The sequence below is a fragment of the Streptomyces sp. NBC_01410 genome, assembly GCF_045040195.1.
In the GTDB taxonomy this organism is placed as follows: Bacteria; Actinomycetota; Actinomycetes; order Streptomycetales; family Streptomycetaceae; genus Streptomyces.
Genome location: NZ_CP109530.1, coordinates 7,735,372 through 8,191,983, shown reverse-complemented (window position 1 = coordinate 8,191,983; position 456,612 = coordinate 7,735,372). Strand labels below are relative to the sequence as shown.

Below are 456,612 nucleotides of genomic sequence, written 5' to 3'. Positions count from 1 at the left end.
CGGATCACGCGGCACGGTGTCGGTCTCTACCGATTCCACACCCCCAACATGCCTCTGGGGTACGGCAACGTACAGGTGACGGCCTACGGAGCCGACTCCAAGCACTGCAAGGTCGACTACTGGACGCCGAGCACCGGCATCCAGGTTCGGTGCTTCACCGCCGCGGGAGCGCCGACAGACACGTACTACGACGTGTCGTTCGTACGGTGAGCGCAGCACACACCGTGCCCCACTGGCGCCGCTGAACAGCAGCACCCGCCCGGTACGGGCTTGCCGTAACGGGTCCACGAGGTTGCCCATCCCTCCGGACCCCGACCGTGCAGGCGCGTACCGGGTGTAACAGTGGCCGGTCCCGGGCTCTTGGACCGGCCACACTCCTGCTGGATCGTCACCTTTCGCCGCGGGGGTGCACGATCATCGGCACGCGCGCCGGATGGGCCATGGAGGCAGTCGATTCCGTCGGCGGCTTGCTGCCCGGCACGGGCCGCAGCTTCCAGCGCGGCAGGATCGTGGCCAGGGTGATGGTCGCCTCCATCCACGCGAACTTGTCGCCGATGCACTTGCGGTTGCCGGCCCCGAAGGGGACGACGTGCTCGCGCGGACGCCGGGCGGCCTGCTCGGGGAGCCAGCGATCCGGGTCGAAGCGATCCGGGTCCGGGTAGAGCTCGGGGTTGCGGTGCAGGGCGTACAGGCTGAGCAGGACCTCTGTGTCAGCAGGGAGAACGTAGCCGCCGATCGTGACCGACTCGGTCGTCCGGCGCATCAGGGACACCACGCCGTGCAGCCGGATCACCTCGTCCAGGACTCGGGTGATGCTCGGCAGCTGGGGGACATCCGCAAAGCCCACCGGCCTGTCCCCCACCACCTTGTCGAGCTCCATCAGCAACTCCCGCTCCACCTCGGGATGCTCGGCCAGGTGGTGCATCGCCCAGGAGAGGGTCGAAGCCACCGTTTCGCTGCCCGCAAACAGCATGGTGGTCAGTTCGTCCCTGACCTCCTCATCCGTAAGGCCCGCTCCCGTGTCGTCACGGGCAGACAGAAGCAGGGACAGCAGATCGGTCCCGTTCCCCGGTTCGGAGGCGCGTGTCTTGGCGATGACGTCGTCGATCACCGATCGCATCCGCACCGCGGACCTGTCGAACTCCTTCCAGATCGGCCAGTTGTCCGTGAACCTGGGTGCGAGCGCGCGACGCAGCATGTTCTTGAGGATGATCGGCAAGTCTTCGCGGACGGACTCGACGGCGGGGCGTCCGATGTCGGTGCTGAACAGCGTGGCGGCAAGGGTCTCGATGGCGTAGCTGCCCATCACCTCATCCACGTCGATCTGCTGTCCTGCGCTCCAGGAATCCGCGAGCGTCTCGGCCAGCTCCCGCATGACCTCTGCGTACCCCGCTATCCGTTCCTTGTAGAACATGGGCTGTATCAGTCGTCGGTTGCGGATGTGTTCCGGGCCGTCCGAGTTGGCCAGGCCGTTGCCGACCACAGGGCGCATCTGTTCGAAGAGTCGGCCCTTCTTGAACGCCTTGCTGTGCTTCACCATGACCTCGTTGACCGTGGCGGCGCTGGTCGCGACCACGATCGGCATGGTGCCGATGTTGAGCCGAAGGAGCGGCCCCTCGGCGTGTAGCGATCTGAGGACTGCCAGCGGATCCCTGAGGAGTCTCGGAACGTGACCGAGCCCGGGGATGCTCCCCTTTGCGAGGGGTATGGCTGTCAACGACAAAGGACTTCCCTTTCGCGAGACGAGCACGCCAGCCATCGACTCGCGATCGGGCGTGTGCCTGAGGACCGTGCGGTGGTGCTTGAGAAGGGGCGCACCGAAACGCTCTACTAAGCACCATCGTAGAAGCCTTGCCGCAGCGCCAACAGGGTGCACAGCAGCGGAAATTGCTCGTCGGGCAGGAGCCCCCTCGCGTCGACGTTGCGGTACCGGCTGCTCGTGCAGACGGATCGCGCCTCTCGCCGGGCGGGATTGGCACCTCCGGGCCGATGCGCCGGGGCCAGCGAGGGAATCCCTCCGTTGGCGACATCATCGCGCTGTCTGCAATGGCACGCCAGGAAGAGATTCCTGTTTCCTCTTCAACTGTCGTGACCCCGGAGGCATTTCATTGATGAGCTGTGCGAACAGAGCATTAGGGTGAGGAGGTGACTCGTGAACTGGGGGAGCTCGAAAACGCCGTGATGACCGTCGTGTGGGGCAATAAGTCACCGATGAACGTCCGCGAAACGATGGAAGCACTGGGGAAGGGGGATCGGGTGCTGGCCTACACGACCGTCGCCTCCGTGATGGTCAACCTCCACGCCAAGGGGTGGCTGCGCCGTACGGTCGAAGGCCGCGCCTTCAGTTATGCGGCCGTGTGCACGCGCGCCGAGTACGCCGCTGACCTGGTAAGGCGAGCCCTGGAACACAGCGACGATGCGACAGCGTCCTTCGTAGCACTGCTCTCGGGCATGTCGCAGGACCAGCGGAAGGCGCTGGAGGCTGCTCTCCGTATCACGGGGGAGTCAGAGCCCCGGGGTCTGGAGGTGTCGAGCAGTGACATACGCAGAACAACGTGAGGCAGCGGCTGCCGTAGCCACCGGCTCACGAGCACGTGACGCCATGATCGTCCAGCTCATCGAGGATGTCCGGAAAGCCCAAGGGTTCACTAGGCTGGCTGTGTCGAAGCGGCTCGGGATCACGCCGCGTTCCTTCCGGAATTGGATGGCCCGCGCCTCAACTCTGCAGGCCTCCGAAGTAGCCCGGCTGGTCGAGGCGCTGGGGATGAGTCCGGAGAATCGCGCCAACCTCTATATCCTGACTGGCCAGTTGCCGCCCGCCCCGCCGGTGGGCGAACTGCTCCGCACTCCGGAGTTGGCTCTGTACCAGTCCATGATTGACGGGTTGGAGCACCCGTCCGTCGTCTACACCGACTACTGGGACGTAGTGATCACGAACCGGGCGTTCCGCGAAGTATTTGGAGGAGTGCGGCGCCATGTGACAGCCCATCCCACCCGTAACACTCAACGGTTCATCTTCTTCCACCCCGACGCAGCCATGCTGTTGGGCGCCGGCGACGTCATGGCCTTCCGTGACCACTGGCTGATGCCTGCACTCGCTCACTTCTCGGCTACCTTGCAGCAACGGCCGGAGGAGCCTCGCCTCCAGGCGATCGAGCAGGAGATCAATGAACGTCCCGCCCTACGCCGGGCCTATCGACGGGCACCTAGCTGGATCGCGGAAAACGGCGACATCGCGATCAACCCCTCGGCGCGGCTCTTCTGGGACCCTCGTGTCGGGAGGGTGGTCCATGCCCACGTCATCACTGAAGCTCATCAGGGCTACCAGGCGACCGCACTCAACCGGGCAACCTTCATCTCCCGCGAGCCCAAGCCGGAGGTCGTGAGCGCAGCGTTCGAGCAGGGCGTCCTGTTCGGACTCAGGTTCGCGGATCAGCCAGTGGCGTAGCCGTCCCCTCGTCGCGAAGCAGCTGCCGGTTTCTGGCCGTCAACGCGGTTGCGGCTGAAGCTCGTTGACGTTCCGTCGGGTCGTGAGGGTTGTGGATATGCTGCCCCCGGCTCCCGATCTTGGTTGATACGAGCAACGGGGCCCGCGGCCTGATCCGCGACCAACACAAACAATCATGAGCGCCCCCGGTCGGCCCTTCGTGACCGGAGTCGCTCCCCACCTCCGGAGGCTTCGTGTCCACCCAACCGCCCATATCCGCCGCAGACCTCGTACCGCCGCCCGGCTGCCCGGCGCACGGCATGAGAACAGACGGACTTGTGCGACTGCCCGAAGCCGACGACCCGGCCCGGCTGTACGAGGAGCTGCGCGAGCAGTACGGGCCCGTGGCGCCTGTCCTGCTGCACGGCGACCTTCCGGCCTGGCTGGTGCTCGGATACCGGGAGAACCTGGATGCCATGCGCACTCCGAGCCTCTACTCCCGCGACCCGCGCAAGTGGAGCGCCTTCCAGGAGGGCAGGGTGCCGGCGGACTCGCCGCTCATGCCCATGGTGGCCTGGCAGCCGCTGTGTGTCTTCGCCGACGGAGATGAGCATGCCCGCCTGCGCGGCGCGGTCGTCGACGGCCTGGCGCAGTTCAATCGCCATGGCATGCGGCGATACGTCACCCGCTACACCCACCAGCTCGTCCAGCAATTCGCGGCCTCAGGAAAAGCCGATCTGGTCCGCGACTACGCCGAGCAGCTTCCCATGCTGGTCGTGAGCCGACTGATCGGCATGGCTCCGGACGAGGGCCCTGCTCTGGTCGAGCCCACGCTCGATCTGATGAGAGGCAGCGAGACTGCGGCAGCCAGCAACCAGACCGTGACCGAGGTCCTCCATGACCTGGTCCAGCGTAAGAAGACGGCGCCGGGCAACGACCTTGTCTCACGGCTCATCTCTCACGAGTCCAACCTCGGCGATACGGAGATAGTGGAGCACCTCCGTCTGGTACTCGTCGCCGCACATTCGAACACCGTCAATCTCATCGCCCACACGCTACGGCTGCTGTTGACCGACCGCCGCTTCCGCGGAAGCCTCTCTGGGGGCCAGATGACCCTGCCGGACGCGCTGGAGCAAGTGATGTGGGACAGCCCTGGTACCGCCGTCATTCCGGGCCGGTGGGCCACGGGCGACACGGTGCTTGGCGGACAACACATCAAGGCAGGCGACATGCTTCTCCTCGGCATAGCCGCAGCCAACGTCGACCCCGAGATCCGGCCGGATCTTAGCCTCCCGATGCACGGCAACCGCTCGCACCTCGCGCTGAGCGCTGGACCGCACGAATGCCCTGGCGGCGACATCGGCCGTGCCATCGCGGACACGGGCGTCGACGAGCTGATGGCCCTCTTGCCGGACATGCGCCTGGCCGTTCCTGAGCATGAGGTGGGGACCACATCGGACTGGCTGGCCCGCCGCCCGTCCGCCTTGCCCGTGGTCTTCACTCCAACGCGGTCCAAGACCACGGGTGCGGCGCCGGCCACGGGTGCAGCCCAACCGCTGCCCGAGGCTGCGGTGTCTCCGCCCGAGAAGCCGTCTTCCACTCACCCGGCGGCGAGGCCTTGGTGGAGGTCGTTGCTCTCGCGACGCTGACGCCCCTGCCTGTTCGTCCACGCGAGACCTTGGAGAGACTGCGGCTCGCTACTTTCGCCAATCCCCGTTGCCATCATCGCCGGCGTCGCTGCTGCTGCCCGCTGGGTCATTCAGAAGGTCATCGTGCCGCTGGTCGTACTACGCCTCCCGAGTCGCATCGCGCCGCCGCACGGCGGCTCGGGCTGGATCATGCTTCGTGGGCGCGGTACACCTCGGCAACGCTGACCGCGGCTCGCGCTTACCCGTGCCGTCCCCGTAAGTGGAGGAGGGCGCAAGCACATTGCTGCGGGGGCCGGATCGCTCGCACTTCTCGACAGGCTCACATCAGTCAACGTTCGGGCGCTGCTGCAATGCGGCCCTCGGAACGGCTTGAGGGGCAGTGGCAAAGACGAACGTGACATGCGTCAGTGCGAGCGGCTGACAACCATGGTGCTCCTCAGTCACCTTATGCACACTGGTCAACTCGCCTGAGCGTGGATCCCGAATTGGGCGAGCGCTGCTGTTCACTTGAATCTCGCCAATGCGCAGGTTCCAAGGGGGCCTGCTTCGTAGGCACGCCGCAGCTTGGGACGCCGCGTCTGCACATCGCCCGCCCGGATCGAGTCGGGCTGCCGTCCCGTTCCTGACGGCGTCCAGCCGTGGATCGGGACCACGGGGGCAGGGGCAGTTGGCCCAGTCGGAGCCGATGAGCCTATGGAGCCGGACCCTGGATCGGACGCACCACCGCGTGCAAGTTGTTTAGCCAGATGGCTAGTTGGCAGACTCTGACTCGAAGCTCGCCCCACGAGTCACGCGCTGATCGAGTTCTGCCCCTCACTGATGGAGTGTCCGTGCTGACCCACCGCCCGCGTTTCCCGCTCGACCCGCAAGCCGACCCGACTGAGGAAGCCCGCCAGCTCCACGCAATGGGCTCTCTGGTCCCGGTTGAGCTACCGGGGGGTGTCGCAGCATGGACAGCCACGGACCACGCCACCGCCCAGGAAGTCCTCGGGCACCCCGCCCTGACCAAGGACCCCGAGCATTGGCCCGCCCTGAGGGACGGGCAGATACCCGACGACTGGGAGCTGATCGCCCTTGTACGGGGAGCCGCGATGCTTCACGCAGGCGGCGACAATCACCGGCGGCTGAGAAAGCTGGTGAGCTCCGCCTTCAACCGCGCACCCGTCGAAGCCCTCCGCCCTCGCGTAGCCGAGATCGCCGACGAACTGCTGGACGCTCTGCCCTCCGCAGGCCCGGGCGAGCCTGTCGACCTGCGCGAGCTGTTCGCCTACCCGCTTCCCGTCCGCGTCATCTGCGAGCTCCTCGGCGTCCCCGACTCCGCGGTTTCCGAGCTGCGTCATCACTTCGACCGCTTGGTGATACCTCAGGATGCGGCCTCCGATGGAGCCGACATCCGGGTAGCCATGGCGAACATCTACGGCTCCTTGACGGCGCTGATCGAGATCAAACGCGCGAATCCTCAGGACGACCTCACGACCGAGCTGATTCAGGCACGCGACCACGGCGACAGGCTCAACGATCAGGAGCTGGTCGAAACCCTCTTCCTGATCCTCATCTCGGGACACGAGACGGCGATCAACGCGATCACCAACACGGCGCGTGCGCTGCTGCAACACCCGAAGATGCTCGCTGCGGTCCGCGACGGCGGCGAGGGCGCCCCTACCTGGGCCGACGCGGTTGAAGAGGGGCTCCGACGCTGGGCTCCCGTCCGGCACGCCGTCCTGAGGTACGCCACCGAGGACATCGACATCGCGGGAGTCCGGATCGCCAAGGGTGATCCCGTCGCCGCCAGCCTGTTTGCCGCCGGCCTGGATCCGAGTCGGCACGAGAACCCCGAAGCGTTCGACGTCACCCGCCCCACGCGCCGCGACCACATCGCCTTCGCCCACGGCGCGCACTTCTGCCTCGGCTCACGCTTGGCAAAGCTGGAGACCGAGGTTGCCCTGAGCTCCCTGTTTGCCCGATACCCCAACCTCACACTCGCCAGCGAACCCGACCGCTTGGCTTCCATCTCCCTCCAGGGCTTCAGCGCGTTGCCAGTCCACCTCGGCCCCGACAACCACTCCCCGTCGAACCAGTCCCAGTGATCCCCTCATCCCCGTACCGCAGTGGGCAGGACGCGTTCTGACGCCATGCAAGGAGAGCGGGCGACTTCCTGGCTTTCGTGGCCAGAGCCGCTCAGCGGGGTGGTAGCTACAACCGTTGCCCGGACCACGGCAGTCCGGGCAACAACGGTTGTCGGGGCTCGCCCGCGAGCATGCCCCAACTCCCGGCCGCACACATGGCCTCAGCCGTGGCGCACGCCGCTCCCGTGTGTCAGGTCGAGCGACACAAAGGCTGCTGCGCCTTCCGCAGTGCGTAGCGCCCTCGTTTGCCGAGATCAGTCGACTGGGTCGACCGGGTGGAGCTCGTACATGCCCACCCGGGTCCCATCCTCACTGCTCCACGTCTCTCCGGGTGCAAGCCTGGCTATGTGTTCGCTGCCCCCGATGTCGGCGCCGGATCCGTATTTGTGCAGGATGTAGTACTCGTCGCGGGTGTTGTTCCTCGCCGACTTGGCGGGGAACGGCAGGTCGACGGGATCTTCCGCAGCAATCCCGGCGCTATGCAACGTCCCGCTGAAGTTCGGCTTGCTCCAGAACGAAAGGACGTGACTCGCGCCTCGGTTCCCTGCCTCACTGCCGGTCTTGGCCTGGACGTCGGCATCCCACACTGTCTGGTGGGCCTCGGAGGGGGTGCTCTTCAGGGCCCGGGATGATGACAGCGCGAGTGCCGAAGCAAGGAGGACGCTCGGGTGGCTCAGCGCTTTCGGGGGCTTGCGCATGTGTACGACGTCCATGAAGGCTTGGTTCACGACGGGGTCGATGACTGACGCCTCGGTGATCTTGTCGCCGACCCAGCGCGTCAGCCGGTAGCCACGGGGACAAGCGACGGGCGATCAGATGGCGTGCTCGACCTGCCCACATGGCGTGTGCGCAGATACAACGCGTTGCCGTCGGTGTATTGCAGCAGCCGCTGGACCACGGGCCGGCGGGGCTGCTCTCCGGTGGCGCGGTGCACGAACTCGGCCACTGCGTTCTCGTCCAGCCCGCGGAGAGCCAGTTCACAGCCCCATTCCCGGTCCAGGGCCAGCTTCCGGATCTCATCCGGCAAGGGGGTTCGGCCAGTGATCACCGTCAGGACATGGTCGGCCTCCAGCCGCCGCAATACGAACTTCACCACTTGCAGGGAGGCGTTGTCCGCCCATTGCGCGTCCTCGATGACCACTGCCACCGGGCCGCCCGCCTGCAAGTCGTCGAAAAGTCGCAGTAGCTGCCCAGCGACCTGAGTGGATGAGGCGGAAGCAGGTGGAATGCCGTCCCGCAACAGCGGAAACCCATGCAATTGCTCCCCGCTCACCCGAGCGATCAGCTGTCCCACCAGCCCAAAGGACGAGTCGGCCTCTGCCGCGTCTCCATATGCCCGGAGCAGTGTGACGTCCTCGCGATCCTCACGCGAGAGCCAATGCCGGAGCAATGCCGTTTTCCCGGCCCCCGGCGGACCCTCGACCAGAACCACCCACGGCCGCGCCGCGCGCACCTGCCTGGCGCAGTCTTCAAGCCTGGACAGTTCGGCACCCCGGCCAACGAAAAGATCGTCTTCACCCAGCGATACCGACATAGAGAACGCTCCTGCGACACAGCGTAGGACTGCGGCACGATGATCGCAGGCACCCATGCCGATGCGGCCACGGCGTTCGGCCTAGGGATCTTCACCCGCCGCACGTCGACGGACGATAGTCATCCGCATCCCCTCTGAGCTGCGGTGACGTCCGGACCGCCGGACGTACGCTTGGCATTCGACCGATGCTGGGCGGTCTGCGTGTCATGGGGCCGTGGCGGCTACCCGCCGGATCTCAACACCGTTGATGGTGACGCCGGGAGCTGTCCAGTCGTCTGCCGGTGGGGTCGATTCGCGGGCTTGCTCCTCGTTCTCGAACAGGACGATCGAAAGTCCGCGGCCGTCGGCAGGCTCCAGCCAGTATCCGGTGATGAAGCCGGGAGCCGAGCGGACCCTTGGCAGGATGTCGTTCATCAGCGCAGCGGCTGCAGCCGGGGCATGGTCCGGGTCAATCGTCAATGTCACAAGAGCCGCGTGCATGGGGTGTCTCCGTTCTGCGGATTCCGTCATCAGTAGGACGCTGGGGCGGATAAAAAGTCATCGGCCTGGCGCCGGCCTGACGGACTTGGTGGCTTCCGCCCCCGGCGAGTGCCTCGTCGCGGCTTGGTGCTGAGACTGGGGGTGAAGTGGGCGATGCTGTGGTGCCGGCCCGCCCGATCGCCGTGCTGGCAAGATAGCGGCATGGAACGTGTGCTTGGAATCGGTGGATACTTCATGCGGGCCGCCGACCCGGCGGCTCTGAGCTCGTGGTATCGCGATTGCCTGGGCCTGGACGCCGATGAGAACGGCCTGTGGCGTCAGGGAGCCGGGCCGACGGTGTTCGCGACGTTCGAGTCCGAGACCGACTACTTCGGGTCCCGCGCCCAGCAGACCATGCTCAACTTCCGGGTCCGCGACCTGGATGCGATGCTCGCGCAATTGCGCGCCAAGGGAGCGGACGTGGCCAAAGAAACGCAGGACATGGAGGGCGTCGGTCGATTCGGCTGGGTCACCGATCCTGAGGGCAATCGGATCGAGTTGTGGCAGCCCGCCTGACCGCGTCTTCTCGCAGGCGAGTCCGGACGCCGCCGGTGGCGCCGCGGCCACCGGCTGCGCTGGGCCGGCGCTGGGCCTCTTCGCGCGGCCGACCGCTACTCGACCCGCCTCCCGGCCCGCAAACAGTGGCTCGGAGTCGATGAGGTAGGAGCCGGCCTCGGCAAGGGCAAGGGCAGGGGCGGGGCGGAGTGGGAAAATGTCGGACAGCATGGCGTGCCCCGTACGGCAGTTGACACCTCGAACACAGCACGTCAGAGTCCCGGCGTGAGCGAGACCAACGATCTGACGCCGGCCGAGATGCGTGTATGGCGGGCCTTTCCGCGAGGTGAGTCCGTGGACTTCCGCGCCGCCGAGAACGAGGATCCGGCGCTCGGCAACACGTGGGGAGCCGAACGGACCGTACGGGCAAATGTGCTGCGGGCGCTGCTGCTCAAGGCTCCTCAGGAGGAGGGGGAGATCGCCGCGCTCAAGATCACGGGGGCGCGGATCACCGGCGTACTGGACCTGAAGTACGCCACGATCGACGCCGCCATCCGGCTGAGCCACTGTCAATTCGATGGCGTTCCCGACCTGTACGGTGCCCATCTGCGCCAGCTCAATCTGAGCAAGTCCGTTCTGCCGGGCCTGACCTCGGCGACCTTGCGGGTCGAGGGGGTGCTGCGGATGACGGACTGCCGTATGCGGGGGCCGGTGCGGCTGGGCGGGGCGCAGATCTCCGGGGCGCTGTTCATGGAGCGCGCGGAGTTCACGGCGCTGGACGACTCCGAGCCGGTGCTGCAGCTCAACCAGGCCACGATCGGGGACGACTTGTGGGCTCCAGAGATGCGCGCCCACGGACAGGTACGGCTCACTGGCGCCTCCGTCGCCGGGCGGATCAACGTTCAGGACGCCGAGTTCAACAAGCCCGATGGCACCGCGCTGGACGCGCAGAACCTCAACGTGGGAGCCCATGTTCGGGCGCGGTGCGTGCGAGCGCAGGGCCGGGTCGAGCTCCGAGGTTCGCGCATATCGGGCCGCCTCGACCTGCTCCACGCCCACCTGTCGCATCCGGGCGACACGGCACTGCGTGCGAGCAGCTGTGTCATCGGTGAACTCTGGCTGCGCAGCGGCGATCGCATCGAGGGCGCCCTGAATCTGCGGCGCTCTCAAATAGAGATCCTGATTCTTGAACCGGAGATGCTGCCGGACCAGATGCATCTCAGCAATCTCACGTACACCGTACTCACCCCGCACGAGCCCGCCGAACGCCGCCTTCCGATGCTGGAGCGGGACGGCGACCGGTTCGAGCCGTACGGCTATGAGCAGCTGACGGCGGCCTACCGCCACGTCGGTGACGACGACGCGGCCCGGCTCGTCCAACTCGCCAAGCAGCGCCGCCGACGCACCACGCTCACCTGGTACGGGCGGCTGTGGGGGTACATCCAGGACGCCACCGTCGGCTACGGCTTCCGCCCGTTGCGCGCGGCCGTCTGGCTGCTGTCCCTCGTGGCCATCGGATCGATCGCGTACGGGCTGGACCACCCACGGCCCATCAAGGCGGACGAGGCCCCTGACTTCAACCCCGTCTTCTACACCCTCGACCTGCTCCTGCCGATCATCAACTTCGGCCAGGAGCCGGCGTTCGCCCCTGACGGGTGGCACCAGTGGCTGTCGTACGCCCTGATCATCACTGGCTGGATCCTGGCGACGACGATCGTCACGGGCGTGACCCGTACGGTCAGCCGCCAATGACCCCACTGGCACCCGCGAAAAGCTTCAGAGAACGTGCGCCGGGCGAGGAAATCGTCCATGAGGTCAGGGTGTCGGCCCCGTTTGTCCGGCGCCGCCCACGGATCGGGGCACGGCCGCGGCGGTGTCGGCCAAGGTGCGCAGGACGGTCGTGCCGGCGAGCACCAGCGCTGAGACCGGCAGACTGGCCCATCGCGTCAGGTCGCGCGGCAGGTCCGGGTCCACTTCGATGGTCATCCGGATGTATCTGCTGTTCAGCGTGATGATTTTGGAGGACCGGGCAGCGATGTCCCCTCCGCGCTGCAGTGCCGCGCGGTACCTGTCCTTGCGCTCCTTCATGCCTCTCCCTGACGCTTGATGAGTTCATCGGCAAGGTCCATGTACGCCGACCCCTTGGCCCGCACCGGACTTCCGAACGACTGGGCGTACAACTCGAGCCGCGCAATCTGGGTGTCCAGGACCACGAACCCCAACTCGGTGAGCGCCTCACGAGCATCGGCGTCGGGGCCGGTGCGTGTGGCGTCGGGACGGTTGGTGCGGTTCAGGAGGACCGCAGTGCGACCCGGCTCGGCGCGCAGGGACTGGACGTCGTCCATCTCGGAGCGGATGGGTGCCATGCGGTCCAGTTCGATGGGAGCGGGAGTCACCGGGACGATCCACTCACTCGCGTACCTCATGATGCTGCGGGCGATACGCGGATGGTCCTCCAACTGCGGCGCATCGAGCACCACAGCCTGCCGATTGCCCAGGAAGTCGTTCACCCGGCGGTGAACGTCACCCACCGGCAAGGCGATGACGGGAAACGGAAAGCCGTCGGCCAACTCGCTCCAGCGCAGTGCGGAGGCGGCTGGGTCGCCGTCGACCAGAAGCGGCGAGTAGCCCGACTCGTGAAGCGCGTGGGCCAGCCATACGGCACTGGTCGTCTTGCCGACTCCAGGCTTGAGATTCACAAAGGCACAGCTCAGCAGCATGGGAGCCAACCGTAACGGGCCTGATCGATTGGATGGTTTCGACGCGAGTGCGGGACTCCATGGTTCACTCGCAAGCAGTCAGGAACTGCTCTTCAGCCGGTGGCCGGGGCGCGCGCGGAGGGCGCCCAGCCGGATGAGGCGCTACTCCGCGACTAGCGTGAAGCCCTGTCGTCAAGGGAGCGCCTGACGCGCGACGCCCCCGAAGAGTGCGCGCTCCTGCGGTGGCTGACGGCAGAGAAGGAGGCCGCCGAGATCCGGCCCGCCACCAGCACAGCGGCTGCCAACCCAAGAAATAGCAGGGCCGGCAAGAGGCCAAGAGAGGCGTTCGTCAGACACTCCATGACGGCCGCGGCGGCACCGACGGCCAGGCAGACGGTGGCGAATCGGGCCCTTCGCCGGAATTCGGCGTCGTGCTGGGCGGCGGCCGCTCCGGCGAGGGCGGTGACGTAGCTGACAAGCCCCATCGAGGCCACGAGCGTGAGCCGCGAATCGGGAATGTCCACGAGGCGGCTGTCCGCGACAACGATCGCCCCGGCCGCCGCCACGACCGTGACGACATGGGCCAGCAGGCGCTGCGGCCTCGTCGCGTCCGGAGCCTCGGTCCGTGTCACCGGCCCCTCAAGGGAGAGCGGCGCGGGAGCGGGCCGTCCTGGCCGACGGCGCAGGAACGGCAGCGCCGTGGCGCTCAGCAGTGCGGCACCGGCCACCACGGCGTGGAGGTACGGGGCGGTCCCGCCGGGAAGGGCCGACGGGAACCATGCAACGGCGGTGAGCACGCCGTACGCGCCGACGCACAAGGACGCCGCCCGTGGTCGGCACACGGTGTCGCAGACCAGAGCGAACAATGAGAGGGCCAGGATCGACAGTGCCGCCGTCAGTGCGAGGCCGAGCCCGGGTCCGCCGGTGACCTCGTGCCACCACATCGTGTCGAGCTGCGCGGACCAGCCGGCACTGAACTCCTGCGTCGGAAGGAGCACGTATCCGGCGCACAGCCCCCACCACAGGCCACCGGCAAGGAACGCCAGCCGCCCCGCCAGCCTCCAGCCGCCGCGTACGCCACCCCACGCGACAACTGTGTGCCGGATGCCGAGGCCCAGTACGGCTCCGGCCGGGATGAGCAAGGGGATCGCGAGCCAGGCGTAGACAGGGCGGAGCGTGTCGAGCTCCAGGAAGCCCAGCCGCACCCCGATCAACATGACCTCGAAACTGCCCCCCAGCAGCAGGTTGATGGCGAACATGGCGACGCAGCCGGTCAACCCGGCTTCCCATGCGCTGAGTTCGCCTGCCAAGGCAGGGTTCCGCAGAGCCGTCCTGCGGCGCTGGAGGGCGGGATGGGTGGCGAACGGCCAGCTGGTGCCGGCGTCCTCCGCCGGATCCGGTGCCGCAGGAGCCGTGTTGCCGACGGCGGCGCGGATCGCCCCGGCGGTGTGCGACCGCTGCGCGGCCAGGCCCACGAAGAACTCGTCCAGCTTCTGTCGGCGCTCCTCCCCCGTGCCCGATCCGGGGGGACCACTCACGGCGAACGCGTCGGCGTGCAGTTCCCGCGACTGGAGGAAGGTGTTGCGGGCCGCGTAGAGCGTGTAGGCCAGCAGGCAGAGATGGAAGGTGAGCTGAAACAGGTACTCACCATCGCCGGCGTCCCCTGACACGGCAAAGCAGAAGGAAATGGCGAGCAGGACGGTGAAGGCCCCCCACAGCGCTGTGACGCCATGGGTGACGTCAAGGTCCCGGTTGCTGATGTGGCCGAGTTCATGGCGGATGACGACCTCGAAGGTGCCGGGATCCTCGTCCAACAGCTTTTCCATGCCGCTCGCGAGCTCGATGTGCCGGCGCCGCCAGTGCCCGAAAGCAACTGCGTTCTTGGTGTAGTCGGAGGCGTTCAGCCACACTCCATGGACGGTCACTCCGGCGTCGTCCGCCTGCCGGTACACAGCGTCTGCCAGGTCCGGCCGGTAACCGCGGGGTGTTCCGGAGCGCGGAGTGGGGTGCAGGCGGCGCAGACCACGGAAGAGGATCTGCTGATAGGGGCTGAGCCAGTACAGGACGAAGCCGCCTCCTGCCAGTACCCCCAGCGCGAGCGCGGCGCGCGACTCGCTCCGGTTCACCGGCGGCGGTGGGCAGTGCTCCTGGAGGTACCGCTTCAGGGCGGGCGCGTACTCATCCGGCACCGGTTGCGGCGGCCAGATCGGCGCCTGAGCGAGGATCTGGGCTTCCACAGAGGTCATCGGCAGGGACAGCTGGAACTGCCTGACCGCCCCCGGCCAGCACAGGCTGTAAGCGTTCGCGGCCTTTTCGTGCCGGCTGGTGGTGGCCGGGAAGGCGATCGTCATGGCCGCCGTCATCAGCGCGACACAGAAGAGGAGAGCCCGTACGACCACGCTAAGGCCTGGTCGCCGCTGGACGGTCTCCGTCTCCGTGCCCGGCCGTGCGCTCGGTGTCTCCGCTCGGGTTCCCCCGGGCTCCGTCCGCGTGCCGGTCCTCGTGCCGGTCCGCGTCGTCGGCATTCGGGCCGCCTGCCCCCGTGGCCCCGGAAGACTGGAGCACGGTGGGTGGCGACGAGGAATGCTCCGGTGCCGCGTCCGCCGCCAGCATCCGTACGAGTTCCGCCAGCACGGAGTCGGCGACCTGCTGGGCCCGTTGGTCGGACACGTGGCGCAGGGCACCCGACAGCGCGGCCGTACGCCAGCGGGCCAGCTCCGCGGCGGTCGGCGCGGGCGCGGCATCCGCCGGTCCGGTGGGCTCGGCTTCGGACCACCGCCAACGGCGCGACACACGGCCGACGATGCGCGAGGCCAACCGGCTCACCAACTCGGCCGACATCACCCCGATCACCCCGGCCGCCGCCGACAGCGCCGCGGGGGTCACCACCTCGGCCGCCAGCCCGAAGACGTCCACGGACAAGGGCCGACGGCTCCACAGCCGGGGGCGGAAGTGGCTCCGGGCGCGCTGCTCGAAAAGCGGCAGCTCCCCGGCGGCCACCTCGGTCACCGCCTCCCTGGCCAGTGCCCTTGCAAGTCGACGATGCTCGCCACTGCGCTTCCACGGGCTTCCGGACATGGCTCTGATGGACGGTGTCGGAGTCGTCATGAGTGTGCGTCAGCCCCCCCGCTGAGTCGTTGCCCCGCCGTGACTCCACGAATTCCGCAAATCAACGTCTGTGTCGTCGCGCGTCTTCGAGTATGGACCCGCTGGCGCGAGCTGTCCGGCGATCACCGAAGAGGCACCCGCCCGGAAGCCCGGAACGGGATGCGTTGGTGATGAGTTCTGGGCCGCGGGCCCACGTCGATAATCCCCGTAGGGTGCGCAGGTTGTTGTCGTGACGGAGGGGCGGTTCGGAACGTGGCACTCAGGGCAGAGACGCGTGAGCAGTTGGCGGGTGCGGCGCGGGCCGCGCTCGGCGGCGGGCGGCGGCTGCAGACGGTTGAGCGGGTCGCGGGCGGTAGTAAGAAGGGCGTATACCGCCTGGTGATGGACGACGCGACGACTGCGATCGCCTACCTGTGGGACCACACCGAGAACTACTGGCCGGCGGCCGAAGGGGACGACGACCTCAGCGACCCGTTCGCGCCCGGCCTCGGGCTCGACCTGTTCGAGGCCGCGCACGCACGGCTGGACGCACTCGGCGTCCGCGTCCCCGCGATCCGTCTCGTCGACCGCAACGGCACCCACTGTCCGGCCGACCTCGCGATCGTCGAGGACCTCGCGGGCGAGAACCTGGAGAACCTGCTCGCGCGCGACCCGAAAGCGGCTGCCCCAGTCATGGCCCGGCTCGGTGAGGCGCTTGAGGCGATGCGGCGTCATCGGGCGTCCACGTACGGCAAGGTGGCCGTGGTCGACGGGGGAGGTACGTCGCTCGGGACGTCGTGCGAGGGGATCGTCCTGGACCGTGCGCTGCGGGACCTCGCCGAGGCGGCGTCGCGTGATCCGCGGATCGCGGGAGCCCGCGACCGGCTGGAGGAACGGCTGCTGGGTCTGGCGGCGGCGGTGCGGCCACGCGCGGAGTACGCGGTCGTGCACGGCGAACTGGGGCCCGACCACGTGCTGGTGGACGCGGGCGGGAACCCCGTGGCGATCGACATCGAGGGCTTGATGTACTTCGACGTCGAGTGGGAGCACGTCTTTCTGCGGATCCGCCTGCACGACGCCTACCGGCCGCTGGAGCTGGACGGACTGGACGAGGACCGGCTCGCGCTCTACATGCTGGCGCAGCGTCTGTCGCTGACGGCGGGTCCACTGCGGCTGCTCGACGGGGAGTTCCCCGACCGGGCGTTCATGGCGGGCATCGCCGAGCACAACCTGAAGAAGGCGCTGGAGCTGGTCCACGCCTGAACGCCCGCAGCGTCTCACCCTGCTGCACCACAACGCCCAGCGGGAGCCGGGCGCTGTGGTGTGACACTTCCGGAGCGACTTCTAGGCGTGTCTGACCGCCCGGCGTGACGAACTGTTCGAGCTGACCCAAGCGTTGCTGTGTGCGGACGGGCCGACTCGGCGTGGCTCGTATCGCCCGCGGGCTCCGCGGTTGGGCCATCAACAACTGAGCCACCTCTCGCACCGCCGCATCAGGGGCGTGATGCGTTCTGCCCCCGCTCGACCTGTGGTGCTCCGCAGGTCATTGGGCGCTGGCGGCGGGACGGACGACGATTTCGTTGACGTCGACGTGCGAAGGCTGGGAAAGGGCGTAGGCAATGGCGTCTGCAATGGCGGAGGCGGGCAGTGCCACAGCGCGGTAGGCCTTCATGGCCTCCCTGGCAGCAGGGTCGGAGATGCTGTCGGCGAGTTCGGACTCGGTCACGCCCGGGGATACGAGGGTGACCCGGATGTTCCCGGTGGACTCCTGGCGCAGTCCTTCGGAGATCGCGCGGACGGCGAATTTGGTGGCGCAGTAGACGGCGGCGGTGGGAACGACCTCATACGCGCCGACGGAGGCGACGTTCACGAAGTGCCCGCCGCCCTGAGCGCGCATCGTGGGCAGGGCAGCGGCGATACCGTGCAGGACTCCCCGCACGTTCACGTCGATCATCCGGTCCCACTCGTCGGTTTTCACCGCTTCCAGCGGCGAGAGCGGCATCACTCCCGCGTTGTTGACCACAGCGTCCACTCGGCCGTAGCGCTCGCAGGCGGCGGACACGAAGGCCCGAACATCGGCGGCATCCGTGACATCCAGCCGCTGGAACGCCGCAGTGCCGCCCGCGTTGGTGATCTCCCTGGCAAGCGCCTCGAGACGATCGGTGCGCCGCGCTCCAAGGAGCAGACGGTGGCCGTCGGTGGCAAGCCGGCGGGCGGTCGCCTCTCCGATCCCGCTGCTCGCTCCGGTGACCGCCACGACCTTGGCTGTGTCTGTCATGCCTGCTTTTCCTCTCGGTAGAGCACGAGGTGCTCGTGGTAGAGCACGCCGTCGCGGATGTCGCCCGTCGCGGTGAACCCGGAGTCGTCGACGTAATCGAGGTGGCAGCCGGTCACCGTGTAGCGGCCCGTGTACGCGCTGCGCCGGTTACCGCGGGCCTCGTCGTACCGGCCGTCCGCCCGCAACTCCTGGCGGATGTGACCGTCCGCGGTCACCCACATGCCGACCACGCCGGCCTTGCCCTCCACCGTGTTCCCTGTCATGACGGACTCTCCTCGTCCATGGGTGCGGATCTGTCCTGCCCGCCCGAGTCTGGACAGGACGAAGACCGCCGACCAGGACGTGTGCTGCCGGGGTGCACCGCACCCAGGCAGCACACCGCCCCCGCGGCCTAGCCTGAGGACATGACCGACAACCACTTGGGAGAGTTCCTACGCGCATGCAGGGCAGCCGTGCGGCCGCAGGACGTCGGCATGGCGAGCTACGGCGTGCGCAGAGTCGCCGGGCTGCGCCGTGAGGAGGTCGCCGTCCTGGCCGGGGTGAACGCGGATTACTACACCCGACTGGAACAGGGGCGTGAACGCCACCCCTCGGCCCAGGTACTCGACGCGCTCGGCCGCGCCCTGCAACTGGGCCCCGACGCACACGCGCACCTGCACCAGTTGGCCGGGACAGCGCCGAGTAACCAGTTCACGCACACCACGGACCGGGTGAGTCCCGCCCTTCGCCAGTTGATGGACGGCTACCCGGGCGCCCCGGCGTTCGTCATCAACCGGACCTTGGACGTCCTGGCGACCAATGCCCTGGCCGAGGCCCTGCACTCACCCTTCGAGCAGGCGGACAATCTGGCCCGCATGGCCTTCCTCGACCCGGCAGGCCGACAGTTCTACACCCGGTGGAGCTACACGGCGCAGGCCACCGTGGGCCACCTGCGCCAGGCGGCCGGCCTCGACCCGGACAACCCGCGGCTGCGCGAACTTGTCCGCGCCCTCACCGAGCACAGCGCGGACTTCGCCGCCCTGTGGAACACCCACGCCGTGCGTGGCAAGACCCAGGACGCCAAGCACCTCCTCCACCCGGACGTCGGCCCCCTGACCCTCACCTACCAGGCCTTCGACGTACGCGACGCCCCGGGCCAGCAACTGGTCATCTACCAGGCCGAATCCGGCAGCCCCAGCGCCCAGGCCCTCAACCTGCTCGGCTCCCTCCACGCCACCCCGAACCAGGCCACTATGTAGCCGAAAGTGACGGAGCCGACCGCCCCGAACGGAGTCCCCGACATGGCACTCTTCCCCCATGCCGACCAGACGGCGCTGGTCACGGGCGCGAGCAGCGGGCTGGGCGCCGAGTTCGCCCGGCAGTTGGCCGGCCGCGGCGCCAACCTCATCCTCGTCGCCCGCTCGGCGGACCGGATGCGCGCCCTGGCCGCCGAGATCGAGCGCACGCACTCCGTACGGGTCGACGTCATACCGACCGACCTGGGCGACCGCGACGCCGTCCAGCACCTGGTCGGCGAGATCGGCGACCGCGTGCACCTCCTGGTCAACAACGCCGGCTACGGCAGCTACGGGCGGTTCGCCACGCTCGATCCCGGCCGCGAGTACGACCAGGTACTCGTCAACAATGCCGCCCTGGTCGCGCTGACCCGCGCGGTGCTGCCCGCGATGCTCGACCGCGGTACCGGCGGAGTGGTCAATGTCGCCTCCACCATCGCCTTCCAGCCCGGCGCCTACCAGGCGGTCTACGGGGCGACGAAGGCCTTTGTGCTGTCGTTCAGCGAGGCGGTGCGCGTCGAGACCCGGGGTACCGGGGTTCGGGTACTCACCCTGTGTCCCGGGCCGGTCGACACCGCGTTCCTCGCCGGGCTGGGCGACGACCGGGCCGCCCGCACCGCCACCTACTCCCGGCTCGACCGCGCCGACCACGTCGTCGCCGTCGGGCTGCACGCGCTCGACCGCGATCGGGGTACCGTCGTCCCGGCTTCCGCAACGCTCTTCTCGCAAACGCTCCCCGGTTCGCCCCGCGCTCGGTGACCGGCTGGATCAGCGGGCGGCTCCTGCGGCCCCCCTCCTGAGTTGCCCTTCCCCGGCTCATCGGACGTGCCGTCCAGACCTGGACCAGACCGGCGCGAAGCTGCTGTTCCCGGTCTTCACCAGAGCTTGTCCGTCTCTCCCGGATAGAGCTCGATGCGGCTGTGGTGGAACGACGTCTGGGCCTGCCTGCCTGCGGCCGAGAAGAAGGCGGCCATGGTGACCTTGTCGAAGCCGGGCTGGTCGCTGGGGAAGGGAGCCCGCGGTGTTCCCCCGATGAGTACGGCCCCGGGAAGAAGGTGCCAGCCGGCGCTCTCGTAGAACGCCTGAAGGGGGCGGTCGCAGGTGAACACCCCCAGGTCCAGTCCCTGAGTGGCCATCGTCTCCCGGGCCGCTGCCACCAGGCGCCGCCCGTACCCGCGACCACGAGCTTCCCGGCTCGTCACCACGGTGCTGAGCCCACCAGCGGCATAGCGCCGACCGGCGTGGACGATCTCCTTGGACAGGATGTCCAGCGCGGCCAGCACCGAGCCCTGCTCCACCAGCAGCATCGAGAACGGCCGCAGCAAAGGATCGTGGGTGGGCGCATCGACGGGGGTCACCGAGACACGCGCGGACGGCCACGCCTGCGCCTGGATCTCCCGCACCTGGATGCGCAACTCGGACGGAGTGGCTTCTTCGGGGAACGACAGGATCTGCACGCGCTGATTCTGTCCGCACCCCACGCGAGCGCAACCGGTTTTCCCCGCGGCCGCGGATCGCCTTGTCCGCCGACATGAACCGGTCGCCCGGGACTGAGGCCGCCCCCATCCGGCAGCAGCCTCAACCATGCTGAGCCCGCCCGCTCTTGGGGCCAGTACAAGGTTCCGGCCCAGGTAGAGGGCGGTATCCCTGGCAGGGTGTGGCTGCATCGCGCCGGGGAGCCAATACTCGAGCACATGGACGGAAGACAACCGCTTGGTGAGTTTCTGCGGACCCGCCGCGCGCAGGTGCTGCCCGAGGACGTGGGACTGGTGGCATACGGAGACCAGCGCCGTGTGCCGGGTCTGCGGCGCGAGGAACTGGCCCTCCTGGCCGGAGTCAGCGCCTCGTACTACGCGCGGCTGGAGCAGGGGCAATCGTCCAACGCCTCCCCGGAAGTCCTCGACGCGATCGCCCAGGCCCTGCGGCTCGACGAGGCCGAGCGCCGGCACCTGCACGACCTGGCCGCCGGCACACGCCGCCGTGCCCGAGTGCGCCGACCGGTGCCGGAACGGCTGACGCCGGGCGTGGTGCAACTCATGGCCGCGCTGGCAGACGTACCGACGGTGGTGCTCGGCCGGCGCAGTGACGTTCTGGCCTGGAACCGCGCCGGTCACGCCCTGTTTGCAGGGCATCTCGACCCGGGCAGCCCGGACCGGCCGGCTGAGCGCCCGAACATGGCTCGCCTGCTCTTCCTGGACGGCCACACCCGCGCCCTGTACGCGGACTGGCCGGCCAAGGCCAAAGCCGTGGTGGGCACTTTGCGCCTCGCATGCGGCCGGCACCCGGACGACCCCGCTCTCGCCGCGCTAATCGGCGAGCTGACGGTCAAGAGCGCCGAATTTGCCTCCTGGTGGGCAGATCACCGGGTCAAGGCAGGCGGCGCCGCAGTTTACGAAATGCTGCATCCGCTGGTGGGCAGCATGGAAGTCACTCAGCAGACCCTGCACACCGAAATCGGGCAGCACATCGTCGTCGCGACCACCGAGCCGGGTTCGCCCTCCCAGGCCGCCATGACGCTGCTGATGCACAGCGTGCGGACCGACCAGGACGGCGTTCTGGCGCACTTCAGCAATCCCAAGTAATCCAAAGTAATCCGACGTAATCCGACGCGGCGCACATAGACCGTTGTGCTGCCTGCGCGGGATCAATTCGCTCAATTCACTGTGATCACCCGTATTTCGCGTGTGGATACCGCACGCCCAAAAACCGTGAAGGAACATGAAAAAGAAACTGGCAACAATCACCGGCGCGGCCACGGCGGTCGCTGTGGTCACCCTGGCCGCCGTCACCGTGGCCCCGGCGTCCGCGGGCACCGCTCCGGTGGTCAAGACCCGGATTGCGGCGCATTTCGATCTGACGCAGGGGCAGATGCCGGAGAACATCGCGCTGGAGCCCAACGGCACGGCCTACGTCACCTTCGCGGCCGCCCGGCAGGTCGCGGCTGTCACCCCCGCGGGCAGGACGCGGGTGCTGGCCACGTTGCCGGCTCCCGCCGACGGCGGGGTGAACACCCCCGTCCTCGGCTTCGCGCTGACCACCGGCATCGCCCGGGCCCATGACGGGACGCTGTACTTCCTCTATGCGAGCGGCACCAAAGACCTGACGGGCCTGTGGCGACTTCGCCCGGGCGGCACCCCGCACCGCATCGCCGCGCTGCCCGCGGGCGGCCTGCCCAACGGACTGGCGCTGGACGAGCGAAGGGGCGTGCTCTACATCGCCGACTCGGTGCTCGGGACGATCTTCACGGTCCCCGCCGCCGGTGGTGAGCCGGCCACGTGGTCCTCAGCGGCGGAACTCGCTCCCGCCGGCTTCCTCGGAGCCAACGGCCTGAAGATCCACGACTGTGCGCTGTGGGTGACCAATCTCGACAGGGGCACCGTGCTGCGGATCCCCATACGGCCGGGCAACAGGTCCGGCCCGGTCCAGACGAGGGCCACGAACCTCGTAGGCATCGACGACTTCGCCTTCACCGGCAACGGCGACGAGATCCTTGCGGCCCTCAACTCCCCCAACGCGGTCGTCCGCATCGGGGGCGACGGCTCCGTGTCCACCGTTCTGACCGCCGCCGACGGTCTGCAGAACCCGACCTCGGTCGCACTGCGCCGCGACACCGCGTACGTGCCCAGCGCCGCCTACACCACGGCCACCGATCCCCATCTGCTGCTGGCCCGTCTCCCGCACAACCGCTGACCGACCAACCCCGTGGAGCGCACGATGAATGAGACCCTGAACGAGATCAAGCTGGGTGACGTCACCGTCACCCGGATCGAGGAGATGCACGGCCCCGCCGGCATGACCCCGCAGCAGTTCTTCCCGGGCTCGCCCGAGGAGGTGTGGCGGCGGCACGCGAACGTTCTCGTACCCGACCACCTCGACACCGACGACGACATCGTCCAGGTCGCGATGCAGACGTGGCTGCTGCGCAGCGAGGGCCGGACCATCCTCGTGGACACCGGGATCGGCAACGACAAGGCCCGCCCGGCTGTCCCGGCGTGGGACCACCTACGGCTCGACTACCTCGGCAACCTGCAGCGGGCCGGCGTGCGGCCCGAGGACGTCGATCTGGTGGTGAACACCCACCTGCACGTGGACCATGTCGGCTGGAACACCCGCCTGGACGACGGCACCTGGGTCCCGACGTTTCCCAACGCGACCTACCTGATGCCCAAGGCCGACTTCGAGTTCTGGAACCCCGCGAACAACCCGAACATCACCGGTGGCGTCAACGAGAACGTCTTCGAAGACAGCGTCGCCCCCGTGCATGCAGCCGGCCAGGTGCGGTTGTGGGAAGGCAGCCACATCATCGACGCGAACCTGTACCTGGAAGCAGCCCCCGGCCACACCCCGGGATCCAGCGTGCTCAAGCTCAACTCCGGCTCCGACCGGGCCTTGTTCGCCGGTGACCTGCTGCACACACCGCTGCAGGTCATGGAGCCCGACCACAACAGCTGCTTCTGCGAGGACCCGGCCGCTGCCCGCGCGACCCGTCGCAAGCTGCTCGGCTGGGCCGCCGACACCAACGCGCTCGTACTGCCCGCACACTTCAGCGGGCACAGCGCGCTCGAAGTGACCCATGACGCGGGCGCCTTCGCCATCAAGCGGTGGGCCCCGCTCCCCCGGTACTGAGCCCCCGGCACAACCCGCAGAACCCGACCGGTCGCCCGCTGCCGCGCCCACCCAAGGGCCGCGGCGGGCGACCGGCCGAGCGCCGCGCAACACGAAAGGACACCCGATGGCACCCACCGATTCCGTCATCGTCACCACGACCACCGGCCCGGTACGCGGTCGCCGCAACACCCACGGAACGGCCTTCTTCGGTGTGCCGTACGCGGCCGCGCCCGTCGGTGCCCTGCGATTCGCCGCACCCCGCCCGCACCAGCGGTGGACACAGGTCCGTGACGCTGCCCGGCGCGGCCCGACAGCGCCGCAGCCTGCCCGGGACGCATTCGGCTCCTTGGACATGTCTCCTTACTTCGCGCCGGGCTGGCGGCCCGGCGCCGAATACCTCACCGCCGACATCTGGGCACCGGACCGGCAGGGGCCCCCGGCGCCCGTCATGGTGTTCGTCCACGGCGGCGGCTTCGTCGCCGGCTCAACGAGCGCCCCTTTGTACGACGGGACCGCCTTCGCCCGAGACGGCGTCGTCCTCGTCACCCTGAACTACCGCCTGGGCATCCCCGGCTTCCTGCACCTGCCGGGCGCCCCGGACAACCGAGGCATGCTCGACGTCATCGCCGCACTGCGCTGGCTGCAGGACAACATCGCCCGCTTCGGCGGCGATCCGGCCAACGTGACTCTGTTCGGCCAGTCCGCAGGAGCCATCATCGTCGGCGGCGTCCTCGCCGACGCAGCCTCGCACGGCCTGATCCGCCGGGCGATCATGCAAAGCGGCAGCGGCACCGCCGCATTCACCCCCGAGCAGGCGCGGATCGTCACGGCGGAAGTCGGGCGGTACCTCGGACTCGAACCCACCGCCCGCGCCCTGGCCGACATCCCCGACGAGCGACTCGTCGGCCTCGTCCCCCACCTGAGCGGCCTGGACCTGCATACGCCGACCCACCACGACCCGCTCGGCGGCATCACCGCGTTCAGCCTCGTCCTCGAACAGCAGCCGGCCGCCGCCGTAGCCGCCGGCTGCGGGACGGATGTCGATCTGCTCATCGGCGCCAACCTCGACGAGGGCAGGCTCTACCTCGCCCCGAACGGCGTGCTGCCCGGCAGCACCGACGCCGATGTCCGGGCAACCGCGTCGCGATTCCATCCCCGCCCCGACGAGTTGATCCATGCCTACCGGACCCAGCGGCCGACCGCATCCGCCGCAGAACTGCGCGCCTCCGTGCTCGGTGACGGACTCTTCGGCACCGGCACCCGGCGGATGGCCGACGCGCACGCGACAGCGGCGAACGCACCGACATTCGTCTACGAGTTCACCTGGCGGTCCAACGCGCTCGACGGACAGCTCGGCGCGAGCCACACCATGGAGCTGCCGTTCGTATTCGACCGCCTCGACCTGCCTTCGCTGCACGGCCCGCAAGCACTGCTCGGCACCAGCGAGCCGCACGCCGGCCTCGCCGCCCGGACGCACCAGGCATGGGTCCGCTTCGCCTCAAGCGGCGATCCCGGCTGGCCCCGCCACGAGTCCGGCCGTTGCCGCGTGCAGCGGATCGGCGCCGCCTGGGAGCTGAGCGAGGACCCGCGCCCCCGTGAGACCGAAGCCTGGGCGCGCGCCGATCACCACCGGCCTGGACGGAAGCCCTGTCCCCGGCCTACAGCATCACGTGCTTGACCTGCGTGTAGTCCAACAGGCCCGCCAGGGACAGATCGCTGCCGTAGCCCGAATGCCTGACACCGCCGTGCGGCATCTCGGACACGGTGGTGCCGTGCGTGTTGACCCAGACGATGCCCGTACGCAGAGCCCTCATCGCCCGCATCGCCCGCTCGTGGTTCGTGGTCCAGACCCCGGCCGCCAGGCCGTAGCGCACGTCATTGGCGAGACGGAGGGCCTCGGACTCGTCGGTGAAGGGCTGGACGGTGACCACAGGGCCGAAGATTTCCTCCTGGACGATCTCGTCGCTCTGGTGGACGCCGGTGACGACGGTGGCCTGATGGAAGAAGCCGGGCCCCGGTACCTCACAGCCGCCCGTCGCGATCTTTGCGTGGCCGGGCAGACGGTCCAGCAGACCCTTCACCGCGGCGCGTTGGGAGGCGCTGTTGAGGGGGCCGAAGTCGACTCCCGGGGTCAGGGCTGCGGCGTGGGCGGTGAAAGCGTCCACGAATGCGTCGTGGATACGGGCGTCAACGAGCATGCGGGTGGGGGCCGTGCAGTCCTGGCCCGCGTTGTAGTACGCAACAGCGGCAAGCTGCGCGGCGGTTGTCTCGACGTCGACGTCGTCGTGGACGATGACCGGGGCGTTGCCTCCCAGTTCCAGATGGACCCGTTTGAGGTCCGCGGCAGCCGCGGCCGCGATCTCCTGGCCGGCCCGGACGCTTCCGGTGACGGCGATCAGCCGGATTGCCGGGTGGGCGACGAGGGCCCGTCCGGTGTCACGGTTGCCGCACACCACGTTCAGTACACCGGCGGGCAGATGCCCGGCGGCGATCCGGGCGAGCAGTGCGGTCGAGGACGGGGTGGTGTCGGCGGGTTTGAGTACGGTCGTGTTGCCGGCCGCGATCGCCGGTGCGATCTTCCAGACGGCCATCATCAGGGGGTAGTTCCACGGCGTGATCTGGGCGCAGACACCGACCGGTTCGCGCCTCAAGAGCGAGGTGCGCCCTTCGGTGTACTCGCCCGCGGCGGCACCGGGCAGATTCCGTGCCGCTCCTGCGAAGTAGCGCAAGGTGTCGGTGATCGCGGGCAGTTCGTCGGCGCGGAACAGGTCGGCGGGCTTGCCGGTGTCCGCGGTCTCCGCCGCGACCAGGTCGTCCGCGTGGCTCTCCATGGCGTCGGCGATGCGCAGCAGTGCGAGCCCCCGTTCGGCCGGTGTGGTCGTGGACCACAGCTCGTACGCGGCTGCCGCGGCTCCGCAGGCCGCGTCGGTGTCCTGCGGGCCGGAGAGCGGGGCGGTGCCGTGTGTCCTGCCGGTCGCCGGGTCGACGAGCTCGGTTGTCGCGCCCGAGGCCGCCGGCAGGTCCGCTCCCCCGATGTGGTTGAGGACGGTGTGCGTGCGGGTCTCAGCCACGGTTGAGTGCCTCTTTCGCCGCGGCGCGTCCGGTGCGTACCGCGCCTTCCATGTAGCCCGCCACCCACTGGTCGGATCCGCAGACATAGAAGGGCGGTTCGTGGGTTGCGTGCAGGGGGCCGACGGCCATGACATCGCCGGGGGTCCACTGGGTCACGTATCCCTGGGTGAACGGATCGGTGCCCCACATCCGCACGTAGGTGTTCAGCGGGCTGTGCGCTGCATCGCCGTAGAGGCGGGCGATGTCGCCGAGCAGTTCGTGCTCCCGCAGCGCTTCGGGCATACCGAGGAGCACGCCGTACCGTTCCGGTGGGACGAGGGCGGAGAGGATTCCTTCGTTCTGCGGCCAGGTGCTGCCGAGGACGCCTTCGCACTCGGACAGGCCGCTCAGGTCCGATGCGCGCCAGAACGGCTTGTCGTATGCGGCAACGAACTTGGCGGCGACGGCCTGTCGTTGCCGGTGCAGGGAAGCGAGTCGTGCGTCGGAGACTCCGGTCACCGTGAGGCGGCGCAGGGGCCCGACGGGCAGGGCACTGACGACTGCGCCGGCGGTGAAGCTCTGCCCTCCGGCGATGCGTACGGTGCAGCCGCCCGGCCCTGCGGCGACTTCCTCGACGGGCGCGCCGAGCCGGATGCGGTGCCCCAGCCCGTCGGCCATGCGCAGGGCCACCGTCGCCGATCCTTCGGCCACCCGCAGCCCTTCCCAGTCCTGGTAGTCGTAGTGCTCTGTCTCGTCGCCGCCGGGGACGGCTGCGTGCTTGCGCAGGGCGGACAGCAGCGAGGTCCGTTCGTACGAGCCGCTCGCCAGGGCCAGTTGACCGATCTCCCACAGGCGTACGACGGCGGGACTCGCGCCCTCGGAGCGCAGCCATGCGGCGACGGAGAGGGCGTCGAGAGCGGCGGCCTCGGGGTGTGACCAGGGGTTGTCGGGGTCGACGCTGTGGGCGAGGGTCGTGAACGCGGCGGTGAGCCGTCGGTGGCAGGCGTCGTCTCCGGGGCCGAACCAGTGGGGCGGATCCCCGGCAGAGATCCCCTCGGGTGTGGCGCGGGCCATGGACCCGGGTTCGGCGACATAGCTGGGGACGAGGGTGAGTCCGAGTTCTGCGACGAGGGTGAGATAGGCGGTGTGGGCCCGGCCGACGACTTCACCGCCGAGCTGGACGAGCCGGCCGTCGGGGAGTTCGGTCTGTTCGACCCGTCCGCCCACTCGGTCGCGGGCCTCCAGGACGAGCACGTCGGCTCCGCCCGCGGCGAGGTCCCGTGCGGCGGCGAGACCTGCGAGTCCTGCGCCGAGCACGATGACATCGTGGTTCATGGGTGCGTTCCTTCGCTGGGTCGGCTAGGCCCTGTGCGGTCGATCAGGCCGGATCAGGGAGCGGGGTCTGGCGATGGGGGTACCTCCCGTGCCCGAAGGGCTACGGGGGAGAGGCGCCGTGCCAGGGCACGCGAGCCCGGCAAGATCGGCCGGACAGGGCCTAAACGGTCGGGGCGGTCAGTCGAGAACCAGGCAGTGCTCGGGCCTCCAGCCGATCTCGACGCTTTCGCCGCCGCTCCAGCGGTCTTCCATGCGGGAGCGGTCGGTGTTCTGCTCCAGTACGGACAGGGTGATACCGGGGGCGAGTTCGATGAGGTAGGTGGTGGTCGGCCCGGAGTAGACGGTTTCCCGGACGACGCCGTTCACGCGGGTCATGCCGGGTTCGAGGTCGGAGAGCCAGATCTTCTCCGGCCGGATGGACAGGCTGACCCGGCTGCCGTCGCTGACGCCGGCGCGGGGCCCGACGGGGAGCACGGGGCCTTGGTCGACGTGGACCTCACCGGCGCGGTAGGTACCGGGCACGAGGTTGGAGGTGCCCATGAAGGAGGCGACGAAGCTCCCGGCCGGGCGTTCGTACACGTCCTCGGGGGTGCCGCACTGCTCGACGCGGCCCTCGTTCATCACCGCGACCCGGTCCGACATGGTGAGGGCTTCGTCCTGGTCGTGGGTGACGAAGACGAAGGTGATGCCGATCTCCCGCTGGATCTGCTTCAGTTCGACCTGCATCTGGCGGCGCAGTTTGAGGTCCAGCGCGGCCAGCGGCTCGTCGAGGAGCAGGACTTGGGGGCGGTTGACCAGGGCGCGGGCCAGGGCGACGCGTTGGCGCTGGCCGCCGGAGAGGGTGTGGGGCTTGCGGTCGGCCAGGCTGCCGAGCTGTACCCGCTCCAGCATGGTGGCAACGCGTTCGCGTATCTCGGTGCGGCCGACACCTGCGCGCTTGAGGCCGAAGGCGACGTTGTCGGCGACCGAGAGGTGGTCGAAGAGTGCGTAGCTCTGGAAGACGGTGTTGACGTTGCGCTTGTTGGGAGGCAGGAACGTGACGTCTTCACCGCCGAGCAGGATGGTGCCCTCGGTGGGGTCGGTGAATCCGCCGATCATCCGCAGCGACGTGGTCTTTCCGCAGCCCGAAGGGCCGAGGAGGGAGAAGAACTCGCCGGACGCGATGTCCAGGGTGAGGTCGCGGACGGCGTAGGAGTCGCCGTAGCTCTTGCTGAGGGAGTCGAGCCGGACCGCGGGTGCGGTGTCCGTCGCCGCCAGGGCGGCCGAGGTGGTCGTCGTGGTCACGGGTGTCACTTCCCGGAGAGGAGGTCGAGGCCGCCGCGACGGCCGAACAGGCGCGGGATGAACAGGGCGAGGGCGATGAGGCCGATGGATCCGGCGAGCATCAGGGTGCCGACGGCGTTGATGGTGGGCTGGACACCGAACCGGATCGCCGAGTAGATGCGGACGGACAGCGGCTGCGGGTCGACGCCGGTGGTGAAGTAGGCGAGGACGAAGTCGTCGAAGACGAGGGCGAAGATCAGTACGGCGGAGGCGAGGATGCTGGGGAGCAGCGCGGGCAGGGTGACCAGGCGCAGCGCCTGCCAGCGGGTGGCTCCGAGGTCCATCGCGGCCTCTTCGACCTCGGGGTTGAGGGCGGCGATCCGGGACCGCAGGATGACCGTCACGTAGGAGATGGAGAAGGTGATCTCCGCGAGCATGACGGTGCCGGTGGACAGCGTGATGCCCATGCCCTTGAAGAGCATCATGGCCGCGACCCCTGTGACGATCTCGGGGGTGATCAGGGGGACGAGCATGATGAGGCCTGCGAGGGAGCCGAGGCGGCTGCGGCAGCGGACCAGGCCGAGTGCCAGTGCCACGCCGAGGATCAGCGAACCGGCCGTCGCGACCAGGGACACCCGCAGGCTCATGCCGAGCGAGTCGAGCAGGACGTCGTCCCGGAAGAACGCCGAGTACCAGCGGAGGCTGAAGTCCTTGAAGACGGTGAGGGATTTTTGGGAGTTGAAGGAGAAGAGGACGACGACGCCGATGGGCAGGTAGAGGAGCGCGAAGAACGCGGCCGTGACGGCGAGGGCGAAGCGGGGCTTGCGGTCGGTGCCGCGGCGGCGCCTGCGGAGGCGGGGCGCGCCGGTGGCAGGGCTGCTCTCCGTGCGCGTGGTCACGGCGCGGAGCGCACGAGGGGCGGGGCGGCGCTGCGGTTTGAGGGCCGGGCGCAGAGTCATCGGGCCGCCTCCGCTTCGTCCTTGCGGGCCCGGCGGAGGTAGCCGACCATCCCGAGGAACAGCACCGCCATCATGAGCATGGTGAGTGCCGAGCCGAGCGGCCAGTTCTGGCCCTGGAAGAACTTGTCCTGGATCAGGTTGCCGATCATGATCTGGTCGGGGCCTCCCATCAGCTGGGCACTGACGAAGTCGCCCATGGCGGGCAGGAAGACAAGGACGCAGCCGGCTGCGGCGCCCTGCCGGGTGGCGGGAAGCGTGACGAAGAAGAAGGTCCGCAGGGGCCCTCCGTAGAGGTCGCGGCCTGCCTCGATCAGCGAGACGTCCATGCGCTCCAGCGCCGCGTACAGCGGGATGATCATGAACACGATGAAGCCGTAGACCAGTCCGGCGATGACGCCCACGCCGGACTGGAGAATCTTGGTGCTGCTGTCGGCGAGCCCGACGGCGCGCAGTGCCTTCAGCAGGGGACCGTCGTCGGACAGGACGACGGACCAGCCGTACATCCGGACCAGGTAGTTGGCGAAGAACGGAACGACGATGGCGGCGATCAGGAGGTTCTTGAAGCGTCCGCCGTGCAGGGCGATGGCGTAGGCGACGGGGTAGGCCACGGCCAGACAGATGACGCAGGTGAGCAGGGCGTAGCCGAGGGAGCGCAGCAGCACGGCCCGGTAGGCGGGTTCGGCCAGCGCCCTGATGTTCTCGAAGTTGAGCCCGAAGTGCGGATTGCCGAGGGGATCGGTGGTGCCGAGCGCCAGTGCGGCGACCAGGACCAGGGAGGCGACCAGAAACGCGGACATCCACAGGGTGCCCGGGACCATGAGCCAGGCCCACAGCCGGTTGCTGCCCGCGGACGGTCCTCTGCGGGGTGGGGGCAGGACGTGATCTGTGCGTCGTCTCATGGCGTCAGCCGGCCTTCACACGGGTCCAGGCGGTGTCGCGGGCCTGTTCGCCCTCGGAGGTGACATTGCGGAAGTAGAGCTCGTCCGTGAGGTCGTCGGCGGAGACCTGGCACTCGGGGAACGGCTCCACGAGCGCGGCGTACGTTTTCTCACTGCCGTGGACCGGCATGGGATAGCCGATGTACTCGATGTTCTTCTTCACGTTCTCCGGGCGGAGCATGTAGTCGATGAAGAGCATCGCCGTGCCGGGGTGGCGGGCGTCGGAAGGGATGGCGTAGCAGTCCGAATTGATCGGAGCCCCTTCCTTCGCGACCTCGAAGCCGAAGATCGAGGGGTCCTTCGCCTGGTTGAGCATGGCGGCCATGTCGCCGCTCCACGCCTGGGTCATGGCCGCGTTGCCGGTCAGCAGGTTGTTGTAGCTGTCGCTGGAGAAGCCGCGCAGATGGGGGCGCAGGGAGCGCAGGGAGCTGGTGATACGGCCCAGCTCACCGTCCCGGCTGGTGGAGACGTCGAGGCCGAGCTTGAGCGCCCCCATGCCCAGGACTTCGTCCCGGTCGTCGAGCAGGAACACCTTGCCCTTGGCCCGGGCGTTCCACAGATCGCCCCAGGAGCCGGCCAGGTCGCTGCCGATCTTGTCCTTCCGCCAGCCGATCCCGGTCTTGTACATGGTGAAGGGGACGGTGTGCCGCGCGCTGGGGTCGTACCAGGGGTCGGCGAAGTAGTCGTAGTGGCTGAAGATGGCATCGGCGTTCTTCAGCCGGCTGTGGTCGATGGGGCGCAGCCGGTTTCCTTCCGCCAGCCGCTGGGCCCATTTCGCGGTGGGGAAGATGATGTCGTAGCGGTTGCCGGCGTTGAGCTTGGCGGCCATGCCTTCCATCGAGTCGAAGTTCGACTGGATGACCTTGACTCCGTACTCCTTCTGGAATCCGGCGAAGACGGCCGGGTCGACGAAGTCGGCCCAGTTGAAGTAGACGAGGTCACCGTCGACCTTGACGTCGATGGGCTTGTCCTCGGCCTTCTGCGCGGCGGGGCCGGAGGAGGAGAAACCGCAGCCGGCCGCAGTCAGGCCGAGACCGACGGCCGCGGCGGAGCCGGAGCGCAGGAAGGAGCGGCGGGACGGGGAAAATGCTTCGGGGGACATACGAGGTCCTCTCCGTGGGGTCCGCGCGGGCAACGGACACCTGGTGCGGGCAGGGCGGTCCCTGGCACGCCTCCGCGTGCGGGACCGGTGAGCCGCGGATCGGTTCGGGGGGACCGACGGCGTACTCGACAGGGGGGGTGGCCTTGGCGGTTCGGGCTCCACGCCGGCCGCGAGGAGGGTCAGCTCAGTGCTGCCCGGCGGCCGCGGGGACGGGTTCGGCTCAGGGTTCCACGCCGTCCAGATCGGCGCGGACGCGGCCGGCGAACCAGCCGACCGCGGACTCGCGCCGGGACAGGGGACCTGGTTCGAAGCCCGGTGTGGTGAGTCCTTTCTGCACTCGGGCCACCAGTTCGGCGTCCTCGTCGTTGGTGATCCAGCCGATGTGGATGTTCAGCCGCCGGGCGAGCCTGGTGCGCAGTCCGGTGCCACGGCGGGTGTAGAACGCTCCGGGTACGGCCACGCGGTCCACCGCCGTCGGGATCGCGGTCCAGGCAAGCACATGGTCGGGGTAAAAGTCGATAAGTGTATTGGGGTAGATCACGGCGTACCGCCAGACCCGGCGGTCGGCCTCGGTCAGACCGGGCATGGGGGCGGTGATGCGCTGGTAGAGGCGCTCGGCCCAGTTCGAGGACGGCTTGTCGCGCAACGGCGAGGCGAACAGCGTGTACGCCTCACCGATCTCGCTGGTGTAGCCCTGGTAGTCGAGCAGCCGCATCAGCCCGGGGTGGGCGACCGGCACGTGGTAACCCTCGAGATAGTTGTCGACGGCGACCTTCCAGTTGGCGTGCTGGACCTCGGCACCTTCCAGATCGTGGATACGGCTGCGCCCGATGGGCACGAGATCGGTTCCGGCGTAATGGCCGACGGCTTCCGCGAGTCCGGCGCACTGCTCTGCCAGGGGTACGGCGTTCTGGTCGAGGTTGACGAAGACGAAGCCGAGGAACGACTCCACGCGGACGGAGAAGAGACCGAGCTTCGGCTTGTCCAGGCACGGGATCTGGCGCGACTCGGGGGCACCGACGAGGCGCCCGTCGAGTTTGTACGTCCAGCCGTGGTAGGGGCAGCGAATCGCCTTGCCGGACGGTTCGGGCCTGGTGACCAGCCGGGTGCCGCGGTGGCGGCAGATGTTGAGGTGGGCGGCGAGGCTGTTGTCCTCGGTCCGTACCACCAGCACCTCGCGGCCGGCGACCGTGGCGGCGAGTCTGGCGCCTGGGCCGGGGAGGTCGGATTCATGGCACACGAGCTGCCAGGACCTGGCGAAGATGTGCCGGGTTTCGGCGGCCGCCGTGTCGGGGTCGGTGTAGTAGCGGGCGGACAGGGCTTGGCCGGGGTCGTCCTGGTGCGGGCTGTCCGGGTCCGCTGTGGCGTCTGCGTGGCTTGTGCGGCCGGGGTTCGTCTCGCGCGGCTCGTGCTGAGGCGGTGCTGCGGGAGCTGCTGGGGCTTCGGCTTCGGGCTGCATCGGCTGACTCCTCAATGCCGCACAGGCGGCGATCGGTGTTGAGGCGGCCCTGGGGCAGTACGGAGGCCGGGTGATGCATCCGGTGCCGCGTACTGCACTGACTAATTGGTCAGTCAGATTGCTGGCGGGTTGCCGGGGTGTCAAGTCTTGTGGACTGACTAATTGATTAGTTAGCGTAGTCGTCATCGCTGCTCCCGGCGATCCGAGGCTTTGTGCCCCGGAGCCGGACGCCGGCAGCTCCCGGGCGACCCCGCCCGGTCCCCTACCGCCGAATCCCCGTCGCACGGCACCCCGGTCCACGGCCGCAGGCCACGGACACACGATCACCGCACTCGGCTCCCCACCGGCCCGGATGCGCCGTGACGGCTCCCCACTCCTCTCCCGGAGGCACGCATGAGCGGTCGTCGGAGTCTCGTCTGGCTCGGGCTGACACCCGAACCGGAACGGGAGCTGCCCCCTGCCGTCGCTGCCCTGCGCACCCGTGCGCCGGACACGGCCGCACTACCGCCGATGACGGCGGCCGCGGAGCGGCGCCGGGTCGAGAGCCTGATCCTGCGCGGCAGCCGGCGCAGCTGGCTGCGCTATCTCGCCGAGGTCACCTCGCTGGTGACCTCCGTCGCCGACGGCTCCGTGCCCGGCGACCGCAGGGCTGCCCTCCTCGCGGGCGAAGTCGTGCTCGACCACCACCGGATGCTCATTGGTCTGCCGGGCTCCGGATACGACCGGACGGAGGCTGACCGCAGAGCCCTGGAGCAGGCGGTACGGGCGCTGCGCACCGCCACAGCTCCACCTGCGAGCGGAGCGGAGCCGACGCTGACGCAAGGAGGCCGGAGATGACGGCGAACGCAGCGCCCCGAACCGGGACCGGCGCGGCGACGGGGCCGAGCGCGCCCGGACAGCGGGAATCACCTGCGACGCAGACCCGCGGCCCGACAGCCGGCAGCCCTCCAGAAACCAGCGAAATCGGGGGCGGCGTATCGACGTCCGCGACTGCCACCACCCGTATCCGGTCCCTGATGCCCGGTGGACCCGGAGCCCTGCTCGGCCCGGCCCCCGAGGTCACGGAAGATGCCGAGACGTATGCCGCCACCGGCGGATACCGCGGCACCGCCGATCCGGCGAAGCTGCTCGACCTGATCACCGACGCCGGTCTGCTCGGCCGCGGCGGCGCGGGATTCCCGGCCGCCATCAAGCTCGCGGCCGTACGGGACGGCAGCGGTATGCCCGTCGTGGTGGCGAACGGTGAGGAGGGCGAGCCCGGGTCGGTGAAGGACCGCTGGCTGCTGCGCGCCCGGCCCCACCTCGTACTGGACGGACTCACCCTCGCCGCCGCGATCACCGGAGCCGCACACGGCTACGTCTACCTCTCCGATCCCTGCGCGGCGGCACGCGTCCGCCGTGCCCTGGCCGAGCGCCCTACGGCGCTGCCGGTCGAGGTGATCGAGACGGACCACACCTATGTGGCCGGGGAGGAGACCGCCGTCGTCCGGCGCATCAACGGCGGACCCGCCCTGCCGACCGCCAAGCCCCCGCGCCCGTTCGAACGCGGAGTCGCCGACCGGCCCACCCTGGTCTGCAACGTCGAGACACTCGCCCGGATCGCGCTCATCGCCGCACACCCCGACCTGCGTCACGGCATCGCCCACAGCACGCTGCTCACCCTCTCCACCGACTATGGCGCCGCCGACCCCGGCGAGGGCTCCCTCCTCGCCGAGGTCCCCTACGGAACCACCCTGGGCACAATCGCCGCCGAACTGGGCGCCGCCGACGCGTCCGGAGCGCTCATGGGCGGACTCTTCGGCGGGCTCGTCGGACCCGGCTGGCCGTCCCTTCCGCTCGACCACGCCGCGCTCGCCGGTGTGGGCACGGCACTGGGCTGCGGCGCGATCCGGTTCCTGGCCCCGACTGCGTGCCCGGTGGCTGTCGCCGCCGACGCGGTCGATCACCTCGCGGGCGAGAGCGCCCGGCAGTGCGGCGTCTGCGTATCGGGCACCACCGCCATCCGCGACACGCTGCGGGCACTGACCGCCGGGACGGCGGGTCCCGAGGCCGCCGAACGGCTGGAGCGCTGGTCGAAAACCCTGCCGGGACGGGGCGCATGCGGCCTGCTCGACGCCGCCGCCGGTACGGCCGGCAGCCTCCTCCGTGCCTTTCCCGCCCTCGTCCGCAGCCATCTCGATGCGCGGTGCCGGCTCTGCGCTTCCTGTCCGCCCCGTGGCGGTCACCGGCTCATGGTCGCCGTACCGCATGTCACGGACACCGCTCCCGGCACCGAGCCCGTGCCCTCGCTGAAAGGAACAGCATGAAACTCTTCCTGGACTCCACACGCTGCCAGGGCTACGGGCTCTGCCATGAGCACTCCCCCGGTCTGATCGAACTCGACGAATGGGGCTACGCGTCGGTGCTCGCCGTCGACGTATCCCCCGGCGAAGAGGACGCAGCCCGTGCCTGCGCCGAGAGCTGCCCCAACTCCGCGCTGCGGCTGGAGAAGTGACATGGGACGTGACCTGATCGCGCTCTTCGATCCCAAGTCCGTGGCCGTGGTCGGCGCCAGCGACGACCCGGCGAAGTACGGTCACGCGGTGGCGGCCCAGGCGCTGCGCGCCCCCGGACGCCGGCCCGTGCATCTGGTGAACCGCCGCGGCGGGACCGTTCTCGGGCGTCCGGCAGCGACCAGCCTCACGGAGATCGGTGAGCCCGTTGAACTCGTGGTGATCTCCATACCCGGGGCGGGCTTCGAGGCCACGGTCGAGGAGGCTCTGGAGTGCGGCGCACGCGCCATCGTCGGTATCACCGCCGGTTTCGCCGAGACCGGTGCGGACGGGCTGGCCCGCCAGCAGGCACTCGCCGCACGGGTGCGGGAGGCGGGTGCGGTGCTGGTCGGCCCCAACTGCCTGGGTATCGCCGACAACACGACCGAGCTGTATCTCGCCTCGGACACCTTCGCGCCCGGCGGTGTCGCGCTGCTGAGTCAGAGCGGCAATCTGGCCCTTGAACTCCAGCTCCGCATGGAGCGGCACGGCCTCGGCTTCTCCCGGTTCGTCTCGCTCGGCAACCAGGCCGATGTCACCCTCGTCGACCTGGTCGAGGACTGCGCGAGGCACGAGCCCACCTCGGCGATCGCCGTGTACGCCGAGGACTTCGGCGACGGGCGTGCCTTCGCCCAGGCGGCTGCTGCGGCGGGCAAGCCGGTCGTTCTGCTCACCGCGGGCCGCGGCAGCGCCTCCGCCCGCAGCGCCCAGTCCCACACCGGGGCGCTCACCACATCCTCCGACGTCGTGGCCGCGGCGTGCCGGGACGCCGGCGTGGAACTGGTGGCCACACCACGGGAGATGACCGTGGTCCTGGCCGCCCGCGGCTCCGGTGCACGTGCCTTCGGGCGGCGTACCGCGGTCTTCACCGACGGTGGCGGACACGGCGTGATCGCCGCCGACGCGGCGGAAGCCGCGGGCCTCGACGTCCCCGAACTCGGTGCCGCAGCGCAGAACCGGCTGCGGGAGCTGCTGTGGGAGCAGTCCGCGGTCGGCAATCCGGTCGACCTGGCCGGAATGGGCGAGCAGAACCCCCGCTCGTACGCCGAGACCGTGGGCGCACTGCTCGCCGCCGACGAGGTCGACGCCGTCCTGATGACGGGCTACTTCGGCGGCTACGCGGCCTCCGGCAGCGGTCTCGGCGGAGGCGGGGCCACCCTCGCCGAGGGCGAGGCCGAGGCCGCACGGGAGCTCGTCGCGCACTGGCGGGCCCGGCCGAAGCCACTGGTCGTGCAGTCGATGTATCCGCAGTCGCCGAGCTGTCGCACGCTGGCAGGGGCGGGCATCCCGGTGTTCTCGGCGACCGAGGATGCCGCCCGTGCGCTCGCCGCGATGGCAGCGTCCGGCGCGGCCGGGCGCCCGGGCATCGCCCCGCTGCCGCCGGCCGCCGTACCGGTTCGCGATGTCGGCTACCACGCAGTGAGGGGCCTCCTCGCCGACGCCGGCGTGCCGTTCCCGCAGGCACGCGAAATCACCGGCGAGGCCGAACTGCTCTCCGCGGCGGACGAGTTCGCCGGTCCGTACGTCCTGAAAGCCCTGCATGTCCTGCACAAGTCCGACGCGGGCGGAGTGGCCCTGCGCCTCCCGGACCGTCCGGCGCTCCTCGCCGCGTACCGGAAGATGCACGCCAGGCTCGGCGCGCCTGCCTACTCCGTCGAGGCGATGGTAGATCTCGGCGACGGGATCGAGCTGATCGTGGGGGTCAACCAGGACCCGAGGTTCGGTCCGGTCGCCATGGTCGGTCTCGGCGGCGTTCTCACCGAAGCCCTGAACGATGTCGCCTTCGCCCTGGCCCCCCTTCCGGCGGCCCGTGCCGAACAGCTGCTGCGCGGTCTTCGGTCCGCCGCTCTGCTGACCGGCGTGCGCGGACGCCCGGCCGTCGACGTGGCCGCCGCCGCAGAGGTCATCGAGCGCATCACCACCGTCGCCGCCGCCCATCCGGAGATCGCCGAACTGGAGGTCAATCCACTGCTGGTCCGTCCTGAGGGTGTGCTCGCCCTGGACTCCCGCGCCGTAGTCGCCTGACCCCCTACGTCCCCACGAAAGGCCGGAGAACACGATGGACTTCCGCTACACACTCGAGCAGGCCGCCCTCAAGACCCGGGCCGCCGCGTACACCAGGCTCCTGATGGAGTACGAGAACCAGTCCGAGGAAGCGGGCGGTCCGCTGCCCGCCGACACCGTCCGCGAGCTGACCCGTGCCGCGATCGACGCCGGCGTGTACGCCATCAACATGCCGGCCGAGTGGGGCGGCGCAGGGCTGTCCCTGCTGGACCAGGTCATCGTCGAGGAGGAGTTCGGGAAGGTCACCAACTGCCTCTGGGACATCCCGTGGCGGCCCGCCAACGTGCTGGCGTACGGCACCGAGTCGCAGCGCGAGAAGTATCTGCTGCCCGTCATCCGCGGTGAGCGCTTCGACGCCTTTGCCGTGACCGAACCGGGCGCGGGCTCGGACCCCTCCTCGGGCACCAGCACCGCGACCCGTACGGACGGCGGCTGGCTGCTGAACGGCGAGAAGTGGTTTGTGACCTGCGGTGACATCGCCGACTTCCTGCTGGTGCAGGCGGATGCGGGGCCCGAGCGGGCGGCCACCCTCTTCTTCGTCGACAAGCAGGCGCCGGGCGTGGAGATGACGGGTGTGCCGCGCTTCATGCACTCCGCGGTCAATGGGCATCCCGAGTTCACGTTCACCGATGTGTTTGTTCCCGACGAGGACGTGCTGGGCGGTGTCGGCAACGGCTACGAGCTGACGAAGGAGTGGTTCACCGACGAGCGGCTGATGATCGCGGCGCGCACCACCGGAGCCGCTGAGCGGGCTCTGGAGCTGGCGCGCGACTGGGCCGTGGAACGCCGCCAGTTCGGGTCCCCCATCGCCGACTTCCAGCTCATCCAGGGCATGCTCGCCGACTGCGCCGTCGACATCGCCGTCAACCGTGCCTACACCCACCAGGTCGCCTGGGAGGCCGATCAGCCGCACACCGACCGCAAGGCGCTGCACGCGAAGGCGTCGACGGCGAAGCTCGCGGCGAGCGAGGCAGCGGGCCGGGTCATCGACCGGTGCGTACAGATCTTCGGCGGCCGCGGCTACGACCGCTCGTACCCCGTCGAGCGCATGTACCGCGAACTGCGCGTCGACCGCATCTGGGAAGGCACCTCCGAAATCCAGCGCCTGATCGTCGCCAACGAGCTGATCAAGCGCGGCACCCGGGCGCTCGCGCTCCCCACCTCCTGACACCCGTCCGCACCCCGGCCACCCCTATACAGAGGACTGACATGGACTTCCGTCTCACCGCCCGTCAGGAGGAGCTCAGGAGCTCCGCACGCGGGCTCACCGAGTTCATCATGAAGTACGAGCTCGACTGCGAGGAGAACAACGGCCTGCCGCCCGCCGCCCACGCCGAGATCCGCGACGCCGTCCTGGACAGCGGGCTCCAGGCCGTCAACATGCCCGAGGAGTGGGGCGGAGCAGGACTGACGATCCTGGAGCAGGCCGTTGTCCAGGAGGAACTCGGGCGGTTGACCGGTGCGTTGTGGGACATGGTGTGGCGCCCGGCGAACGCGCTGCGCTTCTGCACCCCCGAGCAGCGCGAGCGCTACCTCGTTCCCGTCATCCGGGGGCGGCGGCGCGACTGCTACGCGGTGACCGAGCCGGAGGCCGGATCCGACCCGCAGAACATCTCCACGACGGCGACGCGCACGACCGGCGGCTGGGTGCTCAACGGCGAGAAGTGGTTCGTCACGGTCGGCGACCACGCCGACTTCATGATCGTGCTGGCCGCCGCCGGTGAGGAGCGTGCACCGACCCTCTTCCTGGTCGACAAGGACACTGCGGGCATCGAGATGACACGGGTGCCGCGCTTCATGCACACCTTCGTATACGAGCACCCCGAGTTTACGTTCACAGACGTCCATGTCGGCGACGACGCCGTGCTCGGCGGCATCGGGAACGGCTACGACATCACCCGCTCCTGGTTCACCGAAGAGCGGCTGATGATCGCGGCGCGCACCACCGGGGCCGCCGAACGAGCCCTGGAACTGGCCCGCGACTGGGCAGTCGAACGACGCCAGTTCGGCTCCCCCATCGCCGACTTCCAGCTCATCCAGGGCATGCTCGCGGACTGCGCCACCGACATCGCAGTCAACCGCGCCTACACCCATCAGGTCGCCTGGGAGGTGACCGAGGGCGCCTGCGACCGTAAGACGCTCCATGCGAAGGCGGCCATCGCCAAACTGTCCGCGAGCGAGGCGGCCGGCCGGGTCATCGACCGCTGCGTACAGATCTTCGGCGGCCGCGGCTACGACCGCTCCTACCCCGTCGAACGCCTCTACCGCGAACTGCGCGTCGACCGCATCTGGGAAGGCACCTCGGAAATCCAGCGGCTGATCATCGCGGGTGAACTGGTCAAGCGGGGCACGGGCGTTCTGCAGATGCCCTCTTCCGCCTGAGTCCGCCGGGCTCCGCCGTCGCCTTGTCGCCGCGGCGGGGCCCGCTCCCCTCACCAGCCGTCACAGGAGGATCAATGGACGACATCGAGCGAATCGGGGTCGTGGGCTGCGGCCTGATGGGATCGGGCATCGCCGAAGTGTGCGCGCGGGCGGGACGACACGTCGTGGTGCTCGAGTCGAGCCAGGCCGCGGCGGAAGCCGGGCTCCGGCGCATCAGCCGATCCCTCGCCCGCGCGACCGCCGCCGGGAAGCTGTCCCCCAAGGACCGGGACGCCGCGCTGGCCCGCATCGAGACAACCACGGACATGAACCGGATGGCGGACCGGGACCTGGTCGTGGAGGCCGTCGCCGAGAACGAAGCCGCCAAGGTGGACGTCTTCGCACGCCTTGACGCGACGGTGAAGCGGCGGGACGCGATCCTGGCGACCAACACGTCCTCGATCCCCGTCATCCGCCTCGCCGCGGCCACCGGCCGACCCGAGCAGGTGATCGGTCTGCACTTCTTCAACCCCGTCCCGGTACTGCCCCTGGTCGAACTGGTGCCGTCGCTGCTGACCGGCGAGAACACGGCACGGCGGGCAGAAGACTTCGCCTCCGGAGTTCTGGGCAAGCAGGTCGTGCGCGCCCGCGACCGGGCCGGCTTCATCGTGAACGCCCTGCTCGTCCCCTACCTGCTGGCCGCCGTCCGGATGGTCGAATCGGGCACGGCCTCCGTGGAGGACATCGACCGCGGCATGATCCTCGGCTGCGCCCACCCGCTCGGTCCGCTCGCACTCATCGACCTGATCGGGCTGGACACCACCCAAGCGATCGCGGAGTCGATGTACGAGGAGTTTCGCGAGCCGCTGTACGCGCCTCCGCCGCTGCTGGCCCGCATGGTCGACGCGGGCATGCTCGGGCGTAAGTCGGACCGCGGCTTTCATACCTACCGATGAGCGCCGCACCGTCGCCCGGAGCTGCCGGAGAGGCAGGAAGGAGATACGGGAAGATGGAAGACGGGAGACCCGGCATCCCACCGACCACGCCGACGCCGATCCGACCCAGGGAGCACCAACGTGACGAAGGCCGAACGCACGCGTGAGACTCGTGAGCGGATTCTCGCCGCTGCGTGCGAGGTGATCGCCGAGGTCGGCTTCGAGAAGATCCGGATGTGGATGGTGGCGAAGCGCGCGGGGGTGTCAACGGCTCTGCTGCACTACCACTTCGAGACTCGCGAGAAACTGTTCACCGAGGCGATGACGTACTCATTCGCACAGACCGGGACCGAGCTCGAAAGAGACGCGGGCTCGGTGCCCGCCTCGGTCATTCTGGCGCGGATCCTCAACAGCCTGCTCCCCACCGACCCGGAACTCAGGCAGGACTGGCGGCTCTGGCAGGAGCTGTGGGTTCGGGCCCTGCGCGACGAGGCCGCACAGCATCTGGCCATCGACCTGTACGGACAGCTCCACACCTGGGTCGGCGAGGCAATTCAGCGGGGCATCGACTCGGGAGAGTTCGCCCCCTGCGACATCGACGCGACGACCACGCTCCTGCTCGCCCTGTGCGACGGATTCGGCATCCGCCTGATGCTGGCCGACTCCCGGGTCAGCGTGCGGACGGCTCAGACTGCCATCTGGGGTGCGGTGGCCGGCACCTTGCGGGTACCGGCGGAGTTCCCGGCTCTGTAGCGCCCGAGACCGGGGACTGGAGTCGACGTGCATGTCTCCCTTTTGCAGGATCCATTCGGGTGTCTCCTCGTAGGCGAGGCGGATGCGCGGCCGCGGCCACGAAACCGCAGCCGGGATCGTCAACGCTGAACAGGCGCAGCCATGCATCCCGGGGCCAAGTCCCGTTGGAACACAACTCAACTCGGGTTGCACGCGGGCTGTCGCGGTGCGAGTCGGCGTTCCCGCAGCTGAGGGGGCAATTATTGAACGCTGAACAACAGCGGGCCCCCAGGAATCTTCTGACCCAAAACCGGCTCTTCGCAGTTGAGGGTGTAGCGCCGAGAATGTAGAGCTGTTGGACGGTTGGATGTGAGTCGTCAGGAGGTGCGAGAGTCGTAGTTCTCGCGGTTTGCGAGGACCTCGGCCATGTGCGTCTGCGCCCAGTTTCTGAGCCCGCGCGTCATGTGGTGGAGCGAGAGGCCGAGGTCGGTCAGCTCGTAGGCGACGGTGACAGGGACGGTTGGCGTCGCGGTACGGGTGAGCAGACCATCGTGCTCCAGCGACCGTAGCGTCTGGGTCAGCATCTTCTGGCTGACCCCGGCCAGAAGACGAGAGATCTCGGAGTACCGCATCGCCTTCGGAGCGTCTGCGTGTGCTGCACCTGGCTGGCCAGCGCTGTTGTCGCCGCCCAGCGCACACAGGATCAGGACGACCCACTTGTCCGAGATTCGGTCGAGCAACTGCCGGCTGGGGCACCCTGCCAGGAACGCGTTGTACTCCACCTTGGCCTGAGCCCTCTTCTGGGCCGCCTTCATCGTCGTCACTGATCGCACCTCTCACCAATGGGTGGGTTACGCACTCCAAAGTGCCTACTTCCCGACAGGAAGTTTCTCTCCAATGCTGATGCAGGGAGGCAGCAGGCGCCACCCCCCAAGTGCACGACGAAAGGCAACAAAATGAGCACACCCTCCCTCTCCCTTCCCGGCGGCACCTGGACTCTGGGCGACCTGACCGTCACCCGGTTCGGCTACGGCGCCATGCAACTGGCCGGCCCATGGGTCATGGGGCCGCCCGCCGATCGCGAGGGTGCCCTGGCCGTTCTGCGTGAAGCGGTCGACCTCGGTATCACCCACATCGACACCAGCGACGCCTACGGGCCGCGCGTCACCAACGAGTTGATCCGCGAGGCACTGCACCCCTATCCCGAGTCGCTGCACATCGTGACCAAGGTGGGCGCGACCCGCGACGAACAGGGTGGCTGGCCTACGGCCCGGCGACCCGAAGATCTGCGACGCCAGGTCCACGACAACCTCAAGTCCCTCCAGCTCGACGTACTCGACCTGGTCAACCTCCGACTCGGCAACGCCGAAGGTCCCCAGCCCGGCTCGCTCGCCGAGGCGTTCGAGACGCTCGTCGAACTCCAGCAGCAGGGCCTGATCCGCCACCTCGGGGTCAGCAACGCCACCGAGGAGCAGGTCACCGAGGCACAGAGCATCGCGCCGATCGTGTGCGTGCAGAACATGTACAACCTCGCCCACCGCCACGACGACAAGCTCATCGACCGGCTCGCCACCGACGGCGTCGCGTACGTGCCCTTCTTCCCCCTCGGGGGCTTTACCCCGCTTCAGTCCTCGGCGCTCTCGGCGGTCGCCGCTCGATTGGAGGCGACACCGATGTCCGTCGCACTGGCCTGGCTGCTGCAGCGATCACCGAACATCCTGCTCATCCCCGGCACGTCATCGACGGCACACCTGCGCGAGAACATCGCCGGCGCGGGACTCTCCCTCTCTCATGAGGACTTGACCGAGCTGGACGACATCGGCCGCTGAATGCCCCAGAGCTGAACGGCTCACAAGCCACGGCCGAAGCCACCGTTCAGTTCCGGCCCCGGTCACCCTCGCGCGATCGGGGCCAAAGGGGAACGATTCGCCCTCACCTGGATGACTTCAGATCATAAACCGTCAGGAACCTGTGTCACACCGGCGGTGGAGCTCACCCCGCGTCGGTGGCCGGGTAGGCGTCGAGGTCTCCCGAGGAAGGGGATTCCTGCACCAAGCCCATCCGGAAGACCTCGACGTTGCACGACGCTACCCCTGAGGCGGGCTTCGCCCGCGCTGACATGACTACGTTCTGCCGCCTTGACGAGCTCGGGCTCGAAGTCACCGGTCAGCGACTCGCCCCGGATCGTGCGGTTCTCGCGTGCCGGGTCGTCGAGTCCGATCAGTGGTGCCGCCGCTGCGGTTGCGAAGGCACACCGCGTGACACCGTGCCCCGGCGGCTGGCGCACGAGCCACTCGGCTGGCGGCCCACGATCCTTCACGTCACGATCCGCCGCTACCGCTGCATCGGCTGTGGGCACGTGTGGCGGCAAGACACCACCAAGGCGGCTGAGCCGCGGGCGAAGCTCTCGCGCCGCGGGCGGCGGTGGGCGCTTGAAGCCATCGTCTGCCAGCACCTCACCGTCGCCCGTGTCGCCGAAGGGCTCGGGGTCGCCTGGAACACCGCCAACGACGCCGTCCTGGCCGAGGGGAAGCGCGTCCTCATCGACGACACCGTCCGGTTCGACGACGTCACCGCGATCGGCGTCGACGAGCATGTGTGGCGCCACACCAGCCGTGGCGACAAGTACGTCACCGTGATCATTGACCTGACCGGCAACCGCGACGGCACCGGCCCTGCCCGGCTGCTCGGCATGGTCGAAGGCCGCTCCAAGCAGGCTTTCAGGGCCTGGCTCGCCGAACGCGAAGAGTCCTGGCGCAACCGCGTCGAGGTCGTCGCGATGGACGGTTTCACCGGGTTCAAGACCGCCGCCGGCGAGGAACTGCCCGACGCGGTCGCGGTCATGGACCCATTCCACGTCGTGCGTCTGGCCGGCGACGCACTCGACCGATGCCGCCGACGTGTCCAACTGGCCATCCACGGGCACCGCGGACGCAGGAGCGACCCGCTCTATACCGCACGGCGAACCCTCCACACCGGCGCTGACCTGCTCACCGACAGGCAGAAGGACCGACTGGCCGCGCTGTTTGCGAGCGACGCTCACATTGAGGTCGAAGCCACTTGGGGGGTCTACCAGCGGATGATCGCCGCCTACCGCGAACCCGATCGGAGGAAGGGCCGAGAGCTGATGGTGAAGTTGATCGAGTCGGTCAGCCAGGGCGTCCCGAGCGCGTTGAGCGAGATCATCACACTCGGCCGGACACTGAAGAAGCGAGCCACCGACGTGCTGGCTTACTTTGAACGCCCGGCACGTCCAACGGACCGACCGAGGCCATCAACGGACGGCTCGAACACCTCCGCGGCTCCGCCCTCGGATTCCGCAACCTCACCAACTACATCGCCAGATCCCTGCTGGAAACCGGCGGCTTCAGGCCACGACTACACCCTGGATTGTGAAGAGCCCCAAAACCCCCAAATCCGAACGCGAGCGAAGCAGGAGGGGAAGGATCGTTTCCCCTTTTCCCCACGCCGCTGGGAAATGGTGATGATGGTTCTGCACGAGAAAACGGTGTCATCGCCGTCGCCTCATGCTGCTGCCTGGGCGGTTCGGGATCTGCGGGCCGGTATGCCCCGACCGCCTCCCCCTACTACACACCTGATCTGGAGTCGTCATGTCACAGTGGGAGCCGTGGTGAGCATGCTCGTCGGGGCAGTTGGCACGGCCAGCGCGCTGGGCTGCACCGGCCAGACACACGACTGGGCCTACAAGACCAAGCAGGACCTGGTGGACCTGCGCAGCGGTCCACGCACCTCGTGCGACGCGACGGGGCTCCTCCGCCGGGGCACCACCGTCAACCTCGAATACGGCGTCCTGAAGAGTGACGGCGTTTGGTACTACGTCACCCCCAAGACGGGCGTCCACAAGGGCACCAAGGGCTGGATTCGTACCGACGCAATCGCCTGGTGAGAGACCGCGCCGAGCGCGGTGAACGCGGAGTCAGTATCCGGCCGATCGGACAACTTCCCCTGCTGGTCGGCTCGGCCGGAAGCCCGGCCGAGACCCCGGGCACCGTCCTCCCCCTTTGGGCGCATGCGGCTGAGCCCGTCGTCCTCCACTGGTAATCCTCGGCCTCCTGCGGGGCGCCGCCCTCCACCAACGGCGCCCGTCCCCGAGGCCCCCACACACGCACAGCCCCGGCGCCAGGGCTCATCGAGGAAGGGAATCACCGACCATGCTGCTCAGCCCGTCGCAGGCGCTGCACCGCGATCCAGCCCACGTTCAGGGAGGCGACCTGAGTGCCTTCCTGCCTGGACAGATCGCCCTCGACCTGAGCGTCTGCTCCAACCGGATGGGTCCTCCACCCCGGGCTGTAGAGGCATTGAGGACGTTCCTCGCCGACCACCCGTCGGAACTCGTCCCCCCGCCCTACCGAGCGGAGGAAGGCTACCTCGCTGCTTATGCGGACCATCTCGGTGTGGACAGACGTGAGTTGCTCCCGTTGCGCGGCGTCACGGAAGGCATCGCTGTTCTCTCCCGCCTTCTGCGCGACCAGAGCGTTGCGCTGGTCACCCCGGACTGCAACGACACCATGCAGCAGTTTCACTACGCGACCTTCCTCAGACCGGAACGCGGCTCCCTCGACACCGCCGAGCTACGTCTGGAACGCGTCCGGCAGGCAATGGAGCACCACCGGCACGTCGTGATCAGCAACCCGAACAATCCGTATGGGCACTTCATCCCCGGCGAACTGTTACTGGGGGCCTGCCGGCAGAATCCCCATTGCACGCTGATCGTCGACATGGACTATGTCGAGTTTCAGGGCAAGGGAATGAGCCTCGCGGGGGCGGCCCTCGACGCCGACAATCTCGTGGTCCTGCAGTCGCCCGGCAAGACGTACGGACTGACGGCGGCTCGCACCGGAATGATGTGGACCCGCAATCGCGAACTGCGCAAGGCCGTGGCCTCCCAGCTCCTGAACTGGCCCCTGTCCCTGCTCGACATCGTCCTGCACACCGCGGCACTCAGGGACCCTGCGTGGCTCGACGGCGCGAGGCCGGCCATCAAGAGCGATGCCCGCGCGCTGACCCGGATTCTCACCGCCCGCTTTGGCGCGGCAGCGGTCGCAGGCGCGCACATCCATTTCCGGTTCGTTCGTCTCGATACCCCGCACCTGGTCCACGAGCACCTGAAGGCGCACGGAATCGCGGTGCGACTGTTCGATGGCGCAAGCCTCGGGACAGTCTCCGGTATTCGCGTGACGGCACCTCACGGCGCGGCCGAGTTCGCCCGACTCGGCACCGCCCTGAGCACCCTGCCGCGCGAGGTGGCCCAGCCCCGGCGGTGACGCCGGGGCGGACCTGGTGGGCCAGCTTGCCTGCCGAGCGATGGGGCGTGCTGCCGGTGTTCACTCGCGGGTGCCGGGTGCGGTGCGGTGGAGGACGGCCGAGTCCCAGGAGTCGAATTCCCCGTCGTCGAGAGGAGATTGGCACTCGCCTGAGTGCTCGGCAGCCGGCGCCGTCTCGGCGTGCATGTTGCGGTGGACGGAGACATAGAGGCTGCACAGGCTGAGCAACAAGGCGCAAGAGAGAACGACGATGACGGCGTTGTTGCCGTGTCGGTCGGCACGATCGGGCACCGCGTGCGGCCAAAGTGCCTGCGGTGGCGCCGAACCGGTCGTGGTGGCCGGCGCCTCGGCGGGCACCGACGAGGCCCTGTGCGTCACCGGCGGGTTCTCGTCGGTTGCGGGTTGTGGGTTGTGCGGCATGGTGCTCTTCTCGTCGTGCGGGGCGGCGGGCATGTAGGGCTGCCCGTCGCCGCAGGCTCTGCCCGTGCGTTGGGGCGCCTGCCTGGCTCGATCCCAGTCGCTCAGGTGTTCTCCGGGCTGACACTGAGCGAGCTCAAGAAGCACGTCGACGACCTCTATGCCTACGACAAGCCGATCCCGGTGCGCTACTACGATGGCGACAAGGTCGTCGACGGCACCGTCAATCCACCTCGCATCTACCCCGCCCAGCGAGAGCTGATCAACGAGCTCACGAAGCGGAACATCACCGTCTACGTCATGACGGCCGCGCACGAGGAGCTCGTCCGCATGGTGGTCTCGGATCCACAGTACGGCCTGGGTATCGACCCCAAGAACGTCATTGGTGTCACCACCCTGCTCAAGGATCCGAAGACCGGCCAACTGACCACCGCCCGCAAGCAGATCGAGCAGGGGCACTTCCTCGACGGCGAGTACACCAAGGGCAAGCACATGAGTATGGAGGTCACGCCCTACCTGTGGACTCCGGGTACCTGGTACGTCGGCAAGTTGGCAGGCATCAAGGAGTACATCGACCACTATGAGCGCCCGGTGCTCGTAGCGGGAGACGCGCCCAGCGACTGGTTCATGCTCTTCGATACCGACATCCGTGCCGGTGGCGCGCGTGTATGGGTCAACCGCAAGCAGAAGTACACCGACGCGCTGGAGGCGGAGAAGGCCAAGCGCGCGACCGAGCAGAAAGAAGCCAGCGTACCAGTCGACGCCGAGCGCGAGTGGGTCGTGGTGAAGCCCGGGGAAATCGGCGGATGACCACAGGATGGTTTCCTCGGCGGCGCTGCCGCCCTGGTGCCCCAGTCGGCGAAGATCGCCCGGGGTACCGCCGCCGCCCCCTTCGGGCTCTCCCTGAGATAGGTCGCCAAGGGCCGGCGGGTCGGCACCCCGCGGGCGCCGACCCGCCGGCTCCAGCCACTCGTGGCGGTTACGTCGCGCCTTACCCGGCGTAGCTCCTTGCGCTTTCCAGGACACCTGGCTCCAGCAACTGCCCGAGGCTCAGGGCCTGCTGGGCGCAGGCCACGAGGGTCGTCTCTACGGTCATCACACCTTCGGGGTGATTGACAATGACGGTGTCGGGGTCGAGCCGGGGCAATATCTCGAGCGCCAACGAGTAGATGTCCGCGAGTACCTCTGAGGACGGGTCGTCCATCTTCATGTCCATGTGGTCCGCAAACCCCGCCTTGGGCTGGATGTTCATGACCCACAGGAAAGTGAACAGCGCGACCTGCGCGACCAGTTCACCGTTGCCCTGACGGTGCGCTTCGCGTCCGACCGCCGTCAGCCACTTCCAGGGCCGGTCGACGCCGCTGTCGCCCGTCCGCATCTGCGCCAGAGTTGCTTCCTGCAGGCTCAGGGCCCCGGCGGCCTCGGCGATGGCGAGCGCCCCCATCCGCACACCCCGGTCGTCCATGGCCACGAGGAAACGCGGCAGCAGATGTGCCGCGTTGGCAAGATCCTCGTCGTCGACCGTCAGCGGCCTCGGAACGGCCTGCGGTGGTGTCTTTTTCCTGAACAGTCCCATGCTGGCTCCCCCATCCGGGAACGAGCCAGGCGCACTTCAGCACCGGCGCGTGCCCCTGTTTGCCCGGCTCCGGAGTGCACGCGAAAGCTGCGAGATCCGGCCAGGGGCAAACAATGTCCCGTGGCCCCGAAGGGGCGTCAAGGGAAGTAACGAATGATTGCGAACCATTACGCTCTTGCTCGAATCTGACCGAAGCGCAGATATCGCATGATCACTGCACATTCACTCCGGCGCGGGCATGGCTCGTCTCCCGGGCCGTCGGACTGCGTAGGGTCGAGTCGCAGCGCTGTACCCTCGCCGCCCGGGCACACTTCTGCTCGTAGCCCACCACTCATATGGTGAGCCGTCACTTGTGTCCGGCCAGAGGGGAACTGATGGTGCGTAGGACCAGGATCGTCCAACACGCGGCAGCATTCGCGGCAGCCCTGCTGCTCTCCGCCGGGCTCGCCCCGGTAGCCTCCGCCGACGAGCCCCCGGCTGGACCGAACCCGGCCGCCGTCCAGCTCAACGCCTACTGGACACAGGCCCGGATGACGGCCGCGCTGCCCGGCGACACCGGCAAGGGCGCCGAGACGGGGCTGACGCCCCGAGCCGTCTCACCCACGGCGGACGGGCCTCGGCCGGGCGAGTACATCCCGCCCAGCCGGAGCTTCGACGGCATGCCTCAGGCCGGCACCTTCTTCTGGACCGACGCCACGGGCACCGGGCGCACCTGCAGCGGCTCCGTGGTGCGCAGCCCCGGCCACGACCTGGTGCTCGGCGCCGGGCACTGCCTGAAGGGCTACTCCGGCACCTCTCCCAAGCGCAACCTCGGCTTCGTGCCGCAGTACCACGACGGCCTCAAGCCCTTCGGCATCTTCCCGATCAAGACCAACGGCGTCTACGTCCCACAGCAGTACTACGACCTCGGCGTGCACGCGGGGGCCGCGTACGACTTCGGCTTCGCGGTCACCGAGCCCAATCAGGACGGGACACGACTCCAGGACGCGGTCGGCGGAGTGCACCTGCTCACCGGCACGGGGTACTACCACGCCCCGGTGCGGATGATCGGCTACCCGGCGAGGGCGGAGAAGCCGCTGGAGTGCTGGAGTTGGACCACCAGGTGGGCCAGCGACGACCCGGCCGACCCCGGCACCTTCGCCCGCATCGCCTGCGACGCCTTCACGGGCGGGACCAGCGGCGGGCCGATGCTGGTGCCGTGGCCGGGCGGCTGGGCCGTGATCGGGGTTATCGGCGGCTACCACACCGGCGGCAACACCCCCCAGGTCTCCTACAGCGCCTACTTCGGCGCCGCCACCCGTGCCCTCTACCGCGCCGCGATCACCGGTGCGCCGCCCGCAGGCCCGGCTTCCTGAACCCCGGCAGCAAAGCCCCGTGCCCGCAGCACAGAAGGCGGCGAGAGCGTAGCGCGCGAATGCCCATGAAAATACGAAATACGCCGCTGTTCTGTTGCTGACGGTTGCGCGGGAGATACGGTGAGTCAACGATCAATGACGTGATCGCCGACATGCTTGGCTGCACCGTGCCGGGAGGGAAACGGGTGGTCACCCATCAGACCGACACTCAGCGGGTGGTGACCCGGCCGGCAGCCGGGGCGCAGCACAGGCAGGGTGTGCGGCCCGTGCCGAAAACGCTGGAGCGAGAGGCTGAACTGTGCGTCGCTCAGCTCGCGTTGGATGCCGTGATCGGGCGTTCGGCGGCGGACCCGACGAGTCCCGCCGAGCACCGCGGCGGACTGCTCGCCTTCACGGGACCGGCAGGAGGGGGCAAGACGACCCTTCTCAACGAGGTGCGCCGCCGCGCGGCCGAGCGGGAGTGCACGGGGCTCTTCGCGAAGGGTGTCGAGCAGGAACAGAGCCTTGCCTTCCATGTGGTGCGCCAGTTGTTCCAGCCGCTGCTGGCCTCGTACTCCGAGAGCGAGCGCCGGGATGTGCTGGGCGACTGGTACGGCATCGTCGGTCCGTGTGTCGGGCTGTGCCCTCCCGCGACGGAGGGCGCGCCGCCGGATCCGCAGGGTGTGCGCGACGGCCTGGACTGGGTGGTCACCCATGTCGCCGTCCAGCGCGGCCCGTTGATCCTAGTCGTTGACGACCTCCACTGGGCGGACGCGGAGTCGGTGGCGTGGCTCGCGTCCTTCGCGAGGCGGGTGGAGGAGCTGCCGGTGCTGATGGTCGTCGCCTACCGCCCGGACGAACTCGGCGAAGTGGCGGGTGTGTTCACCGACATGGTCGAGCGGATCCGGGTACGTCCACTGGACTTGGCGCCGCTCAGCCCGAGCGCCGTCGGGGATCTGCTGCGCGAGGGGCTGGCTGCCGAGGCCGACGACGGCTTCTGCCAGGAGGCCTGGCTGGTGACCGGCGGCAACCCGTTCGAGACGGTCGAGCTGGTGGCGAAGGTGCGCGACCGCCGTCTGGATCCCGTCCGGGAGAACGCCGGCGCCTTGCGGAACATTGCCGCCGAGACCTGGCGCGGCGGTCTGGTGGACCGGTTGAAGGAGCTGGGCACGGTCGCCATGCGGCTGTCCTGGGCGGTGGCAGTCCTCGGTTCCGAGACGACCCCTTGCTTGGCCGCGTCCCTGGCGGCGCTCGGCCAGGCCGAGTTCACCGACGCGGCGGACGTGCTGCGGGCCGAGCGGATTCTGACGTACGGGCCGACGCTGGAATTCGTGCATCCGCTCATCGCGACGGCGATCTACCGTGCCATTCCGCCCGCGACCCGCGTGGCCTTGCACGGCAAGGCCGCCTGGGAGCTTGTCGAGCAGGGTCACGGCCCGGCCGTGGCGGCGCGGCATCTGCTGGAGACGCAGCCTGAGGGTGACACCTGGGCGGCGGAGCAACTGCGCGACGCCGCGCAGGAGTACGTGCGCCGGGGCGCTCCGGAGGCGGCCCGGCGCTGCCTGAGCCGCGCTCTGTGCGAGCCTCCACCCGCCCCGCTGCGGGCCACGGTCCTGTACGAACTCGGTTCTCCCGCACTGATGCAGGACCCGGCGGCGACGGTGAACCATCTGCAGGCCGCGCTCGATGAGCCGGATCTGCCGCCGGCGCTGCGGCAGAGCATCGTTATCCGTCTCATGCGAGCGCTCGCGTACTGCGACCGGCTGTCCGAGGCCTCGCACGTGGCGATCGGGGAGGGCGCCACGGCCACGGACTCACGCGTGCGCCTGCGCATGTTCATGGAACACTTCATGGTGGCGGGGGTCACCTCCACCAGCCAGGATGCCCCGGTCCTGTCGCGTCGGCTCACCCAGCTCACCGGGCGGCTGACCGGCCGGAGCCAGACCGAGCGCTACCTGTTCGGACTGCGCGCGTGGAATGCGATGGTCCGCGGCGAACCGGTGGCCACCGCCTTGTCGTACGCGGAGCGGGCGCTGGGGCCTGAGGGCATGAACTGGACGGACGACGAGTGGGGGTTCGAGGTCCCGTCGCTGGTGGCCCTCACCTTCCTGTACTGCGACCGGCCGGACCGGGCCGAAGAGCTGTATGCGGCCGCCATCGCGGAGTACGAGTGCCAGGGCTGGCGCGGAGTACACCTCGCGCTCGGCTACAGCCTGCTGGGCTACATCCGCTTCTGGAAGGGTCAACTCACCGACGCCGAGGACTTCGTGCGAGCGGGACTGCGGCTGGCCGACCGACTGGGACCGGGGGGCACCCATGCGCAGTGGTACGCGCTCGGCGGCCTCATCGAAATCCTGATGGCGCGTGGGGAGACGGCCGCCGCCCAGGAACTGGCCGCAAGCCGCCGGTTCGGCAAGCCGTTCCCGTCGGTCGTGACGCTTCCCGACGCCCAGACCGTCCACGGCGAACTGCTGCTGGCGCGTGGCATGGAAAAGGAAGCCGCCGAGGAGCTGACCGAGGTGGGGCACCGCCTCGACCTGCGTGGTATGCGCAATCCCGCCTGGTGTCCGTGGCTGCCCCACCTGGCGCTCGCCTCCCGGACGATGGACGCCGCCCGGGCGCTGGAGCTCGCCCAGGATGCGCTGCTGCGAGCCCAGCGGTTCGGTACGGCAACTGCGGTGGGGCGAGCCCTGCGTATGCTCGCCCGGGTGACCGAGGGACCGGAAGGCATCGCCCTGCTGCGGCGGGCCGTCCCCGTGCTGGAAACAGCGCCCTCGTCGTACGAACTCGCGAGTGCCCTGGTCGAGCTCGGAACGGCGCTGCGCCGTGCCGGACGCCTCGCGGAGGCCGCAGGGCCCCTGCACCGGGGAGTGGACCTGGCCGGCCGGTGCGGGGCCGGGGGCGTGGCGGCGCAGGCTCGCGACGAACTGGTCGCCGCAGGTCTGAGGCCGCGCCGCTTGGACGTGGCGCCTCCCGAGTCGCCTTAGGGGAGAGCCGTACGGGGAGTGAACGGCGCACGTGAGGTCGCGTACGCGGTGCGTGCGCCACCTCGAAGGGCGTGAGTGCGCCATGGAGCCGCATCTTCGGTTTCCTCCGGCGGCGAGCAGCGCAGGATCCATCACGGCGCGACAGCACGGGAGCGCACGCTCCCCACCCTGTTCCTCGTCTCGCTCCCCTGGAGGGGGAAATGCTCACTGCTGCGACGGGTGCCGAGGACCATTCCTTGACCCTCCCCACCCATGCCGTGCCGGACCTGATGGACGTCCGGCAGGCGGTTGATACCGCACTGGCCGAGTTTCTCGCGGCCAAGCGCCGCTCCGCGAGGCCGGCCACGCGAGAGCTCATCGACACCTCGCGCGACTTCCTCTTCGCAGGCGGCAAACGGATCCGGCCAATGATGTGCATATGCGGTTGGTACGCCGCGGATGGCCGGGGAGACCCGGAGCCGGTGGTGCGGGCCGCGGCGTCGCTCGAGCTGTGCACCGCCCTGATGGCCATCGCCCCCGCACGGGCCACTTCCGCCCAACTCCGCGTCTCAGCCACCGCGGCCTTGGGCCAACTCGCTTACGCCACATCGGCGAGGAGGTCATGACGGAGTTCTTTCTGCCCGAGCTTCCCCGGCTGCTTCCGGTGGCCTACCACCCCAAGGCCGCACAGATCGAGTTCCGGTCCAACGGCTGGGTGCGCCGCCAACTCGGCGGCTGCTTCGCACGCGAGGAGGACCTGCTGTTCTTCCTTCGCCAGCGGAACGGGCTGTACGGGCCGCTCACCGTTCCGGAAGCCGACGAGCAGCGGGCGCTCGACGTCACTGACTGGTACCAGTACGTCACCCTCATCGACAGCTCCGCTTCGGACCGCTCGGCGCTGGGCGCCGACGAGGCGGACGCCCGCGCGATGTTCGCCGGCATCATGGCCGACTTCCACGGAGGCCAGGGCGGGAGCGAGGCCTTCCCGTACGCCCGTGCCGGCAAGGACCTGTGGCGACGTATCAGCCCCGGGCTCTCCCCCGCGCAGATCCGGCGGTTCACCGACTCGCTCGAGGCCTTTCTGCGCGGGTGCGCAACCGAGATCGGTTTCAAGCTGAAAGCCCGCGTGCCGGACTACGAGACCTGTATGGCCGTGCGCATGGACAGTTTCGGCTGCGACTTCATACGGCTGATGACCGAGTACGCGGTTGAGGTCGACATGACCGCGGACGAGTCGCTGCTCAGGGACGTGCACACGTACGGAATGCAACAGATGATCATCGTCAACGATCTCCTGTCATGGCGCAAGGAGCATGCCCAGGAGGACAAGATGACGCTGGTCCGTGTGCTCGTCGAGCGCGAGGGCCTCGGTCTGCAGCAGTCGGTCGACCGGCTCTGCCGGCTGGTCGAGTACCAAGAGAGGGCCTATCTCGCGGCACGGGACCGGCTGCGGCACGGGCCTCACGGCTCGCGCGCGGACATCCGCGCCTACCTGCGCGGGCTGGACCACGTCATCGGTGGCAGCCAGGAATTCGAATACCTCACGCCTCGCTACTTCGGCGACGGCTATGTCTGGGACGGCTCCACGTCGGGATGGATCAGCCTCACCGCTCCCGTCACCCGACTCCGGCCACGGCCCGGCAATGATCCCGACGCCTCACCCGCAGGCAGCCCAGACCAGCCCGAGCCTTGCATGACAAGGAACTGAACCTTGATACCCATCCGACCCACATGGCTGAGGCCTCGTCTGCCCGTACCTGTCACTGACCCGCCGAGTGCGACAGGCACCGCCCCCGGCCGGCTCCCCGTCCTCGGCCACGCGATCCCCCTGTTACGCCAACCTCTGGAATTCCTCACCTCCCTGCCCGCCCACGGCGACCTGGTCGAGGTGCGCCTCGGCCCCCGCCGGGCCTTCATGGTGTGTCGGCCCGAGCTCGTACAGCAGGTCCTGCTGGACCCCCGTACCTTCGACAAGGGCGGCCCGTTGTTCGAGGCGGCCCGGCTGCTCGTGGGCAACGGCCTGGTCACTTCCGGCTGGGCGGAGCACCGGATCCAGCGCCGACTCGTACAGCCCGCCTTCCATCCCAGCCGGATGGCCTCGTACGTCGGCGTGATGCGCGAAGAGATCGACGCCGCGCTCGGTGCCTGGGAGGCGGACCGGGCCTTCGACCTCAACGCCGCGCTGCACGCACTCACGATCCGGGTCACCATGCGCACCCTCTTCTCCACCACGATCGGCAGCCGAGCCGTTGCCGAGGTGCAGCACTGGCTGCCTGTCATCCTCAGCGGCATCTACAAGCGCATGATCGCGCCGATCGGTCTGCTGCATTCACTCCCCACCCCGGGGAACAGGCAGTTCGACCAGGCGCGCGCGAGGCTGCGCACCGTCATCGACGAGACCGTCCAGGCCCGCCGTAGTGCCGGGGCGGACACCGAGGACCTGTTGTCGATCCTGATGGGTGCCCAGGACGAGGAGAGCGGCAGGCGCTTCACGGACGACGAGATCCGCGACCAGGTCATGACGCTGCTGATCGGCGGAACCGAGACGACGGCGAGCACCCTGGCATGGGCCTGCCACCTCCTGGGCCGGCACCCGGAGGCCGAGGAGGAGGTGCAGGCGGAAGTCGACCACATCCTCGGCGGACGGCTGCTGCCTGCCTTCCACGACCTGCCTGCACTCGGCCTCACCCGGCGAGTCGTCACCGAAGCACTGCGCCTGTACCCGCCCGCCTGGATCCTCACCCGGACGGTCACCGTCGAGACCGAACTGGCGGGCAGGCCGCTGGCTCCCGGCACGATCGTGCTGTTCAGCCCGTACGTCCTGGGCCGCGATCCCCGTGTCTTTCCCGACCCCGAGCGCTTCGACCCCGACCGCTGGCTTCCTGGGCGCGTGTCGTCGGCGCAGCGCGGCGCGATGGTGCCGTTCAGCGCAGGCAGCCGCAAATGCATAGGTGACAGCTTCGGGATGGCCGAAGCGACGCTTGCGCTGGCCGCCGTCAGCGCGCGCTGGCAGCTCCGTGCCGTGCCCGGCACGGCGATCCGGCCGAAGCCGAAAGCGGCCCTGAACACCGGGCCCCTCCTCATGGTCCCCCAGCAGCGGACCCGGCCGGCGCACCCTGCCGCATGTGCTGGCCGACGTGACCGTCACGATGACCCGCGCGTGGGCCCGGCCAGTTTGCGGGGCCCGTGCGTCTGACGGGCAGAAGGACTCGCCTACGCCGGCGCTTGCCCGGGTCCGGGTACCGGTTTCAGTTCGGTCACTGCGAACTCGATCCGGACCTCGTCGGCCAGCCGCAACGCACCCAAGAACGCGCTGTAGGGCTTGATTCCCCAAGCGGATTGCGTGACGGTCGCCCAGCCGTTCAGCAGCGCACCACCGTCCGTCACCCCGTGAACCGTCACCGGGTGCGTCCGGCCCTTGATGGTGAGGTCCCCGGTGATCTCGAACGACTGAGGCGTTCCCGCGATGCTGGTGGAACGGAAGGTGATCACGGGATGCTGGGCGGTGTGCAGCAGCGCCTCGCCCCCCAGCGTCCGTTTGATCTCGGCCCGGTCGGCATCGGTGAGTGGCTTCAGCCCGCCCGTCCCCTCCCGGACGTCCAACGAGCCCGTCTCGACCGACACGGTCACCGACGACTTCTCTGGATCGCCGAGGACAACCATCGCGTCCCCGGACCATCGGGTGGCCTCGATAGTGAGGTCGTGTCCCGCCTTGCGGCCGAGCCCGGTCCTGCTGGTCTTGATCAGCAGTCGGCCGGTCGACGGTCCGAGACGGTAGTTTCCGTCCGTCAGTTTCACAGCGCTCACTGTACGTGGGGGGTGCGGCCGGGCTTTCGAGGCAGCCGTTCCGGCGCGTCCCGGGTTGCGCGCCATCGCCGTCCGGGCCCTCTCCGCTGCCGCTCAGGTCTGGCGTATCGGTTCGTACGCCTCCTGGCCGAGCCCGAACGTCCAGGCCACGCCTTCCCTCGCGGTCCTTGTCGTGGGCGGCACGCGCAGCCAGTACGTGCGGTGTGTGCCGTCCGGCTCGGGCGTGGAGTTGACCACCTCGACCATCACCACGTCCTCGTCGCCCTGAAGCGCGATCCGCCAGAGGATGCCGGTCTCGTCGCGGTGCACCGGCTGGGCGTCAGACTCGCTGAGATAACGGTCGTAGCCGTAGAACTCCAGCATCACGCGGCGCAGCTCCGCGTTCTCCTCGGCCCGTATGCGCGCGGGGGTCAGTGATGCCAGCTCGTCCAGGAATGCCGCGGGTACCGGCATGCCCCGCCAGGCGTACAGCGCGAAGCCGTCCGGGAAGGCCAGGGCCGGGCCGTCGCCACGGTCGAGGCGTCCGGCCTCGTCGCGGTGCAACTCCACCGGCCGCTCGCTGATGACCACCGCGTTCTTGTACGGCCACCACCATCCGGCGTTCCTGGCCACCTGTGCCAGACCCGCGAGCCGCTCGCCCCGGCCGTCGAACGCCGCGAGCCAGGCCGCGTCGTGCTGGCCGAGCACCGCGTCGAGGAGGAGCAACCGCACGTCGGACTCGTCTTCCGGTTGCTCCATGAGCTCCGCGACGACTCCGGTACGTATCCGCTCGGCCAGTTCCCTGGTGGTGTCCCACAGTTGCGCGCCGGTCGCGGACCACAGCGCGGACCAGCCCTGGGGACCCAACTCGTCGTGCAGACGGCGTCGTTCATCGGCCCACGGCCGGGTGCGGACCTCGTCGCGCACCGAGGGTCCCGCACCGGTGAGCTTTTCGACGGCTGCGACCGCCGCCTTGGGCGACGCGGCCCACACGATCGTCTCCGGCTCTTCGAGACCGGCGGTGCGGTAGGCGAGCCGCACTCCTTCTTCCGCGGCCGCCCGGTCCGCCGCTCCCGTCGCCGCCGCGACGGCCCGCCATGTCATTACGTTCTGCATCAGAAGTCCTGTCCCCTGTTCCCTGTCCCGCCCTGCACTTCCCCGTACTGCCTTGTCCGGACGTGCTCTGCCACGCCCCGCCCCGAGCGACCCTCAATCGGCGACGATGCGGACCGAGCCCGGCACGTACTCCCGCTGGCGCACCACTCGGTACCAGCCCTTCGGCAGCGGTATCGCCGCGTGCTCCTCGTGCACCACCCGCCCGCCGTCCGGCAGATGAAGCAGCATCGGATCGAGAGGGCCCGCCTCACGCACCAGCCTGCCGGGCCCCTGCACCGCGTGCGCATGCCCGGTGACTTCGCCGAGTGCGAGGACCAACCGTCCCCGCCCGTCGCGCAGTTCACCGGGTGCGTCCACCAGGTGCGCGGGCACCGCCGACTCCCCCAACGGCATGATCAGGACGTCCCCTTGCCGGTACATGGCTGTCTCCCCTCGTTGGCGCACACGCTGTGCCGACCACGTGGAAAACGCTACGGCCCGGGTCTGACAATCGGCCCCGGCCCGGGTCGGCGGGGCCCGCTCGCATCATTGTCAGTGCGGCTTGGTAAACCTTTCGCACGTCAGTCGACCGCTCAGCGTCAGGAGATCAGGGCCATGTCCCATGTGGACCATCTGCAGGAATTGCTCGGCCTCCCGGCCGTCGATTTCCACCCCGCCCCCTCGCCATTGCCCGCCGCTGACGCCGCCGCGTGGCGCATCGCCGTGAACCCCTACGACGACGACCCGCCCTGGGACGAGGTGTTCGACGAGTTCCTGAAGACCGTCGACCCCGGGAAGGTGCGCGCGCTGATCATCGGCCAGTGGGGCGAGGCGTACGACGACGATTCGAGCTTCCCCATCAACCTGGTCATCGCCGCCGCCAGCCGGCTGACCTCCCTGGAGGCCGTCTTCGTCGGCGACATGACCTCCGAAGAGAACGAGATCTCCTGGATCGAGCAGTCCAACGTCACGGGCCTGCTCAGCGCGTTCCCCCACCTGCTGGCGCTCGGCGTGCGCGGCGGCAGCAAGCTCCGCTTCCCGCCGGTGCACCGCACGAGCCTGCGCTCGCTCGTCTTCGAGTCCGGCGGCCTCCCGGCGGAGGTGGTGCGCGGCGTCATCGAGAGCGAACTCCCGGCCCTGGACCACCTCGACCTGTGGCTCGGCGTCTCGGAGTACGGCGGCGACACCGAGATCACCGACCTCGCACCGCTGCTGTCCGGTTCCCGCTTCCCCGCGCTGCGCCATCTCGGCCTGCGCAACAGCGAGATACAGAACGAGATCGCGGCCGCGGTCGCCTCGGCCCCCGTCGTCGCCCGGCTGCACACCCTCGACCTGTCGAACGGAACCCTCGGCGACGAGGGTGCGGCCGCGCTGCTCGAAGGGCAGCCGCTCACCCATCTCGAATGTCTCGACCTGCACCACCACTTCCTCTCCGAGGAGATGGAACGCCGGGTCGCCGACGCGCTGGAGCCGCACGGGGTGCGTGTTGACGTGTCGGAGCGCGAGGAGCCGTGGGACGGCCAGGGCGCCGAGGGCCGTTACACGGCAGTGGCGGAGTGAGGTTTCCATGACCGGGATCGACCACCCCGAGACGTTCCACGGACTTCCCGTCCACACGCTCCCCGATCCCGACGACGAGCACGCTGCTCCGCTCCCGTGGGCGGACTCCGTGGCCTGGCGCCTGGACTGTCTGTGGAACGAGAGCAATCCGTTCCCGGAACTGTGGGGCCGTTTCCTCACCTCCGTCGACTCCAAGCAGGTCCGCGCGCTGGTGCTCGGCCCGTGGTGGCACGACGAATACTCGCCCCTGCGTCCCGTTCTCGACCTGATCCTCGCGGACGCGGACCGCTTCCCCGCGCTGCGTGCGCTGTTCCTCGCCGACGTCACGGGCGAGGAGTGCGAGGTGTCCTGGCTGGAGATGACCGACGTCACCCCCTGCCTCGAAGCCTTCCCCCGGCTCGAAGAGCTGACGGTGCGCGGCTGCGGCGACGCCGTCTCGGAACAGGACACCCTGTCCCTGCGACCGGTCCGCCACGATGCGCTGAAAGTGCTCCGCTTCGAATCCGGCGGCCTGCCGGGTTCCGTCGTCAGGGCTGTCGGCGCCTCCACGCTGCCCGCCCTGGAGCGCCTCGAACTCTGGCTCGGCGTCACGCACTACGGAGGCGACGCGACGGTCGCCGACCTGGCACCACTGCTGTCCGGCGGCACCTTCCCGCGCCTGACCCACCTGGGGGTGCAGAACAGCGAGATCCAGGACGAGATCGCGGCCGCGGTCGCCTCGGCTCCCGTCGTCGCCCGGCTGGACTCGCTCGCGCTGTCGATGGGCACCCTCAGCGACACCGGCGCCGAAGCCCTGCTCGGCGGCCAGCCGCTGACCCACCTGCGGGACCTGGATCTCCACCACCACTACCTGCAGGAGGCGATGCAACAGCGCCTGCGCGACGAGCTCGAACCGCAGGGCGTACGGCTGAACCTGGACCAGGCCGACTACTGGGACCCCGAGGACGACGAGCCCCGATATGTCGCCGTCGACGAGTAGCGCGGCGGGTCCGCGCTTCGCGGTCGTCGGCAATCCCGCCAACCGCCGCGTCGCGCTCTTCCAGCAGGCCGTGGCTGCCGCCGGCCTGCCCGCCGCGCGCGTCGTGCCTTGGCTGGAGGTGCTCCGCCAGGGGGTCTCCTTCCGGCCGGGCGAGACCGTACGGATCGACTCGCCCGGGGAAGACGCCGAGGTCGAGAGGCTGTTGCGCGGTGTCGGTGACGCCACCCGGGTGGAGGGCTCGGCACGCTGGTACGGGCGGTTCACCGCGGCCGTTCGGGAGGTGGGGCAGGCGGCCGAGGGCTGCACACTGCTCGACGACCCCGACGAGCTGGCGGTGCTGTTCGACAAGCGGCTGTGCCATGCCGTATTGCACCGCGCAGGTGTTCCCGTGCCGGCTTCGCCAACCTCGGGGGCCCCGGTGGTGCCCGTGCGAGGCTGGTCGGACGTACGCGAACTGCTGCACGCGCACCGGATGCCGCGCGCATTCGTCAAGCTCGCGCACGGCTCCTCCGCCTCGGGGGTGCTGGCCGTCGAGATGGCGGGATCCGGGCGGGTACGGGCCACCACGTCGGTGGAGCGCGACAGCGAGGGACGAGTCTTCAACTCCCTTCGGGTACGCCGCTGTAGGACCGAAGGCGAGGTCGCCGCGATCGTCGACGCACTGGCGCCCGACGGCCTGCATGTCGAGCGCTGGCTCCCCAAGGCCTCCCAGCGGGGCCGGGCCGCCGACCTGCGGGTGGTGGTTGTCGCCGGCCGGGCGACGCATGCCGTCGTACGGACCAGCCGCTCCCCCATGACCAACCTCCACCTCGGCGGCGCCCGTGGGGACCTCGACGAGGTACGGGCTGCCGTCGAGGCGGCGGGCGGCAGCTGGGCCGGCGCCCTTGACGTGTGCGAGCGGGCCGCGGCCTGTTTCCCGCGCACGCTCTGCGTGGGCGTCGATCTGCTGCCGGCGATCGGCTGGCGCCGCTTCGCGGTCGGCGAGGTCAACGCCTTCGGCGATCTGCTGCCGAACCTCACCGGCCTGCCCGGTAGCGGCGCCGAGGGCCTGGACACCTACGCGGCGCAGGTCGCCGCTGTACAGCGCACGACAAGGAACCACGATGCAATCGCCTGACATCAACGAGCCAGACATCAACGAGCCAGACATCAACGAGCCGGACGCGAACGAACTGGACGCGAACGAGCGGGACTCCGGCGAGCCGGACATGAACCAGATCGTGGGCAGCCACGATCTGCTGCTCGTCACCCTCGACACCCTGCGCCACGACGTCGCCGCAGAGCTGGCCGCCGCCGGACGCATCCCGAACCTGGTCCGCCATCTTCCGGGCGGTGTCTGGGAGAAGCGGCACGCGCCCGGCAGCTTCACCTACGCCTCGCACCAGGCGATCTTCGCGGGCTTCCTGCCCACACCCGCCGCGCCCGGCCCCCACCCCCGCCTCTTCGCCGCACGCTTCGCGGGCAGCGAGACCACCGCGGAGCGCACCTTCGTCTTCGATACCCCTGACCTCGTCTCCGGCCTCGCGGACGCCGGCTACCACACCGTGTGCATCGGCGGCGTCGGCTTCTTCAACAACCAGGGCCCTCTCGGCTCGGTGCTGCCAGGGATGTTCCAGGAGAGCCACTGGGAGCCGGAGTTCGGTGTGGCTTCCCCCGTCTCCTTCGAGAAGCAGGTGGCCCGGGCCGAGAAAGTCGTCGCCGAACTCCCCGCCGAGCAGCGGCTGTTCCTGTTCGTCAATGTCTCGGCGCTGCACCAGCCCAACTGGTTCCATCTGCCCGGCGCCACCCGCGAGGCCGGCGACTCCCGCGCGACCCATGCCGCCGCCCTGGAGTACGTCGACCGGCACATCGGCCGCCTCTTCGCCGCCGCGAGCAGCCGCCGCCCCTGCCTCGCGATCATCTGCTCCGACCACGGAACGGCGTACGGCGACGACGGGTACACCGGTCACCGTCTCGGCCACGAGGCCGTCTGGACCGTGCCGTACGCCCAGTTCACCCTCGACCAAGGGGCTGTCCGATGAACACCGCGCCCCGCCCCTACCAGAGTTACGTGTACGCCTACCCGCACAAAACGGCGTACCGCGAGCTCAAAGACCGGCCCGCGCTGTGCGATCTCTGGGCGGGTGAGCCCAAGAACGCCCTCTCCCTCTACGTCCACATACCGTTCTGCGAAGTCCGATGCGGCTTCTGCAACCTGTTCACCCGGATCGGCGCCCCCGACGAGCTGACCGGCCGGTATCTCGACGCGCTCGACCGCCAGGCCACCGCCGTACGCGATGCCCTCGGCCAGGCCGCGGACGGAGACGGGACCCGCTTCGCCGCCGCGGCTTTCGGCGGCGGCACCCCCACCTTTCTCACGGCCAACGAGCTGGAGCGGCTCTGCGACATCGCCGAGAAGCGGATGGGAGCCGAGCTGCACGCCGTACCGCTGTCCGTCGAGGCATCGCCCGCGACCGCGACGGCCGACCGGCTCGCCGTGCTCGCCGACCGCGGTACGACCCGCCTCAGCCTCGGAATCCAGAGCTTCGTCGACGCCGAGGCCCGCGCGGCCGTGCGCCCGCAGCGCCGTGCCGACGTCGAGGCGGCACTCGCCCGCATCCGCGACGCCCGCATCCCTGTCCTCAACATCGACCTGATCTACGGCATAGAGGGCCAGACCGCGGACACCTGGCGCGCATCCCTCGACGCCGCGCTCGCCTGGCGGCCCGAGGAGCTCTACCTCTACCCCTTGTACGTACGCCCGCTGACCGGCCTCGGCAGGATCGGTGCCGAAGCCGACGCCGCCTGGGACAGCCGGCGACTGCGGCTGTACCGCCAGGGCCGGGACCACCTCGTCGGGCACGGCTACGAGCAGATATCGATGCGGATGTTCCGCCGCAAGGACGCGCCGAAGCAGCCGGCCGACGACTACGCCTGTCAAACCGACGGCATGATCGGCCTCGGCTGCGGAGCCCGCTCGTACACCTCCGCGCTCCACTACTCCTTCGACTACGCCGTCGACATGCGCGAAATCCGCTCGATCATCGACAACTACACCGCCACCGACGACTTCTCCCGTGCCGAGGTCGGCCGGTACATCGACGCCGGCGAGGCACGCCGCCGACATCTGCTCCAGTCGCTCCTCCAGGCAGAAGGCATGCAACTGGCCGACTACGCCGACCGGTTCGGCGCCGCGCCGGCCGACGACTTCCCGGCGGAGCTCGACCGTTTCGCAGCCCGCGGCTGGCTCGACGACACCGCAGGCCCCGGTCTGCTGCGCCTGTCCCCCGAAGGCCTCGCGCACTCCGACGCAGTCGGCCCCGAGCTCTTCTCCGACTCCGTACGGGCCGCCATGGCCGCGTACGAACTGAAATGAGCCGCCGTGGACCTGACGATTCTCTACCGCGGGCCGCTCGCCTCCTGCGACTACGACTGTCCCTACTGTCCCTTCGCCAAGCGCCGCGACAGCCCTGACCAGTTGCGCACCGACCGCGAGGCGCTCGAGCGCTTCGCCGCATGGGCGGCCGCACAGAGCGGCGACCGTCTTTCGGTGCTCTTCACCCCCTGGGGCGAGGGCCTGGTCCGCTCCTGGTACCGCCGGGCCCTCGCCGAGCTCTCCCACCTGCCGCACATCAGTCGCGTCGCCATCCAGACGAACCTCAGCTGCCGCACCGACTGGCTGACGGAATCCGACCTCGGCACGCTCGCGCTGTGGTGCACCTACCATCCGGGCCAGACGCCATACGACCGCTTCCTCGGCAAGTGCCGCGAGCTGACCGCGATGGGGGCGCGCTTCAGCGTCGGCGTGGTCGGCTTCCCCGAGCACCTCGACGAGGCGCGACGGCTGCGCGCCGACCTGCCCGACGAGGTGTATCTCTGGGTCAACGCGGCCGAGGGCCGCACCTATACGGACGAGGAGGCCGGCCGCTGGACGGCTCTGGACCCCCTCTTCCCGTACAGCCGTCACCGGCACCGCTCGGCCGGACTGCCCTGCCGTACGGGCGAGTCGGTGATCTCGGTGGACGGCGAGGGCACGGTACGCCGCTGCCATTTCGTGCCCGCCGAACTCGGCAACCTTTACGACGGCTCCTACCGGCGGGCTCTGGGCCCGCGCGCCTGCCCCCTCGCCGTCTGCGACTGCCACATCGGCTATGTCCATCTGGAGACGCTGCCGTTGTACGACGTCTTCGCGGGCGGCGTCCTCGAACGCATACCCGCCGCCCTCTCGGACCGTGCGCCGTCAGCCGGACCCTCACCCCGGTGACGATGTGGTGATCCGCTTCTCGAACCAGTGGTGGGCGTAGGGCTCGTCGTTGAAGGCGGGGACCTCCTGGAAGCCACAGGAGCGGTACAGGCTGATCGCGGCGCTGAGCGCCTTGTTCGTGTCCAGGCGCAGGACGGCGCAGCCGTGCTGCGCGGCGCGCGCCTCCAGCTCGGCCAGGAATCGGCGGCCGAGGCCGAGCCCCCGGGCGTGGGGCGCGACCCACATCCGTTTGATCTCGGCCGGGGCGCCGGGCGGCAGCTTCAGACCGGCGCAGCCGACAGGCTCGCCGTGGAGCCGGGCGATCAGGAACAGGCCGTGCGGCGGCCGCAGTTCGCCCGGGTCGGGCAGGAGGCTCCGCGCGGGGTCGAAGCCGGTCTCGAAGCGCTCCTGCAGCTCGGAGAAGTAGGCCCGCAAGCAGTGCTGTGCGTCGGGGTGTTCCGGGTCGACGACGTCCAGCGTGACCGTCCCGGCGGTCAGCAGCCGCTCGACGTCGGCCATGGCGGCGACCAGCCGGGCGCGCTGGGCGGTGTTGAGCGGCTCCAGCAGAGAGCCGGCCAACTCGTCGCTGTGGTCATCGAGGATGGCGCGCTCGGCGCGGCCCGCCTCGGTGAGCCGGACGGTGCGCACGCGTCTGTCCCGGGGCTGGGGCTCCACCGTCACCAGGCCGTCGGTCTCCAGGGAGCGCAGCAGCCGGCTGACGTACCCGGAGTCGAGCCCGAGGCGCTCGCGCAGCCGCCGTACGTCCTGGCCCTCCCCGCCGATCTCCCACAGCAGCCGGGCCGCGCCGATGGGCCGGTCGCGGCCCATGTAGTGGTCGTACAGCACGCCCACGCGTTCGGTCACGGTGCGGTTGAACCGCCGCACCTGGTCGATGTGCACCCTGTCCATTCTCTGACTCTAGTCAGAGAATCGGGTCAGGGCCAGAGGGAGGCGTCAGGGTTCCCCGGACGAGGGGCTGGTGCTGGGCTCGCCGGGCGGTTCCGTAGGCCCCGGCGAAGGAGTGGACGGAACAACCGTCGGATCCGGGGGCGTCGACGGCACCACCGTCGGCGTGCTCGGACCCGGCGAAGGCGTAGGCGGAACCACCGTCGGCGTGCTCGGACCCGGCAGAGGCGTGGGTGTCGGCGTCCCGGCCGGCGCGGTCGACGTGGGCTTTCGGGCGGGCGCGGTGGTGGGGCTGTCGGTCTCGGTCGCCGCCAACAGCTGGAAGTCCTTCACCGGCTGGCCCTTCAGGGCCGCGGCCATGTAGGTGGTCCAGATCCGTGCCGGGTAGGAGCCTCCGTTGACGCGGCTGATGCCGGCGGCGGTGCCGAGAGAGATCCGTGTATGAGTCTTGGGATCCTCGGCGAACATGGCCACCGAGGTGGTCAGCTGCGGGGTGTAGCCGACGAACCATGCGGAGAGGTTGTTGTCCGTGGTGCCGGTCTTGCCTGCGGCGGGCCGGCCCAGGCCGGTGGCCCGGTAGCCGGTGCCCTCCGTGCTGACGACGCCCCTCAGGACCGAAGTGACCTGGTCGGCGGTGGTCCGGGAGAATGCCTGGATGTCCTTGTGGCCGGGGAGTTCGTACGACTTGTTGTTCCGGGTGACCTTCTGGACCGACCACGTGGCGATGTGCCGGCCGTGGTTGTCGAAGGTCGCGTACGCCTCGGCCATGTCGAGCGGGCTGGGGGCGGCCACGCCGAGGGTCAGGGAGGGGTTGGGGCTCATGTCTGGCGTGTCGGGGGGAAGGCCCGCGGCGATGGCGGCCCTTCGCACGCCGGCCAGACCGGCGTCCGCGCCCACCTGCGCGTACACCGCGTTCACGGACTTCATCATCGCGCTGCGCAGGGTGATCCGGCCGTAGTCACGATCGTCCTGGTTGGGCGGGCAGTAGCGCAGGCCTCGGGGCAAGCCCTGGACGCAGCGGCGGCTGGTGCCGTCGTAACGGGTCCCGGGCGTGATGGTGCGCCCGTCCTGGGTGGTGGCGTGGTGCTGCAACGCGGCCGCGAGGTCGAACGGCTTGAACGTGGAGCCGGCCTGGAGGTCGTGGCGGATGGCGTCGTTGTAGGACTGGGAGGCGTAGTCCGGCCCGCCGTAGGCAGCGAGGATCTTTCCCGTGGAGGGGTCCACGGAAGCGGCGCCGACGCGGATGGCCTTGGCCTTGCGGGTGTCCGGCAGCCGCCGCAGTTCCTTCTTCACGGCCGCGACCATGGCGTCCTGGTTCTTCTTCTGGAAGGTGGTGGTTATGTGCCAGCCACCCGAGGCGAGCGTGGCGTCATCCATGATCTTGTTGTCGACGAGATAGCGGCGGGCGATGTCGATGAGGTACCCGGCCTGGCCGCTGACCCCGGGGGTCGGGCGGGGGGCCTTCGGCGTGGGGAACGCCATCCTGGCGCGCTCTGCGCTGCTGAGGCGGCCGAGTTCGACCATGCCGTCCAGTACGTAGTTCCAGCGTGCAATGGCCGCGGCCCTGTTCGCACCGGTCGCCGTGGAGACGTCGTACACGCTGGGAGCCTTGAGCAGGGCAGCGAGGTAGGCGCTCTGCGGGACGTTCAACTGTGAAGCGCGGACGCCGTAGTACGCCCGTGCGGCGGCCTGGACGCCGTAGGCGTTGCGGCCGAAGTAGCTGGTGTTCAGATACCCGGCCATGACGGCGTCCTTGCTCTGTGTCTCATTGACCTTGATCGCGATGACGGCTTCCTTGACCTTCCGGCCGAGGGTCTGTTCTTGGGTGAGGTAGTAGCTCCTCACGTACTGCTGGGTGATCGTCGAGCCGCCCTGCAGTCCTTTGCCGGTCACGGTGCGCCAGGCTCCGCGCAGGATGCCGCGGACGTCCACCCCTTTGTTGGAGTAGAACGTCCGGTCCTCGGCAGCGACCACGGCATGCTGCACGTTGACCGAGATCTCGGAGAGGGGCACCGATGCGCGGTTGACCGCGCCGGTACGGCCCAATTCGGTGCCGTCGGCGTAGTAGTAGATGTTGCTCTGATTCACGGCGGCGGCGTTCGGGGCGGGGACCTGGACGCTCAGGTAGAGGGCGGTGAAGGCGGTGACGGAGAACAGCAGCACGGTGAGCAGGCCGCCGAGCACCATCCGCCAGGTGGGGAGCGTCCGGCGCCACCACGGCATCGCATGGCGCGCCGCCCTGCGCATCTGCCGCGCCTGCATGCGGGCCTGCTTCGTGGTCCGCAGCAGGTCGCGCCAGTTGGCATCCGCTGGGACGGCCGATTCGCTCGGCCCGCTGCTCATGCGTACGCAGCTCCTCTGACCGGCACCGTCGCGTTGCGCCGGGTGGCGCACAAGGGGCCGGGTGCGGTGCGCCGCTCCGTATGTGCCTTATTGTGCAGCACCTTCCCTTTTGGCGCCCGACCTTTGCTTGACGAAGACCTCCAGAGGATCCACCCGGCCGCCTACCGCCTCATGCTCGGCCGGTCACGAACGAGTCGAGCGCCGCGGTCAGTTCCGCCGGCTTCTCCACCGGCAGTTCGTGGCCGGCATCCACGATCCGGACCAGGGCGTCCGGGTAGGCCTTCGCCATCCGCAGCATCTGCGCGACGGGCAGCTGAATGTCGTGGTAACCGTGCACCAGCAGGGTGGGCGTGCGGATCTCGCCGACCCGGTCGAGGACGTCGAAGGTCCGCATGGCGGCGTAGCACGTCATGACCACCTCCCGCGGCGTGGCCGAGGACGCCCGGATGTACTCGCGGATCTCCTCGCGCGGATGGCCGGGAGCAAAGGCCCGCTGAATGTTGGCCGCGACGAACAACTTGAACGGCGCCAGCGTGGATGCCGCCATCAGCAGGCCCCTCCCACGGCTGTAGGTCATCCTGCTGATCGAGTTCACCAGCACCAGGCGCTCGATCCGCTCGGGATGGCCAAGGGCAAGGGTCTGCGCGATCATCCCGCCCATGGAGTGGCCGACGGGTATGAACCGGTCGACCTTCAGCTGGTCGAGGAGGACGATGACGTCACCGGCCAACTCCTCGATCGTCCGCGCCGACCCGTCGCTCTCGCCGTGCCCGCGCAGGTCGAGCCGTATGACCCGTCGCTTCGTGGCGAAGTGTGCCATCTGGTGGTCCCAGCGGTGCCGGTTGGCCGTCCAGCCGTGAATGAACACCAGGGGGACGCCGTCACCGTCGCGAGGGCCCTCGTCGTCGTATGTGAGGGCTGCGCCGTCGAGAGCGAGCTGCGGCATGGGTCGTTGCCTCCTGGAGCGCGTTCGGGTACGGCCGGGTGCTGCCTCCGCCCGCCCCGGATGCCGTCGCCGCCGCTTGCCGAGGAAGTCGAGGATGTGCCCGAACACGTCGAGGCAGCGCCCCGGCCGAGAGGTGTCCAGGTGACCGTAGTCGGGAATTTCGGTGTACGCCACGTCCAATTGCGGCTGCCGACGGCCGAGTACCTCGTTGCAGGCGGGGCCCCGGCAGAGGGACGTGGTAGCTCACCACCGCGTTGCGGGAGGTGGTCAATACCTTCTGTCACTTGGTTCGTTGTCGAGCCGGTCAACCACGATCATCGCCACGTCGTCCGCCATGCGGCCCTCGGTATGGCGAATCAACCCCTGGTGCAGTAGTTCCAGGAACTCGGGCCCGGTGGAGTGGTGCACTGCTTCCATGGCGTCGGACAGGGCGAAGAATTCGTTGTCGGCATTGCGGGCTTCCACAACACCGTCGGTGTACAGCAGCAGACGGTCGCCCGGTGCGAACGGATAGCTCTCCGCCTTCTCCGGAGGGCCGGTGATGAAGTCTTCCAAGCCAAGGGGCGGCAGGGGTGAAGTCGGCATCAGAGCCTGAACCTTGCCCCCGTTGAGCACCAGCGGAGGCACATGGCCGCGGTTGACCAGCTCCACCACCGGTCCGTCCAGCACTTGTGCCACGATCGCGGTGACGAAGGATTCCGCCTGTTCGTCCTCGTCGTCCTGGTCGATTCCACGCGGCATGGCGCGCTCCCGTCGCAGCGCTGCCGCGCAGTGGTTGATGACCTCCACCAGGTCTTCTTCATAGTGCACGGACTCGCGGAAGGCACCCAGCACGGCGGCGGCTGAGCGCACGGCAGGAAGCCCCTTGCCGCGCACGTCTCCGACGATCATCCGAACGCCGTACCGGGTCTGCACGGCCTCGTACAGATCGCCACCGATCTGCGCCCCCTCTTCTGCCGCGACATACCTGCTGGCGGCTCGTACGGGACCGAGCCGGGCAGGTACGGGCCGCAGCAGCACTCGTTGTGCCGCCACGGCGATCCGGCGTACCTGGTTGAGCTCGTTCTGCCTCTGGGTATACACGGCGCTACTGGTCGTGACACTGGCCGCCGAGACCAGTAGCAGAGCAACGAAGTTGGTGTAGACCTGTTGGCTGCCCCACGCTTGGTTGTAGGTCGCCGTGGCAATGCCGATGAGCAGAGCGAAGCCCGCCGCCGCGAGGGTGCCTTTGGGGCCCATCGCAACCGCAGCGAGCGCCGGTGTCGCGGTGAGGAGAGGACCGGTGTACAGAACGTGCGCAGGCGAGAACTCGATAGCCACCACGAGCAATGCGATGGCGAACGGCACACACTCCGCGAGTGTGAACACCACCCGGCTGTGACCGCCTGCCCCTGGTCGAGGGGCATAGCGGAAGAGCGACCGCATGGATACAGCCTGCCTTGTCGAGGCGCCATGCTCCACTCGGCGGTACCCACAGCACCCGCGGCCGCTGACGTCCGGGGGAAACCCCTACCTCGGAGGTTCATGCAGGCACCATCGATCCGGCGTGCTTCGACTGTGATCGTGGATCCATGCAGATCACACAGCAGTCACATAGCCGTTCCGCCCGTTCGTTCGTTTCGAAGACCTTGGGCAGGCCGGGACAGACATGGGTCTGGCGGGGCATCACGTTGTTGCCGGTGTCGGCTGCCCGGTTCATGCGCAGCGCATCGAGGGGGCGCTTCGCCGAGGCGTCCGCGGCACTCGTGGGGGCGGGGCTGGGGCTCGTCGCCTGGCTCGTCATCGTGATCAGCGCCCAGGCGGCCGTAAATGGCGCCCTCTACCCGCTCTTGGATGCGCACGATTACCGCAACTCCTGGGGAGGCCCCACCCTGGCGGGTGCCTGGGCGACACACGCGGCGCTGGCCGTGCCGATCGTCGTGGCTGCCATATGGGTCCTGCGTGGCCTGGTCGCACTCGGTTCCCACGATCAGGAGTCATCCGCCGGATCGAGGTCCCAGTGGTGGAGCAGGCCGCTCGCCCTCCTGCTGGCCGCAGCAGGAGCCGTGCTGTTCGTGGGATGGATCAATCAGCTGTGACCCGGGCGGTGTTCGCCCACCGGGTCCCGGTCACCCGGCGGTTGGCTACTGCACGCGACCTTCCGTTTCCTCGTCGGCTTCCTCGTCGGGCAGGTGAACGTCGTTGAAGGCGATGTTGACTTCTACGACTTCCAGGTCAGTCATACGCTCCACGCTTGCGATGACGTTCTCGCGTACCTCGGCGGCAACGTCGGCGATGGCGAACCCGTAGTCCACGACGACCGCGAGGTCGACGGCGGTCTGCCGCTCGCCGACCTCGACCCTGACGCCGCGGGTGACGCTCGGGCGACCGCCCGGGACCATTTCGCGTGCCGCGCCCATTGAGCGGGAAATCCTGCCTCCCAGGGTGTGGACACCCGGCACTTCGCGTGCCGCTGTCCCGGCGATCTTCTCCACCACCCCGTCCGCGATGGCTGTCCTGCCCCGTATGCCCGGCGCCGTCCCCGGACCGGTCTCGTGGGCCTGCAGCACCGTTTCCCTCTGCGGGCGGGATGCGCGGGGCTCGTTGGTGGGAATTGCTGTGCTGGTCGGCTGTGTCACCTGAAGCCGCCTCCTCGGTCGTAGGGCCACGGCAGATGTTTTCGGTGTGAAGGACTTGGGGCTCGGACTGTCCGCGGCTGCGGGCGGAAATGGCCGCGCTCCAGTGATCGTTGTCATCGCGCCGGGCGTCGCCTCCGGCTGGACAAGCGCACGGCGGCGACGGTCAGATCGGCCACGAACAACACGATGCCGATGACGAGCAGATATCCCACTCCTTGCGCCACGGCACCGATGAGTCCCAGCACGATGGCCACGATGATCAGGAGCAGGAAGAGAACCATGTCGCGATCGCATCCTCTGGACTTACGCGGGCGGTCAACGACGCGCGAGCTGTCGTTCGCCGTGAGTTCCCGGCTGGTACGCCATGCCGTAGTGCTGGAAGATCGCTTCCTCCCCGTCCGCGGGCAATACGTCGTCCGTGCCGATCCAAGGGGCCCTTTTCACCAGCGCCCGGGCATAGGGGACCCTGACGTACCCGGGTCCGACGATCGCGTCGTCGACGGGGACGAAGACCAGGCGGCGGCGCGTGGGCATGCCCGTGCGGACTGTGGCCATGGCCGGTTCGTCGGTGGTGGTGTCTACGTAGACCGCCTCGAGGACACCGATCTTGTGGCCGCCGGAGTCCACCACGTCATGGTCGCGCCACTCACGGATGTCGGCTGCCTCGATCATCGAGCTGTCCCTCGATCGCGTGCCCCGTCCCGTCGTCATGCAGGCCAGGCCAGTCAACATCTCCGGGCCGGGCCGTTGCGTTCCTACTCTCAGCCTGCCCCTGTCTGCCGTCGGGCGCCACGCGGGGCACAACGCCAACGCCCGAGCGCCCATCGGAAGCATCTGGCTCTTGCGTCACTGGACTCCCCGGCCGGCGGGTGCCGGCCGGGGAGCGCCAGGTACCGGGCTGTGCCCGGCTGCCGTGCGTGGTGCGGTGGTTCAGTCGTCCTGGCTCTGCTGGAGCCTCGCGAGGGTGAGGACGTCGCCGCCGATGCCCCAGCCGCCGTCGGTGACCTCCTCGACCAGGACCAGGGTGGTGGCGCGGGCGCGTTCGCCGTAGATCTCGGCGTACAGGTCGGTGGTGCGGGTGATGATCTGCTCCTTCTGCTTCTCGTCGAGGGTGCCGGCGGGGACCTTGAAATTCGCGAACGGCATGGTTGTTCTCTTTCTGTTGGGGGTTACAGGGAGCTGCCTGCGGTGAGCAGGTCGGCCAGCCCGGCGCGGCGGAAGAAGTCGGCGCGGATGCGGTCGGCGACCGCGGAGACGACTTCGCTGCCGTCACGGCTGGGGTCTGTGTGGGTACGCAACGGCCGCGTGCCCGCGGGCATGTCCACCAGGCATACGACGGCGTCGGCGACCTGGGCCGCGTCCGCGTCCGGCGGGATGAGCGCGGCCAGTCGCTCGTCGAGGCCGGCCAGCAGAGCGCCGTAGCGCTCCTCGTACGCGACGGCCCGGGCCGTGTCGGCGGGCGCGCCCGCGTGGACGAAGTGGTTGGTGCCGGAGGTGAAGGCGCCGGGGACGACGATGGCGGTGTCGATGCCGAAGCGCAGTACTTCGGCGGCGTAGCTGACGGCCAGGGCATCCATGGCCGCTTTCGCCGCGAAGTACGGCCCGACGAACGGCGGGCAGCCGCCTCGGGTGCTGGAACTGCCGATCCACACCAGCAGACCCTCGCCGCGGGCGCGCAGGTGCGGCAGCGCGGCACGGTTGACGCGTTGGGTGCCCAGGACGTTGATGTCGTAGAGCTCCGCGAGCTGGGCCGGGGTGAAGACCTCGGCCGGTCCGGTGGCCATGTGTCCGGCGTTGTGGACGACCACGTCCAGGCGGTCTCGTGCCGCCAGGATGTAGGAGACGGCGGCTTCGGCGGACTGCTCGGAGGTGACGTCGAGTTCGACGGCATGCAGGTCGCAGTCGTAGTCGGCGGCGTAACGCTGTAGGTCGTCCACCGCGGATGCGTTGCGCGTCGCGGTCTGCCGGATCCCGGCGTACACCGTGTGGCCGGCGCCGGCGAGGGCACGTACGGTCAGCGCTCCGAAGCCGCTGGAGGCCCCGGTCACCAGGATCGTTCTCGTCGTGTCGGAGGGCATGCGCGTCCTTGTCCGTGTTCGGCTGCGGCTTCGCCGCCAGGAGTGGGTGGTTGAGCACCGTGCGCGAGGGTCGGCGCTGCTGTCAGACGATGCCGCCGTTGGCGCGGACGACCTGTCCGTTGACCCAGTGGCCGGCCGGGGCCGCGAGGAATGCGACGACCTCGGCGATGTCGGTGGGGGTGCCGAGCCGTTCCAGCGGGGGCTGGGCGGCCAGCCGGGCGATCGTCTCCTCGTCCTTGCCCTCGAAGAACAGGTCGGTGGCGGTGGGGCCGGGGGCGACGGCGTTCGCGGTGACATCCCGGCCGCGCAGCTCCCGGGCCAGGATCAGCGTGAGTGCCTCCACGGCGCCCTTGCTGGCGCAGTAGGCGCCGTAGCCGGGGGAGGCCAGCCCCACCACGGACGTGGAGAACATGACGATCGCCCCGCCGCGGCGGACCTTCCGGGCGGCCTGCTGGGCGACGACGAAGGTCCCGCGGATGTTGGTGCGGTGCAGCGCGTCCAGCTCGGCCAGGTCCAGGTCGGCGATGGTGGACGTGTACGCCCGCCCGGCGGCGTGGACCACGACGTCGACGCCGCCGTACTCGGACTCGGCGGTGGCGAACAGCGCGGCCACGGCCTGCTCGTCGGCGACGTCGGCCTGGACTGCGACGGCCCGGCCGCCGGTCGCCGTGACGTCCTTGACGGCGGACTCGGCCAGCTCCCGGTTGCCGGCGAACCCGACCACGACCTGATCGATGTGGTTCCGCCCGGCGGGCTGGCCGTCGACCGGCGGCTGGTCCTGCGGCTGTGGCTGGAGAACCTCAGGTTCCGGTCCGCCCTGGCCCGCCACGGCTGGCAGCCCATGGCCACGGCCCTCGACCGTCCGCCCACCCAGGGGAACACCCCGGTGTGCCGGCCGCTGCTGTTCGACGCGATCGAGTCCGCGGCGGCGTCAGCTTCTCGCTCCCCGGAACCTCCCGCCAGTGCACCACGGTCTCCCTGGCGGTGGATTCCGTCCTGCGGGCTTGCGGGTACGCCGCCCGGCCGGCCGTCCTCGGCGAGCACGACCAAATCTTCCTCCACGCGTGCGTGCGCGTCGGAGCGCACGTCGTCGATCCGGGCGACACCCTCCCCGAGCTCAGGGAGTTCACGCGTCTCGGCTGAGCCGACCACCAGGAACAACGGAATCCGGATCCATGGATCCAGAGGAGGAATCGTGCCCTTCTTCACGTCCCAGGAACGCAGCGAGCTCGAAGCGAAGCTCTACCAGCTCTCCAACCTGCTGGCCGGGCTGGCGATCGGCACGAACCCGCCGGGCATGGTGGACGAGATGCTGCCGGTGCTCTCCGACGAGATCACCGCGCTCGCCGGCCAGATCCGGGACGCCGAGGGAACCGGCTCCCTCAAGCGGGCTCGCGCCAAGGGCATCTCCTACGCCCACGGCTACCTCCTCCCGCACAGCCAGCCGCTCTAACACCACTTCCAGGAGCTGACCGCGGAACTGCTCGCCCTATAGCGCTCAGGTCCGCCCCTCCCCCGCCCCATCCGCCTGGGACCCGCCCGCTCCGGACGCACCCGCCCGCAGTCCGTCCATCACGATGTCCATCAGTCGCGTCGCACGCGGCTGCCAGTCGCTGTGCGGGTCGATCTGCCAGAGCCCGGAAATGGCGAGCACGAAGTCGTCGACGGTCAGCCCGGGGCGGATGGTGCCGGCCTCCTCGTTCGCGTTCAGCAGGAGCGTGACCGCCTCGGTCACCGGGCCGTGACCCAGGTGGGCCAGACTGCCGGACGAGCTGGTGGCCTTGCGCAGCGCGTCGGCCAAGCCGGCCTTGGCCATGGCGTACTGGGCCAGGCGGTCCATCCACTCCCTCAAGGCTTGATCCGGTGGCCGGGTCTGGAGCAGCTGGGCAGCGGCGTCCGCGACCTGCTGCATCTCGTAGCGGTAGACCTCCAGGACGAGGGCCTCGCGGTTGGGGAAGTTGCGGTAGAACGTCCCCTGCCCGACGCCCGCCTTCTTCGCGATCGCGCTCAGTGGGGCGTCCGCGGCCCGCGTCAGCTCGGCCAGCGCGACTTCCAGGATGCGCTCGCGATTCCGTTGCGCGTCCGAGCGCAGAGTGGCGCTCTTGTCTTCCTGCACTCGTCCTCCTTCCGGAATCACAGCCATGCCCGGTCTTGCTAACCGGACAGCTGTCCGCTAAGTTCAATGACTAGCGGACAGGTGTCCGCTTAGGTCCACCATAGCGGGGGATCCGGACAGTGTGGCCGACCGGTGCCATCGTCACTGGTTCATTCACCCGCATCGCCCTCTCCCTCCCGGACTGTCTGCCGGGATCGTCTCGTTCGACGCGCATCAGCAATGCGAAAGAAGGCTGATCATGGCCCCATCGACGTCCAGCGCCATCACCCTGAACATCAATGGCGAGAAGTACACGCTGCCCGTCGACCATCGCACCACCCTGCTCGACGCCCTGCGCGAGCATCTCGATCTGACCGGCACGAAGAAGGGCTGCGACCAGGGCCAATGCGGCGCCTGCACGGTGCTGCTCGACGGGCGCCGGGCAGTTTCCTGTCTTCAGCTCGCGGTCGCGGCCGAGGGGCGCGCGATCACCACCATCGAAGGCGTGGCCGATGGCGAGCGGCTGCATCCCGTGCAGCAGGCCTTTCTCGACCTCGACGGCTATCAGTGCGGTTACTGCACACCGGGGCAGATCTGTTCGGCCCTCGCGGTGATCGAGGAACACGCGGCGGGCTGGCCGAGCGCCGTGACCGACGATGTCCGGCCCGAAGCGGGAGTGCCTGCGCTCACCGCCGAAGAGATCCGCGAGCGGATGAGCGGCAACCTGTGCCGCTGTGGCGCCTATGTGTCGATCGTGCAGGCGGTCGCCCGGGCGGCAGAGGCGTCCGAGGCCAAGGAGGCGGCGGCATGAGGGAATTCGGCTACGAACGCGTCTTCGACGTCTCCGGAGCGGTCGCCCTGCTCGGCGCCGACCCCGACGCCCGCTTCCTCGGCGGCGGCACCAACCTCGTCGACCTGATGAAGGCCGGCGTGGAAAGGCCCGCCCTGCTCATCGATGTACGTGAACTTCCCCTCGACGGAGTCGAGTTCAGCCACGACAGCGGGCTGCGCATCGGCGCGACCGTCACCAACAGCGATCTCGCGGCCCACCCCGACGTACGGCGTCACTACCCGGCGTTGGCGCAGGCTGTCCTGGCCGGTGCCTCGGGACAGCTGCGCAACATGGCCACGGTCGGCGGGAATCTGCTCCAGCGCACCCGCTGCGGCTACTTCACCGACCTCAGCAAACCGTGCAACAAGCGTGCCCCCGGCAGCGGTTGCCCCGCCCTCACCGGCGAGCACCACAACCACGCGATCCTCGGCGCCTCCGAGCACTGCGTCGCCACCCATCCCTCGGACATGGCCGTCGCGCTCGCCGCCTTCGACGCGGTCATCTCGTACGAAACGGCGGACGGGCCGGGCGAGTTGCCGATCGCCGATTTCTATCTGCCGGTGGGCGACACCCCGCACATCGAGACCGCCCTTCCGCCCGGCGCGCTGATCACCGGCGTCACGCTGCCGCCGGCTCCCGTCGCCGCCCACTCGCGGTACCGCAAGGTGCGCGAGCGCGCCTCGTACGCCTTCGCGATCGGCTCGATCGCCGCCGCGCTCGACGTCCAGGACGATGTCGTACGCGAAGTGCGCCTCGCGTTCGGGGCGGTCGCGTCCCGGCCGTGGCGGGCTCGTGCGGCCGAGCGGGTGCTGATCGGCGGCCCGGCGAGCGCGGAGGCGTTCGCCGCCGCGGCGGATGCCGAACTGGCGGCCGCCGAGGCGCTTCCCGAGAACGGATACAAGGTGACGTTGATGCGCAACCTCGTCGTGGCCCAGCTCACCGAACTCACCGAGGAGGCCTCCCGATGACCACGACGACCGACATCGCAGCCGTGACGGGAGCCGTCGGCGCCGCGCGCATCCGCCTGGAGGGCCGCGACAAGGTCACCGGGGCTGCCCGCTACGCCGGAGAGATCCCCTTCGCCGAACTCGCGCACGGCTGGCTGGTGTTGTCGACCGTGGCCCGTGGCCGTGTCCGCTCCGTGGAGGACTCCCCCGTCCTTGCCATGCCCGGCGTCCTCGCCGTGCTGCACCACAGGAACGCGCCGCGCGTCGACACCGACTATGTCGGCATGCTGGGGCGGCCGAACCCGGTCCTCGGGATCTTCCAGCACGACCGGGTGCCCTTCGTGGGCTGGCCGGTGGCGTTGGTGGTGGCCGAGACGTCCGAGCAGGCCAGAGAGGCCGCCGAGGCCCTGGTGGTGCGATACGACGAGGAACCGCACGACGTCGCGTTCTCCTCGGGACGTTCCGATGCGTACACGCCGGAGGACTCCCCGATGGTCCAGGCCAGGACGGAGAAGGGGGACGTAGAGGCTCAACTCGGCGCTTCCGCAGTCGTCGTGGACGAGGAGTACACCACGCCGGAGGAACACCACAACGCGATGGAGCCGCACGCCGCAACAGCTCGCTGGGACGGTGGCCGGCTCGACGTCGTCGACTCCAACCAGGGCAGTACCTGGGTGGCGGGCGAACTCGCATCGCTCTTCTCACTCGATCCGGCTTCCGTACGCGTGCGGGCCGAGCATGTCGGCGGCGGCTTCGGATCGAAGGGCCTGAGCCCCCACCAAGTCGCCGCCGTGATGGCCACGACCGTCCTCCACCGCCCGGTCCGCGTCGTCCTGACCCGCCGCCAGATGTTCTCCCTCGTCGGTTACCGCAGCCCCACGGCGCAGCGGATCAGGCTCGGCGCCGACGCCGACGGGCGGCTGCGCGCCTTCGACCACCGGTCGCAGAGTCTGACCTCGACCGTGCACGAATTCATCGAGTCGAGCGCCGTGATGGGGCGCGTGATGTACGACGCAGACGCGCACCACACCCTTCACCGGCTCGTACGGCTCGACGTGCCGACCCCGACCTGGATGCGCGCACCGGGCGAGGCACCGGGGTCCTTCGCCCTCGAATCCGCCCTCGACGAACTGGCCGAGAAGTGCGGCATGGACCCGATCGCGCTGCGCGCGCGCAACGAACCCGAGACGGGTCCCGTGTCCGGGCTGCCGTTCAGCAGCCGCAATGTGCTGGCATGCTTCGAGGAGGGCGCCCGCAGGTTCGGCTGGGCGGACCGCGACCCGCGGCCCGGCCTGCGCCGTGAGGGGCGCTGGCTGCTCGGGACCGGAACGGCCGCGGCCACCTACCCCTCGGGAGTCGGCCCGTCCACGGCGGCAGTGACCGCGGAGCCGGACGGAACCTTCACCGTGCGGGTCAACGCCACGGACATCGGCACGGGGGCGCGGACCGCCATCGCCTCGATCGCCGCGGACGCGCTGGAGGTGGATCGGAACCTCATCCGCCTGCACATCGCGGACAGCGACCTCGGTCCGGCGATGATCGCCGGCGGCTCGACGGGCACCCGCTCCTGGGCGTGGGCGGTGACACTCGCCGTGGCCGAGCTGCGGGAGCGACTGGCCCTGGGGAGCAGCATTCCCCCGGAGGGGATCACCGCCCGGTCGAACACCGCCGAGGCCATCGGGGCTCTCGCGCAGAAGGAACGGCACTCCTTCGGGGCGCACTTCGCCGAGGTCGCGGTGGATGTCACCACCGGTGAGGTGCGCGCGCGACGGCTGCTCGGGATCTACGCCGCGGGCACGATCGTCAACCCGCTCACGGCCCGCAGCCAGTTCATCGGCGGGATGACCTGGGGACTGTCCATGGCCCTCCACGAGGAGGCGATCAGGGACCAGGCATCCGGCGGCCTCGTCGGCGCCGACCTCGCCGGCTATCACTTCGCCGCGCACGCCGACGTCCCGCTCATCGAGGCGGGCTGGGTGGATGACCCCGTCCCGGACGACCCGGTCGGGATCAAGGGCATCGGCGAGATCGGCATCGTGGGCGTTGCCGCCGCGATCGCCAACGCGGTGTGGCACGCGACCGGCGTACGCCACCGGGACCTGCCGATCCGTCCCGACCGCGTCCTGCGGGCGGCAGACGAAGCCAGGCATCGGGCGGAGGAGGCCCGGAGTCGGCCGGAGGAGGAAGTCCGGAGTGCTTGACATCGCCGAGGAGTTGAACCGCTGGTTCGATCAGGGCCGGGACTTCGCCGTAGCCACCGTCGTGACCGTCGGCGGCAGCGCGCCACGCGGTCCCGGCGCCGCGCTGGCAGTCGACAGTCACGGCACCGCCATCGGTTCCGTCTCCGGCGGTTGCGTGGAAGGGGCGGTGTACGACCTGTGCGTCCAGGCGCTCCAGGACGGCCGGACGGTGCGCGAACGCTTCGGATACAGCGACGAGGACGCCTTCGCGGTGGGACTCACCTGCGGCGGCGTCATCGAAGTCCTGGTCACGCCGGTGCGCGCGGACGCGCCGGTGTTCCGGGCGGGGGTGTCGGCGGCGGCCCGAGGAGAGGGGGCGGCACTGGCCAGGGTGGCCCGTGGCCCGGACGAACTGCTCGGCAGGGCGCTGCTCGTCCACCCAGACGGATCGTACGAGGGCGGCCTCGACGCCGATCCGGAACTGGACCGGTCGGCGGCGGCGGAAGCCCGCGCGATGATGGACACCGGCCGCACCGGCACGGTCGAGATCGCGGAGGACGGGTCGCGCTGCCCGGGCGGCGTGACGCTGTTCGTGGAGTCGAGCGTGCCGCCGCCCCGGATGATCGTCTTCGGTGCCGTGGACTTCGCGACGGCGCTCGTACGGGTGGGCAAGTTCCTCGGCTACCACGTGACTCTGTGCGACGCCCGGCAGGTCTTCGCCACCCGCGTCCGCTTCCCCGAGGCCGACGAGCTCGTGGTCGACTGGCCTCACCGCTACCTCCGGCGCACGGCGACAGACGAACGAACCGTCCTTTGCGTGCTCACCCACGACGCCAAGTTCGACGTGCCGCTGCTGGAGACCGCCCTGCGGCTGCCGGTCGCGTTCGTCGGCGCGATGGGCTCGCGCCGCACCCACGAGGACCGCAACCGGCGCCTGCGCGAAGTCGGCGTCACGGAGGGTGAGTTGGCCCGGCTGCGCTCCCCCATCGGCCTCGACCTCGGGGCCCGCACTCCCGAGGAGACCGCCCTGTCCATAGCGGCGGAGATCGTCGCGACGCGCCGGGGCGGGACGGGGGTTCCGCTGACCGGTTCGGGGACGCCCATTCACCATGACACGGACGGGAGGGAGGCAGGCAAGGCCCGCTCCCGAACGTCGGCATGACCATGGCTCAAAGGTCCGCGCGAGCGCGCGCTCTCGCTCAGTTCGCGGAGGTCGTGCGGTACCGTCCGCGGAACTCCGCCAGCAGTTCGTCAGTCACCTCGGCGCCTGCCGCAACCGCCGCGTGCACCTCGCGGAAGTACCCCTCGTATCCGGCGGGAGTGTAGAGGCACAGGGCTCGCGCGGTCCGGGTTCCGGCGTTGCGGAATCCGTGTGGTGTGCCGCGCACCGCGGCCAGCAGGCCACCCGGACCGGCCGTTATCTCACCGTCGCCGTTGTGGAGGGTCAAGTCCCCTTCCAGTACGTAGAAGTACTCGTCGTGTCCGTGGTGGACATGGGGACGCGCGCCCACGATCCCCGGGCTCAGTGTGAACTCCTCGAAGGCGAACCGGCCTTCGGTGTGCTCGGCGGTCAGCCTGAAGAAATGCCCGACCCCCGCCACGTCGATCAACTCCCCGTCTTCGGGGCGGCGAAAGAGCGGGCGGCGGTCCGGCGATTCATACTCGATCATCGTCGCATCATGGCAGAGACCAGCAGCGAAGCGGCCGCTGAGGGCCGGACCCTGACATGAGGTCAGGGGCGGCTCAGGGTACGGCGAGGGGGCTTCCCGATGGCGGCCCTGCTGTGTGCGACAGCAGGCTGGGACTCATGCAGACCACCATTGAGAAGCGCCCCGCGACTGTCCGCCGCGGGGCCGCCGGACTCGCTGTCGCCGCCACCCTCGCCACCACCGTCGTCGGTGCGGCCGTCGCTCCCGCCGTCGCCGCTGACGCGCCTCCCACCCCCTCGTACGACTTCAGCGACTGCCCTGAGATCCCGGCCGGTGTCGACGCGCCCCGCTGGAAGTGCGAAGTCCTCACCGCTACGGGCTCGTTGACCCTCGGAAGCCGAAGCATTCCCGAATTGGCGCCGATGACCATCACCCATGCGGAGGGACCGCTGCCCGACGGAAGCAAGGGGCAGGTCTGGGGCGCGCTGCGCGGCGCGCCGACGCGGGTCCCCGGCGGCCTCCTCGGCAACGCCGCCGGCGACCACAGCCGCCTGCTGTCACTGTCCCTGCAGCCCGAGTACGGCGGCCGATCCGACTTCTACTCTGCCGGGACCAGCCTGGGCCTGTTCACCATGCGCTTTCGCGCCCTCAGTCCGTTGCTGCCGCATGGTTGCGTCATCGGTGGCGACGCCCCGATCGAGCTCCGGCTGGAGCGCGCGGGCGCCTCCCAGTGGGTGTCGAAGAACCCGTCGATCATCAAGTTCGACGCTTACGACGATGTCTTCACCGCCCCGGCCGCCGACGGCTGTGGCCCTCTGGGCGGCCTCGTCAACGACCGGTTCGGCCTCCCGGCGAAGGCCGGGAACACGATCACCTTGTCCGCGTACTACACCTTCAAGACGTACGACCAGCTTTCGCCGCGCTGACGTCTTTCCCGGTCAGGCCGTGCCAGGGGGGTTGCCCACGGCACAGCAACTCGCCTTCCCGAAGCGGCCGGACACCGCCCCGCGTACCCGGTCCCTGTCGGCACTCTTGTGGCCGGTCCCCGACTGCCCGATACTCCACCGCAGCGCTTGTCGGGGACACGTCACCGCGTTGCCCCTGGCTGCGCCTCACGGGCCTCTCACCCCCCGGGCCCCTCCCATCCCCAGGAGGAGATCAGTGAGGATCGAGCGCACCACCCCCCGTCGTGGCACCGCGAGACGCATCCAGATGCTCGCTGCCGCAGCCGGTCTGGTAGCCGCCACCGTGGTCGCCCTGCCCAACGCGACCGCGGCCACCCCGCACACGTACAGCGCCACACAGCTCTCCCGGGTCAGCGAAGCGGTGCAGAAGGCCGATGTCGGCGGCACCGCCTGGCATGTCGACGGCACGTCGGGCAAGGTCGTCGTCACCGCCGACAGCACCGTCTCCCGCGCCGGCATCGCAAAGATTAAGAAATCGGCGGGCGCCGAAGCGGGCGCGATCACGATCGAGCGGGCATCCGGCGTCTTCGCCCCGATGCTCTCCGCGGGAGATGCCGTCTACGGCGGCGGCTACCGCTGTTCGCTCGGTTTCAATGTCGTCAGCGGCAGTACGTACTACTTCCTCACCGCGGGCCACTGCGGCGACGTGGCCAAGACCTGGTACACCAGCTCCAGCCTGACCACGCTCATCGGCCCGACCATCAACTCCAGCTTCCCGGGCAACGACTACGCCCTCGTGCGCTACGACAACGCCTCGCTCAGCCACCCGGGCGGCTTCACCGCGGCGAACGCCTACGTCGGTGAACCCGTCAAGCGCACCGGCTCCACGACCGGCACGCGCAGCGGTGCCGTCACCGCGCTGAACGTCACGGTCCACTACACCGGCGGCGGCACGGTCCGCGGCATGATCCAGACCAACGTCTGCGCCGAACCCGGCGACTCCGGCGGACCGCTCTACGACGGGACCAAGGCGCTCGGCATCACTTCCGGCGGCAGTGGGAACTGCTCCTCCGGCGGCACGACGTTCTACCAGCCCGTTCCCGAGGCCCTGGCCAAGTACAAGGTCAGCGTCTACTGATCCCGCACCGCGGCGCCCCCACGGGAAAAGCGAACCCGTGGGGGCTTCGCCTCACGGCTCAGTCACCCGGTGTCGGCCGTGCGCCGTCGTGCTTCCCGATCAGCCGTGTCAGGCCCTCGTGGTCGGAGCCGACCTTGCGGTAAATGTCCGACAGCATGCGCGTCACGACCGGGTCCTGAGCGCCCAGCGCTTCCGCGATACGGGCGTTCGACCAGCCCCGGGCAGCCCATTCGGCCACGGTCCGCTCCTGCGTGGTGAGCGATTCCGTGGCCGTGGTGCGCAGTTGGACCGGCCACAGACCAGCCGCGTCCAGCTCCTCACGAGCTCGCGCCGCGAGGGCGTCGGCTCCGCACTGAACGGCGCCTTCCAGTCCGCGGTGAAGCTGCTCGGCTGCGTCCTGGGGCAGTCCGACCTGGCGCAGTGCGATGCCGTGGTCCACCAGCGCACACGCCAGGTCGTAGCCGGACGGGGAGCGCTCGAGGTGTTCGACGGCTTCGGCCAGCAGGGTGACCCGTTCCGCGCCGCGGGCCACCGAGGCCATGGCACGCAAGGCCTGTCCGATGGCGGACTGGGTACCGAACCGGCGGGCTCTGCGGACGCCTTCGGAGGCGTACTCGAGGGCCCGTTCAGGGTCGTCGACTTTCAGCGCCTGGGCCAGGTGGAGCTGCCAGGGGCACCAGGCGGGGTTGCGCATGCCGCGCGGTTCGAGCCGCAGACCGACCTGGGCAAGCTGATGCTCGGCCTCGCGATGCATGCCGAGGGCGAGCAGCAGCTCGCTGTAGACGGTCTGGGAGTCCGGGTACACGACGGCGCTGGGCACGACATCGCCGTAGCTGTACATGGTGGCGAGTTCCTGGGCGTCCTGGGTGCGGCCCCGGGCGAGCAGGATCTCGATGAGGATGCCGATGGCGAAGTACTGTGCGGGCACCTGGTGCCCGACCCTGTCCGCGATGCGCAGTCCTCCGCGGACCAGGCTCTCGGCCTCGTCAAGGCATCCGCGGCGATAGCGGATATACCCCAGAAGTGTGTAACCGAAGGACAGATGAGCTCCGCGCCAGCCCTTGGTCTCACATTCCGCGATGCCTCTGTTGAAGAGTTCCTCCGCGCGCCCGGGCTGGTCGCAGTACATGAAGGTGAGAGCGACCAGGACCGGAACCTCGAAACCCCACTGCTCGTCGGTCCACTTGAGGCCCTCGCCGAGGGCTTCTTCCGCGTAGTGGAGCGCGGTGGCGGCGGGCTCGCCGCGCACCATGGCGTCCCAGGCACGCAGCCCGAGGATGTACCGCTCCGCCGTGCCGCGGCCGGTGAGGTGCTCGGCGAGCCTGGCCAGCTTTCGTGAGCGGGCTGGCGAGTCCTGTTCGTCGGCCCGGAAGGCGTTCCACATGAACTGCTCCGCCTGCATGCGCAGCCGGGTCCTTGCGTTGGTGGCTCCCCGGGCGGCTTCGGCAACCGTCTCGGCGGCCTCCGCCATGCGGTCCGAGTGGCCGAGGGCCTGCGCCAGCCGGTAGACGATGGCTTCGCGCAGGGCGGGGTCGAGAACGGGCTCGTCCAGTGCGGCCCGCAGATGGTTGACCGTGGTCGCCGGTTCGGTCAGCAGCGCTGAGCAGCCGAGTTCGAACAGCACATCGGCCCGCTCCTCCAGCGCGGGTGGCTCGCGCAGTGCCCTGGCGAGGCAGCGCCGGGCAGCCTCGGGAGCACCCGCTCTGAGGTATTCGCGGGCGGCTTCGCGGAACTGCCGCACGGCCCAGGGGTCGCTCTCGGGGTGCACCTCCAACAGGTGCCGGGCAGCGGTGGTGGCGCCCAGGCCGGCGCTTGAGACAACAGCGGCGGCCTGCCCGTGCATGGCTACGCGGAACGCCGCGGGAATCGCCCGGTAAACGGCGGTGGCGACGAGCGGGTGGAAGAACTCCAACCGGTCGTCGTCCGGGGCGTCGGGAGCCGGGTCGGCGAGTATACGGGCCTGGCGCAGCCGGGCGACGGCGTCCGCAGACTCGGCATCGCCCAGTCCGCCGACGCTCGCTGCCAGACTCCGGGACGCCTCGGCGCCCAGCACGGCTGCACTCCAGGCGAACCGGACGGCGGAGGTGCCGAGCCGCTCCAGCCGCTCGATGAGCCCGCCGCCCTTCACGGCGGAGGCGAGCTCCCGCAGTTCGGGCACGTGCACGACCTGCGGTTTCAGCCCGCGATCGGCGACCCTGGCGGTGAGTTCGACGGTCTCGAAGGGGTTCCCTCCGGTGACCGCCCAGGCCTCGCGGCAGAATCCCTCGTCGGCTTCCTCACCCAGGGTGTCCCGGACGATGCGGCTCACCGCGCCAGGGGTGAACGGTACGAGGTCGAAGGGGCGCGACCCATGGCGTTCAGTAAGTCTGCCGAACGCCACCGCGTCGGCGGGGAGTTCATCGGAGCGATAGGCCACGACGAGCAGCAACGGGAGCTCACTGACCCGCGGTGCGAAGCCGGTGAGCCAGGCCAGCGACTCGGCGTCGGCCCAGTGAGCGTCGTCCACCATCACCACCAGCGGCGCCTGTTGGACGGCGAAGCGGGTGGCGATCCAGTCCAGGCCGTCCCGCACTCCCTGCGGATCGGGTGAGCCGTTGCTGTTCCCGGCTACCAGGCCGACGGCAGGGGCGACGATTTCGTACCAACTGCCAAGTATCTTGCGGTGTTCCTTCTCGGTGGCTGCCGCGAGTACGGGCTGGACGAGCTGGCGTACGACGTGGAAGGCGACGCCTTGCTCCTGCTCTCCTCCGCGGGCGAAAAGCACTGTGCAGCCGCGAGCCACGGCCTTCCTGCGCACCTCTGTGAGGAGAGTCGTCTTGCCGAGTCCCGCCGGCCCGGCAAAGGTCAGTAAGCCGCCGGTACCCGGCGCGGCCGAGCCCGTGGACGACCCGCTCAGGTCGGTCAACAGAACATCCACTGCCGCGAGTTCCGCGTCACGTTCCAGCAGCAGCCGACGCGGTCGCCCCGGCCGGTCTCCTGTGTAGGTCACATCCGTTTCCTTCGACCGTGTGTCGTCCGAGTACGCGAAGAGTACGCCCTCGGAGACGGTCCGTAGCCCTCGCGGCGGCTTTTGCCCCATGAGGACGAAATTCTGGTAACACCGGTGACCGCACGGCGGTTACCTCTCACCCCGCCTCGCTCACACTGCGCCGCAGAGGGCGCGCACGCGGTCGCGTGCGCCGGTCTTACGCCCCATCGCACCCGTCGACCACGGCCGTACGCGTGATGCGGCGCCTAGGGTCGAAAGAACGCCAAGAATGCGCCAGGCGTGCATCGTCGCGGCGGGACGCGCCGCGGACACCCAGGGGGTGTGTATGGCGAACGCGATGACTTCCGGCCGCAACCGGGCGCTCACGGACCCTACCCGGCGCACCGCCGCGATCAGGATTCCGTTCCCCGCCCGCTTCAACCCTCATGCGGAGCGGGCCCGGCGGCACTCACTGCAGTGGCTGCAGGAGACGGGATTGCTGACCGGGGAAGCCGTGACGGCTGAGTACGACGCGCTCCGGCTGGAGCGATTAATGGCGTATTTCTACCCCGACGCCACAGGCAACGACCTTGAGCTGGCGGCCGACTTCAACGCCTGGTTCTTCATCTTCGACGACCAGTTCGACGGACACCTGGGGATGCGCCCCGAGGCGATCGAACCCGTGGTGGACTCCCTCGTACGGACCATGACGACGGACGGCGCGCCCCAGGTGTCCGGCGGGCACGGCCCGCCGCTCGTCCAGGGATTCCGGGACATCTGGCGCCGGGCAACCGCCCGCACACCGTACAACTGGCGGCGTCGTTTCCGTACGCACTGGCAGGCCTACCTGGCCGCCCACCTGGGGGAAGCACGCAATCGCAGCGCGCAACGCCTGCCTTCCCTGGAACAGTTCCTCAAGGTCAGGCGCGACTCCATAGGGGTACAGCCCTGCCTCGACTTCACCGAGCGGTGCGGTGGTTACGCGCTGCCGGACGAGCTGCACGGCTCCTCCCCGCTGCGGGAGATGCGTGAGATCACCGGCGATGTGGTCATCTTCGTCAATGACATCGTCTCGCTCGTCAAGGAACTGGCCGCCGGGGATGTGAACAACAGCGTCATCGTCCTCCGCGAACAGAAGGGTTGCACCCTGGACCAGTCCGTCGCGTACATCGCCGCCCGCGCGAACGCGCACATGGCCCGCTTCGCGCAGCTCACGGCGGCTCTCCCGAAAGCGCTGAGCGAGCGAGGCGTGCTCCCGGAGGTGCGCGGGCACATCGACCACTACGTGGAGGGCATGGGTCACCTGATGGCGGGCAACCTCGCCTGGTCCCTTGCGACTTCCCGCTACGACGAGACCGGCATTGCCGCCGTGAGCGGCGGGCGGCAACGCCCTTGGGCGTACCTCGCCGTGACACGCGAGTCCTCTGACGAAGGTGCCGGGCGGAACGTGCCGACAGAGAGTTGAGCACCACGCTCGCAGGGTCAGCGTGTGAGGCCCGCGGAGAGAGTGGTGAGGGTGCGCTCGACGACCGCATCGCGCTGGTCGGGCGGCAGCTGGGCGAGCGGGCCGTCGAGGATGAGCAGCGCGAGTCCGTGGACGGCCGACCAGGCGGCAACCTCCGCCGCGGGCCGGTTCTCCGGCCGCATCCGGCCCGCGGCCACGAGCATGTCGAGCGTGTCCGAGAGCAGTACGAACGCCGCGAACTCCGGCCTGGACTCGGGGGCTTCGAGGCCGGTGAAGTCGCCGCTCTGCGCCAGGGGCGTACGGCAGAAGGCGGTGCGGTAGAGGCCCGGGTGCTCGATCGCGAACCGGACATAGCCGCGCCCGATCGCCTCGGCCCTGCGAACGGCCTGTTCACCCGGGTCGTCGAGCCCGGGGAGCACGCGTACGGCCTCGGCCATCGAGTCGGCCAGCGCCTGCTGACCGACGATCTTCACAGCCTCGAGGAGATCTCCCTGGCCGGTGAAGTGGCGGTACGCGGCGGTGGGTGACACGCCGACGCTGCGGGCCGCCTCGCGCAGGACGACACGCTCGGGGCCGCCTTCGGCCGCGAGCTCGACGGCGGCCTCGATCAGCGCGTTGCGGAGGTCGCCGTGGTGGTAGCGGGACCTGGTGCCCGTGGTCGATTCCATGAGCCCATTCTGCCCCAAGTTGACGCTATTAACATCATGTGCCATCGTCGATGTTAACGGAGTAAACATCGGTAGGTGATGACCATGTTCGACAGAATCACCGAGCTGGCCCTGCACCGGGGCAGGCTCGTACTGCTACTCACCGTGGTGGCCGTGATCGCTATGGGAGCCATCGGCTTCGGGGCGTTCGGCAAGCTCCAGGGCGGCGGCTTCGAAGATCCGAGCGCGCCCTCTGCCCGTGCCCAGAAGCTCATCGACGACAAGTTCGGCGGCGAGAGCAACCTCGTCCTGCTGGTCCGGGCCGACGAGGGCAGCATCGGCTCCCCCGCCGCCGAGCGCGCCGGCCGCGCCCTCACCTCGGAGCTTCGGGGCGAGCCCACCGTGGCGAATGTGATCTCGTACTGGGACACCGGCACCTCCGCGCTGACCTCCCGGGACGGGAACGAGGCGCTGGTACTGGCCCACGTCAAGGGCAACGACACCGAGCAGGGCGACAACGCCTCGGCGATCATCGACGAGTACACCGGCGACTGGAACGGGCTGACCGTCCAGGCCGGCGGATCGGCCGCGGTCGGCGACGAAGTGCCCACCCAGGTCGCCAAGGACCTCGCGCTGGCCGAGACGATCGCCGTGCCACTGATCCTCGTCCTGCTGGTCATCGCCTTCGGCAGCGTGGTGGCGGCACTGCTGCCCCTGGTCATCGGGCTGATCGCGATCGTCGGCACCTTCGCCGAGCTCTATGTGCTCGGGAGCATCACCAGCGTGTCGGTCTTCTCGATCAACCTCACCACCGCACTCGGCCTGGGCCTGGGCATCGACTACGCCCTGCTCATGATCAGCCGGTTCCGCGAGCACCTCGCGCAGGGCGCCGCCGTCCCCGAAGCGCTCCGGCACACGGTACGGACGGCCGGGCGGACCATCACCTTCTCCGCGGCGACCGTCGCCGCCGCACTCGCGGCGCTGCTGGTCTTCCCGCAGTACTTCCTGCGTTCCTTCGCCTACGCCGGCATCGGCGTGGTGGCCATCGCCGCCGTCAGCGCCCTGGTCGTCATCCCGGCGCTGCTCGCCGTGCTGGGCCACCGGGTCAACAACGGCCGGCTGCCCTGGGCGAAGACCGTGCGCAGCGCCGAGGCTCCCCTGTGGGGCCGACTGGCCCGCACGGTCATGCGCAGGCCCGCCCTGACCGCACTGCCGGTCCTCGGGGTGCTGCTGCTCGCCGCGAGTCCACTGCTCGGCGTCACCTTCGGCACGCCGGACGAGCGGGTGCTTCCGGAGAGCGCCCAGAGCAGGCAGGTCGCCACCGCGGTGCAGAACGACTTCACCGGCAGCGACGAGTCGGCGGTGCAGATCGTCACGACCGGGCCCGTGTCCCCGGCCGACCTGCGCACGTACGCGACGGACATTTCGCGGCTCGACGGCGCGGTGCGGGTGGAGACCTCCGCCGGCACCTTCCGGGACGGCCGCTTCGCCCCGCCCGGGCCCGCGAACGCCGCACTGGGCCGGCCCGACGCCCAGCGGATCGCCGTCGTCAGCGACCTCACCCCCAAGTCGGGCGAGGCTCAGGACCTGGTCAAGGACGTACGGGCGGTGGATCCGCCCGCCGGGACCGAGGCGCTGGTCGGCGGCACCGACGCGCGGCTCATCGACTCCAAGGACTCGATCGCCGACCGGCTCCCGGCCGCCATCGGTCTCGTCGCGGGCACCACGTTCGTGATCCTCTTCCTGTTCACGGGCAGCGTGGTCCAGCCACTGCGGGCCCTGATCCTGAACGCCATCAGCCTCACCGCGGCCATCGGCATCATGGTGTGGATCTTCCAGGACGGCCACCTGGCTTCCCTGCTCGGCTTCACGCCGCAACCGATGGACACCTCGATGACGGTGCTCATGTTCTGCATCGCCTTCGGCCTGTCCATGGACTACGAGGTCTTCGTGACCAGCCGGATCAAGGAGCTGCACGACGCGGGCGCCGACACCGAGACAGCCGTGTCCAGCGGGCTCTCGCACACCGGGCGGATCGTGACCATGGCGGCCGGACTGCTCGCGGTGAGCTTCTTCGCCTTCGGCACGTCCAGTGTCAGCTTCATCCAGATGTTCGGGCTCGGCAGCGGGCTGGCGATCCTGATCGACGCGGTGGCCGTACGCGGGGTGCTCGTACCTGCGGCCATGCGGCTGCTGGGGCGTGCAGCCTGGTACGCGCCGAAGCCGCTGCGCACGGTGCACAAGCGGCTGGGCCTCACCGAAGGCGCGCCCACCGAGGACGAGCGGACACCCGTGGGCGTCTGAAACCCCGCCGACCGGTCGCGGGCTCCGTGGCGGGCACGAGCGCCGGCCAACAGCGCCGTGGCCCGCCGCGGAGCGCATGGCGCACCCTGCCGAGGCGTGGCCGTCTGCGCCTCGGCCCTCCTGCCTCAGCACCTACTCCTGGGGGTAAATGTCCCCCGCGGCCATGGCGCTCTCCTGCTCGCTCTGCGCGAGCAGCCTGCGCGCCTTGTCCTGGAGCTGCTGCCGCTCCTGCGGATCGGTCGCCCGCTCCGCCTGCTCCTTGAGCCCCTCAGCCTCCTGTCGCAGCTGACGGACATGACTTCCGGAATCACTCATGGTCACTCCTCGGCCATCGGGATGAGCCTTCCCACTCCGAGAATATGCGCGCCCCGGAAGTTGGGCCGCTGCCCGTCGCCGTCCGGTCGTCAGACCTCCATCACGGCATCGCACTGGGCGCACACGAGTTGGGCGTACTTCGGTGTGTACCACGATGAACCGGGATGCTCCGACGGCTTCCAGGAGGCCGTCCCCATCGCGAACGTGTCCTGACCGCACAGGGTTCGTGGCCCAGGAGTGGTCGAAGACCCGGGAGCGGCGTTCGCAGCGTGCACGCGCAGGACGGGACGCTCCTCGGCCTGTGACGCTCCGGCCAACGATCGCGCTGCGGGAGGCTGGTCGAGCTCGTACATCACGAAGATCTCGCTCATCTTCTGACGGTAGGCCGATACGGGGGATCACGCATGGGTGAGACAGGCGTCGGTAGGGTTGCCTGCCTATGGACGTGAGCACAGGAAGCGCGATGATGGCCATCCCGCCGGGACAAGCGACGCTGTCGGACCGGCGGACGCAACGCAGTTGGTCGGTAGACCTTGCGCCCTACCAGCTTGCGGCGTTCCCGATCACCCAGGAGCGGTACGCACACGTCACCGGCCAACGGCCGAGCACCGCGCAGGGTGACCAGTTGCCTGTCGAGGGTGTGTCGTGGGTGGACGCGGTCAGGTTCTGCAACGCCCTGTCCCAGCGCGAGGGGTTGGCGCCCGCGTATCGCCTCGATGCTGACGCGGACGGTTTCGAGTGGGACACGTCCTCGGGCGGGTACCGGCTACCGACCGAGGCCGAGTGGGAGCACGCATGTCGTGCCGGTACGGCCGGCGCGCGGTACGGGCAGCTCGACGAGATCGCTTGGCATCGCGGCAACTCGCACGAGCGCATTCACGACGTGGGCGCCAAGCTGCCCAACGCGTGGGGCCTGTACGACATGTTGGGCAACGTGTGGGAGTGGTGCTGGGATCTCTACGACGCCGAGGTCTACGGCAGCTATCGGGTGCTGCGGGGCGGTGGGTGGTTCGACGAGCGCTGGAGCTGCCGGGCCTCCGTGCGGCGCCGCAGCCACCCGACCTTCCGGATCGACGACGTTGGATTCCGCATCGCGCGTTCCACCATGCGCTGACGTTGCCGGCCGTGGCTGTCCCGGCTATGCGTTACGAGGTTCGTCGTGCGAGCCTGCCGCGTCGGGGTTGCTGCCATCCGGAACCGTCTGGGCCGTGACGTTGCCCTGCCCGCCGTCGGGCGCCGGGGCTTCGAAGATTTCCAGGAGCGGCGCAATGTCGCGGTGCTCCTCCGCAGGATGACGGAATCTGCCCCCGATCAGGTGGTACCTGTTCCGGCGGCCTTCGCGCGTGTGCGTCAGATATCCGGCCGATTCCAGGTCGGAGAGCACGGCCTGGACGGTCCGCTCGGTCAGCCCGAGCCTCCTGGCAAGATCGCGAACCCGGATCCACGGATCGCGCGAGATGGCCGAGAGAACGCGCGCATGGCTGGTCAGGAACGTCCACGAGGTGCGGGGCGCAGAGGCTTCGTCCATGCCCCCATCGTACGTTCCCTCATACAGGCTTCGCACTACCTGAAATAAAATTCAGGTATCTATTGACGTGTCTTCGAGTGCGGCTCAGCATGAGGTCAGACGTGTTTCCCGTTCTAGGGAGATGATCATGGCTTCCGCCTCAGGTGCCTTCGATGAGCCTCGTCCCCGCCCTTCGCGCCCCGTCGTCGACTCGACCGACATCAGCCGCGTCGCCCTCACCGTGACCGCCGCCGCCGGCCACCGTGCCCGAGTGGTCGTGGTCGGCGAAATCGATCTGGACAGCGCGGCAGACCTGCGTCGGGTGCTCACCGGTGCCCTGCACGCGTCCGCCGCCCTCGAAATCGATCTTGCCAGGGTCACGTTCTGTGACTGCTCGGGCCTTCACGCCCTCATGAACACCTGGTACAGGGCACGGTCGCGGGGTCAGACCGTAGCCGTGATCGACGCCAGCCCCTGCGTACGGAGGCTGTTGGAGCTGACCGGCACCCTTGGCCTGCTCACTGCCACGGCCGAGTCGGACAGCGATCCGCCGGCCGTTGTTCGTCACGAGCGAGCGGTGACCGAGTCGGGCGGACGGAATCACCCAGGCCTGCGACGGATCAGAGCGGCGCTGCTGCGGCAAGGTTCCGATGACGCAGAGGCCGTTCAGGATTGAAGTTCGTGGTTACCCGCAAGGGATGGCACCAATGAGGCAGGGCAAGCACGTGAACGGGCCGGGACCGGACCCGCAGGTGGAGCATGATGCTCCGGACACACCGACGGCGATGGGGAAGAAGTCGTGGTGGGCGGTACTCAAGCGGACGGTGGCGGAGTTCAAGGACGACGAGTTGGCTGACCGTGCTGCGGCGCTGACGTACTACGGGGTGCTGGCACTCTTCCCTGCTCTGCTGGTCCTGGTCTCGATGCTCGGCATCGTGAGTGAGTCGGCAACCCAAAGCGTTCTGGACAACATCAAGAAGATGGCCCCTGGCTCGGCACGGGATGTCGTCACGGACGCGGTCGAGCAACTGCAGGGCAACAGTGGCACGGGTTCCGTGCTGGCGATCGTCGGTCTGCTGCTGGCGCTGTGGTCGGCGTCCGGATATGTGGCGGCGTTCATCCGCAGCTCCAACGCCGTCTACGACATCCCGGAGGGCCGCCCGGCATGGAAGGTGCTGCCGGTGCGACTGATCCTCACCGTCGTGCTGATGATCATTGCCTGCGCCAGCGCATTGATCGTGGTATTCACCGGAGGTCTGGCACGACAGGTCGGCACGGCGCTCGGGATCGGGGACACGGCCCTGACCGTGTGGTCGATTGCCAAGTGGCCGGTGCTGGTGGTGCTGGTCTCCAGCATGATCGCGATCCTCTACTGGGCGTCGCCGAACGCGAAGGGCCGCGGATTCAAGTGGATCACGCCGGGGAGTCTCCTGGCCCTGGCGATCTGGATGATCGCCTCAGCCGGCTTTGCTCTGTACGTCGCGAACTTCGGCTCCTACAACAAGACATACGGCACCCTGGCCGGAGTGATCGTCTTTCTGGTCTGGCTCTGGATGACCAATCTCGCCATCCTGCTGGGCCTGGAATTCGATGCGGAGCTGACCCGCGAACGGGCGATCATCGGTGGCCTCCCCGAAGACGAAGAGCCCTACGTCGAGCCACGGGACACCCGCAAGTGGACCGATGAGGAACGCAGCGAGATGGGCGACGTCTGACTCCGAACGTTCTTGCCCAGCGGGCGGGAAACCGAATGGGGCGAGCGGGCCCGGGTACGCGCTCAACAGCTGGGCCCTTCCCGCCCAACCGCCGAAGCAACGAAAGGCAGGGACGACGATGGACAGGTCGCTGGACCAGCCGCCGCGCCAGGACTCCGACGCGTCCGTGAGCGAGCTGGTCAGGCAGGCATCCGAGCAGGTCTCCCAATTGACGCGGCAGGAACTGGCCCTGGCGCAGGCGGAGATGCGGGACAAGGGCAAACGATTCGGGATCGGTGGCGGTCTGCTCGGTGGAGCCGGCGCGGTCGGTTTCATCGCTCTGCAGGCCCTCGCGGCCACCGCGATCGTGGCCCTGGACCTGATCTGGCCGCTGTGGGGCTCCGCTCTGACCGTGACCGTCGTCCTGCTCGCGGCGGCCGGTGCACTCACTGCCATGGGCAAGAAGCAGGTTGGCAAGGCCGCCCCGCCGACCCCCGAGCAAGCAATCGACAGCGTCAAGAGCGACATAGCCGAGATCAAGGAGAGGGCTCACCAATGACGGACAAGTCGCGGAACAACGACTCCGTACCCACCGCCGACGAACTGCGCGAGCAGGTGGAGGGAACCCGCTTGAAGCTCGGCCAGACGGTCGAGGCGCTGAGCTCCAAGGCCGACATCAAGGCCCAGGCGCAGCAAAAGGCGGCGAAGGTCAAGACTCAGGTGCAGGACAAGGCCGCACACGCCCTCCACGTGGCGCACGACAAGACTCCCGAGCCGGTACGCGAGAAGGCCGCGCACGCCAAGCAACAGCTCACGGAGAAGGCCCAGGTCCTCGGAGCGAAGATCCAGGACACCACCCCGGAGCCGGTGCGTGACAAGGCCGGCCAGACGGCACAGGTCGCGCGCGGCAACCGCAAGCTGCTCATCGCCGGTGGTACTGCGCTGATTGTCATCCTCCTCGCCCGCCGCAGGAGGAAGAGCGCATGAAAGCGTCCAAAGTCGCCTACAAGCCGGTCGGCCTGGCGCTCGGTGCGGTGAGCGGTGCCCTGGCCGGCGCGGTCTTCAAGCAGGTGTGGAAGGCGGTCGGCCACGACGAGGACGCTCCTGGCGCCACCGACCAAGACCGCAACTGGCGGGAAGTCATGCTCGCAGCCACCCTGCAGGGTGCGATCTTCTCCGCGGTCAAGGCGGCCGTCGACCGCGGCGGCGCCACCGCCGTACACCGCCTGACCGGAACCTGGCCCGGCTGAGCCGTTCCGCCGGCCGAGAGGAGGGCACGCTCATGACCACGCTGCCGGGCCTGCCCACGTCGTACTGGATGGAAGCGGAGACAAAGGGTTCTCATCCCCCGCCGGCACATGACGAGGAAGCCGACGTCGCCGTGATCGGCGGCGGCATGGCGGGGCTGTGCACGGCGTGGGAGGTTGCCCGCGCCGGGCGTTCAGTGATCCTGGTGGAGGCGGATCGGCTCGGGTCCGGCGTCACCGGGCACACCACCGCAAAGCTGTCCGCTCTCCAAGGACTCGCCTACACACATCTCCGGTCCGCCTTCGGGCCCCGCGCGGCCCAGCTGTACGCCACCTCGCAACAGGAGGCCGTCGAACAAGTCGGCCGGGTCAGCACCGAGTTGGGCATCGACTGCGAGTGGGAACGCCGCGACGCCTACAGCTATGCCACCCGCAACGGCGGGGTCGACGAGCTGCGTGCGGAGGCAGACGCGGCCGAGAAGGCGGGTCTGGCGGCGGAGTTCGTGCCGGGTACGGGGCTTCCGTTCCCCGTGTCCGGCGCGGTCCGCGCGAGCGGTCAGGCACAGTTTCATCCGCTCAAGTTCCTGGCGGGCCTTGTGGACGATCTGACCGAGCGCGGCGGCCGCATCGTCGAAGGCACCCGCGTCACCGGGTTGAAGGAAGGCTCTCCGTGCCGGCTGAGCACGTCGAAAGGGGTCCGCATCACCGCGCGGGATGTCGTGGTTGCCACGCACTACCCGATCTTCGACCGCTCTCTGCTGTTCGGCCGTATGGCCTCGCGCCGTGAACTGGTCGTCACGGGGCTGATTCCGAAGGATCTCGACCCGCAGGGGGTATACCACACCCAGGAGCAACGGACACGGTCTGTGCGTACTGCTCCCTACGACGCCGAGCGGCGACTGCTGATCGTCACCGGCGAGAAGTTCACACCGGGTGCCGGGCAGGTGCTGGAGCGGTATGCGCACCTAAGCTCGTGGATGCGGGAGCATTTCCCGGACGCCGAACCGGTTCATCGCTGGGCGGCGCAGGACAACTGGACCACCGACCGGGTCCCCTTCGTCGGGCCACTCCATCCGGCGGCCCGGCACGCCTATGTCGCGACCGGTTTCGGTGGGTGGGGGCTGAGCGGTGGCGTGATGGCGGGTCGGCTTCTCAGCTCGCTGATCATGGACGATCACCTGCCCTGGGCCGGTTTGTACGACCCGCGGCGGCTCCAGCTGCTGCGCGAGGGCCGCGCCTTGATCGAGCGCCAAGTCGACACGGCGCGGCACTTCGTCGGCGACCGGCTGTCCTCGCCGCGGTCGGACCGCCTCGCCGACCTCCCGAGGGGCAGCGGCACCGTCGTACGCAGAGGAGCGCGGCACCTGGCCGTCTACCGCGAGGAGGACGGCGCACTGCGCGTGCTGTCCGCGCGGTGCACCCACCTCGGCTGCCTGGTGCAGTTCAACGACGCAGAGCGGACCTGGGAATGTCCCTGCCACGGTTCCCGCTTCTCCACTGACGGCAGCGTGGTGCAGGGGCCCGCGGTACGTCCCCTGCAGGCGTACGCCGAGACTGATGCGCCCCCGGCAAAGCCACGCGAACCCGGCTGACGGCGTGGCCGAGGGCGAGAGCGTCCTGGCCGCGGGCCCTCCGCGCGGCCCGTACGGACAGAGCTGCTCGCTCACATCATCCAGGGGTCACGCGGCCACGCCACGAGCCGGATTCGCCGCCTCGCTGCTCGATGTACTCCTTGAAGCGCCGCATGTCTCCTTTCACGCGGCGGTCGATCATGCCGAGCAAGTCCGCGCCCTTCTCGGCTACTCCAGAGCGCGTTCGCTCAAGGCTCCGGAGGCAGCAGAGGCCCCAGGGGGCCGAGGTCGATGTTCAAATCGTCCGGCGACAGGCCGAAGTGCTCCCGCAGCTCCTCCACGCGCTTCTCCAGTGCCATCAATGTGAGCCCGAGCTGTTCGATCTGCTCGTCGCTGAGGCCTCCGTCTTCTATGCGGCGCAATGCCTGCCGTTCCATCAACTGGCGCAGCAGTTCAACGATGGTCAGCACCAGACCGGCAAGCCCTCGCTCCACCGACTCGGGGTCCATCTCGACGCGTTCGGGGAATCGACGTGCCGCGTCGCCTGGCGTGCCGGCTCCGCGGTCTTCGCCGCGTCGAGGGTTCATCGCGGGGGCTCCGAGGCGCGTGCATCCGCCTCCGTGGCACGGGAGTACTCCATGCCGGGACGGATGGAGGCGACCAGTGCGCGCAGCGAGATCCGGACGAGGTCGATGTCCGCGATACTCAGGGTGATCTCCCCGGCGATGACCACACCTCCGGCCAGCACCCGGTCAAGCAGGTCGACGAACGCGATCTGCTGTCCCTCGAAGGCGTACGGCACTTGGGACTCCTGCCGTACGGGCGATTGCCGGTGGTCGGTCACGGCGCTCACGCCCGCTCCGGCCCAATGTCGTCACCGGCGAAGGAATAGGCGGGCCATGGGCCGACGAGCTCGATCCGCACATCGGGAAAGCGGCCTCGGATGTCCTGCACCGCGGTGACGAATTCGTCAGTGAGGGCGTTCGGAACGAGATACGAGGTGTTGAGGATCATCGATCCTTCGTACTGAGCCAGGCGGGCGTCCTGAGGGCGATGGTGAGCCGACTCCACCGCGAGTTCCTGGAGCGCGACATGGATCTGCTCCGCCCGGTCCTGAGCTGCCCGTTGCACGGTCTCCTGCCCCTGTCGCTGCGCTCGACGACGCAGGAGGTAGGCCGTGCCGGGGCTACCGCCTTCCTCGGGGCTCGCATCGTGCGGTTCCTGCCCTTCCAGCGGCCGCGGGTCGACGTACGCCTTGATGCCCCACTCCGTCCGTCCGGCCACCCGGTTCAGCGCCGAGGCGAAGTCCGCCCGGCGCTCCGCCAGGAGAGAGCGCACACGATCGTCGTCGTGGTAGATCGTCGCGAAGCGCAAAGGAATGATGTTCCCCTCGCGAGCCACCGTGGAGATCACCTTGTGGTGGGCCCGGGCCGCTGCCTCGAGCCAGTCGAGGTCCTGGAGGCGTTCGCGCAGCTCCTCCTCGCCGAAGTCGCTGACCGGAACCGAACCGACGATGCCGAGCAGCCCGGACTCCTCGACGACATGCACAGACTCATCGGCCACCCCCGTCAACGCCGCTTGTCTGACGGCGGTGACGGGGTGGACGTCGAAGGCGATGGCGTAGAGCCAGGTGACGCAGGACTCGGTCATCGCTCCCGCTCCTCGTCCTCGGACGGGGCGGCTTCCTCATCAGCCTCAACGGCCCCACTGCCCCGGTCTGTTGCCTCCAGCTCACCAATGCGGCGGCGCAGGCGGCGGTTCTCCTCGACGACGTCACGTTGGCCGGAGGAAAGGGTGGGATCGTGTTCCCACCAGTCGATGCCCATTTCGCGGGCACGGTCGACGGATGCCACCAGAAGGCGGATCTTTATGGTGAGCAGCTCGATATCCAGAAGGTTGATCCGGATGTCACCGGCGATGACGATGCCCTTGTCGAGGACACGCTCAAGTATGTCGGCCAGGTTGGCCGGTTCGGGCCGGGAGGGCACGAGCGAGGGGTCTCTTCGCCTGCTTGCGCCACTCCAGCCCGAACCCTGGCTCATGCTTCGCTCTTCTCTGCCCTGCCCCGGTAATGGCGCTTGTCGCGGCGGTAGGAGATCAGCTCGCCCGCGCCGTCCATCTCGACGAGGTAGACGGCAAGGATGTCGGTGGAGTCGGGTATCCGATGCGATTCCACAACCTCGATGCCCACTTGCCAGCCCTGCTCCGTCTTCTCCAGGGAGGTCACGGCCTCGAGGTCTTTGCCGGCGAGTTCAGAGACATGCTGTGCGGCTCGTGCGGCGGCCCGGCGGCCACTGAGACGGTGTGGGGATGAGGACTTCGTCGTCTTGCGCCTCGTGCGGTCGCTCGAGCTGCCCTCGGACGAGTCTGTCGCCGACTCCCTCTTAGGCCGGGCAGGCCTCTTCGGCTCCGGCGCGGCGCGTTCTGATCCGGGCACGGTTCACACCTCCATGCCGCCGTCGGGGGGCCGCGAGGCCATGAGGCGGCGTACCAGCTCTGCTTCTTGCTCAGCCGCTTCCTCATCTGTGATCTCCCCGGCGTCACGTGCGATCTCCACTTCCTCCAGGCGCTGCCGGATGACGTCGGGGTCACTGAGCTCGCGCTCTGCCACCTCCTCGACTCGCTCTGCGATCCACACCACTCCGCGGACCGGCGCGAGCGGCCAGGTGAACAGTCCGCTGAGAAGTCCCACGGTTATCCGCCCTCCTCGATCTCGCTCGCCGCCTCGTCCACGAAGTCGTAGGGCGCGAGAGGCCCTAGCAGGCGCAGGTGGATCCGGCCGTGCCACTGGACGGCGAGTTCCTCGGCCGCCTTTTCGAACGCGGCCCACTCTTCTTGCGGAACGAGGAAGGAGGCATTCACCACCCCCTCCGCGACGGCCGGTTCGGCAGTGGCCGTGGCGACGGCAAAGGGAGCGAGACGGCGTTGGATCTCGGCCGTATCCGTGTGGCGTTTGTCGGCGATCGCGTCGGTGATGGCTCTGCCGAGCTCGACACGTTGGTAGTAGCTCGCCTCCTCGTCCTTCGCCGCCACCTCCTCCCGTAGTCGGGCTATCGCCGGACTCTCGCTGAGCACCTCGCGCAACACGGCATCCTCGACGTACCGGGCTCTGAGGGTGAACTGCGCCTGGCCGTGCAGCCGTTTCAGGATCTCGGCGAAGTCGTCACGGCCGTCTTCCAGCAACTCCTCGACCACTGTCCGTACATCCGGCAGTACGGTGCCGAAGCGCAAGGGGACGACGGCAGTGGTCGAGGCGGCCAGGGTGTCCAACACCCGTGCGTGGGCATGCAGATCCTCCGGCGTGCCCAGCGGGCGGTCGGTGGGGACTGCGCTGACAACAGCTGCAATTCCCCGGTGTCGTACGAACATGGCCTGTGCTTCCGGGTCGCCGACCCCGGGCAGGTCCAGTGCGGGGGCGCGGTCTGTGGGCTCGGGGACGACGCCGTAGACATAGCAGGCGCCTTCCACCGGCGGAGCCGTCCCCACCTCGTCGGCGGTCACCGCTCCCGCTCCTTCCGTCCTTCGGGCCTGGGCCTGCGACGGGGCCGCTCCTCGGGCTGCTTCTCCTCCTCTTCCTCCTCGTCCTCGCCTTTGCCGAAGGCGTCAGTCACCTTCTCTTTGACGCCCTCGAGAGCGCCGCGGGTCTTGTGCTTCGCGCCGCCTTCCCGGAGGTCGTCCACGAGCTCCGGCAGGCTGGTGTCGGTTCCGCTGCGGGCGAGGTCGAGACGGTTCACGGCTTCCGCGAAGCGGAGGTAGGTGTCGACACTCGCGACGACGATGCGTGCGTCGATCGTCAGAAGCTCGATTCCCACGAGTGACACACGGACCCAGATGTCTATGACCAGGCCCTTGTCCAGAATGAGGTCGACGACCTCGGCGAGACCGCTGGAGGAAGGCCGGTCCAAATAGCGGCTGCTCTGACTGGCTACGGTCATCACACGTCACCTCGACTTTGCCCTGCTGGACCGCCGGCGAGCAGACGGTGCGGGCTTTTCTTCGGGCTCTTCTTCGGGCTCTTCCTCTTCCTCCTCCTCTTCTTCTTCCTCCTCTTCGTCCTCCGGAGGAGAACCCTCGTCCTCGGCTTCGTAGTCTTCGTCTTCGCCTTCGTACTCGTCCTCGTACTCGGCTTCTTCCGGTTCCGCGCCCTCGGCTTCCGCGGCTTCCTCGCGCTCGCGCTCTTCCTCCTCGCGGACTTCCTCGTCGGTGCGGACGACCTCGCCGTCACGGACCTCGCCACGCCAGCCCCTGACCTCATCGGGGTTGAGAAGGGCCTCGGTCATGACCTGTCGCCGGAAGTGCTTGAGCTCCAGACGGGCCCGCCGTCCCTGGGCCCGGAAAAGGTTGCCGGTGCCCTCGAAAAAGCCCTGCGGGTGGTACTGCAGGACCATCAGGATCCTGGTGAGGTTCGGCGCGATCTCGTGGAAGGTCACAGCACCGTCCACGTGGCCCTTCTCGGCCTTGGACTGCCAGACGATCTTCTCGTCGGGCACCTGCTCGATGACGGTCGAATGCCATTCGCGGTGCGAGAAGAAGATCTGGGCCTTCCACTCGATTTCCGTTTCGGACTCCTGCTCGACGCGCTCGACCTTCTTCATGAAGCTCGGGTAGTCCTCGAACTGGGTCCACTGGTTGTATGCGACGGACACGGGGACACCCACGTCGATTTCCTCGACGATATTGACGACCTTTATCTTCTTGCCCCCGTCCTTGTCGCCACCGCCACCGCCAGGTAGCGCTTCCATCGCCTTGTCCTTGACCTTTGACAATCCGGCGCCGGCAACTGCCTTGAGAGGTATGTGTTCCACCAGCTGGCGGCCTCCCGAGGCCACGGCTTCCTTCAAACCGTCGCCATCCCCGCCGGGATGGGCCAGGCGCTTGACACCCCCGCTCGCCTTTTCGGTGACAGCGGACATGGCCCGCTGACCGAGCGCGGCAATGAGGTTCTCGAGCTCCTGTATCAAACGGTCCGTGGGGAGACCTTCCATCAAGGACCCGTGTCCACTCTCGCGCTTCTCGTCCGATCGCTCAGCCATTGGTCATCACCCACCGCTCCGCTGCGAGGAACGACTGGAGGTTTTCTTTCGCGGCGCACGGCCTGAGGTCTTCTTTGCCGGAGCCCGCTTCTTGGGCGCCTGCTCCTCTTCCGCTTCGTCGTCCATGTCCCTCTCGTCGGCGTCTTCCTCGTCTTCCTCGTCTTCGGTCTCCTCGATCTCCTCGGGCTCTTCGTCTTCCTCGGTCTCCTCCGCCTCGGGTTTCGTGCGAAGTGACTCGGCACGGGATTGCAGCCGGTCACTCAGCGAGTCGATCCGGTTGCTCGCCGTCGCCACAACGGCCTTCCGGCCCGCCGACATCAATTGGTCCCGCACGTCGTGCGTCAACCGTGACAATTCCGGGGACTTGGCCGCTCCTGCCGCGAGGCGGCCCGCGCCCATCCCTCTACCGGCCGCCGTTATGCCGGCAAGAGCGAGCGCCCAGCGCATCTTGTGTGTGCGTCCGAGGGCGTAGCCGGCGGTCAAGGCAAGGGCCACCTGGCCATTCTTCATGATCCAAACCGCCTCGATTGGTGGGGTTCGTCCCGCCACCTGCGGATGCGACTTTCGCGCCGTCGGAGTGGATTATCTGGGGACTCCACTCCCCATGAGCAGGCGCCGAGACAGTCGTTATGTACAAGTATGAGGCATATGTCCGTATGGCAAACATGAAATGTCAGTCGCCCAACGCAAGAGTCGCGCGGTGCCCAGTCTGCTGACCAATGCCGTCGACGCGCTCCGCGAGTGGAGCCCGGAAGATGGCCCTGCGTCCCCACGACCAACACACGCCCGCCTGCTGCTGGGCTTCTCGGTCGCGGTCTACGAGGAGATTGCCGCCCCGCCAGTGCGAGCCGGCGGACACGTCGACAGTCCCCCAACTCCCGTGGTGCCGAGAGGGGGAACGGGCGCGGGGCGTCGGCGAGTGACGACAACGCGGCGAGCGTGCGTGCCAGGCGCCGCCAGGCAGACGGGACTTCTTGGCGGCGCGCCGGCCATGTATTTCTGACAGGACGGGCACGGAGTCCACGGACTCCGTGCCCTGGTCCTTAACCTTCGCGGCCGCTCAGCCGCAAGCTGTGGGTGCCCTTTGCGGCTGGGACGAAACCCGAGAGGCGATGCGCACCGGGCGCCTCTTCCTCCCCGCTGGACTGCGCATCCCGGCGCACTCGGGATGGTTGATCCGCCAACAAGCGCGAAAGCCGGTTCCGGCGAACAATGGTGCTGCACGGCGCGGGCGCTTTTCCTGGTGCCCAGGTGCGCCCCATCTCCTCGTTGCACCCCTCTTGGGCACCGCGCTGTGGGCCCACGGGCACCTCGCGGCGCTACGAGACCGAAAAGGGCACGCCACAACGACCAGCGAATACATCATTCAGGAGCCCGCGCGCAGTTGAGCAGGGGCGGGGAGTCCTGATGGGTGGTCGGCGATGGCGATCATGCGGCGTTGCGGCGTTGGGGCGCTGCGCTGCTCCCGCCGTTGCGGACGTACGGCACGCCAGTGGCGCCGTCTCCGTCCGGGCAGCCCCGTTCCACCTCCGTCACAGGCCTCGTCTACCAGCGGTACCAACGCGAACGTCCGCCTCCGGCGACCGGGCCCCGGAACAGGAACCCCAGCAGCCAGAGCACCAGCACGACCAGCGCTATCCACCAGAGAACCTTCGCAGCAAACCCGACCCCGAAAAGAATCAGGACCAGAAGGAGCACCAAGAGCAGCGGGACCATCGCGATACCTCCTCATCTCCAGGTCTTCGGCATGGACGTGCCCCGAACATGCAGACTTACGCATCACGGAAAAGTCGGTTTGACTCCGAGCACTCCGGAAATCCGAGAATCACCCGCCGGTGGTTCCACATGATTCCGTTCTGGTTCGTCGACCCCATCGGCAGCGAAAGATGGCTCGTCTGATGAATACGAGGGCTGCGGTGCTTGTTGTCGCGCTGGACGAATGAGGGGGTACCAGGTGGCGAGAAACGGTGCCGCCACTCCGTGTGCCCCGTTGATCGCGCGACGCACCAGTGTTTCCCAGGCGTCAAACCACTGCGGTGAGCTCACAATGGGTCATGCCTGTAGTGCGGCGGGCTGGACGGAGGGTCGAATGCCGTGGTGCGATGCGTTCCCACCATCGCGCTGACCGCCCTCGCGCTGGCAACCCTGGGCGGCTGCGAAGCAGGACTGGCGGCAAGCGGTGTTCTCCCGGTCTCTCGGCGTGGTTATGGCGGCGCTGTTCCTGTTGTCGTGGCTCGCTCTATCGATCGCCGGCGTCGCCGCTTACGACGAGCAGCGGCTACGCCAGCTCCAGGCGCCGATCAGCTGGGGCGAATACCTGATCTCCGCCGACTTCTGGAGCCGTTCGCTGCAGAACTGGCAGTCGGAGCTCCTCGCGGTCGCCTCCATGGCGATCCTGTCCGTCTACCTCCGTCAGCGAGGTTCGCCCGAATCCAAACCCCTGGGCGCGGCCCACACGTCGACCGGCGTCGAGGGCTGACAGCGCTCCAAGGGAGCGACGTCGCGACGCCCGGCCTGCCGCGCCTGACGGGGACGCCACCCGGTTCGTCCTGCGCCTCGTCGCTCGCCCCCCGAATCCACGAAGTGGAGATGCGTTGAGCCGCCGGCCGCAGTGCCATGGAGGGACCAGTAGGCGGAGCAGACGGTCACGCCGCTCCCGGACGCCAACGGAAGGAACCCCATGCCACGCGCCGCCGTGTTCGATGTAGACGGCACTCTGGTCGACACCAATCACCTCCATGTGACCGCTTGGTGGGAAGCGTTGCGTCAAGCAGGCCACACAGTTCCCATGCACGCCATCCATCGCGCCATCGGACTGGGGTCCGACGACCTCATTGCCCATCTGCTGGGAGAGGAGCGCGACCGCGACGAGGACGACATCATCTCCGCGGGGCACAAGGCGCTGTACGGCACCTACTCCGACCGGCTTCCCGCGTTCCAGGAGGCGGGCAACCTCCTGCGCGTCCTGGCGGACAACGGCTGGAGCGTCGTCCTCGCCACGTCCGCCGGCGGGAGCGAATTGGAGGCGCTACGGCTGGCCATCGACGCGGACGACGCCATCAGCGCCAGCGCCGGCGCCGACGACGTGGAGGCCGGGAAACCGGCGCCGGACCCCGTCGAGCATGCCTTGGAACTCGCCGGCGTCCCGGCTGAGCGAGCTGTCTTCGTCGGCGACACCGTCTGGGACATGCGCGCGGGCTGCCGGGCGGGCGTCACCTGCGTGGGTGTGCTGTGCGGCGGCATTCCCCGCGGCGATCTGGAGGATGCCGGAGCGGCCGCGATCTTCAACGACCCGTCCCATCTGCTGCAGTCGCTGGACGACAGCCCCCTGGCCAACGCCTGACGCGCTCGCGACGCCCGTACGCCGGGGAAACAAGGACCGGACAAGGCAGGACTCAGAACCGCTCATGACGTACGTGACATGCCCGACGTTCCGCTACCACCCGGCGGTGGTGGCGCAGAAGGCGGCGACCATGCAGTTGCTGTCCGAGGGACGGTTCCGGCTGGGGCTCGGGTCCGGGGAAAACCTCAACGAACATGTCGTGGGCGGCGGTTGGCCACCGGTGAATGTACGGCACGAGATGTTCGAGGAGGCCGTCGCTGCCATCCGCGCGCTCTTCGAGGGGGGCCATGTCACCCACCACGGCACCCACTTCGTACGTCCTGAGGACGCCGCGGGCGCCATTCCGTGCGGGGACAACATCGACGACTTCGTCCAAGCCGTACGTCCGTACATCGATGCCGGCTTCACGGACGTGGCACTCGTACGGATCGGTGGCCAGACCCAGCACCAATACCTCGACTGGTCGGCAAAGATGCGCCTGCCGCGCCACAGTGGATGACAGGCCATGTGGTCAGTGTCCCAGCGACCGTTTCAGCTCGGCCTTGTTCATCGACGACCGGCCGTGCAGATTGCGGCGCTGTGCCTCCGCATAGAGCTGGTCGTACGTGGGACCCTTGGAACCGCTGTGGGAGCGCTGACCGCCACGCTTCGACGACGACATGTCCTGCGTCGACGACTTGCTCGCGGTGCGCGCCTCGCCCGAGCGCGCTCGCTCCTTGTTCACCGTGCGGGCCGCGATTTCCTTCGCCCGCTCTTTGCTCTCACCACGTTGCTCGGCACTCTCCTTGATGTGCTCGTACTGGCGCTCCCGCTTGGGACTCGAGCCGCGAGGCATGACCACTCCTTATGTTTCGGTGCCCTTCCGATCCCGACCGGGCATTCAGTCCTCGCGTTGTCGAGAACTGCAGCGCGGCACTCACACCCGATCGGTTCGGTATTCGGCCGGCTTGTCCACATGAATTCGCGTACCCAGGACGGGGCGGATCACTCACCGCATGTTGGGAAGCTGAGCCACATTCCATGCGAGCTGTCTCACCCTTGAAGGACCGTGCCGGCACCTCCGTGAAGGAGCTGGAGCACTGGGGCTCGGCGCTCGGACACCATCTGACCGCTCACGGGTACACCGAGTGACGGAACTCGACGCGGCCCTGCGAACCATCATGAAGCTTGAGGTCATCCTGGGGTGACTCGGCCACGCAGCGCACCCTGAGCGGGACACCGGGCCCACGCAGCGGCCCCGGACAGGGGAAGCAATTCCATCCGAGGCCTGTGGCATCGCGCAGTGACGATCCCTCACTTGTGCCTGCGTATCTTTCCCTTGACTTCCTCCGCCGTACCCTTGACCTTGTCTGCCATCTCCCCCATGGCCCGGCGCGCCTTCCCCTCGGCGCGGTCACCCGTCCCCTTCAGGCGCATGTCGTCCCGCCCCGTTGCTCGCCCGATCTTCTGCTTGGCCTTGCCCACTGTCTCCTGGGCCCTGCCGCGGATTCTCTTTCCCTCAGCCACGCGGATCAGCTCCTCGACCGGGTAACGGTCCTTTCCGTTACTTTATGCGACTACCTCGATTAAGAGAATGCAAACACCATTCACGAAAGCGCCGTGGGACCAGGCCGCACAGATGCAGCCTAAGTTGCAGAAGCAAAGAGACCGAGGATGACGCCCCCGCCTGTCCACGGAACGTCGGTTTGCGGCCCATCTCAGGCGGGCGCACGGCCTTCCTGCCCAGCCGACGCGCGGGCTTGTCCGGCCTTCGGACAGCCGCGGCCGACTGCCGTGGATGCCCCCTCTACGCGAATGCGACACAAACGGTCTTCGGCGAGGGCGAAGTCTCCGCGCGCCTGCTGATGCTCGGGGAGCAGCCGGGTGACCAGGAGGACCGGCAGGGCAGGCCGTTCGTCGGCCCGGCGGGCAAGGTGCTGACGAGGGCCCTCTCGGACGCGGGCATCGACCCCCGGCAGACGTACACCACCAATGCGGTCAAACACTTCAAGTTCACGATCCCCGAAGGCCGCAAACGCCGTATCCACAAAGCCCCGGACCTGCGGGAGATGACGGCATGCCGGCCGTGGCTCCTCGCCGAACTGCGGGTTGTGGCTCCTGAGTTGGTCGTGGCACTCGGCGCGACCGCGGGCAAGGCCCTGCTCGGATCGACATTCCGGGTGACCCAGCAGCGGGGCGCGCTGCTGCCGTGGCCCACGCTTGACGAGCACGGTGCGGCCGACGATGGGATTCGAGGTCTGGTGGCCACAATCCATCCCTCCGCCGTGCTGCGCGCCGACGACCGCGAGTCGGTCTACCAAGGCCTCGTCTCGGACCTGCGCGTAGTGGCGTGCTGCGGGCCGAGCGCGCGATCCAGCGCAAGCTGGACGCCATCGCGGCCGCCCTGCTCGAAGAGCAGGAGGGGGAGCGCGGAAAGGCACACGACGACCTCAGGGCCGCAATCCGGATGGACGAGGAGACCTGAGCGTCCCTTCGCGCCTTCGCGATCGGAACGCCGTCGGCCTCGATCCACACCCTGGGGGCGCCTCCACGCCGGTGAACTGACGAAATTCGAGGCTTTCCCGCCCGTCGCACACGCCATCCGTGATGCGAGGCTCCACCATCAATTCCGAAGCCGGAATGTGCCATATCAGGGCGGACGGGGAAGCGATGTCGCAGGACCAGCAGGAAGCCGCCTCGATCGAGGCGGCAGTCAGTAATCGGCGGATCAGCGTCGGCGTCCGGCTCCTGGGCTGGCTGACGACCACGGACCACAAGGTCATCGGCAACCTCTACATGGTCACCGCGTTCGGATTCTTTCTGCTGGCCGGGCTGCTGGCGATGCTGATGCGAGCGGAACTGGCCCGCCCCGGTCTGCAGATCGTCAGCGCTGATCAGTACAACCAGCTGTTCACCGTGCATGGCACCATCATGATGCTGTTGTTCGCGACTCCGATGTTCGCCGGGTTCGCGAACGCCGTCATGCCGCTGCAGATCGGCTCACCCGACGTCGCCTTCCCCCGTCTCAACGCGCTCACGTACTGGCTCTTCCTTTTCGGCGGGCTGATCATCGTGTCGGGATTCATCGTCCCGGGCGGCGCGGCAGCCTTCGGTTGGTTCGCCTATGCCCCGCTGAACAGTGCCGTCTTCTCCCCGGGCGCCGGCGGTGACCTGTGGACCATGGGCCTGGTTCTCTCCGGGATCAGTACGACCCTGGGAGCCGTGAATTTCGTCGCGACCATCGTCTGTCTGCGCGCTCCCGGCATGACCATGTTCCGCATGCCGATCTTCACCTGGAACGTACTCTTCACATCGATCCTGGCATTGCAGGCATTCCCGGTGCTGGCAGCCGCACTGCTGGCCCTCGAAGCCGACAGAAAATTCGGGACCCATATCTACGACTCGACCAACGGCGGCGCGCTGCTGTGGCAACACCTGTTCTGGTTCTTCGGTCACCCTGAGGTCTACATCGTCGCGCTGCCGTTCTTCGGCGTGGTGAGCGAGATCCTGCCGGTGTTCAGCCGAAAACCGATGTTCGGATACGTCGGCATGGTCGGTGCCACGATCGCCATCACCATGCTTTCGGCGGTCGTGTGGGCTCATCACATGTTCGCCACGGGAGCGGTTCTGCTGCCGTTCTTCTCGGCCATGTCGTTCATCATCGCCGTGCCCACAGGAGTCAAGTTCTTCAACTGGATCGGCACGATGTGGAACGGAAGCATCTCGTTCGAGACGCCCATGCTGTGGTCGCTGGGATTCCTGGTCACCTTCCTGCTCGGCGGCCTCAGTGGTGTGCTGATCGCCTCTCCCCCGCTGGATTTCCCCCTCACAGACTCGTACTTCATCGTGGCCCATCTCCATTACGTGCTGTTCGGAACGGTGGTCTTCGCGATGTTCGCCGGGTTCTACTTCTGGTGGCCCAAGTGGACCGGACGGATGCTCGACGAACGCCTCGGGCGAATTCACTTCTGGACCCTGTTCGTCGGCTTCCAGACCACCTTCCTCGTACAGCACTGGCTGGGAGAGAGCGGAATGCCGCGACGTTACGCCGACTACCTTGCGGCGGACGGCTTCACTCTCCTCAACACGATCTCCTCCATCGGCTCGTTTCTGCTGGGCCTGTCGACGCTGCCGTTCCTGTTCAACGTGTGGCGCACCAGTCGGCACGCGCCGAAGGTTGAGGTGGACGATCCCTGGGGGTTCGGTCGGTCAATGGAGTGGGCGACCTCGTGCCCGCCACCGCGCCACAACTTCACGGCTCTGCCGCGCGTACGCTCCGACTCCCCGGCATTCGACCTCAACCACCCCGCTGCGGCGGCAGGACCACCCATCGGCAGAGCTGGCACCCCATCGACGCCGGACACACGAGGGGACGCGAACTCATGAAGACCGAGGCCATCCTCTTCGCCGGGGTCGCGGCGTTCTTTCTCGTGACCGGTGTTCTCTACGCCGTATGGTCCAAGGATCCCGCCGGCACGGCCGCACTCACCTTCGCTTTCCTCATGGCGCTGCTCGTGTCGTTCGTCTTCGCCACGAACTACCGCAGGAAAGGACTGCGCCCCGAGGACCGGAAGGAGGGAGAGGTACATGAGCGGGCGGGGCCGGTGGACTTCTTTCCTCCGCACAGCGCCTGGCCGGTGCTGATCGCCGCAGGCGCGGCCGTACTGGCTCTCGGGACGGTCTTTGGGCTGTGGCTCTTCCTGATCGGGCTGGGCGTGGTCCTGGCGGGAGTGTGCGGAATGGTGTTCCAGTTCTCGCGGCCCCCGCTTTGAGACGAGCGCACCACGGCGAGCAGGCGAAGCCTCAATCCTGGCCTTCACCGACAGGCTCGGGGGGAGCAGTGCGCTCCGCGATGGCGGCCTTCTGCTCCTGCGTCGCCGGCAGATCGACACGGTCGCCGTAATACCAGCTGCTCAGAGTTGTTTTCAGGCGCAGCCGACGCGAGAGGGGGCCTTCCGCGGGGAGTTCCAGGGGCATCGGGACCTCTCGCACCAGGAGACGGTGGCGGGTCGCCTTGGAGATGCCGCGATGGCCCTCCTGCAGTCCGCCGTACGGAGACTGAGTCACCTGACCGGTCTCCTCTCCCTTTGTCAGCCGCACCCGGTCGCGCATCTGGAGGGCGAGACAGAGGCGTTTGGTCACGGCGAATGCCACGAGCGGTGCGACCACCAGCGCGATCCGGAGGATCCACGTCATGGTGTTGACGGACACACGGAAGGAAAAGGCGATGACGTCGTTGCCTCCGGCTGCCAGAAGTACGGCGTAGAAGACGATGGCCGCCACGCCGAGTCCCGTGCGGGCCGGGCGGTTGCGTGGCCGGTCGCACAGATGGTGTTCCTTGCGGTCGCCCGTCACCCACTTCTCGAAGAAGGGGTACAGGAACAGGACGGTGAAGACGACGCCGGGCAACGCCACCGCGGGAATGAAAACATTCCACATGATCGTGTGTCCCGCGACGACGGTCTCCCAGGGCGGCATGAGCCGCATGGCGCCCTCCAGAAATCCGACATACCAGTCCGGCTGCGCATCACCGGAAACCTGGTCGGCACGGTAGGGGCCGTAGTTCCACACGGGGTTGATCTGCGCGAAGGCGCCCATGAGGGTCAGGATGCCGAAGATCATGAGAAAGAAGCCGGTGGTCTTCGCGGTGAACTGAGGGAACATCGGCATGCCTACGGCATTTCTGTTGGTCTTGCCCTGAGCAGCCCAGTGCGTGTGTTTGAGATACACGATCAGGATGAGATGAGCGGCGATCAGGGCCACGAGGAGGCCCGGGACGAGCAGGACATGGACGATGTACAGGCGGGGGATGATGATATTGCCCGGGAACTCCCCGCCGAAGATGAACATCTCCAGGTCCGTACCGACGAACGGGATGGACCCCACGATCGTGGCCGCTGTCCTGAGACCGGTCCCCGACAGCAGGTCGTCGGGCAGCGAGTAGCCCGCGAACCCTTCGAGGAGCGCGAGAACGAACAGCGATACGCCAATGATCCAATTGGCCTCTCGCGGCTTGCGGAAGGCGCCGGTGAACAGGATCCGCAGCATATGGACGGCAATGGCGGCGAGGAACACCAGCGCCGCCCAGTGGTGGATCTGACGGATCAGCAGGCCTCCGCGCACGGCGAAGCTGATGTTGAGGGTGGTGGCGTACGCCTGCGTCATTCTCTCGCCGTGCAGGGGCACATAGGGACCGGTGTACGTGCTCTCCATCATGCTTGGATCGAAGAAGAGCGTGAGATAGGTGCCGGTCAGGAGCAGCACCACGAAGGAGTACAGGGCAATTTCACCGAGCAGGAAGGACCAGTGGTCGGGAAAGGCCTTGCGCAGCAATTGCCTGGCGAGCTCGGTGACGGGCAGCCGACCGTCCGCCGCGGTGTACCCGCGGATGGCCGCATCCTCGACTTTGGCTTTCAATTGCGCCTTGCGCTGTTGGAGCATGCACCACTCTCCCGGCGTTCCCGTGCCACGCATCCCGCTTGCGTTGGTACATGGGTAGCACTCACCGAACGGAATCATTCGTGTCGACGCACGGGACTCACAGCCGGTTGGAGCGGTTCTCTCGGGAGTGCCTCGCCCGGGCGCGCGTACCGGGACGGACGTGGGTACTCACGGATCCGAGGGGAGGGGACGGTCCGATGACGGATGGTGCGCGTCTCTACGCCGCTTTCCATCGGCTCAGCTGTCAACATCAATCGACAGGCATGAGCCTCGCACACGGGAGCTCGACCGCGGCCTGGGCTTCGGCCTCCCGCTTCAGCGGACTGCGACGAGGAGGTTGACGCTGCAGATTTCGCGGGCTTTGGTAGGCGCACGTAAGAGCAAGGAGGCCGGCGTGACCCATGTGGAACTCGCAGAGAAGTTGCCGTCGTGTTCACGATGCGGCGGGCCGCTGATCACCAGTGCCGTCATGCCTCAGGAAGATGCGAACGGCTTTCCGATCCACCTCGAACTGTGCTCTTCCTGCGATGCCGACAAACCCGCCGCCGCCGCGCTGCTGTGCTGGTTCGCCACCGGGGGCGGCCACGACATGTCACGCGTAAACGAAGGCGCGGACCTGCTCATGGAGTGGACCAAGGAGGGCATGGCCGAACACGGCTGGTGCTGGTCCGCCCACGAACCGGACGAGGCGCCGGTCGAGCCGGACCGCCCCACTCCGGCCGAGACGAACCTGCAGGTGCTCATGACCCAGGACATCCCCGGCAACATCGCTGACGTCGAACGCCTCCAGGAGATCCGCGACACCCTTCGCACCCAGCTCACCACCGCGACTCCGGAGGAACGCGCACGGCTCCAGGAGGTCATCCGGCGCTTTGGAGAAGCCACCGCGGAGGGCCTGGCCGCCCAGGACCCGACTGCCGCCGAACTGCGCGACGAGGTCCCGCAGCCACCGGATCCCTTGAGCCCGGAGGCTGAACAACGCTTGATGGACCTGCTCCGGCAACTCACGGAAGAGCCGCCACAACAACCCGACACTGACAGCTGACCGCTGTCACGTCACCTGACGCCCCATTACGCGATTCCGAGGGCGGGCCCAACCGCAGCCGTGCCTGCGGCGTGCGGCAGGATGACAGGTCGCGCCGGGTCGGCTCCCTACGTCCCGGTGCGATCGCGCAACCACGCTCCCAGAATGCACAGGTGCCCAAGTGACGACACATCACATACGGATTCCAGCGGCAGCCACCGCCGCCGTCCGTCTTCCCCGTGCAACTGGAGGGACGCGGTGACCCGGGACCTGACCATGCACGACGTGATCGTTGCCGGAATCGCGGTGGCCGCAGGCATCGCGGCCGCGCTGGTACTGCGGGTGATCCTGAGATGGCTCGGCGTACGGGCCGACAGAACCCGTTGGGGCGGCGACGACATCCTCGTCCACGCCCTGCGCGCACTGGCCCCCTGGGCCGCGATCACCGGCGGCGCGGCCGTCGCGGCGTCGGTGCTGCCGCTGAACGGCGGGGTCCAACGCAACGTCACCATGACGCTCACCGCGGTGCTCATCATGGCCGCGACCCTCACGGCCGCGAGGATCGTCGCCGGGCTCGTGCAGGCTCTGGCGCAGTCCAAGACCGGTGTCGCAGGGTCGGCCACGATATTCGTGAACATCACGCGTGTCCTGGTGCTGGCCATGGGTTTCCTTGTCGTTCTGGAGACCCTGGGCGTCTCGATCGCCCCGTTGCTCACCGCGCTGGGTGTGGGGGGTCTGGCAGTCGCCCTGGCCCTGCAGGACACTCTGGCCAACCTCTTCGCAGGTGTGCACATCCTTGCTTCCCGAACGGTGCAGCCCGGTGACTACATCCGGCTCAGCAGCGGCGAGGAGGGCTATGTCGTCGACATCAACTGGCGCAACACCGTCGTGCGCCAGCTCTCCAACAACCTGGTGATCATCCCCAACACGAAGCTGTCCGGCACCAACATGACCAACTTCCACCGGCCGGACCAGGAGATGACGCTGAACGTCCAGGTGGGCGTCGGCTACGAGAGCGACCTGGACCATGTCGAACAGGTCACCATGGAGGTCGTCGAAAGCGTGATGGCGGACATCGACGGCGGTCTGCCCGACCATGAAGCGCTCGTTCGTTTCCACACGTTCGGCGACTCCAGGATCAGCTTCACGGTGATCCTGGGGGTCGGCGAGTTCAGTGACCAGTACCGGATCAAGCACGAGTTCATCAAGCGTCTGCACCGGCGCTACCGTGCCGAGGGCATCAGCGTTCCCGCTCCGACACGGACCATTGCCCTGCAGCAGGGCGAGTTGCCGATTCCCCACCAGCGCTTCTCCACGGAGCCGAAGGCCGCGCCGACGCACGGAGCGCCGCCCGTGTGAGGCGAGCTCGACCTGCGGCGCAGCTGTCGGTTTCGAATCAGCCGAGGGGGGTGCTGTCGCTCGTCGCCGTCGCGGGCGCTGCGTCCGATCCGCCCGCCGGCGCCGATGAGGCCGGGGCCGGTTTCTCCGGGGTGCACGTGACCTTGTCGCGCGGCGTGTAGTGGGTGTCGAAGTTTTCACGCTTGACTTCCCGGCCGTCCTGCACGAAGACCCGGCCGACGGAGACGTCGAACCCTTCGAGTGGGGTCTGGACTTCGCATTCCGGGCCGCTGCCCGTGCGCGTGGCCGGCGGCTTGATGTTCGTGCGCGGCCCCTTGGTCGCACGTATCTCGTCGTACTTCTTCGTGCCCAGGAAGGTGATGGTCACCGATGTGTCAGTGGATTCGGCCTTGATGTAGAGGGCGTGAGGGGAATCGTTGATCCAGCGGAGGTCGAGGGTGCCCCACGCGACCGTGGCCTCGCGGCCCTCGGGGTAGCGCTCGATGTAGAAGGAGTGGGCGCCGTGCTCCACCGGCTTGACGCCCGCGAAGAACATGGCGTTGAACATGGTGGTGGCGACTGCGGAGACGCCGCCGCCGGGCGACTTCACGTACTGACCGTTGTTGATCATGAGGCCGTCGACGAAGCCGTTCTCCTTCGAGCGCTCGCCGACGGTTCGGTTGAAGCTCCACTCCTGTCCGGGGAGGACGACCGAGCCGTTGATGAGTTCCACCGCGCGGCCGATGTTGGTGCTGCGGTACGGCGCCCGCGGGAAAGCGACGGTGAACGAGGAGACCTTCTCCTTGATGCCGAGCCGCTGTGCGGACGCGCTCGTGAACCGCGGGTGGAGCGTTGCGGCGGCTATCTCGCCGGTGCGAGCCGGGCCGGAGCGTGTCAGCAGGGGCACCACGGCCTCGCCGAGTGCCTTCGCGGTGACCTGCCGTCCCACGCCGCTGTCCCGGGCCACCACGACGCGGTCGTCGCCGTCGAGCCGGAGCACGGCATCCTGCGGGCCCTGGGAGGCGTCCCGCACCGGGCGGGAGACAGCGGGGTCGGCGAGCAGGCCCTGGGAGTCGAGGGCCGGCACGAGGCGGTTCGCGCTGTCGGGCTTCATCGTCAGATGCCGGCCGAGCGCGGCGGGGCCGATGGGTATGCGCTTGTCGGCGAGGGTCAGCGTGACGGGGGCGGACATCGCGGGCCGCGCGAACTCCTTCATGGCCCGCTCGGTCTCGTGGGTGCCGATGCGAGGCTGCGTCTGCTTCACCGGCATCACGACGGGCGCGGCATGCGGCGTGCGCAGGTATCCGTCGCGGACGGTGTCCAGGGCCTTGTCCTCGATCACGGCGACGCCGGTGACCGGAGCGACGGCCTTGGCTCCGCCCTTCTCGAACGATATGGCCCCCTCCCGCATCTGCCGCTCGGCGGCCGCAGCGATACGGTCGATAGCCGCCCGGCTCTTGTGCTCGTCCACGCGTACCACCGGCTCGACGTCCCGGCTGTCGGAGGCGAAGAGCCTGCCGATCGCCGTCACCGGGCCGGATCCTGCGCTCGCGGCGCGGTCGGCGGTCGCTGAGGCGTCGAGGGACAGCCCGAGCGCGGCGGGATCGGCCTTCTCGATACGGTCACCGATCTTCAGCGCGACCGGTGCCGCGAAGGCCGGACCGAGCTTCCGGTCCAGGACCCGCTGGGCTTCCGCCCGGCCCATTCCGCCGATGTCGACACCGCGCACCCTTGTCCCCTCGGCGATGTCGTCGCCGGCCACGAGCCCAGCGACGTAGAGGCCACCCAGTCCGAGCACGACAGCCCCACCTGCGACGGGCAGAACCGTCCGCCAGTTGACGGTTCTGCTGCGTACGCGTCCCATGTATCTCCCTGTAGCGCCGACGGGCCGGAAAGGTGCGTCTGGCCGGCCGGAGCCAGACCTGCACAAGCGAATTCGGACAGAATAGTCCAGAAAATGGACTAAATAGGAAGAATGTAATTTCCATCACGATCGAGGACGTCTCCCCGGACGCCTGGCGCGTTACGGGCACCGCACCCGCCCCGAGCGCTCACTTCCATCCACTCAGCGTGAGGAGGTGACGGCAGTCAGTCACCTCGGACGTCACCTAGGGATGGTCCCCGATGTCCGGACCGAGGGCATTCCTCTACGGTCGCGAGGAGTGCGGAGCTTTCCGGCCAGTCGGCCACTCCGTACCGAACTCACGCGTTACGGAGACCCCGATGAAGGCAATCGTCCAGGACCGGTACGGCTCACCTGACGTCCTGGAACTCATGGAGCTCGACAAGCCGTTGCCCGCCGCCAAAGAGGTTCTCGTACGGGTACACGCGGCCGCGGTCAACGCGCGCGACTGGCACATCATGCGCGGGGACCCGTACATCGCGCGGCTGATGCTCCCCTCCGTATTCGGCTTCAGCGGACCCAAGAGGCGAATCCGAGGCAGGGACTTCGCGGGTCGCGTGGAGGCGGTCGGCGCGGAGGTGACACGGTTCCGTCCCGGCGACGAGGTGTACGGCGACCTCGGCAACGCCGATGGAGCGTTCGCCGAGTACGTGTGCGCCCCGGACGGGACGCTGGAGCCGAAACCGGCCAACCTGACCTTCGAGCAGGCGGCCGCGATGCCACTGGCGGGCAACACGGCCCTCATGGGCCTGCGCGACGTCGGGCGAGTACAACCGGGACAGCAGGTCCTGATCAACGGTGCGTCAGGCGGCGTGGGAACGTTCGCCGTGCAGATCGCCAAGTCGTTCGGCGCGGAAGTGACCGCCGTGTGCAGCACCAGAAACGTGGACCTTGTCCGGTCGCTGGGCGCGGACCTCGTCATCGACTACACGCGGGAGGACTTCGCGCGGGGTGGACGGCGGTACGACGTCGTGTTCGACCTGGTGGGCAACCGTTCACTGACCGAATTCCGACGCGCGCTGACACCCGCGGGGACTCTCGTCATGTCTGGCGGAGGCGTGTCCGGCGGCGGCAGTCCTGTCGGGCCGATGGGTCTCCTCATCCGGGGGCAGGCACTGTCACCCTTCGTCCGCCATCGGCTGCTCGCACTCACGGAGTCGCCGGGCAGGGAGAACCTCGCGGCACTGAGGGAGCTCGCCGAGTCCGGAAAGGTCACCCCGGTCATCGACCGGACGTACCAGTTGAGCGAGGTACCCGAGGCCATCCGGTACCTCGAAGTGGAGCACGCGCGCGCGAAGGTGGTCATCACCGTGTGAGGCGATGGACGGGCCCGTCCGGCGGATCATGCTGACGTCGCAGCCGGCATCCTCACGGGGCTCAGTGCTTCGCCGCGTAGCGGCCGTACCGGTGCAGGCGCCGATCCAGCATCTCGCGCAGCCGGTCGATTCCGGCTGCGGACAGTGCCCGCTTCGGCAGGTACTGCACCACCAGTCTGTGCGGGGCGGGGTTCAGCAGCACGAACCCTGCCGCCGTCTCCACGTACCCGCCTAGGCTCCCCCAGCCCCGGCGGACTTCCATGTCGGTGCCCGCGAACCGTATGCCGTCGCCGGAGTCGGCGACGGTCGCGGTCCACGGCCCGAGCGGGGCGCCCGCCCTGGCCTGCCGAGCGGCCATAACGCCTCGCCTGAGCGGCAGGCCCAGCAACATGCCGCAGAACGTGGCGCCTGCGATCAGGCCGTCGCCGGTGAGGATGAGCACCGCCGCCACGAGGATCAGCGGGCCCAGGAGCCCGAGCAGCCGGGCCTTCGCTCCCTGCGGCACCTGCGCGCGGCCGCGGAACGCGTCCTGCCAGTCCGGCTGCCGCAGCTCGAATCTCAGCTCGACGACGTCGTTGGCATCGATATCGTGCACCACGCCCGAACTCTCGGTCATGGCCCCTCCCAGTCCTCGGTGACGAGCCGTGATCGTAACGCTGAGGTCAGACACCAGGACGTGCGCGCCGGTGAGTTCCGCAAGGAGCGGCAGCGGGTGGTCGAGGGCGGGTGCCCGCTTCGAGGGTGCGGCCGTCTCCGGGCCGGCGCCCTGAGGCCTGCCAGGGCTGCAGGCCTCAGGGCGCTCGGTGGGTCAGTGCTGTGTGACGGCGTCGAGCGCGTTGACGATGCCGTAACCGTAGAAGCCGTTGACCCGCTTGGAGCCCTTGCAGGTCGAGTCTTCGATGCCGTTGCCGTCGGGGTCGTACAGGCCCGTCGGGCAACCCGGGTTGTCCGCCTGGGCCTTGAGCAGTGCCTGCAGGGCCAGCGGGCCGGCCCACGGGTGGGTGCTCTTGAGGAGCGCCGCGACGCCGGCCACGTGCGGGCTTGCCATCGAGGTGCCCTGGAGGAAGGCGTACCCGTTGTTGGGCATGGTGGCCAGGATTCGCCCGTTCTTCGACGGGGTGTCCGGAATCTGGTACTTGTCGCCGCCCGGCGCCGCGACGTCGACGACGCCGTGTCCGTAGCTGGAGTAGTACGACTTCAGGTTCTGCACGCCGGTCGCGGAGACCGTGACGACGCCCGGCAGCTGGGTCGGGATGTCGAAGCACTTGTGCGGGTCGATGGTCCGCGGGACCGGGGTGGTGTCGTCGGGGCTGGAGTCGTCGACGATCGCGTCGGAGTCCAGGTCGTCGTTGGAGTTGCCCGCGGACGCGACGTGCAGCGTGCCCTTGCTCTGCGCGTACAGGGAGGCCCGGTTGACCGCGTCGACGATGGCCTTCTGGTCCGGGTCGTCCATGCAGTTGTAGAGCCACGGGTCGATGTAGTAGCTGTTGTTGGTTATCTCGACACCGTGGTCGGCAGCGAAGACGAACGCACAGACCACGCTCTCCGGGAAGAAGAGGCTGGTCGTCGGGTCGCTGACCTTGATCGAGGCGACCTTGACGCCCGGGGCGACACCGGCCACGCCGATACCGTTGCGGGCCGCGGCTATCTCGCCCGCGACGTGCGTGCCGTGGTAGTCGTCGTTGGTGTACGGACGCCAGGCGCCCTCACTCGTGTCCGCGACCCCGCCCACGCAGTTGGCGGACTGGCTCTTGGAGAAGTTCGCGGCGAGGTCGGGGTGGGTGTCGTCGACGCCGGTGTCGATCACGGCGACGGTGACCTTCCCGCTGCCCGGGTTGATCTTGGCGGCCTTGTCCGCGCCAATGGCGCGCAGGTCCCACTGGTCGGCCTCGAGCGGCTCGGCACCATCTGTGGAGGCCGTACCGGCCTGCGCCTTGGCGCTGTCCACGTACTCCGGGGCGCCGATCTCGGTGGTGCTCGCAGGGGCGAGTGCGGCGGTACGCGTGGCACCCGCGCTCTGTACGCCGTTGACCGTGCGCATCTGCTTGGCGAAGTCGGGGTTCGTCGAGTGGACGACGATGACGCCGATCTTCTCGTGGGTGATGACAATGGTGCCGCCGGCAGCGGCTATGGCCTTCTCAACGGCCTTGATGGTGCCGAGGTTCGCCTTGGTGTTGACCACGTACGAGAGCTTGGGACCCTCCGTGGCCGCCGTGGCAGGGGTGTCCTGAACGGCGGCCTGGGCAGTGCCCGGCAGAAAGCCGAGCGACGCGGTCAGCGCCAGACCGGCCGGCACCGCGAGGGCGGCGCGCAGGCGTCTGGAGCGCAGCTGAGCCATGAAGTACTCCACATCATGAGTGGGGCCGCCCGAAGCGTGTACGCAGGGGCGGGGGTACGTGACGAAGAAAGCTAGCGTCGATCAACTGTGCGTATCAATGGCCAGCGACAACAGGTTTCTTCGTTTACTCCCGTCTCACCCGTAGACATTGCGCCCACGGTCTGATGCCGGAGCCCCCAACTCTCGTCGGCCGTCGCGCCGTCAGGGCATTTCCGGCTCTGCCGCGGCCGGCCCCGGTGGTGTCCCGAGTTCGGGCAACGGTGTGCGGACCCGGTTCACGTCCTCGTCGGACGAGTCGATTTCAGCGCATATGTCCAGACCTGGTACAGGCCCAACGCCCCGTGCCGGCCAAGGAGGTGGAGATCGCCCAGGCCAACTGCCAGGCATGGGAGCCCCGTCCGGTGCGTACGGCAGGCCCGACGGTCGGGGCGGCCGGCACCGTGTGCTCGCTGGCGACCACCGCGTACGGAGTCGGGCGACTCCTCCGCCTCGGCGCCGATCAGCTCGTCGGGCACGCTGACAGCACCCCTCCCGGCGGGGCGCCGCGCTGCTCGTCGGGGAGTGTGCAGGAGGTGGCCACGCTTCCCCGGATCCTCTATCCCGATCGGCGCCGGGACGAGCGCAGGCCCGGTGCCTGTCCAAAATGCGCGCTTCGTGCCCACATGAAAGCCTGGTAGCGGCCCATCGTCCGACATCCGCGCCAGGAGGCACGATCATGGGCAAGAAACAGAGTCGGCAGAACCGCGGCGCCCGCAGCGGCGGCCATGAGCGCAGCACCGTCGCGCAGGCGAAGGAGCAGCAGCCGAATACCTCGGCCGCCCATGATCCGGAGCACCGGATCTCGGAACCGGTCTCCCGTAAGCACGAGCGAAAGTTCGGCCACAACTGACTGGAAATGGCCCTGAGCTGGGGCTATTGACGCCCAGGAAGATCCGAAGGCACATCGAGGGCACTGGAGGGCAGTGCGGCGGCGAACGCGTCGTCCACTGCCCTTCTTGTGTGCTCGGCACTGTCCGGGAACCGGCTGTACACGTTCAAGGTCATGACCGCGTTCGTGTGGCCGAGCCGCTCCGCCACCACCTTGACCGACTCCCCGGCGTGGATAAGCAGCGACGCGTAGGGGCGATGCATCGCGTCCGCCGTATCCCGACGACGGCCTGCTGTACGTGTGGAGCGACGAGTTTGGCTGGACGAAGGTGAGCCGCCTCTGGGGCTAGCCCGGGAAGTCGATGTCAGCCTCGGCCGGAGGGAGCGGGTGATGCCCCTCGGTGTGGTCATTGACCCACCCGCAGACGCCGCAGGCGTAACGGCCGTCCAGCCCCGCGACCCTGGTCCCGCACTGCCTGCACTCGGTCTCGGTGATCTCCGGGGCGACGACGTTCTCAGGTCCGGGCAGCGGGTCCAGCTCCGGTTCCCATTTGCTCATGGCCGCAGGCTACCGTCACCGGGCCCGGGGCGACTCCGGACTGCCAGCCACAGTTCCCGCACAGCCACCCTCCAGACGGCCCCTGCTGCGTACTGGCTCCACACCTAGGACAACCCATGACCACTCCTCTTCCTGCATCGGGGACAGGTGCACGGCGGAAAACGGTCGGTGTCGTCCAGCTTCACCGGCTCGTCCGTGGGTCCTACGGACGTCGCCCTGACGGGCTGTGACTCGCCCGTAGGGCTGATCCGGTAGACCTTGATCGTCATTCCGCCATGTCGCCTGCTCATAGTGGCATCGTGACGCGCCATCAGGGACGTATCTGCCCCCGAACTGCGGACAGTTGGGCCATAGGCCGCTACGGTCAAATGAAAGCCCAAATGTCCCTGGGGGATGCCTTGAACTCTGCCCTACGCTCGGCTATGGCCGACGCTGGCCTGTCGCCCCGCCAGTTAGCGGTACGGGTAGGCGTCAGCGGCAAGACTGTGGAGCGGTGGCTGGCCGACGCCGAGCTGACGCCGCACGCACGGAACCGTACGGACGCCGCCCAGGCGTTGGGAGTCGATGAAGAGATGCTGTGGCCCCAGGCAGTGACGGACCGGATCAAGACCGGCCATGACCGCGAGCTTGTCCACTCGTACCCCTACAGGTCGGCATGTCCATCCACGGTGTGGGCCGAGCTGGTCGCGAACGCCACCGAAGAGATCTTCCTCGCGGGGTACACCAACTACTTCTTCTTCACGCAGCTCCCGGCCTTTGCCGACACACTGCGCCGGAAGACCGAGTCAGGGCGCCGTGTGCGGTTCCTGCTCGGTGACCCGGACGGGGAGGTGACCAGGCAGCGGGAGACCATCGAGGACGTGGCCCTGACGGTGTCCACGCGCATCTGCATGACGCTGGAAGCACTGGACCGCCTGGGGCCGTTGGAAGGGCTGGAGACGCGTTTCTCTGCCGCCGAGGACGCCGTCAATCACGTCAGCTTGTCGGTGTTCCGCTTCGATCATGACGCCATGGTCACGCCGCATCTCGCCCGGCTCGTGGGGCACGACTCGCCGTTGCTGCATCTGCGCCGTCAGGACGAGGGCGGGATGTTCTCGCGGTTCGCAGAGCACGCCGAGGAGCTGTGGGGCAGGGGCGTGCCGGTAGCCGGCTGAACTCCGTCGTCTGAAGGGCACTCGAAGCGGCGATGGGCTTTGGTCACTCGTTAATGCGGACGGCGAACGCGTCCGGTTCGGAGACCGTCTCCTCGTCGTACGTCACGTAGACGATCCGGCCCTTTTCGAACGACGGCGGCAGGTCGTACTCACGGTTGACGATCTTCTTCTGCCCCGGCCCGGGGTCGGTGAGCTGATCCTCGCTCGCCACCACGATGTCGTCGCGGCGAAAGCCGGTGTCATCGACCGCGTACTCCTTGTTCAGGTCGCCTGTCGCCTTGGCGTTGGACACGTTTTCCACAAGGAAGATGACCCCCGTGTTGCCATGGGCAAGGCCATCAGCTCCGATCGCAGGCTGGTGCCGCTTCACGTCCTTCAGCGTGACTTTGTACACGGCGGTGCCGCCGTCCAGAAGGTCAAACCGGTAGGTCGCGGTGTCGCCGATATCCAAGACGGGGATCGTCGGCGTCTGCTGCTGCGTCTGTGTCTCCTCGCGCGGTGGCCCTGGCGACGCGTCGCTGCCGCAAGCGATGCCGCCCGCCGACAGGGCCGCCGCCAAGGCCACCGACGCGGCTGCGGTGTACCGCATGGTCGATCATCTTCTTCGTGTCCGGTGTGTCCATAGTGCGCCGACCGGCTGTCTTCATGCACGGGCGTAGGGTCCCCAGTGCGCTCCATGATCAGGGCACAAGCAGAGCACAGGACACCCGGAAACGCCGGGAACCAACGGGAACTGCCGGGAACCCATTTCCGCAGGCCAGCCGTCCTTTCGGGGAAGCAGTGCAGGTCAACCGGAACCCCTGGATAGTTCGGCCACAACTGATCCTTCGCGACCGTGCAGTCGGCGATCGTCCCCGGTGAAGGCCCTGGATGTACGGTCCGGGCCGGCCGGGGATCAGCTCTGCCCCGGCACGGGTCGACTGGCGCCGACAGGGTGGGCGGCATCTCGGCGGATGCTCTGATTCGGCCTCGATGCTCCCCGGGTGTCAGGGCCAGTAGCCTGTCGGTGGCATCCCGACTCGATCACGCCAGGAGCAGTTCGTGCGAGACATCGCCGTATTCAGCGGTAGCGCCCATCCCGAGCTGGCAGCCGAGGTCTGTGCCCACCTTGGTGTACCGCTCAGTCCCACGCGGGTCAGCCGGTTCGCGAATGACTGCCTTGAGGTCCAGCTGCAGGCCAACTGCCGTGAGCGGGACGTCTTTCTGATCCAGCCGCTGGTCACTCCCGTACAGGAGAACCTCGTTGAGCTGCTGCTGATGTGCGACGCCGCCCGCGGGGCATCGGCGAGTCGCGTCACCGTGGTGATGTCGCACTACGCCTATGCGCGTTCGGACAAAAAGGACGCGCCGAGAATCTCGATCGGGGGGCGGCTGGTGGCTGATCTGCTGGTGGCTTCGGGCGCCGACCGTGTCCTGGCGCTGACCTTGCATTCGCCGCAGGTGCACGGCTTCTTCTCGGTGCCCGTGGATCACCTCCACGCATTGCGTGAGCTGGCCGAGCACTTTCGCGGCTACGACCTGTCGAACACGACGGTCGTGTCTCCGGATCTGGGTAACGCCAAGGAGGCGGCTGCCTTCGCGCGGCTGCTGGGCGCGAAGGTGGCGGCCGGGGCCAAGCAGCGCTTCGCGGATGACCGGGTGAGCATCAGCTCGGTCATCGGGGACGTCGCCGACCGTGATGTGATCGTGCTCGACGACGAGATCGCGAAGGGCAGCACTGTCGTCGAACTCCTCGACCGGCTGAGGGAGTTGGGAGCCCGGTCGATCCGGGTCGCCTGCACCCATGGTTTGTTCGCCGCCGGCGCACTGAAGCGTCTGTCGGATCAGCCCGACGTGCTGGAGATCGTCTGTACGAACACCGTGCCCATCCCGGCCGAGCAGCGCACGGACAAGCTGACGGTCCTGTCGATCGCCCCGGCGCTGGCCGAGGCCATGCGGCGTATCCACAACGGCGAGTCGGTCAGCGCGCTGTTCGACGCCCCGTGACCGGCTGGAGGCCAGTGCCGTCGAAGAGGGCGGTGCCTCTGCCCGCTGCGTTCGTCGGTCGGCGGAACCACCCGGCGCTCGTCAACGTCTGTCCCAGCGTTCGCAAGATCATGAACGCTGACGGAGGACTCGCCCATGGCTGGAACAACTGACCGCTACCTCTACCTCGCTCGGCACGGGGAGGCTTCACCGGATGAGAGCAGGCTGACGGACAACGGCCGCCGACAAGCCGTACTGCTGGGGGAGCGGCTTCGGCGCAGCCCTCTCAAGGCTGTCCACCACGGCCCGCTCCCCCGAGCGGAGCAGACTGCCCAGCTGGTCTGCGACCAGCTCGACGGCGTTCCCCTGAAGTTGTCGGAACCGGCAGGGGATTACATCCCCTACCTGCCGCAGCGAGGAGAGCTGCCTTCGGAATCGGCCGACGCCATGCTTGCCCGCCTGTCCGAGTTCCCGGCCGAAGAGCGCGAACGGGGCCCGGAGTTGGCTCAGGCAGCACTCTCGCAGTTCACTGGACCGGTCGACGGTGACGAGCCTCGCCACGAACTGATCGTCACCCACAATTTCCTCATCGGCTGGCTCGTCCGAGCTGCCCTCAACGCTCCGAAGTGGCGCTGGATGGGCCTGCTCCACGCCAACGCCGCGCTGACCGTCATCCGATACGCGCCCGGCCGGCCCGCTTCCGTGCTCTTCTACAACGACACGGGGCACCTTCCCACAGAGCTTCGCTGGACCGGCTTCCCGCCCGACCTCTGTATCTGAGGGCGGTGATCGACCAATCGCACTGAGCCCGGCGAACGTAGGGACGAGCCGTGTTGTGAAGAGATGATGCTTGAGGGCATTCGGGTGGTTGGCAACCACGGGTGCAACTGAACAGGCACGGCGGGCCTCCTGGCAGTAAGAGACGCAACCCAGGAGTCCCCTATGTACGCTTGGCAGGTTTCTGCACTTCCGTCAGCGCCGCAGCCGTCGGAGATCGACCCCTATCGCTTCCCGGGCGCCCGGGACATCGATGCGCAGTCCGCTCTCACGCCATCGGACAGCTCGGAGGATTTCCTCCTCCCTGCCCCTGACCCGAAGCAGCGGATTCCCTTCACCCTTGCCGCCGCCGACAAGCGCCGCCTGGCAGTGCACACCGTCCTGACCACCAAAGGCGTCGCGCCGATGCCCGGCGACCTCGACGCCATCAAGGCCCTGTGCATGCTGGACGACACAACCCTCACCACCGTCCTGCGATGGATCACCAGCCCCGGCTAGAACACGAATCGGGGATTCACGAGGCGATCGAAGTGGGCCCCTTCGGCCTTGTGCAGTCGTACAGCCAATGGCTCTCCCATCTCAGACACAGGGACGAGCACATACGCGGACCACGCCCCTAGAGTTCTCACCACCTGAGAGGCGAGGGAGTGCATACGCGATGCCCGAGAACGCAGCGCCACAGCAGTACTTCGTGGTGATCGGCAGCGACATGGCGCGCAGAGTCTGCGGTCTGCTGCAGTCGGCCGGGCACCTCGTGCGCCACCTCGAACGTCCCACGGACGAGGATCTGCGCCGGGCGCTGCGCCGGGAGGTGACGGGCGTCGCGGTGCTGCTCGACGACGACGTCGAGTCGTTGCGCTACGCGCTCGCCGTCGAGCACATCCGCCCCGGCCTCAAGCTGGTCGTGACGGTCTTCGACCGGACGGTCGGCGAGCAACTCCTGCGCGTACTCCCGAACTGCCAGGTCACCTCGCCGGCCGATGTCGCCGCACCCGTGCTCCTGGCCGCCTGCCTCCAGCCTGGTCTGCTGAGCCTCAACCGGACACCCGCGGGCCATGTAGGCGCCCGCTGGCAGGACGACACCGTGCACGAGGAGCCGTGGCAGCCACCTCGCTCGCTGCGGTACCGGGCCCGGCTGGGCAGGGTCCGCGGGCAGCTGCGGCCGCACGACGGCAGTTCACGGATCATGCTGACGGGTCTGGCCGGGCTGCTCACGGTGCTGCTGGCCGACTGGGCCTGGGCCGTGGCCTTCCACCACCGCCCGCCGGTCCAGGCGCTGTTCGAAGCGGCGCGCACCGTGTCCGCCGTCGGCCCGGCAGCCGCCCATGGTTCGGACACCTATCTGGCTTTCTCCGCCGTCGCGATGCTCGTCACCATTGTCTTCACGGCGGTCTTCACCGCGGGCATGGTCGATCGCCTGCTGGGACCGCGCGCGGTCGGCATCGTGGGGTCCCGGGCCCTGCCGCGGGCGGGGCATGTGGTGGTCGTCGGGCTCGGACAGGTCGGCCTGCGTCTGTGCACCCAGCTGCAGGCTCTGGGCATCGGCGTGATCGCTGTCGAGCGGAATCCGGCGGCGCCGAACCTGCGGCTGGCCAGGGCACTTGGGGTGCCCGTAGTCGTAGCCGATGCGACCGACCGGTTCGTGCTGAGCAGGCTCGGTCTGCGGCAGGCGCAGGCTCTGGCCGCCGTGGCCTCCGACGACCTGGACAACATCGCCGTATCGGTGACGGCCCTGGCGGTCGCGCCCGAGTTGCGTGTGGTCATGCGCGCGGGCGAGCACGAGGCCATCGCGGAGACCCGCTCCCTGTTCCGGATCGGCGACGTCCACGACCTCAACAGCCTGACCGCCGCATATACGACCGCGAGTCTGAGCGGGCTGCGGCCGCGGGGCGTCGTGGCACACGGCAAGCAGCTGCTGGTGCAGTGCGGGGACGGGGCTTTCGTACCGTGGCCCGTGGCGGACCGCTGCGATCACCCGCAGGAAGGCGACGTCCGCGCGGAGATCGCCGCCGCGCATCTCCCGGGCTGACTCCGCCGCACCCCTACGACCGCGTTTGAGCATTTGTACGAACAGGGCTCCGGCCCGCGTGACATCTGTCCATGGTGGCGCGGTCGCGTTCGCTCCTACCGTCTGCGTACCCCGATTCCGCGCGCCGGGTCACCCCCTGGCGTTCCATGCCGTCACGTGTCCTCGCCCCCGGCGGCTCGCAGTACGCGAGCCCGATGCGCCGGGCGGCCGTCCTCACCGACACGTAGGCACGGGCAACGGCGAGCAGCCGCGAACAAGCAGGGCCTGCTCCAGCGGATCGGCATTCCGGCCTCCCCATGTGGTCGTACACACCGTCGTCCCACCCGTGCTCGGCATGTGAACGACCCACAGGCCGGTCTGACCCCCATTCCCCCTGTAAGGACTGAGCATGAGCGCGCAACCCTCGAACACCGACGTGGCTTCGCCACCCCGTGAGAGCGGGCAGACGCCTTCCGCGGACGGCCTCCAGGCCGGGCTCAAGAACCGTCATCTGTCGATGATCGCGATCGGCGGTGTGATCGGTGCCGGCCTGTTCGTCGGCTCCGCCTCCGGCATCGCGGCCGCCGGCCCAGGCATCCTGGTCTCGTACGCCCTGGTCGGCGCGATGGTCGTCTTCGTCATGCGGATGCTCGGCGAGATGGCCGCGGCCCACCCCACCTCCGGTTCCTTCTCCGCCTACGCCGACCGGGCACTCGGCCGCTGGGCCGGCTTCTCCATCGGCTGGCTGTACTGGTTCTTCTGGGTCGTGGTCCTGGCCGTCGAGGCCACCGCCGGCGCCAAGATCCTCGAGGGATGGGTCCCGGCAGTCCCGCAGTGGGGCTGGGCCCTCATCGTCATGGTGGTGCTCACGGCGACCAACCTGGTATCGGTCGGCTCGTACGGCGAGTTCGAGTTCTGGTTCGCCGGGATCAAGGTCGTCGCCATCGCCGCGTTCATCGTGATCGGCGGTCTCGCGGTCTTCGGCGTACTGCCCGGCTCCGGCCACGAAGCCGTGGGCCTGGCCAATCTGACCGGCCACGGTGGGTTCCTGCCCAATGGGCCCGGAGCGATCCTCACCGGCATCCTGATGGTCGTCTTTTCCTTCATGGGAAGCGAGATCGTCACCCTCGCCGCCGGCGAGTCCGAGGACCCGCGACGTGCCGTCACCAAGGCCACCAACAGCGTGATCTGGCGGATCGGCGTCTTCTATCTCGGCTCCATCCTGGTCGTGGTGTCCCTGCTCGAGTGGGACGATCCGGCGATCCAGGAGAGTGGCTCGTACGTGGCGGCGCTGGAGGCGATCGGTATCCCGCACGCCGGTCAGATCATGAACGTCATCGTCCTCACCGCGGTGCTCTCCTGCCTCAACTCCGGCCTGTACACCGCCTCTCGTATGGCTTTCTCGCTCGGCGAGCGCGGCGACGCGCCCAAGGCATTCGCCCGCACGAACAGCCGCGGCGTGCCTCAGGCCGCCATTCTGGGGTCGGTCGTCTTCGGCTTCGTGGCGGTCTTCTTCAACTACCAGTGGCCCGACACGGTGTTCCTCTTCCTGCTGAACTCCTCCGGTGCGGTTGCCCTGTTCGTCTGGCTGGTCATCTGCTTCACCCAGCTGAAAATGCGCGCCATCCTGCTGCGCGAGTCGCCGGACAAGCTCGTCGTACGGATGTGGCTCTTCCCGTACCTGACGTGGGCGACGATCGCGATGATCTCGTTCGTCCTGGTCTACATGCTGACGGACGACGCCGGACGGGATCAGGTGATCCTCTCCGTACTGGTGGCGGCGCTCGTCGTGGCGATCTCGGTGCTCCGGGACCGGCTGCGCGCGGACACCAGGGACGCATTTACGAGGCGGTAGTTCGCCCACTGCACCGCTCGGGCCGGTGCGGAGCGGACCGGCCCGAGCGGTATGCGGACTGCGGTCGCCTGCCGGTAAGTTGATCAGATGCGTTTGACAAAGTACGGCCACGCCTGTGTGCGTCTCGAAGACGGCGACCGAGTGCTCGTTATCGACCCGGGCACCTATTCCGAGATGGAGTCACTGTCCGGCGCCACCGCCGTGCTCATCAGCCATGAGCACGAGGATCACATCGACCTCGACAAACTCAAAGCGGCCCGCGACAGCAACCCCGCGCTGACCGTCCACACCCATCCCGCGCTGGCCGCAGTCCTCGGCGAGGGCGTGACCGCCGTGGAACCGGGTGACACCTTCACCGCCGCCGGCTTCACCGTGCGCGCCGTCGGCGGCGAGCACGCCGAGATCATCGACGGCCTGCCCGGCTGCCCCAATATCGGCTTCATCGTCGACGGCATCTACCACCCGGGGGACTCGCTGTTCGTCCCCGCCGAGGCGGTCGACACACTGCTGGTCCCGGCAGCCGGCCCGTGGCTGAAACTCCGTGAGGTCATCGAGTTCGTCCGAACGGTCCGCCCCGCTCGCGCGTTCCCCATCCACGACGTCCAGCTCAGCGATGTCGGCCTGGACCACTTCGACCAGTGGCTCGACGGGGAGGGCGGGGCCGACTACTCCCGTATCCCGCTGGGCAAGTCGGTCGATCTCTAGGGCCTGTCGTTTGGATCAGGCCGGATCAGTGAGCGGGGTCTGGTGCGTGCGATCGCAGGCCGGAGGATGGGGGTCCCCCCGCCGAAGGCAGGGGGAGAGCCGACGCGGAGCGTCGGCGACTGACGACAACGCAGCGAGCGTGCGTGCCAGGGCACGCGAGCCCGGCAAGATCCGAACGACAGGCCCTAGGGTCGGCCATCGCCCGGCGGGTCCCTGCGAGGGCGGATCAGGGAGGCTCAGCCGTCCACCGGCACACCGCGAAGCTCCTTGATCCGCTTCATGATGATCTGCGAGTTGACCTCGGTGACGCCGGACAGCGAGGTCAGCTTCTCGATCCACAGCCGCTCGTACGCACGCAGGTCCTCGACCGCGATGCGCAGCAGGCATCCCGGGCTGCCGAAGAGCCGGTACGCCTCGATGACGTCGGGGATCTCCTGAAGACCGGCCTCAAAGGCCTCGACCACCTCGCGGTCCCGCTTCACCTCGATGGAGACGAGGACTTCGAAGCTCCGGCCGACCGCCTCCGGGTCGATCACCGCGCGATAGCCCTGGATCACCCCGTCCTGCTCCAGTTGCCGGACGCGGCGCATGCACGGTGAGGGGGTCAGCCCCACTCGCTGTGCCAGGTCCTGATTGCTCAGCCGCCCGTCATTCTGAAGCTCGCGCAAGATATCTCGGTCGATCTCATCCATGGCGCAATTATTCACCATTAGATTGGTCGATGTGGGCCAGAATTGGCGATCGCATTGCGCGCCCAGGACTCTATCATTGCGTCCGACTGGTCCGGCATCCCCGGGTCAGCCATGGGGCGCAGCCCGGCCGGGGCCACGAGCCAAGCCGGGCCGCGTGCCCCGTCGGATTCGCCGCAACCGGCGACACGATCGAGGAGTGGGCACTGTGGGACGCGTCGTCGTCATCAGCACCGGCGGGACGATAGCCAGCCGCTGGCAGGGTTCGGGATTCGCCGCCGACGCTCACGGCGAGGAGGTGATGGCGACCGCGGCCGTGCCCGACGGTGTCACCGTCGAGGTCGTCGATCTGTTCAGCGTGAACAGCCCCCGTCTCACCACCGCCCACCAGCTCACCCTGCTCCGCACGGTGCACGAGGTGCTCGCCGACCCCGGCGTGGACGGCATCGTCGTCACCCACGGCACCGACACCCTGGAGGAGTCGGCGTTCCTGGTCGACCTCCACCACGACGACCCCCGCCCGGTCGTCTTCACCGGCGCCCAGCTTCCGCTCGACGCGGCGGACGGCGACGGACCCGACAACCTCCACGACGCGCTGCTGACCGCCGCGACGACGCGTGGCCTTGGGGTCCTGGTCGCCTTCGACGGCAAGGTGCACGCCGCCCGCGGCACCGTCAAGACGCAGACGCTGGCCTCCGACGCCTTCGCCGATCCGTCCGGTGCCCGCATCGGGAACATCGGCTTCGGCCGCGTCTCCGTATTGCGCCACCCCCAGCGCCCTGCGGCTCTGGCCCTGCCCGGCATGCCGGACGCCCTGCCCCGCGTCGACATGGTGATGCACCACTGCGACGCCGACCCGCTCCTGCTGGACGCGGCCGTGAACGCGGGGGCCCAGGGAATCGTCCTCGTGGCCACCGGCGCCGGCAACGCCACCCCCGAGTTCGTCGAAGCCGTCGCCTCCGCGACCTCCCGCGGCGTCCTGGTCGCCCTGACCACCCGTGTCCAGGCCGGACCGGTCACCGAGATCTACACCCGCGGCGGCGCGGTCGACCTCGTGGCCGCGGGCGCCGTCAAGACCGGCACGCTGCGAGCCGGCCAGGCCCGGATCGCCCTGCTCACCGCACTGCTCGCCGCCACCGACCCGCGGGAGCGGGAGCAGGTGCTGCGCCACGCGCTCGCCGAGGCCATGTCCGCCGACTCCGACCCGCCGGCCGTGCTCGTCCCCGCATAGACCGGGGCCGCTCGGTCTTCTTCCCCCTCCCCCCGGACCGAGCGGCTCCCACCCGTTTGAGCCTCGCCCCACTCCTCCCCGTACGCACCCGACAGGAGAGTCCGCACCTCCATGGCCACGCACGACCACGTCCTCCCCGAGGTCCGCGCCGAGCACGATCTGCTCGGTGACCGGGACGTCCCCGCCGACGCCTACTACGGCATCCACACCCTGCGGGCGGTGGAGAACTTCCCCATCACCGGCATCCCCGTCTCGGCCTACCCGGACCTGGTGACCGCCCTGGCCTGCGTCAAGCAGGCAGCGGCCCTCGCCAACCGCGACCTCGGACTGCTGGACGGCCGCAAGGCTGACGCGATCGTGAGCGCCTGCGAAGAGATCCGTGCCGGGAAGCTTCACGGCGAATTCGTCGTCGACGTGATCCAGGGCGGCGCGGGCACCTCGACGAACATGAACGCCAACGAGGTCGTCGCCAACCGTGCCCTGGAGCTCCTCGGCCACCGCAAGGGCGAGTACGGCAATCTGCACCCGCTGGAGGACGTCAACGCGGGACAGAGCACCAACGACGTCTACCCGACCGCCGTCAAGATCGCCCTCGACTTCACCGCTCAGCGTCTGCTGGACGCCATGGAGGTGCTCCGCTGCGCCTTCGCCGCGAAGTCGGAGGAGTTCGCGGACGTCCTGAAGATGGGCCGTACGCAGTTGCAGGACGCGGTGCCCATGACCCTGGGCCAGGAGTTCGCGACGTACGCCGTGATGCTGGGAGAGGACCACAAGCGCCTCACCGAGGCATGCGAGCTGATCCGGGAGATCAACCTGGGCGGAACCGCCATCGGCACGGGACTCAACGCCCATCCCGAGTACGCGGCTCGGGCTTCCCGGCACCTGCGTACCATCACCGGACTTCCGCTGACGGTCGCACACGACCTCGTCGAAGCCACCCAGGACGCCGGCGCGTTCGTCCAGCTGTCGGGAGTGCTGAAGCGGATCGCCGTCAAGCTCTCCAAGACGTGCAACGACCTTCGGCTGCTCTCCTGCGGGCCGCGAGCAGGCTTCGCCGAGATCAACCTGCCGCCGGTGCAGGCCGGTTCCAGCATCATGCCGGGCAAGGTGAACCCTGTCGTCCCCGAGGTGGTCAACCAGATCGCGTTCGAGGTCATCGGCAACGACATGACGGTGACCATGGCCGCCGAGGCGGGCCAGCTCCAGCTGAACGCCTTCGAACCGGTCATCGCCCACAGCCTGCTGAAGAGCCTGACGCATCTGCGGGCCGGCTGTCTGACCCTCGCCGAGCGCTGTGTCACCGGCATCACCGCCAACCGAGAGCACCTCGCCGACCTCGTAGCCCAGTCCATCGGCCTGGCGACCGCGCTGAACCCGCACATCGGCTACGAGCAGGCCACCGCGGTCGCCCAGGAAGCGCTCCAGACCGGCCGCAGTGTTCATGAACTCGTGCTCGACAAGGGCCTGTTGACGAAGGAAGAGCTTCAGTTCATCCTGCGCCCGAACAATCTCGCCCGTCCGCACCTCCAGGCCGCGGCGGCGGGCGCGATCGGCGGCTAGGTCCTGTCCGGTCGATCGAGCCCGGCAAGATCGGCCGGACAGGACCTGAGCGTCAGACGTACTCCGACGCCGCGTCCAGCAGCCAGTCCGCCAGATACCCGGCGAAGGACGAACGGACCAGCAGCCAGAACCCCGCCCTCGGCTCGTCCCGTGCCACGAGCACGACCTGTGCGCGGGCCAGGGTGGTCTGGGCGCAGCGGCCCGGGCCGAGGGCACGCGGGTGCAGGTCCAGTGGGCAGCCGTGGGCCAGCAGGTCGCGGGCACGGGGGCCGGTGACGAGCAGGGTGGTGCGCTGGGCGGAGACGTCCGTGACCGCTGCAGGCTCGTCGCCCGCTGCCGCCCGGATCCGGTTCTCCAGACCCGGCCCGCTGCCGGGCGGGGCGACGACGAGCCATTCGTCGGGGCCGAGCCACAGTGCATGGAGGTCACCGGCGCGTACGACGGTGTTGGGTTCGAGGGGCAGTTGAAGGCCCAGGGCGAGCCCCACGGCGTCGGCTGCCGGGCCCTTGGCGTCGAGCCGGACGGTGAGCTGGGTGAGAAAGGGAAGTTCGGCCAGGCGCAGGTCGCCGCCCGAGGCGCGGGTGACGGCGGCGAAGCGGCCGGCGGTGTGTGCCAGGGGGCTGTGGCGGATTGCGGTGTCAGCCATCGCGGCGGGCTCCCTCGGGGTCGTAGAGGACGGGACTTGCGACGGTCACCGGGACCAGCCGGTCGCCGACCGGCGCGTACAGCCGCTCGCCGATGCGGTCCCGGCCACCCTTGATCAGGGCGAGCGCGAAGGTACGGCCGAGCGCCGCGCTGTGGTAGCTGGAGGTGACGTGGCCGAGCATGGGCACGGGAGGGGCGGGCAGCACGCTGTCGGCGACCAGATGGGTGCCTTCGGGGAGGAAGGAGTCCGGGTCTTCGGGGAGCAGGCCGACGAGGTGCTTGCGGTCGGGGCGTGTGGTGTCGGCGCGTGCGTGGGAGCGCTTGCCGATGAAGTCCGGCTTCTTCTTGGACACCACCCAGCTCATGCCGAGGTCCTGCGGCGTGACCGTGCCGTCGCTGTCCTGGCCGATGATCGGGTAGCCCTTCTCGGCGCGCAGGACGTGCATGGTCTCGGTGCCGTACGGGGTGATGCCGTACGGGCTCCCCGCCGTGTACAGCGCCTCCCACAGCGCCCGGGCGTCCCACGGCGACACGTTGATCTCGTAGGCCAGTTCGCCGGAGAAGCTGATCCGGCAGACCCGGGCCGGGATGTCCGCGACCGTTGACTCGCGCCAGGCCATGAAGGGGAAGTCGTCGTTCGCGACGGCCAGTTCAGGGGCCAGGGCGCCAAGTACCTCGCGGGAGCGGGGGCCGACGAGGGCGACGGTGGCCCACTGTTCGGTGACGGACGTGCAGTGGACACGCAGGTCGGGCCACTCGGTCTGCAGCCATTCCTCCATCCAGTCCAGGACGGCGGCCGCGTTGCCGGTCGTGGTGGTGACAAGGAAACGGTCCTGGGCGAGTCTGATGACGGTGCCGTCGTCGAAGATCATGCCGTCGAGGCGGCACATGACGCCGTAACGGATCATGCCGACTTTGAGGGTGCTCATCATGTTGGTGTAGAGCCGGTCGAGAAAGACAGCGGCGTCAGGACCCTGCACGTCGATCTTGCCGAGCGTGGAGGCGTCCATGAAGGCGACTCCCTCACGCGCGGCGCGGCACTCACGGAGCACGGCGGCCTTCATGTCCTCGCCGTCCCGGGGGTAGTACCAGGGCCGCTTCCACTGACCGACGTTCTCGAAGAGCGCGCCCTGGCCGACATGCCAGCCGTGCAGGGCGGTTACGCGCACGGGGTCGTGGAGCGCGCCGCGGTCGCGGCCCGCGAGGGTGGCGAAGGAGACGGGGGTGTAGGGAGGGCGGAACGTCGTCGTGCCCAGGGCTGAGATGTCCACGCCCAGGAGCTGGGCGACGGTGCCGCTGGCGAGGACGCCGGAGGTCTTGCCCTGGTCGTTGGCCGTGCCGGCGGTGGTGTAGCGCTTGGTGTGCTCGACCGAGCGCATACCGGCGCCGGTCGCGCGGGCGAGGTCGTCGACGGTGACATCACGCTGGAGGTCTACGAAGCGGGGCGCGCCTGCGGGACCGCGGACGGCGAAGACCTGCATGGGCGGGGACTGCGGTTCGTCGGCCACGACGGGGAGCTCTGGTGCAGCGGTCACATAGCCCTCGGCCTCGATCGCACGGGCGCCCGCCTCGGCACCCTGGGCGAGTACGGCGGCGAGGTCGAATTCGCCGGCCGCGGAGCCGGCGACCTCGACCGCCTGACGGCAGGTGTCGGGGACGAAGGTGCCGAGCGTGTCGTCGTACCGGAGCTTTCCGCCCGCCTGGCTGAACAGATGCGCGACGGGGTTCCAGCCCCCGGAGACCAGCAGCAGGTCGGCGCTGAACTCGCGGTGCCCCGTTGTCTGTGAGTACGGAGCGACGGTCACCGCCGACAGCCGCTGGTCGCCCTCGGTACCGACCACGGCATGCCCGGCCAGCACCTCGATCCCGGCGTCCTGGGCCCGGCGCGCCCACTCCCCCGGTTCGGGGCGGGTGTCGACGACGGCCGCGATCTCCACACCCGCCGCCGCCAGGTCGAGCGCGGCCGCGTAGGCGCTGTCGTTGGTGGTGAAGACGACGGCGCGGCGGCCGGGCTGGACGCCGTAGCGGTTGGCATACGTGCGGGCCGAGGCCGCCAGCATGACGCCGGGGCGGTCGTTGTCGGCGAAAGCCAGCGAGCGCTCGTGGGCTCCGGTGGCCAGGACGACGCGGCGGGCGCGGATGCGCCAGACCCGCTCGCGGGAGACGTTCTCGGGGGCTGCGCCGCCGAGATGGTTGGTCCGGCGTTCGACGGCGAGGAGGTGGTTGTCGTCGTAGTAGCCGAAGACGGTGGTGCGGCGCAGGATGCGGGTTTCCGGTGCGGCTTCGAGCAGCGCCTCGATCTCGGCTGCCCAGGTGAGGAGTTGGCCTGTGCCGAGGAGACTGCCGCCCGGCTCGGGCTGGTCGTCGGCGAGGATGACGCGCGCGCCGCTGCGGGCGGCGGCGGACGCGGCCGCGAGTCCGGCCGGGCCTGCGCCGACGACCAGCAGGTCGCAGTGGGCGTGGACGGCGTCGTAGCGTGCGGGGTCGGGCTCGGTGGCGAGCCGTCCCTGCCCGGGGAGGCTGCTCGCGACGAGGCCCTCGTACAACTCCACCGCCGTCGCGGGCAGCATGGGCTCGGGGAACGGCTCCTCGATCTGGACGACGGCGTTGGGCTCCTCGACTCCGGCGGAGAAGATGCCGCGGGGGCGGCCGAGTTTGATGCTGGTGCCGGTCTGGATGATGCCGTTGGCGAGGAGGGCGGAGGCGAGGGTGTCGCCGCGGAAGCCCTGGTATGTGGTGCCGTCGAAGGTGAACGTGAGGCGGTCGGCGCGGGATACGCGGCCGGCGGTGGGGAGCCGGAACGGTTGGGTCGAGCCGTGCGGCGCGGCGGCGGGGGTTTCCTTCCCCACCCCGCCCCTTCCCATAACCGGGGCTCCGCCCCGGACCCCGCTGGGGGCTCTGCCCCCAGACCCCCGCTCCTCAAACGCCGGAGGGGCTGGATGATCCGGGCGCGGCTCGCCCGCGCGGTACACCGTAAGGATCTCGTTCGTCGCCGTGTCACGTACCGCGTTGAACCAGCGGCGGCATCCCGACGCGTGGGTCCAGCGCTCCGCGAACGGGCCCTTGGGGTTGTCGCGGAAGAACAGGTAGCGGGCCCACTCCTGGTCGGTCAGGGCGGCGGGGTCCTCGGGATACGGCACGTGTGCCTGGCCGCCGTAGTGGAATTCGGCCTCGTCACGGGGCCCGCACCAGGGGCATGGGATGAGCAGCATCGATTCGGCTCCCTAGTGGGCCACCGCGGCCGCGCCGTGCTCGTCCACGAGCGCGCCGGTGGTGAATCGGTCGAGCGAGAAGGGGGCGTTGAGGTGGTGAGGGGTGTCGTGGGCGATGGTGTGGGCGTAGACCCAGCCGACGCCCGGGGTGGCCTTGAAGCCACCCGTGCCCCAGCCGCAATTGACGTAGAGGTTGTCCACCGGGCTGAGCCCCACGATGGGCGAGGCGTCGGGGCTGACGTCGACGATGCCGCCCCAGGTACGTAGCACATGGGCGCGGGCGAAGACCGGGAAGAGTTCCAGCGCTGCCGACATCTGATGCTCGATGATGTGGAAAGCGCCGCGCTGTGTGTAGGCGTTGTACGCGTCGATGCCCGCGCCCATCACGAGTTCGCCCTTGTGGGCCTGGCTGACGTACACATGCACCGCGTTGGACATCACGACCGTGGGGTGCACCGGCTCAAGGAGCTCGGAGACCAGCGCCTGCAGCGGATGGCTCTGCAGCGGCAGCTCGAAGCCCGCCATGGCGGCGAGCACCGAGGTGTGACCGGCCGAGCAGAGCGCCACCTTGCCGGCGGCGATCGGGCCGAGCGTCGTCTGTACGCCGGTGACCCGGCCGCCCTGGATGTCGATGCCGGTGACTTCGCAGTTCTGGATGATGTCGATACCGGCGGCGTCGGCGGAGCGCGCGAGTCCCCAGGCGACGTGGTCGTGCTTGGCGATGCCGGCTCTCGGCTGGTAGGTGCCGCCCATGACCGGATAGCGCACGTCGGGCGAGATGTTGACGATGGGGCAGACGTCCTTGACCTGCTGCGGGTCGAGCCATTCGGCATCGACGCCGTTGAGCCGGTTGGCTTCGACGCGGCGCACGCTGTCGCGGACGTCCTGCAGGCTGTGGGCGAGGTTCAGCACACCGCGCTGGGAGAAGAGGATCGGGTAGTCGAGTTCGTCCGCCAGCCCTTCCCACAGTTTGAGCGCGTGCTCGTAGATTCCGGCGCTCTCGTCCCACAGGTAGTTGGACCGGATGATGGTGGTGTTGCGGGCCATGTTGCCGCCCGCGAGCCAGCCCTTCTCCAGCACGGCCACCTTGGTGATGCCGTGGTTCTTCGCCAGGTAGTGGGCGGTCGCGAGACCGTGTCCGCCGCCGCCCACGATCACCACGTCGTACGACCGCTTCGGCTCGGGCGTGCGCCACAGCCAGTCGGGGTGCTCGGGGAGGTCGGCGCCCGGGGTGCGGGGGCTCATCGGGCGTCTCCAGAAAGGTGCGGGTACAGCGGGTGCTTGGCAGCCAGCGCTTCGGTGCGGGCGCGCAGCGCCGCGACATCGGGGGCCGGCTGGAGGGCGAGCGCGATCACGTCGGCGACCTCTGCGAAGTCCTCTTCGGTGAAGCCGCGGGTGGCCAGTGCCGGGGTGCCGATGCGCAGGCCCGACGTGACCATGGGCGGGCGGGGGTCGAAGGGGACGGCGTTGCGGTTGACCGTGATGCCGATCTCGTGGAGCCGGTCTTCGGCCTGCTTTCCGTCCAGCTCCGATTCCCTCAGGTCGACCAGGACCAGATGGACATCGGTACCGCCGGTCAGCACGCTGACTCCGGCCGCGGCCGCGTCCGGCTTGGTGAGCCGCTCGGCAAGGATGTGGGCGCCGGCCAGCGTGCGGGCCTGCCGCTCGGCGAACTCCGGCGATGCGGCGAGCTTGAACGACACCGCCTTCGCTGCGATGACATGCTCCAGCGGTCCGCCCTGCATACCGGGGAACACCGCCGAGTTGATCTTCTTGGCGAGGTCTGCCTCATTGGTGAGAATGACGCCGCCGCGCGGGCCGCCGAGTGTCTTGTGGGTGGTCGTGGTGGTGACATGGGCGTGCGGTACCGGATTGGGGTGCAGACCGGCGGCCACGAGGCCCGCGAAGTGGGCCATGTCGACCATCAGATACGCGCCCACCTCGTCGGCGATCCGCCTGAAGGCCGCGAAGTCCAGCTGCCGGGGATACGCAGACCAGCCCGCAATGATCATCTTGGGGTTGTGTTCCTTGGCGAGGCGCTCCACCTCGTCCATGTCGACCAGGTTGTCGGTCTGGTCCACGTGGTAGGGCACGACATTGAGCATCTTGCCGCTGTAGTTGATGCGCATGCCGTGGGTGAGGTGCCCGCCGTGCGCGAGATCGAGGCCGAGGACGGTGTCGCCGGGCTTCAGCAGGCCGAAGAAGACCGCGGTGTTGGCCTGGGCGCCCGAGTGCGGCTGCACATTGGCGAATCCGGCGCCGAAGAGTGACTTGACACGTTCGATGGCCAATCGCTCCGTGACGTCGACGTGTTCGCAGCCGCCGTAGTAACGCCGACCGGGGTAGCCCTCGGCGTACTTGTTCGTCAGGACCGACCCCTGGGCTTCCATGACCGCCGAGGGGGCGAAGTTCTCCGACGCGATCATTTCGAGGGTGGACTGCTGGCGGTGCAGCTCCGCGGCGACTGCGGCATGGACCTCGGGGTCCAGCTCGGCGAGCGGCGCGTTCAGCGGGTTCATGCGGCGTTCCTCTCGGCGGCTTCAACGACATTGGCGAGCAGCATCGCCCGCGTCATGGGACCTACGCCGCCCGGCATGGGCGCGACCCATCCGGCGACCCTGGCGGCATCGGGGTGCACGTCACCGACCAGCCCCTCCTCGGTGCGGGTGATGCCGACGTCGAGGACGACGGCGCCGGGCCGGAGCATGTCGGGCGTGATCAGTCCGGGCGACCCGGCGGCGGCGATGACGATGTCCGCCTCGCGTACATGCCAGGCGAGCCCCTTGGTCCCGGTGTGGCACAGGGTCACGGTGGCGTTCTCGGACCTGCGCGTGAGCAGCAGGCCGATCGGCCGCCCGACGGTGATGCCTCGCCCGATGACGCACACCCGCGCTCCGGCGAGGGGGACGTCGTGGCGGCGCAGGAGTTCCACGATGCCGCGCGGGGTGCAGGGCAGGGGGGCCTCGACGCCGAGCGCAAGGCGGCCGAGGCTGACGGGGTGCAGGCCGTCGGCGTCCTTGGCCGGGTCCATGCGCTCCAGTACGGCGTGGGCGTCGAGGCCGCGCGGCAGCGGCAGTTGGACGATGTAGCCGGTGCAGGTGGGGTCGGCGTTGAGCTCGTCGATGACGGCCTCGACCTGTTCCTGCGTGGCGTCGGCGGGCAGTTCGCGCCGGATGGAGGCGACGCCGATCTGCGCGCAGTCGCGGTGCTTGCCGGCGACGTAGGCGTTGCTGCCGGGGTCGTCGCCGACCAGTACGGTACCGAGGCCCGGCGTGATTCCCCGCGCGGCCAGCTTGGCCACGCGCTCGGCGAGTTCGGTGCGGATCGCGGCGGCGGTACGGCGTCCGTCGAGGACCTGTGCGCTCACGGTGCTCCTCTTCCTACAGCTGGGGGCTCAGCCGCGAAGGCGGGACATGGACGGGTCGAACAGCGGCTCGTCGGCGACGACCGCTTCCACGCGCCGGTCGAAGTAGCCGATCTGCACGGCGGTGCCGGTCGTGGCGAGTTCGGCCGGCAGCCACGCGTAGGCGATGCCCTTGCCGATCGTGTAGCCGTACGCGGCACTGGTGACGTAGCCGACGGGGCGCTCGCCGTCGTACACCGGCTCCTTGCCCATGACCACGGCCTGCGGGTCGTCGATGGTCAGACAGGTCAGACGGCGCCGTACATCCGCCTTGCGCCGCTCCAGCGCCGCCTTGCCGATGAAGTCGCCCTTGTCGAGCTTCACGGCGAAGCCGACCCCCGCCTCGTACGGGTCGTGCTCATAGGTCATGTCGGTGCCGAAGGAGCGGTAACCCTTCTCCAGCCTGAGGCTGTTGAAGGCGCCGCGGCCCGCGGCGATGCCGCCGAGGGGCTGGGCGGCCTGCCACAGGGTGTCCCACAGCTTCTGGCCCATGTCGGCGGTGGTGTACAGCTCCCAGCCGCGTTCGCCGACGTACGAAAGGCGCATCGCCGTGACGGGGACGGAGCCGATGTGGGCGCGCTTGGCGCGGAAGTACTTCAGGCCGTCGTTGGAGAAGTCCGAGTCGGCGAGCGGCTGGAGGACCTCGCGGGCCAGCGGGCCCCACAGGCCGATGCAGCAGGTGCCTGCGGTGATGTCGCGCACCTGGACCGAGCCGTCCGCCGGCAGGTGACGGCCGAACCAGTCGAGGTCCAGGTTGCCGTTGGCGCCGACCTGGAAGTGGTCGCGGCCGAGGCGGGCGACGGTGATGTCGCTGCGGATGCCGCCGTCTTCGTCCAGGAGCAGGGTGTACGTCACCGACCCGACCGACTTGTCGACGTTGCCGGTGGAAAGCCGCTGGAGGAAGGCGGCCGCGCCCCGGCCGGTGACGTCCAGGCGCTTGAGTGCCGTCATGTCGTACATCGCCACGGTCTCGCGGGTGGTCTGGGCCTCGGCGCCGACGATGGGCGACCAGTAGCGCGCCGCCCAGTCGTTGGGTGTGGGAATGGACCGGCCTGCGACGAGCGGTGCGTTGGCTTCGTACCACTGGGGCCGCTCCCAGCCGGTGGCCTCCAGGAAGAAGGCGCCGAGTTCCTGCTGGCGGGCGTGGAAGGGGCTGGTGCGCAGGGGCCGTGGGGCGCCTGCGGGCTGGAGGGGGTGGAGGATGTCGTAGACCTCGACGAAGTTCTGGCAGTCTCGGGCCAGGACGTACTCCGGGGAGAGCTGGTGCGGTTCGAAGCGGTTGACGTCGCACTCGTGCAGATCGAAGGACGAGCAGTGGCCGTCCACGAGCCATTCGGCCACCGCGCGGGCGACGCCCGCGGAGTGGGTGACCCACACGGCCTCGGCGACCCAGAAGCCCTTGACGTCGGGTGATTCGCCAAGCAGCGGCAGTCCGTCGGTGGTGAAGGAGAAGAGGCCGTTGATGCCCTCTTCGATCTTGGCTTCGCGTGTCGCGGGCAGCAGGGCCTGAGTCTCGGCCCAGGCGTCGGCGAAGTCGTCCTCGGTGAACTTCAGGACGGAGGGCATCTGCGCGGCCTCGTCGAACGAGGCGATGTCCTCGGGGTCGACGGGCATGGGCCGGTGGCCGTAGTAGCCGATGCCGATGCGGTCGAAGCGGTCGCGGTAGTACAGGTCCGCGTCCTGGTGGCGCAGGATCGGCCGGACGGCTTCCTCGGCCTGGCCCTCCAGGGCGGGAACGGGGCCGGTCCAGGCGAGCTGGTGGGCGAGCGGGGTCAGCGGAAGGTTCATCCCGACCATGCGGGCGATCTTCGGGCCCCAGATGCCGGCGCAGCAGACGACGATGTCGGCGGGGATCTCACCCTGGTCGGTGACGACCGCGCTGACCTGACCCTCGCTGTGCACGACGTCGAGGACTTCGTGGCGGGCGAGGAAGCGTACGCCGCGCTCGGTGGCCCGCCGGATCTGGGCCTCGACGGCGAGCACCGCCTTGGCCAGGCCGTCGGTGGGGACCAGAAGGCCGCCGAGGACGCGCTCGGGGTCCACCAGCGGGTGCAGTTCGATGCACGCCTCGGGGCTCAGCAGCCGGGACTCGATGCCCCAGGCGGTGACCCAGCCGTGGCGGCGGTGCAGCTCGGTCAGCCGCTCGGGGGTGGTGGCCACCTCGAGTCCCCCGACCTGGAGGAAGCAGGGCTGCCCGTCGACGTCCAGGCTGCAGAACTTCTCGACGGTGTAGCGGGCGAGCTCGGTCATGGTCTTCGAGGAGTTCGTCTGGAAGACCAGCCCCGGCGCGTGGGACGAGGACCCGCCGGTGGCGGGCAGGGGCCCCTGGTCGACGACCGTGATGTCGGTCCAGCCCGCGAAGGACAGTTCGTCGGCGAGCGCCGCTCCCACGACGCCCGCTCCGATGATGACCACTCGGGGTCCCGCCATCGCCGCACCTCCGCCTTCAAGCGTTTGAGTTGCTGTCAGCGCAACATGCTTCAGGTTGCGCAACTCACGATGCCGGTCACCGAGGAGGGTGTCAAGGGGCCTTCACGGCCGTAACCGGGGCAAAAAAACAGCCGTGCCCGGCGGGCTGTCACGGCAGCCCGCCGGGCACGGTCAGCGCTTCCCCGACCCTCTTGTGGATCAGCCCTTCTTGAGCCAGAAATCGACCTTGTCGCGGTTGGCGTCCACCCACTTCTTGGCCGCCGCCTCCGGCGTCATCTTGTCCTCGGCGATGTACTTGGCCACGAGGTTCTGGTCGGAGTTGGTCCAGGTGAAGTTCTTGACGAGGTCATAGGCAGGACTGCCCGAATCGGCGAACTTCTTGCTGACGATCTTGTCCAGCTCGTACTCGGGATAGTCGCAGGCGACCTTGGCCGCGTCCGCGTCACAGCCCTCCTTGTACGGAGGCAGATTCACCTTCGCGAGCTCGACCTCCGACAGGAACCACTGCGGCGCGTAGAAGTAGCCGATCACCCAGCTCTTCTTGGCCTCGGCCTGCCTGAACGCCTGGATCAGCGCGGCCTCGCTGCCGCCGTAGACGACCTTGTAGTCAAGTTTCAGATTCTTCACCAGTGCGGCGTCGTTCGTGACGAACGACGGATCGCCGTCCAGGAACTGGCCCTTGGCGCCCGACTCGGAGGTCTTGAAATTGGCGGCGTACTTATTGAGGTTCTTCCAGTCGGTGATGTCCGGGTGCTCCTTGGCCAGCCACGGCGGCACGAACCAGCCGATGACACCCTTGTTGCCGGTCGCCCCGGCCGCCACGGCCGTCTTCTGGTCGGTGATGTACTTCTTCTTCAGGTCGTCGTGGCCCCAGTTCTCGACAATGGCATCCACCTCACCGGTGCCGAAGCCCTGCCAGGCGACCTCTTCCTTGAGGTCCTTCTTGGTCACCTGACACTTGAGGTCGTTCTCGGCGACATACGCGATGACCGCCGCATTGGCCTCGTAGCCGACCCAGGGGTTGACCGCGAGGTTGAACGTGCCGCACTTGCCGGCGCCGCCCCCCGCCTTGTCCGACCCCGACTCGCCGACCTTGGCGCCGCCGCAGGCGGCGAGCGTGGTCAGGCTCAGCGCCGCCAGCCCGGCCACCGCTGCCCTGCGTCTCGCGGGGCGCGACTGGGTAATGAAGTTCCCGATCATGTACTGCCTCCTGTGCTGTTTCCGGTGGCCGCTGAGGTGTGGCCGGACTAGCGAGCGCCGGGCGCTCTTGTCGTGCGCCGTGCCGCGGCCTGGGATATCCGGTCGAACATGACCCCGAGCAGAACGATGGCCAGGCCCGCCGCGAGGCCCTTGCCGTACAACTGGCCCTGGGAGAAACCGGCTACGACGTCGTAGCCCAGGGCGCCCGCACCGACCAGACCGCCCACGACCACCATGGACAGGACATAGATCAGTCCCTGGTTGGTCGCGAGTGTCAGAGCGCTGCGTGACATGGGGAGCTGGACCTTGGTGATGATCTGCCACGTACTGGAACCCGCCGCCGTGGCGGCCTCCACCGTGGTTTCCGGCACGGCTCGCACACCGTCCGCGATGATCTTGATCGTCACGGGGGCGGCGAAGACCACCGCGGCGATGATCGCCGTGAACCGCGTGGCCCCGAACAGCGCCAGGAACGGCACCAGATACACGAACGAGGGCATGGTCTGGCCCGCGTCGAGACTGGGTCTGATCAGCCGGTCGACCAGCTGACTGCGGCCCATCCAGACACCGACCACGACGCCGAGCAGCATCACGATCAACGTCGCCACCGCGGTGGAGGCCAGCGTCGTCATGCTGTCCGACCACACCCCGGTCCCGACGAGCAGAGCCACGCACACCACCGCCGTCGCACCCGCGCGCCACCCGCCGAGTACGACGCCGACGGCGACGATCACCACACCCACCAGCCACCAGGGTGACTCGGTGAGCAGCGTCTCGAAGGGGTTGAGCAACGCGGTGGTGACCAGGTCCCTGAATCCGTTGGTCAGTCCACCGAAGGTGTCCTGCGTCCACAGCGTGACCGAGTCCGCCGAGCGGGCGATCGCGCTCCCGACCCCGGCGTCACCGGGGAACTGGGCTGCCCACACATAGGTGTGGGACAGCCACACGCACACCGCGGCAACTGCGCCACCGGCCAGCAGCAGGGGGCGGCGCCACTTCGTGAAGCGACCGGCGCCGCGCCTCCTGGCGGTCTCCACGCGGTCGCCTGCCGCGGTCGTGACCCGGTCCAGCACGATCGCCATGACGACGATGGCGAGCCCCGCGTTGAAGGCGACGCCGACGTCGAGGGTCTGCAGTGCCTTGACGACGGTCTTGCCCAGGCCGGGCGCGTCGATCAGGGCCGCGATCGTGACCATGGACAGCGCAGCCATGATGGTCTGGTTCACGCCCATGACGACGGTCCGCTTGGACATGGGCAGCAGCACCTTGGTGAGTGTCTGCTGCCGGGTGGATCCCAGCGACTCGGCCGCCTCGACCGTGGTGGCGGGCACCGAGCGGATGGCGTGCGCGGTGATGCGGATGGCGGGCGGCGCCGCGTAGATGAGCGTGGCGATCGTCGCGGATGCCGGGCCGATGAGGAAGAACAGCGTCAGCGGAGCCAGATAGACGAACGTGGGCATCGTCTGCATGAAGTCCAGGAACGGCGTCATGGCGCGGTTCACCCGGTCGGAGAGCCCGGCCCAGATGCCGAGCGGGATCCCGATGAGCAGGGAGACGAACACCGCCGACAGGGTCAGGGCGAGGGTGTCCATGCTCTCCTGCCACAGTCCCTGCAGCCCGAGGAAGACGAACCCGGCCACGGCCAGGGCCGCGACGCGGATGTTGCCGAAGGCCCACGAGACATAGCCGGCGAGGGCGACGACGCCCAGCCAGCCGACGACGGGCACCGGACGCCCGGCCCCCGGCTGGGAGATCAGCGACTGGACGAAGGTCACGAGATTGTCGATGACCAGCCGGATCTCGTTGAAGAAGTAGAGGAAGAGCGGGTTGCTGTTGCGGTTGGCACCGATGCTGTCGTTGACCGAGTTGAACCAGCGGTGCAGTTCGGTCAGATCGGCCGCCGCGAGGTTGAGCGTCTGCCGCCCGCGCAGGGCGGCGAACAGCACCAGCCAGGCGATCAGGATCGCGGCCACCACCGCGCGGCGGCTGACCCTGCGTACGGACGCGACCGGCGCGGCCGTTTTGGTGATGACGGCCATCACGCGCCGCCTTCCTGCCCCGCCACGACCGCGAGGATCTCCTCGTCGCCGACGATGCCCAGGAGCTTGCCGTCCTGGACGACCTTGACCGGCCTGTCGGCGGCGAGCACCGCCCGCGTCGCCTCGCGCACCACGACGTCCGGGCCCAACTCCGGCCCGTCGAGGGCGTCGTGGGGCCCGGGGGCGCGCATGATCCAGCGCAGGGTGAGGACTTCGGCGCGGGACACGTCCTTGACGAACTCGCGTACATAGTCGTCGGCGGGCGCACCGACCAGTTCGTCACCCGTGCCGCACTGGACCATCTTGCCGTCGCGCATGATCAGGATGCGGTCGCCGAGCTTGAGCGCCTCGGACAGGTCGTGGGTGATGAAGACCATCGTCTTGCCGACCTCGTGGTGCAGACGGATGACCTCGTTCTGCATGTCGCGGCGGATCAGCGGGTCGAGTGCGGAGAACGGCTCGTCGAAGAAGAGCACCTCCGGGTCGCCGGCGAGCGCCCGGGCGAGACCGACGCGCTGCTGCATGCCGCCGGACAGCTGGTCGGGGTAGGAGTTCTCGTATCCGGACAGGCCGACCAGTTCGACGACCTCCAGGGCCCGCTTGTTGCGCTCGGCCCTGCCCATGCCACGGATCTCCAGGCCGTACGACACGTTGTCGACGACGCGGCGGTGCGGCAGCAGGCCGAAGTGCTGGAAGACCATGGAGAACTTGCGGCGCCGAAGCTCGCGCAGCCGCTTGCTGTCCGCGCCGCGGATGTCCTCGCCCTCGAAGTTGACTTCGCCCGCGGTGGGTTCGATCAGCCGGGTGAGACATCGCACCAGCGTGGACTTGCCGGAGCCGGACAGACCCATCACGACGAAGACCTCGCCGGGCGACACGTCGAAGTTCACATCCCGTACGGCGGCGGTGCATCCGGTGCGGTCCATGAGCTCGCGGCGCGTGAGCCCGCACAGCTCCTCGGAATCCGGCACCTGGTCGGCCTTGGGCCCGAACACCTTCCACAGCCCGCGCACGGAGATGACCGGGGCTGCGTCCTGGTCCTGGGACGTGCCGCGCCGCTGCGGCAGTTCAGTCTGCGTTGGGGTCACGATCGACCTCTCTTCGGCGTTCAGCCGCGGAACCAGTGCTGCGGCCGGGGTTGGATGTTCTGCCAGATGTGCTTGGGCTCGCGGTATTCCTCCAGGCCTGTCGGGCCCAGTTCGCGGCCCACGCCCGAGTGCCCGAAGCCACCCCACTCCGCCTGCGGCACATAGGGGTGGTAGTCGTTGATCCACACGGTGCCGTGGCGCAGCCGCCGCGCGACGCGCTGGGCCTTGCCGGCGTCCTGAGTCCATACGGCTCCGGCGAGTCCGTACTCGGTGTCATTGGCGATCCGTACGGCATCGTCCTCGTCGCTGAAGCGCTCGACGGTGAGTACGGGTCCGAATGACTCCTCGTGCACCACGCGCATGTCCTGGCGGCACTCGTCGAGCACGGTCGGCGGGTAGTAATGGCCCTTGGCGAGCGCGGGGTCCGCCGGGCGGCTGCCGCCGCAGCGCAGTACGGCGCCCTCGGCGATGCCCGCGGTGACATAGGCCTCGACCTTCTCGCGGTGCTGCGCGGAGATCAGCGGTCCCGTGTCGGCCTGGGGGTCGAAGGGACCGCCCAGCCGGATGCCTCCGGCGCGGCGTACGACCTCGTCGACGAAGGCGTCGTGGATGCGGTCCTCGACGATGAGCCGGGCGCCGGCCGAACAGACCTGCCCGGAATGCAGGAAGACGGCCGTGAGAGCGAAGTCCACCGCGGTCTCGAAGTCGGCGTCGGCGAAGACGACATTGGGGTTCTTGCCGCCCAGTTCGAGAGCGACCTTCTTCACGGTCGCTGCGGCCGTGGCCATGATCCTCCGGCCGGTGTCCAGGCCCCCGGTGAAGGAGATCATGTCGACGGCCGGGTCTTCTGCCAGCGGTGCGCCCACCTCGGGGCCGGAGCCGAGCACGAGGTTGGCCGCGCCGGGCGGCAGACCGGCCTCCTCAAGTGCCCGCATCAGCAGGATGGTTGTCGAGGGGGTGAGCTCACTCGGCTTCACCACGATCGTGTTGCCTGCCAGCAGGGCGGGGGCGACCTTCCACGACGCCTGGAGCAGTGGGTAGTTCCAGGGGGTGATGAGCCCGCACACACCGACCGGCTCGTACGTGACGCGGCTGACGGCGTCGTCCCGTCCCGTGTCGATCACCCGGCCGGCGCTGGTGCCCGCGATCCCGCCGTAGTAGCGGAAGCAGGCGACCACATCGGCGATGTCGTACTCGCTCTCCACCAGTCGCTTGCCGGTGTCGAGCGATTCGGCCCGGGCGAAGTCCTTGACGTCGCGTTCGATCAGATCGGCGGTCCGCAGCAGCAGCGCGCCGCGCTCGCGTTCGGGGGTCCGCGGCCAGGGGCCCTGGTCGAAAGCCCGGCGGGCCGCTGCGATCGCTGCCTCGCTGTCGGCTCGCGTCCCTTCGGACACGACCGCCGCAAGCGTGCCGTCTGCGGGGCAGAGGATCTCGCGGCGGCCACCGGCCACCGCGTCGCGCCATTCTCCGTCCAGATACAGGTCTGCCACGAGCGGAGCCCTTCGACCGAAGTTCGTTGCGCATCATGCACTGCATTGCTTGTGGTGGAACACCCTGGCCGAACGTGTGACCCACGTCAAGGGGGCGAGACAGGCCGATTCCTCCCCGAGACCCAGTTGCCCCGACTCTCTTGACCGCGGCCGACGAGAGGCTGACCATGTTGCGTATCACTCACCGCGTTGTGCAATACGCACCAACGGAGGCCGCGTATGTCCCCTCGACCGCAACCAGGCCGCGAATACGTCCTCACCCTCTCGTGCCCGGACCAGGCCGGACTGGTGCATGCCGTGAGCGGCTACTTGGTCAGGAACTCCGGCAACATCCTGGAGAGTCAGCAGTTCGACGACCGGCTTCAGGACCGTTTCTTCATGAGGGTCCACTTCGCTGTGTCGGACCCCGACACCGACGTGAAACATCTGCGTGACCGCTTCGGCCCCGTCGCCGAGGCATACCGGATCTCGTGGACCCTGCGGGACGCCTCGACCCCGACCCGCACGCTGATCATGGTGTCGAAGTTCGGCCACTGCCTCAACGACCTGCTCTTCCGCCGGCGCACCGGCGCGCTCAACATCGAAATCCCGGCCATCGTCTCCAACCACGAGGAGTTCGAGGAGCTGGCCGGGACCTACGGCATCCCCTTCCACCACATCCCGGTGACCAAGGAAACCAAGGCCGATGCCGAGGCCCGCCTCCTGGAACTCGTGCGCGAGCTGGACATCGACCTGGTGGTGCTCGCCCGCTACATGCAGATCCTCTCGGACGACCTGTGCAAGCAGCTCGAGGGCCGCGCCATCAACATCCACCACTCCTTCCTGCCCAGCTTCAAGGGCGCACGCCCGTACGGGCAGGCGTACGACCGCGGCGTGAAGCTGATCGGCGCCACGGCGCACTATGTGACCCCCGATCTGGACGAGGGACAGATCATCGAACAGGACGTGGTCCGTGTGGATCACTCCCTCGATCCGGACGAACTGGTCACGGTGGGACGGGACGTGGAGGCGCAGGTGCTGGCGCACGCGGTGAAGTGGCACAGCGAGAGCAGGGTCATGGTGGACGGGAGCAGGACGGTGGTCTTCCGCTGAGCGGTACGCGGGGCGCCTGCGGCGGGCTTGTTCCCCTACCCGCCCTTTCCCGTAACTGGGGGCAGGCCCCCGGCCCCCCGACGGGGCTTCGCCCCGGACCCCGTATGCGACCTTCGGCCGCACGTCCTCAAACGCCGGACGGGCTGAAGAATTCAGCCCCTCCGGCGTTTGAGGAGCGGGGGTCCGGGGGCAGCGCCCCCGCACGGGGTCTGGGGCGGAGCCCCAGTTCAGGGAAGGGGCGGGGTGGGGCTAACCCCCCTCCAGGCGGGCCAGCATCGCCCGCCGCCAGCGCTCCGTCTCCGCGATCTGGTTGAACGTGAACACGTGCAGCCCCGCCACCGCCGCCGAGGGCGCGGTCAGCGCGGGCGCAGTGCGCCGCAGCAGCCGCTCCGGCGCATAGCCGCCCGGCGCCGCGAAGCGCACGAACCAGGAGGCGTGCCGGGCCAGGAAGCGCGTCGACTCCCCCACACCGATCTTCGCCGCCATCGCCAGCAGCTTCGTCCGTTCCACGGGCCCGGCCACGCCCACATGCACCGGCAGCGTGACAGCGCGCTGGCGCACCCGCGCCACCCACTCCCCCAGCACGCGCGAGTCGAAGCACAGGTTGCTGACGATGTACGTCGCATGGACGTGCTTGTCCCACATCGCCTGGATGGTGATGTCGTCGTCGATGAGCGGATGGCTCTCCGGGTAGCCGGTGATGCCGACCCTGGCGAAGGGGCTGCCCAGTTCGGCGAGGTGGCGCAGCAGGGGCAGCGCGCCCTCGTAGGGGCCGGCGGGCGGATCGGCGTCGCCGGCAGGTACGAAGACATCGTCCACGCCCGCCTCGCGCAGCCGGTGGACGACCTCCGCCACATGGGCGCCGTCCCGCAGCAGCCGCGCGGGCACATGCGGCACCGCGCGGTAGCCGTGCGCCGCCAGCCGGGTGGCAAGGTCGAGCGTCGGCTCAAGACCCTTGACCGGCGACGCGGTGACCGTGACCACCACGTCGCGCGGCACATGGGCGAGCACCTTGTCCTGCGTCGCCTTCGCGGGGAGCACCTCGTAGCGGACACCGTGCAGCAGCGGACGCAGCACGGTCATCTCGCGGCGTCGCGGTGCCTGTAGTAGGCGGCCTTGGAGGGCGGCAGGGGGTCCTTGCCGAGGATGAGGTCGGCGGCCTTCTCGGCGATCATCATCACCGGCGCATAGATGTTGCCGTTGGTGACGTAGGGCATCACCGAGGCATCCACGACGCGCAGTCCCTCAACGCCGTGCACACGCAGGCTGGCGGGGTCGACGACGGCCATCTCGTCGGTGCCCATCTTGCAGGTGCAGGACGGGTGCAGGGCGGTCTCTCCCTCCTTCGCGACCCAGGCGAGGATTTCCTCCTCGCTCTCGACCGACGGTCCCGGCGAGATCTCCCCGCCGTTGTACGGGGCGAGCGCGGGCTGGTTGAGGAGCTTGCGGGTCACCCGGATCGCCTCGACCCACTCGCGGCGGTCCTGCACGGTGGACAGGTAGTTGAAGCGCAGGGCCGGGTGCTCGCGCGGGTCCTTGCTCTTGATCTTCACGGAGCCGAGGGCATCGGAGTACATGGGGCCGACGTGCACCTGGTAGCCGTGGCCGCCCGATGGTGAGGAGCCGTCGTAGCGGACCGCGACGGGCAGGAAGTGGAACATCAAATTGGGGTAGTCGACGTCCTCGTTGCTGCGGGCGAAGCCGCCGGCCTCGAAGTGGTTGGTCGCGGCCGGGCCCTTGCGGAAGAGCCACTGCAGACCGATGAACGGGGCGCGCCACTTGGCCATGTACGGCTGCATGGAGACCGGCTGCCTGCAGGCGTACTGGATGTAGACCTCCAGGTGGTCCTGCAGGTTCTCGCCGACTCCGGGCAGGTCGTGTACGACGTCGATGCCGAGCGCGCTCAGTTCGCCGGCGTTCCCGACGCCGGAGAGCTGAAGCAGCTGCGGGGAGTTGATCGCGCCGCCGCAGAGGATGACCTCGCGGGCGCGGACCTGCTGGGGCTTGCCCCGGCCGCGCCGGTACTCGACGCCGACGGCGCGCTTGCCCTCGAAGAGCACGCGAGTGACCAGGGCACGGGTCTTGACGTCAAGGTTCGGCCGCCTCCGCACGGGCTTGAGGTACGCCTTCGAGGCCGACAGACGGCGTCCGCGGTGGACGTTGCGGTCGAAGGGTGCGAAGCCTTCCTGCCGGTATCCGTTGACGTCGTCGGTGCGGGGGTAGCCGGCTTCCTGGGTGGCTTCGAGGAAGGCGGGGAAGAGCGGACTGGAGGCCGGGCCGCGTTCGAGGACGAGGGGGCCGTCGTGGCCGCGGAACTCGTCGTCGGGGTCGGCCGCCAGGCAGTTCTCCATGCGCTGGAAGTACGGCAGACAGTGCGCGTAGTCCCAGGTCTCCATGCCCGGGTCGGCCGCCCACCGCTCGTAGTCCATGGGGTTGCCGCGCTGGAAGATCATGCCGTTGATGCTGCTGGAACCGCCGAGCACCTTGCCGCGGGCGTGGTAGACGCGCCGGCCGCCCATGTGGGGCTCGGGCTCGGACTCGTACTTCCAGTCGTAGAAGCGGCTGCCGATCGGGTAGGTCAGCGCCGCGGGCATGTGGATGAACACGTCCCAGGGGTAGTCGGGCCGGCCGGCCTCCAGCACCAGCACACGGTTGCCCGGGTCGGCGGAGAGCCGGTTCGCCAGTGCGCTGCCGGCCGATCCGCCGCCGACGATGACGAAGTCGTACTGCTGGGGAGCCATGGCTGCCTCGTCTCGGTCGCGCCGTTCGATACGCCGGGCATGCTAGTACGAGTAGCGCTATACGCACCAGGTTGCAAGCAACGCAACTTGATTGTCGTGCACCCCTTCACCCCATCGTTGTTTACTGCGCGTATAGTTTCGCTGTGAGCAACTACAGTCCAGATACCGAAACGTCCGGTTCGCAGCCCGGTGGGGTCCAGTCCGTCGACCGCGCCATCAGCGTGCTGGAAATCCTTGCCCAACAAGGTGAAGCGGGCGTCAGTGACGTGGCGGCCGAGATCGACGTCCACAAATCCACGGCATTCCGCCTGCTCGGGGCGTTGGAGTCGCGCGGTCTGGTGGAGCAGGCGGGCGAGCGCGGCAAATACCGCCTCGGCTTCGGCATCGTGCGCCTGGCCGGTGCGGTCACGGGCCGTATCGACATCACACAGCAGGGCCGCCCGGTCTGCGAGCGCCTCGCGGAGGAGATCGGCGAGACCGTCAACATCGCGGTCATGCAGGAGCACTATGCGATCAACCTCTTCCAGGTGCGCGGCCCCGCGGCCGTCGCGGCGCACAACTGGGTCGGCCAGCTGACCCCGCTGCACGCCACCTCCAGCGGCAAGATCCTGCTGGCCCACATGCCCGCCAAGGAGCGCACCGAGCTGCTGGCGCAGACGGGTCTGAAGAAGGTGACCCCGCGCACCATCACCGCGAAGACGAAGCTCGAGAAGAACCTCGCCGATGCCCGCGAACACGGCTACTCCTGGACCCTCGAAGAGCTCGAGCTCGGGCTGCACGCCATGGCTGCGCCGGTCCGCTCCCGCGACGGAGAGGTCATCGCGGCGCTGAGCGCGTCCGGGCCCTCGTACCGGTTCACCGAGGAGCGCATGCGCGAGCTCGCCCCGTTGCTGATCCAGGGCGCGGACGAAATCAGTCACCGCATGGGCTACCTGGGCTGAGCCTAGGCCTGCCCGTTGCCGAGGCGCTCGTGGATCCAGTCGTGGAAGGCACCGATGTGGTGCTCACTGGGCACGAGTACGCCTCCCTTGGCGTACAGGCGTGAGCTCATCGCAGGCTGGCAGCGCTCGCATGCGTCGAAGTCCTGCCGGTTGACCCGGTCGAAGAGCTCCACGGACCGGCTGACGTCCCTGCCGCTGTCCACCACGTCCTTGAGGTAGAGCCAGTCGCACTCGACGATCGTGCGGTCGACGGCGACCGGGTACATCCGGTGGAAGATCACATGGTCGGGGACGAGATTGACGAACACCTGCGGTCTGACGGTGATCGCGTAGTAGCGGCGGTCCTGGTCCTCGGAGACGCCGGGGATACGGTCCAGGCCTTCGGAGCCGTCCACGGTGAAGCCCTTGATCTCGGCGCCGAATTCGGCGCCGTGGCCGACGTAGTACTGCGCGGCATAGCCGTCGGCGAACTCCGGCAGCACCTCGGTGAGTTCGGGGTGGATCGTGGCGCAGTGGTAGCACTCCATGAAGTTCTCGATGATGAGCTTCCAGTTCGCCTTCACGTCGTAGACGATCCGCCTGCCGACTTCGAGGCTGTCCATGTCGTAGCGCTCGATCGACTCCACGTCGCCGAGCCGTGCCACGATCTCTCCGACGACCTGTTCCTCGAAGGAGGGCGGGGTCTCCGCCAGACAGACCCAGACATAGCCCAGCCACTCGCGAGTGGCCACACTCGCCAGGCCGTACTCGGTACGGCCGACGTCGGGCATCTTCGTGAGGTTGGGCGCGGCGACGAGCTTGCCCGTCAGGTCGTACGTCCACGCGTGATACGGGCACTGGAAGGCGCGCTTGACCTCGCCGGACTCCTCCGTGCAGAGCTTGGCGCCGCGGTGCCGGCAGACATTGAAGAAGGCGCGGACGGAGTTGTCGCGGGCCCGGGTGATCAGGATGCTCTCGCGGCCCACGTCGACGGTCCGGAAGGCGCCGGGCGCGGCCAGGTCGGAGGAGCGCGCGGCGCAGAACCACATCGCCTCGAAGATGTGCTCCTGCTCCTGGGCGAAGATCCCGGGATCGGTGTAGTAGGAGCCGGGGAGGGTCGCGATCAGGCTGTCCGGCAGGCTGGTCGAGGTCACTGGGCACTCCTCGCGGGTGACATCGTCGATGGGTCGTCGCGCCGGGACGGGGAGGTCCGGGCGCCGCTGTGCGGTAGGCAATGAACGGCGTGCTGAGCAGGAGCGCGTGACGCCGCACGTGTGGCGTCAGAGCGTGGCGGCGGCGAGTTGCTTGCGCCAGCGGGTGAACAGGCGCGGCTGGTTCATCCCGAGGACCGCCACCGGATGCCCCGACCGCCGGTAGACGGCCAGGAAGCTGCGGTCGTCGGGGAGTCCCTCCTCGACCGTCACACTGTCGGCGCCGGCGGAATGTCCGGCGAACTGGATGCGTACGCCGTACTGGTCCGACCAGAAGTAGGGCGGCCTGGGCGCCCCCGGCGTTGCCGCACCTCCGGAGAGCAGCGCGGCCACGGCCGCGTCGGGCCTCTCCCGCGCCCCGGTCCAGTGCTCGACGCGACGGTGGATTCCGGCGGCGGGGTCGTACCAGGAGGCGCAGTCCCCGACCGCGACCACTCCGGCCACGCTGGTGCGGCCGTCCGCCCCGCACTTGACGCCGTCGTCCAGGACGACGCCGCTGCCGGCCAGCCACTCGACGCACGGGCGGGCACCCACGCCGACGACGACGGTGTCGGCCGGGATGCTGCGGCCGTCCTGGAGCAGGACCGCCTCGACGCGAGCCTGCCCGCTCAATCCCTTGACCCCGACGCCGCACAGCAGGCGTACGCCGTGGTCCGCATGGAGCGTGGAGACGATGCCTCCCATGACCTCGCCGAGCGGTCCGGCAAGCGGAGTCGGCGCGGCCTCGACGACCGTCACGTCAAGTCCCAGGCCGTACGCGGTCGAGGCGACCTCGGCGCCGATGAACCCGCCGCCGATCACCACCAGCCGCCCGCCGAGGGCCAGATCGGCCCGCAGGGCCCGGGCGTCGTCCAGGGTCCGCAGCGTGTGCACTCCTTCGAGGCCCTCGCTGCCCGGCAGCATGCGCGCGGTCGCACCCGTGGCGATGACGATCCCGTCGGCCCGGACGGACCTGCCGTCGGCAAGCCGCACGGCGTGGTCGGCGGGGTCGAATCCCGCGGCCCGCACGCCGAGCAGCCACTCCGCCTGCAGGTCCTCGCCGTCCGTCTCCAGAGCGAGATCCGTTTCGCCGACCGTGCCGGCGAGGAACTCCTTGGACAACGGCGGCCTGTCGTACGGGCGGTGCGGCTCGTCACCGATCACGACGAGCCGTCCGTCGTAGCCCTGCTTGCGCAGGGAGCGTGCGGCCGACAGTCCGGCGAGCGAGGCGCCGACCACGGCCACGGTCCTCACGCGGGACCTCCGGCGAGCCGCGCCGCGATGCAGGGCGGCAGGTTCGGGGCAGCCGTGGACGGCTGGACGTAGACCATGCCGTCCACGATCAGGACCTCGTGCGTACGGACGGGGAGCTTGGCCGGCGGTGAGTCGACGGCCCCTGTCCGGAGGTCGAACTTCGAGGCATGCAGCGGGCATTCGACCTCACAGCCCTCCAGCCAGCCGTCGGCGAGCGACGCATCCTGGTGGGTGCATGTGTCGTCGATGGCGAAGACCTCGCCGTCATCGGTGTGGAACACCGACACGGGCGGGTCCATGTCGAGCCGTACGGCCTCGCCTCGCGGCAGATCCGCGAGACGGCACGCGGGAATCATCATGACACCTCGGGTGCTCGGGTGCATATAACGAAACAGATTGCGGTAAGCGCAACGCCAGTTTGAAGTCCCCCAAAGCCGGTGTCAAGGCATCCTCCGGACAGGCCGACCCCTTGTTCCATGTTTCTTTTCACGCAACGCTGTGCGTAGTACACAACTTCCGATCCAGAGTGAACGCTGCGGCCATCGGCGTCTTCGACCTGTTCAAAGGGGGTTTCGGGCCGCCTGGAGACAGCGCGCGGCGGCCCCGCGGTCAGCGTCATTCGACGTGTTGACCGGAGGCCGCCGCAAGGCACCCTCAAGACCCGCAGCCGCAAGCCGCGGTCAGATCCTGCTGCCAGAACCGCTGTCAGAACCCGCGGTCGATCCACTCCTGCAGATGCGGGGCTTCCGCCGCGATGGTGGTCGTGTCCCCGTGACCGGTGTGCACGACCGTGTCGTCGGGCAGCGCCAGCAGCCGGTTCCTGATCGACTCGATGATGGTGCCGAAGTGGCTGTACGACCTTCCCGTCGCCCCGGGCCCGCCCGCGAAGAGCGTGTCACCGCTGAAGAGGGCGTTCAGAGCCGGCGCGTACAGGCAGACCGCGCCGGGGGCGTGGCCGGGGGTGTGCAGCACCGTCAGATCGACGCCCGCCACCGTGACGATCTGGCCGTGGGCCAGTTCGGCGTCGGGCAGCCGCTCGGGATGGGTCTGCTTCCACAGCGGCAGGTCGTCCGGGTGCAGCAGAATCGGAGCGCCGGTCCGGTCGGCGAGCGCCGGGGCTGCGTCGATGTGGTCGTTGTGGGCGTGTGTAGACAGGATCGCGCGCAGCGTCCGGCCGCCGAGCGCGGCCATGATGGCGTCCGCGTCGTGCGCGGCGTCGATGACGACCGCTTCGGTGTCGTCGCCGACGATCCACACGTTGTTGTCGACCTCCCAGGTGCCGCCGTCCAGGGAGAACGTGCCGGAGGTGACCAGTCGGTCGATCTTCGCGGATGTCACAGGACCACCACCGAGCGCAGTACGTCACCGTGGTGCATCCGCTCGAAGGCCTTCTCGACATCGTCGAGCGCGATCGTCTCGGTCACGAACGCGTCCAGATCCAGCCGCCCCTGCAGATGGAGGTCGATCAGCATCGGGAAGTCGCGGCTGGGCAGGCAGTCCCCGTACCAGGACGACTTGAGCGCTCCGCCGCGGCCGAAGACGTCCAGCAGCGGCAGCTCCAGCTTCATCTGCGGGGTCGGCACGCCGACCAGGACGACAGTTCCGGCCAGGTCGCGGGCGTAGAAGGCCTGCTTGTACGTCTCGGGGCGGCCGACGGCCTCGATGACGACGTCCGCGCCGAAGCCGCCGGTCAGTTCGCGGATCGCCTCCACCGGGTCGGTCTCCTTGGAGTTGACCGTGTGGGTGGCACCGATCTTCTTCGCGGTGGCCAGCTTCCGCTCGTCGATGTCCACCGCGATGATCTTCGCCGCCCCTGCGAGCCGGGACCCGGCGATCGCGGCGTCGCCCACTCCGCCGCAGCCGATGACCGCGACGGAATCGCCGCGTCCGACGGCACCGGTGTTGATCGCCGCACCGATCCCCGCCATCACACCGCAGCCCAGGAGCCCGGCGACCGCGGCCGACGCCCGCTCGTCGACCTTCGTGCACTGCCCGGCCGCCACCAGCGTCTTCTCGGCGAAGGCGCCGATGCCCAGGGCCGGCGACAACTCGGTGCCGTCGGCGAGGGTCATCTTCTGCTTGGCGTTGTGGGTGTTGAAGCAGTACCAGGGCCGCCCCCGCAGACACGCGCGGCACTGGCCGCAGACCGCACGCCAGTTGAGGATGACGAAGTCGCCCGGTGCGACCTCGGTGACGCCCTCGCCGACCGCCTCGACCCGGCCCGCCGCCTCATGGCCGAGCAGGAAGGGGAAGTCGTCGTTGATGCCACCCTCGCGATAGTGCAGGTCGGTGTGGCAGACCCCGCAGGCCTCGATGTTCACCAGCGCCTCACCCGGGCCGGGGTCGGGGACGATGATCGTTTCCAGGCTGACCGGGGCGCCCTTCCCCCTCGCGACAACAGCACGGACCTGGTGAGTCATGGCCACTCCTCGACTGATGCGAACCCATGGGATGCGTTGCTTATTACGGCACACACCGCAAGTGCCGCAACACCAGCATCACGGAGGCCCGACCCGCGGTCAAGGATCCCGTCCGCAGCAGCCGCGGCCGGATTACGCCGCTCCCCAGGGCGTTCGGTCAGCTGGGAAACGCCCCTCGGTCGCGTTGACCAAGCAGTAGAACGCGGCCCGCCCCGACGCAGTCGGCACCTCCCTTGTCATACGTCTCAGGCTAGGGGGGCGATCACGACAGCGAGGGATTCAGCGACCCTCTCATCCAAGAACAACTGATTTCGTCGATCCATAGCGGTTCAAGTGTCGATATCGTTAGCCTACGGGTCATCCCCGTGACCGCCTCGGCAACAGCAAACAGTTGAGAGACCGACGTGAACAACAGCCCGCTTCCGGCCGCCCTGCCACAGACGGAACTCACTCGCCACCGGCGCCTGCGGGAGCAGGGAAGCCCCGACCGCGCGGTCCTCGACGCCATCCTGAAGGCGGGCTTCATCTGCCACCTCGGTGTCGTCGTCGACGGGCAGACCATGGTCGTTCCGACCGCCTACGGAGCCGACGGGCAGAACCTGTACTTCCACGGCTCGGTTGCGAGCCGCAGCCTGCTCGCCTCGCCCCGGGCCACGATGTGCGTCACCGTCACGCACGTGGACGGCCTGGTCCTCGCACGATCGGTGTTCGAACACGGCGTCAACTACCGCAGCGCGATGATCTACGGCGTACCCCGCCCTGTCACCGGCCCCGAGGAGAAACTCGCCGGACTGCGCTGCCTGACGGAACAAGCCGCACCCGGGCAGTGGGACTACGCACGGCAGCCGAACCGCAAGGAACTTGCCGCGACGTCTCTGCTCGCCCTCTCCCTGGAAGAGGCCTCCGTCAAGGTGCGCACAGGCGCCCCCGACGACGGCGACGGGCCGGACGCCGCACTCGGGATATGGGCCGGCGTCCTGCCCATGGCGACCACCTTCGGGCAACCGGAGGCCGACCCCGTACTTCCCGATGGCATCGCCCCGCCGCCCCACATCACCGCCCGCACCCTCGCGCCCGCAAGTGCCGGCAGTTAGTCCGGTCGACGCAGTCCTGCGATGAGGAGTTCGACCAGTCGGCGTGCGTCGTAGCGGGTATCGCTCTCCGCGCCGATGCAGAGGTTCCCGACCCCCCGCATGAGTTCATAGGCCTGCAGGTCTGACCGGATCTCGCCGGAGGCGGCTGCGGCGTCGAGCAGTTGGGTGCACACGGGCACGAGGCGGTCGATGAAGTAGGCGTGCAGGGTGTCGAAGCCCGCATTGTCCGACTGCAGCACCGCGGCGAGTCCGTGCTTGGTGACCAGGAAGTCCGCGAAGAGGTTGATCCATCGCCCTAGTGCGGCACGAGGAGTTGGGCCGGCCGCCAGCAGGGCCGGACCGGCCTCGGCGCAGGCCTCGACCTGGTGCCGGTAGACGGCGATGATGAGATCCGCTCGCGTCGGGAAGTGGCGGTAGATCGTGGCCGTCCCGACGCCGGCCTTGGCCGCGATGTCGCGGATCGGCACTTCCACGCCCGACTCGACGAAGATCGCGGCGGCCGCGTCGAGCAGGGCCTCCTTGTTGCGCCGGGCGTCCGCCCGCTTGGGCCGGGCCGCCTGCCCTGCGCAGTCGCTGTCTTTCACCGCGCCCTCCTCTCCGCTACCGAGCTTGCTAAACGGGACACTGTTCCGTATCGTAAAAACGGGACACGGTCCCGTTTGCTCATGATGCCAGAGCAGCGGCCGGGCCGACAACCAAGCCACGCATTGTCACCACGCTTCATCCGCAATGGAGGAACACGGTCATGCAGTACCGCACCTTGGGCCGCACCGGTGTGCAGGTCAGCTCCCTCGCGCTCGGCGCGATGAACTTCGGCAAGATCGGGCGTACCACCCAGGACGAGGCCACCGCTGTCGTCGATGCCGCTCTGGAAGGCGGGATCAACCTCATCGACACGGCCGACATGTACAGCGGCGGCGAGTCGGAAGAGATGGTCGGCAAAGCCATCGCCGGCCGCCGCGACGACATCGTGCTGGCCACGAAGGCGGGCATGCCCATGGGCGACGAGCGCAACCATCAGGGCAGTTCGCGCCGCTGGCTGGTCACCGAGCTGGACAACAGCCTGCGCCGTCTCGGCGTCGACCACGTCGATCTCTACCAGATCCACCGGTGGGACCCGAGCACCAGCGACGAGGAGACGTTGTCGGCTCTGACCGACCTGCAGCGCGCGGGAAAGATCCGCTACTTCGGCTCCTCGAACTTCCCCGCATACCGCCTCGTACAAGCGCAGTGGGCCGCGCGCGAGAATCACCTGAGCCGCTACGTCACCGAACAGCCGAGCTACTCGATCCTGCAGCGCGGGATCGAGAGCCACGTCCTGCCCGTGAGCGAGCAGTACGGGCTCGGTGTGCTGGTGTGGAGCCCGTTGGCCTCGGGCTGGCTGTCGGGCGCGGTGCGCGAGGGCCAGGAAATCACCACCAGCCGCTCGGCGTTCATGCCGCAACGGTTCGACACCGCGATCCCCTCCAACCGGGCCAAGCTGGACGCAGTCGAGCAGCTCGCCGAGGTCGCCGACGAGGCCGGTCTGACCATGATCCAGCTGGCGCTCGGATTCGTGACCGCGCACCCCGCCGTGACCAGCGCGCTCATCGGCCCCCGCACGCTGGACCACCTGCACTCGCAACTCGCCGCCGCAGACACCGTGCTCTCCGCCGACGTGCTCGACGCGATCGACGCGATTGTCGCTCCCGGCACCGACCTGGCCCCGCACGAGAAGAACGACACTCCGCCCGCGCTGCTGGACCCGTCACTGCGGCGCCGCTGATCGCGTCGAGTTGCCGCCGGAGCAGGCGGCGTCGGCCGGATGCCGCGTTCATCCGGTGACCGACCGGTACGTGGTCCAGAGCGCGGCCACGATGCGCCGGATCGCGCACGACATCGGCGCCGCTTGCCGCGCCGGGCCAGGGCGGAGCTACCGCGGTCGCCCCTCAGTCCCCCTGCTCTCGGGCACGCTCACGCACCAACCGCTCCACGGCGCTCGGGATCGTGGTCTCGAAGTCCAGCAGCTTCGCCCATTCGGGCGTGATCGTGATGCGGACCATCTGTTTGTAGAGCGACCGCACCTCGGCCTCGAACGTCGACCGCTGTTCGTCGGGGATGTACTTCGTCACCCCTTGGAGGTACTCGGCGGGGACGCCTTCGACCAGTTCGGTGACGGCCGTGCCGCGGACGAGCAGCACATGCGGTGGATGCCGACCGGTCGTGTCGATGGTCAGCGCCACCTTCGGGTCGGCCGCCAGGGCGCGGACCTTGTAGGAGCCCGGCACGGTGCTGATGATGATCTCCGTGCCGGACCAGTGGAAGCCGATGGGCACGACCCGCGGTGCTCCGTCGAGCCCGGTGTACGCCACGCGGGCCGGGATGTCCGAGGACATCAGCTCGAGCGCGAGCGGCTTGTTCAGGACGTCAGCGACTTCTTGTCGATGCATTGCGGCCTCCTGCGGGAGCTTGGCCCGCCGAGACAGCACCGTACGGCGAGAGGGGTCCGACGTGCATCGGCGACGCGCCCGGCTCATTCGTCGGCTATCGCAGGGGCAGCACCACTTCGGACGGGTCGTCAACCGGCGAGCCGAACGAGACCTTGCTGCCCAGCGGCGTGAGACCGCCGTACAGCGGGTCCTGAGTGTCGAGAACCAGGGCCAACCGGTGTCCCGGGGGCAGGTCGTAGGCGGTGGCGAAGAGTGCGATGTCGAGCGGGAAGGCTCGCCCCGGCGTTCTGCCGGTCCAGCTCTGCGGGGCATGGGAGATCAGTTTGCCCACGCCGAGGGCGTTCACGTCGTAGAGGTGGCCGATCACCGTGCCCTGCGGCGCGGAGGACGTGACGGTCGTGTGCAGCCTGACGACTCCGCGGACGCGCTGCGTGGCTGCGTACGGCTTCGACTGCCATACGGCTGCGGCCCATCGGGGCAGCAACGGGACCGCGACGACCGGAGGCAGCTTGATGAACTGGTCGAGCAGTCCGGACAGTTCGGTGATCCCGCCGTCCGCGCCCGAGTTGAGGCCGCCGACGACGGACGTCCGCCATCCTGTTCCCACCGTGGCGCCGCCGGCGAGCGGGCCGGTGCCGAAGGCGTCCGCCCTGCCCAGCCGCAGCCGCTCGGTCCGGGAACTGACAGCCTGCCAGGACGGATAGCTCTCCTGTGCACCGGTTGGCCGCACCTCCAGCTCCACCGGCGGCCGGGAGGTGCCGCTGCCTTTGAGGTGCTCGTCGAACCAGCGAAGCGCGCTCGCCCAGGTGGCGTTGTCCAGGCCCAGCAGGCCGGAGACCTCCTGTGTGGCGTGGTCGCCGGGGCGCATCTCGATTCGCTTGGGACCGGCCAGCTTCTGATAGAAGGCCGTGATCTGGCTGGGGTTGAAGATGCTGTCACCCCACGCGCCGGCAAGGAATACGGCCGTGCCGTTGGCGTTGATCCGGTCCACGTACGCGCCGGGCGACCTGGTCCGCGCCCATCTGATGACATCGGGGGTGTCGCGGTCGGCGAAGAGGTTGCCGAGCATGCGCCGGAACTCGGCGCTCTGGCGGCCCGTCGGCGTCTGTACGGCGGTGAGTGCGGCGACGGCCTGCAGGTGCCGGGTCTCGCCGCTGTAGAGCGAGTCGACCAGGTCCCCCCAACCGCTCATCGCTGCGACCGCTTTGATCCGCGGGTCGGCCGCCGCCCCCAGCAGGGTCAGGCCGCCGCCGAGAGAGAGACCGGTCATGCCGATACGCTGCGGATCCGCCGGTGTCCGGGCGATGGTCCAGTCGATGACCGTCGAGATGTCCGCGACGTCCTTGGGACCCGCGACGTCGACCTCGCCTCCGGAGAGCCAGAAGCCGCGGACGGTGTAGGTGACCACGACGTAGCCGGATGCGCCGAGTCGCTTGCCCTGAAGGACGTACTCGAGGTCGTTCTGGCCCCAGCTGGCCGGCTGCACGATCACCGGGTAGCGGCCGTGCGCGTCGGCGCCGGGGGTGCCGGGGGCGGGCGAGAACACGTTCGCCTTGAGGACGACACCGTCCTTCATCGGGATGTCGGCGAGGCGGAAGGAGGGCCCGGCCGCCGCGCGCTCCGGCCCCGCGTCCGCTGACGTGTGCCTGGCGGGTGCGGCGGGTCGGGCGGGTGCCGCGGCGACCGTTGCGAGGACGACAAGTGCCGCGGCAACGGCGGCACTTGTCGTCCGGACCGCGGCGCGGTGACCGCCGTGGCGTTGCGTGCGTCTCACTGGGGGCTCCATGTGGCTGGGACCGGCCTGTCCGGACGGCACGCGGCTCGGTGATCCGGAGCGTAGAGGTGCACAAACAGCCTCGGTGAGACGATGATCGGCCAAATTACTGACGGGTAGGATCCGCCGGATCGGGACTCAGGTCACCAGTCCCCGTCCTTCACCGGCGTCCCGGGCGGCGGCGGGACGTCACCGAGCGGCTGGACCTGGTGTGCGCCGGGCGGGGCCCACGGGGTGTGGTCGTCACCGAGCCAGTCGCCGACCGGCTTGACCTGGCTCAAGGTGCCGGTCGGCGCCAGGTCGGTGCCGTCCTCGTCGTAGTAGTCGAACCAAGGGAGCCCGGCCCGGGTGTAGGCGGCGCGATCGACGGGCGAGGGCGGCGCCTCCTCACCAGTGATGCGGCGCCAGTCGGGCGGGGTGACCAGATGGACGAACACCCGGCCGGCGGGGTCCTCGGCCCAGTCGGACAGGGGCCGGTCGTCCTGATAGACCTCCTGCCGCATGGAACCGCCCGCACCCAAGCCCATGGCGGCGGCCTGCGGGGGCGGCCCACCCGGAGCCGGGGGCGCGGCCATGGCAGCGGGAAACGCCGCACCGTAGCCGCCTCCCGGCACGCCGGCCGGTGCACCCGGCGCGGCCGCCGGTCCCCCGGGCCATGGCGGTGCGGCAGCCGGGCGGGCCCGGGCCGCCAACTCCGCCCGCACGCGCTGCTCTTCGCGCCAGGCACCGAGCGCAGCCCGGGACAGCCCGAACGCCTGGAGCTGAACCCCTCCCGTGGTCTCCTCGCCGGTGACCTGCCCCTCCACCGTGGCCCCCAGTCCGAGCGGCACGGCAACGAACTGACGCACCGTCCCCCGACCGGAGTTGATGCCGTCCAGCCACGGCTGCCGCGGCAGGACCACATAGTTCTGCGGCTTGCGCGCAAGCCGGCCGGTCCAGCGCTCGCCGGAAACGGCACAGACCTTGCCCACGCCGATCTGGAGCGCCGCGGGCTCCCTGCTGCCCGCGAAGCTCAGCCACAGGGCCTCCCGCAGGTACACCGGCAGCATCACCCCGCCCCGAGCCAGCCACGGGCGCGGCACGGTGCCGGGAAAGTCTTCGACGCGCCGCAGCGGGAACTCGCCGAGCCCCGGCGGCAACGGATGCGTCCCCGACTCGGGCAGACGCAGCGTACGGATGAAACGGATCTGCACCCCGCCGCCCAGCAGCAGACTGTTGCCCTCGATACGCACATCACCGGTGACCACGGCGACCTCCCCATGTCTCAGCGCCTCTTCCGCTGTTATCACGACCTGTGGTCCGTCACGGTTCCGGGGCGAGGGAAGACGTGTAACACAGCATTCGCGTGACCGAGACCGGGCGGATACGCCACGCGGATTGTTCACAACGACGACTCGAAACGCCGCCGACATCGTGTCGCAATATCGGCTGCCACTTTTGGCCAGCACCCTGGGGAATGCTAAATAACCGTCAAGTGGTGATCGTCACAGGCAGACGGTGGCCAGACGCCCTGCACAGTGCGCTAACGTCGTCGTGCGGCGCACTGAAGTCGGGGGAAATCATGACCCGTTGACATTCATTGAGGCTTTGACCATGCCGGTGCGCAGCATGAACAAGGAACCACCTGGAGGGGTTTGTGAATAAGAGTCGCTTAGAGTCCATGGGGGCATATCTCCCGTCGACGGTGATGAGCACTCCGGAACTCCTCGCCCGTATGGAGAAGGTTCCGGAATTCGACCTCTTCAAAATTACCGGCATGGCCGAACGCCGCGTCGCCGACGATACGGGCGACATTCCCGAGGACTGCCTCACCATGGCAGTCTCGGCGGCCCGCGCATGCCTGGATCGCTCGCGCTACGCCCCGGACGAGATCGACGTCGTGATCTCCTGCTCCATCAGCCGGACGACGGACGGCCGACGCCACCAGTTCGAGCCGTCGTTCGCCCACCGCATCGCCAAGGAGATCGGCGCGCTCTCCGCGCTGCACTTCGATGTCTCCAACGCCTGCGCGGGCATGATGACCGGCGTCTATCTGCTGGACCGGATGATCCGGTCAGGTGAGGTACGCAGCGGCCTGGTAGTCAGTGGTGAGCACATCACCCCGATCGCGTTCACTGCCGCACGCGAGATGGAGCACAGCCGGGACCCGCAGTTCGCGTCCCTCTCCGTGGGCGACTCGGCCGTCGCCGTGCTGGTCGATCGCGCCACCGACGAAGCGGACGTGATCCACGAGGTCGAGCTGATGACCTGCTCGGAGTACTCGCATCTGTGCCTGGGCATGCCCAGTGACGACACCGGCGATCTGGCGATGTACACGAACAACAAAGAGATGCACGCCGAGGACAGGCTCTCGCTGTGGCCGACCTTCCACCGCGACAAGCTGGCCGAAGACGGTCGCCAATTCGCCGACGAGGGATACGACTTCGTCGTCCAGCACCAGGTAGGCAGCCGGTTCGTCGACTTCATGAACCAGGTCGGCGAGAGCATCTTCGAGACACCGATGCCGCAGACGCTGTCGGTCGTCGAGAAGTTCTCCAACACCGCGACCACCTCCCACTACCTGGTACTGCATCAGGCACTGGCGGAAGGCCGCATACCCAAGGGGTCCAAAGTCCTCCTGGTACCCGCCGCATCGGGCGTGGTGACCGGCTTCCTGTCCGCGACCGTCTCCTCCCTGGAGGTGTGAAAGTGGCAACTGTCATAACCTCCACCGCGCTCAGCCCTGCCGACGAGACGGGCAGCGCGATCGGGTACGCCGCATCGGCCGGCAGCGCCTGCCTGGAACAGGCGGGGCTCACCGCCAAGGACGTCGACGTCCTCATCAACGTCGGCGTCTACCGCGACTCCAACATCTCCGAGCCCTCCGTCGCCGCGCTCATCCAGAAGCGCATCGGCATCAACCTGGAGTATCTGCACGCCCCGGACAGGCGGCCCGCGTTCTCGTTCGACCTCATGAACGGCGCCTGCGGCGTGCTCAACGCCGTCCAGGCGGCCGGTGCCCTGCTGGCAACCGGCAGTGCCCGCCGGGTACTTGTGGTCTCCGCCGACACGCACCCCTCGATGGATCCGTCGAAGGCGGGCACCGCCGATTTCCCGTACGCGAGCACCGGCGCGGCACTGCTGCTGGAACGCACCGGCGACGTCCGCGGCTTCGGCCGGATGCACCACAGGTCGGCGCCGGGCGGTCACGGTGTCAACGGGTATCTGCCGCTGTACGAGGCGGGCTCGGCGGGTCGAAAGACGATCGTCGTCGATCGCGACGGCGGCGTCCTGGAGCGCATGCTCGATCTGGCCGTCGACTCGGTACGCGGTTGCCTCGCGGCCGAGTACGGCACCGACGCCGATGGAGCGGCAGCGGTCCTCGACCGCACACTGCTGATCACCTCGCAGCCGTCGTCCGACTTCCCCGCCCAGCTCGCCAAACGCCTGGGCATGGCATCCGATGCCGCGGTCACCGTCGAAGGGGTGCAGGGCGACCCGCACACCTCGGCGCTCACCCACGGCTTCCGGCAGGCACAAGACGCGGGCAGGTTCGCCGGGTTCGACCGGATCCTCTTCCTCGCCGTCGGCGCCGGGCTGAGTTCGGCGTCCTGCCTCTACCACCTGGCCGACGACAGCGACGGAGCCGCGCACTGATGCCCGGCACCACAACCGCCCTGCGCCAGGACGCGTTCCTGGCCGAACTGCTCGCCTGGCACGCCGCTCGTACGCCCGGCAAACCGGCCGTCATCCACCCGGACGGCGACCGCATGGAATCGGCCGGCCGACCGGCCTACACGTCGGTCGGCTACGGCGAACTCGCCGAACGGGTCACCGCCTGCGCCGCCGCACTGGAAGCTCATGGCATCCGCCGCGGTACCCGTACTGCCCTGCTGGTGACTCCGGGCGTCGACCTGCTGACCCTGGTCTTCGCCCTGATGCACGTCGGAGCGGTTCCGGTGGTGGTCGATCCCGGCATGGGGCTGGGCCGCATGCTGGACTGCTTCCATCGCGTGGGGGTCCAGGCATTCATCGGCATACCGTCCGCACACATCCTGCGGCGGCTGCGCCCGCGCGCCTTCGCCGGAGTGCAGAGCCTGATCAAGGTCGGCCGCGGGAGCGGCACGGCACTTGAGGAGCTGACCGCCCTCGGTGCGGGCCTGCCGCAGCAGCCTCCGCTGGAGTCGGGGCCCGACGACCTCGCACTGATCGGCTACACCACCGGCAGTACCGGCCCGGCCAAGCCGGTCGAGATCACCGTCGGCATGCTGCGGGGAATGGCGTACGGCGTCGAAGAGGGCCATTTCACCAGCGACATGACCAGCACCCTGGTCACCCTGCCGCTGATGGGCGTGTTCGACCTCGCGGCGGGCCGCACGGCGGTGGTGCCGAAGATGAACATGGGCCGGGTCGGCGCCGCCGATCCGGCGCTGCTGACCGATGCGATCCAGCGCTTCTCCGTCAACGCCATGTTCGCCTCACCCGCGTTGCTGGATCCGCTCGCGGCTCATCTGGCGCAGTCCGGCGCCCAGGTGCCGTCGCTGCGGTTGATCGTCTCCGGTGGCGCACCGGTGAGCCCCGAGCTGATGGCGGCGCTGCGGGCCGTACTGCCCGGCGAGGCACGTGTGTTCAGCACTTACGGGTCGACCGAGGCGCTGCCGATGGCTCTGGTGGAGAGCAGAGAAGCGCTGGCCGGGCCTGCCGCCGGCCCGGCCGAAGGTCTGGGCGTCTGTGTCGGCCGGCCCGCGCCCGGCACAACGGTGCGGACCATCAAGGTCAGCGACCGACCGGTCCCCCGGTGGACACCCGGACTGCCGGTGGAAGCCGGTGAGATGGGCGAGATCGTGGTCAGCGGTCAGGCGGTCAGCCCGCGGTACTTCCAAGCGCCCCAGGCGGATGCCGAGCACAAGATCCAGGACGGTGGGCGTCGTTGGCACCGCACCGGTGATGTCGGATGGATCGACGGTGAGGGACGGATCTGGTTCTGCGGTCGCAAAAGCCACCGGGTCCGGGCGGCCGACGGCGATCTGCACACGGTGCGCTGCGAGAGTGTCTTCAACACGCACCCCCACGTGAAACGTACGGCGCTGGTGGGCTTCGGCCCGGGCGCCGAACAGCGGCCGGTGCTGTGTGTGGAGCTCGCACCGGGCGTCGACCGCAAGCAGTGGCCGCACATCGAGGGCGAGTTGCGCGAACTGGGCGCGAACAACCCGATGACCAAGGCGATCACGGACTTCCTTCCGCACCCCGCGTTCCCCGTCGACATCCGCCACAACGCCAAGATCCGCCGGGAGTTGCTGGCCGGCTGGGCCGAGGACCGGCTGACCGGAAGCCGCCGCCCGACGGCGGCCGACCAGGCGCTGCGCACCATACCGCTGCTCGGGTGGGCGTATCTGGCTGCCTGGCCGTTGCTGCCCCTGGACCATGTGGCCCTGACCGCTCTGTGGTGGCTCGACGCCTTCCTGAGCGTCGTCGTCCACGCCGCCCAGATACCGTCCGCGCTGCGTGCGGAGCAGGAACTCGCCACCGGGCGCAAACCATGGGCGACAGCCGCGCTCACGATGCTCTTCGGAGCCACGTGGTGGCGGACTGGGCTCCGCAAGGCGAAGGGCGCTTCGACATGAAGGTGCTGGTGACCGGCGCGTCCGGGTTCCTCGGCAGCCATATAGTCGACGCCTGCCTCCGCGCGGGCGACGACGTGCGGGTGCTGGTGCGCGAAGAGAGCGACCTGAGCCATCTGCGTACCGTCGCAGGCATCGAGTTCGCCTACGGCGACCTGCGCGACACCGCCTCGATACACCGGGCCATGGACGGCATCGATGCGGTGCACCACAGCGCCGCCCGCGTCACCGACAGGGGTACCCGCGCCCAGTTCTGGGACGAGAACGTCTCGGGCACGGAGCGCCTCGTGTCAGCGGCCCGGGAGGCGGGGGCGAGTCGCTTCGTCTTCATCAGCAGCCCCAGCGCGCTCATGAGCATCCGCGGCGGCGACCGGCTCGACATCGACGAGAGCGAGCCCTTCCCGGCGCGCCACCTCAATCTCTACTCGGAGACCAAGGCCGCCGCGGAGCGCTTGGTCCTGGCCGCGGACAGCGCGGACTTCACCACTGTCGCCCTGCGCCCGCGCGCCGTGTGGGGCCCGCGCGACCACTCCGGTTTCATGCCGCGGCTGCTCGCGAAGATGATGACGGGCAGCCTGCCCGACCTGTCCGGGGGAAGGCGGGTGTACGCGTCGCTGTGCTACTGCGAGAACGCTGCCGACGCCTGCGTGCGGGCAGCGCGTGCGGACGGTGTCGGGGGCAGGGCCTACTTCATAGCCGACGAAGAGCCGGTCGAGATCTGGAGCACGCTCGCAGGCCTCGCCGAACGGTTCGGCGGCCGGCCTCCGGCCAAGCGGGTCCCCCACAGGCTGCTGCGCGCGCTCGCCTTCACGGCGGACATGGTCTGGAAACTGCCGCCGCTGGCCAAGAACTCCTCGCCTCCGCTCTCCCGCTACTCGCTGGCCCTGCTGACCCGTTCGGCGACGTACGACATCTCGGCGGCCCGGCGGGATCTGACGGCGCCGCGGGTGGCCCACGAAGCCGGGATGGCCCAGCTGGAGGCCTGGATCGACAGCATCGGCGGCGTCGACCAATTCATCCGGAAGGTGAAGTAGCCATGGCTGCGCAGCATGCCGTCACGGGCATCGGTCCTGAGGCCCGCCCTTCGGGCCGTCCCGCCTTCCGCCGGCCCGTCTCCCCGACCGAGTGGTCCTATCTGGCCGCCGCCCGCCTCGGTGAGCTGCTGGTGCTCCAGCTGGTCGTCGAGGGCACAGGACCGATCGACGCCCTGGACTTGAGCCGCGCCGTGGCACGGGCCTCGGCGTCCTGCCCGGGCTCGCGGCTGGTGCGCCGCGGCAGGATGTGGATCGACAGTGGGCTTCCGGCCCGGGTCGTGGTCGCCGACGGGCAGTCCTTTGACCGCCGTACGCTCACCGGCCTGCCGGAGCTGGCCGGGCCGCTGGCCGAGGCCGAAGGCCGCTCGGGCTGCGAGGTCCTGCTTCTCACCGGCGAACCGAGCACCGTGGTGTTCCGCGTCTCCCATGCCGTGATGGACCTCAAGGGCGCGGCGATGTGGGCCGCCGAGGTCTTTCGCGCTCTGCGGGGTGAACCGCTGCACGGCGCCGCCGGTTCCCTGGCCGACTATCAACTGCTGGACGCGCTCGGCCGGACCGGGCAGCGGCCCCGCCTCGGGCTCGACCAGCGCTCGCCGTTGGCCGGCCGGCCGGGCAGCGGCACGGTGTGGCGGCGGCGTACGGTACCCGGCCGGCACGCGGCGCTGGCGGCGAAGGTGGCCGCCGAGGTTGCCCGGGCCGTCGGCGGTTCCTCGGCCCGGATCATGGTCCCGGTGGATCTGCGGCGTCACGCTCCCACCGTGTCGTCGACAGCCAACCTGGCGCTGCCGGTGTTCCTCGACGTGCCGCCCGGCCAGGATGCGGATGCGGTGCACCGGCGGTTGCTCAAGGCCCTGGCCGCGCGGCAGGAACTGGCGGCCGGCGCGGAAGCCGCGCTGGCCCGGCTGCCACTGCCCGTTGCCGCGGGGCTGATCGGCGCCTCGCGCACCGCCTCGTACGCACGCCACCGCTATCTGGCGTCGGCCATCGTGTCCAACGCGGGCCGACTGGCGCTCGAGGAGTTCAGCACCGGTCAGTTCACGGCGACGACCGTGTACGCCCTGCCGGTGCACGCGCCGCTGGTTCCCGTCAGCATCGCGCTGCTCGAACTGCCCGAGCACACCGAGCTGGTGGTCTCCGCCCGCGGGGCCGCGGACGTCGGCGAGCGCTGCGAGGCGCTGCTGGACCGGATCGAGACCGCGCTGGCCCCGGCAGTACCGGCCTCGGCCGCGCCGCCGGTGGCCGCGCCCCGAAAGCCCGGTGCAGCAGACCTGCTCCTTGAACCCGGACCTGACGGGCTTCCGCCACTGGACACCACCGTGGTGCAGCTGTTCCGGGCGCAGGCCGCCGGGCGGCCGGACGCACCCGCCGTGATCGGCGACGGACTCCCCTGGTCGTACGGGGATCTGGACCGCCGCTCGGACGCCGTCGCGGCCCTGCTCCTGGCCCGAGGGGTCGAGCGCGGCGAGGTGGTCGGTGTGCTGGCCGACCGCTCGGCGCTCGGCCTGGCCGGGGTCTTCGGTGTCCTCAAGGCGGGCGCCGCGTTCCTGCCGATGGACATGCGCACTCCGGCGCAGCGGGTCAAGGAACTGCTTCACGACGCGCAGGTCCGCTTCTGTCTGACGGACGCGGCCTCGGCCGACCGAACGGAGGGAGCCGGATGCACGACGATCCTCCTCGAGGACGTCGCGAGCGACGATGCCGCTGTGGACGCCCGGGCCGCCATCGCCGCCGCCGCTCCCGGACCGGACGATCTGGCGTACGTCATCTACACCTCCGGTTCCACCGGCAAGCCCAAGGGCGTCCAGATCGAGCACCGGAGCCTGGTCAACGTGGTCGGCTGGATAGCCCCGTTCCTGCGGTGCGACGAGCAGACCCGGGCCGCGTACTCCTTCTCGCCCGGCTTCGACCTGTCGATGATGCAGATCTTCCCGCCGCTGCTGCACGGTGGCGCCGTCGTACCGGTGCCCGGCGAACTCGACCACGTCAAACTGCGTGAGATGTTCTCCGGGCGGCAGGCCAACACCCTGGCCCTGACCCCGACCCACCTCGATCTCGCCGCACGGCTCGGCCTGCGCCCGGAGGGCATCCGCGCGCTCCATCTCGGCGGCGAGAACCTCACCACGGCCACCAGCCGGTGGGCACGCGCCTCATTCGGGCCCGACTGCCTGATCGTCAACATCTACGGCCCCACAGAGGCGACGGTGGCCTGTACCGTCGCCGTCGTCGGCGACGACGCCTCACGCGCGTCCGCGCCGATCGGAGTACCGGTGCACCGCACTTCTGTCGCCGTGCTCGACGAGCAGCGGCACGAAGTCGGTGACGGCGAGCTGGGCGAGCTGTATGTGACGGGTGTTCAGCTGGCCCGTGGCTACCTCGGCCGCCCCGACCTGACGGCCGACCGCTTTCTCTACCTCCCCGACGGGCGGCGCGCCTACCGGACCGGCGACCTGGTGGCGCGGCTGCCGGACGGGCAGCTCGAATACGCGGGCCGGATCGACGCACAGGTCAAGATCCGCGGTCACCGGGTCGAGCCGGCCGAGGTCGAGGCGGCGCTCACCGCGCTGCCGGACATCGCGCAGGCCGCCGTGGTCGCCCGCCGCAGGCACCACACCGGCCCGCAGGCGCTGTGTGCCTACGTGGTTCCCGTCGAGGGTTCGGCCGTCCTTGACGAGGCAGCCGTGCGCGCCGAGTTGGAGCATTCGCTGCCGTCCCACCTGGTGCCCTCGGTGGTGTGCTCGGTGTCCGCGCTTCCGGAAACGGCCAGTGGCAAGACAGACCGCAACGCCCTGCCGAACCCTTTCGACGAGGCAGCCGCAGAGCCGGGGACGGTACATGCTCCCGGACCCGGCACAGCGGCGGTGATTGCCGGGATCTGGTCCCGAGTCCTACACTGCGACGCCGGCCGCCTCGACGCCTCCTCCGACTTCCACGCACTGGGCGGCGACTCTCTCGCCGTACTGGAGATGCTGTCCGCGCTCGGCGACGAACTGCTGGGACGGGCCGCGGAGCAGCAGTTCCTGGCCCGGCTCGGGTCCCTGAGCGAGAATCTGACGCTCGGCCGCGTCATCGAGACCGTCGAGGCGCTGAGGAGCACGTCGTGATCTTCGTCGGTGAGGGTGCGCTGCTCCGGCGCGCCGTACAGCACACGCTGGACAGCGGCCTGGCCGTCGACCTGGTCTGCGGCCCTGCCGCCGCGCGCGCGTCACTGCCCGACGTGCCCTTCCTGCGCGTCGAGGACGTCAACTCGGTCGCTGCCGAGCTGGCCGACGCCGGCACGGACGGCCTCCTCTGGTCGGTCAACAACCGGATGATCTTCCGCGCTCCGGTCCTCTCCACCGGGCTGCGCATCCTGAACATCCACCACGGCCCGCTGCCTGCCTATCGGGGGCTGCCCGAGGTGGCTCTCGTGTACGCGATGCTGCGCGGCGAGCGAGAGTTCGCCGCGACGCTCCACGAGGTGGACGCAGGCATCGACACGGGCCGCACCCTGGCCGCCGAGCCCTATCCGATCGGCGAGAGCGACCCCTACCACGTGGTGCTGCGCCGCGGATTGCAAGCCTGCCACCAGCTCTTCGAACGCTGCCTGCCCCTCGTCGCGGCCGACCCCGGCTGGACGGGCACGCCCACCCAGCCCACAGGGGTTGACCCAGGCGGCTACTTCGGCCGCAAGGCACTGGCGCGTCTGCCCGAGCACCGCAGCCACCCGGAGTTCGGGCGCGCCACCGACCTGGGCTTCCTGGCCGGCTACCTCCCCGAGCTCGCTGCGGCACTGGCCTGAGGCGGGACTTCGGGCACCGTCACGGTTACCGCGCTTCGCCCCTGGCTGCGCTCATGTCCTGCCTGCCACTGCCTGGTTGACAAGGGCGTGGGTCAGCTTCATCAAGCGCTCCCGGGCGGCTGCGTCGTAGACCTGATCGTGTGCTCGGGTGTCGGTGAACTGGTCGAAGTAGCGGCCTGTGACGGCCGCGAGGTCCGGGTCGATGAGGAGCCGTACGGTGGGCCGCACACCCTCGTCGACGCTGGTGACCGGGGTCAGGCCGTACTCACGCACCCCGTCGGTGTCCATCAAGTGGGCCGGGTGGAGGGTGTTCACCGTGACGCCGGTGCCGTCGAGCTCGGCGGCCAGCTCGAACGTAGCAATGATCATGGCGAGTTTGCTGCGGCAGTAGGCGCGCAGGCCCTCGTAGCTCCGCTCCAGCATGACGTCCTCGAAATCGATGGCCTCCTGACCGATCGAGGCGACGTTGACCACGCGGGCGGGCGCCGATGCGGTGAGCAGCGGCAGCAGGTCGCGGGTCAGGGCATAGGGGGCAAGGTGGTTGACGGCGAAGCGCAGTTCGTGGCCCTGTCGGCTCAACTCACGCCGGAGCGGGTCGGCGCCGCCGCCCGCGACGGCGTTGTTGACCAGCCCGTCGAGCCGGGGCTCGGCCGTACGGATCCGAGTGGCCATCGCGTGTACCTGGTCGAGGTCGGCCAGATCGGCGAGGTAGGTGCGGATGGTGGCGTCCGGGGCTGCGGCCTGGATCTCGGCCGCGACAGCCTCAAGACGGGTGCGGTCACGGCCGTGGAGGAGAACACTGTGGCCTCGGGAGGCAAGGTCGAATGCGATGGCGCGGCCCAGGCCCTGGGTGGCGCCGGTGATCAAAGTGGTGCGCTGGTTCATGCGCTCACCCTGGCAGCACGGCGCCGCGGCAGGGGAGGGTGAGCTGAGCCTGGTGTGGTCACCACCAGGCACGAAGCCGCCCAGGTTGTGGCGACGCCCGCCGCTCGGACACAGCCCGGGCTGCTCACCCGGCGCGCGCGCTGGCCCTCTACGCCGCCCAAGGGCGCGTGGCCGGCTCACTCTTCCCCACCTCGACGACCACGACGGCGGCCTGGCGCCACAAGCCGACCTGGTACGCGATCTCCAGCCAGGGCCGGACAACAGACCCCGGCCTCCAACGCTTCCTGGCCACCCGCATGCGAGCCCGAACCATCGAACTCCCCGCCGACCACCTGTCGATCATCACCCACCCCGACGCCATCGCCCACCTGATTCTCACAGCAGCCCAGAGCAGCTGAGCCCGCCGTACGCGGCGGCGCCGACTACCGCCGCGCGGTCGAGGCCCGGCACGGCGAGAAGTCAGCCGAATCGGATTCGGGGAGCTCCCCTGGGAACCAGGAGGCCGGTGCTCAGTGAGGCATCGGCCGAGCAGAAGCCGGCCGACGACGGACACAAAATCGAGCAAGAGGAAACTTTCCTCACTTGATGTACCGCAGGGTCTGGAAGGAATCCCCAAGGTGCACGACAATCACGGACACGGATTGCGTCCACATATGTGGACGACGTCTCCCCCGCGATCAGGAGGTCCGTCTTGTCCGCGAGCACCAGAACCGCCGTCGCACTCGGCAGCGCAACAGCCTTACTATTAGGCACAGTTGCGACGATCGGCGCCCAAGGCGCTGTATCCGCGGTCGCCGATGCCCCGAAGCAGACCGCTGCCGCGTTCAGCCCGCTGGATCTGTCCAAGGCCAACCGCCGGGCACCGATCGCCGGTCTGCACGACTGGTCCAGGGCCGGCTACCGGGGCGGCGAGAACCTGCCGGGTCCCGCACAGACCAACCCCGCACCCGCCTGCCAGATCACCGAGGCCGAACTGGCCACCCAGTACGGCGTGAAGCCCAACGACAGCGCCGACGACTCGGCCGGCCTCCAGTCGGCGATCGACCACATCCGCACCGCCTGCTCCCCCGCCGCCGGATACACCAAGCTCTCTTTGATCAGGATGCCTGCGGGCACGCTGCGTGTGTCGCGCCAGATCGCGGTGGACGCCGACTATCTGACGCTGCGCGGTGCGGGCAGCGGCGCGGGCAGCGGCGCGCGCGGCACCCGGATCGTCTTCCGGCCCGACGCCAACACCCGCTACGACGCCCTCACTCCGGACGGCTCGGACTGGGACGAGGACGGTATGACCTCCGGCTCCGCCAAGGGCGGCTGGATCTGGCCGGGGCGCGGGCTGTTCCGGGTGCAGTCGCGTGGCGTGCATTCCAGTTACGCCTCCGAGTACGCGGCGGCGCCCGCCAACCGCAAGGATCTCTTCGAGGGCACGGTCAACGTGCACTGGAAGTCAGGCCTCAAGCTGCGCGGCAGAACCGGCGACACGGCCTTCGCCGCCCGCGCCGGTGACACCGTCGTCCACCTGGCCACCAGCGGCTCGCTGAGTAACGTCGCCGTCGGCGGGCTGGTCAACATCCGCGGTGCCAACTCCCTCAAGTTCTACGCCCAGCAGGGCATCAAGCCCGGCGACGGCACCCTGCAGAACATCCATATGCGGCAGCAGATCTTCACCGTCGCCGCGGTGGACACCGCGAACCGCACCCTGACGCTGGACAAGCCGTTGGAGTACGACGTTCCGGTCAGCTCCACCTCGGACGGATCCGCGGCGATCAACGGCGCCGTGTACGACTCCAAAGTCGCGCCTCTGGTCGACCCCGTGCTCGGCGTCGGCTTCGAGAACTTCGCGCTCACACAGGAGATACCGGGCCTGGACCCGGAGGAGGCGAAGCTCAACTACGGCAACATGGAGCCGTCCCTGGAAATGCACGGGATCGTCTTCAAGTGGGCCGCGAACTCCTGGGTCCGGGGCATCAGGACGGAGATGACGGGCTCCCACCCGATCGTCACCGAGGAGGCGTACCACCTGCAGATCGTCGACAACCAGCTCGACGGATCGTGGAACAAGGGCAAGGGCGGCAACGGCTACTTCCGCGGCTCCCGGGTCTGGGACTCCCTCTATGCGGGCAACACGTCCCGCAATCTCCGGCACTTCACCTTCCAGTGGTCGGCGTCCGGAAACGTCGTCATCGGCAACGACTTCGACTCCGACCTCAACCTGCACGGCGGGTGGGAACGCAACAACCTCTTCGAGCTCAACACCGTGACCGTGCCGTACGAGCACCGCTCGGCCAACTGCCGGTCGAACTGCGGGGAGGAGGGCGGAGACGGACCCGACGACTCCACCTGGTTCCCCATCTGGTGGGGCGCGGGCAAGAAGGCGGTCAAGTGGTCCGGCTCCTCCGGCCCCCGCAACGTCTTCTTCAACAACACCATGATCAAGCAGGTCAGCGCGGGAGCCGCGTACACCCCGTACTACGCGGACAGGAAGCGCGTCTACCAGTTCGGCTGGAGCGGTACGGCCTGGCGGCACCTGGACGTGGGCGGCACGCCGATCGCCGACTGGGCGGGCCGGGAGCAACTCGACTACTCGGGCGGCCACGGTGTCGACGCCACCCGCACGGACAGCGGATCCTCGCTCTTCCTGAAGTCCGTCACCGGCGGTACGCCGAGTCCTACGCCGACGCCGACGCCGAGTCCCACCCCGACCCCGCGCCCTGTGATCGACGTGTCGACGTCCGCCCAGCTGACGAGCGCCCTCGCCGCCGCCGCGCCGGGGCAGACCATCCGGCTGGCTCCGGGCGAGTACCGCGGGGCCTTCGCGACCCGGCGGCCCGGCACGGCCACCCTGCCGATCACCCTCACCGGTCCGCGCACCGCCGTACTCGTCAACGACGGCCCGTCCGGCGACCCCCCGTCCTGCCCGGTGCCGACGGCCGGCTGGGACCCCGGCTACGGGCTGTGGCTGTACGGAGCGCCGCACTGGAAGCTCACCGGATTCACCGTGAAGGACTCCAAGAAGGGTGTGGTCCTCGACAATTCGCACCATGTCACGGTGGACGGGCTGGCTGTGCACCACGTGGACGAGGAGGCAGTGCACTTCCGCCGCTCCTCCGCGGACGGGGTGATCCGTAACTCGGCCATCGAGTTCACCGGACTGGTGCAGCCCGGATACGGCGAGGGCGTCTACCTCGGGTCGGCCAATTCCAACTGGTCCTGCCACGGCAACTCCGGCGGCGTGGACCGCTCGGACCGTGTCCTCGTGGAGAACAACCGGATCGGCCCGTACGTCGCCGCCGAGGGGATCGACATCAAGGAGGGCACCCTCGGCGGGATCGTCCGGGGCAACACCTTCGACGGACGCGGCATCACCGGCCAGAACTCCGCGGACTCATGGGTCGACGTGAAGGGCGTCGACTATCTGATCGAGAACAACACCGGGACGTTCACCTCGCCCGGCACCTTCGCCAACGGTTACGAGACGCACAACCCCGGCACGTCGCCGTCGTTCCCCAACGGCTGTGGAACGGTGTGGCGGGGCAACTCCTCGGACCTCGGCGGCGTCGGCGAGTACGCCATCAAGATCACGTCCACGTCGAGGTGTTCCGGCAGGCCCAATGTCGTCTACGCCTCGAACACCGTGACCCGGGCGGTGAGCGGCCTGACCAACGTCCCCGTCACGCCGTGACGGTCGTCCCCATCAGGGGCCCTGCGCTGTGTACGGCAGGGCCCTTGAGCGTTCAGGCGCTCGTGACGACGGTGAACTTCCGGCTGCGCAGGAAGCCGCCGACCGACGAACGCGAACCGGCTCCCGCCCCCGACGGGGACTCCGAGCAGGCGCTCGTGGCAGAGTTCGTCCGCGCCTACGAGTCCGGGGATCTGGAGGCGCTTATCGCCTTGCTCACCGACGACGTCTTCGTCTCCATGCCACCGATTCCCCTCGAATACGAGGGCCGCGACGTCGTGGCCCGTCTCTTCGGCGGCATCTTCCGCTCGGGCAGGAGGGTCGACCTCGTGCCGACGCGCGCCAATGGCCAGCCGGCGTTCGGGGCGTACCTCCGCGCCTCCACCGGCATCCGCCATGGAACCGGCTTCTTCGTCCTCACCCTCACCGGCGACCGGATCTGCGCCTTCACGCGGTTCGACAACAGCGTGCTCCCATGGTTCGGGCTGCCGCGATCGCTTCCTGGGAGCGTGAGTCGGTAACGACGGCGTTTGGGCCGGCCGCGGCGCGCGGGCCAGGAACGTCCCCCGCGCTGATTCCTCTCTCATCCGCCCCAGAGCGTGACGTACACCGGCGGCCGGAACTGGGAGGGCGGGACGCCCGCGCCGGGCGCGCGCATGATGCGGGTCGCTGCGGGGGTGTGCAGGAAGTGCAGGAACGCGTCGGTGGCCGGGGAACGGTGCTCGGGCTGAAGGACAGTGGCATGCCACGTGGCGTCCCACGGCGTGGCTGGGGTCTCCAGAATGCGCAGCTCGTCACGCCGGATGCGGGGCGACACCAGATGGGCCACCGCCGGCGCCACCCCCGTGCCTTCGGCGGCGGCCGCCCAGGTCGCGGCCTGGTTGGGGAACACCCACACGTGCCCCTCGGCCACACCGAGCCGGCGCAGCAACCGCCCGGAGTCCGCGTCCGGATCGGTTCCGGAGGAATCGACCAGCCATGACCACTGCGGCGGCGGACCGGGCGGCCGCGGCGACCTGGCTCCGGTCACCACGACCAGCTGGGTACGGAACAGCGGCTCGCTGAGCAGTTCGCCCCTGCGGACGGCGCCAAGATGCGGCCCGAGCGCGACGTCGGCCAGCCGGTTCTCCACCAGCACGCGTACCTCGTTGCCGGCGGCCACCCCGAACGAGGTCTCGGTCCTGCGCCCCGAGCGGCCGTCGAAGGCCTCGACGAGCGACGGGAGCACGAACTCGGCCAGCGTGCTCGTGGCGACGACCCGCAGCTCGTCGGGCGCACCCCGCGCCGCCCGCACTGCCGCCTCGGCGTCCGCGCTCAGCGCGACCATCCGCGACGCGACCGGCAGCAGCCGCGCCCCCGCGGGCGTCAGACGCATCCCGCCACCGCCGGTACGCCGAATGAGCGGATCGCCGAAGTGGGTGCGCAGCGCGGTGAGCGCCTGCGACACCGCTGACTCGCTCACGTTCAGAGTCCGCGCGGCGGCGCCCACCGAACCGAGCCGGGCAACCAGCACGAAGGTGCTGAGCTGTGTGACGGTCACCATCCGATTTTCCCGCATTTAGAGGGATAAGTGAATACTTATCGACCCATTGCATAGGCGGTGAGGAAGAGCGCAGCATCACTGCACAGCGGGCACAATCCAGGAGGGCCCGATGCAAGTTCCAGCTGCATTCCAGTACGAGGCGGCAACCAGCATCGAGCAGGCAATCGAGCTGCTCACACGCTACGGCCCCGAGGCTCGGGTGGTGGCGGGCGGACACAGCCTGCTGCCGATGATGAAGCTGCGGCTGGCCCAGCCCGAAGCCCTGATCGATATCAACGGCCTCAGCGAGCTGGCGTTGATCCGGGTGGACGGGCACGAATTGTCCGTCGGAGCGATGGTCCGCCACGCAGAGCTGCTCGCCTCGCCGGTCGTCGGCGAGCACTTCCCCATCCTGCGGGACGCGGAACGGGTCATCGCCGATCCGCTCGTACGCAACCGCGGCACCGTGGGCGGCTCACTGTGCCAGGCCGATCCGTCGGAGGACCTGTCCGCGGCGTTCTCGGCATTGCGGGCGACCCTTGTCGCCCAGGGCCCCGGCGGCAGGCGCACCATCGGGATCAGGGAGTTCTTCCTCGGGCCGTACGAGACCGCGCTGGACGAAGCGGAGCTTCTGGTGGAAATCAGAGTGCCCATCCGTTCGCACGCCAGCGCCTACCGCAAGGTCGAGCGCCGGGTAGGCGACTGGGCGGTCGTCGCCGCAGGAGCGGTGCTGGAGATCTCCGACGGGGTCATCACCGAGGCCGGGATCGGGCTGACGGCAGTGGGTGCCCCACGGTTCGTGGCCGAACGGGCCGAGGACTTTCTGCGCGGCGGACGGCCGGACGACGAGGGCTTCGCCGAGGCGGGCAGGATCGCCTCGCAGGAGTGCAGGCCGACAGCCGACCAGCGCGGCCCGGTCGACTACAAGCGGCATCTGGCCGAGGAGCTCACTGCGCGAGCGCTGCGGACCGCCGCCGCACGCGCCAAGGGGCAGGAGGCGTGACATGCGGATCACCGTGACCGTGAACGGCGAGCAGCACACGAGGGACGTGGAGCCCAGGCTGCTGCTCGTGCACTTCCTGCGCGACGAACTCGGGCTCACCGGCACCCACTGGGGCTGCGACACCTCCAACTGCGGGGTCTGCGCCGTCTGGTTGGACGGGACGCCGGTGAAGTCCTGCACCGTGCTCGCGGTGATGGCCGACGGCCACGAGGTGCGAACCGTCGAGGATTTGGCGCACGGGGCCGAACTCGACCCGGTGCAGCAGGGATTCGTCGCCTGCCACGGGCTGCAGTGCGGCTTCTGCACGCCAGGGATGATGATGACCGCCCGCTGGCTGCTCGACCACAACGCGGATCCGTCCGAGGAGGACATCCGCAAGGCCATCTCCGGGCAAGTGTGCCGCTGCACCGGTTACGAGAACATCGTGCGCTCCATCCGCTGGGCCGCCGAGCACGGCAGCGGGGGGCAGACCGCCGACGCGGGCACCGAGCCGGCGCCCGGCCGCGAGGAGGTGCGGGCATGACGACCACCGAGGAACGGCCGGTCGGCTTCGGGCGGATGCCCCGCAAGGAGGATGCGCGATTCGTGCGCGGCCACGGGACCTACGTCGACGACGTCCGGCTGCCCGGGATGCTGCACGGCGCGGTCCTGCGCAGCCCGCTGGCGCACGCCCGGATCGTGTCCGTCGACACCAGCGCCGCCGAGGCGCACCCGAGGGTCAAGGCCGTGATCACCGGGGAGACCCTGGCCGGTCTCGGGCTGGCCTGGATGCCCACGCTCTCGTACGACACTCAGGCGGTGCTCGCCACCGACAAGGTGCGCTTCCAGGGGCAGGAGGTCGCCTTCGTCGTCGCCGAGGACCATTACGCCGCCCGGGACGCCCTCGAACTGATCGACGTGGAATACGAACCGCTGCCGCCGCTCGTCGACGCCCGCCGGGCGCTCGACCCGGACGCGCCGGTGATCCGCGACGACAAGGACCAGCAGACCGACAACCACATCTTCGACTGGGCGGCGGGCGACAAGGAGCGCACCGACGAGGTCTTTGCAGCCGCCGACGTCGTGATGGAGCAGGACATGCTGTACCCGCGGGTGCACCCGGCGCCGCTGGAGACCTGCGGCACCGTGGCGGACATGGACGCCATCACCGGAAAGCTGACGGTGTGGTCCACCACCCAGGCCCCGCACGCACACCGCACGCTCTACGCCATGGTGGCCGGCATCCCGGAGCACAAGATCCGGATCATCTCCCCGGACATCGGGGGCGGCTTCGGCAACAAGGTCGGCATCTACCCCGGTTACGTGTGCGCGGTCGTCGGTTCGATCGTCACCGGCAAGCCGGTCAAGTGGGTGGAGGACCGCTCGGAGAACCTGATGAGTACCTCCTTCGCCCGCGACTACCACATGCACGGGGAGATCGCGGCGACGAAGGACGGGAAGATCCAGGCCCTTCGGGTCCATGTGATCGCCGACCACGGCGCCTTCAACGCAACCGCGCAGCCGTCCAACTTCCCCGCCGGCTTCTTCGGCGTCTTCACCGGCTCGTACGACCTGGCCGCCGCGCACTGCACCGTGACGGGTGTCTACACCAACAAGGCGCCCGGCGGTGTCGCCTACGCCTGCTCGTTCCGCGTCACCGAGGCCGTGTACCTGGTCGAGCGGATGGTCGACCTGCTCGCGGACAAGCTCGGCTCGGACCCGGCCGAACTGCGGATGCGCAACCTGCTGCGACCCGGGCAGTTCCCGTACAAGACGCAGACGGGGTGGGAGTACGACTCCGGCGACTACCCGAAGACCCTGCGGCTGGCGATGGACATCGCGCACTACGACGACCTGCGCAGGGAGCAGGCCGAGAAGCGCGAGCGCGGCGAGCTGATGGGCATCGGGGTCAGCTTCTTCACCGAGGCCGTCGGCGCCGGCCCGCGCAAGCACATGGACATCCTCGGGCTGGGCATGGCCGACGGTGCCGAACTGCGCGTTCATCCGACCGGCAAGGCGGTGCTGCGGATCTCCGTGCAGTCCCAGGGCCAGGGCCACGAGACGACCTTCGCCCAGATCGTCGCCGAGGAGCTGGGCATCCCGCCCGAGGACATCGAGGTGGTGCACGGCGACACCGACCAGACCCCGTTCGGGCTCGGCACCTATGGCTCCCGCTCGACACCGGTGTCCGGAGCGGCGGCGGCGATGGTCTCCCGCAAGGTGCGCGAGCGCGCGAAGATCGTCGCCTCGGCGATGCTCGAAGTGAACCCGGACGACCTGGAATGGGAAAAGGGCCGCTGGTTCGTCACAGGAGACCCCGACAAGGGAAAGACCATGGCCGAGATCGCCCTCGCGGCGCACTCCAACCTGGAGCTGCCCGAGGGTGTCGAGGGCCAGTTGGACGCGACCTGCGTCTACAACCCGCCGAACCTCACCTTCCCCTTCGGCGCATACATCTGCGTCACCGACGTGGACGCGGACACCGGCCAGGTGAAGGTCCGCCGGTTCATCGCCGTGGACGACTGCGGCAACCGGATCAACCCCATGATCGTCGAGGGTCAGGTGCACGGCGGACTCGCCGACGGCGTCGGCATGGCGCTCATGCAGGTGATCGCCTTCGACGAGGACGGCAACTGCCTCGGCGGGTCGTTCATGGACTATCTCCTGCCCACCTCGGTCGAGTGCCCGTCCTGGGAGCTCGGCGAGACCGTCACCCCCTCGCCGCACCACCCCATCGGCGCCAAGGGCGTCGGCGAGTCCGCCACGGTGGGCTCGCCCCCCGCGGTGGTCAACGCCGTGGTCGACGCGCTGAAGCCGCTCGGCGTACGCCATGTCGACATGCCGCTGACGCCCGCCGCGGTGTGGCGGGCCGCCCAGGGCCGGCCGCTGCGCACCGACCTGGCGATCACCTGAGGCCACCGCGATGACGAACACCGAACTGCTGACCCGGGCGGACGTGCTCCGGCACGGCCGGACCCCGTTCGTCCTGGCCACCGTCGTCCACGCGGAGCGGCCCACGAGCGCCAAGCCCGGGGACAGCGCGCTGGTGCTGCCCGACGGCACCGTCGAGGGCTTCGTGGGCGGCACATGCGCCGAAACGACGGTGCAACTGCAGGGCCTGCGGGTGCTGGAGACCGGCGAGTCGCTGCTGCTGCGGATCACGCCCGCCGCGGACACCGGGATCGAAGGCGCGCTGGAGCCGGGCGAAGGCCTGGTCACGGTGGCCAATCCCTGCCTGTCGGGCGGGACGCTCGACATCTTCCTGGAGGCCAACCTCCCCCCGACGCTGGCGTACGTCTACGGACACGCCCCCATCGCCCGCGCTCTGCTCGACGTCGGTCGTGCGCTCGGCCTCGACACCCGGCCGGCCTCGCCCGGGGAGCCGCTGCCGCCCGATCTGGACGTCGTTGTCATCGCCACGCACGGCCGCGACGAGGAGACCGTGCTGACCGAGGCCGCACGCGCCGGGATCCCGTACATCGGGCTGGTGGCGAGTCCGAAGCGCGGCACGGCGGTGCTCACCGGGCTGGATCTCACCGAGGAACAACGCGCGTGCGTCCACACCCCGGCCGGCCTGGACATCGGCGCGCGGACCCCGCCGGAGGTCGCGCTGTCGGTGTACGCCGAGATCATCGCGTTGCGGCCGCAGGCGGCCCGAGCCGTGCGCCCGGGAGCCGACTCCACCCCGCCGCACGCCGTGGCCGAAGACGTGGATCCCGTGTGCGGCATGAGTGTGGCGATCACGCCCGCCACGCTCTCACTGGACCGGGCCGGCAGCAGGGTGTACTTCTGCGGACCGGAGTGCCGGCACGCCTTCGCCGACGACCCCTCCCGTTACGCGCATGCCTGACGTCGACCCCCTCGTCCCCGATGTCCCCGCCCTGCGTTCGCGTCTGGACTCCGTCGGCTACCTGGCCGACGACGCCCTGGCCACGGCGCTGCTGCTGGCCGTGCGCATGCGGCAGCCGATCCTGCTGGAGGGCGAGCCCGGCGTCGGGAAGACCGAAGCGGCCCGCGCGCTCGCCGCCGTACTCGACACCCCGCTGATCCGGCTGCAGTGCTACGAGGGACTGTCCTCGGCCGAGGCCCTCTATGAGTGGAACTATCCGCGGCAACTACTGGCCATCCGGCTGGCCGAGTCCCGCGGGGAGCCCCTGCGGGACGCCGACCTGTTCTCCGAGGACTACCTGCTGCCACGGCCGCTGCTCGCCGCGATCTGCCACCCGGGACCGCGGCCGGCGGTGCTGCTCATCGACGAAGTGGACCGCGCCGATGACGAATTCGAGGCGTTCCTGCTGGAGCTGCTCGCCGATGCCGCGGTCACGATCCCCGAACTCGGCACCCGCACGGCTGCGGTGCCGCCGGTGGCGGTACTGACCTCCAACCGCACCCGGGATCTGCACGACGCGCTCAAGCGCCGCTGCCTCTACCACTGGATCGACTACCCGGACACCGCACGAGTTGCCGCGATCATCCGCAGACGAGTGCCTGAGTCGGCCGAGTGGCTGGCCGCGCGCGTGGCGCGCGGAGTGGCGCGCCTGCGTGCTCGGCAGGAGCTCACCAAGCCACCCGGCATCGCCGAGGCGATCGACTGGGCAGGCGCGCTGCACGCGCTGGGGCTCTCCGTTCTCGACGCCGACGCCGCCGACCGCACCCTGGGGGCGGTACTCAAGTACGCCGAGGACCTGGAGGCCGTGCGCCGGGCCGGACTGGCGGAGCTGATCGACGCGGAGGCGGGCTCCGATGCCTGACCTGCCGGAACTGGCAGCCTCGTTCACCGCCGCCCTGCACAACGCGGGGATCGCGGTGGGCCCCGACCGTACCCGGAGCTTCGCTCGGGCGCTCACCCTGCTGGCACCTTCGACAACGCGCGAGCTGCGGCAGTGCGCGCTCGCCACCCTGGTGTCCGACCGCGAGCAGATCGAGCCGTTCGACGCGGTCTTCCGCGAGGTCTTCGGCGGCCCGGCCGACCGCAGCGGAGCACAGCGCGGGCAGCCCGGCGACCCGGCCCGATCGCTCCCGGACTCCGTGCCCGGCCGCGTCCCCGGCGCGCGGAAGGCCACGGGGGACGGACACGGCCCGGAAGCCGACGCACAGCCGCGGGAGGCTCCCGTACCCCTCGCCGCCAGTCCGCTCGACCGTCTCGCCAACCGCGACTTCGCGGGTCTGTCCGCCGAGGAACTGGCCCGGCTCTCCGAGGTGATGCGCACCCTTGTGCTTCGCACCCCGACCCGGCCGTCCCGCCGGCGCCGCACCGCGCACCACGGTGCTCGCATCGATGTGCGCCGCACCCTCTCCGTCAGTCGGCGCACCGGCGGATACCCGTTGCGGCTACTCCGCTTCGAGCCCCGCGCCCGCCCCCGCGACCTCATCGTGCTCTGCGACATCTCCGGATCGATGGAGCCCTATGCCCGTGCGATGCTGCAACTGCTCTACTGTGCCGCCCGCGCCGCCCGCGCCGAGGTCTTCACTTTCGCCACCCGGCTCACACGCCTCACGCCCGCCCTGAGGCGGGCCGGGCCGGACGACGCCCTGACACGGGCCGGACGGGCGGCCCCGGACTGGTCCGGGGGCACCCGGATTGCCGAGTGCCTGGCGGAGTTCAACGAGCGGTTCGGCCGGCGCGGCATGGCGCACGGTGCCGTGGTCGCCATCATCTCCGACGGCTGGGACACCGGCGCGCCCGCCGACCTCGCCACCCACATGGCGCGGCTGTCCCGGGTCGCCTACCGCGTCGTATGGGTCAACCCGCGCACGGCAAGTCCGCGCTACCGGCCGCTCGTGGCCGGCATGGCTGCAGCACTGCCCTACTGCGACGCCGTCGTCAGCGCCCATAACCTCGCGGCCCTGGACGACTTCATCGCCGCACTGTCCGCCCCGCGCCACCGCCGATGACCCTGCCCGGCGTCGCGAGCGGCCCTCGATCTGCATGATCGAGCACAAGTTACCTCAAGGTATGTAGTGACTTCATGCACAGGCAGCAGTAGAACGTGTTCCCATTCGTCAAAGAGTGAGGAACATCACATGAGTGAAACTACCGTGCATCGTACGGGTTCCAGCGACGTTTCGCGCCGCCGTTTCATCGCTGGAACCGGTTCTATTCTGGGCGCCGTAGTCCTCGCTGGTCACGCCACCGCAGCCCCGGCGCGGGCCGCCTCCACGGCCGCCACGATCGACACCGGAGCCCACGTCCCCGTCCTCGTGATCGGTACCGGATACGGCGGGTCCGTCGCCGCTCTGCGGCTCGCCCAAGGCGGCCTCGACGTGCACATGGTCGAGATGGGGATGTCCTGGGACAGCCCGGGTTCCGACGGCAAGATCTTCGCCAACACGACCAAACCTGATAAACGGTCATACTGGCTCCGCACCAAAACGAAACAACCCATCAGCAACTTCCTCGGCTTCCCGCTCGACAAGGACATCCCCCGCTACACCGGGATCCTGGACGCCGAGGAGATGGGCGGCATCACCGTCTACCAGGGCCGCGGCGTCGGTGGCGGCTCGCTGGTCAACGGCGGTATGGCGGTAACGCCCAGGCGCGAGAACTTCGGCGCCGTCCTGCCCTCGGTGAACCCCGACGAGATGTACGGCACCTACTACCCGCGCGCCAACGCCGGGCTCGGGGTCAGCGTCGTCGACCCTGCCTGGTTCGAGACCGCCGAGTGCTACCAGTACGCCCGGGTGGGCCGTAAGCACGCCCAGCGTTCGGGCTTCCCGTTCGTCTTCGTGCCCGACGTGTACGACTGGGACTACATGAAGCAGGAGGCCGCCGGGACCGTCCCCAAATCAGCGCTGATCGGCGAGATCCTGTACGGCAACAACTACGGCAAGAAGTCGCTGGAGAAGACCTATCTCGCCCAGGCCAGAGCGACCGGCAGAGTCACCGTCTCGCCGCTGCACAAGGTCACTTCGGTCGCTCCCGCCGCCGGCGGCGGCTACACGGTCGTCATCGAGGAGATCAACACCACCGGAGACACCACGGCCACCAAGACCGTGACCGCGGACACGGTGTTCTTCGCCGCCGGCAGTGTCGGCACGAGCAAGCTGCTCACCAAGCTGAAGGCCACCGGCTTACTGCCGAACCTGAACAGCGAGATCGGCAAGGGCTGGGGCGACAACGGCAACGTCATGTGCGGCCGCGCCAACCACCTGTGGGATCCGACCGGCAAGCTCCAGTCGTCCATCCCCTGTTCCGGCATCGACAACTGGGCCGCCGGCGGCGCCTTCGCCGAGATCGCGCCGCTGCCGACCGGGATCGAGACCTACGCCTCGTTCTATCTGTCGATCACCAAGAACCCGAACCGCGCCCAGTTCTCCTGGAATCCCGCGACGGGGAAGGTCGACCTGAACTGGCAGACCGCCTGGAAGCAGCCGTCCATCGACATGGCCAAGACGATCTTCGACAAGATCAACGCGAGGGAAGGGACGATCTACCGGACCGACCTGTTCGGCATCTACAAGATCTGGGGCGACCACCTCACGTACCACCCCCTCGGCGGCGCGGTGCTGAACAAGGCCACCGACAACTACGGGCGCCTCCACGGCTATCAGGGCCTTTACGTCATCGACGGCTCGCTGATCCCCGGCAACACCAGCGTCAACCCGTTCGTGACCATCACGGCACTCGCCGAACGGAACATCGAGACGATCATCGCCAACGACCTGTAACGACTTCCTGGTGACGGCGAGTTCGCGGCCTCAGTGCCCGGGCAGTACGCACACCGCGTCGAGACCCAGCACATGATTGAGCCGGCCGAACGCCAGCCAGGAGCCGATGCTCATGCTCAGCTCCACGATCTCCCGCTGGCTGTAATGCGCGGTCATCCGCGTCCAGAACTCCTCGTCGAGGCCGTGGTGATCCAGGGCGTACCGCTCGGCGTACTCAGCGGCCAGCCGGGTGCGGTCGTCGAAAGCCTCCGTCGTACGCCACTGGGTCACCGCGTCCGCGAACTCGTCCTCGACCTTCTGTCCGTCCCGGTCGGTCCGCCAGTCGAGGCAGAACAGGCACCCGTTGATCTGGGCGATCCGCAGCCGCGCGGCCTCGAACTCCCGCAGCCCCAGGGTCGTGTGCTCGTACACCGAGAGCGAGAAGTTCGCGGCGGCCTGCCCTATGCCGGGGACCATCTCGCCCCACACGTACCCGATCGGCTCCTGGCCCTCGGGGATGTCGATGTTCATCGTTGTCTCCTTCCGAGTTTGCCGACTGCGGGGCGCAGCGGGACGTCGAGCGCGTCGTACAGTCCGGGTTCGGCGTCCACGAGCCAGTCGATGGCGCTCACCAGCCGGCCGACCGCGGTGGCGTTGCCTCCCGCGGACCGGTTCTCGCCCTCGTCGGTCGCCTCGATCGTGACCTCGATGCGCGGGCGGCCCTCGATGATCACCCGGTGCGCCCCGGCGCCGTCGGGCGGCGTCGGCCAGTCCGGTGCGCAGGAAGGGTGGATACGGGTCACGTGCTCGATGACGATGCGCGGTTCGCCCTCGACGATGCCCTGCACCTCGAACCGCACCGCGCCCTGGGTGCCTGCCGCGAACTCCCCCATCGTCCTGGTGCTCACGGTGTTCTCGAGCGCGCGGCGGTCCAAGGTCTCGCGGATGTCGTCGAGTTCGACGCCGAGGGCCCTCGCCATCAGCCGTATCTGCCCGCCCCACACCATGGTCGGGATGCTCGGCGCGAGCATCATCGGCTCGTAGTCCATGGGCTGGCCCATCCCGACCAGGTACCGGACCGAGTCTTCCTGCTCGTACGTGGAGTAGTCGAAGATCTCCTGGCAGCGGATGACGTCCACGGTGGAGCCGAGCCCGCTGATGAGCAACGGCAGTACGTCATTGCCCCAGCCGGGATCGACACCGGAGACGAACAGCGAGCCGCCGCCGTCCGCCACGGCGGCCAGCAACGGTTCCCTCAGCTCCGGCGGAGCGTTGCGCTGGTCGTAGAGCCCGTACATCGCCGGGGTGACGACAACGGCTCCTGCCCGGACCGCTCGGAGGATGTCCGCGAGGGCGTCGTCGGGGCGGATGTCGCCGGACGCCGCGTACACCACCGCGCCAGGACCGGCGGCCAGGACCTCGTCGATGCCGTCGGTGGCCGCGACCCCCAACTCATGGGTGAGCCCGCCGAGTTCGCCCGCGTCGCGGCCGACCTTGTCGGAGTTGTGGACGAGTACGGCCGCGAGTTTCAGTGCCGGGTGGGCATCCACAGCACGGATGGCCGCACGTCCGACATTGCCGGTACCCCAGACAACCGTGGAAATCATGCGCGGAGGGTAGCGAGGGGGCCTATCAGTTCATAGTGCCGTGACCGGAAAAGCTGACAGCGCCGGTGTCGGCAGCGCTGCTGGGAGGACCGGCCTGCCCCCGCTCGTACGGTGGGGCCCGATCCGGGGACCGCGCGTGCGCGAGCTAACCTGACCAGCCGAAACACTTGCGGCCACGTTGCGTACGCTGACCGGGCGTTCCCATTGACGGCTGTCCTTTTGCTTACGACAGGAGTACCAGGTGGCCACCCCCACCCCTGCGGCTTCCGAATCCGCTTCCACCCCACGGCGGCGCCTGCGCGCATGGATGCTGGAGGGCCTGTCCGACATGGCCAGGCACCAGCAGGGAACTCAGGCCAAGACGCAGCCCGAGCACAAGGGGCAGCGGTGGTGGCGGGTGATGTGCCTGACCGGCGTCGACTACTTCTCCACGCTCGGCTATCAGCCGGGCATCGCCGCGCTCGCGGCCGGGCTGTTGTCGCCGGTGGCCACGATCGTGCTGGTGATCGTGACTCTGGCGGGCGCGCTGCCGGTGTACCGGCGCGTGGCCGAGGAGAGCCCGCACGGCGAGGGCTCGATCGCAATGCTGGAGCGCCTGCTGTCGTTCTGGAAGGGCAAACTGTTCGTTCTGACCCTGCTCGGCTTCGCGGCCACCGACTTCCTGATCACCATCACCCTGTCGGCGGCGGACGCTTCCACCCACCTGGTGGAGAATCCGCATGTGCCCAGCCTGCTGCACGGACAGCAGTTGGTCGTCACGCTGGTCCTGGTCGCCCTGCTGGGTGCAGTGTTCCTCAAGGGCTTCCTGGAGGCCATCGGCGTAGCCGTCGTCCTGGTCGGCGTGTACCTGGCACTCAACGTGGTCGTCGTGGTCGTGGGCCTGTGGCACGTCGCCACCGCCCCGCACGTGGTCACCGACTGGTCCAGCGCCCTGACCGCCGAGCACGGAAACGTGGTGGCCATGGTCGGAGTGTCGCTGCTGGTCTTTCCCAAGCTGGCGCTCGGTCTGTCCGGCTTCGAGACCGGCGTGGCAGTCATGCCGCACGTCGAGGGCGAGGCCGGCGACACCGAGGAGAAGCCCGCAGGGCGTATCCGCGGCACGAAGAAGCTGCTCACCACCGCCGCGCTGATCATGAGCGTGTTCCTGATCGCCACGAGCTTCATCACCACCCTGCTCATCCCGGAGAAGGACTTCGAGCCGGGCGGCGAGGCCAACGGGCGCGCGCTCGCATTTCTGGCGCACGAATACCTCGGAGGCGGGTTCGGCACCGTCTACGACGTCGCGACCATCGCCATCCTGTGGTTCGCCGGTGCCTCCGCCATGGCCGGGCTGCTGAACCTGATGCCGCGCTACCTGCCCCGCTACGGGATGGCCCCGCACTGGGCGCGCGCCGTACGCCCCATGGTGATCGTCTTCATCCTCGTGGCGTTCCTCGTCACCTGGATCTTCGACGCCGACGTCGACGCCCAGGGCGGCGCCTACGCCACCGGCGTGCTCGTGCTGATCTGCTCCGCGGCAATCGCGGTGACCATCGCCGCCCGCCGCGCCGGCCAGCGCAACTGGACCATCGGCTTCGCCGTGATCTCGGCGGTCTTCCTCTACACCACCGTGGTCAACGTCATCGAGCGGCCCGACGGTGTGAAGATCGGCGCCTGCTTCATCGCGGGCATCATCATCCTCTCGCTGATGTCCCGGCTCGCCCGCGCCTTCGAGCTGCGCGTCACGCACGTCGCTCTGGACAACATGGCCGAGCGCTTCGTGCGCGACATCGCCAACCGCCGGATCCGGTTCATCGCCAATGAGCCCGACCGCCGCGATGTCGCCGAGTACCGCGACAAGATCAACCAGATCCGGGCCGACAACGACGTCCCGGCCCAGGACGACTTCATCTTCGTCGAGGTAACCGTCCTCGACCCCTCGGAGTTCGAGGCCGGTCTGAACGTACGCGGTGAGGTGCTGCACGACCGCTACCGCATCCTGACCCTGGAGAGCTCCTCCATCCCCAACGCACTGGCCGCACTGCTCCTGTACGTACGCGATGCCACAGGGCAGCGCCCGCACATGTACTTCGAATGGACCGAGGGCAACCCCTTCGCCAACTTCCTCCGCTTCTTCCTCTTCGGCCAGGGCGAGGTCGCCCCGGTCACTCGCGAGGTCCTGCGCGAGGCCGAACCCGACCGGTCGAGGCGGCCCCGCGTCCACGTCGGCTGAGGCGATGACGAACGGCAGGTCGTTGCCGGTGAACTCACCGGCCGTGGACGGAACCACTCAGGACGTGGCTTTGGCCGAGAGGTCGGGACGGACCCTCGCACGGACGGCCGCGGCGGGCAGCGTGAGGACCATGGTCATGCCGCCGCCGGGGGTGTCCTCCGCCGTCAGCGTGCCGCCGATCGCCTCGGCGAAGCCGCGTGCGACTGCCAACCCGAGGCCGACTCCGGCGCCGCGCGGGGCGTCGCCGTAGCGCTGGAAAGGCGCGAAGATACGGTCCTTCGCCTCATCCGGGACGCCGGGGCCGCGGTCCGTCACCCGGACTTCCACGCGGTCGGCGATCGCGCTGGCCGACACCACCACGGCCTCGCCGCCGGGGGCGTACTTGACGGCGTTCTCGACGATGTTGGCGACCGTGCGCTCCAGCAGGCCCGGGTCGACCGCGACCATCGGCAGGTCCTCCGGGATGTCGAGGACGACGCTGTCCTCCGGTACGCCGCCGAGCGCCATCGGGACGACTTCGTCGATGTCGATCTCGCGGATGAGCGGGGTGACGGTGCCGGTCTGGAGGCGGGACATGTCGAGGAGGTTGCCGACGAGGTGGTCGAGCCGGTCCGAGCCTTCCTCGATGCCTTGCAGGAGCTCGGCGCGGTCCTCCTCGGACCACTCCACGTCGTCGGACCTGAGGGAGGACACGGCGGCCTTGATGCCGGCCAGCGGTGTACGCAGGTCATGGCTGACGGCGGCGAGCAGGGCGGTGCGGATGCGGTTGCCCTCGGCGAGTTCGCGGGCTTGCGCGGCCTGACCGAGCAGGCGCTGGCGGTCGAGTACGACGGCCGCCTGGGCGGCGAAGGCGGAGAGCACGCGGCGGTCCTCGGCGGGCAGGACCCGGCCAGATAGTGCGAGCGCCATGTGGTCGCCGACGGGCATGTCGACGTCCGCGTCCTCAGGGCGCGCGAGCGGACGGGTCGTCCCGACGCTGCCGGTGCAAGTCCACGGTTCGACATCGCTCTCGCGCTCCAGCAGGGCCACAGATTCCATGTTGAAGGTCTCGCGGACCTGCTCCAGGAGCGATTCCAGGCTCGACTCGCCGCGCAGCACGTTGCCCGCGAGGAAGGAGAGGATCTCGGACTCGGCGCGCAGCCGGGCGGCCTGATGGGTGCGGCGGGCGGCCAGGTCCACGACGGAGGCGACCGAGACGGCCACCGCGATGAAGATCACGATGGCAACGATGTTCTTGGGGTCCGCGATGGTGAGCTTGTGCAGCGGAGGCGTGAAGTAGTAGTTCAGCAGCAGCGAACCCCAGGCGACGGAGGCCAGTGCCGGTAGGAGCCCGCCGATCAGCGCCGTGGCCACCGTCAGCGTCAGGAACAGCAGCATGTCGTTGGCAAGGCCGACGTCGGGGGCGATGCCGTCGAGCAGGAGGGTCAGCAGAACGGGGCCGATGACGCCGACGAGCCAGCCCCAGATGATCCGGGCGCGGCCGAGGCGGGCGCCACGGGCCACGGGCAGGCCCCGGCCCTTGGCCGCCTCTTCGTGGGTGACGATGTGGACGTCGAGGTCGGGTCCCGATTCGCGGGCGACGGTGGCGCTGACGCCGGGGCCGAAGGCGTACTGCCATGTCCTGCGGCGGCTGACACCGAGCACGATCTGGGTGGCGTTCACCCCGCGCGCGAAGTCCAGCAGGGCGTTCGGTACGTCCTCCCCTATGACGTGGTGGAAGGTGCCGCCGAGGTCCTCGACCAGCGTTCGCTGGACGGCGAGTTCCTTGGGCGATGCGGAGGTCAGCCCGTCGCTGCGGGCGATGTAGACCGCCAGCACCTCGCCTCCGGCGCCCTTCTCGGCGAGGCGGGCGGCGCGGCGGATGAGAGTGCGGCCCTCGGGTCCGCCGGTGAGCCCGACAACGATGCGTTCCCGGGAGCCCCAGATCTTGGAGACCCGGTGCTCGGTGCGGTACTCCTGCAGGTATTCGTCCACCCGGTCGGCCGTCCAGAGCAGCGCCAGCTCGCGCAGCGCGGTGAGGTTGCCGGGCCGGAAGTAGTTGGACAGGGCAGCGTCGACCTTGTCCGGCTTGTAGATGTTGCCGTGGGCCATGCGGCGGCGCAGCGCCTGGGGCGACATGTCGACCAGCTCTATCTGGTCGGCGCGGCGTACGACTTCGTCGGGGACGGTCTCCCGCTGCCGTACGCCCGTGATCGACTCCACCACGTCACCGAGCGATTCGAGGTGCTGGATGTTGACCGTGGAGACAACGTCGATACCGGCCTGGAGCAGCTCTTCCACGTCCTTCCAGCGCTTGGCGTTGCGGGAGCCCGGCACATTGGTGTGGGCTAGTTCGTCCACGAGCGCGACGGCCGGGCGGCGCTCCAGCACCGCGTCGACGTCCATCTCGGTGAAGACCGTGTCGCGGTATTCGATCTCGCGGCGCTGAATCTGCTCGAGGCCGTGCAGCATCACTTCGGTGCGGGGCCGGTTGTGGTGTTCCACGAACGCGACCACACAGTCGGTGCCCCGTTCGATCCGGCGGTGCGCCTCGGAGAGCATCGCGTACGTCTTGCCGACGCCGGGTGCCGCGCCGAGGTAGATCCGGAGCTTGCCGCGTCCCATGGTTCCGATCTTTGCAGTCGAGGGTCTGACTTACAGGTCCGCGTTCACAGCGGCCTTGTCGGCCCGCGGAGAGCATCACATCTCGAAGCGGTAGCCCATGCCGGGGGCGGTGATGAGATACCGGGGATGCGAAGGGTCTGGTTCGAGTTTGCGCCTCAGCTGTGCCATGTAGACACGCAGATAGTTGGCCTGCGTGCCGTACGTGGGGCCCCACACCTCCTGCAGCAGCTGCTTCTGGCTGACGAGCCGCCCGCGATGGTGGATCAGTACTTCCAGCAGGTGCCACTCGGTCGGGGTGAGGCGGACGTCGCGCCCGCCCCGCGTGACCTTCTTCGCCGGCAGGTCGACGGTGAAGTCCTCGGTGGCGACCATCACCGAATCGCCGGAAGGTGCCACAGGCGACGTCCGGCGGGATGCGGCCCGAAGCCGGGCCAGCAGTTCGTCCATGCTGAACGGCTTGGTGATGTAGTCGTCGGCGCCGGCGTCGAGCGCCACGACCTTCTCGTCGGAGGTCCGCCGGGCGGAGACCACGAGGATCGGCACCCGGCTCCAGCCGCGAAGGCCCTTGATCACGTCGATGCCGTCCATGTCGGGCAGGCCGAGATCCAGCAGTACGACGTCCGGGTGGCGCGAGGCGGCCAGCCGAAGGGCCGTCCCTCCGTCGGGCGCGGAGTCCACCTCGTACTTGCGTGCCTTGAGATTGATCTCGAGAGCCCGTACGAGCTGGGGCTCGTCCTCCACCACCAGCACCCGGGTCATCGGTGTGCCGCCTTTCTGTTGTGCGCGAGGAGCATGTCGTCATGGACTGGGGAGGGAGCCGAAGGCCCGAGGAGACTCCCCGGGCCCCGGACTCCCGCCCGCCGGCGTAAGACGATCACTTCCCGGTGAGTGCCTTGAGCGCGATGTTGAGCTTGAGGACGTTCACCGTCGGCTCTCCCATGAAGCCGAGGATCCGGCCGTCGGTGTTGTCCGCGACGAGCTTCTCGACCTGGGCGACGGAGAGGTGGTTCTTCTCCGCGACGCGGTGGATCTGGAGCTTGGCGTACTCCGGGGAGATGTCCGGGTCGAGGCCGGAGCCGGAGGAGGTGACGGCGTCGGCCGGCACGTCCGACGGCCTGACCTGGTAGCCGGGCACCGAGTTGTCCTTGACGACGGCGGCCTTGGCCTCGACGACCCACTTGCAGAGGGTGCCGTCCTCCGCGTCCTTCGGGTCGGTCGGGCAGCGGCCGTCCACGCCGACGCCGTTGTCGCCGGACCGGTTGGTCGCGCCGGACAGGATCAGCGAGTACTGGGTGTTCACGCTGTTGGTGCCGAGGCCGTTGGACGGGCGCGGCTGGAACCACTTCAGGTCCGGGACCGCCGCCTCCTCCGCGTCGTTCGGATCCTTCTTCGGCAGGTCGTAGCGCTGGCCGATCAGCTCCGAACCGACCACCTTACCGCCGGACTTGATCTCGGAGCCATTGGCCTTGTCGTTGAACAGGGCCTGCGCCACCCCGGTGACGGCGAGCGGGTAGATGACGCCGCAGATGACGGTCAGGACAAGGAGGGCGCGCAGCCCCGCCCACATCAACCGGGCGGTGTTTCCTACGGAGTTGTTCATCGTGAATCAGCCGATTCCAGGGATGAGGGAGATGAGCAGGTCGATGAGCTTGATGCCGATGAACGGGGCGATCAGGCCGCCCAGGCCGTAGATCCCGATGTTGCGGCGGAGCATCTTGTCGGCGCTGGTCGGCCGGTACTGCACGCCCTTCAGGGCGAGCGGCACCAGCGCGATGATGATCAGCGCGTTGAAGATGACCGCGGACAGGATCGCCGACTCCGGGCTGGCCAGGTTCATGATGTTGAGCTTGTCCAGGCCCGGGTAGACCACCGCGAACATCGCCGGGATGATCGCGAAGTACTTCGCGACGTCGTTGGCGATCGAGAAGGTCGTCAACGCTCCCCGGGTGATGAGGAGTTGCTTGCCGATCTCGACGATCTCGATCAGCTTGGTCGGGTTGGAGTCCAGGTCCACCATGTTCCCGGCCTCCTTGGCGGCCGAGGTACCGGTGTTCATGGCCACGCCGACGTCCGCCTGAGCGAGCGCGGGTGCGTCGTTGGTGCCGTCGCCGGTCATCGCGACGAGCTTTCCACCGGCCTGCTCGCGCTTGATCAGCGCCATCTTGTCCTCGGGAGTGGCCTCGGCGAGGAAGTCGTCGACGCCCGCCTCTTCCGCGATCGCCTTGGCGGTCAGCGGGTTGTCACCCGTGATCATGACGGTCTTGATGCCCATGCGGCGCAGCTCGTCGAACCGCTCGCGCATGCCCTCCTTGACGACGTCCTTGAGGTGGATGACACCGAGCGCGCGAGCGCCCTTGTCGTCCTCGACCGCGACCAGCAGCGGCGTACCGCCCGCTTCGGAGATCTTGTTCGCGGCCTGGTCGGCGTCGTCGGCAACCTGACCGCCGCGCTCCTTCACCCAGGCGAGCACCGAGCCGGTCGCGCCCTTGCGGACCTTGCGAGCCTCGCCGTTCTCGGAGAGGTCGACGCCGGACATACGGGTCTGGGCGGTGAAGGGCACCCACTCGGCCTGCGAGAGCTCGCCCTGGTGGCGCTCGCGCAGGCCGTACTTCTCCTTCGCCAGGACGACGATGGAGCGCCCCTCGGGCGTCTCGTCGGCGAGCGAGGACAGCTGGGCGGCATCCGCCAGCTCGGCCTCCGTGACGCCCTTGACCGGGACGAACTCGGCGGCCTGCCGGTTGCCCAGGGTGATGGTGCCCGTCTTGTCGAGCAGCAGCGTCGACACATCGCCCGCCGCCTCGACCGCGCGTCCGGACATCGCCAGTACGTTGCGCTGCACCAGCCGGTCCATACCCGCGATGCCGATCGCGGAGAGGAGGGCGCCGATGGTGGTCGGGATCAGGCAGACCAGCAGAGCGGTCAGCACGATCAGCGACTGCTCGGCGCCCGCGTACTTCGCGAAGGGCTGCAGGGTGACGACCGCGAGCAGGAAGACGATGGTGAGGGACGCGAGCAGGATGTTGAGCGCGATCTCGTTGGGCGTCTTCTGACGGGCAGCGCCCTCGACCAGGTTGATCATCCGGTCGATGAAGGTCTCGCCGGGCTTCGTCGTGATCTTGATGACGATCCGGTCGGACAGCACCTTCGTACCGCCGGTGACCGCGGACCGGTCACCGCCGGACTCACGGATGACGGGAGCCGACTCGCCGGTGATGGCCGACTCGTCGACGCTCGCGACGCCCTCGACGACGTCACCGTCGCCGGGAATGATGTCGCCGGCCTCGCAGACCACCAGATCGCCGATGCGCAGCTCGGTGCCAGGCACCCGCTCCTCGACCTTGCCGGCCAGGCGGCGCGCCACCGTGTCGGTCTTGGCCTTGCGCAGGGTGTCGGCCTGAGCCTTGCCGCGGCCCTCGGCCACCGCCTCCGCCAGGTTGGCGAAGATGGTGGTCAGCCAGAGCCAGGCGGCGATCGCCCAGCCGAACCAGTCCGTCGGGTCCTTGAACGCGAAGATCGTGGTCAGCACGGAGCCGACCAGGACGACGAACATGACCGGAGACTTGATCATGACGCGCGGGTCGAGCTTCTTGACGGCATCCGGGAAGGACTTGATCAGCTGCTTGGGGTCGAACAGCCCCCCGCCGACGCGGGCGGCGTCGTGCTTGTGACCGGTGGGCACATCGCTGTGCGGTGCCCGGGTCGGAGTGGCAGTGGACATGGAGCCGGGCTCCTCATGCTTCTTTACGTTGGTGGTCATGACGCCAGCCCCTCGGCGAGCGGACCCAACGCCAGGGCCGGGAAGTAGGTCAGACCAGTGATGATCAGGATCGTGCCGACCAGCAGCCCGGTGAAGAGCGGCTTGTTGGTACGCAGGGTGCCCGCGGTCTCCGGGACGGGCTTCTGCTCGGCGAGCGAGCCGGCCAGCGCCAGGACGAACACCATCGGCAGGAACCGGCCGAGCAGCATCGCCAGACCGAGGGTGGTGTTGAACCACTGCGTGTCCGCGTTCAGGCCCGCGAAGGCGGAGCCGTTGTTGTTGCCGGCCGAGGTGTACGCGTAAAGGATCTCGGAGAAGCCGTGCGCACCGGAGTTGGTCAGCGAGTTCACCGGGGTCGGCAGCGCCATCGCCGCGGCGGTGAAGCAGAGCACCAGCGCCGGGGTGATGAGGATGTAGCAGGCCGCCAGCTTGATCTCTCGGGTGCCGATCTTCTTGCCCAGGTACTCGGGCGTACGGCCCACCATCAGGCCCGCGATGAACACCGCGATGATCGCCATGATCAGCATGCCGTAGAGGCCGGAGCCGACCCCACCGGGAGCGATCTCGCCCAGCTGCATACCCAGCAGGTTGAGGCCACCGCCCAGACCAGTGTTCGACGAGTGGAAAGAGTCCACCGCGCCGGTCGAGGTGAGCGTCGTGGAGATCGAGAAGATCGACGAGGCGCCGATGCCGAAGCGGGTCTCCTTGCCCTCCAGAGCGCCGCCCGCGACCTCGAAAGCCGGACCGTGGTGTGCGAACTCCGTCCACATCATGAGCAGCACGAAGCCGACCCAGATGGTGACCATGGTGGCGAGGATCGCGTAACCCTGCTTGATCGAGCCGACCATCTTGCCGAAGGTGCGGGTCAGCGCGAACGGGATCAGCAGGATCAGGAAGATCTCGAACAGGTTCGAGAAGGCGTTGGGGTTCTCGAACGGGTGGGCCGAGTTGGCGTTGAAGTAACCGCCACCGTTGGTGCCGATCTCCTTGATCGCCTCCTGGGAGGCGACCGCGCCACCGTTCCACTGCTGCGAGCCGCCCATGAACTGGCCGACCTCGTGGATGCCGGCGAAGTTCTGGATCGCGCCGCACGCGACCAGCACGATCGCGCCGATCACGGAGAGCGGGATCAGGATGCGGACGGTGCCGCGGACCATGTCGGCCCAGAAGTTGCCGAGCTCACCGGTGCGGGATCGGGCAAAACCCCGTACAAGAGCCACCGCCACCGCGATACCCACCGCGGCGGAGACGAAGTTCTGCACCGCGAGGCCGCCGGTCTGTACGACGTGGCCCATGGCCTGCTCGCCGTAGTACGACTGCCAGTTGGTGTTCGACACGAAGGACGCGGCGGTGTTGAACGCCTGGTCCGGGTCGATCGAGGAGAAGCCGAGCGAGCCGGGCAGGCTGCCCTGGATCCGCTGCAGCAGGTACAGGAACAGGACGCTGACCGCAGAGAAGGCGAGGACGCCGCGCAGGTAGGCGGGCCAGCGCATCTCGGCGTTGGGGTTGGCGCCGATGGCCTTGTAGATCCACTTCTCGACGCGCAGATGCTTGGTCGAGGAGTAGACGCGGGCCATGTAGTCGCCGAGCGGACGGTACGCGAGCGCCAGCGCCGCGACGAGCGCGAGCAGCTGGAGCATACCGGCGAGGAAGGGGCTCATATCTGTGCTCAGAACCTCTCCGGGTACACAAGGGCGACGACGAGGTAACCCAGCAGGGCGACGGCCACGACCAGGCCGACGATGTTCTCGGCAGTCACAGCTTTGCCACCCCCTTGGCGATGAACGCCACCAGCGCGAAAACCGCGATCGTGGTGACGACGAAGGCCAGGTCGGCCATCGAGAGCTCCTGAAAGAGGTTCGGAATGTTGCGGACGTCTAGAGGAAAGCCTGATTCCGGCCAGACATGAGCGCCGTTGACGGCTCTCTTACGGCTATGAGCACCCTCTTGACGGCTCTCTTACGCCGACCCGTCCGACCTGCGAAGACACCGGGCGATCACCGGTCGAGAACCGGACCCGCGGTGTCGAGTGCGGCCCCGGCATGGTCGGCGAGGGTCACCGCCACCAGCCGTGCCCGCAGCGGGGGGACCACTCCGGGGGTGGGCCGGAGCATGAACCGTCCGCCGTAGTGGCCGCTGCCGACGGCTCTCAGTTCGATCTCGCCCTCCGGCCAGCCAAACCGGTCGATGTCCCACCGGCTGCGCCCCACGACCACGGCTCCGTCCTGCTCCAGGCGCGGCGGACGCCCGAGCAGGCTGCCGTACCCGAATCGGCATCCGCGCAGCTGGAGTACGTCGACGAGCTGCCGCCTGACCTGGTCGACCACGGCATCGGGCGAGGCGGTGGCCTGGACGAGCTGCGCGGTGTCGTGGATCCGGGCGAGATGACCGGCGTCGGTCACGGTGATCACCTGCAGGCGCCGCGCGCGGGCGGCCAGCTGCGACACGGCCAGGCCCACGGCCAGCAGGAGGACGGCCGTCTCGATGTCCTTGGAGTCATCGATGGTGAACTGCTGGTACGGCTGCGTGAGGAAGAAGTCGAACCATGCCGCGGACGACAGCGCCGTGAGCGCGCCGGCGAAGCCGTTCCCATTGGCGGAGACCGCCACCACGACGACGACCAGGATCAGGGCCAGGTTCGTGTTCGACAGACTCGTGCGGAAGGGCACCAGCACCAGGGCCGCCAGGAAGGGCCCGGCCAGCGCAGCGGCCAGCGCGATGCGGTCACGAAGCGGGTAGCTCATGATCCACCTCGCCTTCTCCAGAACCGACAAGGCAAGGGTCCGCCCCGGTACCAATTCCGGCCGCGAAAGGCACGAGCCTTGACGGATCCCTGGCGCTGATGAGCCGGACCTTGACACAGGCTTGACGGGTTGCTGACCCAGCGGGCGCCAAGCCCTAGCTGTACTGACCCGTGAGGTTGGGGACGCGGCTGGCGGGTGGCTGGCCCTTGAGCGCGGTGTGTCCGCGGTGGTGATTGTAGGTGTGGAGCCAGACGGGGTATGCCTCGCGTCGCTCGGTCTCGGTCCGGTAAGCCTTCGCGTAGGCCCACTCGTCCAGCAGGGTCCGGTTGAACCGCTCCACCTTCCCGTTCGTCTGTGGCCGGTAGGGACGGGTGCGCTTGTGTGAAATCCCTTGCTCGGCAAGGGAGCTGCGCCACAGATGCGACTTGTAGCAGGAGCCGTTGTCGGTCAGGACCCGCTGGACGGTGATACCGCATGACGTGAAGTAGGCGTGCGCGCGCTGCCAGAACCCGACGGCGGTTTCCTTCTTCTCGTCGGTGAGGATCTCGCTGTAGGCCAGGCGGGAGTGGTCGTCGACCGCGTTGTGCAGGAAGCTCATGCCGGCGCCGGCCCGGTTCTTGCGGCCGGCGGCCCGGCCGAGGACCTTGTGGCCGCCGCCGTCAGGGATGTTCCCGAGTTTTTTGATGTCGACGTGGACCAGGTCGCCGGGGGCGGCGTGCTCGTAGCGCCGGATCGTGCGGCCGGTCGCGCGGTCCAGGTGGGTCAGGCGGGCCAGCCGGTAGCGGGTCAGGATGCGGTGGACGGTCGCCGGGTTCAGTCCGAGGAGGTAGGCGATGCGGGCCGGTCCCCAGCGACGCAGGACGCGGACCTTGATGATCCGCCGCTCGGTACGGGTCGGTGTCCGGCGCGGACTGTGGTGAGGCCGGGAGGAGCGGTCGGCCATCCCGGCCTCGCCCTGGGCCCGGTAACGCCCAGCCCACCGCCGAGCCGTCGTGGGCGAGACCTGGAAGCGTTCGGCGGCACGGCGCAGAGGCCAGCCGTGCTCGACGACGCAGCGGGCCAGACGCAGGCGGCCGGTCTCGGTCAGGGGTGCATTACCGTGGGGCATGAGGGCCTTCTGATCGTTCGGTGGCGATGTCGCAATCCACACCGAACCTGGAAGGCCCTCACTCGTTCAAGATCACCCAGCCGTGATCACTGTCACCAACCTCCGTGGACAGAACACCTAGCGCAACCCCTCCGTGGCCGACTGAATGAGCACGGCTGTGCCCGCCAGGAGGAATGATGTCTCCCTGACGCCCCTTCAGCAATTCTTGACGTGCACTTGACGCCAAGCCCCGGGAGCTGTCAGAGGACCGTAAATTCCGTGGGGCATAAGCGAATTGACGTCATCGCGGCCTCTAGATTTCCGGTGGCCGCTCAAGGTCGCGGGCGTCAGTGGCATGACAGAGCCCGGGGGTCCTACCCCGGCCGCGTCTTCGGCGGCGGGTACGCGGCGGCGCCTCCCCCGCTGCCGCGTCCGCACACGGCCCTGTCGGCGCCTTAGCCTCGGCGTCGACAGGGCTCGAGCGGCTCCCCCTGTGTCGGCCCGCCCGGCCCCGTCATGGCGAAGGCCGGTCCCATCAGAAGGTCTCATTGATGCTTCCCCCCGCCCCTCAGCAGGCTCCGACGGCTCCGACGGCTCCGCGAAGCCGGAACCCGGAGAGCGGGCCGGGCAACCGCCCGCCCCGACGACGCACCCGACAGGGCGGGCTCTTCGATCCCGTACAACTGCTGAAGTCCTTCCCGGAGGCCGTCCGCAAACTGCACCCGCGGGCCCTGGCCAGAAACCCTGTGCTGTTCGTGGTCGCGGCGGGATCGGCGCTGACGACCCTTTCCGCCCTGTTCCACCCGTCCGTCTTCACATGGGTGATCAGCGTCTGGCTCTGGCTGACGGTGATCTTCGCCAACCTCGCCGAGGCCGTGGCCGAGGGCCGCGGCAAGGCGCAGGCGGAGTCGCTGCGCCGGGCGCGTACGGACACGGTCGCCCTGCGGCTGCGGGCCTGGCGCGTCGGCATGGACCTGAACCGTGCCGAGACCGAAGCCGTCGCCGCCACCGACCTGTGCCTCTTCGACTTCGTCCTGGTCGAGGCGGGCGAGCTGATCCCGGCGGACGGCGATGTCGTCGACGGCGTCGCCGCGGTCGACGAGTCCGCCGTCACCGGTGAATCCGCCCCCGTGATCCGGGAGTCGGGCGGCGACCGCAGCGGTGTCACCGGCGGCACGACGGTGCTCTCCGACCGCATCGTTGTACGGGTCACATCCCGCCCCGGCCATTCCTTTCTGGACCGGATGATCGCCCTGGTCGAGGGCGCGTCCCGGCAGAAGACCCCGAACGAGATCGCCCTCAACATCCTGCTGGCGGCGCTCACCATCGTCTTCGTCCTGGTGGTCGTGGGGCTCCAGCCGATGGCCGCCTACGCGAACGCCGCCCAGTCGACGACCGTGCTGGTCGCCCTGCTTGTCACCCTGATCCCGACCACCATCGGGGCGCTGCTCTCGGCCATCGGCATCGCCGGGATGGATCGGCTCGTCCAGCGCAATGTGCTTGCGATGTCCGGCCGCGCGGTCGAGGCAGCCGGTGACGTGAACACGCTCCTGCTCGACAAGACCGGCACCATCACACTCGGCAACCGCGAGGCCGCCGGATTCGTGCCGCTGCCTGGTATCGACGAGCTGATCCTGGCGGATGCGGCTCAGCTCTCCTCGCTGGCTGACGAGACGCCGGAGGGCCGATCGGTCGTCGTGCTGGCGAAGCGGAAGTACGGGCTGCGGGAGCCGGCGGAGGGCGAGTTGAGCAATGCTCAGTTCGTATCCTTCTCCGCGCTGACCCGGATGTCGGGCGTGGACCTCTTCTGGGACAACGGCGCGGCGTGCCACATCCGCAAGGGCGCCGCGTCCGCGGTGACCGACTGGGTGCAGATGCGCGGCGGAACCGTACCGGCGGAGGCGGGCATGTACGCCGACTCCATCGCCGCCTCCGGCGGCACGCCCCTGCTTGTGGCGGTGCACGACTGGGACGGGCCGCGCGTCCTCGGCATCATTCACCTCAAGGACGTGGTCAAGGACGGCATCCGGGAGCGGTTCGCCGAGCTCCGCCGCATGGGTATCCGTACGGTCATGATCACCGGCGACAACCCGCTGACCGCACGCGCGATCGCGCAGGAGGCCGGCGTGGACGACTACCTCGCCGAGGCCACCCCGGAGGACAAACTCGCCCTCATCGAGCAGGAGCAGGCGGGTGGCAAGCTCGTCGCGATGACCGGCGACGGTACGAACGACGCTCCGGCCCTCGCTCAGGCCGACGTCGGCGTCGCGATGAACACCGGCACCTCCGCCGCCAAGGAGGCCGGGAACATGGTCGACCTGGACTCCAACCCCACGAAACTCATCGAGATCGTCCAGATCGGCAAACAACTGCTCATCACCCGCGGGGCGTTGACCACCTTCTCCATCACCAACGACGTCGCCAAGTACTTCGCGATCATCCCCGCGATGTTCACGGGCGCGTATCCGGGTCTCGAGGCCCTGAACATCATGGGCCTGCACAGCCCGACCTCCGCGATCACCTCGGCGATCATCTTCAACGCCCTGATCATCGTGACGCTGATCCCGCTCGCCCTGCGTGGCGTGCGCTACACCCCAACGTCCGCGCACGACCTGCTGCGCCGCAACCTCGCCGTCTACGGCCTCGGCGGTCTCGTGCTGCCCTTCGCCGGCATCAAGCTGATCGACCTGTTCGTCTCCACGATCCCCGGTCTGGGCTGACCCATCAGAGCCCCGTCAAGGACCGTCCGGGGCTCTTGAGCCCGTGCCCGCAAGCCAGTTGTATGGACGATGTGAACAGCCATCTGCGCCATGACGACCGGCCACCGAATCAGGTGCCGCCGACCGAGCGCGCTGCTCACCCGCCGGTGCGCTGACGCACCGTTCACGGGCGACCGCCTACGACGGCCGCTTCTTTTCCCGTACGCCCCGCTCTCTGACGGGTCGTACGTACCCACACCCCTCGCACGTCGCCTGCTCTCGCCCCGCGGCGAGGGCATCGGCGCGTGCCCTTCTCCAGGAACTGATCATGTCTTCTGCATCCCTGTCCGGACGGACCGTGCTGGTCACCGGCGCCACCTCCGGCATCGGCTACGAGACGGCGCGACAGCTCGCCGAGCGCGGCTCCACCGTCCTCGTCCACGGCCGCACCGCCGAAGAGGCGCGAGCCGCGACCGACTGGCTGATCGCCGCCGACGGGATCGGCGCGAACCGCGTGTGCGCATTCGCCGCCGATTTCACACGCCTGGACGAGGTGGAAGCCATGGCTGCCCGCGTCGTCCTGGAGCACCCGCACCTGGACGTCCTCGTGAACAACGCGGCCATGGCCGCCCCGGAGCGGCACACCGTCACCGCCGACGGCAACGAGATCGCCTTCCAGGTCAACTTCCTCGCCCACTACCTGCTCACCGGCCTGCTGGAACAGTCCCTCACCAGCATGCCCGGCGGCCGGGTCGTCGACGTCTCCTCCTCGCTGCACCGCACCGGCTCCATCCAGTGGAGCGACCCCAACCGCTCCCGCCGGTACTCGCGTCTCGCCGCGTACGCCCAGTCGCAGCTTGCGCTCACCGTCTTCGCCGCCGACCTTCGGGTGACGGCCGTCTCCGTCCACCCGGGCATCTGCGAGACGGCGCTGCTTCCGCTGTACGCCCACAAGGGGGCCACGGCCGCCGAGGGCGCCGCCCATGTCGTACGGCTCTGCGACCCGGCGGTCGAGATCGTCAACGGCGCCTACTACGACCGCGATCAGCGCGTCGATCCCGCGCCCGCCGCGACCGAAGAGCGCACAGTCAAGCGCCTCAACAAGCTCGCCGACGTCCTCGTCGGCCACACCGCCTGAAGGGGGGCCGGAAACACATGTCCAAGCGCGCACGCAAGAAGAAGGCCCGCCGCAAGAAGAAGGCCAACCACGGCCGCAGGGCCTGTCAGCGCTGACCACGAAGGGGGCGGCCCCGCCGGGCCGCCCCCGACCCCGACCGGCCGTGACCGTCAAGGCAGATCCGACAGCCGGAAGCGCAGTCGGCAGATCACGGCGTTCGTGTCACGGCGGACGGCGTGTGCGACGACCGCGCCGCGCTGGTTCTGCAACAGCCGTTGCCACAGGCGGACCGGCTCGATCTCGGGAATGAGCACCGTGATGCGGGTGTCCGGACAGTCCGCCGCGATCTCGCGTACGTACGCGGCGACCGGACGGCCGACGGTGCGGCGGGACGAAGCGATGCGCACCAGCGGGACGCCCGGATTCCACAGCGCCCAGTCCCGTTCCAAGGCCTCGGTCTGCGCGCGGTCCTCGGGATCGGGGTGGCAGACCGTCACCGCGCGCACCTCGTCGCCGAGCGATACGGCCGCGGTCAGGGCCTCGCTGGTGAGCCGGGTCAGGGAGGAGACCGGGACCAGGACCAACGAGCGGTCGCGGTGCGGGGATTCGGGGATGCGGCCGAGCCCGAGCCGCTCGCCGATCCGGTCGTACGCACGGTGGACGCACTCGAACCCGGCGACCAGCAGGGGCAGGGCGACCACGATCAGCCAGGCGCCGTCGTGGAACTTGGTGGCAGTGACGACGACCGCGCTTACGCCCGTGAGCAGGGCGCCCAGACCGTTGAGTACCGCCTTGCCCGTCCACCGGGGGCCGCGTACCTGGCGCCAGTGGAGGACCATGCCGGTCTGGGCGATGGTGAAGCCGACGAAGACGCCGATGGCGAAGAGCGGCACGAGGGTGTTGGTGTCGCCGCCGGAGAAGACCAGCAGTGCGGCGGAGACGGCCGCGAGGGCGAGCACGCCGTGCCGGTGGACCTGGCGGTCGGCCTTCAGACCGAAGACGTGCGGCAAATAGTTGTCGCGGGCCAGCAGCTTCAGCAGCACCGGCAGCCCGCCGAATGACGTGTTCGCGGACAGGGCCAGCAGCACCATGGTGGTGAACTGGATGACGTAGAAGGCGAGGTTGTGGCCGAAGGACGCGTCGGCGAGCTGCGCCAGCACCGTCACGCCGTCGACCGGCTGCAGTCCGAACCGGGAGATCAGGACGGACAAGCCGATCAGCATCACACCGAGCAGGGCCCCGAGAGCGACCTCCGCACGCTGAGCCCGGCGGACGGCCGGGGCACGGAAGGACGGGACGGCGTTGGCTATGGCCTCGACACCCGTCAGTGCCGAGCAGCCCGAGGCAAAGGCCTTGAGCAGCAGGAGGGCCCCGACGGTGGTCGCGTTGTCGGCGAGTACGGAAGCATGGCCGGCGGCTGCCTCAGTGCTGACGGGGGCGTCGCGGAACAGGCCGACCACGATGAGTACGAGGATCGACGCGATGAAGACGATCGTCGGCACGATGAACGCGCGGGCCGAGTCGACGATCCCGCGCAGGTTCACCGCGGTGATCAGGACCAGCACGACGAGGCAGAGCCACAGCCGCTCGCCGTACAGCCCGGGGAAGGCCGAGGTCAGTGCGGCCACTCCCGCAGTGACCGCGACGGCCACATTGAGGACGTAGTCCAGGACCAGGGATGCTGCGGCGACCAGGCTGGTCCGGCGGCCCAGATGCGCCTTGGCGACCGCGTAGCTCCCGCCGCCGTCCGGGAAGGCCGCGATCACCTGCCGGTACGAGGCGACGAGGACGGCCAGCAGCGCGGCGATCGACAGGGTGACGGGGAGCGTGAAGCCGAGCCCGTAACCGCCGGCCGCGGCGAGGACCAGGACGATCGCCTCCGGCCCGTACGCGACCGAGGCCATCGCGTCGAGCGAGAGCGCGGCCAGGCCGGTCAGGGCGGTGAGCTTGTGGCGTGCGCCGGTATCCGGGGGCTCCTCTGCGCTGTGCGCGACATCGGTCTCGGTGGACAGGACGGACATGCGGTCAGACTCCTTCGTTCCGGGTCCGCTCAGGGTGTGCCCACACTTGACCGGCCATGGCCGTCGCTGGCGCGTTCTTGGCGCGAAACGGCGATGCCTTCACGCGTTCTTGACGAGGGCCGTCAAGAAGACGTCAAAGCTGACCGACACCGCGCCAGCGGTTCATCAAGGAACCCGGAGCGAGCTCTCGGTGCACCTAGCGTCGGTGGCATGGGACGGAGTACGAGGTCCGTTCCGGGGCGCGACACCGACCATGGTGAGCCCGCCGGAACGCACGCTTCCAACACCGGTTGGCTCGGTGAGCTACGAGCCGCAGTCGGCTGCGCCGTACTGCTCCTCGCGCTGCTCCTGCTGATCGACATCGTTGCCGGTCGCCTCAACGCCCCGCGCGTCGTGCTGTGGGCGGGCCTCTCCGTCCTGCTGTTCGTGGTGCTGCACCCTGCGAGGGTCACGGCCGGCGAGGGCTGGCTCGCCTCGCGCGGGCTGTGGCGCGAACGGAGGGTGCACACGGACCGCCTGGTGGCGGTGCGTTGGTCCGACGGTGTCGCGCAGAGGCTGGTCCTGCGCGACATGGACGGTGGACGGGTCGAGCTGGACCCGCATGTCCTCATCGACAATCCGCAGCTATGGCGACTGGTGGATGCGGGCGCCCGTGCCTCCCTGGGCCGCGGGACGCTGCTGTGCGGCGCCACGGCCCTGAAGCAGCTGTCGCGGCGGATCGACGGCGAGACGGCCCAGAGCGTCTTCAAGGTCTCGGGCCTGGAGTAGGGACGGCCCGCGCCGGCCGGAGCCGTCCCTAGTCGACGGCGGCCTTGGTGAGAGCGACGGACGCGACCGGCTGCAGCTCCCCATGCAGATGGACCAGGCTGTCCCCGCCCACGCCGACCTCCGCGTGGGCCACCGCGCCGACGACCAAGTGGTGGTCGCCGAGCCGGATCCGGTCGTAGCGGGAGCAGACCAGCCAGGACAGGCAGCCGTCGAGGAGGGGGACGCCGTGGGGGCCGGTGTGCCAGCGGGTGGGTGGGGCGAACCGGTCGGTGCCGGGGGTGGCGAAGCGCCTGGCCACGTCCGTCTGGTCGCCGGACAGGATCTGGATCCCGAACCACTGGTTGTCCTTGATCCGGCGCCAGGTGGATGAGGTGTCGGCCAGGGCGAAGGAGACCAGCGCGGGTTCCGTGCTGATCGAGGTCAGCGAGGTGATGGTCACTCCCGCGGGGCCCGCGGCATCCGCCGCGGTGAGAACCGCGATCCCCGAGGCGTACGGCCGCAGGGCCGTGCGCAGGGCCGCCCCTTCGATGGTCATGGCTGTCACTCCCCCATCTGCTGCGCGTCGATACGTACCGGCCGCAGCGCGATCGCCGCAGCTGCGGCGACGACCAGCAGGATCGCCGACCCGGTGAGCACAGCGACCTGCAGCCCGTCGGTGAACGCCTCGATGCTGCCCTGTCTGAGCGCCGCGCCCGCCGGGTCCGGCAAGGTCTTGGCGACCTCCGTCGCCGCCTGGAGCGTGCCGCGGGTGGCCTCGCCCGCCGCGGCCGGAAGACCGGGTGGGATGACGTCCTCCACCTCGCGCCGGTACACCGTCAGCGCGATGCTCCCGAGCATCGCGATGCCGATGGCGCCGCCGAACTCGTTGCTGGTCTCCGACAGCGCCGACGCGGACCCGGCACGTTCCGGCGGAGCGGTCGCGACCACGACGTCGGTGGCCAGCAGCACCACCATGCCCACCCCGGAGGTCATGATGCTGCTGCCCACGACGATGATGGCCAGCCCGCTGTCCGCGGTCACCAGGCTCATCACCGCGAAGCCCACGGCGGCGACCGTGAGCCCGGTGCAGACGATGAACGCGGGCCGGACCCGCTTGGCCAGCACGCCCGCCACCGTCAGCCCGAGGAACAGCGTGGCGATCGCGGGCAGTTGCCACATGGAGGCGACGAACGGCCTCAGGCCCAGCACCGACAGCGCGTACTGCGAGCTGAGCATCATCATGCCGAGCATCGCGAACTGCACAACCGTGGTGGTGACGATGGCCGTGCTGAACGCGCGGTCACGGAACAGCTTGGTGTCGATGAGCGGGTCGCGCGAGCGGCGCTGCCGCCGGACGAACAGCGCGCCGACCGCGAGTCCGGCGAGGACGGCCACGATCGACTTCCAGTCGAGGTGGCCCTCGGCGAACCTCTTGGCTCCGTAGACGACCGGCAGCACCGCCGCCAGCGACAGTGCCGCGCTGAACAGGTCGAACCGCTCCGGGCTCGGGCTGCGGAACTCCGGCAGCAGGATCGGGCCGAGCACGAGCACAAGGATCATGACCGGCACATTGATGAGGAAGACCGAGCCCCACCAGAATCGCTCCAGCAGCAGGCCCGCCGTGATCGGACCCAGCATCGCGCCCGCGGCGAACCCCGCGGTCCACAGTCCGATCGCCGCGCGGCGCTGCCCCTCGTCGTGGAACATATTGCGGATCAGCGACAGCGTCGAGGGCGCCAGCGTCGCACCCGCGACCCCCAGCAGCGCCCGGCTGGCGATGAGGAGCCCGGGACTGCTGGAGTAGGCCGCGAGGACCGAGGCGACGCCGAAGCCCACCGCGCCGAACAGCAGCAGCCTGCGCCGCCCGATCCGGTCCCCCAGCGCTCCCATGGTGATCAGCAGGCCCGCCAGCAGGAATCCGTAGATGTCCATCACCCACAGCATCTGGGAGGTGCTGGGGGTGAGATCGGCCGCGACGAAGGGCACCGCGTAGAACAGCACGCTGATGTCCATCGCCACGAGGACGCAGCACAGCACGATCACCACCAGGCCGAGCCACTCCTCATACGTGGCCTTGCCCAAAGGGGCTTTGGTGTCCTGCGCGGACGGAGCGCCGGGGGTCCCGCTCACCGTAGTCCGCCGCTGGTGATCGCCTTGGCGACTGCGGCCGACTGCGAGGCCGCGCAGGTCGCGCCCGCCGGCGGCGTCTTTCCGGTCACCAGGTACTGGGCCTCGTGGCCGCGCGCGCAGGCGGAGTTGAGGATGCCGGTGTGGCCGTCGCCCTCGACCGTGAGCAGCCGGCTTCCGTCGATCTTCGCCGCGAGCCGCTGGGCCCACCGGTAGGGAGTCGCCGCGTCGTAGCGGGTGTTGACCAGCAGGACGGGCGGCGCGCCGTGGACCTCCAGCGGGGCGGGCCGGTTGGCTGCGGGCACCGGCCAGCCCACACAGCCGCTGGTCCAGTCCCAGAACTCCGAGTAGCGCCAGGTGTGCGGGGCCACCGACCGCAGGCGGGCGGACTGCACGGCCATGTCGACGAATCCGCGGGTGTTCGGCGCGAAGTCGTGGCAGCCCACGGTCCGGTACGCCTTGTACTCCGGCTGAAGGAACGAGGCGGGGGTGACCAGGCCCGTGGCGTCGGCGTCGCCGGCCAGGCCCGCGGCGGCCGCGAGCGCGCCGGCCAGGAGCGGCCACGCGGAGGGCTGGGTCAGGTAGGTGTACGCGCCGTTGGCGAGTTCCTCGGCGTTGGCCTTGCGCCCGAGGTTAGACGCGGGGATGCCCGAGGTGCGCGCCGCGGTCATGACGCTGTCGTACGTGACGATCGCGTCGGTGCCGTGCAGGGCGCACTGCTCGTCGGTGCGGCACCAGTCGGCGAAGCGCCGCAGCGCCTTCTCCGTGGCCCGGGCCTCGTCCATCGCGGCCGTGCGGGTCGGCAGGCTGTGGTCGACGACGCCGTCGAGCACCATCGTCCGTACCCGGTCCGGGTGGCGCTGGGCGTAGAGCGAGCCGATCTCGGTGCCGTAGGACAGGCCGAGCCACGAGATCTTCTGCTCGCCGAGTGCCTTGCGCAGGGCTTCGACGTCGGAGACGACACTGGCGGTGTCGACGTGGTCGATCAGCGGGCCTGTCGCCTCGCGGCAGGCCTGCCCTGCTGTCTTGTTGAACCGCTTGAGCTGCTCGTAGGCGGCCGGGGTGCGGGGGAACGTACTGACCGCGGGGTCGTGCAGCGGCTTCGGGCAGGCGATCGGCGTGCTCTGGCCGACACCGCGCGGGTCGAACCCGATCAGGTCGAACCGCTGGCGCAGCGGCGCGAATTCGGGCGCGATGGCGAGCAGATCGCTGTAGGCCACGGCCCCCATGCCGGAGCCGCCGGGGCCGCCCGGATTGAACAGCAGCGAGCCGATCCGGTTCTCCCTGTCCAGCGCGGGCAGCTTCGACAGGGCCAGGGTGATCTTCTTCCCGCCCGGCTTCGTCCAGTCCAGCGGCACCTCCATCTGCGCACACTGGGCCCCGGGCACCGAGCCCTCACCGCAGTCGGCCCAGGCGATCTCCGCCGCCGATTCGGCACTCGCCTCGTGGGCATCGGCCAGAGTGGGCATGACCACTGCGAGGGCCAGAGTGCTGCCCGCGGCTATCAGCCCCAGGACGCGGCGGGAGGCCCGCGCACGACGTTCCGACATGTCACATTCCTTAAAGGTGTTGGTTCGGGCCCGTCACGGTGTCCTTGAGACCACCGCGATGAGGGAGCTGCCGGCGGGCGCGGGCAGCCGGCGGGTGAGCCAGTGATCGATGCGGCTCAGTCCGTACATCAGCCGGTTGACCGGCCGCGCGGGCGCCTTCACGAAGTGGCTGTGCTCCGAGGCGTCCGCCTTGAAGAGCAGCCGGCGCAGGAACAGCGGCAGCACCGTCCACGCGTAGTAGTAGCGCACCTCCAGCACCCTCAGCCCCGCGCCTTCCAGCGCCGCACGCAGGGACTTGCGGGTGTAGCGCCGGAAGTGGCCGCTGAGTTCGTCGAACTCGCTCCACAGCGCCATGAGTGCGGGGACCGTGATCACACCCCGGCCGTCGGGGCCGAGCAGGGATGCCACCCGGCGCAGTGCCGCGCCCTGGTCGTCGATGTGTTCGAGCACATCGAGCATCAGCACCAGGTCGTGATCGGCGCCGCGCGGCCGTCCCTGCACGAAGTCCGCGACCTCGATGCGGTCGCGCACCGGCGAATCGGGCGCCACGAGCACCCGGTCGGGCTCGATCCCCTCGACATCGCCGAAGGGTTCGAGCCGGCGCCAGATGAACCCGTCGCCGCAGCCGACGTCGAGGACCTTCGCCCGGCGGCCGGCCCACCGGCCGTGCTTGCCGACGTAGTGCAGCACCTGGTGCTCGCGGGCCCGCCACCACCAGTGCGTGCGGTAGATCTCGCCGTAGACGCCGCTGTACGTGGCGTCCATGAGGGTCGAGTCCACCGTGGGGTCGGCCGCCGTCTCGCCCTGGCCGTGAGTTGCCGGTTCCACGCTCATCGCACCTACTCCGTGGGTTCTGCCCGGCCGCCCTCGCGGGTGGCCACATGGTGGCGTTCGAGCTCGCGCTCCGAGCCGCGCAGCGCGACGATCTCCTCGAAGCTCGGCATGACCGGCTCGTCCTCACCGCCGATCAGGCTGCGGGTCACGTCCATCAGCAGTTGCTTGAGCGCCACCGGGTTGCGCAGCAGCGCGTGCCCGGACACCGCGACCTCGATGACATTGCTCTGGTCGAGGTCGGCGGCCTCGAAGGCCGTGCGTACGTCGGCGATGTCCACCCAGTCGTCGTCGGCGGCGACGAAGTTGCGCACCGGGATGCTGAGCTGGGACAGCGCGTCGACGGTGGCCGACAGCTCCCACCAGTTGACGACCCGGGTCTCGCTGACGATCGGCCGCGGGTCCACCGAGTGCTTGTCGATGTGCACCCGGTCGGGCAGATCGTCCAGCTCCCAGTCCAGGTAGTCGACGTCGAGCACCTTGAGCAGGGTCTTGCGGCCGTTGACCACGCCCAGCATCAGCGCGATGTTGTCCGCGCACTTGTTGGCGGCCGCGAACTGCAGCACCGGCAGAGCGGAGAGGCTGGTGGCGACCATCGAGACGGTCTCCACCCCCTCACGCTTGCGGACGTTGTCGACCACCGCCGTCAGTGCCTGCATCAGCTCGGTGACGGAGTAGTCGACGATCTCGCCGTCGCTGATCCCGACGTGGTCGAGCGCGTCGAACCGGTACACCGTGGCGCCGTTGTAGACCAGCATCAGCGCGAGCACCCCGGAGCTGCGCATCCGCTGGCCGAATCCCGGCGCCATGACGACGATCGGCCCGGTGCCGGCGTTGTCCGACGGGCTGTCTCGCCATACCGCCACGGTCCGGCCGTTGTTCGTCGTCACGTCGAAACACTCTGTCGACATGGCTCCCCCTCCTGTGTGATCCGTTGCTTGTCTGTCCTGATGCTCGTCAGTCGGTCCGCACCGTCTCGGCGAGGCGCAGGGCGCAGCCGTGGTGGCTGGACGTGCGCATCCTGCGGTCGATGTGAACCGTGGTGCCGCCCCGCCCGCACGGGCAGTTGTCGGTCTCGGCGGACCCGAAGTCCTCCGCCAGCAGGAAGCACGGGTAGCTGCGCGCCGTCGGGTCCAGGTACGACATCAGGCCGACCTGCCCGGCCGGAACCGGGGACAGGTCGCGCGGGTCGCGCACGATCACCTCGACCCACGGCGGCACATGCTTGCGGTGGTGCTCGCACTCGATGAACGCCGTGTTCAGCTCGACCTGGTTGAACACGTCGCGCACCTGCTGCGCCGATGCCAGGCCGAAGGTGTCCATGGCCAGTGACCGCAGCCGGTCCGGGTCGAGTTTGGTGGACTCGTTCTTCTTCCAGCCACCGCCCGTGATCACCGCCATCCGGTCGCCCGCGGACAGCTTGACGCCGTTGTCCGACATGTGGCGCAACAGTTCCGCCATGAACACCGGCGGACCGGCCACGCACACGAACTTGCCGTCGGCCAGGGCGCCTTCCAGGTCGCGTACGACGTCCCGCAGGCGCAGCACACCGTCGGCGACGTAGGAGCGTGTGGCGGCGAACATCTCGACCAGCGTCATGATGTAGCTGATCCATACGCCGTCCGCCTCGCGCCGGTTGGGGCCGAGGTGCACCATCTGGCCGTCGTCGTCGAGATCGACGTCGCCGTAGAGGGTGCGCCAGATGTCGCCCTCGGGGCGCAGCGAGCCTGCCAGCCGCTCCAGCGAGGGTTCGTCCCGCCAGACCATGCTCTGAGTGCCGCTGGTACCGCTGGACTTGAACACGTCGCAGTCCGCCGCCCGAACGCTGCGGACCTCGACGCGCTTGAACATCCGGGTCGGGAACTGAGGCACCCGCACCAGGCTCCCGGGGGCGCCGAGATCGGCGAGCGTGAACCCGCTCGACTCGGCGAAGGTCCGGTAGGCCGCGTTGTGCTCCAGATGGTGCGCCACCGCCGCGGTGATGAACCGGTGCCGCAGCGCGGCCTGCTCGGCGCTCGGCATCGCCCACCAGTCGTCGTCCTCGAAGATCAGCCGGTCGAGTTCGGCGAACTCGGTACCGGTGAGCGCGATGGACGACCGCGGCCCGGCGTCGATGTGCATCGTCATCACGAGACCGCGCTCGGCTTCCAGCCGATACGGGGCAGGACTTCCTCGGCGAACATGTGCATGTTCTCCAGGATCCGGTCGCGGTTGAGGGTGGCCTCGACCCCGAGCTGGAAGTTGCGCACCCCGGTGACCTCCATGGTCTTGCCGATGCGGTCGACGCACTCCTCCACGCTGCCGACGATGCTGTTCTCCAGCATGTAGTTGGTGAAGTCGGCGTTGGTACGGTCACCGCGCAGCGCGGCGGCCTGCCATTCGCCGTACTGGAAGCGGTAGTTCGGCAGCTTCTGCAGCTGCTCCATGGTGAAAGCGGCGTCGTCGTGCTCCTGCTCCCACCAGCACATGTGCTTCCAGATCTCGTCATGCGCCTTCTGGGTGGTCTCGGCGACATGGGCGACGGTGCACAGGGCGTGCGGCACGGTGGTCGGGTCGATGCCGTGGCTCTCGGCGGTCTCGTTGTAGAGGTCGATGATCGAACGCATCGCCTCATAGGCGCCGATGGCCGGCATGATCAGCGGAATGCCCCGCGAGGCCGCCCACTCGATCGTCGACGGCGACTGGCCCACGCCGTACATCGGCGGGTTCGGCTTGGTGAACTGCGTGGGGAAGGGCGTCACGTCGGGCAGCTTTATCTCCTCGCCGTCCCACTTGGCGCTGCCGGTCTCCCAGATGCTGCGGATGACGTCGACGTACTCGGTCTGCAGGATGTGCGACTTGGCCGGGTCGACGCCGAAGGCCTCGAAGTCCTTCGGGAAGTACCCGCGGCCGACGCCCAGGATGAACCGGCCGTGGCTGAGCTGGTCGAGCATGTTGGTCTGCTCGGCGATACGGATCGGGTGGTCCAGCGGCAGGATGACCACCGCCGTGCCGACCTTGATCTGCTTGGTCTTGCCCAGCACATAGCCCGCCATGGTCAGCGTGTTCGGGCACAGGCCGTAGCGGGTGAAGTGGTGCTCCAGCAGCCACGCCGACTGGTAGCCGATCGTGTCCGCCTCGACGGCGAAGTCCATCGAGTAGTCGAAGACCTCGGTCTCCGACCAGTGGTCGGGGTGGGCCGTCGTCAGCATCACGCCTACGTCCATCAGATTTCTCCTCTGTCTTATGCGGCTGGGGTTGTTCGGTCGGGAAACTTCGGGCGCCGGCCGTTGGCCGCGGGCCGTCACATGAGCAGGTCGCGCAGGCGGCGGTGCTCCAGGAACTCGGACTGATCGATCGGCACGACCATTCCCTTGCCGTAGTTGAGCCGCGGGGCCTCCACCGAGACCATCCGGGTCATCATCTGCAGCGGCTGGAGGCCGTCGTGGGAGCCGCCGAGCCGGAAGAACGGCGAAAGGCCGGCCTCGACGAACCGGCACGCGCCACGCCGGGCCAGCTCGTGCCGCAGCTGTTCGTGCAGCGACCACGGCGCAAGACCGATGGTCTGCACCGTCGGGTCGACCCACTTCGCCACTTCGGCCAGGTCGGCGACCTGATGCACGAACACCGTCCGGGCGCTGGGCAGTTCGGTGACGGTGGCCGGGTCGGTGATCAGGATCGACCCCCAGGAGCCGGTACGGACCCGCTGCCCGAGGTACTGCTGGGCGGCGACCTCCATCGACGCCTGCGCGGCCTCGTCGGCGGTGACCGATGTGCGCGGCAGCATGTCCTCGTAGCGCACCAGCTCAGCCTGCAGCCGGTCGGCGAACTCCTCGGGGTCGGCGTCGGTGAACACCTGGTGGGTGGAGAAGCAGGCGCGCTGTTCGTACATCGACGCGTCGTGCGCGATGCCGCGGGTCGCCCGCGCCATGTCGGCGTCCTTGCCGACGACGGTGAAGCTGCGCCGGGGGCCGTAGGGGACCACGATCGCCTCGGACGAGCAGTTCCGGTACGCGGCGTGCACCGCCTCGGCACCGCCCCAGGCGCAGATCACGTCGGCGCTGCCGAGGATCTCCTTGCCCAGGTCGCTGTCGCGCTCCCAGAACACCGCGCTCACCGACCTGGTCACCGGGTGGTCGGGGTCAATGTCGGTGAAGCTCTGCGCCAGCACGACCGCGGTGGCGGGCTCGCCCGCGGCGTACTTGAGCACCGAGGTGTTCTTGGTCAGCAGCGCGCGGACCAGCGAAACCGTCGTCGAGTACGGGACGTTGCCCGGCAGGATGTGCACGCTGCGGCCACGCGGATACGCGCGCACCTCGGCGTCCTCACGGGGGATCCAGCGGTCCATGATCTGCCGGTGGCCGAGCTCGACGGCCACCATGTCGTGCAGCTGCCCGTGCGCGCGCAGCGTCGCCGAGATCAGGTCGGCCTCGGCGTCGGCCATCTGCTGGGAGTAGCCGTGCATCCGCTTCAGCTCGCGGACGTAGAGCCTGCGGCGCGCGTACTCCTCGTTGTTCCACAGGTGCCCGATCCGGTTGAGATAGGCGACGATCTCCTGCAGCGGGGTCTCGGCGAGGTCGGTCGGCGGGTTGTGCAGCCGATCGACGAGCGCCCGGGTCAGCCGCGGGACCGCGGCCTTGGCGCCGTTGGGGAACTCCAGTACGCGGGGGTCGCCGTCGGGCTCGACGCGCTCCCCCCACACCATGAACGGATGGGTCTTCACCTTTGTCGGCGCCGGCAGCACCACGTGACCGGTCACGAGCGGTCACACCTCCTTCGACTGGTTGATGTGTGTGTCCCAGGTCCCGCGCAGCACGCTGAACGCCTCCGCCGCGGCGGTGTTCGCGTGCGCGCCGAACAGTTCGGCCTGCAGGCCGATGGCCTTGAGTGAGCGCGGATGCGGGAATTCCCGCAGTTCCGACGCGTAGCAGCGCATCGCGTCGAGCTTGTACGCCAGCGTGTCGGTGATGTCGCTGTACACGGCCGGCACGAACGGTTCGCGGCCCGCGTAGCCCGCGTCGGTGGCCGACAGGGTGGAGAAGCCGAGCAGCCAGCGCACCGTGCTCGCGTGCGGCCGGCACGCGATCATGCAGGCGCGGGCGGTCAGTTCGTGGTCGATGTTGAGGTCGCCGCTGTGGTGGGTGTAGACGGTGTGCGGGGCCAGCTGTTCGACGACGGCGCCGACCTGCTGGGCGAGAGTGAGCAGCGGGTAGGTGTCGAGCTGGTTGTCGGCGAGGTCGAGCCGGTGCACTCCGGTGCTCCCCAGCACCGCGCAGGACGCTTCCGTCTCGTGTGCCGACAGTGCAGCGCTGGCCTCGGGATCGGGGTCGTCCGCCCGTGACGTCTTGCCCTCGGCGAGGATCAGTACGTGTACCTCGTCGCCGGCCTTGGCGTGCTTGGCGAGCGTGCCGCCCGGGCCGATCACCTCGTCGTCGGGATGCGCGACGACGGCGAGCACCGTGCTCATGATGGGGTCCCCCTGACGATGTCGGCACTTTCCGGCCCGCAGTGCATCAACAGGTCAAGCACCGACAGGTGCGACTGGAAGCCGTCGCGCGCCTGCGGGTACACCGGGTGCGCGTAGTGGAAGTACTCGATGCGGATGCCGTCCAGGCCCGTGGTGTCCAGGTAGTTCGTCGCCTGCGGCCCCGCGATGAAGGCGTCGGCGCCGTACTTCTCGCACAGCAGCGGGATGATCGTCTGGCGGTCGAACTCGGGCAGCTCCAGCTTCGAGATCCGGTGCACCGGGCTGTCGATCTTGAGCTGTTCGAGGCAGTAGTCGATGAACGGCAGGCACACCTCGTTGAGCGTGGCGAACTCGGTGGCGTAGTAGGTCTCCAGGAACTCGGCGTGCAGCCTGAAGTGGGGCGCCCGGCGGTAGGCCATCTGAATGGCCTTCCAGTGCCTGCGCCGCCAGCCGTCGTCGACCAGCCGCACTTCGTCGATCGGCCGCTCGGCCCGCAGGTCCTCGTGCGACAGCGGAATGGTCAGCAGCTGTTCGCCGCCCGGGCCGCCGATCTTGTTGCGGTTGAGCATGTTCCGCCGGCCGATCCGGCTGCGGTCGTGCAGCACGAACAGGTCCGAGGCAGCGATTTTGGCGAAGTACCCCAGCCACGGCAGGTAGGCGGGCTGGTGCGCGCTGATGATCATCGCGCCTCCCCGTACTGCCAGTGGACGACACGGGTGGCCGCGGCGAACGCGCCCCAGCCCGCCTTGAACTTCTCCTGCCCGTCGCCCACCGCCGCGCCGAGGTCGACCGTGCCGATGCCGCGGCCGGCCAGCGCCGTGAGGGCGGACCAGAAGGCCAGATGCCCCGCGTTGGCCTTTCGCCCGCGCTCGCAGGTCAGTTGCATGAGGTGGTACGCGCCCGCCGTGCCCACGGCGAACACGGACGCGGCAAGGACCGCGTCGTCGTCGGCGACGACGGTGGTGACGGCCTGGTCGCCGTCGAGGAGGAACGCGATGTCCGATGCGCTGTAGGCGGATGCGACACCGTTGCGTCCGAGAGTCTGCCGGTGCAGCCGCAGCAGGTCGTCCCCGTGCGCGGGCAGCGCGGCCGACGCGACGAGGCCGAGCGCGCCCGCCCGCCGGACGGCGGTGCGGGAGCTGCCCTTGGCCGCTTTCCACACCGCGTCCGCGCCCTCGGTGAGGTCGAGGAGGTGGGTGTTCCTGCCGGGCCGGGTGGGCCAGTGCCCCAACTGCCGTTCCAGGCCGGGCGAAGCGTCGGCCGGAGGGATCAGTGTGGACAGTTCGGCGAGACTGTGGTCCCGGCACACGACCTCGGCAAGGTCTGCAAAGCCCGGCAGTTCGCCCCGCCAGTCGGCGGACACGGCCACCGATCCGTAGCCGTAGCAGCCGATCTGCGCCCGCCGGCCGGACACGCACAGCGGCAGCAGCAGCTCGCCCGTGTGCCCCCACCGCACCGCTGTCGGCACGAACCGCAGGTCCGGCGAGTCCGCGAGGCCGAGCGTGAGCCAGGACCGCCGCGCGAAGGGCAGTTCGGCGCGCGCGGCTTCCAGCCGGGCGTCCCATGCGGACTCCGACAGCGCCGACGCGGAGTTCTTCTCACGGAGATCAGTCACGGCCTGCCTCCTGCTCCCGCACGAAACGGTCGACCGCGACCATCGCCTCCACCAGGAGCTGCGCCGTGAGCCGCGGCTGCGGCTGCTTGGCCACGGTCAGCACCCGCGGCCACAGCGCATCCGCTCCCGCCATCGATCCCGCCGCGAAGGCGGCGTACGGGGCCAGCCTGTGCAGCGGGTAGTAGTTCCACGTGCTCGGAACGCCGCGCTCGGCAAGCGCCCTCGCGAACAGAAACCGCTGCCCGGGACGCCGGAACACGAGCTCGATACCCGGCCCGAAGTCGGGGTTGGCGGCCACCGGCTGACAGGTCGTCAACTCGGCGGCGACCGCGGAGCGGACCCGCTCATGGGTGAGCGCGGCCTCGTCCGCGACGGAGGAAGCGGTCCGCAGCAGGGCGGCCGCCGACGCGACCTCCCAGCGGGACGGCCCGCCCTGGGTGACCTGACCCGCCTCGGTCGGCAGGTGGTCGGCCTTGGTGTACGACCAGCCGGGCGTGCGGGACTGCCCGCGCTGGACAGCGGCCCGTACGGCACCCGGAGCGTGCGCCACGATCCGCTCCACCACAGCCCGCCGCAGGGGAGCCAGCTCACCGCCACGCCGCAGCCCGCCGGCGCCGGCGACCGGCGCCGAGGTGTGCTGAGCCGGGGTGAGCAACGCGCCGCCGCCGAGTCCGCCGAGCTGCTTGCCCTCGCCGAAGCTGAGCACGATCGGGCAGGCCGCGTCGCGGAACCGGCGCAGCACCCTGGGCGCGACGCTCGCCTGTGCCAGGTCGAGCACCACCCTGCCTCCGAGCTCTTCGATCCGCTCCGCGTGTGCCCGCCACTCGTCCAGGCCGAGTGCGTTGGTCAGCACGACCGCACGACCGTCGAGGTCCACCGAGGTGAACGCGGGACCTTCTACGTGGTCGAGGTCGACCAGCACCGGTCGCGCACCCGCCGCGAGCACGGCATCCGCAACGGCGGGGCAGTTGAACGTGGACATCACGACCTCGGCGGCACCGGTCTGCCGCACCGCGAGTTCGAGCGCGGCGCGCCCGCTCGCGGTGAGGACACACCGGTTCCGTCCCGCATGCTCGCGCAGCCGGGCGGCGAGGCCCGTCCGCGCGTGCCGCGGCCGGGCCGCCGCGCACGCCGTCGCGGCGAAGCGGCCCGCCGTCATGCGGGACGGATGGAGGTAGCCGACCGGACGACGCGGCACAGGCGCGTACCACAGGTCGGACATCTCTGCCTGGTCATGGATCACGGCTACCGGACACCCACTCCGTCGGCAGCCCACTGCGGCCAGTCGGTGCGCTCGAGGCGCAGCGGCAGTTCGCCGGAGCCGCCGCGGACCCACTCGATCGTCTCCCGCAGTCCCGCCTCCAGGTCGCGCACCGGCTCGTAGCCCAGCAGCTTGCGGGCCTTGGTCAGGTCCGGCTTGCGCGACTGGATGTCCGGGCCGGTGTGCGGGATCTGCTGGATCCGGGCCTTGGTTCCGCTCAGATCGCTGGTCAGCCTGGCCAGTTCGGCCACCGTCAGGTCGTTGGTGTCGTCACCGATGTTGAAGGCCTCACCGATGGCCTCGGGCGCGTGCAGGCAGCGGATCAGGCCGGCGGCGAAGTCCTCGGCGTGGCACCAGGCCCGCGACTGCGAGCCGTCGCCGTGCACGGTGATCGGCTGCCCGGCCACCGCCTGCGCGGCCAGGATTCCCACGGCGTACGCGCCGGTCCTGAGCGGGCCGTAGACATTGAACGGCCGCACGATCGCGAACGGCAGCTTGTCCTCGGTGCCATAGGCCGCCGTCATCGACTCCGCGGTGACCTTGCTGACCGCGTAGCCCCAGCGCGGGTCGCCGGTCCGCACCGACAGCCACTCGCTCTCCTCGGCGCCCTTGGCATCGCTGCCGTACACCTCGCTGGTGCTCAGCAGCAGGAAGCGGCGCAGCCCCGGCATGCGTGCGGCGTAGTCCAGGGCGACGGCGGTGCCGTCGATGTTGACGCGCAGGGTTTCACGGGGCGCGCTGCGCACCTTGTTCACCCCGAGCAGTGCCGCGGCGTGTACGACATATTCGACCTCGCCGAACTGGTCGAGCGACCCGCGCTCGGTGATGTCGGCCCTGCCGGTCTCCACCGCGGGGTCGTCCAGCAGCCCGGACAGCCAGATCGGCGTGCCTTCCGGCTCCCGGTTGTCTACGAGGACGACCCGGTGGCCCGACCGGATCAGACCGGCGGCGACCCAGGTCGCCAGGAAGCCGAATCCTCCGGTTATCAAAGTGCGCGGCCCAGTGTGCTGTTCGCTCATGACCTTCCCAATGCTCGAGTCGATCGGTGCACGATCTCGGTGACGACGCCGATGACTCGGTCGCAGTCGCCGTCGGTCATCCCGCGCCACAGCGGCAGCGAGACCAGTCCGGGAAAGGCGGCGTCCATGGCGGTGAACGACGTCCTCAGCCGCGGCGCGATGCCGGCGAAGGCAGGCAGCCGGTGCAGCGGGGTGTAGTGCACCTGGCAGCGGATCCCCCGGGAGAAGAAGGTGCCCAGCAGGTCCTTCTTCGACGTGCCGAGGCCCTCGACGTCGAAGACGACGGGGAACAAGTGGTGCGCGGACCCGGCGCGTTGCTGCCGTGGTACGGCTCGTACGAACGGCAGTGCGTGCAGCCTCTCCTGGTAGCACGCCACCAGCCGGGCCCGCTCCAGCCGGGACTCCTCGGCCCTTCCTGCCTGCACCGCTCCGACGGCCGCGTTGAACTCCGACAGGCGCAGGTTCATTCCGGGCGCCGTGATCGAGTACGGCCATGGACCGTGGTCGTCGGTGTGCGCGTCGACGGGCGACATGTTGTGGTTGCGCACCAGGCGCAGCCTGTCGAGAAGGTCCGGGTCCGCCGTGCTCACCGCGCCGCCCTCGCCTGCGGCGATCGGCTTGGTCGGGTGGAAGCTGAAGTACGCGGCGACCGAGGCCGGCCATGATCCCACCGGCAGCACGCCGTCGTAGGAACCGCCGACCGCGTGGCAGGCGTCCTCGACCAGGTCCGCGCCGTAGCGCTCGCACTGCGCGGACAGCGCGGCCATGTCGGCGCTGTGGCCCGCGTAATGCACCGGCAGCACCACGATCTTGGCGTAGTCGCCGTGTACGCGCTCCAGCAGGTCACCGAGGCTCGCCGGGCAGAGCGTGAGGTCGTCGGCGGCCACATCGCACAGCGCGACGTCCCAGCCGAGCAGCTTGGCCGACGCCGCGCCCGCGGCGAAGTTCAGAGTCGGCGACACCAGCAACTTCGGGCCGGACACCGAGCGCCCCAGCGTGTGCAGCAGCGCGAAGATCGCGCTGGTCCCGCTGGCCATGGTGACCGTGGGCGCCCCGGTGATCCGCTTCAGTTCCTCCTCGAACCGCACGACCTGGCTGCCGTTGGTCCAGAACCCGGACTCCAGCGCCGCCATCAGGGCGACGCCTTCCTCGGCGTCCCAGTGGGGACGGGCGTACGGAAGATCAGGCTCGGTCATCGCCCCTCCTCGTACAGTCGACGCGCGCGGCCAGTTCGGAGACGGACGCCAGCCATTCGTAGGTCGCCCAGCAGTTCTTGCGGTCCTCGTAGTCGTCCTCCTGCACCTCGAAGACGACTCCGACCTCGCCGACCTCGGCGGCTGCCGCGTCGAGCGCGGCGGCGAGCATGCCCGCGAGCAGCACGGGCGCGATGTCGCCGTTCTGCGGCGGTACGCCTTCGAGGCACTGGTCCGGCCACGTCGGCATGGCGTGCCCGGCGAAGGACGCGAAGTGCAGATGCTTGACCGGCAGCGCCGGCAGCTCGAACGGCCCTACCGGCTCGGCGCGTTGCTCCAGCCGCGCCACCGCGCTCAGCGTCGAGTACGACACGGCCCAGTGGCAGACGTCCCAGGTGACCCCGACCCGCTGCGAGCCGAGCTCGGCGAGCGGCGCGAAGTCCGCCGGCCGCACGAAGACCGAGTCGAAGTCGATGCCCTGTGCGCCGATGATGGGCATGTTCTCGATGCCGATCCAGATCGGCGAGTCGCCCAGGTACGCATCGAGCTCGGCGACCTTCTCCACCACCCGCGCCCGCGTTCCCGGCAGGTCGAACGTGGGCCAGTCGGCCAGCGACACGAACTGGTTCGCGTGCAGTACGACGCCCAGCGCACCCACCTCGGCGGCCAGGTCGCAGAACCGGCGCAGCCGGTCGTAGACGCCCTGGTCGGCGACCCAGTTGGCGTTCTCGGTCGGGAAGTGCAGGGTCAGCCGCCGTGCGCCGACATCGAACGCGTGGCGCAGGTTCTGGCTCAGCACCCGCCACTGGTCCTCGCATCCGATGTCGCCGCCGTCGAAGACGTACGCCTCAAGGCCCCCGAGTTCACGGGCCCAGCGCGTCTCGATCTGGCTGCGGCGCAGGCCGTCGAACGTCAGCCGCAGGGTCGCCGGTGCGCCGCTCACAGCTGCTCGACCTCCGCCGAGTTGAGCATGCCCCGGCAGTCGAAGATCAGGTTCGACGAGGCGAGCACCGTCTCGTAGTCGATCTCCTCATGGTCGGTCACGAGCACCACGGCGTCGGCGTCGCGGCACTCGGCCGCGGTCAACTCCACGGCCTTGAAGGTGTCGGCGTCCATGTCGATGCCGAGCCACGGGTCGGTGACCTTGACCGTGGTGCCCATGCTGACCAGTTCGGCGCCGATGGCGAACGCGGGCGAGTTGCGCGAGTCCGACACCCCGGACTTGAACGCCACGCCGAGGATGAGCACGGTCGCGCCCTGCAGGCTCTTGCCCTGCCGCTCCAGCGATGCGGCCAGCCGCTGCATCACATGCCGCGGCATCGACTCGTTGATCTGGGCGGCCGCGTTGAGCAGATCGCTCTTGTGTCCCGCCGAACTCAGCGCGTGGTTGAGGTAGTGCACGTTGTTGGGAAGGCAGTGCCCGCCGACGCCGGGCCCGTGGTGGAACGGCATGAACCCGAACGGCTTGGTCGACGCGGCGGAGATCACCTCGCGCAGGCTGATGTTCATCTCCGACGTCGCCTTGCTCAGCTCGTTGACGAAGGCGATGTTCAGATAACGGAAGGTGTTCTCCAGCAACTTGGTGAACTCGGCCACCTCGCAGCTGGAGACCGGAACGACCTCCTTGAAGACCGTCCCGTAGAAGGTGCGGATCGCTTCGAGGGCCTGGTCGTCGAGGCCGGAGACCAGCTTGGGCACATCGACGAGCACCGCGTCGCGGCCGGGGTCGACCCGGTCCGGGCTGTAGGCGAAGAACACGTCGACACCCGACTTCAGGCCGGAGAGCTGCTCGAAGAGCGGCGCGACGTGCTGGCGTATCGCGCCGGGGTAGACCGTCGACTCGACCACGATCAGCGCACCCGGCCGGGCGACTGCGGCGACCTGCGCCAACGCCCGGTCGACGTAGGTGAGATCAGGCCTCTTGTCCTCGGTCAGCGGAGTGGGCGTGGAGATCAGATAGACATCGACCTCCGGCACCTCGGCCAGGTTCGCCACCGGCACATAGCGCTCGTTCTCGGTCTCCCTGCGCAGTTCCTCGTCGGTGACGTCGACGATGTACGACCGGCACGCCCGCAGTGATTCGAACCGGACCGGATCGATCTCGACCGCGTACAAGGTGTGGCCGGAGGACGCTATGGCGATGGAAAGCGGCAAACCCACGTATCCCTGCCCGATAGCCGCGACTCGCACGTTCCCCTCCTTTCGTCGTAATCCGTTGTGGCAGCATTCGGCTCAGGACGTGCCGAAGGCACTGTCCGACCTGGACGGGCTGGTGTTCAGACCTGCATGGGCAGGCCGGTGTTCAGACCTGCTCCGCGACCGCGGCTTCACCTTCGAAGATCGGCAGTTCTGTGGTGGCGACCTGCAGTGAGCGCCTGTTGAACCGTTCAGCGGCGGCAACCGAGCCGAGCGACGTCGCCGCCGTCACCACCGCGGCCACCCGGAACCACCGCGAGCGGGACCTGACACCCGCCAGCGCGGCGAGCGCCCCGCCCACCACGCCGAACCGGGTCAGCACCCCGGTGAGCGCGAGCGATCCCACCGCCTCCTCGACATGACCCTTCAGGCCCAGCCGGGAGTCCTCGCGGTAGCTCTTGGGCTTGACGTAGGTGACCGTCTGCATGTCGAGACCGAGCGCGGCCATGATCGCGCCGACGTTGCCCTTGGTGAACGTCAGGTTGCCCAGCCTGCGGGCGACGTCCTGGCGCATGACGAAGAACGAGCTGGCGCCGTGCGGGATCGGGTGCCGGCCGAACCGGGTCTCCAGGAAGTAGAAGACCGCCTGTCCGACCAGCAGCCGCGTCGGGTCGTCGCGCTTGCGGGTGGACGTCACGCCGAACACCGCGGCAACCTCGGGGCCGGTCTGCTCCAGCGCTGCGACCAGTTGCGCCACGATCTCGGGCGGGGTCTGCATGTCGGCGTCGAGTACGCACACCATCGCGCCGCGCGCGGCGATCATGCCCGCCTTGCTGGAGGCGGGCTGCCCGCAGTTGGGGCGCAGCTGCACCCAGCGGAACTCCGGTGTCGTGGCCCGCAGTTCGGCAAGGATGCGCGGGGTGGAGTCGGTGCTGCCGTCATCGACCGCGAGCACCTCGAAGGAACGGCCCCAGTTCTTGCCGACCTTCACCGCCCGCTCCACGGCCTCCCTGGCGATGTCCTCCTCGTTGTACATGGGGATGACGAAGCTGAGGTCCACGCTGTCGGCCGCGTCGGTCGGGTGCTCGTCGAGTTTCCGGCTCATGTCTTCCCTACGGTCCCTGTGGTCGTGGTCATTTCTGACGGACTGAGCCATCAGCGGGCTCGTTTGAAACTGATCATCATCTGGGCGGTGGGGGCGAACCTGGCGCGCAGGAAGTCGACGCCGGCGAAGAACGCGGTGAGCGGCTCGTACACCCAGTTCATATAGGCGGGCTTCTGCGGGGTGACCTTGATCCAGCCGCGGTCGCTGAGCCACGCCATCACACTGATCGCCCACTGGGGGGCGCCCTGGGTGTAGTAGCTGTCCGACTTGGCGAGCCCCACCTGGGAGCCGAGCCTGTCGAGCCCGGGCTCGGTGAACAGCACGAAGTGCCGGGGGCAGTGCAGTCCGCCCCAGTTGCGGTGCCGGAAGATGCGGGCGTCGACGGTGGCGGTGTTGGGGGTCTTCATGAGCAGCACACCGTTCTCCGACAGGAGACCGGCCATCCCGGCCATGACCTTCCGCGGGTCAGGCACGTGCTCGATGATGCTCATCATCAGGATCAGGTCGAACGGCTCGTCCGAGGTGAACTCCTCGATGGGCATGCAGTGGTAGACGTGGCCCGCCGCCTCAGCCGCCGGCGCGGCCGCGGCCTGGAGGTCGACCTCATGGGTCTCCACCACCCGCCGATCCACCTTGCGCACAGTGCTGAGCAGCCAGCCGGAACCGCCGCCCACGTCGAGCACCCGCAGTTTTTCTCCGGGAATTGACTTCAGCACCTTCGCGAGCATGCGACCGTCGAGCCGTTCCTTGATTCGCTCGGTGAAAGTGGTCGACTCCCCGATCCCGCCATAGGAATAGTAATTGGTGGGGTAGATCTCGTCGAGACGGTCCGCCGGCGGAGAATCCAGATAAACGGCCGTGCAGGACGGGCAGAGCGCGTAGCGGTATTCCGCGTCGCTGGTGAAGTATTCCTTGTCGTACGCCTTGGCGAACAACTCGACCGCGGTTTCCCCGCATATGGGGCAAGCCATCAACGTCTCAGCCACGACGGGCCTCCAATATCAGCGTCCTGACGGCCGCGCCGTATCCGGTGCGGCTGGCCTCCATATCCGCGGCAAGCGGGGTACGGGAAAAGAACTGCTCCATCTCCTCGAAGCGGGTGTAGGAGATGGCCGGGTCCCAGTGGTGCAGCAGGTGCTGGTTAAAACCGGCCGAGCCGAAGGTGCGCGAGACCAGTCCCGTCCCGAACAGCCGGTTCACCGGCCCGTGGAGCTCGACGGAGAAGTCGACGTCGCAGGAGGCCTCGAGGTGCCGGTGCTCGACGATCGTCCGCACCGTCGCCAGCAGCGGGAACACCGCCCCGACGGCGACGACCCACGTCAGCGCGCCGAGGTGAAAGCCCGTGAGGAGCAGCCCGGCGACGATCGCCGCATGCACGGTGAAGGAGCGCAGCGAGGCCAGCAGCCCGCTGGACGTACGGCTGGACTTCCTCCGGGTCTCACCGAGCCGCTGCTTGCGGAGCAGCACCTCCAGCACATGGATTCCGGTGACCGCCTTGAGCATGTTCAGCACGGAAAGGCACAGGTGGTACGTGGTTTCCGTGTCCTCGTGGTCGCCGAGGTGGGCATGGTGGGCCATATGCGTATGGCGGTAGTTGACGGTGGTGGAGCCGTAGAGGAGCCATACGAACCAGTCGCCCAGCCGGTCGTTGGTCCTGCGGCGCGGGGCCAGGTTGGCGTGCGCCGCCTCGTGGCCGAACAGGAACAGCGAGTGGAGCCAGAACCCGGTCCAGCAGGCCGCCGGCACGACGAGCGCGCCGGCCGCCCATGCCGGCCACACCTGCGACGCGACGGCGACGGCGAGGACGCCGACGGCCAGGAACAGATAGCAGAGACCGATATCGCGCCACACAATCCTGTAGCGCGGCCGTAAGGTCTTACGGAAGTCGACCCATCGCACGCCGTCGTCGGACACGATCGACGGTAAGTGCGGAGAACCGGGATTCCCTCTGCCCCGAGTCTCGCCCTTTGCTGACTCCATGACCTTTCCCCGTGTTTATGGTAGGCCCGTCCGGCGGATCGCCAAAACGACCCGCTCGCGCGCCAACAATGATTGATGGAGATCTGTGCCCCGCGGCAATCGCCCGGGTCCCGCTTACATCAGGGCACCACTGTTGCGATCCAAAAACACGAAAAGCCCCCCTGCACTCCCCCGACTGAACTTCCCCCGACCCACGGCTTTGAGCCCCGCTTTGGTCCCCGCTTTAGGTCTGGCGCCAGTCAAGCACACCCGCAACCCACCGGCACAGGCTTGGCATAGTTTTTTTATGCACCGGCTAAAAGGTTTCCGCACAAGCCTGCCCGACTCCGGTTCCGCTTCCCGCCGGGTGTGCCCGGTGCAGCAGGGCAGATAGGCCACCGCGTGCCGATCGGGCTCCTCCGAACACCGCCCCCGAACGTCTCACGCCCCTGACGCGGGGTTCCCCCGGCTGACAGAACGCTGACGTCCGTTTTCCAAGTCCTCGAAGGAACCGCCACGTTGGATACCCTGCCTTTCACCAACATGTGGACTGGACGAAGGAGAGCCGTGATCCGGTTAGCCAGAGCGGCGGACCTGCCGAATCTGCAAGACATCGAGCGTGCTGCCGGAAAGGTCTTCGCCGATATCGACATGGTCGCGGTCGCGGAGGACGAGCCGCCGTCGCTGGAGGTCCTTGGCGCGTATCAGGAGGACGGCAGGGCCTGGGTGTGGGCGAACCAGGACGACTTCCCCGTCGCGTACCTGATCGCGGACCTGGTCGATGGCAACGGGCATGTCGAGCAGGTGTCCGTACACCCCGACCACGCCGGGAAGAGGATCGGCAAGGCTCTCATCGACCATGCCGCGGAATGGGCCAGGGCGCAGGGGGCGCATGCCCTGACGCTCACCACGTTCACCGAGGTGGTCTGGAACGGGCCGTACTACGAGAAGCTCGGTTTCCGGCTGCTGCCCGAAGCGGAGCTGACGCCGGGACTCCTTGAGATCCGTGCAGCGGAGGCCGCACACGGACTGGACAGGTGGCCGCGGGCCTGTATGCGCAAAGAGATCTGACGGGGCGTCCGCGTCGTCGGGGGCGGGGGCTGTCAGCGAGGCGGGGCCGGGCCGTCGGCGAGTGTCACCAGTAACAACTCGTCGCGGCCCGTCCCTGTTCCCGGACCGGCCATGGGATGGCAGAAGGCCCGTCAGCCGGTACGTACCGCCGTGACGGTGAAGCGTTCGACCTCGGCGACGTGCCCGCCGGTGGACGCGACGATGGTGAGCACCCGGTCGCGGGCGCCGGCGAATGACACCGACTGTTTCCAGGGCTGCTTGTCACCGCCCGCCGGGGTGCAGCACGAGGAACCCAACGGCGCGGCTGACGACAGCTGGCGCACCTGAAGCCGGATGCCCTCATCCACGCCGCTGATCCGCCCGCCGGTCGCCACCGGGGAACGGACGATGGATCCGTACCGGGGAGCGGTCAGGGAGAACGTCGTGTCGTCGGTGCCCACGACCTCCCACGGGGCGTTCGTGCCTGCCCCGTACCGGACCAGGTGGACGATCGCGGCGGTGCCGCCCTCGGGTCCGCTCCCCGCCACGCCGATGCGGGCATGCGCACCGGTGACCTTGCGCGAGGAGACCCGGTCGATCTCCCGGAAGCCCAAGTAGCCCCGGGTGAAGGACAGCGCGGTCTGGCCCGGGTCGAGATGCCAGGGCTGGTGTCCGCCGGACGCATACTCGCGTTCCCACGCCTGCGCTTGGGCGAGCGTGGCGAACGGCCAGAGCGGCTGGTAGCCCCCGAGGCTGAACGCCGGCGCGCTGCCGCCGGGTGCGGGCGTGGTCGGCGCCGCCGTGCTCGGCGGTGTGGTCGTCGACGTCGCCGAGGGGCCCGGTGTTGTGGGCGACGGGGACGGCGCGGACGTCACCGTCGCGGTGGGCGACGATGCCGAGGCGCTCGGCGAACCTCCGGATCCACTGCAGGAGGTGAGCAGTACGCCAGTCACGGCCGCTGCGGCGAAGAGTCGCAGCGGGAGCCGGAAGTTCATGAGTACCCCAGGTACGTGTACCGACCGCCGATACGGTCTGTGCGCCTATGGTGCCACCACTGCGGCCCACGTCACAGGGCCCGGCGGCCCTGAGACACCAGTTCCCGCTACGTCTACCGCCTGCCGCGTCCTGGTGGGGTCATCTGAGCTTCGAAGTCACCGGGGCGAAGCCGGAACACCTGAAGGCGCATGTCGTAGTACTTCTCGGTTTCCCCGACCCACTCCATGCCGATCCGGCGAGCGGTCCCGGACGCGCGGGTGTTGGCGGGCCGGACCACAGCGAGAACTTCGTCGGCCCCCTGGTCGAAGGCCCAGCGGGCCAGCGCGCGGCCCGCCTCGGTGGCGTATCCATGTCCCCACACTTCGGGGTGCAGCTGCCATCCCATCTCCAGGTCGTCCCCGCGAGGAGGCAGCGGCAGCAGGATCCCGCCGCCGACGAGGCGGTGATCCTCCCGCAGCTCGATCGCCCAGCGCCCCGCCGGCGGAACGAGCCGGGCAGCCTCGCCGATCCACTGCTGCAGAACCAGCCGCATGGCATTGACGTCCCCGACCCGGTCCATGGCCGGGCTCAGCCACCGCGCGACACCGGGAGCTCCGAAGATCCCGAGGGCGGCTTCCGCGTCCTCAATCCGCCAGGGCCGCAGCACCAACCGCTCGGTGTCCAATTGTCCGACCATCTGTCCTCCTCAGCCACACCCCCCGTGACCTGCATGCCGGGACTCAAGGGTAGGCACGGGCGCAGACCGTGCGGCGCGACGCGCGGACTGCCTGCGGCTGATTGGGGTCCCGGCTCAACCGGGGACCGGCGAATCCTTTCGTCCGGGGTGGGATTCGCCCTCGCCGGACAGGGAAGAGTGCGATACGGCCAGCCGCGTATGGGCAGCGAAGTATGCGTCGGTCCGGAGCAGGTCCAGGTCCCACCACCAGGAGATGGCCGGGATGTCCACCGGTTCATCACTCGTGTCCGTGGGCGTCTCGCGGAATGCCGTGGGAAGGTTCGCCGGATCCTCGGGGGTCGTGTAGCGCACGGAACTCGTGCCCCAGTCCTGGGCGCCCCGTATGAACGTGCCCAGGTTGTGCAGGTACTGCCGCAGCTGCGGGCTCGCCGCAGGCAGCAGGCGCTCCTGCACACGCATGAAGAGGCGCATCACCCTGTCCCGTTGGGAGATCGCCAGATCGAGGGCCTGGCCGGGGGTGAGGCGGTAATGGTCCTCCAGAACCCGGATCACGTTCAGGTAGTAGCCGGTGCTCCGGCTCTCCTTGCTGTGGGAGAAGATGTCGTTGTCCCACGTGATGATGAACGAGGCCATCTCGGCCGCCGCCCGTACGGGCTTCTGGTCCCTCTCCTGCGGGTGGAGTTCGTAGCCGTGCCCCATCTCCAGGAGCGGCAGCACGACCGTCGTCGCGCCGTCCGCGAGGCGCATCAGTGTGTAGTCGTTCAGGTCGGGAACGGAGTCCGCCCGGCGGTGCTCCGCTTCCCACACCACCGTGGAGAAGTATTCGCGCAGCGCGTTGACCCACAGGGCCGTCTGGCCCACGGTGCCGTGCTCGGAGATTCTGCGCCGCAGGTCACGCAGCCCGCCCGCGATCGGGTCGTCCAGCAGCATGGGGACTTCCGGATTCTGCGCCACGCGCAGCAACCGCTGGAGCGCGGCCATCAACTCCCCCGGCCGACGACCCAGTTCGCCTTCCTCGCAGTACCCGTCGTCCACGCCGAACAGCCACAGCACGAAGTCCGACAGGATGCCGATCACGGCCTCGCGGCCATCGGGCAGGACCCGCGCTGCGAAGGTGCCGATGTCGTGCTGGATGAGCCGCCCGCGCAGCTCGTCGGACCCGATACCGATGGCCTGGGCCCAGGCGGTGGTCTGGGCGTCGATGGCCGGATGACTCGGATGTATGGCCGGCGGTATTGGAGAGTAGATCGGCGGAACTGTCAGCTCCGGTCCCACGTGATCACCTCTCTGCGAAGCGGTCGTCAGCGGCGCGAATCACGCCACGCGATTGATCAACTACGCCGCATAGTACCCAGCTGTCACTTCCGTTCCAATAGGGCCTTCCCGCCACAGGACGCAGCGCCGAGGAGGCCCGCACCAGGGATAACGGCGTTCCCGTCGCGGCAGGCAGGGGCCCCAACTGGCCACTTGAGTAACCACCTTGAAGAAAGATCCCCAGGTGACGCGGGCGAGCCCCTTCTGGCTTGATCACGACGCGCCGACGGCTCCGTGAGGCTCGTGACGGCGGAGGTCGAGCAGTTGGTTCGCCGTGCTGAGGGAAGAAAGACATCCATCACGGACGGCTGCCCGGAGCGCAGGTTTCCGGACACATGACACATCCGGGCGGAATTGACGGCAAGGCCACGAGGGAGTCGTCGGTACGTCGGGTCGAACGGGAGCTGCGACGCCGCGAGGGGTGGCTGAAACAGGGGGCAGCTGCACCCGATCCCCCGACGTTGGCGTCATCGGAATGACCATGCTGGGGAACACTCTCCGGCATGACTGACTCCGCCCTGTGGATCTCGTCGTTGACCGCCGGCACGGCTGTGCTTGCCAGCTGGGTCACCAGCCGGGGGACCTCCCGCGCCGCGCAGATCCAGGCCGACGCGGCCGAGAAGACTCAGCGCATCGTTCGAGTGAGTGAAGCACGACGGTCCGCTTACGTGAGCCTCATTGAACAGGCGCACAGGATGGCCGAGTTGTACTGGAAGGTTTCGGACATCTATGGCTCGGGTGGAACGCGCACAGAGCAGCTGCCCGCACTCAAGGAGGTACGGGCCAACCTCCGGGAGGAGTACAGCAAGCTCCGCCACTTCATATGGGTGATCAACCTGGAAGGGCCCAACGACGTCGCCGAGGCAGCGGAGAATGTGAGGCTCTCAACCAGGCCTCCGTACCGGGCACTTGACGCGTCGATCGCGGGGGACCCGAACGCCCCCGCAGCCTTTGACCAGTGCTACGACCCCTTTTGGCAGTCCGTCCTGACGTTCGTCTCCACCGCCCGCGCTGCGGTGCATGACCTGTAGGTACCGTTGTCGCCGTGACTGCTGTGAACAGTGTCGAGCTGGTCTTCCGGCGTGCGGACGATTCCGATGCGGCCGCCGCCGCCGACGTGTGGCTGCGCTCCTTCGCGGCCGCGCTGCCGACCGTGCGCCGCGCGCACGACGACGACGAGGTGCGGGCCTGGTTTTCCCATGTGGTCGTGCCGCGGTACGAGACGTGGATTGCCGTCGCCGAGGGCTCGGTCGTGGGGCTCCTCGTCCTTGATGGCGAGGAGCTGGAGCAGCTCTACCTCGATCCGTCGTGGCGCGGCCGGGGTGTCGGGGACCGGTTCGTCGACCTGGCCAAGCAGCAACGGCCGGCCGGGCTGAGGCTGTGGACGTTCCAGGTCAACGAACCGGCGCGACGTTTCTACGAACGGCACGGCTTCATCGAGGTTGAGCGCACTGACGGGCTGCGCAATGAGGAACGTGAACCGGACGTCCGGTACGTCTGGCAGCCCGAGGTGCCCTGATCGGCTGACGGGCCGCGTCCCGGCGCCGTACGGCCAGGAGCCGGGCACCGGGACGCGGTGGTCAACTGGTCAACTGCTCAGCCGCCGAGCCCTTCCGCGGCCTTCTTGATGTCCGCCGCGAACGTGCTCACCTCGGTGTAGATGCCGGGCTTGCCCGGACGCGCGCAGCCCTCGCCCCAGCTGACGATGCCGACCTGGATCCAGGCGCCCGCTTCGTCCTTGCGGAACATGGGGCCGCCGGAGTCGCCCTGGCAGGTGTCGACGCCGCCGGTGTCCAGGATCCCGGCGCAGAGCTCTTCGCCGGGGGTCAGCTGGTCGCCGTACGCCTTCTGGCAGGCGGCGTCGTCGACGAACGGGACCTTGGCCTTGAGCAGGTGGCGCTGCTGGTCGCCGCCTTCCTTGTCGGCGCCCCAGCCGGCGATGTCGAAGTCGCCGTTGTTGAGCTTGTCGTCGCCGGCTATCGCCAGGGTCGGCAGGTCGATCGGCTTCTCGAGCTTGATCAGCGCCCAGTCCTTGCCCTTGCCGTTGTAGCCGGGCGCCTGGAGGACCTCGGTGGACTTGACGCTGATCGCGTTGGAGTCCTCCAGGTCGACGACGCCCGCCGTCGCGGTGATGCCGGTGTTCGGGCCGCTGCCGTCGACGCAGTGGGCGGCGGTCAGAACGATGTCCTTGGCGTACAGCGCGCCGCCACAGCCCATGGACAGGCGGACCATGAACGGGAATTCACCCTGATCGGCCTTGGTCCCGCCGACGACCTTCGTGCCTACGTCACCGCGTGGGGTCGGTGCGGAGGCGGCGTTGGCCGAGCCGGGCTGGAGGCTGATCGCGGCGAGGGCGACGGCACCGATCGCGGTGGGCACCCTCAGGTGCTTCAGGTAGCTCTTCAACGGACTTCCTCTCGTGGGGGGTACGCCTCAACGGCGAACTCATCCCAACCCCGGGAACCGGAAGGTCACCACCGAATGGCGTGCGCCGAAAAACGGCAGCACGCAATAAGGCGTCCGAACCCAGTGGGGGATGAGTCCGCAAGCGCCCTGCGATTATGTGGAATCGCACACCGGAGTGACAAGGGTGCGCAATCGCTCAACTCGCCTTCGGGGTATGGCCTGTTGGGTCCATACCGGCCGAACCCGGCAGCTAATGCCAGCGACTGTTACACGAGTGCAACGCAATCTCCGGACAGCTGTGCGGTTGGCTCAATCCGCGCTGATATCAGCGGTGAGCGTGCGGCAATCCGAACGGTTATTGCGTACTCCTCCCGGCGCGGCCCGTTCGCCGGCGCGTTCTGTGGGGGCACAATGCGGGCACTACCGAGGTGGAGCCAGTGATGCGGATCGATGTCGAGCAGGTGCGTCAGGACACAGCGGGCTGTGCGCATGTGACCCACCTCAACAATGCCGGGGCCGCGCTCCAGCCGCGGCCCGTGGTCGACGCGGTGGTGGAACACCTGCGGCTGGAGGAGGAGATCGGGGGCTACGAGGCCGCGGCCGCTCGGGCCGACCGCATCGAGCACACCTATGACGCGCTGGCCCGCCTGGTGGGTGCGGCCCGCGAGGACATCGCGGTGGTGGAGAACGCCACCCGCGCCTGGGACATGGCCTTCTACTCGCTTCCCTGGGCTCCGGGCGACCGGATCCTGACGGCCCGCGCCGAGTACGCGAGCAACGCCATCGCCTTCCTGCAGACCGCCCGCCGCCACGGTGTCCAGGTCGACGTCGTGCCCGACGACGACAGCGGACAGCTCGATGTCGGCGCCTTGCGGGAGATGATCGACGAGCGGGTCAAGCTGATCGCCGTCACCCATGTCCCCACCCAGGGCGGCCTGGTGAACCCGGCGGCCGAGATCGGCCAGGCCGCGCGGGAAGCCGGGGTGACCTACCTTCTGGATGCCTGCCAGTCCGTCGGGCAGATGCCCCTGGACGTCAATGAGACCGGCTGCGATCTCCTCACCGCGACCGGCCGCAAATTCCTGCGCGGCCCGCGCGGCACCGGCTTCCTCTACTGCTCTCCCCGTGTCCGCGCGCGTCTGGAGCCCCCGTTCCTGGACCTGCACGCCGCGACCTGGACCTCTCCGGACAGCTACCGCGTCCGGGACGACGCCCGCCGGTTCGAGAACTGGGAAACGTACTACGCAGGCAAGATCGGCCTCGGCGTCGCCGTCGACTACGCCCTCGACCTGGGCCTGGACGCCATCGAGGACCGTGTCACGCTCCTCGCCGGGAATCTGCGCCGGCGTCTGCGCTCCCTTCCCGGGGTGCGCGTGCACGACCGGGGATCCCGGCAGTGCGGCATCGTGACCTTCACCGTCGACGGCCACGACAGCGAACACATCGCCCGGGACCTCCAGGCGAAAAGGATCAACGTTTCGGTCTCGGTCGCGGACTACGCACGCTGGGACCTCGAGCCACGGGGCCTGACCTCCGTGGTCCGCGCGTCGGTGCACTACTACAACACGGACGACGAAGTCGACCGGCTGTGCGCCGCACTGCCCCGCGCCAAGGCCTCCCCCGGCGGCGGCACGGGCGCCACCGGCTGACCTCCGGCTCCACCACCCCGAGTGCCCCGTGCCCCGCAAGGTCCGCTTGCCACGCGGTGCGCCGAGCAGGCGCTACGAGCGGCCGCGAGGCTTGCCGCGCCTGCCGCCCTTGGGGCCGCCGGAACCGCTTCGGGGGCTCTTGCCGGTGGGCTTCCCGGCCGCGGGCTTCTGCCGTGCGCCGCCGCCCGTATCGGGGCGCTTGCGCTTCGGCTGTGCCGCGGGCGGAGTGCGGCCCCGCGAGCTGTTGACGGTCCGCCCGCGGACGATGCCGATGAAGTCCTCCACCAGGTCGGTGGTCGCGTCCTGCGGCCAGGACAGCGCGACGCGCGACTCGGGGGCGTCCGTGACCGGCCGATACGTGAGGTCCTTACGGTGGTGCAGACGGGCGAGTGACTGGGGCACGACAAGCAGTCCCACCCCGGCCGCCACCAGTTCGACGGCGTCCGCCGTCGTGGCTGGGCGCTCGTTCGCGGGCCGTCCCGGCGGACGCTCCCAGTCGAGGGTGTCGTCGAGGGGGTGCAGCACGATGTCGTCGGCCAGGTCCTCGGCGGACACCGCGTCGACCGCCGCCACGACGTGGTCCTTCGGGACCACGACCACCGTCGTCTCGGTGTAGAGCGGGATCGCGCTGAGGTCCGTACGGTCGACCGGCAGCCGCACGAATCCCGCGTCGGCGCCGCCGCCCCGCAGCACGTCGAATGCTTCGGCGGCGGACACCGCGATGAGGGTCAGGGGGACGTCGGGCAGCCGCTCGTTCCAGATCCGCACCCACTTGGTGGGCGTCACTCCCGGGACATACGCGAGCCGGAACGAAGGGGATACTTCCGAGCCTGTCACCCCGCAAGGTTATCGGTCGTGGTCAGAGGTAGCGCACACGCTCGATACTCTTGACACCATGACGTCGCACCAGACCACCCAGACCATGAAGCCCGCCACGGCGGCGAAGAAGCTGGGTGTGTACCTCGAGGCCACCCCCGCCGAGTTCCAGGAGGGCGTCGTCTCGCGCGCCGAGCTGAGTGCGCTGCAGGCCGATCCGCCCCAGTGGCTGCAGGAGCTGCGACGCAACGGCCCGCACCCCCGGCCCGTGGTCGCGGCGAAGCTGGGCATCTCCATCTCGGGTCTCTCGCGGGGCGGAATCACCGAAGCCCTCACCACCGAGCAGATCGAGGCGCTGAAGGCGGAAAGTCCCGAGTGGCTGCAGAAGGAGCGCGCCACCCAGGCCGAGGTGCGTAAGGAAGCCGTCCGCATCAAGGAGAAGAACGCGGAGCGAGGCGACCAGTCCCGCTGACCGCAGTCCTGATCGTCCGGAAGCACCGCACCCGGACGCTGTCTCTCCCGTGACTCGATAGGCCCTTGCCGCTGCAGGCTGGGCGCAGCTGCGCGTGCCCGCAAGACCCTCCAGTTCGACGAGCCCCGTAGCGCCTGCTCGGACCCAGCTCACCGATGTTAAGAACCCTTGACACGATGTCAAGGGTTCCCTACATTCATCCATGTCAAGTTTCTTTAACATGGGGAGCGGGAGTGTCGTTCGAAGAGAAGCGCACATGGATCATGGCGGTGGTCACGGTCGGCGCCTATGCCACCTACCTCGCCATCATCCTGGGGCGGGCGCAGAGCACCCCCCTCACCGAGGTGTCGTACGTCTCGACGCTGCTGTACACGATCGGTGCCGCGATCGTCGCAACGATCGTGCTCAACATCGTGGTCGCCACCGCCTCACCCAAGGACGGCGACAAGAAGGACCAACGCGACAGGGAGATCGGCCAGTTCGGCGAGCACATCGGCCAGTCGTTCGTCGCCATCGGCGGCGTCGCGGCGCTCGGCATGTCGATGGCCGAGCTGGACTACTTCTGGATCGCCAATGCCATCTACCTGGCATTCGTCCTGTCGGCGGTCCTCGGCTGCGCGGCAAAGCTCGTCGCCTACCGCCGGGGCTTTCAGCCGTGGTGAAGCCGACCCGAGTCACGAACTCGATCCGAGCCCTCCGGTTCGCGAACGGAGAGATGACGCAGGCGCAGCTGGCCGATCGCATCGGCGTGACCCGCCAGACCGTCATCGCCATCGAGAAGGGCCGCTATTCGCCTTCCCTCGAGATGGCTTTTCAGATCGCCAGGGTGTTCAAGGTCCCGCTCGACGCCGTGTTCCAGTACACGCAAACTGATGGAGAGACGCCATGAAGGCCATTGTCCAGGACGCGTACGGCTCTGCCGATGTACTCAAGCTCAGGGACATCGATCCGCCCGCAGTCGGGGACGGTGATGTGCTCGTCCAGGTGCACGCGGCCGGCATCGAGGCGGGCGTGTGGCATCTCATGACGGGCATGCCCTACCTGCTGCGCCTCATGGGTTTCGGGCTTCGCGCACCCAAGAACCCTGTGCGAGGCCTGGATGTCGCGGGTCGCGTCGAGGCTGTCGGCAGAAATGTGACCCGATTCAAGGTCGGTGACGAGGTCTTCGGTGCGTGCGACGGCTCGTTCGCCGAGTACGCGTGCGCCCGGGAGAAGAGGCTCGCCCCGAAGCCCGGGAATCTGACCTTCGAACAGGCGGCAGCCGTCCCCATTTCGGCTTACACCGCCCTTCAGGCCGTCCGCGACAAGGGGCGGGTCCGGGCAGGACAGAAGGTCCTCGTCATCGGTGCGTCGGGAGGTGTGGGGACGTTCGCGGTGCAGCTCGCCAAGATGTACGGGGCCGACGTCACCGGCGTGTGCAGTACGACGAAGGCGGACCTCGTCCGATCGATCGGCGCCGATGACGTCATCGACTACACCCGCGAGGACTTCGCGGACGGGACTCGCCGCTATGACGTCATCCTCGACATCGCCGGCAACCGCTCGTTGTCGCACCTGCGGCGCGCACTCACTCCGAAGGGAATTCTCGTCATCGTCGGCGGCGAGGAGGGAGGACCGTGGCTGGGGGGCACGGAGCGCCTGCTCCGAGCGGCGCTGCTGTCACCATTCGTAGGCCAGAAGCTGCTCGGGCTGGTCTCGGCGGAGCGCCTGAAGGATCTGGAGTTCCTCAAGGAACTCCTCGAGGCAGGCAAGATCATCCCGGTCGTCGAGCGAGCGTACCCGCTGAGCGAGGTACCCGAGGCGATCCGGCATCTGCACAACGGCCTCGTACGCGGCAAGGTCGTCATCACGGTGCCGGGTACGGCCGAGGAGAGCGGCCCCCCGACCGCGCCCAGAACCGAAAACCTCTAGACCGGACACCGTTCTAGTCAGCGGGCTCCTCGGATCTTTCGGCGCCGCGCCCCTTGCCGGCCGGTTCGAGGTCCACCCAACGACCTTTCGCGGTCGGGCTTTCGGCGCCCCGTCGAGGCTCCGGCACTGAGGGCGATCCCGAACCGCGGTTGAAGAACCGCCATCTCAACCGGCCACCGTCCGGCAGCACACCCTCATCCCTCGACGGACGCGCCCGGAAGCGTCCGTGACACAGCCCCAAGACGATCGCGGCGGCGATCGCGATCAGGTGCTCACGAGCTGCCAGATTGGGTTTGATGACGGACTCCAGCACCATCGAGCCACCGGTGAACGCGAAAAGGACGGGCGCCCGCCGTACGACCGCGAGGTAGGTGAACAGACCCACGACAGCGGCAGACGGTCCCGTGTCGAGTACCTGCCCGATCTCGGGCGGCAGTCCAAGCCCCCACCAGCCCGGGCCGATGGCGATCATCACCCGGACGCTGAGCGTGCCGGCCAGAGTCGTGGCGTACGCGACCATCAGCGTCCGGGCACGGCCCAGCGACAGTTCGGCAAGGGCGAACGCCAGGAACAACTGCGTAATGCCTGCCCACACCGGCAGATCGAGCGCGGGGACGAACAAGGACACGGGCGTACGCAACAGGGCGATGGGGAGCGGCAAGTCGGCCCGCACCTCGCCGAGCAGCCGCACCACCACCGCACCGCGCGGCGTCACGTGAATCGCATGGAAGAAGATGACCGCGAACGTGGCCAGAAACGCCAGCGAGAGCCCGTCGAGCCGTCGGCGCACCACCAGCTCCCGCAGGGGCGCGACAACAATGCCACGCCACTCACCTACGAGGGTGCTCCACACGAAACGTACGAACCAGCCGAGCGCGGCGCGCACTTGTCCTGCGACTCCCCTGCGCGCCGCGCCCGGCCCGTCGTCGCCGACAGCCTCGTCTTCACCGGTTCGGTCCTCCTCAAGAACGTCATGACGAACACCGGCCACCCGGGACATCTGCCGATCAACCCCCTCACGCTCGTCGCGCCGAGCAGGTCATGCCCTCAGCGCATCGGTGTGCCCACGCACCACCAGATCGTGCACCAAACCGAACAATGCCTGCACATGGGGGTCCTGGACGAGCCGACTCACCAGAGTTACGGCTGTGCGTCGTGGCGGAACAGGGCTGTCCAGAGGAAGGGTTCGCCGAAGCAGGGGGACTCGGGTGGTTCGTCGCGCATACGGCGCAGCTCGACCTCCGCCAGGCCGGAGAAGATCCAGCGCAGAGACTCCGGCGTGTAGGCGAGTCCGCCGTGCAGACGGGACTGGCGGTAGAAGTCGGAGTCGGGGAGTTCTGAACCCATCTCGCCGGCCGCGAAGCAGGTAAGGGCGAGATGGCCGCCGGGCACCAGGGCCCGGTCGAGGAGGGAGAGGTAGCTGATGCGACGGTGCGGCGGGAGGTGGTGGAAACAGCCGGAGTCGTAGATCAGGTCGTACGGGCCGCCGAGTTCGGTGCCGGCGAGGCTGAAGGCGTCACCGCAGTGGAATCGGACCTCGGCCCCCGCCGCACGGGCGCGGTCCTCGGCCCAGGCGATGGCCGCCGGGGAGAGATCGACCGCGTCCACCTCGAAGCCCAGCGAGGCGAGGTGGAGCGCGTTGCGGCCCGGGCCGCAGCCCAGGTCGAGGGCACGACCGCGGGTGATCAGGCCGCGGTCGAGGTACGAGACGAGGTTCTCGTCCGGTTTGCTCACGAAGAACGGCACCGGTTTGGTTCGGTCCGCGTAGAACCCGTCCCACCAGGATGCCGCGCCGGCCGTCCAGCGGTCGGCCTCCGGCGCGAACAGGCTGTCCAGGAGCCTGAGTACATCGTCCACGGTGCGTATGTTCCGGTCCATCCGGTCCCCCTTCACGATCAGGCGAGGGTAGGTCGGACTGACACGAAGGACCAGATCAGACCGGGTGCCCGGACGCTGCCGTCGGTCGCGTGAGGGGCTTGGCCGACGACGAGAAGGCCGTCACCCATGGGCGAGGCCGACCGCCGCTCACGCTACCGACGAGAGCCGCCACGGGGGTAGTCCCGGCAGCGCCGATCCGAGTTTCTGGGCGGGTCCGCCGGACGATGGAGCACATGCGGCGGTCGGCGACTGACGACGAACCACCCGGCCATGACGACCGGGACGCGGACTTGTCGAATGGCGCTGTGTGACGGGCACGCTGACTGCCCGTCAGGCTTCCTCGAAGTAGGCGTCCAGGACCGTGTCGAGTTCCGCCGTCCACTCGTTGAGGTGGCTCCTGGCCGGGGCATCGACCTCGGCGTCGAACCAGCGGCGGGTCGACAAGTGGACCGTGACGGTGAAGCGGCGGCCGAAGCGCGCGGGCTTGACCTCGACGGCGCCGAGTTCGTCCCAGCGGAACTCGGCCTCCTGGTCGTCGAGCCGGAACCGGATGCCGTCGCGGTCCGCCCTGATCGAACCCCGGCGGTCCGCGACCTCGAAGACGGGGCCGCTCGCCTCGTCCTCCGCCTCGGTGGCGGCGCCCTCCTCGTCGGGGGTGGGCGCATCCTCCGGGGCGGCCGCGTCGGGCTCCGGCTCCGCGGACTGCTCCGGGACCGGCTCCTTCGCCTCCTCGGCCTCTGCCGCCTCGGCAGGGCGGGGGGCCGTGAGGCCTGGGATGTACGCCGGGTCGGTCCCAACGGCGGACTCGAGTGGGATGTTTGGATCTACGCGCTGTTCCACGACGGGCAGTATGGTCGATGAACCTGTGCGCGACCACTCTGTGTCCGACGTTGTCGGCCATCAACACGTCGCAACGCAAAGACTGCGAGACCGTGCGGGCCGCGCGACTGCGATTCCCGCAGGCCCCCAGTCACTGTCTGTGGCCGACTCGGGCCCACAATCCCGCTTCCGTACTCGTCTACATCCTCAGTCAGCAGGAAACGCAGTACCTGCTGTGGACCGGCGGCATCATGGCGACGGCCACCGTGTACTGGGTCCTCTACCTCCGCCCCCGGCAGGACACCCGCTGGCTCGTCACGCTCCCCCAGGACATGCGCCCCTGACACAACACGGCCGTCGAACTCGCGCCACGCGGCCGGGCACCCGTACAGACGTCTACGGGGTCCCGCCCACGGGTGCTGTCCCGACCGAGTGACGGCCATCGGCCGAAAGTCACCGGATCACGGTCCGACCCCCGCTGTAGCCTGTGACCAGCCGTACCGTGGCTTGCGCACGAAATGCCAAGGGGTGCTCTTTGTGGGAGCAGCAGGATGGACAGGAGCCCATCGACCAGGGCGAGTTACCTGACGGCGCGGCGGTGTCGTTCCCCGCGCAACTGAGGCGCCTGCGCGGCCGGCGAGGCCTGTCACTGGCCGACCTGGCGCGTCAGACGCACTACAGCAAAGGCTACTTGAGCAAGATCGAGACAGGTTCGAAGCCTGCGACCTTGGACGTCGCGCGGCGCTGTGACCAGGTGCTGCGAGCAGGTGGCGAGCTGCTGCGCCTGTTGCCCGAGGCTGCCTCACCGGACACCGGCAGGGCTACGGGTGCCCCGGCGGGGCCGGAGTCCGGCGGCGAATGTCCGTACCAGGGCCTGTCGGCGTACACGTCGCACGATGCCGGATGGTTCTTCGGGCGCGAGCGTGTCACCGCCACCCTGGTCGACCGGGTCTTCGAACGGATCGGCGGCGGACCGCTGTTGCTTGTCGCGCCCTCCGGAGGGGGCAAGTCCTCGCTGCTCAACGCCGGCCTTGTGCCCGCCCTGCGCCGCAGGGGCGCCTTCCCCATGCCGGGTGCGGACGCGTGGCCCGTGGTGATGTTCACCCCCACGGCTCATCCGCTGGACGAACTCCTGGACTGTACCGGGAAGGTCCTCGGCACCTCTCTCGGCATCACCGCCCAGGAGTTGCAGGACCGCCCGCATGTGCTGCTGGACGCCGTCCGCACGATGTCGGCCCCACCACCCGCGGGCCCCGGGGACCGCGAACCTCCTCCCAGCCGACTGGTGTTACTCGTCGATCAGTTCGAGGAGCTCTTCACCCTGTGCGCGGACGAGGCCGAGCGGCGCGCGTTCGTATCCGTGCTCTCGGCGGTGGCCACGTCCGGACCTGCGGCAGGCGAACAGAGTCCGGCAGTCGTTGTCTTCGGTGTGCGGGCCGACTTCTCCGGGCACTGCCTCGACGTTCCCGAACTGGCTTCCGTCTTCACGGACGCACTGTTCGTACTGCCCCCGATGTCCATGGAGGAACTGCAGGAGTCGATCACCCGTCCGGCGGAGCTGGCCGGTCTGACACTCGAACCGGGGCTGGTCCAACTCCTTCTCCGTGACGCGGGGTTACGCGACGAGCCGGGCAGGCCGCCCCACCACACGCCGCCCGGCGCACTGCCCCTCCTGTCCCACACGCTGAGAGCCACCTGGCAGCAACGCGACGGCTCCACGCTGACGGTCGCCGGATACGAGCGCACCGGCGGCATCCAGGGCGCGATCGCGCGCACCGCCGAGGACGTGTTCGCGCGCCTCTACCCGGTGGAACAGAAGACGATCCGCCGCATCCTGGTACGGCTGGTCCATGTCGCCGACGGCGCCGGGCCGACCCGGCGCCGGATGAGCCGGACCTCTCTGATGGAACAGCTGGTGGACACGGACGGGGCGGCCGCGGCGCTCGACGCCTTCGTACGGGCCCGGCTCATCACCCTCGACCGGGACACCGTGGAGATCACCCACGAGGCCCTCCTGCACGCCTGGCCACGACTGCACGGCTGGATCAACGCCGACCGCGCGGGACTTCTGATCCATCAGCAACTGGCCCACGACGCGGGCGAATGGGAGCGCGAGGGGCGCGACCCTTCCCATCTCTACCGCGGCAGCCGGCTCGCCGCCGTCCGCGGCTGGGCCGACGATCTCGACGGCCGGACCCAACTCGCCCCGCTGGAAGGGCAGTTCCTTCAGTCCAGTCAGGCGGAACAACGCAGCACGGAGGAGCGCGCCAGGCGCCAGGTCCGGCAGCAGCGCAGACTCCTGGCCACACTCGCCGTGCTGCTGCTCCTCGCCGTCACCGCCGGCGCCCTCGCCTATCACCAGCGCGCCGGCGCACTCTCCCAGGGACGCGTCGCCCGATCACAGGCCCTTGCCGCACAGTCCACCTCTCTGGCAGCGGGCCAGCCGGAGGCGTCGCTGCTGCTGGCGGAGCAGGCCTACCGCACCTCGGCGACGACAGAGGCGCGCGGAGCCCTGCTCAGCACGCAGGCGCAGTACTTCTCCGCCCGGCTCACGGGACACAGCGGTCCGGTCAATTGCGTGGTCTTCGCCCCGGACAACAGGTCGCTGGCAACGGCCAGTTCCGACGGCACGGTGAAGCTGTGGCGAGTGGCCGACCGCCGGCAGATCGCGACGTTCACTGTCCCGGGGCGAGTGCGTGCGGTCGCCTTCAGCCCCGACGGGCGCACTCTCGCCGCGACCTCGACCGACGGCCCCGTACGGCTCTGGGACACCACGAGCCACCGTACGAAAGCTGTTCTTCCCGCCGCCACCAGAGCCAGCCGGGCACTGGCCTTCACCCCCCACGGGACGGCGCTCGCCACCGCCGGTTCCGACGGAAGGATCAGGCTGTGGCGGGCCTCGGGGGACCACAGCGCCATGGCGACCCTCGCCGGTCATGACGGAGACATCAACGCCCTTGCCTACGCCCCGGACGGCCTGACCCTGGTGTCCGCCGGCGCGGATCGCACCGTACGGCTGTGGGACGCGGTCCATGCCCGCCCGAAGGCCGTGCTCCGGGGTCATACCGACGAGGTACTGGGAGTTGCGTTCGCTCCGGACGGGCGAAGCGTCGTCAGTGGCGGCGTCGACCGGGCCGTGCGCCTGTGGGACCTGGCGGGCCGCCGGACGACCGCGACGCTGACCGGGCACAGCGACGACATCAACGCCGTCGCCTACACGCCGGACGGCACCACGGTGATCAGCGCGGGCGGCGACGGCTCAACCCGTCTGTGGGACGTGCGCGGCGGCCGCCTGACCAGCACGCTGTCCGGCCACACCGACTACGTACAGGGGGTGGCAGTCGACTCCGGCGGCTCGGTGGTGGCCACGGCCGGGTTCGACGACTCCGTTGTGCTGTGGGACCTGCGCAGATCGGTCCTGACGGCGCGTCCGTTCACCGAGATCTGGAAGGCCGCCTACAGCCCGGACGGCGGGCAGCTGGCGACGGCGGACGCAGATCACACGGTTCGGCTGTGGGACGTGCCGGGACGGCGTCTGCTCGCCACCTTCAACGGACACAGCGGAACCGTGTTCTCGGTGACCTTCAGCCCCGACGGACGCACCCTGGCCTCCGCCGGATCCGACCGCACCATCCGCCTGTGGGACCTGTCGCGGCGACGGCTGCTCGCCACACTCACCGGCCACACCGGAGCAGTGTTCTCGGTGACCTTCAGCCCCGACGGACACACCCTGGCCTCCGCCGGATCCGACCGCACCATCCGCCTGTGGGACCTCGCGCAGCGGCGGCTGCTCGCCACACTCACCGGCCACACCGACTTCGCCAACGATGTCGCCTTCAGCCCCGACGGCCGGACCCTGGCAAGCGCGGGGGACGATCTGACCGTGCGGCTGTGGGACGTGCCGGGGCGCCGCGCGCTGGCCTCGCTCACCGGCCACACCGGCGCGGTGCGGGGTGTGGACTTCGGTCCCGACGGGGTGGCTCTCGCGAGCAGCAGCAACGACGGCAGCGTACGGCTGTGGGACACCACGCGGCGCCGCACGGTGGCGATACTGACCGGCCACACCGGCTCCGTACGGGGGGTCGCCTTCTCCGCCGACGGCCGCACCCTGGCGAGCAGCGGCAATGACCGGACCGTGCGGTTGTGGGACGTTCCCGGGCGCCGTTTGGTGGCGGCTCTGGCCGGTCACAGCAACGCGGTGTGGGGCGTCGCCTTCGCGCCCGACGGGCGGACGGTGGCCAGCAGCAGCAACGACGGCACCGTACGGCTCTGGAATCTGGACACCGCTGCCCGGCTGGCGGAGATCTGCCGGCTGAGAGCCACCATCGGCCCCGATGAGCGGGACAAGCTGATGCCCGTACTTTCCCTCTCCCCCGGCTCCGGCTGCGGCCGTCCGTGATCGAGCCGGCAGAAATGCGCTCCACGAGGAGCCTGGCGCCGCAACCTGGCGGAAACTGAAAACACAGGGCCGTGAGGAGGAGACATGAGCGAGAGCTCCATGGGCGACGAGGTCTACCAGCCGGACGGGTCCGAGGTACGGGACGACGCCGGGCTGCTGGACGCCGAAGACACGCTCGAGGATCCCGCGCTGCAGATCCTCTCCGACGGATACTCCCCACCGGAGCGGCCGTGGGCCGTGGACCGGGTGGGCACCACCGCGGAGGAGCAGCACCGCGGCGAGAGCCTGGACGAGCGGCTGGCCGAGGAAACACCCGACGTCACCGTTCCCGTCGGCGACGGGCTGGGAGACGCCTGGGACACGGACGGGGAGCTGATCGACGACGAGGTCGGGGAGGAACGCGCCGGCCGGCTCGTGGCCCCTGACGAGGGGGCGCACTCCGGCCTGGAGAAGGACATGATCGCTACCGACGTCGGTATCGACGGCGCCGCCTCGGCGGAGGAGGCGGCGATGCATCTGATCCCGGAGTCCGAGCAGTTCTGACCCGCACATGACTGCGGTGGGCGCCCGGCTGAGCGCCCACCGCGGGGCGAGGGGTGGTCAGCCCCGGGAGGCCGCGGATGCGTAGCGGCGCTCGAACCGTTCGATGCGGCCGGCGGTGTCCACGACCCGCGAGGTTCCGGTGTAGAACGGATGGCTGGCAGAGGAGATCTCCACGTCGATGACGGGGTAGGTGTTGCCGTCCTCCCACTCCACGCGCTGGGTGGAGTCCGCGGTCGAGGTCGTCAGGAACGCGGTGCCCGCCGCACGGTCACGGAAGACGACCGGCCGGGATATGGGGTGGATACGAGACTTCATGCGCGAATCCTTCGCTTGAGACGGGCGTTTGGCCAGTGCGGAGTGTGTGAGCCGGTCAGCGTTCCTCGCGGAACACGACGTGCCGGCCGAATGTGGGGTCGTACTTGCGCAGGAGCAGGCGCTCGGGGTTGTTGCGCCGGTTCTTGCGGGTGACGTAGGTGTGACCGGTTCCGGCAGTCGACCGGAGCGTGATGACCGGTCGGGTGTCGCTTCGTGCCATGCGGTGCCTCCAGATGGTCGTCGTTACCAGTAGCGTGCTGTTGGCGGTAACGCACCGAGGTCCCGTCGCATTCCCCGGCCCCTCAGGTGGACATCGGTGCGACGGATCAGGGCTTCGCGCCGCGAGGCACGACCATCTCGGTCAGCCGGGCTGCCCCCCGGTGGAGATCCGACCAGGCGCCCGGCACCCGCAGGACAGCGATGGCGGACGTCGGGAATTTCATCCGCGTCCGCTCCAGCGCCAGGCCGTCCGCCTCGCCGGCCAGCATCAGGACCAGGTCCTGCATGCCAGGGTTGTGCCCGATCAGCATCAGCGTGCGTACGTGGGCGGGAGCCTCCCGTACGACGTCGAGCAATTCCGTCGCGGTCGCGCCGTAGAGGCGTACGTCGTGGATCACCGGCGTCGTGACGCCGAACTCCGCCGAGGCGAGGTCCCACGTCCGGCGCGTGCGGCGGGCGGTGGAGCAGAGAGCGAGGTCAGGGAGGCAGTCGGCCTCGCGCAGCCAGCGGCCCGCGGCCGGGGCGTCGCGTCGGCCGCGCGGGGCCAGAGGCCGCTCATGGTCGGCCACATCGTCGGGCCAGGCGGACTTGGCGTGCCGCAGCACGACCAGGCGCCGGAGGTCTGCGGCTGTCATCTCGTCTCCCGGTGCTGGTGGCCGACCTCGCGTGCCAGGTCAAGTCCGAGGACACGGTCGAGATGGGCGAAGGTCTCGAACTTCGCTCCGGACGGGACGTCCGGGTCCCGCTCCAGGTCGGACAGCAAGTCCAGGACGGCGGGGACGCCGAGATTGTCGTCGAGCGCGGCATAAGCCTGTCGCCGCAGGTCGGCGGGGATCGGCCGGGACGGCTCCTGCGCCCAGTCGGCCACCTGTTGTCGCCAGTGCCACAGTGCCCTGCCGGCTTCGGCGAGCGCGACGGGGGTGACGGTGACCGGCACGCCGTGTGCGTGGCCGAGAAGAAGCATCCTGACAGCGAGGGGATCCTCGGTGCCCGCGTCGTCCGGAGTTCCAGGGCTGACGCCGCCCACATCGATCCGCGCGCCGTCGGCGGCGTCGCTGTCGGTGCCGTCAGCGAACAGGTGCACGTCGGCGGGGGCGCCCCGTGACCCGGTCGCATCGTGAGTGTCGAGGGCGGCGGGCGGATGGATGCCGAGTGCGGCCATGGCTCGGTCGAGATCCCGGGCCCGCTCGTACGGCAGGTCCGGTGCGGTGAGGACCAAGACGGCCTGCAGGCCGTGCAGCTCCGCCGCGCGCGCCAGCACGTCGCCGACCAGGGGCGCCCGCAGATCCGCCGCGCCGACCGGGGTGTCGGTCGCGGTGCCGATGACCGGCAGGTGGACGCAGATGCGCAGCAGATGGCGGTGGCCGGGGGGAATCTCCACGAGGTTACCGGTGCGGGTGTCGGCGATACGCAGCATGCTGTGGAGGCTAGTCCCGGGAACCTCCGGTGTGCGGGACGCCGGTCGACGGCGCCGTGAACCACGCAGCATCGGAGCAGTGCCACCGGGCGATGGACGGCGCACACTGAAGGTGCGCGCACAGCAAGCCGGACAGGACCCAGGGGGCTTCACCGCACCTTTTGATCTTCCACTGATGAGATCTGGTCGGGCTGTGACCAGGAGGAGCCATGCCCGTACATGCCGCTCACCACCCTCCGTCCCGCATATCCCTTGTCACACAGGATCTGCTGCACCGCGCGGCCCGCGTGCTCGGGCGCCGGCCGCCCGCCGGACGTACGACTGCCGAGCGGCCCGCTCGGTCCGAGCAGCTCAGGACCCTGGCGGACGTGCTCGACGCGGCGGTCGCCGCGCAGCCGCGGGCCGACCAGGTGGTGGCCGCGTGCGGAGAGCCGGAGGCGGTACCGGGTGCCGTCGCCAAAGCGGCCGGGGAGCAGGTGGTGGTCTACCACCGCCTGCGGGGGATGGTGCGCGCCCTGCCCGCGGACGGCGACGTCGCCGAGGTCCGCGAACGCGCCGCACGGCTGCTGTCCTACCACCAGTGGATGCTGCACCAGTCGCTCGTCTTCGCCTTCAGTACGAACCCGGACTCCCGTGTGGAGGCCGCGCGGCTCGGGCTGAACGGACTGGGGGCGCCTGCCGACGCTCTCCGCGAGCTGCGTGACCAGGTCCGGGCCGCATCGGACAGCAGTCCGGACGAGAAGAGCCGGTTCTGAGCGGCAGGAGCCCGTCGCCTACGTCCCGGTGACGACGGCGGCCTGACAGATCGGGCATCGGTCCCTCCCGTCCCACCCGCCCCATCCGAAATCCTCGGGCGCGAGCGGCTTCCCTTCCAACTCCCCGCGCACGGCGACCCGATAGGTCCAGACCGCGCCGATGTAGGGGTGGTAGGCGTCGTGGAAGGCGGGTGATGTCAGCGACTCGCCTGCCGCGACCGTACGTTGCAGAGCCCGCAGCTGCTGGAACATCGACTGTCCCGCAGCGGCGACCTCGGTGGTCGCGTCGATGAACAGCCGTTCCCGTACTTCATGAATCGCCGCATCGCTCAGCGCCTCGCGGGCCGCCCTGTCCACGTCGGCTTCGGCGCCCGGGGCCTGGGCGATCTGGCGCAGCCGCGCGTGGCAGGCTCCGGCGGCGGAGATGAACTCGATGTACACGGCCCGTCGCCGCTCCCCCACGCCGCGGTCCTGTTCATGGCGATGGCGAAGGTAGTCGGCCAGAACGGTGCCGGAAATGGCGATGGAGCCACCGCTGACCGCCGCGACGAGCGTCCCCCAGTCCACGTCTCCCCCAGAAGTGATCAAACGTCAAAGCCTGGAATCTACGCGTGCCTCGGTGCCCGGAACAGAGGGGGGTCTCTCGCCGGGTAACGGACAACACTGACTTCCATTCGGACAAGAACTGGTCAAAAAGTTGTGAGGTAATTGTTGACACTCTGTCAATTTCGTTCGGTCGGTGACACGTTCGAGAGCGATCTACCCCCCACAGACCGAGCGACGGAGATCGCATGACCCCCCACAAGAACACCCGGCGTGCCGCTGCCCTCGTGGCCACGGCCGCCATGGTGGTCGTCGGCGTACAGACCGCTTCCGCCTCTACCGCACCCGACCGCGCGGGCGACCCCACCCCCGCCCCGACGAGCGTGTCCGCGCGTGCCGCGGCCATCAAGTCCGCTCAGGCCGACGCCACTTCGGCCGCGGCAGAGCTCGGCCTCGGCGCCAAGGAGAAGCTGGTCGTCCGTGACGTCATCAAGGACGCCGACGGCACCGTGCACACCCGCTACGAGCGCACGTACGCCTCCCTTCCCGTCCTCGGCGGTGACCTCGTCACCCACACCGCCCGGAGCGGCAGTCTCAAGAACGTGGACAAGGCGAACGACGCCCGGATATCGGTGGCGACCACCGATGCCGTACGCAAGGCCGCGGCCGGCGCCCGCAAGGTGATCTGGGCGCGCGACGGCAAGCCCGTACTCGCCTTCGAGACCGTCAAGACCGGTGTGCAGAAGGACGGTACGCCGAGCAGACTGCACATCGTCACGGACGCCACCACGGGCAGGAAGCTGCACCAGTACGAGGCCATCGAGACGGGCACCGGCGCCAGCCAGTACAGCGGCGAGGTCCCCCTCACCACCACCAAGAACGGCGCCGGATTCGAGCTCACCGACGGCGAGCGCGGAGGCCACAAGACGTACGACCTCAACCAGGGCCAGAGCGGTACCGGCAAGCTGCTCACGGACGACGACGACAAGTGGGGCAGCGGCAGCAACGACAACCGGCAGACCGCCGGCGTCGACGCCGCCTACGGCGCCGCCATGACATGGGACTTCTACAAGGCCGAGCTCGGCCGCAGCGGTATCGCGGGCGACGGCAAGGCCGCGTACTCCCGGGTCCACTACGGCCAGTCGTACGTCAACGCCTTCTGGGACGACAGCTGCTTCTGCATGACGTACGGCGACGGCGAGGGCGACAAGAAGTCCCTCACCGAGCTCGACGTGGCCGGGCACGAGATGAGCCACGGCCTCACCTCCCGGACCGCGGGTCTCGAGTACAGCGGCGAGTCGGGCGGTCTCAACGAGGCGACCAGCGACATCTTCGGCACCTCGGTGGAGTTCTTCGCCAACAACAAGGAGGACATCGGCGACTACCTCATCGGCGAAGAGATCGACATCAACGGCGACGGCACGCCGCTGCGTTACATGGACAAGCCCAGCAAGGACGGGAAGTCCCTGGACGCCTGGAAGGCAGGCGCCGGGGATGTGGATGTCCACTTCTCCTCCGGCATCGCGAACCACTTCTTCTACCTGCTGTCGGAGGGCAGCGGCAAGAAGACGATCAACGGAGTCGACTACGACTCACCGACCTCGGACGGCTCGACGGTCACCGGGATCGGCCGGGAGAAGGCCTACAAGATCTGGTACAAGGCGCTCACCGCGTACATGACCTCGACGACCGACTACAAGGCCGCCCGTGAGGCGACCGTGAAGGCGGCCAACGACCTGTACGGCGCGGACGGCACGGAGGCGAAGACGGTCGCCGCCGCCTGGGGCGCGGTCAACGTGAAGTAACCGGCGTCCGTCTGGACGCCGCGCCGTGGCGGTGGGTGCTGTTTCGGCCTTGGACGATGCCGTACTGGCGTCGTCGCCCACCGCTGCGGGGCCCGGCGACACCACGGGTGACACGGCGAGCCGCGCGACAGCAGGCTCGAGGGCCGGGTACGGGAGAGAATCACCGAGTGACCGAACCCTCCGCGGCCGGAAGCCTGTCCGGGCAGACCGTGTACGGCGACGACACGCGGACGCCGTGGCGGCACTTTCTCCAGACCGAGACGGGCAGTGCCACGTTCCTGCTGGCCGCGGTCGTGGCGGCGCTCGTATGGGCAAATGTCTGGCCCGGCTCCTACGACACCTTCTGGGGCACGCACCTGTCGCTGGAGCTGGGCTCCCATGGTGTGTCGCTCGACCTGCGCGACTGGGTCAACAACGGGCTGATGACGCTGTTCTTCTTCGTCGTCGGACTCGAAGCCCGGCGGGAGTTCGACATGGGCGAACTGCGCGAACGGCGACGCGTCACGCTGCCGCTGCTCGTCGGCATCGCCGGCATGGTCGTCCCGGTGGCCATCTTTCTGGCTATCAACGGCGGCCACGCCTCGGTGCACGGCTGGGGCGTCGCGATGTCCACGGACACCGCCTTCGCCCTCGGCATGCTCGCCCTGCTCGGCTCACGCCTCCCGGCCGGCCTGCGGGTCTTCATCCTCACGGTCACCGTCGTCGACGACTTCGTCGCGCTCGGCGTCATCGCGGTCGCCTACAGTGACCGCATCGTCGTCCCGGCCCTCCTGGTGGCGCTGGGCATTTTCGGCGGGATCCTGGTGCTGCGGGCCGCAGGCGTACGCCAGGGTCCGGTGTACGCGCTGCTCGGGATCGCGACCTGGACGGCACTGCTGAAGTCCGGTGTCGACCCGGTGGTCACCGGTCTGGCCGTCGGGCTGATCACGTACGCGTATCCGGCGGCCCGGAGCGACCTGGAGCGGGCGAGCGGGCTGTTCCGGCTGTTCCGCGAGCAGCCGACACCGGAACTCGAGCGCTCGGTACGGCAGGGGCTCGCATCGGCCATCTCGCCGAACGAGCGGCTGCAGCGGATGTACCACCCATGGACGAGCTACGTGATCGTGCCGCTGTTCGCGCTGGCCAATACAGGCATTCCGATCAGTGCCGAACAGCTGTCGCGCGCCGCGGACTCACCCGTCACGCTCGGGGTCCTGCTCGGCTTCGTCCTGGGCAAGCCGATCGCGGTTCTCGGTACGTCGTGGCTGGCGTTCCGCTTCAGCCACGGGCAGCTGCGCCCGCCGGTCGGCTGGGGCGCGACGGCGGCCGGCGGCACCATCGCGGGCGTGGGGTTCACCGTGTCGCTGCTGATCGCGACCCTCGCCTTCAGCGGCGACCAGCTGGAACAGGCGAAGATCGGCATCCTCAGCGCGGTGATCTGCGCCTTCGCCCTCACCTGGGCGGTCACGGCCGTGATCCGGCTACTGCCGCGCCGTACGCAGATTCGTGCGCTGCTGGGCGCGACAGAGGGCATCGTCGACCTGGCCGCGCCTGTCGACCCCGAACGCGACCACATCCGCGGGCGCCCTGACGCCGCGGTGACCATGGTCGAGTACGGCGACTTCGAATGCCCCTACTGCGGTCAGGCGGAACCCGTTGTCCGCGCTCTCCTCGCCGACTTCGGAGATGTCCGCTACGTCTGGCGGCACCTGCCCCTGACCGACGTCCACCCCCGGGCGCAGCTCGCCGCGGAAGCGTCCGAGGCCGCGGCCGTGCAGGACGCCTTCTGGCGGATGCACGACGTCCTCATGGAACACCAGGACGCGCTGAAGCCCACGGACCTGGTCCGCTACGCGGAGCAGATCGGCCTGGACGTCCAGCGTTTCGTGCGCGACCTGCGCAATCGGATGGGCGCGGGACGGGTGGCCGAGGACGTGGAATCCGCCGACCTCAGCGGCGTGTCCGGGACACCGACCTTCTTCATCAACGGGATCCGCCACCACGGCGCCTACGACATCGGCCACCTCTCCGCCGCCGTACGAACGGCCCGCCAGCGGGCAGCCGTCCGCCAGAGATAGCCGACCGGTTCCGCCCCCGGTTCCGCCCCGCTTCCGCCTCCGGTTGCGTGGCGGCCGCACCTGTCCCATAGTCCGAGGCATGGACGCGCGGGAGACAGCGCTGCACCAGGCGTACGACCATGCCGTCCGCTGGCTGGCGAGCCTGTCCGATCGCCCCGTTCCGGCTCGTGCCTCGGTCGACGAGATCGTGCGCGCGCTCGGGACCGAGCTGCCGGAGGATTCGAGCACTCCCGCCGACGTCGTCGAGCTGCTGGCCACCGCCTGCGAGCCGGGACTCACCGCGTTTCCCAGCGGCCGCTTCTACGGGTTCGTGGTCGGCGGCAGTGAACCGGCCGCGCTGGCCACCGACTGGCTGGTCAGCGCCTGGGACCAGAACAGCGTCATGCGCGCCGTCTCGCCCGCGCACGCGGCGGCGGAGGACATCGCCGGCGCGTGGCTGCTCGACCTGCTGGGTCTGCCTGCCGGCAGTGCCGTCGGCTTCACCACGGGCGCCACGATGTCGAGCTTCACCTGCCTCGCCGCCGGACGCGACGCGGTACTGCGGCGCGCAGGCTGGAACGTCGCCCGCGACGGGCTCGCGGGCGGACCGCCCGTACATGTCATCGCGGGCGCGGACCGCCACATGGCCATCGACCTGGGCCTGCGCTACCTGGGGCTCGGCCAACCCGAACTGGTGAAGGCGGACGATCAGGGACGCATCGAGCCCGAGGCGCTGCGGCACGCTCTGGTCGCCGGCGGACAGCGCCCCACGATCGTGATCCTCCAGGCGGGAGACATCCACTCCGGTGCCTTCGACCCCTTCACCGAGACGGTCGGCGCCGCTCATGAGGCGGACGCGTGGGTGCACGTCGACGGGGCGTTCGGACTGTGGGCGGCCGCCTCACCGACGTACGCGCATCTGATGGCGGGCTGCGCCGACGCCGACTCGTGGGCGACGGATGCCCACAAAACCCTGAACGTTCCGTACGACTGCGGCCTCGCCATCGTGCGCGACCCGTCCGCGGTCCGCGCGGCGATGGGCCTCCAAGGCGATTACCTCATCCAGGACGAACACGGCGACCCCATCGACAAGGTTCCCGAACTCTCCCGCCGTGGCAGGGCGTTCACGGTGTGGGCCGCCCTCAGATCGCTCGGCCGGTCCGGTGTGGCCGACCTGATCGACCGGCTGTGCCGGCACGCCTCCGCGTTCGCGACCGGTATCTCCGGGATCGACGGGGCGACGGTGCTCAACGACGTGGAGTTCACCCAGGTCTGCGCCGAGTTCGGCAACGAGGAACGCACGGAACGGGTACTGACCCGGCTGCTCGCCGACGGCACGGCGTGGATCAGCGGCTCCATCTGGCACGGCCGCCGCGTCATGCGGATCTCGGTGAGCAACTGGTCGACGACGGACGAGGACGTGGAGCGCGCGCTGGACGCGATCCGGCGCGCGGCCGCCGGCGCCTGATGCGACGGCCGCCATCCTCGACGACGCTTTGACCGGCTCGCGTCGCCGATGGTCTCTCAGCCGCCCGCCGCCTCCCGCGTCATCGGAGGCTCCGAGGGCGTTGCGGGAACCGGCCCGAAGAGCACCGCCCTCGCCACCTTCGGTGCGAAAAGTGCGGTGAGGGGTGAGGCCAAGGTCAGTACGGAGCGGAAGGCAGGGCCCACAACGAGGTCGCCCGGGTAGCGTTGCTGGACGCGGGCCAGGTACCAGCCCGCCACGCGGTCCGCCGCCCGGGTGCCGACCGCGTTGCCCACCGCGCCCGGCATCTTCCTGTCCGCGCCCGCCGAGATGTCCCAGGCCTGGCGGGACGCCTCGAACAGCGCCTGCTGGACATGGCGTGTCGTCGGCGTACGCCGCGGGTGGGCCAGCGCGTCACGCAGCGCCACCGCACTCATCGCGGCGACCGCCATGCCCTGGCCGTAGATCGGGTTGAACGTGCACAGCGCGTCGCCCGTCGCGAGGAACCCGGCGGGGCGGCGGCCCGGGCGGTCGTAGCGGCGGCGGAGGTTCGACGTCTGGCGGAATCCGAAGGGCGGTGTGTCCGGTTCGGCCTCGCGCATCCAGTCATGGATGAACGGGTGCGGGAAACGAGCCGCGAACGCCTCGAACCCCTCCTCGTCCGTGGGCGGTTCGTCGCCGCGTACACCCGACAGAGTCACCAGATGGCGGCCGTCCTCCAGCGGCAGCACTCCGCCGCCGCACACCTGCGAGGGGTTGGGGAAGACGTAGTAACCGAGAGAATCGGAGCCGAGGTTGCCGCTCTTGTTGTGGTAGATGCGGGAGGCGTAGGCGAGACCGGTGTCGATGGTCTCCTCCTCCGGGGGCTCCGCGCCCATCGCCGACAGCCACTGCGAGGCGCGCGAACCGCGTCCCGAGGCGTCGAGCACCAGGTCGGCTTCGAGCGCTTGCGGCTCCTGTCCGACGGCGCGGGCGCCCTCGCCGCGCGGGCGCAGCAGCACGCCCCGCACCCGGGAGGCGTCGCCCAGCAGCCCGACTGCCTCCGTCGATGTGACCGTCGTGATGGCCGGATTGGCCAGCACGCGCTCGCGCACCAGGTGCTCGACCTGTCCGCGGGAGCCGGTGTAGATGTACGAGGTCGGCTCGGTACGCCTGAACCAGCGGCCGCTCTGCCACTGCACCATGTCCGACGGCTGACCGAGCCGGGGCGCGCCCGAGGCCCTCAACTCGTCCATGAAACCCGGCAGCAGAGCGTCGAGGGCGAGCTGTCCGCCTTCGAGCAGCACATGCACGTGGCGCCCCTGCGGCACGCCGGGACGCGGCTCGGGGCTCTCGGGAAGCCGGTCGCGCTCGACGATCGTCACCCGGTCGGCGTGCTCGGCGAGTACGTGTGCCGCCAGCAGCCCGGCCAGGCTGCCCCCGATGACAACGGCGTGGCGCCCACGCGCGTCCGCGCCCCGTCGCCAACTGCCGTAGTTCTGCACGTCGTCCACCATGCGTCAGCCCCTCGTGGTCAGCGAGTCGATCCAGGTCCGACCAGTATCCCGGCCCGGAGGAGCAGATCACGCGACGCACTGCTGCAACACATATCGGACGTCTCACCAGGCAATCCCCAGAACGGGTACCGATTCCCGCGCGGGTGATTCGAACTATGGATCACGACCCCGCTGCCCGGTCCCGGCAAGCACCGGGCGGAGAGGTCGAACTTTCAATCGACGACTCGACCGTTACGCGCCGCTGATCAGCAACGTTGTGCAAGCGCTGACCCAAGTCACCGACATCCGAGGAGCCTTCATGCATCCACATGCCAACGACATCGGCATTCACCTGGTGTTCGAGCGGGCCGGCAGGGTTCACCTCGGCCCGCGCGCGTCCACGTCCACATGTGTGGAGGTCGGCAGGTGACCGGCTCCGACTCCGCCGCGGCCAATGCGGCAACGCCGCCGCCTCCCCCGCCCGCGGAGATCACCTTCGAGGGCCACTTCGGCAAGAACCCCCTCGGCGAGGTCTCGTTCACCGCCCTGTGCTCCCGCCTTCCCTCGGTGCTGGGGCAGACCTCCCGGATGGCCTGGCGTATCGACCGCGCGGCTGTGATTCTTCTGCTGGCCTGCCAGGTCCTCACAGGTGTCGCGGCTGCCGTACTGCTGGCATTCACCGCCCGCGCGATGCATCCCCTCCTCGGCGGCGGCGAAGTCTCCGCCCGCCTCCACGCGGCGTTCCCCGCGCTGCTGGTCGTCGGAATCGCGGCCGCCGCGGGACGGATCGCCGGTGCCTTCGCCTCGTATGCGGACGCCCGGATCACGCCCACGCTGACCACGGCGGCCGACACCGCGCTCGTCGAGGCGGTCTGCCGGGTCGAGGCGTCCGCCTACAGCAAGGACGGGTTCGCCGACCGGCAGGAAGCCGCGGAGATGGGCGTGGTCCGCACGACGATGATGGTGAAGGACGCGCAGCGGTTCACGGCCGCGCTGGTGCGCATGGTCGCCGCCGGTGGTGTCCTGACGCTGATGCACCCGCTGATGCTGCCGCTGCTGTTGCTCGCCGTGCTCCCGGCCGGTATCGGCGCCGTACTCTCGGCCAAGGTGGACTACGAGACCCACTACGCCAATGTGGCCGACCGCAACGTCCGCGGAATGATGCGCTGGTGGGCGACAATGTCCAAGTACGGCGACGAGGTCCGTGCGAACGGCATGACCGACTACCTGCTGTTCTGGTACCGCACGCTGTCGGACCGTATCGACCGGCGCACCCTCACGATCGCGCCCCGGATGCTGCGCATCGTCCTGGCCACCTCCGCTCTCGGCGGGCTGTTCCTCCTCTGCACCTGGGCCACACTGGCCTGGCTCGCGATGACCGGCCGAGTCGGCATCGCCATCGCCGCGACCGCGGTTGTCGCCGTTCAGACGACGCTGGCCGCTCTCTCGCAGCTCGTCATCAACGGCGCTGCGATGTTCCATACCAGCCTGTACCTGGCCGACATGCGGTCTTTCCTCGACCTGGCCGAGCAACTCGCCCCCACACGTGGTGCGTTGACCGCCCCGGGGAGCGTGGAGGAGATCCGGCTCGATGAGGTGGTCTACCAGTACCCCGGCAAGGAGGCGCCGGCCGTCGACCATGTCTCCCTCACGCTCCGCCGTGGCGAGATCGTCGCGATCGTCGGGGAGAACGGCTCGGGCAAGTCGACCCTGACGCGGCTGATCACCGGTATCTTCCTGGCCGACAAGGGCCGGGTGACCTGGGGTGACGTCGATCTCGCCGACGCCGACCCCGACTCCGTGTGGGCGGGGACCGGGCTGGTCCCGCAGATCTTCGCCCAATGGCCCCTGCGCGCAAGGGAGAACGTCACGCTGGGGCAGCCCCGGACCTTCGACGACGGGCCGGTGTGGGACGCCGTCGACGCCGTGGGGATGCGCGCGGCGATCGACGACCTGCCCAAGGGACTCGACACGCTGCTGGCGCGCGAACTGTACGGCGGATCCGAGCTGTCGGGCGGACAGTGGCAGCGTCTGGTCTGCTCACGCGCTCTGTACCGGCGGCCTTCCCTACTGATCCTGGACGAGCCGACGTCGCAGATGGACGCGCGCGGTGAACATGGCATCCTCGAGGCGATCAAGGCGATCTCCGCCGACCGCATCACGGTCGTGGTGACACATCAGCTGGAGAACACCCGGCTGGCGGACCGCATCATCGTCATGGAGGAGGGCCGGATCACCGAGCAGGGCCGGTACGAGGACCTGGTCCACGCCGGGGGTCTCTTCGCCGAGCTGCTCGCGCTCTCGAAGGACCGGTGAGGTAAAGGGCCCGCACGGCCCGGCCGCTCGTGGCGGCGGTTCTCGGCCTGGTGGTCGTGAACCGCCGCGACCTGTGAGGCTCAGTAGGCGCCGTTCACGTTGTCGATCGAGCCGTACTTGTCGGCGGCGTAGTTGCACGCGGCGGTGATGTTGGCGACCGGGTCGTAGCTGTCCATCGACGTTCCGGGCACGTGGTAGGCGAAGAACGTGGGGTCGATGACCTGAAGGAGGCCCTTGGACGGCGTTCCGGCCGCGGCGTTGGAGTCCCAGTTGTTGATGGCCAGCGGGTTGCCCGAGGACTCGCGCATGATGTTGCGGTGGATGCCGTCGTAGCTGCCGGGGATGCCGTGCTTGGCCATGACGTCCAGCGACTCCTTGATCCAGCCGTCGAGGTCGTTGGAGTACGTCTTCTTCGGCTTCGCGGCGGGGGCACTCTTCGCCGGGGTCAGCTTGGTCGTCCGCTTGGAGCGGTCTGCCCGCTCGGCCCGGTCTGCCCGGTCGGCGGCGGGGGCCGCCTTGGCCTTCTTGCCGATCGTCAGCTTGAGGCCCGGGTGAATCAGCCGCGGGTCGTCACCGACGACCTTGCGGTTGTCCTTGTAGAGCTTCTTCCAGCCGCCGCTGACGTTGAGCTGGTCCGCGATCTTGGAAAGGGAGTCCCCCGCGACGACGGAGTAGGTCGTGGCGCCGGCCTTCTTCGCGAGGGCGGGAGCAGCGGCCGAGGCCTTGGCGGCGGGAGTGGACTGCGGTGCCGTCTGCGCGGAGGCGGCGGTCGTGGCGATCACCGGCAGGACGAGTGCGGCGCTGCCCGTGCCCGCGACGACGAGACCGCGGCTGAGTGCACGGGACTTGGGACGGCGGTGCTTACCCTTTGCGGGCATGACGAATTCCTCTCCGTCGCCTGCGAGGTGAGCTGTCGGGTTCGGGCTGGAGATGCCCGGCCGCATTGTGACGGCGGCTTAACCCCAAGCCGTTCCGTATTCCGGATCGGCGGCTTACCTGGGTCCCCCGCTCCTGCCGTACGTACGTGAGTGGGTGGGTGCGGTTTCCGGACGGCGGCAGGATTCGGCGGTCCATCCGGGTTGTCGTGACCGTAAGCGAGTCAGACCGGGCGAAACAAGTCCCGAATTCACATTTCAATTCGCGAGGCGGATTATTCGCGAGAAATTTCCGCCGGTCGGCAAGATCGAGAATCTCAACTTTCTTTCTGCAGAACGGGACTGGGCGCCACGCCGCCATGCGCGGGCGCTGCCTGACGTGACCCATTTCACTGAGGGGGAAGGCAACCGAGTCCGGTTTGCGGCGGTGCGCGCCGGATAAATGGAATTCGCCCGGGTTCCTCTTATGCGGGCATCGAATAACAATAAAGATGAACCGCCTATGCGGGCTTTTTCGGACATCAAGGAGCTTTTCGGGGCGCGCACGCGGGACCGGGCCGGGACAGAGCAGAGCGCTCCGGCCGGCGGAGCCCGCCGTCCGGAGCGCTCAGGTGCTGCGGCCGGTCAGCCGGTCGCGCGGATGCGGTGGATGGAGTCCATCGCCTCGGCCCCGACCGCCGCCTTGTCGACGACATAGGCCGTGCCGCGCGTGATGACGACATGGTCCGTGTTCGCACCGGTCGCGAGGTTCGCGAGAACGAGTCCCTTGCGGGGGTCGACCACCGAGGTCGTACCGGATTCCCTGTTCGCAACGAAGACGTTGCCCGTGCACGCGTCGGTCGCGACCGCGAGGGCGCCCGCTCCCGTCGCGATCTCCTTCTGCACCACTCCCGCCCGCAGATCGATGACGGCGAGGGAACCGCTGGCCTGATTGGCGGCGTAGGCGGTCCGGCCGTCGGCGGACAGCGCGACGTCGATCGTGCCCTTACCGGCGGGGATCAGCCGGGGCTTGTCGGATGCCGGGGAGACCTCGATGAGCTGACCGTTGGTCAGATCGGCCGCGTAGACCGTGCCGGTGCGCTCGTCGACGGCCACGCCCGCGGGTGTCGCGCCCGTGACCGTGACGCGCTTCTTCTCCTGGTATGTACGGGTGTCGAAGGCGACGATGCTGCCGTCCTCGAGCCCGGCGGTCCAGGCCAGGTTGCGCTTCTGGTCGACGACGACGTCACGGGCGTGCTTCACACCGGGCAGCGAGGCCAGGTGCTCGCCGGTCCGCTGGCTGTAGACGGCAAGGGAGTTGTCGAGCGTGTTGGTGGTCCACACGGTGTTGTGGACGTCGTCGACGGCCACCCCGTAGACGGCCTCCCGCGCACCGGTGGCCTCGTCCTTGAGGGGCGGCGTGTAGGCGGCCTTCACCTTCAGGGTCGCCGGGTCCACCTTGAGCAGCTGGGTCTTGGTGACCGGGGGGTATCCGACCGAGCTGGTGACCCACAGGACGTTGTTCCGCGCGGAGTAGGCGGACTGGTAGAGCCCCTGGCCCAGTTGGGCGGAGTCGACCGTGTAGGACGCCTGGAGCGTGTGCACCTGCGCCGGGGCGGCAGCCATGGCAATGCCGGCCGGGCCGAGCGCGCAGGTGGCGGTTATGGCGGCGGCGAGTAGGACCCGGCGGCGAATGGTGCTTCGGGTGCGGGACATGCTTGTTCCTCCAGAACAATGAGAAGTGGATGCCGGTTTGTGGCACCGTGGAATATGCGCCCCTGCTGGGCCCCTTCCTCACTATGAAGGCAGGGCTTGTCAGTTGTCGGTCGTTCCCCCTCGTCTGACATATCGCTGACATGTTCCGGCCGGGAATCGGGAATGCGGTCGCCGAATTCGTCCGCAGGGGGCAGGGGCGCCGCAAGGTCGCCGGAATTCGTATCCCGGCTTTCCGCTCAGCCGGGTCAGCCGGGCGGCGCGGACTGCGCGGGCGTCACGGCCCGCAGACAGTCCTCGTGTGAGGCGGGGCCGTGTTCCGTGGCCCAACCGGCCGGCACGGGCAGGTATACCGGCCACAGGGACCGTGCCCCCGCCGCGTTGACGAGGACGAGATGGGTGGGCTCGGGCGTGCCCGTGGGGTCGAAGGGCTGGGTCATGTGTCGAGTTCCTTCAGCCGGGCCATGAGGACGGTGGCGATCTCGTCGAGCTGCCGGGGCTGTGTCATCTCGGGATGCAGGCAGTCCAGCCTGTGCTCGTCGAGCCTGCCGCTCATGTACGGCCGCCAGGCGTGCGGGGTGAGCCAGTCCTCGGCGCGGGGTGCGGCTGCCGTGAAGAACAGCAGGTCCCCCTCGAAGGTCTGGTGGCGGTGGGTACGCATGAGGCGGGCGTTGTTGGTGACGATGCCGAGGACGGCGGTCAGTACCCGCTCGGGAAGAGCCGCGAGCGCACTGCCCTCATGGCGCAGGGTGGCGAGGACGCCGTCCCGGGTGAGTCCGTCACCGCCCTCGAAACCGGCCATGCGCAGAAGGGCGTTGAGCGCGTCGGCCTCGGTGGGTCCGGCGAGGTCGCGCCACTGGTCCGAGGGGTAGGCGTCCATGAGGGCCAGCAGGTCGACCTGTTCGCCTCCCTGCTGGAGATGGACCGCGACGGTATGGGCGATGACGCCTCCGACGGACCAGCCGAGGAGCCGGTAGGGGCCGTGCGGCTGGACGGTGCGGATCTGCGCCACGTAGTCGGCGGCCATCTCGTCCATCGTGGCGGGCAGGGTTTCGTCGTCGTGCATCAGTCCACGGGCCTGGAGTCCGTGGACGGGCTGTCCGCTGCCGAGACCGGAGAGGAGCCCCGAGTAGCACCAGCTGATGCCGCCGGCCGGGTGGAACACGAACAGCGGGATGCGCTCGCCGCTCGCACGCAGCGGCAGCAGCACCTCCAGCGCGGTGTCGGGGCCGTTGTCGTCGGTGAGGCGCTCGGCGAGCGCGGCCGGGGTCGGCGCGCGGAACAGGGTCCCGATCGGGGCACTGATGCCGAGCGTTTCGCGGATACGGGACATCAGGCGGGCGGCCAGCAGGGATGTGCCGCCGAGGTCGAAGAACGCGGCGTCCGTGCCGACCCGTTCGAGGCCGAGGACTTCGGCGAAGAGGCGGGTCAGAGTCTCCTCGGTGGGGTTGCGGGGCGCGCGCCCGCCGGTGTGCGCGTCGGTGGCGGGCGCGGGCAGGGCCCTGCGGTCGAGCTTTCCGTTGGGGCTGAGGGGGAAGTCGTCGAGGCGGACGATCGCCGATGGCACCATGTACTCGGGCAGCAGTGTGCCAAGGCGTGCGCGCAGGGTCTCCTGGTCGGGTACGGCGTCGCTGCCCGTGATGTAGGCGACGAGCCGCTGGTCACCGGGCCGGTCCTCGCGCACCGTCACACAGGCGCCGGTCACCGCGTCCAGCGCCGCCAGATGGGCCTCGATCTCGCCGGGTTCGAGGCGCTGGCCGCGGAGTTTGACCTGCTGGTCGGTGCGCCCCAGGTAGGTGACCTCGCCGTCGGCGGTCCACCGGGCGAGGTCGCCCGTGCGGTACATACGGGCGCCGCCCTCGCCGTAGGGGTCGGCGACGAAGCGGGTCGCGGTCAGGCCGGGGCGGCGCAGATAGCCGTCGGCGAGCTGGACTCCGGCGAGGTAGAGCTCGCCCGTGACGCCTGGCGGACAGGGTTTGAGGGCCGCGTCCAGGACGTACAGCCGGGTGTTCCACACGGGACGGCCGATGGGCACGGGCCCGCTCTGCCCGGGCGCGCAGGTGTGGTGGGTGACATCGACGGCTGCTTCCGTGGGGCCGTACAGGTTGTGCAACCGCGCTGTGGGCAGGGTCTGGTGGAAGTCCTGCACGGTGTCCCGGGGCAGGGCCTCGCCGCTGCAGAAGACGTCCCGCAGCGAGGAACATCCGGCCGCCTCCGGCTCCGCGAGGAACACCTGGAGCATGGACGGCACGAAGTGGCAGACGGTGATCGCCCGCTCCTGGATGGTCCGGGCCAGATAGACGGGGTCCTTGTGCCCGTCGGGTGCGGCGACGACAAGGGTGGCGCCCTCGCGCAGGGCCCAGAAGAACTCCCACACGGACACGTCGAAGCCGGAGGGTGTCTTCTGCAGCACCCGGTCGCCGGGGCCAAGGGGGTAGGTGTGCTGCATCCAGCGCAGCCGGTTGTCGATGGCCGCGTGCGGCACCACGACGCCCTTCGGCCTGCCCGTGGACCCCGACGTATAGATGACATACGCCGGATGCTGCGGCGTGAGCGCACGCGGTGGGTCGAGCGGGGACAGGGCCGAGAGATCCGTCCGGTCGAGCAGGACGTACGGCAGCTCCGTGTCGGGCAGTTGGGTGCGGGTGGCCGAGTCGGTGACCACGCAGACCGGCGCGGCGTCCTCCAGCATGTCGGCGAGGCGGCCTGCCGGATAGCCCGGATCGAGCGGCAGATACGCGCCGCCCGCCTTGAGTACCCCCAGCAGGGCGACGATCAGTTCCACCGAGCGCGGCAGGGCGATCGCCACCAGCGAGCCGGGCCGTACGCCGTGTCCGGTCAGATGGCGGGCGAGTCGGCTGGCCTCGGCGTTCAGTTCGGCGTACGTCAGCGTCCTGTCCCCGAAGACGAGGGCCGGGGCGTCGGGTGTGCGGCGTGCCTGGGCCTCGACGGGGCCGATCAGGGTGGTCGCGGGCAGCTGCCGGGCGGTGTCGTTGAACTCGACCAGAACGCGCTGCTGTTCCTCCTCGGTCGCGATGCCGAGCTGTGCGAGCGGTGCCGCAGGATCACAGCCGGCGATCCGGTCGAGCAGGTGCAGGAACCGCCTCTGGTGGGCGAGGAGTTCGTCGTCGGTGTACGCGCCGGGGTTGGCGTCGTGGTCGATGTGCAGGCCACGGCCGTCGGTCCGGTCGTAGACATTGACGGTGAGATCGTCGACCGGGCCCGCGGAGAGATTGTGCGGCACGGCGCTGCCGCCGCCGAAGGTGAGTGCGTAGTCGAACGGCATGATGTTGACCAGCGGACCGACCAGCGCCCGGCCCTCGCCGAGCAGACCGAGGTCACGCCTGATGTCCTCGATCCGGTAGCGCTGGTGGCGGCGCGCTGCGCGTACGGCGAGGACGACCTGCCGCGTCAGTCCGGCCAGCGTGGTGTCCGGTGCGACGGTCGGCCGCAGCGGCAGCACGTTCATCACCATGCCGGGAATCCGCAGGGCGACCGAGCCCATACGGCCCATCATCGGCATCCCCAGCACCACGTCAGGACTGCCGGTGGCCCGCGAGACATAGAGCGCCTGGGCCGCGACCAGCAACTCCGGCCAGGTGGCGCGCAGTTCGTCGGCGAGCGTCCGCAGCCGGGCCGTGGTTCCGGGAGGGACGTGGGCGCTGCGCCGCAGGAAGGTACGGGAGGGCAGCACGGTACGTCCGGCGAGCGCGGGCGCCTGAGGACGGTCGGCGAGCGCTTCCGCCCAGTGAGTCCGGTCCTTGTCGAACTGGTCGCCGCCGCGGTAGGCGGCGTCGTCGGCGATCAGTTGGGCCAGGCGGCCGAAGGGGTCCGCGTCCGGCTCTTCCCCCGCGGCGAGGGCCGTGTAGACCTCCGCGGTGCGGCGGGCAAGCAGTGAGTAGCCGAAGCCGTCCATGACGATGTGGTGCACGCACTGGTACCACAGCCAGCGCTCGTCGCCGACCCGGAACAGCGCGTGCCGGAACGGCGGCGCGGCCGCGAGGTCGAACGGCCGCTTCAGGTCGTCGTCCATCCAGGCGCGGGCAGCCGCCTGCGGATCCGGCTCCGAGCGCAGATCGGCCGTGTGCAGCGGAAAGCCGTGGCCGGGCGCGCCCGGATCGAGGGCGAACTGCCGTGGTCCGTCCGGGGTTTCCGCGATCCGTACGCACAGCGCGTCCGCGTCGAGAGCGGTACGGTGCAGCGCCCGGGCCAGCAGCTCCGGCCGCAAGGGCCCCTCGATCTCGAGGTATTCGGCCGTGTTGAGCGCGGGGCTCTCAGGGTCCAGTGCCTGCACGTACCACATGCCCGACTGGGCGGCGGTCAGCGGAAGACCTCCTCCGTGCGCCGCTTCCCTCTCCGCGGCGGGTTCGGCTGTCGGCGGGGCCGTCATGCCTCGGCCCCCAGCACGAGCGACCACGCCTCGATGACGGGGCGTTCGGCGAGGACGACGAAGGTGATGTCGGCGCCGTGCTCACGCCGCCACCGTTCGACCAGGCTCATCAGCCGGACCGAATCGAGCCCGTAGTCGGCGAGGTTCTCGTCGTCGGGGATGTCCGCCGGGTCCTCCCCCAGCACATCGGCGACGTCCTCACGTATCTGCTGCATGGTCAGCGCCACGAGTCAGTCCCCCTTGAAGAGCGCGTCGGTGGTGGTGACGACGGCGCAGCGGCCGGCGGCCCAGCGCAGCGCCGATCGGTGTTCGTCCTCGCCGAAGTCGGCGACGGCGTCGGCGACGACGAAGGCCTGGATGTCGCGCATCCACGCGTCGCAGGCGGTCGTGATCACGCCGATGTGTGCGTAGACACCGGTGATGACGAGCTGGTCGCGGCCCTGGAGCTCCATCAGCGCGGCGAGGTCGGACCGTACGAAGGCGCTGTACTTCCACTTGGTGAGGACGGTGTCGCCGTCCTCGGGAGCCACGGCCGCGGCGATGGCTTCCGCGTGCGGGTCGGCGGGCAGCCCAGGCCCCCAGAAGTCCTGCTGGAGACCGCGCTGTTCGGGGCTCTGTCCGCCGGGCTGTGCGGAGTAGATGACGGGGATGCCGCGGCTGCGGGCCTGCTTGGTCAGCCTGGCGGTGTTGGCGAGGAGTTCGGTCACGGGTGAGGCATCCGCCTCGAAGGCGGAGAGGAAGTGGTTCTGCAGGTCGTGGACGAGCAGAACGGCCCGCGCCGGATCGAGGGTCCAGTCGACCCGGTTCTCGGGCAGGCCGGCGACGCCGGGCATGGCGTAGGGGGCGATGGCGGGCAGCGCCATGGAAGGTAGTGCCTTTCAGGGATGGGCGGGCTGGGTGGCCGTCGTGCGCAGGTCCTTCTTGCTGACCTTGCCGACACCCGTGTGCGGGAAGACCTCGACGAACTCGACACGGTCGGGCACCTTGTAGGCGGCCAGACCGCGTTCGCGCACGAACCGTCGCAGGGCGGCGGGGCGCAGCTCGGCCTCCTCGCGGAGGATGACGTAGGCGCAGGTGCGCTCGCCGAGGTAGTCGTCGGGTACGGAGACGACGGACACGTCGTGCACGGCCGGGTGGCCGAGGATGACGTTCTCGACCTCCTCGGCCGCGATCTTCTCGCCGCCGCGGTTGATCTGGTCCTTGGCGCGCCCCTCGACCACGAGGTGGCCGCTCGTGGTGGCCCGGGCTATGTCGCCGGTGCGGTAGAAGCCGTCCCGCGTGAACGAGCGTTCGTTGTGCTCGGGAGCACGCCAGTAGCCCCGGATGGTGTAGGGGCCGCGGGTGAGCAGATGGCCCGGCTCCCCCGGTGCGACGTCCTGGTCCTCGTCGTCGACGATGCGGATCTCGTCGTCGGGCGAGATGGGACGGCCCTGGGTGGTGAGGATGGTCTCCTCGTCGTCGTCCAGCCGGGTGTAGTTGACGAGGCCTTCGGCCATGCCGAAGACCTGCTGGAGCGTGCAGTCGAGCGCGGGACGTACGCGCCGGGCCGCCGCCTCACTGAGCTTGGCACCGCCCACCAGCAGGACGTCCAGGCTGGACAGGTCGTGCGGCGTGCTGCGGGCGGCCTCGGTCCACACCAGGGCGAGCGGGGGCACGAGGCCGGTGATCGTCACGCCCTCGCGTTCGATGAGCGGGAAGGCGGTCTCGGGGGCCGGGCCGGGGCACAGCACCACCCGTCCGCCCGCGCACAGGGTGCCCAGCGAACCCGGCGAGCTGAGCGGGAAGTTGTGCGCGGCGGGCAGGACGACGAGATACACGCTGTCCTCGTCCACCGCGCAGATCTCGTTCGATCCGCGCAGCGAGTACAGGTAGTCGTCGTGCGTACGGGGAATCAGCTTCGGCACTCCCGTACTGCCGCCGGACAGCTGGAGGAAGGCAAGGTCCGACGCCTCCGGCCCGTCAAGGTTCAGGGGCCCGGCCGGTTCGCGCGGCACGGCGCTCAGCGCGGTGTGCTCGCCCGGCTCCCCCACGACGAACACATGGCGGAGCGTGGGCGCCTGCTCCTTGACCTTGGCGGCGAGGCCGCGGTAGTCGAAGCCCTCGTGATGGTCGGCGATGACATAGGCGACCGCCTCGGAGAACGAGCAGAAGTACCCGATCTCCACCTCCCGGTGGGCCGGCAGGGCGAACACCGGCAGCGCGCCGATGCGGAACAGCGCGAAGACCACCTCGAAGAACTCCGCGACGTTCGGCAGCTGCACCACGACCCGGTCGCCCCTGCCGATGCCGGAGTCGCGTAAACCGGCGGCGAGCCGGTCGGCGCGGCGGTCGAGCTCGGCGTAGGTCCAGCGCCGCCCGGCCCCGGCCGGGTCCACGACAGCGACCCGGTCCGGGTACTGCACGGCACGGGCCCGCAGCATCTGTCCGAACGTCTCCCCCTGCCAGTACCCGGCCGCGCGGTAGCGCGCGGCGAAGTCGGCGGGCCAGGTGGGCGCGTAGGCGCTCACAGTTCTGCCCCCACGGCGTCGAGGAACGTACGGAACTTGGCGCTCGTCTCGGCGGTCTCGGCCGCCGGGTCGGACGAGGCCACCACACCCGCCCCGGCGAACAGCCGCAGACCGCCCCTGGCCGCCTCGGCGCAGCGGATGGTCACCACCCACTCGCCGTCCCCCTGCGCGTCGCCCCAGCCCACGACGCCGGAATACAGCCCGCGGTCGAACGGCTCGAGTTCGCCGATGACCTTGCGGGCCAGCGCGGTCGGCTCCCCGCAGACGGCCGGTGTGGGGTGCAGGGCGCAGGCGAGTTCCAGTGCGGAGACCGGCTGACCGGCGAGGGATCCGGTGATGGTCGTCGACAGGTGCCACATGGCGGCGGTCTTCACGAGGGTGGGCCGCTCGGGCACGACGAGACCGGTGCAGTACGGGGCCAGCGCCTCGCGTATGGCGGTCACGACGACGGCGTGCTCGTGCAGGTCCTTGGGCGATTCGAGCAGCGCGGCGGCGCGCCGCACGTCCTCGGCCAGGTCGCCACTGCGGGGTGTGGAACCGGCGAGCGGATTGGCCAGCAGGCTGCTGCCGCGTCGGGAGACGAGCAGTTCGGGGCTGGCGCCGAGCAGGGTGCGGTCCGTGCCCGTGGGCATCGCGAAGGTGTAGCCGCGGGTGTCACGGCGAGCGAGGCGCTGGAGCATTCCCGGCACATCGGGTTCCCGGTCGCCGGTCAGGTCGAGTGCGCGGGCGAGGACGACCTTGCGGAACTCGCCCGCTTTCATCCGGCCGACGGCCGTGGCGACAGCGGCCGCGTACTGCTCGGGCAGGGGCACCGGGCGCATCTTCCAGGCGGTGGCGGCCGGTTGGGGCGCGGGCAGTGCGATCAGCGGGTCCTTGCACAGGGCCGGTGCCCGGTGCATTGTCTCGGGGACGGCGAGCGCTGCCGGTGCGGACGGGTCGAAGGGGATCGCTCCGATGACCACCGGGTCGGGCTGTCCCGAGGCCCGGGCCGCTGTCAGGGCGTCCTCGACGCGCTCGGTCAGCGGTCGCGCGTCGTGCGCCACGGAGGCACGCACACCGCGGGCGAGGAGCGTTCTCGTCGGTGAGGCGAAGAAGCGGTCCGTTGCGGGGCGATAGGCATCGAGGAGCGCCGTCGCCGTGCCGACGACTCCGGCTCCGGACTCCTCCGTGGTGAGCGTGTCATGGACCGTGGTCACCTTGGGATCTCCCAGTTTCTCTGCATACCCCGGTACAGGGGTCGACGGTGTCGGGAATGTGCGAAGAGCCAGGCGCCGAGGATCACCCCTTGAAAGTGAGGCAAGGCTCACCTACCATGAGCGGCGGCGGGCCGAGCGGTTCACAACCATCGCCGCACTACTGCGACTTGGCGCCTGCGCGCCCAGGTCCCCCACGGGCGCGACTGACCCGACTGCCCGACAGTAACTTTGAGATGCCTCTTCAGGCTCGTCGCCTGACAGCCCCTGACATGCGAAGAGATCCCCCCTGCACTGTTGGCAAAGAGATCGCAAAGCGCTCAACCTGCGGGGACGGTGACGAATCGTCAAGTACTTGGAGAGGGACGGCAGTTGTCACCGGGCCCAGTGGTGACCCGCGCCGGCACCAGGGCCGCGGCGATCGCGAGGACGGCGGGGACCCTCCTGCGCGCGCGACGGTCCGGCACACGGGCAAGCCCGTAGACCTGGTCCACGGGCGTCGTCGGTCCGTACGGTGTCGATCCGTACGACGGCATCGGCACGTACGGGCCGAAGGCCCGTCGGCGGGTGGGCGAACCGGCGGCCCGAGCTGTTGCCCGGCCGAGGGCACGGGCGTCGTGTCCGTGGGCTGCGCGGGCCGGGCCGGAGGCCCGGCCACCTCGTCGGCCACGGCAGGACCGGCGCCAGCGGGCCCGAGCGCGTTGCCGGGGCCGTCAGGCTGGTCGATTCCCGCAGGGCGGCGATAGCGAAGTCGGTGCGGACGGCGTTCCCGTCCGTCCGCAACAGGACATTGGCCGGCTTCACGTCGCGACTGGACACCGGCCGCCTGCGCGGCCCGCAGCGCGGGGAGGGCGTCGAGGCCGATTTCGGCGCCTCGGGGAGCGGCAGTGGACCGTGGGCGAGCCGGTCGTGCAGCGACCGCCCTGCACCAGCTCCCTGACGCTCCAGGGGTGCGAACCGTCGAGAGGCCGGGATGTCCCATCGCCCGGCCCCGGCGCGGCGCACGGTACGCCGCTGATGGGCGCCCTCTCGTGAGCATCCTGTGCAGATTGGGCCCCGCGGTGATCGCGGCGGCGGGCGGCCCGCCAGGCTGGGGCTTCGCAGCGGAAACGCGGGGCCCGCTACGTCTTGTTTCGTACGGCGTGGGTACGCGGGAGCTGTAGCGGCCGGCAGGGTGCGGCCGCAGGCAGCGCTGAGAGACCATGGAAGTCATCGAGACCGGCGACGCCCGAGGCCGGAGTCAACACCGGGCATCAAGGACGGCAGCGGGCGGACGGAGGGCTTGGGGATGAGCACAACCGAATCCTTCCCGGCCGACGCGGCCCGGCCCACGGGCAGCAGCTCCGAGCCCAGTGGCCTCATGGACGTACTGAGTGTCGCTGCCGTGGTGCTGGACGCGGAGGGCCGGATCGTCCTGTGGAGCCCGCAGGCCGAGGGGTTGTTCGGGTACACCGCCAAAGAGGCGCTGGGCCTGTACGCCGCCCGACTGCTCGTCCACGAGCAGCACCGCGCGCTGATACGGCGGCTGTTTTCGCAGGTCATGGCCGGTGAGGGGACCTGGGCGGGTGTCTTTCCCGTGCGGCACAAGGACGGCGGCACGCGACTGGTCGAGTTCCGCAACATGCGGCTGGAGGACAACCGCGAAGGCTTCTACGCCTTGGGTCTGGCCACCGAACAGGGCACATTGCGGCAGGTGGAGCGAGACCTGGCGCTCTCCACCCGGCTGATATCCCAGTCCCCGATCGGCCTTGCGGTGGTGGACACCGATCTTCGGTACGTCACCGTCAACCCCGCCCTGGAGCGCATCAACGGCCTGCCCGCCGCCGAGCACGTTGGCCGGAATGTCCGAGAGGCTCTGCCGTTCCTGGACACAGCGGCCATCGAGACCGCGATGCGCAAGGTTCTCGCCACCGGTATTCCGATCCTGGACCGGGAGTCCGTCGGGCACACACCGGCCGACCCGGACCACGAGCACGCCTGGTCGGTGTCCTTCTACCGGCTGGAGTCCTCGAACGGGAAAGTCCTGGGTCTGGCCATCTCCGTCGTGGACGTCACCGAGCGATTTCTGGCCACCAGAGAGGCCGCCCAGGCCCGGCAGCGCCTCGCTCTCGTCGCCGACGCCTCGATACGCATCGGCACCACGCTCGACCTCGAACAGACGGCACGCGAACTCGCCGAGGTGTCGGTGCCCGAGCTGGCCGACGTGGCGGCGGTGGACGTACTCGACAGCATCCTCAACGGCCAGTCGGGCACCGTGATCCACGAAGGCCCCGCGGTCTTCCGCGCCCTGGCCGTCGCCGCCTCCCATGCCAGTGATGCCGTACGCGCGGCCGATCAGCCCGGCGAGGTCGCCCGGTACGACGCCGACCGGCTGGTCACCCAGTGCGTGAACACCGGCCGCCCGGTCCGTGTGTCCCACGTGGACAGCGACGACCTGACGTGCATCGCCCGCAGCCCCGAAGCCGCGACGCTGCTGGCCGCCGCCGGAGTGCACTCGTATCTGGCCGTACCGCTGATCGCGCGGGGTGAAGTACTCGGCGCCCTGGACCTGAAGCGCACCACCAATCCGCACCCGTTCGACGCCGACGACGAGGTCCTGGCCGGCGAGCTGGCGGCGCGGGCCGCCGTGTGCATCGACAACGCCCGCTGGTACCGGCAGTTGCGCAACACGGCTCTCACGCTCCAGCGCAGCCTTCTGCCGCAGGAGCCACCGGAACAGCCCGGCCTGGAGATCGCCTACCGCTACCAGCCCGCCCTGGCCGCCAGTGAGGTGGGAGGCGACTGGTTCGACGTCATCCCGCTGTCCGGCGACAAGACGGCGCTGGTCATCGGCGACGTCATGGGCAGCGGCATCACCGCCGCCGCCACGATGGGCCAGCTCCGCACCGCCACCCGCACGCTGGCCGAACTCGACCTCGACCCCGCCCAGGTGCTGCGTCACCTCGACCGCATCACCGACCGGATGGGGCAGACCATCACCACGTGCATCTACGCCATCTACGATCCCCGCGACGCCCAGTGCCGCATCTCCAGCGCCGGACACCTCCCACCCGCGCTGGTACGCCCCGGCCGGGCACCCGAACTGCTCGACCTGCCCACCGGCGCGCCGCTCGGCGTCGGCGACATCACCTTCCACACCACCACGCTCGCCCTGCACCCCGAGGACCAACTCGTCCTCTACACCGATGGCCTGGTCGAAACACGCGACCAGGCCATCGACGAACGTCTGGACGCCTTCCTCGCCCTCCTCGCGCAGCCGCGGCGATCCCTGGAGGACACCTGCGACGCGCTCCTGCGCGAGCTGCGCCAACCGGGAAACCACGACGACGTGGCCCTGCTCATCGCCCGGGCCCGGAAGAGTCCTGGGACCGGGGCGAAGCCGCCGGCCTGAGACCGGCTACCCCGGCCGGTACAGCCGCCGGGGCGGGACCACAGGATCAGGAACAGCCACTGGCGGCGCCCGCGCAGCATGTGCTGCCCGGCTGCATGGCCGGCGTGGCGGCGTCGGCCTTCACGACGTACACCTCCCAAGGCTCGCGCCCGGGGCCATGGACCCAGACCTTGTCCTGGAGCGCGTAGCAACAGGTGGTGTCGTTCTCCTCCGCCGTCGCCAGGCCCGCCTCGCCCAGGCGGGCGGTGGCCGCGTGGACGGCGTCGGTGGTTTCGACCTCGACGCCGAGGTGGTCCATGCGGGTGTCCTCGCCCGTGTCGCCTTCGATGAGGACGAGCTTGAGCGGCGGCTCGGCGATGGCGAAGTTGGCGTAGCCGTCGCGGAGTTTGGCGGGCCCGGTGCCGAAGAGCTTGGTGTAGAAGGCGATGGAGGTGGCGAGGTCGGGAACGCGGAGGGCGAGTTGTACGCGGGACATGATGTGCCTCCTGCTAGGGCGGTCAGGCTTGTACGGCCAGCGTGACACCTGTTTCGATGAACGTCAACATAGACATTCATCAAATCACTGGCCGGGGTGCCAGAGCGACGCCTGGTGTTCATCGAGGAGTCACCTCGGCCGCTCCCGCATAGCCGAGCATCTATGTCCCCGGCTTCCGGAAGGGACCACAGATGCAGCATCGACCCACGAGCCGAAGGCATCTCCTCGGCGCGGGTGCGGCAGCAGTGACGGGTGTCGCCCTCCTCTCCGCCTGCGGGCTCGGCGCCGCGGACGACCCGCGGCCGACTGCCACGGCGAATATCCACATCGCGTGCGCCACGAAGGGTCAACTGGCGGCGTCCGGTTCCTCCGCCCAGCAGAACGCGATGACGCACTGGATGCGCGAGTACCAACGCGCCTGCCCAGGTGTACAGATCCGCTACGCGCCCGTCGGCTCCGGCGCCGGTGTCGCCCAGTTTCTGCGCGGGGCGACCGTGCTCGGCGGGACCGACAGCACGCTGAAGCCGGACGAGATCGAGGACTCCCGGGAGGTGTGCAAGGGCGGCAGAGCCATCGATCTGCCCATGGTCGGCGGCCCCATCGCCCTCGGTTACAACCTCTCGGGCGTCGACAACCTGGTCCTCGATGCCCCCACTCTCGCGAAGATCTTCGACTCGGAGATCACCGTGTGGAACGCTCCGGCCATCCAGCGCCTGAACCCCGGCCTGCGGCTGCCTGCCACCCCCATCAACGCGGTGCACCGCTCCGACGGCTCCGGTACGACCCAGAACTTCAACGCCTACCTCTCCGGGGCCGCGCCCGACGACTGGCCCTATCCGAAGGAGAAGACCTGGCAGGCGAAGGGAGGCAACTCCGCGGCCGGATCCGACGGGGTGGCATCCCAGGTGGCGGGCACGGACGGCGCGATCGGCTACTTCGAGCTGTCCTTCGCGAAGGCCAGCAAGATCCCCACGGTCAGACTCGACACGGGTGCGCCCGAGCCCGTCGCCGTCTCCGCCGAGACCGCGTCGGCCGGCATCGCAGCGGGCCATGTGTCGGGAACCGGCAAGGACATGACGGTGAAGTTCGACTACCGGACCAAGGCCGCCGGGGCGTACCCCATCGTCCTCGTCACGTACGAGATCGTCTGCGACAAGGGCACCCCCGCCGACGTCCTGCCCGCCCTCAAGTCCTTCCTGACCTACACGGCGGGCGCGGAGGGGCAGAAGGACCTCTCGCGCATTCACTACGCCCCGCTGCCGCAAGAGGTGGCCGACCAGGTCCGCACCATCGTCGGCACTCTGTCCTGACGGCGCGGGGGTCCGGGCTCATCCGGCAGACTGCCGGGAAGCGTCCCGCCCCTGCACGAAGATGAGCGCCACCAGCGCCAGTCCGGCCACCGTGCCCGCCAGTTGGGCGCCGATGAAGCCCGGGACCGAGCCGGGCGCGATGCCCGCGAAGGTGTCGGTGAACGCACGGCCGATCGTCACAGCCGGATTGGCGAACGACGTGGACGACGTGAACCAATAGGCCGCGCCGATGTACGAGGCGACGGCGACCGGCGCGAAGCGCAGGCGGTCGGTGCGCGCCAGGCCGAAGATCAGCAGGATGAGCCCCGCGGTCGCCACGACCTCGCCGAGCAGCAGGTGTCCGGCCGAGCGGTCGTGCGTGGACCACTTGACCAGTGGCTCGGCGAACATCGCGTCGGCCAGCACGGCGCCGGCGATCGCGCCGGCGATCTGGGCGGGCATGTAGACAACCGCCTCGCGGGCGGTGACGCCGGGACCGCCGCGGCGGGCGGTCCACCACTCGGCCAGCGTGACGGCCGGGTTGAAGTGCGCGCCGGAGACCGGCCCGAGCAGGGCGATCAGTACGCCGAGCCCGAAGACGGTGGCGAGGGAGTTGGCCAGGAGCTGGAGGCCGACGTCCTGGGTGAGCTCGGTGGCCTGGATGCCGGAGCCGACGACCACCGCGACCAGAGCGGCGGTACCGACCAGTTCGGCGGCGGCACGGGCCACGAGCGGCGTGCGCGGCGGGGTGGCGCCCGGCGCGGGCTGCGGTTCGGTGGCGGATATGACGGCCTCCGCGGTGGACTCGGTTCCGGCGGCCCGGGTGGTGCTCAACAGGACTCCTCGGTGGCAGAGGCAAGCAGACGTAACAGGAAAGGGTGTTCAGGGGCAGGAGCGCTTGATGTTCGCCTCTGCGGTGGCACGCGCGGTCTCGGCGAGGTCGGCGAACTGTCCGGCGAGCACCTCGATGACTTCGGGCCGCAGCCGGTAGTACGTGAACCGTCCACAGGGCTCGGTCTCCACGACCCCGGCCTCGCGCAGCACCTTCAGGTGGTTCGAGAGATTGGTCTGCCGGGCACCGGTCTCCTCGACCAGGTGCGTAGTGCAGAGCGTCTCGTGCGCGAGCAGGGTCACGATCCGGAGCCTGAGCGGGTCGGCCAGCACCCGGATCAGGTCAGTGTCGACTGACGTCATCATGGGCTGATACTCTCACATCAGCCTGAGCTGACACCAGTCCGGACTGAGCAAAGGAATAGATCCGATGGCCTCCACCCCTGCCGCCTCCGTGCTGTTCGTCTGCGTCCACAACGCCGGGCGCTCGCAGATGGCCGCCGCCTGGCTGACGCACCTCGCCGGTGACCGTATCGAGGTCCGCTCCGCGGGCTCCAACCCCGGCAAGGCCGTGAACCCTGCCGCGGTCGAGGCGATGAAGGAGGTCGGGATCGACATCTCCGCCGAGACGCCCAAGGTCCTCACGGTGGACGCGGTCCGCGAGTCCGACGTCTGCATCACCATGGGCTGCGGCGACACCTGCCCGGTCTTCCCCGGCAAGCGTTACCTGGACTGGGAGCTGGAGGACCCGGCGGGCCAGGGCGTCGAGGCCGTACGCCCCATCCGCGACGAGATCAAGAAGCTCGTCGAGGGCCTGATCGCGGAGATCGACGCCGCCGCCAAGTGAGCGGTGATCTCCGGAACACGGCGCCGAACACCGGCGCGGGCACGGCGAGCGTCAGGTCAGCGCGCCGACCGGCGACCGCAGGATGCCCTGCATCGCTTCCATGCCCTCGCGGTCGACCGCGTACCAGACCCAGGTGCCGCGCTTCTCCCGCGTGAGCAGGCCCGCGGCGGCCATCTTCTTCAGGTGGTGGCTCACGGTGGGCTGCCGCAGTCCGAGCTTCTCGGCGAGATGGCAGACGCGGGCCTCCCCGCCGGGTGAGGTCTGGATCAGGTGCAGCAGCTGCAGCCGGGTGGGGTCGGCGATCGCCTTGAGTACCCGGGCGATGCGCTCGACCCGGTCCCGCCGCACCACGGGAGCGGTCGGGAGGGGCCCACAACCCGCGGCGGGCGCCTCGCCCGATTCCGGGCCGGATGCAGGGACGGTCACCCGGGCAGCATACGAAGCCCTCTGTTCCGAATGAATGATCGAAGCGCTCCCGGGACGCCTGTTCACTGCGAGTTCACTCCGGTCTGGGACAGACGTCGAGGAGCCGGCCGCGGCGCCCGCGGGTCACTTCGGTGGCAGACCGGCCGCGAAGGCGCGGCCCTCCTCGATCCATGCGTCGAGGTCGCTGTCCTCGGCGATGGCGGCTGCTGCGACGACGATCCAGCCGCGCATCGGGCGTCCGGTGAGGTCGAAGAGGCGCGCACCTGCCCGGGCCAGGGCCGCGTCGGTGCCGTCCGGTCCGACGCGGACCATGAGCTCGTCGCCGGTGACGCCGACGGCCATGTTGCCGTGATGCAAGAACGCCAGGCCGCCGAACATTCGCTTCTCAGTGATCGCCGGATCCGTGCTCAGGCGTTCGCGGATCCGCTCGGCAAGTCCTTCGTCGTATGCCATGTCTCAGTGAAACCCGGGTCGTCGCACCGCACCACCGGTCGCGCCCCGTGCGGCGGATGGGCTGCCGAGCCGCGCGCTCAGCGTCACCGCCGGCGCCGACAGCGCTTCCGGTCAGGCGTGGAGCGCTCCGGTGCTCAGCAGTGCGAACAGCGCGCCGCCGACCAGGATCCGGTAGACGACGAAGGCGTTGAAGGAGTGCTTCGCGACGAACTTCAGCAGCCAGGCAATGGAGGCGTAGGCGACGGCGAAGGAGACGAGTGTGCCGACGAGGAGCGGGGTGGTGTCCACGCCGGCGCCGAGGGCGTCCTTGAGTTCGTACAGGCCCGCGCCCGTCAGCGCCGGAATGCCCAGGAAGAACGACAGCCGGGTGGCCGCGACCCGGTCGAGGCCGAGCATGAGGGCGGTGGACATGGTCGCACCGGAGCGGGAGAAGCCGGGGAAGAGCAGGGCGAGGATCTGCGAACCGCCCACGAGCATCGTGTCCTTGAGGCCGGTGTCGTCCTCGCCGCGCTTGTGACGGCCCATCCGGTCGGCCGCCCACATCACACCGCTGCCGGCGATCAGCGATCCGGCCACCACCCACAGCGAGGCAAGCGGGCCCTCGATGAGCGGTTTGGCGGCCAGCCCGACGGCGACGATGGGGACGGTCGCGTAGATGACCCACCAGGCGAACTTGTAGTCGTGGTGGTACCGCTCCTCGCGGTCGGCCAGGCCGCGGCCCCAGGCGGAGACGATCCGCACGATGTCCTTGCGGAAGTACGTCAGCACGGCGGCGATCGCCCCGACCTGGATGACGGCGGTGAAGCCGACGACGGACGTGTCGTCGACGGGGATGCCCATCAGCCCTTCGGTGATCTTCAGATGGCCGGTGGAGGAGATGGGAAGGAACTCCGTCACCCCCTCCACGACACCGAGCACGACGGCCTGGCTGACGCTGATGGCACTCACAGGAGCCCTCTCCGAAGGGGTGGCCGGGTGTGCGGAGCGGCTTGCCTGTCCACCGCCGCCGTAGACGTTCTACACGACTGCCGGCGAGGGCGCCGAGTACGTTGCCCCCGCCCGCACGGACGAGTGACCCGTGCTCCGGGTCGGGCGACCAGCAGGTACCGCTCAGCCCGCCGTCGCCGGCTGTGTCTGAGGCACCTCGACAAGCGCGGACGACAGGGCGACGTATGCCGTGACTCCGCAGGCACTGCCCTGGCCCTGGGTCGGGCGCAGTTCGACCTGGGCGCCGAGCCGTGCCGCGAGGGTCCCGACGACGTAGTGGCCGAGACAGCGGGTAGGGGCGACCAGGAATGACTCGCGGCCCGCGAGCCGGGCGTTGGAGCGGGCCAGCTCCTCGGCCGTCATGCCGGAACCGCGATCGACGACTGCCAGGCAGTACTCGCCGCCGTCGCGCCAGCCGTAGATCTCCACCGGGCACGAGGGAGGGGAGAAGAGCAGGGCATTCTCGATGAGTTCGGCCAGCAGATGGGAGAGCTCGGCGACGGCCCGGCCGCGGATCCGTGCCTCCTGTACGTCGACCACGGCCACGCGCCGGTACTGCTCGACCTCGGCGATCGCCGACTGCACCACCTCGGCTGCTGTCACAAGACCCGACCAGGTGCGCGGCGGCGGCTCCTCCCCCGCGAGCACGAGCAGCGACTCGGCATTGCGGCGCATACGGGTGGCCAGATGGTCGAGTTCGAACAGCTCGCCGAGGGCGTCCGGATCTATTTCCTGCCTTTCCAGGGCGGTGATCAGGCGGAGCTGGCGGGAGACCAGCGCCTGGTTGCGGCGGCCGAGACCGGCGAGCGACTCGGAGTTGTTGCGCCGCAGCACTGCCTGCTCGGTCGCGAGACCGATCGCGGTGTGCTCGACGTTGTGCAGGGCGTAGGCGAGCCGGGTGAACTCGCGGGCACTGTCGGGCACTCGGCGGGCGGGGTGGGGGGCGAGTTCTTCGCCCGCTTCGGCCTGCTGGATCCGGGTGACAGCGGCAGGCAGCCCGGCACTGGCGACCATGTCGGCCTCATCAGCGAGCGCGACGAGCGGCCGGGTGATCGAACGGGCGGAGAGCACGGCGAGTGCGGTGGCGACCGCCAGGATCAGCACACCGAGACCGATGAAGCCGCCCAGCTGACCGGTGGCGCCGTCCCCCATCCGGTCCGCGCTGGCCCGTACCTGAGCGCCGATCTGCCGTTGAACGCTGTGGAGTTGGTCGACGAGCGCAGTCATCGAGGACCACCAGCGGCCGGGATCCACGGCGAGTCGGCTGCCATCGGCTCCGCCCTCGGCCTGCTTCTCGTAGCCCATGGCAAGCCGGGCGTTGCTGGATGCGAAGGCCGCGTCGAGCGCGGACTGCTGGGCAGGGGCGGCCAGTTCGGCGTACTGGCGCAGGAAGGCCAGCCGGTCTGCCCGCACTTCGGTGAACTGGAGGAACTCGGCCCCCTTGAAACGCCCGGCCGCGAAAACTCCGTTGAGGAAGCCGCGCTCAAGGGCGATCGCTTCGGTGGCCCGGGTGAGGGCCTGCAATGCGGCCGTCCCGTCGACGAGAGTGCGGTCGCCACGAGCCGGCTGTGCCGCCGAGGTACCGATCAGTCCATCGATCGCTTCCGTATACGCGGCCAGGGTCGAGGGGCGCTGGGCAGTGCCGCCGTCGACCTGACGGCGCACGGCGACCAGAGCCGAGACCGGGGAGAGCGCGTCCCGTAAGCCGTCGCCCGCGTCCACGCCCGGGCCGCCCTCCGCGAGGAGGACGTCGAACGCGGTACGGGCGGTGTCGGTGCGTACCCGCTGGGCGTCGACGTCGTCGCGGTACTCGGCAGCGCCGGCAAGCAGCCCATTGGTCAGGCCACGCTCACGCTGCAGCTCGCGCACCAGGCCCTGTGCCTTGAGGACGAGTTCGACCCGGCCCGCGGTCTCGCGCGCCGCGGACCAGTCGGATGCCCGGTCGGCCACGCCGAGGCCGGTCACGACCAGCAGCAGACAGGTGGGGACTGCCAGCACGATGGCCACACGGCCGCGAATCGAGCCCCAGCCGGGAAGGACGGGAAGCGGCGGCAGCAGCCGCCGTAGGTTGGGCATCATGTCCGACGACGGTACGAACCGACATGGCCCGCGCGGTTTCCCGACCGTAAGGGACTGGTTGCTGTCGGTTCACAGCAAGCCGGGGCCCCGCCGCGCACCGTACGCCACGTGCCCGTAACGCAGCAGCACGGTGACCGGCAAACCTCCGCGGAACTTCCTCGGCGCGCCAGCGGTCGCAGCCACGGGTGAGGAGCGCCGTCGATGCCACGATGTCCTGCATGGACCTGCACCTGGCCGACAAGGTCGCGATCGTCACCGGCGCGAGCAAGGGGATCGGACTGGCCATCACGCGCGCGTTGGCCGACGAGGGGGTCGCGGTCATCGCCGGAGCCCGCAGCCTCACTGACGAGCTGTCACAGCTCGCCGACGGCGGCCGGGTACGGCCGGTGCGGGTGGATCTGGCCACGCCGGACGGCCCCGCGATGCTGGTCGACGCCGTCGGGGCAGACGGACTGGACATCCTGGTCAACAATGTCGGTGCGGTCCGTCCCCGCACCGGCGGCTTCGTGTCGGTGACCGACGACGAGTGGATCTCCACCCTGACGATCAACTTCCTCGCCGCGGTCCGCACCACGCGCGCCGCCCTGCCCCACCTCATCGAGCGCGGCTCGGGCGCTGTCGTCACCGTCAACTCGGTCAACGCCACGCTTCCCGATCCCCTCGTCATCGACTACAGCGCGGCCAAAGCGGCGCTGGCGAACTTCTCGAAGGCGCTGTCGAAAGAGGTCGGCCCGCAAGGAATCCGCGTCAACACGGTCAGCCCGGGGCCGGTCAGCACCGCCCTGTGGCTCGGTGAGGACGGCGTGGCAGCCACCGTCGCCGAAGCCCACGGGATGAAACCGGGAGCGGTTGCCGACCGGGCCGCGAGCGAATCCGTGACCGGCCGGTTCACCCGGCCCGACGAGGTCGCTGACCTGGTCGTCTGGCTTGCCGGCGACCGGGCCTCCAACATCACGGGCGCCGACTTCACGATCGACGGCGGCCTCATCAACACGCTTTGACGACGTGGACCGCAACCCACCGCGCAACACGGGACGGCGCTTCTTGCCCATCGCCCGATGCGCGCCACAATCAGTGCGTCATGACTCATGCCAACGCGAAAAGGGAGGAACAGCATGGGAAGGATCATCGTCACTGAATTCGTCTCGCTCGACGGTGTCATGGAGGCGCCCGGCGGCGGCGAGGGCTTCAGGTACGACGGCTGGAGCTTCGAGATCGACCGTGGAGAGGAAGGCAACCAGTTCAAGCTCGACGAGACTCGGAACTCCGACGCGCTGCTGCTGGGGCGGAGGACCTACGAAGGGTTCGCCGCCGCCTGGCCCTCGCGGGAGGGTGACTTCGCGGACAAGTTCAACAACATGCCCAAGTACGTGATCTCCAAGACCCTCGAAAAGGCCGAGTGGAACAACTCGACCGTTCTCAGCGGCGATGTGACCGAAGAGGCTGCGAACCTCAGGCGGACGGTGGACGGGAACATCGTCGTCCACGGCAGCGCGCAGCTGGTGCAGACCCTTCTCGAACACGATCTGGTCGACCAACTGCACCTGATGGTTTTCCCCGTGGTCCTCGGGACCGGGAAGCGTCTCTTCGGGGCCACGAGCGACAAGAAGCATCTGCGTCTGGCGGATTCCAAGGTGGTCGGCGACGGCGTCGTCATCCTCACCTTCGAGCGGGCGGAGAGCCCGTGACAGAGCCCCTGAGTGGGCCCTGTGGCCGCCGTTAGGCGGCGAAGCCGACGTTGGTGACGTACTCGTACTGGCCCCACTGTGAGCCGAGGTCTTCGATCTGGTCGATCCAGGCGTCGTCGAGCCCCTGCTCGTCGCCGACGGCCCAGGCCGCGATGACGCTGTCCCAGCGGCGGACGTTGAGCGTGCGGTACTCCACCACGCGCTGGTGGGGGCGGCTCACCTGGGACTGGTTGAGCGGATGGATTTCGACGCGCGTGCCGCGGCCGCGGGCGTTGAGCCTGCCGAGCAGATAGCGGGCCACGTTGTGGCGCCGCACCGTGCGGTAGGCGGCGTCGATCCGGTCGAGGTTCCTGCGCGAGGGATTGCGTCTGCCGTCGAGCCAGGCCTTGAGGGTGCGGTCGGTGACGGTCAGGCCCGCCTCGCGGGCGGTCGCGCGGGCGTGCTCTGTCCTCGGGGTCCGCTCCCTCCGTACCGGAGTCGACTTCGTCCGGCACGTCCGGTGCCGTCGCGGCACTTTCTTCGCTCCGGGAGTCCAGCTTGGCCCGAGCGCCCTGCAGGAAGTAGGCGTACTTCTCCCGGACTTCGCCGCTGGGGTCGCGGCCCGCCTCCCAGCCGCCGACCGTCGACGGGCTCACCCCCAGAACACCGGCGACCTGCGTACGGGACAGGCTCAGCCCCTCCCGCAGGGTGCGCCGCTCCTCGGCGGGCGGCAGCGGCACCTCCTGCCGTGCCGAGGCCAGCAGCGCGTCGATGGAGTCGAAGTCCGTCATCGTCCCGCCTCCTCGTGCGAGAACGACGGCCTGCCGATCCGCGCGGCGCCCGACGGCGGGCCGGTGCAAGCAGTTCGCAGGCCCGGGTCGGACCGGCCAGCAGGTCCAGCACGGGAAGCCCGAAGTGCGCCGCCAGGCGGTCGCAGTCGTCCAGCGTCCAGGCGGTGCGGCCCGCCTGACGGCGCGACACCTGTGTCTGCGTGAGGCCGAGGGCACCGGCAAGCTCGCTCTGCGAGTCGCCCGTGGCGTGCATCAGCGCCGCGACGGTCAACTGCAGCGTCTCCCTCAACGACATCGACATACGCGAATACTATCGAAATCAAGTGGCCTACGTTCTGAATATGCAAGGACTGCATCCGCAAGTCATCCGTAAGCGGCAGCCGACGCGACACAACCGGCGGCTGGTTGAGACGCTCCCCCGGGCATGACAGCATCCGCACTGCCTGAGGGGAGTGCGGACATGGTGTTCAGAGCCACGGTCGAACCGGCAGGAAACGCCACCGGGGTCGAGGTCCCGGCGGACGTCGTCGACGCGCTGGGCGCGGGGAAGCGTCCGGCGGTCGTCATCACGATCAATGGGCATACGTGGCGCAGCCGCGTCGCGGCCATGGGCGGGCGGTTCATCGTCGGGATCAGCGCGGCGAACCGCGCCGCGAGCAAGGTCGCCGAGGGTGACGAGGTGGAGGTCGACCTCCAGCTGGACACCGAGCCGCGTGTCGTGGTCGAGCCGCCGGACTTCGCGGAGGCGCTGGGTGCCGATCCTCAGCTCCGCGCGGCGTACGACCGTCTCGCGTACACCCACCGGCGCCGCCATGTGCTCGCGATCGAGGGCGCGAAGACCGCCGAGACGCGGCAGCGGCGTATCGCGAAGGCAATCGAGGCAATCCGCGAGGGCGCCTAGGGCGTGTTTTAGAAGTCGCGCCCGCCCCGCGACGCCTGGCACGCGCACTCGCGATGTTGTCGGAGTCGCCCAAGTACGTCCAGTACGAGGGCGATCTCCCCCAGACTTCGTCCGGGGGTGCCCCCACCGCCTTGCGATTGCACGCACCAGACGCCGCGGGGCCCGCCCTGCGGGCGGACGGCGCTACTTCTAAAACACGCTAGTTCGCGGATGCCGCCGGCGGGGTGCCTGTCGGCCGTCCGGCCGGGACTCAGCCTGCCCCGCGCGACGGCCGCGCCGATCGCGCACCAGCAGGCGCTGACGCGGCGGGTGAGCATCACTCGGGATCCACTTGATTTTCCGCGCGGCCGATCAGGGGTCGACGGGCTCTCGAGCGCTTCCGGTCATGGTGTCGAGGCATCGTCCACCGCCCCGCTCCCCGTCTGGAGGCTGCGCATGTCAGCGCAAGTGTCGGTTCAACCAGTGCCGCAGGCGGCCGCCGTGCGCCCGGCGCGCAGGGCGCGTCCCGGTGTCGCGCTGGCGGTCATCGCCTGCTGCAACGCGATGATCCAGCTCGACGACCCGATCGTGAACATCGCGCTGCCCGGCATGCGTGACGGGCTGGGCCTGTCCGCCGTCGGCGCTGCCTGGGTCATCAACGTCTATCTGCTGGCCTTCGGCGGACTGCTGCTGCTCGGCGGCCGCGCCGGTGACATCCTCGGGCGCCGCAAGGTGTTCCTGGCCGGGGTCGGTCTGTTCACCGCGGCCGCGATGCTCCGCGGGCTGGCCCCGTCCGGAGAGTTCCTTGTGGGCGTACGCGCCGTACAGGGAGTCGGTGCCGCGCTGGCCGCTCCCAGCGGACTTGCCCTGGTGCTGAGCATGTTCGCCGATGGGGCGCCGAGGCGGCGCGCGATCGCCGTGTGCACGGCGGTGGGGGCGGTCAGCACGGCCGGAGGCCTGCTCCTCGCCGGTGCGCTGACCTCGCTGAGTTCCTGGCGCTGGGTGCTGCTTCTCAATGTGCCACTGGGGGTGGTGATTCTGGTACTGGCGCCGTTCGTCATCGAGGAGACCGCACGCACCCTGGGCCGCTTCGACCTCGCGGGCGCGCTGGTCTCGGCCCTCGCTGCCGCCTCGCTCGTCTACGGGCTCGCCCAGGCCGCCGAGCGCCCGTGGAACGACCCGGTGGTCGTGGGCTGCGTCGTCGCCGGTGTGGCGCTGCTCGTCGTGTTCGTCGGCATCGAACGGCATGCCGAGCAACCCATCGTCGCGCTGCGGCTGTTCGCGGACCGCGACCGGGTCTGTGCCTATCTGGGCACGCTCGCCGTTCCGGGCGCGCTGATCGGCACGTACTTCTTCCTGAACCAGTTCTTCCAGCAGGAGAGCGGGTGGGGCCCGCTCACCGCCGCCGCCGCGCTGGTCACCCTGCCGGTCACGATGGCGGTGACGGCCGTGTTCGCGGCGCGGCTGACCGAGCACATCGGCGCGAAGCAGGTGATGGCGATCGGAGCCGCGCTGCTGCTCAGCGGGAACCTGTGGCTGACCCAGCTGTCCGCCACGAGCGGCTACTGGGATGCCGTGCTGCCCGCGCTGGTGATGCTCGGCGCCGGGATGGCCTTCTGCGTTCTGCCGCCCACGGTGCTGGCCACCTCGGGCCTGCGCCCCGGCGAGGTGGGCGCCGCCGCCGGTGTTCTCAACTCCCTGCAGAGCGTGGGCGGTTCACTGGGTCTGGCGACGCTGGTCACGGTCTCCACGCACAGTGAGGGAATGTCCGCGGCGTTCCTGACCGGTTCCGCCTTTGCCGCGGCCGCGTTGCTGGCCGCGCTGTGTCTGCGCCGACCGGGCGCCCTCACACGCTGAACGCGGCCGGGCCGGCGCCACCCGGCCCGGCTCAGACAGCCGACGCGGTCGTACGGGTGCGGCCGGGCGCGGCACCCCCGCCCGCACCACCCCTGAGCGGGACCTCCTTGATGCAGAGCGCCGCGAGGAACGCGATGACCGCGACCGCGGAGCCGAGCAGGAAGGCGGAGTGGGTCCCGGCGGACACCGCGTACTGGTAGGCCGCGCGCGTGGAGGCGTCCAGCTTCGCCAGGCCCGCCGCGTCCAGCTGGGCGCCGTGCAGCGCGGCTCCGTCGCCGACCCGCTCGGCCATCACCTCCTGGACCCGGTGGTTGAAGATCGCGCCCATGATCGCGACGCCGAAGGAGCTGCCGAGCGTACGGAACAGCGTGATCGAGGAGGACGCGACGCCCATGTCCGTCATCGCGACACTGTTCTGCGCGATCAGCATGACGATCTGCATCAGGAAGCCCATGCCCGCGCCGAGCACCGCCATGGAGAGGCCGGAGTTCAGCCGCGAGGTCCCGGTGTCCATCTGGGCCAGCAGATAGAGCCCGGCGACCATCAGTGCGCCGCCCGCGATGGGGAAGATCTTGTACTTTCCGGTGCTGCTGGTCGCCCGGCCCGCGAACAGCGAGACAACCATCATCGACACGAGCATCGGCAACAGCAGCAGACCGGAGTTGGTCGCGGACGCACCCTGCACCGACTGCTGGAACAGCGGCAGGAACAGCACCGCGCCGAACATGACGAACCCGGTCAGGAAACCGGTCACCGACATCAGCGCGAAGTTGCGGCTGCGGAAGATGTGCAGCGGCACGACCGGATCGGCGGCCTTCGTCTCGACGAACAGGAACGCGGCGAGCGCGGCGGCGCCGAGCGCGATGAGCCCGGTGATGGTGGCCGAGCCCCAGGCGTGCTCCGTACCGCCCCAGGTGGTCACCAGCACGATCGAGGTGATGCCCACGGTCAGCAGCCCGGCGCCGGAGTAGTCGACGCTGGAGCGGGAGCGCTGTGCGGGCAGATGCAGGACCGCACTGATCATGGCGAGGGCGATCGCGCCGAGCGGCAGGTTGATGTAGAAGGACCAGCGCCAGCCGAGGTGGTCGGTGATGGTGCCGCCGACGAGCGGTCCGCCGATCATGGCGAGCGCCATCACGCTGGTGATCATGCCCTGGTACTTGCCGCGTTCCCGCGGCGGGACCAGTTCGCCCATGATCGCCATGACGCCGACCATCAGACCGCCCGCCCCCAGGCCCTGGACCGCGCGGAAGCCGATCAACTGGCCCATGTCCTGGGCCATTCCGCTGAGCGCCGACCCGATCAGGAAGATGACGATCGCGACGAGGAAGGTGCCCTTGCGGCCGTACATGTCGCCGAGCTTCCCCCAGATCGGGGTCGAGGCGGCGGTGGCGAGCGTATAGGCGGTGACCACCCAGGACAGATGCTCCAGCCCGCCGAGTTCACCGACGATCGTCGGCATCGCGGTGCCCACGATCATGGTGTCCAGCATCGACAGCAGCATCGCGATCATGAGCGGGAGCAGCACGACGCGGACACTGCGGGAGCGCACCGCCTCGTCAACGGCGGCCGGTTTTCCGGCTGTTGCCTCCATCCCTGCCACTCCCCTAAGCGATCTTCATGGTCGCCATCATGCCCATCGCCGAGTGGTCCAGCATGTGGCAGTGATAGACGTAGGCGCCCCGGTAGGTGTCGAACGTCGCCTGGAGCCTGACGGTTTCGCCGGGCATCAGCATCACGGTGTCCTTCAGGCCCACCTCGCCGGGATCCGGCTCCTTCCCGTTCCGCTCCAGCACCCGGAACTGCACCAGGTGCATATGGAAGTTGTGGGGCACGATCTTGTTGGGGTTGGTGACGGTCCAGATCTCGCTGGCGCCGTGGCGCACCAGGGAGTCGACGCGATCGGGGTCGTAGGTCTTGCCGTCGATGTACGCCTTGGGCGGCGCGGTGCCGCCCTCGTCCATACGCAACTCGATGCTTCGCTCCGCGGTGGCCGCGGGAAGGGGGCGCAGGGTGCGCAGCACCGGCGGGACGACGCTGGGGTCGTGGGCGGTGCGGGTGACGTCGAACCGCAGCACCTGGCCGATCTGGTCCGCCGGTCCCGAGCCGGTGGTGTTCTGCAGCACCAGCTGCGTACCGACCGGGTAGCGCGAGAAGTCGATGACCACGTCGGCGCGTTCACCGGCCGAGAGGTAGACGGAGTCGGTGGTGTGCGGGCCGGGCAGCAGGCCGCCGTCCGAGCCGATCTGGACCATCGGGCCGCCGTCGGCGAGGCGCAGCCGGAAGGAGCGCGTATTGGCCGAGTTCAGCAGCCGGAAGCGGTACTTGCGGGCGGCGACGGCGACATACGGGTAGGGCACGCCGTTGGCGAGGAGCGTGGTGCGGTTCCTGTCGCCCATGACGTACACGAGCCGGCCGGACTCGTCGAGGTGCGCGTCGCGTATCGCTATCGGTATGTCGTACGCCCCCGAGGGCAGCGGCAGCCGCCTCTCGGTGTGGTCGGTGAGCAGGTAGGAGCCGGACAGGCCGCGGTAGACGTGCTCGGACTCCATGTGGTGGGCATGGTCGTGGTACCAGAGCGAGGCGTGCGGCTGCCGGTTGGGATAGACATAGGTGCGTCCGGCACCCGGGGCGATGGTGTCCATCGGGGCGCCGTCGCTGCGGTGCGGTACCGAGGCGCCGTGCAGATGGACCGAGGTGGGCATGTCCAGCTGGTTGCGCTGGCGTACAACGACGGGGCGGCCGGAGCGCGCCTTGATGGTGGGTCCGGGAAAACTGCCGTTGTAGGTCAGCACCTCGGCCGGCTGTCCGGGGACTATCTCCTTGACGGCCCGCCGCATGGTGACGGCATACACGTCGACGCCGCCCGCCGTCGAGACGGGCGCGAGCACCGGCGGCACGGGCAGGGCGACGCGGAAGGGCTCCACCGCCATGCCAGCGGCACCGGCCTGTGCCTGCGGGACGGCGGTGCCCGCCGTGGCGTTGTGCGCGGTGATCATCGGGGTGAATGCGGCACCGGTGAGCCCCGCGCCGATGGCGGCGAGGCCGGCACCGAGCACATTGCGTCGGGTGACCATGGTTCCTCCAGGAGGCTTGTCAATGGGCGCGCCGGCCGAAGTGCAGCAGGAACCACTTGTGTGCCGCTGGTGCGGTTAGCCCTCCCGGGACCTGGCCCCGTCCGCCCCCGGGCCGAAGGCGTGCATCAGGCGTCCGTCAGTGCGGCGTCAGCCCGTGCAGGAAGGATCGACTCTGTCAGAAAGTGTCAGAAAAGGACCGCCCGAAGAGGCAGCGACGCAGCCCGATCGCGCCATTGAGGAGTCGCGGTGATTGTCCATCAGCTTGTCCGAGCGCACGAAGGCAGCAGTTCGGACTCCTTGCTCGCCCTGCGGGACAAGGCCTTGCACGACGCTCCGGTGGAGCTGGTGCCGCTCGGCGATCTGCTGGTCTCCTACACCCCCCGGGTCGCGGGAGTCGACGGCGAATACGTCCTGGCGCTGGCCGAGTTGGAGGCGGAGCTGCCGCCGATCCTCGTGCACCGCTCGACCATGACGGTCATCGACGGGCTGCACCGTCTGCGCGCCGCCGCGCTGAAGGGGCGTGAGCACATACGGGTCCGCTTCTTCGACGGAGCCGAGGACGACGCGGCCCTTCTCTCGGTGGCCATGAACGTGGCTCAGGGGCGCCCGCTGTCCATGGCCGACCGTACGGCCGCCGCAGGGCTCATCTTCGCCTCGCGCCCGCACTGGTCGGACCGGGCCGTCGCGGCCGTGGCCGGCCTGTCCGCGAAGAAGGTGTCGGAGATACGCCTGACGGCCGCGGGCACGCTTCACTGCGAGCGCAGGGTCGGCCTGGACGGCCGGGCCCGGCCGCTCAACTCCGCGCACGGGCGTGAGCTCGCCGGCCGGCTGATCAAGGACGACCCCGCGGCCTCGCTGCGGACCATCGCCAAGAAAGCCGGGATCTCGCCCGCCACGGTGGCGGACGTACGGGACCGGCTGCTGCGTGGTGAGGACCCGGTTCCGCCGAGGCAGCGTGGCATCGCGGCGGTGGAGCGCAGGCCGCAGCGGCAGGCTCCGCGACCGGCACAGCCCCGGGAGCCGGAGGCCAAGTCGCCCGGCGAGCTGTTCATGATCTTCGACTCGCTCCGGCGGGATCCGTCCCTGCGCCTCAACGAGGTGGGACGCAACGTACTGCGCATGCTCGACGCCTGCTCGCTGGTCGCCAAGGACCGGCAGACGATCATCGCGAACCTGCCTCCGCACTGCAAAGGGCAGATGTCGGAGCTGATGAACGGGTACGCCGAACTCTGGCGGCTGTTCGCGGACGAGCTGCAGGGATGCGAGGAGCTCAAGGGCCGCACTTGGTGATCTCCCGCGGCCAGGCCGTGTTTTAGAACTAGCGCCGTCCGCCCGCAGGGCGGGCCCCGCGGCGTCTGGTGCCTGCAATCGCAAGGCGGTGGGGGCACCCCCGGACGAAGTCTGGGGGAGATCATCCTCGTACTGGACGTACTTGGATGACTCCGACAACGCAGCGAGTGTGCGTGCCAGGCGTCGCGAGCTGGGGGTACCTCCCATGCGAAGCTCTGGGGGAGGGAGTTCTAAGACACGGCCGAGCCCGCGATCCGTCCGCACAGACGAGCCCGCCGCCGGAAGCAGAACTCCCGGCGGCGGGCTGTGCGTTGCGGTGGAACGCCCGGTGTCACCCGCTCCCGATCTTGAACCCCACTCCCCGTACGGTGGTGATCCAGCCGCTGTCACCGAGCTTGCCGCGCAGGCTGCTGACATGCGTGTCCAGGGTGCGCCGGGACCACGAGTCCCCCCACACCTGCTGCAGGAGCAGCCTGCGCGGGATGACGGTGTCCGGATGGGCGGCGAGAAGACGCAGCAGGTCGAACTCCTTGCGGGTCAGGGCGACGACATGGCCGTCCACGCTGACCTCGCGTGCGGCGGCGTCGATGCACAGCCGGCCGTGCCGGATCTCTCCGGCGGCCGCGGGCTGCCACTGGGCGCGGCGTACGACGGCCTCGATACGGGCCATGAGTTCACGGAACCCGTAGGGCTTGACCACATAGTCGTCGGCTCCCGCCTGAAGGCTGAGCACACAGTCGAGTTCGGACTCGCGGGCGGTGACGATGATCACCGGGACATGGCTCATCGAACGGATCGCCCGGCAGACCTCCAGGCCGTCCAGATCCGGCAGTTCGAGGTCGAGCAGGACCAGATCGGCGTCCTCGTACTCCTTGAGGGCCGCGCCGCCGCGCTTCACGCTGACGGGCTGGTGGCCGTGCCGTCGCAGCCGGTTCACCAGCAGCTCCGCGGTGTCGGCGTCGTTGTCGACGACCAGGATCCGCCGCCCGCCACGGTCGGGCAGCTGATCCTGCTGATCGGGTGTATGAGACTCCAGCAGCGCTTTCGACAACATCCCCCCACGCCTCCCTACGGGTTGAGGACCCAGGCGGAGTGGTGCGGGACGAAGCCGATGTGCGGGTAGTACTCGGCCGCGGCCGGTGCCGAGAGGAGCACGATCTTCGCGTCCGGCGCCTCCTGGCGCAGCGCCTCGATCAGGGCGCGGCCGATCCCGGAGCGCTGGTGCGCGCGGGCGACCGCGATGTCCGAGAGGTAGGTGACATAGCTGAAGTCGGAAACGGCGCGGGCGATGCCGATGAGCTCGCCGTCCACGCGCGCGACCAGCACGAGGTTGGCGCGGCGCACCATTGCCGTGAAGCGCTCCCGGTCCTCGATGGGGCGGCGCTCACCCAGTCCCGAGGCCCGGTAGACCTCCAGGACCTCGTCGATGTCCAGGTCGGCGCCGTCGACGCGTTCGGTCTTCCAGCTCGTGACAGTCATGAAAGAGCCTCCAGACGGGTGCGGATCACATCGTGGTTGACAAGGAAGCGCTGCGGCCCGAGCCCGATCCCCGCGTCGATGCCTTCCTTCGCGAGGGTGTCGCCGAGGTGTTCGCCACAGACCGCGGTGCGGTTCGCGGCGGCCTGCACCTCCCGGTAGGCCTTCTCCCGCTCCACACCGTCCTGGAGCAGGTCGGCGAGGACCGCCGAGCTGTACACGAGGCCGTCCGTCTGCTCGATGTGCGCCCGCATGCGGTCCTCGAAGACCGTGAGTGACTGGACCAGATCGGCCGCTGCCGTGGCCTGGAAGTGGCCGACGGACAGGCTGTCGGGCAGGATCACCCGCTCGACCGACTGGTGGGCCAGATCCCGCTCGTGCCACAGCGCCACGTTCTCCAGCGCCGTCGTCGCGTATCCGCGCAGCAGCCGTGCCAGTCCGCACAGGCGCTCGCTGGTGGTCGGATTGCGTTTGTGGGGCATGGCGCTGGAGCCCTGGTAGGCGGCGGTGCGCCGTTCCTCCACCTCACGTACTTCGGTGCGCTGCAACAGCCGTAGTTCCAGGGCGATCTGCTCGACGCAGGCGCCCAGCGTCGCGACTGCCTGCACGAGTTGGGCGTGGCGGTCGCGGGAGACGACCTGGCTGGGCGCCTGTTCGATGCCCAGGCCGAGTTCCTGGCAGACGTGGCGTTCGACGTACGGGTCGATCAGCGCGTAGGTGCCCACCGAGCCGGAGACGGTGCCCACCGCGACAGCCTCCCGCGCGGCCGCCAGCCGGGTGAGCGAGCGGTCGACGGCGAACGCGAAGCCGGCGAGTTTGTGGCCGAAGGTGGTGGGCTCCGCGTGCACCCCATGGGTACGGCCGACGATCACCGTGTCCCAGTGTTCGAGCGCCCTGTCCACCAGGATCTTGCGCAGCCGCTCTCCGGCGCCACTCAGCAGATCGGTCGCGCGGGCCAGGGTGTGGCCGAGGGAGGTGTCCACGAGGTCGTAGCTCGTCATCCCGAGGTGGACCCAGCGCGCGGAATCGTCCGGCATGTCCTCGCAGTACGCCGCGAGGAAGGAGAGAACCTCGTGGTCCCGCTCCTTCTCGATCTCGGCCACCCGTGCCGCGAGCGGCACTCGGGCACGGCGCATGTCCTGGACCGCTTCGTCCGGCACCCGTCCGAGGTGCACCTGCGCCTCGGAGGCGAGGATCTCCACCCGGACCCATGTCTCGTAGCGGGACTGGTCCGAGAAGAGGTCCGCCATCTCGGGCAGTGTGTAGCGAGGAATCATGACGGGCCTGCATCCCCTGGGGTCGTGGTGTACCGGCAACTGGCACCGGTTTCTGCCGGAGTTCGCGCGAGGGTCAGTACGTCTCGAAGTACTCGCGCTGTTCCCATTCGGTGACCTCGCCGTCGGCGGGCCGCTCCTGCTCGCACCAGGCCTCGAACCGGGAGACCTCGCTCTCCTTCAGCTTGACCAGGCACTGGGCTAGCGGCGTACCGAGCAGCTCGGCCGCCCGGCCGTCGCGGAAGGCGTCCAGGGCCTCGCGCAGGGACTGGGGCACGGTCCGGTACGGGTCCGTGTCCTGGGTGCCGGGTGCTGCGGGCCGGTCCGGCTCGGGTGTGCCGGTGATTCCGGTCAGGCCCGCGAACAGCTGTGCGGCGATGGTGAGATACGGGTTCGCGCACGGCTCGCCGACCCGGTTCTCGATGTGGGCGGAGGCGCCGGTTCCCACCACCCGCAGCATGGCGCTGCGGTCCTCGAAGCTCCAGCCGATCCGGGTGGGAGACAAGGAGAAGTCGGCGCTCAGGCGGCGGTAGCCGTTGACGGTGGGCACGGACAGCAGACAGAAGTCGCGGGCGCGGGCGAGCAGCCCTTCGGCGTATCCCTTTCCGTCCGGAGACATGCCGCCCGAGAAGCCTTCGGCGCAGAACAGGTTGCGCCCCGTCCGCTCGTCCCGCACGGACTGGTTGAGGTGCCAGCCGCTCGGGTCGAAGCTGTCGATCCGCGGCAGTGACATGAACGAGGCGTGGTAACCGCGCCGCGCGGTCCACTGCTTGGTGACGGTACGGAACAGCACCATCGCGTCGGCCGTGTCCACGGCGGTCATCGGGCTGAAGGTCGTCTCGACCTGTCCCGGTCCTGATTCGTGCTCCATGGACCGCAGCGGCAGGCCGAGCGCGGCCAGGTGCAGGGCGAGCGGGTCGGTGACATGGGCGACGGTGTCGTACATGCCCTCGCCGTTGAACTGGTAGCCGGAGTTCAGCGGCTCCACCATCGGCGCGGCTCCCTGGGTGCCGAAGCCGTTGCCACTGTGTCCCGGCGGGCCGCCGAGGCGGCGGGTGAGGTACCACTCGACCTCCAGGCCGAGGACCGGGGTGAGTTCCCGCTTCGCGTACTGGGAGAGCACCCGGCGCAGCACGTTCCGGGCGGAGAGCGGGTGCGGTGTGCCGTCACGCAGGTACTCGTCGCCCAGGACCCAGGCGATGCGCGGCTCGCTGCCCGGGAGCAGCTGGAACGTCGTCGGGTCGGGGACGAGGATGAAGTTGCCCGCGCCGGCGATCTCGTCGACGCCGATGCCGGGGTCGCCCAGAAAGTCGACGGCGACCGCGTGGCCGGTGTCGAAGAGGAACGGGCCCGGGCTGAAGTTCATGCCGTTGCGCAGGACGGTACGGAATGTCTGCGCGCTGAGCGTCTTGGAGCGGGCGAGCCCGTGCGGGTCGCAGAAGACGAGGCGGACGAGGTCGACCTCGTCGAGACCCGCTTCGATCTGCTCGGCCGCCTCAGTCTGCTGGTCGTTCCAGAGGCCGAGTTCGGCGGCGAACGAGGGGCGCCCCACGCTGCCTTCCGCGTACAGGGGGGAGAACGAGCGGGAGTACATGGGCTACAGCATCCTTTCGGTGACGCGGACCGGCGCCGGGGCGAGTTCCCCGAGCTCCGCCTCGATACGTAGGGCGGTGGACAGGACCAGGTCGTCCGCCCCCACCGGCCCGACCAGTTGTAGTCCCACGGGCAGCCCGGAGCGGGTGAGCCCGGCCGGCATCGACAGGGCGGGCTGGCCGGTCATGTTGAACGGGTAGGAGGCAGGCGCCCAGGCCAGCCACAGCAGATCACCGGGATCGGCGGCCCAGGTGGGGCCGATCGCCTCGGCGTCGAAGGGCTCGACGGGGACGGTGGCCATCGCCAGCAGGTCGAAGCGGTCCATCACCGAACGCAGGGTGGTACGCAGCGAGTGCCGCACCTCCTCGGCCCGCATCACCGTCGCGCCGCTGACGGTGCGGCCGTGCCGTACGACCGCGAGGCGGCCGAAGTCGATCCGCTCCTCGTCCTCGGGTGCGGTGGTGGCGGCCTCCGTCGCGGCGACGATGTCGACGAGGGCCGGGTAGATGTCGCGGCAGCGCACTTCGATCCGCTCCAGCCGGTGGCCCTGTTCGACGAGGACGCTCCACGCCCGCTCGCTGACCCTGCGGACCTCTTCCGAGGTTCCCGCGTACTCGATCCAGCCAACCCTCAGTCTCCTCGCCTCCCGGGGCGCGTCCAGCGAACCGAGTCCCGAGTCCGGGTCGCTGCGGTCCGGGCCCGCGAGCACCGCCGCGAGCTCCATGACGTCCGGCACGTTCTTCGCGAGCGGCCCCAGATGGGCGAGCCGCTCGGCGCCGGAGGGAACATAGGGGACGCGGCCGAACGAAGGCTTGTATCCCACAACCCCGCAGAACGCGGCTGGAATCCGGATCGAGCCCGCTCCGTCGGTGCCCAGCGACGCCGAGCAGAGCCCTGCGGCGAGCGCGGCCGCGGCGCCTCCGCTGGATCCTCCCGCCGTGCGCGCGAGGTTCCAGGGGTTGCGGGTGGCAGGAGCCACCCGGCACACGGTGCTCGCGCTCCAGCCGTACTCCGATGTGGTCGTCTTTCCCACCACGATGGCGCCCGCGGCCCGCAGCCGGGCCACGGCCGGCGCGTCGATGTCCGGACGCGGATTGTCCAGCAGGGACCCTCGGGTGGTGGGCAGGCCCTCGGTCTGGATGAGGTCCTTGACCGACACGGTGACCCCGAGCAGAGGCGTCTGTTGCCAGGCGGCCGGGCCGAGTTCACGGATGCGCGCATCGGCCTGTTCCGCGGCCACGAGAGCCTCGTCTCCCGCCACGGCGATGAAGGCTCCCACGTCGCCGTCCCTGTCGCGGATGTCGCTCAGGACCGACTGGACGTGCTCGGCGACGGAGGTCTCCCCCTGCTGGAGCATCTGTCGTGTCCGGCTGATGCCGGCTGCGCTCATCGGGCTCTCCTCACGGTGCGGCGGCCTCGGCGGCCTCGGCTCCCGCGATGGTCGCCCAGTGCCAGGCCGAGTCGAAGGAGGTGACCTCGATGCCCTCGCCCTCGGCGACCAGACGGGCCGCGCTGCTCGTCGCCCGGGCGACGAAGGCCGAGGTGCGATGGGCGGCGAGCACGTCCTGCTCGTCGAACGGCGGGCCTTCGCAGCGCAGCAGCCGCAGGTCCATGAATCCGTTGAAGGCCCGGTCCAGGACGTCGACCGCCTGCGGACTGCGGATGCTGAAGCGGACCCGGTTGGCCACGTGACCGTGATGGTGCTGGTCGGAGTAGAAGGCGATGTCCGGGATCGTGGGCGGTACGAAATGGTCGCGGGCCGTCACTTCGGGGACTTTGGGAAGGTTCCCGGCGATGAAGTGCCAGGAGTTGTACTGCATACGGGAGGACATCGCCCAGGCCGTGTCGGCGAGTTGGGCGGTGGAGCCGGCGAAGTACGTGCGGGCTTCGGGCAGCGGCACGACACAGCAGAAGAAGTCGGTGATGCCCCACTGGGTGATCTCGGCCCAGTCCTGTGCGCGCAGGGCCTGGATAAGCCGGGGCAGCGAGCGGATGCCGCGGCTCATGGCGAAGTCGGCCCGGAACGCCTGCGCCGACGCGGACACGGCCTCGTACACCAGGGATTCGAGTCCGGTGCCGAAGCTGCCGTGGGGCTGCGTGAGCCAGCCCGGCGAGGCCTCGACCTCCGCGCCCAGGTCGTCCAATGTGGCGCCGCTGAGCGGAAGTTGCTCGCGAAGACGGGCGCAGAGGGCTTCCTCACGCAGCCGCGCTCCTTCGCCGTACGGCGCGGCGACCCGCTCGATCTTGTGCATCAGGGCGCCGTGGATCTCCCGGTAGAGCTGAACGCTCTTGGCGACCTGCTGGCGCTTCTCACGCAGCGCACCGGCGAGGGCTTCGAGATCCTCGACCCGGGCCGAGGCGGCGGGAGCAAGCGCGTGCCCGTCCAGGGCGCTGTTGTAGTTGCGCCGTGTCCGCTCCAGCAGCAGAGCGATGTGATCGAGGCTCAGCTGTGTCCCGTTGGCCTCCTCGATACGCCCGAAACCCGCCGAGCGTACGAGCAGGGTGAGGCAGACGACCATCACCGCGTCGTTGTCCGACCACAGCGGGAGCGGCAGGCCCTGAAGACTGCTCAGCGAGCAGTCCGGATGCCCGGGCCACAGGGTCTTGCCCGTCACCGTGTTGCGGTCTCGGAAGTTCGTGTACTGCTTGTCCTCCTGGTAGAGGACGAACGGGGCGGTGCGCAGGGCAGCTTCCTTGAGCTGCTCCAGAAGCTCGCTCCGGCCCGCCGGGCCGGCGGAGGCCAGCCAGGCGCGGCAGTCCGCCGCCGCCTCGGCGAGCCGGGCCGTCGCACGCTCCAGCTCGCTGCGGTAGTCCAGCAGGTCCTGGCCCGACCACGGCACGCGCAGGCTGCCGCCCACCAGTTGCTCCCTGCTCGCCAGCGGGCCCTGGGAGGGGACGCGGACCACGATCCGGCCGCTGGTGGTCAGCCCGAGCTCGCCGAGGAACGCCGGCTCCCCGCCGGTGCCCGCGGCAGGGCCGGCGTACTCCTCACCGGGGCGCCAGGACAGGCCGCACAGCACCTTGAGCGCCGCCCCGTCCGCAGTGCGCAGCGCGCGCAGCTGGATGTCGGCGGGGACATGGCCGCCGAGGGTCAGGAGCGTGTCCACCGCGGTGCGCAGATCCGGGGCCTGGACCGCCTGCTGCCAGGCGCGCTTGAGCAGTCCGGCAAAACCCGCGTCCTCCTCGAACACGCGGTCCGGCTTGGGGGTGGCTCCCGCGGGCACGCCGAGACGGCTGGGCCTGCGGCTCTGGCGCTTCGTGGCAAGCAGCGCCCGACGGGACGGGCCGCCGCCCGCCGGTGCGGGGCTGTGCTCGGCGGGGGCGCTCATGCCGCACCGCCGGCGGTCAGCTCGATGTGGTTCCACATGTCGTCGTCGGTGGGGGTCCAGTCCTCGTCGACGTAAATGCAGTCGACGGGGCATTCCAGGACGCACACCGGGCAGCCCGAGCACAGTTCGGGAATGATGACGACGTCGAGACCACGGTCGAATATGGCGCCGAACTCGGACGGGCAGCTGCGAAGGCAGGTGTCGCACGTGATGCATTCCGACGTCTCGATACGGCGTGGCGGTTTCTTCCATGATTCGCCGCGGGAACGGGCGGAAATCCGCTCGTCACGCCCGGGCCGTGAAGCCGGCGAAGCGTTCTCACTCACGTGAATTCACCCTTCTGGAACCAGATGCTTCGATCGTGGCCGAATCTTCTCGACGGCTCCACGAGTGACCCTCGCGGCCCACTGGAGTCGGCAAATGGGCTCACGGCCCGGACTGTTCAACCGCGGAAACAGCGCAGTTGAACACCAAGTCTCTTTACTGTTGCGGCAATCGGTGAAGGGCATCCATAGTCTCCGCTGAAGGAGAAACATTCCTTAACGGAGGAGGCTTTCAGTGTCACGTTACGACTGGGGCAAAGAGAATCCGGAGATCGCCAAGCTGCGTAAGGTGATTGACGACGCGCGCCTGGACGTCATCAAGCACCCGATTTACACCCGGCTGAAGACGCTCCAGGACGTCAACACCTTCAACGAGACCCACGTATTCGCGGTCTGGGACTTCATGTCCCTGCTGAAGAACCTTCAGCGGAACCTGACCTGCGTCCAGGTGCCGTGGGTGCCGCAGGGCTCGTCGGAGAGCCGGCGCCTGATCAACGACATCGTTCTGGTCGAGGAGAGCGACGAGCTCGGCGACGGGTTCATCAGCCACTTCGAGCTCTACGTCAACGGCATGGAGGAGGCCGGGGCCGATGTGAAGCCGATCCATGACTTCCTCGACCGGATCCGGCGTGGCGAAGGCGTGCGCGAGGCGCTGGTGAACGCTCCCGTGCCGCCGCCGGCCGCGACCTTCGTCGCCAGCACCTGGGACTTCATCGAGAACGCGGCACTGCACTGCCAGGCGGCCGCGTTCGCGTTCGGCCGCGAGGACCTCATCCCCGAGATGTTCGACCAGGTCATCAAGATCGACGACCAGGGCGGCAGGCTGGCCACGTTCCGTGAGTACCTCGCGCGCCACATCGAGGTGGACGGCGAGCAGCACACCCCGATGGCCATGGCGATGGTGGCCGACCTGTGCGGCGACGACCAGGCCAAGTGGGACGAGTGCGCCGACACCGTCGTGGCGGCGCTGAAGGCCCGAGTGGCGCTGTGGGACGGAATCCTGACCGAACTCGACTCCTGATCCACGCCCGCTAGAGATTCGGTACAGAGGCACGCCACCGGACAGCATTCCGGTGGCGTGCCGGGCATTCTACGAAGGCGCCCGCGGCAATTCGGGCGCCGTGCAGTCGATGGGTCATGGATGAGCAGGCACCGGTTTTCCGGCCATGCAGAAAAATGCCCGCCGAGCGCCAGCACGAAGAATTCCGGCCACCTCCGAGGAGAGAAAACCGGCCGAGTGCCGAGGGGATCACTGAACGCCGAGGTGTCTATCGTGATGTCGACCGTGTACGAGGGCGAGTGGCTGGCCGCGCGGTTCGAGGAGAACCGGCCGCGGCTGCGCGCCATGGCCTACCGGATGCTCGGTTCACGCAGTGAGGCCGAGGACGCGGTCCAGGAGGCGTGGCTGCGGCTCCACCGCTGTGACCCGGGCAGCGTCGAGAACCTGAGCGGCTGGCTCACCACGGTCGTCGGCCGGGTGTGCCTGGACATGCTGCGCTCGCTCGCGGCCCGGCGCGAGGACCCGCTCGAAGAGCTCGCGTGCGAGCCGCTCCTCAGCCTGGTGAAGGGCGCCGACCCCGAGCGTGAAGCGCTGCTGGCCGACTCGATCGGCCTGGCGCTGCTGGTGGTTCTGGACACCCTGAACCCCGCCGAGCGCCTCGCGTTCGTCCTGCACGACATGTTCGCCCTGCCCTTCGAGGCCATCGCTCCCATCGTCGACCGCACCCCGTCGGCGGCGCGCCAGCTCGCCAGCCGCGCGCGGCGCCGGGTCTCGGGCACGGCTCCCGTGCGCGACCTGCCGCGCCAGCACCGGGCCGCCGGCGCCTTCCTCGCGGCGGCGCGGGGCGGCGAGTTCGAGGCGCTGCTCACCGTCCTCGCCCCCGACACCGCTGTCCCGCAGCTGCGGTAGGGCAACGTAAAACACCGAGGCCGCGAACCTGGTTCGCGGCCTCGGCTCTTTTCTTCCCGGGGAGGAAATCCGCCCCGGCTCAGGATGCGGCGGTCACGGCCTCCGGATCCCGGGACTGCGCATTCGCCCCCGCCGCACCGAACCAGCGCCGCAGAGCCTCCTGAACATCGCCGCCGTCCGGCGCGGCCCAGATGATGTGTCCGTCCGGGCGGACAAGCACGGACTCCAACGCGGGCTGCCCGGTGGCTCCTTCAGCCGGGACCCAGGTGGCCGCCACCACGTCGACCCGGTCCGACCACGGGGCGGCGAGCTTGCCCGCCTCGCCCGACGGGCCGGCGTCGACGAGCACGCCCCGGCCATGGTGCAGCAGTCGCACGGCCTTGGTACGGCTGCCGTCGGCGAGTTGCAGCTCGCGGTCGGGCCGCAGGCGCAGCCCGAGCAGCGGATGCCCCGATGCGCCGACGTCGTAACGGACTTCGAGCCCGCTGACCATTCCGGCCAGGGCGTGTGCCGCCTCCGGGATCTGCGCGAGCTCGCGCATGACGCTGCGCACCGGCTCCATCTCGTCGCCGGTCAGGTAGAGCTGTGACTGGGCGAGTGTGCTGCGCAGAAGCCGCTGCCCCACCGGGTGCCGTTCGCTGTGGTACGTGTCGAGCAGACCCTCGGGCGCCCAGCCGTTCACCGTGGCGGCGAGCTTCCAGCCGAGGTTCACGGCGTCCTGGACGCCGACGCTCAGGCCCTGCGCACCGGCCGGGACATGGATGTGGGTCGAGTCTCCGGACAGGAGCACCCGGCCGCGCCGGTACTCGGCGGCCTGGCGGGTGGTGTTGGTGAAAGCGCTCACCCAGCGCACGTCGGCATCGTGCACGGACTGGCCCGTCAGGCGCTGCCAGGAGTCGGCGACCTCGGTGAACGTCACCTCGCCGGTCTCGCGCGGGGGCTGCCCGTCGGGGTGGATGATGATCCGGTCCACGCCCTCCTCCAGCCGGATCGCCATCACCATGCCGCCCGGCACCCGTTCGCCGACGGGCCGCGGGCGGATGTCGCAGCCGGCGATGTCCGCCACGTACATGCCCCGGGTGGCGGGGATGCCGGGGAAGTCGATGCCGGCCAGCCGGCGCACCGTGCTGCGGCCGCCGTCGCAGCCGACGAGATACTGGGCCGTGCGCTCGCTGCGGCCCTGTGGCCCCTCGGTCACGACCACGATGCCGTCGTCGCTCTCGCGGTAGTCGACGACCTCGTAGCCGCGCTCCACCGATGCGCCGAGGTCCGTCACCCAGGCTTCAAGCATCGCCTCGATGCGGTACTGGGGGACGCCGCGTATGCCGAAGTGGATGTCGTCGAGCTTGTCGAAGTCGACGCGTACGCCGCCGAAATGTCCTTGGTTGCCGATTTCGATCTCGCCCAGGCCCCCCAGCAGCCCACGCTGGTCGAAGACCTCGTAAGCGCGCCGTGTGAAGCCGACTCCGCGCGATTCCCCGCTGGGAGCGGCTCGCTGCTCGCAGACGACGACATCCACTCCCCAGAGCCGTAGCTCACCGGCAAGCATCAGTCCGACTGGTCCGGCACCGGCAATGATGACACCAGTTCCCATTTCTTTGTCCTCCCGGCTGAGATACATAACTCCAAGAGTGGCCGTCATCGGATTGTGCAGCAACCAGCCGAATGACCAGGGGTGTTCAACTGCTTCTTTTCCGCAGTTGAACACAACGGAGTCCCGGTTACGGTCAAGTGCGGGAATTGCATTGCTTGTACGCGTTCCCGACGGCGGCACCCTGCCGGAATACTTCTCACACACCGACCGGTACATCAGCCTGAAAAGGAGCAGCCACGATGTCTGCCGTTCCCCCGCAGAAGCTCACCACGTTCTGGGCGTTCGAGAAGGACGCCGAGGAGGCCGTGACGTTCTACACGTCGGTGTTCGAGGACTCCGAGGTGCTCCACACCATCCGCGCCCGCGCCGATGAGCCCGGCTGGACCGAGGGGACCCTGCAGCACGCCATATTCTCGCTCGGCGGCCAGCAGTTCATGTGCATCAACATCCCGCCGGCCGGGGCGCGTGGCCACGATCACGCTCCGTGGGACACCTACCGCTTCTCCGGCGCGACGGCGACCTACGTCCAGTGCTCCAGCGACAGCGAGTTCGACCGGCTCTTCGCCGCGCTCTCGGAGAAGGGCGAGGTCGTCATGCCGGTCGGCTCCTACGGGTTCAGCGCCAAGTTCGCCCTGGTCGAGGACCGGTTCGGGATGTCCTGGCGGCTCAACCTGTCCGCGCCCACATCAGCCGGCCGGTCATCGTCGTGATTCTGGTAACCGGAGCAACCGGCCACGTGGGCAGGCACATTGTGAGCGGGCTGCTCGACGCGGGCGAGAAGGTGCGGGCGCTGAGCCGCGATCCCGGCAGCCGCCCCTGGCCGCCCGGTGTGGAGGTCCTGCCCGGCGACCTCAAAGAGCCCGGGACACTGGCGGCCGCGCTCGGCGGCGTCGACAGCATGTACCTCTTTCCCGTGTTCGGCGCGGTGCCCGACGCGGTCGAGGCCGCGCGGCAGGCGGGGGTGAAGCATGTGGTGATGCTGTCCTCGCAGGCCATCGAGTACTCGACGAAAGATCCGCACCTGGCGTGCGAGGAGGCGGTGACCGCCTCCGGGCTGTCCTGGACCTTCGTGCGCACCGGCGCGCTCATGGTCAACGACCTCCACTGGGCAGGGCAGTTCGCGGGAGAAGGGGTGGTGCGCGGCGCGTACGGAATGTCTCCCCTGGCGCCCATCGACGAACGCGACATCGCCGCGGTCGTGGTGAGGTCCCTGCTCACCCCACGATCCGGGACGGTGCACACGGTCACCGGGCCGCAGTCGCTGACCCAGGTCGACCGGGTGCGGATCGCCGGCCAGGTCCTGGGGCGTGCGGTGCCGTTCGAGGAGCTGCCCCGCGAACACGTGCGGAAGCAGATGACCGCCCATTTGCCGGCCGCCGTGGTGGACGAACTGCTCGACCACCGGGCCTCGCTGGTGGGCACCACGGCCGAGGTGCTGCCGACGGTCGAGCAGGTCACGGGGCGCGCGCCCTACACCTACGCCGAATGGCTCGCCTACCACGAGGCGGACTTCCGCCCCGCAGGGCAGGCGGCCGCCGGGCACTGATTCCCCATTCCCCGAGCACTGTGAGGCGTTGACTGTGGATTCATTTGCATACGAGGGCACGGGCGCCCCGGAAGGCGCCCGCCGGCCCGTGATCGGTATCAGTGCCGCCACGACATCGATCAAGGTCGCGATCTTCGACATGGAGGCGACCTTCACCCCCCAGCAGTTCATCGACCGGGTGGCCGCCGCGGGCTGTGTACCCGTACTGCTGCCGCCACTGCCCGGAGTGGAGGCGGCCGTTCGCGGTCTCGACGGTCTGCTGCTGCTGGCGGGGCCGGATGTGGACCCGGCCTCCTACTCGGCGCCGCGGCACGAGAAGACCGCGCCCATCGACCCGCGGCGGGACGCGGCCGAGCTCGCGCTGCTCGATGCGGCGCTTCGCTCGGGAGTGCCGTTCCTCGGTATCTGCCGCGGCCTGCAACTGCTCAATGTGCTGCGCGGCGGCACCCTGCACCAGCATCTGCCCGACATCGTCGGACACACCGGCCACTCCCCCGGGCTGCGGGAGTACGGGCAGCAGCCCGTGCGCCTGGAGCCGGGCAGCCGTATCGCCAAGATCCTGGACGCCGAGCAGGCCACGGTGCCGTGCCACCACCATCAGGTGATCGACCGGCTCGGCGAGGGGCTCACCATCACCGCCTGGTCCGAGAGCGACGAAACGGTCGAGGCGGTGGAGGTCGCCGACCATCCCTTCGCCGTGGCCGTGCAGTGGCACGCCGAGGAGAGCGACGACGACGGCCCCTTCCTGGCGCTGGCCGAGGCGGCGGGACACACCGCTCGTGCCCGCGACAGCCGTTAGGGCTCACGCGGGCGGGCACAGCGATGCGGCCCGGACACCACCCTCGCGGGGTGTCCGGGCCGCATGCGTCCTGCTAGCCCCAGGCGCCGGCGACCTGCTTGGTGGTGGCGTTGAGGCGGTTGAAGAGGTTGGTCACCGCAACCATGAGGATCAGGGCCGCGAGCCCCTTCTCGTCATAGTGGTCGGCGGCCTCGTCCCAGATGTCGTCCGGCACCGGGTCGGTGCGGTCGGCCAGCCGGGTGGCGGCCTCGGCGAGCGCAAGGGCGGCCCTCTCGGCGTCGGTGAAGAGGGGCGACTCGCGCCAGGCCGCCACCGCGAAGAGGCGCTCGTCGCTCTCCCCGGCCTTCTTGGCGCTCTTGGCCCCGGAATCGACGCACGCGCTGCAGCCGTTGATCTGGCTCGCGCGCAGATGCACCAGCTCCAGCGTCTTCGGCTCCACACCGCCCGCGTAGACGGACTTGTACAGCGCCTGGATGGGCTGCGTGGCGTCGAGGACCATCGCCGGGTTCTTCATCCGTGCTTCCATGAATCTCTCCTCCAGAGGTCTTGCACGTGGGTCACTGCTATGACGGATCGCGGCGCACGAATGTGACAGGAGGATGCGCCTGAATCGGCCAACCCCTGGGGACTGCGATGGCCGAAACGGCTCGGGAGTCAGCGCAGCCGGGCGGCCAGGAACTCCTCCCACGTCCGGCGGCCCGCTGTCGGCGACCTGCCGGACACCAGCAGGGCCCCGGCGCGGACCGGGCCGATGCCCGGCATCCACAGCGGAAGAATCCTCCGGCGACGCTGTACCGCCCGCAGATAGCCCTGGACCAGCTCTGCCGCGCTCGAAACCCGCGGCCCGCCCATGTCGGGCACCCGGCCGGCCGGTCGGCCGAGCGCCAGCTCCACGAGCCGGGCCGCCACCTCGTCGGCGTCGACGGGCTGCACAAGGAAGCCGGACGGAACCGGCACCACCGGCAGCTTCGCCGCCTTCTGGGCGCCGGTGAGGATCAGGTCGTAGAACTGGGTGGCACGCAGCACCGTCCACGGCAGCCCCGAGTCGGCCACGATCCGCTCCGAGGCGAGCTTCGCGCGGAAATAGCCGAACGAGAGGGAGTCGACGCCGACGATCGACACGTACACCAGGTGCGGAGCCCGGTCCTGCGCCGAAGCGGCCCGCACGAGGTTGCGGGTCGCCTCTGCGTCGCCCTTCTTGTCGCTCGCCAGATGCACGATGACCGACGTCCCCTTGACGGCCGAGGCGATTCCCTCGTCCTTGGCCAGGTCGCCGGTGACGTACTCGACGCCTGCCCCGGACGCCCGGCTGCGCCGGCTGAGCACCCGTACCTCACAGTCGGCGGCCCGCAGGCGCCCGACGACGAGCCGTCCGAGCGTTCCCGTGCCGCCGGTGACCAGCAGGCGCGACGTCATGGCCCCTCCTCTTCTACGACAAGCCCCAGGGGCGCGGGACTTCGGTGTGAAGTCCCGCGCCCGCCTTGTGTGGTGTCCGGTCAGCTGCCGACGCGTGCCGGCTCGGCGTGCTCGGTGACCGCGAGATGCGGCTCCGCCTCGGGACGGCCCGGACGCCAGATGCGCGGGCCGATCTCCAGCGAGAGCGCGGGGATCAGCAGACTGCGGATCAGGAAGGTGTCCAGGAGCACCCCGACCGCGACAAGGAGCCCCTGCTGCAGGGCCTGCACGGTCGGAATCGCCGCCAGTACGCAGAACGTCGCCGCCAGCACGACACCCGCCGAGGTGATGACGCCTCCGGTCACCCGCAGACCGCTCAGGATGCCCTCGCGGTGGCCGCGCAGCTGAACCTCTTCCCGGGCGCGGGTCATCAGGAAGATCGTGTAGTCCACCCCGAGCGCGACCAGGAACAGGAAGCCGAACAGCAGCAGCCCTCGGTCGATGCGCGGGTAGTCCAGCGCGTGGAACAGCAGGGACGCGGCTCCCACTGCCGAGGCGTAGGAGAGCACCACGGACACCAGCAGGACCAGTGGCGCGACCAGTGCGCGCAACAGCACGATCAGCATGATCAGTACGACACCGAGGATGAGCGGGATCAGCACCATCTCCTCGTCGGCCTGCGCGGTGGAGGTGTCCAGGGCGATGGCGGTCTGGCCGCCGACGACCGCGTCATTGGCCTGGCCCGGGCTCTTGTCCAGGGCCGTGCGCATGCGCTCGACGGTGTCCCGGGCGGCCTCGGTGTCCGGTGACGCGCTCAGCACCGCGGTGATGTGCGTCCAGCCGTCCTTGGACCCTGCTGTTGCCGCAGACTCCACGCCGGACACGCCCTCGACGGCCGCTCGCGCCGCGTCCGCGCCGGCAGCCGGGACATAGACGTCCGCGGGAGACGACGACCCTGCCGGGAAGTGCTCGGCGAGCAGTTCCTGGCCCGCGACGGAGTCGACGGTGTTGGTGAACTGCTCGGCCTGGGTCTGACCCGTCTGTACGGAGGTGGCACCGAAGGCGAGAGCCACCAGCACGACAGCGGTGCCGATCCAGATCGGGCGGGGCCTGCGCCCCACGGTCCCCGCAACGCGCGCCCACACGGTGCGCCCCTGTTCGGCGCTCGCGTCGTAGCCGGGCGTGTGGCGCGGGACGAACGGCCAGAACACCCAGCGGCCCAGGATGACCAGGAGCGCGGGCAGCAGGGAGGTCATGGCGAGGAACACCACGGCGACACCGATGGCCACGACCGGACCGAGACCGCGCGTGGAGTTCATGCTGCCGAACACCAGGCACAGCGTGGCGATCCCGACGGTCACGGCGGAGGCCGCGATCGCGGGCAGCGAGCGCTGGACGGCCACCACCATCGCCTCGTGCCGGTCCTCGTGGCGGTGCAGCTCCTCGCGGTAGCGGGCGATGAGCAGCAGCGCGTAGTCGGTGCCGACCCCGATCGAGAGGACGGCCAGGATGTAGGCGCTCATCCCGTTGACCACGAGCCCCGCGTGCTTGGCGAGCAGATACACCACGCCGCTGGCCACCTGACTGGCAAGCCCCACCGCCAGCAAGGGGATCAGCCACAGGACGGGACTGCGATAGGTGACCAGCAGAAGCAGTGCGACGACGGCGAGCGCCGCGCCCAGAAGCGCGCCGTCCATACCGGAGTAGACGTCGATGAAGTCGGCGATGTTGCCCGCCTCACCGGCGATCCTGACCTCCAGCCCGTCCGGCGCACCGTCCTTGGTGAGTTTCTTGACGTTGTCCACGCCGTCGCCCAGCACGCTGTTGTCGCTCGGTGAGGTCGCCAGCGGCACGCTGAGGAACGCGGCCTTGTTGTCCTTGGACACCAGCGGCTCGGACACCGGGCCCGCGGTGCCCTTCTGCGCCAGGCGGCCCCGGTCACCGTTGATCTTGGCCAGGTCGGCCTCGGTGAGCCCGCTGCCGCGTGCGTAGACGATGACGGCGGTGCTGCTGTCCTTGTCGGCGAAGTGCTCTTCGGCGAGTTTGACGGCCTGCGTCGACTGGGCGTTCGCGGGCAGCCAGGTCTCGGGGTCGTTGTCCTGGACGTCGCCGAGCTTGGCGGCCAGCGATCCGCCCACGCCCATGAGCAGCAGCCAGAGCACGAGGACGACCCACTTGGTGCGTCGGCCGGCCACGAGCGAGGCGTATCGGCTGGAGAAGGTGGTTGTGGGGGGCGGCTGCGCGATGGCCGGCTCGGGAGTTGGAGGGTGCGTCGTCATGAATGCTCGCTAAGGGTCAGGAGTCCTGTGCTCAGGGCTCGTTACGAACTCGCGGGGGGAAGGGACGAAGCGCGCCAGTCGTCTGCCGGTGGTCGTACGGGGCCGCGAGCACTGCCGGCGATCAGTTGCTCGCTCCCGGCTGCTCCGCTCGGTCACGTCCGATGGGGTGCCAACCGATCGGAAGGGGCCAGTTCTCGTCACATCGGCTGGGTTTCGTTCGTCACTTCTATGACGGACCGCGGCCGGGAGTGGTGACCGTGGACGCGTTCGTCACTTCTATGACGGACCGCGACGGAGGAATGTGACCGATGAATGAGGGCGAATGGCTGGCCGCGCGGTTCGAGGAGAACCGGCCGCGGCTGAAGGCGGTGGCCTACCGGATGCTCGGTTCACGCAGTGAGGCCGAGGACGCGGTCCAGGAGGCCTGGCTGCGGCTCCACCGCTCGGACCCCGACACCGTCGAGAACCTGAGCGGCTGGCTCACCACGGTCGTCGGCCGCGTGTGCCTGGACATGCTGCGCTCGCGCACCTCGCGGCGCGAGGACCTGCTCGACGAGCCCCCGTCCATGTCGGTCACCGATCACCGGGGCGTGGTGGATCCGGAGCAGGAGGTCCTGCTCGCCGACTCGGTCGGCCTGGCGCTGCTGGTGGTGCTGGACACCCTCGACCCCGCGGAGCGGCTGGCGTTCGTCCTGCACGACATGTTCGCCCTGCCGTTCGACGAGATCGCTCCCATCGTCGACCGCACACCCGCGGCCGCCCGCCAGCTCGCCAGCCGCGCCCGGCGCCGGGTGCGCGGCGCGGCCCGGGCACCCGAGCCCGATGTGTCACGCCAGCGGGAGATCGTGGACGCGTTCCTCGCGGCCGCGCGCGGCGGGGAGTTCGACGCGCTGCTCACCGTCCTGGACCCGGACGTCGTCCTGCGGGCCGACTCCGCGGCCGTACGCGCGGGCGCCACCGGTCTGGTCCGCGGGGCGTCCGCCGTGGCCGACACCTTCTCCGGGCGCGCCCAGCTGGCCCAGACTGCGCTCGTCGACGGAGCCGTCGGCGCCGTATGGGCGCCCCGCGGCCGGCCGCTGGTCGTCTTCGGATTCACCATCAGGGACGGGAAGATCAGCGCCATCGACCTGGTGGCCGAGCCGGAGCGGCTGCGCCGCCTCGACCTGGCATTCCTCAACGACTGAGTCCGGCTGTCAGGACTGCTGTCCCGGGCCGCCCGGATCCTCGCCGGTAAGGGCGAGCACCCGGTACAGGTCATCGGGCACCTCACGGCCCGCCGCGCCTCGTTCCCCGGCGTAGTCGCCGAGCATGCGGGCGAGTTCAGCGTCGCCTCTGGCGCGCTTGGCGAGGAAGGCGATCGCGTCGACCGGTACGCCGTTGAACAGGCACTTGAGGACGGCGTGGCGCCAGGCGTGCGGATCGAGGTGCTCGGCGGCGTATGGGCCCACCGCGGCGGCGACCAGCCGCGTGTCGTTGGTACGCAGCGCGTCCTCGACGAGCGGCAGCCCCTGGACGGGATCGAGGCCGAGATACGGCAGGGCGCGCAGGACCGCACGACGTTCCGCGGCGGAGCCCTGATGGTAGAGACGGGCCACCGCGGGGGCCTTGGTACGGGCGGCGTGCAGCAGCAGGACCCGGATGACGTCCGCGGCGTCCTCGCCGCAGTAGCGGCCGGCCTCTGCGAATCGCAACTCCCAGGCGGGCAGGCCGCGTTGGGCGGAGGGCGCGGGCCGGTGCCGGTCCGCCTCGGCGGCGGCCAGCGCGCCTTCCAGCCAGTCACGGGCGGGGGGCGCGAGCCGCTCTTCCAGTTCGGTGTGCAGATCGGCTGTTTCCGCTGGGGCGTACATCAGGTGCTTCCTCCGTTTCGTATGTCATGCGCGGACCGCGCGTCACGGGGCCTCCCGCAGCCGATCGGCAAAGGAAAGCAGCTCCTCGAACTGCTCCCCCAGCGCGGCCGGACCGCCGTCCGGATCCTTGAAGTAGAAGCCCAGTTCCGGCAGCGGGCCCGCCAGGCCGACCTCGTGTGCGCGGGCCAGCAGCAGGGCGAGGTCGAGCACCAGCGGCGCCGCGAGCGCGGAGTCGCAGCCCTGCCAGATCGTCTGGAGGATCATCCGCGAGCCGAGGAAGCCCTCGAACGCGATGTGGTCCCAGGCCGTCTTCCAGTCACCGAGCGCCGGGACGTTGTCGATGTGGACCTCGCCCTCGGGCACGATGCCGAGGATGTCGTTGAGCACCCGGTTCTTGCCCGCGTTCTTGGCGGCCGCGGCCCGGGAGTCGGCCAGCGCCGCTCCGTCCCCGCCTCCCAGCAGGTTGGTGCCCGACCACGCCCGTACCCTCAGAGCCCGCTGCACGAACATCGGGGCGAGCACGGAACGGAGCAGCGTCTGGCCCGTCTTGCCGTCGCGGCCCGCGTACGGCAGTCCGCAGACGGTCGCCGACGCCGCGAGCGCGGGATGGCGCAGTCCGGCCGAGGGGGTGAAGTTCACATAGGGGCAGCCCGCGCGCAGCGCCGCCGCGGCGTAGAGCGAGCTCGCCGGAAGGCGGGCGTCGCCTGCCGCGGTGGCGGGTTCGGTGGAGGCGACGTTCACCACCACCGCGCGGGCGAGCCCGCGGCGTCGTACGAAGTCCGTGATGTCGGCGGTGAAGGCGGCGATCAGTTCCTCGTCGGTCCTCATGTCGCCGGACTGCGGCCCACCGGGACGTATCTCCGCGTCCGCGTCGGCCAGTTCGCGCCGTACGGCGGCGACCAGGCCGTGCGGTATCACTCCCCCGTCGGCCAGCGCTTCCGCGCGCTTGGGCAGCGGGGCGCTCTGCGTGTCGTGGCCGCCGAAGACCAGTGAGTCGAGCGGCGGAAGTCCCGAGGCGGCGAAGGGCGGTGTCCCGGTGACCATGCCGGTGGCCGGGGTCAGTCCGGCGGCCACGGCGGCGCACCCGGCGACGGCCGTGGTGGCGAGCGAACCGCGGGCTCCGAGGAACCACACGCCGGTCCGGGGCCGGGGATCGAGGGTGTCAGGGGTGCCGGGGGTGTCGGTGGGAAGGGACACGGCTGCCTCCTGGGTCCTGTCCGGTCGATCAGGCCGGATCAGTGAGCGGGGTCTGGCGTGGTGCATCGCAGGCCGGAGGATGGGGGTCCCCCCGCCGAAGGCAGGGGGCGAGCCCACGCGGAGCGTAGGCGACTGACGACAACGCAGCGAGGTGCCGTGCCAGGGCACACGAGCCCGGCAAGATCGGCCGGACAGGGCCCACACGGGGGGCGCGGACGGTCCCGCCGGGCGTGCGGAGCCGGCGGGACCGTCGGGCCTCACTGGGTGATGCGCACCAACTCGCCGCTGGTGCCGACCGACTTGTTGGTCACATAGATCTCGTCGTCGGGCCCGATCCCCAGGCCGGTCGACATCGACAGCTTGTCGCCGGTCGGGACCTCGGTGACTTCCTTGGACCGCGTGTCGATCTTGTGGACCTTGCCGGGCAGCGGGCCGGTCTGCGTGTAGCCGCCGGTGAGCGACAGCGCGACCAGATTGCCCTTGCTGTCCAGGGCGAGGTCGCTGAGCGCGGTCAGGCCGTTGACGAGGACCTGCGGCTTGTGGCCCGGCACGATCTTCCAGATACGCGACGCGCCCGGCTTAAGGGCGCCCATGTCGCAGACATAGATGGTGCCGTCGCCGGCCACGACGACGCCGCTGGGCACCGCCTGAACGGGCTTCCCGTCGGCCGACTTGCTGTCGGGGAAGACCGTTTCGGTCGAAGGGCGTCCCCAGCCGGGGACCTTCACCAGGTCGTTGCCGCCCGCGTCGGTCACCAGCCAGCCGGTGCGGGTCTGCGCGAAGCGCCACGCGTTGCTGTGCGCCGTCGTGGGCTCCTGCGGTGTCGGCGCATGGCCGAGGACCCAGTCGGGGTCGGCCTCGGTCTCGTACTTCACGAGGTCGCCGAGCACCCGGCCGGACCGGGCCTGGTAGAGGGTGCCCGCGTACTTGCCGTCCTCGCCCAGCGTGGCGCGGTGTTCGAGGTTGCCGCCACCGCCGTTGAGGACGACGAAGCCGCCACGGGGTCCGGGCGCCACATCGTTCGGGCCGGTGGCGGAGACCGGCTCCTGCGGGCTCTTGGGGCCGACGCCCACCGACTGAAGGCCCGTGACGACACGGCCGCTGCTCCTGCCGCCGCCGACGCGGTAGACCGAACCTGTGGCACCGACGCACTCCGTGCCGGCAGCGCAGCCGGGTTTGCCGGTGCCCGACTCGGCGACCAGGACCGTGCCGTCCCTCAGGACGGCGATGCCGCGCGGGTTGTTGAGCCCGCTCGCTATGACCTCGTAGCCGGGTGTCGTCTCGTTCTGCGCGGCCTGCGCGGCACTCGGCCCCATGGCCGCCGTGACGCTGCCCACGGCAGCGGTCGCCAGGACGGCGCCCGTCCATGACCTGCCCAATCTCGACATCTCTCTCCCTCGTCGTGAGCCTGCCCCCTGTCGTGGGAGCGGTTGGGAAACCCGCGTCACGATAGGCATGCATTTCACGCCGGTCCCGCGTGTCCAATCGGCGCCGATCAGCGGTGCATTGTGGTTCGCCCGGCCCGTGACCAGGGTTTTGGGGCTATTACGCGACGGCGGCCGCGGTGTTCAAGTGCGGTGATTCCGCGCTTGAACACCGCCCGTGGCCCTAGGAGTTCTCGAGAATACGAGCAGCTTTCCTGAGCAGTTGTCCGGCTCTGCGCGACAGCTCTACAGTCGGCCGGGCGAAGCCCATGGTTTCCGGAAATCGATGTATCCCGTACGGCCGCCGGAATACACGTAATGCGCTGAACACGCGCCGCCACGCGGGAAGTCCGACACAGCTGAGCCACCGCAACGGAGGAAACTCATGCCCGCTCTGCCACCCGCCCCAGTCGTCCGCACCGTCGAAGGTGTCCGAGCGCGTCTGCAGCACCTGACCCGGAAGCTGGCGCCCGCCCCGTTCGCCCTGCTCGAGCTGGCCCAGGGCTCCATGGTCACCCAGGCGATCTACGTCGCCGCAGAACTCCGCGTGGCCGACGCGCTGGAGGACGGGCCGCTCACCGTGCAGGAGCTCGCGCGCGAGGTGGACGCCGACCCTGAAGCGCTCCACCGTCTGCTGCGCATGCTCGCCGGCTACTCGATATTCGCGGAGCAGGGCGACGGCCGGTTCCGGCTCACACCGATGGCAGACGCGCTGCGCGAGAACGCACCGGTTTCGATGCGCGACATCGCCGTCCTCATGGGCCACCCCATCCACTGGGAGGACTGGGGTCATCTGCTGGATTCGGTGCGCACCGGCGAGCCGAGCATGCCGAAGCTGCGCGGCATGGGGGCATTCGAATATATGGAGGCGAATCCCGACTACGGCAAGGTGTTCATCGGTGGCATGGGCTCCATGTCGGACACCGAGACGCTGCCCATTGTGGCGGCGTACGACTTCTCGCGGTTCGGGACGATCGTCGACTTCTGCGGCGGAAGCGGGACCCTCCTGGCGGGAATTCTGCAGCGCGCCGCCGGTGCTCGCGGAATCCTTTACGACCCCCGCGTGGACAACAACGGCGCCGCGGACTACCTCAAGGAGGAGGGTGTCGCCGACCGGTGCACCATTGTGGGCGGGGGCCTGTTCGACGCGCCTCCCGCGGGCCACGACGCGTACATCCTCAAGCACATCGTGCACGACTGGCCCCAGTCCCAGGCGCTGGAGATCCTCAAGAAGGTGCGGGAGGCGATCAATCCCGACGGCCGGCTGCTTCTCATGGAGATGGTGCCGCCGTCCTCGGGGAACGCGCCGCATGCGGCGAAGCTCGTGGACCTGTGGCTGATGCTGCTGGTCGGCGGCAAGGAGCGCACCCAGGAGCAGTACGCCGAACTGCTCGCCGCCGCCGGGTTCCGGCTGGAGCGGGTGGTGCAGACCGCGGCAGCGATCTCGATCGTCGAGGCCCGGCCCTGCTGATCGGGCGGCGCGGCCGGTGACGCTGGCCTCATGACGTTAGTGGCCCAGGACCGATCCGGTCCTGGGCCACGAGCGTCGTCACCTGGCGGTGAGGCAGTCCTCCAGGAACGCGAGTGCCCGCAGATGGTAGGCCCGGGCCGCCCAGCCCAGGCTGATGTTGTGGCCCGCGTCCGGCTGCCGGTCGATCTGGACCCGGGGGGCGGTGCTCAGCCGTGCCCTCAGATCGGCGAGGTCCTCCTCGCCGTGGTGCCACCAGCGCTCGTGCTCGGCGAACGTCAGCCGGACCGGTACGCGGACACGGGGCGCGATGTCGGGGAACAGCTCGGGCCAGCGGCCGAGTTCCGAGGCTTCGCGCAGCGGCATCGGGGCCACGACCGTGGCGCAGAAGCGGAAGGTGTCCGGCGGATACAGGCTCAGCGGGCCCCAGTGCCGCCGGGTGTCCTTGCCGTCGCCGTTCGCGGCGGGGACCGCCGCATAGCGGTGGCCGCAGCCGGAGATGTCCAGGCCGAGCAGCCGCGGTGTCCCTTCGGGGTCCGCGGCCGTGCACAGGGCGAGCTTCCCGCCGAAGGAGTGGGCGAGCAGGAACAGTCCCGCGCCGGTCGGATACCGGGAGGCGAAGTCGGCGAGCGCGGCACGCAGCAGCCCGGTCTGCTCGGCCAGCGTCTGTCCCTCGGGCAGAGCCGCGGCGGACTGCCCGTAGCCGGGGCGGTCCACGGCCAGGACCGTGTAGCCGAGGCTCGCTCCGAGGAGGAGGAGGGACTGGTCGGGGTGGGCCGTTCCGTCGAAGTACCCCGCGGTCATGCCGCCGCCGTGGACGGCGACCACGACCGCGCGCGGGGCCGTGTGCTGCGGCTCGACGAGCAGGGCGGACAGGGCGATGCCCGCCGCGTCCAGGGTGATCCGGCGTACCGGACGGGACGGGGCGGGCGTCGGCGGGGCGGGCGGGGGCTGGGGCTGGGCGGCCTCAAGCTCCGCGGTGGCCACCGGGGGCGCGAGCCCTGCCGGTGGCTCAACCGTCCGGGGCGCCCCCGCCGGGGATGCCCCGGCCAGGGATGCCCCGGCCAGGGACGCGCCCGTCAGGGAGGCACCGGCCAGCGGGGTTCCGTTCAGCGGATCGGACAATGAGTTCCCCATCAGCGTCCCCCACAGACCGGGCCATTCCTGGATCATGCGCCGGACCCGTCCCGCGAGTCGGGGCCGAACCACCGGTGCAAGGCCTTGGTCAGGCCGTCCAACTCGTCCCCGGCCCAGGCCACATGGCCGTCGGGCCGGATGAGCAGCGCGGCCGTGCCGGCCAGCGGGTCGGCGCCGTCCACCGGCTTGGGCACGGCGGTGGTGACGCTCACGCGGTCGTGCAGGCCGGCTGCCGCCTGTCGGATACGAGTGTCGTCGGCGAGGTCGAGCAGTACACCGCGCCCCGGGTGCAGCAGTTCGGTCGTGCTCATCTCGCCCCCTGAACCGATCAGTTGACGGCGTGGAAGGCGGCGGCCCAGGAGCGGATGGTCGCCGTCGCCGAAGTCGTAGCGGATGTCGAGACCGCTGACGATTCCGGCCAGATGCCGTTTCACGTCGTCGTACTCGATGAGTTCCGAGAACAGTTCGCGCAGCGGGTCCGACTCCGGGCCGCCGAGGAAGACCATGCCCTGGGCGCGGGTGTTCATCAGCAGCCGCCTGCCCACCGGGTGCCGTTCGCCGTGGTAGGTGTCGAGCAGACCGTCCGGTGCACCGCCCCTGATCACGGCGGCCAGCTTCCAGCCGAGGTTGGCGGCGTCCTGGACCCCGCTGCTCAGCCCCTGCCCGCCGGCCGGGAGGTGGATGTGGGCCGCGTCCCCGGCGAGCAGGACCCGGCCGCGCCGGTACTCGGAGGCCTGGCGGGAGGCGTCGGTGAAGTAGCTCACCCACTCGGCCCCGCCGCCGTGGATGTCCTCGCCGGTGATGTGCTGCCAGGCGTCGGCGACTTCCGTGAAGGTCACCGGCATCTCGTCACGGCCGCGCGCCGGAGTGCCGTTCGGGCAGACGATGATGCGGTCCACGCCCTCGGCAAGCGGAGCCGCCATCACCATGCCGTTCGGTTGGCGTTCGCCCAGGAAGCGAGGGCGCAGCCGGCACCCGGTCACATCGGCGAGGAACATCGCGCGGGTCGCCGATGTGCCGGGGAAGTCGAAGCCGGCGGCCTTGCGGACGTTGCTGTGTCCGCCGTCGCAGCCCACGAGGTAGGCGGCGCTCAGCCGCTCGACCCCGCCCGGGGTCTGCACGGTGACCGTGACACCGTCGCCGTCCAGGAAGCCGTCGGCGAGTTCGAGGAACTGCCAGCCGCGGCGGATGTCCACGCCCAGCTGCGAGGCCCACTCCTCCAGTACGGCCTCGGTCTGGTTCTGCGGGATTCCGCGGGCTCCGAAGTGGGCGCCCTCCAAGGTGGTGTAGTCGAACTGCACCCCGCCGAAGTGGCCCATCGGGCTGATCTCCAGCGTCTCGCCCTGGCCGAACCGGGGCAGGAGTCCGCGCTGGTCGAACACCTCCATGGCGCGGGCCGTGAAGCCCAGGCCCCGTGACTGGCCGGTGGGCCGGGTCAGCTGTTCGGTGACGATGACGCGTGCCCCGCCCAGACGCAGCTCGGCGGCGAGCATCAGCCCGGTCGGACCTGCGCCGACGATGATGACGTCGGTGTCCACGGCTGTCCCTTCCATGGTTGTCCTTTCCTCGAGATGGAGTTGTGGTGCCGCGGGTAGGGGGTTGGGGCGAGGCTTCGGGGGCTCAGCGCGGCGGGCCGAACCAGCGTTCCAGCGCCTGACGCAGTCCGGCGGTCCCGTCTCCCGCCCAGGCGACATGGCCGTCCGGTCGCACCAGGACACAGCCGGTGCCGTCCAGTGCACTGCCCGCTCGCGGGAGCGCCGCCAGCAGGCTGACGCGGTCGGACCAGCCGCTGTACGGGGACAGCGGTGCTCCGGCCCCGCCGCTCAGATCGACGAGTATGCCGCGAGCGGGGTGCAACAGCTGGGAGGTGGTGAGGTGTCCTTCACCGGAGAGCAGGACGGTGTGCGGCAGCCGGGCGCCGAGCAGGGGCTGGTCGGCCGGCCCGGCCTCGTAGCGGATGTCGAGACCGCTGATCATTCCGGCGAGATGCTCACGCACGGGGGCGTACGCGATGAGCTCCGCCAGGACGGTGCGTACGGGCTCGACTTCGCTCCCGCCGAGCAGCAGCCGGGCCTGGGCCTCGATGTTGGCCAGGACCCGCCGGCCGACGGCGTGCCGCTCTTGGTGGTAGGTGTCGAGCAGTCCGTCTCCGGCCCGGCCGGACACCGTCGCCGCCAGTTTCCAGCCCAGGTTGAAGGCGTCCTGGAGACCGAGGTTGAGGGCCTGGCCGCCGATGGGCATCTGGCGGTGGGCCGCGTCCCCGGCGAACAGGATCCGGCCGTGGCGGTAGCTGACCAGCTGACGGTTGGCGTCGCCGAAGGAGTTCACCCACAGCGGCTTTCCGCCGCTGATGTCCTCGCCGGTGACCCGCTTCCAGATGGTGGCGATCTCCTCGAACTGCGCTTCCTCGGCGCGCGGCCGCGCGCTGCTGCCGAACTCGTGCACCATTACGCGGGTCACGCCGTCGTTGCGGCGCGCCGCGATGGCCAGGCCCTGCGGCAGCCGGTTGAAGCGCCGGTCGGGGACGGTGATGCCCTCGACGTCGGCGCGCAGCAGTTCGCGGCGGGCGTCGTGGCCCGGGAACTCGGCGCCGATGAGCCGGCGGACCGTACTGTCCTCGCCGTCACACGCGACGAGGTACTGGCCGCGTATGTGCACGATGCCGTCGCGGCACGCGGCCTCGGCCTGTACGTACTGCCCCTGACCCGCCCGGGCCTGGGACAGGGCGCGCAGTTCGTGACCGCAGCGGATGTCGGCGCCCAGCGAGAGCGCCCACTCCTCCAGCACCGCCTCGGTCCTGGTTTGCGGCACCTTCCACTGGCCCGGGTAGGGGCTCGGCAGGGTGAGGTCGAGCGGGATGCCGCCGAAGTGGCCGCGTGTCTCGTTCGGCGGTGTGCCGAAGTGGGTGAGGAGGCCGCGGCTGTCGAGGATCTCCATGGTGCGGGCGTGCAGGGTCGAGGCCCTCGACTCGTCCGTGTGGACGTGCCGTTTCTCCAGGACGACCACGTCGAGGCCGCCCAGCCTCAGCTCACCGGCGAGCATGAGCCCGACGGGGCCGGCGCCGACGACGATGACCTGAGTGTCCAGGCGGTCCGCGGCCACGGTCAGCTCTTCTGTTCGGCGTAGTTCTTGGCGTGGTCCAGGGTGGCGCGGCTGTTCGTACTGAGCGCCGTGTGGACGTATGCGCGGGCGTCGGCGACGGTGGCGTCCGGGCCCAGGATCTTCGCGATGTTGGCGGTGTTGAGGGTGACGGTGTGCTGGGAGGAGGCCTCGGTGCCGCCGCCGGCCGACTCCTCGAAGGTCCAGACGCCGGTGTGCAGGGTCATCAGCGCGGGCAGCGTGACCTGCTTGTAGGCGATCTTGTGGTGCGGGAAGGTCACCCGGTACGACTTGGTGGTGTGCGTCGAGCCGTCCTTGGCGCGGGTGTCCATTTCGAGGGTCTGCAGGCCGGGAGTCTCCTCCGTGAGCCGCACGGTGGCCACATGGGGCAGCCGCTCGGACCACCGGTCCGCCTCGTTGATGAAGTCGAACACGTCCTTGGCGGCGCCGGCGATGTGCACGGTGTCGGTGAAGGAGAAGGTCACCTCCTCGGCGGCGTGCGCCAGTTCGACGTTCTCCTTGAGCGCCGCCAGCTCGGCGGTGCTGTTCTTGTCGACGGCCCGCTCGATCCAGAGCAGATCGTGCGCGTCGTCGTCGACGGCCCGGTAGTCGTGCAGCAGCCGGACCCGGGACTCCGTCTCGCCGAGTGGCTCGATGATCCAGGTGCCGCCCATGGCGGCGACCGGCGGGGCGGTGATCTCCTGCCGGAAGGCGATGCGCAGGGCATCGGGATCGAGGGTGCGGATCGATGTCCAGTTCTTCGCCTCACCGTTGGCGGTCGCCCAGATGCGGATCCGCTCCCGGGTCCCGTCCGCGTCCGCGTCCAGCTGGTCGACGTGGATCGTCGGCGGGAAGATGCGCGGCCAGTTGGTGACCTCCGCCAGCAGCCGGTAGACCTCCGCCGCCGGGGCGCCGACCATGATCTCGTGTTCGACTTCACGGGTCGTCATGACCACTCCTCCTTCACATGCTTGGACGGGATCAGAAGTTGCCGAGGCCGCCGCAGACGTTGAATGCCTGCGCGGTGATCGAGGCGGCCGTGTCCGATGCGAGATAGCCGACGAGCCCGGCGACCTCTTCGGGGGTGGAGTAGCGGCCGAGGGGGATCTTCGCCTGGAACTTCTCGAGGATCGCCTCCTCCGAGGTGTCGTACGCGGCGGCGTACCCCTGCCGCACCCGCTGCGCCATCGGTGTCTCGACGTAGCCGGGGCAGACGGCGTTGACCGTGATGCCGGTGGGTGCCAGCTCGTTGCCGAGTGCCTTGGTGAAGCCGACCACACCGTGCTTGGAGGCCGAGTACGGCGCGCCGAGCACGACGCCCTGCTTGCCCGCGGTGGAAGCGATGTTGATGATCCGGCCGCGGTCCTTGTGCCGCATGGCGCCGGTGTTGAGGACCGCCTTGGTGAGCCGGAAGACGCTGTTGAGGTTGGTGTCGATCACCTCGTCCCACAGCTCGTCGGCGATGTCGGCGGTCACTCCGCCGCCCGACCGGCCGGCGTTGTTGACCAGCACGTCGATCGGGCCGAACCGGTCGACGGCGGCCTGGACGAACGCCGCCACGGCCCCGCCGTCGGTCACGTCGACGACCGAGCCGTCGACATCGAGCCCTTCGGCCTGCAGCTCCTTGACCGTGGCGGTGACGTTCTCGGCGCTGCGCGCGCCGATGTACACCTGGTGGCCCTGCGTGGCCAGCAGCCTGGCCGTCGCGAGACCGATCCCGCTGGTCGCGCCCGTCACCAGGGCGACGCGTGCCGTCTTCTGTGTCATGTCGGATCCCCTCAGGCTGCCTGGACGGGCGCCAGCTGCGCGTTGACGGCTTCGATGAGGGCGCGCGGGGTCTCGGCGTCGGCGACATCGTCGTCGTCGAGCGAGATGTCGTACTCCCGCTCGATGAAGCCCCCGGTCTCCAGGAGCGCCAGCGACTCGTAGCCGAGGACGGCGAAGGGCGTGTCCAGGATGTCGCCGTCCAGGTCGACGCCCTCCTCCGCGCCCGCGGCCTGGAGCAGGATGCGCTTGAGGTCTTCGATGGTGAAAAGCTTGGTGGCCATGTGAATCCCTTCATCGATACGGCATGTGGTGGTGCGTGTGCCTCGGTGGTACGAGGCGGTTCCTCGGAGGTTGCTAAGCGGTGCTGCCGGGGGCGCGCACGACCATGGCGGAGTTGAATCCGCCGTGGCCCCGGGCCAGCACCAGCGCGGTCCGCACGTCGGCGGTGCGCGGCTGGTTCAGAACCAGGTCCAGGACGTACTCGGGGCAGGGGTCGACGTGCACGGTCGGCGGGATGACCCCTTCCTCCATGGCGAGGAAGGCGGTAGCCAGGTCCAGCGGCGCCGCGCCCGAGTACAGGCGTCCGGTCATCGTCTTCGGCGCCGTGACCGGGACCCCGCGGACCCCGAAGACGGCGGTGATCGCCTCGGCCTCGATACGGTCGAGCGCGGGGACGCCCGCCCCGTCGGCGAAGACCACGTCCACGTCGCCGGGGGCGATCGACGCGTCGGCGAGGGCGATGTCGATGGCCTTGCGCAGGCCCGGCTCGCGTCCGGGGCCGTCCTGTTCGCTGGGCCGTCCCATGCTCGGCCTGGGGTCGATGGTCGCCCCGTAGCCGGAGATCTCGCCGTAGACGCGGGTGCCCCGGGCGCCTGCGGACTCCGCGTCCTCGAGGATGAGGATCGCGCCTCCCTCGCCCGGCACATATCCGCGCGCGTCGCGGTCGAAGGGCAGGTAAGCCCTGGTCGGTTCATCGCTGGTGCTGAGCTTGCCGCCCGCCAGCTGCGCCACCCAGCCCCAGGGGCAGAGCGACGCGTCGACGGCGCCGGACACGACGAGGCTGGTCCCCTTGCGGATCTGCCGGCGGGCGTGGGCCACCGCATCGAGGCCGCCGGCCTGGTCGCTGACGACGACGCCGCTGGGGCCCTTGATGCCGTTGCGGATGGATATCTGGCCGCTGTTGACGGCGTAGAACCAGGCGAAGGACTGGTACGCGGAGACGAACTGGCTGCCCTGGCTCCACAGCTTCTGCAGTTCGCCCTGGCCGAACGCGAAACCGCCCGAGGCGCTCGCGGTGACGACGCCCATGTCGAACTCGGGGAGGTCTTCGGGACGTACGCCGGCGTCGGCGAGAGCCCAGTCGGCGGCCACCAGCGCGATCCGCGTCATGCGGTCGGTCTGCGGGATGAGACGGCTGGGCAGATACTGCTCCGCCTCGAATCCGGGGATCTCCCCGGCCAGCCGGGACGGATAGCCGGACGGGTCGAAGCGGGTGATGCGGCCGATGCCGCTCTTGCCGCTCAGGGTCGCCGCCCAGTAGTCCTGAGCGCCCAGCCCGTTGGGAGAGGCGATGCCCAGGCCGGTGACCACTACCGACGAGGTCATATGAGGCTCCTTTCGTGACTGGCCAGAACCATGGCGCTCTGGAATCCGCCGAAGCCGCTGCCGACGGTGAGGACCGCGTCGACGAGCTGGTCGCGCGCCGTGAGCGGTACGTAGTCGAGGTCGCACTCCGGGTCGGGGGTGTGCAGATTGGCTGTCGGCGGCACCACGTCGTACTCCATCGCCAGCGCGGAGGCAGCGATCTCGATGGAGCCGATGGCGCCCAGCGAATGCCCGACCATGGACTTGATGGAGCTGACGGGAGTGCGGTAGGCGTGGTCGCCGAGGCTCTTCTTGAACGCCGCGGTCTCGTGCCGGTCGTTCTGCTTGGTGCCCGAGCCGTGCGCGTTGATGTAGTCGATGGCGTCGCCGTTCATCCGCGCCTCGTCCAGCGCGACCCGGATCGCCTCCGCCATCTCCGCGCCGTCCGGGCGCAGTCCGGTCATGTGGTACGCGTTGCTGCGGGTGGCGTAGCCGGCGATCTCCGCGTAGATGTGGGCGCCCCGCTTGCGCGCGCTCTCCAGCTCCTCCAGGACGAAGAAGGCGCTGCCCTCGCCGAGCACGAACCCGTTGCGGGTGCCGTCGAAGGGACGTGAGGCACGCTGCGGGTCGTCGTAGCGCGGGGTTGTGGCCTTTATGGCGTCGAAGCAGGCCATGGTGATCGGCGAGATCGGGGCGTCGGAGGCGCCGGCGATCATGATGTCGACGGAGCCTTCCCGCAGCAGTTCGACGCCGTAGCCGACGGCGTCGATGCCGGAGGTGCAGCCTGTGGAGACCACGGTGCTCGGCCCCTGCGCGCCGACCGCCCAGGCGACCTCGGCCGCGAACGAGCTGGGAACCAGATGGTTGTACAGGTGCGGGGCCGCGTACCGGTGGTCCACGAGGTCCAGCCGGCCGCCGTCGCTGACGACCCGGTACTCCTCGTCGAGTCCCATCGTGGCACCCACGGCGCTGCCCACGGTGACGCCGATGCGGTACGGGTCGAGGCCGCCCAGGTCGAGTCCGCTGTCGCCGACCGCGCCGCGCGAGGCGACCACGGCGAACTGCGCGGCCCGGTCCATGCGCCGGACCTCCTGCGGGCTCAGCCCGTGGCCGTAGGGGCAGAAGTCGATCTCGGCGGCCACCCGGGAGCGGAAGGGCGCGGGGTCGAAGAAGGTGATCCCGCGGGTCGCGGTGCGTCCGTCGCTGAGCAGGTCCCAGAAGTTCTTGGCCCCCACCCCGCCCGGGGCGATGACCTCGAGACCGGTGATGACCACCCGGCGCCCGCTCACGCCGACGCCTTCCAGGTGTAGAAGCGGGTGGCCATGGCGTCGGACGGCGAGCGCCAGGTGGCCGGGTCGTAGGCCTCGATGAACGGCTTCAGGTCATCGCTGATCCCGACGAAGCGCGGGTCGCTCTTGGCCTGTTCGATCAGCTCGCCGCCGTTGTCCTCGTCGAAGTCCTGCAGGTGGAAGTACAGGCCCCGGTAGGAGAACAGCTGGCGGCGGCGTGTTCCCATGATCCGGGGCATGTCCGTCGCGTCGAAGTCGGCAAACAGCCTGGCCACCTCAGCACTGGAACCGGGTGCCATCCGGGCGACGATCAGCGTGCTGTTCATACGTGTTCGCTCCTTGGCGGTCGCGGTTTGAGCTCGCAGGGCCGACGGTGAGGCCTCGCGATCGTGCCCGGCACGGGGGAAGCCAGAATTCCGCCAGAGTCGGATTGGCCTGATCTCTCGGCGGCACCGGCCGGGCACATCAGGACGCCCGGCTCGCCGAAGGAGCCGGGCGTCCTGTCGCTTCGGGCGTGCCGTGCCTATTGCCTCGCGTCTGTCACTGGCCGGCCGAGCGCGTGTGGACGACGCGGTAGGTGTTCCAGTCGCTGCTTGTCGCCAGGGACTCGACGCGGGCCTGCGACTTCTGCCGCGCCGGGGACTGCTCGCCGTGCGGCAGGGCGCGGAAGGCGTCGTAGGAGTCCTTGTCCGCCCACTGGGAGTAGACGACGACGAAAGAGCCCTCCAGGCCCCGGGCGGCCAGGCCGCGCAGGACGCTGTGGGAGCGGTACCCCGGGACGTCGAGCAGCCAGTCCTGGGACGGGCCCAGGGCGTCGACCAGGTCGCCCTGGTCGCTCTCCGCGACCCCGAAGACCTCGATCACGGTGAGGTCGTCGCGGGTGGGCGAGACCTCGATCGTGTCGCCGATTGACGGGTGGTGCTGGGTGAACGCGATCTCGTTCTGCAGCAGCCGGATCGATGTCGTGATCTCGCCGAAGACCGGGAGGGTGCGGTGCTTGAACTCCTCGCCGGCGTACCGCGCCTGAAGGTCCTCCCCGCTGCGCCACTGGATGAAGTTCGCGGTGCCCGGCTTGTCCTGGCCGGCGTGCACGGTGCTGGAGATCCAGCCCTCGTACGTCGCCGCGTCGACGATCTTCCGCATCTCCGCCAGGAGCTTGTCCTGCTTCTCGGGGGCGTCGGTCGTGAACAGATTGAGGACGGTCAGATGCTGGTCCTCGGTGGAGATGATGGGCATTTCTTCCTTCGCTTCCTTGAGGGTGGCGGGTGTAAGAGCCGTCGTTCCCGGCTCAGTCGGGCAGGCCGAACCAGCGGCCGAGCGCGTCGGCCAGGCCGTCGGTGCGTGAGCCGGAGGGCGAGGCCCAGGCGACATAGCCGTCGGGGCGCACGAGGATTCCGTCCATGGGGGCGTCGCAGTCGGGGTCGTCGGCGGTGACCGTGTCGACCCGGCCGGCCCAGCCGGCGGCGATCTCGCGCAGCTGCGGGTCGCCCTTCAGGTCGAGCAGCACGCCGCGGCCGGGGTGCAGAAGCTCCGAGCTGCTCGTCTTCCTGCCGCCGATGGCCACTTCCTTGTCCGGAAGGCGCCGGCCGAGCAGCGGGTGGTCGCCGGGGCCGACGTCGTGGCGGATGTCGAGGCCGGTGACCATGCCGACGAGGTGGCGCTGCACCGACTCGTGCTGGGTCAGCTCGGCGAGGACGCCGAGCAGCGGCGTCATCTCGTCCCCGCTGAGGTAGAGGATGCGCTGGGCAAGGGTGTTGGTCAGGATGCGGGCACCGACCGGGTGGCGCTCGCTGTGGTACGTGTCGAGCAGACCGTCCGGCGCCTTGCCCTGGATGTCCAGGGCCAGCTTCCAGCCGAGGTTGACGGCGTCCTGCACCCCCGCGCTCATCCCCTGGGCCCCGATGGGCAGATGGATGTGCGCCGCGTCGCCGGCCAGGAACACACGTCCGCGCCGGTATTCGGCGGCCTGTCGGCTGACGTCGGTGGTCGAGCTGACCCACAGCGGCGTGGCGCCGCTGATGTCCTCGCCCGACAGCCGCTCGAAGGCCGCGGCCACCTCCTCGAAGGTGATCGGCTCGGGGCTGGTGCGCAGCGGTTCGTCCCGGTCGAAGTAGATGATCCGGCTGCGGTCGGGGCCGATCGGCAGCACCATGACCATGCCGCCCGGCACCCGTTCGCCGCTGAAGCGCGGCCGCAGCCGGACGCCCGCGACATCGGCGAAGCGCAGCTCGACGGCGGGGTCGGTGCCGGGAAAATCGATTCCGGCCAGTCGGCGGACGATGCTGCGCGCGCCGTCGCAGCCCACCACGTACCGGGCGCGCAGCGCGCTGGTGCCCTCGGGCCCGCTGAGCTGCACACTCACGCCGTCGTCGGCCGCGTCGAGGCCGACGACCTCAACCGACCGGCGTATCGTCACGCCCTGTTCTGCGGCCCAGGCGCCCAGCATGGCCTCGGTGCGCGACTGGGGTATTCCGCGGGCTCCGTACGAACCTCCGCCGACCACACGGTAGTCGAGAGGAACGCCGCCGAAGTGGCCGGCCGGAATAACGTCGACGTCGCCGAGACGGGACAACAGGCCCCGCTGATTGAATTCTTCGATCGTGCGCGCCGAGAAACCGAGAGCCCGCGATTCCCTGATCGGTTCGGCGAGCCGCTCGACCACGGTGACCGACACTCCCTTGAGACCCAGCTCGCCCGCGAGCATGAGTCCGGTGGGGCCGGCCCCTACAATGATCACGTCCGCGTCAAAGGTGTCCATCTGCCCTCTTCCAACTGGTGTTTCTCGAGTATTGCGAGGGGCTCGGCGGGCCGTAAATAGCCGCCGGTACAGGCCTTTTACAAGCCGGTACAGATTTCTTTCGTGAATGTCAGATCTCGTACAGGAAGGCTTGGTCCGCGAGAAGAACTGCGGTCATGCTCAGGCATGACCTCAACCCGATCCACCGCCGAAATAGGCTCACTTCTGGACCGTTATCTGGTCGGTCTCGACGACGAGAAACTCGACGACGACTGGGCGAAAAGGCTGTTCACCGACGATGCGGTCGTCGAGTTCCCGATGAGCCGGCACGAAGGGATCGACGGGCTCGCCGCCTATCACCGCGGCGCGCTTGCGGCCTTCGAGCGGACGCAGCATCTGGGCTCGCCGGCCGTCGTCGAACTCGACGGTGAGCGGGCCCGGTTGCGGGCCAACCTCATCTCGACCCATGTCCATCTGCCGGACCAGGCGCTGCCGGACGGCGGGCCGCCGCCGCTGTTCGCCACCGGCACGTTCGTGACCGGCGAAGCCCGCCGTACGAGCGAGGGCTGGCGGCTGAGCCTGCTGTCGTTCCGCCTGATCTGGGCCACCGGGAGTCCGCCCGCACCGCGCACGTGAGCCATGGCCTCACAGATTGAGGCTCAGCACCCGGTCGACCGCGATCTCGACGACCACGCGGTCGGCCGGGCTGGGCGGCGAGGACCAGTAGCGCCTGGCGTAGCGCCGCACGCCTTCGGCCACGCGGCGGGGGTCCTCACTGACGGTGGCGGTGCCTTCGAGCGTGACCCAGCTGAAGCCGTCCACCTGGCACAGCGCGACCCGGCTGCCCGGGGCGGCGATCAGATTCCTGGCCTTGCGCGAGGAGGCGACCGTCAGGACCCGGGCGAGCCCGGTCCCGGCGTCCCAGGTGAACCGTACGGGCGCGGCATGGAGGGATCCGTCGGGCCGCAGGGTGGTCAGCGTGCCGACGTGCGGCGCGGCCAGGAATTCCTCGGCCGGGTGCGGCATCGCCGGGATGTCCGTACGTGCTCCTGAGCGCGGCATGGCGTCTTCCCCTCGTGATTCGGCTGCCGGGCAGTGTGCCGGGGCGCGCTCGAATCGCGGTGTACCGGCGGGGCGTTCAGTCGATGCCCCGGACGATGTGCGGCTCGGGCGGTTCGTCCTCGTCGACCCCGGCGAGCCGGGGCGCCGGAGCCAGGAACACCAGGTCGCGTGCGGGGCGTTCGCGCTCTTGCTTGTCGTCGTGCATGAGCTCCTCCTGGGGATCGCTCGGACCACTCCTCCGGTTCGATCGGACCAGGGTGTCAAGATCTGCTCGAGAGCGGCTGGAGCCGACGGGGCTCAGTCCACGGGGGGTTGTTCCGCGAGCAGACGAAGGATGTCGCCGACGGTCGTGTCGTCGGCTGTCCGGGGCAGCTCTCGCAGCAACCACGCGCACTCGCTGAGGAGTTGGCCGGCGTCGGCGATCCTGCCGCGGTCGTGCACGGCGGTGAGGGCGAGGCCGCCGTCCGCGTCGCGGCGGGCGAGCAGGACGACGGGGTACGCGGCGGGCGCGCCGACGGCGCCGGGCGGCGAGACGCGGATGTCCTGGGCGGCGAGAGCGGTCTCGAGGCCGTCGGCCATCCGCGGATAGTGCGCGAAGACAAGGACGCTGTCGAGGAGTTGCCCGGCGGCCGGACGGCCGCTCCATGCGTGGATCTGCTCCAGCGACACCCATTCGTACGCGGCCATGTCCAGTGTCAGGTCGCGCAGTTGGGCCAGCAGCAGCGCCACGCCCTGCGCCGGGGCGACCTGGATGGTCATCGGCAGCACGTTCATGAGCAGTCCGGGAAGGCGTTCGGCGACGTCCAGGGGGATGCCGCGGCCGGACACGGCGACGCCGAAGCCCACCGGCGACGGGCCGCGGGCGCCACCGGCCCGGTACAGCAGGATCGCCCAGACGGCCTGCAGAGCTCCGGCCTCGGTGGCGGCGTGGCCCGCCGCCCAGGTGCGCAGCCGTTCGGCCTCGGCGGCGCAGAGCCGGGCCGCGGCGCGGCCCGGGCCGCTGTTGCCGGTGCCCGGACCGGGCCGGACCGGGGTGAGTGCCGGCGCGGTGCCGGTCATGGCCCGGGACCAGAACTCCCGGGCCGGGCCGGTGTCCTGAGCCGCCAGCCAGCGGGTGTAGTCACGGATGTCGGGGCGGCGCTCGCCGCCGGGCAGCTCACCCCCGGCGAGGTAGGCCCGGTAGAACTCCTGCAGCAGGACGACGACGCTCCAGCCGTCCAGCAGGACGTGGTGGTGGGTGAGCAGGATCCGGGTGGTGGCGGGGCCCGCCGGTGCCGGGGGCTCGTCGACGAGCGTGATCCGCAGCAGGCCCGGGCGGCCGAGGTCGAAGCCGCGCAGCCGGTCCCGTTCGACGAGCTCGTCCCAGGCGACAGTGCCCGCGGCGTGCCGGACGACCTCGGCCCTGGCGTTCTCGTACAGGACGATACGGGGCTCGCCACGCACGTCGAAGGCCGCGCGCAGCACCCTCTCGCGGTCGAAGACGGCCTGCCAGGCCCTGGTGAACCGGCCGGTGTCCAGCGGGCCGTGCCAGCGCCAGACCAGCTGCTCGACGTAGCGGCCGGTGCCCGGGTGGGCGATCGCGTCCCGCAGCAGGCTGTGCTGCTGCGGGGTCAGGGGCACCGAGTCCGGCCCATCGGGAGCGCCGACCGACCGCGCGGCGCCGTCCGGGGAGCCGTCGGGCAGTAACGGGGCGTCGCCATGGTGCTCCTTCGTCATGGGACGTCTCCTGGTTCCTCGGCCGGACGGATACGGTGCTCCCGGGCTGAGGATGCCCCGCACCGCTGCCGCGGGGCTGATACGCCACTGACGCGGGGTCACAACCCCTACGTGTCGCCCTCCGTGGTGCCCGGGGTCATCGCCGTCAGGAACCCCTCGTCCAGCATGGTGCGCACCGAGGTGTCGCCCGCCGGGTCGAGACCGGCGTCGTGGCAGGCGATGCTGATCAGATAGCGGCCCAGCGCCAGATGCGTGGCAAAGCCCCATTCGCCGCGGGAGCCCGCGCTCCCGTCGGGGGCGCGCAGCCTGCCGCCGCGCAGACCGAAACCGAACTCGGTGAACCCCAGCCGCATGCCCTGGCCCAGCGCCTTGGTGTAGGCCTCCTTCAAGGTCCACAACCGCAGGGCCTGGGCGCTCTGTTCGTCCTGCGGGAAGGAGTCGAGCTCGGCCGCCTCGGCAGGGGTGCACATCTGGGACCTCAGCAGGTCCAGCCGCAGCGGACGGGCGGCTGGTTCCGCGTCCACGCCGATGCGGCCGATCCGGCTCAGCGCGACCACGATGAGCTCGCCGGTGTGCGTCAGGCTCACCTCGATCTGGTCGAAGCCGCGCAGATACGGGCGGCCGCCGAGCCGGTAGGCCAGGTCGAGGGACGCGGGCGGCGTGCACAGCGCCGCGCCCGCCGCGTACTTGATGAGCAGACGGGCGGCCGCGAAGCGATAGCGCACCGTGGCATCGGTGGTACGGCGGTAGCGGGTCCAGTCGTGGCCGAGCAGCCGGCGCAGCCCCGGTGTGGTGAGCACGGCGGGCAGCCACTCCCCCCACGTCGTGTACACCACCGCGCTGCCGGTCTCCGTCAGATTCCGGTGCACGGCGTGCCATGGCCCTTCGGGCCGCGGCACATGGACCGGCGCGGCGATCGTCGGCTCGTCCATGGTCGTCCTCCCCTCGTCCCCAAAGTTCCCTGTGTAGCGGCGCGTTGGCTCGGCAGGGGTCATCCGGCGAGCTGCGTGGCGTACAGGTCGAAACTGCGGCCGTCCCGGTAGCGCTCCAGCACCTCGGCGATGACGGTGCCGGTGACCTGGTCGGGCAGTTCGGGCACCGGCACGCCCAGCCTGCGGCCGATCCGGCTCAGGGCGAGCACCGCCCAGGAGGGGTCGTCGAGGAAGGAGCCGGTGCCGTCCTGGCCCTGCCGGACGCCCAGGCAGGAGGCGGCGGCGAGCAGGAGTGCGTAGCGGTCGGCCAGGACGCATGCCTTCGGGTCGGCGAACAGCGCCCGGCCGCGGCCGGGCAGCGCCGCGCACTCCTCGCGCAGCGAGCGCACCTCCTGGACGAACGATTCGGCAAGATCCGACAGTGCCGCCCAGACCGGTCCGGCCGAGCGCAGCGGGCCGAGACGTTCGGCGACGGCGACCAGCGCCGCGGTGATCCGGTCCTCGGTTCCGGAGACCGTCAGCCTGCGGTAGTCGAACGGTGGCAACGGGGCCTCGGGCCGGAACAGTTCGGCGGGCGGCTCGGGCGAGTGGAACCAGGAGGTGCGGGCCAGCGTGCGCAGTTGGGGCACGAGGACCGCCTGGCAGGCGGCGGTGCCCGCATGTCCGAGACCGGCCACCGGCAGGTCCCGCACCAGTTTCTGGAATCCGCCGTAGCGCGGTCCGCGATCGTAGCCGCGGGCACCGAGCGCGGTGGCCAGTTCTTCGAGGTCCTCGCGGAGCAGGTCGGGCATCGTGTACTTGACGGCCGCCGCGAGCAGATGGGCGCTGTCGGGCAGCAGGCTCAGGGCGCGAAGCCCGGTGACGGCCATGCTGTCGCAGGCCAGCAGATCCGCGAACACCCCCGCGAGCACCCGGTGCCAGCGACGGGCGGGCAGCCCGTTGGGGCGGTTCTCGGTGGCTGCCCGCACGGCGTGCCGCAGGACGCTGTCCACCCCTGCGATCACCACGCCGGGGATCAGGCAGCGGTTGACCTGGAAGGTACGCAGGGCGAGCAGGACACCCTCGCCGAGGCCGCCGACGAGGGTGTCCTGCGGCACAGGGCAGTCGGCGAACGCGATTCCCGAGAAGCGGCTGCTGCGCATTCCTGCGGTGTCGACGCGCGCGAGGCGCCGCAACCCGCCGGGCCGAAGCCGTTCCGGATCGAGCAGCAGTACGGAATGGCTGCCCGGGCCGGTGGTGGGCGCGGTGCGTGCGTACATGACGAAGGCGTCGGCCCGGTCGGCGTTGATGACGACGTCCTTGCGGCCGCCGAGCGTGAAGCCGCCGCCGGGGGCGGGGCGTGCGGTGAACTCGTCGCGCAGGATGGCGTTCGCGTGCGCGAGTTCCCGGTGCAGGATCGAGGCGCGGCCGCCGTCAAGCAGCAGCCGTGCGGTGTCCGTGCGCTGACGGGCGTCGCCCTCGGCCCACACGGCGGAGGCCGCGAACAGCGACGTGATGCCGAAACCGAAGCCGAGGGCGGCATCGCGGCGGAAGACCGGGCGCAGGATGCGGGCCAGGTCGTCCGCTCCGGCCAGCCTGCCGCCGAGGTCCTGGGGCACGAACTCGGCGGCGAGATGGGCATCGGCCAGCAACTGCTCGGTGGCTTCGGGCACCTCACGCCGTTCGTCCGCACCCAGCAGTGCGGTGTGGCCGTGCGGGTTGGCGGGGTCGAGCGGATCGCCGAGCAGTGCTTCCAGGCGCGCGGCCCGCTCGGGAGCGGCGGCCGGGGGGCCGGCAGCACCGGGCTGCCGGCCGGCGGGCGTGCCGAAACAGGCGGCTGCGGTCACAGGACCCGGACCGCACTCTCCGCATGCTGCTTGGCCAGCGCCAGCATGAGGGTGCCGGCCCGGCCTAGGTCCTCGCGCACCCGGCGGCGGGCCGCGGCCAGTCCGGCGCCCTCGCCGAGCATCCGCTCGATGTCCGCCTCGTTCAGGACGACTTGGTGCTGCGCGGTGACCGTCACACCCGTCGCGTCGGGTTCGACCGACCACTCCCCGGTGTGGGCCGCCATCAGGGCGGGTGGCGCCGTCTGCTTGTAGACGATGCGCCCGGCGTGCGGGAAGCAGATCCGCACCGATTCGGTGGTGTGAAGCTCCCCGTCGGCTCCGGACGCGTCCATGGACATCACCTGCACGCCCGGCGCTTGTTCGGTCAGCTCGACGCGGCGGACGTGCGGGGCGAGCTCCGGCCAGTCGCCGGCCCGGTAGAGGAAGTCGTAGACGAGCTCGGCGGGGCCGTTGACCCGTACGGAGTCCTCGAAGAGGAGCACCAGGTCGTCCAGGCGCGTCCACCTCTCGGCCACGTCCTTGAGGCGGTCCAGCTGGGCACGGCTGTTGGTGTCGGTCGCCCCCTGCACCCAGGCCACCTTGTCGGCCGCGTCCCCGGGGACGACGAAGTCGTGCAGCAGGGTCAGCTGCGAGCGATCGCCTCCGCGCGCCTCGACGATCCAGGTGCCGCCCATGGACTCGACGGACGAGGCGGGTACCTGCTGGCGGAAGTCCACCCGGCGCAGCTCCGGGTCGAGCGACCGGACCGAGGTCCATGACGTGACCCGGCCGTTGGCGGTGGCCCAGATGCGCAGGCGCTCGTGGGTTCCGTCGAATTCGAGCTGCTCGACATGGATGCTGGGCGGGAAGAACAGCGGCCACCGTACGGTGTCGGCGATCAGCCCGTACAGCACTCCGGCCGGAGCGGCCACCTCGACCCGGTGGCTCGTACGGTGCACGCGCGTGTCCGACATGTGCAACACCCCTCTCGAGTCGGATGAGTTCGCCGGAGCGGGGGCGGGCGTCAGCGAGCCCGCCGGGGACGTCCGGCTCGTCCCGGCCGGTGCGCGGGGCGGCGCCCGGCCGGGTTCGCGGCCTGTGCGCACCCCGGTTGCAGTCGGCTCGTCATGGGGTGTCTCTGTCCGCGAAGGCCACGGTTTTTACCTTGCCATTGACCTTGTCTCGACCGGGTCGAAGAACGGACGAGGACGGCTCAAGCACCGGTGGAGGGCCATCGGCGGGCGTCAGCGACACCCGCGGGGAGCGGTCCAGCCGCAGCGCGGTGAGTGCTTCGTCGAGGGTCCGACCGCTCAACGGGGTGCCGTGCGCGGCCAGATAGCCGTCGGGCCTGATGAGCGCCCAGCCGCCGGGCACGAGGCCCAGCGCGGCGCACAGGGCTCCGTCCGGATCGGGCAGCGGGGCCGGGCCCGCCCAGCCGTACCCGCCCACGGTGCGCACCGACAGCCAGGCGCCGTGCCGGGCGGCCGCGTCGGCGGCGGCCCGTGCGGGTTCACCGGCCCGGCCGCGCCCGTCGGCCGCGGTCAGCAGGGTCCAGCGCACGTCGCGCAGTTCCTCGAGCAGGGCGCGCGCTCCCGCGCTCAGCGGATCCCCGGCGGTGGCGAAGGCGATGCGGAATCCGGGGCGGCAGTGCGGAGGTGGCGCCGGCCTGCCGGAGGGCTGGAGGCTCAGGGAGCTGCGCTCATAGTGCAGGCGCAGCCCCGACATGGAGCCGAGCACCTTGCGCTGGATGGCACTGCGCAGCGCCGGGACCCTGCGTACGACGGCGAAGACGGCGGGCAGCGCCACCGAGGCGAGGATGTTCTTGAACTGGACGAGGAACGTGGCCGTGCGGGTGGAGCCAAGCAGCTTTCGTCCGACGGGAACCCGCTCCTCGCTGTAGGTGTCCAGCAACTCCCGCCCGGCATGCCCCTGTTCGACCATGGCGAGCTTCCAGGCGAGGTTGTACGCCTCCTGGATACCGGTGTTCATTCCCTGGCCGGAGGCCGGGCTGTGCACATGTGCGGCGTCGCCGGCGACGAAGACACGGCCCTCGTGCATGCGCGGGACCATGCGCTGCTGGAAGGTGAAGACCGACGTCCACTCTGGTTCGCCGACCTGCACCTCATGGCCGAGGCCGCGGGAGAGACGGGCGGAGAAGCGCTCGGCCACGTCCCGCTCACCGTGTTGGCCGGGTGCCGTCTCCAGCAGGCGCCAGCGCCCTTCGCTCGCGTAGGGCACCATCATCATGGCCCCGGTGCCGGTGTGCACCCAATAGATACTGTCGGGCGCCAGGTCCGTGGTGACCGGTGCGTCGGCGAGCATCCAGGTGTCGCGGCTCTCGCCGATCAGCGGCAGCCCGAGACCTTTGCGCACGGTGCTGTGCCCGCCGTCGCAGCCGATGAGCCAGGGCACCTCGCACAGTTCCTCGGCGCCGTCGGACCGCCGCAGAACGGCTCGTACCGACGTCTCGTCCTGCTCGAAGGACGCCAGACGCACACCCCACTCGACCTCGACGCCGAGCCGGGCGACGGCCGCGCGCAGCACGGCCTCCGTGCGGGTCTGCTCGATGATGACGGTGTACGGGTACCGGGTGGGCATCGAGGCGTAGTCGGCGTCGAGCCGGACCAGGCGGCGGCCCTTGGCGTACATGGTGAACGCCTCGTTGCGGCGCCCCTGTTCGAGGATCGGGCCGGCCGTGCCCATCTGGTCGAAGGTCTCCAGGGTGCGCGGGTGGACGGCGACGGCCCGGCTGGTGCGGGCCGGGCCCGCCGCGGCGTCGATCAGGCGCACCCGCAGGCCGCGACGGGCGAGTTCGTGGGCCGCACTCAGGCCGACGGGACCGGCGCCGACGACCAGGACCTGAAGGTCACCGGACACCGGCTGCCTCCGGACCGGCCTCGTCCTGCGCGTCCACCGGCTCGTACATCCCGGGCTCGGCGCTCACCAGCGGCCTGAGCTCGGCCAGCAGCTGCTGGAAGCCTTCGGTGGCGAAGGCCGTGCGGTGGGCCGCGGCGTCCTGCCAGGTCGCGATCTCCAGGTACACATGCCCTTCGCCGAGCCGGCGCAGGTGCTGGTGGCCGACATAGCCGGGCTGGGCCGCCATGTAGGCCGTGAGCCGGTTCCTGACGGCCAGGAAGGTCTCGTGGTCGCCGTGCACGGTCAGCTTGTTGACGAAGGTCGCCATGTCCTGTCTCCTGCGGGTCGGTGGTGCGCGATGGGTGGGCGTGAGGCTCATGCGCCGGTCGGGCTCAGGCGGCGCTTTCGGCAGCGGCCCGGGCGTGCAGCTGCTGTCTCAGCTCCAGACGCCGGGGCTTGCCGACGGGAGTGCGGGGGACGGCGTCGAGCGTCTCGACGCGGCGGATCTGCTCGAAGGACGCCAGCTGCGCATTGGCTTTCTCGGTGATCGAGTCCAGGATGTCGAGCACGGAGCACCAGCGCTGTCCGGCGTCCTGGTGCAGCACGATGCCCGCCCAGACGACGGCGCCGTGCACGGGGTCGGGCCAGCCGGAGACGACACAGTCGGCCACGCGCGGGTCCTCGGCGAGGATCCGCTCGACGGCGGTCGGCGAGACGAGTTCGTTGTCGTACTTGAACACGTCGCCGAGCCGGTCCACCAGGAACAGCGCACCGTCCTCGTCGAGATATCCGACGTCGCCGGTGGCGAACCAGCCGTCCGCGTCCGTCCTGGAGGGCTCGTTCTCGTCCAGGTATCCGGCCATCAGCTGCGGCCCGCGCACGTGCACCTCGCCGGTCGTGTACACGCCGACTCGTTCCCCCGTCCCGAGGTCCACGATGCGGCATTCGGTGCCGGGCACGGCGGGCCCGACGCAGCCCCTGCGCGATCCGTCCCCGGGCCGCTGGCTGTGGGACAGCGGGGAGAGTTCGGCCAGGCCGTAGCCCTGGATGACGGGGACGCCGAGCAGATCGCGCAGCCGCCGGGCGGTGGCGTCGGCGAGCGCGTTGCCGCCGGAGAGCACGGCGGTCAGCCGCGGTCCGGCGGGCACGCCCTCCGGGCGGCTCTCAAGGCGCGGGTCGGCGGCCAGCCGGTGCAGCCGTGCGGGCAGCCCGTAGTAGTGGGTGGCGCCGGTGCGGGCGGCCAGTGCCAGCGAGGCCACCGGGTCCGGATCGCGGCACAGGATCTGCGTGGCGCCCGCGTACAGCGCCGAGTTGAGGTGCATCACGTGGTACAGGGGCAGATGGTTGAAGGTCACGGACTGGGGGCCCAGGGCGTGGGCATGGACGGTCTGCGCGGCGTTCGCCACCAGGTTGCGGTGGGTCAGGCGCACACCCTTGGGCCGGCCGGTGGTTCCGGTGGTGAACTGCACGCAGGCGACGGCGCCGGGGGCCGCGGCGCCCCGGCGGCGGGCGCCCGTACCTTCGGGCACCGCGTCGAGAGCTGCCTGCAACGGCACCGCGTCGCCCGGGACCACACCGTCCTCGGCGTCGGTGACGACGATCGTGCGCAGCTGCGGCAGTGACTCCCTCAGTTTCACGAGGAGTTCGGCTGTCGCAGCCGGTACGAAGGCCACCTCGATGCCCGCCGCGGCGAAGACGTGGTGCAACACCGCTTGTCTGACCAGCGGGTTGACGAGCACGGCGACATTGCCGCCGCGCACGGTGCCGTAGAAGGCGGCGGGGAAGGCGGGGTCGAGGACGTTGGCCACACCGATCGCCGCCTCGCGCCGGCCGACCGTGTGCTCCAGGTAGCGGGCGATGCGGTCGGCACGGTCGTCGAGTTCGGCGTGGTCGACGGTGTCCGACTCGGTGACCAGGGCGGCTTTTCCGGGGTGGCGGATGGCGGCCCGGCGCAGCAGCCCGTCCAGCGGCAGTTCTGGATAGGTGAACGACGGCATGGGCTCAGACCTCCTGCTCCCGACGGCTAAGGGGGGTGTCTTTCGGATCTTGCCGGGCTCGCGTGCCCTGGCACGCACGCTCGCCGCGTTGTCGTCAGTCGCCGACGCTCCGCGTCGGCTCCTTCCTCCGCCTTGCAACTGCACGCACCAGACCCCGCTCACTGATCCGGCCTGATCCAAAAGACACCCCCATAGCCCTCACGGTCGGCCGGGGTGCTTGAGGAATCTTCGAAGGCGGCTCGATCGGCGTCCTGGACAGTGGCGCCAACCGACGGAACGGAGACGCCATGACTGTGCGGAGCGAGGCCGAGGCCCTGCGGCCCACCGACGCGTTCGCAGCCCTCTATGCGCAGGTGCAGCAGTTCTACGCACACCAGATGCAGTTGCTGGACGCCGGCGAGGCCGAACGGTGGGCGGCGACCTTCACCGAGGACGCCCGCTTCGACGTACCGACGCTGCCCAAGCCGGTGCACGGCCGCCCCGGTCTGGTCATCGCCGCGCAACGCAGCGCCGACGCACTCGCCGAGGCGGGTGAGCGGCACCGCCACTTCATCGGCATGCTCGATCTGACCGAGCGCCCGGACGGGGTGCTGGACGTACGCGCCTACACGATCGTGTACGCCTCCAGGATCGGCGGCGGCTGCCGGGTGCACAGGGTGTGTGTCTGCACCGATGTGCTGGTGCGCAGCGGCGACGAGCTGCATGTGCGCACGCGTACGGTCACCCGCGACGATTTCCCGTAAGAGGACACGCATCGGCACCCCGGGCTGTGATGCTCGGGGTGCCGGTCGGGCGAGGCAGTCAGGCGTGGCAGTCGGGCAGCCGGCCGTGGTAGTCGATCATTTCCCCGAACAGGGCGCCCACATCCAGCGGGGAGCCGGGGGCCGCGCCCCGCACCTCGGCGTAGGCGCGAGCCAGATTGGGCACCAGGCGCTCCGGGTCGATCAGTTCGGCGTACGGTCCCAGGTCGGTCTCACGGGCGAGCTGCAGCGGCGTCAGACCGGCCGCACATCCCCGCTCGGCGAGCCGCTGGATCCAGCGGAAGTACGCCTCGTTGGCGTCGAACAGGCCTGGGCCGCCGACCGGTCCGTGTCCCGGCACCACCACCTCGGCGCCGAGGGCGCGCAGCCGGTCCAGGGCGTCGAGCGACCCGGAGACCGAGCCCATGACGCAGAAGGGCGTGACGCCCGCCATCAGCACGTCTCCGGTGAACAGCACCCGCTGTTCGGGCAGCCAGACGACCGTGTCGTTGGTGGTGTGTGCGGCCGGGCCGATGTGCAGCAGCTCGACGCGTACGCCGCCGATGTGCAGGGTCAGCGCGTCGCGGTAGGTCACCTGGGGCAGCGCGAGTTCGAGGTCGCCCCAGCACACGTCCGGCCACAGCCCGGCCAGGTGCAGTCCGTGTTCGGCCATGTCGCTGCGGGTGCCTTCGTGGGCGACGATCAGGGCTTCGGGGAAGACGAAGTTGCCGAAGACGTGATCGCCGTGGAAGTGGGTGTTGACCAGGGTGCGCGGCGGCGTGGGCACACGGCGCAGCACCGCCTCGCGCAGCCGCCGGGCGCGGCGCTCGGTCGCCACGGTGTCGATGAGCACGCTCTGTCCGTCGTCGCCGACGACGAGGCCCGCGTTGTTCAGGCACCAGCCCCCGGGCGGCTGTACGTGGGCGAAGACCCCGTCGGCGACCTCCTGCGTCCGCAGGGCGCCGGTAACCGTCGCGGTCATCGCGGCCTCACCCCCACGCCGGGAACGGCGGTGTGCCGATAGGCCTCTCCCGCGCTTGCGTAGGTCACCACACCCGTCACAGCGCCAACTCCCGTCGCCTCGGCCCGGAATGCGGCCCGGAACGCCCCGGCCCGGGCCTGCTGAACTGCAGCGTGACCGCCCCGCCTGGGAGCCGCCTCGAAGACAACTGGACCCGGCCGGCCTCGGCTGCCTCCAGCCGTGCTCCAGCCGGTGCGGGAAAGCTCATCCCGGAGGATCTCGTCGTGGAATCCGGCGAGCCGCGGCCGCAATGCCGCCCGTGACCGGCGTTCCTGACGGAGCGCCAGGCGCGTGGCACCGGGGAGCGTCCCCCCTTCCCGGCGCCGCACGCCACCCGGCCGCCCCCGTGGCTCCTGACGACCACGCGGGCGGCCGGAACTCTGCCCCGCGCCGCCGTCGCTCGCGCGCCGTCGCCCGCGACGCCTATGCGGCAGCCCCCACCGGCACGAGGAAACCCGGACGTCGCCCCCCGCCACGGCCCGTACGACCCGGTGCCGCCAGCGCTCCCAGAAACGCGGCGGCCGTATCGGTGCTCGTCAGGGTGTTCAGCAGCAGCGCCCATGCCTCTTCCTGCTGGGCCCAGCCGTTGCCGAAACGGTCGGTGAGAGCGTCGCGTACGGCTCCGTGCCAGGGCCCGGCCGCCAGGTGGGAGCGCCGGTTGAGGATGCGGGGCTGGCGAAGCAGCAGCAGCTCGGGCGCCATCCGCAGCCCCGTACGCTCGGCGACCGCTGCCGCCGCGTCGAGCGCGGCGTCCGCGCTGCGGCATTCGCCGATGGCCGCGTCCAGAGCCAGGTCGACCGCCGACAGCCCACGGCAGAAGCGCTCGTGCTCGGCGAGGAAGCGGGCCGCGGACACCGCGGTGTGCTCCTCCAGGCCGAGCCGGACGAGCAGCTCGGGCGAGTGGACCCGGTGCACGAGCAGCAGGGCCCAGCCCGCGGAGCGCAGGGGGTCGAGGGCCCACCGTTCAGCCAGAGGCGCGTGTTTGGGGCGCAGCGCGTGTTCGGTCAGGGCGGCGATGTGCCGCTGCAGTTGCCGCACCGTGGCGGGGGTGACCTGCGTGGGCGCGGACAGCAACGAGAAGCCCGGCATGCGGACGGGAGTGGCCCGCGGCACGGTGCCGGGCCTGCGGATCAGCTTGACCTTGTGGGTGGGCGGCAGCAGTCCGTGGCCGCGGGCCTCTGCGACGAGGCCGGCGAGCAGTTCGTTCAGCCGGGGCAGCCCGTGCCCCGCGGGTGCGGCGGACCGGCACAACGGCTCACCGTGCATCAGCCAGCGCCAGTTGTGCTCAGCGGCGCCGTCGCTCAGTCCCGCCGTACGCGCCCATGATTCGGCGATGGGAGCCAAGTCCGGTACGGGCTCGGACACTTCGGCCAGCAGGCGCAGTGTGCCGGGCGGCAGCGGGCGGAGCCGGCCGGTGGCCCACCAGGGCTGTCCGTCGGCGGCGCGGCGGCGAGCCGACAGCCACTGCCAGGTGGCCTCCACGAGCTCCCCGGCCTCGCCGCGCAGTCGTACGCAGGAAGCCAGGCGGGCGTCCTCGTCGGTCTCCAGGGCGAATATCGCGGAAGGGGTCGGCGGCGCGGTGTCGCCGGTGAGTTCGGCGACCAGCCGGGTCAGCCCCAGAAAGGCGATCTCGTCGCCGAGCCGGCGGGCCCGCCGCACGGCGGGCTCGGGGTCGCACCCGGCAAGACCGGCGCCTTCCAGCTGCAGATCGGCCAGCAGATCCTCGATGTCTTCGACCGTGGCACCCTCGTCGCCGCCCGGGACGGACAGTTCGGCGAAGGCTCCGAAGTTCTCGTCCTCGGGATGCACGACGGCTTCGTCGAAGCCGTCGATCCCCAGGCCCGCCCGGGTGTGCGCGGTCGAAGCCCTGCGCCCCTGCGGCCACTTCCTGCTCTGGTCACGGGTCATCGTCGTCCCTCCTCCCGCCCCGGCGCCGGGCCCGGCGGGTGCTCAGAAGTGTGTGGCGGTGTGTTCGAGCCGGGCTCGACCCCGTCTCGAAGCTGTGCCGAGCGGCGGGCCGGACAGTGACGGGAACCGGCCCGGTCCCGCGACGAGGGAGTGATGTCAGACGTGAAAGCCTCCTTCCTCCGCCGCCTGCTCACCGCGCTGTGCCGCGGTCTGGTGGCTCTGGGCATGCAGCACACGGGCGGGGAGCCGGGGCACCCGTACCCTCCACTGCCGCCCGAGCGTGCGCCCGAGCTCAAGGGCCCGCCCGCGCGCCACCCGGAGCGGCTGCGCCCGGACATTCCGCTGAGCCCGCTGGAGCAGGCGCTTCAGCGGGAGCTCGAAGCGGGCTGAACAACGCTCGCGGAGGCGGTCCGGGCGCCGGCGAGCGCGCGGACCACGTGCGGCACCGCCGCGGCCTCGTGCTCGCGGTGCACGACGAAGCGCACCCGGCCGTGGTCGAGGGGCAGCACCAGTACCCCATGCGCCGCCAGCCGCCGCTGCAACTCGGCGGCGTCGAGCCCGGCCAGCCGGACCGTCACGATGTTCGTCCGCCGGGCCGGTACGGCAACGTCCGCAGCCCGCACCGAAGCCAGTCCGGCCGCCAGCGCGGCAGCAAGCGCGTGGTCGTCGGCCAGCCGGGGCAGGCGTCGCAGTGCAACAAGACCCGCCGCCGCCACAACGCCCGCCTGGTGCATGGTGCCGCCGAGCTGAAGACGCAGCTCACGGGAGCGGTCCACGAAGGCGGCGCTCCCGCACAGCAGCGAGCCGACCGGTGCGCCCAGACCTTTGGCCAGACAGAAGGTGACACTGTCCGCGGCGGCCGCCAGGGTCTTTACGGATACCTGCCGGGCGACCGCCGCGTTGGCGAGCCGGGCACCGTCGAGGTGGACATGGGCCCCGTACCGCCGTGCGAGGGCGGCCAGGCTCCATGTGGTTGCCGCGTCCTGGGCGTTGCCCGTCTGGAGCATGCAGGTGTTCTCCAGGGAGACGATCAGCGGCTGCCCGCGGCTGTCGTCGAGTGCCCGGGTGTACGCGGCCGGCTCGGGAGTTCCGTCGTCGCGCTGTGCCACCCCGACGAGCCGCACGCCGCCGAAACGGCGCATGGCCGTGCTCTCGAAGCGGGCGATGTGGGTGTCCCCGCCGGTGACGAGACGAGTGTGCGCGGCAGGTGCGGCGGGTGCGGCAGCCAGGACCGCGACGAGGTTGGCCATGGTGCTGCTCGGCAGGAACAGAGCCGCGCCTTTGCCGGTGAGCCCGGCGCCCTCCGCCTCCAGCGCCAGGACGGCCGGGTCGTCCCCGTACGCGTCGTCTCCCACCTCGGCCTCGGCCATGGCGGCCCGCATCGCCGCGTCGGGACGCGTGCGGGTGTCGCTGCGGAAGTCGAGGCACAGTGGCTGGTCGTTCACCGGCCCACCTCCGGCAGGTGCGGCTGCCCGGCGTGGGCGATCCAGACGGCGCGGGTGTGGGTGTACTGGTCGGCGGCGTGCACGCCCAGTTCGCGGCCGTAGCCGCTGTGGCCCATTCCCCCGACGCTGATGGTCTCGTCCGTGTCGCCCCAGGTGTTGAACCAGAGCAGTCCGGCCCGCAGTTGCCGGGCCAGCCGCTCGGTGCGGCCGCTGTCCGCGGTCCACACGGAGGCGGACAGGCCGTAGTCGGTGTCGTGGGCCAGGTTCAGCGCCTCGTCCTCGCTGTGGAAGGTCCGTACCGCTAGCACCGGGCCGAACAGCTCCTGGCGCCAGGCCGGGCTGGTCGTGCTCACCTGGTCGAGGACGACCGGGTTGACGTAGAAGCCCTGGCCGCACGCGCCGGGAAGGCTCGGCCGCAGCGCGCTGCGGCCGGGCGGGAGAAGCGCCGATGCGCCCTGTGCCACGGCCTCGTCGACCGCCGCGGCGACCCGGTCAACGGCCTGCCGGGTGATCAGCGGCCCGAGCTGCGTGCCCGGGTCGTCGGTCGGGCCCAGGGTCCGTGAGCCCGCCCGGGCGGCGATCTCCCGTACGAAGTCGGTGTGCACGGACTCGTGGACGACGAGCCGGGAGGCGGCGACGCACATCTGGCCGGAGTTGCCGGTGAATGCCTCCACGGCCGCCTCGGCGGCAGCGTCCAGATCCGCGTCGGGGAAGACCACGAGCGGGTTCTTGCCGCCGAGTTCGAGTGAGACGCGCTTGACTCCGGCCGCGCAGCGCCGTGCCACGTCGCGCCCGGCGGCCGTTGAGCCGGTGAAGGAGACCGCTGCGATGCCGGGCAGTTCGCACAGCAGCTGCCCCACCTCGCTGCCGCCGTAGACGGCGCTGAGCACATGGGGCGGGAGGACCTCGCCGGCCGTCTCCACCAACAGGCGTACGGACAGTGGGGTTTCGGGTGCGGGCTTGACGACCACGGCATTGCCGTACGCCAGGGCGGCGGCTGCTTTCCAGGACGCCATGAGCAGTGGGTAGTTGGCCGGGCAGACGGCGGCGCACACGCCCAGCGGCACCCGGTCCGTATAGGCCCGCAGACCCGGCGCGGACGGGTGAACCTCGCCCGCGGGGTGCAGCGCCGCATGGGCGAACCAGCGGAACGCGCGGACGGCGAAGTCCACTTCCCCGCCCACACGTCCGACGGGTTTACCCGCGCCCCGGCGCTCCCGCTCGATGAGTTCCTCCCGGCGCTCCTGGACGAGATCCGCGAGCCGGTGCAGGCGCTCGGAGCGGTGGCGGGGCCCGGCCGTGTTCCAGGCGACCTGGGCCGTGGCGGCGAGCCGCACCGTCCGGGCGCATTCGTCCGCCGTGCTGTCGGGCAGGACGTCGAAGCACTCCCCGGTGGACGGGTCGTACAGCGGTCGTCCCAGGCGGCTACCCGGCGGGGCGGCGATCAGTGAGGCGGCCGTGGAGCTCACAGCACGGCCCCCCGACCCGCCAGAAGGGAGCAGGACAGCAGGGTGTCCAGGCAGCCGAGAGCGAACTCCTTGTCCAGTCCCTGGCCGGCGCTGCTCAGTAGCTTGCCCTCCACCCCCAGGGACGGGTCCTGCCAGACGGCGTCGAACGGGCCGACCGCCGGATCCACGAAGGCCATATGCACCGACCGGCCCCGGACGCGAGTCTCCTGCGTGCGGGCCGGGTGCTTCTCACGCTCCGGTGGATAGGGCATCCGTCCGGCGCCCGGGCGCTGCAGGACCAGCCGCAGCTCGCCGCCGCCCGCCTCACTCGTGTAGATCACTTCGAGTTCCCGCGCGCCCTCTCCGGCGGTGAAGACCGCGGCGCTGTCCGGTGCGAAGCCGCCCAGTTCGCCGGGGAGGCCCTGAGCCGCGAGAAAGGACGGGAGTTCCGCGGTGGGCACCCAGTCCCCCTCGTGCGGGCGATCGCGCCGGTGGAAGAAGTACAGCCCGGTCGGCACCGAGATCATGTCGGTGGTGTGCCTGGCCCAGTACGAGAGCTCACTGAACGGCGTACGCACGATACGCGCCGGGGCCTCCGCGTCGGCCGGCCGCAGCGCCCGGTACAGCTCCACCAGCTCCTCGTCGGTGAACTCGCCTTCCAGCACGGACAGTTCGACCGTCGTACGGCTCATGCGCGCGGAGGCGGCGCGGTGCCCGAGGTAGTCGGTGCCCAGCCAGACCACACGCCCCGCACCGATGGGGAAGGGACGGGTCTCGCTGCCCCACAGGCAGGGGTGGTCGGCGGCGGGGAAGGCCCAGTCGTACAGGAACTGCTTGAGCCGCAGCCGGCGCCCGCCGCCGCTGATCTCGGTGCGGTACGCGGCCGGGTTGGCATCGGACCACGGGGTACGGCCGGCGCTCGCGTCGGTGCGGCCTGGCGGGGCTTCCTTGCGCAGGGTGCCGACCGCCGCGTCGCATCCGCCGGGCAGTTCGGCGGGGTGCCACAGTGTGAAGTTGCACCACGGCTGGGCTTGTTGGGGTGCCAGTCGGGGCGGCGCGTCCTCCAGTTCGGCCGCGTCGGCGACCGTGTTCCACTGCCAGGTATGGGTCGACGCCATGGGTGTTTCTCCTCTACAAGGGGGTGGGTTCCGGCGTCCGCAGCCGCTCCAGCCAGGCGGAGCTGGAGGCCAGGAACATCAACTCCCCTGCCCCCAGGGCATCCTGAAGGTGACCTGGCAGGCCGGTGAGTCCGAACGGCAGTCCCTGCTCGGCCGCCAGGTTCCGCAGCGCCTGCTCGTAGACGGGGTCGGTGGGCGAGGGAAAACCCTGCTTGCGGCGCTGGACGACGGCGGGCGGCAGCAGGGTGCCGAGCGCGGATTTCAGCAGTTCCTTGTGGCGGCCTGGCGCCGTCGGGCTCTTGAGATGTTCCGGGCAGCGGAAGGCGAGTTCGGCCAGGGTGACGTCCTGGAAGACGGGCCGGTCCTCGAGTGTGTACGCCGAGGAGGTGAGGTCCACCATGTCGTTGACGTAGACGAGGAAGCGGCGCATCAGATGGTGTCTGCCGCGCTTGAGCGGGTCGAGGGTGTCCAGCGCCCGGTACTCCCTGAGCACCCTGTCCCACACCCGCTGCCTGATGTCGTCCATGTCGACGCCGAGTTCGCGTGCCAGCCACTCGATGAGTTCGCCCCACAGCGGGCGTTCGTCGCGGTGCAGGCGGTGGGTGAGGTAGTGGCGGCCGTGCACATGGGTCGCGGCCGCCGGGTCGACGACGGGGAAGTAGCCGCCGTCCTGGTAGCCCCACATCTCGTCGGCCCCGTGGCCGGAGTAGACGACGACCTGGCCCTCGGCGGAGATACGCCGGTAGAGCTGGTACATGGCGAGTTCGGCGCCGTGCAGCAGGGGCCGCATGAGCCGGTGCGCGACCTCCGGGACGAGCGTGACCGCGTCGCGGCGCGACAGTTCGCACACGGTGAGCGGGACGCCGTGGGCGCCGGACACCAGACGGGCGTGGTCGACGTCGCTGCCCGAGCCGCCGATGCCGTCCTCGTAGTGGGCGACATAGGGCGCCACCTCGACTCCGCCGGTGTGCAGCGCCGAGAAGATCGCCGAGCTGTCGACTCCGCCGCTGAGCACCGCGGCCCGGGGCACGTCGGCCACCGAACGCAGGGCGACGGAACGGTCGAAGGCGGCGCGGATCTCCTCGGCGCCGACCACCTCGTCGGACGGCTCGGGCTGCCAGTAGCGGCGCAGGCGCACCCGGGGCGCGTCCACGACCAGGTACTCGGCGGGCTGGAGCGCGCGGATGCCGGACAGCCAGGTGTGTTCGTCCGCCGCGTCCATCCGCACCCAGGAGCGCAGCACGAACTCGGCGGGGTCGACCTCCGGCCGGATCAGCCCGGTGGCGAGCAGAGCCTGGGCCTCGGAGGCGAAGAGCAGCCCGTCGTCGGTGTAGCAGTAGTGGAGCGGCTTGACGCCGAAGTGGTCGCGCGCCAGGACGGTGCGCCGGGTGCGGGTGTCGTGCCAGGCGAGCGCGAACATGCCGTCCAGGCTGCTCAGTACGGCCGCTTCGTCGGTGGCCCGGCTGACCTGTTGCAGGACGAATTCGGTGTCGCAGTGGGTACGCCGTGGCCATGACGGGGCCAGCGGTGCGCGGGAGGCGTACACCTCGCCGTTGTTGACCAGTACCAACCGCCCGTCGGGGTCTGCCATGGGCTGGTCCCCGGCGCCGGTCCGGTCCTGGACGGCGAGCCGGACGCAGGCGAGCATCGCCGCGCCCGACGGTGCCACCCAGGGGGCGCCCGCCGACTCGCCGCGGTGTGCCATCGCCCCGGTCATGGTGGTGCCGAGTGCCGCGAGCCACTGCCGCTCGCGCGGCGCGCCGAGCGGGATGAACCCTGCGATGCCGCACATGTCAGCGCCCTCCCGTGGTGACCGCCGCGGTGTCCCACACCCGGCCGAGGCGGGCCAGGGAGGTGGTGAAGCGATGCTCGATGCCGTGGTGCCCGCCGTCGTGTTCCTGGTATTCGTGCGCGATGCCGAGCTCCTGCAGCGTGGCGTGCAGCGCCCTGACGCCCCAGTGCATGTGGTAGTCGTCGCGGCGGCCGGTCTCCAGGTAGAGCAGCCGCAGCGCCCGCAGCCGTTCGGTGTGCGCGGCGGCGGTGCGTACGGGATCGTGCCGCAGCCAGCGCTCCCACACCTGGGGGCGGAAGAGCCCGGTGCGCGGATCGCAGGGCAGGGTCTGCACGGCCGGAACACGTGGCTCGGGGGCGTAGCACATGCCCATGGCCAGCAGACTCATCGCGACCATGAACGCCACGTCGTGCGGCCCGCTGTACCGGCGGGCCAGGAACTCCTCGATGCCGCCCGCTGCTTCGATCGTGTCCAGTACGCCCGGGAGCAGGGGCAGATAGCAGTGCTCGAAGCCCGCGTCGGGGGTGTGGGCGAGTACCGCGCCGAAAAGGTCGGTGTGCATGGCGGCGATCAGGGCGCCGTAGCCGCCGCTCGACTTGCCCGCGATCGCGCGCCAGGCAGGCTCGGCCCGGGTGGCGAAGCGCCGGTCCACCTCGGCGACGACCTCGGTGAGGTGGGTGAGGTAGCGGCCGCAGGCCGGGGAGTCGATGTACTGCGAACCGCCGTACGCGGTCGTGCAGTCCGGCACCACCAGGAGCGCCGCGGGGATCTCGCCGCGCGCCATGGCCGCCTGGAGCCGGCCGGCCACCGAGTCGCCGAACGCCAGCGGGCGATTGGTCAGGGTGGGGGCGGCGCCGAAGCCCGGCAGCCAGTAGACGACGGGGTGGCGCACGTCCTCCCGGTATCCCGGTGGCAGCAGCACCTCGATCCGCCGGGTGTATTGGTCCCCCAGCGGGTTGTCCCGCAGGCAGACGCTGTGGTGTTCGACGACGACGCGCCGCCCGGCCGTCTCACCCATCGCCGGGCCTGCCCAGGACCTGGTCCACATGCCGGGTGTAGTGGACGGGCTGGTGGAAGACGGCGGAGAGCAGATTGCTGTTGCTGGCCCACAGTCCGTACGAGCTGCCGTACAGCAACTCGCTGTCCAGCAGGGCCTGCAGGGTGCTCGCGGCGATCTCCGTGTAGCCGGTGTCCTGGGTGAGGTGCCGGCGGGCCGGTCCCGGTCCCAGACGGACGACGCGGCCGGTCACCGGGTCCAGGAGGTGGCTGTGGGTGGCGCCGCCGTCCTCGTCGCCGTCCTCGTGCAGCGAGATGGTGTGGGTCGCGCCGCTGTCGATGGCGCGGTACCAGAAGTCGGTGCCGACGAGGCGTTCCATCAGGTCCGCGAGCAGGTCTTCGACGCTGCGCGTCTGGCGGCCGTGGCGGTCGCGTCCGGGGGCGAACGGCGGGACGGCGGTGTCCTCGTCCAGACTCACCTCGGCGTAGACGGTATCGAAGTCGTACCCCTTGGGCGCATGGGGGCCGTTGCGCAGTTCGGCACGGCCGTCGGCGACCTCGATGATCTGTCCGGGCCCCCACAGCAGACCGTCCTTGCCCAACTCGCGCAGGCGGCCCAGCGCTTGGTAGGGGGTGAGGGGAAAAATGGTCCGGTTGCACCAGGAGTAGTCCTGATCACCGTCGCCGCTGACCTTCCAGCCGAAGGACGACGGGACGGTCAGGCCCGCGTTCAAGGTGGTCACGTAGCGGTCGAAGTTCGCGACCGCGCGGGCGCGTACGGACTCCGTGTCGGCGAGCGGGCGGCGCTCGGTGAGCACGCCCGGGGGCGACATGCTGTGCGCCGGCACGAAGGCGACATCGATCCGGGGGGCGTCGGGGCGGGCGAAGTGCCGCACGGTCGACTCGTGCAGGATCGCGTCGCCGCAGAGCATCACGGATGCCTCGCCGCTCTGCACCAGGATGCTCATCTCGGGAAAGGTGACGTCGGAGACGAAGGTGTGCAGGATTGTGTCGCCCAGGCGCAGCGTGCTGCCGGGCGTGACGGGGGTCAGCCTTTCGAAGCCGAGGCGGCGCAGGGTCCATTCGATCGCCTGGTGGCCGAGTCCTGATCCGGTGAACCGGGGCGGGACGGGTCCGACAGGAAAGACGCAGTCCGTGTCCGGCGCGCGGTGCGGGCTGTCGTCGAAGTCGACCTCGCTGTCCTGAAGGATCCGGGCCAGGGAGGGGAAGTGGTGGTGGTCGAAGTGGTGGTGGCTGAAGACGATGTGGTCCACGCCGCCGTCCAGGACGTCGAGCAGACCGTCGGGCAGGGCGGGATGGTGCTCCCAGAAGCGGTCCAGGCGCTGGGTGAGCCAGGGGTCGACCAGGATGCGCCGCTCGCCGGTCTCGATGAGGACGGCGGCATGCCCCAGGGATGTCAGCCGCATCATTCCGCCTCGTACACGCAGCGGAATCCGACCTCGTTGTGCAGATCGGTGATCAGGTCCTTGCCCCGGTAGAAGGTGGTCAGGCACACCGGCGGCGAGGTCCAGGTGCCGCCGCGCAGCACATGGAAGGCCTCCTTGCGGTTCATGAACTCCATGGGGTGGCGCCCCCGGAAGAAGGGGTCCATGTCCTCGCCGGTGTAGTAGTTGGTGCGGGTGAGCTCCCATACGTTGCCGGACATCTGGAGCACGCCGTAGGGGCTGGCGCCCGCGGGCAGGCTGTCGGAGGCGAGCACCGGGTGGGGCGGGGTGTCGTCGTGGGTCGTGGTGACCAGGAGCGCTTCCAGCTCGTCCAGGTCGGCGACGGGCTGCCCGTAGGAGCGCTCGACGTAGTTCACCCGGTCCGGCTCGAAGCCGTCCCCCCACGGGTAGGAGCGGCCGTCGGTGCCGCGGGCCGCCTTCTCCCACTGGAGCTCACTGGGCAGGGTGCCGCCGGCCCAGTTGGCGAAGGCCCAGGCGTCGTACCAGTCGAGGCCGACCACCGGCATGCCGGGCTCGTTGAAGCGGGCGTCGTGCCAGTGGGCAGGCTGGTGGTGGCGGCGCTCCTCGGGCTGGTCCGGGTGGTCGTACTCCCCCGTGTCCGAGGCCTTGTCCAGGAACTCGGCGTAGCGGGCGTTGGTGACGGTGGTCCGGTCGATGTGGAAGGCGGGCAGGGTTTCGGCACGCAGCGGGTTGTCACCCTGTTTCATACGGAAGGGCCCGCCGGCCGACGAGGCGGTACCGGCCAGGAAGGGACCGGCGGGCACCAGCACGACATCGTCGTTCAGGCGGGGGCGGCGGGCGTGCGCGGCGACACGGGCGCGCATGTCCGTGAAGTACTCGTCCTCCAGGCGGCGCAGCTCCTGAGGGTCCCGGGTGCCGAAGATGGCGAGCAGGGCACGCTTGGTGAACGCGGCCCCGCAGCCGACGGGTTTACGGGCGTAGTCGTCGCGGGCGAAATTGCTCGGCCATCCCGAGATACGGATCATGTCCGGCACGGCAGCCCGGATGCGGTGCTCGGTCACCACCTTGAGCGCGGTGAACGCCACCCAGTCCACGGGGTCGTGGGTGGCGGCGGCGACCGCGGCGGCCGCGGTCGCGTCGTCGCGGTGGTGGGCGGCGAGAAGGCGTACGGCGGCGGCGCGCACCGGCCACTGCGGGTGCTTGACCGCGAGGCCGATGAGCAGGGGGATGCCGGCCCGGTCCCGGCCGCGACGGTCGGCGAGATCCACGACGGCCTCGACCGACGCCCAGTAGCGCGCGTCGTCCGAGTGGTCCACCTCGAGAAACTCCGGCGACAGCTCCGCTGTCGCCGACGGAAGGTTGCCAACCACCAGATCTCTCCCTCAAGACGTTGTGAAGCCGCCCGCACTGTCGTACATGCGGGCGGCTTTTTAGGTATTTCGGGGTGCGTGGAACGGGTGGAGCGGAATTACCACTTCTCGATGCCCTGGCCGTTGTCACGCGACCCGATGAAGTCCTTCTCCATGAGAACCATCTCCTTCCACAAGGGGTAAGTCCAGCGACCTCAATCAGTCGCCGAGCGGAATCAGAGTGAATCCCGAGTCACCGGATCGTCAATAGCGAATTCACGGAGGCGGTACTAATGCTGGCCGATTTGCATGCTTTGATCTTGCGCTCACGCCAACCGGACGCAATATTCTCCCTGTTGAGAGCAAGGGTTGGCCGCATCGTAAGGCGCTCCCACCTGGCCGAAAATTCACCTTGGGGGCAATGACAAGTTTCGGATAGCAATGACAAATCTCGGCGGGGAGCTACAAATCTTCCCCTGCCCGACGATTCGAGGGGGCATCGGACGCTAGCGTCCGAGCGGCGGGCAGTTCAGCCGCAGCCGCACAATTGCTCTCCTTCACGAGAGCCGCGTCGTGAGAGGTACGGGGTGAACTCAGTGGCCGGTACTGGAGATCTTCCGCTGGTCCTTCTGGTGCACAGTGGCGTGCGGCAGTTCCGCGAATATCTCCTGTCGATGGCCGCCACCCATGCCCGTATCTGGCTGTTCCTGGACACCGAGCCCACGTGGGAGCTGCCGTATCTGTGCGGTCACACCGTGGTCGACCTCCACGACGCCGCCGCACTGAAGACCGCGGCCCGTTCCGTGGCGGCCCGGCACACCGTGGCCGGGGTGCTGTGCTGGAACGAGCTGCTGGTGGAGCAGAGCGCCCGGTTGCAGCGGGAGTTGGGCCTTCCCGGCTCCCCGCCCGAGGCCGTGGCGCTGTGCCGCGACAAGCACGGCACCCGCCGGGCCCTCGATGCCGCGGGCGTGCCCCAGGCCCGCTCCGTCCCGGTGGCGTCGGCGGCCGAGGCCGAGCGGGCCGCGGCCCGTATCGGATTCCCTGTGGTCGTCAAGCCGCGCGGTCTCGGGGCAAGTGTCGGAGTGAGCAGGGCCGCGTCGCCCTCGGAGGTGGCGGCGGCGTACACCGCGGCGGGAACCGTGGTCATGGCCGGTGCGCCGGACTTCGGCGGGAGCGTCCTGGTCGAGGAGTACCTGCGCGGCGAGGAGATCAGCATCGACGCGGCACTGCTCAATGGCGAGCTGACCCCGCTGTACCTCGCCCGCAAAGTCTGCGGATTCGAGCCGTACTTCGAGGAAATCGCCCACAGCGTCGACGCCGCCGACCCGCTGCTGGACGACCCCGGGCTGCTGGACGTCCTGCGGCGGGCGCACGCGGCGGTGGGCTACCACACCGGCATCACCCACACCGAGCTCAGACTCACCGCGGCCGGGCCGAAGGTGATCGAGATCAACGCCCGCCTCGGCGGGGATCTCATTCCTCTTGTGGCCTCCTTCGCCTGCGGGGTGGACCCGGGCCACTGGGCTGTCGCGATCGCCTGCGGCAGCACGCTGCCACCACCCGAGCGCCGCCGTGGTTGTGCGGCGATCCGCTTCCTCTACCCCGAAGAAGACTGTGTGGCCGCCGGCGTGCACGTGGACGCCGCGGCGCTGCCCGCGGCGGCGGTGCGGGCGCAGGCGCTCGCCGAGCCGGGCCAGGAGCTGCTGCTGCCGCCCGCCGGTCACATCATGAGCCGCTACGGCTATGTGCTCGTCACCGGGCAGAGCGCCGACGCGTGCTGGATCGAGGCCGACAAGGCGGCTCACGCCGTGCGCCTGAGCACCGCGTGACCCCGAGGGAAAGGCAGTTGCCCGCCATGACGACCGACAGCGCGAGGTCCGACTACACGAGGTTCGACACCACGACGACCGACGGCATGACCACGGACCCGGTGACGACGGACCCGGTGACGACGGCGTTTCTGCGTGAGAGCGCGGATCCGCACAGACCGCTGCACACCGTCCTCAAGGAGATCAGCCTGCCGCCCGCTCTCGCGGCGGCGGCCGGCACCCGGCTGCTCTCCCGGCCGCTCTTCGCCCCACAACAGGCAGTGGACCGAGCGGCGGCCGACACGGCAGGCGTCTTCGAGCTGATCACCTCGCTGCCGCAGCGCCTCTTCGACGGCGACCTGGACGCGTACTGCCGGGCGCTCGGCATCGACGAACGCACACAGAAGCTGATCACCCGCCTCGGCGGCGGCGCTCCGCCGATGTACGGGCGCACCGACATGAGTTTCGACGGCTGCCGATTCCGGCTCCTGGAGTTCAACATCGCCAGTGAGCTCGGGGGCATCGACCGCGCGGGCACGCTGCCCCGCCTGTGGGCACAGGCCCCGAGTTTCGCGTCCTTCGCGGCCGAGCACGCGCTGACGTATCTGGACACCGGCCGCCTGGTCGCCGAAACGCTGCGGGCAGCGGCCCGCCCGGTGGCGGGCGGGCGCACCCCGGTCGTCGCCCTGCTCGAAGCGCCGGGCGGGCTGGCGAAGTTCGGCGCCGTGTGGGAGGCGGTCGCCGAGCTGATGCGCACCGAGGAGCTGGACTTCCGCGTGGGTGAAGTGCACGCGGTCCGGAGCCGCGGGAACCGGATCACCCTGCACGGCACCGCAGTGGATCTGGTGCTGCGCTGCTTCTGCGCCGAGGAGATCCTGGCCGAGCCCGGCGGCGCGGCCATGGTGGAACCCCTCTTCCAGGCCCATGAGCAGGGCACCGTGGTGCTGTGGACGCCTCTGGAGTCCTATCTGTTCAGCAACAAGGGCGCGCTCGCGCTGCTCTCCGAGCCCGGCCTGCGCGATCGCTTCAGTACCGATGAGCTGGCACTGATCGACCGGCTGCTGCCCTGGACCAGATCGCTGCCGCACCAGGCGCGCACCAGCGCCCCGGACCTGTTCGCCGAGTGCCTGGACCGGCAGGACGAGCTGATCCTCAAACCCCGGGCGCAGTACGGCGGTTCGGGCGTGCTGGCCGGGTGGGAGACACCCGCGGACCAGTGGCGGCGCGCACTGGAATCCGTCGACGCCTCCGGCGCCGTCGTCCAGGAGCGCGCCCACACCCGCCCGGAACCCGTCCTCGATCCGGCAACCGGCCGCACCGAGGACTGGCGGACCGTGTGGAGCCTGTTCCTCACTCCCGACGGGCACGCGGGCACCTACGCCCGCGCGCTGCCCGCCCACGCGGGCGCCGTGGTGGGCATGGGCGCCGATCAACGGGCCTGCACCGCAGGCGTGTTCACGTACGAGGCCGCCGCCCGGCACGGCGACACCTCGGCAGCGGGGGTGTGACATGACACTGCTGCGGCAACCGGCGTTCCGCCGGCTGTGGGCGGCCCAGGCGGTCACCCAGTTCGGAACGCAGATCAGCATCCTCGCCCTGCCGCTGACCGCCCTGACGACCCTGAACGCCAGCGCCTTCGAGGTGAGCGCCGTTCAGGCCGTGCAGGTCGCGCCGTATCTCCTGATCGGGCTGCCCGCCGGCGCCTGGGTGGACCGGATGCCGCGCAAGCCGGTCCTCATCACGGCAGACCTCGTGCGGGCGCTGGTGCTGCTGACCGTGCCGGTCAGCCATGTGCTCGGCGTGCTCACCCTGGCGCAGCTGTACGCCGTCGGGCTGACAATCGGCGCGGCCACCGTGTTCTTCGACATCGCCTACCAGTCCTATCTGCCCGACATCCTGCCCGCCGAGGACCTCGCCGAGGGCAACTCCAAGCTGGAACTGGCCCGTTCGGGCGCGCTGGTCGGCGGGCACGCGGCGGGCGGCTGGCTGATCGGGCTGCTGCGCGGGCCCGTGGCGCTGTGCGTGGACATCGTCTCGTTCCTCTTCTCCGCCGTGATGGTGTGGCGCATCCCCGGCCGGCCCCGCCCCCCGGAGCCCGCCGCGCGCACCGGCCAGCTTCCGTGCCAGGACATCATCCAGGGCCTGAAGTTCGTCAGGCACCACCGGCTGCTGGCCCCCATCACGATCACGTCGTGCCTGACCAATCTGTCGTACGCCATGGTCTCGGCCCTGCTCGTCACGTACGCGACCCGTCAGCTGGGCTTCTCTCCGGCCCGGATCGGCCTGGTGATGGCGCTGTCCAGTGCCGGAATGGTGGGCGGAGCGCTCGCCTCCCGGCGGGCGGCGCGGCGCATCGGCACCGGGCCCACCATCGTCGCCGCCTCGCTGCTGTGCGGGGCCGGACCGCTGCTGCTGCCCGTGGCCGGGTACGCGGCGCCCCACGCCCTGCTGGTCGATGCCCTGCTGGTCGGCGGTCTGCTGATCCAGGCGGTCGGTGTGGTGGTGCTCAACGTCAATCAGGTGAGTGTGCGCCAGGCGGTCACTCCCCGACCGCTGATGGGACGGATGAACGCCACCGTGCGTTTCGTGTCCTGGGGCGCGCTGCCGGTGGGCGCGCTGCTCGGAGGCGCGCTGGCACAAGTGGTGGGACTGCACAGCGCGATGTGGCTGTCGGCGCTGGTGGGAGCCCCCGTCTTCCTCGGTCTGGCCCTCTCGGACGTGCGCCGCGTCGGCGCGGACGGCGTCACACGCAGCGAGGAGCCCGGTACATTCGCCGCGGTCGGCAGGCCACGTACACCACGATGAGGAGAACACCATGACTCTCGCTCCACCGCGCAGCCGCGAAGAGCGCCGCCGCGATGTCCTCGTCCACTTCGAGAAGGACGTCGACACCTGGGTGTCCACCGCGGACTCCGACGGCGGGCCCTATCTGGTGCCGCTGTCCTTCCTGTGGGACGGCACTTATCTCTACATCTCCACCGTGCGCACCTCGCCCACCAGCCGGAACCTTCTGGCGGGCGGCCGGGTACGGCTCGCGTTCGGCGCGACCCGCGATGTCGTCCTGGTCGAGGGCGTCGCCGAGGGTGTCCAACCGGACGACGTCGGCCCGAAGTTCGGGGACACCTTTGCGGAGAAGACCGGCTTCGATCCGCGTGAGCTGAAGACGCCGTACCAGTACTTCCGTATCAGGCCCCGGCACGTGCAGGCCTGGCGGGAGGTCAACGAACTGTCCGGGCGTGACCTCATGCAGGAGGGCAACTGGCTATGACCCACCACGTGACCGATGCCGCCGTCGGCACCCTGGAGGACAGCGGGTTCGTCCCGCTGCCCGGCCTGGTGCCGGCGGCGGGGCTCGCCCGGCTGCGCCGCGCCGCCGCGCAGCTGCGTAAGGAAGCCGCCCACCTTGACTCCTCGGCCGGGGACTTCGTACTGGAGGCGGCGGGCGTCGGCGGGTGGGTGGCCTGGCAGCAGGGCGATCCGCAGGTCGCCGGGCTGCTGCGCTCGGTGAGCCGTGCCCACCACTACGCGCCGGACCTGGCCGCGCTGCAGGCCGAACTGGACCTGCCCGAGGACCTGGTGCCCCAGCTGGTGGGCGCGCCGGGAGTCCTGGTGAACTCCTTCCTGTGGGCCAAGCCGCCCCGGCTGGGCTCGGAGAAGCCGTGGCACCAGGACATGGCGTTCGCTCCCGAAGAGTTCGACACCGAAGCGCACAGCGTGGTCACGGTCTGGGTGGCGGTGGAGGAGGCGACCGAGGCCAACGGCTGTCTGCAGTTCATTTCCGGCTCCCACCGGCACGGCCTGTTCGAGCACCGCGGCGACAGCGAACGACGCCCCGGCGAGCCACCCCTCGCGGACGCCGTAGAACCCCATGTCGACCCGGCCCGGGTGCTGCCCGCATCCGCCCCCGTGTCGGTGCCCCTGCCACCCGGTTCGGCGGTCGCCTTCGACGGGATGATGCTGCACCGCTCCGCCCCCAACTCGACGGTCGGCGAGCCCCGTACGGCGATCAGCTTCGTCTACCGGGTGCCGAGGCCGGTCTGGTCCCACCCCGACCGCCGGAGGTAGTGACATGCCCGTGCACACCATGAACGAGCGGGTCGCCGTCGTCGTCGACGGCTACTCCACGGGAGCGCTGTACGCGCCCGCATTCGCCGCGTACGGAATCGGCACGGTGCACGTGGAGAACCGGGCGGAGCGCGCCGGAACCTTCCGCGCCACGTACGCCCCGGAGACCTACCGGGCGGAGTACTCCTTCGACGGTGACTGGGAGACGCTGCTGCGCTCCCTGGGGCGGCATCACATCGGGTGGGTCGCCGCGGGCACCGAATCGGGTGTGGAGCTCGCCGACAAGCTCGCCGACGAGCTGGGCCTCACGACCAACAACGAGACATCCTCCTCGGCCGCGCGCCGGGACAAGCTTCGGATGCAGCGGGCAGTCGCCGACGCCGGTGTGCCGGCCGCCTGGCACGCCGCGGTCACCACCGCCGAGGAGGCGTACGCGGTGACCGCCGGACACGGCGGCGGGCCGGTCGTCGTCAAACCCCTGCGCAGCGCGGGCACGGACGGCGTGTTCTGCTGTACGAGCCCGCAGGAGGCCGCAGCCGCCGCGGACAAGCTCCTGGGCAGCCGCAGCGTGTACGGCCAGACCAACGCGGCCGTACTCGTGCAGGAGTATCTGCACGGTGACGAATACATGGTCAACTGCCTTTCCGCGGACGGGCAGCACACCGTCACGGAGATCTGGCGCTCCGTCAAAACCGTGCTGGCGGGCGCGCCCGTGTACGACTACATCGATCTGGTCCCGCCCCAGAACCCCGACGCGCAGCGCGTCGCGGCGTACGTACGAGACGTCCTGGACGCGCTGGGGACCCGCTGGGGTCCCTCCCACACCGAGGTCATCAACACCGCCGCCGGGCCCCGGCTGGTCGAGAGCGCGGCCCGCCCGCAGGGCACCATCGACGTGTCGGCGGTGACCCGGGCGACCGGCCGCAACCCGGTGGCCAACACCGTGCACGCCATGCTCGTCCCCGATCTCTACGCCTCCAGGCGGCTGCCCACCGCGCCGCTCGCCGAGGCCCGAGGTGTGAGCTTCATCTGCCCGAGCAGTGGACGGCTGCGCCGGGACCTGGACTGGTCCCGGCTGCGGACCCTGCCCTCGTACCACAGCATGCTCGCTCCGGCCGGACGCGCGGGTGAGTTCGTCCGTCGCACCAAGGACCTGTTCACCCGGCCCGGCGCCGTCTATCTGATCCATCGGGACCGTTCGGTGGTGGAGCGGGATCACGCCACCATCCGGCAGTGGGAACGCGACGGCTTCTACGACATCGAGGTCGACGACTGAACAGCAGGGCGGTTCCCGTCCGCGGCGAACAGATCGGTCTGTACGTGGACTTGGGGCCGGCCGTAGGCGATCCGCCGGGTGATCCGCGCGCCGAGCGGTGTGCGTGTGACGAGCCGCGCGGCGCGGGCCCGCAGGAAGGCGGCGAGTGGTCCGCCGTGGCCGAAGAAGGCGGCGGCCTGGAGGCGCTGCATCCGCAGGACCGCATCGGCGGCGGGCCCACGGGCCGCCTCGAAGGCGGCGAGGCGCGCCTGTGAGCAGTCCCCGGCGGCGAGGGCGGCGACGAGCAGCGGATGCAGGACGGCGGCGTCCTGCAGGGCCTGGTTGATGCCCTGGGCGCCGAGCGGGCCGTGGGTGTGCGCGCTGTCCCCGGCCAGCACCAGGCCGTCGCGCACCCACTGACCGGCGCGGGCGGCGAAGACGTCGAGCAGCGTGAGGTCGGACAGCTGTGTGAGATGTTCGTCGATCAGGTCGGCCAAGTACGGCAGGGCGGCGGCCAGTTCGCGCCGGATGTCGCCGATGCCGCGCGCGGCGGCCTGCTGCCAGGTGTGGTGAGGCAGCGTCCAGCCGATCCTGAGCCGGTCGGGCCAGCAGTCGTGGACGAGTACCGCGGCGGTTCCCGCCCGGTGCACCCGCACCCGGCCGGTCGTGCGGCCGGCGGCCGGCAGCGCGAACCACACCACGTCCTGGTCGAAGGCCTCGGTGCGCCCGGACGCGATCCCGGCGAGCTGCCGGGTCTTGGAGAACCGTCCGTCGCAGCCCACGACCACCTGGGCGCGCACGGTGGTGCGCCGCCCGCCGGGCCCGCTCACCACGGCTCCCCCAACCGCGCCGCTCTCCTCCGTGTGCAGCAGGCTGCTGATGCGGTGTCCGCCCAGGTAGTGGAAGCCGGGCAGTCGGCGGCACCGGGTCAGCAGTTCGTCGAGCAGATGGCGCTGAGGAAGGGCGAGCAGCCGGTTGTACGGTGCGTCGAGCCGGCGGTAGTCGATGTCCAGGAGCAGCCTGTCCCTCTCCAGGACCTGGAATCCGTCCAGGGCCACCGCGCCGCGGCCCCGGGCCGCCTCCAGCACCCCCAGCTGGTCCAGGATGCGCTGGCCGCCGGGCTGCAGGATCTCCCCGTGGAAGTCGCGGCCCGCCGATGGCGAGCGCTCCACCAGCACGACCCTCACCCCCGACCGCAGCAGCATCAGGGTCAGGGCGAGACCTGCCGGGCCCGCGCCGACGACCACAGCGTCGGTGTCCAGCGTGTCCGTGCCGCGGGCGGCCAGGGCGCGGTTGACGAGGTCGAGGTACTGGCGGGGAGTCTCGGCCTCGTCGATGGCCTCCTCGTCGAGGCCGATCCCGTACTCGTCCTCGATCCGGGCGGTGGTCTGCAGGATCGCCAGCGAGTCGTATCCGAGGTCGAAGAACGGCACGTCGAGCATGCCCTCGTCCAGGTCCCCGGCCTCCCCCTCCCCCGCGCCCGCGCATGCGCGCAGCAGGGCGGTCAGGTCCGACAGGTTGAACGGTGCCACGGTGGCCTCTCTTCCTGCGTGCTCGGCACGCTCGTGGTGCCTGGAGGGGTGTGCTGAGGGATGTCCGGCGGGGTGTCAGCCCGGGCCGCGTACGACGGCCGCGGAGTTGAACCCGCCCCTGCCGCGGGCCAGGACCAGCGCGCAGCGCAGCACGCCGCCGCGCCGGGGCTCGCCGATCACGAGGTCCAGCGGGCAGTCGTCCGCGGTGCGTTCGGTCGCGGTGGTCGGTGGCACCACGCCGTCGCGCAGGGCGAACAGGGCGGCGGCCAGATCGAGGGAGGAGCCACCTGCCAGCAGGCGACCGGTCATGGTCTTGGGTGCGGTGACCGGGACGCCGTACGGGCCGAACAGCGCGCAGATCGCCTCCGCCTCGGCGCGGTCGGCGCCCCGCTCGCCTGCCGCGTCGGCGAACACGACGTCGATGTCGGCGGGGCTCACTCCGGCGTCGGACAGGGCCAGTTCGGCCGCCGCGCGCAGCCGGGGCACGCCCGGCCCGTCGAAGGTGGCCGCGCATCCGGCGACGGTTCCGTAGCCTGCCGCTCCCCGGGCCTGTGCGGTCTCGGCGTCTTCGAGGACCATCAGCGCGCCGCCCTCACCCAGGACATGCCCGCTGGCATCCGGGGCGAACGGCCGGTAGGCGCGGGCCGGTTCGGCGACGGTGCTCAGGGAGCCGGCCGCCAGGTGCGCGGCCCAGGCCCACGGGCACAGCGCCGAGTCGACGCCACCGGCCAGCATCAGGCGTGAGCCGTTACGCAGCTGCCTGCGGGCCTGAGCCACGGCGTCCAGGCCGCCCGCCTGCTCGGTGACGACGGCGCCGCCGGGGCCGTGCAGCTGGTGCCGGACGGCGAGCTGGCCGGCGCCGGCCGCGGGGAACCAGGTGCTCGTGTGGTAGACGCTGACATGCCGTCGCCCTTTGCTCCACAGCGCCTGGAGCTCGCTCTGGCCGAGTTCGATACCGCCTGCGGAACCGGCCGTGACGACACCGGCGTTGCTGTCGGCCGACAGGGCGGGGGCGGCGTCCGCGTCGGCCAGTGCCTCGGCCGCCACGGCGAGCGTGAGCCGGGTGATCCGGTCGGTGGCCGGCAGCAGCCGGGCGGGAACATGGTCCTCGTCGACGAATCCGTCGATCTCGCCAGCGACCCGTACCGGATACTCGTCGGCGTCGAATCGGGTGAGGGGCCCGATGCCGCTCTCGCCGCGCAGCACCGCGGCCCACCAGGCGCGGGCGCCCAGGCCGTTGGGGGCGGCGACCCCGATCCCGGTGACGAGGGCGACGGGCCGGCGCGTACGGGCGCTCATGGGGCCGCTGCCGGACGCGGGCGGGTGAGGACCACGGCGCTATGGAATCCGCCGAAGCCGCTCCCGACGCCGAGGACCGTGTCGGTGCGCTGCTCGCGGGCGGTCAGCGGGGTGTAGTCGAGGTCGCAGGCCGGGTCGGGGTCGTGCAGATTGGCGGTGGGCGGCACCACACCGTGCTCGATGGTCAGCGCGCTCGCCGTCACGTCGAGGGAGCCGGCCGCCCCGAGGGCGTGGCCGATCATCGACTTGATGGAGCTGACGGGGATGCGGTAGGCGTACGGGCCGAAGCTGCGTTTGAGGGCCTCGGTCTCGTACACGTCGTTCTGCCGGGTGCCCGCACCGTGGGCGCTGATGTAGTCGACATCGCCGGGGTCGATCCGCGCCTGGTCGAGGGCGGCCCGGATCGTCCGCGCCAGTTCGTGGCCACCCGGGCGCAGCCCGGTCATGTGGTAGGCGCTGTTGCGCCGGGCGAACCCGGCGATCTCGGCGTACATCCTCGCGCCGCGGCGGCGCGCGTGCTCGAACTCCTCAAGGATCAGCACGGCCGCTCCCTCCCCGAGCACGAAGCCGTCACGCGTCCGGTCGAAGGGGCGCGAGGCGGTCTGTGGCTCGTCGTTGCGCCGGCTGGTCACCTTCAGCGCGTCGAAACCGGCCACGGTGATCGGGGCGATGGGCGCCTCGGTGCCACCGGCGATCATGACGTCGGTGCTGTCCTCGCGGATCAGGGCGGCCGCGTGCCCGAGGGAGTCCAGACCCGAGGTACAGCCGTTGGAGAACAGCGTGACGGGCCCCTGCGCGCCGCAGTCGAGGGCCACTTCGGCCGCCAGCGAGCTGGGCACGAGGTAGTCGAGCAGGTGCGGCACAGCGCGGGTGTGGTCGACGTGCCAGGTGGATCCGCAGTCGCTGACGACGGCGTACTCGGTGCTCAGGCCCGTGACGCAGCCGGCCGCGCTGCCGAGCGCGACCCCGGTGCGCAGTGGATCCCCCATGCGGTCCAGACCGCTGTCGGCGATCGCCTCACGCGCGCTGACAAGGGCGAACTGGGCCGCCCTGTCCAGCCGTTCGGTCTCTTGGGGGCTGAAGTGGTGCTCGACCGGGTCGAAATCGGCCTCGGCGGCGATACGGGAACGGTAGGGGGTGGGGTCGAAGAGCGTGATGGCGCGGGTGGCGGTGCGGCCCGCGGTGAGCAGCGACCAGAAGTCCTTGGTGCCCACCGCGCCGGGCGCGACCACACCCAGGCCGGTGACGACAACGCGCCTCATCGCCCCTCCCCCATGCCTGCCCCCGCGCCGCCCGTTCGGTCGGGCGGATTCACGCCGCGTACAGGTCGAAGGTCGAGGAGCGCCTGGGACCCGCGACGACGTCCAGCATCGGGTCGACGGCCAGGATCGCCTGGTGCAGCCGCTGGAGTTGGGGGGAGGGCTCCACGCCCAGGTCCTCGATCAGCCGCCTGCGCAGGCGGCGGTAGACGTCGAGCGCGGAGGCCTGCCGGCCGGAGCGGTAGAGCGCCACCATGGCCTGCGAGTGCAGTCCTTCGTGCTGTGGGTGACGGGCAATCAGGTCGGTGAGTTCGGCGATGAGTTCGCCGTGCCGGCCGAGCCGCAGGTCGGCGTCGATGCGGCGTTCCCGGGCGACGAGGCGGCTCTCCTCCAGCCGGGTCACCTCGATCTCCAGGATCGGGCCGACGCGTACGTCCACGAGCGCGGGCCCCTCCCACAGGTCGAGGGCTTCGCGCAGGCAGCGGGCGGCCGCGCGGTCATCGCCCTCTTCGAATGCGTCCTGGCCCTGGGCCAACAGGCTTTCGTACTGGTGCACATCCACTGCCTCGGACGGGATCTGCAGCAGATAGCCGCCGTAGCGGGTGGCGAGTACGTCCTTCGCGGAGCCCGGAGCATCGGGCCCCATGGCCGTCCCGAGCCGCCGGCGCAGCTGCAGGATGTAGGTCTGCAGGGTGGTCAGGGCGCTGGGTGGAAGGTCCGTGTTCCATATCTCCTCCATGAGGGTCGGAACCGGCATGACCCGTCCGGGGTACAGGGCGAGCAGGGCCAGTATCTGGCGGGGCTTGCCGGCGGTCGGAACGATCGAGACTCCGTTGACCTCGGCACTCAGTGGACCCAGAACCTTCATCTTCACGATTTCCTCCGTACCTGGCCGGCCTCCGCCGTTTCGAGCCGGTATCCGGAGAAGCACCGTAACCGTGTTCGACAGCAATCCCTGTTGCACTCCGCTGCGTTTCGAGCCGTTCTCCGGCGGTGTGGCCGCCTCCGTTTCCCGCCGCGCGACGCGTGTCCTGAACGAGACTCAAGAAACGTTTCATGGTGCGCTGAGCAGCACTGGTGTCAGCACCGGACAGTGCGCGCGGCATCTATGGTCCGTACGGCCAGGAGTTGCGCGTCATGAATTCCAGGAATCTTTCAGGCGGATCACCGGACGGATCTTTCACGGAATTCGATACCGGCTTCTTTTCTTCTGCGAGAGGAGGGGAGAGATGGAGTTTCGCATCCTCGGTCCGGTGGAGATCCATGACGAACGCACCGGTGTGCGGATCGCTCTGACGGGAGCCAAACAGCGGGCGCTGCTGGGCGCGCTGATCGTGAAGAGAGGGCAGGTGGTGTCGGCGCACCGGCTCATCGACGAGCTGTGGGGCCACACCCCTCCGGCGAACGCGACCAATGCGCTGCAGGCTCATGTGCTGCGGCTGCGGCGGCTGTTGCCGGTTCCGGTGCCGGGTTCGGGTGAGCCGCACCACGAGTGGATCGTGACCCGCTCGATGGGCTATGTGCTGCGCGCGGGCCGGGCCGGTACCGATGCCGGGCAGTTCCACCAGCTGGCAGCCGAAGGACGCGCTCGCGCCGTGGCGGACCCCGAGCGGGCGGCCGGCCTGCTGCGCAGGGCGCTGGCGCTGTGGCGGGGTACGGCGCTGGAGGGCGCCGGGCGCGGGGACATCTGCTCGGCCGAGGCCGCCCAGCTGGAGGAGGGGCGGCTGACGGTGCTGGAGACGCTGTACGACGTGTCTCTGCGCGCGGGACGGCACGGTGAGATCACCGGTGAGCTGGAGGAGCTGACGGCCGATCACCCGATGCGGGAACGCTTCTACGACCTGCTCATGACCGCGCTGTACCGGTGCGGCCGGCAGGCGGAGGCTCTGAGTGTGTACGACCGGGCGCGCAAGCGGCTGGTGCTCGAGCTGGGGGTGGAGCCCGGGCCCGCGCTGCGCGGCCGGATGGAGGCGATCCTCCACCACGATCCGGGCCTGGACGCACCGGCGTACGGCGGGCAGGTCGCCACCGTCCACCGGCTTCCCGGCTCCCTCGATGACACCGGCTCACCTGCCGCGGCAGGCTTGGGGGCGAGCGTGCTGAGTCTGAGCGACGAGATCGCGCGCTTACGCAGCCACGTGGAGCGGCTCTCGCGCGAACAGCAGCATCTGATGCACCGCTTCGACCAGTTGAGCGCCCCGCCGGCGGCGGGACAGTGAACGGCCCCACGCGCGGGCGCTGGGGCCGCTCAGCGCGTCCAGGCTGCCGACGGCCCGGGAGCGACAGCGGTGGTGCTCGCGGCGATATGGGCCGCCAGGGCGGACAGGCAGGGGTGGTCGAACAGGACGGCGGGCCGGGCCCGAAGCCCGTACGCGCCGTTGACGAAGTCGAGGAACTCGGCGCCCAGTACGGGGTCCAGGCCCAGGCTGCGGAAGGTGGCCTCGGTGTCGATGTCGAACACGTCGCAGCACAGCGTCTCGGCGAGCTGCTCGCGCAGGACGCTGAGGACGTCGTCCCGCCCTGCGCCGGCCCTGCTCGCCCCGGCCGCAACAGGCCTGGGCTCCGGCGCGGCTCGCTCACTCCGCGGCCTGGGCGGCGGGGTGCCGGTCAGCTGGGCGGCGACATACCGGGAAAGGGCTTGGGGCGTCGGGTAGTCGTCGAGTTCGGCGACATCGATGTCCGATCCGCAGGCGGCGTTCAACAGGGCCACGAACTGTGCGCCGAGCAGTGCGTCGACGCCCAGCAGCCAGAAGGTCAGGTCCGGTTCGATGTCCGCGGCATCCCGGTAGAGCAGCCGGGCGAGCACCTGCGTCGCCTCCCGGAGGGACAGGGCCTCGGCGTCTTCCGGGCTCATGGTCCGGTGCGGGGGCGCTTGCCGGTCAGCGCACGCGAGCCGGTACGCGCGTGCCGCGTCCCTGGCCCCCGGGCGCCGGGGCGTCGGGCTGGGCCATCAGGATGGAGCGCTGCAGCCGGCCCAGTGCGGCCGACGGCTCCAGGCCGAGCTCCGCGACCAGGGTGTTGCGCAGCCGCTGGTAGACGTTGAGTGCCTCGCCGCGCCGTCCCGAGCGGTGCAGGGCCAGCATGAACTGCCCGTGCAGGCTCTCGTGGGTGCGGTACCGGCTGACGAGCACGGTCAGTTCGGAGAGCAGCTCCCGGTGACGTCCGAGGCGCAGATCGGCCTCGATCCGCTGATCGAGGGCGCACAGCCGGGCCTCTTCGAGGCGCTCGATCTGCATGCCGATCTGGCTGCCTGCCTGTACGTCGGCCAGGGCGGGCCCCGACCACAGGGACAGCGCGTCCCGCAGCCGCGCGGCCGCCTGGGAGTAGTCCTCGGCGTCCATGGCCCGGTACCCGGCTCCGGCGCGGCGCTCGAATTCACGGAAGTCGACGGTGCCGCCCTCGGTCTCCAGGCGGTAGCCGCCGGGAAGGGTGACCAGGACGCTCTTGGCGCTCCGCCCCTCGTCGGGGCCGCCGGCCAGGGCCTCGCCGATGAGGTCACGTACCTGGAGCACATAGGTCTGCAGAGTGGTGCGGGAGCTGCGTGGCGGCTTCTGGCCCCAGAGCTCCTCCACCAGCTGGGAGACCGGCACCAGTTGATCCGCGTTCAGCGCGAGCAGGGCCAGAACCTGCCGGGGCTTGGGCGCGGATGGCGCGATCGACCGTCCCTTCTCCCGCACCGACAGCGCCCCCAGCACTTCGATGTTCATGTTTCTCCCCCAACGTCGGGCATGCAGGGTCAGGTATGCGAACTCGCCGCGTCCGCCCCCGCAGATGCGGTTGCGGCACCTGCCGTACACGAACGATACGATTAAAAAACAGCACGGTCGGTTTGTCAATGCTGGAACGGACGCTTCCGCGAGGTTCCGCCATCTGAGGCCTACGGTCGGTTTCCGGCCGATGCCGGTCCCGTCGCACAGCAGTGCGCACCCCCGCCGCGCAGGCGTGGCAGGGGTGCGCACCGTGGCAGAAGGGGCAGTTGGCGGGGTGGGCGGGAACCGGGACCGGCCCATGACAAGCCATCCGGGCGCACCGCAGGGGCGGCGCGGCGCGGCATCCATGGAGTCACGAAAACAGACCGCAGAGGCGGTTTCAATGCCTGGCGGGCGTGAGGGGTAAGGGAGGCGGTGCTACGGCTGGTGCGCGCCCTCGGCCGTGAGGCCGGCGAGCACCGACGCGACGGCGAGCCGGGGCAGCAACAGCTCCCAGAACCGGGTGACGGTGGGCGCGGAGCGCCACGCGGCGTCGCGGGCGCCGAGCACCTCGAAGCCCACCGTGGCCGCCACCACGGCGGTCACCACATCCTGCGGTGCGACCGTCCTGTGCAGTTCTCCGTCGCCCTCGGCGTTGTGTAGTGTCCGGGAGACCCACTGCTGCCAGTGGCGGCGCAGGTCGTGCCCGGGTTCGCCGGCCGCGGCGCCGCTGAGTTCGAACCCGGCCCGCAGCACCACGTCCTCGCCGAGTCCGCGGATGAGCCGGTGCGAGGCATTCACCAGCAGCTGGAGCCGGCTCACCGGCGCGTCCGCCTGCTCCTCGCCCGACGTGATCCCGTGCAGGCGCTCCAGGGCCGCCTCCTCGACGGCCCCGGCGAGTTGGGCCTTGGTGGCAAAGTGGAAGTGCAGCGCGCCGGTACTCACCCCCGCGAGTGAGCTGATCGTGGTGAGCGCGGCCACGGTGAAGCCTTCGCGGTCGAAGACCTCCGCCGCGCACCTGATCAGCGCTTCACGAGTACGCGCCGCGCGTTCCTGCTTGACCATCGAACTGCTCCGTCACTGCGGGGGGTTGCCGTGTTTGCGGGAGGGCAGGTCGGCGTGCTTGGTGCGGAGCATGGCCAGGGATGCGATCAGCACCCCGCGGGTCTCGGCCGGGTCGATCACGTCGTCGACCAGACCGCGCTCGGCGGCGTAGTACGGGTGCATCAGCTCGGCCTTGTACTCCTTGACCATGCGCACCCGCATCGCCTCGGGGTCCTCGGCATCGGCGATCTGCCGGCGGAAGATGACATTGGCGGCACCCTCGGCGCCCATCACCGCGATCTCGTTGGTCGGCCACGCGTAGGTCAGGTCCGCCCCGATGGACTGGCTGTCCATCACGATGTACGCCCCGCCGTACGCCTTGCGCAGGATCAGCGAAATACGGGGCACGGTGGCGTTGCAGTACGCGTACAGCAGCTTCGCGCCGTGCCGGATGATCCCGCCGTGCTCCTGGTCCACGCCGGGCAGGAACCCGGGCACGTCCAGCAGCGTCACGATCGGGATGTTGAACGCGTCGCACATCTGCACAAACCGGGCCGCCTTCTCGGAGGCCTCGATGTCCAGCACCCCGGCCAGCGACTGCGGCTGGTTGGCCACAATCCCGACCACCTGCCCGTCCAGACGGGCCAGCGCGCAGATGATGTTGCGGGCCCAGCGCTCGTGGATCTCCAGGTAGTCGCCGTCGTCGACGAGCTCCTCGATCACCTTGTGCATGTCGTAGGGCCGGTTGCCGTCCGCCGGGACCAGGTCCAGCAGCGCATCGCCGCGCCGGTCGGCCGGATCGTCCGAGGCCACCACCGGCGGATTCTCCCGGTTGTTCGACGGCAGCATCGCCAGCAGGTAGCGCACCTCGGCGATGCAGGTCTCCTCGTCGTCGTAGGCGAAGTGCGCCACCCCCGACGTTTCGGCGTGCACATCCGCACCGCCCAGCCCGTTCTGCGAGATCTCCTCACCCGTCACCGCCTTGACCACATCCGGCCCGGTGATGAACATCTGCGAGGTCTCCCGCACCATGAACACGAAATCCGTCAGCGCCGGACTGTAGGCAGCCCCGCCCGCGCACGGGCCCAGCATCACCGAAATCTGCGGGATCACCCCCGACGCACGGGTGTTGCGCTGGAAGATCCCGCCATAGCCGGCCAGCGCCGAGACACCCTCCTGGATACGGGCGCCGGCGCCGTCGTTCAGCGACACCAGCGGCGCACCCGCCGAGATCGCCATGTCCATAATCTTGTGGATCTTCGTGGCATGCGCCTCACCCAGCGCCCCGCCGAAGATCCGGAAATCATGCGCGTACACGAACACCGTGCGGCCCTCGACCGTGCCCCACCCGGTGATCACACCATCCGTGTACGGCTTCTTCGCCTCCAGACCGAACCCCGTCGCCCGATGCCGGCGCAACTGCTCGACCTCACGGAACGACCCCTCATCCAGCAACAGCCCGATCCGCTCCCGCGCCGTCAGCTTGCCCTTCGCATGCTGCGCCTCGGTCGCCCTCTCACTCGGCCCACGACGCGCCTCCTCACGAAGGGCATGCAGTTCGGCCACGCGTCCGCGGGCAGGGACCGCCTCCACGCGGACCGGGGCGGTGTCACTCAGCAGCGTCACAACGGGTCCTTTCCTTGGCGCAGGTGCGTCCGGTCCGGATGCACCCAACATAACAAACCGCTTGTGCGGTTTGCCTAGTCGGTCGACGGGCGGCTCACTGCCAGCTGTGCGGAGCGCGGTAGGCCGCCAGGCCCTCCCATCGCCGCCGGTCGGCAGCGGGTGGCCGCTCCCCGGCGCACTCCACTTGCGCCTTCTGCCCCGCGAGCACCGACAGCAACACCACGGTGACGGCAGCCAGTTCGTCCGCCTCGGCATGCCCGCGCTCGACGCGCACCACGTGATCAGTTCCACCTTCAGCGTTCACAGCGGCCTCCCCTCCTCTCCCGCCACGGTCGGCGGCGATGCTCAAGGAGGGCTCGGATCCGGCTCGAGAACCGGTCCAAGACCCGTCTCGGCGGCAGAGAGGCACTGGGCACAACAGAGAACTCCGCCGGCCGCGAGGTGCTGCGGAGTTCTCCGAATGCGGACGGCGCTATGCGGGGGAGGTCGCTTCCTTCTCCTTGCGCAGCTTCATGGCCTCCTCGTACACCTTGGCCGCCCGGCCAGGGGAGAAGTCCAGCCGCACCAGCACGCCCGGAACCGCGATCGCGGCCATCAGGTGCCGGTAGAGCTCCGCCACGCGCTCCAGCATGTCCTCGTGCCGGGTCATGATGCTCGACAGCACCTGCACCCCGGTGAACGCCCCGACGAACATCGTCGCGATGGTGTCCAGGTCGGTGTGCGGAAGGAGCTCGCCGTCCGCCTTCGCCTGCTCGAAGAGGCTCAGACTGTGGTCGGTCCAGGCCTGCATCGGCACCCGCCGGTCCAGGCCGTCCTTGGACGATCCCTGCTCCACGGTGAGGCGCACGCTGCCCCGCACGATCGGCTCGCGCTCCTTGAGCAGGTAGGACAGCAGCAGAGCCTCGTCCACCGCCCGCTGCAGGCTCAGGTCCCGGGGAGGCAACTCCGGGAGCGCGCCGAGCTGTTCACCCAGCACCTCCTGGGCCAGCTCCTTCTTGGAGGCGTAGTGGAAGTACAGCGCTCCCTTGGTCACTCCGGATCTCTTGAGGATCTCGGAGATCGTCGCTGCTTCGTATCCGACCTCATCGAACACCTCGGCCGCCGCGACCAGGATCGTCTGCCGCGTTCGAGTGGCTCGTTCTTGGCGCGCCACGTTACACCTCCGTACCCCCCGTCATACCCGGACATGACGGATGTCCCCGCGTCGGCCACCGGCCGACGAAAGGCGCTGAGCAGGCGGGCAACCTGCCTGCCTGCGCTTGCCGTTCGCCCGTCCCGCCACCGGACGGCGCGGACGCCGTCCACCCGCCCATGCTCTCGCAGGGGTGCGAACAATCCCCACAATAAAACCAAGCGTCCGGTTTTTCAAGGCATCCCGGACGGTCGCCTTCCGGTCATACGGGGCCCAACAGCGCATAGTTGACCTGCGACTTCCCTGGATTCCTTGCAAAAAACCGGTTGGGCCGTATCTTTATGGGCCATTGAACTTCCTTCCCTGACTCGACGTCTCTGCGGAGAGGTCCCATGACCCTGCTGACGTTCCAGAAGGATGACCATCCCCAGACCGCGGGGAGACCACTCCCGCCCATGGGGTCCGAAACCGCCGCCCCGGCCACAGCCGCCGCCGAACTGGCGCATCTGCTCTTCGACCGGGAGGACCGGGACCGCGTCCACGGCACCTGGCGCGCGCTGATCGCCGGCGAGGAGTTCCGCTACCGTCCGGGGCTGTCCGAAGAACAGCGCATCGCCCGTTCCTACGCCCGGCTGCGCCTGCTCAACGGCGCCCTCGACAGTCCCGAGGCGCTGGCGGGCGACCCCCGTCGGCTGGCCAGCCTGCACGAGTGGACGGGGGTGGTGGACGCGGCGCTGGGAACGGTGGCGGGGATCCACTACAACCTGTTCCTGGGCAGCCTCCTCGACCACGACCCCGAACGCCGCCGCAACTTGTCGGAGTTCACGTCCATGCAGCGCACAGGAACGTTTCTGTGCACGGAGCTCGATCACGGCAACGACGTCGCGGGCCTGGAGACCACGGCAGCCCTCGACCGTGCCTCCGGCGGCTTCGTACTGCACACGCCCACCCCCGGTGCGCAGAAGTTCATGCCGAACACCAGCATGATCGGCGGTCCGAAGAGCGCGGTGGTGGCCGCGCGGCTCCTCATCGACGGCCAGGACCAGGGCGTCTGCCTGTTCCTGACGCCGCTGAGCGATGAGCACGGCCCCTTGCCCGGGGTCCGGATCCGGATGCTGCCGGAGCGCACCGGCGTCCCGCTGGACCACTGCCTCACCTCGTTCGACCAGGTGCGGCTGCCCCGCGAGGCGCTGATGGAGGCGGATCACGGGCACTTGGACCACGACGGGCTCGTCACCGGCAGCCTGGGCAGCCGGCGAAGACGCTTCCTGCGTTCGATCGGCCGCGTCACCGTGGGCAAACTCTGCCTCAGCGCCAAGGGCGTGGGCGTATCGCGGGCGGCCCTGGCCATCGCGGTGCGCTATGCGCACCACCGCCACATCAGCGGGCCGAGGGCGGGCGAGCGGGTGCCGCTGGCCGCCCACCGGAGCCATCACGGCCGGCTGCTGTACGCGCTGTCCAAGGCGTACGCGATGACCTTTCTGCACCGTGCGGTCGTCTCCCGCTGGTCCCAGCACACCCCCGAGGACCGGGCCGAGGCCGAGCGGCTGACCGCCATCGCCAAAGGCTGGATCACGTGGCAGGCCCGGGACATCACCCTCGAGTGCCGCGAACGCTGCGGTGCCCAGGGCCTGTTCCCCGCCAACGGCCTTGCCGACTTCCCGCTGAACCTGGAGAGCTCGATCACCGCGGAGGGCGACAACCTGGTGGTCTGGGTAAAGGCCGCGTCCGAGATGGTCTTCGGCCACCAGACCACCCGGCCCGGCTCCCATCACCACTCCGGAACGGCCGAACAGGCTCTCAACGACCTCGGTTTCCTGCGTGCCCTGCTCGCCGACGTCGAAGGCATATGGCAGTTACGGGCGCGGGCCGCCGTGCGCAGGGCCCCGGCGAAAAGCCCGCTGAACCGGTGGAACGCCGCGTCCTCGGCCGGCCTTGAGATGGTCTCCACCCACGCCAGCCTCAACGCCGCCGACGCCTTCATCGCCGCCGCCGCCCGGGCCACCGACCCGACCGCGGCACACCTGCTCCACGGGCTGTGCAGGCTGTTCCTGCTACGCCAGTTGTGCGCTCACACGGGCGACCTGCTCGCCGAAGGCGCCCTGAACAACCATCATGTCCGCGCCTGGTCCAACGTCATGGAGGAGGCCATCGCCGACCTGGCCCCCCACATGATGACCCTCGTCGACGCGTTCGACCTGCCCGGCGAATTCCTGTCCGCCATCCCCATCGCCAGCGGCGGATATCTCGACCGCGTCCTGGACGACTGACGGCCCCGCCTCGCCCCGGCTCCCTCCGGGGCGGGGCGGCCCGTTCAGCCCGCGGCCGCCCGTTCAGCCGACGGCTTCGGCCCGCGCGGCCTCAATGACGGCGGCATGCGGCGAGACCGGCAGCACCCGGGTCACCGTGAGACCCGCACGGTCCAGAAGCGCCTCGTACTCGTCCCTGGTACGCCCCTTGCCGTTCAGCACGGTCATCATCATCGTGTCGATGCTCTTGCCGGGATGGGGGGCGTTCCCCTGCGGGATCAGCGCGTTGACGACCAACAGCCGCGCCTGGTCCGACATGGCGCGGCGGCACTCGGCGAGAATGCGCACCGCCTCCTCGTCGGGCCAGCTGGCCAGGACATGCTTGAGGAGGTAGACGTCGCCGCCGGCCGGCACCGCGTCGAAGAAGCTGCCCGCCACCGCGCTCCAGCGCCCGGCCAGCCCCGGCTCGTCCAGCACATGGTCGGCGACCACCGAGGGCAGCTCGAACAGCACACCTGTCAGCCCCGGATGGCGCAGCAGCACGGCCCGCAGCAGCCCGCCGCGCCCGCCGCCCACGTCGACGACGTGCCCGGTGCCGCCGCCGGCGGCCGAGAAGTCGTAGGCGCGGGCGACATCGTCGCTCAGCGTGTCGGAGAACGCCGCCATGCTGGCGTTGAAGCGCGCCGCCAGTGCGGGATCGGTCGCCAGATAGTCGTAGAACGGGACGCCGAAGAGGTCCTCGAAGACCGTGCCGCCGGTGCGTACCGCTTCATGAAGCCGGCCGGCGGGCCGCCAGAAGACGTCCTCGCCACGCATCAGGACGAAGTCCCGCAGAGAGCGAGGCGCATCACAGCGCAGGGGATCCGCGAGCGGCGTCAGATGAAAACACCCCGCGCCGTCCTCGCGGAAGACGCCCTTCGTCGCCAGATACCGCAGCACCCGTTGCAGACTCGCTGCGTCCACACCGGCCGACTCGGCCAGCTCGCCGCACGTACGGGGACCTCCGGCGAGAAGGTCCGCGATACGGAAGCGGGCCGCGGCCTGCAACGCCGCCGAGTACACATACCCCACGGCCAGTTCGAACAGCTCGCCGGAGAGATCCTCCTCCGTAGCCGCCTCGCCCGAAGCCTCGGAACGAACAGCACCCATTGGCCCCACACCCCTCCGCCCCACAGACCCGGCTCGTGGCGCCAGCCTCGATCACCTCCGTCGCAGCCCGCTCGAACCACACTCAAGGAACGCTGGTGGGCTCAGCGGGGGTCGCGTCCGATCATGCCGAGCAGCCGGTCCTGCAGTGGGGCGTCCTCGGGGACCGGCACCTCCGGGCCGAAGACCTTCACGCCCGGGCCGAAGGCTTCCGGCGTGCGCAGCTTCTCCATCACGTCGTCCGGAACGGCCGAGGTCGACAACCACATCCGCTCGACGTCCGCCGGGTCCATACGGTCGTCCTGCCCGGTGGCCCGGGCGAGGTCCCAGGCGTGGAGCACCATGTCGTCGCTGATGACCTGGTCGATCTGCTGCTCGACCGTCATACGGCCGTTGGGCGTGTCGCACGGCGTCCCGGCGCTCTCCGGGTCGTCGAGCACGGCCTGGATGTCGGCACGTGCGGAGGTGAAAGCGCCCAGCGGGTCGTCCTCCAGCCGGGGCGCGGGGCTGAGAGAGCGGCCCAGGGGGCGCAGCATCACGCCGTGCATGTCGATGATGTGGCCCACGACGTCCCGGGCCGTCCAGTCCTCGCACGGTGACGGGCCGGCCCACTGGCTGGACTCCACGGCGGCAACCTTCCGCTCGAAGGCGTCGGCGTGGCGGCGGTAGCGTTCGGCGATCTCGTTCATGTTTCCCTCTCGTTCCCACAGCGCTGAGGACGTGCCACCGGTAGGACTCCGGCCGCGGCCACAACTCATCGGTCACCAACGTCGCGGTTCTGCCGGGGCATTGAGCGCTCCCGGTCCTCAGCCGAGGACCACCTGGGCGAGGAGTTCGGCGACCTGTGCGGGCTGATCCGTCATCACCATGTGGGTCGCGTCGGGAATGGTGACCAGGGTGACGCCGGGGCTTGCCTCAAGCGCGGCGCGCTCCTCGTCGGTCAGCCCGATCTCGTCGCGGTCTCCTCGTACGACCCAGGCCTGCGCGCCCGAGTCACGCAGCCGTGGGACCAGCGATCCGTGGTGGTCCAGGTAGTCGAAGTAGTGCCGGACGCTTCGGCGGCAGAAGGCCGCGTCGTTCTTCTTCAGCTCGGCGACCAGCATGTCGCGATGGGCCTCGGGCAGGCTCTTCGCCATCGCGCGCGGTGTGAGCCGCACCAAGGCGGACCAGGTCAGTGAGCCGATACCGGGCAGCTGCCCGAGGCGGTCGGCGACGGCGAGTTCCTTGAACTCGTCAGGCCGCGAGAACGTCGGGGACAGCAGCACGAGGCGGCCGGCGAAGTGCCCGCCGGCCGCCATCTCCAGAGCGATGTTGGCGCCGAAACTGTGGCCGACCACGACATCGCAGCCCCGCTCCGCGGCGAGGGCACCCGCGAGCGCTGCGTAGTTCTCCATGCTCACGTCCTGCGGGGCTTCGGTGCCGGCGAAGCCCGGGACCGTCGCGGCCACCAGCCGCACCGGCGCGGTGGCGAGCACCGGTTCGGCGACCATGTCGTCGTAGAACGCGGTACTGCAGAGTGCGCCGGGCAGCAGCAGTACGCGGTGCGCGGCATCGGCGGGCCCGGACTCGCGGATGTCCCACGCAAGGAACTCCTCGGTACTGCTCACGATGGGACCTCCGTCTCACGCCTTCGGGCGGGCCCCAGTGTGGCGCGCGTACTGGGGCGGCACGACGACCCTGAGCCGAACGCGGCATGTCCCGCGGCGGCGGGTTCCGCCTGCTCCCCTGCGCCGAGCTGTACATGGGACGCCGACTGCTGACTTCCGGCGGCCGCGCGGTGAACCGAGTGGCACGGCGCCACGTATGAGAGGAGGGCTCCCGACGTCCGGGGCCTCCGGCGTTCACAGCGCCGTCCCGGATACGACTGAGGGGCCAGGAGATGACGCACGCACGACGCAGGGTGCAGCGGTTCGCGCGGCTGGCGGCAGTCGGCGGACTGCTCTGCGGCGGGCTGATGATCACCGACGCCGTGGCGGGCGAAGGCTCCAGTCCGAGAGGGGGCCCGGGCAGCACCTCCGAGAACAACGGCCTGGGGGCACGTCTCGTGTCCGAGCTCGGCATGTCCCGTACCGCCGGAAGCTGGATCGGCGACGACGGGCGACAGGTCGTCGCGGTGACCGACGCGGACGCGGCGGCCGAGGTCGAGCGGGCCGGGGCGCGCGCCAAAGTCGTCCGGCACAGCATGAGCCGGCTCCGCTCGGCCACCGAGACCCTGAGCGAAGCCCCCCGTGTGCCCGGCACCGCATGGGCCGTGGACTACGCGACCAACAAGGTCGTGGTACGGGCCGACAGCACCGTCTCGGCCACCGACTGGTCCCGCATGTCGGGCGTCGCCGAGGACATCGGCGGCTTCGTACAAATGCAGCGCACCACAGGCGCCTTCACCACGAGGGTCAACGGCGCCGAGCCGATCCTCGCCCCCAACGGCCGCTGCTCCGCGGGCTTCAACGTGACCAACGGCCGCGACAACTTCATCCTGACGGCCGGCCACTGCGGCCCGGTCGGCACCACCTGGTTCAAGGACAAGCGAGGCAGCCAGCCGCTCGGCGCCACCACCTCCAGCAACTTCCCCGGCACGGATTTCTCGCTCGTCCAGTACCGCAACGGCGAGACGCCCGGCGGAGCCAACGTCGTGAACGTCGGTGGCGGCAAAGGGGTCCAGATCACCGGGGCGGCCGATCCCGCCGTCGGCCAGCAGGTCTTCCGCAGCGGGAGCACCACGGGACTGCGCTCCGGCCGCGTGACCGGGCTGAACGCGACGGTCAACTACCCCGAAGGCACGGTCAGCGGCCTGATCGAGACGACGGTCTGTGCCGAGCCCGGGGACAGCGGAGGCCCGCTGTTCGCCGAGGGACTGGCGCTCGGGGTGACCTCGGGCGGCAGCGGCGACTGCAGCACCGGAGGGACCACGTTCTTCCAGCCCGCGACCAAGGCGATGGCGGCCCTCGGGGTGAACCTGACCGGCGGCACCGCTCCCGCGCAGGGCAATGGCGCGAGCCAGGCTCCCCTCAACCCCGCGGCTCTGCCCCCGGCTCCGGCGGGGGCCGATACACCGCCCGGGCCGGGGCAGGCGAGCGGTCCGGCAACGATCACCGCATTCTTCGGCCCCCGGGCACTCGCACCGGGACTCGTCGTCCTGGCGGTGAGCCTCATCGGGCTGATCGCCACTCGCTCGATCTGGTCGGCCCAGGATCGTCGCCGCTACCGTACGCACTACTCGCAGAGCTGGAGCTGACCCGCAGAGAGCTGACCCGCAGACAGGACGGGCGGCAGACAGGACGGGCGGCAGGCAGGTTGGGGCGGCAGGCGGCGGCTACCAGTCCTTCTCGACACCGCCCATTTTCGCGGAGATCAGGACGCTCACATGGCCCTTGTCGTCGTACACGTCCTGACGCCACTTGGCGAAGGCGCCGGCCATGCGCTGCATGTCCTTGTCCGAACTGTGGGCGACCTTCATCCACACCTGCGCCTCGTTGGTGTCCCCCACCTTGCGGATGATGACCTTGACCGCCAGCGGGCCGAGCACGTCGTCGGTCCTGTCGCCGTTCGATGCGAGGTGGCCGCGGAAGTCCGCCTTGGCGTCGTACCAGCCCGCCATCTCCTCCTCCGAGCTGATCACCGGCTCGCCGTCGCCCTCGGTCGTCAGGTCGGGCTGCGCCGCTCCGGACTCGTCGGTGGTCTCATCAGTGGTCGTGTCGGTCGTCTCGTCGGTCGTCTTATCGGCGCCGCCCTCGACCGTTCCCGGCTGTCCCGGTACGGAACCGTCGGCCACCACCGTGCTCGGCTCCTGCTTCTCCTGGCCGCACGACACCAGCAGCCCGCAGCAGAGCAGTGCCACCACCGTCACGGCACCGGCCCTGCGTAAACCTCGACTCGTCGTCATCTGGACTCTCCCCCGTCGCTTGTTGTTCCCGCTGTCCAGATGCGTACGGCGACGGTTCCGTTCCACTCGGCTCTCAGTGGACGAGGGTGTAGCTGCCCCACGGCGGGGTGTTGGGCGCGATGCTGTCGGTGAGGGTCGTCGCAAGATACGTCGTCATGTCCCCGGAGCAGTCGTCGTTGGGATACAGGACCATGTCCACGAGGGTGTTGTTGACGACCTCGACAGCTCCGGCGGACCCGAAGCGGTGGCAGCCCTTGACCAAGGGGTTGCTCACGGTCACAACCCTCTCCTTCTCGGTTGCGTAGGAGACGGTGCCGGCCGCGTTGCGGCCGAGGTCGGAGCAGCCCGCGACGGCGATGGTCAGGAGCGCTGCCCCGGTGGCAACGCCGAGGCGCCGGTGATCGGTCACGGCCATGAGCGGTCCTCTGTCTGTACGGAAGAGTCCGGGAAGGTCCCTGAAAGGTCCTGGTGGAGGCCACCTTGCCGGGTTCACGACCGGGCGGCATCCGGTGCGCGGCCGGCCGGGCTACGGCGCAGCCGCGCACTCAGGATGCGGGGCCACCCGTGACGTCGCGGGGCTCCGGCCGTTGACCACGGTATGAAGAAGCGAAGCATGGCCGCTGTTGCGTCCCTCGTCACCGGTGTCGTTGCCTCCCTCATCGCCCCGTCCCCCAGCGCTCACGCCGACACGCTCGGTGAGTCCCTGGGGCTTCCGATCGCCGTGCCGACCGTCGCGGACGGTTCACTCGAAGGTGTGGACGACATCCTCCCTGCGGCCGAATAGCCGCGTCACCGCGACCGGCAGAGGTGCGCGACAGTGGCGGGCCGCATTCGTCTGCGGCCCGCCACTGTCGGCCCGTCGGGTCAGCGCAGCTGAACCACCGCGCGGGGACGGTCCGGGCCCCGTGCCCCCTCCACGTGGCCCTCGGTGACTGCCAGTGCCGCGGCCATGATGCTCAACTGTGGATTGACCTCCGGGCAGCCCGGCAGCACCGCCGCGTCCGCGATCAGCACCCCGTGCACTCCGCGCAGCCGCCCGGCGGGATCGGCCGGGAAGCGCTGGGCGTCGGCACCGGCGGAGACCGTGCCGGTGGGGTGGTAGGCGGACAGGTGCAGATTGCGCGGGCCCACGCGCCCGAGGATTTCGTCCAGTTCGGTCAGTGAGCGGGCGCGGGGCGCGACGGCGATGCCGGTGAGGACCTCCTCCGCGCCCGCCGCGAACAGGAGTTGGCCCATCGCGCGTACGGCGAGCATCAGGCGGTCGCCGTCGCGCGGGTCCAGGTCGTAGCGGAGCAGGGTCCGTTCACGGCCCAGTACCCGCCCCGACGGGCGGTCGGCGATCATCGCGCCGAGTGTGGCGAGCCGGTCGGCGCTCTCCAGTTCGCGCCGCAACTCGCCTCCCAGGCCCGGCAGTACGAAGGAACCCATGCCCGGCGGGGTCGCGGTGGCCTCGATCAGTACGCCTTGGTCGTGCAGCTCCTCCACGCCGACGCTCTGCAGCACCCCCTCCCAGGCGGTCACCGGCTCGGCGAAACGGCCCGCGACGCTGGTCGCCGGATGGACGCTGAGGTTGCGGCCGAGCCGTGGGTGGCCGCCCAGGCCCGAGCGGCGCAGCAGGAGCGGGGACTGCAGGGCGCCCGCGGCGACGACGATCAGCGGCGCGAGGATCTCGAACTCGCCGCCGTCCTCCCTCCCTGCGAGCACACCCATCGCGCGGGGCCCTCCGGGACGGTCGGCGTCCACGAGGACACGCCGGGCCCGGGCGCCCGTGACGATGCGGGCTCCCGCGGCGCATGCGTCGGGCAGGACCGACAGTTGCACGCTCTGTTTGGCGCCGGTGGGGCAGCCGACCACGCACTGGCAGGAGCCCTTGCAGCCGGTCGCGTTGCGGCGCAGGGGCGCGGCCTGCCAGCCGAGGCGTTCGGCTCCGGCGAGCGCGAGCCGGCCGTTGTTGCCGAGGACGTCCATCGGCTGGGTGGCCACGTTGAGGGTGCGTTCGACCTCGTCGAGGTACGGGCCGAAGCGTTCGGCGGGCGAGAAGCCGAAGTCGTCCGTCCAGCGTGCCAGCACATGGTCCGGAGTGCGGTAGCAGGTCCCGGAGTTGACGACGGTCGTGCCGCCGACCGCGCGGCCCACCGGAAGCAGCAGGGGCGGATTCCCCACGGCGACGGTCGCCCCGCCGTCGCGGTAGAGGTCGGCGAACCGGTCGAGCGGGGTGCGCCGTCCGAAGGACGCTGTGGAGTGGTGGTGCCCCTCCTCCAGTACGACGACGCGGAGACCGGCCCGGGCCAGGGTCCGGGCCGCCATGGCGCCACCCGCGCCGGAGCCGATGACCACGGCGTCCGCCGTGGACCGGGCCCGCCACTCGCGCGACGGGGTGCAGTCGAGCGGCGGATCCGCGCGCGTCAACCCCGGGGTGGGTACGCCGTGTTCAAGCATCCGCTCGGTCCCGGCGGCCAGCAGAACGGGCACCTTGAGCACGTCGAGGAGGGGCAGCAGCGCGGGGCGGGCGCCGAGCGAGCCGAGCACGGACTCCCGCTCCGCGGCGCTGAGGCCGGACAGCCTGCGGCCGGTGCGGGCCAGGGCATACGCGTCGAGCGCACGCGCCGCCGCCCGGACCCCGGCCCGCGTGGGCGCGGGCATCGAGCCGAGGACGGCCTCCAGCCTGCCGGGAACCCGTGCGGGCCAGTCGGCGGTGCCGTCGTCGGCGATGAGCGCGGCCACCAGGCCGTTAAGACTCATCGGGTGCCCACCTCGGCGTGTGCGGTGCCGTCCAGGGTCCACTCGGCCTCGGTGCGCCAGCCGCCCCACCAGCGTTCCAACAGGACATGCGCGTCAGCACGTTCACTGTTGCGGCAGGTCGCGTGGCTGCCGTCAGGATCGGTGTAGTCGAGCGCGAGCGTGCGCTCCTCGGGCTGGGTGACCTCGACGCGGATACGGCGCAGACCCGCACGGCCGGTCGCCGTCCAGGTCGGCAGGCCGATGGCGCAGCGGAACCGCCCGAGCCCGGCCCAGCCCACCGCCGTACGCTCCGCCCTCCGCGGCCAGGTCCGGCCGCCCCTGCGCAGCCGCAGGAACACCATCGGCGGCAGGCGGCGCAGCCCGGGCCGGGTGGAGACTGCGGCGACGATCTCCAGCACATCGCCCCCGCCGAGATCCGCGTGCAGCCAGGCCCAGCGGCGGGCGTTGCCGTGGCCGTAGATCCGGGCGGAGGCTCCGGGCGCGCCGGCCGGTGTCAGGGTGGCGTTCTCGTACGAGAAGGTCCCGCCGTACGAGGCGCGCGCGGCGGGAAGCATCTGGGCCGCTGGCAGCAGGGGGCGGCGCCAGGACCAGCGGGGGAAGGTGAACAGCGGGGCGTCCGAGGTCTGTTCGGTCAGGTCCCAGCGCAGTGCGCCTGCCGAGCCGGACAGCCGGCCGGGCACGGCCAAGACGCCGTCCGCGGTGAAGCCGTCGCCGCTTCCGGCCCACTTCTCGGGGCCGAAGCGGGCGTGCCGTACCGGACCGTCCTTGGGGAAGACCGCGGCCCAGCCGTGCGCGAACGCCTCGGATCCGTCGGCGGGCGCGGTGAGTTCGTGGTGCAGCCACAGTCCGGTACCGGTGGCCGGGTCGGTCAGCGTGGTGTACCAGACTTCGGTACGGCCCGGCTCGCCCTTCCACCGGGGCGCCAGGTGCGTACGCGCGTCCTGGCGCCGCGGGAAGCGGAAACTCGTGAGGAAGGGCACGAGCCCCGTCGTCACCGGGAAGCGCAGGGTGCCTTCCCCGATCGCGGTGCCGTTCTCGTACACCGTGAAGGGCAGCACGGTCATCGACGCGAGCGGCCTGCGCGGGGTCACGGACTTCCAGCCGTCGAGAGTGAGGCGGCGGTCATCGGCCGTGAAGGAGATCCGGTAGCGGATACGCCGCCGGGCGAGCGGCGAGATCTCCAACTCGCCCTCGGTACAAGGGTCGTCGGCCCATCCGGCGACGCGTATCCGCCCGGTGATCCGCGCCTCGGTCGTGCCACGGGGCCGCAGGACGCGATCCGCCGCGGCCCTCAGGTCGAGCCGTACCGCGCGGGCCCGGTCCTCCCCGTCGAGGGTGACCGTGCCGAGCATGGTCTCCCTGAAGACGGTCCCGCGCGTTCCGCCGGCTGTCCGTGTACTCATGCGAGGCCCTCCAGCATGATCCGCTCGGTCGCTGTCAGATACGTCTCCGCGGCCCGCCGCGCGCCGCTCTCGTCGCCCGCCACGACGGCTTCGACCACCGGTTCCAGCCTGGCGTGCGCGGCGACGGGGTCGGTGAACGGACCCACGAGGGCGGCCCGCACCGGCAGATAGGCATTGAAGAGGGTGTTGGTCAGCAGCGCATAGACGCGGTTCCCGGTGGCCCGGGCCAGCGCCCTGTGCACCTCGATGTCGGCGAGCTGCACGGCATCCCCGCCCTCGGCCGCCCGCACGGCTGCCAACAGGGAGCGCAGCTCGGCCCGGTGCTCCGCGGTGGAGCGGGCGGCGGCCCGTTCGGCGATCAACGCACCGACGCTGCGCCGCACTTCGAAGATCTCGCCGATCCAGTCCGGACTGTGCCGTACGAGCATGGGCAGCAGATCGGCCCCGCCGACCCGCGCGTAGTCGCGCACGCGGGTGCCGACGCCGTGCCGTGTCTCCAGCAGCCCGGCCTGGACGAGACGGCCGAAGGCGTGCTTGAGGGTGGTACGGGTGACGCCGTACCCATCGGCGAGCTGTCGCTCCGGAGGCAGATAGCTGCCGGCCGGGTGGCGCCCGGCGAGAATGTCCTCGCGCAGCCGGGTCTCCAGGACATCGACGATGGTCTCGCGGGGCAGCGCCTCCATAGGGATCCTCCTGCGGACTCAGTGGCTCAGTGGATGAGCCACTCAACCAGCACGGGAGGGCGAAGTCAATGCGTCAATCACCGTGCTGCCCGTGGCTGTTACGGCGCTCTGCCTCGGAAGTGAGGGTGCCGGGCCCTCCCCTCACACGTCTGCGCGGGAGCCGGCGCTACTCCGAGCGCCTCGGCAACCGGCCCGTGGGCCTGCTGACGAGGCGCCGCGCGGCCACGGTCCGGCCACTCGCGGGTGGAGGGTTCGGGCCCGGCGAAGTCTCAGTCGTCCTCACCCGCCGCCGACTCCGCCGCGGCAGCCGCCGATTCGGCCGCATCCACCAGGTTCCGCATCTCCGGGAGATCCGACGGGCTCGTCGTCGCCGAGCCGCCGCTCGCGCCGCCACCCTTGGCGTCGCCGCCCCGTCCGCACCCCGCGACGCCGCCGAGAACAGTCACGAGGATGAGTGCGGACAGGGCCGCCCTTCCGGTGCCTCGGCGAGCAGTCACTTCCCGCTCCCGTTGTTGTTCGCCTTGCACCAGGTCTTCACCGCGGCCAGGTCCTTCTGCCGCTTCTCCAGGGTGGGGACGAGCGAACGCCGGAAGGCGAGCTTGTCGTTGAGGTAGGTCTCGATCTCGGTGTGGCCCGCCTTTCTGGCGTTCTCGACCCGCTTCTCCAGCCTGCTGATCGACCCGCGCTGTGTCGCGTCGCCGCCCAGGCGGGTCAGGGCTCGCGCCAGTCGCTTCTCGATCTTCGGCACCCGCTTGCACAGTGCCTGTGCGCCGTCGCCGGTCGGCTCGGCGCCCGGCGACGGTGTCCCGGTGCCGGGTGTGCCCGCGTCTGCCGCGGCGGCGCCGGTCGCGGTGAGCAGGGCGGCCACGGCGGTGAGAGCCAGGGCTGCGGTCTTGGTGGTCCTCATGACGGTCTGCCTCCTGGAACGGGGCGCGAGGCCATGTGCCCGCGCGCAGCCAGAAGTTAGGGGCCGACTTTGTGGAAACCTTGTGGGTGCCGGGCCGTTGCGATCAGCCAGTCCCGATCGGCCGGCAGTGACGGTGCGGTCTCGCCCAGAACGGGGAGGCGGACCTCGAACCGGGTGCCCTCGCCGGTCGGCCGGTCCTGGACCTGGACGCGGCCCCGGTGCAGCGCCGTCTGCTGCGCGACCAGGGTGAGGCCGAGCCCCGAGCCTGAGCTCTCCGGTCCGCGCTCGAAGCGGTGGAACACCGCGTCGCGCCGCGCGGCCGGGATGCCGGGTCCCCGGTCGTCCACCGTCAGCACCGCGACCGGTTCCGCGGGGTGCCCGCCCGCGCGCAGCCCGACCTCGATGCGGGCCCGCCCGTCGGGGCAGCGCCCGTGGATCAGGGCATTGGCCAGGAGGTTGTCGACGATCGTTCGCAGCCCTGGCTCCCATCCGTACACGCTCGGGCGCGGCATCACCGGCACACTGATCTCCGCGGTGGGGTGTCTGCGCCGGGCATCGGCGACCGCGGCGTCGATCACCTCCGTCAGGTCCACAGGACCGAAGGCCTCGGCCTCCACCAGGTCGCCCCGGCCGAGCTCGCGCAGCATCACCAGCAGGCCGAGCATCCGGGTGTGCTCGCTGTGCAGATCCTTCAGAACCTCGGTCCGGTCCTGCGTTCCGAGATCGGGATGCTCGGTGAGGATGTCCAGGTTGGTCTGCATGCTCATCAGCGGCGTACGCAGTTCGTGCGCGGCGGCGGCCGCGAAGGAGCGTGCGGTGGCGAGGGCGCCCGTGGTTCTGGCGGCCTGTTCGTCATAGCGGGCGAGCACGGTCCCCAGGGTCCGGGCGAGGTCGTCGACCTCGGTGACCCCGGTCGGAGCGTGGTCGAGCCGTGCCGTGTCGGCCGTCGGGTCGAGTCCGCTGGTGCGTTGTTGCAGTCGGCGCAGCGGGCGGGAGGCGCGGGAGGCGACGGCCAGGCCGAGCAGTCCGGCCATCGGCGCGGCCAGCAGTGCCACGGTCACCACGCGCCTGCGGACAAGGGCGAGTTGGTCCTGGCTCGCGGTGTCGGGGGAGAACAGCCACAGCGTGCCGTCGACGCCGGGTCGCGATCCCCGTACGCGAACCGACATGACCCGCCAGCTGTCGTCTCCCTCCTCGATCGTCACCGGTCTGGGCGCGCTGTCGGGGAGACCTACGGACGTACTGGGCTGAGGCCCGCCCGAGACGGTTCCCTCGGGGCCGGTCAGCCGGATGCCGACGTCCAGGGCCGAGGCGTACAGCTGCCGCTCACGCGCCTGCTCGACCGCTGCGGGGCGGTCGGCGGCGGTGGCCCGCAGCAGTCGGCGGGCGTCCGCGGCGACAAGGGTCGCGCGCTCACGCAGATGCGCGTCCTGCTGCGCGTGAAGGTCACGCGTGACGAGTTGGAGCAGCAGCCAGCCGGCGGCCAGTACCAGTACCGGCACGGTGACACCGACGGCGAGCGCTGTGCGTGTGGAGAGTTTCACGTGCTCTGGCCCCTGTCGTCACAGCGCAGGACGAAGCCGACTCCTCGTACGGTGTGGATGAGCCGGGCACGGCCACCGGCCTCCAGCTTGCGCCTCAGATAGCTGACGAAGGTGTCGACGGCGTCGGTGCGCACGTCGAAGTCGTACCCCCAGACCCGGTCGAGCAGTTGGTCCCTGGTGAGCACGATCCCCGCATTGCGGGCGAGGACCTCCAGTAGCTCGAACTCCCGGCGGGTCAGCGACAGCGGCTCGTCGTCGAGCCGAGCTTCGCGGGCCGCGGGATCCAGTACGAGCGGACCGATACGCACCACGTCGGTGGCCCTGGGCGGCCGCCGGCGCAGCAGGGCCTCCAGCCGCAGCACCAGTTCCTGCAGCGCGAAGGGTTTGACCAGGTAGTCGTCGCCGCCTGCCTGCAGTCCGGCGATCCGGTCCGTCGTCTCGTCCAGTGCCGAGAGCATGAGTACGGGTACGTCGTTGTCGTCTTCGCGCAGTGTCCGGCACACGTGGATCCCGTCGAGATCCGGCATGGAGATGTCCAGCACGACGACATCGGTCGGCTGCTGCCGTACATGGGCGAGGGCGAGCCGTCCCCCTTCGGCCAGGGTCACGGCGAAACCGGCCAGCCTCAGTCCGCGCTCCAGCGAGCGCCGGATCGCAGGGTCGTCGTCGACGACCAGCACCCGCCCGCGGCCGGTGTCCCCGTCCATCCGCTCCCCCTCCCGCCTGTCGGCGTGGGCACCCGCCACGCCGTGGCCCCTTCCTATCGTGAATCAGCCACGGTGACGCCCCCCAGTAGCCTGCGCTCCAGGTCACACGGGTCCTTGCCGATGGAGGAGCGGACCTTTCACTCGTCGATCGTCAAGCCGCTGCTTCGGCCTCCTTGCGGGGCGGCTCCCGTCGGCGGTCAGCCGGCCCACTCGGGATTCCTCCCGCTGGCACCGAGCGCACGGTGGAAGGCGGGTGCGTTGTCGGGCACGGGGACGGGCGGGCCGTAGGAGCCCCTGATCCGGGCCTGCTCCGCGATCTGTTCGACCGCGCCGAGCGTGGCCTGTCCTGCCTCCTCGCTGACGGCGAAGGACCGTCCGGTGGCCCGGGCCAGGTCCCAGCCGTGCAGCGCGAGTTCCTCCAGGGTGATCGTGGCGGCGAAGCCGGCAGGCATCTCGCCGGGGCCGAACTCGGTGGTGCCTTCGTACGCGCCGGGGGCGCCCCAGGCCGCGGCGGCCCGGTTCGCGGACTCGGCGACGGACGCCGGTGACATGTCCGTGGCGGCGGCCTCGTCGGGCTGCGGCTGCTTGCGGGCGGCTCGTGCGGAGGAGGTCAGGGTGCCGCCCAGGTGGTCGAGGAGCTCGGCGACGGTGAACTTCTCGCACGGGGTGCGCTCGCCGAGCTGGTCGCCCCGGATGCCGGAGGCGGTGGCGGCGACCGCGTCGGCGCATTCGCGGATGGCGGTGGGCAGTGCCTGCTGCTGGGTGTTCATGAGTCTCTCCATCGGATTCGCCGGTGGTCCGGCGGGGGTGGGACGGTCGGGTCAGGAGGTGAAGAAGGGCGCGGGCTCGCCCGTCTCGGCATACGCCTTGAGCTGCACGAACTTCGTCGCCCAGCCGTAGGTGAAGTCCCTGTAGGCGTCGTCGACGGCCGGGAACCCGCTGTGGGTGAAGCGCAGGGTGACATCGCCTTCGGGGCGGGTGAGGACCTCGTAGGTCTGCACGGTGCCGGTCCAGGGTCCGTTCTCCCCCGCCAGCACGAGCCGCTTGCCGGGCTCCGCCTCGGCGACGCGCAGCCGCCAGGGCTCCGGCACGCCCGGGAACGCCAGCTCGTGCAGGCCGTTCACGCCCTGGTCCGCGGTGGCGGTCGTGGTGAACCAGCCCCTTATGCCTTCGGTTGTCGAGATCGCCGCGTACACGGTGTCCGCGTCGGCCTCGATGTGCAGCTGCATCGCGATGTCGGCCATGAGATGTGCTCCGTTCTTATTGCTTTAGTCGACACTAAAATGACTTCGACGCGATGGCAAGCTGAAGCGGCGGCTAAAATGAGCGTCATGGATGCGGTACGGGCGGTCGCCGAACCCAGACGGCGCGAGATCCTTCGCCTGGTCTGGGACGCCGAGCTGTCAGCGGGCGAAATCGCCGAGCGGTTCGACGTCACCTTCGGCGCGGTCTCCCAGCACCTCAAGGTGCTCAGGGACTCCGGTCTGGTTACGCTGCGCCAGGACGGCAGAAAACGCTTCTACCGGGCCGACCGCGAGGGCATGGGCCCGCTGGCCGACTACCTGCAGTCGATGTGGGCCACCAAGCTGGACGCCCTCGCCGAACTGGCCGAAGCGGCCGAACGCGCCGAGAAGTCCGAGGAGGCAAGCCCGTGAGCACCGATCTGGTCACGCTGGAACGGCGCATCGACGCCCGGCCCGAGACCGTCTTCTCCTTCTTCACCGACCAGAACAAATGGCTGTCCTGGATGGGCCAGGACGGCGAGTTCAGCTTCCTGCCCGGCGGCGCCTACCGCACCACCGTCACCGGCCAGAACATCGCAGAGGGCCACTTCGTCGAGATCGACCCGCCCAAACGCCTCGTCTTCACCTGGGGCTGGCTGGACAGCGGCCTCGGCGTCCCGCCCGGCTCGACGACCGTCGAAATCACCCTCGAACCCGACGCCGAGGGCACACTGCTCCGCCTGGTCCACCGCGACCTGCCCTCCCCGCAGGCCCGCGCGGCCCACAAGGACGGCTGGATCCACTACACCGACCGGCTCGCCACCCTCGCGGAGGGCGGCAACCCCGGCCCCGACACCTGGATGTGACGCGGCGCCGAGCCGTCGTCATCCGCGCAGGGTCAATGCCTTCCGGGTCTCTCTGCTCTCGGGAGTCGGTGGTGCCTTCCGGATCGGCGTGATCGCATGAAGGGCCCATTCCAGCGGCCCGCGCCTGAGCGAAGTGCCGCGGAAGGTGTACGCCCAGAGGACACACCCCACCAGCGAGATCCCGCAGAAGGCGCCCAGGGCCGGCCAGCCGTGCTGCGGTTCGAGCTCCGCCCGCGCGAGGACGTGCAGGGCGTACACCGACAGGCCCATCGTCCCGACGACGGCCAGCGGGCGCAGGAGCAGTTCGAGCACCTGAAGGCGGCAGGCTGCCACTGCCAGGCCGATGAGGAGCAGGCTGACACCGATGTTGGCGAGGGTCTCGAAGGGCGTCTGGCTGTAGGGATCGTCGACCAGCAGCCACGCCCAGGAGGTGCTGGGTATCGCCCCGGCCTGTCGGGCAAGCACGGCCTGTACCGGATCGGGGGCGTTCATCGCGAAGGCGTGGCTGCGGGCTATGGCATCCAGCAGGGCCGCGCGCCCGCCGGCCGGCCCGAGAGCCAGCGCGGACAGCCCATGCCCGGCCAGCACGGTCACTGCTCCCCAGCCGATGAGCCGACGGGCTGTTCCGGTACGCGTCAGGTTCACCACCCGGCCCAGCGCCATGCCGACGATGACGTAAGGAAAGTAGGTGAGCCAGGGGTAGGCGCCGGACACCAGCAGCGTGTCGAGCGCCTCACTGAATCCGGACCAGCCGGTGACCGCGTCGAATCCGGGGTAGCGGCCGCGTCCGATGGTGCGGTGTCCCAGGTACGGCCCAAGCCAGTACGACAGGACCGGACCCAGCACCACGGAGACCGCGGCGACGGCGATCAGTGCGCGGGTGCGCAGGCGGGCCAGCGGTTCCGCCGTCAGGAAGTACACGGCGAAGAACGTCAGGATCACCGCGATCCCCGACCTCAGCTCCGTCAGCGCCATGCCGAGCACCGCGAGTACGGCGCAGCGTACGAGCGTGGCGCGCAGCGTGCCGGCCAGCGGTGGACGGGGCTCGGTGCCGCCCCGGGAGAGCGTCAGCGAAAGGCCCGCGATCAGGGTGAAGATGCCGGGCGCGCGACCGTCGAAGGCGACCAGCAGATAACCTGCGCCCTCGGGCTTCGCCGGGGGTCCGATGTGCGCGGCGAACATGGCGAACACGGCGATGGCGCGGACCACGTCCACGCTGAGCAGACGCCTGTTGGCCGATGTTGCTGTACGTTCCTGCATTCTTGCTGCTGCTCCCGCGTCTGTTCGTATCAACGGGCGGCCGTTCAGGGACGGTCTGCGACCGATGCCGACTGAAACTCTGTTCGCCCATGCGGTCGTTAGGAGGACGAGACGGCTGGCCAGGTTGCCTGGTACAGCCGGAGTTCTTGGTGTCGATGGTGATGCGCGGTCGGGCCCCTTCGCAGAGGTGCGCCGTACCGAGCTGCTACGCGAGCGCTTCGGTCCCCCACAGCTCGGTGCTGTGAGCGGCGACAAGCGCGCCGATACGGGACAGGACCTCGGCGGCAGGCAGGACGTCGAGTCGGCGCCCGTCACGCAGACGCAGGGCGACCTGGTCGCCGTCGGCCTCCTTGGCGCCGATCACCGCCTGGTAGGGCACGAGCCGGGCGGCGCGGACGCGGGCGCCCAGGGTGCCTCGTTCCTGCCCGGCGACTTCCGCCCGCAGTCCCTGGGCGACGCATCGCCGTACGAGCGCGTCGGCCCGGCCCGACTCGGCCTCGGAGACCGGGAGTACCACCAGCTGAGTGGGAGCGAGCCAGGCGGGAAAGGCACCGCCGTGCACCTCGATGAGGTGGGCGACAGCTCTCTCCACGCTGCCGATGACGCTGCGATGAACCATGACCGGCCGGTGTTTGGCCCCGTCCGGGCCGATGTAGTGCAGATCGAACCGTTCGGGCTGGTGGAAGTCGACCTGGACGGTGGACAGGGTGGCCTCGCGGCCGGCGCCGTCGGCGATCTGTACGTCGATCTTGGGACCGTAGAACGCCGCCTCCCCTTCGACGGCGTCGTACGGGACGCCGGACGCGTCGAGTACGTCTCTGAGCAGGGCGGCGGCCCGCCGCCACATTTCGGGGTCGGCCACATACTTCCCGCCCGGCCCGGGAAGCGAGAGCCGGTACCGGGCGGGGCGGATGCCGAGAGCTCCGTACGCCCGGCGGATCAGCTCCAGGGCTGCCCGCGCCTCGTCGGCCGCCTGGTCCAGGGTGCAGAAGATGTGCGCGTCGTTCAGCTGGATCGCCCGGACGCGGGTGAGACCGCCGAGCACCCCGGAGAGCTCGGAGCGGTACATGCCTCCCAACTCGGCCATTCGCAGGGGCAGTTCACGGTAGCTGTGGGCGCGGGAGCGATAGATCAAAGCGTGGTGGGGGCACAGGCTCGGCCGCAGGACGACCTGTTCGCCACCGAGATCCATCGGGGGGAACATGTCCTCGCTGTAATGGGACCAGTGACCGGAGATCTCGTACAGTTCCCGCTTGCCCAGCACCGGCGAGTACACGTGCTGATAGCCCGCCCGGCGTTCGGCGTCGCGGATGTACTCCTCCAGGGCGTGCCGGACGGCGGCGCCCTCGGGCAGCCAGTACGGCAGGCCCGCGCCCATCAGGGGGTCGGTGTCGAACAGGCCCAGTTCGCGGCCGAGTTTGCGGTGGTCATGCATCGTGGTCTCCTCGCGGACGGTGAGGCGGGTGACCACATGGCGAAGCCCCGGGGCACTCGCCCCGGGGCTTCGGACAAAGACAACTGTCAGCGCGCCGGGACACTCTCCGGCGTCGTCGTCGGGCTCATGGCAGCGCGCTTCATGGCGGCGACCGTAACAGAGGCACCGATCTTCACGCGATCAGTTTTCGGCAGGGGAAGGCGGCGGGAGTGCGATCGCGTCGGCAGGCGGAAACGGCTTGGGCCGACGCGGCTCGCGCACGCCCGCGCCACCCTCACCGAGCCCGCCACCCCAGTCGCCGCAGGCCGGAGCGGGGCGGACCAGCCGTACCGACGTCGCCAGCCAGACCAGGGCGAGGAACGCCGCGACCGGCCCGGTGGTCAGCAGCACCCCGGCCGGCCCGCCGCCGAGCAACAGCCCGGCCACGGCCATGGCCACGAACAGGGTGCGACGCACACAGCCGCGGAACGTCACGGTGGTTCGGCCCAGCTTTCCGACGGCGCGCGGACCTTGCCAGACGGAGCAGGGCCTGCGCCCACAGCGCGTGCAGGCGTTGCAGGCTCCCGAGGGCCTGGGGAACACGCCTGATTCCATCGGGTCGCGACGGCTGCGTCTGAAGACCACGGCGACCTCCGTACGGGTGCGCACTGGAGCCTCACCCCAGACTGCGCCCCGAAGCCCGCCCGGGCAAGGAGCACGGACCCGGCGCCCGCGTGGCGCCGACGCCGTGGCCCGCCGCACCGGAGCCGTGGCTGGGCGCTCTCCAACTCGCGGACAATGGACGGGGCCGGGCCGTCCCCTGCACGACGGTCGAGGCGCTGGGGGCGGAGTACCGTGAAGTCACCGGGAGCGCGCACATCATTCGCCGGGCAGCAAGGCCTTCATGCGACCAGCGAGCCGGACACGACGTGGCTTGTGACGAGCAAGTCTGACGCGGGTGACGCCCCGCATCCGGACGAGGTCTGACAACTCCCTTCCAGAAAGCGGCAGTCATGGCATCCCTGGCCGAGCGGAAGGCATACCGCGAGAAGATCATGCAGGCTCTGTACGAGACCACCGAGGGCAACCGCCTTCTGGGTGTGACCGGGGAGAAGCTGGTTCACGATCTCGGCATCCATGAAGAGGATCTGGCCGCCGCCTGCACTTATCTGGTCGGCGAGGATCTGATCACGGTCGACTGGGCCACGGGCAATACGCCGGCCATGGTCTCGCTGACACATCAAGGCATTCGACGCATGGAGGCCGAGGAGGAAGAGCACGGCTGAGGCGCCATCGGCCCGCACCCCAGGCCCGAAATATGGCATGGACGGGAGTAAAGTCGGAATTTGGGTTGGTGCACTCTCACGTGCAACCGCCCGGAAGGGCGGCCCCGGTGTGTATACGCCGGGGCCGTTGCGTCGGCTACCGGATGCCGTCCAGACCGGCGTTCCGCATTGGTCCGGTGGGTACCGGCCGGGAGTACCCTGGAGCCACCGAGGACACTTCGTGCACCAGCTCCCAGGCTCGTGTCGTTTTCGGCGATTCACGACACCGGGCGGGCTGTGTTGTGCCCGGGGGCAGGTCAGTCTCATGACCGCGACCATTCTGAACATACCTGCGGTCGAAGACCGGACCTCCTCTTCGTTGCCGCTCCGACTCGTGCTGGCGCCGGCCGGCACCGCTCCGGCCCTGATCGACGGTGCCTGGTGGCCCCGCTCCCGCGATCTGACGGCGGAACTTCCCGCGCTGACGGCCGTGCTTGACCCGCTGTGGGGCAGGATCACCCGCGTCACCGTGAACCCCACGTTCTGGCCGGTCATCCCGCGAATGGTGCCTGTCGCCGGACATGTGGTGCATGTCGGCTGGTTCAAGGCCGAGCAGGACCCCCACAAACTGCTGCTGCTCTCCTACACGTCCGGCCGCTGGGACCTGCTGGTGATCCCGCCGGAGACCAGCCCCGCCACTGCGGCCCGGCTGATGGCCACAGCGACTGATCCGTCGCGATGTCTCACCGCGAGCGGCCTGATCCAGGAGGCCGAGTTCTTCCGGACGGCGGCGGAGAACGACTGGGACTCGAACCGGGAGACGGTCTGGGACTCCGAAGGCGGCCACGAAGCGCGCCGCGTGAGCTCATCTCCAGCCGGCCGAGCGGTCAGCGCTCACGCAATGGAGCCGACGGAAGGCATGTGAGGATCATGGGAACCTTCCTCACCGTGCTCCTGCTCATCGCGATGATCGCTCTGGGCGCGCTCTTGATTCACGCCTCCGGTGCCGTGGGGCGGCTCTGGCCCCGCCGTCGCTCATGACTGCCGACTTCAGCACTCCGACTCCTCTCCTGCTCCTCGCGGACACGAGCGATCAGCCGATGGTTCCCGGTGCCGCCGTGCTGAGGATGGAGACCACCTCCAGCCGTGTGGGGCTGTTCGACGGAGCCTGGTGGCCACGCTCCCGCGACATCGAGGCCCAGCTGCCCGGCCTGATCACCGCCCTGACCGCCCAGCTGGGCCCCATCGCACGCGTCGGCCTGGACGCAAGCGCCTGGGACCGCGCTCCGGGCCACCTGGTCATCGATGACCGCATGGTTCGTATCGACTGGTCCGCGGTCGACGACCACACAATGATCATCACTCGGGGACCTCAGGACCACTTCTCCTTCCTGGTGATCCCACTCGATGCCGACGCGGACGCCGCGCACGCCGCGATGACCATGGCCATACGGGACGGCAACTGCACGTCCGCGGAACAGATCCTCGCCGACACCGGCATCCTTCCCGCCTAGCGGGGAACACTCGGGCCCTTCGGCCGAGCGGCCGAGCTCGTCCTCGATCCGAGGTGCGAGCGGTCGCTCCGGTAGGAAGACTGGCGCTATGACTACCAAGGCAGTCCTCGAGGGCGGGCCGGACGATCTGCACGAGCGGATCGTCCCGATCACGCCTCCGGGACAAGAGCTGAAGATTCCGCACCGCGGCGGATTCGAGCACTTCAAGGTCACGTCGCGGCATCAGGAGACACCCGAGGGACGGTTGCCCGTCTACGAATGGTGGGAACGGACGGAGATCGCCGAGTAGGGCCCGCGGTCGGGCCCGGTGCCGCGCGCGGTTCCTTCGCTGCCCCGGCGGGAGGGGCCGCTCGTCGGTACGATCGGAATGATCGCCGCTCGGCTCCACCGGGCTCGCGGACAGGGGCCGTCCGGGCGCGGCGAGGAAGGCCGCCATGACCACCATCTCCGTCAAGGCCGCGCCTCTGCGGGACGGGCTCACGCTCCCCTACGCCGAGGCGGGCTACCCCCGTGGCACTCCCGTCGTCTTCGTCCACGCCATCGCCGACTCCTGGTGGTCCTTCGAACCTCTGCTGAGGCGGCTTCCGGCATCCCTGCACGGCTACGCCCCCACCCAGCGCGGCCACGGCGACGCCGACCGTCCCGCCGACGGCTACCGGCCCGAGGACTTCGCCTCCGATCTCGTGGCCTTCCTCGACGCGGCGGGCATCGGCCGCGCCATCCTCGTCGGGGCCTCCAGCGGCGGCGTGGCCGCCCGTATGGTCGCCGGCAGCCACCCCGACCGCGTATCGGGGCTGGTACTGCTCGGCGTCCCCGCCACGCTCGCGGACAAGCCCGCGGTGACCGGTCTGCAGGAGAAGATCGAAGGGCTCTCCGATCCCGTCCCGCGCGCGTTCGTCGAGGACCTCATGTCCGGCATGGTGGCCCGCCCGGTGGCCAGGGGCTTTCTGGAGACCATGATCGACGAAAGCCTCAAAGTCCCTGCCCACGTCTGGAAAGAGACGATGCGGGGGCTGCTCGAAGCCGATCTCGGGGCGACCCTCGCGGGCATCCTGGTGCCGACGCTCGTCATCTGGGGCGACCAGGACGATTTCCTGCCGCGCAGCGACCAGCAGACCATCCTCGACGCGATCCACGGCTCGCGTCTTCTCACCTACGAGGGCGTGGGCCACGTCGTCCACTGGGAACAGCCCGAACGCGTCATCGCCGACCTGATCGCCTTCGCCGCCCGCACGGCGCCGGCCGCCGCTCCGTGACCACAGAGGAGAGAGCCGTGTCCGACCCCGTGGCACCCGGCGATCGCCCCGCCCGTCCTCCACGGGGAGGGCGGCGATGGACGTCCTTCGTCGCCGATCCCTCGACCCCCGAGAAAGCGTCAAGGGGCCTGCACGAGGCCACCAACCTGGACCACCGCCTCCGCGTCGAGCACGACCGGCACACCCTTCTGATCCATCTCAGCGACGAGGACGGTCACGGGTGGACGACGATCGCGGTGGACCGGGCGACGCGCCAGTGGGCCGTCGCCCAGGACACCCGGCAGTCCGACACCGCACGCATCGCGTACGAGAGCCTGTACGGCGGGCCCCAGAGCTAGGCTGACCTTTCCTCGAAGCCGGGGAAGCCCATCGGGCAGCCCTGCGCGTGTCATTACGGCTGTTCCGGCCGATGCAGTACCGACGGGCCACCGGACGCCAACCGCAGGTGGATTCCGTCCGCCCCGACCTCGACGGATGTCGCTTCGAGGCCCAGTGGGTAGTCGCGGCGCTCGTCCTGGCGGGCGAAAGAGTCCCTGATCCGGTCGATCATCCGGTCGGGGGCGGGCCTGCCCATGATGTCCGCCGACGCGATCGTCGTCTCGACGCGGCCGTCCCGGATCCGGGGCCGCAGCGTCACGCTGCCGATTCCGGCCCGGCCGAGGACGAGGGTGAGCGTGTCCGCCCCGGGGTCCGTTCGTACCTCGGTGACGGGCATGCCGCCGAGGTTGCCCGCCATCTGCGCGACGGCGCTCACCGGGATCAGCACCGTCGCGCGGGCAGAGCCCACGGTGGCGGCGTCGGGATCGCCGCCGGTGAAGCGGACGTCTTCCAGGCGCGCGTGGAGTTCGGCGTCCGGTACGCGGCCGAGGCGCACATGGTCACCGTCCATCTCGACGAACGGCAGGTGCTTGTCGCCGAGTTGGAGGAGCGCCGGGCGGGCCGCGAGGTCGATGTCGATCTCTCCGCCCAGAGCCCGCGCCGCCGCCTCCTCGATGCGGCCCTGGATGACGGAGCGTGCGAGCAGTTCGCCGCACACCGGCACCGCTACGAGAACTCCGGCCACGGCCAGGGCGATCCAGGTCCGGCGCCTCATGCGCGGCTCTCCTGCCCGGACCGTACTGTCGTCCCCTCCGGATCGAGGCGTGGCAGCAGCCGGTCCAGCCACCGTGGCAGCCACCAGTTGGCCCTGCCGAACAGGTACATGGTGGCGGGCACCAGCAGCAGCCGCACCACCGTCGCGTCGATGACCACGCTCACGCCGAGCCCGAGCGCGAGCATCTTGATCACCACATTGGTGGAGAGCAGGAAGGCGAGGAACACGCTGGTCATCACGATCGCCGCGCAGCTGATGACGCGGGCGGTGGCGGCCAGTCCCCCGGCCACGCTTTCGTGGTTGTCGCCGGTCTCCAGCCATGTCTCGCGAATCCGCGCCAGCAGGAAGACCTCGTAGTCCATCGAGAGCCCGAAGACGATGGCGAACATCATCATGGGGACGTACGACTCCACGGGCACGGATTCCGTGACGCCGAACAGCCGCCCGCCCCAGCCCCATTGGAAGACCGCGACGACGACCCCGTAGGCCGCGCTGATCGACAGCAGATTCAGCAGGGCCGCCTTCACCGCGACGAGCAGGCTGCGGAACACACAGAGCAGCAGCAGGAAGGCGGCACCGACGACGACCGCCACGATCCACGGCAGTCGCTCCACCAGCACGTCGCGGAAGGCGACATGGACGGCGGTGGTGCCGGTGACGTACGCCCGTGAGCCGGTGCCGTCGAGGGTCTTGGGCAGCACCTCGTCCTCGAGCCTGTGCACGAGTTGGGTGGTCGACTCGTCCTGCGGGCCGTGGTGGGGGACGACGGTGGCCGTGAGCAGGGCCCGGTCCGGCGTGTATGCGGGCCGGGTGACGGAGGCGACGCCGGGGGTCCGCTGCAGGGACTCGCGGACGTCGGCCGCGACCCGGTCCGTGTCCTTACCGCTCCCGGCCGGTGCGACGACGACAGTGAGCGGACCGTTCGTGCCGGGCCCGAACCCGTCCGAGATCAGGTCGTACGCCTGGCGCTCGGTGTAGCCGGCCGGGCTGGCGCCCGCGTCGATGTGGCCGATCCGCATCGAGGCGAGCGGCACGCTGAGGACGCCGAGGATCAGCAGGCCCGCGGTGAGGAAGAGCCACGGACGGCGGCCTACCGTCGCTGCCCAGCGCCGCCAGGTGTCGTCGGCGCCCTCGGACTCGGCCACCGGGCGGCGTACGGACCAGCGGTCGATACGGCGCCCGAGGAGGCCGAGCAGGGCGGGTGTCAGGGTCAGCGAGGCGAGCGCGGCGACCAGCACGGTGATCGCTGCCGCGAGGCCGAGCGTGCCGATGAACGCGACACCCGAGGCGTACAGGCCCGCGAGGGCCATGGCGACCGTGGCGGCGGCGACCAGGACGGCCCGGCCGCTGGTGGCGAGCGTGCGGCCGGCGGCCTCCTCGGGCGGGACTCCCGAGGCGAGGAGCCCGCGGTGGCGGGTGGTCAGGAAGAGCGCGTAGTCGAGGCCCACGCCCAGGCCCATCATGGTCGCGAGGGTGGGCGCGGCGGAGCCGAAGGTGAAGGCGGCGGCGATCAGGCCGAGGACGGACAGGCCGCCGAGCAGGCCGACGACCGCGGTGACGAGCGGCAGTCCCGCCGCGGCGGTGCTGCCGAACCCGATCAGCAGCACGATCACGGCTGTCGCAAGGCCGATGACCTCGGACAGGCCGTGTGCCGCCTCGGGCCGGGCGAGCTGGCCGAGCGTGCCGCCGTACTCGACGGTCACGTCGTCGGCCCGCAGCTCCGCGACCGCCGTGTCGACCGCGTCGACGTAGGACCGGTCGAAGGTCGCCGGGTTCTCGGCGAAGCGGACGGTGGCGTAGCCGATCGTGCCGTCCGTGGAGAGGGCACCCGGTGTGCCGAGCGGGCCGGCAACCGTCAACACATCGGGCAGGTTGGCGAGTTCACCCATCGCGTCGTCGATCGCCGCCCGGTGCGCCGCGAGCGGGCCGTCGGCCCGGAGCACGATCTGCGCGCCCACGCCTTCCAGGTCGGAGCCGTGCTCACGCAACAGGTCTGCGCCCTCCTGGGCGGTGGTGCCGGGCAGCGAGAACTCGTCCTCGTAGGCGCCGCCCCAGGCCCGGTCCGCGGCGAAGGCGGCGACCAGGACGAGGAGCCAGGCCACGATCACCCGGCGGGCGCGCCGGGCGCACCACCGGCCGAATCGGTGCAGGGCCCCTGGTGGCGGCGGAGTCCCTGGCGGGGCGGGGCACACGGTGTCGGGTGCGGAAGCAGTCATGGCGTGATCCTGGAACGCGCAGGTGAGCGACGGATCAGCGGAATGTTCGAGGAATGTCAGAGCGCGGCGGCCGAGGCCCTGCGGCACCTGGCGCCGGGCTGGGTCCTGTCCGGTCGATCAGGCCGGATCAGTGAGCGGGGGCTGGTGCGTGCGATCGCAAGGCGGAGGAAGGAGCCGACGCGGAGCGTCGGCGACTGACGCAACGCGGCATGGGGGCACCTCCCGTGCCCGAAGGGCTACGGGGGAGTGCGTGCCAGGGCACGCGAGCCCGGCAAGATCGGCCGGACAGGGCCTAGCATCGAAGATCCGTACGAGGGCGAGGAGTGGGACATGCCGGACAGCAAGGGCCTCGTCCTGATCGTCGAGGACGAGCGGCACATCGCGGATCTGCAACGGCTGTATCTCTCCCGCGAGGGCTTCGGCGTGCATGTCGAGGCCGACGGGCGCGCCGGGCTCGCGGCGGCGCGGCGGCTGTGTCCCGTCGCGATCGTTCTGGACATCGCCCTGCCGGGTCTCGACGGGGTGGAGGTGTGCCGCACGCTGCGCGAGGACGGGGACTGGACGCCGGTCCTGCTGGTCACGGCGCGCGACGACGAGACGGACCGGGTGCTCGGTCTGGAGCTGGGTGCGGACGACTACATCACCAAGCCGTTCTCGCCACGGGAGCTGGTCGCACGGGTCAAGACGGTGCTGCGCCGGGCGGCCGGTCCGCCGGATGGGGCCAGGCGGCGAGTGGGCCGGGTCACGGTCGATCCGGTGCGCCGCACGACGGAGGCGGACGGCCGCCCCGTGGAGCTGACCGCAACGGAATTCGATCTCCTGACCCATCTCCTGCGTCACCCCGGGCGGGTCTTCCCCCGAGAACAGCTGCTCGCCCAGGTGTGGGGGCAGGCGGACTACCGGGGCAGCAGGACCGTGGACGTCCACATCGCGCAGTTGCGCGCCAAACTCGGCGACGCGAGTCCGATCCGTACCGTGCGGGGCGTGGGCTACAGCGCGGCGGAGCCCGCCTCGTGAGGAGCCGGCCGGGACCCATCACCCGCGGCATCACCCTGGTGACCACCGCGGTCGCCCTGCTCGCCGTAGTGCTGACGGGCGCGGTCGCCTGGTACATGATCCGGGACGGCGCCGAGGCGCAGCAGCGCGACCAACTGGGGCGGCAGGCGGAGGTGCTGAGCCGCACCCCCGTCTTCTCCCAGCTGCTGCTCGACCGCGAACAGCGGCTCGCCGGATCGAACGGGGTGCGGCTCGCCGTCGTCGGCCCGGCAGGTGACGCCTCCGGACCGGCTGCCGCGGCTGTGGACGCCCGGACCCGCACGGCACTCCTCGACGGCGAGTCCGTATCCACCGACGCCCAACTCGACGGCGAACACGTCCTGGTGGAGGGCCGCCCCGGGAACGGGAACACCGCTGTCGTCCTCACCCAGCCCTACACGGTCGTGCACAACAGCATCTCCCGTATGCGCGGGGCGCTGATCCTGCCGCTGGCGGTGGGTCTGGCAGGTGCCGGGCTAGCGGGACTGCTGCTGGCCCGTCGCCTGTCGCGGCCGCTGACCACGGCGGCGACGACGGCACGGCGGCTCGCCGAGGGTGAGCGCGGTCTGCGTGCGGCGCCGGGCGGGCCGCGTGAACTCGCCGATCTGACGGGCGCGTTGAGCGTTCTGGACGAGGCGTTGGCGCGCAGTGAGAACCGGCAGCGGGAGTTCCTGCTGTCCGTCTCGCACGAGTTGCGCACGCCGCTGACCGCGACCCGCGGTTACGCGGAGGCGCTGGCCGACGGTGTGGTCGGGGCCGACGACCTGCCGGAGGTCGGCGAGACGCTGCTCAGCGAGACCCGGCGTCTGGAACGCTTCGTACAGGATCTGCTGGATCTCGCCCATCTGGAGACCGACGACTTCCGGGTCGAGACCCGTCCGGTGGACCTGGACGCGCTGGTGGCGAAGGCGGGCACGGTCTGGGAGAGCCGCTGCGCACGCCATGGCGTGGAGTTCCGCCTGGAGCGCCCCGGCGCACCGCTGACCGTGGACACCGACGGCGAGCGGGTCCGGCAGATCATCGACCAACTGGCGGAGAACGCACTGCGGGTGACCCCGGAGCGAGCGCCGCTGGTGCTGGCTCTCGCCCCGGACGGCGAGGGAGCGCTGCTCCAGGTGCGCGACGGCGGGCCGGGGCTCGCGCCGGAGGATGCCGAGGTCGCCTTCCAGCGGGGCGCTCTGCACGCCCGCTACCAGGGGATCCGGCCGTCCGGCACGGGCCTGGGCCTGGCCATCGTGCACCGGCTCACCCAGCGCCTCGGCGGTTCGGTGACCGCTCAGGGGCACGGTCCCGAGGGCGGGGCCTGCTTCTCGGTCCGGCTGCCGCGGCGGCGCTGGGCCGTGTCTGACAAATAGCGCCGTCCGCCCGCAGGGCGGGTGCGCGGCGTCCGGTGCGTGCAATCGCAAGGCGGAGGATCATCCTCGTACTGGACGTACTTGGATGACTCCGACAACGCAGCGAGTGGGCGTGCCGGGCGTCGCGCGCCAGGCGAGATTTGTCAGACACGGCCTAGGACCTGCCGGCGGTGAGCGTCACGCGGAGGGGCGGCCAGAACTTTCCGCGGGCAGCACGACCGGGATGACCGGCAGCATCATGCCGCGGTCCGTCGGCGCGCTGTGCGTCACGAGTTCGCCGGCGCGGGCGAGTTCGAACAGATCGGGAAGCTCGTACGGTTCGGCGGCATCGAGGTCGACCTGGTAGCCGAGGTCCTGCAGGCTCGCGACCGTCAGACGGCTGAGAGGATTCCCGGGCGAGCCGACGAAGCCGGACATGAGCTCGTTGTGAAAGACGGTCTCCCGCCAGTGACTGTCCGCGGTGCCCGGACCGCCCGTGGCCTCCACCGGTACCGGCACCGGTCCGCCGGCGCCCATGAGCGTGCCGAGTTCCTCCATGGCGGCGGCTCCGACGAAATTCGGATTGGGCGACCGGGGGTCCTTGAGGAGGCTTTTGTCCTCCCACACCGTGCCAACTCCCAGCACATGTCCCATTTCATGGGTGATGACGTCGAGCAGAGTCCCGTCGTCCTCCATGCGTACCAGGTCGGCCGTGTCGAAGGACATGATTCCCTTGACCGGCAACAGCGCGCCGACGGCGGCCGATGCGGAGCGCACATGTGTCGGGCCCGCCTGTCCCAGAATTCTGCCGGTGCCGTCTATCGGCACTCCCTGAGCGAGTATCAGAAGGTCGTCGATCACCTCGCCGCCGAGAATGACCGTGGGCAGATCGCCGATGATGACGCGCGCCCAGCGGTCGGCCGCCCGCTCGAAGGCCTGCTCCTGAGCGTCCGTCAGCCCTCCGAGGAACTGCACGTCGATCGTGAACGGTGAGGTGACGTCGGCGAGTTCCTGCGCGCGGGCGGGATGGGCAACCGCGTGGTAGGTCCGGTAAGTGCACATGGCCTCTCCTCGGCTGAATGCCACTCGATCGTTTACTCCTTCGAGCCGTTTCCCTTTCGAGCATAGGAGCCGGGCCATTGGGGTGCTCGACAGGTTCCCGTCCAAGCAAATCAAATTCAATTCGCAATAATCCAGCGGTCCAGTATTGAAGGGGCAACCACTGAGCCGTTCGAGTGAGCACCGATCGACAATCCGTGTTCATAATGAAGGAGGGGCGACAGGCAGCAAATCCATGTTCGGACGATGGCCGGGAGGCGGGCCGATATGACAGTGCAGCAGTTGTCGCATGCCGATTCCGAATATCTCTCACAAATGAAGCAGGCTCGCGACCGCTACGAGATGCGCGCCGCGGAGCGGGCCCGTAACCTGCGCGTCCTCGACCGGCGCGGCATCCTGTACGCCGACGCCCCGGAGCGCGTGGAGAAGAGGCTGGCACGCCTGGGCGCCGATCGTGCGCTGGCGACCGCGATCGAGCAGACACCTACGGCAGCCACCACGGGCAGCAGTCTGGAGCTGGCGCCCGACTCCTTCGGTGCCGATGTGCTGGGTCTTGAACGCCTCATGGGGCGCAACGACCTCATCGGAGTCGGTTTCCTCGAAGCGGGCTTCATAGCGGCGCGCTCGATCGGGCGCGTGACGGTCCGGTCAGGGGGCGGAGGCCATCACGGCACCGGATTCCTCATCTCCCCCACCCTCCTGATGACGAACAATCATGTGCTGCGCACGGCGGACGAAGCCGGCAGCGGAGTCATCGAATTCAACTTCCAGGCCGGACTGGACGGACAGCCACTGCTGCCCGTGGTGTTCCGGCTGGAGCCGCAGACGTTCTTCGTCACCGACCAGGCCCTCGACTTCAGCATCGTCGCCGTGGCCCAGCGCTCCCAGGACGGACAGCCGCTCGCGCCGTTCGGCCGGCTTCCTCTCAAGGAGGCCGAAGGCAAGGTCATCCTCGGCGAGATCGTCAACATCATCCAGCACCCCAACGGCGAGCCCAAACAGCTCGCGCTGCGCGAGAACAAGGTCGTCGACCTGCTGGATGAGTTCGTGCACTACGAGACCGACACGGCCCCCGGCTCGTCGGGGTCCCCGGTCTTCAACGACCAGTGGGAGGTCGTGGCCCTGCATCACGCCGGTGTTCCGCGCACCGACGAGCACGGCAAACCTCTTGCCGTCGACGGCTCCGTCTGGGAGCCGAGTATGGGTGAGCAGCGGCTCGACTGGAAGGCCAATGAGGGCGTACGGATCAGCCGCGTACTCGGCGCGCTCCGGCAGGTCCCGATGTCCGGTCCCGCCGCAGCGCTCCGTGAGGAGATATTCGCCGCCGGAGCCGCCCTGCACTCGGTGGAGGTGTCGCCACCGCCGCCGGGCCGGACGAACGGCGTCGGGCATCAGAGCCTCACCGGCCTTGTGCCGGACGGGGCCGTGCAGCAGCCGGTGCCCGGAGGGACGGTACGTCTGAGCGTCCCGCTGAACATCACACTCAGCGTGGACCCCGCCACGTTCCAGGCGCAGGCCGACACCACGGCCGCGGCTCCGGCATCCGTTCCGGCCACGGCCATCCCGGGCCTGACGGGCCTTGCCGGCCTCCCGGGCCTTCCGGGCATCGCCGTCGGACACATCGACGGTCAGTCGCCCGCCGAGAACGACCTGGCCGCCGCGCTGGTCAATCTCGCGGCCGCCAGGGCGCGTCCGTACTACGACGCGGCCGCGGACCGTACCGCGCGGGACGCCTACTACGCGGACATCCGCACCGGAAGCCCCGCCGCTCTTCGCCGCGCGCTCACCGAACTGCTCGAGACGACACACGAGAACCGGCCGGCGTACAAGCCGATGCGCATGCTCTACCCGTGGGTCGACCTGCACCCGGACGAGCAGTTGCGCAGCATCTACTCGGGCAAGGACTTCACTCCCGAAGAGCTGATAGAGGCCGACGCCGCGGTGGAGGCCGCCCGGATCGGACGCTGGCAGGAGTTCCTGCTGCACGAGAGTGCGCCCGGCCCTGGCGCGCTGGAGGCCGAGTTCGACGCGCTGGAGGCGGCACTGCCGTTCAACTGCGAGCATGTCGTGCCCCAGTCGTGGTTCGCCAAGAAGGAGCCCATGCGCGGGGACCTGCATCACCTCTTCGCCTGCGAGTCGGCGTGCAACAGCTTCCGCGGGAACATTCCGTACTTCGACTTCGCTGAGAGCGAGGAAGTCGTACGGCACTCCTGCGGGCGCCGCGAACCGCTCAAATTCGAGCCGTCGGCCGGCAAGGGTCCGGTCGCCCGCGCGACGATGTACTTCCTGTTGCGCTATCCCGGATTCATCGGGGACGAGGCGCGCGAGCTCCAACGCGAGCGCCTGGACCTTCTGCTGTCCTGGCACGCCGCCGACGCGGTGAGCGAGTACGAGCGGCACCGCAATGCGGCGATAGCCGAGATACAAGGCAATCGCAATCCGCTCATCGACCACCCGGAGTGGGCCGAGGAGATCGACTTCGCCGGTGCCTGGCCCGACGGCGGTTGAGGAGCAGACCTTCTAGACCGTGAAGGGGCGCTGCTCCAGGAACGCGTCCCTGGGACGGCCGGTCACGTAGAAGTTCGGGCTCTGCGTGGCCGGCATGTTCCGCACGATGTCGCGGTGGAAGGCGCGGTACCCGCCGCGGAACGTCCCGCCGTCCCAGACCTCCAGCAGCGTGCCGGTGAACTTGCCGTTGACGGGGCCGTCCGAGGAGAGCTGGTTGTCCTGGCAGCCGGAGATGAGCAGCGCGTTCACCTTCTCCTCGCCACCGTTCCCGGTGCCCAGCGCGCGCTGGATCTCCTGGAAGAACTCCTTGTCCCGCTGGTAGATCTCGTACTGCTTGGCGACCGGCATGAGCCGTGAGGTGTTCTCGATCCGGTTGGGGTCGCTGGTCTGGAACTGCTCCTTCATGGCCTTGGGGCTGAGGACTTCCCTCACCTCGATGCCGGTCCCGCTGTGGCAGGAGTCGAGGAGAGCGAGGATCCTTACCCCCTCGTCGAAGCGGGCGAACTCCCGGTAGAGCTCGTCGTCGAGGAATTCGCGGTCGTAGAGGACGAGGGTTTCGTCGAAGTCGTCCAGCTCGTCGTCGGACCCGACGGTGTTCGGCACCTGACCGCCGTGACCCGAGTACGTGAACATCAGGATGTCCCCGCTCTTGAGCCTGCCGGCCGCCTTGCGCAGTTCGGCGGTGACGTTCTCGACGGTGCCGTCGGGGGTGAGCAGGGTCGTGTCGTCGAAGCCTGCCTCGCGGGCCAGACGGGCCATGTCGTTGGCGTCGTTCTCGCAGGCGACGAGCTCACCGTCCCAGCCGCCGTATTGCCCTGGGTCGACCTTGTTGAGTCCGACGTGGAGGGAGAGGCCAGTGGCCATGAGAAGAACTCCTTGTGCCTGGGTGACATGCGTCGTCTGGATGAGTTCCGTGGCCCTTCGGTGTCTGAACCCTTTTCCGGCGGGCGGGCGCCCGAATGGCGGACACATCACCGCAGGCCAATACTGAAAACGACCGACGTCCAAGTGACGGGCGTCCGTGCCGTGTCGGGAGGCGCAATGCAACCCAGGCTCATCTACGTCCACGGCAATGGGAACAAGGTCCGTCCCGAACTGCTCAAGTCTCAGTGGGACACGGCTCTCTTCGGCAGGGACATGGGCGATTCCTCGCGCATGGCGTACTGGGCTTCACTCCGGTACGACAAGCCTCTGCCCGACCACCGGCCCGACCCGCTTCAGGGTGGACCGGTCGACGGCGTGCCTCTGGAGACCGAGGGGAGAGGCGCGCCGGCGGAGTTCGAGGCGCCGGAGGAATTCGTGGCGAGAACCCTCGACGAAGCGCGGTTCGACGCGAGCGGGATCACGCCGGAGTCGGTGCCCGGTACGGGCCGGATGAAGAGCGCACTCAGCGAGTGGCTGCTGGAGATGACGTATCTCGGAGACACGCTCGCCGAGACGGAGGAGAACGGGCAGGGTACGCAACTGCCCCTCGAAGCACTGCCGTTGCCGCGCGCAGCCCGCAAAGCGGTGTTCCGGCAGCTCGTCAAGCACACCTACCACGATGTCCACGCCTATTTCTTCGGCGGGGCGGGACCGGCGATCCGCGACGTGGTCAAGGAGGCGCTGGAGGGCCTGGACGGCGCCCCGCTGGCGGTCGTCGGGCACAGCCTGGGGTCCATCGTCGCCTACGAAGTACTGGCCAATGAGGAACGGGACGTCGAGCTCTTCGTCACCCTGGGGTCGCCACTGGCAATCACGGAGGTGCAGGACCATCTGGCGAAACCGCCCGCGGTTCCGTCCGGCGTGCGGGCCTGGCGCAACGCCTCGGATCTGCGCGATCTCGTGGCCCTCGACCACACGCTCCGGCCCGAGTACGCACCGGTTGAAAAAGTGACCGATCTGCTGGTCACCAACGACAGCAGGAACCATCACGGCATCTCCGAGTACCTGGGAAATCCGCAGATCAGGGAGCCGTTCCAGCGCATGTTCAGCCGCCTTGCGTGAGCACATACCGGGTGGAAGCATGACAACTAGGAGATCGTCCGTCTCATGCTCCGAAGGGGCGGCTGGGCAGGTGTGGCATGCCGTTGGCCGACACGGAATGGGACCTCGTGACCATGTGGGTACGGGAGTATCTTCTCGACACCACCGACCCCCACACTCAGCTCGTCCAGTACGGTTTCGCCCCGGAATTCGTCGCCGCTCTGCCGCTGACGGCGGTCAGCGCGGAGAATGCCCGCGCACTGGTTCAAGCGTCACGCAAAGACATCCAGGAGCAGCTCAAGCTCGTTGAGGTCGTCGCCGCAGTCGACAGACTCAGCGTCCTTCCGGAAGTCTCCAAGGCTCTGGAATTCCAGGACCGGCTGCGCGAGGACTACCGCGTCCACGCCTCGCAGGACAATTTCCGTACCTGCGTCCTCAAGAACGGCACCGAGGTCTTCATCGACCGGCAGAACCTGCGCGAGACACTGCGTCAGTTCGTCGACGACCCGGAGAAATCCGTGCTGCTGGTCGACGGCGATCCGGACAGCGGAAGGTCCTACACGTACAACCTCATCCGCCATATCGGGCAGCACTACGGATTCCGGCCGGCCCGGGTGACCCTGTCGCACACGTCCACCGCGGACAAGGTGGTCCGCCGGCTCGCGGAATTCGTCGCCGACCCGCGCGCGGGAGTCTCACCGCTGAATCCCACGGAGCTCAACGACCAACTGCCGTCGATCGACGATGCCGTGCACTGGGTCGTCGGCCGGGCGACCGCCGTCGAGGACCGCTTCTGGCTGGTCCTGGACGAGTGCGACAAGCTCGACCCCAGCTCCGACGTGTGGGACTTCATCGGGCAACTGGCCCTCGCCATCTACGAGCACGCGGCCGTACGAGGCGACCAGGCACCCCGTCTGGTCCTCCTCGGCTACGGGCCCTCGATGCGCCAACTCCCTTACGACCTGCGGGGAAGCATGTGCTGGGACACCGCCCGGGCCGCCGAACCCGCCGATCTGCGCAGGTTCTTCGACCAGTACTTCCACGAGTCCCCTCCCGGTTTCCTCGGCGGCGGACCGCCCGACGAGGCCACGATCACCGAACTCGTGGACGTGGCCGTCCAGGAGGTCCTGCGGGCCGCGGAAACGCGCACCGGCACCGAGAGCTACATGAGGAGAATCTGTACGGCGGCAGAGGGGGCGATCCGTGTCTACCGGGCCCTCTGAGGCGGGGAAGGTCTTCGCTGCCCGCCTGCGCCAGGAACTCAGCGCAGGCGAGGACGGTTCCCGGGCCGTCCCGGACTCCCGCGCGACCTATCGGGAGGCCGCCTGCCTGCTCACCCGCTTCGACCCCATGCTGCTCCGGCTGCCCGGCGAGGATCACGCCACCGGCGACGCGGTCCTCGAACTGCTCGACGACTGCACGACCATGGGCATGGGCATGAAGGCACGAGCCGTATGGACCCTCAAGGCCGATGCCCGCGATCGGGCGCTGCGTTCTCTCGCCGGTCCGGAGACCGCGCGGCGCGCGCTGGAGTGCAATCTCGACCAGTTCGAGGACCAGCCCGGGCCGGAACGCATTTGCCTTACCTATCTGTCGGGCAGCCCGCACCAGCCGGCCGAAGAGAACGCGACCGAACTGGCCGACACGCTCCAGGCCGTGCTGTGGCTGTCGCGCGTGCCGGGCATGACCGGGCTGCCCGACATCGGTGAACTCCAGCGCACACTGGAGCGCGCCCGGCTCCTGCAGCCCCTCGAACGCCTCGTGCAGCAACCGTTTCAGGGGCGGAGCCGCGAACTCGACGAACTGCGCGACTACGTCGGCACAGCGTCCGACTCCGCCACGCCCGTCCCCCCACTGGTCATCCATGGACCCGGCGGCATGGGCAAGAGCACCCTGCTCGCCAAGTTCCTCCTCGACAGCATCCACGAACGCGAGAGCAGCTTCCCCTTCGCGTACATCGACTTCGAGCGGCCCACACTCTCGATCCACGAACCGGTCACGCTCATCGCCGAGTCCGCGCGGCAGCTCGGCATCCAGTACCCCGCTCACCGTGACGAGCTGGAGGCACTGGCGTACGAGTGTCAGCAGACGGCACGCGGTCAGCGGGAGGGACAGGACCGGGTGACGCAGCTGCACGAACTCGCCACCACCAGGACTGTCCTGGGCCGCAGTTCGTCCCAGGAGTTCCAGCTCCAGGCCACAGAACGCGATACCGACCTCATCCGGCGTACCGCGGACCTGCTGATCCGGGTGGTGGAGGCGGCGGGCCAGAAGAACCCGCCCTTCGTCCTCGTCATCGACTCGTTCGAGGAAGCCCAGTACCGGGGTTCACCCGTGATGGGCAGGCTCTGGCGTATGTGCGTCACGTTCCAGAGCGTCTATCCGGGGCTGCGTGTCGTCGTCTCCGGGCGTGCGCCCGTCGACCATCCGGCACGGACCGTGACACCGCAGGACATCGAACTCCACGAACTCGACCGGGAGGCCGCCATCAGCCTTCTGACGGCCTGCGGAGTCACGGACCGGGAGATGGCGGGGATGTGGGCCGACCGTGTGGGCGGTCACCCCCTCAGCCTGAAACTCGCCGCCCGGGCCGTCACCCTCGCGGGAGGCGAAGCCGAGTCGATGGGCGACCTGATCAGCAGCATGCCCGCCCGGCGCCGGCAGTTCACCCGCCGCATCGACCGGATGCTCATCCAGGGCATCCTGTACGACCGCATCCTCAACCACATCGCGAACCAGGACGTACGCCGTCTCGCCCATCCGGGCCTGGTGCTCCGGATCATCACTCCCGAGATCATCAAGGATGTCCTGGCCGAGCCCTGCGGACTGCCCGTGGAGAGCCTCGACGACGCCCAGCTCCTCTTCGACGAACTCTCGCGCCTCGACCTCGTCGAACCGGCCGGCCCCGGTGCCGTACGGCACCGCGGCGATGTCCGCGCCATCATGCTGCGCCTGCCGGGCAGTGACCGCACCGACGTGATGCGGACGATCGAGCGGCGGGCCGTCGCGTACTACGCCGCACGCGAGGGCCTGGAGGCGCGCGCCGAGGAGATCTATCACCGGCTGCGCCTCGAAGAGAACCCGCGTTCGGTGGAGGAGCGGTGGCTGCCCGGCGTCGAGCGTTTCCTCGTCGGGGCGCAGCAGGACATGACCCCCAGGTCCGCGGGCCTGCTCACGGCCAGGCTCGGAGGCGGAGCCTCCGACCATGTCCTCGAGGGCGCCGACCAGGAGGACTGGGAGCGGATCGCCGCTCGTGAGGTCGAGGACCTGCTGGCGCAGGGCTTCCCCGAGGCGGCGCTCGTCCGGCTCGGCGAACGCCGGCCGTGGACACCGTGCAGCCCCCTGCACTCCCTGCTGGCCGAGACACTGAGCAGACTCGGACGGGGGGCGGAGGCTCGGGGGACGGTCTCGCAGGCCGTCAGCGCCACGGCCGGCGCGGGATGCGCCGAGAGACAACTGGAACTGCTCCTGCTGTCCGCCCGCCTCGCGGAGGAGGCGGGCGACGTGGAGAGCGCGGGCGGCGACCTGCGGGCGGCGGAGGACATCGCGGTGGACCTCGGGCAGGATCTCGAAGCGATGGGAGCGCTGCTGGCCCGGGCCCGGCTCGCCGCGGGTGCCGACGTCCCCGATCGGGAAGCCGACAGCCGGCTCTCCGAGGGGCTGCGGCGCCTGCCCGACGCCGTACTCGCCGACCAGCCCGCACTCGTACGCGCCGTCGCCTCGCAGATCTACCCGCAGGACCCCAACGCGCTCGAACACGCGCTGGACGTCGTCGGGTTGCCCGGGGACGACGAGGCGCTGGAGACCCTTGGGGCGGCCATGCGCCGTGCGGCCGCCCGCCAGCCACGACTGCTCGGTGCGCTGATGGACATCCTCGGCGATGCCGCGGACCCGGACGAGCCGCACGCGGGGACCGGCCCCACCAGCACCACCGAAATCCTGCGCCTGGCACGCGACCGCGGCACCCTCGACACACTCACCCAGCGACTGCTGGCCCTGCCCGACGCGAGCGGTGAGATCGTGGCCGGGGTGGCCGCCGCCATGGAGGTGGGCGCGACCGGGCTTCCGCCGAGTTCCACGGACCGCACGGCGGAGCGGAACAACGCGAGCGAAGGGAACGGCCCCCCGCGGCCTGGTCGGTCATGAACGCATATCTCTCGGCGGACGAGATCGTCCAGGTGCGCGACGCCGCCCTGGAGACCGGGCTGGCCGACCCGATGGTCCGGCCGCTGCTGTTCGACGGGATCATGCCCAAGTACCGGGGCACGCTGCCGATGCTTCCGGCGCCCGGGCGGCAACTGCACTCGGACCTCAACGAGATGAACCGTGTCGAGCGGCTCGTCGACGGTTCCGTACCGCTGGAGATCTGGCTCCGCAACGCCATCGCCCAGACGACCGAAGCCGAACCGCTCGCCCTCCTGCAGCGCACCCTGGACGATGTGGCGCGCAGCGCGGGAGGCGAGCCGGACATCATGGCGGGCATGCCCGCCCCGGACATCCGGGAGATCAAGGAGGAGATCGTCCACCGCGACGACACGGTCCCCTTCGACTTCCTGCGGGGCGGCGACCTGGCGGGCACGGCGGTCGCGCGTATCAAGGTTCCCCCCTTTCAGGGAGGGGCCCCGCTACAGCCCAACGGTTTCCCGCACTCCGGCACGGGATGGCTCATCGCCCCGGACCTCCTCATCACCAACCACCATGTGGTCAACGCCCGGTCCGGCACCGGCTCCGGACGGCCCCGGGCCGATGCCGAAGACCTGCGCCTGCAGGCACAACACGCGCGGGCGCGCTTCGACTACGACACGGACGACGTGGAGACCGAGGAGGCCACCGTCAGCGAACTCGTCGCCGCGGACCCGGAACTCGACTACGCGATCGTACGGCTGAGCGCCGAGCCCTCCCGGCCGTCGCTGAAGCTGGCGGAGCAACCGCTGTCGGTCGCCAAGGGCGACGTCGTGGCCGTCAACATCATTCAGCACCCGGGCGGACAGCCGAAGCGGGTCGCGCTGCGCAACAACCTCGTCTACGCGGCCGACGGGAGCGACGTGCGCTACTTCACCGACACCCGAGGCGGCTCCTCCGGATCGCCCGTGTTCACCGACGACTGGAAGGTGGTGGCACTCCACCGGGGCACGCGGCGGGTGGAGGACGTGATGTTCCAGGGCAGGACGACGGCTTTCGTCAACGTCGGCACACAGATGGACACCATCATGCGCCACCTGCAGGCGAAGAGCCCCGAAATCCATGCCGAGATCGAGAAGGCACAACACGACTGAACAACACCGCTGAGGAGACTGAGGAGGGCGATATGGGCAGCCGGAGCAGATCACCGGTGGCGACCGGTCCCGAGCAGGTCTTCACCGATCTGCGCGAGGTCGCGCAGCGCGTACGGGAGGGACTGTGGCAGGAAGTCCCCGAGTCCTCGGAGGAACTCCCCGCCGAAGAGCAGCCCTCCGGGCAGATATCCCAGTTCGCCCAGCAGGAACGGGACCGCGTCCTGTCGGCGGGCGCAGACGGTCTGGAGAAGCTCGCCGAGGGGCGCGAGGACGAGATCAGCGACGACGAGTCCTTCGGTATGGAGGCGATCGTCCTGCTGGAGGGCAGACCCGCCATCCTCGTCCAGAACCAGGACTTCGCCCCGCAGGACGGCGACTGGGCGGTCCTGGACGGGCATCGGGCAGAGATCCGCGAGTCGATCGCGCGCGTCGGCCGGGTCGAGGTCTCCGGACACGCCAGCCTCGACTGGATCGGCACGGCCTTCCTCGTCGGCCCGGATACCGTGATGACGAACCGTCATGTGGCGGCTGAGTTCGCGCGCGGTGACGGCACCGGCTGGACGTTCCAGCAGGGCATGAGCGCCCGGATCGACGTGGCGGAGGAGTACGGAGCGCTCCCGGCGATCAGCGAACCGGCGTACGAGATCACCGAGGTGATCGGCATCCACCCGGACGTCGACATGGCGCTGCTGCGCGTCGCCCCCGCCGCGGGTGGCACCACGCTGCCGACCCCGCTCGCGGTCGCCGCCGACGCGCCCGCGGATCTGCCCGGACGTCCGGTGTACTGCGTCGGTTATCCGGCGTACGACGGCCGTCGCAACGAACCGGAGTCGATGCGCAGAATCTTCATGGACATCTACAACGTCAAACGTCTTCAGCCCGGCACCACCACGGAGCTCCGGCCCGAGCAGACCGTGATGATGCATGACTGCTCCACACTGGGCGGCAACAGCGGCTCCCCCGTCTTCGACCTCACCGATCACCGCGTCCTCGGCCTGCATTTCGGCGGCCGCTACGGCTTCGGCAACTACGCCGTGCCCCTCTTCCAGATGGTCGACGACCCTCTGCTGCACCGAGCCGACGTCAACTTCGTCTGAACCTGGGCGGGGCTTCGGCGCGCGCTGCGGGAGCCGTGCCCGCGGCCCCCCGCCATACTGGCGCCTGGGTCTGCGCATCGCCGGCTACTGGTGGCCCCACGATCCGGCCACCGCGCAACTCCCGTCCGCTCTTGGCGACTTCCTCGCTTCCGGCCCGCCCCCTGTCTTCGTCGGCCTGGGCAGCGCGACCGTGCCCGACCCCGACCGGGTCAGCGCGACGGTCGTACGCGCACTGCGGGCGCCGGCCTGCGCGGAGTGATCCAGTCCGGCTGGAGCGGACTGCACGCCGACGGTGCGGACATGCTCACCGTCGACGAGGTTCCGCACAGCGCCCTGTTCCCCAGGATGGCGGCAGTGGTCCACCACGCGGGCGCCGGAACCACCGCTGCGGGCCTGCGCGCCGGTGTCCCCGCCGTGCCCGTCCCCATCCAGTTCGACGAGGCGTTCTGGGCCGCCCGCCTGGCCTCGCTCGGCGTCTCACCCGGCCCGGCCCCGCTGCGCCGCCTCACCGCGGCCGCGCTCACCACGGCGCTGGTCAGGGCCACCACCGACCCTGCGTACGGGCACCGCGCCCGAGCTCTGGCCGCACAGCTCGGCGCGGAGGACAGCGTCGGCCCCGTGCTCGCCGCCGTCGGCGGCAGACAGCCCGCGCCGTAGGGCTCGCACGGCTCACCGGGCGGCACCGCCTCACCCGGTCGGGGCCGCGCGGTGAGCCCGGCGGGTCAGGCGGCCGCGCTGCGGATGATCGCCAAAGCTGCGCCGAAGGGGTCCATGAACATCGCCAGGCGGCCCACGCCCTCCGCGTCCATCGGCGGGATGAGCGTCGTGGCCCCGTGCTCCGTGGCCTTGGCGAAGGTGGCGTCGACGTCGGACACTTCGAAGTACGGGTGCCACTCCGAGCGGGAGCCCGCTTCGAGGTTCTCCTTCGGGAGCTGCATGATCCCGCCCTGTGTGGCCTCCTGGCCGCCGCCCGACGGGGAGACGACGCTGTAGGTGATGCCCGCGAAGGGCATGTCCTCGTAGTCCCACGAGAACACTGAGCGGTAGAAGCCCTTCGCCGAGGTCGCGTCCGTCGTGTACAGCTCCGTCCAGGACAGGGTGTTCACATCGGCGACCGCGCCCAGGCCCTTGGTTTCGCCGGGCTGCCAGACCGCGAACTCCGCGCCGGTCGGGTCGGTGAACGCCGCCATCCGGCCCTCGGTGAAGACATCCCCGGGCGGGACACGGACGGTGCCGCCGGCCTGTTCGACGGCCTTTGCGGTGGCGTCCGCGTCGGGCGTCAGGAAGTACGGGGTCCACGCGGAGGACGCGCCCTCTTCCGTGAGCGGGCCAATCGCCGCGACCGTCTTCCCGTTCACCTGGAAGAAGCCGTACCCCCCGGCATCCGGTCCCAGACTCTGCAGCTGCCAGCCGAACACGGCTCCATAGAAGGCGGCGGCCGCGTCGACGTCAGGACTTCCCAGGTCGATCCAGTTCGGAGCGCCCGGGACATATGTGGTGGTCAGCATCGCAATTCTCCTCCCGCGGGTGCGGGGTGGATGTCGGATGTGTCGGTCGGCTTCAGCATGCCAGCCGTCACTGACAATTCGCCGTTCCGCGCGCCATGACACCCTGCCGCGCGCACGGCGTGCGAAGTGTGGCGTTATCGCCCCACATGGCCCGACGGACCGTCAGCCCCGGAGCCGCGTCCCGGCCTCGCCCCGACCCTCCCCGTGACCCCCACCGGGGGTGACAAGGGTTTTCCCCGTATCGAGTTCATCTCCGCGTTCCCTACTGTCTGCCGCACCGGCGGATCTCATCTTCTGACCCTTAAGTGTCAGGTGCATGTAAATCATGGGTTTCCGGCCGGTGGCGGCCCTTGACCAGGGGCCGTCGCACGGGCGGCGGCGCACGGGCACACCCGACCCAAGGGCACCACGGATCGCACCCCCACAGCGAACCGTGGTTCCCGCGCCGCCGCCCGCGCTCCGCACCGTCAGTGGAAAGGGAACACCTTGAACGGTTCCAGACGGAGACTCATATCCGTCGTGGCCGCGAGCGCGACGATCGCCGCCGTCGCCGCGACGTCGTCCGTAGCACTCGCCGCCACCCCGTCACCCTCGCCGAAGCCGGCTCCGGCCGCCCAGGCGATGACCTCACTGCCGACCGCACCGGTCGAGAAGGTCATCGTCACCTACAAGGCCAAGACGGCCGAGGCCGGCTCCAACGCGGCGGCCAAGACCGACGCGACGGCCAAGGGCGCCGAAACCGGCGAGAGCCTGTCGTTCGAGCGCAGGCTCGCCGGCGGCGCCGCCCTGATCGACCTCGGGGGCGAGACGTCCAAGCAGGACGTCGCCGAGGTCATGGCCGCCTTCCGCGCCGACTCCTCGGTCGCGTCCGTGGAGCCCGACATCCGTGCCTACGCGATGGCGGTCACCCCGAACGACACCGAGTACACCAAGCAGTGGGACCTGTTCGAGGCCACCGGTGGCATGAATGTGCCCGGCGCCTGGGACAAGTCCACCGGCAGCGGTGTCAACGTCGCCGTGATCGACACCGGCTACGCGGCCCACACGGACCTCGCCGCCAATGTCATCTCCGGCTACGACTTCATCTCCACCTCCGCGGACGCCCGCGACGGCAGCGGCCGCGACAGCGACGCCAAGGACGAGGGCGACTGGAACGCCACGGACGGCGAGTGCGGCACCGGCTCCAAGGCGAGCAACTCCTCCTGGCACGGCACCCACGTCGCGGGCACCATTGCCGCAACGACGGGCAACAGCAAGGGCGTTGCGGGCATCGCGTACAACGCGAAGATCCAGCCCGTCCGGGTGCTCGGCAAGTGCGGCGGCTCATCGGCCGACATCGCCGACGCCATCACCTGGGCGTCCGGCGGCACCGTCCCCGGCGTCCCGGCGAACCCGACGCCCGCCAAGGTCATCAACATGAGCCTCGGCGGCGCCAGCTCCACCTGCCCCAGCGTCTACCAGAACGCCATCAACGGCGCCGTCTCGCGCGGCACCACGGTGGTCGTCGCGGCCGGCAACAGCAACGCCAACGCCTCCGGGTTCACCCCCGCGAACTGCGCCAACATCATCAACGTGGCGTCCACCAGCCGTGAGGGCAACCGTTCGTTCTACTCGAACTACGGAAGCATCGTCGACGTCGCCGCGCCCGGCGGTGAGACCCGCCGCGCCACCGACACGCCCGGCACCGTCACCACCCCCGAGAACGGCATCCTCTCGACGCTGAACTCCGGCGCGACCACCCAGTCGACGGAGAACTACAAGCCCTACCAGGGCACTTCGATGGCCGCCCCGCACATCGCCGGGCTCGCCGCGCTGCTGAAGTCGGCCAAGAGCACTCTCACCCCGGCCGAGATCGAGGCCGCGATCAAGAGCAACGCCAGGCCGCTGCCGGGTACGTGCACCGGAGGCTGCGGTACCGGTATCGCCGACGGCACCAAGACCGTGAACGCGGTCACCGGCACCACCGGCGGCACGACCTTCACCAACGCGACGGACGTGTCGATCTCGGACAACTCGACCTCCACCTCGTCGATCGCGGTCACCGGCCGCACGGGCAACGCCCCGGCCGCCCTCAAGGTCGCCGTGGACATCAAGCACACCTGGCGCGGCGACCTGGTCATCGACCTGATCGCCCCGGACGGGACCGTGCGCAACCTGAAGGCCTCTTCGGGCTCGGACAGCGCCGACAACGTCCTCGCGACGTACACGGTCGACGCTTCCAGCGAGGTCGCCAACGGCACCTGGAAGCTCCAGGTCCGCGATGTGGCATCGGGTGACACCGGCTACATCGACAGCTGGAGCCTCACCTTCTGAACCACCCCGAATTACTGCATCATCGCTGGTCAGGGGCGCGTCCGCGGTAGCTCACCGCGGGCGCGCCCCGCCGCCTGTCCGAGGCCCGTTGTCCGCATGCCGGACACCGGGCCTGGACTGTGCGGGCTTGGTTCGTATTCTCTGCACACGTGGGCAGGGGGTCCGCGCACGCCGGAAGGTGGTGGTGGGCACGTGACAACAGCGGCGTACCGGCCTGCGCCGGTCGGGCGGGTGGAGCTCCTCGCCCGGCTCGAACGGGTCCTGAACACCCGCGGGCGCGCCCTGCTCACCGGCCCTGCCGGGGTCGGCAAGACGGAGGTCGCCCTGGCCACCGCCGCCCGCGCGGAGTCCCGCGGCGAACGAGTGCTGTGGCTCGCCACGCTCCCCGCCGACCGGGACATACCGGGCGCCGCAGCCGCAGCCCTCGTCGCCTCCATATCGGCGAGCGTGTCCTGGCCCGTGCCCGGGACGCACGGCCCCGCAGCTCCCGACAGTCCGGGCGGCTTCGACATCCTCGAAGAGCTGCCCGGTCCGCAGCGGACCGCCGTCGCCATGCTGTGCCGCGAAGCGCCCATCCCCGACGGCGGCTGGGATCCCATCGCGCTTCGTCTGGCCCTCGCCCAGATCCTGCGGACCCTTGCCGCGCACGGCCCCGTCCTGCTGGTCGTCGACGGTGTCCAGCGCATCGACGCCGACAGCGCCGACCTGCTGCGCTTCGCCCTGCATCTGGCCCCCGCCGCGCTGCGGGTCATCGCCGTCGAGACCCCGGCGGCGTACGGGTCCGACCCGGCAGGGGCCGCTGTGCCGCAGCCGGACATGGCGGGCCCTGAACCCCTGTGGGTGCCCTCCGAGGCCGATGTCCTGTTCGTGTCACCGCTGCACGCCGACGAGATCGCCGAACTCCTCATCCACCACCGGCTGCCGTCCCGGATGGCCGGGCGCATCCACCGGGCCAGCGGCGGCAATCCACGGCTCGCGCTCGCCGTCGGCCGGTCCCTCGCCGACGCGCGCACGCCGGTGCACCACGCCGAGACGCTGTCCCTTTCCGGCCGTGCGCGCGATCTCGCCCGGCAGCTGCTGGGGGCCGCCTCCCCCGCCGTGCGCGGCACGCTCCTGCTGTCCGCGCTGGCGCTGCGGCCGACGGCGTCACTGATCCGCCGCGCGGGCCGCCTCACCGCCGAGGCCGACCTCGCCGCCGCCGAGCGGGCCAATCTGATCTCTCTCAAGGAGGACGGCAGGGTCGCCTTCACCGCCGGGGTGCTGCCGTCCACTTTGGTGCACGACGCCTGCTGGACCGAGCGCAGCGACGGCCACGCGGCGCTCGCTCGAGTCGTGGACGACCCCGTCGAGGCGGTACGGCACCGGGCTCTGGCCACGGACATCCCCGACGAAGGGCTTGCGGCGGAGGTCACGGCGGCGGCCGAGACGGCGCGGCGCCGCGGAAACAGCGCGCTGGCCGCCGAACTCGCCCTGCTCGCGGCCGAGTCCACCCCCGTCGGGCTCGGTGCGCAGCGGATCACCCGGCTCGTCGACGCTGCCGAGGAGGCGGCCCGCGCGGCCCGCGCGGATCTGGCGATGCGTGCCGCGACCGATCTCCTCGCCCGCGACGCCGCGCCGGCCGACCGGGTCCGCGCGCGGCTCGCGGTGCTGGACACGGCCGGGCAGGGGCTGAGTGACCTCGACGAGATCTACGTACACGCGATGGAGGACTCCGAGGGCGACACGGCGCTGCGGGCTGCCGTGCAGCTGCGGCTGGCGGTGAAGTACGTGCTGGCGGACGGCGATCCCGTACGTTCGCGGGCCGCGGCCGTCGACTCCGCCGCGCTCGCCGGATCGGTGGGCGACCGCAAGACGGCGGCCAGGGCGCTGACCGTGCAGGCGCGGATGGAACGGGTCCTCGGCTCGCCGGACGCGGAGCGGATTCTCGCGGAGGCGCGAGCCCTGGAGGTGTTCGAGCGCCCGCTCGGAATCCGTAACGCCGCACAGATACTGACGATCCGCCATGCCTTGTTCGACGACCGTCTCACCGACGCCCGCGACCAGCTCAACGCCCTGCTGCCGCTGGTGGAGCGCCGGGGCCCGGTGGAGGACGCCATCGAGCTGTTCCATACGCTCGCGGCCGTCGAGGCCCGGCAGGGCCAGTGCGCGGCGGCGCTCGCGCACGCAGGAAGGGCCCTCGCGCTGACGCTGGAGGCCGGTCTCTCGCCGGGTCCCGCCTGGTACACGCTGGCTCTCGCGGAGACGGCGGGCGGCAGCTTCGCCCGCGCCGCCAGCTACGCCCGACGCAGCGTCCAGGCCTCCGAGGAGGAGTGCGACCACGTCTTTCTCTCCCGCAGTCTGTACGCACTGGGCCGGGTTCAGCTCGTCGCCGGCGATGTGGCCGACGCCCTGGAGACCCTGCGCCGGGTCCAGGCCGCCGAACACGCCCAGTCGACCATGGACCCGTCCATGCTGCGCTGGCACGAGGAGCTGGCCGAGGCCCTGCTGGCGAACGACGCACCGGAGGAGGCCGCGAGCCTGCTCGGCGAAGTACGGCCGGTGGCCGAGCGCCTGGGCCGTACGACGGTGCTGCTCGGCTGTGACCGGGCGTACGCGCTGTACCTGGCCGCGAGCGGCAAAGCAGAGGAGGCGGCAAGCCTGCTCACCCAGACCGCCGACCGCTTCGACATGGCGGGCCTGCCCCTTGAGCGCGGCCGGGCGCTGATCGCACTCGCGCGGGTCGAGCGCCGCCGCCGGCGGCGGTCGGCCGCTCAGAACGCGCTCCATTCCGCGGCCGCGGTCTTCGAACGGGCGGGAGCGTCCCCCTGGCTGGCGCTGGCCGCGGAGACCGGGTCGTCGCGGGCGACCGAGCCCGACACGGCCCGCGGTGGCGCCCCCGCCTCCCTCACGGAGGCGGAGCTGCGCCTCGCGCTGCTGGTCCGCGAGGGGGCGAGCAACCAGGAGGCGGCGGCCAAGCTGTACCTCAGTGTGAAGACGGTCGAGGCGCGTCTGACCCGCATCTACCAGAAGCTGGACGTCCGTTCGCGCGCGCAGCTGGCGACCGCCCTGAATGCCTGGCCGGGCCACCGCGCGGCGGCGGAATCCGCGGACGGCCCGGCGGGAGGCTGATCCCGCCGGGCCGTCCGTGGGGCGTGGGTCAGACGAGGGCGCCCTTGCCCTGTGCCAGCGTCCACTCCTTGTGCAACGCACCCAGCGGGATGCGGTGTTCGAAGATGGGCGTGCCGAAGATGGAGAGCTGAAGTTGCAGCCACCCCGCCAGGTCCACGCCGCCGTATATCTTCCAGGCTCCCACGACGGACCCGGGCGTCGCCGAGGCACTGACCTCGCCGCGTACGTACGGAGCGAGATCCGCGGTGACGCCGACCGCGCCGTACAGACCGACCGACGCCTCGGCGCCGAGGGCCGCCTTCACCTGACCGGCCGCTGTCGCCTTTGCCCGCACCGGAGTGCCGGTGATGTCGGAGGTGCTGACCGGCTTCCAGCCGCCCGCCTTCGTGTAGCTGCCGCCGATCCGGAAGCCGCCCTTGAGGTCCTGCTTGACCTCGACGGTGACGGTGCCGTCGCCGGCCACCTGGACATAGGCCGTGAGGTCGAGGTTCACCACGACCGGCACGGGCCCGACCTGGATCACGGGATCGGCGTGCAGCTTGGCGAAGGGAATCCGCACCGGCTTGCCGCCCGCACTCGCCTTGCCCTTCAGCTCCCACTGGGACGTCCAGTCACCGGTGAGACCGATGAAGGCGGAGTCCGGGGTGAAGGCGGAGGACCCGTCGTACGAGAACTCGACCTCGGGGGCGAGCTGCACAAAGCCCGAGACCGACGCCGCGCCCGACACGGGAGCGCCCTCGGTGACCGGGAGCGGGACCGAGGCCCCGACATCGAGCCGCAGGCTTCCCAGGGGCACCTTCGCGCCCTGGGGACCCACATGAATGTTCCCGGTCTTGGCCCAGGAGACCTTCACTCCCTTGACCAGCGGTTCGACGCCGACGCTCGCCGGGTCGACGGGCACGGTCCCGTCGGCCTTGTCATCACCGAGCAGTGCGCCGAGCGTCGACGGCTCGGTCCTGACCTCGGTGCCCTTCTCGGTCTTTCCGGCGACGCCGGTGACCTTGGCGAGCAGCCCGTCGGGGGCGCCGGGCGCGGGCCCGCTGGCGATGATGTCCCCGACGGCCGGGGTTTCGTCGGCCGGTGCGGTCGAAGGCGACTTCTCCGGAGCGGTCGTCGAAGGCGACTTCTTCGCAGTGGATATGACGGCACGTCGACTGCCGCGGTCGTACGAGGCGACCTTGAGCGGTGACTTCTTCGCCCCGCCTCCGCCCGCGCGGGCGACGGCGGTCGGCTTCCCCTGGGGGGCGGCGGACACGTCGAGCTGCCGCGAGGGGCCGGGGTCGGGGGTCACGGCGCCGGTGGGAACCGGCCCTTCGGCGCCGGCGGCGGCCGGGGACGAGTCCCCGGTGCCGGCCGAACACCCGGAGGCGAACAGGGAGATGGTGGCCAGAGCAGCAAGAAGGGCATGTCTGGCGGACTGCTTACGCACGTGGGAATCCTCGGAGCGTGTGTTGGGGGATACGCGCAACAGGAAGGGACTCGCGAGTACCCGCGAGTAACAACCGGCCCGACGATCCCACACACATCGCGGCCGAAGCCAAGATTCACCGGAACCCCGGCAATGAACTGCGTCACATCTTCAACACGCGGCCCTGGCAGGCAACTTCGGGATCAGCCTACCTTCGGGATCAGCGTTCGGTGACGAGCAGAGTCTGCAGGATGCGGCCGCAGTCGCCGGCGCTGTCATCGAGCTGTCCCACGGCCAGCCCGGATCCGCCAGGGCTTGCCGCCGTCGCCGAGCGCACGCAGAGCCATTCGCCGACCGGCTCGCGGTGCAGGGCGAGCGTGACGTCCGTATTGATCACGAGCCGCCGGTGGTGGTCGAGTTCGAAGCCGACCGCCCAGTTGCTGTCCGCCAGGGTGAGCGCCCGGGTCAGCGGAGTGTCCTCCTCGCCGGCCACCAGCGGGATGCGCTGCCGCGCCCACACCGTCCCGGGGCCGGGCGTGTCGAATCCTTGCCCCGGTTCGAATCGCCACTCCATGGCGGAGACATAACCGTCGAGGTGAGCACCTTTCATGGTCCGCGGCGGCTGCGGCCCGGGCAACGCAGGAGGGCTGGGTTCGGGGCGCAACGAGGGGGTGTCAGCCGGACTGGCGATCATCCGCCAGGCCCGCGCCAGCAGGACCGGCTGCCCGTCGGACGTGATCTCGCCTTCGAGGAGTTCGACGCGCCCGCCCGAACGCACCGTCCGTACATCGACCTTCAGCTCGGCCACGGGCACCGGACGGGGCAGCTCCAGCGTGATGCGCGCGATCCGGAAGCCCTCTCGGGGCGTGTGCCGCCCCATGGCCCGGCCCAGCAGCGCGGACGGGGGCCCGGCATGCTGCGTCTTCGGGCTCCACGGCCCCGCGGTGGCGGTTGTGCTCTCGTATCGGCCCTGGCCGAGACTCCGATAGAAGGCCTCGGGCAACTCACTCGCGTCGGGCGTGGCATCAGCAGTCATATGTGAACTCCGAATCGGTGGCGCATTCCTGGGGTTGATTACTACCCGGTACGTGCCAGCGAGGTCCACGCGGTCACCACACCGTTTCCCGCGGATCGGTCAGCATTTCCTGCGGATGAGGATGACGGCCAGTACGGCGAGGGCCGCCGCAAGAAGGACTCCCGCCGCGCGCTTGGCGACCGGGAAGCCCGCCGTACGCAGGAGATCGATCGGCTCGGCCTCACGGTTTCCGGCGCCCGCGACCACGGCGGCTTCGGCGGCCTGTTCGCCTTCGGTCCTCGCGTCGGCTCGCTGCGGTGTGCCGGCGGGCGCGCCCCCGGCCGGTTCGGGTCCGGCCAACTGCTGGGCCAGACAGTCCGCGAACCGGCCGATGAGCTTGTTGCCCACTTCGGCCATGACCCCGCGGCCGAACTGGGCCGGCCGTCCGGTGATCGTCAGATCGGTCACGACGACGACGGCGGTCGCTCCGTCGCGATCGGCCAGCGTTCCGGTCACCGTGGCGCTTGCCGTGCCCTGTCCGCGGACTTCCTTGCCCTTGGCGGCGAGGACGATCCGGTGCGCCGACTCGTCCTTCTCCTGGAAGGTGGCGGTGCCCCGGTAGGTCACGGTGACGGGGCCGACGCGCACCTTCACGGCTCCCTCGATCGTCTCGCCGTCGAAGTTCTCGACAGTGGCGCCGGGCATGCAAGGGGCGACCCGCTCGATGTCGAGGAGGACCCGCCATGCCTCGTCGACCGGGACAGGGACGGTGAACGCGTGCTGCAGTTCCATGCTCTGCTCCTCACACCGGCTTCAGATGCGGATGGTGGATCGCTCCTGCCGTGTCCGCGAGCGGGGTGCCACTGCCGCCCCAGCGCAGCGCCACGATCTCCGCCGCGATGGAGACGGCGACCTCCTCGGGCGTACGGGCGCCGAGATCGAGGCCGATGGGCGAGCGCAGCCGCGCCAGTTCCGCCTCGTCCAGTCCCTGCTCGCGCAGCCGCTTCAGACGGTCGTCGTGGGTGCGGCGGCTGCCCATCACGCCGATGTACGCCGCCGGGGAGCGCAGCGCCACTTCGAGCAGCGGGACGTCGAACTTCGGGTCGTGGGTGAGCACGCACATCACGGTCCGGTCGTCCACCTCGGTCCCGCTCAGATACCGGTGCGGCCATTCGACGACCACCTCGGCCCCGTCCGGGAATCTGCGGGGGTCGGCGAATGCCGGGCGCGCGTCGCACACGGTGACCCGGTAGCCGAGGAACGCGCCGATCCGGGCGACCGCGGCGGCGAAGTCGATCGCGCCGAAGACCAGCATCCGCGGTGGCGGGGCGAAGGACTGCAGGAACACGGTGACGTCGTCCTCGCGCCGCTCCCCGTGCGGGCCGTAGTGCCGAAGCCCGGTCGCGCCCTGTGCCAGCTCCCCGCGCGCGTCCGCGGTGACGGCCACGTCCAGACCCTCCGACCCGAGCGAGCCGGACACGGTGTCCGGCCACACGGCGAGCGCGGACCCGCGCGTGGCCGGACCGTCGGTCACGGTGGCCGCCACCACCGGGTGATGCTCGGCGACCGATGCGGCGACCTGCCCGAACGAGGCGTCCGTTTCGGGCGATACGCAGCGTACGAGAAGCGTGATCTCCCCGCCGCAGGTGAGGCCGACGGCAAACGCGTCCTCGTCGCTGTAGCCGAAGGTCTGCAGCCGGGCCTCACCGGTCTCAACGACCTCCTGAGCCAGTTCGAAGACCGCGCCCTCCACGCAGCCGCCGGAGACGCTGCCCACCACCTCGTCGTCCGGGCCCACCGCCATCGCGGCTCCGGGACCGCGTGGCGCACTGCGGCTCACCGCGACAACAGTGGCGAGCCCGAAGGGGGTTCCGGCCGCGTACCACCGGCTCAGCACAGGGAGAATCTCACGCATCGCTCGCACCTCTCACCACGGCCGCCAGGCGCTCCAGGGCCGCCAGGCTGTGTCCCTCGACGAACGCGTCCACGCTGGGCAGCGCCGCCGCCATTCCGGCCGCGAGCGGGGCATATCCCGGACGCGCCTTGCGCGGGTTGGCCCACACCACGCGGTGCGCCAGTCGGTGCAGCCGCCGCATCTGGGCCGCCAGCAGTTCCGGATCGCCGCGCTCCCATCCGTCGGAGAGCACCACGACCACCGCTCCGCGGGCCGTGCCACGCTGCCCCCAGCGGTCGAGGAAGGCGCGGAGCATCTCGCCGAGCCGGGTGCCTCCGCTCCAGTCGGGCACCGCGGAGGCGACGGCGGCCAGCGCCGTGTCGGGGTCGCGGTGCGCCAACTCACGGGTCACGCGGGTCAGCCGGGTGCCGATCGTGAATACCTCGGTCGGGGTACGGGTGGTCGGCCACGCCTGCGCGGCGGCGTGCGCGAAGCGGAGCAGGGCGCTCGCGTACGGGTCCATCGAGCCGCTGACGTCCAGCAGCAGCACGACCCGGCGGGGCTTGGTGGCGGGTGCCCGGTAGCGCAGCCTGGCCGGTTCCCCGCCGCGGTGCAGCAGCTCTCGTACGGTGCGGCGCGGATCGACGCCGCCGCGCCGGGCCGGGCGAAGCCGTGGCGTGCGGCGCGGCTCACCGCTCAGCGCGAACGCCGCGAGCAGCCGCCGCAGTTGGGCCCGCTCGGCCGCGGACAGCTCGGCCATGTCCCGGTGGCGCAGGACTTCGGCGGAACTGGCCAGGGCCGCGGCGGGCCGGGCCGTACCGTCCTCTTCCTCCGGCCCGGCAGGCATGGCGGCCTCGGCGGTCACCAGGTGGAGCGCGGGCCTCGGGTCCGGCGCTCTGCGCGTCCGGTCGCCGACGGGCGGCTTCGGCGTGAAGTAGGCGGCGAAGACACGGTCGTAGCGTTCGAGGTCGTCCTGGCTGCCGCAGAGGGTGAGCCGGCCGGCCCAGTAGACGTCGGAGCGCCTTTCGGACCCGAGATGCGCGAGCGCTGCCAGGAAACTCTGCACCCGGTCCGGTCCCGCAGCCACCCCGGCCGCCCGCAGTGCCCGGGCGAAGCCGACGAGGACCGCGGTCGCGTCCACCGCGGGCGCCGGGGACAGAGGGGCCGGGGGCACGGTGCTCACGCTCCCCGGGCCGCGAGGATCGCGGACAGGTCCAGGGAACGGGCCCGTTCGGCGTCCTCGCGGTACTTCAGCACCGAGCCGAGGGTGGTGACGGCCAGCTCCGCGTCGAGCTCGGTCGCGCCGAGTGCGTCCAGGGCCTCGGCCCAGTCGATGGTCTCGGCCACCCCGGGCGGCTTGAGCAACTCCTTTGTGCGCAGGGTCTGTACGACGGTGGTGACCTGCGCGGCGAGCCGTTCGGTCACCTGGGGCTGGCGTCTGCGGACGATCGCGAGTTCGCGTTCGAAGCCGGGGTGGTCGAACCAGTGGTACAGGCAGCGCCGTTTCAGGGCGTCGTGCACCTCGCGCGTGCGGTTGGAGGTGAGGACCACCACGGGCGGCGACGCCGCCCGCAGGGTGCCCAGTTCGGGAACGGTGACGCTGTACTCGGACAGCAGCTCCAGGAGGAACGCCTCGAACTCGTCGTCGGCCCGGTCGACTTCGTCGACGAGCAGGACCGAAGGCTGCGTCTCGAGCGCCTGCAGAAGCGGGCGCGCGATGAGGAAGCGCCTGCTGTACAGCTCGCTCTCCAGCCGCTCCGCGTCGCTGATCCCGGCGGCTTCGGCGGCCCGCAGGTGCAGCAGCTGGCGCGGGAAGTCCCAGTCGTACAGGGCCTGCGACGCGTCGATGCCCTCGTAGCACTGCAGACGGATCAGGGGCGCTTCGAGCACCTGCGCGAGGGCGGACGCGAGCGCGGTCTTGCCCGTGCCCGCGTCGCCCTCGCAGAAGATCGGCCGGTGCAGCTTGAGCGCCAGGAAGCAGGCGATGGCCAGACCGTCATCGACGAGATAACCGGTCTTCTCCAGTCTCGCCCGCAGCTCCTTGGGCCCGGCCGTCACACGCTCACTCCATCCCGGCCGCGGCCAGTACCGCGCGGCGGGTGAGCACCCGCGCCAGATGTTCCCGGTACTCGGGCGACGCCGACAGGTCGGACGCCGGACGGGTGCCGTCCGCCGCCTCTTCGGCGGCCCGCGCCACCGCGGCCGGGTCGGCGTCCGCCCCGGCGAGCGCCTCCTCGGTGGCACTCGCCCGCAGGGGGGTCGCGCCCATGTTGGTCAGCGCGACACGGGATTCGACGAGGTGGCCGTCGTCGCGCCGCACCATGGCCGCCACACCGACGATCGCCCAGGCCTGCGCGACCTGGTTGAACTTCTCGTAGTGGTAGCCCCAGGTGTTGCTCTTGGGCACGCGGACCTCCACGAGCAGCTCGTCGGGCCCGAGTGCGGTCTGCAGGTAGTCGGTGAAGAATTCGCGGGCCGGGATGGTGCGCCTGCCCCGCGGCCCCACGGCGACCATCTCGCCGTCGAGTGCCAGCAGCACCGCGGGCAGGTCCCCGGCGGGGTCGGCGTGGGAGAGCGAACCGCCGATGGTGCCGCGATGGCGTACGGACGGGTCGGCGACGGTCTCGGTCGCCGCGGCCAGCAACCCTGCGTGGCTGCGTACCAGCGGATCACGGATGACGTCGTGGTGGGTCGTCATGGCCCCGATCACCAGCGTGTCGGCCTCCGCGCGGACACCGCGCAGTTCGGGGATCCGGCCGACGTCGACGAGCAGTTCGGGGAAGGCGAGCCGCAGCCGGAGGATGGGGATCAGGCTCTGGCCGCCGGCCAGGACCTTGGCGTCCTCGCCGCCGTCCACCAGGGCGCGTACCGCCTCGTCGACCGTCTGCGGCCGTGCGTAGTCGAATGCCGCGGGAATCATGCTGCTGCCTCCTCGGCCCGGGCCGCCGTGACGGCCTGCCAGATGCGCTGCGGCGTGCACGGCATCGCGACGTCCTTCACACCCAACGGCCGCAGTGCGTCCACGACCGCGTTGACCACGGCCGGTGTGGAGGCGATCGTCCCGGTCTCGCCGACCCCCTTGACGCCGAGCGCGTTGGAGGTCGCGGGGGTCTCGGTGCGGTCGGTGACGAAGTCCGGCAGGTCGACCGCCGAGGGCACCAGATAGTCCGCCATGGTGCCGGAGAGCAGGTTGCCCTCGGTGTCGTACACCGCCTCCTCGTAGAGCGCCTGGGAAATTCCCTGCGCCACGCCACCGTGGATCTGCCCCTGGACGATCATGGGGTTGATGACCTTGCCGACGTCGTCGACGCAGACGTAACTGCGGATCCGGGCACGGCCGGTCTCGGTGTCGACCTCGATCGCGCACAGGTGGGTGCCGAACGGGAACGAGAAGGTTTCCGGGTCGACCAGGTGCTCGGCGTTGATCGTCGGCTCCATGCCGTCGGGCAGGTCGTGGGACGAGAACGCCGCGAAGGCCACTTCCTGGATGGTCTTCGTCGCCTCGGGCGAGCCCTTCACGGAGAAGACCCCGCCGGAGAACTCCAGGTCGGCCTCGCTCGCCTCCAGCAGATGCGCGGCGACCTTGCGGGCCTTGGCCACCACCTTCTGCGCGGCGTGGTGGACGGCGAGTCCGCCCACCACCAGCGAGCGGGAGCCGTAGGTGTCCATGCCCTGCGGTACCGCCTTGGTGTCGCCGTGCACCACCTCGATGTCGTCGAAGGGCACACCGAGCACGTCCGCCGCGATCTGGCTCCAGCAGGTGGCGTGCCCCTGACCGTGCGGGCTGGTGCCGGTGGCCACCTCGACCGTGCCGGTCGGCAGCATGCGGATGGTGGCGGCCTCCCAGCCACCGGCGACGTAGCGCAGCTCGCGCAGGATCCGGCTCGGGGCCAGGCCGCACATCTCGGTGTACGTCGAGATGCCGATGCCGAGGCGCACCGGATCGTTGTTGTCGTTGCGCGCGCGCTGCTCGGCGCGCAGGTCGTCGTAGCCGAAGAGCGCCATGGCGCGGTCGGTGGCCGCCTCGTAGTCGCCGCTGTCGTAGGTGAGCCCGGAGATGGTGGTGTACGGGAACTCGTCGTGGCCGATCCAGTTGCGACGGCGCAGCTCCATGGGGTCCATGCCCAGTTCCACGGCCAGTTCGTCCATGGTCCGCTCGATCGCGAACGTGGCCTCCGGCCGGCCGGCGCCGCGGTAGGCGTCCGTCGGCGTCTTGGTGGTGAAGACACCGGTGCACTTGAAGTCGTACGCGTTCATCTTGTAGATGCCGCAGTACATGAACGCGCCCAGCAGCGGGGTGCCGGGGGTGATCAGCATCAGATAGGCGCCCATGTCCACGAGCAGGTGAGCCTGCATGCCGAGGACCTTGCCGTCGCGGGTCGCGGCGATCTCGATGTCCTGGATCTGGCCGCGGCCGTGATGGGTGGCCTGGTAGCCCTCCGACCGTGACTCGGTCCACTTGACGGGCCGGCCGAGCCGCCTGGCCACGGCGAGAGCGACTGCTTCCTCGCCGTACACCTGGAGCTTGGATCCGAAGCCTCCGCCGACGTCGGGGGCGATCACCCGCAGCTGGTGCTCAGGGATGCCGGTGACCATCGACAGGGTCACGCGGGCCACGTGCGGGACCTGGGTCGAGGAGTACAGGGTGTACTCGTTGGACGCCGTGGGCGGAGTGGCGACGACGGCTCGTGGCTCCATCGCGTTGGGGATGAGGCGCTGTTGGGTGTAGCGGCGGCGCACCACGACGTCGGCACGGGCCTTCTCCGCCTCGTAGTCGCCAGTGGCGAGCGGCCAGGTGTAGCAGCGGTTGGTGCCCTTGTCGGAGTGGACCAGCGGGGCGCCCTCAGCCAGCGCGGCCTCCAGATCCAGCACGGGAGGCAGTGGCGTGTAGTCGACCTCGATGGCCTCCAGCGCATCGGCCGCGGCATAGCGGTCACGGGCGATGACGATGGCCACCGGGTCTCCGGCGTGGCGCACCTCGTCGACGGCGATCGGTGGATGGTCGGGCATGACGATGTCTTCCGTCACCGGCCATACGCAGGGCATGGAGCCCAGCTCGTCGGCCAGGTCGCGGCCGCTGAAGGCGGCGACCACTCCTGGGCGCCCCAGCGCGGGCGAGACGTCGACGCGGTCGATCGTGGCGTGTGCCATGGGGCTGCGCAGGATCGCCATGTGCAGCAGGCCCGTGACGGCGATGTTGTCGGTCCAGGTGGTCCGGCCGGTCACCAGCCGGGCGTCTTCCTTGCGGGTCCGCGAGCGGCCGACCTCGACGCTGAGCTGCTCGGTAGTCATACCGGCGCCTCCTACCCGGCTGCGGCCGGGGCCGTGGATGTGACCGGCGCGGTCTCCGTGAGGGCTCCCGGCGCGGGAGCGCGGCGGCGCCGCTGCTCGGCAGCCGCCGCGAGGACGGCACGCACGATGTTCTGGTAGCCGGTGCACCGGCAGAGATTGCCCTCGAGACCAAGACGGATCTCCTCCGGGGTGGGGTCCGGGTTCTCCTTGAGCAGATCCCGGGCGGCCATGATCATGCCGGGGGTGCAGTAGCCGCACTGCAGAGCGTGCTGCTGATGGAACGCCGTCTGGAGGGGGTCCCATTCGGCGCCGGACGCCAGTCCCTGAATAGTTGTCACCTCACAGCCGTCGGCCTGGACGGCCAGGACAGAGCAGCTCTTGACGCTGTCACCGTCCAGCTCGACCGTGCAGGCTCCGCAGTTCGAGGTGTCGCATCCGACGGGGGTACCGGTGAGGCCGAGGTGGTCGCGCAGGTAGTGGACGAGCAGGAGGCGGGGTTCCACCTCGTCCTCGTAGGCCGTGCCGTCAACCGTCAGCGAGATATGGGTCATATGCCCTCCCAGAGACACGGGCAGGGGGTATCTGCCGTTCTGCTCCGATACACGCCAACTCTAGGACGGCACTCCGGGCGGCGCGAGCCCTCGGGGCGGCCCGCGCACGGCGGAGATGCAGGCACATTTCGCCCTGGGCTGACACCCTTCCATCCCGGCCACGGCTGAGTAATCTTAATTACATGATTACAAGGGAGCAGGAAGAGGCGCTGCGCGGCTGGTTTGCCGGGCGGCTGCCGGAAGGACTCTTCGTCGAGCTCCTGGACGTGACGGTGGACCGTGAGGAGATCACCGTCATCGGCCGGATCCCGGAGCCCGACCTCGGCGCGGAAGCGTCACAGACCGAACGAGAGGCCTCGCTGGAAGGGCGCATCTCGGAATTCCGGGAACGCACCCGCGACGAGCGCATAGGCGTCGCGCGCGAGGCCGAGAAGCGATTCGGGCGCAAGGTCTCGTGGGGCGTCGAGTGCGGCGACAAGCGGGCCATGTACACCACCCTCTCCGCACCCGTGATGACACGACTGCGCCAGCCCGAGCGCCAGACCCTGGACACCCTGATCGCCGGCGGCGTCGCCCGGAGCCGCAGCGATGCCCTGGCCTGGTGCGTACGCCTGGTGCAACGCAACGCGGACACCTGGCTGAGCGACCTGCGCGACTCACTGGAGCATGTCCAACAGGTACGGGCACAGGGCCCGGACGCCGAATAGGAGGTTGGCTACACGTCCGCCGGCACGGCCTGGACAGCGCTCATCCCGGCCCCAAGTCGCCGACGTGTGACGGTGGCTGCGCCTCCTCCGTGCCCGGGGGAACCATGCGCAGCGTGCGCTCGGTCCAGGCCGAGAGGGCGCGGGCCGGTGCCTGGATGAGGACGTGCTCAGTGGGCCCCGACAGCAGCAGATGGACGAAGTTCATGGAGTGCCCCGTCCTCCCCGGCCAGACCTTCACATCGCCCACGCCCGTCGGATGGAAGATGCCTTCGATCAGCAGATCGCGGGCGAAGCACCATTCGACGGGCTCGTCGGTGTCGGTGTGGAAGACGACATGGACGGCGTACGGGTCGTCGGTGCGATAGACCAGCCGCGTCGGCACGGGAAGCGTTCGCCCGGCCTCCAGGACGAGTTGACAGACCAGTTCGCGCTCGACCGTCGTATGTGTGCGGTCTCCCGGCAGGCGTCCTCGCTGCAGCACGGACGGCCTCCTCACCCCTGCGTGTGTTGTGTCGACGGAAAGTGAACGAAGCACCGCTCAGCGTCGGTAGGGTCCGTGGCTCACGAGTTCGCTTAAGCCGCTTAAACCCGAGGGGCGTCCAGGGCCGCAAATGACAGAAGGAAACGAACATCTGAGACGGGCCGTGACCGAAGCCGGCTGTTCCTACGCCGAACTGGCCAGGGACATCAGGGCCGTTGCCACCGAGAGCGGCGCGGCTCAGCTGCGCACCAACTCCTCCGCCGTCGCCCACTGGATCGCCGGCACGCAGCCCGGCGCCACCGCCGCCCGCATTCTGGCCGAGACGCTGTCCCGGAAGCTGGGGCGGCTGGTCACACCCGAGCGACTCGGCCTCGTACGCATACCGGAAACCGCCGACGAGTCCCTCGGACTCGACATGGAGCAGGACCCGGTGGAGGCTCTCACCCGGCTCGGACGGGCCGACATCGAACGCCGGACGGGGATGAGCTCCGCCCCCTACTCCGTCCCGGCCGCCGCAATGCCTTTGGCACACGGGCCGCGGACCCGCACCGCCGCACGGCCGGCCGGCACGGCCGGCGAGGGGGAGATCCAGGCGGTGCGGGAGATGACCTCGCTGTTCACGGCCGTCGACGAACGGCACGGCGGCGGGCACGGCCGCTCGGCCGTCGTGCAGTACCTGGTCTCCGACGTGGCCACCCTGTGCCGCAGCCGCTTTCGCACCGAGGCGCAGAAGCAGCAGATGCTCTCGGCTGCCGCGTGCGTGGTCTACCTCGCCGGATGGAAGGCGTACGACGCGGGCGAGGCGGGTCTGGCGCAGCGCTACTACCTCCAGGCACTCAAGCTCACCCGCGAGGCCGGCCAGGACCTGCACACGGCGTTCGTCCTGCGGGTCCTTGCGCATCACGGCCTGGAGACCGGGCGCGGCGAGCACACCCTGGACCTCATCGACGCGGCACTGCGGCTGGCGAAGGACCGCACCGATCCGGCCACCGAGTCGCTGTACGTCATCACGCGCGCGCGGGCCCTCGCCATGGCGGGCAGAAGCCGCGAAGCCGTCGCGGAAGCCGCCCGCGCGGCGCGCCTGGTCGACGGCGCGGACGAAAGTGAGATGCCCTTCTGGGCCGCACTGTGGGGGTCGGCCGGTGCCTGTGTGGGCACCCACACCGCCAAGTCGGCCGAGCTGCTCGGGAATTACGACATCGCAGAGCGCCACTTCTCCCGGGCCGTCTGGAGCACGTCGGGCCACTCGTACCAGCGCATCACCGCACTGAGCCTGGCGCACGCAGGGTCCATGCAGTGCAGGCAGGGGCATGTGGAGCAGGCCTGCACGACCTGGCGCAGGGCCCTGGAACTCATGGACGGCGTGCGCTCCGCCCGCGTCGTGCGGGCCGCGCGGACCATGCGCCAGGATCTGGCGCCTTTCGCCCACCGGGGGTCGCGGGCAGCCGTGGACTTCGACGAACGTGCCCGACTGTGGCTGGCAGGAGAAGACGCATGACGCAATCGAGCGAGAACCAGGTCAGCGAGCTCAAGGGCGGCGAGCACCAGGCCAAGGACGCCGCGCCCGTCGCCGGACGGCCGTCGATGGCGCGCGTCGCCGCGGCCGGTTCGATCGGCACCGTCATCGAGTACTACGACTTCTTCATCTACGGGAGCGCCGCGGCCCTCGTCTTCGGGCCGGTCTACTTCCCGAACTTCTCGAGCACCGCGGGCACCCTGGCCGCGTTCGCGACCTTCGCCACGGGGTTCATCGCCCGCCCCGTCGGCTCCCTGCTCTTCGGACACATCGGCGACCGGCACGGACGTCGCACGGTCCTGCTGATCTCCGTTCTCGCCACCGGACTCGCGACCGTCTCCATCGGCCTGCTGCCCGGGTACGCGAGCCTCGGTGTCGCCGCCCCACTCCTGCTGACCCTCATGCGCATCGTCCAGGGTCTCGGCGTGGGCGGTGAGTGGAGCGCGGCCGTACTCCTCGCCTCCGAGCACGCCCCGCCCGGACGGCGCGGCCTGTGGGCGGGATTCCCGCAGACCGGACCCACCGTCGGATTCGTGCTCGCCAACGGCATCATGCTGGCCATGACCGCGACGCTCACGGACGAGCAGTTCCGTACGTGGGGCTGGCGCGTGCCCTTTCTCTGCGCGGGCGTGCTGACACTCGTCGGCTACATCCTGCGCTCGAAGGTCGACGAGACGCCGACCTTTCTCGCCCTCACCGCCCGCCGCACCCTGGAGCGTGCGCCCCTGGCCCGGCTGATGCGCCACCACTGGCGGCGCGTGCTGCTGGTGGCCGGTGCGGTCACGGCCGCGTACGCCGTGAACTACGCGGCCACGACCTGGGCGCTGTCCCAGGCCACCGGACGACTGGGCGTGGACCCGACCGTCATGCTGCTCTGTCTGATGGGGTCGATGGCGGTGATGGGCATCGCCACCCCGCTGGTCGCCCTGCTCGGCGACCGGTACGGGCGGCGCAGGCTCAGCCTGCTGGGGTGCGGCGCGATGGCGCTGTGCGTCGTGCCGTACCTGGCGATGCTGCAGACCGGGCGGGTCGGGATGATCCTCACCGGAACGTCGATGATCCTGCTCGCCGTGATCACGATGCTCGGCGTGCAGGGCGCGTACATTCCCGAACTGTTCGAGCCCCAACTGCGCTGCACGGGTACGGCTTTCGCCTACAACATCGGCGCGGTGCTGGGCGGCGCGCTGACACCACTGGTCGCGACGCGGCTGTCGTCGGGGGTGCAGGGGATGCCGTGGGGGGTGGCGGGGTATCTGCTGGTGCTGTGTGTGGTGAGTTTGGGGTGCGTGGTGCGGCTGCCGGAGACGTCGTCGGAGGGGTAGGCGGGGGTGCGCCATTTCAGCCCGTCCGGCGTTTGAGGACATGCGGCCGAAGGTCGCATACGGGGGCCGGGGGCGGAGCCCCGAGTTCGCGCCGCGAAGCGGGCGCAGGGTCTGGGGGCTTGCCCCCAGTTCGGGAAGGGGCGGGGTGGGGTGAAAGCCCGCCGCAGGCGACCCGCACCGCAGCGCCTACCGGACCACCGCCGGAGACGTGCCCGACCTCACGACCAACCGTGCCGTCCCGCTCCCGTCCACCCGCACCGACCAGAGGTCCGCTCCGAAGTCCCCCGGCAGCGCGTACAGGAGAGAGAGGCCGTCCAGCCACAGCGCCTGGTCGTCGACGCTTCTGTGTTCGGCGAGCGCCGTCTCCCGGCCCGTGCGCAGGTCCAGGACGTACAGTCGCCACGGCGTGTCGGCTCCGGCGCCCGCGACGCGCTTCTTGAAGGCGATGCGGGTGCCGTCCGGCGAGAGCGAGGGGCATTCGACGTTCTGGCGCAGCGTGCGCAGGGTGCGCGCGGCCAGGTCGCCTTCGACGAGGAAGGTGTGACCACCGGTGGCGAGGGTCGCGTAGAAGCGGTTGTCGTCGGCCGCGAAGGTGACGCCCCAGAAGTTGTGGTCCGCGGCCCGGTGGCGGCGGCCGTCCTTGAGGACGGTGAACTTCTCGAGGTCGGGCTGGAGAGCGCCGGTGCGCGTGTCGTACAGGGCGGTACGCGTGGAGAAGGCGCCGCCCGCGTACGAGTCTCCGCCGACGAAGACCGTCCACGCCACCAGTCGTCCGCTCGGCGACACCCTTGCGCGGGTGGGTATCCCGGCCACCTGGAAGGCACGGACGGGCCGTAACTCCGCGTCCAGAAGGACGGCTTCATGGCCGGGGACCACCCCGCGCGTGGCCCGGAGACAGATGCCGGTGCCTGCGGCCGCGTGGAAGCGCAGGCACTCGCGGGGCGCGGAGGTGCGGGGCCCGTTCGCGGCGGTCAGCGGAACGGACGAGACATGGTCGCGCTGCGGCCCCCACGCGAGGTTCCGGAACAGCAGCCGTCCTGGCTGACGAAGTGTCACAGCGCCTGCCTGGGCATTCGGTTCGCCGGGCCGCGCCCGGTCGTGTTCCGACGCTCGGTCGGCCGCGCGCACGATCGTGATGCCCACGAGAGCCGCCAGGAGCACAGTGGCGAGCAGGAACACGAGCAGCCTCGGCGGGACGTTCATGCGCGACTCCGTCGGTGGAAGGCGGCCACCCCCGTGAGGGCGAGGGCGAGAGCGGCGGCGGCCGCGGTCAGGGCGCCGTCGGGCCCGAGGTACATCCAGCCCGCGCCGAAGAGCAGCGAGCCGCCGAAACGGGACAAGGCCCCTGCCGTCTGCACCAGTGCGAGGCCGCTCGCCTTCAGATGCCCCGGCAGCAGCGGACCGGCCGCGGCCATCAGGACGCCGTCGGTGGCCGCGTAGAAGGCCCCGAGCAGCAGGAGTACGCACCCGGCGGCCACCAGTCCGCCGCCCCAGGGCGCGAGCAGCAGCAGATACGCCACGAGCAGCGCACCGTGTCCCGCGAGGAAGACCCGCGGGCGGCCGACCCGGTCGGCCAGCCGCCCCAGCGGCACCGCGAGGAGCAGGAATCCGGCGGCGGCGCCGACGGGGAGCAGGGGGAAGTACGGGGCGGGCAGATCGAGGCGGCGCTGCAGCAGCAGATAGAGGAACGAGTCGCTGACCGTGACCGTACCGAGCAGTGCGGCGAGCAGACACAGCCGCGGCAGGCCGCGCGTGCGGGCGAGGCTGCCAAGTGCCTTGCGGGGGCGAGGAGTTCGGTGGGGACGCGGTCCCGCGGAAAAGTCGCGTACGAACAGGACGAGCAGCAGTACGCCGAGTGCGGCGGCGCAGAAGCTCACCACGAACACGGCGTCGTATCCGTCGCGTGCCGCCCACAGCACCGCGAAGGCGGCTAGGGGGCCCATCAGTGCGCCCGCGGTGTCCATCGCCCGGTGCACTCCGAATGCCCGGCCCTGCTCCTCGGCGGAGCAGGACAGGGAGATCAGAGCGTCGCGTGGTGCGGTACGCAGCCCCTTGCCGGTGCGGTCGGCGGCGAGGACCGCCCCGATCGCCCAGGGTGTCGTGGCGGCGAGCAGGGCGAGTTTGCAGCCCGCGGACAGGGCATAGCCGGTGCCCGCGACGAGTTTGCGGCGCTGGGCGCGGTCCGCGAGGTGGCCTCCGGCCAGCCGGGAAAGGACGGTGGCGCCCTGGTAGAGGCCGTCGAGGGCGCCGAAGGCCAGCGGGGACATGCCGAGGCCGACGACGAGGTAGAGCGGCAGTACGGCGGTGACCATTTCGGCGGAGACATCCGTCAGCAGGCTGACCCCGCCGAGGGCGATGACATTGCCCGCGACCGCACGGCGGACTCCGGCATTCCGCGGCGGGCGGGTGCGGCGCACGCCCGTCGTGGTGTCGGCGGTCCGGCCGGCCGACAGATACACAGATTCCCTCCCTTCCGGTGGCTGGGGCGCGCCCGTCAGAACCAGTTGACGGTGAGCGGGAAGGTCGTGGTCGCGGTTGCGCCGCCGGTGTCGGTGACGGTGGCCGTGATCCGCAGGGTGCCGACCTGCCACGGTTTTCCGCTGATCCGGCCGGTCGAGGCGTCGATGGACAGGCCGAACGGCAGCCCGGAAGCGCTGTACTTGAGCGGTGCCTTGCCACCGGTGGCCGTGATCTGGATGGTGCAGCTCTGGTTGAACCTGCAGGTCTGCGCACCGGGATTGGCGACACTCAGATCCCCGCCCGGCGGGGTGGTGCCGTCGCCGAAGACTTCGGTGATGGGTGTGGCGCTCGCCGCGTTTCCGGCATGGGTGGTGCCGAAGAGATCCTCGAAGGTGCGCAGCAGGCTGTAGTGGTTGTAGGCGCTGCTGTACGTGCCCTGCTTGACCTTGGCGCCGGAGAAGACCGTGGCGATCCTGTTGGAGCCGAGGTAGTTGTCCTCGTCCCAGGTCAGCACCAGCAGGCTGTTGTTGGCCTTGGCCCACTGGGCGTACGCGTCGAAATTGTTCTTGACCCAGGTGTCGCCGGTGGCGACGGGGCAGGAATGCATGTCGTTGCACTGGTTCGGCACGACGAACGACAGGTGCGGCAGCTGCGTGAAGTCGCCCTTGGGGAACTGCGCCCAGGTCTTGCCGCTGCCCAGCGGCACGTTCTTGAAGGCGAACCAGGGGTTGTGCTTCTGCGCGTACTGCCCGTTGGTGCACGCGGTGGATCCCTCGCTCGGCAGATCCTCGTTGTAGGTGGCGAAGGTCTTGCCCGCCGCGATCAGTTCCTGTCCCAGGTTGGCCGCGCTCATCGACTGGGGCGTGTAGCAGCCGTCTCCGGTGATGCCCTGGGTGGCGCCGGAGAAGAGGTTGAAGTAGTTCGGCTGGCTGGGGTGGGTCAGCGCCTTCATCGCGGTCAGACTGGCACCGGCGCTCGCGAGCTGGTTGATGTAGGGCGCGTTGGCGCTGCCCATGATCTCGCCGTACTGCTTGTTCTCGAAGACGACGACGACCACGTGGTCGTACGTGGGGAGCGCGGCGGGCGCCTTTGGCTCGGCGGCGCCGGAGTCGGCCGCGCCGACCGTGACGACCAGGCACAGCGTGCTGAAGATCCCGGCGGCGGCCGCTCGCCACCTTCTGCCGCGAGGGCGGCTGTCGGCCTCCGGTTTTCGCGCGCTCGGCGTCCTGTGCGGTAACTCTCTTGGGTTCATGGGGTGTTCCTCCTTGTCACTCCTCGCGGCGGGCCGCGCCCGCCACGGTGATGTTCACGAAGCGCGGCACGCGTCGTCCGCCGGAGCGGAACTCCTCGGTCACGGTGGTGCGGACATGGGTCAGCCGGTCCTTCGGCAGCAGCACCAGTGCGCTGCGCCCGGGCCCGTGTCCGGGCCACCAGGCGGCCGTCGCACCCGCGCGCCGCGCGATCGCCACCGCGTCCTGGATGTCACCCGGACCGCGCCCTTCGCCGCGGGTCACCAGCAGGGTGAGGCGCGCCCCGTGCTCGTCCGGGTCGAAGCGGACCTGCCGCCGGCCGCGGTCTCCGAGCAGCACGGCCCGGCCGGGGCGGGCGAAGAGCACGGCCTCGCGCAGCGCTTGGTCACCGCCGGGTGCTGCGGTCCGCGCCAGGGTGGCGAGCCTGCCGCGTGGCGGCCGTGTCTTCCCAACGTGCAGATCGGCGACCGCGAGGGCGACGGCACACTCCAGCGGCTCGGCGCTCGACAGACCGGTCGCGGGGGTCAGCGTGGAGTGAATGTGGAGGTCGATGCCGCCCCGGCCGTATCCGACCCGGGCCATGGTCCGCAACAGGGCATAGGTGCGGGCGGCCCAGTCGGGGTGGGGCGATGGCGGGCCGGTGAGCGGGAGTTCGCAGCTGTGTGCGGGGTGGGCGAGCGAACTCAGCCGTGCGAGGCCGTCGTCACGGGGTGCGGCGGCGGCCGCGACCGGCCAGCCGGCGGCCGCGACCAGGTGCGGCGAGCCGAGGTGGAAGGCGTGCGGGGCGCTCCACACCGTGGCAGGGGGCCGGTCGTGTGCCGATTCGAGGGCGTAGGCGACCAGCCGGAAGAGCGGGTCGGCGGTGTGGCGGCGGGCGAGGTCCAGCATGCTCACTCCCTCATTCGTTCCCGGGGCCCGCCGGTGTCCTGCGGGCCAGCAGCCGGTAGGCGTTGCCGCCGTCGGTGACGCGGGCCGCGGCCGCGCGCAGTCTGTCCAGGGCCGCGGCTGCTGCGAAGCAGGGCAGCGCCGCCGTCCAGACGCCCTTGCGCGCCACTCGCTGAGCCAGGGTGGCGCTGCCCGGTCCCCAGGGTGCGAACGGATTGGGGGCGATCCGGTTGGCGGCGAGCAGGACGACGCCGACGAAGTCGCAGGCCTGGTGGGCCGCCCCGTGCTCCTCGGCCAGGACCGTGAACCCACGGTCCGCCAGTGCCTGCTTGAGGTTGGCAATCGGCATGAGGTGCTGGTGCTGGGGCTGGAACCAGGGCAGCCAGTAGGAGCCCAGCAGGCGGGCGAGCCGTGACTCGGGGTCGGGCAGCTCGATGAGCAGATGCCCGCCGGCGGGCAGCACCTCGGCGGCCGCGTCGAGCTCGGCGAAGGGGTCCCGGGTGTGCTCCAGGTAGTGGAACATGCTGATCGTGTCGTACCGGTGCACAAGTCCGGCGGCGAGCTCCGGGAACTGTCCGCGGTGGGCGGCCCCGACCCAGCCGCGGGCTTCCGCGTCCCGCACCGCGGCGGCCATGTCGAGGCCGTCGAAGCGGGTGTCGGGCCACACCTCGCGCGCGCCGTTGCAGAAGTGGCCGTGTCCGGTACCAACGTCGAGCCAGGCGGCGGGCGTGCCGAAGGGTTTCAGCATGGCGGCGCGGGCCAGATACGAGCTGTTCATGCGGCCGAAGACCGCGGACGCGCTGCTGACGCTGAGACCGTCGTAGAAGTCGCGGTAGTAGAAGTCGAGTCCGTCCAGGGACAGGCGCGGGTTCTGGAAGACATGCCCGCAGCCGCCGCACTGTTCGAGACAGAAGCGGCCGGGCTTGGCCTGGAACTGATCCGGCATCCGGGTGCGTACGGAGAGGTCGGTGGAGCCGCACCAGGGGCAGTCGGGGCGGCGCGGCTCGAAGAACCGCTCGGTGCCCGCCTTGAGTTCGGCCTCGTAGCCGGGCCGGAGCGCTTCCACTTCCGGCCAGGGTCCGGCCGGGGCCGGTCGCAGGGCGGCCGCCGTACGGAGGGCGGCGTGGAGGGAGTGAAGCGGGCGCGCCGCGGTGGCGCGCGGCAGGTCGGCCGGGCGCAGCGGGCTGTTCGGAGCGCCGAGGACCAGCGCGGGCTGCAGCCAGTACAGGGCGAGTGCCGCGGCGCCCCAGCGGCCGTCCTTGACGGCCGCGCGCGCCAGCAGGGCCAGACCGGCGAGATGGGCTGCGGTCAGCACACCCGGAGGCAGTCCCTGCGCTCGCAACTCCCCCGCACGGAGGGTGAGTTCGGGGGGCGGGACGGTGAGACCGGGGGCGATGGCGACACCGGTCTCCCCGGCGGCGTACTCCTTCACCCGGCCGAGGAGGTCGTGCAGTTCGGCGGTGTCGAGGCCGCTCCCGATCTCGACACCGGCGCGGCTGCGGACGTCCTCGGCGATCAGTACGGCCTGTCCCGCGCCACGCGCCTGTGTCGTACGGGCAAAGCGGGCGTCACCGAGGTCGAGCAGCCGCAGCAGGCTCAGCGCGCGTTCCGCGTCGAGGCTGCCCGGAAGCAGGTCGAGCACCTTGAGGCCGGTCCGCTCCGCGTACGCGACGGCGGCGCCCACGGTCGCCGCGTCGGCCTCGACGCCCCGGGCGGTGATCAGATGCCAGCCGTCCGTGGGCGCACGGTCCCCGGCCGGGTCGAGCACGGGTATCGCGGCCAGCCGCCGGCGGGCGCGGACGGTGCCCGCGGTGAGACCCGCGAGAAGGGCGACTGCCGCCCAGGGGACGCGGCGGGTACGGGACTGTGTCATAGCAGCTTCTCCAACCTGTCGGCCGCGGCCACGGCTCCCCCGGCCGCCGCGAAGGATGCCTGGACACGGCGGGCGGCCCGCCGGTGGTTCGGGTCGTCGAGGACGGCGCTCAGCGCGGTGTGGACCTCGTCCGCGCGGGGGCGGCCGAAGTGCACCCGGATTCCGGCCCCGCACGCGGCCACCTGCTGGGCGACGATCGGCTGGTCGTCGCGGACCGGCGCGACGACCAGGGGCAGTCCGTGGGCGAGCGCCTCGCAGACGGTGTTGTGCCCGCCGTGGCAGACCACGGCGTCCAGGTGCGGCAGCAACGCGAGTTGAGGGACGTACTCCTGGAGCAGGACATGGTCCTGACGCACGTCGCCGACCAGGTCCGCGGGTGCGGCCACGATCAGCTGCACCCGGTCGGCCAGGCGCTCGGCGGCCCGCAGGACCGCGGCGTAGAAGCGGCCGCCGGCCTCGCGGTTGAGCGTGCCGAGGGACACCAGCACCCGGCGGCGTACGGGATCCAGCCGCCGCCAGGGGAACGACGAGCCGTCCGACGGGCGGGCGCCAAGCGCGGGACCGGTGAAGGCGTAGTGCTCGGGCCACGTCTCGCCCGCGCCGACGAGCTCGGGGGTGGAGAAGACCAGGACCAGTTGGTCCGAGAAGCGTGGGTCCCAGCCGCCGGGCGCGCCGGAGGCGGCGAGGAATCCGTCGATCCGTTCCTTCACCCACTCCGCCACCTTGGGGAAACCCGCGAATGGCCGGGTGAACTCGGCCGTGGTCGTCGAGGAGGTCACCCACGGCAGTCCGCGCCGCCGGGCCACCACCGCCCCGGCGAGAGCCTGCTGGTCGGCGACGAGCACATCGGGGGCGTACGCGTCGACGGCCGCCTCGACACCGGGCAGCATCCCGTGAGCGAGCGGAATGAGCGCCTCCTCCCACAGGAAGCGCAGAGCGGCGGCGCCGCGCAGATCGCGCCAGCGTCCGTGCAGCGCGCCGTAGCCGCCGGGGCCGGTGCGCTCGCCAGAGGGGATGAGGGTGGCACCGGTCGGCAGCAGAGGGGGCAGGACTTCGGCGGGGCCGGTCCAGGCGACCTCGTGTCCGCGTGCGGTGAGTTCGGCGGCGACGGCGACCGTCGGATTGATGTGTCCGGCCAGCGGCGGGACGACGAACAGCACTTTCATACCGTCACCGCCTCGGGCTGCCACCGCACGGCCCCGGCCAGCCGGTCCAGTACGGCCCGCCGCAGCTCGATGGTGGCGCCCTGGAGGACGTCGTGGCCGAGGCCCGGCACCACGCGGACCGTGCAGTCGGACGCGTGGCGAGCCAACTCCCGGGCGCCGGAGACAAGTTCGGAGTGCTCTCCGCAGACGGCGAGCACCGGGCAGCGCACCCGGGCAAAGTCCTGGGCGGTGAAGGGCCGCCCTGCCGCGATGTCGTCGATCAGGCTGGTGCGGTTGAGGAGTTCGTCGGCCGTCGCGGTCAGCCGGGCCGCCTTGCGGGCTCCGAGCGAGGCCAGTTCCCGCGGTACCTCGCTGCCTTCGAGGTCGAGAGCGGCGACGGACAGCGTGTCGAGCATGTTGTCGACCCAGGGGCCGCTCAGCGGGGCCTCGATCAGGATGAGTCCGGCGACGAGATCGGGGCGCGCGAGTGCGGTGTGCAGCGCGAGGGTTCCGCCGAAGCTGTTCCCGACGAGATGGACGGGCTGCTCGTCGAGGCCGAGCGCCCCGAGCAGCGCGGTCAGATCGCGGACGGCGGTGGCGGTGTCGTATCCGCTCGGCGGGCGCTCGGTGCGGCCGTGGCCTCGCAGGTCGTACAGGACGACCTCGTGTCCTGCCTGCGCGGCCGGCACGGCGAGGGTGCAGTAGAAGCTGGAGAGGTTGTCGACGACCAGGCCGTGGAGAAAGACGACCCTCGCTCCCGCGTCGCCGCCCGTGTCCGCCGCGGGCAGCCGCTGGACATGGAAGCGGAGGGAGTTGGCGATGATCTCGGCCATGGCGGTCAGCCGGCCGGGGCGGGAGCGGGCGTCCCGGCGACAGTCGGAGCGGGCGCCCCGGCGCCGCCTGGAGCGGGTCTCCCGGCGATGTGCGAGACGAGGTCGCCGACGGTCATCGCCAGGATCTCCTCCATGTCCTTCTCGGCCAGGAAGGCGATCAGGTCCACCGCTGCCCCGTAGCGCTGCTGGAGCAGTTCGGCGAGAGCGACGAACTCGATGCTCTCCAGCGCCAGGTCCTCGTTGAAGGTGGTGTCCAGCGTGACCTCTTCGGCGAGGAGGAACTCGTCGCCGACGGTCTCGACGAGCATGGCGGTGATCTCGGCGAGTATCTGTTCGGCGATGGGGTCAGATGTCATGGCTGGCCTCCGGCGGGGTCGGGGTGGGGGGTACGGTCCGGGCGACAACATGGGTGACGGGGTGGCTGTCCGGACCGGGCAGATCATCGACGGTGCTGATCCGTACGGCGTGGCTGCGACCCTCGGGAGAGCGCACCCGCAGCCCTGTGGGTCCGTCGGTGACGGTCCACTGACGCAGGCGGCCGCCCAGGCCGGTGCCCTCGGCCTTGGCCGCGGCCTCCTTGGCGCACCAGAGCGCGGTGAGCGCCTGCGCCCTGCCGCACCCTTCCCGCACGGCGAACTGCTCGGCGAGCTCCCGCTCTTCGGCGGTGAGCGCGATACGGCTCAGCGCCGCCGGGTCCTCGGTGACGGTCTCGATGTCGATGCCGACGGCGTGGGACCGATGCGCGTACGCGACCGCCAGCCGGTCCTTGTGGGCCAGCGAGAGCCGCAGTCCGGCGGCGAGCGGGCCCTTCGCGTGGGGGCGGCCCGATTCGTCGTTGCCGACCTGCACCTCCGCCGGGAAGAGGGGCCCCGCGCCGCCGTCCCACAGCAGATGGCGTACGGCGTCCTTGGCGGCGATCCGCCCGAGCAGCCAGGGCGCGCGGGCGCGCGGCGGGCGCTGCTCGTACGCGGCGCGCTCGGCGGCGCCCAGATAGCGCCGCATCACCAGCTCCTGGGATGCCGGGTCGGTCCAGCGCCGCCGGGCGAGGCACCAGCCGCCGGGCTGCGGCTCGCCGATCCCGCAGATCTCCGGGGTGAACTTCATGGGCCACACCCGTTCGTCGGCGGCGAAGCGCCGGTAGGTCCACCCTTCGAGCCGGGCCCACACCGTGCCGTCGGCGGCGGTGAGTTCCACATCGCCCAGGACGGAGTCGGGTCGCACGGACCGGATACGGGCGGTGGCGCGCAGAAGCGCTCCGTCGCGCGGCGCAGGCCCGTACAGACTCACCCGCTCCAGCGTGGCGGGGAAGACCAGCCGGTCGGCCGTCAGTCTCAACTGCATCCAGTGGCCGAGCAGTTGTCCGGCGGCGTCCAGCAGCGCGCCCGGCGCGGGCAGCGCCCGCAGCACCCCGCGAATGCCGTCGTCGGCGACGGCGGTCACCTCGTGGACCCCGGCGAAGGCCGGACCGTGGAACATCCACCGGTCGCGGTAGAGGGCCTCCGCGCTGACGGGAGGCGTCGATTCACGGGTCAGCGTAGAGAGATCGGGGGCGGGCGGTTCCGCGTGGCGGTCGGCGAGGAGGACGGTGACGGTCGCGCAATCGCCGATCTCCACGCGTATCCGGCTGCCCCCGCGGTCGCCGGTCACGGTGAACTCGGCGTCGACGGGCGGATCGACGGGCAGCCAGCGCAGCGCCCGTACCTCCGCGAAACCGGTCAGGACCCGTCCGGGAACCGCGGCGCGTGCGGCGTCCGCGGCCAGTTCCAGCAGTGTGGTCATGGGGACGACGGGGAAGCGGTCCGAGGGCTCGGGCCAGGCGTCGGGCTGGAGATAGACGCAGTGGTCGCGGACGTACGGCATGGTGTCGAGGGAGAGCCGTCGCCGGGAGTTGTACGGAGCGACGACGGCGGGCCGGACGCTCTTCGCGCGCCAGGCCTCGGTGACGGCGCGCACCGCGTCCTGTGTCTCGCCGGCCACGGCGTCGAGGGCGGACAGCAGTACCGGTTGGCCGGTGGCCGGGACCCGGGGCGGGTCGGCCAGACGGAGCGAGGGCGCGGCGGCGCCCAGACTCACCAGCGATGAGCCGAGATCGAGCCGCACGAGGTCCCGCCCCGGCGGTGCCACCGGACTCGCCGGCTCATGACCGGCCAGCCGGTCCCAGCGAGGGTTCAGCCCCTCCGTCCACAACGCGGCGGCCAGACGGCGCAGTTGATCGAGACCGCTCCCGCCCCGCACCACGCCCGCGGAGACCGCGAGGTGGTCCCGCCCGTGCAGGGTGTCCGCCACGAAGCCGGGGAGGCTGCCCGGCCCCATTTGCACGAAGGCGCGCACACCCTCCGCGTACAGCCGCGTCGTCAGCTCCCGGAAGCGCACCGGTTCCAGCAGATGGCGCAGCACCACGTCCCGTACCTCGTCCTCGGCGCCCGGATAGGCGGCCACCGTGGTCGCCGACCAGACCGGCACGGTCGGTGGCCCGACCGGCAGTGCGGCGAACGCGGCGCGCACCTGGTCGAGGTACGGCGCCCACATGGGCGTATGGAAGCCCGACCGGAAGGGGAGCTCCTGGGTGAGTACCCCCTGGGCGGCCAGTCGGCTCAGGGCCTCGGCCATGGGACCCGGCTCGCCGCACAACACCGACTGGTGAGGGCAGTTGTCGTGGCTGACGGCGACACCGCTGAGCCCGTGCAGGGCGGCGGCCGCCTGCCGGGCCCCGCAGCCCAGCGCCGCGTACACCAGATCGGGCACGTCGAGATCGCCCGGCCGCAGCGAGTCGAGGAAGGTGTCGACGGCCTGCCGCGGATACATCCCCGCGACCACCATGGCGGTCCACTCGCCGAGGCTGTGCCCGGCCAGCAGGTCGGCGTGGATGCCCAGTTCGGGCAGTACTCGGGCGAAGAGGCGGCCGACGGCGATGGTGTCCAGCGCCCGTTCCATCAGTGTGTCCCCGCCGGTCAGGGCGGGCCGGGGAAGCCCGAACCGGTCGGCGACATCATCGGTGTGAGGCGTGAAGTCCGGTTCCAGGCCCGGGAAGACGAAGGCCACCCTGCCGTCGCGCGCGAGCAGCGGGCTGGGCGTGAACCAGACGCCACCGCGCCCGCGCCACGGCTTTCCGCGGGCGACTACCGCCGCGGCCAGGGCCCGGCGTTTGGGTGTCAGTCCGAGGACGGCGAGACGGCAAGGGCCTCCGGACACACCGGGCGCCTGTGCTGCCGAGTCCGGCAACGCCTCCACGAGACGGCCGAGTTCCGCGGCGGTGGCCGCGGCCAGCAGCGTCATATGAGCGGGCGGCGCGGCGGCGGCCGAGCTCATCCGCCCGCCCGCGGCGAATGCCCCCGGCGCCTCTTCCAGCACCACATGCGCGTTGATCCCGCCGAAGCCGAAGGCGTTCACACCCGCCCGTCGCGCCACGCGCCCCCGGTGCCACGGCTCCGTCTGTGTCACCGGGCGCATGCGCGTGCTCGCGAAGCCCTCGTGCGGCTCCTCGAGATGCAGGGTCGGGGGCAGCGTCCCGTCGTGCACGGCGAGTACGGCCTTGATCAGCCCTGCCATCCCGGAGGCCTGCATGGTGTGGCCGAGCATCGATTTCACGGAACCCATGGCGACCGGTTCGGCGCCCGGCGTGCGCGGGCCGAAGACCTCGGCCAGAGTGGTGAGTTCGGCCTCGTCGCCCACCGGTGTCCCGGTGCCGTGCGCCTCCAGCAGCCCGAGCGCGCCTGGCGCGGCCGGATCGAGCCCCGCCCGCGCCCAGGCCTGGCGCAGGGCACGTACCTGGCCGTCCACCAAGGGGCTCATCAGGCTGGCGGCGCGGCCGTCACCGGCGACGCCGACGCCCCGTACGACGGCGTAGACGCGGTCGCCGTCGCGTTCGGCGTCCGCCAGGCGCTTGAGCAGCACGACGCCGGTGCCTTCGGAGAGCAGCGTGCCGTCGGCGCGGCGGTCGAAGGGACGGATGTGCTGACTGGGGCTGAGCGCCCGCAGCTGGGTGAAGACGCTCCAGAGCGTGGCGATATGACAGTGGTGCACGGCCCCGGCGACCACCAGGTCGCAACTGCCGCCCGCCAGCAGACCGACGCCCTGTTCGACGGCGAGCAGCGAGGAGGCACAGGCAGCGTCGATGGTGTAGGCGGGGCCGCGGAAGTCGAGGCGGTTGGCGGTCCTGGCGGCGGTGAAGCTGGGTACGAGACCGATGGACGCCTCGGGCCGCTCGGGACCCAGCCCGGCCTGGAAGGCTTCGCGTAACTCGGTGATGCGCTTCTCGCCGAGTTCGGGGGCGAGTTCACGCAGCGTCGCGGCGAGCTGGTGGGCGGTGCGCACGCGCTGGTCGAGGCGCGCGGTGGCGACGCCCATGAAGCCGCCGCGGCCGAGGATGACGCCGATGCGGGACCGGTCGGCGGGCAGCCGTTCCTCGCCCCCGGCATCGGCCACGGCCTCGGCGATGACACGCAGGGCGAGCAGCTGATCGGGCTCCGCGCCCGCCACGGCGGCGGGCATGATGCCGAAACGGGTCGGCTCGAAGGCGGTGAGCTCGTCGATGAAGCCGCCACGGCGACAGTAGAAGTGGTCGCTGCGGGCGGGTCCTTCGGTGCCGTTCGGGTCGTAGTAGACCTCGGGGTCCCAGCGGCCGGGCGGTACGTCGCTGATGGCGTCCGTGCCCGCGAAGAGATTGCGCCGGTAGGCGGCCAGATCGGTGGCGCCGGGGAAGACTGCGCCCATGCCGATGATCGCGGCGTCGCCCGGCCGGGGACCGCGACGCTCCTCAGCCATGGCGGGACTCCCCCGGGTCCTGTGCGAGGAGGACGACCTGGCCGGTGGTGCCGTGGGCCAGCTCGGCGAGGAGGGCGGCGGTGCCCGCGGCCGGATCGAGGAGGCCGATGCCGCGGCTCGCGTACATCCGTTCCAGCTCGGGGGTGACCATGCCGCCCGCCTCGGCCGCCCAGGGGCCCCAGTCGACGGCGAGTACCCGGCCCGGGAAGCGCTGGGACCAGGAGGGGGTGGCGGCCAGGGTGTCCAGGGCTTCGTTGGCGGCCGCGTAGTCCGCCTGACCGCGGTTGCCGAAGACACCGGCGACGCTGCCGAAGAGGACGAGGAAGCCGGGCGGCGGGCCGTCCCCGTGGTCGGCGGCGGCGTCGAGGAGATGGCGGGCGCCGTCGACCTTGGTGGCGAACACCCGGGCGAAGGAGGCCGGGTCCTTGTCGCGCAGCAGCTTGTCCTCGATGGTTCCGGCGCCGTGCACGATGCCGTCGAGACGGCCGTGCCGGGCGCGTACGCCGCGGATCACGCTGCGTACGGCATCGGGATCGGTGACGTCCGCCGCGTGGTACCGCACTGAGGCGGCCGTGCCGGTGAGGGCGGCGAGGGTGGTGCGGATCTCGCGCGCGGCGAGGATGCGGGTCGCGGCGGCCTCGATCTCGGCGGGGGTGCGCAGGCCCTGCCGGACGAGGGCCGCACGCAGGGCGACCCGGTCGTGGGCGTGGGCGACGGCCGGGTCCTCGGCGTCGTCGGGGAGCGGGGTGCGGCCGACGAGTTCGATGTGGCACCCGGTGGCGCCGGCGAGGGCGATGGCTGTACGGGCGGTGATACCGCGGGCCCCGCCGGTGAGCAGCACCACCGCGTCGCGGCCGAGCGGGAGCGGTGGTTCCGGTTCATCGGCCGGCAGAGGGGCGGAGACGGTACGAAGGGTGTTGCGGGTGCCGTTCGTGTAGCCGACGACCACGGGCTCTTCGGGGGCGCACAGTTCGGCGATCAGATGGGCGGCGATCCGCTCGGGGCGGTCCTTGGGGTCCATGTCCACGGCGCGTACGGCGGTGCCGGGATGCTCGATCGCCGCGGTGCGGGCGAAGCCGTACAGGCCGGCGCCGGGGATCGGGTCGGGCGACGAGCCGGGCACCTTCTGCGACGGTGCGGTCCTGCCGAAGGCTCCACCGCGGCCGGTGACGAGCAGCAGTCGGCGGGTGCCCGCCGTCAGGATCCGGCGCAGGGCGCCGAAGGTCTCGGGCAGCACGGGGTCCGGGGCGGGACGCAGGGAGCTGAGGTCCACGACGCCGTCGGCTCCGGCCGCGTCCCCGAGCCGCTCGGGGTGGAGGGTGCGCACCTCGGCGCCGTGGGATTCGAGCTCGGCGGCGAGTGCGGCGGCGACGCCGAGGCCGTCGTCGACTACGGCCAGCCGAAGGCCGGGCAGTACATCGGCGGGGTCGCGGGTGGCCGGCGGTCCCACGGGGGTGACCTCGACCAGCAGCCGGGTGGGGCGCGTGGGCCGGGCCGGATCGCTGGACGGGAGCGTGGTGTGCTCAGTTGCGGGGGCCGGTGCGGGTGTCGTGGTCGTGCCCCGGGCGACGATCCAGTCGACGATGCCGCTGATGGTCTTCAGCCGGGACAGTTCCTCGACGGCCGATTCCGCCGGGCCGTCCGCACCGCGCGGCAGCCCGATCCGGTCGGCCAGGGCCCCGATGATCTCCACGCGCTTGATGGAGTCCACCGACAGGTCGGCCTCCAGGTCGAGAGCGGGGTCGAGCATCTCCCGGGGATAGCCGGTGCGTTTGTGGACGATCTCCAGTACGGCGTCGAGGAGTTGGTCCGGCGTCAGGGGGCGGCGGTCCGGCTCTTCGGCGGCGGGTTGCGGTGCGGCGGGCTCCGGAGCCCGCGCGGGTATCTCAGTCGGCGGTGGGGCTTCCGCGTTCAAGTAGCCGAGCAGCACGTCCCGTTGGGCCGCGACCAGTTCCCGCGCTCCTCGCAGATACTCCAGTACGGCGTCCTCCCGCCGGTCGGCGGTGGCGGCAGCGGCGGCCGGTGTCACCCGGTGCGCCGGAAGCAGCCCGCCCGCCACCGGCTCGCCGTCCGCCGTCCGTACGAGATGGCCGTCGACCAGCCATCCGGCGCGCCGTGGCGGTTCGGCGGGCAGCGGTGCGGTGCGGTCCCTGAACAGCGGCTCCGGGTCGAACGGGACGCCGACCGCGGCGAGTTCGGCGAGCGCGCTCACCAGACGGGTCACGCCGTGCTCCCCCGCGATGTCGAGGGGAACAGCGGCGTGGGGCCGGTCGCCCAGGATGCGCCCGACCAGACCGGTGAGCACCCGGCCCGGTCCGGCCTCCACGAAGGTCCGCACCCCTGCCGCGTACATGGCCTCGATCTGTTCGGCGAAACGCACGGGTTCGGCGACCTGGCGGGCCAGCATCTCCCGTACGGCCGCCGCGTCGGCCGGATAGAGGTCCGCGGTGGTGTTCGACCAGACCGGGATCGCGGGCTCGGCGACCGAGGCCCGGGCCAGCTCTTCGGCCAGCTCCTGGGCTGCCCCGGCGACGACCTCGCTGTGGAAGGCACAGGCCACCGGAAGGCGTTCGGCCCGGATGCCCGCCTCGCGCAGTGCGCCGATCGCGGAGTCGACCGCGCCGGTCGGGCCGGAGATGACGCTCTGCTCCGGTGCGTTGTGGTTGGCGACGACGCATCCGGACGGCAGGTCGGGCAGGTCCTGCGGCGCAGAGGCCACTGCGGCCATCGCTCCCGGGTCGTCCCCGGCGGCGGCAAGGATCGCCTCCGCCCGGCGTTCGCTGAGCCGCAGGAGGGTCGCCGTGTCGTAGGCCCCGGCGGCCCAGAGTGCGACCAGCTCGCCGTAGGAGTGTCCGGCGGTGCAGTCGGGACGTATGCCGAGGGAGGTGAGCAGGAGGTGCGCGGCGGCGCCGGTGAGGCCGAGGGCCGGCTGGGCGGTCCGGGTGTCGGTGACGGCCGCGCGCTGGGCGGCCCGGTCCTCGGGCGTGAAGGCGGCGGGCGGGAACATCGTGGCTGTACGGCGCGGATCCTCCTCGTACAGCAGACCTCTCAGCCGGGGGAAGGCGATGAACAGATCGCCGAGCATGCCGGGCCGCTGGCTGCCCTGCCCCGGGAAGAGGAAGGCGGTCCGACCGGGACCTTGCCCTTCGTCGCGCACATGGACGCCGTCGCCGGGGACGAACTCCCGGGCCCGCTCCAGCTTTCCGGCCAGATCGTCCAGCCCGGACGCGACCACCGCGACATGGATCGTCCCCTCACCGGCGGAGGTCTCCGCGGCGAGGTCGCGCAGCGGCCACGGCCCTCCCGCCGTGTCGTTCTGCTCCAGTCGCGCGGCGAGGCGGTCGATGGACCGGAGGGCGGCGGTCCGGTCGGCCCCTCGGAAGCAGAACAGCTCGGCGGGCCAGGCGTCCAGGCCGTGGGCGGGCTCGTCCTCGCCACCGTAACCGGCAAGCACCGCATGGTAGTTGGTCCCGCCGAAGCCGAAGGCGCTCACTGCGGCGACGCGGCGTCCGGCGGGCTCGGTCCACGGCCTGGCCTCGGTGTCGAAGCAGAAGGGGCTGCTGCCTGGCTGCCAGTCGGGGTTGGGGCTCGTCAGGTGCAGCGTCGGCGGCCTTACGCCGTGGTGCACGGCCCGTGCCGCCTTGATCAGTCCGGCCAGGCCCGCCGCACACTTCGTATGGCCGAGCTGAGACTTGACCGAACCGAGCGAACAGAAGCCCGGCTCGCCGCCGCCGAAGACCTCGGTGAGGACGGCCAGTTCGGTGCTGTCGCCCACGACGGTGCCTGTGCCGTGCGCCTCCACCAGGCCGATCTCGCGGGGTGCGATCCCTGCCCGCCGGTAGGCGCGTTCCAGTGCGCGCCGCTGCCCTTCGGGGCGGGGGGCGGTGAGGCCGAGGGACCGTCCGTCGCTGGAGGCGCCGACGGCTTTGACGACGGCGTAGACGCGGTCGCCGTCGCGTTCCGCGTCCGCGAGGCGTTTGAGTACGAGGCAGGCGACGCCCTCGCCGAGCGCGATGCCGTCGGCGGAGGCGTCGAAGGGGCGGCAGCGTCCGGTGGGTGAGAGGGCGCGTACGGAGGCGAACATCAGGTAGTCGTTGACGCCGTTGTGCACATCGGCGCCGCCGCACAGCACCATGTCGCTGTCCCTGTCGCGCAGTTGCTTGCAGGCCAGGTCCAGCGCGGCGAGCGAAGAGGCGCAGGCGGCGTCGATCGTGCAGTTGGCGCCTCCGAGGTCGAGGCGGTTGGCGACCCGCCCGGCGATGACGTTCGCGAGGACTCCGGGGAACGAGTCCTCGGTCAGCCGGGGCAGCTGCTCGTCCAGCTCGGGCGGCAGTACGCCGAGATAGCCGGGGTACAGGGCCCGGAAGCCGTACGCGCCCGCGAGATCCGTGCCCGCCTCCGCGCCGAAGACGACCGAGGTGCGGGAGCGGTCGAAGTGCCGCTCGCCCGCGTATCCGGCGTCGGCGAGGGCGCGGGCCGCGATGTCGAGGGCGAGGAGCTGGACCGGTTCGATACTGCCGAGCGAGGCAGGGGCGATTCCGTGCGCGAGCGCGTCGAAGGGTGCCGCCGGCAGGAAGCCGCCCCACCGGGAGGGGGTCCGCTCCCCCGCGCGGGCCGGGTCCGGGTCGTAATGGACGGAGCTGTCCCAGCGGTCGGCCGGCACCTCGGTCACGGAGTCGGTCCCGGCGACGATGTTGGCCCAGTACCCGGCGAGGTCGTCGGCACCGGGATAGCGGCAGGCCATACCCACGATCGCGATGTCGAGCGGTGCCTCATCCGTCTCGTGCGGGGACTTACCGCGCAGCTGCTCCCACCGCCGTTCGAGCAACTGCGTGGCGCCATCGGTCACTTGGGCGTGGAGTTCGGTGACCGTGGTGGTCGCGGTGCGGGCGGTGGCGATCTGGCCGAGCATGTAGAGGCCTTCGCCGCGCTGTTCTTCCTCGTCCACCGGGACGAGCCCGCTCGCCGTGCGGCGCAGGCCCTTGCTGGCGATCCGCAGCCGCCCGAGGTTGAGTTTCTCCAGCTCCTCCCAGACCTCGTTCGGGCTCGCGCCGTCCTGCCGCAGCCGCTGCGCGGTGGCGGTGAAGACGTCGGCGTACGGCGTGGTGGCGCAGCGGGTGGCATGGCCCGGGGCGGTACGCAGGAGCGTGGTGGCCACGCAGTCGATGGCCGTGCGCTGGAAGCCGGGCTGTACGGCTCCGGCGGCCACGGCCTCCTCGGTGAACAGATAGGCGGTGCCCATCAGGACGCCGGTTCGGGCCCCGCGCTCGGCCAGGGGACCCGCGGCCGCCATCGCCATCGCAGCGGATCGCTCGTCGTGGATGCCACCGGCGAAGAGCACGTCGAGTTCGTCGGCGTACGGGCAGGAGAGCAGCCGCTCGATCTGCTCCTCCCAGAGCGGGAAGGCGGCGCGCGGGCCGATGTGCCCGCCGCACTCGAGCCCCTCGAAGACGAAGCGCCGCGCTCCTTCGGCGAGAAACTGCTCCAGGAGTCCCGGCGACGGCACATGCAGATAGGTCCGGGTCCCGGCGGCTTCGAGGGGGGCGGCCTGGGCGGGCCGCCCGCCCGCGATGATTGCGTACGGGGGCCCGGCGTCGGCGACGGCGGCGAGCTGTTCGCGGCGCAGCTCTTCGGGGGCGAAGCCGAGCAGTCCGACTCCCCAGTCCCGGCCGGCCAGGAGCTCCGCGGTCCGGGTGAGCAGGTCGCGTACATCGGGGCCGTCCATGACGGCGAGCGCGAGAAAGGGCAGCCCGCCCGCGTCCGCCACCGCCGAGGCGAAGGCGGGCCGGTCGCTGACCCGGGTCATGGGCCCCTGGGCCACGGGCAGATGGCTCTCGCCCGGGCGCGGCCGGAGCGGACGAGCACGTACCGCTGCTTCCAGGTGGCCGGTGATGGCCGCCCGGACGGCCTGGACGACCGAGCCGGTGGTGCGGTGACGTGCGGCGAGCCGGGCGGCGGTGGCCCCCTCCTGGCCGATGGGCAGCGGCTGGGTGCGCAGTCCGCGGGCGCCGAGGTGTTCGGCGATGTCGGTCTGCGGTGGCGTCAGATCGGGGCGGACGTAGATCCGGTGTCCGCGGACGACGGCGGTGTCGCTGCCGTCCATCGCGCGGATCGCTGCCGCGACATCGCCGGGCAGCCCGGCGGCGCCCTCCGTGGTGAGCGCGAGCTGGGTGTCGAGTACGACTCCGGTGGCGCCGCCCGCGACGGCGGCGGCGGCCGTGTGGGGACCGATGCCTCCGGCCGCGAAGACCGGAACGTTCAACTCCGGCTCGTCCAGGAGGCGTTGGAGCAGCACGAACGTGGTCAGCTCGCCGACCCGGCCGCCGGCCTCATGCCCCCTGGCCACCAGGCCGGACGCCCCGGCTGTGACGGCGGCCGCGGCCTCGGCGGGGCTGGTCACCTCGGCCCACACCCGGCGTCCGCCATCCGCGGCCCACCGGGCCGTCCCGGTGCGCCAGTGCTCTTCGGCGAGCAGAACGGTGTCCACGGCGGCGGGCAGTTCGTCCGGGGCGAGCGGGCACCCGGCCGGTACCCGGACTCCGTACCGCCCCCGCAGCCCGGCCAAGGCGCCACGCGCCCGCTCACAGTCCCTGCCGAGGTCGAGCACGCCCAGCGCGCCGGCTCGCTCCGCGGCCGCGGCCATCCGGGCGTTGGGCTCTTCGAAGGGGCTGACCACGATCACGAGGTCCCGGTCCGCGTGCCGGGTGGGCTGAGAGATCACGGGCTCTCCTTGGGTTCCGGGCAGGGCCTGCGAGGGGGGCCACGGCGGGTCGGACCGTGGCGTGCCGGGACGGATCGGGACCCCAGGTCCTGTCCGGTCGATCTTGCCGGGCTCGCGTGCCCTGGCACGCACGCTCGCCGCGTTGTCGTCAGTCGCCGACGCTCCGTGTCGGCTCCTTCCTCCGCCTTGCGATCGCACGCACCAGACCCCGCTCACTGATCCGGCCTGATCGACCGGACGGGACCCACGAGAGAAGTGACCGGACGGTAACGTCCGTTGCCGCGTTGCATCGTGCGGCGGCTGGCCGACACTGTCAACGCACATCAGCCACTCATGCCTCAGAGGTATGGATTACTGCCGGCCAAGTCTCAACTCAGGTGTGGTTATGGGCAGTTGTTCGCGCTTGTGCCTCTTACACCCTCAGGACCCGGCGGCTACCGTCCGCGCATGACCCCCACACTCCAGCAGTTGCGGTACCTCGTCGCCGTAGCGGACTGCCGCTCGATAACAGCCGCCGCGTGCTCCGTCTACATCGCCCAGCCCGCACTCTCACGGTCCATCCAGTCCCTCGAACGGGACCTCGGCGTGGAACTCCTGGACCGCAGGCGCCGCCGGGCGACCCTCACCCCGGAAGGCGCCCGCGTCGTACGCCTGGCCCGTACGGTCCTCGACGCCGTGGAGGCCATCGAGGACATCCGCCCGGCGCACGGCGGCAGTTCGCGCAGCACCCTGACGGTGGCCGCCACGCCGACCCTGTCCCTCGATCTCGCCGCCGATCTCGTGCCGTCCTTCGCCGAACGCCACCCGGGCATCGACGTACGCCTTCTCCCGCACGACAGCCGTGAGGCGCTCGTGCGGGCCCTGACCGACGGCGCGGCGGAGCTGGGCCTGGTCGATCTGCCGCTCGACAAGGAACTGTCGACGCACCATCTCCAGGACCGCGAGGTCGTCCTGATCTCCCCGCCCGGCTCCGGACTGCCCGACCCGATCCCTTTCCGGATGCTGGGCGGCCTGCGGATGGTGCTGCCGACCCCCGGCACCGGCCGGCGTACGGAGCTGGAGGCGATGTTCGGACAGATCGGAGTACGCCCCGTGCCCGTGGTGGAAGCGGACGAGCGGCTGGCCTGGGTGACCAGTGTCGCGGACGGGCTCGGCTCGCTGATCTGGTACCGGGACATGGTGCTACGGGCCTTCGGCCATCGCGTGGAGGTCCGCTCCTTCACCCCGCCGCTGCTGCGCGCCGTCGGCATCGCGCACCCCCGCCGCCCACTCAGCCGCGCGGCGCGCGCCTTCCTTTCCCATGCCCGGCACAACGCGCCCGTCCGGGAGCCCGCCAGATGACCTGCCGGTCCGCACCGGCCACGATCGGCGCCACCGCCACTGTCCCGCTCACCGTCAACTGGCTCTGACCGAGGCTCGCTCGAAGAAGTCCAGCAGAAGCGCGGCAAGCCGGTCCGGCTGTTCCTCGGCGATGTAGTGGCCGCTTTCCGCCACCACCTCGCCGCGGACGTCGGAGGCGACCTGGGCGAGGCTGTCGAGCGGCGCCGGCCCGCCCGCCTGCCCACAGCCCACGGCCAGGGCGGGCATCGGCAGCTTCGTGCACGTTGACGCCTGCGGGGAGCGTCGGTGCGCCGGGACGGCTCAGCACGTGACGGGTTCGCGTCAATCCCACACAACGGCCCCCGTGGCGTCGGACGTGCCTGAGCGCGACCACGGATACTGAGGATGCCGCCGTCCCAGAACGACCAGGAGCGTGCACCGTGCCTGTCCCGATCATCATCGACTGCGACCCCGGGCACGACGACGCCCTCGCCATCATCCTCGCCGCGGGAGATCCCGCGATCGACCTGCTGGCCATCACCACGGTCGCCGGCAATCAGACCGTCGAGAAGACCACCCTCAACGCCCGCCGGGTCTGCACCGTCGCCGGAATCACGGGCGTACCGATCGCGGCCGGATGCGCACGGCCCCTGGTGCAGCCGCTGCTCGTGGCGGACGACGTCCACGGCGACTCGGGAATGGACGGGCCGCAGTTCGGGCAACCCACTGTGGACGTCGCCCCCGAGCACGCGGTGGACCTCATCCACCGGATCCTGACCACGCATCCCGAACCCGTCACCCTCGTCCCCACCGCCCCGCTGACCAATATCGCCCTGCTGCTCACCCGCTACCCCGACAGCGCGGCGCACATCCGCGAGATCGTGCTCATGGGCGGCTCCACGGGGCGCGGCAACAGGACCCCGGCCGCCGAGTTCAACATCCACGTCGACCCCGAAGCCGCGGACATCGTCTTCCGCAGCGGCGTACCGGTCACCATGTGCGGGCTCAATGTCACCCACCAGGCACTCGCCACACCCGATGTCCTGGCTCGCCTCGAAGGACTCGGCACCGAACTCGGCCGTACCTGCGCCCAGCTGATCACCTACTTCGCGTCCACCTACAAGCGGCTGTGGGGCTTCGACTCCCCTCCGCTGCACGATCCCGTCGCGGTGGCCCGCGTCATCGACCCCGCGATCGTGCACTGCGTCGAGGCGAGCGTGGCGGTGGAACTGCGCGGGCAGTACACACGCGGGGCGACGGTGGTGGACATGCACCGGTACCTGGACCGGCCTGTGAATGCGCGAGTCGCCGTGACACTGGAGGCGGAACTGTTCTGGGACCGGGTGATCGCGGCCGTGGAGACGCTCGGGAAAGGCGAGGCGCGAACGTAGCATGACGGCATGGAACAGCGAGTGCTTCGCAGGGCGGGCAAGAGCGTTTCCGTCGTAGGTCTCGGTACGTGGCAGCTGGGCGCCGACTGGGGCGAGGTCCGGGAGGCGGACGCCTTCGCGGTCCTCGACGCCGCCGTCGATGCGGGCGTGACCTTCTTCGACACCGCCGACGTCTACGGGGACGGACGCAGCGAGCAGCTCATCGGCCGCTATCTCCGGGACCACTCCGACGCGAACCTCTTCGTGGCCACGAAGATGGGCCGCCGCTCGGCCCAGGTGTCCGAGAACTATGTCCTGGACAACTTCCGTGCCTGGACGGACCGTTCGCGCAGCAATCTCGGCGTGGACACACTCGACCTCGTACAACTGCACTGTCCTCCCACGCCGGTCTACGCATCCGAGGCGGTCTTCGACGCACTCGACAAACTCATTGCCGAGAAGCGGATCGCCGCATACGGGGTCAGCGTCGAAACCTGCGCCGAGGCACTGACCGCCATCGCCCGGCCGGGGACGGCAAGCGTCCAGATCATCCTCAACCCCTTCCGGCGCAAGCCCCTGGAAGAGGTACTGCCCGCCGCCCGTGCGGCGGGCGTGGGCATCATCGCCCGGGTGCCGCTGGCCTCCGGTCTGCTGTCCGGCAGATATACGAAGGACACGGTCTTCGCGGCCGACGACCACCGCATGTACAACCGCCACGGTGAGGCGTTCGACCAGGGCGAGACGTTCTCCGGCGTCGACTACGAGACCGGCGTCGAAGCGGCGGCGGAGTTCTCCGCGCTCGCGCCCGAAGGCGCGACTCCCGCCCAGACCGCTGTGCGCTGGATCCTCCAGCAGCCGGGAGTCACCAGCGTGATCCCCGGTGCGCGCTCGGCCGACCAGGCCCGTACCAATGCCGCGGCCGCCGCGCTGCCGCCGCTCTCCCCGGAGACGCTGAACGCGGTGAGCGAGCTGTACGACCGGCGCATCCGGGCGCAGGTGCACCACCGCTGGTAGCCGCATGCCCAGTCCGCCCGTGGGGAGGCGGGCGGACCGGGCACGGCGCAAGCCTGCGTACCTTGCCGAGGCGGGCCAGATGGCCGTCCG

General features: G+C 70.0%; 406 protein-coding genes, 10 pseudogenes and 1 riboswitch (1 of these 417 only partly in view). Of the genes and pseudogenes, 170 read left to right on the top strand and 246 right to left on the bottom strand.

Going from position 1 to position 456,612, the window contains the following annotated elements; translation table 11 throughout:
- Window positions 1-210 carry the 3' portion of a hypothetical protein gene (locus OG741_RS37260; protein WP_405605219.1) on the top strand. It extends 882 nt beyond the left edge of the window, so only the last 210 of its 1,092 coding nucleotides appear in the window; its start codon lies beyond the left edge, outside the window; the stop codon is at window positions 208-210.
- Window positions 211-388: 178 nt separating this feature from the next.
- Here OG741_RS37260 and OG741_RS37255 read toward each other — a convergent pair whose 3' ends face one another.
- On the bottom strand, window positions 389-1,759 hold the full coding sequence (locus tag OG741_RS37255; protein ID WP_405605216.1) for a cytochrome P450: 1,371 nt from the start codon (window positions 1,757-1,759) through the stop codon (window positions 389-391).
- Between the two features lie 386 nt (window positions 1,760-2,145).
- Here OG741_RS37255 and OG741_RS37250 point away from each other — a divergent pair, with 386 nt between their 5' ends.
- The 4 genes from OG741_RS37250 (at window position 2,146) to OG741_RS37235 (ending at window position 7,163) form a co-directional block, all read left to right on the top strand.
- Window positions 2,146-2,559, top strand: coding sequence for a BlaI/MecI/CopY family transcriptional regulator (locus tag OG741_RS37250; RefSeq protein WP_405605213.1), 414 nt, complete (start codon window positions 2,146-2,148; stop codon window positions 2,557-2,559).
- Between the two features lie 43 nt (window positions 2,560-2,602).
- Window positions 2,603-3,448, top strand: coding sequence for a hypothetical protein (locus tag OG741_RS37245; protein ID WP_405605211.1), 846 nt, complete (start codon window positions 2,603-2,605; stop codon window positions 3,446-3,448).
- A 233-nt stretch (window positions 3,449-3,681) separates the two neighbouring features.
- The gene (locus OG741_RS37240; protein WP_405605209.1) at window positions 3,682-5,076 is read left to right on the top strand and encodes a cytochrome P450; all 1,395 of its coding nucleotides are present in this window, start codon (window positions 3,682-3,684) and stop codon (window positions 5,074-5,076) included.
- An 830-nt stretch (window positions 5,077-5,906) separates the two neighbouring features.
- On the top strand, window positions 5,907-7,163 hold the full coding sequence (locus tag OG741_RS37235; protein ID WP_405605207.1) for a cytochrome P450: 1,257 nt from the start codon (window positions 5,907-5,909) through the stop codon (window positions 7,161-7,163).
- A gap of 293 nt (window positions 7,164-7,456) precedes the next feature.
- On the opposite strand, the gene OG741_RS37230 is transcribed toward OG741_RS37235, so the two are convergent.
- From OG741_RS37230 to OG741_RS37220, 3 genes are all read right to left on the bottom strand, one after another.
- Complete coding sequence (locus tag OG741_RS37230; protein WP_405605205.1) at window positions 7,457-7,915, bottom strand: hypothetical protein; 459 nt, start codon at window positions 7,913-7,915, stop codon at window positions 7,457-7,459.
- Window positions 7,916-7,980: 65 nt separating this feature from the next.
- Complete coding sequence (locus OG741_RS37225) at window positions 7,981-8,736, bottom strand: AAA family ATPase (protein WP_405605203.1); 756 nt, start codon at window positions 8,734-8,736, stop codon at window positions 7,981-7,983.
- 204 nt (window positions 8,737-8,940) lie between these two features.
- Window positions 8,941-9,216 (bottom strand): hypothetical protein, encoded by a 276-nt coding sequence (locus tag OG741_RS37220; RefSeq protein ID WP_405605201.1) that lies wholly within the window; start codon window positions 9,214-9,216, stop codon window positions 8,941-8,943.
- A 201-nt stretch (window positions 9,217-9,417) separates the two neighbouring features.
- Between OG741_RS37220 and OG741_RS37215 the strand changes: the two genes are divergently transcribed.
- Both OG741_RS37215 and OG741_RS37210 read left to right on the top strand, forming a co-directional pair.
- Complete coding sequence (locus OG741_RS37215; RefSeq protein WP_405605199.1) at window positions 9,418-9,771, top strand: VOC family protein; 354 nt, start codon at window positions 9,418-9,420, stop codon at window positions 9,769-9,771.
- 297 nt (window positions 9,772-10,068) lie between these two features.
- A complete protein-coding gene (locus OG741_RS37210) occupies window positions 10,069-11,502 on the top strand; it encodes a membrane-associated oxidoreductase (protein ID WP_405605988.1) in 1,434 nt (477 codons plus the stop codon).
- Between the two features lie 63 nt (window positions 11,503-11,565).
- Here OG741_RS37210 and OG741_RS37205 read toward each other — a convergent pair whose 3' ends face one another.
- The 4 genes from OG741_RS37205 to OG741_RS37190 all read right to left on the bottom strand — a co-directional run bounded on the left by OG741_RS37205 (window position 11,566) and on the right by OG741_RS37190 (window position 15,527).
- On the bottom strand, window positions 11,566-11,838 hold the full coding sequence (locus OG741_RS37205; RefSeq protein ID WP_405605197.1) for a hypothetical protein: 273 nt from the start codon (window positions 11,836-11,838) through the stop codon (window positions 11,566-11,568).
- Window positions 11,835-12,470 (bottom strand): AAA family ATPase, encoded by a 636-nt coding sequence (locus OG741_RS37200; RefSeq protein WP_405605194.1) that lies wholly within the window; start codon window positions 12,468-12,470, stop codon window positions 11,835-11,837. The genes OG741_RS37205 and OG741_RS37200 overlap by 4 nt, the downstream gene beginning before the upstream one ends.
- A 152-nt stretch (window positions 12,471-12,622) precedes the next feature.
- Entirely contained in the window at window positions 12,623-14,848 is a 2,226-nt protein-coding gene (locus tag OG741_RS37195) for a M48 family metalloprotease (protein WP_405605191.1), read from the bottom strand.
- 1 nt (window position 14,849) lies between these two features.
- Complete coding sequence (locus tag OG741_RS37190; protein ID WP_405605188.1) at window positions 14,850-15,527, bottom strand: hypothetical protein; 678 nt, start codon at window positions 15,525-15,527, stop codon at window positions 14,850-14,852.
- 282 nt (window positions 15,528-15,809) lie between these two features.
- Between OG741_RS37190 and OG741_RS37185 the strand changes: the two genes are divergently transcribed.
- Window positions 15,810-16,799, top strand: coding sequence for a phosphotransferase family protein (locus OG741_RS37185; RefSeq protein WP_405605186.1), 990 nt, complete (start codon window positions 15,810-15,812; stop codon window positions 16,797-16,799).
- 280 nt (window positions 16,800-17,079) lie between these two features.
- On the opposite strand, the gene OG741_RS37180 is transcribed toward OG741_RS37185, so the two are convergent.
- Together OG741_RS37180 and OG741_RS37175 are read right to left on the bottom strand one after the other, a co-directional pair.
- Window positions 17,080-17,814, bottom strand: coding sequence for an SDR family oxidoreductase (locus OG741_RS37180; RefSeq protein WP_405605183.1), 735 nt, complete (start codon window positions 17,812-17,814; stop codon window positions 17,080-17,082).
- The gene (locus OG741_RS37175) at window positions 17,811-18,077 is read right to left on the bottom strand and encodes an Atu4866 domain-containing protein (RefSeq protein ID WP_405605180.1); all 267 of its coding nucleotides are present in this window, start codon (window positions 18,075-18,077) and stop codon (window positions 17,811-17,813) included. The genes OG741_RS37180 and OG741_RS37175 overlap by 4 nt, the downstream gene beginning before the upstream one ends.
- 141 nt (window positions 18,078-18,218) lie before the next feature.
- Here OG741_RS37175 and OG741_RS37170 point away from each other — a divergent pair, with 141 nt between their 5' ends.
- Window positions 18,219-19,052, top strand: a complete 834-nt coding sequence (locus OG741_RS37170; protein WP_405605177.1) for a helix-turn-helix transcriptional regulator — start codon at window positions 18,219-18,221, stop codon at window positions 19,050-19,052.
- A 42-nt stretch (window positions 19,053-19,094) separates the two neighbouring features.
- Window positions 19,095-19,847: an SDR family NAD(P)-dependent oxidoreductase gene (locus OG741_RS37165; RefSeq protein ID WP_405605174.1), complete on the top strand. Its 753-nt coding sequence runs from the start codon at window positions 19,095-19,097 to the stop codon at window positions 19,845-19,847.
- Window positions 19,848-19,963: 116 nt separating this feature from the next.
- On the opposite strand, the gene OG741_RS37160 is transcribed toward OG741_RS37165, so the two are convergent.
- Window positions 19,964-20,545 carry a GNAT family N-acetyltransferase gene (locus tag OG741_RS37160; protein WP_405605172.1) on the bottom strand — a complete coding sequence of 194 codons (582 nt, stop codon included), beginning with the start codon at window positions 20,543-20,545 and terminating at the stop codon, window positions 19,964-19,966.
- A gap of 237 nt (window positions 20,546-20,782) precedes the next feature.
- On the opposite strand from OG741_RS37160, the gene OG741_RS37155 reads away from it, so the two are divergent.
- The 4 genes from OG741_RS37155 to OG741_RS37140 all read left to right on the top strand — a co-directional run bounded on the left by OG741_RS37155 (window position 20,783) and on the right by OG741_RS37140 (window position 25,374).
- Window positions 20,783-21,670: a helix-turn-helix transcriptional regulator gene (locus OG741_RS37155; RefSeq protein ID WP_405605170.1), complete on the top strand. Its 888-nt coding sequence runs from the start codon at window positions 20,783-20,785 to the stop codon at window positions 21,668-21,670.
- Between the two features lie 136 nt (window positions 21,671-21,806).
- Complete coding sequence (locus tag OG741_RS37150) at window positions 21,807-22,778, top strand: hypothetical protein (RefSeq protein WP_405605168.1); 972 nt, start codon at window positions 21,807-21,809, stop codon at window positions 22,776-22,778.
- A gap of 36 nt (window positions 22,779-22,814) precedes the next feature.
- Window positions 22,815-23,714, top strand: coding sequence for an MBL fold metallo-hydrolase (locus tag OG741_RS37145; protein ID WP_405605986.1), 900 nt, complete (start codon window positions 22,815-22,817; stop codon window positions 23,712-23,714).
- A gap of 106 nt (window positions 23,715-23,820) precedes the next feature.
- On the top strand, window positions 23,821-25,374 hold the full coding sequence (locus tag OG741_RS37140; RefSeq protein WP_405605165.1) for a carboxylesterase/lipase family protein: 1,554 nt from the start codon (window positions 23,821-23,823) through the stop codon (window positions 25,372-25,374).
- Here OG741_RS37140 and OG741_RS37135 read toward each other — a convergent pair.
- The 7 genes from OG741_RS37135 to OG741_RS37105 form a co-directional block, all read right to left on the bottom strand.
- The gene (locus OG741_RS37135; RefSeq protein WP_405605162.1) at window positions 25,355-26,767 is read right to left on the bottom strand and encodes an aldehyde dehydrogenase family protein; all 1,413 of its coding nucleotides are present in this window, start codon (window positions 26,765-26,767) and stop codon (window positions 25,355-25,357) included. The two genes, OG741_RS37140 and OG741_RS37135, sit on opposite strands and share 20 nt — an antisense overlap.
- Window positions 26,760-28,082, bottom strand: a complete 1,323-nt coding sequence (locus OG741_RS37130; protein ID WP_405605159.1) for a flavin monoamine oxidase family protein — start codon at window positions 28,080-28,082, stop codon at window positions 26,760-26,762. The genes OG741_RS37135 and OG741_RS37130 overlap by 8 nt, the downstream gene beginning before the upstream one ends.
- A 177-nt stretch (window positions 28,083-28,259) precedes the next feature.
- On the bottom strand, window positions 28,260-29,366 hold the full coding sequence (locus OG741_RS37125) for an ABC transporter ATP-binding protein (protein WP_405605157.1): 1,107 nt from the start codon (window positions 29,364-29,366) through the stop codon (window positions 28,260-28,262).
- Between the two features lie 5 nt (window positions 29,367-29,371).
- Window positions 29,372-30,244: an ABC transporter permease gene (locus OG741_RS37120; protein ID WP_405605154.1), complete on the bottom strand. Its 873-nt coding sequence runs from the start codon at window positions 30,242-30,244 to the stop codon at window positions 29,372-29,374.
- Window positions 30,245-30,300: 56 nt separating this feature from the next.
- Window positions 30,301-31,203: an ABC transporter permease gene (locus tag OG741_RS37115; protein ID WP_405605151.1), complete on the bottom strand. Its 903-nt coding sequence runs from the start codon at window positions 31,201-31,203 to the stop codon at window positions 30,301-30,303.
- Between the two features lie 4 nt (window positions 31,204-31,207).
- The gene (locus OG741_RS37110) at window positions 31,208-32,344 is read right to left on the bottom strand and encodes a spermidine/putrescine ABC transporter substrate-binding protein (RefSeq protein ID WP_405605149.1); all 1,137 of its coding nucleotides are present in this window, start codon (window positions 32,342-32,344) and stop codon (window positions 31,208-31,210) included.
- 220 nt (window positions 32,345-32,564) lie between these two features.
- Window positions 32,565-33,803, bottom strand: coding sequence for an aromatic ring-hydroxylating dioxygenase subunit alpha (locus tag OG741_RS37105; protein WP_405605147.1), 1,239 nt, complete (start codon window positions 33,801-33,803; stop codon window positions 32,565-32,567).
- A 393-nt stretch (window positions 33,804-34,196) separates the two neighbouring features.
- Between OG741_RS37105 and OG741_RS37100 the strand changes: the two genes are divergently transcribed.
- The 8 genes from OG741_RS37100 (at window position 34,197) to OG741_RS37065 (ending at window position 42,447) form a co-directional block, all read left to right on the top strand.
- A complete protein-coding gene (locus OG741_RS37100) occupies window positions 34,197-34,640 on the top strand; it encodes a hypothetical protein (protein ID WP_405605145.1) in 444 nt (147 codons plus the stop codon).
- A gap of 179 nt (window positions 34,641-34,819) precedes the next feature.
- Complete coding sequence (locus tag OG741_RS37095) at window positions 34,820-36,109, top strand: NADH-ubiquinone oxidoreductase-F iron-sulfur binding region domain-containing protein (RefSeq protein ID WP_405605143.1); 1,290 nt, start codon at window positions 34,820-34,822, stop codon at window positions 36,107-36,109.
- Window positions 36,106-36,297, top strand: coding sequence for a ferredoxin (locus OG741_RS37090; protein ID WP_405605141.1), 192 nt, complete (start codon window positions 36,106-36,108; stop codon window positions 36,295-36,297). Before OG741_RS37095 ends, OG741_RS37090 begins: the two co-directional genes overlap by 4 nt.
- A gap of 1 nt (window position 36,298) precedes the next feature.
- Complete coding sequence (locus OG741_RS37085; RefSeq protein WP_405605139.1) at window positions 36,299-38,359, top strand: acetate--CoA ligase family protein; 2,061 nt, start codon at window positions 36,299-36,301, stop codon at window positions 38,357-38,359.
- Between the two features lie 34 nt (window positions 38,360-38,393).
- Window positions 38,394-39,566 carry an acyl-CoA dehydrogenase family protein gene (locus tag OG741_RS37080; RefSeq protein WP_405605137.1) on the top strand — a complete coding sequence of 391 codons (1,173 nt, stop codon included), beginning with the start codon at window positions 38,394-38,396 and terminating at the stop codon, window positions 39,564-39,566.
- 41 nt (window positions 39,567-39,607) lie between these two features.
- The gene (locus OG741_RS37075) at window positions 39,608-40,780 is read left to right on the top strand and encodes an acyl-CoA dehydrogenase family protein (RefSeq protein WP_405605135.1); all 1,173 of its coding nucleotides are present in this window, start codon (window positions 39,608-39,610) and stop codon (window positions 40,778-40,780) included.
- 74 nt (window positions 40,781-40,854) lie between these two features.
- Entirely contained in the window at window positions 40,855-41,715 is an 861-nt protein-coding gene (locus OG741_RS37070) for a 3-hydroxybutyryl-CoA dehydrogenase (protein WP_405605132.1), read from the top strand.
- 120 nt (window positions 41,716-41,835) lie between these two features.
- Complete coding sequence (locus tag OG741_RS37065; RefSeq protein ID WP_405605130.1) at window positions 41,836-42,447, top strand: TetR/AcrR family transcriptional regulator; 612 nt, start codon at window positions 41,836-41,838, stop codon at window positions 42,445-42,447.
- 356 nt (window positions 42,448-42,803) lie between these two features.
- On the opposite strand, the gene OG741_RS37060 is transcribed toward OG741_RS37065, so the two are convergent.
- Entirely contained in the window at window positions 42,804-43,241 is a 438-nt protein-coding gene (locus OG741_RS37060; RefSeq protein WP_405605984.1) for a winged helix-turn-helix transcriptional regulator, read from the bottom strand.
- Between the two features lie 141 nt (window positions 43,242-43,382).
- On the opposite strand from OG741_RS37060, the gene OG741_RS37055 reads away from it, so the two are divergent.
- The 4 genes and pseudogenes from OG741_RS37055 (at window position 43,383) to OG741_RS37040 (ending at window position 47,711) form a co-directional block, all read left to right on the top strand.
- The gene (locus OG741_RS37055) at window positions 43,383-44,255 is read left to right on the top strand and encodes an aldo/keto reductase family oxidoreductase (RefSeq protein WP_405605127.1); all 873 of its coding nucleotides are present in this window, start codon (window positions 43,383-43,385) and stop codon (window positions 44,253-44,255) included.
- 290 nt (window positions 44,256-44,545) lie between these two features.
- Window positions 44,546-45,822: pseudogene (locus OG741_RS37050) on the top strand (ISL3 family transposase).
- Window positions 45,823-45,904: 82 nt separating this feature from the next.
- Entirely contained in the window at window positions 45,905-46,333 is a 429-nt protein-coding gene (locus OG741_RS37045) for an SH3 domain-containing protein (protein WP_405605124.1), read from the top strand.
- A 265-nt stretch (window positions 46,334-46,598) separates the two neighbouring features.
- The gene (locus OG741_RS37040; protein WP_405605121.1) at window positions 46,599-47,711 is read left to right on the top strand and encodes an aminotransferase class I/II-fold pyridoxal phosphate-dependent enzyme; all 1,113 of its coding nucleotides are present in this window, start codon (window positions 46,599-46,601) and stop codon (window positions 47,709-47,711) included.
- Between the two features lie 60 nt (window positions 47,712-47,771).
- On the opposite strand, the gene OG741_RS37035 is transcribed toward OG741_RS37040, so the two are convergent.
- A complete protein-coding gene (locus OG741_RS37035; protein ID WP_405605119.1) occupies window positions 47,772-48,164 on the bottom strand; it encodes a hypothetical protein in 393 nt (130 codons plus the stop codon).
- 72 nt (window positions 48,165-48,236) lie between these two features.
- Here OG741_RS37035 and OG741_RS37030 point away from each other — a divergent pair, with 72 nt between their 5' ends.
- Window positions 48,237-48,938: a hypothetical protein gene (locus tag OG741_RS37030; RefSeq protein ID WP_405605117.1), complete on the top strand. Its 702-nt coding sequence runs from the start codon at window positions 48,237-48,239 to the stop codon at window positions 48,936-48,938.
- Window positions 48,939-49,119: 181 nt separating this feature from the next.
- Here OG741_RS37030 and OG741_RS37025 read toward each other — a convergent pair whose 3' ends face one another.
- A complete protein-coding gene (locus OG741_RS37025; protein WP_405605115.1) occupies window positions 49,120-49,704 on the bottom strand; it encodes a hypothetical protein in 585 nt (194 codons plus the stop codon).
- 374 nt (window positions 49,705-50,078) lie between these two features.
- On the opposite strand from OG741_RS37025, the gene OG741_RS37020 reads away from it, so the two are divergent.
- The 5 genes from OG741_RS37020 (at window position 50,079) to OG741_RS37000 (ending at window position 57,200) form a co-directional block, all read left to right on the top strand.
- Complete coding sequence (locus OG741_RS37020) at window positions 50,079-51,059, top strand: trypsin-like serine peptidase (protein WP_405605113.1); 981 nt, start codon at window positions 50,079-50,081, stop codon at window positions 51,057-51,059.
- 266 nt (window positions 51,060-51,325) lie between these two features.
- Window positions 51,326-54,025, top strand: coding sequence for an ATP-binding protein (locus tag OG741_RS37015; RefSeq protein ID WP_405605111.1), 2,700 nt, complete (start codon window positions 51,326-51,328; stop codon window positions 54,023-54,025).
- Window positions 54,026-54,261: 236 nt separating this feature from the next.
- Window positions 54,262-54,630, top strand: a complete 369-nt coding sequence (locus OG741_RS37010) for a hypothetical protein (protein ID WP_405605109.1) — start codon at window positions 54,262-54,264, stop codon at window positions 54,628-54,630.
- Entirely contained in the window at window positions 54,627-55,712 is a 1,086-nt protein-coding gene (locus OG741_RS37005; protein ID WP_405605107.1) for a terpene synthase family protein, read from the top strand. The genes OG741_RS37010 and OG741_RS37005 overlap by 4 nt, the downstream gene beginning before the upstream one ends.
- A 3-nt stretch (window positions 55,713-55,715) precedes the next feature.
- On the top strand, window positions 55,716-57,200 hold the full coding sequence (locus OG741_RS37000; protein ID WP_405605105.1) for a cytochrome P450: 1,485 nt from the start codon (window positions 55,716-55,718) through the stop codon (window positions 57,198-57,200).
- A gap of 17 nt (window positions 57,201-57,217) precedes the next feature.
- Here OG741_RS37000 and OG741_RS36995 read toward each other — a convergent pair whose 3' ends face one another.
- The 3 genes from OG741_RS36995 to OG741_RS36985 form a co-directional block, all read right to left on the bottom strand.
- A complete protein-coding gene (locus tag OG741_RS36995) occupies window positions 57,218-57,802 on the bottom strand; it encodes a YceI family protein (RefSeq protein WP_405605103.1) in 585 nt (194 codons plus the stop codon).
- A 102-nt stretch (window positions 57,803-57,904) separates the two neighbouring features.
- Window positions 57,905-58,906, bottom strand: coding sequence for a DUF6745 domain-containing protein (locus OG741_RS36990; RefSeq protein ID WP_405605101.1), 1,002 nt, complete (start codon window positions 58,904-58,906; stop codon window positions 57,905-57,907).
- A 93-nt stretch (window positions 58,907-58,999) separates the two neighbouring features.
- The gene (locus tag OG741_RS36985; protein WP_324972966.1) at window positions 59,000-59,326 is read right to left on the bottom strand and encodes a hypothetical protein; all 327 of its coding nucleotides are present in this window, start codon (window positions 59,324-59,326) and stop codon (window positions 59,000-59,002) included.
- Window positions 59,327-59,500: 174 nt separating this feature from the next.
- Between OG741_RS36985 and OG741_RS36980 the strand changes: the two genes are divergently transcribed.
- From OG741_RS36980 to OG741_RS36955, 6 genes are all read left to right on the top strand, one after another.
- Window positions 59,501-60,445 (top strand): STM4015 family protein, encoded by a 945-nt coding sequence (locus OG741_RS36980; RefSeq protein ID WP_405605099.1) that lies wholly within the window; start codon window positions 59,501-59,503, stop codon window positions 60,443-60,445.
- A gap of 7 nt (window positions 60,446-60,452) precedes the next feature.
- The gene (locus tag OG741_RS36975; RefSeq protein ID WP_405605097.1) at window positions 60,453-61,424 is read left to right on the top strand and encodes an STM4015 family protein; all 972 of its coding nucleotides are present in this window, start codon (window positions 60,453-60,455) and stop codon (window positions 61,422-61,424) included.
- A complete protein-coding gene (locus tag OG741_RS36970) occupies window positions 61,405-62,541 on the top strand; it encodes an STM4014 family protein (protein WP_405605095.1) in 1,137 nt (378 codons plus the stop codon). The genes OG741_RS36975 and OG741_RS36970 overlap by 20 nt, the downstream gene beginning before the upstream one ends.
- 91 nt (window positions 62,542-62,632) lie before the next feature.
- The gene (locus OG741_RS36965) at window positions 62,633-63,445 is read left to right on the top strand and encodes an STM4013/SEN3800 family hydrolase (RefSeq protein ID WP_405605982.1); all 813 of its coding nucleotides are present in this window, start codon (window positions 62,633-62,635) and stop codon (window positions 63,443-63,445) included.
- Entirely contained in the window at window positions 63,442-64,779 is a 1,338-nt protein-coding gene (locus tag OG741_RS36960) for an STM4012 family radical SAM protein (RefSeq protein ID WP_405605094.1), read from the top strand. Before OG741_RS36965 ends, OG741_RS36960 begins: the two co-directional genes overlap by 4 nt.
- A gap of 6 nt (window positions 64,780-64,785) precedes the next feature.
- Window positions 64,786-65,667: an STM4011 family radical SAM protein gene (locus tag OG741_RS36955; RefSeq protein WP_405605092.1), complete on the top strand. Its 882-nt coding sequence runs from the start codon at window positions 64,786-64,788 to the stop codon at window positions 65,665-65,667.
- Here OG741_RS36955 and OG741_RS36950 read toward each other — a convergent pair.
- The 4 genes from OG741_RS36950 to OG741_RS36935 all read right to left on the bottom strand — a co-directional run bounded on the left by OG741_RS36950 (window position 65,656) and on the right by OG741_RS36935 (window position 71,188).
- Complete coding sequence (locus OG741_RS36950; protein ID WP_405605090.1) at window positions 65,656-66,555, bottom strand: GNAT family N-acetyltransferase; 900 nt, start codon at window positions 66,553-66,555, stop codon at window positions 65,656-65,658. The two genes, OG741_RS36955 and OG741_RS36950, sit on opposite strands and share 12 nt — an antisense overlap.
- Window positions 66,556-66,600: 45 nt before the next feature.
- Entirely contained in the window at window positions 66,601-68,895 is a 2,295-nt protein-coding gene (locus tag OG741_RS36945) for a transglycosylase domain-containing protein (RefSeq protein ID WP_405605088.1), read from the bottom strand.
- A gap of 169 nt (window positions 68,896-69,064) precedes the next feature.
- The gene (locus tag OG741_RS36940; RefSeq protein WP_405605086.1) at window positions 69,065-69,841 is read right to left on the bottom strand and encodes an alpha/beta fold hydrolase; all 777 of its coding nucleotides are present in this window, start codon (window positions 69,839-69,841) and stop codon (window positions 69,065-69,067) included.
- A gap of 267 nt (window positions 69,842-70,108) precedes the next feature.
- Window positions 70,109-71,188, bottom strand: coding sequence for a PP2C family protein-serine/threonine phosphatase (locus tag OG741_RS36935; protein ID WP_405605084.1), 1,080 nt, complete (start codon window positions 71,186-71,188; stop codon window positions 70,109-70,111).
- A gap of 332 nt (window positions 71,189-71,520) precedes the next feature.
- Here OG741_RS36935 and OG741_RS36930 point away from each other — a divergent pair, with 332 nt between their 5' ends.
- The gene (locus tag OG741_RS36930; RefSeq protein WP_405605082.1) at window positions 71,521-71,919 is read left to right on the top strand and encodes a hypothetical protein; all 399 of its coding nucleotides are present in this window, start codon (window positions 71,521-71,523) and stop codon (window positions 71,917-71,919) included.
- Window positions 71,920-71,964: 45 nt separating this feature from the next.
- On the opposite strand, the gene OG741_RS36925 is transcribed toward OG741_RS36930, so the two are convergent.
- From OG741_RS36925 to OG741_RS36900, 6 genes are all read right to left on the bottom strand, one after another.
- The gene (locus tag OG741_RS36925; RefSeq protein ID WP_405605980.1) at window positions 71,965-72,390 is read right to left on the bottom strand and encodes an Asp23/Gls24 family envelope stress response protein; all 426 of its coding nucleotides are present in this window, start codon (window positions 72,388-72,390) and stop codon (window positions 71,965-71,967) included.
- Window positions 72,391-72,572: 182 nt separating this feature from the next.
- Window positions 72,573-72,740 carry a hypothetical protein gene (locus tag OG741_RS36920; RefSeq protein WP_405605080.1) on the bottom strand — a complete coding sequence of 56 codons (168 nt, stop codon included), beginning with the start codon at window positions 72,738-72,740 and terminating at the stop codon, window positions 72,573-72,575.
- Window positions 72,741-72,774: 34 nt separating this feature from the next.
- Entirely contained in the window at window positions 72,775-73,131 is a 357-nt protein-coding gene (locus tag OG741_RS36915) for a PRC-barrel domain-containing protein (RefSeq protein WP_405605078.1), read from the bottom strand.
- A 258-nt stretch (window positions 73,132-73,389) separates the two neighbouring features.
- A complete protein-coding gene (locus tag OG741_RS36910; RefSeq protein ID WP_328665966.1) occupies window positions 73,390-73,605 on the bottom strand; it encodes a 4-oxalocrotonate tautomerase family protein in 216 nt (71 codons plus the stop codon).
- A 23-nt stretch (window positions 73,606-73,628) separates the two neighbouring features.
- Complete coding sequence (locus OG741_RS36905; RefSeq protein WP_405605076.1) at window positions 73,629-74,537, bottom strand: SDR family NAD(P)-dependent oxidoreductase; 909 nt, start codon at window positions 74,535-74,537, stop codon at window positions 73,629-73,631.
- Window positions 74,538-74,619: 82 nt separating this feature from the next.
- Window positions 74,620-75,366: an SDR family oxidoreductase gene (locus OG741_RS36900; RefSeq protein WP_405605074.1), complete on the bottom strand. Its 747-nt coding sequence runs from the start codon at window positions 75,364-75,366 to the stop codon at window positions 74,620-74,622.
- A gap of 155 nt (window positions 75,367-75,521) precedes the next feature.
- Here OG741_RS36900 and OG741_RS36895 point away from each other — a divergent pair, with 155 nt between their 5' ends.
- On the top strand, window positions 75,522-75,680 hold the full coding sequence (locus OG741_RS36895; RefSeq protein WP_405605072.1) for a hypothetical protein: 159 nt from the start codon (window positions 75,522-75,524) through the stop codon (window positions 75,678-75,680).
- Window positions 75,681-75,732: 52 nt separating this feature from the next.
- Window positions 75,733-75,990 (top strand): hypothetical protein, encoded by a 258-nt coding sequence (locus tag OG741_RS36890; RefSeq protein WP_405605070.1) that lies wholly within the window; start codon window positions 75,733-75,735, stop codon window positions 75,988-75,990.
- Window positions 75,991-76,035: 45 nt separating this feature from the next.
- Here OG741_RS36890 and OG741_RS36885 read toward each other — a convergent pair whose 3' ends face one another.
- Window positions 76,036-76,680 (bottom strand): TetR/AcrR family transcriptional regulator, encoded by a 645-nt coding sequence (locus OG741_RS36885; RefSeq protein ID WP_405605068.1) that lies wholly within the window; start codon window positions 76,678-76,680, stop codon window positions 76,036-76,038.
- A gap of 211 nt (window positions 76,681-76,891) precedes the next feature.
- Here OG741_RS36885 and OG741_RS36880 point away from each other — a divergent pair, with 211 nt between their 5' ends.
- From OG741_RS36880 to OG741_RS36865, 4 genes are read left to right on the top strand one after another with little or no spacing between them, the layout of a single operon-like run.
- Window positions 76,892-77,443 carry a 2Fe-2S iron-sulfur cluster-binding protein gene (locus OG741_RS36880; protein WP_405605978.1) on the top strand — a complete coding sequence of 184 codons (552 nt, stop codon included), beginning with the start codon at window positions 76,892-76,894 and terminating at the stop codon, window positions 77,441-77,443.
- Entirely contained in the window at window positions 77,440-78,432 is a 993-nt protein-coding gene (locus OG741_RS36875; RefSeq protein ID WP_405605067.1) for an FAD binding domain-containing protein, read from the top strand. The genes OG741_RS36880 and OG741_RS36875 overlap by 4 nt, the downstream gene beginning before the upstream one ends.
- Window positions 78,429-80,612: a xanthine dehydrogenase family protein molybdopterin-binding subunit gene (locus tag OG741_RS36870; RefSeq protein ID WP_405605065.1), complete on the top strand. Its 2,184-nt coding sequence runs from the start codon at window positions 78,429-78,431 to the stop codon at window positions 80,610-80,612. Before OG741_RS36875 ends, OG741_RS36870 begins: the two co-directional genes overlap by 4 nt.
- Complete coding sequence (locus OG741_RS36865; RefSeq protein WP_405605063.1) at window positions 80,605-81,753, top strand: XdhC family protein; 1,149 nt, start codon at window positions 80,605-80,607, stop codon at window positions 81,751-81,753. The genes OG741_RS36870 and OG741_RS36865 overlap by 8 nt, the downstream gene beginning before the upstream one ends.
- Before the next feature lie 37 nt (window positions 81,754-81,790).
- On the opposite strand, the gene OG741_RS36860 is transcribed toward OG741_RS36865, so the two are convergent.
- Window positions 81,791-82,261, bottom strand: a complete 471-nt coding sequence (locus OG741_RS36860; protein ID WP_405605061.1) for a cupin domain-containing protein — start codon at window positions 82,259-82,261, stop codon at window positions 81,791-81,793.
- Between the two features lie 137 nt (window positions 82,262-82,398).
- Between OG741_RS36860 and OG741_RS36855 the strand changes: the two genes are divergently transcribed.
- Together OG741_RS36855 and OG741_RS36850 are read left to right on the top strand one after the other, a co-directional pair.
- Window positions 82,399-83,166, top strand: a complete 768-nt coding sequence (locus tag OG741_RS36855; protein ID WP_405605059.1) for a hypothetical protein — start codon at window positions 82,399-82,401, stop codon at window positions 83,164-83,166.
- A 235-nt stretch (window positions 83,167-83,401) separates the two neighbouring features.
- Window positions 83,402-84,283 carry a S1 family peptidase gene (locus OG741_RS36850; RefSeq protein WP_405605057.1) on the top strand — a complete coding sequence of 294 codons (882 nt, stop codon included), beginning with the start codon at window positions 83,402-83,404 and terminating at the stop codon, window positions 84,281-84,283.
- A gap of 58 nt (window positions 84,284-84,341) precedes the next feature.
- Here the strand turns inward: OG741_RS36850 and OG741_RS36845 are convergent, their stop codons facing one another.
- Window positions 84,342-87,272 (bottom strand): ATP-binding protein, encoded by a 2,931-nt coding sequence (locus OG741_RS36845; protein WP_405605055.1) that lies wholly within the window; start codon window positions 87,270-87,272, stop codon window positions 84,342-84,344.
- Window positions 87,273-87,597: 325 nt separating this feature from the next.
- On the opposite strand from OG741_RS36845, the gene OG741_RS36840 reads away from it, so the two are divergent.
- Entirely contained in the window at window positions 87,598-88,716 is a 1,119-nt protein-coding gene (locus tag OG741_RS36840) for an isoafricanol synthase (RefSeq protein WP_405605053.1), read from the top strand.
- 17 nt (window positions 88,717-88,733) lie between these two features.
- On the opposite strand, the gene OG741_RS36835 is transcribed toward OG741_RS36840, so the two are convergent.
- Window positions 88,734-89,384, bottom strand: coding sequence for a TetR/AcrR family transcriptional regulator (locus OG741_RS36835; RefSeq protein ID WP_405605052.1), 651 nt, complete (start codon window positions 89,382-89,384; stop codon window positions 88,734-88,736).
- Between the two features lie 84 nt (window positions 89,385-89,468).
- Here OG741_RS36835 and OG741_RS36830 point away from each other — a divergent pair, with 84 nt between their 5' ends.
- Window positions 89,469-91,667: an MMPL family transporter gene (locus OG741_RS36830; protein WP_405605050.1), complete on the top strand. Its 2,199-nt coding sequence runs from the start codon at window positions 89,469-89,471 to the stop codon at window positions 91,665-91,667.
- Window positions 91,668-91,799: 132 nt separating this feature from the next.
- Here the strand turns inward: OG741_RS36830 and OG741_RS36825 are convergent, their stop codons facing one another.
- Entirely contained in the window at window positions 91,800-91,982 is a 183-nt protein-coding gene (locus OG741_RS36825) for a DUF6381 family protein (RefSeq protein ID WP_405605048.1), read from the bottom strand.
- Window positions 91,983-92,071: 89 nt separating this feature from the next.
- Window positions 92,072-92,353 (bottom strand): hypothetical protein, encoded by a 282-nt coding sequence (locus tag OG741_RS36820; protein ID WP_405605046.1) that lies wholly within the window; start codon window positions 92,351-92,353, stop codon window positions 92,072-92,074.
- Window positions 92,354-92,421: 68 nt separating this feature from the next.
- Between OG741_RS36820 and OG741_RS36815 the strand changes: the two genes are divergently transcribed.
- On the top strand, window positions 92,422-93,096 hold the full coding sequence (locus OG741_RS36815; RefSeq protein WP_405605044.1) for a formylglycine-generating enzyme family protein: 675 nt from the start codon (window positions 92,422-92,424) through the stop codon (window positions 93,094-93,096).
- Between the two features lie 24 nt (window positions 93,097-93,120).
- Here OG741_RS36815 and OG741_RS36810 read toward each other — a convergent pair whose 3' ends face one another.
- Complete coding sequence (locus OG741_RS36810; protein WP_405605042.1) at window positions 93,121-93,510, bottom strand: helix-turn-helix transcriptional regulator; 390 nt, start codon at window positions 93,508-93,510, stop codon at window positions 93,121-93,123.
- A 127-nt stretch (window positions 93,511-93,637) separates the two neighbouring features.
- Here OG741_RS36810 and OG741_RS36805 point away from each other — a divergent pair, with 127 nt between their 5' ends.
- The 6 genes from OG741_RS36805 to OG741_RS36780 all read left to right on the top strand — a co-directional run bounded on the left by OG741_RS36805 (window position 93,638) and on the right by OG741_RS36780 (window position 98,022).
- Complete coding sequence (locus OG741_RS36805) at window positions 93,638-94,165, top strand: STAS domain-containing protein (RefSeq protein ID WP_405605040.1); 528 nt, start codon at window positions 93,638-93,640, stop codon at window positions 94,163-94,165.
- 22 nt (window positions 94,166-94,187) lie between these two features.
- On the top strand, window positions 94,188-95,204 hold the full coding sequence (locus OG741_RS36800) for a YihY/virulence factor BrkB family protein (RefSeq protein WP_405605976.1): 1,017 nt from the start codon (window positions 94,188-94,190) through the stop codon (window positions 95,202-95,204).
- A gap of 118 nt (window positions 95,205-95,322) precedes the next feature.
- Entirely contained in the window at window positions 95,323-95,742 is a 420-nt protein-coding gene (locus tag OG741_RS36795; RefSeq protein ID WP_405605038.1) for a phage holin family protein, read from the top strand.
- A complete protein-coding gene (locus OG741_RS36790) occupies window positions 95,739-96,170 on the top strand; it encodes a DUF3618 domain-containing protein (protein WP_405605036.1) in 432 nt (143 codons plus the stop codon). The genes OG741_RS36795 and OG741_RS36790 overlap by 4 nt, the downstream gene beginning before the upstream one ends.
- A complete protein-coding gene (locus OG741_RS36785) occupies window positions 96,167-96,433 on the top strand; it encodes a DUF4235 domain-containing protein (RefSeq protein ID WP_405605034.1) in 267 nt (88 codons plus the stop codon). Before OG741_RS36790 ends, OG741_RS36785 begins: the two co-directional genes overlap by 4 nt.
- Before the next feature lie 32 nt (window positions 96,434-96,465).
- A complete protein-coding gene (locus OG741_RS36780) occupies window positions 96,466-98,022 on the top strand; it encodes an FAD-dependent oxidoreductase (RefSeq protein ID WP_405605032.1) in 1,557 nt (518 codons plus the stop codon).
- 76 nt (window positions 98,023-98,098) lie between these two features.
- Here OG741_RS36780 and OG741_RS36775 read toward each other — a convergent pair.
- The 12 genes and pseudogenes from OG741_RS36775 to OG741_RS36720 form a co-directional block, all read right to left on the bottom strand.
- Window positions 98,099-98,239, bottom strand: a pseudogene (locus OG741_RS36775) (cyclase); the annotation flags it as partial.
- A gap of 10 nt (window positions 98,240-98,249) precedes the next feature.
- Window positions 98,250-98,510 carry a gas vesicle protein K gene (locus OG741_RS36770; RefSeq protein WP_405605974.1) on the bottom strand — a complete coding sequence of 87 codons (261 nt, stop codon included), beginning with the start codon at window positions 98,508-98,510 and terminating at the stop codon, window positions 98,250-98,252.
- A 74-nt stretch (window positions 98,511-98,584) separates the two neighbouring features.
- Window positions 98,585-98,803, bottom strand: coding sequence for a gas vesicle protein (locus tag OG741_RS36765; protein ID WP_405605972.1), 219 nt, complete (start codon window positions 98,801-98,803; stop codon window positions 98,585-98,587).
- A gap of 47 nt (window positions 98,804-98,850) precedes the next feature.
- Complete coding sequence (locus OG741_RS36760) at window positions 98,851-99,651, bottom strand: GvpL/GvpF family gas vesicle protein (RefSeq protein ID WP_405605030.1); 801 nt, start codon at window positions 99,649-99,651, stop codon at window positions 98,851-98,853.
- Window positions 99,648-99,989: a gas vesicle protein gene (locus OG741_RS36755; protein ID WP_405605028.1), complete on the bottom strand. Its 342-nt coding sequence runs from the start codon at window positions 99,987-99,989 to the stop codon at window positions 99,648-99,650. Before OG741_RS36755 ends, OG741_RS36760 begins: the two co-directional genes overlap by 4 nt.
- Before the next feature lie 50 nt (window positions 99,990-100,039).
- Window positions 100,040-100,438 (bottom strand): gas vesicle protein GvpO, encoded by a 399-nt coding sequence (gene gvpO, locus OG741_RS36750; protein ID WP_405605026.1) that lies wholly within the window; start codon window positions 100,436-100,438, stop codon window positions 100,040-100,042.
- A 3-nt stretch (window positions 100,439-100,441) separates the two neighbouring features.
- Window positions 100,442-100,693 carry a c-type cytochrome biogenesis protein CcmI gene (gene ccmI, locus OG741_RS36745; RefSeq protein ID WP_405605024.1) on the bottom strand — a complete coding sequence of 84 codons (252 nt, stop codon included), beginning with the start codon at window positions 100,691-100,693 and terminating at the stop codon, window positions 100,442-100,444.
- 2 nt (window positions 100,694-100,695) lie between these two features.
- Entirely contained in the window at window positions 100,696-101,502 is an 807-nt protein-coding gene (locus OG741_RS36740; RefSeq protein ID WP_405605022.1) for a GvpL/GvpF family gas vesicle protein, read from the bottom strand.
- Window positions 101,499-101,936, bottom strand: coding sequence for a gas vesicle protein GvpJ (gene gvpJ, locus OG741_RS36735; RefSeq protein WP_405605020.1), 438 nt, complete (start codon window positions 101,934-101,936; stop codon window positions 101,499-101,501). Before gvpJ ends, OG741_RS36740 begins: the two co-directional genes overlap by 4 nt.
- 6 nt (window positions 101,937-101,942) lie before the next feature.
- Entirely contained in the window at window positions 101,943-103,034 is a 1,092-nt protein-coding gene (locus OG741_RS36730) for an SRPBCC family protein (RefSeq protein WP_405605018.1), read from the bottom strand.
- 6 nt (window positions 103,035-103,040) lie between these two features.
- Complete coding sequence (locus OG741_RS36725; RefSeq protein WP_405605017.1) at window positions 103,041-103,544, bottom strand: hypothetical protein; 504 nt, start codon at window positions 103,542-103,544, stop codon at window positions 103,041-103,043.
- 1,035 nt (window positions 103,545-104,579) lie between these two features.
- Window positions 104,580-104,750: a hydrophobic protein gene (locus tag OG741_RS36720; RefSeq protein WP_405605015.1), complete on the bottom strand. Its 171-nt coding sequence runs from the start codon at window positions 104,748-104,750 to the stop codon at window positions 104,580-104,582.
- A gap of 430 nt (window positions 104,751-105,180) precedes the next feature.
- On the opposite strand from OG741_RS36720, the pseudogene OG741_RS36715 reads away from it, so the two are divergent.
- The 3 genes and pseudogenes from OG741_RS36715 to OG741_RS36705 form a co-directional block, all read left to right on the top strand.
- A pseudogene (locus OG741_RS36715) lies at window positions 105,181-105,513 on the top strand (DUF6766 family protein); the annotation flags it as partial.
- Between the two features lie 201 nt (window positions 105,514-105,714).
- Window positions 105,715-106,377 (top strand): HAD family hydrolase, encoded by a 663-nt coding sequence (locus OG741_RS36710; RefSeq protein WP_405605013.1) that lies wholly within the window; start codon window positions 105,715-105,717, stop codon window positions 106,375-106,377.
- A gap of 58 nt (window positions 106,378-106,435) precedes the next feature.
- Window positions 106,436-106,876 (top strand): annotated as a pseudogene (locus tag OG741_RS36705) (LLM class flavin-dependent oxidoreductase); the annotation flags it as partial.
- 12 nt (window positions 106,877-106,888) lie between these two features.
- Here OG741_RS36705 and OG741_RS36700 read toward each other — a convergent pair.
- Both OG741_RS36700 and OG741_RS36695 read right to left on the bottom strand, forming a co-directional pair.
- Entirely contained in the window at window positions 106,889-107,212 is a 324-nt protein-coding gene (locus OG741_RS36700; RefSeq protein WP_405605011.1) for a plasmid stabilization protein, read from the bottom strand.
- 458 nt (window positions 107,213-107,670) lie between these two features.
- Window positions 107,671-107,883 (bottom strand): CsbD family protein, encoded by a 213-nt coding sequence (locus OG741_RS36695; RefSeq protein WP_405605009.1) that lies wholly within the window; start codon window positions 107,881-107,883, stop codon window positions 107,671-107,673.
- Window positions 107,884-108,062: 179 nt separating this feature from the next.
- On the opposite strand from OG741_RS36695, the pseudogene OG741_RS36690 reads away from it, so the two are divergent.
- The 4 genes and pseudogenes from OG741_RS36690 to OG741_RS36675 all read left to right on the top strand — a co-directional run.
- Window positions 108,063-108,707 (top strand): annotated as a pseudogene (locus tag OG741_RS36690) (UdgX family uracil-DNA binding protein); the annotation flags it as partial.
- Window positions 108,707-108,841: a hypothetical protein gene (locus tag OG741_RS36685; RefSeq protein WP_405606017.1), complete on the top strand. Its 135-nt coding sequence runs from the start codon at window positions 108,707-108,709 to the stop codon at window positions 108,839-108,841. The pseudogene OG741_RS36690 and the gene OG741_RS36685, both read left to right, overlap by 1 nt.
- A gap of 185 nt (window positions 108,842-109,026) precedes the next feature.
- Window positions 109,027-110,742, top strand: a complete 1,716-nt coding sequence (ctaD, locus tag OG741_RS36680) for a cytochrome c oxidase subunit I (RefSeq protein WP_405605007.1) — start codon at window positions 109,027-109,029, stop codon at window positions 110,740-110,742.
- Window positions 110,739-111,128 carry a cytochrome c oxidase subunit 4 gene (locus tag OG741_RS36675; protein WP_405605005.1) on the top strand — a complete coding sequence of 130 codons (390 nt, stop codon included), beginning with the start codon at window positions 110,739-110,741 and terminating at the stop codon, window positions 111,126-111,128. The genes ctaD and OG741_RS36675 overlap by 4 nt, the downstream gene beginning before the upstream one ends.
- Window positions 111,129-111,159: 31 nt before the next feature.
- Here OG741_RS36675 and OG741_RS36670 read toward each other — a convergent pair whose 3' ends face one another.
- A complete protein-coding gene (locus tag OG741_RS36670; RefSeq protein WP_405605003.1) occupies window positions 111,160-112,797 on the bottom strand; it encodes a cytochrome bc complex cytochrome b subunit in 1,638 nt (545 codons plus the stop codon).
- 337 nt (window positions 112,798-113,134) lie between these two features.
- On the opposite strand from OG741_RS36670, the gene OG741_RS36665 reads away from it, so the two are divergent.
- Window positions 113,135-113,842, top strand: a complete 708-nt coding sequence (locus OG741_RS36665; RefSeq protein WP_405605001.1) for a DUF6300 family protein — start codon at window positions 113,135-113,137, stop codon at window positions 113,840-113,842.
- 237 nt (window positions 113,843-114,079) lie between these two features.
- Window positions 114,080-115,180 carry a mechanosensitive ion channel family protein gene (locus OG741_RS36660; RefSeq protein WP_405604999.1) on the top strand — a complete coding sequence of 367 codons (1,101 nt, stop codon included), beginning with the start codon at window positions 114,080-114,082 and terminating at the stop codon, window positions 115,178-115,180.
- 37 nt (window positions 115,181-115,217) lie between these two features.
- On the opposite strand, the gene OG741_RS36655 is transcribed toward OG741_RS36660, so the two are convergent.
- The gene (locus tag OG741_RS36655; protein ID WP_405604997.1) at window positions 115,218-117,023 is read right to left on the bottom strand and encodes a VanW family protein; all 1,806 of its coding nucleotides are present in this window, start codon (window positions 117,021-117,023) and stop codon (window positions 115,218-115,220) included.
- A gap of 359 nt (window positions 117,024-117,382) precedes the next feature.
- On the opposite strand from OG741_RS36655, the gene OG741_RS36650 reads away from it, so the two are divergent.
- On the top strand, window positions 117,383-118,378 hold the full coding sequence (locus OG741_RS36650) for an NAD(P)-dependent alcohol dehydrogenase (protein WP_405604995.1): 996 nt from the start codon (window positions 117,383-117,385) through the stop codon (window positions 118,376-118,378).
- Window positions 118,379-118,439: 61 nt separating this feature from the next.
- Here the strand turns inward: OG741_RS36650 and OG741_RS36645 are convergent, their stop codons facing one another.
- Together OG741_RS36645 and OG741_RS36640 are read right to left on the bottom strand one after the other, a co-directional pair.
- A complete protein-coding gene (locus OG741_RS36645) occupies window positions 118,440-118,994 on the bottom strand; it encodes a YcxB family protein (protein ID WP_405604993.1) in 555 nt (184 codons plus the stop codon).
- A gap of 192 nt (window positions 118,995-119,186) precedes the next feature.
- Entirely contained in the window at window positions 119,187-120,716 is a 1,530-nt protein-coding gene (locus OG741_RS36640; protein ID WP_405604991.1) for a S8 family serine peptidase, read from the bottom strand.
- 715 nt (window positions 120,717-121,431) lie between these two features.
- Between OG741_RS36640 and OG741_RS36635 the strand changes: the two genes are divergently transcribed.
- Window positions 121,432-121,605 (top strand): hypothetical protein, encoded by a 174-nt coding sequence (locus OG741_RS36635; protein WP_405604989.1) that lies wholly within the window; start codon window positions 121,432-121,434, stop codon window positions 121,603-121,605.
- A gap of 23 nt (window positions 121,606-121,628) precedes the next feature.
- Here the strand turns inward: OG741_RS36635 and OG741_RS36630 are convergent, their stop codons facing one another.
- On the bottom strand, window positions 121,629-121,847 hold the full coding sequence (locus OG741_RS36630; RefSeq protein ID WP_405604987.1) for an integrase: 219 nt from the start codon (window positions 121,845-121,847) through the stop codon (window positions 121,629-121,631).
- Between the two features lie 82 nt (window positions 121,848-121,929).
- Window positions 121,930-122,142 carry a hypothetical protein gene (locus OG741_RS36625; protein WP_405604985.1) on the bottom strand — a complete coding sequence of 71 codons (213 nt, stop codon included), beginning with the start codon at window positions 122,140-122,142 and terminating at the stop codon, window positions 121,930-121,932.
- Window positions 122,143-122,564: 422 nt separating this feature from the next.
- On the opposite strand from OG741_RS36625, the gene OG741_RS36620 reads away from it, so the two are divergent.
- Window positions 122,565-123,296, top strand: coding sequence for an XRE family transcriptional regulator (locus tag OG741_RS36620; RefSeq protein WP_405604983.1), 732 nt, complete (start codon window positions 122,565-122,567; stop codon window positions 123,294-123,296).
- 43 nt (window positions 123,297-123,339) lie between these two features.
- Here OG741_RS36620 and OG741_RS36615 read toward each other — a convergent pair whose 3' ends face one another.
- Window positions 123,340-123,885 (bottom strand): hypothetical protein, encoded by a 546-nt coding sequence (locus OG741_RS36615; RefSeq protein ID WP_405604981.1) that lies wholly within the window; start codon window positions 123,883-123,885, stop codon window positions 123,340-123,342.
- Between the two features lie 452 nt (window positions 123,886-124,337).
- Between OG741_RS36615 and OG741_RS36610 the strand changes: the two genes are divergently transcribed.
- From OG741_RS36610 to OG741_RS36585, 6 genes are all read left to right on the top strand, one after another.
- Window positions 124,338-125,282, top strand: a complete 945-nt coding sequence (locus tag OG741_RS36610) for a ribose-phosphate diphosphokinase (RefSeq protein ID WP_405604979.1) — start codon at window positions 124,338-124,340, stop codon at window positions 125,280-125,282.
- A 135-nt stretch (window positions 125,283-125,417) separates the two neighbouring features.
- Window positions 125,418-126,041: a histidine phosphatase family protein gene (locus OG741_RS36605; protein ID WP_405604977.1), complete on the top strand. Its 624-nt coding sequence runs from the start codon at window positions 125,418-125,420 to the stop codon at window positions 126,039-126,041.
- A gap of 162 nt (window positions 126,042-126,203) precedes the next feature.
- Window positions 126,204-126,536 (top strand): hypothetical protein, encoded by a 333-nt coding sequence (locus OG741_RS36600; RefSeq protein WP_405604975.1) that lies wholly within the window; start codon window positions 126,204-126,206, stop codon window positions 126,534-126,536.
- A gap of 160 nt (window positions 126,537-126,696) precedes the next feature.
- Window positions 126,697-128,067 (top strand): NAD-binding protein, encoded by a 1,371-nt coding sequence (locus OG741_RS36595; protein ID WP_405604973.1) that lies wholly within the window; start codon window positions 126,697-126,699, stop codon window positions 128,065-128,067.
- Between the two features lie 388 nt (window positions 128,068-128,455).
- A complete protein-coding gene (locus OG741_RS36590; protein WP_405604971.1) occupies window positions 128,456-129,901 on the top strand; it encodes an amino acid permease in 1,446 nt (481 codons plus the stop codon).
- 87 nt (window positions 129,902-129,988) lie between these two features.
- Window positions 129,989-130,606, top strand: coding sequence for an MBL fold metallo-hydrolase (locus tag OG741_RS36585; RefSeq protein ID WP_405604969.1), 618 nt, complete (start codon window positions 129,989-129,991; stop codon window positions 130,604-130,606).
- Window positions 130,607-130,842: 236 nt separating this feature from the next.
- Here the strand turns inward: OG741_RS36585 and OG741_RS36580 are convergent, their stop codons facing one another.
- Complete coding sequence (locus OG741_RS36580; protein WP_405604967.1) at window positions 130,843-131,298, bottom strand: Lrp/AsnC family transcriptional regulator; 456 nt, start codon at window positions 131,296-131,298, stop codon at window positions 130,843-130,845.
- A 205-nt stretch (window positions 131,299-131,503) separates the two neighbouring features.
- Between OG741_RS36580 and OG741_RS36575 the strand changes: the two genes are divergently transcribed.
- Together OG741_RS36575 and aspA are read left to right on the top strand one after the other, a co-directional pair.
- The gene (locus OG741_RS36575; protein WP_405605970.1) at window positions 131,504-132,526 is read left to right on the top strand and encodes an asparaginase; all 1,023 of its coding nucleotides are present in this window, start codon (window positions 131,504-131,506) and stop codon (window positions 132,524-132,526) included.
- A 111-nt stretch (window positions 132,527-132,637) separates the two neighbouring features.
- Window positions 132,638-134,086, top strand: a complete 1,449-nt coding sequence (gene aspA, locus OG741_RS36570; protein ID WP_405604965.1) for an aspartate ammonia-lyase — start codon at window positions 132,638-132,640, stop codon at window positions 134,084-134,086.
- Window positions 134,087-134,138: 52 nt separating this feature from the next.
- On the opposite strand, the gene OG741_RS36565 is transcribed toward aspA, so the two are convergent.
- From OG741_RS36565 to OG741_RS36520, 10 genes are all read right to left on the bottom strand, one after another.
- Window positions 134,139-134,732, bottom strand: a complete 594-nt coding sequence (locus tag OG741_RS36565) for a sarcosine oxidase subunit gamma (protein WP_405604963.1) — start codon at window positions 134,730-134,732, stop codon at window positions 134,139-134,141.
- Complete coding sequence (locus tag OG741_RS36560) at window positions 134,725-137,943, bottom strand: sarcosine oxidase subunit alpha family protein (RefSeq protein WP_405604961.1); 3,219 nt, start codon at window positions 137,941-137,943, stop codon at window positions 134,725-134,727. Before OG741_RS36560 ends, OG741_RS36565 begins: the two co-directional genes overlap by 8 nt.
- A 12-nt stretch (window positions 137,944-137,955) precedes the next feature.
- On the bottom strand, window positions 137,956-139,188 hold the full coding sequence (locus tag OG741_RS36555) for a sarcosine oxidase subunit beta family protein (RefSeq protein WP_361916261.1): 1,233 nt from the start codon (window positions 139,186-139,188) through the stop codon (window positions 137,956-137,958).
- The gene (glyA, locus tag OG741_RS36550; protein ID WP_405604959.1) at window positions 139,185-140,462 is read right to left on the bottom strand and encodes a serine hydroxymethyltransferase; all 1,278 of its coding nucleotides are present in this window, start codon (window positions 140,460-140,462) and stop codon (window positions 139,185-139,187) included. Before glyA ends, OG741_RS36555 begins: the two co-directional genes overlap by 4 nt.
- Window positions 140,459-141,310 (bottom strand): bifunctional methylenetetrahydrofolate dehydrogenase/methenyltetrahydrofolate cyclohydrolase, encoded by an 852-nt coding sequence (locus OG741_RS36545; RefSeq protein WP_405604957.1) that lies wholly within the window; start codon window positions 141,308-141,310, stop codon window positions 140,459-140,461. The genes glyA and OG741_RS36545 overlap by 4 nt, the downstream gene beginning before the upstream one ends.
- Window positions 141,311-141,337: 27 nt before the next feature.
- On the bottom strand, window positions 141,338-143,776 hold the full coding sequence (locus tag OG741_RS36540; protein WP_405604955.1) for an FAD-dependent oxidoreductase: 2,439 nt from the start codon (window positions 143,774-143,776) through the stop codon (window positions 141,338-141,340).
- Between the two features lie 198 nt (window positions 143,777-143,974).
- Window positions 143,975-144,976, bottom strand: a complete 1,002-nt coding sequence (locus OG741_RS36535; protein ID WP_405604953.1) for an ABC transporter substrate-binding protein — start codon at window positions 144,974-144,976, stop codon at window positions 143,975-143,977.
- 47 nt (window positions 144,977-145,023) lie between these two features.
- Window positions 145,024-147,015 (bottom strand): ABC transporter permease subunit, encoded by a 1,992-nt coding sequence (locus OG741_RS36530; RefSeq protein ID WP_405604951.1) that lies wholly within the window; start codon window positions 147,013-147,015, stop codon window positions 145,024-145,026.
- Entirely contained in the window at window positions 147,015-148,103 is a 1,089-nt protein-coding gene (locus OG741_RS36525) for a glycine betaine/L-proline ABC transporter ATP-binding protein (RefSeq protein ID WP_405604949.1), read from the bottom strand. Before OG741_RS36525 ends, OG741_RS36530 begins: the two co-directional genes overlap by 1 nt.
- 20 nt (window positions 148,104-148,123) lie before the next feature.
- Window positions 148,124-149,593 carry an aldehyde dehydrogenase family protein gene (locus OG741_RS36520; protein WP_405604947.1) on the bottom strand — a complete coding sequence of 490 codons (1,470 nt, stop codon included), beginning with the start codon at window positions 149,591-149,593 and terminating at the stop codon, window positions 148,124-148,126.
- 219 nt (window positions 149,594-149,812) lie between these two features.
- Here OG741_RS36520 and purU point away from each other — a divergent pair, with 219 nt between their 5' ends.
- Window positions 149,813-150,685, top strand: a complete 873-nt coding sequence (purU, locus tag OG741_RS36515; RefSeq protein WP_405604945.1) for a formyltetrahydrofolate deformylase — start codon at window positions 149,813-149,815, stop codon at window positions 150,683-150,685.
- 249 nt (window positions 150,686-150,934) lie between these two features.
- On the opposite strand, the gene OG741_RS36510 is transcribed toward purU, so the two are convergent.
- Both OG741_RS36510 and betA read right to left on the bottom strand, forming a co-directional pair.
- Window positions 150,935-151,768: a methylenetetrahydrofolate reductase gene (locus tag OG741_RS36510; protein WP_405604943.1), complete on the bottom strand. Its 834-nt coding sequence runs from the start codon at window positions 151,766-151,768 to the stop codon at window positions 150,935-150,937.
- Window positions 151,765-153,426 (bottom strand): choline dehydrogenase, encoded by a 1,662-nt coding sequence (betA, locus tag OG741_RS36505; protein ID WP_405604941.1) that lies wholly within the window; start codon window positions 153,424-153,426, stop codon window positions 151,765-151,767. The genes OG741_RS36510 and betA overlap by 4 nt, the downstream gene beginning before the upstream one ends.
- 143 nt (window positions 153,427-153,569) lie before the next feature.
- On the opposite strand from betA, the gene OG741_RS36500 reads away from it, so the two are divergent.
- The gene (locus OG741_RS36500) at window positions 153,570-154,367 is read left to right on the top strand and encodes an IclR family transcriptional regulator (protein ID WP_405604939.1); all 798 of its coding nucleotides are present in this window, start codon (window positions 153,570-153,572) and stop codon (window positions 154,365-154,367) included.
- 2 nt (window positions 154,368-154,369) lie between these two features.
- On the opposite strand, the gene OG741_RS36495 is transcribed toward OG741_RS36500, so the two are convergent.
- The 5 genes from OG741_RS36495 to OG741_RS36475 all read right to left on the bottom strand — a co-directional run bounded on the left by OG741_RS36495 (window position 154,370) and on the right by OG741_RS36475 (window position 159,210).
- Complete coding sequence (locus tag OG741_RS36495; protein ID WP_405604937.1) at window positions 154,370-155,500, bottom strand: aromatic ring-hydroxylating dioxygenase subunit alpha; 1,131 nt, start codon at window positions 155,498-155,500, stop codon at window positions 154,370-154,372.
- Window positions 155,501-155,626: 126 nt separating this feature from the next.
- Window positions 155,627-156,790: an NAD(P)/FAD-dependent oxidoreductase gene (locus OG741_RS36490; RefSeq protein ID WP_405604935.1), complete on the bottom strand. Its 1,164-nt coding sequence runs from the start codon at window positions 156,788-156,790 to the stop codon at window positions 155,627-155,629.
- Complete coding sequence (locus tag OG741_RS36485; RefSeq protein WP_405604933.1) at window positions 156,787-157,149, bottom strand: bifunctional 3-phenylpropionate/cinnamic acid dioxygenase ferredoxin subunit; 363 nt, start codon at window positions 157,147-157,149, stop codon at window positions 156,787-156,789. Before OG741_RS36485 ends, OG741_RS36490 begins: the two co-directional genes overlap by 4 nt.
- 346 nt (window positions 157,150-157,495) lie before the next feature.
- Complete coding sequence (locus tag OG741_RS36480) at window positions 157,496-158,128, bottom strand: MBL fold metallo-hydrolase (protein WP_405604931.1); 633 nt, start codon at window positions 158,126-158,128, stop codon at window positions 157,496-157,498.
- Entirely contained in the window at window positions 158,125-159,210 is a 1,086-nt protein-coding gene (locus tag OG741_RS36475) for an S-(hydroxymethyl)mycothiol dehydrogenase (RefSeq protein WP_405604929.1), read from the bottom strand. The genes OG741_RS36480 and OG741_RS36475 overlap by 4 nt, the downstream gene beginning before the upstream one ends.
- Window positions 159,211-159,614: 404 nt before the next feature.
- Here OG741_RS36475 and OG741_RS36470 point away from each other — a divergent pair, with 404 nt between their 5' ends.
- On the top strand, window positions 159,615-160,304 hold the full coding sequence (locus OG741_RS36470; protein WP_405604927.1) for a pyridoxamine 5'-phosphate oxidase family protein: 690 nt from the start codon (window positions 159,615-159,617) through the stop codon (window positions 160,302-160,304).
- Here OG741_RS36470 and OG741_RS36465 read toward each other — a convergent pair.
- On the bottom strand, window positions 160,301-160,888 hold the full coding sequence (locus tag OG741_RS36465) for a TetR/AcrR family transcriptional regulator (protein ID WP_405604925.1): 588 nt from the start codon (window positions 160,886-160,888) through the stop codon (window positions 160,301-160,303). The two genes, OG741_RS36470 and OG741_RS36465, sit on opposite strands and share 4 nt — an antisense overlap.
- A 161-nt stretch (window positions 160,889-161,049) precedes the next feature.
- On the opposite strand from OG741_RS36465, the gene OG741_RS36460 reads away from it, so the two are divergent.
- The gene (locus OG741_RS36460; RefSeq protein ID WP_405604923.1) at window positions 161,050-162,069 is read left to right on the top strand and encodes an aldo/keto reductase; all 1,020 of its coding nucleotides are present in this window, start codon (window positions 161,050-161,052) and stop codon (window positions 162,067-162,069) included.
- A 163-nt stretch (window positions 162,070-162,232) separates the two neighbouring features.
- Here the strand turns inward: OG741_RS36460 and OG741_RS36455 are convergent, their stop codons facing one another.
- The 3 genes from OG741_RS36455 to OG741_RS36445 form a co-directional block, all read right to left on the bottom strand.
- A complete protein-coding gene (locus OG741_RS36455) occupies window positions 162,233-162,733 on the bottom strand; it encodes a pyridoxamine 5'-phosphate oxidase family protein (protein ID WP_405604921.1) in 501 nt (166 codons plus the stop codon).
- 94 nt (window positions 162,734-162,827) lie between these two features.
- Entirely contained in the window at window positions 162,828-164,519 is a 1,692-nt protein-coding gene (locus OG741_RS36450) for a CocE/NonD family hydrolase (protein ID WP_405604919.1), read from the bottom strand.
- A 131-nt stretch (window positions 164,520-164,650) separates the two neighbouring features.
- A complete protein-coding gene (locus OG741_RS36445; protein WP_405605968.1) occupies window positions 164,651-165,754 on the bottom strand; it encodes a hypothetical protein in 1,104 nt (367 codons plus the stop codon).
- 413 nt (window positions 165,755-166,167) lie between these two features.
- On the opposite strand from OG741_RS36445, the gene OG741_RS36440 reads away from it, so the two are divergent.
- From OG741_RS36440 to OG741_RS36415, 6 genes are read left to right on the top strand one after another with little or no spacing between them, the layout of a single operon-like run.
- Complete coding sequence (locus tag OG741_RS36440; protein WP_405604917.1) at window positions 166,168-167,193, top strand: 3-oxoacyl-ACP synthase III family protein; 1,026 nt, start codon at window positions 166,168-166,170, stop codon at window positions 167,191-167,193.
- A 2-nt stretch (window positions 167,194-167,195) separates the two neighbouring features.
- Window positions 167,196-168,143, top strand: a complete 948-nt coding sequence (locus OG741_RS36435; protein ID WP_405604916.1) for a hypothetical protein — start codon at window positions 167,196-167,198, stop codon at window positions 168,141-168,143.
- Window positions 168,143-170,110 (top strand): fatty acid CoA ligase family protein, encoded by a 1,968-nt coding sequence (locus tag OG741_RS36430; protein WP_405604914.1) that lies wholly within the window; start codon window positions 168,143-168,145, stop codon window positions 170,108-170,110. Before OG741_RS36435 ends, OG741_RS36430 begins: the two co-directional genes overlap by 1 nt.
- On the top strand, window positions 170,107-171,141 hold the full coding sequence (locus tag OG741_RS36425) for an NAD-dependent epimerase/dehydratase family protein (protein WP_405604913.1): 1,035 nt from the start codon (window positions 170,107-170,109) through the stop codon (window positions 171,139-171,141). Before OG741_RS36430 ends, OG741_RS36425 begins: the two co-directional genes overlap by 4 nt.
- Window positions 171,142-171,143: 2 nt before the next feature.
- The gene (locus tag OG741_RS36420) at window positions 171,144-174,242 is read left to right on the top strand and encodes a non-ribosomal peptide synthetase (RefSeq protein WP_405604911.1); all 3,099 of its coding nucleotides are present in this window, start codon (window positions 171,144-171,146) and stop codon (window positions 174,240-174,242) included.
- Window positions 174,239-174,919, top strand: a complete 681-nt coding sequence (locus tag OG741_RS36415; RefSeq protein WP_405604909.1) for a formyltransferase family protein — start codon at window positions 174,239-174,241, stop codon at window positions 174,917-174,919. The genes OG741_RS36420 and OG741_RS36415 overlap by 4 nt, the downstream gene beginning before the upstream one ends.
- A 51-nt stretch (window positions 174,920-174,970) precedes the next feature.
- Here OG741_RS36415 and OG741_RS36410 read toward each other — a convergent pair whose 3' ends face one another.
- A complete protein-coding gene (locus OG741_RS36410) occupies window positions 174,971-175,804 on the bottom strand; it encodes an SDR family NAD(P)-dependent oxidoreductase (RefSeq protein WP_405604907.1) in 834 nt (277 codons plus the stop codon).
- A 167-nt stretch (window positions 175,805-175,971) separates the two neighbouring features.
- Here OG741_RS36410 and OG741_RS36405 point away from each other — a divergent pair, with 167 nt between their 5' ends.
- The 3 genes from OG741_RS36405 to OG741_RS36395 all read left to right on the top strand — a co-directional run bounded on the left by OG741_RS36405 (window position 175,972) and on the right by OG741_RS36395 (window position 180,001).
- Window positions 175,972-176,202, top strand: a complete 231-nt coding sequence (locus OG741_RS36405; RefSeq protein WP_405604905.1) for a hypothetical protein — start codon at window positions 175,972-175,974, stop codon at window positions 176,200-176,202.
- Window positions 176,203-176,495: 293 nt separating this feature from the next.
- Window positions 176,496-179,483 carry a right-handed parallel beta-helix repeat-containing protein gene (locus tag OG741_RS36400; protein WP_405604903.1) on the top strand — a complete coding sequence of 996 codons (2,988 nt, stop codon included), beginning with the start codon at window positions 176,496-176,498 and terminating at the stop codon, window positions 179,481-179,483.
- A gap of 44 nt (window positions 179,484-179,527) precedes the next feature.
- Complete coding sequence (locus OG741_RS36395; RefSeq protein ID WP_405604901.1) at window positions 179,528-180,001, top strand: nuclear transport factor 2 family protein; 474 nt, start codon at window positions 179,528-179,530, stop codon at window positions 179,999-180,001.
- 62 nt (window positions 180,002-180,063) lie between these two features.
- Here the strand turns inward: OG741_RS36395 and OG741_RS36390 are convergent, their stop codons facing one another.
- Complete coding sequence (locus OG741_RS36390; RefSeq protein WP_405604899.1) at window positions 180,064-181,023, bottom strand: LysR family transcriptional regulator; 960 nt, start codon at window positions 181,021-181,023, stop codon at window positions 180,064-180,066.
- A gap of 109 nt (window positions 181,024-181,132) precedes the next feature.
- Between OG741_RS36390 and OG741_RS36385 the strand changes: the two genes are divergently transcribed.
- The 7 genes from OG741_RS36385 (at window position 181,133) to OG741_RS36355 (ending at window position 189,652) form a co-directional block, all read left to right on the top strand.
- Window positions 181,133-182,005, top strand: coding sequence for an FAD binding domain-containing protein (locus tag OG741_RS36385; protein ID WP_405604897.1), 873 nt, complete (start codon window positions 181,133-181,135; stop codon window positions 182,003-182,005).
- A gap of 1 nt (window position 182,006) precedes the next feature.
- Window positions 182,007-182,528 (top strand): (2Fe-2S)-binding protein, encoded by a 522-nt coding sequence (locus OG741_RS36380; protein WP_405604895.1) that lies wholly within the window; start codon window positions 182,007-182,009, stop codon window positions 182,526-182,528.
- Window positions 182,525-184,897 carry an aerobic carbon-monoxide dehydrogenase large subunit gene (locus tag OG741_RS36375; RefSeq protein WP_405604893.1) on the top strand — a complete coding sequence of 791 codons (2,373 nt, stop codon included), beginning with the start codon at window positions 182,525-182,527 and terminating at the stop codon, window positions 184,895-184,897. The genes OG741_RS36380 and OG741_RS36375 overlap by 4 nt, the downstream gene beginning before the upstream one ends.
- A 10-nt stretch (window positions 184,898-184,907) precedes the next feature.
- Complete coding sequence (locus tag OG741_RS36370; protein ID WP_405604891.1) at window positions 184,908-185,834, top strand: XdhC family protein; 927 nt, start codon at window positions 184,908-184,910, stop codon at window positions 185,832-185,834.
- Window positions 185,827-186,735 carry an AAA family ATPase gene (locus OG741_RS36365; RefSeq protein WP_405604889.1) on the top strand — a complete coding sequence of 303 codons (909 nt, stop codon included), beginning with the start codon at window positions 185,827-185,829 and terminating at the stop codon, window positions 186,733-186,735. The genes OG741_RS36370 and OG741_RS36365 overlap by 8 nt, the downstream gene beginning before the upstream one ends.
- Window positions 186,728-187,879 (top strand): vWA domain-containing protein, encoded by a 1,152-nt coding sequence (locus OG741_RS36360; protein WP_405604887.1) that lies wholly within the window; start codon window positions 186,728-186,730, stop codon window positions 187,877-187,879. Before OG741_RS36365 ends, OG741_RS36360 begins: the two co-directional genes overlap by 8 nt.
- A 129-nt stretch (window positions 187,880-188,008) precedes the next feature.
- Complete coding sequence (locus OG741_RS36355) at window positions 188,009-189,652, top strand: GMC oxidoreductase (protein ID WP_405604885.1); 1,644 nt, start codon at window positions 188,009-188,011, stop codon at window positions 189,650-189,652.
- 30 nt (window positions 189,653-189,682) lie between these two features.
- Here OG741_RS36355 and OG741_RS36350 read toward each other — a convergent pair whose 3' ends face one another.
- Window positions 189,683-190,162 (bottom strand): carboxymuconolactone decarboxylase family protein, encoded by a 480-nt coding sequence (locus OG741_RS36350; RefSeq protein ID WP_405604883.1) that lies wholly within the window; start codon window positions 190,160-190,162, stop codon window positions 189,683-189,685.
- Window positions 190,159-191,238 carry a dihydrodipicolinate reductase gene (locus tag OG741_RS36345; RefSeq protein WP_405604881.1) on the bottom strand — a complete coding sequence of 360 codons (1,080 nt, stop codon included), beginning with the start codon at window positions 191,236-191,238 and terminating at the stop codon, window positions 190,159-190,161. Before OG741_RS36345 ends, OG741_RS36350 begins: the two co-directional genes overlap by 4 nt.
- Before the next feature lie 307 nt (window positions 191,239-191,545).
- Between OG741_RS36345 and OG741_RS36340 the strand changes: the two genes are divergently transcribed.
- Window positions 191,546-193,450 carry an amino acid transporter gene (locus tag OG741_RS36340; RefSeq protein WP_405605966.1) on the top strand — a complete coding sequence of 635 codons (1,905 nt, stop codon included), beginning with the start codon at window positions 191,546-191,548 and terminating at the stop codon, window positions 193,448-193,450.
- A gap of 57 nt (window positions 193,451-193,507) precedes the next feature.
- Here the strand turns inward: OG741_RS36340 and OG741_RS36335 are convergent, their stop codons facing one another.
- From OG741_RS36335 to OG741_RS36300, 8 genes are all read right to left on the bottom strand, one after another.
- Window positions 193,508-196,054, bottom strand: coding sequence for an ATP-binding protein (locus tag OG741_RS36335; RefSeq protein WP_405604879.1), 2,547 nt, complete (start codon window positions 196,052-196,054; stop codon window positions 193,508-193,510).
- A gap of 75 nt (window positions 196,055-196,129) precedes the next feature.
- A complete protein-coding gene (locus tag OG741_RS36330; RefSeq protein WP_405604877.1) occupies window positions 196,130-196,813 on the bottom strand; it encodes a response regulator in 684 nt (227 codons plus the stop codon).
- Window positions 196,814-196,928: 115 nt separating this feature from the next.
- Window positions 196,929-197,654, bottom strand: coding sequence for a potassium-transporting ATPase subunit C (locus tag OG741_RS36325; protein WP_405604875.1), 726 nt, complete (start codon window positions 197,652-197,654; stop codon window positions 196,929-196,931).
- Between the two features lie 6 nt (window positions 197,655-197,660).
- Window positions 197,661-199,811, bottom strand: coding sequence for a potassium-transporting ATPase subunit KdpB (kdpB, locus tag OG741_RS36320; protein WP_405604873.1), 2,151 nt, complete (start codon window positions 199,809-199,811; stop codon window positions 197,661-197,663).
- Entirely contained in the window at window positions 199,808-201,472 is a 1,665-nt protein-coding gene (gene kdpA, locus OG741_RS36315) for a potassium-transporting ATPase subunit KdpA (protein ID WP_405604871.1), read from the bottom strand. Before kdpA ends, kdpB (OG741_RS36320) begins: the two co-directional genes overlap by 4 nt.
- A gap of 8 nt (window positions 201,473-201,480) precedes the next feature.
- Entirely contained in the window at window positions 201,481-201,570 is a 90-nt protein-coding gene (gene kdpF / locus OG741_RS36310; protein WP_328666081.1) for a K(+)-transporting ATPase subunit F, read from the bottom strand.
- Between the two features lie 238 nt (window positions 201,571-201,808).
- Entirely contained in the window at window positions 201,809-202,555 is a 747-nt protein-coding gene (locus OG741_RS36305) for a DUF4118 domain-containing protein (RefSeq protein ID WP_405604868.1), read from the bottom strand.
- 154 nt (window positions 202,556-202,709) lie between these two features.
- A complete protein-coding gene (locus tag OG741_RS36300; protein ID WP_405595200.1) occupies window positions 202,710-203,663 on the bottom strand; it encodes an IS481 family transposase in 954 nt (317 codons plus the stop codon).
- A 530-nt stretch (window positions 203,664-204,193) separates the two neighbouring features.
- Between OG741_RS36300 and kdpB (OG741_RS36295) the strand changes: the two genes are divergently transcribed.
- The 3 genes from kdpB (OG741_RS36295) (at window position 204,194) to OG741_RS36285 (ending at window position 207,574) form a co-directional block, all read left to right on the top strand.
- Entirely contained in the window at window positions 204,194-206,362 is a 2,169-nt protein-coding gene (gene kdpB / locus OG741_RS36295) for a potassium-transporting ATPase subunit KdpB (protein WP_405604866.1), read from the top strand.
- Window positions 206,363-206,669: 307 nt separating this feature from the next.
- A complete protein-coding gene (locus tag OG741_RS36290; protein ID WP_405604864.1) occupies window positions 206,670-207,479 on the top strand; it encodes an SDR family NAD(P)-dependent oxidoreductase in 810 nt (269 codons plus the stop codon).
- 17 nt (window positions 207,480-207,496) lie between these two features.
- The gene (locus tag OG741_RS36285; protein WP_405605964.1) at window positions 207,497-207,574 is read left to right on the top strand and encodes a 50S ribosomal protein bL37; all 78 of its coding nucleotides are present in this window, start codon (window positions 207,497-207,499) and stop codon (window positions 207,572-207,574) included.
- 54 nt (window positions 207,575-207,628) lie between these two features.
- Here OG741_RS36285 and OG741_RS36280 read toward each other — a convergent pair whose 3' ends face one another.
- On the bottom strand, window positions 207,629-209,479 hold the full coding sequence (locus OG741_RS36280) for an APC family permease (RefSeq protein WP_405604862.1): 1,851 nt from the start codon (window positions 209,477-209,479) through the stop codon (window positions 207,629-207,631).
- A 210-nt stretch (window positions 209,480-209,689) separates the two neighbouring features.
- On the opposite strand from OG741_RS36280, the gene OG741_RS36275 reads away from it, so the two are divergent.
- Window positions 209,690-210,247, top strand: a complete 558-nt coding sequence (locus tag OG741_RS36275; protein WP_405604860.1) for a hypothetical protein — start codon at window positions 209,690-209,692, stop codon at window positions 210,245-210,247.
- A gap of 28 nt (window positions 210,248-210,275) precedes the next feature.
- Here the strand turns inward: OG741_RS36275 and OG741_RS36270 are convergent, their stop codons facing one another.
- From OG741_RS36270 to OG741_RS36180, 19 genes are all read right to left on the bottom strand, one after another.
- Entirely contained in the window at window positions 210,276-210,782 is a 507-nt protein-coding gene (locus OG741_RS36270) for a flavin reductase family protein (RefSeq protein ID WP_405604858.1), read from the bottom strand.
- Window positions 210,783-210,787: 5 nt separating this feature from the next.
- A complete protein-coding gene (locus OG741_RS36265; protein ID WP_405604856.1) occupies window positions 210,788-212,356 on the bottom strand; it encodes an MFS transporter in 1,569 nt (522 codons plus the stop codon).
- The gene (locus OG741_RS36260; RefSeq protein WP_405604854.1) at window positions 212,353-213,903 is read right to left on the bottom strand and encodes an alpha/beta hydrolase; all 1,551 of its coding nucleotides are present in this window, start codon (window positions 213,901-213,903) and stop codon (window positions 212,353-212,355) included. Before OG741_RS36260 ends, OG741_RS36265 begins: the two co-directional genes overlap by 4 nt.
- Before the next feature lie 33 nt (window positions 213,904-213,936).
- Window positions 213,937-214,737, bottom strand: coding sequence for a class I SAM-dependent methyltransferase (locus OG741_RS36255; RefSeq protein ID WP_405604852.1), 801 nt, complete (start codon window positions 214,735-214,737; stop codon window positions 213,937-213,939).
- A 5-nt stretch (window positions 214,738-214,742) separates the two neighbouring features.
- Window positions 214,743-215,645 (bottom strand): hypothetical protein, encoded by a 903-nt coding sequence (locus OG741_RS36250; RefSeq protein WP_405604850.1) that lies wholly within the window; start codon window positions 215,643-215,645, stop codon window positions 214,743-214,745.
- 46 nt (window positions 215,646-215,691) lie between these two features.
- The gene (locus tag OG741_RS36245; protein ID WP_405604848.1) at window positions 215,692-216,861 is read right to left on the bottom strand and encodes a hypothetical protein; all 1,170 of its coding nucleotides are present in this window, start codon (window positions 216,859-216,861) and stop codon (window positions 215,692-215,694) included.
- Window positions 216,861-217,940 carry an LLM class flavin-dependent oxidoreductase gene (locus tag OG741_RS36240; RefSeq protein WP_405604846.1) on the bottom strand — a complete coding sequence of 360 codons (1,080 nt, stop codon included), beginning with the start codon at window positions 217,938-217,940 and terminating at the stop codon, window positions 216,861-216,863. The genes OG741_RS36245 and OG741_RS36240 overlap by 1 nt, the downstream gene beginning before the upstream one ends.
- Window positions 217,941-218,017: 77 nt before the next feature.
- Window positions 218,018-219,472, bottom strand: coding sequence for an aldehyde dehydrogenase family protein (locus tag OG741_RS36235; protein WP_405604844.1), 1,455 nt, complete (start codon window positions 219,470-219,472; stop codon window positions 218,018-218,020).
- 6 nt (window positions 219,473-219,478) lie between these two features.
- On the bottom strand, window positions 219,479-220,180 hold the full coding sequence (locus OG741_RS36230) for a PIG-L deacetylase family protein (protein ID WP_405604842.1): 702 nt from the start codon (window positions 220,178-220,180) through the stop codon (window positions 219,479-219,481).
- Window positions 220,177-220,863: a WbqC family protein gene (locus OG741_RS36225; protein WP_405604840.1), complete on the bottom strand. Its 687-nt coding sequence runs from the start codon at window positions 220,861-220,863 to the stop codon at window positions 220,177-220,179. Before OG741_RS36225 ends, OG741_RS36230 begins: the two co-directional genes overlap by 4 nt.
- Complete coding sequence (locus OG741_RS36220) at window positions 220,860-221,795, bottom strand: GNAT family N-acetyltransferase (RefSeq protein WP_405604838.1); 936 nt, start codon at window positions 221,793-221,795, stop codon at window positions 220,860-220,862. The genes OG741_RS36225 and OG741_RS36220 overlap by 4 nt, the downstream gene beginning before the upstream one ends.
- On the bottom strand, window positions 221,788-223,038 hold the full coding sequence (locus tag OG741_RS36215) for a DegT/DnrJ/EryC1/StrS family aminotransferase (protein ID WP_405604836.1): 1,251 nt from the start codon (window positions 223,036-223,038) through the stop codon (window positions 221,788-221,790). Before OG741_RS36215 ends, OG741_RS36220 begins: the two co-directional genes overlap by 8 nt.
- 2 nt (window positions 223,039-223,040) lie before the next feature.
- Entirely contained in the window at window positions 223,041-224,075 is a 1,035-nt protein-coding gene (locus OG741_RS36210; RefSeq protein ID WP_405604834.1) for an NAD-dependent epimerase/dehydratase family protein, read from the bottom strand.
- Window positions 224,072-225,271, bottom strand: a complete 1,200-nt coding sequence (locus OG741_RS36205; RefSeq protein ID WP_405604832.1) for a DegT/DnrJ/EryC1/StrS family aminotransferase — start codon at window positions 225,269-225,271, stop codon at window positions 224,072-224,074. The genes OG741_RS36210 and OG741_RS36205 overlap by 4 nt, the downstream gene beginning before the upstream one ends.
- Window positions 225,258-226,211 (bottom strand): sugar phosphate isomerase/epimerase family protein, encoded by a 954-nt coding sequence (locus OG741_RS36200; protein WP_405604830.1) that lies wholly within the window; start codon window positions 226,209-226,211, stop codon window positions 225,258-225,260. Before OG741_RS36200 ends, OG741_RS36205 begins: the two co-directional genes overlap by 14 nt.
- Complete coding sequence (locus tag OG741_RS36195) at window positions 226,208-227,458, bottom strand: nucleotide sugar dehydrogenase (RefSeq protein WP_405604828.1); 1,251 nt, start codon at window positions 227,456-227,458, stop codon at window positions 226,208-226,210. Before OG741_RS36195 ends, OG741_RS36200 begins: the two co-directional genes overlap by 4 nt.
- Window positions 227,459-227,570: 112 nt before the next feature.
- On the bottom strand, window positions 227,571-228,509 hold the full coding sequence (locus tag OG741_RS36190) for a glycosyltransferase (RefSeq protein WP_405604826.1): 939 nt from the start codon (window positions 228,507-228,509) through the stop codon (window positions 227,571-227,573).
- A 50-nt stretch (window positions 228,510-228,559) separates the two neighbouring features.
- Window positions 228,560-229,495 carry a class I SAM-dependent methyltransferase gene (locus tag OG741_RS36185; RefSeq protein ID WP_405604824.1) on the bottom strand — a complete coding sequence of 312 codons (936 nt, stop codon included), beginning with the start codon at window positions 229,493-229,495 and terminating at the stop codon, window positions 228,560-228,562.
- Window positions 229,488-230,423, bottom strand: coding sequence for a fatty acid desaturase family protein (locus OG741_RS36180; RefSeq protein ID WP_405604822.1), 936 nt, complete (start codon window positions 230,421-230,423; stop codon window positions 229,488-229,490). The genes OG741_RS36185 and OG741_RS36180 overlap by 8 nt, the downstream gene beginning before the upstream one ends.
- 612 nt (window positions 230,424-231,035) lie before the next feature.
- Between OG741_RS36180 and OG741_RS36175 the strand changes: the two genes are divergently transcribed.
- Window positions 231,036-231,539, top strand: coding sequence for a GNAT family N-acetyltransferase (locus OG741_RS36175; protein WP_405604820.1), 504 nt, complete (start codon window positions 231,036-231,038; stop codon window positions 231,537-231,539).
- Between the two features lie 131 nt (window positions 231,540-231,670).
- Here the strand turns inward: OG741_RS36175 and OG741_RS36170 are convergent, their stop codons facing one another.
- From OG741_RS36170 to OG741_RS36160, 3 genes are all read right to left on the bottom strand, one after another.
- Window positions 231,671-232,513 carry a hypothetical protein gene (locus OG741_RS36170; protein ID WP_405604818.1) on the bottom strand — a complete coding sequence of 281 codons (843 nt, stop codon included), beginning with the start codon at window positions 232,511-232,513 and terminating at the stop codon, window positions 231,671-231,673.
- 113 nt (window positions 232,514-232,626) lie between these two features.
- Window positions 232,627-233,190: a GNAT family N-acetyltransferase gene (locus OG741_RS36165; RefSeq protein ID WP_405604816.1), complete on the bottom strand. Its 564-nt coding sequence runs from the start codon at window positions 233,188-233,190 to the stop codon at window positions 232,627-232,629.
- A gap of 114 nt (window positions 233,191-233,304) precedes the next feature.
- The gene (locus OG741_RS36160) at window positions 233,305-234,465 is read right to left on the bottom strand and encodes a selina-4(15),7(11)-diene synthase (protein ID WP_405604814.1); all 1,161 of its coding nucleotides are present in this window, start codon (window positions 234,463-234,465) and stop codon (window positions 233,305-233,307) included.
- 542 nt (window positions 234,466-235,007) lie between these two features.
- On the opposite strand from OG741_RS36160, the gene OG741_RS36155 reads away from it, so the two are divergent.
- The gene (locus tag OG741_RS36155; RefSeq protein ID WP_405604812.1) at window positions 235,008-235,535 is read left to right on the top strand and encodes a hypothetical protein; all 528 of its coding nucleotides are present in this window, start codon (window positions 235,008-235,010) and stop codon (window positions 235,533-235,535) included.
- Window positions 235,536-235,558: 23 nt separating this feature from the next.
- Window positions 235,559-236,023 carry a GNAT family N-acetyltransferase gene (locus tag OG741_RS36150; protein ID WP_405605962.1) on the top strand — a complete coding sequence of 155 codons (465 nt, stop codon included), beginning with the start codon at window positions 235,559-235,561 and terminating at the stop codon, window positions 236,021-236,023.
- Between the two features lie 77 nt (window positions 236,024-236,100).
- On the opposite strand, the gene OG741_RS36145 is transcribed toward OG741_RS36150, so the two are convergent.
- Window positions 236,101-236,910, bottom strand: coding sequence for a S1 family peptidase (locus tag OG741_RS36145; protein ID WP_405604810.1), 810 nt, complete (start codon window positions 236,908-236,910; stop codon window positions 236,101-236,103).
- 440 nt (window positions 236,911-237,350) lie between these two features.
- Between OG741_RS36145 and OG741_RS36140 the strand changes: the two genes are divergently transcribed.
- Complete coding sequence (locus OG741_RS36140; RefSeq protein ID WP_405604808.1) at window positions 237,351-238,559, top strand: aminotransferase class V-fold PLP-dependent enzyme; 1,209 nt, start codon at window positions 237,351-237,353, stop codon at window positions 238,557-238,559.
- A gap of 72 nt (window positions 238,560-238,631) precedes the next feature.
- On the opposite strand, the gene OG741_RS36135 is transcribed toward OG741_RS36140, so the two are convergent.
- A complete protein-coding gene (locus OG741_RS36135) occupies window positions 238,632-239,396 on the bottom strand; it encodes a LysR substrate-binding domain-containing protein (protein WP_405604806.1) in 765 nt (254 codons plus the stop codon).
- A 58-nt stretch (window positions 239,397-239,454) separates the two neighbouring features.
- Between OG741_RS36135 and OG741_RS36130 the strand changes: the two genes are divergently transcribed.
- The 4 genes from OG741_RS36130 (at window position 239,455) to OG741_RS36115 (ending at window position 241,758) form a co-directional block, all read left to right on the top strand.
- The gene (locus tag OG741_RS36130) at window positions 239,455-239,847 is read left to right on the top strand and encodes a DUF5997 family protein (protein ID WP_405604804.1); all 393 of its coding nucleotides are present in this window, start codon (window positions 239,455-239,457) and stop codon (window positions 239,845-239,847) included.
- A gap of 233 nt (window positions 239,848-240,080) precedes the next feature.
- The gene (locus OG741_RS36125) at window positions 240,081-240,509 is read left to right on the top strand and encodes a hypothetical protein (protein ID WP_405604802.1); all 429 of its coding nucleotides are present in this window, start codon (window positions 240,081-240,083) and stop codon (window positions 240,507-240,509) included.
- A complete protein-coding gene (locus OG741_RS36120) occupies window positions 240,503-240,736 on the top strand; it encodes a helix-turn-helix transcriptional regulator (protein ID WP_405604800.1) in 234 nt (77 codons plus the stop codon). The genes OG741_RS36125 and OG741_RS36120 overlap by 7 nt, the downstream gene beginning before the upstream one ends.
- A complete protein-coding gene (locus tag OG741_RS36115; RefSeq protein WP_405604799.1) occupies window positions 240,733-241,758 on the top strand; it encodes an NAD(P)-dependent alcohol dehydrogenase in 1,026 nt (341 codons plus the stop codon). The genes OG741_RS36120 and OG741_RS36115 overlap by 4 nt, the downstream gene beginning before the upstream one ends.
- Window positions 241,759-241,771: 13 nt before the next feature.
- On the opposite strand, the gene OG741_RS36110 is transcribed toward OG741_RS36115, so the two are convergent.
- The 3 genes from OG741_RS36110 to OG741_RS36100 all read right to left on the bottom strand — a co-directional run bounded on the left by OG741_RS36110 (window position 241,772) and on the right by OG741_RS36100 (window position 244,476).
- Complete coding sequence (locus OG741_RS36110) at window positions 241,772-242,644, bottom strand: hypothetical protein (RefSeq protein WP_405604797.1); 873 nt, start codon at window positions 242,642-242,644, stop codon at window positions 241,772-241,774.
- A gap of 254 nt (window positions 242,645-242,898) precedes the next feature.
- Window positions 242,899-243,636, bottom strand: coding sequence for a class I SAM-dependent methyltransferase (locus OG741_RS36105; protein WP_405604795.1), 738 nt, complete (start codon window positions 243,634-243,636; stop codon window positions 242,899-242,901).
- A gap of 330 nt (window positions 243,637-243,966) precedes the next feature.
- Entirely contained in the window at window positions 243,967-244,476 is a 510-nt protein-coding gene (locus tag OG741_RS36100; protein ID WP_405604793.1) for a hypothetical protein, read from the bottom strand.
- Window positions 244,477-244,646: 170 nt separating this feature from the next.
- On the opposite strand from OG741_RS36100, the pseudogene OG741_RS36095 reads away from it, so the two are divergent.
- The 3 genes and pseudogenes from OG741_RS36095 to OG741_RS36085 form a co-directional block, all read left to right on the top strand.
- Window positions 244,647-244,799, top strand: a pseudogene (locus OG741_RS36095) (amino acid permease); the annotation flags it as partial.
- 191 nt (window positions 244,800-244,990) lie between these two features.
- A complete protein-coding gene (locus tag OG741_RS36090) occupies window positions 244,991-248,854 on the top strand; it encodes a helix-turn-helix domain-containing protein (RefSeq protein WP_405604791.1) in 3,864 nt (1,287 codons plus the stop codon).
- An 84-nt stretch (window positions 248,855-248,938) separates the two neighbouring features.
- Entirely contained in the window at window positions 248,939-249,397 is a 459-nt protein-coding gene (locus tag OG741_RS36085; protein ID WP_361905829.1) for a DUF5709 domain-containing protein, read from the top strand.
- A gap of 57 nt (window positions 249,398-249,454) precedes the next feature.
- Here the strand turns inward: OG741_RS36085 and OG741_RS36080 are convergent, their stop codons facing one another.
- From OG741_RS36080 to OG741_RS36065, 4 genes are all read right to left on the bottom strand, one after another.
- A complete protein-coding gene (locus OG741_RS36080; RefSeq protein ID WP_361905831.1) occupies window positions 249,455-249,712 on the bottom strand; it encodes a type B 50S ribosomal protein L31 in 258 nt (85 codons plus the stop codon).
- A 55-nt stretch (window positions 249,713-249,767) separates the two neighbouring features.
- Window positions 249,768-249,932, bottom strand: a complete 165-nt coding sequence (gene rpmG, locus OG741_RS36075; protein ID WP_405604789.1) for a 50S ribosomal protein L33 — start codon at window positions 249,930-249,932, stop codon at window positions 249,768-249,770.
- A gap of 106 nt (window positions 249,933-250,038) precedes the next feature.
- A complete protein-coding gene (locus OG741_RS36070; RefSeq protein WP_405604787.1) occupies window positions 250,039-250,566 on the bottom strand; it encodes a SixA phosphatase family protein in 528 nt (175 codons plus the stop codon).
- Window positions 250,563-251,348, bottom strand: a complete 786-nt coding sequence (locus OG741_RS36065; RefSeq protein ID WP_405604785.1) for a hypothetical protein — start codon at window positions 251,346-251,348, stop codon at window positions 250,563-250,565. The genes OG741_RS36070 and OG741_RS36065 overlap by 4 nt, the downstream gene beginning before the upstream one ends.
- Window positions 251,349-251,557: 209 nt before the next feature.
- Here OG741_RS36065 and OG741_RS36060 point away from each other — a divergent pair, with 209 nt between their 5' ends.
- Window positions 251,558-252,103, top strand: a complete 546-nt coding sequence (locus tag OG741_RS36060; protein ID WP_405604784.1) for a hypothetical protein — start codon at window positions 251,558-251,560, stop codon at window positions 252,101-252,103.
- A gap of 18 nt (window positions 252,104-252,121) precedes the next feature.
- On the opposite strand, the gene OG741_RS36055 is transcribed toward OG741_RS36060, so the two are convergent.
- Complete coding sequence (locus OG741_RS36055) at window positions 252,122-252,670, bottom strand: CchlQ (protein ID WP_405604782.1); 549 nt, start codon at window positions 252,668-252,670, stop codon at window positions 252,122-252,124.
- 224 nt (window positions 252,671-252,894) lie between these two features.
- Between OG741_RS36055 and OG741_RS36050 the strand changes: the two genes are divergently transcribed.
- From OG741_RS36050 to OG741_RS36040, 3 genes are all read left to right on the top strand, one after another.
- Window positions 252,895-254,451, top strand: a complete 1,557-nt coding sequence (locus tag OG741_RS36050; protein WP_405604780.1) for a M4 family metallopeptidase — start codon at window positions 252,895-252,897, stop codon at window positions 254,449-254,451.
- 167 nt (window positions 254,452-254,618) lie between these two features.
- On the top strand, window positions 254,619-256,508 hold the full coding sequence (nhaA, locus tag OG741_RS36045; protein WP_405604778.1) for a Na+/H+ antiporter NhaA: 1,890 nt from the start codon (window positions 254,619-254,621) through the stop codon (window positions 256,506-256,508).
- A gap of 79 nt (window positions 256,509-256,587) precedes the next feature.
- Entirely contained in the window at window positions 256,588-257,955 is a 1,368-nt protein-coding gene (locus tag OG741_RS36040; RefSeq protein WP_405604776.1) for a pyridoxal phosphate-dependent decarboxylase family protein, read from the top strand.
- Window positions 257,956-258,011: 56 nt separating this feature from the next.
- On the opposite strand, the gene OG741_RS36035 is transcribed toward OG741_RS36040, so the two are convergent.
- Window positions 258,012-259,448 carry an FAD-dependent oxidoreductase gene (locus tag OG741_RS36035; RefSeq protein WP_405604774.1) on the bottom strand — a complete coding sequence of 479 codons (1,437 nt, stop codon included), beginning with the start codon at window positions 259,446-259,448 and terminating at the stop codon, window positions 258,012-258,014.
- A 405-nt stretch (window positions 259,449-259,853) separates the two neighbouring features.
- Here OG741_RS36035 and OG741_RS36030 point away from each other — a divergent pair, with 405 nt between their 5' ends.
- A complete protein-coding gene (locus OG741_RS36030; RefSeq protein ID WP_405604772.1) occupies window positions 259,854-261,743 on the top strand; it encodes an ATP-binding cassette domain-containing protein in 1,890 nt (629 codons plus the stop codon).
- 80 nt (window positions 261,744-261,823) lie between these two features.
- On the opposite strand, the gene OG741_RS36025 is transcribed toward OG741_RS36030, so the two are convergent.
- The 8 genes from OG741_RS36025 to OG741_RS35990 form a co-directional block, all read right to left on the bottom strand.
- Window positions 261,824-262,621 (bottom strand): transglycosylase SLT domain-containing protein, encoded by a 798-nt coding sequence (locus OG741_RS36025; protein ID WP_405604770.1) that lies wholly within the window; start codon window positions 262,619-262,621, stop codon window positions 261,824-261,826.
- A 4-nt stretch (window positions 262,622-262,625) separates the two neighbouring features.
- Window positions 262,626-262,788: riboswitch (cyclic di-AMP (ydaO/yuaA leader) on the bottom strand.
- 454 nt (window positions 262,789-263,242) lie between these two features.
- Window positions 263,243-264,313, bottom strand: coding sequence for a YncE family protein (locus tag OG741_RS36020; protein WP_405604768.1), 1,071 nt, complete (start codon window positions 264,311-264,313; stop codon window positions 263,243-263,245).
- A gap of 245 nt (window positions 264,314-264,558) precedes the next feature.
- Window positions 264,559-264,750 (bottom strand): MbtH family NRPS accessory protein, encoded by a 192-nt coding sequence (locus OG741_RS36015; protein ID WP_405604766.1) that lies wholly within the window; start codon window positions 264,748-264,750, stop codon window positions 264,559-264,561.
- On the bottom strand, window positions 264,747-268,700 hold the full coding sequence (locus OG741_RS36010; protein ID WP_405604764.1) for an amino acid adenylation domain-containing protein: 3,954 nt from the start codon (window positions 268,698-268,700) through the stop codon (window positions 264,747-264,749). The genes OG741_RS36015 and OG741_RS36010 overlap by 4 nt, the downstream gene beginning before the upstream one ends.
- Window positions 268,697-268,927 (bottom strand): phosphopantetheine-binding protein, encoded by a 231-nt coding sequence (locus tag OG741_RS36005; RefSeq protein ID WP_405604762.1) that lies wholly within the window; start codon window positions 268,925-268,927, stop codon window positions 268,697-268,699. Before OG741_RS36005 ends, OG741_RS36010 begins: the two co-directional genes overlap by 4 nt.
- Window positions 268,928-268,930: 3 nt before the next feature.
- Window positions 268,931-269,563: an isochorismatase family protein gene (locus OG741_RS36000; RefSeq protein ID WP_405604760.1), complete on the bottom strand. Its 633-nt coding sequence runs from the start codon at window positions 269,561-269,563 to the stop codon at window positions 268,931-268,933.
- Between the two features lie 15 nt (window positions 269,564-269,578).
- Window positions 269,579-271,207, bottom strand: a complete 1,629-nt coding sequence (locus OG741_RS35995; protein WP_405604758.1) for a (2,3-dihydroxybenzoyl)adenylate synthase — start codon at window positions 271,205-271,207, stop codon at window positions 269,579-269,581.
- A complete protein-coding gene (locus OG741_RS35990; protein ID WP_405604756.1) occupies window positions 271,204-272,403 on the bottom strand; it encodes an isochorismate synthase in 1,200 nt (399 codons plus the stop codon). Before OG741_RS35990 ends, OG741_RS35995 begins: the two co-directional genes overlap by 4 nt.
- A 1,285-nt stretch (window positions 272,404-273,688) precedes the next feature.
- On the opposite strand from OG741_RS35990, the gene OG741_RS35985 reads away from it, so the two are divergent.
- On the top strand, window positions 273,689-275,791 hold the full coding sequence (locus OG741_RS35985) for a SpoIIE family protein phosphatase (protein WP_405604754.1): 2,103 nt from the start codon (window positions 273,689-273,691) through the stop codon (window positions 275,789-275,791).
- A gap of 46 nt (window positions 275,792-275,837) precedes the next feature.
- Here the strand turns inward: OG741_RS35985 and OG741_RS35980 are convergent, their stop codons facing one another.
- Window positions 275,838-276,266 carry an ArsI/CadI family heavy metal resistance metalloenzyme gene (locus OG741_RS35980; protein ID WP_405604752.1) on the bottom strand — a complete coding sequence of 143 codons (429 nt, stop codon included), beginning with the start codon at window positions 276,264-276,266 and terminating at the stop codon, window positions 275,838-275,840.
- 191 nt (window positions 276,267-276,457) lie between these two features.
- Here OG741_RS35980 and pstS point away from each other — a divergent pair, with 191 nt between their 5' ends.
- A complete protein-coding gene (pstS, locus tag OG741_RS35975; protein ID WP_405604750.1) occupies window positions 276,458-277,576 on the top strand; it encodes a phosphate ABC transporter substrate-binding protein PstS in 1,119 nt (372 codons plus the stop codon).
- Window positions 277,577-277,594: 18 nt separating this feature from the next.
- On the opposite strand, the gene OG741_RS35970 is transcribed toward pstS, so the two are convergent.
- Together OG741_RS35970 and OG741_RS35965 are read right to left on the bottom strand one after the other, a co-directional pair.
- Window positions 277,595-278,389 (bottom strand): aquaporin, encoded by a 795-nt coding sequence (locus OG741_RS35970; RefSeq protein WP_405604748.1) that lies wholly within the window; start codon window positions 278,387-278,389, stop codon window positions 277,595-277,597.
- 48 nt (window positions 278,390-278,437) lie between these two features.
- A complete protein-coding gene (locus tag OG741_RS35965; protein ID WP_405604746.1) occupies window positions 278,438-278,752 on the bottom strand; it encodes an ArsR/SmtB family transcription factor in 315 nt (104 codons plus the stop codon).
- A gap of 64 nt (window positions 278,753-278,816) precedes the next feature.
- Between OG741_RS35965 and OG741_RS35960 the strand changes: the two genes are divergently transcribed.
- Window positions 278,817-279,233: an arsenate reductase ArsC gene (locus OG741_RS35960; protein ID WP_405604744.1), complete on the top strand. Its 417-nt coding sequence runs from the start codon at window positions 278,817-278,819 to the stop codon at window positions 279,231-279,233.
- Between the two features lie 51 nt (window positions 279,234-279,284).
- On the opposite strand, the gene OG741_RS35955 is transcribed toward OG741_RS35960, so the two are convergent.
- From OG741_RS35955 to OG741_RS35940, 4 genes are all read right to left on the bottom strand, one after another.
- Window positions 279,285-279,659 (bottom strand): ArsR/SmtB family transcription factor, encoded by a 375-nt coding sequence (locus tag OG741_RS35955; RefSeq protein WP_405604742.1) that lies wholly within the window; start codon window positions 279,657-279,659, stop codon window positions 279,285-279,287.
- A gap of 123 nt (window positions 279,660-279,782) precedes the next feature.
- Window positions 279,783-280,112, bottom strand: a complete 330-nt coding sequence (locus OG741_RS35950; RefSeq protein WP_405604740.1) for a TfoX/Sxy family protein — start codon at window positions 280,110-280,112, stop codon at window positions 279,783-279,785.
- A gap of 111 nt (window positions 280,113-280,223) precedes the next feature.
- Complete coding sequence (locus tag OG741_RS35945) at window positions 280,224-281,060, bottom strand: undecaprenyl-diphosphate phosphatase (protein WP_405604738.1); 837 nt, start codon at window positions 281,058-281,060, stop codon at window positions 280,224-280,226.
- Window positions 281,061-281,222: 162 nt separating this feature from the next.
- Window positions 281,223-283,178: a nitrate- and nitrite sensing domain-containing protein gene (locus OG741_RS35940; RefSeq protein ID WP_405604736.1), complete on the bottom strand. Its 1,956-nt coding sequence runs from the start codon at window positions 283,176-283,178 to the stop codon at window positions 281,223-281,225.
- A 218-nt stretch (window positions 283,179-283,396) separates the two neighbouring features.
- Here OG741_RS35940 and OG741_RS35935 point away from each other — a divergent pair, with 218 nt between their 5' ends.
- Both OG741_RS35935 and OG741_RS35930 read left to right on the top strand, forming a co-directional pair.
- On the top strand, window positions 283,397-284,179 hold the full coding sequence (locus OG741_RS35935) for an oxidoreductase (protein ID WP_405604734.1): 783 nt from the start codon (window positions 283,397-283,399) through the stop codon (window positions 284,177-284,179).
- Between the two features lie 114 nt (window positions 284,180-284,293).
- A complete protein-coding gene (locus OG741_RS35930; protein WP_405604732.1) occupies window positions 284,294-284,866 on the top strand; it encodes a dihydrofolate reductase family protein in 573 nt (190 codons plus the stop codon).
- A gap of 31 nt (window positions 284,867-284,897) precedes the next feature.
- Here OG741_RS35930 and OG741_RS35925 read toward each other — a convergent pair whose 3' ends face one another.
- The 3 genes and pseudogenes from OG741_RS35925 to OG741_RS35915 all read right to left on the bottom strand — a co-directional run.
- Entirely contained in the window at window positions 284,898-285,380 is a 483-nt protein-coding gene (locus OG741_RS35925) for a transcriptional regulator (protein WP_405604730.1), read from the bottom strand.
- A 19-nt stretch (window positions 285,381-285,399) separates the two neighbouring features.
- Window positions 285,400-285,636, bottom strand: a pseudogene (locus tag OG741_RS35920) (helix-turn-helix domain-containing protein); the annotation flags it as partial.
- A 109-nt stretch (window positions 285,637-285,745) separates the two neighbouring features.
- Window positions 285,746-285,889, bottom strand: a pseudogene (locus OG741_RS35915) (helix-turn-helix domain-containing protein); the annotation flags it as partial.
- 207 nt (window positions 285,890-286,096) lie between these two features.
- On the opposite strand from OG741_RS35915, the gene OG741_RS35910 reads away from it, so the two are divergent.
- Window positions 286,097-286,537: a YdeI/OmpD-associated family protein gene (locus OG741_RS35910; RefSeq protein WP_405604728.1), complete on the top strand. Its 441-nt coding sequence runs from the start codon at window positions 286,097-286,099 to the stop codon at window positions 286,535-286,537.
- A gap of 435 nt (window positions 286,538-286,972) precedes the next feature.
- Window positions 286,973-288,373 (top strand): MFS transporter, encoded by a 1,401-nt coding sequence (locus OG741_RS35905; RefSeq protein ID WP_405604726.1) that lies wholly within the window; start codon window positions 286,973-286,975, stop codon window positions 288,371-288,373.
- A 31-nt stretch (window positions 288,374-288,404) separates the two neighbouring features.
- Here OG741_RS35905 and OG741_RS35900 read toward each other — a convergent pair whose 3' ends face one another.
- Complete coding sequence (locus OG741_RS35900) at window positions 288,405-289,967, bottom strand: MDR family MFS transporter (protein ID WP_405604724.1); 1,563 nt, start codon at window positions 289,965-289,967, stop codon at window positions 288,405-288,407.
- 13 nt (window positions 289,968-289,980) lie between these two features.
- A complete protein-coding gene (locus OG741_RS35895; protein WP_405604722.1) occupies window positions 289,981-291,450 on the bottom strand; it encodes a multicopper oxidase family protein in 1,470 nt (489 codons plus the stop codon).
- A gap of 246 nt (window positions 291,451-291,696) precedes the next feature.
- Here OG741_RS35895 and OG741_RS35890 point away from each other — a divergent pair, with 246 nt between their 5' ends.
- Window positions 291,697-292,740, top strand: a complete 1,044-nt coding sequence (locus tag OG741_RS35890) for a ParB N-terminal domain-containing protein (RefSeq protein WP_405604720.1) — start codon at window positions 291,697-291,699, stop codon at window positions 292,738-292,740.
- Window positions 292,741-293,071: 331 nt separating this feature from the next.
- On the opposite strand, the gene OG741_RS35885 is transcribed toward OG741_RS35890, so the two are convergent.
- The 7 genes from OG741_RS35885 to OG741_RS35855 all read right to left on the bottom strand — a co-directional run bounded on the left by OG741_RS35885 (window position 293,072) and on the right by OG741_RS35855 (window position 300,738).
- Window positions 293,072-293,794 carry a response regulator transcription factor gene (locus OG741_RS35885; RefSeq protein ID WP_405604718.1) on the bottom strand — a complete coding sequence of 241 codons (723 nt, stop codon included), beginning with the start codon at window positions 293,792-293,794 and terminating at the stop codon, window positions 293,072-293,074.
- A gap of 14 nt (window positions 293,795-293,808) precedes the next feature.
- Window positions 293,809-294,219 (bottom strand): GNAT family N-acetyltransferase, encoded by a 411-nt coding sequence (locus OG741_RS35880; RefSeq protein ID WP_328666171.1) that lies wholly within the window; start codon window positions 294,217-294,219, stop codon window positions 293,809-293,811.
- Window positions 294,216-295,493, bottom strand: coding sequence for an adenylosuccinate lyase (purB, locus tag OG741_RS35875; protein ID WP_405604716.1), 1,278 nt, complete (start codon window positions 295,491-295,493; stop codon window positions 294,216-294,218). The genes OG741_RS35880 and purB overlap by 4 nt, the downstream gene beginning before the upstream one ends.
- 73 nt (window positions 295,494-295,566) lie before the next feature.
- Window positions 295,567-297,084, bottom strand: coding sequence for a glutamine synthetase family protein (locus OG741_RS35870; RefSeq protein ID WP_405604714.1), 1,518 nt, complete (start codon window positions 297,082-297,084; stop codon window positions 295,567-295,569).
- 3 nt (window positions 297,085-297,087) lie between these two features.
- Window positions 297,088-298,473 carry an amidase gene (locus OG741_RS35865; protein ID WP_405604712.1) on the bottom strand — a complete coding sequence of 462 codons (1,386 nt, stop codon included), beginning with the start codon at window positions 298,471-298,473 and terminating at the stop codon, window positions 297,088-297,090.
- 10 nt (window positions 298,474-298,483) lie between these two features.
- Window positions 298,484-300,412, bottom strand: a complete 1,929-nt coding sequence (locus OG741_RS35860; protein WP_405604710.1) for a hypothetical protein — start codon at window positions 300,410-300,412, stop codon at window positions 298,484-298,486.
- Window positions 300,409-300,738 carry a 4Fe-4S dicluster-binding protein gene (locus OG741_RS35855; protein WP_405604708.1) on the bottom strand — a complete coding sequence of 110 codons (330 nt, stop codon included), beginning with the start codon at window positions 300,736-300,738 and terminating at the stop codon, window positions 300,409-300,411. Before OG741_RS35855 ends, OG741_RS35860 begins: the two co-directional genes overlap by 4 nt.
- A gap of 232 nt (window positions 300,739-300,970) precedes the next feature.
- Here OG741_RS35855 and OG741_RS35850 point away from each other — a divergent pair, with 232 nt between their 5' ends.
- Window positions 300,971-301,756 carry a DUF3050 domain-containing protein gene (locus tag OG741_RS35850; RefSeq protein WP_405604706.1) on the top strand — a complete coding sequence of 262 codons (786 nt, stop codon included), beginning with the start codon at window positions 300,971-300,973 and terminating at the stop codon, window positions 301,754-301,756.
- A gap of 255 nt (window positions 301,757-302,011) precedes the next feature.
- A pseudogene (locus OG741_RS35845) lies at window positions 302,012-302,629 on the top strand (sigma-70 family RNA polymerase sigma factor); the annotation flags it as partial.
- A gap of 94 nt (window positions 302,630-302,723) precedes the next feature.
- On the opposite strand, the gene OG741_RS35840 reads toward OG741_RS35845, so the two are convergent.
- The gene (locus OG741_RS35840) at window positions 302,724-304,238 is read right to left on the bottom strand and encodes an FAD-dependent monooxygenase (protein WP_405604704.1); all 1,515 of its coding nucleotides are present in this window, start codon (window positions 304,236-304,238) and stop codon (window positions 302,724-302,726) included.
- A 239-nt stretch (window positions 304,239-304,477) separates the two neighbouring features.
- Here OG741_RS35840 and OG741_RS35835 point away from each other — a divergent pair, with 239 nt between their 5' ends.
- From OG741_RS35835 to OG741_RS35825, 3 genes are read left to right on the top strand one after another with little or no spacing between them, the layout of a single operon-like run.
- A complete protein-coding gene (locus OG741_RS35835; RefSeq protein WP_405604702.1) occupies window positions 304,478-304,948 on the top strand; it encodes a VOC family protein in 471 nt (156 codons plus the stop codon).
- Complete coding sequence (locus tag OG741_RS35830; RefSeq protein WP_405604700.1) at window positions 304,945-305,784, top strand: NAD(P)H-binding protein; 840 nt, start codon at window positions 304,945-304,947, stop codon at window positions 305,782-305,784. The genes OG741_RS35835 and OG741_RS35830 overlap by 4 nt, the downstream gene beginning before the upstream one ends.
- A 34-nt stretch (window positions 305,785-305,818) precedes the next feature.
- Window positions 305,819-306,583 (top strand): gamma-glutamyl-gamma-aminobutyrate hydrolase family protein, encoded by a 765-nt coding sequence (locus OG741_RS35825; RefSeq protein WP_405604698.1) that lies wholly within the window; start codon window positions 305,819-305,821, stop codon window positions 306,581-306,583.
- A gap of 73 nt (window positions 306,584-306,656) precedes the next feature.
- Here OG741_RS35825 and OG741_RS35820 read toward each other — a convergent pair whose 3' ends face one another.
- The 3 genes from OG741_RS35820 to OG741_RS35810 form a co-directional block, all read right to left on the bottom strand.
- Window positions 306,657-307,109 (bottom strand): carboxymuconolactone decarboxylase family protein, encoded by a 453-nt coding sequence (locus tag OG741_RS35820; RefSeq protein WP_324986644.1) that lies wholly within the window; start codon window positions 307,107-307,109, stop codon window positions 306,657-306,659.
- Between the two features lie 128 nt (window positions 307,110-307,237).
- The gene (locus OG741_RS35815; protein ID WP_405604696.1) at window positions 307,238-307,999 is read right to left on the bottom strand and encodes an SDR family oxidoreductase; all 762 of its coding nucleotides are present in this window, start codon (window positions 307,997-307,999) and stop codon (window positions 307,238-307,240) included.
- A gap of 80 nt (window positions 308,000-308,079) precedes the next feature.
- Window positions 308,080-310,257, bottom strand: a complete 2,178-nt coding sequence (locus tag OG741_RS35810; RefSeq protein WP_405604695.1) for an MMPL family transporter — start codon at window positions 310,255-310,257, stop codon at window positions 308,080-308,082.
- A 308-nt stretch (window positions 310,258-310,565) separates the two neighbouring features.
- Between OG741_RS35810 and OG741_RS35805 the strand changes: the two genes are divergently transcribed.
- Complete coding sequence (locus OG741_RS35805; RefSeq protein WP_405604693.1) at window positions 310,566-311,441, top strand: sigma-70 family RNA polymerase sigma factor; 876 nt, start codon at window positions 310,566-310,568, stop codon at window positions 311,439-311,441.
- A 9-nt stretch (window positions 311,442-311,450) separates the two neighbouring features.
- On the opposite strand, the gene OG741_RS35800 is transcribed toward OG741_RS35805, so the two are convergent.
- From OG741_RS35800 to OG741_RS35790, 3 genes are all read right to left on the bottom strand, one after another.
- Entirely contained in the window at window positions 311,451-312,104 is a 654-nt protein-coding gene (locus tag OG741_RS35800) for an EboA domain-containing protein (protein ID WP_405604691.1), read from the bottom strand.
- A gap of 42 nt (window positions 312,105-312,146) precedes the next feature.
- Window positions 312,147-313,367 (bottom strand): inositol-3-phosphate synthase, encoded by a 1,221-nt coding sequence (locus OG741_RS35795; protein ID WP_405604689.1) that lies wholly within the window; start codon window positions 313,365-313,367, stop codon window positions 312,147-312,149.
- Between the two features lie 191 nt (window positions 313,368-313,558).
- Complete coding sequence (locus OG741_RS35790) at window positions 313,559-314,689, bottom strand: ScyD/ScyE family protein (protein ID WP_405604687.1); 1,131 nt, start codon at window positions 314,687-314,689, stop codon at window positions 313,559-313,561.
- Between the two features lie 421 nt (window positions 314,690-315,110).
- Between OG741_RS35790 and OG741_RS35785 the strand changes: the two genes are divergently transcribed.
- Window positions 315,111-316,196 carry a methyltransferase gene (locus OG741_RS35785; RefSeq protein WP_405604685.1) on the top strand — a complete coding sequence of 362 codons (1,086 nt, stop codon included), beginning with the start codon at window positions 315,111-315,113 and terminating at the stop codon, window positions 316,194-316,196.
- Between the two features lie 78 nt (window positions 316,197-316,274).
- Here the strand turns inward: OG741_RS35785 and OG741_RS35780 are convergent, their stop codons facing one another.
- From OG741_RS35780 to OG741_RS35730, 11 genes are all read right to left on the bottom strand, one after another.
- On the bottom strand, window positions 316,275-317,096 hold the full coding sequence (locus OG741_RS35780; protein WP_405605960.1) for an alpha/beta hydrolase: 822 nt from the start codon (window positions 317,094-317,096) through the stop codon (window positions 316,275-316,277).
- A gap of 266 nt (window positions 317,097-317,362) precedes the next feature.
- Window positions 317,363-318,883: an FAD-dependent monooxygenase gene (locus OG741_RS35775; protein WP_405604683.1), complete on the bottom strand. Its 1,521-nt coding sequence runs from the start codon at window positions 318,881-318,883 to the stop codon at window positions 317,363-317,365.
- 67 nt (window positions 318,884-318,950) lie between these two features.
- Window positions 318,951-320,432, bottom strand: coding sequence for an FAD-dependent monooxygenase (locus OG741_RS35770; RefSeq protein WP_405604681.1), 1,482 nt, complete (start codon window positions 320,430-320,432; stop codon window positions 318,951-318,953).
- A 2-nt stretch (window positions 320,433-320,434) separates the two neighbouring features.
- On the bottom strand, window positions 320,435-321,379 hold the full coding sequence (locus tag OG741_RS35765) for an aromatase/cyclase (protein ID WP_405604679.1): 945 nt from the start codon (window positions 321,377-321,379) through the stop codon (window positions 320,435-320,437).
- A gap of 31 nt (window positions 321,380-321,410) precedes the next feature.
- Window positions 321,411-322,196, bottom strand: coding sequence for a 3-oxoacyl-ACP reductase FabG (fabG, locus tag OG741_RS35760; protein WP_328666192.1), 786 nt, complete (start codon window positions 322,194-322,196; stop codon window positions 321,411-321,413).
- An 11-nt stretch (window positions 322,197-322,207) separates the two neighbouring features.
- The gene (locus OG741_RS35755; RefSeq protein ID WP_405604677.1) at window positions 322,208-322,477 is read right to left on the bottom strand and encodes an acyl carrier protein; all 270 of its coding nucleotides are present in this window, start codon (window positions 322,475-322,477) and stop codon (window positions 322,208-322,210) included.
- A 73-nt stretch (window positions 322,478-322,550) separates the two neighbouring features.
- A complete protein-coding gene (locus OG741_RS35750; RefSeq protein ID WP_405604675.1) occupies window positions 322,551-323,801 on the bottom strand; it encodes a ketosynthase chain-length factor in 1,251 nt (416 codons plus the stop codon).
- The gene (locus OG741_RS35745) at window positions 323,798-325,069 is read right to left on the bottom strand and encodes a beta-ketoacyl-[acyl-carrier-protein] synthase family protein (protein ID WP_361914853.1); all 1,272 of its coding nucleotides are present in this window, start codon (window positions 325,067-325,069) and stop codon (window positions 323,798-323,800) included. Before OG741_RS35745 ends, OG741_RS35750 begins: the two co-directional genes overlap by 4 nt.
- Window positions 325,066-325,395, bottom strand: a complete 330-nt coding sequence (locus OG741_RS35740) for a TcmI family type II polyketide cyclase (RefSeq protein WP_324986602.1) — start codon at window positions 325,393-325,395, stop codon at window positions 325,066-325,068. The genes OG741_RS35745 and OG741_RS35740 overlap by 4 nt, the downstream gene beginning before the upstream one ends.
- 214 nt (window positions 325,396-325,609) lie before the next feature.
- Complete coding sequence (locus tag OG741_RS35735; protein ID WP_405604673.1) at window positions 325,610-326,305, bottom strand: antibiotic biosynthesis monooxygenase; 696 nt, start codon at window positions 326,303-326,305, stop codon at window positions 325,610-325,612.
- A 52-nt stretch (window positions 326,306-326,357) separates the two neighbouring features.
- Window positions 326,358-327,827, bottom strand: coding sequence for an FAD-dependent monooxygenase (locus OG741_RS35730; RefSeq protein ID WP_405604671.1), 1,470 nt, complete (start codon window positions 327,825-327,827; stop codon window positions 326,358-326,360).
- 165 nt (window positions 327,828-327,992) lie between these two features.
- Between OG741_RS35730 and OG741_RS35725 the strand changes: the two genes are divergently transcribed.
- A complete protein-coding gene (locus tag OG741_RS35725; RefSeq protein ID WP_405604669.1) occupies window positions 327,993-328,442 on the top strand; it encodes a nuclear transport factor 2 family protein in 450 nt (149 codons plus the stop codon).
- 9 nt (window positions 328,443-328,451) lie between these two features.
- Here the strand turns inward: OG741_RS35725 and OG741_RS35720 are convergent, their stop codons facing one another.
- The 9 genes from OG741_RS35720 to OG741_RS35680 form a co-directional block, all read right to left on the bottom strand.
- Entirely contained in the window at window positions 328,452-328,868 is a 417-nt protein-coding gene (locus OG741_RS35720; RefSeq protein ID WP_405604667.1) for a pyridoxamine 5'-phosphate oxidase family protein, read from the bottom strand.
- Window positions 328,869-328,944: 76 nt separating this feature from the next.
- The gene (locus tag OG741_RS35715; protein ID WP_405604665.1) at window positions 328,945-329,073 is read right to left on the bottom strand and encodes a hypothetical protein; all 129 of its coding nucleotides are present in this window, start codon (window positions 329,071-329,073) and stop codon (window positions 328,945-328,947) included.
- 92 nt (window positions 329,074-329,165) lie between these two features.
- Window positions 329,166-330,584 (bottom strand): condensation domain-containing protein, encoded by a 1,419-nt coding sequence (locus OG741_RS35710; RefSeq protein ID WP_405604663.1) that lies wholly within the window; start codon window positions 330,582-330,584, stop codon window positions 329,166-329,168.
- Window positions 330,585-330,691: 107 nt separating this feature from the next.
- On the bottom strand, window positions 330,692-331,516 hold the full coding sequence (locus OG741_RS35705; protein WP_405604661.1) for a 4'-phosphopantetheinyl transferase family protein: 825 nt from the start codon (window positions 331,514-331,516) through the stop codon (window positions 330,692-330,694).
- A 59-nt stretch (window positions 331,517-331,575) separates the two neighbouring features.
- Window positions 331,576-333,342, bottom strand: a complete 1,767-nt coding sequence (locus OG741_RS35700) for an acyl-CoA dehydrogenase (RefSeq protein WP_405604659.1) — start codon at window positions 333,340-333,342, stop codon at window positions 331,576-331,578.
- Complete coding sequence (locus tag OG741_RS35695; RefSeq protein ID WP_405604657.1) at window positions 333,339-334,295, bottom strand: aromatase/cyclase; 957 nt, start codon at window positions 334,293-334,295, stop codon at window positions 333,339-333,341. Before OG741_RS35695 ends, OG741_RS35700 begins: the two co-directional genes overlap by 4 nt.
- A 151-nt stretch (window positions 334,296-334,446) precedes the next feature.
- The gene (locus OG741_RS35690; RefSeq protein WP_405604655.1) at window positions 334,447-336,198 is read right to left on the bottom strand and encodes an FAD-dependent oxidoreductase; all 1,752 of its coding nucleotides are present in this window, start codon (window positions 336,196-336,198) and stop codon (window positions 334,447-334,449) included.
- Window positions 336,188-336,505: an antibiotic biosynthesis monooxygenase family protein gene (locus tag OG741_RS35685; RefSeq protein WP_405604653.1), complete on the bottom strand. Its 318-nt coding sequence runs from the start codon at window positions 336,503-336,505 to the stop codon at window positions 336,188-336,190. Before OG741_RS35685 ends, OG741_RS35690 begins: the two co-directional genes overlap by 11 nt.
- Window positions 336,506-336,569: 64 nt before the next feature.
- Window positions 336,570-338,174 (bottom strand): class I adenylate-forming enzyme family protein, encoded by a 1,605-nt coding sequence (locus tag OG741_RS35680; RefSeq protein WP_405604651.1) that lies wholly within the window; start codon window positions 338,172-338,174, stop codon window positions 336,570-336,572.
- Window positions 338,175-338,461: 287 nt separating this feature from the next.
- Here OG741_RS35680 and OG741_RS35675 point away from each other — a divergent pair, with 287 nt between their 5' ends.
- Entirely contained in the window at window positions 338,462-338,917 is a 456-nt protein-coding gene (locus tag OG741_RS35675; RefSeq protein WP_405604649.1) for a nuclear transport factor 2 family protein, read from the top strand.
- 58 nt (window positions 338,918-338,975) lie between these two features.
- Here OG741_RS35675 and OG741_RS35670 read toward each other — a convergent pair whose 3' ends face one another.
- Both OG741_RS35670 and OG741_RS35665 read right to left on the bottom strand, forming a co-directional pair.
- Window positions 338,976-339,896: an MBL fold metallo-hydrolase gene (locus OG741_RS35670; RefSeq protein ID WP_405604647.1), complete on the bottom strand. Its 921-nt coding sequence runs from the start codon at window positions 339,894-339,896 to the stop codon at window positions 338,976-338,978.
- Between the two features lie 462 nt (window positions 339,897-340,358).
- A complete protein-coding gene (locus OG741_RS35665; RefSeq protein ID WP_405604645.1) occupies window positions 340,359-341,843 on the bottom strand; it encodes a hypothetical protein in 1,485 nt (494 codons plus the stop codon).
- Between the two features lie 153 nt (window positions 341,844-341,996).
- Here OG741_RS35665 and OG741_RS35660 point away from each other — a divergent pair, with 153 nt between their 5' ends.
- Window positions 341,997-342,233, top strand: a complete 237-nt coding sequence (locus tag OG741_RS35660) for a DUF6059 family protein (protein ID WP_405604643.1) — start codon at window positions 341,997-341,999, stop codon at window positions 342,231-342,233.
- On the opposite strand, the gene OG741_RS35655 is transcribed toward OG741_RS35660, so the two are convergent.
- From OG741_RS35655 to OG741_RS35625, 7 genes are read right to left on the bottom strand one after another with little or no spacing between them, the layout of a single operon-like run.
- On the bottom strand, window positions 342,209-343,288 hold the full coding sequence (locus OG741_RS35655) for a threonine aldolase family protein (protein WP_405604641.1): 1,080 nt from the start codon (window positions 343,286-343,288) through the stop codon (window positions 342,209-342,211). The genes OG741_RS35660 and OG741_RS35655 overlap by 25 nt on opposite strands.
- Window positions 343,285-344,757, bottom strand: a complete 1,473-nt coding sequence (locus OG741_RS35650; protein WP_405604639.1) for an aldehyde dehydrogenase family protein — start codon at window positions 344,755-344,757, stop codon at window positions 343,285-343,287. Before OG741_RS35650 ends, OG741_RS35655 begins: the two co-directional genes overlap by 4 nt.
- Complete coding sequence (locus OG741_RS35645; RefSeq protein WP_405604637.1) at window positions 344,754-345,854, bottom strand: hypothetical protein; 1,101 nt, start codon at window positions 345,852-345,854, stop codon at window positions 344,754-344,756. The genes OG741_RS35650 and OG741_RS35645 overlap by 4 nt, the downstream gene beginning before the upstream one ends.
- A gap of 13 nt (window positions 345,855-345,867) precedes the next feature.
- Window positions 345,868-347,646, bottom strand: a complete 1,779-nt coding sequence (locus tag OG741_RS35640) for an asparagine synthetase B family protein (RefSeq protein WP_405604635.1) — start codon at window positions 347,644-347,646, stop codon at window positions 345,868-345,870.
- 1 nt (window position 347,647) lies between these two features.
- Window positions 347,648-348,664 (bottom strand): alpha/beta hydrolase-fold protein, encoded by a 1,017-nt coding sequence (locus tag OG741_RS35635; RefSeq protein WP_405604633.1) that lies wholly within the window; start codon window positions 348,662-348,664, stop codon window positions 347,648-347,650.
- On the bottom strand, window positions 348,657-350,069 hold the full coding sequence (locus OG741_RS35630) for an MBL fold metallo-hydrolase (RefSeq protein WP_405604631.1): 1,413 nt from the start codon (window positions 350,067-350,069) through the stop codon (window positions 348,657-348,659). Before OG741_RS35630 ends, OG741_RS35635 begins: the two co-directional genes overlap by 8 nt.
- Entirely contained in the window at window positions 350,069-351,439 is a 1,371-nt protein-coding gene (locus OG741_RS35625; protein ID WP_405604629.1) for a formylglycine-generating enzyme family protein, read from the bottom strand. Before OG741_RS35625 ends, OG741_RS35630 begins: the two co-directional genes overlap by 1 nt.
- A 575-nt stretch (window positions 351,440-352,014) precedes the next feature.
- Between OG741_RS35625 and OG741_RS35620 the strand changes: the two genes are divergently transcribed.
- Genes OG741_RS35620 through OG741_RS35595 form a run of 6 tightly spaced genes read left to right on the top strand, consistent with a single transcriptional unit; the run spans window position 352,015 to window position 358,567 of the window.
- A complete protein-coding gene (locus tag OG741_RS35620; protein WP_405604627.1) occupies window positions 352,015-353,247 on the top strand; it encodes an acetyl-CoA carboxylase biotin carboxylase subunit family protein in 1,233 nt (410 codons plus the stop codon).
- A 26-nt stretch (window positions 353,248-353,273) separates the two neighbouring features.
- Window positions 353,274-354,734 carry a hypothetical protein gene (locus OG741_RS35615; protein ID WP_405604625.1) on the top strand — a complete coding sequence of 487 codons (1,461 nt, stop codon included), beginning with the start codon at window positions 353,274-353,276 and terminating at the stop codon, window positions 354,732-354,734.
- A 1-nt stretch (window position 354,735) separates the two neighbouring features.
- Window positions 354,736-356,031, top strand: coding sequence for an MFS transporter (locus tag OG741_RS35610; protein ID WP_405604623.1), 1,296 nt, complete (start codon window positions 354,736-354,738; stop codon window positions 356,029-356,031).
- Between the two features lie 10 nt (window positions 356,032-356,041).
- Window positions 356,042-356,494 (top strand): pyridoxamine 5'-phosphate oxidase family protein, encoded by a 453-nt coding sequence (locus OG741_RS35605; protein ID WP_405604621.1) that lies wholly within the window; start codon window positions 356,042-356,044, stop codon window positions 356,492-356,494.
- Window positions 356,491-357,291, top strand: a complete 801-nt coding sequence (locus OG741_RS35600) for a phytanoyl-CoA dioxygenase family protein (protein ID WP_405604619.1) — start codon at window positions 356,491-356,493, stop codon at window positions 357,289-357,291. The genes OG741_RS35605 and OG741_RS35600 overlap by 4 nt, the downstream gene beginning before the upstream one ends.
- 4 nt (window positions 357,292-357,295) lie before the next feature.
- Window positions 357,296-358,567, top strand: coding sequence for an ATP-grasp domain-containing protein (locus tag OG741_RS35595; protein ID WP_405604617.1), 1,272 nt, complete (start codon window positions 357,296-357,298; stop codon window positions 358,565-358,567).
- Here OG741_RS35595 and OG741_RS35590 read toward each other — a convergent pair.
- From OG741_RS35590 to OG741_RS35575, 4 genes are all read right to left on the bottom strand, one after another.
- The gene (locus OG741_RS35590) at window positions 358,543-360,078 is read right to left on the bottom strand and encodes an FAD-dependent monooxygenase (RefSeq protein WP_405604615.1); all 1,536 of its coding nucleotides are present in this window, start codon (window positions 360,076-360,078) and stop codon (window positions 358,543-358,545) included. The genes OG741_RS35595 and OG741_RS35590 overlap by 25 nt on opposite strands.
- Window positions 360,079-360,153: 75 nt before the next feature.
- Window positions 360,154-361,377, bottom strand: a complete 1,224-nt coding sequence (locus tag OG741_RS35585; protein ID WP_405604613.1) for a beta-ketoacyl synthase N-terminal-like domain-containing protein — start codon at window positions 361,375-361,377, stop codon at window positions 360,154-360,156.
- On the bottom strand, window positions 361,374-362,639 hold the full coding sequence (locus tag OG741_RS35580; protein ID WP_405604611.1) for a beta-ketoacyl-[acyl-carrier-protein] synthase family protein: 1,266 nt from the start codon (window positions 362,637-362,639) through the stop codon (window positions 361,374-361,376). The genes OG741_RS35585 and OG741_RS35580 overlap by 4 nt, the downstream gene beginning before the upstream one ends.
- Before the next feature lie 49 nt (window positions 362,640-362,688).
- Complete coding sequence (locus tag OG741_RS35575) at window positions 362,689-363,510, bottom strand: BTAD domain-containing putative transcriptional regulator (protein ID WP_405604609.1); 822 nt, start codon at window positions 363,508-363,510, stop codon at window positions 362,689-362,691.
- Window positions 363,511-363,865: 355 nt separating this feature from the next.
- Between OG741_RS35575 and OG741_RS35570 the strand changes: the two genes are divergently transcribed.
- Window positions 363,866-364,855 carry a BTAD domain-containing putative transcriptional regulator gene (locus OG741_RS35570; protein ID WP_405604607.1) on the top strand — a complete coding sequence of 330 codons (990 nt, stop codon included), beginning with the start codon at window positions 363,866-363,868 and terminating at the stop codon, window positions 364,853-364,855.
- Window positions 364,856-364,884: 29 nt separating this feature from the next.
- On the opposite strand, the gene OG741_RS35565 is transcribed toward OG741_RS35570, so the two are convergent.
- The 6 genes from OG741_RS35565 to OG741_RS35540 all read right to left on the bottom strand — a co-directional run bounded on the left by OG741_RS35565 (window position 364,885) and on the right by OG741_RS35540 (window position 370,148).
- Entirely contained in the window at window positions 364,885-365,490 is a 606-nt protein-coding gene (locus tag OG741_RS35565; protein WP_405604605.1) for an acyl carrier protein, read from the bottom strand.
- A gap of 25 nt (window positions 365,491-365,515) precedes the next feature.
- Window positions 365,516-366,343 carry a BTAD domain-containing putative transcriptional regulator gene (locus OG741_RS35560; protein ID WP_405604603.1) on the bottom strand — a complete coding sequence of 276 codons (828 nt, stop codon included), beginning with the start codon at window positions 366,341-366,343 and terminating at the stop codon, window positions 365,516-365,518.
- Window positions 366,344-366,763: 420 nt separating this feature from the next.
- Window positions 366,764-367,390 carry a ScbR family autoregulator-binding transcription factor gene (locus OG741_RS35555; RefSeq protein ID WP_405604601.1) on the bottom strand — a complete coding sequence of 209 codons (627 nt, stop codon included), beginning with the start codon at window positions 367,388-367,390 and terminating at the stop codon, window positions 366,764-366,766.
- Between the two features lie 12 nt (window positions 367,391-367,402).
- Window positions 367,403-368,995 (bottom strand): acyl-CoA carboxylase subunit beta, encoded by a 1,593-nt coding sequence (locus OG741_RS35550; RefSeq protein ID WP_405604599.1) that lies wholly within the window; start codon window positions 368,993-368,995, stop codon window positions 367,403-367,405.
- Between the two features lie 94 nt (window positions 368,996-369,089).
- Entirely contained in the window at window positions 369,090-369,299 is a 210-nt protein-coding gene (locus OG741_RS35545; RefSeq protein WP_405604598.1) for an acyl-CoA carboxylase subunit epsilon, read from the bottom strand.
- Window positions 369,300-369,467: 168 nt separating this feature from the next.
- The gene (locus tag OG741_RS35540) at window positions 369,468-370,148 is read right to left on the bottom strand and encodes a ScbR family autoregulator-binding transcription factor (RefSeq protein ID WP_405604596.1); all 681 of its coding nucleotides are present in this window, start codon (window positions 370,146-370,148) and stop codon (window positions 369,468-369,470) included.
- A 434-nt stretch (window positions 370,149-370,582) separates the two neighbouring features.
- Here OG741_RS35540 and OG741_RS35535 point away from each other — a divergent pair, with 434 nt between their 5' ends.
- The gene (locus OG741_RS35535) at window positions 370,583-372,397 is read left to right on the top strand and encodes an acyl-CoA dehydrogenase (protein ID WP_405604594.1); all 1,815 of its coding nucleotides are present in this window, start codon (window positions 370,583-370,585) and stop codon (window positions 372,395-372,397) included.
- A 63-nt stretch (window positions 372,398-372,460) separates the two neighbouring features.
- On the opposite strand, the gene OG741_RS35530 is transcribed toward OG741_RS35535, so the two are convergent.
- The 3 genes from OG741_RS35530 to OG741_RS35520 form a co-directional block, all read right to left on the bottom strand.
- Window positions 372,461-373,525 (bottom strand): methyltransferase, encoded by a 1,065-nt coding sequence (locus OG741_RS35530; protein WP_405604592.1) that lies wholly within the window; start codon window positions 373,523-373,525, stop codon window positions 372,461-372,463.
- 101 nt (window positions 373,526-373,626) lie between these two features.
- Entirely contained in the window at window positions 373,627-374,211 is a 585-nt protein-coding gene (locus OG741_RS35525; RefSeq protein ID WP_405604590.1) for a TIGR03086 family metal-binding protein, read from the bottom strand.
- A gap of 117 nt (window positions 374,212-374,328) precedes the next feature.
- A complete protein-coding gene (locus tag OG741_RS35520) occupies window positions 374,329-375,129 on the bottom strand; it encodes an alpha/beta fold hydrolase (protein ID WP_405604588.1) in 801 nt (266 codons plus the stop codon).
- Window positions 375,130-375,401: 272 nt separating this feature from the next.
- Between OG741_RS35520 and OG741_RS35515 the strand changes: the two genes are divergently transcribed.
- Window positions 375,402-376,757 (top strand): S1 family peptidase, encoded by a 1,356-nt coding sequence (locus OG741_RS35515; protein ID WP_405604586.1) that lies wholly within the window; start codon window positions 375,402-375,404, stop codon window positions 376,755-376,757.
- Between the two features lie 78 nt (window positions 376,758-376,835).
- On the opposite strand, the gene OG741_RS35510 is transcribed toward OG741_RS35515, so the two are convergent.
- Entirely contained in the window at window positions 376,836-377,405 is a 570-nt protein-coding gene (locus OG741_RS35510) for a hypothetical protein (RefSeq protein ID WP_405604584.1), read from the bottom strand.
- Window positions 377,406-377,478: 73 nt separating this feature from the next.
- Window positions 377,479-377,820, bottom strand: a complete 342-nt coding sequence (locus tag OG741_RS35505; protein ID WP_405604582.1) for a hypothetical protein — start codon at window positions 377,818-377,820, stop codon at window positions 377,479-377,481.
- Window positions 377,821-378,018: 198 nt separating this feature from the next.
- Here OG741_RS35505 and OG741_RS35500 point away from each other — a divergent pair, with 198 nt between their 5' ends.
- On the top strand, window positions 378,019-378,189 hold the full coding sequence (locus OG741_RS35500; RefSeq protein WP_405604580.1) for a hypothetical protein: 171 nt from the start codon (window positions 378,019-378,021) through the stop codon (window positions 378,187-378,189).
- Window positions 378,190-378,269: 80 nt separating this feature from the next.
- Here the strand turns inward: OG741_RS35500 and OG741_RS35495 are convergent, their stop codons facing one another.
- The 9 genes from OG741_RS35495 to OG741_RS35455 all read right to left on the bottom strand — a co-directional run bounded on the left by OG741_RS35495 (window position 378,270) and on the right by OG741_RS35455 (window position 386,635).
- Window positions 378,270-380,147 carry a GMC family oxidoreductase N-terminal domain-containing protein gene (locus OG741_RS35495; protein WP_405604578.1) on the bottom strand — a complete coding sequence of 626 codons (1,878 nt, stop codon included), beginning with the start codon at window positions 380,145-380,147 and terminating at the stop codon, window positions 378,270-378,272.
- On the bottom strand, window positions 380,144-381,550 hold the full coding sequence (locus OG741_RS35490; protein WP_405604576.1) for a hypothetical protein: 1,407 nt from the start codon (window positions 381,548-381,550) through the stop codon (window positions 380,144-380,146). Before OG741_RS35490 ends, OG741_RS35495 begins: the two co-directional genes overlap by 4 nt.
- Window positions 381,547-382,233 carry a FadR/GntR family transcriptional regulator gene (locus OG741_RS35485; protein WP_405604574.1) on the bottom strand — a complete coding sequence of 229 codons (687 nt, stop codon included), beginning with the start codon at window positions 382,231-382,233 and terminating at the stop codon, window positions 381,547-381,549. The genes OG741_RS35490 and OG741_RS35485 overlap by 4 nt, the downstream gene beginning before the upstream one ends.
- Window positions 382,234-382,502: 269 nt before the next feature.
- Complete coding sequence (locus OG741_RS35480) at window positions 382,503-382,730, bottom strand: hypothetical protein (RefSeq protein WP_405604572.1); 228 nt, start codon at window positions 382,728-382,730, stop codon at window positions 382,503-382,505.
- Entirely contained in the window at window positions 382,727-383,140 is a 414-nt protein-coding gene (locus tag OG741_RS35475) for a hypothetical protein (protein WP_405604570.1), read from the bottom strand. The genes OG741_RS35480 and OG741_RS35475 overlap by 4 nt, the downstream gene beginning before the upstream one ends.
- 56 nt (window positions 383,141-383,196) lie before the next feature.
- Complete coding sequence (locus tag OG741_RS35470; RefSeq protein ID WP_405604568.1) at window positions 383,197-384,684, bottom strand: sensor histidine kinase; 1,488 nt, start codon at window positions 384,682-384,684, stop codon at window positions 383,197-383,199.
- The gene (locus tag OG741_RS35465; protein WP_405605958.1) at window positions 384,681-385,391 is read right to left on the bottom strand and encodes a response regulator transcription factor; all 711 of its coding nucleotides are present in this window, start codon (window positions 385,389-385,391) and stop codon (window positions 384,681-384,683) included. The genes OG741_RS35470 and OG741_RS35465 overlap by 4 nt, the downstream gene beginning before the upstream one ends.
- A gap of 197 nt (window positions 385,392-385,588) precedes the next feature.
- Entirely contained in the window at window positions 385,589-386,161 is a 573-nt protein-coding gene (locus OG741_RS35460; RefSeq protein WP_405604566.1) for a TIGR03086 family metal-binding protein, read from the bottom strand.
- Window positions 386,162-386,212: 51 nt separating this feature from the next.
- A complete protein-coding gene (locus OG741_RS35455; RefSeq protein WP_405604564.1) occupies window positions 386,213-386,635 on the bottom strand; it encodes an SRPBCC domain-containing protein in 423 nt (140 codons plus the stop codon).
- A gap of 87 nt (window positions 386,636-386,722) precedes the next feature.
- Here OG741_RS35455 and OG741_RS35450 point away from each other — a divergent pair, with 87 nt between their 5' ends.
- Together OG741_RS35450 and OG741_RS35445 are read left to right on the top strand one after the other, a co-directional pair.
- Window positions 386,723-387,046: a metalloregulator ArsR/SmtB family transcription factor gene (locus tag OG741_RS35450; protein WP_328666250.1), complete on the top strand. Its 324-nt coding sequence runs from the start codon at window positions 386,723-386,725 to the stop codon at window positions 387,044-387,046.
- The gene (locus OG741_RS35445) at window positions 387,043-387,480 is read left to right on the top strand and encodes an SRPBCC domain-containing protein (protein WP_405604562.1); all 438 of its coding nucleotides are present in this window, start codon (window positions 387,043-387,045) and stop codon (window positions 387,478-387,480) included. Before OG741_RS35450 ends, OG741_RS35445 begins: the two co-directional genes overlap by 4 nt.
- A gap of 18 nt (window positions 387,481-387,498) precedes the next feature.
- On the opposite strand, the gene OG741_RS35440 is transcribed toward OG741_RS35445, so the two are convergent.
- From OG741_RS35440 to OG741_RS35430, 3 genes are all read right to left on the bottom strand, one after another.
- On the bottom strand, window positions 387,499-388,740 hold the full coding sequence (locus tag OG741_RS35440) for a heparan-alpha-glucosaminide N-acetyltransferase domain-containing protein (RefSeq protein WP_405604560.1): 1,242 nt from the start codon (window positions 388,738-388,740) through the stop codon (window positions 387,499-387,501).
- A 205-nt stretch (window positions 388,741-388,945) separates the two neighbouring features.
- Window positions 388,946-390,211 carry a threonine--tRNA ligase gene (gene thrS, locus OG741_RS35435; protein WP_405604558.1) on the bottom strand — a complete coding sequence of 422 codons (1,266 nt, stop codon included), beginning with the start codon at window positions 390,209-390,211 and terminating at the stop codon, window positions 388,946-388,948.
- A 144-nt stretch (window positions 390,212-390,355) separates the two neighbouring features.
- The gene (locus OG741_RS35430; protein WP_405604556.1) at window positions 390,356-390,631 is read right to left on the bottom strand and encodes a hypothetical protein; all 276 of its coding nucleotides are present in this window, start codon (window positions 390,629-390,631) and stop codon (window positions 390,356-390,358) included.
- Between the two features lie 536 nt (window positions 390,632-391,167).
- Between OG741_RS35430 and OG741_RS35425 the strand changes: the two genes are divergently transcribed.
- The 6 genes from OG741_RS35425 (at window position 391,168) to OG741_RS35400 (ending at window position 394,527) form a co-directional block, all read left to right on the top strand.
- On the top strand, window positions 391,168-391,440 hold the full coding sequence (locus OG741_RS35425; protein WP_405604554.1) for a hypothetical protein: 273 nt from the start codon (window positions 391,168-391,170) through the stop codon (window positions 391,438-391,440).
- A gap of 304 nt (window positions 391,441-391,744) precedes the next feature.
- On the top strand, window positions 391,745-392,344 hold the full coding sequence (locus OG741_RS35420; RefSeq protein ID WP_405604552.1) for a DUF5994 family protein: 600 nt from the start codon (window positions 391,745-391,747) through the stop codon (window positions 392,342-392,344).
- A 112-nt stretch (window positions 392,345-392,456) separates the two neighbouring features.
- Window positions 392,457-392,933 carry a DUF5994 family protein gene (locus tag OG741_RS35415; RefSeq protein WP_405604550.1) on the top strand — a complete coding sequence of 159 codons (477 nt, stop codon included), beginning with the start codon at window positions 392,457-392,459 and terminating at the stop codon, window positions 392,931-392,933.
- Between the two features lie 88 nt (window positions 392,934-393,021).
- Window positions 393,022-393,222 carry a DUF5988 family protein gene (locus OG741_RS35410; protein WP_405604548.1) on the top strand — a complete coding sequence of 67 codons (201 nt, stop codon included), beginning with the start codon at window positions 393,022-393,024 and terminating at the stop codon, window positions 393,220-393,222.
- Window positions 393,223-393,367: 145 nt separating this feature from the next.
- Window positions 393,368-394,189, top strand: coding sequence for an alpha/beta fold hydrolase (locus tag OG741_RS35405; protein WP_405604546.1), 822 nt, complete (start codon window positions 393,368-393,370; stop codon window positions 394,187-394,189).
- Window positions 394,190-394,206: 17 nt separating this feature from the next.
- Entirely contained in the window at window positions 394,207-394,527 is a 321-nt protein-coding gene (locus tag OG741_RS35400; protein WP_405604544.1) for a hypothetical protein, read from the top strand.
- A 53-nt stretch (window positions 394,528-394,580) separates the two neighbouring features.
- Here the strand turns inward: OG741_RS35400 and OG741_RS35395 are convergent, their stop codons facing one another.
- Together OG741_RS35395 and OG741_RS35390 are read right to left on the bottom strand one after the other, a co-directional pair.
- Window positions 394,581-395,282 (bottom strand): DUF2993 domain-containing protein, encoded by a 702-nt coding sequence (locus tag OG741_RS35395; protein WP_405604542.1) that lies wholly within the window; start codon window positions 395,280-395,282, stop codon window positions 394,581-394,583.
- A complete protein-coding gene (locus OG741_RS35390; protein ID WP_405604540.1) occupies window positions 395,279-397,498 on the bottom strand; it encodes an MMPL family transporter in 2,220 nt (739 codons plus the stop codon). Before OG741_RS35390 ends, OG741_RS35395 begins: the two co-directional genes overlap by 4 nt.
- A gap of 330 nt (window positions 397,499-397,828) precedes the next feature.
- On the opposite strand from OG741_RS35390, the gene OG741_RS35385 reads away from it, so the two are divergent.
- Together OG741_RS35385 and OG741_RS35380 are read left to right on the top strand one after the other, a co-directional pair.
- The gene (locus OG741_RS35385) at window positions 397,829-398,515 is read left to right on the top strand and encodes a response regulator transcription factor (RefSeq protein WP_405604538.1); all 687 of its coding nucleotides are present in this window, start codon (window positions 397,829-397,831) and stop codon (window positions 398,513-398,515) included.
- Complete coding sequence (locus tag OG741_RS35380; protein ID WP_405604536.1) at window positions 398,512-399,888, top strand: sensor histidine kinase; 1,377 nt, start codon at window positions 398,512-398,514, stop codon at window positions 399,886-399,888. The genes OG741_RS35385 and OG741_RS35380 overlap by 4 nt, the downstream gene beginning before the upstream one ends.
- 177 nt (window positions 399,889-400,065) lie before the next feature.
- Here the strand turns inward: OG741_RS35380 and OG741_RS35375 are convergent, their stop codons facing one another.
- A complete protein-coding gene (locus tag OG741_RS35375) occupies window positions 400,066-400,929 on the bottom strand; it encodes a leishmanolysin-related zinc metalloendopeptidase (RefSeq protein WP_405604534.1) in 864 nt (287 codons plus the stop codon).
- A gap of 312 nt (window positions 400,930-401,241) precedes the next feature.
- Between OG741_RS35375 and OG741_RS35370 the strand changes: the two genes are divergently transcribed.
- The gene (locus tag OG741_RS35370; RefSeq protein WP_405604532.1) at window positions 401,242-403,434 is read left to right on the top strand and encodes an endonuclease; all 2,193 of its coding nucleotides are present in this window, start codon (window positions 401,242-401,244) and stop codon (window positions 403,432-403,434) included.
- Window positions 403,435-403,446: 12 nt separating this feature from the next.
- Here OG741_RS35370 and OG741_RS35365 read toward each other — a convergent pair whose 3' ends face one another.
- On the bottom strand, window positions 403,447-404,298 hold the full coding sequence (locus OG741_RS35365; protein WP_405604530.1) for a caspase family protein: 852 nt from the start codon (window positions 404,296-404,298) through the stop codon (window positions 403,447-403,449).
- A gap of 177 nt (window positions 404,299-404,475) precedes the next feature.
- Here OG741_RS35365 and OG741_RS35360 point away from each other — a divergent pair, with 177 nt between their 5' ends.
- The 6 genes and pseudogenes from OG741_RS35360 to OG741_RS35335 all read left to right on the top strand — a co-directional run.
- Complete coding sequence (locus tag OG741_RS35360) at window positions 404,476-405,420, top strand: hypothetical protein (protein WP_405604528.1); 945 nt, start codon at window positions 404,476-404,478, stop codon at window positions 405,418-405,420.
- A 77-nt stretch (window positions 405,421-405,497) separates the two neighbouring features.
- A complete protein-coding gene (locus OG741_RS35355; protein ID WP_405604526.1) occupies window positions 405,498-406,622 on the top strand; it encodes a hypothetical protein in 1,125 nt (374 codons plus the stop codon).
- On the top strand, window positions 406,603-409,545 hold the full coding sequence (locus tag OG741_RS35350) for an ATP-binding protein (protein ID WP_405604524.1): 2,943 nt from the start codon (window positions 406,603-406,605) through the stop codon (window positions 409,543-409,545). The genes OG741_RS35355 and OG741_RS35350 overlap by 20 nt, the downstream gene beginning before the upstream one ends.
- Window positions 409,542-410,675, top strand: a complete 1,134-nt coding sequence (locus OG741_RS35345; protein ID WP_405604520.1) for a trypsin-like peptidase domain-containing protein — start codon at window positions 409,542-409,544, stop codon at window positions 410,673-410,675. Before OG741_RS35350 ends, OG741_RS35345 begins: the two co-directional genes overlap by 4 nt.
- A gap of 32 nt (window positions 410,676-410,707) precedes the next feature.
- Complete coding sequence (locus OG741_RS35340) at window positions 410,708-411,772, top strand: trypsin-like serine peptidase (RefSeq protein WP_405604518.1); 1,065 nt, start codon at window positions 410,708-410,710, stop codon at window positions 411,770-411,772.
- A gap of 49 nt (window positions 411,773-411,821) precedes the next feature.
- Window positions 411,822-412,429: pseudogene (locus OG741_RS35335) on the top strand (glycosyltransferase); the annotation flags it as partial.
- Window positions 412,430-412,494: 65 nt separating this feature from the next.
- Here the strand turns inward: OG741_RS35335 and OG741_RS35330 are convergent.
- Complete coding sequence (locus tag OG741_RS35330) at window positions 412,495-413,280, bottom strand: VOC family protein (RefSeq protein ID WP_405604516.1); 786 nt, start codon at window positions 413,278-413,280, stop codon at window positions 412,495-412,497.
- Window positions 413,281-413,901: 621 nt separating this feature from the next.
- On the opposite strand from OG741_RS35330, the gene OG741_RS35325 reads away from it, so the two are divergent.
- Together OG741_RS35325 and OG741_RS35320 are read left to right on the top strand one after the other, a co-directional pair.
- Window positions 413,902-415,593: a S8 family peptidase gene (locus tag OG741_RS35325; protein WP_405605956.1), complete on the top strand. Its 1,692-nt coding sequence runs from the start codon at window positions 413,902-413,904 to the stop codon at window positions 415,591-415,593.
- Between the two features lie 192 nt (window positions 415,594-415,785).
- Window positions 415,786-418,701: an AAA family ATPase gene (locus tag OG741_RS35320; RefSeq protein ID WP_405604514.1), complete on the top strand. Its 2,916-nt coding sequence runs from the start codon at window positions 415,786-415,788 to the stop codon at window positions 418,699-418,701.
- 28 nt (window positions 418,702-418,729) lie between these two features.
- On the opposite strand, the gene OG741_RS35315 is transcribed toward OG741_RS35320, so the two are convergent.
- The 9 genes from OG741_RS35315 to OG741_RS35275 form a co-directional block, all read right to left on the bottom strand.
- Window positions 418,730-420,130 (bottom strand): hypothetical protein, encoded by a 1,401-nt coding sequence (locus OG741_RS35315; RefSeq protein ID WP_405604512.1) that lies wholly within the window; start codon window positions 420,128-420,130, stop codon window positions 418,730-418,732.
- Window positions 420,131-420,329: 199 nt separating this feature from the next.
- Window positions 420,330-421,145, bottom strand: coding sequence for a thioesterase family protein (locus OG741_RS35310; RefSeq protein WP_405604510.1), 816 nt, complete (start codon window positions 421,143-421,145; stop codon window positions 420,330-420,332).
- Between the two features lie 99 nt (window positions 421,146-421,244).
- Entirely contained in the window at window positions 421,245-421,916 is a 672-nt protein-coding gene (locus OG741_RS35305; RefSeq protein WP_405604508.1) for an SRPBCC family protein, read from the bottom strand.
- A gap of 10 nt (window positions 421,917-421,926) precedes the next feature.
- On the bottom strand, window positions 421,927-423,039 hold the full coding sequence (locus OG741_RS35300) for an XdhC family protein (protein ID WP_405604506.1): 1,113 nt from the start codon (window positions 423,037-423,039) through the stop codon (window positions 421,927-421,929).
- A complete protein-coding gene (locus OG741_RS35295) occupies window positions 423,032-424,201 on the bottom strand; it encodes a vWA domain-containing protein (protein WP_405604504.1) in 1,170 nt (389 codons plus the stop codon). The genes OG741_RS35300 and OG741_RS35295 overlap by 8 nt, the downstream gene beginning before the upstream one ends.
- Window positions 424,198-425,076: an AAA family ATPase gene (locus OG741_RS35290; RefSeq protein WP_405604502.1), complete on the bottom strand. Its 879-nt coding sequence runs from the start codon at window positions 425,074-425,076 to the stop codon at window positions 424,198-424,200. The genes OG741_RS35295 and OG741_RS35290 overlap by 4 nt, the downstream gene beginning before the upstream one ends.
- 4 nt (window positions 425,077-425,080) lie before the next feature.
- Entirely contained in the window at window positions 425,081-425,938 is an 858-nt protein-coding gene (locus OG741_RS35285; RefSeq protein WP_405604500.1) for an FAD binding domain-containing protein, read from the bottom strand.
- Window positions 425,935-428,310 (bottom strand): xanthine dehydrogenase family protein molybdopterin-binding subunit, encoded by a 2,376-nt coding sequence (locus OG741_RS35280; RefSeq protein WP_405604498.1) that lies wholly within the window; start codon window positions 428,308-428,310, stop codon window positions 425,935-425,937. Before OG741_RS35280 ends, OG741_RS35285 begins: the two co-directional genes overlap by 4 nt.
- 11 nt (window positions 428,311-428,321) lie before the next feature.
- Complete coding sequence (locus tag OG741_RS35275) at window positions 428,322-428,861, bottom strand: (2Fe-2S)-binding protein (RefSeq protein WP_405604496.1); 540 nt, start codon at window positions 428,859-428,861, stop codon at window positions 428,322-428,324.
- Window positions 428,862-429,043: 182 nt separating this feature from the next.
- On the opposite strand from OG741_RS35275, the gene OG741_RS35270 reads away from it, so the two are divergent.
- A complete protein-coding gene (locus tag OG741_RS35270; RefSeq protein WP_361910739.1) occupies window positions 429,044-429,568 on the top strand; it encodes a hypothetical protein in 525 nt (174 codons plus the stop codon).
- Window positions 429,569-429,608: 40 nt separating this feature from the next.
- On the opposite strand, the gene OG741_RS35265 is transcribed toward OG741_RS35270, so the two are convergent.
- A complete protein-coding gene (locus OG741_RS35265; protein ID WP_405604494.1) occupies window positions 429,609-430,049 on the bottom strand; it encodes an SsgA family sporulation/cell division regulator in 441 nt (146 codons plus the stop codon).
- Between the two features lie 163 nt (window positions 430,050-430,212).
- Here OG741_RS35265 and OG741_RS35260 point away from each other — a divergent pair, with 163 nt between their 5' ends.
- Together OG741_RS35260 and OG741_RS35255 are read left to right on the top strand one after the other, a co-directional pair.
- The gene (locus OG741_RS35260; protein ID WP_405604492.1) at window positions 430,213-431,547 is read left to right on the top strand and encodes a hypothetical protein; all 1,335 of its coding nucleotides are present in this window, start codon (window positions 430,213-430,215) and stop codon (window positions 431,545-431,547) included.
- Window positions 431,544-432,887: an MFS transporter gene (locus tag OG741_RS35255; protein WP_405604490.1), complete on the top strand. Its 1,344-nt coding sequence runs from the start codon at window positions 431,544-431,546 to the stop codon at window positions 432,885-432,887. The genes OG741_RS35260 and OG741_RS35255 overlap by 4 nt, the downstream gene beginning before the upstream one ends.
- A 186-nt stretch (window positions 432,888-433,073) precedes the next feature.
- Here the strand turns inward: OG741_RS35255 and OG741_RS35250 are convergent, their stop codons facing one another.
- Genes OG741_RS35250 through OG741_RS35205 form a run of 10 tightly spaced genes read right to left on the bottom strand, consistent with a single transcriptional unit; the run spans window position 433,074 to window position 452,818 of the window.
- Window positions 433,074-434,090: a TolB family protein gene (locus OG741_RS35250; RefSeq protein WP_405604488.1), complete on the bottom strand. Its 1,017-nt coding sequence runs from the start codon at window positions 434,088-434,090 to the stop codon at window positions 433,074-433,076.
- Window positions 434,087-435,346, bottom strand: coding sequence for an MFS transporter (locus OG741_RS35245; protein WP_405604486.1), 1,260 nt, complete (start codon window positions 435,344-435,346; stop codon window positions 434,087-434,089). Before OG741_RS35245 ends, OG741_RS35250 begins: the two co-directional genes overlap by 4 nt.
- A gap of 35 nt (window positions 435,347-435,381) precedes the next feature.
- Window positions 435,382-436,599, bottom strand: a complete 1,218-nt coding sequence (locus tag OG741_RS35240; RefSeq protein WP_405604484.1) for an alkaline phosphatase family protein — start codon at window positions 436,597-436,599, stop codon at window positions 435,382-435,384.
- Window positions 436,600-436,615: 16 nt separating this feature from the next.
- Window positions 436,616-437,485: a galactokinase gene (locus OG741_RS35235; protein ID WP_405604482.1), complete on the bottom strand. Its 870-nt coding sequence runs from the start codon at window positions 437,483-437,485 to the stop codon at window positions 436,616-436,618.
- A gap of 10 nt (window positions 437,486-437,495) precedes the next feature.
- Window positions 437,496-439,355, bottom strand: a complete 1,860-nt coding sequence (locus OG741_RS35230; protein ID WP_405604480.1) for a class I SAM-dependent methyltransferase — start codon at window positions 439,353-439,355, stop codon at window positions 437,496-437,498.
- Window positions 439,352-440,521 (bottom strand): glycosyltransferase, encoded by a 1,170-nt coding sequence (locus tag OG741_RS35225; protein ID WP_405604478.1) that lies wholly within the window; start codon window positions 440,519-440,521, stop codon window positions 439,352-439,354. Before OG741_RS35225 ends, OG741_RS35230 begins: the two co-directional genes overlap by 4 nt.
- Entirely contained in the window at window positions 440,518-441,333 is an 816-nt protein-coding gene (locus OG741_RS35220) for an alpha/beta fold hydrolase (protein WP_405604476.1), read from the bottom strand. The genes OG741_RS35225 and OG741_RS35220 overlap by 4 nt, the downstream gene beginning before the upstream one ends.
- A 5-nt stretch (window positions 441,334-441,338) precedes the next feature.
- Window positions 441,339-441,689: a phosphopantetheine-binding protein gene (locus OG741_RS35215; protein ID WP_405604474.1), complete on the bottom strand. Its 351-nt coding sequence runs from the start codon at window positions 441,687-441,689 to the stop codon at window positions 441,339-441,341.
- The gene (locus OG741_RS35210; protein ID WP_405604472.1) at window positions 441,679-446,097 is read right to left on the bottom strand and encodes a beta-ketoacyl synthase N-terminal-like domain-containing protein; all 4,419 of its coding nucleotides are present in this window, start codon (window positions 446,095-446,097) and stop codon (window positions 441,679-441,681) included. Before OG741_RS35210 ends, OG741_RS35215 begins: the two co-directional genes overlap by 11 nt.
- A complete protein-coding gene (locus OG741_RS35205) occupies window positions 446,090-452,818 on the bottom strand; it encodes an SDR family NAD(P)-dependent oxidoreductase (protein ID WP_405604470.1) in 6,729 nt (2,242 codons plus the stop codon). Before OG741_RS35205 ends, OG741_RS35210 begins: the two co-directional genes overlap by 8 nt.
- A 447-nt stretch (window positions 452,819-453,265) precedes the next feature.
- Between OG741_RS35205 and OG741_RS35200 the strand changes: the two genes are divergently transcribed.
- Complete coding sequence (locus tag OG741_RS35200) at window positions 453,266-454,159, top strand: LysR family transcriptional regulator (RefSeq protein WP_405604468.1); 894 nt, start codon at window positions 453,266-453,268, stop codon at window positions 454,157-454,159.
- A 54-nt stretch (window positions 454,160-454,213) separates the two neighbouring features.
- On the opposite strand, the gene OG741_RS35195 is transcribed toward OG741_RS35200, so the two are convergent.
- The gene (locus OG741_RS35195) at window positions 454,214-454,405 is read right to left on the bottom strand and encodes an alpha/beta fold hydrolase (RefSeq protein ID WP_405604466.1); all 192 of its coding nucleotides are present in this window, start codon (window positions 454,403-454,405) and stop codon (window positions 454,214-454,216) included.
- 173 nt (window positions 454,406-454,578) lie between these two features.
- Here OG741_RS35195 and OG741_RS35190 point away from each other — a divergent pair, with 173 nt between their 5' ends.
- Window positions 454,579-455,529: a nucleoside hydrolase gene (locus OG741_RS35190; protein WP_405604464.1), complete on the top strand. Its 951-nt coding sequence runs from the start codon at window positions 454,579-454,581 to the stop codon at window positions 455,527-455,529.
- Window positions 455,530-455,538: 9 nt separating this feature from the next.
- Window positions 455,539-456,522 carry an aldo/keto reductase gene (locus tag OG741_RS35185; protein ID WP_405604462.1) on the top strand — a complete coding sequence of 328 codons (984 nt, stop codon included), beginning with the start codon at window positions 455,539-455,541 and terminating at the stop codon, window positions 456,520-456,522.
- Window positions 456,523-456,612: the final 90 nt, after the last annotated feature.

Excerpts from the sequence above, each read along its gene's own strand:
- OG741_RS37020 (WP_405605113.1), top strand. The coding sequence starts at position 50,079 with ATGGTGCGTAGGACCAGGATCGTCCAACACGCGGCAGCATTCGCGGCA.
- OG741_RS36835 (WP_405605052.1), bottom strand. The coding sequence starts at position 89,384 with ATGGAATCGACCACGGGCACCAGGTCCCGCTACCACCACGGCGACCTC.
- OG741_RS36080 (WP_361905831.1), bottom strand. The coding sequence starts at position 249,712 with ATGAAGTCTCGTATCCACCCCATATCCCGGCCGGTCGTCTTCCGTGAC.
- OG741_RS36165 (WP_405604816.1), bottom strand. The coding sequence starts at position 233,190 with ATGGTCGGACAATTGGACACCGAGCGGTTGGTGCTGCGGCCCTGGCGG.
- OG741_RS36345 (WP_405604881.1), bottom strand. The coding sequence starts at position 191,238 with ATGATTTCCACGGTTGTCTGGGGTACCGGCAATGTCGGACGTGCGGCC.
- OG741_RS35935 (WP_405604734.1), top strand. The coding sequence starts at position 283,397 with ATGGACCTGCACCTGGCCGACAAGGTCGCGATCGTCACCGGCGCGAGC.
- OG741_RS35225 (WP_405604478.1), bottom strand. The coding sequence starts at position 440,521 with ATGAAAGTGCTGTTCGTCGTCCCGCCGCTGGCCGGACACATCAATCCG.
- OG741_RS36070 (WP_405604787.1), bottom strand. The coding sequence starts at position 250,566 with ATGACAGCCGCAGACCTCCGGCGCCTGGTCGTGCTGCGGCACGCCAAG.
- OG741_RS35835 (WP_405604702.1), top strand. The coding sequence starts at position 304,478 with ATGTCTGCCGTTCCCCCGCAGAAGCTCACCACGTTCTGGGCGTTCGAG.
- OG741_RS35340 (WP_405604518.1), top strand. The coding sequence starts at position 410,708 with ATGGGCAGCCGGAGCAGATCACCGGTGGCGACCGGTCCCGAGCAGGTC.
- OG741_RS35940 (WP_405604736.1), bottom strand. The coding sequence starts at position 283,178 with ATGATGCCCAACCTACGGCGGCTGCTGCCGCCGCTTCCCGTCCTTCCC.
- OG741_RS36720 (WP_405605015.1), bottom strand. The coding sequence starts at position 104,750 with ATGGTCCCGCTGCTCTTGGTGCTCCTTCTGGTCCTGATTCTTTTCGGG.
- OG741_RS35465 (WP_405605958.1), bottom strand. The coding sequence starts at position 385,391 with ATGGACGGGGACACCGGCCGCGGGCGGGTGCTGGTCGTCGACGACGAC.
- OG741_RS37215 (WP_405605199.1), top strand. The coding sequence starts at position 9,418 with ATGGAACGTGTGCTTGGAATCGGTGGATACTTCATGCGGGCCGCCGAC.
- OG741_RS36000 (WP_405604760.1), bottom strand. The coding sequence starts at position 269,563 with ATGGCGCTGCCCGCCATCGCCCCCTACGCCATGCCCGGCGTCGCCGGC.
- OG741_RS36965 (WP_405605982.1), top strand. The coding sequence starts at position 62,633 with ATGAACCAGATCGTGGGCAGCCACGATCTGCTGCTCGTCACCCTCGAC.
- OG741_RS37200 (WP_405605194.1), bottom strand. The coding sequence starts at position 12,470 with ATGCTGCTGAGCTGTGCCTTTGTGAATCTCAAGCCTGGAGTCGGCAAG.
- OG741_RS35395 (WP_405604542.1), bottom strand. The coding sequence starts at position 395,282 with ATGAGGCGCCGGACCTGGATCGCCCTGGCCGTGGCCGGAGTTCTCGTA.
- OG741_RS36085 (WP_361905829.1), top strand. The coding sequence starts at position 248,939 with ATGAGCGAGAGCTCCATGGGCGACGAGGTCTACCAGCCGGACGGGTCC.
- OG741_RS36975 (WP_405605097.1), top strand. The coding sequence starts at position 60,453 with ATGACCGGGATCGACCACCCCGAGACGTTCCACGGACTTCCCGTCCAC.
- OG741_RS36250 (WP_405604850.1), bottom strand. The coding sequence starts at position 215,645 with ATGTCGACAGAGTGTTTCGACGTGACGACGAACAACGGCCGGACCGTG.
- OG741_RS35365 (WP_405604530.1), bottom strand. The coding sequence starts at position 404,298 with ATGGCCACTGGCCTCTCCCTCCACGTCGGACTCAACAAGGTCGACCCA.
- OG741_RS35930 (WP_405604732.1), top strand. The coding sequence starts at position 284,294 with ATGGGAAGGATCATCGTCACTGAATTCGTCTCGCTCGACGGTGTCATG.
- OG741_RS35310 (WP_405604510.1), bottom strand. The coding sequence starts at position 421,145 with ATGACTGCTGATGCCACGCCCGACGCGAGTGAGTTGCCCGAGGCCTTC.
- OG741_RS37165 (WP_405605174.1), top strand. The coding sequence starts at position 19,095 with ATGGCACTCTTCCCCCATGCCGACCAGACGGCGCTGGTCACGGGCGCG.
- OG741_RS35840 (WP_405604704.1), bottom strand. The coding sequence starts at position 304,238 with ATGGGAACTGGTGTCATCATTGCCGGTGCCGGACCAGTCGGACTGATG.
- OG741_RS36155 (WP_405604812.1), top strand. The coding sequence starts at position 235,008 with ATGACTGACTCCGCCCTGTGGATCTCGTCGTTGACCGCCGGCACGGCT.
- OG741_RS37130 (WP_405605159.1), bottom strand. The coding sequence starts at position 28,082 with ATGAACCACGATGTCATCGTGCTCGGCGCAGGACTCGCAGGTCTCGCC.
- OG741_RS36245 (WP_405604848.1), bottom strand. The coding sequence starts at position 216,861 with ATGACGATGCACATCGACGCCGGGCCGCGGTCGTCCATCGCGCTCACC.
- OG741_RS35640 (WP_405604635.1), bottom strand. The coding sequence starts at position 347,646 with ATGTGCGGCATCGCAGGGTTCATCCCGCTCGGCGCGCCGCGCGAGCGG.
- OG741_RS35635 (WP_405604633.1), bottom strand. The coding sequence starts at position 348,664 with ATGGGTGAGACGGCCGGGCGGCGCGTCGTCGTCGAACACCACAGCGTC.
- OG741_RS35235 (WP_405604482.1), bottom strand. The coding sequence starts at position 437,485 with ATGCTGGACCTCGCCCGCCGCCACACCGCCGACCCGCTCTTCCGGCTG.
- OG741_RS37055 (WP_405605127.1), top strand. The coding sequence starts at position 43,383 with ATGAGCACACCCTCCCTCTCCCTTCCCGGCGGCACCTGGACTCTGGGC.
- OG741_RS36815 (WP_405605044.1), top strand. The coding sequence starts at position 92,422 with ATGGACGTGAGCACAGGAAGCGCGATGATGGCCATCCCGCCGGGACAA.
- OG741_RS36790 (WP_405605036.1), top strand. The coding sequence starts at position 95,739 with ATGACGGACAAGTCGCGGAACAACGACTCCGTACCCACCGCCGACGAA.
- OG741_RS36260 (WP_405604854.1), bottom strand. The coding sequence starts at position 213,903 with ATGTCGGAACGTCGTGCGCGGGCCTCCCGCCGCGTCCTGGGGCTGATA.
- OG741_RS35455 (WP_405604564.1), bottom strand. The coding sequence starts at position 386,635 with ATGGCCGACATCGCGATGCAGCTGCACATCGAGGCCGACGCGGACACC.
- OG741_RS35475 (WP_405604570.1), bottom strand. The coding sequence starts at position 383,140 with ATGAGGACCACCAAGACCGCAGCCCTGGCTCTCACCGCCGTGGCCGCC.
- OG741_RS36565 (WP_405604963.1), bottom strand. The coding sequence starts at position 134,732 with ATGGCTGACACCGCAATCCGCCACAGCCCCCTGGCACACACCGCCGGC.
- OG741_RS36785 (WP_405605034.1), top strand. The coding sequence starts at position 96,167 with ATGAAAGCGTCCAAAGTCGCCTACAAGCCGGTCGGCCTGGCGCTCGGT.
- OG741_RS35375 (WP_405604534.1), bottom strand. The coding sequence starts at position 400,929 with ATGTGCACTTACCGGACCTACCACGCGGTTGCCCATCCCGCCCGCGCG.
- OG741_RS36535 (WP_405604953.1), bottom strand. The coding sequence starts at position 144,976 with ATGATCGGGAACTTCATTACCCAGTCGCGCCCCGCGAGACGCAGGGCA.
- OG741_RS35415 (WP_405604550.1), top strand. The coding sequence starts at position 392,457 with ATGACTGCCGACTTCAGCACTCCGACTCCTCTCCTGCTCCTCGCGGAC.
- OG741_RS35785 (WP_405604685.1), top strand. The coding sequence starts at position 315,111 with ATGCCCGCTCTGCCACCCGCCCCAGTCGTCCGCACCGTCGAAGGTGTC.
- OG741_RS36910 (WP_328665966.1), bottom strand. The coding sequence starts at position 73,605 with ATGCCGTTCGCGAATTTCAAGGTCCCCGCCGGCACCCTCGACGAGAAG.
- purU (WP_405604945.1), top strand. The coding sequence starts at position 149,813 with ATGTCCCCTCGACCGCAACCAGGCCGCGAATACGTCCTCACCCTCTCG.
- OG741_RS37060 (WP_405605984.1), bottom strand. The coding sequence starts at position 43,241 with ATGAAGGCGGCCCAGAAGAGGGCTCAGGCCAAGGTGGAGTACAACGCG.
- OG741_RS37205 (WP_405605197.1), bottom strand. The coding sequence starts at position 11,838 with ATGAAGGAGCGCAAGGACAGGTACCGCGCGGCACTGCAGCGCGGAGGG.
- OG741_RS36020 (WP_405604768.1), bottom strand. The coding sequence starts at position 264,313 with ATGTCCCGCACCCGAAGCACCATTCGCCGCCGGGTCCTACTCGCCGCC.
- OG741_RS35870 (WP_405604714.1), bottom strand. The coding sequence starts at position 297,084 with ATGTACTCCCGCTCGTTCTCCCCCCTGTACGCGGAAGGCAGCGTGGGG.
- OG741_RS36640 (WP_405604991.1), bottom strand. The coding sequence starts at position 120,716 with ATGGCTCAGCTGCGCTCCAGACGCCTGCGCGCCGCCCTCGCGGTGCCG.
- OG741_RS37210 (WP_405605988.1), top strand. The coding sequence starts at position 10,069 with ATGCGTGTATGGCGGGCCTTTCCGCGAGGTGAGTCCGTGGACTTCCGC.
- OG741_RS37040 (WP_405605121.1), top strand. The coding sequence starts at position 46,599 with ATGCTGCTCAGCCCGTCGCAGGCGCTGCACCGCGATCCAGCCCACGTT.
- OG741_RS35530 (WP_405604592.1), bottom strand. The coding sequence starts at position 373,525 with ATGGGTGCTGTTCGTTCCGAGGCTTCGGGCGAGGCGGCTACGGAGGAG.
- OG741_RS35980 (WP_405604752.1), bottom strand. The coding sequence starts at position 276,266 with ATGTCCCGCGTACAACTCGCCCTCCGCGTTCCCGACCTCGCCACCTCC.
- OG741_RS35510 (WP_405604584.1), bottom strand. The coding sequence starts at position 377,405 with ATGACGACGAGTCGAGGTTTACGCAGGGCCGGTGCCGTGACGGTGGTG.
- OG741_RS35750 (WP_405604675.1), bottom strand. The coding sequence starts at position 323,801 with ATGACCTCGTCGGTAGTGGTCACCGGCCTGGGCATCGCCTCTCCCAAC.
- OG741_RS35325 (WP_405605956.1), top strand. The coding sequence starts at position 413,902 with ATGACCTCACTGCCGACCGCACCGGTCGAGAAGGTCATCGTCACCTAC.
- purB (WP_405604716.1), bottom strand. The coding sequence starts at position 295,493 with ATGATTCCTCGCTACACACTGCCCGAGATGGCGGACCTCTTCTCGGAC.
- OG741_RS35800 (WP_405604691.1), bottom strand. The coding sequence starts at position 312,104 with ATGTACGCCCCAGCGGAAACAGCCGATCTGCACACCGAACTGGAAGAG.
- OG741_RS36370 (WP_405604891.1), top strand. The coding sequence starts at position 184,908 with ATGACGAACACCGAACTGCTGACCCGGGCGGACGTGCTCCGGCACGGC.
- OG741_RS36880 (WP_405605978.1), top strand. The coding sequence starts at position 76,892 with ATGGCCCCATCGACGTCCAGCGCCATCACCCTGAACATCAATGGCGAG.
- OG741_RS37095 (WP_405605143.1), top strand. The coding sequence starts at position 34,820 with ATGCCCGGTGGACCCGGAGCCCTGCTCGGCCCGGCCCCCGAGGTCACG.
- OG741_RS36300 (WP_405595200.1), bottom strand. The coding sequence starts at position 203,663 with ATGCCCCACGGTAATGCACCCCTGACCGAGACCGGCCGCCTGCGTCTG.
- OG741_RS35600 (WP_405604619.1), top strand. The coding sequence starts at position 356,491 with ATGACCCACCACGTGACCGATGCCGCCGTCGGCACCCTGGAGGACAGC.
- OG741_RS36730 (WP_405605018.1), bottom strand. The coding sequence starts at position 103,034 with ATGGCTGAGCGATCGGACGAGAAGCGCGAGAGTGGACACGGGTCCTTG.
- OG741_RS35370 (WP_405604532.1), top strand. The coding sequence starts at position 401,242 with ATGAAGCAGGCTCGCGACCGCTACGAGATGCGCGCCGCGGAGCGGGCC.
- OG741_RS36105 (WP_405604795.1), bottom strand. The coding sequence starts at position 243,636 with ATGGACCGGAACATACGCACCGTGGACGATGTACTCAGGCTCCTGGAC.
- OG741_RS35720 (WP_405604667.1), bottom strand. The coding sequence starts at position 328,868 with ATGCCGCGCTCAGGAGCACGTACGGACATCCCGGCGATGCCGCACCCG.
- OG741_RS36650 (WP_405604995.1), top strand. The coding sequence starts at position 117,383 with ATGAAGGCAATCGTCCAGGACCGGTACGGCTCACCTGACGTCCTGGAA.
- OG741_RS35440 (WP_405604560.1), bottom strand. The coding sequence starts at position 388,740 with ATGCAGGAACGTACAGCAACATCGGCCAACAGGCGTCTGCTCAGCGTG.
- OG741_RS36475 (WP_405604929.1), bottom strand. The coding sequence starts at position 159,210 with ATGACTCACCAGGTCCGTGCTGTTGTCGCGAGGGGGAAGGGCGCCCCG.
- OG741_RS35645 (WP_405604637.1), bottom strand. The coding sequence starts at position 345,854 with ATGGCGTCGACCCATACCTGGCAGTGGAACACGGTCGCCGACGCGGCC.
- OG741_RS35495 (WP_405604578.1), bottom strand. The coding sequence starts at position 380,147 with ATGAGTCTTAACGGCCTGGTGGCCGCGCTCATCGCCGACGACGGCACC.
- OG741_RS36510 (WP_405604943.1), bottom strand. The coding sequence starts at position 151,768 with ATGACCGTGCTGCGTCCGCTGCTGCACGGTGTCCGCTACGAGGTGCTC.
- OG741_RS36340 (WP_405605966.1), top strand. The coding sequence starts at position 191,546 with ATGCTGGAGGGCCTGTCCGACATGGCCAGGCACCAGCAGGGAACTCAG.
- OG741_RS36630 (WP_405604987.1), bottom strand. The coding sequence starts at position 121,847 with ATGCATCGCCCCTACGCGTCGCTGCTTATCCACGCCGGGGAGTCGGTC.
- OG741_RS36130 (WP_405604804.1), top strand. The coding sequence starts at position 239,455 with ATGACGTCGCACCAGACCACCCAGACCATGAAGCCCGCCACGGCGGCG.
- OG741_RS36485 (WP_405604933.1), bottom strand. The coding sequence starts at position 157,149 with ATGATGATTCCCGCGTGCCGTCTCGCGGATCTGCCGCGAGGCGAGGCC.
- OG741_RS36875 (WP_405605067.1), top strand. The coding sequence starts at position 77,440 with ATGAGGGAATTCGGCTACGAACGCGTCTTCGACGTCTCCGGAGCGGTC.
- OG741_RS36455 (WP_405604921.1), bottom strand. The coding sequence starts at position 162,733 with ATGCATCGACAAGAAGTCGCTGACGTCCTGAACAAGCCGCTCGCGCTC.
- OG741_RS37045 (WP_405605124.1), top strand. The coding sequence starts at position 45,905 with ATGGTGATGATGGTTCTGCACGAGAAAACGGTGTCATCGCCGTCGCCT.
- OG741_RS36375 (WP_405604893.1), top strand. The coding sequence starts at position 182,525 with ATGACGACCACCGAGGAACGGCCGGTCGGCTTCGGGCGGATGCCCCGC.
- OG741_RS36595 (WP_405604973.1), top strand. The coding sequence starts at position 126,697 with ATGCCCGAGAACGCAGCGCCACAGCAGTACTTCGTGGTGATCGGCAGC.
- OG741_RS35485 (WP_405604574.1), bottom strand. The coding sequence starts at position 382,233 with ATGGAGGCGCTGCCCCGCGAGACCATCGTCGATGTCCTGGAGACCCGG.
- OG741_RS35490 (WP_405604576.1), bottom strand. The coding sequence starts at position 381,550 with ATGAGTACACGGACAGCCGGCGGAACGCGCGGGACCGTCTTCAGGGAG.
- OG741_RS36885 (WP_405605068.1), bottom strand. The coding sequence starts at position 76,680 with ATGGCTGTGATTCCGGAAGGAGGACGAGTGCAGGAAGACAAGAGCGCC.
- OG741_RS37180 (WP_405605183.1), bottom strand. The coding sequence starts at position 17,814 with ATGACAGACACAGCCAAGGTCGTGGCGGTCACCGGAGCGAGCAGCGGG.
- OG741_RS36540 (WP_405604955.1), bottom strand. The coding sequence starts at position 143,776 with ATGGCGGGACCCCGAGTGGTCATCATCGGAGCGGGCGTCGTGGGAGCG.
- OG741_RS36560 (WP_405604961.1), bottom strand. The coding sequence starts at position 137,943 with ATGCTGCTCATCCCATGCCCCTGGTGCGGGCCCCGTGACGAGGCCGAA.
- fabG (WP_328666192.1), bottom strand. The coding sequence starts at position 322,196 with ATGACACAGAAGACGGCACGCGTCGCCCTGGTGACGGGCGCGACCAGC.
- OG741_RS37140 (WP_405605165.1), top strand. The coding sequence starts at position 23,821 with ATGGCACCCACCGATTCCGTCATCGTCACCACGACCACCGGCCCGGTA.
- OG741_RS35630 (WP_405604631.1), bottom strand. The coding sequence starts at position 350,069 with ATGCGGCTGACATCCCTGGGGCATGCCGCCGTCCTCATCGAGACCGGC.
- OG741_RS36060 (WP_405604784.1), top strand. The coding sequence starts at position 251,558 with ATGCCCGTACATGCCGCTCACCACCCTCCGTCCCGCATATCCCTTGTC.
- OG741_RS36950 (WP_405605090.1), bottom strand. The coding sequence starts at position 66,555 with ATGGACAGGGTGCACATCGACCAGGTGCGGCGGTTCAACCGCACCGTG.
- OG741_RS35345 (WP_405604520.1), top strand. The coding sequence starts at position 409,542 with ATGAACGCATATCTCTCGGCGGACGAGATCGTCCAGGTGCGCGACGCC.
- OG741_RS35185 (WP_405604462.1), top strand. The coding sequence starts at position 455,539 with ATGGAACAGCGAGTGCTTCGCAGGGCGGGCAAGAGCGTTTCCGTCGTA.
- OG741_RS36805 (WP_405605040.1), top strand. The coding sequence starts at position 93,638 with ATGGCTTCCGCCTCAGGTGCCTTCGATGAGCCTCGTCCCCGCCCTTCG.
- OG741_RS35615 (WP_405604625.1), top strand. The coding sequence starts at position 353,274 with ATGACGACCGACAGCGCGAGGTCCGACTACACGAGGTTCGACACCACG.
- OG741_RS36025 (WP_405604770.1), bottom strand. The coding sequence starts at position 262,621 with ATGCCCGCAAAGGGTAAGCACCGCCGTCCCAAGTCCCGTGCACTCAGC.
- OG741_RS36280 (WP_405604862.1), bottom strand. The coding sequence starts at position 209,479 with ATGTCCGTCCTGTCCACCGAGACCGATGTCGCGCACAGCGCAGAGGAG.
- OG741_RS36190 (WP_405604826.1), bottom strand. The coding sequence starts at position 228,509 with ATGAGCCGGAAACTCGACGAGCACCCGACCGACGCGGCCGACAGCGTG.
- OG741_RS35730 (WP_405604671.1), bottom strand. The coding sequence starts at position 327,827 with ATGGACACCTTTGACGCGGACGTGATCATTGTAGGGGCCGGCCCCACC.
- OG741_RS35250 (WP_405604488.1), bottom strand. The coding sequence starts at position 434,090 with ATGAACGTCCCGCCGAGGCTGCTCGTGTTCCTGCTCGCCACTGTGCTC.
- OG741_RS36980 (WP_405605099.1), top strand. The coding sequence starts at position 59,501 with ATGTCCCATGTGGACCATCTGCAGGAATTGCTCGGCCTCCCGGCCGTC.
- rpmG (WP_405604789.1), bottom strand. The coding sequence starts at position 249,932 with ATGGCACGAAGCGACACCCGACCGGTCATCACGCTCCGGTCGACTGCC.
- OG741_RS36860 (WP_405605061.1), bottom strand. The coding sequence starts at position 82,261 with ATGATCGAGTATGAATCGCCGGACCGCCGCCCGCTCTTTCGCCGCCCC.
- OG741_RS36040 (WP_405604776.1), top strand. The coding sequence starts at position 256,588 with ATGGACGCGCGGGAGACAGCGCTGCACCAGGCGTACGACCATGCCGTC.
- OG741_RS36290 (WP_405604864.1), top strand. The coding sequence starts at position 206,670 with ATGTCTTCTGCATCCCTGTCCGGACGGACCGTGCTGGTCACCGGCGCC.
- OG741_RS36710 (WP_405605013.1), top strand. The coding sequence starts at position 105,715 with ATGCCACGCGCCGCCGTGTTCGATGTAGACGGCACTCTGGTCGACACC.
- OG741_RS36425 (WP_405604913.1), top strand. The coding sequence starts at position 170,107 with ATGAAGGTGCTGGTGACCGGCGCGTCCGGGTTCCTCGGCAGCCATATA.
- OG741_RS37150 (WP_405605168.1), top strand. The coding sequence starts at position 21,807 with ATGAAAAAGAAACTGGCAACAATCACCGGCGCGGCCACGGCGGTCGCT.
- OG741_RS36940 (WP_405605086.1), bottom strand. The coding sequence starts at position 69,841 with ATGCCGCAGCTCGCTCTCGACGGCGCAGCCCTCACATACGACGACGAG.
- OG741_RS35535 (WP_405604594.1), top strand. The coding sequence starts at position 370,583 with ATGGGGTCCGAAACCGCCGCCCCGGCCACAGCCGCCGCCGAACTGGCG.
- OG741_RS35525 (WP_405604590.1), bottom strand. The coding sequence starts at position 374,211 with ATGAACGAGATCGCCGAACGCTACCGCCGCCACGCCGACGCCTTCGAG.
- OG741_RS35670 (WP_405604647.1), bottom strand. The coding sequence starts at position 339,896 with ATGACCGCGACGGTTACCGGCGCCCTGCGGACGCAGGAGGTCGCCGAC.
- OG741_RS36450 (WP_405604919.1), bottom strand. The coding sequence starts at position 164,519 with ATGGAGCCCCCAGTGAGACGCACGCAACGCCACGGCGGTCACCGCGCC.
- OG741_RS36840 (WP_405605053.1), top strand. The coding sequence starts at position 87,598 with ATGGCGAACGCGATGACTTCCGGCCGCAACCGGGCGCTCACGGACCCT.
- OG741_RS37075 (WP_405605135.1), top strand. The coding sequence starts at position 39,608 with ATGGACTTCCGTCTCACCGCCCGTCAGGAGGAGCTCAGGAGCTCCGCA.
- OG741_RS35255 (WP_405604490.1), top strand. The coding sequence starts at position 431,544 with ATGACGCAATCGAGCGAGAACCAGGTCAGCGAGCTCAAGGGCGGCGAG.
- OG741_RS35280 (WP_405604498.1), bottom strand. The coding sequence starts at position 428,310 with ATGACTACCGAGCAGCTCAGCGTCGAGGTCGGCCGCTCGCGGACCCGC.
- OG741_RS35740 (WP_324986602.1), bottom strand. The coding sequence starts at position 325,395 with ATGAACAGCACGCTGATCGTCGCCCGGATGGCACCCGGTTCCAGTGCT.
- OG741_RS36440 (WP_405604917.1), top strand. The coding sequence starts at position 166,168 with ATGGGGGCATATCTCCCGTCGACGGTGATGAGCACTCCGGAACTCCTC.
- OG741_RS35200 (WP_405604468.1), top strand. The coding sequence starts at position 453,266 with ATGACCCCCACACTCCAGCAGTTGCGGTACCTCGTCGCCGTAGCGGAC.
- OG741_RS36365 (WP_405604889.1), top strand. The coding sequence starts at position 185,827 with ATGCCTGACGTCGACCCCCTCGTCCCCGATGTCCCCGCCCTGCGTTCG.
- OG741_RS36385 (WP_405604897.1), top strand. The coding sequence starts at position 181,133 with ATGCAAGTTCCAGCTGCATTCCAGTACGAGGCGGCAACCAGCATCGAG.
- OG741_RS36015 (WP_405604766.1), bottom strand. The coding sequence starts at position 264,750 with ATGACCCAGCCCTTCGACCCCACGGGCACGCCCGAGCCCACCCATCTC.
- OG741_RS36305 (WP_405604868.1), bottom strand. The coding sequence starts at position 202,555 with ATGAGCTACCCGCTTCGTGACCGCATCGCGCTGGCCGCTGCGCTGGCC.
- OG741_RS35755 (WP_405604677.1), bottom strand. The coding sequence starts at position 322,477 with ATGGCCACCAAGCTTTTCACCATCGAAGACCTCAAGCGCATCCTGCTC.
- OG741_RS37090 (WP_405605141.1), top strand. The coding sequence starts at position 36,106 with ATGAAACTCTTCCTGGACTCCACACGCTGCCAGGGCTACGGGCTCTGC.
- OG741_RS35565 (WP_405604605.1), bottom strand. The coding sequence starts at position 365,490 with ATGAGCCCGGAAGACGCCGAGGCCCTGTCCCTCCGGGAGGCGACGCAG.
- OG741_RS37025 (WP_405605115.1), bottom strand. The coding sequence starts at position 49,704 with ATGGGACTGTTCAGGAAAAAGACACCACCGCAGGCCGTTCCGAGGCCG.
- kdpB (WP_405604866.1), top strand. The coding sequence starts at position 204,194 with ATGCTTCCCCCCGCCCCTCAGCAGGCTCCGACGGCTCCGACGGCTCCG.
- OG741_RS35515 (WP_405604586.1), top strand. The coding sequence starts at position 375,402 with ATGACGCACGCACGACGCAGGGTGCAGCGGTTCGCGCGGCTGGCGGCA.
- OG741_RS36605 (WP_405604977.1), top strand. The coding sequence starts at position 125,418 with ATGGCTGGAACAACTGACCGCTACCTCTACCTCGCTCGGCACGGGGAG.
- OG741_RS35885 (WP_405604718.1), bottom strand. The coding sequence starts at position 293,794 with ATGTTGTCGAAAGCGCTGCTGGAGTCTCATACACCCGATCAGCAGGAT.
- OG741_RS36670 (WP_405605003.1), bottom strand. The coding sequence starts at position 112,797 with ATGCTCCAACAGCGCAAGGCGCAATTGAAAGCCAAAGTCGAGGATGCG.
- OG741_RS37080 (WP_405605137.1), top strand. The coding sequence starts at position 38,394 with ATGGACTTCCGCTACACACTCGAGCAGGCCGCCCTCAAGACCCGGGCC.
- OG741_RS36915 (WP_405605078.1), bottom strand. The coding sequence starts at position 73,131 with ATGATCGAGGCAGCCGACATCCGTGAGTGGCGCGACCATGACGTGGTG.
- OG741_RS36325 (WP_405604875.1), bottom strand. The coding sequence starts at position 197,654 with ATGAACAACTCCGTAGGAAACACCGCCCGGTTGATGTGGGCGGGGCTG.
- OG741_RS36460 (WP_405604923.1), top strand. The coding sequence starts at position 161,050 with ATGCAGTACCGCACCTTGGGCCGCACCGGTGTGCAGGTCAGCTCCCTC.
- OG741_RS36275 (WP_405604860.1), top strand. The coding sequence starts at position 209,690 with ATGGGACGGAGTACGAGGTCCGTTCCGGGGCGCGACACCGACCATGGT.
- OG741_RS35385 (WP_405604538.1), top strand. The coding sequence starts at position 397,829 with ATGCCGGACAGCAAGGGCCTCGTCCTGATCGTCGAGGACGAGCGGCAC.
- OG741_RS36635 (WP_405604989.1), top strand. The coding sequence starts at position 121,432 with ATGGGCAAGAAACAGAGTCGGCAGAACCGCGGCGCCCGCAGCGGCGGC.
- OG741_RS35230 (WP_405604480.1), bottom strand. The coding sequence starts at position 439,355 with ATGACACAGTCCCGTACCCGCCGCGTCCCCTGGGCGGCAGTCGCCCTT.
- OG741_RS36970 (WP_405605095.1), top strand. The coding sequence starts at position 61,405 with ATGTCGCCGTCGACGAGTAGCGCGGCGGGTCCGCGCTTCGCGGTCGTC.
- OG741_RS35735 (WP_405604673.1), bottom strand. The coding sequence starts at position 326,305 with ATGCCCATCATCTCCACCGAGGACCAGCATCTGACCGTCCTCAATCTG.
- OG741_RS36530 (WP_405604951.1), bottom strand. The coding sequence starts at position 147,015 with ATGGCCGTCATCACCAAAACGGCCGCGCCGGTCGCGTCCGTACGCAGG.
- OG741_RS35425 (WP_405604554.1), top strand. The coding sequence starts at position 391,168 with ATGGCATCCCTGGCCGAGCGGAAGGCATACCGCGAGAAGATCATGCAG.
- OG741_RS37225 (WP_405605203.1), bottom strand. The coding sequence starts at position 8,736 with ATGTCGGTATCGCTGGGTGAAGACGATCTTTTCGTTGGCCGGGGTGCC.
- OG741_RS36725 (WP_405605017.1), bottom strand. The coding sequence starts at position 103,544 with ATGAAGAATGGCCAGGTGGCCCTTGCCTTGACCGCCGGCTACGCCCTC.
- OG741_RS35680 (WP_405604651.1), bottom strand. The coding sequence starts at position 338,174 with ATGCCGTCGTTCACCTATCCAGAACTGCCGCTGGACGGGCTGCTGCGC.
- OG741_RS36380 (WP_405604895.1), top strand. The coding sequence starts at position 182,007 with ATGCGGATCACCGTGACCGTGAACGGCGAGCAGCACACGAGGGACGTG.
- OG741_RS36580 (WP_405604967.1), bottom strand. The coding sequence starts at position 131,298 with ATGGATGAGATCGACCGAGATATCTTGCGCGAGCTTCAGAATGACGGG.
- OG741_RS35985 (WP_405604754.1), top strand. The coding sequence starts at position 273,689 with ATGAGCACAACCGAATCCTTCCCGGCCGACGCGGCCCGGCCCACGGGC.
- OG741_RS36210 (WP_405604834.1), bottom strand. The coding sequence starts at position 224,075 with ATGAGCGAACAGCACACTGGGCCGCGCACTTTGATAACCGGAGGATTC.
- OG741_RS36390 (WP_405604899.1), bottom strand. The coding sequence starts at position 181,023 with ATGGTGACCGTCACACAGCTCAGCACCTTCGTGCTGGTTGCCCGGCTC.
- OG741_RS36760 (WP_405605030.1), bottom strand. The coding sequence starts at position 99,651 with ATGACCGAGTCCTGCGTCACCTGGCTCTACGCCATCGCCTTCGACGTC.
- OG741_RS36255 (WP_405604852.1), bottom strand. The coding sequence starts at position 214,737 with ATGAGCGTGGAACCGGCAACTCACGGCCAGGGCGAGACGGCGGCCGAC.
- OG741_RS36820 (WP_405605046.1), bottom strand. The coding sequence starts at position 92,353 with ATGAGCGAGATCTTCGTGATGTACGAGCTCGACCAGCCTCCCGCAGCG.
- OG741_RS35660 (WP_405604643.1), top strand. The coding sequence starts at position 341,997 with ATGTCAGACGTGAAAGCCTCCTTCCTCCGCCGCCTGCTCACCGCGCTG.
- OG741_RS36010 (WP_405604764.1), bottom strand. The coding sequence starts at position 268,700 with ATGACGGCCCCGCCGACAGCCGAACCCGCCGCGGAGAGGGAAGCGGCG.
- OG741_RS36285 (WP_405605964.1), top strand. The coding sequence starts at position 207,497 with ATGTCCAAGCGCGCACGCAAGAAGAAGGCCCGCCGCAAGAAGAAGGCC.
- OG741_RS35305 (WP_405604508.1), bottom strand. The coding sequence starts at position 421,916 with ATGGAACTGCAGCACGCGTTCACCGTCCCTGTCCCGGTCGACGAGGCA.
- OG741_RS37170 (WP_405605177.1), top strand. The coding sequence starts at position 18,219 with ATGACCGACAACCACTTGGGAGAGTTCCTACGCGCATGCAGGGCAGCC.
- OG741_RS36585 (WP_405604969.1), top strand. The coding sequence starts at position 129,989 with ATGCGTTTGACAAAGTACGGCCACGCCTGTGTGCGTCTCGAAGACGGC.
- OG741_RS35805 (WP_405604693.1), top strand. The coding sequence starts at position 310,566 with ATGAATGAGGGCGAATGGCTGGCCGCGCGGTTCGAGGAGAACCGGCCG.
- OG741_RS37115 (WP_405605151.1), bottom strand. The coding sequence starts at position 31,203 with ATGAGACGACGCACAGATCACGTCCTGCCCCCACCCCGCAGAGGACCG.
- OG741_RS36050 (WP_405604780.1), top strand. The coding sequence starts at position 252,895 with ATGACCCCCCACAAGAACACCCGGCGTGCCGCTGCCCTCGTGGCCACG.
- OG741_RS35795 (WP_405604689.1), bottom strand. The coding sequence starts at position 313,367 with ATGCACCACGCCAGACCCCGCTCACTGATCCGGCCTGATCGACCGGAC.
- OG741_RS35710 (WP_405604663.1), bottom strand. The coding sequence starts at position 330,584 with ATGACGAAGGAGCACCATGGCGACGCCCCGTTACTGCCCGACGGCTCC.
- OG741_RS36675 (WP_405605005.1), top strand. The coding sequence starts at position 110,739 with ATGAAGACCGAGGCCATCCTCTTCGCCGGGGTCGCGGCGTTCTTTCTC.
- OG741_RS37155 (WP_405605170.1), top strand. The coding sequence starts at position 20,783 with ATGGACGGAAGACAACCGCTTGGTGAGTTTCTGCGGACCCGCCGCGCG.
- OG741_RS35450 (WP_328666250.1), top strand. The coding sequence starts at position 386,723 with ATGGATGCGGTACGGGCGGTCGCCGAACCCAGACGGCGCGAGATCCTT.
- OG741_RS36800 (WP_405605976.1), top strand. The coding sequence starts at position 94,188 with ATGGCACCAATGAGGCAGGGCAAGCACGTGAACGGGCCGGGACCGGAC.
- aspA (WP_405604965.1), top strand. The coding sequence starts at position 132,638 with ATGGCCACGCACGACCACGTCCTCCCCGAGGTCCGCGCCGAGCACGAT.
- OG741_RS36780 (WP_405605032.1), top strand. The coding sequence starts at position 96,466 with ATGACCACGCTGCCGGGCCTGCCCACGTCGTACTGGATGGAAGCGGAG.
- glyA (WP_405604959.1), bottom strand. The coding sequence starts at position 140,462 with ATGAACCCGCTGAACGCGCCGCTCGCCGAGCTGGACCCCGAGGTCCAT.
- OG741_RS37005 (WP_405605107.1), top strand. The coding sequence starts at position 54,627 with ATGACGGAGTTCTTTCTGCCCGAGCTTCCCCGGCTGCTTCCGGTGGCC.
- OG741_RS35865 (WP_405604712.1), bottom strand. The coding sequence starts at position 298,473 with ATGAGCGCAGCCGGCATCAGCCGGACACGACAGATGCTCCAGCAGGGG.
- OG741_RS36225 (WP_405604840.1), bottom strand. The coding sequence starts at position 220,863 with ATGATCATCAGCGCGCACCAGCCCGCCTACCTGCCGTGGCTGGGGTAC.
- OG741_RS37230 (WP_405605205.1), bottom strand. The coding sequence starts at position 7,915 with ATGGACGTCGTACACATGCGCAAGCCCCCGAAAGCGCTGAGCCACCCG.
- OG741_RS36350 (WP_405604883.1), bottom strand. The coding sequence starts at position 190,162 with ATGAACATCGACATCCCCGAGGGCCAGGAGCCGATCGGGTACGTGTGG.
- OG741_RS35285 (WP_405604500.1), bottom strand. The coding sequence starts at position 425,938 with ATGATTCCCGCGGCATTCGACTACGCACGGCCGCAGACGGTCGACGAG.
- OG741_RS35910 (WP_405604728.1), top strand. The coding sequence starts at position 286,097 with ATGGTGTTCAGAGCCACGGTCGAACCGGCAGGAAACGCCACCGGGGTC.
- OG741_RS36990 (WP_405605101.1), bottom strand. The coding sequence starts at position 58,906 with ATGCAGAACGTAATGACATGGCGGGCCGTCGCGGCGGCGACGGGAGCG.
- OG741_RS35810 (WP_405604695.1), bottom strand. The coding sequence starts at position 310,257 with ATGACGACGCACCCTCCAACTCCCGAGCCGGCCATCGCGCAGCCGCCC.
- OG741_RS36170 (WP_405604818.1), bottom strand. The coding sequence starts at position 232,513 with ATGAACTTCCGGCTCCCGCTGCGACTCTTCGCCGCAGCGGCCGTGACT.
- OG741_RS36920 (WP_405605080.1), bottom strand. The coding sequence starts at position 72,740 with ATGGTTCTCTTCCTGCTCCTGATCATCGTGGCCATCGTGCTGGGACTC.
- OG741_RS36140 (WP_405604808.1), top strand. The coding sequence starts at position 237,351 with ATGCGGATCGATGTCGAGCAGGTGCGTCAGGACACAGCGGGCTGTGCG.
- OG741_RS35390 (WP_405604540.1), bottom strand. The coding sequence starts at position 397,498 with ATGACTGCTTCCGCACCCGACACCGTGTGCCCCGCCCCGCCAGGGACT.
- OG741_RS35595 (WP_405604617.1), top strand. The coding sequence starts at position 357,296 with ATGCCCGTGCACACCATGAACGAGCGGGTCGCCGTCGTCGTCGACGGC.
- kdpA (WP_405604871.1), bottom strand. The coding sequence starts at position 201,472 with ATGAGCCCCTTCCTCGCCGGTATGCTCCAGCTGCTCGCGCTCGTCGCG.
- OG741_RS36360 (WP_405604887.1), top strand. The coding sequence starts at position 186,728 with ATGCCTGACCTGCCGGAACTGGCAGCCTCGTTCACCGCCGCCCTGCAC.
- OG741_RS35300 (WP_405604506.1), bottom strand. The coding sequence starts at position 423,039 with ATGCGTGAGATTCTCCCTGTGCTGAGCCGGTGGTACGCGGCCGGAACC.
- OG741_RS35360 (WP_405604528.1), top strand. The coding sequence starts at position 404,476 with ATGCAACCCAGGCTCATCTACGTCCACGGCAATGGGAACAAGGTCCGT.
- OG741_RS36410 (WP_405604907.1), bottom strand. The coding sequence starts at position 175,804 with ATGAACCAGCGCACCACTTTGATCACCGGCGCCACCCAGGGCCTGGGC.
- OG741_RS35895 (WP_405604722.1), bottom strand. The coding sequence starts at position 291,450 with ATGGTCACCCGACGCAATGTGCTCGGTGCCGGCCTCGCCGCCATCGGC.
- OG741_RS36430 (WP_405604914.1), top strand. The coding sequence starts at position 168,143 with ATGCCCGGCACCACAACCGCCCTGCGCCAGGACGCGTTCCTGGCCGAA.
- OG741_RS36420 (WP_405604911.1), top strand. The coding sequence starts at position 171,144 with ATGGCTGCGCAGCATGCCGTCACGGGCATCGGTCCTGAGGCCCGCCCT.
- gvpJ (WP_405605020.1), bottom strand. The coding sequence starts at position 101,936 with ATGACCGTAGCCAGTCAGAGCAGCCGCTATTTGGACCGGCCTTCCTCC.
- OG741_RS35905 (WP_405604726.1), top strand. The coding sequence starts at position 286,973 with ATGTCAGCGCAAGTGTCGGTTCAACCAGTGCCGCAGGCGGCCGCCGTG.
- OG741_RS35665 (WP_405604645.1), bottom strand. The coding sequence starts at position 341,843 with ATGACCCGTGACCAGAGCAGGAAGTGGCCGCAGGGGCGCAGGGCTTCG.
- OG741_RS36795 (WP_405605038.1), top strand. The coding sequence starts at position 95,323 with ATGGACAGGTCGCTGGACCAGCCGCCGCGCCAGGACTCCGACGCGTCC.
- OG741_RS35705 (WP_405604661.1), bottom strand. The coding sequence starts at position 331,516 with ATGGACGAGCCGACGATCGCCGCGCCGGTCCATGTGCCGCGGCCCGAA.
- OG741_RS35585 (WP_405604613.1), bottom strand. The coding sequence starts at position 361,377 with ATGAGCGCCCGTACGCGCCGGCCCGTCGCCCTCGTCACCGGGATCGGG.
- OG741_RS36855 (WP_405605059.1), top strand. The coding sequence starts at position 82,399 with ATGCAGACCACCATTGAGAAGCGCCCCGCGACTGTCCGCCGCGGGGCC.
- OG741_RS36825 (WP_405605048.1), bottom strand. The coding sequence starts at position 91,982 with ATGAGTGATTCCGGAAGTCATGTCCGTCAGCTGCGACAGGAGGCTGAG.
- OG741_RS35555 (WP_405604601.1), bottom strand. The coding sequence starts at position 367,390 with ATGGTCAAGCAGGAACGCGCGGCGCGTACTCGTGAAGCGCTGATCAGG.
- OG741_RS36270 (WP_405604858.1), bottom strand. The coding sequence starts at position 210,782 with ATGACCATCGAAGGGGCGGCCCTGCGCACGGCCCTGCGGCCGTACGCC.
- OG741_RS36945 (WP_405605088.1), bottom strand. The coding sequence starts at position 68,895 with ATGAGCAGCGGGCCGAGCGAATCGGCCGTCCCAGCGGATGCCAACTGG.
- OG741_RS36625 (WP_405604985.1), bottom strand. The coding sequence starts at position 122,142 with ATGAGCAAATGGGAACCGGAGCTGGACCCGCTGCCCGGACCTGAGAAC.
- OG741_RS36700 (WP_405605011.1), bottom strand. The coding sequence starts at position 107,212 with ATGCCTCGCGGCTCGAGTCCCAAGCGGGAGCGCCAGTACGAGCACATC.
- OG741_RS36655 (WP_405604997.1), bottom strand. The coding sequence starts at position 117,023 with ATGGGACGCGTACGCAGCAGAACCGTCAACTGGCGGACGGTTCTGCCC.
- OG741_RS36810 (WP_405605042.1), bottom strand. The coding sequence starts at position 93,510 with ATGGACGAAGCCTCTGCGCCCCGCACCTCGTGGACGTTCCTGACCAGC.
- OG741_RS35715 (WP_405604665.1), bottom strand. The coding sequence starts at position 329,073 with ATGCACGACGACAAGCAAGAGCGCGAACGCCCCGCACGCGACCTGGTG.
- ctaD (WP_405605007.1), top strand. The coding sequence starts at position 109,027 with ATGTCGCAGGACCAGCAGGAAGCCGCCTCGATCGAGGCGGCAGTCAGT.
- OG741_RS36770 (WP_405605974.1), bottom strand. The coding sequence starts at position 98,510 with ATGGACCCCGAGTCGGTGGAGCGAGGGCTTGCCGGTCTGGTGCTGACC.
- OG741_RS35560 (WP_405604603.1), bottom strand. The coding sequence starts at position 366,343 with ATGAACATCGAAGTGCTGGGGGCGCTGTCGGTGCGGGAGAAGGGACGG.
- OG741_RS36240 (WP_405604846.1), bottom strand. The coding sequence starts at position 217,940 with ATGGACGTAGGCGTGATGCTGACGACGGCCCACCCCGACCACTGGTCG.
- OG741_RS35240 (WP_405604484.1), bottom strand. The coding sequence starts at position 436,599 with ATGAACCCAAGAGAGTTACCGCACAGGACGCCGAGCGCGCGAAAACCG.
- OG741_RS35505 (WP_405604582.1), bottom strand. The coding sequence starts at position 377,820 with ATGGCCGTGACCGATCACCGGCGCCTCGGCGTTGCCACCGGGGCAGCG.
- OG741_RS35405 (WP_405604546.1), top strand. The coding sequence starts at position 393,368 with ATGACCACCATCTCCGTCAAGGCCGCGCCTCTGCGGGACGGGCTCACG.
- OG741_RS35880 (WP_328666171.1), bottom strand. The coding sequence starts at position 294,219 with ATGACTGTCACGAGCTGGAAGACCGAACGCGTCGACGGCGCCGACCTG.
- OG741_RS36205 (WP_405604832.1), bottom strand. The coding sequence starts at position 225,271 with ATGACCGAGCCTGATCTTCCGTACGCCCGTCCCCACTGGGACGCCGAG.
- OG741_RS36035 (WP_405604774.1), bottom strand. The coding sequence starts at position 259,448 with ATGGTGGACGACGTGCAGAACTACGGCAGTTGGCGACGGGGCGCGGAC.
- OG741_RS35355 (WP_405604526.1), top strand. The coding sequence starts at position 405,498 with ATGCCGTTGGCCGACACGGAATGGGACCTCGTGACCATGTGGGTACGG.
- OG741_RS37070 (WP_405605132.1), top strand. The coding sequence starts at position 40,855 with ATGGACGACATCGAGCGAATCGGGGTCGTGGGCTGCGGCCTGATGGGA.
- OG741_RS36620 (WP_405604983.1), top strand. The coding sequence starts at position 122,565 with ATGGCCGACGCTGGCCTGTCGCCCCGCCAGTTAGCGGTACGGGTAGGC.
- OG741_RS36355 (WP_405604885.1), top strand. The coding sequence starts at position 188,009 with ATGAGTGAAACTACCGTGCATCGTACGGGTTCCAGCGACGTTTCGCGC.
- OG741_RS35215 (WP_405604474.1), bottom strand. The coding sequence starts at position 441,689 with ATGACATCTGACCCCATCGCCGAACAGATACTCGCCGAGATCACCGCC.
- OG741_RS36830 (WP_405605050.1), top strand. The coding sequence starts at position 89,469 with ATGTTCGACAGAATCACCGAGCTGGCCCTGCACCGGGGCAGGCTCGTA.
- OG741_RS35460 (WP_405604566.1), bottom strand. The coding sequence starts at position 386,161 with ATGAACACCCAGCAGCAGGCACTGCCCACCGCCATCCGCGAATGCGCC.
- OG741_RS35900 (WP_405604724.1), bottom strand. The coding sequence starts at position 289,967 with ATGGAGGCAACAGCCGGAAAACCGGCCGCCGTTGACGAGGCGGTGCGC.
- OG741_RS37105 (WP_405605147.1), bottom strand. The coding sequence starts at position 33,803 with ATGCAGCCCGAAGCCGAAGCCCCAGCAGCTCCCGCAGCACCGCCTCAG.
- OG741_RS35570 (WP_405604607.1), top strand. The coding sequence starts at position 363,866 with ATGGAGTTTCGCATCCTCGGTCCGGTGGAGATCCATGACGAACGCACC.
- OG741_RS35820 (WP_324986644.1), bottom strand. The coding sequence starts at position 307,109 with ATGGAAGCACGGATGAAGAACCCGGCGATGGTCCTCGACGCCACGCAG.
- OG741_RS37100 (WP_405605145.1), top strand. The coding sequence starts at position 34,197 with ATGAGCGGTCGTCGGAGTCTCGTCTGGCTCGGGCTGACACCCGAACCG.
- OG741_RS35330 (WP_405604516.1), bottom strand. The coding sequence starts at position 413,280 with ATGCTGACCACCACATATGTCCCGGGCGCTCCGAACTGGATCGACCTG.
- OG741_RS35765 (WP_405604679.1), bottom strand. The coding sequence starts at position 321,379 with ATGACGACCCGTGAAGTCGAACACGAGATCATGGTCGGCGCCCCGGCG.
- OG741_RS36985 (WP_324972966.1), bottom strand. The coding sequence starts at position 59,326 with ATGTACCGGCAAGGGGACGTCCTGATCATGCCGTTGGGGGAGTCGGCG.
- OG741_RS36905 (WP_405605076.1), bottom strand. The coding sequence starts at position 74,537 with ATGCCCTCCGACACGACGAGAACGATCCTGGTGACCGGGGCCTCCAGC.
- OG741_RS35610 (WP_405604623.1), top strand. The coding sequence starts at position 354,736 with ATGACACTGCTGCGGCAACCGGCGTTCCGCCGGCTGTGGGCGGCCCAG.
- OG741_RS37085 (WP_405605139.1), top strand. The coding sequence starts at position 36,299 with ATGGGACGTGACCTGATCGCGCTCTTCGATCCCAAGTCCGTGGCCGTG.
- OG741_RS37035 (WP_405605119.1), bottom strand. The coding sequence starts at position 48,164 with ATGCCCGCCGCCCCGCACGACGAGAAGAGCACCATGCCGCACAACCCA.
- OG741_RS36645 (WP_405604993.1), bottom strand. The coding sequence starts at position 118,994 with ATGACCGAGAGTTCGGGCGTGGTGCACGATATCGATGCCAACGACGTC.
- kdpB (WP_405604873.1), bottom strand. The coding sequence starts at position 199,811 with ATGACCACCAACGTAAAGAAGCATGAGGAGCCCGGCTCCATGTCCACT.
- OG741_RS35725 (WP_405604669.1), top strand. The coding sequence starts at position 327,993 with ATGACCTCAACCCGATCCACCGCCGAAATAGGCTCACTTCTGGACCGT.
- OG741_RS36590 (WP_405604971.1), top strand. The coding sequence starts at position 128,456 with ATGAGCGCGCAACCCTCGAACACCGACGTGGCTTCGCCACCCCGTGAG.
- OG741_RS35790 (WP_405604687.1), bottom strand. The coding sequence starts at position 314,689 with ATGTCGAGATTGGGCAGGTCATGGACGGGCGCCGTCCTGGCGACCGCT.
- OG741_RS36230 (WP_405604842.1), bottom strand. The coding sequence starts at position 220,180 with ATGAGCACGGTGCTCGCCGTCGTCGCGCATCCCGACGACGAGGTGATC.
- OG741_RS35195 (WP_405604466.1), bottom strand. The coding sequence starts at position 454,405 with ATGCCCGCCCTGGCCGTGGGCTGTGGGCAGGCGGGCGGGCCGGCGCCG.
- OG741_RS37175 (WP_405605180.1), bottom strand. The coding sequence starts at position 18,077 with ATGACAGGGAACACGGTGGAGGGCAAGGCCGGCGTGGTCGGCATGTGG.
- OG741_RS36115 (WP_405604799.1), top strand. The coding sequence starts at position 240,733 with ATGAAGGCCATTGTCCAGGACGCGTACGGCTCTGCCGATGTACTCAAG.
- OG741_RS35860 (WP_405604710.1), bottom strand. The coding sequence starts at position 300,412 with ATGAGCGCCCCCGCCGAGCACAGCCCCGCACCGGCGGGCGGCGGCCCG.
- OG741_RS35815 (WP_405604696.1), bottom strand. The coding sequence starts at position 307,999 with ATGACGTCGCGCCTGCTGGTCACCGGCGGCACGGGAACGCTCGGACGG.
- OG741_RS36335 (WP_405604879.1), bottom strand. The coding sequence starts at position 196,054 with ATGGGACGCGGCAAGCTCCGGATCTACCTCGGCGCGGCACCCGGCGTC.
- OG741_RS35500 (WP_405604580.1), top strand. The coding sequence starts at position 378,019 with ATGGCCGCTGTTGCGTCCCTCGTCACCGGTGTCGTTGCCTCCCTCATC.
- OG741_RS35270 (WP_361910739.1), top strand. The coding sequence starts at position 429,044 with ATGATTACAAGGGAGCAGGAAGAGGCGCTGCGCGGCTGGTTTGCCGGG.
- OG741_RS37245 (WP_405605211.1), top strand. The coding sequence starts at position 2,603 with ATGATCGTCCAGCTCATCGAGGATGTCCGGAAAGCCCAAGGGTTCACT.
- OG741_RS35605 (WP_405604621.1), top strand. The coding sequence starts at position 356,042 with ATGACTCTCGCTCCACCGCGCAGCCGCGAAGAGCGCCGCCGCGATGTC.
- OG741_RS35275 (WP_405604496.1), bottom strand. The coding sequence starts at position 428,861 with ATGACCCATATCTCGCTGACGGTTGACGGCACGGCCTACGAGGACGAG.
- OG741_RS35695 (WP_405604657.1), bottom strand. The coding sequence starts at position 334,295 with ATGTCGGACACGCGCGTGCACCGTACGAGCCACCGGGTCGAGGTGGCC.
- OG741_RS36600 (WP_405604975.1), top strand. The coding sequence starts at position 126,204 with ATGTACGCTTGGCAGGTTTCTGCACTTCCGTCAGCGCCGCAGCCGTCG.
- OG741_RS36065 (WP_405604785.1), bottom strand. The coding sequence starts at position 251,348 with ATGCTGCGTATCGCCGACACCCGCACCGGTAACCTCGTGGAGATTCCC.
- OG741_RS35210 (WP_405604472.1), bottom strand. The coding sequence starts at position 446,097 with ATGGCTGAGGAGCGTCGCGGTCCCCGGCCGGGCGACGCCGCGATCATC.
- OG741_RS35685 (WP_405604653.1), bottom strand. The coding sequence starts at position 336,505 with ATGGCGACCTTCGTCAACAAGCTGACCGTGCACGGCGACCACGAGACC.
- OG741_RS37255 (WP_405605216.1), bottom strand. The coding sequence starts at position 1,759 with ATGGCTGGCGTGCTCGTCTCGCGAAAGGGAAGTCCTTTGTCGTTGACA.
- OG741_RS36555 (WP_361916261.1), bottom strand. The coding sequence starts at position 139,188 with ATGAGCCCCCGCACCCCGGGCGCCGACCTCCCCGAGCACCCCGACTGG.
- OG741_RS36330 (WP_405604877.1), bottom strand. The coding sequence starts at position 196,813 with ATGACCCGGGTGCTGGTGGTGGAGGACGAGCCCCAGCTCGTACGGGCT.
- OG741_RS36870 (WP_405605065.1), top strand. The coding sequence starts at position 78,429 with ATGACCACGACGACCGACATCGCAGCCGTGACGGGAGCCGTCGGCGCC.
- OG741_RS35420 (WP_405604552.1), top strand. The coding sequence starts at position 391,745 with ATGACCGCGACCATTCTGAACATACCTGCGGTCGAAGACCGGACCTCC.
- OG741_RS35775 (WP_405604683.1), bottom strand. The coding sequence starts at position 318,883 with ATGGAAGGGACAGCCGTGGACACCGACGTCATCATCGTCGGCGCAGGT.
- OG741_RS36960 (WP_405605094.1), top strand. The coding sequence starts at position 63,442 with ATGAACACCGCGCCCCGCCCCTACCAGAGTTACGTGTACGCCTACCCG.
- OG741_RS35410 (WP_405604548.1), top strand. The coding sequence starts at position 393,022 with ATGACTACCAAGGCAGTCCTCGAGGGCGGGCCGGACGATCTGCACGAG.
- OG741_RS35950 (WP_405604740.1), bottom strand. The coding sequence starts at position 280,112 with ATGGCATACGACGAAGGACTTGCCGAGCGGATCCGCGAACGCCTGAGC.
- OG741_RS37220 (WP_405605201.1), bottom strand. The coding sequence starts at position 9,216 with ATGCACGCGGCTCTTGTGACATTGACGATTGACCCGGACCATGCCCCG.
- OG741_RS37190 (WP_405605188.1), bottom strand. The coding sequence starts at position 15,527 with ATGTCCGGAAGCCCGTGGAAGCGCAGTGGCGAGCATCGTCGACTTGCA.
- OG741_RS35220 (WP_405604476.1), bottom strand. The coding sequence starts at position 441,333 with ATGGCCGAGATCATCGCCAACTCCCTCCGCTTCCATGTCCAGCGGCTG.
- OG741_RS36615 (WP_405604981.1), bottom strand. The coding sequence starts at position 123,885 with ATGCGGTACACCGCAGCCGCGTCGGTGGCCTTGGCGGCGGCCCTGTCG.
- OG741_RS35675 (WP_405604649.1), top strand. The coding sequence starts at position 338,462 with ATGACTGTGCGGAGCGAGGCCGAGGCCCTGCGGCCCACCGACGCGTTC.
- OG741_RS35960 (WP_405604744.1), top strand. The coding sequence starts at position 278,817 with ATGGCCTCCACCCCTGCCGCCTCCGTGCTGTTCGTCTGCGTCCACAAC.
- OG741_RS37110 (WP_405605149.1), bottom strand. The coding sequence starts at position 32,344 with ATGTCCCCCGAAGCATTTTCCCCGTCCCGCCGCTCCTTCCTGCGCTCC.
- betA (WP_405604941.1), bottom strand. The coding sequence starts at position 153,426 with ATGGCTCCCCAGCAGTACGACTTCGTCATCGTCGGCGGCGGATCGGCC.
- OG741_RS35580 (WP_405604611.1), bottom strand. The coding sequence starts at position 362,639 with ATGAGGCGCGTTGTCGTCACCGGCCTGGGTGTGGTCGCGCCCGGCGCG.
- OG741_RS35965 (WP_405604746.1), bottom strand. The coding sequence starts at position 278,752 with ATGATGACGTCAGTCGACACTGACCTGATCCGGGTGCTGGCCGACCCG.
- pstS (WP_405604750.1), top strand. The coding sequence starts at position 276,458 with ATGCAGCATCGACCCACGAGCCGAAGGCATCTCCTCGGCGCGGGTGCG.